Source organism: Flavobacterium sp. 120, assembly GCF_003633605.1.
GTDB lineage: Bacteria > Bacteroidota > Bacteroidia > Flavobacteriales > Flavobacteriaceae > Flavobacterium > Flavobacterium algoritolerans.
In genome coordinates, this window is sequence record NZ_RBKZ01000001.1 from 2076176 (window position 1) to 2537548 (window position 461373).

Sequence of the window (461373 nt, forward strand, 5' to 3'; positions counted from 1 at the left end):
TCTATGATGAAATCGCTTTTTGAGATGCGTTGTTCATCAGTCCATTGTGCATTTATTCTTTTCAAAACAAGTTCGCGTGTCGTTTTATCACGTTCAACAACTCTCTGAATCCTTGATTCTATTGGCGCTGTGACAGTTATAATCAAATCGCAGTTTTTATAACTTCCACTTTCAAATAAAATTGCAGCTTCGTAAATAACATAAGGAGCTGCAGTATGTTGTAAAAGCCATTGCTCAAAATGTTTTTTTACAGCAGGATGAACAATATTGTTAAGTTTTTCTAATTTTTCGGGGTTATTAAAAACAATTTTGGCTAATTCTTCTCTGTTCAACTTCTCATTTTCAAAGACTTCATCCCCAAATACGTTTTTAATAGCGCTTATAATCTCTACAGATTGCATTATTTTTCTGGCTTCGTCATCAGCAATGTACACTGGAATGCCAAATGATTTAAAATAATTTGCAATGGTGGTTTTCCCACTTCCGATACCGCCAGTTAAACCAATTATTTTTGTCATATTAAACTTTGAAAAATAATTCAGGGAAAGCTTCTTGAGGCTTTTGCTTCAAAATGATAATTTTAAAAAAGGATACAATAAAACCAGTTCCGTAACCGTAAAATTGTTTCCAAACAGCTATCAATGATAAATACCCAATTTTCAAGCTTTTATTTTGATAAGAAGACACCAAAAACAGTACCAAAAAGTAAACAAAATACAATTGAAGCAGTAAATCAAAATTAAAAATCAACATCAATAAAAAGGAAATAAAAAATCCAATTATAAATACCGAAGGAAAGAAAAAAGTAAGCTTATTGTATTTAGGATACCAACTATTTAGAATTGGTCGTGCTTTTCCAAATTTGTTTACTTGAGTCGAAAACTTATCCCAATCAATTCTTCTCTTGTGATATACAAATGCATTAGGAAACAGTTTAGTCTCAAAACCTAAATTCCAAAGTCGAATTGACAAATCTGGATCTTCACCGGGATGAATATTTCCGAAACCTTTCGATGCTTCAAAAGCTTTACGAGACAATCCCATATTAAAACTTCTAGGCTGAAACTTATCTATTTTTTCAGAACCACCTCTGATTCCTCCCGTAGTCAGAAACGAAGTCATCGCAAAATTAATTGCTTTTTGTATATCCGAAAAACTGTCTAAAGCCTTATCAGGCCCACCAAAACAATCTACATAATTCTGTTTTAAAGCTTTATCAACCTCTGATAAATATTCTTTTGGAATAATACAATCCGAATCGAAAATGATAAAATAATCACCTCTGGCTTTTTTCATTCCGTAATTTCTGGAATCCCCAGGCCCCGAATTTTCCTTGAAATAATAGGAAATATCAAGTCTGTCACCATATTTTTGAGCTACATCTTTGCAAACTATGGAAGAGCCATCTTCAATAAGAACAATTTCAAAAATTTCGTTAAACGTTGAATGAGACAAGCTCTCTAAAAGTTCATCAACTTCATCCGGGCGATTGTAAACTGGTATAATTAGGGAAAATAACATAAATTGTGACTGTGGTATTAAAGATCTTTTTTTAGGCTCAAAAAATTTTAACAAATATAATCTTTATCCATAAAAAAACCATCAACTATTAATTGATGGTTTTATAAATATTTAATTTAGTAATTGGGATTAAGCAATACTTTCGATGTTTACCAGTTCGTTAGCATCTGCTTTATAATCTACTCCTGCAACGTCAAAGCCAAATAGATTGTAAAAATCTTTTCTGTATCCTTCTAAATCTCCTATTTCAGATAAATTTTCAGTTACAGCTTCAATCCATAATTTAGCTACTTTCTCTTGAACATCAGGACGCATTTCTAAATCGTCAATACGGATTCTTCCTTTTTCATCAACCGGAACTTCATTTCCAGTATATAATCTTTCTTGATACAAACGTTGAATTTGTTCGATACAACCTTCGTGAATTCCTTCTTCTTTCATTATTTTATACAACAAAGAAATATACAATGGAATAACCGGAATGGCCGAACTTGCTTGTGTAACCAATGCTTTATTTACCGAAACGAATGCTTTACCATCAATAGCAGCTAAACTGTCAGTGATAGCAAATGCTGTCGCTTCAAGATGATCTTTAGCACGACCAATTGTACCTTTTCTATAAACGGCTTCAGTCAATGATGGCCCAATATAAGAATAAGCAACAGTTGTAGCGCCAGGAGCCAATAGATTTTGAGCTTTTAAAGCATCAATCCACATCTCCCAATCTTCACCACCCATTACAGCTATAGTATTTTCAATATCGTCACCACTACAAGGCTCAATTGAAATTTCTGAAACTTTACCCGAATGAAAATCAACTGTTTTATTGGTAAAAGTTCCTCCGATAGGTTTCAATACTGAGCGATGCAAAACACCGGTAACCGGATGCATACGAACAGGAGAAGCCAAACTGTAGATTACTAAGTCTACTTGCCCTAAATCAGCTTTTATAAGATCTAAAGTTTGTTGCTTTACTTCATTTGAAAACGCATCTCCATTGATACTTTTTGCATATAAACCCGCTTTATGCGCTTCAGTTTCAAAAGCTGCAGAATTATACCAACCTGGTGAAGCTGTTTTACCTTCTGTTGGAGGTTTTTCAAAAAATACACCAATAGTTCCTGCATCAGAACCAAAAGCACTTGTAATTCTTGAAGCCAAACCAAATCCGGTTGAAGCTCCAATTACCAATACTTTTTTAGCCCCGTTTATAGGTCCTTTTGATTTAATATATTCTATTTGATTTTTAACATTTTGTTCGCATCCTTTTGGGTGAGATGTCGTACAAATAAATCCTCTCATTCTAGGTTCTATAATCATATTCTTGGTTATTCGTTTTTTATTTATTCGTGTAATCGTTTTATCGCTGCTGCAAAAGACTTGCTTTTAAAGGAAACAAATATAAAGTAAAAAATTAGTTCAGCAAGGCTTTAGCATGATTTAAGGCCGAATCAGAAACAACAGTTCCAGATAACATTTGAGCAATTTCAACCAGTCTTTCCTCTCCGTTTAATAACTTCAATTCAGACAGTGTGTCTTCGCCAACAGTTGATTTGAACACTTTGAAATGTGCATTCCCTTTTGCTGCAATTTGAGGTAAATGGGTAATGGCAAAAATTTGCATTTCCTTACTCATCTCTTTCATTATTTCTCCCATTCTGATGGCGATTTCTCCGGAAACACCAGTATCAATTTCATCAAAAATTAAGGTTGGTAATTTTGAATATTGTGCCAATATCGCCTTAACAGCCAGCATAATCCTTGACATTTCTCCTCCTGAAGCCACTTTTTTCAATAAACCAAAATCAGTTCCTTTATTAGCCGAGAATAAAAACTGAAGCTCATCTTTTCCATTTTGGAAATAGGTTTCAGTAGTAGTAATATCAATATTAAAGCGAACATTTGGCATTCCCAAAGTTTCTAAAATGGTAATCAACTTTTGAGATAAAACTGGAATCGAATCTAATCTATTCGTATGAATTATAGTCGAAAAAGCATCTAATTCAACTGTTTTTTGTTCGATAGAAATCGTCAGTGCCGCAATTTCTTCTTCCATATTGCCTAATGCTAAAACTGAATTTTCCAGATTAGCTTGAATTTCCAGTAATTCCTCCACAGAGGAAACCTGATGTTTCTTTTGCAAATTAAAAATCACTTGCAATTTTTGACTGATTAAATCCAATTGCTCCGGATCATTAATCAGTTTCTCTGAACAGCGATTCATTTCATCTGAAATATCATCAAACTCAATTGTTAAGCTTGAAATTCTCTCTAACAAAGAATGATATTCCGTCGAAAAAGATGCAATTCTTTGCAATGAAGCCTTAATTTCATTCAAATTATGCATGACACCTATTTGCTCTTCATTGGCGATAGCCAAAGATTTATCAATAGATTCTTTTATAATCTCAACATTATTCAACTTCTCAAAATCAGCCTCAAGAGATTCTTGTTCTCTAGCTTTTAATTGAGCCGCAACTAATTCATCCAATAAAAAAGTATTGTATTCTTGTTCTTTCTTAGATTCGCTTTGTCTTTTCAACAGCGAATTTAATTTGGATTTATCCGATTTATAGCTTTTTAAAAGAGATTGATATTCCAGAATTGTTTCTTTATTATTGGCAATTGCATCAATAATTTCGAACTGTACAGTTTCATCCGAAAGTTCTTGGGTTTGCTGTTGCGAATGAATATCAATCAAGAACAAACTCAATTCTTGCAATTCCTGAAGATTCACAGGACTGTCATTTATAAAAGCCCTGGATTTTCCCGAAGGAAGAATTTCTCTTCTAATTATGGTGTCATTTTCATAATCTAAATCATTTTCTTCAAAAAAAGGAAGCAAATTATATTTAGAAATTTCGAAATGAGCTTCAATTACACACTTTTCTTCTTTATTTTTCAAAGAAGTTAAGTCGGCTCTTTTTCCTAAAACCAACCCTATTGCGCCTAATATTATCGATTTACCAGCTCCGGTTTCTCCTGTAATTATTGAAAATCCTTTTGAAAAATCAATAGACAATTTTTCTATTAAGGCATAGTTTTTTATCGAAAGTGACGTTATCATTTACTATATTGTTTTGTGATGTGAGGCTGAATTAAACTAAAAATTGAAAATCAATTAATATTTCATCAGCATCCATTTACTTGAATTCAAAGGAGAAATTTTATTCAGATTATCGACTAAATCTGAGATTGTAATACTGGGTCCGCCAGAAAATATAGAAACTATTTCATCTGATTTAGCATCGAAAAAAACGCGGGTTAAAAATGCGTTGGGTCTCGAGGCATTTAGTTTAGTCAAATCGATTAATGATCCTTTTATTTTTTCTTTAGATGCTTTTAAATCCTGGTTCATAACATCTAAACCAGTATGGTAATCGAGCATGGTTTGACGTATTTGTTTGAATGCCGGGGATAAAATATCATTTATCAAAAAGTAGCGATTTTGATTTCCATCAGCTTGACTCCATCCTTTAGAACCGCCTTGTTGAGCGACATTCGAGATGTTTTGAGCTGTTTCAAAATAAGAATTTCCCGATTCAGAAACAAAAGTATCTGCATCCATTCCTAAAATCATATAACTGTAAAAAGCCAAAACTGAAACTAAATTAGAATCGAATGTAGTTGGGTTAAAAATTAGATTTTCAAACTCAGTATATCTAAAATTAAAGTCTTTATCGTTATAATTTAATACTGGAGAGGAATAAGAGGAATTAAAAATAGGTCTTGAAGATTGCACTTGAATAGTTGCAGTAAATTGGTCTGAATTGTTTGAAGAAACAGTAATATACATCGAACAATTAATTTTTTCATTCTGCTTTATAGCTTGTCCGGTCCAATCCGTTTTATTTACAAACTCACTTATTGAAGTTTGCAATGTTTTGAAAACTTGCTGATTTGTAACACTTAATTTTTGTGAATCAACCGTTACCGTACAGTTTAATTGTTGCGCTTGTGTAAGCCCAAAAGTAAAAAGCAGAAAAAAAATAATTATTTTATTCATCTGTAGATTTGTATTGTTTCTTAACGGTTAACAATAATTCAAAAATTGCATTTGTATTACAAATCCGTTACCCTATTTCATAAAATGTACTTTCACCTTTTCTAGAATATCATCAGCAACAGCTTCTTTCGATTTCAATTCCATTGGTTCAATATTGAAATACTTATCAATAAAGGTAACTTTATTCGTTGCTTTACCAAAACCAGCACCTTGATCTTGAAGCGAATTTAAAACAATCAAATCTAAGTTTTTTTTCTGAATTTTCAAGGTTGCATTTTCAATTTCATTTTCTGTTTCTAAAGCAAAACCTATCAAAAACTGATTTTTCTTTTGTTCTCCCAAAGAAGCTAAAATATCTTTCGTTTTTTCGAGTTCTATTGTAAAATCATCAGCCGCTTTTTTTATTTTTTGATGCGCAACATTCTTGGGTTTATAATCTGCAACGGCCGCAGCTGCAATCGCAACATCCACATCAGAATAAAACTGATGACAAGTCACATACATTTCTTCTGCAGACACAACATTAATCACATTGATCAATGGATTTGAAACTTTACAATTTGTAGGTCCCGAAACCAAAATCACCGAAGCACCCAGATTTGCAGCGCTTATCGCTATATCAAAACCCATTTTTCCCGAAGAATGATTTCCTATAAAACGCACAGGATCTATTGCTTCGTATGTGGGACCGGCAGTAATTAATATTTTTTTTCCTTTAAGAGGCAATTTACTATTTAAATCTGCTTCCAGAAAAGCGATAATGTTTTCAGGTTCCGCCATTCTTCCTTCACCGGATAATCCGCTTGCCAATTCACCGCTTTCCGCAGGAATTATGACATTACCAAATTGAGTCAGAGAAGAGAAATTAGCAATAGTAGAAGGATGTTTGTACATGTCTAAATCCATTGCAGGAGCAAAATACACTGGACATTTTGCTGATAAATAAGCCGCAATCAAAAGATTATCACAAGTACCATTTGTCATTTTAGACAAAGTATTTGCAGTTGCTGGAGCAATAACCATCAAATCAGCCCAAAGTGCTAATTCAACATGATTATTCCATTTTTCATTCTCATCGTCTTGATTATAAAAACTGGAATGAACAGGATTTTTGGATAACGTAGATAACGTAAGAGGAGTTACAAAATCCTTAGAAGCAGGTGTCATTATCACTTGGACATGTGCACCTGCTTTTATGAAAAGTCGTACTAATGTGGCTGTTTTATAGGCTGCAATTCCACCAGAAACTCCAAGTAGAATTTTCTTACCGCTTAAAACTGACATAGTAAATATTATTTATTTGAATCTCTGTGGTAGATTTTTCCGTCTAACCATTCTTGAACTGCTAAAGCGTGTGGCTTAGGTAGTTTTTCGTAAAATTTTGAAACCTCAATTTGCTCTTTGTTTTCAAAAACTTCTTCAAGACTGTCATTATATGTAGCAAATTCTTCCAATTTCTCAGTCAATTCTTTTTTAATTTCAGAATTAATTTGGTTTGCTCTTTTAGCCATAATGGTTATCGCTTCATACACATTACCAGTAGGTTCTTCAATAACAGTTTTGTTGTATGTTATTGTATTTACTGGAGCATTCGTCTTCTTTAAATCCATGACTTTATTTATTAAATTGTTGTAAATCTTTGTCTATTCGAGCTAACATTTCGTTTGCTACTTGCTTGTATTTAGTATCCGCTTTAAATTTAATCAAGCTCAATTGAGCTGCTTTTGCAACATTTAATCGGTCTTCCATTTTTGATGGAATACTATTAATTGCCAATTGATAGGCTGAATCTAACTTGTAATATAAAGCATCTTCTTTGAATGGAGTTCCCGGATAATCTGCCACAAAATTGTCTAAAGCAACAATTGCTGATTTATAATCAGAAATCGTATTGTATCCTTTAGCATTCTCGAAAACCTTTTGTTCTATTTTCTCGCTCAAAACTTTTACAGTTGCATTTGCTTCTGCCAAGTACTGAGAATTAGGATTATTGTCAATAAATGTTTGTAATTTATCTAATGCTTTAGTAGTATCCGTTTGATCTAAACTGTAAACTGGCGATAACATAGAATAGCTTTTTGCTCCCAAATAAGCTGCTTCTTCCAGTTTTTCACTTTTTGGATATCCTGAAACAAAACTCTCAAATTGATATCCTGCCAAATAATATTGTTTTGTTTTGTAATACGATTGAGCAAACATATAAAACAATTTTTCAGCTTGAGGTTTCCCTCTGTACGCTGGAGCAATTTGTTCAAAAATACGAATCGCTTTAGAATATTTCTCTGCATCGTATAATTTAGTGGCCATTTCAAATTTAACAGCGACATCTTCGGTTTTTAATGCTTTTTGGTATTCACTACAAGAACTGAATAAAGCTACAAGAAGCAATAGAGATATTATTTTTTTCATTTTTTTACTTTTTTTATGATTTCTTGGTTGAAACAACCCATAAAATCATACCGAAGTTTCGGTGGCAAATTTAGTTATTAATTTAGCGACTTCAAAATATATTTTTTGTTTAAAAAAAGACTCTTTTTTTATCCTTGTTTATTGACTTTTTTGACAAATTGATCAATTCTTTCTGCTAATGAATCATCTACTTTTACTAATGGTAAACGTACTGTGTTTTCTGAAATTCCCAGTGATAGAAACACTTGTTTGATTCCTGCTGGATTTCCTTGTTCAAAAATCATATCAATACAATCTGCTAAAAGGTATTGTGATTTGAATGCTTCGTCCACTTTACGATTCAAACCTAATCGAATCATTTCAGAAAATTCTTTAGGAAAACCTTGTCCAATTACAGATATAACGCCTGATCCTCCTGCTAAAACCATTGGCAAAGCGATCATATCATCTCCTGAAATTACCAGAAAATCTTTTGGTTTATCTTTCAGCAATTGCATCGCTTGAACAATATCACCGGCAGCTTCTTTTATGGCTACGACATTTTCAAAATCATTAGCCAAACGGATAACGGTTGAAGGCAACATATTGCTGGCTGTTCTTCCTGGAACATTATATAAAATAACCGGAATTGGTGATGCTTCGGCTACAGCTTTAAAATGCTGGTAAATACCTTCTTGTGTAGGTTTATTATAATACGGAGAAACCGATAATATTGCTGTAAATGCAGACAAATCTCTTGTCTTCAACTCCTCTACCACTTTTAAAGTATTGTTTCCTCCTACTCCAAGCACTAAAGGCAAACTTCCATTATTAGCTTCGATTACGGTACTAATAACTAATTCTTTTTCTTCTGAAGACAATGTTGCATTTTCGGCAGTTGTACCCAAGACTACAAGATATTCAATTCCTCCGTCAATTGAAAAATTCACAATTCTTTTTAATGCTTCGGTGTCAATTGAAAAATCTTCTTTAAACGGGGTTACAAGAGCAACACCAGTACCTATTAATGATTGCATATTAGATTTATATTTTGTTTAATATTTTTAAATATTTGAATAGCTCACTTACAAAAAGTGTATAATTATCGACATCTGTTTTAATCATAAAATGATTTAGTCTTTTGTCTATTGATGAAAAACCAACTTTAAATTGCGCTTTTGAAATATGAGTAATTTTTAATAAAATTGCTTTTTCTATGTCGTAATAACTGATTAACAAATCAAATTTTTCAGTGACAAAATCATTTACATCCGTAGAAGAAATCTCTCCATTCCAATTTAAATCTCCTGAATTAAATACAGGATATGCTCGCTCTACTGTTTTTTTTAAGTTTATCTCTGTATACAATTGTTGTTATATTTTCTGGTGCAATTCCGTTTGCTATGAGCTGTTGAATTAATAATTCCGTTTCAGCAAAACGAGTGGCATCAACCAGTAAACCAATTGTTTTTACAACATTAACTGACTCAATATTTTTTAAATTTTGAAAGCTTTTTTTTAATGTTTTTTTTACAAAAAAATCCTTTATATAATTCAAAAACATATTACTTTTACTTGATTACAAAATTAATTAATTAAGTCGCATTTAAAATGGTAAATCTAAAAAAGTATAACGATGTTTCTAAACTTTTTGTTATATTCTTAACATTTTTTTTTGTTGCTTCCTGCAGCAAACAAAATTACTACGTTACTAAGATAGAAGGCAAACGAATTCCTATCACCGAAAAGGAAATTCAAGTCCCTCAAATTGAAAATTTTATCAAACCTTACAGAGAACACATCAATAAAGACTTAGACAGCGTTCTAGCGTATTGTCCGGAAACATTAGACAAAAGCACAGGCAAATGGCAAACTACAATTGGTAATTTGATGGCTGATGTTACCTTAATGAGAGGAAACACCGTGTTTCAAGCGAGAGAAAAAAAGAACATTGATATTTGCTTGCTCAATAGCGGAGGAATTCGTTCCATACTTCCAAAAGGAAATGTAACGGCACGAACGGCTTTTGAAATTATGCCTTTTGAAAATAGTTTGGTCGTAATAGCTTTAAAAGGAGAGCAAATTCTTGAAATGGTCGATTATTTTATCGCCGAAAAAAAACCACATCCCCTGGCTGGAGTAACCTTTACCATCGACAAAAACAATCTTCCAAAAAACATATTAGTACAAGGGAAACCTGTTCAAAAAGAGACTATTTATTATGTAGGAACCAATGATTATTTGTCTAATGGTGGTGACAATATGAATTTCTTTAAAAAAGGAGTTCAGAAATTTGATTTAAACTATAAACTACGAAATATTCTTATTGATTATTTTAAAGAAGTAGATACAATTCCTGTGATAAATGATGTTAGAATTACGGTTGAATAAGAAATTTAAATAACAAAATAGTTTTAGAAAACATAAAGCCCTAGCCCCGAGTGAAGTGAAAATCATTTTTTATCGTTTTTCTCGATAAAAAATATTGCAACGAAAAGCGGGAAATAGCTCCTGATTGCTTCATTCCTCGCAATGGCAATTGGATTAAAAATAAAAATAAAATGAAAAGAAGAGAATTTATAGAAAAAACAGCTGCGAGTTCAGCTTTACTAAGTTTAGGTTTATCATTAAGCAGCTTTGAATCTTCACAAAAAAGACATCTTACTATTTTACATACGAATGATGTGCACAGTTACATTGATCCATTTCCTGCGGATCATCCCAGAAATGCAAATATGGGTGGCGTGGCACGAAGAGCAGCCTTGATTGAAACGATTCGAAAAGAGAATCCAAATGTATTATTACTGGATGCAGGCGATATTTTTCAAGGAACGCCCTATTTTAATTATTATGGTGGAGAGTTAGAATTCAAGTTAATGAGCATGATGCAATATGATGCTTCTACGATAGGAAATCACGATTTTGATAACGGTGTTGAAGGTTTACATGCGCAAATGCCACATGCTAAATTTGAGTTCCTATCTGCCAACTACGATTTTAAAAACACCGTGATGGATGGTTTTGTAAAACCGTATAAAATATTCAACAAAAATGGCATAAAAGTGGGTGTTTTTGGACTTGGAATAGAGCTTGAAGGATTAGTTGATAAAGGAATGTACAAAGAAACCGTTTACAACAATCCAGTTGAAACGGCTCAAGATATGGTTCGGATTTTAAAGAAAGAACAAAAGTGTGATTTAGTGATTTGCTTGTCACATTTAGGCTATAAATACAGAGACGAACCTAATAAAATATGTGATTTAAAATTAGCGGAACTAACGCAAGACATCGATTTGATTATTGGCGGACATACACACACTTTTCTGGAAAAACCTACTGTTGTAAAAAACCTTGCAGGTAAAGAGGTTCTTGTAAATCAAGTGGGTTGTTACGGTATAAATCTGGGAAGAATTGATTTTTATCTGGATAACGATAAAGCTAAAGCATTTGAAGGAAAATCAATTATTGTGTAACAGTAATCGATTCTTTTTTTGCATTTATCGTTTCTGCATCAATCACAAATCTGTAAAAGGAATAATAACTTGTGACATACAAAATCATTGCCAGTGGCCTGAAATATGTGGGTGGCAGATTAGACAAAAAGCATTTTTCAATAAAAACTGTAAAATAGAGCGCTGTAGATAATAATCCAAAAATAGCCAGCCAGGGCGAATTATTACTGTCGTTCATGAAATAATTCGACAAAATAACACCGGCAAGAATCGACACTAAAATATTTTGAGCTACCAAAGGATAATAACTGCCTTTTGGAATTTCATCCGAAATAGAAAGCAAATAGGAAAAAATAAAAACAAAAGGAATAATTGCTATTAGTATTGGTACAAAATCCTTAATCTTATTCAACTTTATAATATAAAATATAAGTAAAATTCGATGCGTAAAAATACCTATTAAGCCCAAAATCAAAAAAAGTATTGATTCAAAAAGAATGAAAATACTGGTAAGGAGTAAAAAAAATACGGTCATATAAAAAAGCACATTTCTTTCCTCAGAAGTAACCCAATAAAGATAGATTAGCAGTATGGCTACCAAAGGTCTAAATGCAAACAGAATTACTTTGAATGAAAATAATTCTGCTAGAACTTCAATAATTGAAAAAGAAAAGAGCAAACCAAGGATTGCATTTTCCTGTAAAAAATTATACTTTTTAGTCAGTAGCTGCATTAGCGTTATTAATTAGATTCATAAAATCATCTTCGGAGATTATTGGTATGTTCAACTTAGTTGCTTTATCCAATTTTGCAGGTCCCATATTATCTCCTGCAACAACATAATCCGTTTTTGCCGAAATAGAGCTTCCTACTTTTCCTCCATTATCTTCGATTGCCTTTTTTAAATCATCTCTTGAAAATTTCTCAAAAACTCCTGAAACAACAAATGTTTTCCCAGAAAGTTTATTTGTGGCGTTAGGATTTATATGTTCAACAATTTCAAATTGAACACCAAAACTTTTTAGTCTTTCAATTATAATTCTATTTTCTTGATTTTCGAAAAAGTCAATTACACTTTGTGCAATTCGTTCACCAATTTCGTCCACCAAAATCAAATCCATCAATGTAGCCTGACGCAATGCATCAATGTTTTTATAATGTTTGGCTAGTTTTTTGGCAACCGTTTCACCGACAAATCGAATTCCAATAGCGAACAAAACGCGCTCAAAAGGAATATTTTTTGAATTCTCAACACCTTTCACCAAATTTTCAGCAGATTTTTGAGCCATTCGTTCCAAAGGAAGAATTTGATCCACAGTCAGTTCATATAAATCGGCATAATTATGAACCAATCCATTATTGAAAAGCAAAGCAACAGTTTCGCCTCCTAAACCTTCAATATCCATTGCTTTTCGAGAAATATAATGCTGAATCCTTCCTATAATCTGCGGTGGACAACCATAAAAATTAGGACAATAATGATTTGCTTCGCCTTCGGTTCTCACTAATGCCGTATTACATTCCGGGCAATGCGTGATGTATTTTGTTGGTTCTGTATTTTCTGGACGCTTACTCAAATCAACAGCAATAATCTTAGGTATTATCTCCCCTCCTTTTTCTACAAAAACAGTATCTCCTACACGAATATCCAATTTCTCAATTTGATCAGCGTTATGTAAAGAAGCTCGTTTCACAATGGTTCCTGCTAATTGTACCGGCTCTAAGTTGGCCACAGGAGTAATGGAACCCGTTCGTCCTACTTGATACGAAATTGAATTTAATTGTGTTGAAACTTGTTCTGATTTGAATTTATAAGCAATTGCCCAACGCGGAGATTTGGCTGTAAAGCCCAATTCATCCTGATAGTGGAATGAATTTACTTTTACCACAACACCATCCGTTTCATACGGAAGGTCATGTCTATGAATGTCCCAATAATCTATAAACTCGAAAACCTCGGTTAAATTATTGGCTAATTTTGCCTCTTTTGGCACTTTGAAACCCCAATTTCTGGCCGTTTCCAATCCTTCAAACTGAGATTTGAAAGGAAGATTATTTCCAATTAAAAAATACAACAAACAATCCAAAGGCCGTTTTGCAACTTCAGCACTATCCTGTAATTTTAAACTTCCCGAAGCAGTATTTCTGGGATTTGAATACGGTAATTCTCCAATTTCGATTAAATCCTGATTCATTTTTTCGAAACCGGCAAAAGGTAAAATGATCTCCCCACGAACATCAAAAGTAGCAGGGAAATTCCCTTTTAATTTTAACGGAATGGATTTTATAGTTTTGATATTATTAGTCACATCGTCTCCTTGAAAACCATCTCCACGCGTAACAGCACGTTTTAACTTTCCGTTTTCATAAGTAATACTAATAGATGCACCATCGTATTTTAGTTCACAAGTATAATCTAATGGAACATCTCCTAAAACTTTTTGAACACGTTTTTCCCAATCCATCAATTCTTCCTTAGAATAGGAATTATCAAGAGAATACATGCGGTGTTCATGCGGAACGGTTTGGAAATTTTTTGTAATCGCACCTCCTACTCGTTGAGAAGGCGAATTTTCGTCAAAGTATTCCGGGTATTTATTTTCTAAATCCTGAAGTTGTTTTAATTTAACATCAAATTCAAAATCGGAAATTGTGGGCGTATCTAACACATAATAATTATAGTTGTGTTGATTTAATTCCTCCCTTAATTTTTGAATCGTATTTTGAATATCCATAGAAAATAAAAATTGGCTATTTTAGTTTTGAAAAAGTGTACTAAAATAACCAATTAAAAATAAATAGCAATACAATTACGATGCTATAATAGTATTTATTTGCTGGTATAAAAGGCCGTCGCTCAAAAACGAACCTTGTTGTATCAATTCAAAAATGGAAGCATTACGCTCATCCGTAAACTCTTTTTTTCCTACTTTCATTTCAATAGTATCCGTAAACATATTATCGCTAAGCCATTGTAATCCATCTTTAGTTAAAAAATCCACTTCAGGAACCAATGATTTCAAAACTATAGATTGAACATGGGTATCAAAACAATGAAAAAGGAAAATATGATTTTTAGAAAAATGTTCTAAATACGTTGCTTTCGAAAGAACTCCTTCCCAAATTAAATCAGAAAAAACATCTAATTCTTGTTCGGCAACTTCTGGTTTTTCAGCTTTTATTTTATCCCACTCTGCTTTATCAATTGCTTGAGTTGCTAAAAAAGTACTGAATTCCTGATTCAATTCTTCAAATTGTTCTTTTGTTAATCTTGAGTATTTCATTATTGTATTTTAATATTTAACTTTTGTCTTAACTCTCTTTTGAAATTTTTAAATCAAAAAAAAGCCCTCTCAAATGAGAGGGCAAATTTAATCTATTTTTATCTTTTTTTAGAAAATATATCTAACTCCAAACTGTGCTTGCCATCTTGACAATAAACTTGCATCATAGTTGAACGTTTTAGTTTGAGTTCCGTTAAAAGTGTATGTTGGTATTTTTGTAGTTTGATCTACAGATACACCAATTGGTTGAACACTTGTTGGTACTTGAACCAATCCCCAATCAGAATTAATCAAATTTCCTAAATTCAATACATCGATACTAAATTGAATTGTGTTTGTTTTAGTAGAAGCAGAAGAAACTTTAAAATTATAATCTTGCATTACTTTAAGATCCCATTTCCCTCTCCATGGAGATAAAGCTCCGTAACGCTCTGCATACTGACCTCTTCTTTCATTCAAATAATCATCTTGACTGATAAATGCATCAAAAGCCGCTCCTTGTCCTGCTCCAGAAAAAGCCATAGCACTGATTTCAGCAGTTGTTGGAATATAAATCAAATCGTTTGTTCCTGACCCGTCATTATTGATGTCTCCACCATAAATGTAGTTAAAACGACCTCCTTGAGCATATTCAAAGAAAGTAGATACAGTAGTTGCCCATTTGTCATTACCATATTTCCATTTTTTTGAAGCTACACCAATAAAACGGTGTGTATCTCCATATTTAGAATCAGATAAAACGGCATTATTTACGTTTCCTAAGGCTGGGTTAAAAGCGAAAGCATCACCTGTAATTTCTGCTTCAATTGAATTCACATCTTGAGATTTCAAATAGTTATACGCTAAACTTGCGAACAATCCGTTATCAAAATTCTTTTGTACTTTGATAGAAGAGTTAAATGCACTTCCTTTATCAGAATTTGTCATTACATAAGCACTGTTACTTTGCTTATCAGAAGCATTGTCATAAATTAACCTGTTATCAACACCTGCAAGAGTTCCTGAAGGCGTTCTTAAACCCCAGTTTTGCACGTGAACTCCATTGATATCTTTGTTATAAGACATGTCAACAGTAACAATGTAGTTATTTTCAAATTTATGGTCAACACCTAAACTTGTTCTCCATACTTGCGGCCATTTATAATCTGGATCCATAATTTGGAAAAAACTATCATCAGCACCACTCACTTGATTTCCTAACCAAACAAAAGGAATTCTTCCTGTGAAAATTCCGGTTCCTCCACGAATTTGTGTAGTTTTATTTCCATTAACGTCCCAGTTAAATCCAAGTCTTGGAGACCAAAGTAATTTATCACTTGGTAATTTTGTTGATATCAAAGGAACTTGATTTCCTGTTTCCGGGTCATAATACTGAGTCGCATTATTTCTCGTAGCACCATTATCTGTATCAATATACTTTTGAATCAAATCAGCTGTATTAAAATACAATGGTTTATCTGCTCTTAAACCAAAAGACAGTTTGAAATTATCGTTAACACTCCAGTCATCCTGCATGTAGAATGCAACTTGACCTACGTTTAATTCTGATAATTTCCATCCATTATCTTCTCCTACTCCAAAAGAGTTTTTAGCTTCAAATTGATTTTGTGCATAAAGTAAATTCTGAGCAATTATACTTGTTGCAAAAGGCTTAGCTGCATCAGCTAAAAATACTGCTACATTTGAATACGGTGTATAAAAAGTTCCTGCATAACCATTAGGATTACCAAAATTATCATAACCAGCTAAGTTAAATGAATTCTGAAATTGAAATTTTTCAAATGATGCACCAAAAGTAAAAGAGTGATTCCCTACAGTATAATTTAAGTTATCTGTAATTTGAAAAACTTTTTGATCTAATGTATTATTGATAGAAAATGGCTCATGCCCTGCAATAATATAATTTGATCCTGCTCCGTCTTGAATATTAATTACTGGAGCCGGTGAAGAAAATGGATTTCTAAAGTCATCAAAATGCGTGTAACCAGCCTGTAATTTATTAGATACTTTTTCATTAATCTTAGAGTTCAACTCTAACAAGAAAGAACTCAATTTATTATTGATTTGATATCCTGAATTTTGGAATTGCAAAGTAGAAGCATTCGGACCTCTAAATCCTAAAGCTGACGGGTGAGCCGGTTTGTCTTTGGAAGCATCCAAAAAATTATAAATAACGGCTAATTTATTATTATCATCAATATTCCAATCTAATTTTACAATTCCTTTTCTTGAATTTGAATTATGAGAAAAACCTTGGTAAGCACCTGTATTATATCCTAATGAAGACAACGCATTTGAAACATTGATCAAATCTGTCTCTAAAACTCTTGATTCGTTAACACCTGTAACAGCATCACCGTTATTAGCCACAAAGTTTGACCCTAAATCACTTCTTTCGTCAATTTCAAAATTGGTAAAGAAGAATAATTTATTTTTAATAATTGGTCCACCAACACTAAAACCTGCTTGTGTTTGCTCTAATGAAGGCACAAATATCTTTTCTCCTTTTATTTTATTACCCGTCATGTCTTGATTTCTATAGAAAGCATAAGCTGTACCATGAAACTCATTTGAACCGGATTTAGTAACTGCATTCACAGAAGCTCCTGTAAAACCAGATAAAGTAACATCATAAGGAGCAGTCGCCACTTGAATTTGTTCGATTGCATCCAATGAAATTGGCTGAGAACCAGTTTGTCCACCAGGAGTTGCAGCATCTAATCCGAAAGGATTATTGAATATTGCACCATTTAATGAATAATTATTGTACTGATCGTTTCTTCCTCCAAAAGAACCTCCACTTGCAGTTGGTTCTAAACGGGTGAAGTCATCTGCTGATCTTGAAATAGAAGGTAATGCAGATAATTCTCTACGTCCAATTGTTGTTTCTGCACCAGTTCTTCCACTTTGAAAAACTTTATTTTTGGTCCCAACAACTTTTACTTCTTCTAATTTCTGACTTTCATCTTTTAAAAGAACATCTAAACTGAATACTTTACCTAAATCAAGGTAAACATCATTGAATTCTTCACTTTGATAGCCTACAAAAGTTACTGTAATTTTATAAGGACCACCAATTCTCATATTCAAGATACTAAACCTTCCATCTTCATTTGATAAAGCTGAATACTTAGATCCTGTTGGAGTATGAACTGCCAGTACTGTTGCTCCGGGAAGCGTCTCATTATTAGAACTTTTAACAATCCCTTTAATACTAGAAGTAGTCGTTTGCCCAATGACTGAGTAAAAACTACTAAAGATTAGTAATAATGTAATAATTTTTTTCATTTGTTTGAATATGTGTTATTTGTGGGTCAAAATTAGACAAAAAAAAATCACTCCTAAGAGTGATTTTTATATTTTATTAACAAAATGTTAACCAAATGTTATTTTTCAGCAACGATTTCGTAGTCTAATTCAACGATAACATCTCTGTGTAAACGAACACTAGCAGTATATTTACCAGTACGTTTAACGATTCCGCTAGTAATGAATTTTCTTTCGATTTGTTGTCCACCTTTAGCTAAAGATTCAGCGATATCAATATTCGTGATCGAACCGAATAATTTTTCACCACCTGCTTTTGCAAAGATTTTAATTTCGATAGCTTTCAAAGCTTCAGCTAATGCTTTTGCATCTGCTACAACTTTAGCTTCTTTGTGCGCTCTTTGTTTTAGGTTTTCAGCTAGTACTTTCTTTGCAGAAGAAGTTGCTAAATGTGCATGACCTTGAGGAATCAAAAAATTACGACCGTAACCATTTTTTACCGTTACAATATCATCTTTAAATCCTAAATTTTGAACGTCTTGTCTTAATATAAGTTCCATGTTGTTGTCCTTTGTTATAGAAGTTAGGTTTCATGTTTCAGAAAACCAACAACTGAGTTTTAATTATTATTTTAGTAAATCAGCCACATATGGCATTAAAGCTAAGTGACGCGCTCTTTTTACAGCTACTGACACTTTTCTTTGGTATTTCAATGAAGTTCCAGTTAAACGACGAGGAAGAATTTTCCCTTGCTCATTAACGAATTTCAATAAAAAATCAGCATCTTTATAGTCAATATATTTGATACCTGATTTTTTGAAACGACAATACTTTTTAGTTTTGTTAGTTTCTATGTTCAAAGGCGTAAGATATCTGATATCCCCGTCTTTTTTTCCTGAAGCAGATTGTTGTAATGTTGCCATGATAATTAAGCTTTTTGAGATTTAAGTTTTGCTCTTCTTCTTTCAGCCCAAGAGATAGCATGTTTGTCAAGACTTACAGTTAAGAAACGCATAACTCTTTCGTCACGTCTAAATTCAGTTTCAAAAGCGATAAGAACTTCTCCTGATACTTTAAATTCGAACAAATGGTAAAAACCACTTTTCTTGTTTTGGATTTCGTAAGCCATCTTTTTAAGACCCCAGTCTTCTTTAGATACCATTTCTGCTCCTCTACTAGTAAGAAAATCTTCAAATTTGCTTACTGTTTCCTTTACCTGAACTTCAGATAAAACGGGATTTAAAATGAAAACAGTTTCATAATGATTCATAAATATATATTTATTTGTTATTTTGGGTGCAAAAGTAATCAATTAATCTGATTAAACAAGTCTTATTTCATTTTATTCGACGTAAGGTAAAAAAAACCGCCCAATTAGTTTTTTTTAAATAAAAAAGTAATATATTTACTCAGCCAAATCTAAAATACTAAAATTATGAAACTAAACTGTGTTGTAGTAGATGATAGTTCTATTCAAAGAATGATTATCGCAAAGTTAGTTAATAATCATCAAAATTTACACTTAATCGGTGATTTTTCTAATGCAATCGAAGCCAGAAGCTGTATGTCTATACACAATGTAGACCTTATCTTTTTGGACATCGAAATGCCGGTAATTAGCGGCTTTGACTTTTTGGATGGTTTAAAAGTAAAACCTCAAATTATTTTCATAACCTCAAAAGCTGAGTATGCTATGAAAGCGTTTGATTATGATGCTACGGACTACCTTCAAAAACCAATTGCAATCGACAGATTCAACGCTTCGGTAAAAAGAGCTATTGATTTACATCTACTTAAAAAAGAAAACAAAGAAGAAGAAGGAGAACATATTTTCATTAAAAGCAATTTGAAAAAATTGAAAATATTTACTTCTAAAATAAAATGGATTGAAGCTTTTGGTGATTACGTAAGAGTAGTTACTGAAGAAGACAGCAATCTGGTACTCTCAACCATGAAATCTTTTGAAAATGACTTATCAAAAGAAAAATTTGTACGCGTACACAAGTCCTATATTATCAACATTGATAAAGTAGAACGTTTCAACAGTAAATTTGCCGAAATTGGAGTTACAAAAATTCCTTTAAGCCGACATAAAAAAGAAGATTTAGTAAAAGCACTTGCCTTTTCATAGGCAACTGAATTTTAGTAAAAATCGACGTTTGACGTAACTTTTATAGCTCTGTATTGAGCAACAGCTTCAAAACTATTCAACATTTTCTGGATAGTTTTTTTTGTGCTTACAATTGATGCATTCTGAGGAATCTTTATTATAATCGTACGAATGTATTCGTTTCTAATTCTGCTGATTGCAGGCTCTTCAGGTCCCAACACCGGCATATTAAGATTCTGGCTCATCACTTGATACAACCACATCGAACCTTCTTTTAATTTATCAAAATCACGTTGTTTCAAAGTAAGCTTTATAATTCTGAAATACGGCGGGTATTTATATATCTGGCGGTCATACAGCTGCTCTTTATACATACCTAAATAATCATTATTAGTAACTTGCTGTATTGTATTATGATTCGGATTATACGTCTGGATAACAACTTTTCCTTGTTTTTCTGAACGTCCTGCCCTTCCTGCAACTTGAGTCATCATTTGAAAACTTCTTTCGAAAGCCCTAAAATCAGGATGATACAACATATTATCCGCATTCATAATTCCCACTAAACTCACATTATCAAAATCCAAACCCTTGGCCAGCATTTGAGTTCCTACTAAAATATCCATTTCTCTATTCTTAAAGCTATCGATAATTTTTTCGAATCCAAATTTCCCTCGAGTCGTATCCTGATCCATTCTTCCAATTTTAGAATTTGGAAAAATAGACACTAACTCTTGTTCAATTTGTTCGGTTCCAAAACCTTTTGTAGTCAAATCAACACTGGAACAGGAATGACAATGTGTAGGTTTTGCCATTGTATATCCACAATAATGACAGCGCAACTGATTTTTATGTTTATGATAGGTCAAACTCACATCACACTGCTGACATTGTGGTACGTGGCCGCAAGCCATACATTCTATTACCGGAGAATATCCACGTCTGTTTTGAAATAAAATGACTTGTTCACCCAATGACAAAGCAATATTGATTTCTTCAATTAAAACATCGCTAAAATGTCCCGTCATTTTTTTGCGAAAGTATTTATCTTTCAAGTCCACCAATTCAATATTCGGCATCATGACATTCCCAAATCGTTCCGAAATTTCGACTAAACCAAATTTATCCGATTTGGCATTGAAATACGTTTCAATACTTGGCGTAGCCGAACCCAAAAGTACTTTTGCTTTATGCGAATAAGCCAAAACTATAGCCGCATCGCGAGCATGATAACGCGGTGCAGGATCTACTTGCTTAAAAGTTTGTTCGTGTTCTTCATCTACAATTATGAATCCTAGATTATAAAATGGTAAAAACAAAGATGACCTCGCCCCTATTACCACTTGCGCTTTTTCTGAATTCACCAAAACTTGATTCCAAACTTCGATGCGTTCATTATTATTATATTTCGAATGAAAAACAGCTACTTTATTTCCAAAATAAGTCCTTAATCTCCCCACTAATTGAGTAGTCAAAGCAATTTCCGGCAATAAATACAAGATTTGTTTTCCAGTTTCCAAATACTCTTCAATGAGTTTGATATAGATTTCTGTTTTTCCGCTCGAAGTGACACCATGCAACAAACACACTTCTTTTTGAGTAAAACTTTCTTTGATTTCCTCAAAAGCTTTTTGCTGAGCCAAACTCAACTGCAATTGATCCTCACGTATTTTTCCAGTGAAATTCACTCGGTCTTCCTGAAGAAAATAATCTTCGAATATTTCTTTTTCAATTAAAGCCTTTACAACTGCAGAAGAAGAATTAGCCGCTTCAACCAGTTTTTTTACGATAATAGGTTTTTTCTCTACAGCGCTCAATTGAAAATAATTCAATACGATTTCTTTTTGCTTATTAGCACTTTTTAGTGTTTCGAGTAATTCGCTCAATCCCTCGTTTGATTCATATTTAGGATGCAAACGAACATAACGCACTAACTTAGGTTTGTAGGTTTCCTGTATTTCTTCCTGAAGCACTAATATGTTTTTGTCTATCAATTTTTGAATAACAGGAAAGATATTCTTCTTATTTAAAATAGCCATTATATCCTGGACTTTCAAGGAACTTTGCTGTTGCAAGGCTTCATAAACCAAAAATTCATCATCTGAAAGCAGACTTGCATCAACAACTAAATCTGTTTTTTGAGAAATTATGGTTTCGCTTTCCAGCAAAAGTGCACTTGGCATGGCACCACGATACACATCACCAATAGCGCACATATAATAGGATGCAATCCATTGCCAGTGTGCAATTTGGATTTCAGTCACAATGGGTTTTTCATCCAGAATTTGATGAATTTCCTTGGCTTCGTATAAAGTGGGTTTGTTTTGATGAATTTCAATAACTAATGCCGTGTAAATTTTACTTTTCCCAAAAGGAACAGCCAACCGCATTCCAATTTTTATATAATGGAACTCCGCTTCAGAGACGCTATAGGTAAAGGTTTTAGCTAAAGAAAGGGGTAAAATTACTTCGACGAAATGCATTTTTATTTTATTATGAGTTTTGAGTTATGCTGATTCTTTACTTTGAACTCATAACTCACAATTTATAATTATTTTACTCTATTCCAGGTTTGTGTTCTTCCAAATAATGCTACACCGATATATCCGCGTACTTTTAACTTGTCATTTCCTTCGAGAGCCAAAAAGCATTTGTATAATTTTCCTGATGTTGGGTCAAGAATTTTTCCTGAATTGTATTCATTGCCATCTTTTGTAAGTCCTTTAATAATGACAAGACCTAGAACTGGTTTGTTTTTTTCGTCTCCGGGACAATTTACGCATAAGTTCTTTTTCTTTTCAGCATCTAAAATGTCGATGATTTTCCCATAAATTTTTCCGGAACGCTCATAGATTTCAACGATCGATTTGGCTTTCCCACTCTGATCATCAATAGTTTTCCATTTACCAACAACAGTATGGTTTTGACCATAAAAAACCATCGAAATAAATAATGCGAGTATTGTAATGCTATTTTTCATTGTTGTCCTTTTTTAGCCCTGATAAAAGTGGAAATCCTGTCATTGCTTCTTCCTCGCAATGACAGATTGTAACGAATAGCAGGAAATAGCTCCTAATTTTGAAACTATTTTGATTTAAAAAATCATTCTTTTTTTGCTTTCAATTTATTTACTGTAGCATTCAATTCGAAACCCAACAGCAATATCATGCAGTTAATCCAAATGTAAAACATCAAAATCAACAATGTTCCTATCGACCCATATAATTCATTGTACTTAGAAAACTTTATGACCCATATTCCAAAAGCATACGAATCCAAAAGAATCAATATGGTAGTGAATACGGACCCTATCGATATAAATGCTCTGTTTTTATCGTGTTTTGTACCAAACTTGAAAAGTATAGATGTGGTTCCTAAAATCATTAAAATTACAAATGCATATCTTCCTAAAACAATTAACGCAATTTGATCACTCAGTATTGTTTTTTGAATAAAAACTTCAAAAACTACTATTGTCGCCACAGTTACAATCAATAAAAAGGATAACAATAAGGACATTCCCAAAGCCACTAAATATTGCCTGATAAACCCTCTTTTTATGAGAACATGACGGGACGATTCAAATCCGCCAAGGATTCCGTTTAAACCATTTGCCATCAACAAAATAGACAATAAAAACCCGTAAGATACTAATCCTGAGTGACTGTTATTAAGAATATCATTGATGATTTTATAAATAGCATCGTACGTATTGGGCGGTACACCTTCCTTCACAAACAGTAAAAAATCATCTTGAAAACCTTCAATAGGAATGTATGGAATAAGATTTAAAATGAACAGCGCAAAAGGAAATAAAGCCATGAAGAAACTAAATGCAATCGCACTGGCATGATATGTCAAAGCACTTTCGACAATTCCTAAGCCGTATAATTCCAACAAATCATATAACGACAATCCTTGTAACCAAGGAAGCTCGATCTTTTTTAGCACATTAACCAGATTCCGTACTATTGGAATTCTTTGTAATTTAACTTCTATTTCTTTACTCATATCGCTTTTAAGCTCAAATCCATGTTATAAATAGAATGTGTCAATGCTCCTGATGAAATATAATCTACACCACATTCAGCATAATGGCGAATGGTGTTTTCGTTAATATTTCCCGAAGATTCTGTTTGGCATTTATCGCCAATCAAAGCTACTGCTTTTTTAGTATCGTCATAATTAAAATTGTCTATTAAAATTCTAAAAACACCTTCACTTTCCAGTATTTCTTTGATTTCATCCAAGTTTCTGGCTTCGACAATAATTTTTAAATCCAGATTATTTTCTTTTAAGAAAGCTTTGGTTTTGGCTATAGCCAAAGTAATTCCGCCGGCAAAATCGTTGTGATTGTCTTTGAGCATAATCATGTCATACAAAGCAAAACGATGGTTTTCGCCTCCGCCAATTTTCACCGCCCATTTCTCACAAGCTCTGAATCCCGGAGTGGTTTTACGCGTGTCGAGAATTTTAGTTTTGGTTCCTTCTAATAAACGAACGTATTCCTTGGTTTTAGTGGCAATGGCTGACATTCTCTGCATTGAATTCAAAACGACACGTTCCGACTTCAAAATGGATTGTGAACTCCCCGAAACATGAAAAACAACATCTCCTTTTTTTACTGGAGTACCATCCTCGATAAAAGTTTCTATTTTCAAATTAGGGTCTACATATTCAAAAATCATTTTGGCAAAAGCCACACCTGCAATTATGCCATCTTCTTTTACAAGCAACTTCGCTTTTCCATTTGCTGTAGCTGGAATACAAGCTAAAGAACTGTAATCGCCAGGACCTACATCTTCCCGAATGGCATTTTGTATTAGTATGTCTAACTCGTTTTTAAACTGTATGTCGCTAATCATTTTATAGGAAATTTATGGAATGCTAAAGTAAGATTTATTTTGTGGATTTGAAAATATGTATGCTTGGTTCTTTGAAAAAAAGAGGTAAATCAATGTGTTTTAACAGAGTATTACATTTTAATTAAGATAAGAATATCGGTACTATTAATTTAACACCTATTCTGATATTTTCATCCAATAAAATCAATTCTTTTATACTGTGGTGTATTATTTAAAATCTTATATTTGAACTAGTAACTAAAACGCTGATTATGAAATCTTTTTTAAGCCTTCTTTTTGTATCCTCGATACTATTGACTTCTTGCAAAAAAGAAGTTGAACCACAAAATACCGCAACTCCTACAAATGTAGTTCCCTTTACTGAAGTTGGTAAACAAATGAAGAGCGAAACTTCGACGGCAACTCAGGTACAACAAACTACAAATACTATAAACCCAAATAATGCAGTGGCTACCTCCGGTCCTGTAGCTGCCGGAATGAATCCAGCGCACGGTCAGCCATCGCACCGTTGTGATATTCCTGTAGGTGCTCCATTGAATTCTCCGCCAGCCGCAACTACAAACAAAACAGCTATCCAGCAACAGAATCAACCCGTTCCTACATCCACTGTAACTACTGCAACACCAGTTGCTACGACACCAACTCCAGAAGGAATGAATCCACCACATGGTCAAGCCAATCACCGATGTGATATTGCTGTGGGTGCACCATTGCCTAAATCATAATTTGAATTACAAAAGCATTCATGCAAAATTGATATAAATCCGTTTGAAAATAAAGATTATGGCTATGGAAACCAAATACTTCGCAAAAGCCGAAATGTTAATTAGAAAACCCATTGAACTTGTTTTTCAAGCATTTATAAATCCCGAAATCACGACTAAATTTTGGTTCACTAAAAGCTCCGGAAAACTTGAAGAAGGAAAAGAAACAGAATGGACTTGGGAAATGTACAACCATTCTATTGTGGTTAACGCTAAAACCGTAGAGCTGAATAAAAAAATTGTGATTGAATGGGGAAACCACGATGAAATTTCAACGGTGGAATGGACATTTAAAAATTTAGGAGAAGTTGGAACTTTTGTAAGCATCGTTAATACCGGATTTCATGGAGAAATAGAAAAAATTATCTCACAAATACGGGATTCTACAGAAGGATTTACATTAGTTTTAGCGGGTTTAAAAGCCTACTTGGAACACAACATTCAGCTAAATTTAGTTCTTGACAGATTTCCAAAAGAGCTTACTGAATAAATACTAAGAACTATTACTTCAGCTAATTGTGTAAAAGTTAAAGAAAAAATTCATCAAAAATTCTAAATAAACAATCTTAAATAGCTTTTTCTTCAATCAAATACAATGTCAATTTTCTATCTTTGCGCCTCTGAAATTCAACAAAAATGAACATCAAATTGATTGCTATCGGTAAAACTGATAACAAAGCCTTACAATCTTTAATAGACGATTATACTAAGCGATTGTCTTTTTATATCAAGTTCGATTTAGATATCATTCCTGATATCAAGAACGTAAAAAACTTATCTGAAAGTCAACAAAAAGAGAAAGAAGGCGAATTGATTTTGGCGAAAATTACACCAACAGACCAACTTATTTTATTGGACGAAAACGGAAAAAATTTTTCCAGTCTAGGTTTTTCAGAGGAATTACAAAAGAAAATGAACTCTGGAGTAAAAACTTTGGTTTTCGTAATTGGTGGTCCTTATGGCTTTTCGGAAACGGTTTATGCCAAAGCGCAAGGAAAAATATCGCTGTCTTTAATGACTTTTTCGCATCAAATGGTGCGGTTGTTTTTTATCGAACAATTGTATCGTGGCTTTACGATTTTAAGAAATGAACCCTATCATCATCAATAATTGTTCTGTTTGAAGTTTAGTAAATAAATTCTTGAGTACTTTTCATTTCTACTTTTAAACTTTCAATAAAAATTTTATTTTGAATGTAACCTCCAAAAGTTAGGTTTTTATCAAAGCAAAAAACATATTGGTTTGAGGTGTTACTTGGTAATTTATTTAAATACGTTAATAATTCTTCTCTTTTCATCACAACATTATCTACTAAAATTTCATTGTTTTTGGCAAAAAAGACAACTATTGACTTAGGTTTTTCCAGTTTGTAATACACATTGGTAAAAGGAATAAAAGCGAGATTTTTACCAATCGTATCTGCGTAGGAATAATAATTTTCGGCCTTTTCATTCTTGTGTGCTTTCTCAGTACGCTTTTTCTCCTGCAACTTCATGATTTCCGGAATGGCAAGTCGTAACGGTAAACGTTTGTCAACATTTAGAATCCAATTAGTAGAAATAATACTGTTTTTACGGTTTACTTCTGCTAATGTATCTTTTCCTTTTGTTCTAAAAAAAATATAGATTGGAGAAAGATCATCTACATTTTTGACAATTGTTGTATTGGCTTTTGGCAATAAAATATCCTCTTTGTTCCCACAAGAAAACAAAGTAAAAAGAACAATCAGAGTAAAATATTTCATTTTTATAAATTAATTTTATTGAATAAAGTAACGCATTCCATGGCTTCTTTTACATCGTGAACACGAAGGATTTTTGCTCCTTTGGTCAATGCCAAAGCATTCAAAACCGTCGTTCCATTTAACGCATTTTCTATTGTAGTACCAAGGGTTTTATAAATCATCGATTTTCTTGAAATTCCAACAAGAAGTGGGAGTTCCAACATATTTAACAATTCCATTTTCTGGAAAACTTCATAATTTTGATCTGTTGTTTTGGCAAAGCCAAAGCCCGGATCGATAATCAAATCATTGATGCCAAAACTTCTGGCCTTGGCAACTTTTTCAGAAAAATAGAACAACATTTCTTTTACAATATCATCGTAATCCGTGAGTGTTTGCATCGTTTGAGGATTTCCTCGCATGTGCATCATAATATACGGAACATTATATTTTGCAATTATCTCAAACATTTTTTCGTCCAGATTTCCTGCTGCAATATCGTTGATGATTGCTGCACCACTTTCAATCGAAGCTTTTGCTACTTCACTTCTAAAGGTATCAATCGAGATTATCGTTTCTGGAAAATGCTTTAAAATCAAATCTACAACAGGAACAATTCTCGCAATTTCTTCTTGTTCCGAGACAAATTCTGCACTTGGTTTACTGGAATAAGCACCAATATCTATAAAAGTGGCTCCTTCAAGTACCATTTTTTCGACTTGCGAAAGGATTTCGGTTTCATTCTTATACTTTCCACCATCAAAAAAAGAGTTGGGCGTCACATTCAAAATCCCCATAACTTTGGGAGTTGATAAGTCAACAAGTATTCCTTTGCAGTTAATAGCCATTCGTTTACAGTTTTAAAGACTTCAAAATTCTACATTCAAAAAAATTATCTTATTTTTGAAAAAATTTGAATACAAATATACACCAATAATGAAGAATACTTCAAAAGAATACGATACTGTGATTGCGACTTGTCGTACGCTGTTTATCAATAAAATGAAAGATTACGGATGTGCTTGGCGAATTTTAAGACTGCCTTCGTTGACCGATCAAATCTATATAAAAGCCCAAAGAATTAGAAGTTTACAAGAAAATGAAGTCCGCAAAATTGATGAAGATGAAACAGGTGAATTCATCGGAATTATCAATTATTCTATCATGGCGTTGATTCAATTGGAATTAGGTGTTGCTGACCAACCCGATTTAGAAGTTGCAAAAGCAACCGAATTATACGATGCCAAAGTTAAACTGACCAAAGATTTAATGGAAGATAAAAATCATGATTACGGTGAAGCTTGGCGCGACATGCGTGTGAGTTCACTAACGGATTTGATTTTACAAAAACTACTTCGTGTCAAACAAATTGAAGACAACAAAGGAAAAACATTAGTTTCTGAAGGAATCGATGCAAATTATCAGGATATGATTAATTATTCGATTTTTGCCTTGATTCTAATGGGTTTTGGAAATAAATAATAAAAAGTAATAACTAAAAATGAAATCGCCAGGATTCCAAAATCACAAACTGGAATCAAGAATGGCCATATCATATTCCACTAAAAAAACAAATATTATCTTCATATGAAAAATATAATTACTCAATTTTCTAGAATTTTCGTTGGAATCCTATTCATTATCTCCGGATTAATTAAACTGAATGACCCAATCGGGTTTTCATACAAACTGGCTGAATATTTCAGTGAACCCGTTTTCAACATGCCCTTTTTCGTTCCGTTTGCACTAGGAATTGCTTTATTTTTAGTAATTCTTGAGGTGGTTTTAGGTATTATGTTGCTCATTGGTTACAAAACCAAATTCACTATCTGGAGTTTATTAATCTTGATTGTACTGTTTACTTTCCTGACTTTTTATTCCGCTTATTTTAATGTGGTAAAAGACTGTGGTTGTTTTGGAGACGCTTTGAAACTGACGCCTTGGCAATCTTTCACAAAGGATATCGTTTTGCTTTTCTTTATTCTGATATTATTTTTTAATCAAAAATTGGTAAAACCGTTGTTTAGCAATAACGTACAAAACATAGTTATTTACGCCAGTATCGTTTTATCGTCACTTATGGGAGTTTGGGTTTTAAACCATTTGCCATTAATCGATTTCAGACCTTATAAAGTAGGGAATAATATTCAAAAAGGAATGCGAATCCCTGATGGAGCAGAAAAGTCAGTGGTAGAAATGGTCTTTATTTACAAAGTTGGTGGTGTCGATAAAGAGTTTACCGAAAAAGATTTGATGTCAATTCCTGAAGGTGCCGTATTTGTAGACCGAAAAGACAAAGTTATCACAGAAGGTTACGTTCCTCCTATTCATGATTTTACAATGGAAAAAGACGGTTCAGATTACAAAGATGAATTTTTAGAAGAACCAAAATTGATGTTGATTACAGCTTACGATTTGGTTAAAGCCGATCACAGTGGAATGGCAAAATTAGAAAAACTGAGTCAGGATGCTAAAGCTAAAGGATATAAAGTAGTTGCAATGACAGCTTCTTCACCAGAAGAAATAGCTGCTGCAAAAAAACAATTCGGATTAACATTTGATTTCTATTTTTGCGATGCTATAACTGTAAAAACAATCGAAAGAGCCAATCCAAGTATTGTACTAATTGAAAAAGGAACAATAAAACAAAAGGTTCATCACAATGATATTGCAGATTTAAAATTCTAAATAAACTATAAAACTTTAAAGTCGTAAAGTCCGAAACAGGAAACTTTACGACTTTTTACTTTAAAAGAATAATAAATGCTTTCTAAATAAATCAGTGAATCAAAATCATTCCATTATTTTTAAACTATAACGATATTGCTTTATCATTTTCGAATAATGCTTTCAAAATTTCTTAATCCGTATAACGCATTCAAATTGTTTGTTTAACTTTGTTTAAAAACATTTCTATAATGAAAAAAATAATAGTATTACTTATTGCGGTTGTAACATTGTCTTGCACATCAAATGCGCAAAAAACTAAATTCTCCAAAGAAGCTTTATCTGAAACCCTTTTAGCCACTGATGGAAGTCAAGTTGCTTTTAAGGACATTTTACAAAAACACAAAGGGAAAACCCTGGTAATAGAAGTTTGGGCTTCCTGGTGTGGGGATTGCGTGAAAGCAATGCCAAAACTAAAAGAATTACAAGCTAATAATCCTGATGTTGGTTACTTATTTATTTCAATGGATAAAACTGCCGATAAATGGAAAGCCGGAATCGAAAAACACGAATTGAAAGGGGATCATTTCATGGCAAATGACCAAATGAAAGGGGTATTTGCAAAAGCCGTTGATGTGGATTGGATTCCAAGATACATCGTTGTTGATAAAAACGGAAAAATTGTTTTATACCGAGCCATAGAAACTGATTTTGATAAAATCAATGAAACGCTTAAAAATTTAAAATAATTCATTGCAATATTGAAAAACATAACCAAAAACTAAATATAATACGACTAAAATGAGAAAGAAGATTGTTGCCGGAAACTGGAAAATGCATAAAAATGCAGAGCAAACTGAAGATTTATTGAATGAATTAATAGCAAAAATACCAACTGACGCAAAAGCACAAGTAATTGTAGCTCCAACATTTGTAAACTTGGCTTCTGCTGTAGATCATTTGGAGTTTACTAATATCGATGTTGCTGCACAAAACGTACATCAAGCAGAAAGCGGTGCTTTTACAGGCGAAATTTCAGCTGATATGTTAAAAAGTGTTGGTGTTGATATTGTAATTCTGGGACACTCAGAACGCAGAGCTATTTTTCATGAATCGGATGCTTTGATTGCTAATAAAGTAAATACAGCTTTAGAACATGATATGATGGTTATTTTTTGCTTCGGAGAAGAATTAAAAGACCGTCAATCAAAAAATCATTTTAATGTGGTAGAAAACCAATTGCGAGATGGTTTATTTCATATTGAATCAAAAGACTGGGACAGTATTGTTTTGGCCTACGAGCCAGTTTGGGCAATTGGAACTGGAGAAACAGCTTCACCGGAACAAGCACAAGAAATGCATGAATTTATCAGAGAAACAGTTCGTAAAGCTTTTGGAAGTGAAATCGCTGAAAACGTATCTATCCTTTATGGCGGAAGTGTAAAACCTGAAAACGCTAAAGAAATATTCTCAAAACCAGATGTAGACGGTGGTCTTATTGGTGGTGCTGCCCTAAAAGCAGATGATTTTCTAGCAATTGTAAATGCTATCTAAATTTTATAATTAAACTTCACAAAAAAAAGCGGTGATTTATTTCACCGCTTTTTTTTAAATTCCTATTTCTACCTGAAAACGCAAATACCAATTATTCTTGGTTCTGCCGTCAAAATAATTTAAAGTATCAAAAGTCAATTCGCTTTGTAATTTAAAAGTATGCTCCCAAATATACTTGGTTACACCAACAGTATATTGTTTAGAATTTGGAGCCAAAGTCCTAATATCCTCTCCTACTTTTTGAGTGGAATATCGACCAATAATTTCATAGTTTGAAGGAAAATTATAACTCAACTGATGATCAAATCCGTTCCCTACATAAGCATAATTAGATTGTGAAATATCATCCGGATTTACAGTAACAGCATTTCTTGAAGTCGTTCTAGACATGTAACTTGACATCGCGGCCCAGCCATTATATTTCAACATAGCATCAAGCATAACTGATTTCATAGTACGTTCTTCAAACAAATCGTTTCCTAATTGCCCTTGGACTCTTTTGGCATGATTATTTTGCTGAAAAGCTCCAGAAAGCATCAATTTTGGTTTTTTCTCTCTTACAATATCTCCTTCAAAATAAGTTCCATCTTTAGAAAATGAACCAAAAGGCAACAACTCCACTTTTCCGGTTACAGCAACTCCAGCATCAGCATTTCCTGTAATGTTACGCCCTTCACCTGTGGATATAGCTGTTTTTAAATTATAAGAAAATTTATCTTTGAATTCATTCATATTATGAACTTGAAAACCAAAATCCCTATCGATTGTAAATCTGGCATTATTGATAGACCTATCAGTTAATTGTAATCCTCCTGATGAATTCACACGCTGACGATTTCCTGGCAATTTAGTTTGTCCAAAACTGATATTCCAATGCTTATTAGGTCTATAAAAAACTACCGCATCACGAATAATATTGATATTTTCTCCTTCTTGAATTTCGCCCACATCGCCCGGGGCAAATGACAGTTGAACTGCGTATAAAAACTTTGGACTTCCAACATATCCATCAAATCGCAAGCGCAAACGTCTGATTTGTCCGTCATAAACGCCATCTTCACCTTCATTTTCGGTATACGTTACCCTGTTTTGCATTCGAAAACGAATATTCAACTGATATAAACTATCTGGAGAAGTAATTCCAATTCCTTTACCAAAACTATAATATGGAAGAGCTGATAATTTCAGGTCATTATCCTGTTTACTTTGTTTAATATTCTCTTGAGCATTCCCTAAAATACCAGAAAGAATAACAAAAAATAAAATAATCTTTTTCATGTAGTTGTTATGTGTTTGTTGTGCAAATGTAAAATAAAATTTGATTTACAAATGCCGTTTAAATAGTGATTACTACCTTTGCAAAAAAAATAAGCATGTCAAACATTTATATTGGGTATCATTTTACTATTGAGCCTAAAGACTCGAGCAGTAGCGAACAGGCGAAGCAATTAGGTTCTGAAATATTAATCGCAGAATTAGGAGAAAGAGCATTTGAGAGTTTTACAGAAACTGAAACGGGTATTTCTGCTTTTGTACAAAAGGATTTATGGGATGAAATGATTCTTGATGACATTCATATTTTACAATCTGAGGAATTTACAATCGATTATACATTTGAAGAAATCGAGCAAGTAAACTGGAATGAGGAATGGGAAAAGAATTTTGAAGCAATAGATGTTGATGGAAATTGTCATGTACGTGCGCCTTTTCACCCAAAAACGGATGCCGAATTTGATATTGTAATTGAACCAAAAATGAGTTTTGGAACTGGTCACCATGAAACGACACACATGATGATTCAGCATTTATTAGAAATAGATGTTACCGGAATGAAAACCCTTGATATGGGATGCGGAACAGCCATTTTAGCAATACTTGCCGAGATGAAAGGTGCGCAACCAATTGACGCAATTGATATTGATAACTGGTGTTATTTGAATTCTATAGAAAATGCACAACGCAATAATTGTAAACACATTACAGTTTATGAAGGTGAGGCAGCATTACTGGAAGGCAAAAAATACGATTTGATTATTGCCAATATCAACAGAAATATTTTGTTGAACGATATGCAAAGTTATGTAAACAGTTTGAATCCTAATGGAACACTACTTTTAAGCGGTTTCTATCAGGAAGACATACCATTTATAGATGCTTCTTGTACTGAAAAAGGATTAACGTATGTTAAAAAATTTGAAAGAAACAATTGGGTGTCTTTAAAATATGTAAATTAGTGGTAATATTTTTTTTATTAATTACGAAAGTACAAAAACCTACAAAATGAGTACTAAAGAAAAAGTAAGAGAAAGAGTAAGTGTAAAGGAATCAATTAGTTTAGATAATGAAATAGTAGTTTACAATGATGATGTAAATACTTTTGACCACGTTATTGAAACATTGATTCGCGTTTGTGATCACACTCCGGAACAAGCGGAACAATGTTCATTAATTGTACATTATAATGGGAAGTGTACCGTAAAAACGGGTCCTTACGAAAAATTAAAACCACAATGCACTCAATTATTAGAAGCAGGATTAAATGCGGAGATAATTTAAGAATAGTTAAACTTCCCTTTGAAAAATAAATTACTGTGAATAATTCAAAAACATTCTCTTTTATTCTATATTTGAATAAAAAAAAGTGTTTTTATGGAAGAATATGGTAAAATTTTAGTTTTTGTAATGCCTATTTTTTTGATATTAATTATTATCGAAAAAATATACGGGCATTACAAAGGGGAAGACACTGCACCAAACATGGATTCTGTTTCGAGCGTAAGTTCTGGAATGGTTAATTCCTTAAAAGATGTTTTAGGACTCAGCATAACACTGGTTTCTTACGACTGGATTGTCTCTAAAATAGCTTTATTTAATCTTCAAGCAAGCTTTCTAACTTATTTTATTGGATTTATAGCTATTGATTTTTATGGTTATTGGAGTCATCGTTTGTCTCATCAAATTAATTTTTTATGGAACAAACATGCCATTCATCACAGTAGTGAAGAATTTAATTTGGCCTGCGCACTTCGCCAACCGATATCCAGTTTTGTGAATCTGTTTACCTTTTTATTGATACCGGCCGCTCTTTTAGGAGTTCCTTCCAAAGTGATTGCAATAACGCTTCCTATTCATTTATTTTTGCAATTCTGGTATCATACGAAGCATATTAAGAAAATTGGTTTTCTGGAAAACATACTGGTTTCGCCATCACATCATAGAGTGCATCATGCCATCAACCCAGAATACATGGATAAAAACCATTCTCAAATATTCATCATTTGGGATAAATTGTTTGGTACTTTTCAAGCAGAATTAGAAACTGTTCCACCCGTTTTTGGAATCACACGACCAGCAAGAACCTGGAATCCCATTCGGATTAATTTTCAGCATTTATGGTTATTGATTACAGATGCTTGGCGCGCCGAAAACTGGAAAGACAAATTCACAATTTGGTTTAAACCAACAGGCTGGCGTCCAGAAAATTTTGAAGAAGAATATCCCGTAACCAAAATTACCAATGTTTATGATTTTGAAAAATACGGCGTTCAACATTCTAAAAAATTGATGTATTGGTCCCTTTTTCAAGCTATTATCACCTTATTACTCATTAGTTACCTCTATAATTCTATTGCTCAGATAGGTTTACCAAATGTATTTATTTACGGTGCATTCATCTTCCTGACCGTTTATAGTTACACAGAATTAATGGATACCCGTAAAAGTTCTATATTCTGGGAAAGCATGCGTTTTGCATTTGGAATTGGACTAATTTTCTATTTTGGTGATTGGTTTGGCATGAATCAGCTATTTCCTTTTGCGAGTTACGTCATGCTAAGCTATCTCATTTTGTCATTGATAGTAACTATTTATTTTGTCAGCAGTAATTTTGAAAAAGAAACAATGATTGTAGCTCAATCTTAAAAACAACATATGAAAAGCGATATAATATTAAAGAGTTTTATTGGATTTAGTCTTTTTTATCTTTCGTTTCTATTATTTGGGAATGAAAATACAGTTTGGTTTTTGAAACCCTACTTATTGCCATTTCTAATTCTCGCGGTTTATTTTCATGAAAGGTTTGTTACCAAAAAAATTCTTTTAACGGCTTTGACTTTGTCATGGATAGGCGATATTATTTTGATGTTTGCTGACAAAGGAGAATTGTATTTTATAGCAGGATTGATTGCTTTTCTTCTATCACATATTTCCTATATCATACTGTTCAGCAAACAATTAAAGATTTATTTAAAGAAAAGTAAAATCATTTTCTGGGTAGGAGTTACAGGAATTGCCTTTTATTTAATAGTAATGATGTTGATTTTACTGCCAAGTCTGGGAGACTTAAAAATTCCTGTTTTTGTTTATGCCTTGACTATTTCAATTATGCTGTTATTTGCATTGAAAGGCTTTTTAAACTGGCAAAAACCTGCCAACATCTATATTTTAATTGGCGCTATTATTTTTGTAGCTTCAGATAGTATTTTGGCGTTTGACAAATTCTATACTCCGTTGCAATACAGCTCATTCCTGATTATGGCAACCTACTTAACCGCACAATACTTGATTGTTACCGGTATTTTAAAATTAAACAAAAAAAAGTAGCATTTTCATAAGAGAATGCTACTTTGATAACCGATGTATTTCGATTAATGAGGTAATTTATTTTTTAATAATCCATATAAATAAGTTCCCAAGAGAGCTCCGAAAAGCACTATCAGAACGGTCCAAAAACCGGCTCCAAGCAAAATAAATATAGGACCCGGGCAAGAACCAACCAATGCCCAACCCAATCCAAAAAATAAACCGCCAATCCAGTAGCGAGCAGATCCTTTTTCTTTATCCGGAATTTCAATCGATTCTCCTTTGATGTCTTTTATATTGTTTCGTTTTATGATTTGAATACCAATAATTCCTGTCAAGATAGCCACAGTAATAATTCCGTACATGTGAAATGACTGAAATTGGAACATTTCATAAATGCGATACCAAGAAACTGCTTCAGATTTAGTCAGTACAATTCCGAAAACAAATCCAACCAACAGATATTTTATTATATTTTTCATGCTTTTGCTTTTAATGTTAAGTTCATTCTGATTGCCTTACAATTCTTATTTTACAATTAATGGCAATAAAAAATGCGCCATTATCAATCCACCAATGAAAAACCCTATAACCGCTTTCAAAGAAGGAATTTGTAAATTACTCAAACCTGAAATAGCATGTCCTGATGTGCAACCACCAGCATAACGAGAACCAAAACCTATCAAAACGCCACCAATAAGCAGTATAAAAATACTTTTTGGAGATTCTAAAATAAATATCCCAAAAAGAGCATCCGGCATTAGTTTTCCGTTTGGAGCTTCAATACCAAGTTGTGCTAATTGAGTAATTGTTTTAGGATTAATAGCCACATTTGAAGCATCTCCCATAAAATGAACGGCAACAAAACCGCCTAACATAGCTCCAAGAACGACTACTAAATTCCAGCGTTGTGCTTTCCAATCAAAATCAAAAAAGGCTACTCGTTTTCCTAAACCAGCCATTGAACAGAGCGAGCGTAAATTAGAAGACATCCCGAAAGACTTCCCGAAATAAATCAAAGAAAGCATAATCATACCAATCAAAAACCCAGAAATATACCAGGACCATGTTTGAAAAATAATATCCATATTGTTTTTTTGTGCAAAGATAAGAAGCATTTTACGAGATTTTGGAAGAAATGCGACATTCGGTTAAAAAGTGCTAATCCAAATTATTACGGGAACTCGCATTAAGGTCTAAAGTTCTGTTTATATTTGTATTATTTAAATTACATGGTATTGTAATTGCTATATAAATTTCACCTGATAAATTTACACTGAACATGAACAAATCAATCTTTTTTATTGCTTTACTAATCGGAATGGCTTCCTGCTCAACTACACAATCTACTTTGAAAAACACCGATGATAACGCGCCAAACCTTACTCTTTCAAAAGACAATACTTTTGTGATTACTGAGTACAGTAAAGACAAAAAATATGGCTATGACAAAGATTATCCCATCAATATTTTCTTTAACAACACCAAAAATGAAACCATCAACCAGCAACGTTTTTTTAATGCTCTTGCCGGACCGAATGGAGAAGCCATAACCTATACGAAATTAGAAAACTGTTGTCCGTTTCCAACAAAAAGAAGCGAATTAGGTGCCGGTTTTTTGGATGTTTATGAAGTAAAGTGGGAAGGTCAGAAAAAACCCGTTACGCTATACGTGAACATTTACGAAAAAGGAATATTGATGGTTCCTGTGGGACTTTCATTGAAAAAATAATAGCTTTAGAATCCCAAAATATCCTTGCAAACCAATCCCCTAGCCCTGATGGTCTCGAAGCGTCGGGAGAAATCCTACCGTTTTTTCGGGAGATTGCAACGTACAGCGGGAAAAAGCTCCTAATAAAACGTTAATCCAAGAAATTATTTGCAAATCATAAATAGTAAATCGCAAATCATAACTACCTTTGCATCTTTAAAAAATTCATATTATGAACCTACAACATATTCCACAAATTAAATATACTGACAGTGGTAATTTCTTTCTGCTAGCTGGTCCTTGTGCCATTGAAGGTGAAGAAATGGCAATGCGAATTGCCGAAAAACTAGTTGGTATTACTGATAATTTACAAATTCCTTTCGTTTTTAAGGGATCATTCAAGAAAGCTAACCGTTCTAGAATTGACAGTTTTTCAGGAATTGGTGACGAAAAAGCATTGAAAATCCTTAGAAAAGTTTCTGAAACATTTAAAGTTCCTACTGTTACTGATATTCATACGAATGAAGATGCGGATATGGCTGCTCAATATGTAGATGTGCTGCAAATCCCCGCTTTTTTAGTGCGCCAAACCGATTTAGTAGTGGCTGCTGCCAATACCGGAAAAGTGGTAAACTTGAAAAAAGGACAATTTATGAGTCCGGAAAGCATGAAACATGCGGTTCAAAAAGTATTGGATTGTAATAATGAAAACGTAATGGTTACGGATAGAGGAACAATGTTTGGCTACCAAGACATGATTGTTGATTTTAGAGGAATTCCTACTATGCAACAATACGCTACAACTGTTCTTGATGTTACACACTCATTGCAACAACCCAACCAAACCGCTGGTGTAACTGGAGGAAGACCAGATATGATTGAAACCATTGCAAAAGCTGGTATTGCTGTAGGTGTGGATGGAATTTTTATAGAAACTCATTTTGATCCTGCTAATGCAAAAAGCGATGGGGCAAATATGTTGCATTTAGATTACTTTGAATCATTAATGACCAAGTTAGTTGCCATCAGAAAAACAATAAATACATTTTAAATTTAGGCCCCAAATTCATTGAAACATTTTTTTTTATTTTCAGCATTCCTAATTATACTATTTACTAATACTACAATTGCACAGGAAAAAACAGTAATACAAGATCGATACACCAGTCATAATAAAGGGAAATTTTTTATTTCATGGGGAGGAAACAGAGATAGTTATACTAAATCTGACATCACTTTTCGTGGAAAAGACTATAACTTTACTCTGGATAATGTACAAGCGCATGACAAACCAAAAGGATGGCATGTTGATTATCTGAATCCAGCAAGGATGACTATTCCCCAAACTAATTTAAAATTGGGGTACTTTATAAATGATCATTATAGTGTTGCAATAGGCGTTGACCACATGAAATATGTGATGACACAAGATAAGGCCGTAAATATTGATGGTTATTATCCTAATCCGGGATCATATGATGAATTGTTACCTAACGATCAGGTGCTTTTGACAGAAGAATTTTTAACTTTTGAGCATACCGATGGTTTAAATTATGTACACACTGAATTTTCAAGACACGATGATATTTCCTCTATTTTTAAAATTGGAAATACAGACAAAATTCAAGTTAATTTAACGGAAGGAGTTGGTTTTGGTCTTTTATATCCAAAAACAAACACAAAATTATTGGGTAAAGAACGTCATGATGATTTTCATGTTTCGGGTTATGGAACTTCTTTGAAAGCAGGTTTGAACATAACTTTTTTCAAACATTTTTACCTTCAAGGAGAACTTAAAGGCGGTTATATCAATATGCAGGATATACGAACTACAACAAGCTCAGAAGATACTGCATCACAGGACTTTTTCTTCTTTCAAAGAATTATTGCTGTGGGGGGAATATTCAAAATATAATAGCACACAAATAATAAAAAACAAGGCTGCCTGTAAATTGACAGCCTCGTTTTGTTTAGTCTAATTTTTTATTTTAATGAATTAGATGCTTCAATTTTAATTATAAATTTGTTTCTTGCATCGCTTTTATTATAAGTATTTATTAGCTAAATTTGAATATTAAGTTTTTTCCAAAAGAACAAAAGTAAAGAATTCATAAAATTTGTATTTGCCCAAAATCCGAATGATAAGTAACCTCTAAAATCAATGACTGTAAAAAAAAGTAATCCTGATTCAGAAGGGATCTATCACTTTGATAATTTTTTTAATATCTCCGCTGATTTTATTTGTATTGCAGGATTTGATGGCTTTTTCAAGAGAATAAATCCCGCTGTTTCAAAATTATTAGGCTTTTCTGAAGAGGAATTATACGCTAGACCTATAAGTAGTTTTGTTTATACTCCAGACCTTAAAATTACAATCGAAACCAGAGAGCAAGTATATAAAAACAAGCCCCTTTTAAATTTCGAAAATCGGTATTTAACGAAAAGCGGAGAGATTGTTTGGCTATCTTGGACATCTATGCCTGTTGAATCCGAAAAATTAGTGTATGCGATTGCCAAGAACATCACTCACAAAAAGAAAGTAGAAGAAGAGCGCAATTTACTTCTTGCAAATCTTACACAAATCAACAAGGAACTTACTGTTTTATCACACAAAACTTCCCATGATTTAAAGTCACCTATCAATAATATGCTTTCGGTTTTTAGTCTTATTGATGTTTCTAAAATCAATGATCCGGAAACACTGGAATTGATTAATATTCTTAAATTAACCAGTGAAAATTTAAAAGAAACATTAAACGAATCTATCGATGAATTGGTAGAAAACGAGAATATAAATACTCAAATTGAAGAAATAAATTTAACCGAATCACTTGCTGAAGTCCTTGCATCCATAAATTCCTTGGTAAGCGATTCAAAAGCAATTATTAATGTTGACTTTTCAGCTTTTGAGAATGTTACTTTCAACAAGGCCTACATTAAAAGTATTTTTCTGAATCTACTAACCAATTCCATTAAATATTCAAAACCACATCAAGTACCAGTAATTAGTATTCAATCTAGAAAAAATAATGGCGTGAACCAATTAATTTTTTCTGATAATGGGTTAGGTTTTGATATGGATAAAGTGAAAGATAAGATTTTTGGTTTATATGAAAAATTTCACAGTAACGTGGACAGCAACGGTATAGGATTGTATCTAGTTTACAATCACATTACAAGTTTAGGTGGCCGAATAGCGGTAGAGAGCAAAATAAATGAAGGTGCTACATTCACTATTTCCTTCAAATATTGAAAAAAATAGCCTATAGCACCTTCACAAATTAGGGTGTTTTTATTTTACAATTCCATTCTGATCTATCAAATACATTAGTGAAGCCATAGTTGCCGCTCCTAATTCTAATTCTCTTTTATTGATAGCATCAAAAGTATCATTTGCAGCATGATGGTAATCAAAATAACGTTGTGAATCTGGTTGTAATCCGGCTTTTACGATATGATTTGATTTCAATGGACCAATGTCAACACCAGAATGTCCTTTTACAAATTTATGAACTAAATACGGTTCGAATAAAGTTGCCCAACTACTGATTTTATTGAAATTTGCTTCATCAGCATCAATTGAAAAACCTCTTGGTGAAAATCCTCCTGAATCACTTTCTAAAGCAAAAATATGGTTCTCTTTGTTTTTGTTGGATTGATCTTCGTACTCTTTTCCGCCGCGGACACCGTTTTCTTCATTCATGAACAATACCACACGAAGCGTATTTTTAGGTTTATATCCTATATTTTTAAAGATATTCAATACTTCCATACTTTGCACACATCCAGCGCCATCGTCATGAGATCCGTCCCCTAAATCCCAGGAATCAAGATGTCCTCCAACGACCATTATTCTATCTGGATGTTCAGAACCCGTTATTTCTCCCACAACATTATAAGACAAAACATCATCAAATGTCTGACACGATTGTTTTAAATAGAATGGAGCGTTTGGTTTTTCTTTTAAACTTTTACTTAAAAGTTCAGCCCCATTTGTACTAATAGCAGCAGCCGGAATTCGTTGTTCTTTTGAAATTTCTCCATAATTGGTTCCTCCGGTATGTGGCAAATCATCCAATCGTAAATTCATCGATCTCACAATTACGGCTAATGCACCCAGTTTTCCCGCTTCTCTTGCTCCTGATGATCTTTGGTCTACACAACTGCCGTATGCTTTGAAAGTTTCAATAAATTCAGGGTTCATAGGTCTGTTAAAAAAGATTATTTTCCCTTTTACTTTTTCTTCCCCTAATGCTGTTAATTCCTCTATACTTTTTACTTCAATTACAGTCGCTTGTACTCCTTTTTTGGGAGTGGCAACAGAGCCGCCGAGCGCGCATATTGGAAAACTGATTTTTTGATTTCCAAATTGTAAATACGCAATTTCTTTTTCGCCCCTAACCCATTTTGGCACCATCACTTCCTGAAGATATACTTTATCTAATCCGAGTGTTTCTAATTGTGCTTTGGTATACAAAACTGCTTTTTCGGCTCCGGTTGTACCCGATAATCGAGAGCCAATTTTATTGGATAAATGTTCTAGCCAAGGATAACATTTGGCATTGGTTAAGGATGATTTATAAATTTCCTTCAGGGTTTGTTCTTCTTTAGTTTGTGCAAAAAGAACAATTCCGTTAAGGAATAGTGCAACACATAAAATTGATTTTCTCATAATTTAATTCGGTGATGGTTTGAATTTTTCGGTTTCAATAGGAACGGCAATTTCGTGATTCTTAACGAATATTTGATACCACATTCAAAAAAAATCTTGCAAATTATTTTTTCTGAATTTATAAAAAACAAATAAAGCCATTAATCTTCGTGACGTTTTTATAAACACACTTTTTTATAAAAAAAACCCCTCGATATAAATACCGAAGGGCTGATCATAAATAAACAAACCAAACATTTACTTAATCAACACAAAATCAACTTTATTGTCAGTGCTGGAATCCGTGCCTACAAAAACTTGAAAAGCACCCGGTTCAGCAATAAATTGTAAATCAGAATTATAAAATTTTAATTCTTCAACAGAAATTTCGAAAGTTACTGTTCGTTTTTCTCCTTTTTTAATGGATACTTTTTGGAATCCTTTCAATTCTTTTAAAGGTCTTGTAACCGATCCTACTAAATCTCTTATGTACAATTGAACTACTTCTTTCCCGTCAAAATTTCCAGTATTTGTAACGTCAACGCTAACCATTACTTTTTCATTGAAGCTCATTTTATTGGATGAAATTTTCAAGTTTGAATAGCCAAAAGTGGTATAACTCAATCCAAAACCAAAAGGATATAAAGGTTCATTTCTTTCATCAATATAATTCGATCTGAATTTTTCGAATTTCCCTTCCTTGTTCGCAAGTGGTCTTCCGGTATTTTTTTGATTGTAATAAATCGGCACTTGTCCTACGCTTCTTGGAAATGTAGCTGTTAATTTTCCGGAAGGATTTTCATTTCCAAACAAAACGTCAGCGATTGAAGCTCCTGCTTCGCTTCCTGCAAACCAAGTATTCAATATTGCTGGAACAGTTTTATGTTCCTGAACTAATACCAATGGACGGCCTGTAAACAAAACCAAAACAACTGGTTTTCCTGTTTTCAACAATGCTTGTAATAAGTCTTTTTGAGCTTGTGGAATCTCCAAATTAGTTCGGCTGCTGCTTTCTCCTGACATTTCTGCTGATTCCCCTAAAGCTGCAACAATTACATCCGATTGATTGGCTATTTTCAAGGCTTCCGCCAATAATTCCTCGGTAGTTCTGCTATCACGGTGCAATGTTTTTCCAAACATAGTTGCTTTTTCCTCGAAAGCAGCATCATAATCCAGATTACTTCCTTTGGCGTAAAGCACTTTTGTAGCATCACCGGCAACTTCTTTGATTCCTGCTATTAATGAAATGGATTTATCCATATTAGTAGCCACACTCCAAGTACCCGCCATATTTTCTTTGGCATCAGCCAATGGGCCAATAACAGCAACTGTTCCTGATTTTTTCAGCGGAAGCAGCTGATTGTTATTTTTCAATAAAACCAAAGATTGCGCTGAAATAGCTCTAGCTTCTGCTCTGTGGTTTTTTGTAAAAACCTCCGTTTTAGCTCTTTTTTCATCACAATATTTATACGGATCATGAAACAATCCCAAATCATATTTGGCATTCAAAATAAGACGAGCCGCATTATCAATTTGTTCGATACTCACTTTTCCTTCCTCCAATGATTTCTTCAAAGTAGTAAGGAAACCTTCACCCACCATATCCATTTCAATTCCGGCATTTAATGCCAAAGCTGATACCGTTTGTAAGTCCCCCATTCCGTGTTCTATCATTTCAGGAATCCCTGTAAAATCAGTCACTACAAAACCATTGAAACCCCATTGTTTTCTCAATACATCAGTCATTAACCATTTGTTTCCGGTAGCGGGAATTCCATCAATTTCATTGAAAGACGCCATAACCGAACCAACTCCGGCATCAATAGCGGCTTTGTAAGGAGGAAAATAATCGTTGTACATTTTTATTCGGCTCATATCAACCGTGTTGTAATCACGTCCTGCATCTGGCGCACCATACAAAGCAAAATGTTTCACACATGATAAAATGGTATTGTTCTTCGACAAATCATTTTGTTGATATCCATTGACCATTGCTTTTGCAATTTGGCTTCCCAAAAATGGATCTTCACCCGAACCTTCTGAAACTCTTCCCCAGCGTGGATCACGAGAAATATCAACCATAGGTGAAAAAGTCCAGTTGATTCCATCGGCACTGGCTTCCTGTGCTGCAATTTGAGCACTTCTTTCAATTAATTTCATGTCCCAAGTACAAGACAATCCAAGCGGAATTGGAAAGGTTGTTTCATACCCGTGAATCACATCCATTCCAAAAAGCAACGGAATCTTCAATCGGCTTTTTTCTACAGCAATTTTCTGTACTTCTTTTATTTTCTGAACTGATTTGATGTTGAATAAACCACCCACTTTACCTTCTTCGATATTCTTCGCCACATTAGAACTACTGGCAGCACCAGTTGTAATATCACCAGAAGTTGGCAAATTCAATTGGCCAATTTTCTCTTCCAAAGTCATTTTCGAAAGTAACTCAGCTACAAATTCGGTTTTGGGTTTGATTGTAACTGCCTTTTTAGTTGTCTTTTTTTGGCTGTAGCCAAAAAGTGAAAAGCCAATAAGGAATATAATAAGTTTAATTTTCATTTTGTCTGTTTTTTGTTTGTTTGAACATCCAATCATAAATTTCTTGGTTGTCATATACTCTTGTCCAACTATCGTGATTTGCATCATCAAAAATCGTTAGCGCCACATTTGTATTACAGGTTTTCAATTTTTTATACATCGCAATCGAATACTCTACATTCACGACATCATCCAGTAATCCATGGAAAATCCGAGTTGGAATGGCTGCGATTTTACAGTTTTCTATCATCGGAATTCTATCCACATATCCGGCAATAGGAACTAATGCGGCAAAGGTTTCAGGATGTGCAAAAACTAGATTCCAAGCGCCCCAAGCACCCATACTAAGACCTGTAAGATAAACTCTGTTGCTATCTATATTATTCTCTTTTTGAATTTTTAAAATCAAACGATAGAGCACTTCTTCATTCCAATATTCATTCTCAGGACATTGCGGTGCCAGAACATACGCATCTAAGTCGTGACTTTTCAAATACTTGAATGGCCCATGCGCTTTTACTTTTTCGATATCGGTTCCTTTTTCACCAGAACCATGAAGAAAAACAATCAGCGGTTTTTTCTCTTTGGCATTTTTTGGAATATGCAAAGCAAAAGTTAATTCGCGTTTTTGCACGATTTCGGTTTTTATTGTACCAATTTCATCCTTTTGGGCAAGAGAAACAATGGAAAATAATAACGTGACTATTGCTAATTTACATTTCATCTAAAATTTATTTTAAAATCCATATTGAGTGGACGAAAAACCTAATGTTTTCAAACCCACTTTTACTTCTGGTGCCTGCATAAATAATTTCCAAATCAATCCCGTACGATGATTTTCAATCATGGGAACAATTGTACCTTGATCAATGGCTAAATAACGTGGAGTCACCCAATTATAATGAGGCGAAAAGGCATCATAAGGTCCTGCAATCCCAATTAAAGAGCTCTTTTTTTCATCATACAAATAATGCAAAAATTTCATGCTTTCCGCAGGTGTAAAAGGGAATGAGGATAAAGCTGCCGTAGGCGAAATTACTCCCGTATCATTCAACGGTTGATGTGCCGTATATCCTGTAGTACCATCGGGATTTCTGGTGTAACTAGCTGTTAATCCCCAACATTTATCGGAATAACCTGCCCATTGTTTTGGATTGGCAATACAATATTGATTGATGATTTTAGAATGGTTCTGTGTCACTGTCCAATAATTTGCATACGCATCTGTCAATCCTCGAGGATCCATTCCCAAGTAAGAATATTGTGCCCAAAACAAAGGCCCAACATTTCCTGTAGCCCCGTTATAATTAAAAATTACCGGTATTCCATATTGAGAACTTCCATTTGCAATTGCACCGTTACGAGCCCAAGCTTGATGATACGCTGCTGCTGGAATTGGATGTGTTGGAGAAGCTGCACCCATAACATAAGTAATCAAACATTCGTTGTAACCTTCTAATTTAAAATTCATTTCCCAACCATAGTTAGGAGACCAGTGCCAATACATGGCATTTTCACCTTTTGTGTACCAATCCCACTCTACACCTTTCCACAAATTATCTGCTTTGGCAGCAAGCGCTTTTTCTGCTGTATTTCCGTTTTTAAAATATTCTCTAACGGTTAACAATCCTTGGCATAAAAAAGAAGTTTCAACAATATCCCCACCATTATCTTTTGTTCCAAAAGGGATTACTTTTCCTGTTGTTCCGTTTATCCAATGTGGCCATGCACCATGAAAACGTTCTGCATTTTCTAAAAAAGTCATTGCTGTTGTAAGTCGGGAAACGGCTTCGGCTCTTGGTACAAAACCTCGTTCCACACCTACAATAAGTGTCATTAAACCAAATCCTGAACCTCCAGTTGTAATAATATTAGCTTCAAAACTAGGATCTTCAGTAAGGTAACGTTCCCGTGCCAATTTTGAATTGGTTTCGGCATATTCCCAAAAATATTTGATAGCATCTTTTTGGACTTGATCCATAGCTTCCGTATCAGTTAAAGGAACTGTGGGCACTGTCGGACTAGTTGGCAATGGAGTTCCGCCACCCTTCCCTTCAGGAGATGATGAGGAACAAGAAATAAAAAGATTTAAAAAAATTAGTCCGTATAAGTACTTTTTCATTTTTATAAAATAAAAGTATTAATAATTGAAAAAACACCTAGTTTATGGAAAACTAGGTGTGTAAGAGTGCTTTTTATCTGTTGTCTTTTTCTAATTTAAATAAAGCGACAACTTCATTATCAGAAAGAGCTGCATTATATATTCTGAATTCATCCATCATACCGGTATAATTCAACATCCAACCATCCGGAGCACCCCATGGAGTACCTAAATGTTGTTGAAATCCTCCAATAATGAATTTTGAAACATTCGAATTGGCAAGATCCCCATAACCAACACCTCCGGTAAGAGGATCACTTGCATATCTCTTAGAGATTGAAGCGGGTAAATCAAGCTTTTGTCCATCAATGTACATGCTATAAGTAGAACTAGCTCCACTATAAGTCCATACTACGTGTTTCCATTTTCCAAACATATTCGTTAAAACATTTGTGCCTCCATGCTCAATAAACTGACCAGACCATGCAATACTTGGCATTACATCTTTTTGAACGTGATTTTTCACTAACATTGTTGTTGCTGGACCTGTACCTTCAATTAATGAGAAAATATTTCCCCAGAAATCAGTTGTTTTTGGCAACATAAATAATGACTGCGCTCCTCCTGTGTGTGGATTTGTATTAATCCACATAGAAACGGTAATGCTTTTTACATCGACCAAAGAACTCGCTACTGCATTGTAAGCAATAAAAGAACTTGAAGATCCTTTATAAGCCATTCCTTTGATTCCGTTTCCATAAGTTACATTTGTACCTACCCCACCAGTTATTCCATTTTTTGAATCTGCAATACTGTTCTCAAAACTAAATTTAGTAACCAAATTAGCGGCAGCAACATCATCTGAACTTTCATACCCGCCAATTGCTTCATAAGCAATTGGGGTATTAACTTTATCTATACTATCCTCGTTACAGCTCACAAAAAACTGTGAAGCTAAAACAGAAGCAAATAAGAAAATATATTTATTTTTTTTCATTTTACTGTTTTTTTAAATTAATAACCAGGATTTTGTGTTGACAATCCACCTGCTTGTATAATGAAAGCCTGTGGCAATGGAAACAATTCATGTTTGCCTGCAACAAATGTTTTTCCATCAATAGCAAAAGCAGCTACAGCTTGTCCTGTACGTACTAAATCAAAGAATCTATCATGCTCAAATGCCATTTCTACTCTTCTTTCTTTCCAAATTGCAGTTTTTACATCTCCTTGAGAAACAGCAGTTGTGTTCCCTAATCCAGCTCTTGTTCTAATTTGATTCAACAAAAGAATCGCAGCAGGAGTTTGATTCAATTCATTAAGTGCTTCGGCTTTCATTAATAACACCTCAGCATATCTCAAATATTTGATATTCACATCGGTTTCCCAACCATCTGTAAAAGCAGAAGAATATGCTTTATAGTTGTATCTTGGATTTTCAACAGTCAATGGTACTACTCTACCATCGTATAATGTAGTTCCTGCAAAAATGATTGTTGCATTTTTTCTGACATCACCAGCTTCATAAGCATTTACTAAACTTTGAGATGGTGTGTTGAAACCCCAGCCCCAACCACCGGCACCACGAGCACCTTGCGTATTAGAATATCCAGAAATCCCTTTGGCTGGCACAGAACCTGTACCTTGTATTTCAAAGATAGATTCGGCATCATTCTCTCCTGCCAATTTATACATAGAAGCATAATCTGAAACGATAGCATATCCTGTAACCAGGTTACAGTTGTCCACTACTTTCTGCCAGTTTTTTTGGTATAAATTTATTTTTGCCAATAAAGCGTAGGCAGCTCCTTTTGAAGCTCTTCCTTTTTCAGATGCCGCATATTCTGATTTGTTTGGCAATACCGCAATAGCATCATTCAAATCACTTTCGATATAAGCATATACTTCGGCACTTGTTTTACGCGTTAATTGCATAATTCTATCTTCTTCTGAAGAAGGATTTGGTAAATGATCGATAATTGGAACACCACCATAGGTTTTCACCAAAGTGAAATACATAAAAGCTCTCAAAAACTTAGCTTCTCCCAATAATCTTGCTCGTAAAGCAGGATCTGCTTTATCTAATTGCGGGATAATACTTAATGCTTGATTACATCTGTTAATTCCTTCGTAATTAGCTGCAAAAATCTCACTTGTAGATGGCGTTGAAGCGTTATAGGTTAAGGCATCCATTAAATCTTTATCTGAACCTGTATCTCCTGGAGACGATCCTTTGTCAGCATCATCAGAAGCAATACTTGACAACCCAATCCAAGAAAATGAAGTCATGTTCCAATCTAAAAACTTACTGTAGATTGCTGTTACAAAAGTGGCTGCTCCTGCATCATTATTGAATAATTCAATGTCTTTTGTAGAAATAGATTCTGTTTGATCCACATCTAAATAGTCGTTTGAACATCCCGAGAAAAAGTATGCGGATAGCGCAAAAATTGATATATATATCTTTTTCATTGTATTAAAATTTTAAATTAGCACCAATAACAACTGATCTTAATGTTGGGTATGCATCCAACTCAATACCTTGTGTTCCATAAGGATCTCCATTACCATTTAGTTCCGGAGAGAAACCTGAGAATTTTTGAGTGATAAATGGATTTATAGCATTTACATATATTCTGCAAGAATTTAAAAATTCTCCTTTCAAAGGAATTTTATATCCTAAAGTAATATTGTTGATTCTAAAGAAATCCCCAGATTCTAAATAGTAAGTAGATGCTACAGGAACTTGGTTAAACGGACCAGGTTTTGAAGCAGTTGTATTGTTTACTGTCCAAAAATCTGTCGCTAATGAATCTTCAATATTTTCTCCTGTAAAACGTTGTGCTTTTTTACCATTGTAAACTTTAGCACCAGAAGTACCATATCCGTCCACGGAGAAATCAAAGTTTTTATAGTTTATTCCTAAAGTAACACCATACGTTGAATTTGGTAAAATAGAACCAACGTATTTTTTATCAGCATTCGCATCTAAAGCATCTTGAGTCACTTTGGCTCCTGTCGCAGTATAGTACAACATTTTCCCATTTGTAGCATCAAAACCAGCATACTCATACATATAGAAACTACCTAATGGTTTCCCAACAGAAGTATTATCTAATAATTTTGTCCATTGTCCATTTCCTAAATCTCCACCTGTAATTGGCGCAAGCGTAGCATCTTTCAAACCTGTCAATTCATTTTTGTTGTTAGAGAAATTCCCTCCAACCCAGTAACTTAAATTATCCGTTAGTTTATCGTCCCAACGCAAAGCAATCTCATATCCTTTATTAGACACTTCTCCAACATGTGCCGGTGAAGAATTACTTATACCGGAAGTTATGTATGGTCTTGTGTTTAAAATAACATTTGTTGTTGTTTTATCATACACATCAAACGATCCTTTCAATCTGTTGTTCAATAATTCAAAATCTAAACCTGCAGACGTTTCCTCGGTAATTTCCCATGACAAACTTGGATCTACTTGAGAATTGATAGTAGTACCTTCATTCAATATAGAACCTCCTAAATAATACGTAAGACCAGAACTATATGCTTGGTTGTTAAGAGGTACATTTTGGTTTCCTAATTTACCCCAGCCTCCTCTTAATTTCAATAAGTCTATTCCTTTTGCGTTAGCCATAAACTCTTCTTTGGTGATAACCCATCCTAAACCAAAGGCCGGAAAAGTTCCCCAACGATAATCTTTACCAAAATTTGATGAACCATCACGTCTGATTGTACCTGTAAATAAGTATCGGTCCATTAATTTGTATTGGAAACGACCAAAATAAGAAGCTATTTTATTTTCATTAAAAACCTCATCTTTATAATTAACAACCGTTCCTACATAATCAACACCTGCTAATGACCAGTAATTTGAATCTGCATTTACATTTTTTCTGGCAACAGTCAATTGTTCTCTGGCTCCTCTAACTGAAGTTTCGATACCTGCTGTTAATTCAATATCATGAATATCAGCAAAAACTTTATTGTAAGTCAGGTAATTAGATAGGTTCCAATTGAAATATTGATTTCTGCCTTTTGTCAATAAATTAACATTTTTATCCGCTGGATAAATAATACTGCTTAACTGCCCCGGATTATTGTTCGACTGCCAAATTGTTTTAGTGTCTTCGAAATTGTAATTTTTCCAAGAATAATATTCCCCGTTAAATTGTGACGTGAATTTTAATGATTTTAAAATATCATAATCTAATTTCAAACCACCTTGTAGCGTTATGCTTCTTTGCTCTTCATCAAAATAATCCAATTGTGCTACAGGATTTCCAACATTGTTAAAAGAAGAACCTGAAGTGCCAGCAAAACCGTCGGCCCCAACGTAAGAAACACCGTATTGTCCATTTGAAAAACGAACAGGAACAATTGGAGATTGTTTGTAAGCGTTAGTAAAAGCGCTTAATGGTTTTGGTGTTGAATTTGCTGAACCAAAACTGAAATTTTGATTTAAAGTCAGTTTTTTAGAAATTTTGAATTCGTTATTACTTCTAAAAGTAGTACGACTGTAATCCAATCCGTTAAGAATTGCTTTCTCTTGATAATTTCCTAAACTGAAGAAGTATTTAATATTCTCTGATGCTCCAGAAACTGAAACGTTATTCTGAGTATATGAACCTGTTCTGGTAATGGCATCAAACCAATCGGTATTAACAGGTTGATCCTGTGAAAAAGTTGTGGTTTGCAAAGCAGAATTCGAATAATGTGAGTACTTATTACTTCCTGCCATTTTTACTTTTTTCAAAGGCGCTCTAAAACCTGCAAAACTTTCAAATTCTACAGAAACCTTATCTCCTTTACCTTTTTTAGTCGTAATAATGATTACACCATTGGCAGCTCTGGTTCCATAAATTGCTAATGCAGATGCATCCTTCAAAATTTCGTACGAAGTAATATCATTCGTATTAACGTTATTGATATTCTCCGTAGGCATACCATCTACAATATATAAAGGAGTTCGTCCACCTAAAGCGGTACCCAAACCTCTAATAATTACTGAAGGAGTACTTCCTGGTAAGTCTGAAGAAATTACCTGAACACCCGCCGCTTTACCTTGTATGGCTTGCGAAGCATTCAATACTTTGGTTTTAGATATTTCCTCAGCTTTTAATGAAGTAATTGCCGTAGTATTATCAATTTTTTTTCTGGTTCCGTACCCAATGATAACCACTTCTTTTAATTCAGTGTCTTTGGATTCTTGCAATTGTATGCTCATGGGTGTAGCTGTTGCAGGAACTGATACAGCATCAAAACCTACCATGCTAATTTTTAATACCTCACCTACTTTGGCATTGATATTAAAATTACCGTCAAAATCGGTATCAGTTGAAGTTTTAGAATCAGCCGCAACTATCATGGCTCCAGGAATCCCAATTCCATCCTTATCTAATACTTTTCCCTTAATTACTTGTCCAGACATGTATGCCGGTAGTAAAATGAGTGCTAAAAAGCTAAAAATAATATTTCTCATATAATAATGATTTGTTAAAGTTAGTGGAGCCAAAGTAAATAATTACAACGTTATAGTAAGCAAAACGGCGATACTACACGAATACATCAAAACAGCAAAACAAGATCATAAATCTATGTATTACTGCCTATAAGAGCGGTTATGAGATACTACACTACATCTATATGATGTAGTAATGATGTGTTGCAATTCCGTAATAAATACACTGAAATAATATATTATCTATAAAAAATAAAGCTTATTTATACAGTTAATAAAAATTTAGAGAGATTTTCGTCCTGAACAAGGTTTAATTTCTTTCTTAAGCGGTAGCGATGAAGTTCTACACCTCTAAAAGAAATATTCATCATGGGTGCAATTTCCTTAGACGAAAGATTCATTTTTAAGTAAATACAGAGCTTAATATCCTTCGAAGTTAGGTTTGGATATTTTTTTGAAAGGTTAATTATAAATTCATTGTGAATTTGATTCAAATTTGTTTCAAACGTTTCCCATTCATGTTTGTTAACAGCATTGATTTTTATGGCTTTTTTGATTTCACTTTTTAGTTTATTAAAATCCATATCTGAATCCAGAATACTTTGAATATTCTCAATCATTTCACTTTGCTTCGCAATCGAAAGTGATTTTCCGGCAACCTCTGAAGACTTCGATTGCAATTCCAGTTCTAGAATATGTTTTTCATATTCTTGAATATTCAATTCGTTTTCGGCCTTTAATTCCATCTCCAGAATTTTCTTTTGATGTTTTAATTCTTCATCACGCAACTCCAGTTTCTGAATGTAACGCATTTTATTCCATTTGTAATACAGATACAATATACCACCAATCACTATCAGATATAATAAAATCATCCAAATAGAAAAATACCATGGTTTAGCCACAATAAATTGGAAGTTCGAAATTTTATCATAATTCAATCCGTCATGAAGGTAAACCGTAATCTCATTGGAACCGCTATTTAAATTATTCAAAACAATCAAACCTTCATTTACAGGAATAAATTCTTTGGTACCATTTATTTTATAAAATAAATTAGGTCTTGTTGCTCCAAAAACACCTGATATTACATGTATGCGAAGCTCAGAATTGTATGGAATCTTTGAGTTATTTTTAACCAAATCATCATTTACAAAGGCTTCAACACTTATATTTGATGCTTTCTTGTTCGCATATTTTAATTGCAACGAGATAAAACCATCATCCAGATTCAACAGGTAATTATCTTTGTTTTTGAAAACTTTTACATTGTCATTAATGATTTTTCCCTTGTAATATTTCTCTTGAATAATAGTGCGGATAAATTTATTGTCATGTGCATAAATATGATATAAAAGCCCTTCTTGCAGTATCAGAAAGTGATTTTCATCAATAGAAACGATGTTTGATACATTTTTAAAATTAGTATTAAACAATTCATTTTCTTCTAATTGATTGGTGATTGAATTATAGGTGTACCACGATTTATTGATTAAAAACAAGATTTCATTTCTGAACTCAAATATTTTCACTCCAAAATCATTGCTTATTTTGCTGTGCTGGGTGACATTTTTAATATCAGTTGTTTCGTATGCATCGTTATACAGAATTCGATACAAACCTCGATTGTTATCGGCTGCCCATATTTCATTTTTTCGGTTTTGCGCAACATATTTGATAGGTTTCAATATTCCTTTTATAACTATCTTTTGATTCAAATCATTACTGTCATTATAAATGATTACACCGCTGTATGTTGCTTGCAAATAGGAATTATTAATGCTGCTTTTGACTAAATTCCAACCTCCGTTTATAGTACTTAATTTAGAAAACAATCCATTCTCGTATATAAAAGTGCCTTCGTTATGACCTATGAGGTATTTATTATTTATTTTACTGATGTTCCAAGCTTGCCCTTGCGTATTAGGAATTAACGAAAGCACTTTGTCTTCATATTTAAAAACACCATGATTAGAAGCCATCAAATAGCCTTTTGGAGTACTTGCCACGGAATAAACGGAGCCTAAAATCCCTGAATTATCATAAAAAATAGAAATAGGAGAATTAACCTCGATATGAGCAATTCCATTGTCTAACCCCAACCACAAATCATTTTCTTTGTCCAGGCCAATACTCAAAATAGAATTGTTCATCAACACATTATTTCGATTGATGTTTTTATACGAACCAGAATTCAAATCAAAAATATAAACCCCTTTATTAGCCGTTCCTATGATTAATTTATTGTTTTTAATGAATTTGGCAACGTTGATATTTGCTGCTTTCAAAATATCATTTAATGCACTTTTCCAAGTGCTGAGAATACCATTCTCTTCCACGTAAATTCCGTTTTTTTTAGTAAAAAAATACGTTTTGTTTTGGTGTTTTTCAATAGCATGGATGACGTTGTTCTCTAAAACGGACCATCCTTCTATCTTTTCAAACTTGGAATTCTTCATTTTATAAATTCCTTTTTCCACCGAAGCAACCAATAGTTCATTACCAACCGGAAAGCAATAGGAAACCAGAAAATCAAATTTACTTTCTTTAATTACTTTTCCGTCAAACTGGAAAAGCCCATTAAAAGACTGAAAGTAGATTTTATTATTGAATTTAAATATCTTCCAAATTTCTTCATTATCACTGTCGTCAAAAACTTTAGTTTTATTGGAATTAGAAATAGAAACGTAATGCATCTTTCCTTCTTTTCGGAACCAATACCCAAATTCTTTATAAGAACCGGTATAAATGCGGTCACCATCAACCATTACGGAGCGAATAATTGTTTTGTTTGGCAAGCTATTTTTCTCCCACTTTACGCCGTCATACCGCAATAAATAATAATTATTGGCAAAATACATGGCGTTATCATTTCCTTGCGCAACACTCCAAATCTGATTATCACCTTGATAATTTGATTTGCTGTAATTCTCTACAAAAGGGAGTAATTCCTGTGAATAAAGTTGGAATGAGATAAAATAGAGTAGGATTATTGATGTAATTCTTGCTTTCAAAATGTGGTATTTTATATCCAAATATAATTAGATTTATCAAATAAAAGGCATAAAAAAAGCCTCTGTTTACAGAAGCTTTTTTTGAGTTGGTTATTTTCTTAATTCGTCAGTAATTCAAATACCTGATTGGCAATTTCAATTTCTTCATTGGTAGGAATGACTAATATTTTAGTCTTTGAATCTGGTGTGTTTATTTCTCTAATTTCTTTCGAACGAATTTCATTTTTGGATGCATCCAATGCTATTCCGAAATAATCCATATCCGTACACACTAATTTACGGATGTACGAAGAATTCTCCCCAATTCCAGCCGTAAAAATAATGGCATCGAGCCCATTTAAAACAGCCGTATACGAACCAATATATTTCTTTATTCGATACGCATTCATCGCTAAAGCCAATTGACAATCTTCATTTCCATTCTCCGCATTCGCTTCTATGTCCCTCAAATCGCTGTAACCGGTAAGCCCCAGCATTCCGCTTTGTTTTTGCAACATCGTATTCACCGCTTCAAGCGAATAACCCAACGAATTTACCAGATAAAAAATCACAGATTGATCCACATCTCCGCTTCGGGTTCCCATAATTAATCCGTTCATTGGACCAAAACCCAACGTATGATCAATACTTTTTCCGTCTTTTACAGCGGTCATACTGCAACCGTTTCCTAAATGTATCGTGATAATTTTAGAACCTATATTCTGAGAATTTTGCTTCAAATAATGAATCGCATTTTCCGAAACGTATTTGTGACTCGTTCCATGAAAACCGTAAACGCGTATTTTATTTTCCGTCAAAAGGTAATTTGGTACCGCATATTTGTGCGCTACAACAGGAATCGTTTGATGGAATGCCGTGTCAAAAACAGCCACTTGTTGTGCTAAATTAAAAATTTCTTCGGCAACATTTATTCCTTCTAAATTTGCAGGATTGTGCAAAGGTGCTAAATCAAAAAGCTGTCTGATTTTATCTTTTACTTCATTGGTAATAACTACCGTATTCGAAAAAGCGCTTCCTCCATGCACCACACGATGCCCAACAGCTTCTATTTCATCCGTACTTTTAATCACCCCTACTTTTTCATCCATCAGTAATTTGGCAATTTTTTCTAAACCAATTTTATGGTTTGCAATAGGCAACGTTTCTTCTAATTTAGTCGTATCCGTTACATATGTTAGATTCGAAGTTTCGAGTCCTATTCTGTCAATCATCCCCGAACAAATAACTTCATTTGCCGGCATGTTAATCAATTGGTATTTTATGGAGGAACTTCCTGAGTTTATAATTACTATTTTCATTTTATAATCCTTGTGCTTGAATCGCCGTAATCACGACTGTATTTATAATATCATCTACCGTACAACCACGGCTTAAATCATTAACCGGTTTGTTCAACCCTTGTAACATCGGACCAATTGCCAGTGCGCCTGTTTCTCTTTGAACCGCTTTATAGGTATTATTTCCTGTATTCAAATCCGGAAAAATTAGAACGCTGGCTTGCCCCGCCACTTCTGAATTTGGCATTTTACTTTTTCCAACAGCCATATCAACGGCTGCATCGTATTGAATAGGCCCTTCAATTTTTAAATCGGGACGTTTTCTTCTCACTATTTCAGTTGCCGCTCTTACCTTATCGACTTCATCTCCTTTTCCGGATGAACCTGATGAATACGAAAGCATGGCAATTTTTGGTTCAATACCAAAAGCCAAACTGGAATCAGCAGAGGAAATGGCAATTTCTGCTAATTGTTCCGCAGTAGGATTTGGATTAATGGCACAATCTCCAAAAACAGAAACTCTGTCCTCTAAACACATGAAGAATATCGAAGAAACCACAGAGGAATTGGGTTTAGTTTTAATGAACTGTAACGCAGGCAAAATAGTATGTTGTGTGGTATGTGCCGCTCCGGAAACCATTCCGTCCGCGTGCCCTTTATACACCATCATCGTTCCAAAATACGAGACATCTTCCATTAAATCCTTAGCCATTCCTATGGTTACATTTTTTGCTTTTCGCAACTCATAATAGGTATTTACATAATCATCATAATGCTCTGATTCTATCGGATTAATGATTTTTATTTTAGAAAAATCGAAAGGAAGTCCCAACTCCGCCACTTTATTTTCAATTTGTTTTTTGTTGCCAATAATCGAAATATCAACCACATCCATCGTCAATAATTGTGAGGCTGCAATAATGATTCGTTCGTCATTTCCTTCCGGTAAAACAATGTGTTTTCTATGTTGTCTGGCTCTTTTTACTAAATTATATTGAAACATTTTTGGTGTCATTCCTTCCGCTTCAAAAGTGATTAGCTTTTCAGCCAAGTTGTCTAAGTCGACATATTTTTCGAAAGTAGTAATAGAAATTTCAATCTTCTGCTTGTTGTTTGCATAAATTTTGGATTTAATAGAACCTATTTTATTGGTAATATAATACGTTCCTTCTTCCACCGCAATAATTGGAACAATGGTAGAAAGTCCTTCTATCAATTTCAAAATACTGATTTCAGGCAAAATATTTCCTGTCAAAACAATTCCGGAAATGGTTGGATAATTTACGGATTCATTGGCCTGTAAAGCGCCAAGAATAATGTCTGCTCGGTCTCCGGGCGTTATCACCAGACTATTCTCTTTTAAATGCAACAAATAATTGCACAATTGCATGGCGCCTACACTAAAATTTCCGGTTTGATTGTTCAAGTGTGCCGAGCCAAATAAAACTTTGGCATCCAACTCATTTACAATTTCCTGTACGGTTGGATTATTCAATTTATGAATCAAAGGAATAGAATTCACTAATATACTTTCGGGCAAGCTTTTCTTTAGACCGTTAGTTACCAATTCAATATTTTCAGGCTGCACTTTATTGGCGATTACAGCCAAAACTTCGACATCTTTAACTTTGAATGAATCATAAGCTAAGTAAAGACTATCAATTAATTCCTCTAATGTTTTTCCCACTCCGGAACCCACGATAATTGTTGGAATACCAAGATTTTTAGCAATCAGAACATTCATATCTAATTCGATGACAGTTCCTTCCCCTGTAAAACTGGTTCCTTCAACCAAGACAAAATCGAAACGTTCTTCTAATTTCTTGTATTTTTCAATAATCAAATCGAGAACCTCTCCTATTTTCCCCTTGTTCTTCTTTTTGATTAATTTACTTTTTGTAATGACATACGCATCTTCAAATTCAATATCCATCCCAAAATGACCAATCACGGTTTCAATGTGATTATCAAATCCTCCTTCTTCAAAATCTTCCACTATGGGTCTAAAATAACCTACTTTGGCCATCTTACCAATAAGCATACTCATCAATCCCAACGTAATAATCGATTTCCCACTATTTTGTTCGCTTGTTGCAATATATATGGCCTTGTTCATTTTTTTATTTTTTAATTTAATTCCAAATGAATTGGATGTAATCCTTTTTTATTCCTAAAACCAACGGCGTTTTTTAAAATAAATAATCATTCCAACCACTATTAAAGACATAGCGCCCATAACGGTATGATAGCCATAATGACGTTTCAGTTCTGGCATATATTCAAAATTCATCCCGTAAACCCCCACAATAAAAGTCAGCGGAATAAATATAGCCGATACAATCGTCAGGGTTTTCATAATCTCATTCATCTTATGCGTTTGTGCGGAGAAAAAGAAATTAGACGCACTTTCCAAAGAACTCATATCAGATTCAATTTGTTCCAAAAGCTCTAAACTCTTTTGATGCAATCGAGCAAAAAAGCTAAAAGTATCTGCTTCCATAACATTAAATATGTTATCGTCTTTTATGCTTTTTATATCATACAAAGAATCCCTAAGCGGAATGATAGAACGTTTTAAAAAATTTAAATTATCTCTGTGTTTCTCTATTTTTTCTAAAATTATGGGATCCACACTTTCCTTGGTCAGATTGATCAATTCCTCTATTTTATCTTCCTCGCTTTCTAAAGTGATGTAGAAATTTTCCATGATGGCATCCAGAAGGATGTACAATAAGTAATCCGCTTTCTTAGTTCTTACAATTCCCGAATGGGTTCTAATGCGTTCTCGAATGTGGGTGAAAAAGTCACTTCGCTTTTCCTGAAAAGAAATTAGAATCCCGTCTTTTAACAAAAAGCTAATTTGTTCGACACTTATGTTATCCGAGTGTTCCGCTGGTAACAATGATTTTATGTTGAAAAATAAATAATCATGAGACTCTTCCAGTTTTGTTCTTCGGGTGGTATTTAAAATATCAGCCAACATGAAATTATCGATTTTAAAATAATTTCCAATCGATTTTAGCCACTCCACATTATTTAAACCGTGAATATTAATCCAGTTTGTTTTTTGTCCCTCAATATATTTATCTAAATCCGAAACCTTAAAATCCTCATACTCGGTAAGATCCAAATCATCATAAACAAACAACTGCAGCTCTGATTCCTTACTTTTATGAATACCAGTATATTCTAAATTATAAGGTTGTGTTTTCTTTCCTCTCTTGTACTTAATTTTTCTCATTCCAGCTGATTTAAGTAGTAATATTACAAAAAACTTTTACAAAAAAATCGTTTTTTGGCACTTTTGACATTCCTAAAAATGAAAAAAACAGGTTTAATTTAATATTTAAAAAAGCAAAGATACCTCGAAATAATAATTCCTTACATGAGAAAAATCATGTTATGACATGGAAAAAGCAATTAATAAACGATTGTTAATTATTGTTAATTATTTAAAATCGCACCTCAAAATGGTCTTTTTATAAAAAATATATCAATAAATTTGAACTTTAGTCGTAACAAAACACAATAAAATACGACTTATAGACCATAACCAATTATAAACTTTATTAATACATTAACTAAATGGTGAAAAAAAAACTAACCCTAATTATTACATGTCTGTTATTTTGTTTTGCGCAAGGCACATTTGCACAAAGTAAAAAAAAGAAAAGAGCAGACAAAAATGCCCCTGCTAAAGTAGAAGCAAAAGCACCCGAATCTAAAGACGGTAAGAAAGAACCTAAACCGTACAAAAAAGTTATTGACTCAACCGCAGTAACACAAAAAGGATTAATTGACATTCATAAAATTAATGACAAATATCTTTTTGAAATTCCAGACTCCCTTTTAGGAAGTGAAATAATGACAATTACCAGATATTCTAAAACTCCAGCCGGAGGAGGAATTTTTGGAGGAGAAGAAATCAACAGACAAGTCGTTCGTTGGGAAAAAGGGCTGAACAACAACATCCTTCTTAGATCAGTTACTTACGTTATCATGTCTCCGGACGGTGACAAACCAATGGCTCAAGCGGTTAAGAATTCAACTTCGGATCCAATTATTGGAAACTATGATATCTTGGCATTCAAAAAAGATTCAACCGGTAAAAATAATGCTGGATATGTGATCGATTTAACGAGCACTTTCGATGGTGATATTCAGACTTTTTCATTAGATCCAATTAAAAAACAATTGTTAAACATTGTAGCTTTTCAAAAGGATAAATCATTCATCTCAAAAATAAGCAGTTATCCAATAAATACTGAGATTAGAACTGTAAAAACATTTACAACTACTCCACCGCGTATTTCAATTACTCCAACACCACAAATTGGAGTTAATTTACCTTCTGCTTTAGATGCAGGAGTAGTAACTGTAGAGATGAATACTTCGATGATTTTATTGCCAAAAACACCTATGCGCAAAAGAGAATTTGACGCACGTGTAGGATATTTTGCAAACGAATACGGAGTTTTTGAAGAAGAATCTCAAAAATCAGACACTAAAACTTTTGCTGTAAGATGGCGCTTAGAGCCAAAATCTGCCGAAGATGCTGCAAAGCAAAAAAAAGGGGAATTAATTGAGCCACTAAAACCAATTGTATACTACATTGATCCAGCTACACCTGACAAATGGAAAAAATTCATTAAACAAGGTATTGATGATTGGCAAGTAGCATTTGAAGCTGCAGGATGGAAAAATGCTATTCGTGGCGAATATTGGCCAGAAAATGATCCTACAATGAGTTTGGAAGATGCCCGTTTTTCAGTATTGAGATATTTTGCTGCTGAAATTCAAAATGCATACGGACCAAATGTACATGATCCTAGAAGCGGTGAAATTTTGGAAAGCCACATTGGTTGGTACCATAATATCATGAGTCTTTTAAGAAACTGGTACTTGATTCAAACTGCGGCTGTAGATCCTGCAGCAAGAACAAAAAAGTTTGATGATAAATTAATGGGAGAATTAATCCGTTTCGTTTCTTCTCATGAAGTAGGACACACTTTAGGATTACGTCATAACATGGGAGCAAGCTCTGCCACTCCGGTTGAAAAACTAAGAGATAAAGCGTACCAAGATAAAAACGGACATACTTCTTCTATCATGGATTATGCACGTTTTAATTATGTGGCACAACCAGAAGATGGTGTTACTGCCTTATTCCCTAGAATTGGAGATTATGACAAATGGGCTATTAAATGGGGGTATTCTTATTTTGACGGAGCTAAAACTGAAACTGAGGAAAAAGCGAAGTTGAATGAAATGACTAAGGAAGCTTACAAAAATAACCGTTTATGGTTTGGTACTGAAAGCAGTCCTTATGACCCAAGATACCAAACAGAGGATATTGGAGATAATGCAATGAGAGCTTCTGAGTACGGAATCAAAAACCTAAAAAGAATTTTGCCTAATTTATTAGAGTGGACTAAAGAAAACGGGGAAAGCTATGCTGAACTAGACGAACTTTACGGTGCACTTACTGGACAATTCAGAAGATATATGGGCCATGTTACTAAAAACGTAGGTGGAATCTATGATTCTCCAAAAACGTATGACATGACAGGAAATCAATTTGAAGTAGTTCCAAGAGCTATCCAAAAAGATGCTGTATTATTCTTGAACACTCAATTGTTCACCACACCAAAATGGTTATTGGATCAAAACATCCTTTCGAAAATAAACCCAGAAAGCGGTGTTGAAGCAATCAAAGGAATGCAAGATGCTACCTTATCAAGTTTATTGGCTGGAGATAGAATTGTTCGCCTTATAGAAACTTCTTCTATGAGTAAAAACAACTATACCGCTGATGAATTAGTAAGCGACTTAAAAAATGGAATCTTCTCTGAATTGAAAGGAAGCGGTTCCATTGATGTGTATCGCAGAAACATTCAAAAATTGTATGTTGACAAAATGATCGAATTACTTAAACCAGGTACAGCCATGGTTAGATCAGTTCCTGTAGGTGTTACTTACGGTTTCACGACAAGAAGAGTAAATCTTGCTCAAACTGATTTACCTTCTATTGCAAGAGGTCAATTGAATAGTTTGAAAAACGAGATGAAGTTAGCCTCATCAAGAATGACTGATCGAATGAGTAGATATCACTTACAAGATTTAATTTCTAGAATAGGACAAGCTTTAGATCCTAAATAATGAATTAAAAAAGGGAAAATGTTCAACAACATTTTCCCTTTTTTTTATGCTGTATTTGGTGTTATTATACTGTAGAGACGCATTGTATAAATGCACATTGAAAAATACACACGGTAGAGACGCACTGCAGTGCGTCTCTACAATGCGTCTCTACATAAATAATAATAGAATAATAAAACCCGACCCGTTTCTAAAACAGGTCGGGTTTTTTATTTAACCCATAAAAAAAACCGTTCACCAATGGCGAACGGTTTTCTAAATCAATAGTAGAGATGCACCGCAGTACATCTCTACGGGAAATTATTATTTTACTTCTTCGAATTCAACGTCTTCAACATTGTCTCCTTGAGCAGCATCCCCTTGAGGTTGTGCTTCACCTTGACCTTGTTCTCCTTGAGCATACATCGCTTCAGTTGCTTTTTTCCAAGCAGCGTTGATGTTGTCAAGAGCAGTTTGAATTGCAGGAATGTCTTGAGATTGGTGTGCCATTCTCAATTCAGTTAATGCATATTCTACAGCAACTTTGTTTTCATCAGATAATTTAGAACCTAATTCTTTCAATTGAGTTTCAGTTTGGAAGATCATTCCGTCAGCTTCGTTCAATTTTTCTGCTCTTTCTCTTAAAAGTTTGTCAGAATCAGCATTAGCTTCTGCATCTTTTTTCATTCTTTCGATTTCTTCAGCTGTTAATCCAGAAGAAGCTTCGATACGAATATCGTGAGATTTTCCAGTTCCTTTGTCAGTTGCAGAAACTTTGATGATACCATTAGCATCAATATCAAAAGTTACTTCAATTTGTGGAACACCTCTTGGAGCTGGTGGAATACCATCTAAATGGAAACGACCGATAGTTTTGTTGTCAACTGCCATAGCTCTGTCTCCTTGTAAAACGTGGATTTCAACTGTTGGTTGAGAATCTGCAGCTGTAGAGAAAACTTGAGATTTTTTAGTTGGAATAGTTGTGTTAGACTCAATTAATTTAGTCAAAACACCACCCATAGTTTCAATACCTAAAGATAAAGGTGTAACGTCAAGTAACAATACATCTTTTACATCTCCAGAAAGAACTCCACCTTGAATAGCTGCTCCAATTGCAACAACCTCATCAGGGTTAACTCCTTTAGAAGCTTTTTTACCAAAGAATTTTTCAACTTCTTCAGCAATTCTTGGCATACGAGTAGAACCACCTACTAAGATAACTTCGTCAATATCAGAAACAGATAAACCTGCATCTTTCAACGCTTTAGCAACTGGTGCCATAGAACGTTTTACTAAAGCGTCAGTTAATTTTTCAAATTGAGCTCTAGTTAATTTTTTAACTAAGTGTTTTGGTCCTGAAGCCGTAGCAGTTACGTATGGCAAGTTGATTTCAGTTTCAGCAGAAGAAGACAATTCAATTTTTGCTTTCTCAGCAGCTTCTTTCAAACGTTGCAATGACATTGGATCAAGACGTAAGTCAATACCTTCTTCAGCTTTAAATTCGTCAGCTAACCAGTCAATAATTTCGTGGTCAAAATCATCTCCACCTAAGTGAGTATCTCCGTTAGTAGACAATACTTCGAAAACTCCGTCTCCTAATTCAAGAACAGAAATATCAAATGTACCTCCACCTAAATCGTAAACAGCAATTTTTTGATCTTTACCTTTTTTATCTAAACCGTAAGCAAGTGCAGCTGCAGTTGGTTCGTTGATAATACGCATTACTTTAAGACCTGCAATTTCACCCGCTTCTTTTGTAGCTTGACGTTGTGCATCATTAAAGTAAGCTGGAACAGTGATAACTGCTTCAGTAACAGTTTGACCTAAATAGTCTTCAGCTGTTTTTTTCATTTTTTGAAGTGTCATAGCTGACAATTCTTGAGCAGTGTATAAACGACCATCAATATCCACACGTGGCGTATTGTTGTCCCCTTTTACTACTGAATAAGAAACTCTTTTTGCTTCAGCTGTAATTTCTGAAAAAGAGTGACCCATAAAACGTTTGATAGAAGCAATAGTCTTAGTTGGATTAGTTACCGCTTGTCTTTTAGCAGGATCTCCTACTTTAATTTCTCCACCTTCAACAAAAGCGATGATAGATGGTGTTGTTCTTTTTCCTTCTGCATTAGGAATAACAACTGCTTCATTACCTTCCATTACAGAAACACAAGAGTTGGTCGTACCTAAATCAATTCCGATTATTTTACCCATTTTTAATATATTTAATTTTATTGTATACTTGTTTTAATGACTCGAAGTCGATAAGTCAATCTTTGTGCCAATACAAAACCAACTATTAAATTGTCAGTTTATGTTAAAATTGGCGTAAAAAAATCTGACAAGATGACATTTCAGAGGGTTTGTCATTCTGGCGGAAGTCGGAATCTGGAGCTACCTCCCGCTATTCGCTGTATCTTTATGATCTTAAAGAAAGAACATAAAGGATGCCGCTACTATCGGGGCTAGGAAATCTGATTCCTAACTTCAATTGTTTCTATTCGATTACTTTACCAATTTCAATACCATTAATTCGTAATAAATAAACTACATTAGCAGAACGATAAAATGCTATTTGTAGCGCAAAGCAACCTGATTTTGGGTGGATATGCGCTAGTTTGTAGCGGGTATATACAAGTTATGTGCAAGGCTAACCGTAATTCAACAAACTTTTCGTTATGAAGAAAGAACTTAAATTCCATGAAATAATTAATAATATTATTTCAGAAATAAACGAAGCAAAACGTAAAGCAACATCAATACATGGAGCTGGAAATATTAAGTCATCAGGTGATGAAGTGGAAAGTTTAATTAGAGAAAAGATTAGCCTTTTTCTTCCTGAGAGATACTTAGTTAAGCAAGGTCACATTGTGAATTCAGAAGGAAAAGTAAGCAACCAATTTGACATTATCATTTTCGACCGATTAAGTACTCCAAAATTTTTCGAATCTAAAAACGATACAGTTTTTTATCCAATTGAATCTGTGTTAGCAGTTGGTGAAATTAAAAAAACACTCCGAAAGAATGACATGGTCGATTTTGGGAAAAAGATAAAATACCTGAAAGTTGATATGGACAGGCATCTGGTAGAGAATACTGCATTTGGAGGAATTAAAGGCAAGACTTCTTTCCTTGATCTTATGGCAATGAAAAATAATAGGAAATACAAGAATCCTTTATTTTCATTCATTTTTGCGATTGATGAGGATAGAATTGAAAACTTAGCTATTGATGATGAGAATCTTTATATGCCAAATGATATCTATGTATTAAATTGGGGTTTTTACCTGTACGCAAAAATTGAAGATGGTAGAATTGTTACTCAAATTGAAGATGAGGACTCTCCACTTACCTCATTAATAGAAGTAAAAAAACCTGGGGTCGTTTGTTTGGCCACGATGTTTAATCAACTCATAACTCATTTAAATAAGTGTCATATTGAGCCTTTCAGCTTATCTAAGTATATGACCGACAGAGATATTTACGCTATTAAAAGTGATGAACTAAAAGCGTATAATGTCGTCCCGCAGAAGCCCAGCACCTAACAGCTACTACAACGGATTTGGGCATTTGGCTTAATGGAAAGTTGGTTTTGTACTTGGAAAATTAGATATACACCGAAAATAAATCTTAATTTAATCCCCTATCTCGCCAAGCGCCAGAACGTTAGCGGTCATTGCAGAGCGACACCCAAACCAACAAATAGATAAAAAACTTCAATACCAATTTGAACAATGAAAAAATATTTCTCACAAGCCCGAGTTTTTAATTTTCTGATACTATTACTTTTTGGCACTGCCTGCAATGGACCCGCTAAAAAAGACGTACCAAAGGAAAAGGGAAGTGAATCAAACATACTATCTGTTGCACATCCTAAACTTATAAAAACCATAGGCTCGCCTAAATATGGCAATGTACAATCTGCGCTGCAGGACAAAGCCGGTAACCTTTGGTTTGGCACCACAGAAAATGGTCTTTATAAATATGACGGAAAATCCTTTACCCAATTTTTAATAACCGATGGTCTAAACAGTAATAATATTAATGCCATTTTGGAAGATAAAGATGGTAAAATTTGGATAGGTACTCCAGCGGGAATTTCTCTTTACGATGGTAAAACATTTACTAAAATCCAGATTTCTTTACGAAAAAACCTGCCTCCCAATAAGTATAAAAAAACGCAGGAGGTATTCAGTATCATGCAGGACAGAAACGGAAAACTATGGTTCGCAACAATTGATGGTGTGTACATCTACGATGGTAAATCTTTTACTCCGTTTATAATTGATGAGGGCGGAGTTGGCTATATGAGCAGTAACAATAATGCTGAATATATTTTAGAAGATAAAGCAGGTAACATTTGGTTTGGTGGACGAGGTAATAAGGGTGTATTTCGTTACGATGGAAAATCTATAACCAATCTTAAACCAAATGGCGACAATTGGGCTTGGCCCGCATTGCAAGACAAGAACGGAAATATTTGGTTCAGCAATTGGAGCGGTGCTTACCGTTATGATGGAAAATCATTTACAAGTTTTACAAAAAGCAATGGCTTGCTAAGTGATTCGGTTATGCGAATTATAGAAGACAAAAACGGAAATATTTGGTTTGGTGGCGGTGGTGGCATTTGCCGTTACGATGGAAATTCTTTCACTTGTTTTACAACAAAAGATGGACTAATCAATCAGGGGATTTGGGCAATTTTGGAAGATAAAACAGGAAATCTTTGGGTAGGTACGAGAGAAACAGGTCTCTACCTTTACGATGGAAAAACATTTATTAATTATTCGGAATATAAACACTAGCTTGTAACGGACAAACAAAATTTGCAACAACAGATAAAAATGAACAAAAATAACATCAATCACTAAAACCAACAATCATCATGAAACAACGTTCTAAGCATTTTGCAGTAAAGACAATCCTAATTGGTCTATTCATCCAGCTAATTACAATACCGGTTTCCTTTGGGCAAACCAAAACAGAACAAATCGATAAGTTAATGAACCTGTATTCAGAATACGGACAATTCAATGGTTCTATCCTTGTCGCTGACGCAGGGAAAGTCATTTATAAAAAGGGATTTGGAATGGCAAACATGGAATGGAATATTCCGAACCAACCGGATACCAAACACCGATTGGGTTCTGTTACCAAACAATTTACCGCCATGTTGATTCTGCAATTAGTTGAGCAAGGGAAATTAAAGTTGGATGCTCCTATCTCAACCTATCTTCCTGATTATCCTAAAGCATTGGGCGATAAAATCACCATTCATCATTTACTGACGCATACCGCTGGAATTCCAAATTATACTTCGTTTCCTAATTTTGTGAAAGATTTAAGTATCAATCCGTACAGCCCGGAAGCATTTGTGAAAAAATTCGCTGACCTACCACTCGAGTTTACACCAGGCGAAAAATTTGCGTACAGCAATTCCGGTTATTTTTTATTGGGTTACATCATAGAGAAAGCTTCCGGTAAAACCTATGAGCAGTTTTTACAAGACAATATTCTTAACCCACTAAAAATGAATAATACTGGATTCGATCATCATGAAACAATTCTGAAAAACAGAGCTTCAGGTTATGAGAAAAACGGTAAAAACTTCAGCAATGCCAGTTATCTTGATTTATCTATTCCTTACGCTGCCGGTTCTTTGTATTCCACTGTAGATGATTTGTATTTATGGGATCAGGCACTTTACACAGAACTGTTACTTTCGAAAAAAAATAAAGAACTTTTATTTACTTCCTATATCTCTGCAGGACCGGGACATTATGGTTACGGATGGTTCATCAATAAGGCTTTCAATGGAGAAAAGAATGAAAGTATTATGGTTATTGAGCATGGCGGTGGAATAAATGGATTCAACACCTTGCTTTCCCGTATTCCGTCTGACAAAAATCTGGTGGTTTTATTAAATAATACGGGCGGTACCAACTTAAACGAGATGAATAAAGCGATTAGAAATATCCTTTACAATAAACCGTACAGTTTACCTAAAAAATCATTGGCTACTGCTTTCGTAGATGTTATTCTGGAAAAAGGAATTGCATCTGGATTAACTTATTTTAAAGAAAATAAAAATTCAAATACCTATGCTATCAATGAAAATGAAATGAATAGCGCAGGATATCAATTATTACAAACCGGAAAAGTAAAAGAAGCAATAGAAGTTTTCAAACTAAATGTAGAAGCGTTTCCGAAGTCAGGAAATGCCTATGACAGTTTAGGAGAAGCCTATTTGAAAAACGGAGATAAAAAGCTTGCGATACTAAATTATAAAAAATCCGTAGAACTGGATCCAAACAATGAAAACGGGAAAAAAGTATTGGAAGAAATATCAAAGTCTTAAAACACTAGACGTATTAAAAAAACCGCACGTATCATGTTTCATTGCAAGCATGACCGTGCGGATAATAATAAAACGTTCATTTAAATCAGTAAGCATATGATTTGGGGAATTGTATTAATTGTATTAGGCTTGGCAACTTTAATCTATATGCGTAAAGATTTTATTACGCAATATGAAACATCAAAGTATTTTTCCAAACATTTGAAACGATGGCAAGGAATTTCTGTTGGAATACTAATTATAGTAATTGGAATTGCAAAAATTATAAATAACCAATAATAAAAACAGCACCAATCAAGCAGATATACCCGCAGATTTGCAAACTATGCTCACAAAAGTGAGCAAACAATATAAAACTATTGCCAATTGAAAAAATAGATTTACATTTACTGACTGATTAGTCAGTAATAGATGTATGTTTATTTAATTCCTTTATTCGTAATGAGTGCATTATCCTATTTAAAACAAGTAAAATTTGGTAAACTGCCTGCAGGCAAAAGATTGGAAAAAATTAAACAATCTCCGAATTATAAAAACGGTTCTTTTCAAAACCAAAGCATCACACCTGACCTGACGGAAGGAGCAAGCTATTATACCGTTGGTAAAGAGTTCTTTTTCGGGCAGCATAAAAATGTTACACCAGTTGACGAAATTCCAACCAAAAAAACAGACCTTTTGAATGTAGACCTGAACGAAAATATTTTGGTTTGGTTTGGGCATTCCTCCTACTACATTCAAATTGACGGAAAACGAATTTTAGTTGATCCCGTTTTAAGTGGCGTTGCTTCTCCGTTTTCATTTTCAACAAAAGCCTTCAAAGGAACGGATCGTTACACAACGGATGATATTCCCGAAATTGACTACCTTTTTATTTCGCACGACCATTGGGATCATTTGGATTACAAAACCATTTTAAAACTAAAGCCCAAAATCAAAAAAATTATCTGCGGTCTTGGCACCGGCGAACACTTTGAGTATTGGGGCTTTGACACCACTAAAATCATTGAAAAAGACTGGAACGAGAAAATAGTTTTGGACGAAGGTTTTACGGCACATACGGTTCCTTCAAGACATTTTTCGGGTCGTGGACTAACTAGAAACAAGGCGCTTTGGACCTCGTATGTTTTACAAACGCCAACCATGCAAATTTTTCTTGGTGGTGATAGTGGCTACGACAAACATTTTGCTGAAATAGGGAAAACGTTTGGTGAATTTGATTTAGCCATTTTAGAAAACGGACAGTACGACAAGAGTTGGAAATACATTCACCTGATGCCAGATGAAATTTTGCAAGCAGCAAAAGACTTAAATGCCAAACGAATTTTCCCCGTCCATTCTTCAAAATTTGCGCTCGGGAATCATCCTTGGTATGAACCTTTGGAATTGATAACCGAAAATAACAAACAAGAAAACCTAAACCTCATCACACCAATGATTGGTGAACAGGTAAATTTAAAAGATACCACACAACAATTTTCCCAATGGTGGAAAGGTGTAAAATAACCCCATCAATTAGTAATGAATATTGCGATTTACCCTTTGCAAAAATAAAATCTGAATAATGGACAAGAGAGAAAAATTACTGGCAGCGGCGCTCAAACTATTTGTTGAGTTTGGCTTTCACGATACACCCACGAGTAAAATTGCAAAAGAAGCAGGCATTGCCAGTGGCACTTTGTTTTACTTTTTCCCAACAAAGGACGAATTAGTCAAAGCCTTATATATTGACATCAAAAGCCGACTGAATGAACACATTTCGGAAATAATTAAAGACGAAAAATCGTTGCAGGGAATCTTGAAAATTTATTATTCGGCAACACTTCATTGGGCACAAAAACACAAGACGGAGTTCCGTTTCATGGAACAATTCAACTCTTCGCCTTACCTGAAACAAATTGCAGAAGACGAAACTCAGAAATACATTAAACCAATTATGGTTATTTTAGAAAATGGAGTAAAGGACAAAATCATAAAGCTGATGGATGTTGAACTCATTTTTACATTAATCTGTGGACACACTTTCAGCGTCAATCAATATTTAGTTGCTAAAGACTTTTCAAAACCCGAACAAGACACTGTTATCAATAACACTTTTGACTTGCTTTGGGACATGATAACATAAAAACAAGCTAACAAATGGATTTAAAACAGCATTATACTGCGCTATACAACGAATCTATTGAAAAGATTGTAACGAACACCTATCAAATTGACAATCAAATCGATTCGCTTTCAGACCGTAGATTTGGCATTACTTTATTAATTCGACCTGACAGTCAAACCAAAAAAAACATACAGGACTTTTTAGACGAACTAAAGCAAATCGATCCGGATCAATATTATTATCCCAGTTCGGATATTCACATCACCGTATTATCAATTATTTCTTGTTACGATGGTTTTGATTTAGCAACAATTTTGATTCCCGATTATATTGCAATTATAGAAAAAAGTCTTGTTGGAATACAGGATATAGCAATTAATTTTCAAGGCGTCACTGCTTCCCCATCGGCTATAATGCTTCAGGGTTTTACCAATTCTAATTCCTTGGATGATTTGAGAAACAACTTAAGAACAAATTTCACGAATTCTGGATTACAGGAAAGTATTGACAAACGCTATTCCATTAATACGGCTCACGCAACTGTAGCACGATTTCGAAAAGAAATAAGTCATACAGAAAAGTTGATTGCAATTTTAGAAAAGTATCGAAATTTTGATTTCGGAAAATTCAAAGTTGAAAAATACCACTTAGTTTATAATGATTGGTATCAACGGGAACAATTTGTCAAAGAATTGCACGAATTTCAGTCCAGTTAAAAAAAGCAGGAAACAAAAGTTTGCCGCAAGTTACATTTGTACACAATCCATTAATTTACTGCCTTAGTAGATTTTCCTACCGTCAAATAAATGTGATTATCAGGATACAGAAATTCAATTTTTGTATGCTGCTGGTTTACTCTCATTTCTACTTGTTCATTTTCATTTTCTAAAGTATAAAACGTGTAATTCTTATCCTGAGGTAAAATACCGGAGTCAACAATTTTATATTTCATTTTCGTAGCCGTGAGGAAGAAAACTACATCGCGCTTTTGAGTGTCTAAGAACACAAAAGAGTATTCATTTCCAGTAATATTACATTCGCCTTGCTTAAAAGGCTGCTCATCTATGCAATACCGCTGCACGTTAAACACTTGTTCTTGAGCATACAAACCACTCGTTAGCAACAACAATACAATTATTTTTTTCATACACATGGTTATTTCTGTTATCCGGAATTAGACAATCCTTTTTTGTTATACAAAAGACACGCCACAATATTTTTTGAGATAAAATAATCTCCAAATAGTCCTTTTACATTTACTTGCTTATCATAAAAAAGCCTTAAAAAGCAATGTTTACCGTAATCAAATTCCGTTTTTATTTGTATTTTCGATTTTCTAAAACCTACCTACTTTCATTGAAATACAATCCTGAAAGTGCCCCTAAATTAATTTTAAAAATAAAACAACAATGACTTCATTTAGCAAAGAATTATCCTTCCGTTGGTCTGATCTTGACCCTAATTTTCATGTCCGACATAGTGCTTATTATGACTTTGGCGCACAGCACCGTATCGAAATTCTGGAAAGCCTTGGATTAACGATGAAGGTGATGCAAGCACAAAGTTTTGGACCTATTCTTTTTAGGGAAGAATGTGTTTTTAGAAAAGAAATAAAAATTTCGGACAAAATTTTCATGCATACCAAAACCTCAAAAGTAAATGCAGATGCTTCTCGTTGGTCTATTGTGCATGAGTTTTTGAATGAAGACAACAAACTTTGCGCAACCATAACCGTTGATGGTGCTTGGATGGATACCAAACTACGAAAACTGGCCTCTCCTACTCCTGAAATTGCGATTGAAGCCTTGAGTATTTTCCCTAAAAGTGACGATTTTGTAAATCTTTAAATAAAAGACAATCCTTTAAATTACGCTGGAAACCATGACAAAAAATAAGCAAACTGTACAAAAATATATGGAAGCCTTTATGGCTAGTGACCATGAAAAAATTTTATCCTGCTTAACTGAAGATGTTACCTGGGAAGTACCCGGAATGTTTCGTTTATCTGGGAAAGAAGCATTTGATAAGGAGATAGAAAATGACAATTTTATTGGTAGTCCAACCATTCAAATTATTAGAATGATCGAAGAAAATAATATTGTAATCGTAGAAGGTGCGGTCCAATCTAAAATGAAAAATGGCGATTTACTGGACGCTGTATTTTGCGATGTTTTCCATATGCAAAGCGAGAAAATAAAACATTTAACATCCTATTTAATGAATAAATGAAACTTAACTTCAATATATAACTCATCCACAATCTCATTTAAATAAGGTTTGTTTTGCGACTGATTTCGTTTTTAAAATCAACTTACCTCATTTTGGATACAACTATAAGAGATTGGGTTACTTTTAAATTTAGTATCGTACGGACATTTGCATTGTTAATTTAAATCCACAATTAAATAAAAAAGTATGAATACTAATAAAAAAATCGAACTGGGAAGTCAAGGACTTTTTGTTCCAAAAGTAGGATTGGGTTGTATGGGAATGACCCAAATTGCAGGAATGGATGTTTATGGAAAAGCTGATCAAACCGAATCTATCGCTACTATCCACCGTTCATTGGAACTAGGATACAACTTCCTGGACACTGCCGATTTATACGGCCCTTTACTAAATGAAAGGCTTGTCGCCAAAGCCATTAAAGGAAACAGAAATCAATATACCATTGCCACAAAATTTGGTTATGAAATTGATGACAAAGAACAACTGACTTGGCAATTCAACGGTACAAAGGATTATGTAAAAAAAGCAGTGGAGCGTTCGCTTAAAAACTTGGGAACTGATTATATTGACTTGTATTACCTGCATCGTTTAGACCCAAACACGCCTATTGAAGAAACTGTCGCGGCAATGGCTGAATTGGTAAAAGAAGGAAAAATTGGTCACATCGGACTTTCAGAAGTTTCATCGCAGACCATAAAAAAAGCCCATACTATTCACCCTTTGACTGCGGTGCAAACAGAATATTCTTTGTTTGAACGTGGCGTAGAAGAAACAGGAATTTTAAAAACACTTCAAGATCTTGGAATCGGGTTTGTGGCTTACTCCCCATTAGGTCGAGGATTTATTTCTGGCGATATCAAAAGCCCTGATGATTTTCCTGATACTGACTTTAGAAAAAGTTTACCCCGTTTTCAAGGCGAACAATTTTACAAAAATATTGCCTTGGTAAATGAAATAAAGACATTGGCTACCGAAAAAGAAATAACACCTTCACAATTAGCCATTGCATGGATTGTTTCAAAAGGTATTTTACCAATTCCGGGAACAAAAAGAGTGAAATATATCGAAGAAAATAATGCTGCTGCCGAAATTAAATTAAGCATTGAAGACCTAAACCGTTTAGAAACCATTATCCCTTTAGGAACTATCACAGGTGCTCGTTATGATGCTGCCAATATGGGGGCTATCGATCAATAAAACAACATTATTCAGTAGGAAAAGCTATCTTTACTATTCACTTTTCCTACTGAATTTATAATTCGCATCATGAAAAAAGAGACCAATTTCCCGTATAGTATCAATTCCATTTCTGAGTTGCATCGTTTATTGCAATTACCTAAACCAAAACACCCTTTGGTTAGTGTCATTAATCTGAATGAAATAAAATGTAATTTTGATGAAAGCATAAAAAGTTTCGTTTATAATTTTTATTCGATTTGTACCAAAAAGGATTTTAAAGGTAAATTGAAATATGGACAAAACTATTATGATTTTGACGAAGGTATAATGACTTTTTTTTCACCGGGTCAGGTAATCTCAACTGTTGTCGATGAAGATATAGCGCTTTCGGGAATATGGTTAGTTGTTCACCCTGATTTTATCCAAAATTACGCTTTGGCAAAAAGCATCAAAGACTATGGATTTTTCTCCTATGCTGTAAATGAAGCATTACATCTTTCGGATAAAGAAGAAGCAATGATTACGGACATTATGCAAAATATTGATGCCGAATATTGTTCTGTAATAGACGGTTTTAGTCAGGATGTTATACTCTCACACATTGAATTATTGCTCAATTATTCCAATCGATTTTATAACAGACAGTTTATTACCCGTAAAAATGCCAGTAATGATTTGTTGAGTAATTTAGAAAAATTGCTTTTGGATTATTTTAATGGCAACAAAGTTCAAGAACTTGGTCTTCCAACTGTTCTATACATTTCAGAGCAATTGAATGTCTCGCCAAATTATTTAAGTGATATGCTCCGATCACTCACCGGACAAAGTACGCAGCAGCACATTCACGATAAGTTAATTGAAAAAGCCAAAGAAATTTTGACCACAACTTCTTTATCCGTTAGTGAAATAGCCTACCAATTGGGCTTTGAATACCCACAGTCTTTTAGCAAATTATTCAAAAGTAAAACCAATGTTTCGCCTTTAGAATTTAGAAGCTCCTTCAATTAAACCTAAAAAATGTATTATTGATAACGCATTGTATTTGTAAAAAGGAATGATACATTTAGCGATTATTACATAGCACGAAAATAAAAAACATGAAAAATTCCATACTAAAAAACAGTATTTTAAGTCTGATTATATTAAGCTTCATATCTTGCTCATCAGGAAAAACAGCTACCGTTAGTGGGAAAGTTTCGGCTATTCAACAAGGGAAAGATGGCTATACCGCGACAATTGAAAATGGAAAAGGACGCATTTATTTTGGAACAATTAGTATTCCCAATTTGAGCAATCCTCAATTATTCAAACAGGCGGAAACTGGAGATACAATAACCGTGAAAGGAGAAGTTTGGAAAATGGGAAAAGAAAAACAAATTACTGTCAGAGAAATATTAGAACTAAAAAAGAAGAACATTGCAGAAGCTAAAATTACCGGAATAGTTCAATCTGTCGAGAAAGGAAAAGATGGCTATACTGCCAAAATAAAAACAACTGAAGGCGTAATTTATTTTGCTGTAATCAGTATTCCAAATCTTGGAAGTCCCGAAAAATACCGTGCATTTAAAACGGGAGAAAAGGTTACTTTGTTTGGAGAAATCTGGAAAATGGGAGACGACAACCGAATCACCGTCAGAAAAATTTTAGATTAAAAAATTCTTAATTTCATTCATAAGAAATCGCTTTGGTATCAAGTTCAGAATTGAAAAGTATAAAATCGGATACAACAGGATGGCATTCAATTTTCATGAACGTACAAGTAACATCCCCGAAATAACTTGCCACAGCCACTTCTGATGCATCTTTACCATTCGCTATTTTTACTAATCCATTAGCAACAGCTAATTTAGTGGGATCAAAAAACAGCCATTGTCCACCAATATACGCTTCAAAACAAGCATGGAAATCCGGTGGATTAAGATTATACGCATAGCCTGTAAAATAGCGTGCCGGTATGTCTAACGCTCTGCATAATGCAATCCCTAAATGAGCAAAGTCTTTACAAACACCCACTTTATTGAGTAATGTATCGCAGGCTGAAGTACTGGAATTAGTAACGCCGGTTTTGTATTCGACAGTATTGAAAATCCATTCGTTTATGGCTTTTGCTTTAGCATATTCATTGGGCAAATATCCAAATTCATTCGTGGCAAATTCCAATAATTTATCCGATTCACAATGCCTGCTTGGAGAAATGAAAGGCAATACTTCGTGATCCAGATTTATAATTGGTATCGATTGCAAAAGCACTTTTTCATCATAAACGGAATAACTGACCTCTACCTCTGCTTCGTAAATTACAGTAAAAAATACGCCTTGCTCCACTTCCATTTTTACAAACCGAGTACCCGAATTTTTCAAAGTAAATTCTTCAAATTTTATGGAAGGAGTAACAATAAGTGTTTCTGAAATGATTTTTTGGTTCGAAGATTTAGCTGCCTGAATATTAAAAATAAAGGTAGTTGGAGAAAAAACTTCGTATGATAATTCACTGTATACTTTAAATCTCATTTTGTAAATATATAGTTTTACAATTAGCACTAAATGAAATTATTAGATTTATTATTGGCTGATTTCCCCTTTTATCAAATTCTTAAATCGGATAGAATCTATTTATGCAATTCCAAAAAAGTGATACTTTTTTTATACTTTTATAAACACAACAAAAATTACGATCGGTTTTGAAAAAAGGATTCTAAATCGACATCCAAAAATAAAAAAAGATGAAAACATTGGGACTTATTGGTGGGATTAGCTGGGTTTCTACTGCTGATTATTATAAACTTATTAATGAAGGAGTAAACGAGAAACTGGGAGGCATCAATTTTGCCAAATGCATAATCCATTCTTTCAATTATGCAGATATTATAAGAAACAATAACAACAATGATTGGGACTCAACATTTATTATGCTCTCAGAAGCCTGTGAAAACCTACAACAAAGTGGTGCTGAAGCTATTGTTTTATGCGCGAATACAATGCATCTTTTAGCTGATAGAATTGAGGAAAAAATGAAGATACCCGTAATTCATATTGCAACCGAAACTACTAAAGAAATAAAAAAATTGAATCTATCCAAAGTAGGGCTTTTGGGAACTAAATTCACAATGGAACTGGATTTTTTTACCTCTAAACTCAGCAATGAAAACATTGAAACGTGTATACCGGAGTCGGAAGACAGAGATTTTATTCAAGATACTATTTACCACGAACTGGGAAAAGGAATCATTAACCCCGATACGAAACAGCGTTACATCAGTATCATCAATAAATTAATAGAAAATGGTGCTGAAGGAATTATTCTGGGTTGCACTGAAATTCCATTATTAATTCAACAAGAGGATATTGCCGTTCCTATTTTCGACACCGCCATAATTCATTCGGCAGCTGCAGTGGCATTTGCTGTAAGCTAAAAATATATTGCTATAATTTTTAACTAAACCAGAATTAAATATAAATCAAATAAAATATGAAAACAGGAAAATTACTATTCCTAGTGGTTATCGCCTTAGCCATTACCAGCTTTAAAACAATAACGTCTGATTCTAAAAACGCAGCGCCATCAAGAGAATTCTACCAAATAAAAACCTATATTTTCAAAACGGAACAACAAGTTGAAACCACTGAAAAGTATTTGAAAGAAGCATTTCTTCCGGGTTTGAAAAAACTTGGAATTAAAAATATTGGTGTGTTCAAACCAAGACCAAATGCTACCGACACGATAAAAAAAGTAATGCTGGTGATTCCATTTTCATCCATGACTCAATTTCTGGGATTGGAAGATAAACTGGCTAAAGACAAAACCTATTTGGCTGCAGGAGCAGCTTATTTAAAAGCTTCCTATAAACAAGCGCCATATTTGCGTATCGAATCTATTTTATTGAAAGCTTTTTCAGATCATCCTATTTTGTCAACTCCCGTTTTGAACAGTCCAAGAGCAAATCGAGTGTATGAATTGAGAAGCTACGAATCAGCAACCGAGGCGATTTATAAAAACAAAGTCGATATGTTTAATGCTGGTGGTGAAGTAAAACTCTTTGACCGCCTTGCCTTTAATGCTGTTTTTTATGGCGAAGTTATTTCGGGAGCCAAAATGCCAAACTTAATGTACATGACCACTTTTGCAGATCAGGAAAGTAGAGATTCGCATTGGAAAGCCTTTGTAGATTCGCCGGAATGGAAAGGATTAATAGCTATGGAAAAATACAAAAACAATATTTCCCATATAGACATTACTTTTTTATACCCAACTGATTATTCCGATTATTAGTTTAACAAATCATAATTTTAATCCTAAACTACAACCCTTAAAAAGTTGTAGTTTTTTTATTTAAAACCTAAAATTTTTACTTTTTTTCGAACCAAAACAAGCACAAATACCTCATTAAGAAAAGATTAAATCATTAATTTTAAGTATCTTTAGTTCTATTTTTAACTATGGAAACCCTCAATATAATATTAAAACTTTCCGCCGGCGTGGGACTGTTCCTTTTCGCCATGTATCTTGTGGAGGAATCCTTAAAAAATCTTTCCGGAAGAAATTTCAAACTGTTTCTGCAGCGAATCACAAAAAACAACATTGGTGCGGTGGCAGGCGGAACAATAGTAACTGGTATTCTACAGAGCAGTTCTATGGTTTCGTTGATGGTTTTGGCATTTGTGGGCGCCGGAGTTTTCACCATGAAAAATGCTATGGCCATTATTCTGGGAGCAAATCTGGGTACAACACTTGCCAGTTGGCTGGTGGCAACACTAGGTTTTAAAACCAATATAGAAGTGATTGCTTATCCGGCAGTTTGTTTAGGAGGTTTTCTCCTAATCCTCCTTGGAAATCGTAAAACCATAAAATATGTTTCCTATTTTCTTCTGGGATTTGGTTTAATGTTTATCGGGCTTTCGTTCATGAAAACGGCTATGGAAACGCAGGTTCACTATTTTGATTTTTCACAATATGCCTCGAAGCCATTAGTAATTTTTTTGATAATTGGTTTTTTGATTACGCTGGTTGTTCAATCTAGCTCCGTAACTATGGCGCTTACATTGAGCGCACTTAACGCAGGAGCAATAGGGTTTCCCATGGCAGCGGCAATCGTTCTGGGTAGTGAAACGGGCACCATCATTAAAATAGTATTGAGCGCTATTGGCGGAAATGCTTCCAAAAAACGAGTGGCATTGGGTAATTTATTATTTAATATTTTCATTACTGCCATTGCTTTTATATTGCTAAGACCTATTCTTTTACTGATAACCGATATTATAAAAATCAAAGATCCACTCATTGGGTTGGTTACTTTTTCGAGTTTAATAAATCTGTTGGCTATTGTATTATTTCTTCCTGTTTTGGATTTATTTACCTCATTTTTGGAACGTTTTTTCAAAAATACCGATGGTTCTACAGCAGCATTTATAAGCCATGCATCAATTGCAGAGCCTGAAACCGCTTTGGATTTATTCCGAAGAGAGACTCGATATTTCATCCATAACTCGATGCTTTTCAATTTGGAATTATTTAAAATCCAAACCCATGAACTTGACCAAGAAATTAATTACACGGAAATTAATGATAAAAGAAATTTTGATTCAAAAACTACTGAAGAAAAATATGAATTCCTAAAACAGTTGCAAGGCGAGTTACAGGCTTTCTATTTGAAATTAAGAGCCAAATTAAATAGTGATGAAAATTCAGAATTGAACCAATTGATTTCGGCAGTGCGAAGTTCCATGCATGCGGTAAAAAGTATAAAGGATATTGGAAGCAACATTACGAATCTCAGCCGTTCGTCAAAAGAGATTAAATATCAATTTTTCCTGCATCATAAAAAAGAAACTCAAGAACTCTACATGAAATTAAATACATTTTTGAATACGGATAAAAAGTCGGGTTTTGAAGAACTGAAAACTCAATTTGACACCATTCAAAAAAATTACACCTCAGCACTCAACACGTTTTATACTGAGGCGCAACTTGCACCTATTGAAGATATTGACATTACAACCGTAATAAACTTCAACAGAGAACTTTTTACCTCAAACAAGGCAATGTTAATGGCTGTAAAAGACATTTTATTAGATGAAAAACAAGCTCAAAATTTTAATGAAATTCCAATATATAAAACATAAAAAACGCATGATTAGCTTGTGATGCATTGTAGTAATTTTGCAACATTATTTTTGAATTTTATAATGTATTTCGTTTTCATTTTTTAATCTTTGTACGTAATCCCATTTGCAGACAAGATTGCAATTCTTATTTAAATTGGTTAATTTTAACCAAAAAATACACCTCATTTGAAAACATACGTAAAGAAAAGTTTAAAAATTTTCCTTTGGATAATAGGAATTATAATCCTGTTGTTCTTAATTCTTTTTGTTGCTATTCAAATTCCTTCAGTTCAGAATTATGCTAAAGATAAAGCAGTAACCTACCTCGAAGGAAAAATCAAAACCAAAGTTAGGGTTGATAGTCTTGAAGTTGAATTCCCCAAAAAAGTAATTCTTAAAGGTGTTTATTTTGAAGACCAAAAAAAAGACACTCTTTTTGCGGGAGAAAAGTTAGCTGCTGATATCAGTCTGTTTCAATTGATAAACAATAAAGTCGAAATCAATTCCTTAGAATTAGTGGGGATTTCGGCACATTTAAATAGAGATTCCAAAGCTGTTTTTAATTTTGATTACATCATAAAAGCATTTGCTTCGCCAGAGAAACAAAAGAGTGATTCGCCACCCATGCAGTTTTCTGTAGAAGAAATTAAGCTCGACCGCATCAAGTTTAAATATACTGATGCCGTCACAAAAAATGATCTTTACGCTAATCTAAAGCATTTTGAAACGAGAATTAAAACTTTCGATTTGAACGAAATGAACTTTGAAATTCCGAAAGCAAAAATCAATGGATTACAATTTAAATTAAAGCAAGGTTTGGTTCAAATATCCAATGCGACCAAAGCAGCAGCAATAAAAAACGAATCGGAATCCATCTTAAAATTAAAATTAGGCGAAATTGATTTAGCAAAAATTGATTTCGATTATGAAAGCGAGGAAACCAAGTTATCCACAAATTTTTATTTGAAAAAGCTACTTGCTAAAATTGACAAAATTGACCTTAACAATCAATTCGCAATTATAGAAAGTCTTGATTTAACTGGCGTAGAAGGCGCTTTGGCTTTTGATAGATTAGATGTAATCAAACCTAAAAGCGAAGCTACAAATACCGAATCTAACAATTGGGACGTCAAAATAAAGAAAACGGAATTCAAACGGGTAAGTTTCCGTTACGACAATAATAATGAGACTCCAGTTCAAAAAGGAATTGATTACAACCATTTGAATCTTAACAATCTAAACTTACAGGTAGATGAACTGAATTACAATTCCGAAAATATTTCCGGACTTGCCAATTCATTAACCGTTAAAGACAAAAGCGGTTTAAATATTCAATCCTTTAATGCGGAATTTTTCTATGGCAAAAAGAATGCTTTCCTTAAAAAATTATATTTAAAAACTCCGCAAACGGAACTGAAAGATGAAATTAGAATTGGCTATCCTTCCATTGAATCTTTAGCTAAAAATCCGGGAGAATTAGGTCTTATTGCCAATTTAAAAAAGAGCAAGTTGGGGATTAAAGATATTTTACTTTTTGCTCCAACTTTGAATAATACGAATCCATTTATGAGCAATCCCAATGCAATATTGCTTATCAATGGAACTGTAAAAGGAAAACTAAAAAACATTGAATTTCCAAGTATAGAAATCAGTGGCATTGGAACTACTAAAGTTGCGGCAAGCGGGAGAATCATAGGCTTACCAGATGTAAACAAAGCCTATTTTGATTTGAATATTAAAGACTTGCAATCCGGTTCGAAAGATTTTGTTGGCTTTTTGCCAAAAGGAACCATTCCAAATTCGATTCAGTTGCCGGCAAAATTCAGCGCCAAAGGAATTTTTAAGGGAACCATTGCTAATTTCAATACCAATATGAATATCGTAAGTAGTTTTGGAAATGCAAAAATCAAAGCTACATTTGACCAAAGCAGAAAAAATTACGAGAAATACGATGCCCAAACCGAACTTACTAATTTTGATTTAGGGAAATTTATCAAAAACGACTCCATTGGAAAAGTAACTTTAAAAGCCAATATAAAAGGAACAGGATTTGATCCAAAAACGGCAACTGCATCTTTAAACGGAACTGTTCTAAAAGCGTATTATAATAAATATACGTACCAAAATGTAGCTGTAAAAGGAAATATTCGCAACGGAAATTTCAATGCAACTGCTTTCGCAAAAGATCCTAATCTAACTTTTGATTTGGTAAGCAGCGGAAGTTTTAAAGACAAATATCCTACCGGAAAACTAAAACTGAATGTGGATATCGCTGATTTGGAAAAACTGAATCTACACGCTGGCCCATTAAAAATAAGAGGCGTTGTAGATGCTGATATTCAATCGGTGAATCTTGATTACCTCAACGGAACGGTACATGCGCACAACATTACCATAGTCAATGCCAAAGAAGAATTTGTAATTGATTCCATTAGCGCAGTGGCAACATCTACCTCAGAGAAAAATACATTCGTATTGAAATCACCGTTTTTGGATGTGGACGCCAACGGAAAATACAAGTTGTCAAAAATAGGGACTGCTTTATCAAATTCTATTGCAAAGTATTATGACAGCAAACCAAGTTCCAGAAAAACAGCTGTGGAAAAACAAGAATTTGTTTTTAAAATTGGCGTAAAAGACAGTCCAATTCTATTAAAACTAATTCCTGAATTGAAAAGTCTGGAATCTATTAATATACAAGGAAGATACAACTCTGTCAACGACTCTATTGTTTTGAATGGTACAATTCCGAAATTAATTTATGGCGAAAACACCATTACAAATGCTGTCCTTAAAGTAGATACCAAAGACAATTCGCTTGTTTACAGCTTTATTGTGGACGACATTCAAAACAAACAAATTCAATTGCCACACACCAGTATTTCAGGCAAAGTGCAAAACAATATTGTGGATTATACGGTGCAATTAAAAGATTCTAAAGACAAAGAAAGATACTTAATTGCAGGTACATTAAAAGCTGCGAACGGCAATAATGACATCAATCTTGATCCAAATAATTTATTGCTGAACTATGAATCTTGGAAAATAACGCAAGACAATTTAATTCGCTTTGGCAAAAAAGGAATCTATGCCGATAATTTCGAATTGAGTAAAGATGGAAGCAAAATCCTGATGCAATCACAGTCGCAGCAAGCAAATGCCCCAATCGCAATTGATTTCAAAGATTTTGACATAAAAACCATTACCAGTATCGTTGAAAAAGATGATTTGCAAATGAGCGGTAAAATCAATGGAAACGCATTGATTAAAAATATAAGTACTACTCCTCTTTTTACTTCAGACTTAAACATTGAAAATTTTACTTTCAAAAAAGATACAATTGGAAACATCAGTATCAAAGTGAATAATGCGATTGCTAACCAATATGACGCTGCAATTGCCATTACAGGTCAGGGAAATCAAGTCAATTTAGAAGGAAATTACAAAACGAGTGACAGCAGTTTTGACATGAATCTCGATATTGACAAATTGAATTTAAAAAGTATTCAGGGTTTCACTTTGGATAATATTACTGAAAGCACGGGATTCTTGACAGGGAATTTTAAAATAACAGGAAATACTACCCAACCCAAAGTAGTTGGCGAATTACAGTTCAATGAAATTGGTTTCAAAGTGAAGCAGCTTAATTCAAAATTCAAATCTTTAAACGATAAAATTGTTTTTACACCTAATGCTATTCTTTTTGACAATTTTATAATCAAGGATGAAAAGAACAATGATTTAGCCATCAACGGAAAGATTGACAGTGAAAATTTCAGCAATTTTGGTTTTGACTTAGCCATCGATGCTGATAATTTCAAAGCCGTCAATTCTAAAGCAAAAGACAATGATATGTATTATGGTGAATTGTACTTAGACAATCATTTGCAACTATCTGGAAATTTAGACAATCCTGTTGTTGAAGGAAACATCAAAATTAACAAAGACACTAAATTTACTATTGTTCTACCACAATCAGATCCGTCAATTGACGACAGAGAAGGAATTGTAGAATTCATTGACCAAGACAATCCAAAATTAGTCGAGACCATTGTTATGGATGAATTGGACAGTGAAATGGACATAAAAGGAATCAACGCTTCGGTAAATATTGAGATTGATAAAGATGCTGAATTATCGTTGGTTATTGATAAAGCAAACGGGGATTTCCTAAAATTAAAAGGAGAAGCGCAATTGAACGGCGGAATTGATCCATCCGGAAAAACAACTTTGACAGGAAGATATGAATTATCTGAAGGTAGTTATGAAATGAATTTTAACGCCATCAAAAGAAAATTTGATATCAAAAAAGGAAGTTATATCCTGTGGACTGGTGAACCTACAACGGCTGACATCAATATCACTGCGGTTTATAAAACTGAAGCTGCTCCAATTGATTTGATAAATGATCAATTAGGAGATGTTACTGCCGAAGTGAGAAACACCTACAAACAAAAAATTCCTTTTGAAACAGAACTAAAAATGAATGGTGAATTGATGAAGCCAAATATTTCTTTTGACATCATTCTACCCGATGGAAACAATAGCGTTTCAACAGAAATTATCAATGCGACACAAGCTAAATTGACGCAACTGCGTCAGCAACCGGATGAATTAAACAAACAGGTTTTTGCCTTACTACTGCTGAATCGTTTTATTGGAGAAAACCCTTTTGCCAGTGAAACCGGAGGCACGAGCGTTTCGTCACTAGCAAGAGAAAGTGCCAGTAAAATTTTGTCACAACAACTTAATAATTTGGCGGGGGATTTGATTGAAGGTGTAGAACTTAATTTCGATTTAAATACTTCTGATGATTATACAACCGGTCAACGAGAAAACAAAACCGATTTGAGCGTAGGAATTTCCAAGAAATTATTGAATGACCGATTGAAAGTTACGGTAGGAAGCAGTTTTGGAATTGAAGGTCCGCAACAAGTAAATCAAAATGCCAATAATATTGCAGGCGATGTATCGATTGATTATCAACTTTCAAAAGACGGTAGATATAAAATACGAGCGTACCGAATTAATAAATACCAAGTGGCGCTTCAAGGGGAAGTTGTAGAGACTGGAATTGCTTTTATCATCACTATGGATTACAATAAATTCAGTGAATTATTTCGCAAAAGTGAGGCAAAAAAAGCAAGGCGGAAAAATAAATAAAAGTTTTTGCACCATTAAGAAATTAAGAAAACAGACCAATTGATTTTCCTTAATGAAGCTTAATTCCTTAATGGTTTAATTTTTTTTTAATAAATAATAAATTGATGAACAAGAGCCATATACTATATTTTCTTTTTTTTGCATTGTTCGCTTCATCGTGTGGCAATACGAGATTTCTGCCCGAAGGAGAACTATTGTATACGGGTGCAAAAGTAACTGTGGAAGGAAAAGAAACCTCTAAGAAAGAAAAAAAAGCATTAAAAACGGCATTAAAAGAAGTAGTTAGACCAAAGCCTAATTCTTCGATTTTGGGATTAAGACCGAAACTATACATCTATAATCTGGCTGGGACGCCAAAGAAAGAAAAAGGATGGCGCTACTGGCTTAGAACCAAAGTGGGCGAAGCTCCTGTTTTATACAGTCAAGTAGATTTAGAATACAACAAAAGTGTTTTGCAAAACTTTGCCGAAAACAGTGGCTATTTCAATACAAGAACATCGGCAGATTCAACCCGACATGGTAAAAAAGCAACCGCAGAATACATTGTAAAACCCGGAAAACAATATAAAATTAAAGAAGTAAAATTCCCCACGGATTCTTCCATAATTTCGACTGCAGTTCGCAATACCAGACGAAGAAGTTTGTTAAAAAAAGAAGAAGGTTACAGTCTTGACGTCATCAAAGAAGAAAGAATTCGCATTGATGCCAGACTAAAAGAAAAAGGATTCTTCTATTTTAATCCTGATTATCTCAAAGTGCAAGTTGATACAACTGTTGCAGACCATCAGGTGGATCTTATTGTAAAAGTAAAAGACGAAGCTCCAAAACGAGCAGAGACACCATACAAAATCAATAAAATTATTGTTTATCCAAACTATTCCATTGGTTCTGACAGTGTAAAAAACAATATGGATTCTATCAAAAAATACAATGATTTAACTATTATTGATCCAGAGAATTTATTCAAGCCCCGTATTTTTGATAGGGCATTGTATTTCAAAAAAAATGATTTATACAACCGTACCGACCATAATTTATCCTTGAATCGATTAGTAAATCTGGGGACTTTTAAATTTGTAAAAAATCAATTCAGAGTTTCTGACACAACAGGAAATTATCTGGATGCGTATTATTATCTGACGCCATTACCAAAAAAATCAATCCGACTGGAATTATTAGCCAAAACAAACTCCGCTAATTATACCGGAACGGAACTCAATTTAAACTGGAGTAATCGAAATACGTTTAGAGGTGCTGAATTGCTTACCATCTCTGCTTTTGGTGGTGTTGAAGTACAAGTTTCAGGACAAAACAATGGATTTAATGTATACCGAATTGGAACCGAAGCAAATTTAGTTTGGCCACGATTAGTCGCGCCTTTTAAACTAAATTCTCCAAGTGGTTTTGTTCCAAAGACGAAGGCAACATTAGGATATGAATTCCAAAACAGAACCAAATTATATTCCCTGCAAACCTTCAAAGGTTCGTTTGGTTATTTATGGAAAGAAAATGAACGAAAAGAACATTTATTCAATGTTACTGAGATTACATACGCCAGTCCGGAAAACGTTACTGCTTTATACCAAGAACAAATTCTGAAAAATGAATCTTTAGGAAAAGTCATTGAAAAGCAATTGATTTTTGGGCCAACTTATTCCTATACCTACACCAATACACTTCAAAAAAGAAAGAAAAACACCTTTTACTACAAAGGGAGTATCGACTTAGCAGGAAACGTGGCAGGTTTAGTTTCAGGTGCAAATATTCGAAAAGGTGATACTATTAAATTATTTGATGTTCCGTTTAGTCAATTTGTCAAAATAGAAAATGATTTTAGACATTACTATAAATTAGGCCCAGATTCTCAAATAGCCAGCCGAATTATTGCAGGTGCTGGATTTGCTTACGGAAACTCCCGTGAAATGCCTTTTATCAAACAGTTTTTCATTGGTGGAACCAATAGTCTACGAGCCTTTAGAGCACGTTCCATTGGTCCGGGAAGTTTTGATGGCGCATCAACCAACACCAATACTTTTTTGCCCGATCAATCCGGTGATATAAAATTGGAATTTAATACCGAATACCGTGCTAAAATTTACGGATTGGTGAAAGGTGCTTTGTTCTTAGATGCTGGGAACATCTGGCTATTGAATGAAAATCCTGATAAACCAGGAGCCAAATTTTCAAAAAAATTCCTGAACGAAATAGCCGTTGGAGCCGGAGCCGGATTGCGTTTCGATTTCTCGTTTTTGATTCTTAGAACAGACCTCGCCTTCCCTATTCGGAAACCATATTTGCCTGATGGCGATCGTTGGGTTTTGGATCAAATCAACTTTGGAAGTGGCGCTTGGCGAAAAGAAAATTTAATTTTCAACTTGGCTATTGGCTACCCTTTTTAAAACAATACAATCTGGATAAAAAAAAGAGCACGATAATTATCGTGCTCTTTTTGTATGATAAATATTCAAATTTTAGTCCACCAAGAATAATGCATTACTGAACAATAAATTTCCGTTTTCCCAGAAACCTCTAAACAATGGATTATCAACCATATAAATTACTTCGCCATTTTCTTTCTTATCGACAGCAAAGCTTACTGTATTATTCAATTTCTTTTTGATTTCATTACCAACAAAACCGTAACTCTTATAATCTTTAGGCACGTAAACAACATTTGTTGCCTTTTTCAATAATGAATAATGTCTGTCATCCGTTTTTAAGCTGAAATATTTATCTCCTAAACCAAAAGACATTGGATGTGTTTTATTCAAAAGATTCTCAATGATAGCCCCAGGAATCGATTTAGAAATATACCTGCGTTCAGTATCTTGGAAATCTAAGAATCGTTCTTTTAATTCATTTTCAGAGTCTTCTTTTTCAGAGCTAAGTTTGTCTTCATCCGTAGCAAAAGGACTCAAAGCATATCCTTCTTTTCCTTCAAATAAACTAAGGGCACTATTCATGGCAATCACTTTTCCACCATTTTTAACCCATTCTGCAATTTGTTTCTGTTGTTCTTCAGAGAAATTGTAATAGCCATCAGGCAATATCAATGTGTTGTAATTGTATAATTTTATTCTTTTAAAATTATCCGCATCCACAACACTTACCGGATAACCCACCGTTTCTTCCAGATAATACCAAACAGAACCAAATTCAGTAGAACCAACTCCTTTGCCTGACAATAAAACAATTTTTGGAGCTTTTAATAAATTGAAATTTTCACCACCAACATCTTTAGAATTCGAAGAAAAACCAGTTAAGATGTAATTAAAATCTGTTTTTATTTTCACAAGATCAGTAATCGTTTTTTCAAAGTCAACAACATTAGGATTGTCAGTTTTCGTAACCAGTAAACCTCCCGGCTCAACAGTTGTATCCCCAAAAATCGCTTTTTTCATCGCTGATCGCACCTTGATATTATTTTGGTGCAACAAAGATAAAACCTGAGCTGAGATTCTGTTATTCCACGGAATATGAAATGCATATACATTTTTAGGAATCGTTTTTTCCAGCGCTTCAATTGACGCTTTTGTTTTAATGGCTAAACTATTTTTTACCGCATATCCTTCAACTCCATACGCCAAAGGCAATGCCCAAGAGGTAATGTCATACGATAAACTGTCATTTAGTTTTTGGTTCGGTTCAAAAAGCACTTGTGCAAAAACGGCTTTTTGTTGGTCTACTTTTACAATCAAATCATTCGGTTCAATCGTAAAACCTTTCTCTGACTTAGTGTTGTAATTGAATCCCGAAGCTTTTTGACTAGCATCGGCATAACTGAATTCTACATTATTTTTTTTCAACAAATCCGCCATTTGAATTAATTTCGGATTGTTTTTCATCACATACATTTTATAATTTCCCTTAACTGTTTTTCGAGAATTATTCATAAAACCTCTGAATCCTTTCAACAAAACATCCGCTTGTGATGCCGCCGATTCCACAACCGTTAAAACAGCCGTTGCGTGATGCGTCAATCGGTCTTTAATAGTCAAATTGATTCCGTTACTCATCACAACTTCTCTTCCTGCTCCTATTCCTCCTTGCTCCAATGTCATTCCTACTGCTCCGTTATAAGTAGGATATGTATCACCATAACTTGGATAAAACAAATCAAAACGTTCCCCGGTATTGTACATCCAGTTTTGAGCATCGAATTTCTTAGAAATGTTTTTCCCTAAAGTGTAATGAAAATCTTTTTGATACTTTTCAATGTATTCGTGCAAAGGTTCTGCTGATGGGGGAAAGAAATACGGAGAATTATATCCCATTTCGTGCACATCAGTATGAACTTGAGGCATCCATTGGTTGTATAATGCAATACGCTGTTGGGTTTCCGGTTGTGTTTGCCACGCCCAGTCTCTATTTAAATCAAAAATATAATGGTTGTATCTACCACCTGGCCAAACTTCCATGTGTTCTCTGTCTGACAATTCAGGATGCGTTTTTTTACCTGAAATCTCTCTTAACCAATTTCCGTATCTGGAATATCCATCAGGATTAATGCATGGATCAAGGATTACAATCGTATTCTCTAGCCACTTTTTAGTTTCTGCATTCGAAGGATTTACTAATTCATAAGCCACTGTCATCGCGCTTTCGGTTCCTGCAAATTCATTTCCGTGAACATTAAAACTCAACCATACAATTAACTTATCGCCAATCATTTGAGATTTATTCTCGGATAAACCAATGGCGGCTAAATTGTTATTTCGAATTTGTTCTAAATTAGCCAAGTTATCCGGACTGGAAATAAAATACACATTCAAATCCCTTTGTTCCGGTGTTACACCATATTTCTGATGTTTGATAAAAGTGGACTTTTCCGTAAGATGCTTGAAATAATTTTCAGCCTGATGATAATAGGTAATTTGTTTTCCGTAATTGGGTAAAAATTGAGAAGGACTTTGCACTTGCGAATGAACACTTAGCACCAAAGTTAGCATTAGATAAAAAGAAAAAACGGTCTTTTTCATATTTTTTTGGGTTAGTTATGCTTCAAAAATAGCCATTTAACAAGTATTGCACAAGCTAAATTTCGGATTAGTGAAATATTGATTTTACTAATCCTCAAGTTTTTATTAATTCATTTTTTCTTGAAGAATAATAACAATACGGCAATATTCATTATTAAATAAACAATATTATTCTATTTTAGATTAGTATCATTGCTACATTCTATTATATTTGCAGACAACAAAATTCACACTACAGATGGAAGAATGTATCTCAGTTTTTGACATGCTAAAAATTGGTGTAGGACCTTCGAGTTCGCACACACTTGGACCTTGGAGAGCTGCAGAACGCTTTCTTAGTGAATTGAGAAACGAAAATTTACTTCATACTGTAAACCGGGTAAAAATAGATTTATACGGCTCCCTTTCGTTAACCGGAAAAGGACACGCCACGGATTTAGCCGTAATGCTGGGTTTAAGCGGGCAAGATCCGGAATACATTCCAGTGGAAAATATTGATGCAATCATTAAATCCATTGAATCCAAAAACGAAATCAATTTAGGAAACGAAAAACCAATTCCTTTTTATTTCCTCCAAGACATCGTTTTCAATAAAAACTTCCTTCCTTTTCATGCCAATGGAATGACTTTTACAGCTTATATGACGGATGATAGCGAATACGTTTCTACCTTTTATTCTATTGGTGGCGGATTTGTGGTCAAAGAAGAACGCATCAACGCCAAAAAGAAAATCCAGATAAAATGTGCTTTTCCGTATCCTATTGACAAAGCATCCGAACTATTGGATTATTGCAAAAAAGAAAACAAATCCATATCGGAAATCGTTTATGAAAACGAAAAATCGATGCGTACCGAAGCTGTTATCGATCATGAATTGATGCGCATTTGGAAAACGATGCTCGAATGCATGTACATTGGTTGCCATTCTGAAGGGATTCTTCCAGGCGGATTAAATGTGCGTCGCCGTGCTTTTGATATGCACCAAAACCTCATCGGTCTAGCCAATTATGATTCGCCTCAAAGCTGGCTCGAAGAAATTAGAAAAACAGAAGTGAAATTTCGCCAAATCCTGAAATGGGTTTCTTGTTTTGCCCTTGCGGTAAATGAAGTAAACGCTGCTTTAGGGCGCGTGGTTACTGCTCCAACGAATGGAAGTGCAGGCGTTATCCCAGCTGTTTTGATGTATTATTTAGTGATTGAAAACCACAATGCTGGAGAAAAAGAAATCAAACAATTCCTGATGGTTGCCGGAGAAATAGGCAGTATTTTCAAGAAAGGCTCTACAATATCCGCAGCAATGGGTGGTTGTCAAGCCGAAATTGGTGTTTCTTCCTCGATGGCCGCAGCCGCTTTATGCGAATTGATGGGCGGAACTCCTGAACAGGTTTTAATGGCTGCCGAAATTGCCATGGAACATCATTTGGGATTGACTTGTGATCCTATTGGCGGTTTGGTTCAGATTCCGTGTATCGAAAGAAATACAATGGGTGCCATAAAAGCCATTAATGCTGCTGAACTAGCTTTAGAAACCGACCCAAAAAACGCAAAAGTACCTTTGGATAAAGTGGTAGACACAATGTGGCAAACTGCCAAAGATATGAATAATAAGTACAAAGAAACTTCTGAAGGTGGATTAGCCATTGCCGTAAATCTGGCAGATTGTTAAATTTAATAATACAAATTTAAAACACTGATAATCTATAATTCAACTATTTACAGTATATTTAATACCTATTCTTAAACCGGAAATAATGGAAATTAATTGGATAATAGTCAGCATTGTAATCATTTGTGTGCTTATTTTGATTGTATTTCTTATTAGAAAAAATCAAAAAGAAAAAAAGAAATACACTCATTTCTTGAACAATGATTACAAAAAAGCAAAGGAAGAAGAATCAGACTTGAATGACGACACGTATTGATTTATATTGTTAAACTCTTTTGAAAATCCACAGAAATCATTTCACTTTTCATGAAACAAAATTCATTATTTCATGAAAAGTGAAACCAAAACTACTTTCTTCGGGTATCAATAAGATGAACGATTTTCCAAATGTTATCTTTTTTGAAAAGCGTAAAAGCATTCACCCCTTTATGACTTAATTTACCATTCATATAAAACTCATAAGGCGTCCAAGCGTGTGCCATAACGCCATCCACTTGAATGGAATAACTCATAATTTTTTCCTGAAACTTTAATTCAGCAGGAATAGAAGCTATCGATTTAAAAAATACTTGTGGCTTTTCATTGGATAATTTGGTGCCTTTAGCATTCTCGCTAATAGATTGTAAAATCATTGTATCCTCACAAAGAGCCTGTAATTTCAGAGTATCTTTGGCATGAAAAGCCTCGAAAAAAGTATCAACCACTTTTTGAATTTCTTGATTTTGAGCCTGAGAATTTGCCGAGATGAACAATACTATCAATACTACTATTTTACGCATAATTACTTTTTTAATAAATTGGTATTACAAATAACATTACTGTTACATTTTTGAGTTAAAAATATACATTTTATTACCTTTACAATCTTAAAACAACAAATATGTCTGTCGCAAAAAAAGATTATAAAAGGATTACTACAAAATCACTGATTGAGATGAAAGCTAATGGAGAGAAAATTTCCATGCTTACAGCATACGATTATACCATGGCAAAGATCGTTGATACTGCCGGAATTGATGTCATTTTAGTGGGTGACTCTGCATCGAATGTAATGGCCGGTCACGAAACGACTTTGCCAATTACTTTGGACCAAATGATTTATCACGCGTCATCTGTGGTGAGAGCTATAGAAAGAGCATTGGTTGTCGTGGATTTACCTTTTGGAAGTTACCAATCAGATCCTAAAGAAGCATTGCGTTCTGCCATCAGAATTATGAAAGAAAGTGGTGGTCATGCCGTAAAACTGGAAGGTGGTAAAGAAATTAAAGATTCAATCAAGAAAATATTAAACGCAGGAATTCCAGTGATGGGACATTTGGGTTTAACACCACAATCTATTTATAAATTTGGAACCTATACAGTTCGTGCCAAAGAAGAGGAAGAAGCAGATAAACTTATTGAAGATGCTAAATTATTGGAAAGATTAGGTTGTTTCGGATTAGTGTTAGAAAAAATTCCTGCTCATTTAGCCGAGAAAGTTGCCCAAAGTATTTCTATTCCAGTAATTGGGATTGGTGCAGGTGGCGGAGTTGACGGACAAGTTTTGGTGATTCACGACATGTTAGGAATGAACAATGAATTTAGCCCGCGTTTCTTAAGAAGATACATGAATTTATACGAAGGAATGACAACTGCCATCGGTCAATATGTTGCCGATGTGAAATCAAGTGATTTTCCTAATTCAAGCGAGCAATATTAAAATTAGACTTCTTAGATTATTGGATTGTTAGACTAAAAAAAGTAGAAATGCATCGATTTAAGGATTTAGAGATTTGGAAAAAAAGTAGATTTTTTTTGTTCTAAAATTTATAAAGTGACTTTGTCTTTTCCTAACGATGAAAAATTTGGGCTAACAAATCAATTAAGAAGAGCTGCTGTTTCTATTCCGTCTAATATTGCTGAAGGATCATTAAGACAATCTAATAAGGACTTTGCACGATTTTTAGAAATTGCCATCGGTTCAGCTTATGAAGTTGAAACACAAATTCTTATTTCATCCGATTTAGGTTTTATCACTCCCGAAGATTTAATAGAATTATCAAATATGCTAAACGAAATTATTAAAATGACATCAAGATTTAGAGCAACTTTATTATAGACTTTCTTAGATTTTCAGACTGCAAGACTTGTTTAAGAATCTAACTATCTAAAAAGTCTAACTTGTCTAAAAATCTAAGAAGTCTAAAAATCTAAAAATCCAAATGAAAATAGTTTCGAATAAAAACAACCTTCAAGTGCTACACGAAGACAATCACCTTATTGTGGTAAACAAACGTGCAGGCGATATTGTACAAGGCGATAAAACCGGTGATAAACCATTATCTGATGTGGTGAAAGAATACATCAAAGATAAGTACAACAAACCCGGAGAAGTATTTCTGGGTGTGGTACATCGTTTGGATAGACCGACAACTGGAATAGTCGTTTTTGCCCGAACCAGTAAAGCGTTGACGAGAATGAATGAGTTGTTCAGCAACCGTGAAACTCAAAAAACGTATTGGTGTATTGTCAAAAATAAACCTTCAAAGCCTGAGGATAAATTGGTTCATTTTATAAAAAGAAACGAGAAGAACAACACTTCAAAAGCACATTTAAAAGAAGTTCCCGAAAGTAAACTTGCCAGTTTAGATTATAAAATCATTCAGGAACTCAACAATTATTTTGCTCTGGAAATTAATCTTCACACGGGAAGACACCATCAAATTCGGGCTCAACTTTCGGCTATTGGATCACCCATTAAAGGAGATTTAAAATATGGTTTTGACCGAAGCAATCCCGATGGAGGAATTCATTTACATGCCCGAAAATTAGTTTTTGTACATCCTGTTACTAAAGAAAATATAGAAATCATCGCACCAACACCTGATGATGTGATTTGGAATGCTATTTAGAAAACTAATTTCATCTAAAACTGTTGTTACATCTCTCACTATATAAAAACCTAACTAGAATGGTCTACTACGATTTTCCAGCCTTCTTTAATTTTTTTGACTATTAAAGTAAAAAATCCTTTTTGTTCCCCTTTTTCCATTTGCAAATTCCAACCTCCTAAAACAAAAGCATGTTTTTTATCAATCATTTTAATTTGTATGATATCAAAAGTTAAGTTACCCATAGCGGCTTTGTCAGGATAGACTTGCTGATAGACTTGTAAGTTTTTTTCCCAGCCGTAAAATGGTCCTGTTTTTCCAACAAATAGTAAAGAATCGGATTTTAAATAACCTTGCATATATCCAATCATATCCCCATTATTCCAATCTAAACGTTGCTTTTCTAGGACTGCTTTAATTTCTTTCTCTTGAGCAATTGATAAATAACTACAAAAAAAGAGCATTATTGATAAAATATTTTTTTTCATTTTTTACGATTTGTATTAACTTTAATTTTATTAGAGATAACCTTCATCCCTTTTCATCAATCAAATATATTCAAAACATCGCGTTCATTCCCACTTAATTTTATGAAACATTGTAATATAAAAATACTTGAACTGCTTTTTATTCTTTTTTATATTTTACCTTAAAAAAAATGTAGCATTAACTAATTATTCCTGTTTTTTTTTGTTTTTTTATTTCGGATATAGAGTGGGTTTAAAATAATATTTATGTAATTTTAAATTAAAATCATCCAATGAAGTATCATACAGAAGTTGCTTTCCGAAAAGAGTCCCTTAAAAAATTATTGCACAACATTATAGAAAATGAAGAGGCGATAATCAAGGCTTTGTATGATGATTTTAAGAAACCTGCATTTGAAGCTGTTTTAACAGAAACTAATTATGTGATTAGTGACTTGAAGGAAACCATAAAAAATATCGATTCTTGGGCAAAACCGAAGAAAGTTTTTGCTTCTCTTTTAAATTTCCCATCATCAGATTTTATTTATAGTGAACCATACGGGAATGTATTGATTCTTTCTCCTTGGAATTATCCGTTTCAATTGGCTTTGTGCCCGCTTGTTGCGGCTGTTGCCGCAGGGAATAAAGTAACTTTAAAACCTTCTGAACTAACCCCGAATACTTCGAATATCATTTCCAAAATTATCACTGAAACGTTTGCTGTAAAAGATGTTGTGGTTGTCACGGGAGATGCCACAATTGCACAGGAATTATTAAATCAACACTGGGACTATATTTTTTTCACGGGAAGTGTTGCTGTTGGAAAAATAGTGGCAAAAGCTGCTGCCGAAAACTTAACGCCCGTTACCCTGGAATTAGGCGGAAAAAGTCCTTGCATCGTTGACGAAACCGCTAATTTAGAATTAAGCGCGCGACGCATTGTATGGGGGAAAATCATAAACGCCGGACAAACCTGTGTTGCACCCGATTATATTTTGGTACACCATAAAATGAAGGCTACTTTCGTAAAATTATTAATTCAAGAAATTCAAAAAGCACTTGGAACAAACCCGGAAGAATCATCTGATTTTGCGAGAATTATCAATTTTAAAAATTGGGAACGTCAATTACGTTTATTGGAAAATCAAGAAATACTTTTTGGAGGACAATCTAACAAAGAGACATTATACCTTGCTCCTACTTTACTTGACGAGCCAAAAATGGATAGTTTAGTAATGACAGAAGAAATTTTTGGCCCAATACTTCCGATACTTTCTTATGAATCAAAAGCTGATATTGAAAAAATAATTTCGAGCTTCGAAAAACCATTATCACTGTATTTATTTTCCCAAAACAAATCCTTTATCGATGAAGTGTTGCAAAAATATTCTTTTGGTGGCGGTTGCATCAATGATACGGTAATTCATTTGGCTAACAATCGCCTGCCTTTTGGCGGTGTTGGAAATTCCGGAATGGGAGCGTATCATGGAAAATTAAGTTTTGATATTTTTTCCCATAAAAAAGCAATTGTAAAAAAAGGGACTTGGCTCGATTTACCGATGCGTTATGCGCCCTATAAAGACAAATTAAAAACCATTCAAAAAATATTAAAATGGTTGTAACCAATGAAAAATCAGTAAGTGAGGCCATAAAATACAGGCGATCCGTTCGGGTTTTTAAAAACGAAGCTATTGATGAACAAAAAGTAAAAGAATGCATTCAATTAGCGACTTTGGCACCCACGAGCAGTAATATGCAACTTTGGGAATTCTACCATATTGTTTCGCCAGAAATAATACAAGAAATAGCAAAAGCCAGTTTTGATCAGAATGCTGCAAAAACAGCACAACAAATAGTGGTTGTTCTGGCGAGGAAAGATTTATGGCGCAAAAGAGTACATTCGAATATTACTCATTTAAAAATTCAATATGGTAATAAGCCTGAAGCAGATTATTCGAAAAGAGAAAAATTTGCTTTTAATTATTATCAAAAAATTATTCCGACCCTTTATTTTGATTTTTTAGGAATTATCGGCATGATAAAATTTCTTATTTTTCAAGTTATTGGAATCTTCAAACCCATCTACAGACAAGCCAGACAAAGCGACATGCGTATTGTAGCACAAAAAAGTGCGGGACTTGCTGCACAGAATTTTATGATAAGCATGGCAGCCATAAATTATGATACGTGTCCAATGGAAGGTTTTGATTCGCTGAGAATTAAAAAAATATTACATTTACCGGCTCGTTCAGAAATAAACATGATTTTAGGCTGTGGAATAAGAGAAGAACAAGGCGTTTACGGGGAACGATTTAGAGTTCCTTTTGAAGAAGTCTATTTTAAAATATAAAAAACTAACAAACCAAATAATACCAAAACCAAATGATTAAAACTACACAAGACCGTATTGAGGAAATAAAAAAGAATGGATACACCTTAGATTTTGGAAATGTTTTCAACCATGCATTCGAAAATTATAAAAAAATTGCAGTGTATGGCGGTTTAATATTTTTTGTTTTTGCAATAGTCATGAGTCTTTTAGCTCTTGTTGTACTCTTCTCCATTTTTGACGCAGAAACGGTTTTAGAAAAATTAAAACCAGAAAATTTACAGCCTGAAAATTTAAGTTTAGACTCCATGTTAATTTTCTCAGGAGTCTCTCTTTTAATAACGTGTTTGCTTAGCCCATTTTCTGCTGGTTTAATAAAAATGGCATATTGTGCCGAAAGAGACGATGAATTTCATGTATCAACAATGTTTGAGTATTACAAAGCACCTTATTTCAAGGAACTGTTTATAGCAACATTTTTGATTACTATCGTTAACTCCATACTATCAGGTATTCTAAATTATATACAAATACCAGTTCTTGAAGTTGTTTTTTCAGTAACGATTGCCTTGTTTACCATCTTAATGATTCCACTAATCATTTTTGGAAAGCTGAAAGCTGTTGAAGCAATCCAAGCCAGTATTGTAATTGTTTCTAAACAACCTTTAGTAATATTGGGACTACTTGTCATTGGAGTTATAGCATCTTTGGTAGGATTTATAGGATGTTGCATCGGAATCGTTTTTACAATCCCATTTATGTACTCATTGTATTATGCCCTTTACAGCGAAATAATTGGGTTTAATCCTGAAACTGAAGTTGAAAATAGAAACTAAAAACATTTTTTATAGCTAAAAACCAAAATTTAATTTTACTGAATTTTGGTTTTTATTTGAAATTAATCCTTACATTGAAATCAATATCAAGGTAGAACCCCAAATCTAGTCATTCAAATCTAATCAAAATACTTCTATGGTGTTATACTGTAGCCTATTGACTATTTACAACTCAAAATTAGTTTTATTTTGGGCTTCTAATCTTTTAACGATGAATACTCTTTTATGGCTAATAATTGCTGCTTTATTTGTTTTTCTTGGGTATAAAATTTACACCATCAAGTCTACTTTAAGAAGCAAACTTTTAAAAAAAGGAGTCGAAACGGTTACAAAAAGCAAAGAATACCAACTTTATTTACTCTTTTTAGGCATCATCCTTCCTGCAATAGAAGTGATTTTTGAAATTTTTAAAATTAGACCTGTAAGTCTATTAGTGCCAAACTGTACTATTGGCTTTACTTTAATTTTATTGTATTTCATAAGTACCAGATCTATTATTGTATTTAGGCACATCAAACAAATTTTCATTGCGCTGTTCATAATCTATTTTTGTTTTATAGCCCGTAATCTAATTTATTCGCCAAGTGATGTTATCCCTATAACCGCTTTTGTAGTTTGTTTTTACTTTGCTTACAATGTATTACGACCTATAAAAGTGTATTGGTTTTTTGTTACATCCGTTTTTATCTTCATAGGTATCTCTTATGTTTTAGAAGCAATACCGTTAAAAACTAATATTGCACTATTTATTTATTGTTCTATAATTCTGATTATAAATTACATTCATCACGTATCATTATTAAATATTGATGTTGAATTTCGTTTTAACAATCAAATTATCAACAAAGGAAATTCACTTATTCTGGCAACAAATAAAAAAGGTGAAATTGTTTTTTGCAGCGAAAATGTGGAAACTATTTTAGGATATACCGTTGATCAGGTTATGGGATTGGGTTACTGGAAACTAACCGAAGACCCTGAATTTTATGGGGAAGATTATCACACTAAATTTAAGGTTGACAGAATGTTTATCCGAAAAATTAAATGTAAAAATGGAGAATACAAGCACATACAATGGAATGACAAAAGATTTTCAGACGATTTAATTATAGGTATTGGTCAGGATGTAACCAATGAAGTTCATTTGCAAAGTCAATATGAAAATTTAATTCAAAATGCCATTGACCTTATTTTTGAAGTAGATGAAAATGGTAATTTTACCTTTATTAATGAATTTACAATCAAAACTTTAGGTTTCAAAAAAAAAGAAATACTAACCAGACATTATTTAGAATTCATACGTGAAGATTACTGCAACAGCATCATGGATTTTTACCAAAACCTGTTAGAAAATGAGCAAAACTTCCCTACGATTGAATTTCCATTATTGAAGAAGAACGGAGAAGAAATATGGGTTTCCCAAAAAGTTATCATTAATCGAAATGACACTGGAAAAATAATAGGATATTCTGGTATTGCTAGAGATATTACGAAATTCAAGGATATTGAATTTGAAAATAAAATTCGTCAGAAAAAAGTAGAAGAATACAACAAAACGATTAAAAAACTATCGACTACAAACTTTAGTAATTACAAAAATTTGGACCTTAGCATAATGCAAATCATTGAATCTGCTGCAAAAGTCAGTAAATGCTCTCGCGTTAGTTATTGGAATTATACCGAAGATGTAATAACTTGTAAAAATTTATATGAATTAGAAACCAATACCTATAGCAAAGGATATGTTTTAGAAAAAGAAAATTATCCTATTTACTTTGAATCTATAAAAAGTAAAAAGCAAATTTGTGCGCCAGATGTTTTAGACAAATGGGAATTATCTGAATTTATAGAAAATTATTTTCTAAAATACGATATCAAATCACAACTCGATATTCCCATTTTTATCAATGGGGAATTAATGGGAACCATTAGTTTTGAAACTTCAAAACATAAAAGATATTGGGATAATGACGATATTATTTTCGCCAGAACAATTTCGGACATTGTATCATTGACCATAATTTCGCACAGTAGATATGAAGCTGAGAAAAAATTAGAATACAAGAGCGACCTTTTATCAGCAATGGCACTGTGTACAGAGAAGTTTTTAAACAGTAAAGATATAAATGATATTTTCTCGGATGTACTCATTATTATGGGAAAAGCAACAAAAGCCCATCGAGCCTATTACTATGAGAATGATGAAGATACTGGATTAATAAGTCAAAAATACCGATGGATAATTCACAATATAAAACTAACTGAGAATAATGTAAAGCTTCAAAATTTACCATACGAGTACTTTGAAGAGCTAATAACACCACTTTTAAACAATAAAATATACAGAGCCATAATTCCTAAAATTGAAAATATTTCTTTGAGGAATAAATTAGCAAATGTAGATGTGGTTTCATTGATACTTTTTCCAATTTTTGTGAGAAACAAATTCCATGGTTTTTTAGGATTTGATGACACCCAAAATGAACGAGTATGGTCAGAGGATGAAGTTAATATTTTACAAACATTAGCCAGTAACATCGCCTCTTCTATTGAGCGTCTTGCTAACGAGACAGCTATAAATGAAAGTGAAGAAAAGTTCCGATTATTAGCCAATAATATTCCCGGAACCGTTTATTTATCTAATTATGATGAAAATAACACTAAAATTTACATTAATGATGAAATTGAAAAACTAACAGGATATGCAAAATCAAATTTCCTGAATGACCAATTATCTTTCATTGATTTAATTCATCCAGAAGATAAAGCAATTACAATTGCAGCACAAAAAAATGCCATAGAAAACAAAAGAGCCATTCACTTAACGTACCGAATTATACACAAAGACAATCATATTGTTTGGGTAGAAGAGTTTGGAGATGCAATTTACAAAGATGGAAAAATTGCATTTATTGAAGGTATTTTTATTGATATTACGGAGAGAAAAAAAACAGAAACCGTTGTACAGCAAAAGGAATTAGCTGAAGCAGCCAACAGGGCAAAATCAGAATTTTTGGCAAATATGAGCCACGAAATTAGAACACCTTTGAACGGAATTATTGGTTTTACTGATTTATTGATGAATACTAATCTGGGAGTAACCCAAGGAAAATATATCACGACGGTAAATCAATCGGCACATTCTTTATTGGACATCATCAATGACATTCTGGATTTCTCAAAAATTGAAGCCGGAAAACTAGATTTATTTATAGAGAAATATGATATTGGAGAAATGTTAGGTCAAATTATTGATTTAATATTATATGAATCCAATCAAAAAAGATTAAACTTAAAACTCAATATAGCCTCAGATATTCCTAAATATTTTTGGGTAGACAGCGTACGTTTAAAACAAATATTGATTAATCTGCTTGCCAATGCAGTAAAATTCACTGAAAAAGGTTCGATACAATTAGATGTAACCGTCATTGAAAAAATAGACGATTCTAATGCTAAAATTCGTTTTGCAGTAATTGACACCGGAATCGGGATTTTAGAACAAAATAAAAAGAAAATATTTCAGGCATTTTCCCAAGAAGACAGCTCAACGACCAGAAAATTTGGTGGTACGGGATTGGGATTAACCATTTCGAACCAATTATTAGGTTTAATGAATAGCCATCTACAACTAGAAAGCGAAATTGATTCAGGTAGTACTTTTTATTTTGATTTGAATTTAAAAACCAGCAACGAACCAGAAGAAAAAGGTAGCTTATTTGAAACTGATTTCGATTCTATTAAAGATATAGTCGTTAAAAGAAATATCAGTATCAAAAAAATCAAAATAATGATTGTTGAAGATAACAAAGTAAATATGTTATTGCTAAAAACAATTATTAAAAACTTATATATAAATCCGGTTATTTCTGAAATTACAAATGGCAAAGATGCTGTAGATCAATTTGAAGCATTAAATCCAGATATTATTTTTATGGATATCCAAATGCCTATCATGAATGGATATGAAGCTACCCAATTAATCAGAACTTTAAAATCAGGGCAAAATGTACCAATTATTGCTATAACTGCTGGTACCGAAAAAGAAGAAAAAGAAAAATGCCTCAAAGCGGGAATGAATGATTATATCCCAAAACCAATTATAAAAGGAATTATTGAAGAAACAATTTCTAAATGGACTAGTTAACATCTTCTAAAAAAGAATATTTATCGTTTAAAATTTTATACTTTTATGTATATTCATTGTTTAACAACAACTAAAAATAACACAATATGAAATGGAGTGGTAGACGTTCAAGTGAAAATTTTGAAGACCGTAGAGGAATGTCTTCTGGGGGAAAAACAATTGTAGGAGGTGGAATTATTGGTATTATTATCTTATTATTGAATGTTTTTGGAGGAGAAAATGCCCAAATGCTGACGCCAATTTTAGAACAATTCAATCAGGGACAAAGCGCTCCTACTGAACAAAGAGACCTAACCGCCGCCGAAATTGAAGAAGGTAAATTTATAGAAGCAATATTAGTAGATACCGAAGATGTGTGGTCAAAAATATTTGAGGAAAACAATATGCAATACAAAAATCCTAATTTAGTATTGTTTACTGGAGGTGTTGAAACCGCTTGTGGTAATGCCACCTCAGCTTCGGGACCTTTTTATTGTCCTGGGGATCAAAAAGTATATATGGATTTGGCTTTCTTTGAAGAACTGAAAACTAGATTTGGAGCCCAAGGAGGTGATTTTGCTACCGCTTATGTAATTGCTCACGAAATAGGACATCATGTACAAACCTTATTAGGAACTTCTGCTAAAATGAGACAAATGCAAGAAGGAAAAAGTGAAGCCGAAGCCAATAAATTATCCGTAGCTTTAGAATTGCAAGCTGATTTTTACGCAGGAGTTTGGACGCATTACAATCAAAAAATGAACAATTTCTTGGAAGAAGGCGATATTGATGAAGCTTTAAGTGCCGCCCATGCGGTGGGTGATGATGCCATTCAATCTAAAATTCAAGGACATATTGTTCCGGAGTCCTTTACACACGGAACTTCGGCACAACGTAAATCCTGGTTTATGAAAGGCTATAAAACGGGTGATATCACTCAAGGAAATACTTTTGCAGATTTAGAATAAAAATTTATTTTAAAAACATTCAGATAAAAAATAGGGCAAATAGTCCTATTTTTTTGTTTCTAACAGATTAAAACGAAGAACTTTGATTTTATCTAAACAAAATCAAGCAATCAAAAGCACATCAAAAAATTAGCAGTACCTTTGCGCCCACTTAAAGAAGTAAACTAAATAATAGTGTTTGCTTCATAAACACCATTTATGTCATTTAACTCATTAGGTTTATCTGATGCTTTATTAAAAGCCATCAGCAAAAAAGGATATACAACACCTTCTCCAATACAACAAAAAGCAATTCCGCCAGTTTTAGAAGGAAAAGATGTATTAGCATCTGCACAAACAGGAACAGGTAAAACAGCCGGTTTCACACTACCCATATTACAATTGTTATCGCAAGGAAAACACTTAAGCCATAGACCTGTTCGTGCCTTAATATTGACTCCAACACGAGAATTGGCCGCACAAATACTTGCCAATATAAAAGAATACAGTGAATTCTTAGATTTACGCAGCGCAGTAATATTTGGAGGTGTAAACCAAAAACCACAAGTTGCTCAATTGCGCCAAGGAGTTGATATTTTAGTGGCAACGCCTGGTCGATTAATCGATTTGCAAAATCAAGGTTTAATATCGCTTGCCAAAGTTGAAATCTTAGTTTTAGATGAAGCAGACCGTATGCTGGACATGGGTTTCTTACGTGACATTGAACGAATCTTGAAAGTATTGCCAACAAAAAGGCAAAACTTATTGTTTTCGGCAACCTTTTCAAAAGACATCAAGAAATTGGCAATGGGCATTTTGCACAACCCGGTTCATGTTGAAGCAACCCCAGAAAATACAACAGTCGATGCTATTATTCAAAAAGTATATCCTGTTGCCAAAGAGAAAAAAACAGAACTGATCATTAAATTGATTACGGAAGGAAACTGGAAACAAATTTTAGTTTTTACCCGTACCAAACAAGGCGCCAATAAACTGACGGAAAGCATGATTAGCGCCGGAATCAAAGCAGCTGCCATTCACGGAAATAAAGGTCAAGGCGCACGAACCAAAGCATTAGCAGGTTTCAAAGACGGAAGCCTAACCGCTTTAGTCGCCACTGATATTGCAGCGCGAGGATTAGATATTCCGTTATTACCGCATGTGGTTAATTTTGAATTGCCTAATATTCCTGAAGATTACGTGCACCGCATTGGTAGAACTGGAAGAGCCGGAGCAAGTGGAGAAGCTATTTCATTATTTAGTCCGGACGAAACTGTCTTTTTACGTGATATAGAAAAATTAGTGGGTTTGAATTTGCCTAAAGAAAATATCAAAGGTTTCGAACCCGATCCTAACGCTTCCAAAGAACCAATTAAACAAGGGCAAGGAAGACAACAACGCAATTCAACTCCGCGAAAACCAAAAACAGACACTACAAACCGAAGCAGCAATAACAGTTTTGGTCCAAGACGCCCAAGTCAAAATAATGACCGACGCTCTAATAGATAATTAATTTTTATTGTTTTTTAGGAGCAGAATAAGTTCGTTTCTTAAGAACGTATTTCCCGCTATACATTACAAACCTTCTTAGGGCTGAACACCAGCTCTAAGAAGGTTTTTCATTTCAAACGAAGTTCATTGAACTCCATTTAAAATATAAGCTAAGTGAAGTAATCGGGGCTATTCAGAGCGTTTTTACTTCCATAAATCCATTTTGTAAATTCATATCACGAATCTACATTAGCTAGATGATTTGTAAGAAAAAATCAATATATTTGAGATAAAATAACATGACTGTTGTCATACCTATCTACCCTAAATTGGGTGGCTTTGTATGATTTTGTCATACATATATACTAGTTGTAGGTAATATTAAAAGAAAATAAGATGTCTAAAAGAGAAGAATTAATTATTAAATACGCAGCAGAACTTAAAGAAAAAATTGGAGAAGTTCCTGATATTGATTTTCTTAAAAAAGTAGTTATTGGTTTAGGACCTTCAATTTATAACTCTGATTCTTCTACTATTTCAGGAATAGACAAATCTGAATTAGAAACTGTAAAAAACAATTTTTTGATTAAAAAATTAGGTTTAAGAGATGGTCCTGAATTAAATAATGCTATTGAATCTATACTGAATAAATATGGGGAATCTAATAGAACTAAATATAGAGCGGTTGTATATTATCTTTTAGCAAAGCATTTTGGTAAGGAGGAAGTATATTCTCAAGTAAATACTCAAAAAGGAACTGGACCAAGAAAAAAAGAATAATGGCAAAATCAAAATTATCCGAATATAAAAACGATTATTACTTTTTTACTGGTAAATTAAGTGAAATAAATAGACAAATTGCTTTTGCTGGAATTGCTCTAATTTGGATTTTTAAAAATGGTGAAAATTCGGATGTTAAAATTGAAAATGAATTAATTCTGCCTGCAATCTTAATAGTATTAGCATTAGCATTTGATATTTTTCAGTATATATATCAGTCAATTACTTGGTCAATATTTTACACCTATTATAATCGAAAAAACAAATCGGAAGAAAAAAAAAATTAAGTCTCCTGAATATTTGAATTATCCATCTTGGTTGTTTTTTATTATTAAGGTTATTCTTGTTTTATTAGCATATTGGAAAATTTTATTTTTTTTAATAGATAAATTTTTGAAATAAAATACGCTACGCAAAGTCTCCAACTTTGAGTATATGTTTCTCAGTCTCCGACTGACCTTAAAATTCAAATATTTGAAAAATAAAATCGGTTAAAAACCGAAAGTCACTTCCTCAAAGTCGGAGACTTTGTGGAACGTTGTGATAAACATCTGCAATCAAAAATCGTTAATCAAAAATCTGAAATCTGTTCCTCTTTATACTGAAAACTATTGTTTCTAAATACAACAATAATTTAAAACATTACTTTACAAATTAGTATGCTATTACCATACGTTAGGAGCGCGAAGTTTTTAGCTTCGCTCAGTTCAGCTTTTAGCCTCGGGGCTTAAGAACTAACTTCAAGCTTATATCCTTTGTTGCGTACTACAACAATGTTACTATTCGGATCCAGTTCTAGTTTTTTTCTAAGTTTTGAAATGAACATATCCAAACTACGTCCAACAATAATACCTTCATCTTCCCATAGCTCTTTTTGCAATCGGCTTCTCTCTATAGTCTCGTTAGGAGATAATGCAAAAATGAGCAGCAAACGCGTTTCTGTTCCGGTCAGATCTATGGTTTCTTTATTTATAAGCAGTTGCCGTTTCTTCGCATCAAATACGACCGAACCGAAAGTGAATATCTGGTTATGGTCATCTTTTGGTAAGTCGCTCTTTGGCTTAACCGACCTCAAAAAAACAAAGCCAACAAATCCTAAAAGTGACAAGCCACCCAAAAAATATTTATTCGTTGCTGTAATTAGGCTATTCGTTTTAAATTTAATGTTAATCATATAACATCCTTTAGGTTGCCTTCTTCCTATACACGCTACAATATCATCTTTTTTATTTTTGGATATAGCATATCCATAAGCAACACTGGAGTTGCCACAGTTAAGTACGTTAACAACATAATCATTTGCAAATGGATCTTTGCCTAACAAACGCTGAGTAGTATTCACCAGGGAGTCGGTTTGAAAAGTAAGCTCATTCTCAAACCTGATTTGATATTCATTTTCAGCTATCTTTTTTACGGGAAGAACTATTGATGTACTGTCGCCAGATTGTAAGAGTATTTCATGTCCGATTCTGCGGAGTAAAACTTCCCTTCTGGCAATATCAAAATCGTCACTATCATCCTTACTGAAAGCCATAAAGATTGCAGCCATAAATAGGAGTGCCAATAACCCAAACAGATATTTACGTCTTCCAGAAAGGAGATTTCGACTAAGATGCATTGTGTAAAGTATTTATTTACAAAGTTTACATTTTTATTTACAATCCCAATCTATCAAATCGTAAAATATCAATGTAAATTCGTGAAATCAATTTAAAAGATATGATAAAATGAAAAAAATCATCTACGTGCTGATCTTACCGCTGGTTGTGGTAATCGGACTAGTATTTGCTAATCGTGAAATTAAAAATGAAACTAAGACATCTCAAAAGAAGTTGTCCGTTGCTGACAGGAAAGCCAACTTGGATGAACGAAAAAAATGGGAAGCTTCTCCTGACGGGATAAAGTACATAGAATGGGAGGTTTCTCCTGAAGGAAAAAAAGTACATGCCAGTTATGATAAAATAAAGAAGTCCATAAAGGCTTTCACCAATATGGAGGCAGTGGTAACGTCACTTACTTTTCAGCGTGCAAATGCGAAATCATCAGGAACAAAATGGCTTATAGTCAAGATTAATGGCGAAGAATACATGATGCAATTTATTCCTAAGGATTTTCAGCAGTTAAATAGCCTGAAAGTTAACGACAAAATAATTGTAAGAAGCCGCAGCGCAGGGTATTCGCATAATCATCCATATTTGATTATATCGGGCGACTATATTGCGCGAAATAATAAAATACTTTTTAAACGCGACTTTAGCAAAAATAAAGGTTGCTGAGGATTAGGGCTTTATTGGAATTCCCCTCGCGCTAGCAATCTCATTATCGATTTTGCAGAGGTTAAATATCTGAAATCTGTTCCTCTTTATACTGAAAACTGTTGTTTCCAAATACAACAATAATCTAAAGCAATACTTTACAAATCAGTATTCTATTCATAGGTATTCAAATCTAGTTTCAGAATAGTACCTACTCTACTAAACTCTTCATTAATCTTTGCATTCAAGATAAGTGGTTCATTTGTTATGGGATGATTAAAAATTAACTGATGTGCATGAAGCATCATTCCTTTCAGTTCAAAATTCTCCAACCATAATTTATTTTGTTTGTTACAACCATGTGGCCGACTTCCTAAAATGGGATGAAAAATATGTTTAAAATGTTTTCGTAATTGATGCATACGTCCCGTTTCAGGAATCGCTTCTACCAAACAATATCGTGACGTTGGTTTATTGTTAAATTCTAACTCAATTTGGGTAGTTTGCAATCGATGAAAGTAGGTTATTGCATTTTGTATAATGCCATCATCATTGGTTAAATCATAATCAATCGTCAGTTCTTCGGGTGACCAACCACGTAAAATTGCTAAATACTTTTTTTCGACTTCGCGTGTGGCAAAACGATCATTCATAATTTTTAAAACATCCTTGTCCAATGCAAATAACAAGACGCCAGATGTTTTGCGATCTAACCGATGAACAGGATAAACGTGTTGTCCTCCTATTTGATTTCTCAATTCTTGAATCGCATAAACTTTTGCATCACGCGCATAAAATGATTTGTGGACCAACAATCCACTTGGTTTATTAATTGCAATAATATATTCGTCTTGGTACAGAATTTCTAACATTTGGCAAAAATAAAAGAGATTCCTATCGAAATCTCTTTTTTGACGTATTTATTTCTATACTTTTCTTTTTCCCACGCTAGCTCGAGCGTTTTCTCAATTTTGCAGCTGTTAAATATCTAAAATCAAATATCGTTAATCAAAAATTTGAAATCTATTTTAGCCCAACCAACCATCTCTATCCAAGCTGCGATATTGAATCGCTTCGGCAATATGGCTCGAAATTACTGTAGGAGCTGCGTCCAAATCGGCGATTGTTCTGGCTACTTTCAAAATACGATCGTAGGCCCTAGCGGAAAGATTCAATCGCTCCATGGCGGTTTTTAATAATTGCTTGGAAACATCGTCCAAGGCACAATATTCCCGAATGTGTTTCGTATTCATTTGAGCGTTATAATGGATGTTTTCCATTTGCTCAAAGCGTTCCGTTTGAATTTCTCGTGCTTTAGTCACTCGTTTTCGAATGTCAACACTGCTTTCTGCTTTTTGGTCATCAGATAATTTTTCGAAAGGAACTGGAGTTACTTCAATATGAATATCAATTCTATCTAATAAAGGTCCGGAAATCTTACTCAAATACCGTTGCATTTCGTGTGGCGAAGAAGTTTGTGGAGAATCAGGATCATTGAAGAAACCACTTGGACTCGGATTCATACTCGCCACCAGCATAAACGAGGACGGATAAGTAACCGTAAACTTGGCTCTGGAAATTGTCACTTCCCTATCTTCCAAAGGTTGACGCATCACTTCCAAAACATCTCTCTTAAATTCCGGCAACTCATCCAGAAACAAAACGCCGTTGTGTGCCATAGAAATTTCTCCGGGCTGTGGATAACTTCCTCCTCCGACAAGCGCCACATTAGAAATTGTATGGTGCGGACTACGAAACGGACGTTGATTCATCAACCCTACTTCCTTTAATTTTCCGGCAACACTATGAATTTTAGTTGTTTCTAACGCTTCACGCAAGGTCATCGGCGGTAAAATACTAGGCAATCGTTTGGCTAACATCGTTTTTCCTGCACCTGGTGGGCCAATCAAAATAATATTATGTCCGCCGGCTGCTGCAATTTCCATGCAACGCTTGATGCTTTCTTGTCCTTTGACATCACTAAAATCGAATTCTGGAAAGTCTAAGGTTTTATAAAATTCGGCTCTCGTGTCAATAGTTGTTGGTTTCAGCGTTCCTTTTCCTTCGAGGAAATCAATCACTTCCTGAACATTTTCGATTCCATATACATCTAAACCAGCCACAATCGCCGCTTCTTTTACATTTTGCTTTGGAAGAAAAAAGCCTTTAAAACCTTCTTCTTTGGCTTTTATAGCAATAGGCAAAGCACCACGTATCGGCTGAAGGCTTCCATCAAGGGAAAGTTCTCCCATAATGATGTATTTATCAATATCCTCAGCTTTTATTTGCCCGGATGCGACCAAAATTCCAATTGTTAAAGTCAAATCATAAGCAGAACCTTCCTTGCGTAAATCAGCAGGCGCCATATTTATGGTGATTTTTTTTCCCGGCATGGCGTATCCATTATTTTTGAGTGCCGCCGCAATACGATAACTGCTTTCTTTGATAGCATTGTCTGGCAAGCCAACTAAATGATATCCAATACCTTTATCAATATTTACTTCTACAGTAATTGTTGTGGCTTCCACTCCAAAAACAGCACTACCAAAAACTTTAACTAGCATATTTACTTATTTGATTCTAAAATTAGCTAAACATTTTTTAATTATTATAATTATTCCTACAAAATTTAAAAATGATACAGAATAGTAGAAAATTATGTCAAAATAATTAGAATAATATTACGGAGTCGCTCGATTTGTTTTTTTTCTTCAAAAAACAAATGTTAAAATCTAAAAAAAATAATGCTTAACATATTCCTTTTTTTACTTTTAGAGAATAATTAGAAACTATACTATGAAAAAAATCTTACTTCTACTGTATTTCAGTGTTTTATTACCAAAAACCTACGCACAAGAGTACTTTCCAAATAATGAAAGTGTTCAAAACAAAAACACCAATTTTACCGCTTTTACAAATGCAAAAATTTATGTTACACCAACACAAATTATTGAAAAAGGGACTTTATTAATCCAAAACGGAAAAGTTATTGGTGCAGGAAATAACATCGCTATTCCTAAAAACTGCATGACAATTAACTTAGAAGGAAAATCAATTTACCCTTCATTTATTGATATGTACACCAGTTTTGGAATCGAAAAACCAAAAGGAATCAGCAGTACTGAAAGAAATCCTTTGTATGACACAAAAAAAACAGGACATTACTGGAACGAAAGTATTCGTTCAGAAGTAAATGGATATGAAAGCTTTAAATACGACCAACCTAAAGCTGAAGAATTATTAAAAGCAGGATTTGGTATCGTAGGAACTCACGTTCAGGACGGAATTGCTCGCGGATCAGGAACACTGATTGCCTTGAATAATTTTGATAAAAGCAATCAATTATTATCTGATAAAGTAACCAATCATTTTGCATTTACTAAAAGTGCCACAACAAATCAAGCCTATCCAAGTTCTTTGATGGGAATGATGGCATTACTGCGTCAAATGTATTTAGATTTAGATTGGTACAAAAAAGGAAATGCCACAACCAAAGATTTATCCTTGGAAGCGTTATCCAATAATGAAAAACTAGTTCAAATATTTGCTTCAGAAGACAAATTAAACAGTTTGAGAGCTTCCAAAATAGCGAAAGAATTTGGTTTAAATTTCATCTTGAAAGGAAACGGAAATGAATTTGAACGAATTGAAGAAATCAAAAAAACAAATTCGAAATTTATTATTCCAATCAATTTCCCGGAAGCTTATGATGTTTCTGACCCAAACCAAGCCAATCAAATGGAATTGAAAGACTTGCGTTTTTGGAATCAAGCACCAACCAATCTTAAAATTTTATCTGATAATGGAATTGTTTTCGCTTTGACGACCGACAAACTAAAGAAGCTGGAAGATTTTAGACCGAACCTATTAAGAGCCATTAAATACGGATTTGATAAAACGAAAGCATTAGAAGCTTTGACAACTATTCCTGCTTCAATTTTAGGAAAAAGTAATGAAATAGGAAGTTTGAAAACAGGAAGTTTAGCCAATTTTATAATTGCATCCGGTGAGATTTTCAATGAGAAAACAATATTATATGAAAACTGGGTTCAAGGGAACAAATTTGTAATTAACGATATTACAATTAAAGATATTCGTGGAAATTATGATTTAACCATTAACACTGAAAAATACAAATGGAAGATTGATGGCGAAGTTTCAGCACCAAAATCTGAAATAACAACTGTTGACAACAAAAAAATAAAATCGAAACTTACTTTTACCAATAATTGGATTTCTACGGTAATCAAACCTATCGATTCTACTAAAACCAGTTTCACAAGATTAATTGGATATGTTGAAGACAATCAGACTCTTTCAGGAAAAGCGGTTTTATTCAATGGAAATGAAGTGAAATGGTCAGCAATAAAAACAGCTCCTTTTGTAAAAGCTATCGACTCTTCAAAAATTGAAAAGAACAATGCAATTATGCCTACAACATTTCCTAATGTTGCTTATGGTAATTTGAAAAAACCAACTACACAAACACTTTTATTTAAAAATGCTACCGTTTGGACCAATGAAAAAGACGGTATTTTAGTAGAAACTGACGTATTGGTCAAAAACGGAAAAATTGCCTCTATTGGAAAAAATATTGCTGATGCTTCAGCAACAATTATTGATGCCAAAGGCAAACATTTAACCAGCGGAATTATTGATGAGCATTCTCATATTGCAATTTCTAATGGTGTAAATGAAGGCGGACACAATTCCAGTGCCGAAGTAACCATCCAAGATGTAGTAAATTCTGAAGACATTAATATATACAGAGATTTAGCCGGTGGAGTTACCATTTCTCAATTATTACACGGTTCAGCAAATCCAATAGGTGGACGTTCTGCAATTGTAAAATGGAAATGGGGCGCTTCTGCAGAAGAGATGCTTTATAAAGATCAACCTGGTTTTATCAAGTTTGCTTTGGGAGAAAATGTAAAACAAGCAAACTGGGGAATCACTAATCCTACTCGTTTTCCTCAAACCAGAATGGGTGTGGAACAAGTTTTTACTGATTACTTTCAACGTGCTAAAGAATACGATACCGCTTGGAAAAATTACAATGCAACTGGTAAAAAAGCAAAAGCGAAAGCTCCAAGAGTGGATTTAGAACTACAAACATTAGCTGAAATATTAAATAAAGAGCGTTTCATTACTTGTCACTCTTATGTACAATCGGAAATTTTGATGTTAATGAATGTAGCTGATAAATTTAATTTTAAAGTAAATACGTATACCCATATTCTTGAAGGATATAAAGTTGCTGATAAAATGAAAGAGCACGGTGTAGGAGCCTCAACTTTCTCAGATTGGTGGGCTTATAAATTTGAGGTAAATGATGCCATTCCTTTCAATGGACCTATTATGCACAATGCAGGACTTGTGGTAGCCTACAACTCTGATGATGCTGAAATGTCAAGAAGATTGAATCAAGAAGCAGCAAAGGCAGTAAAATATGGTAATATTTCAGAAGAAGACGCATGGAAATTTGTAACCTTGAATCCTGCTAAATTATTACATATCGATGATAAAGTAGGAAGTATAAAAGTAGGTAAAGATGCTGATATTGTATTGTGGAATGCCAATCCGTTATCTATTTATGCAAAAGCTGAAAAAACGTTAATCGAAGGTGTAGTCTATTATGATGCTCAAAAAGATGCAGAACAAAGAGTAGCTATTGCTAAAGAACGAAATGAGTTGATTGGTCAATTATTGCAAGAGAAAAATAAAGGGATGATCACTCAAGAACCTAAAAAAACAGAGAAAAAAGAATACCACTGTGATACTATGGAATAATAGCGGAATAATTTGAATTTCAAAAAACCGAGCTTTTACAAAAAAGCAAAGCAATTTTTAAAAATATACAAATATGATTAGTAAAAAAATATATCTTTTAGTGTTAGTCTGTAGCATCTCAATGCTTGCAAGAGCACAACAAACACCAGCCGTTAAGCAATCAAAATCTATTTTGATTCTTAATGCTACGGCACATTTAGGAAATGGAGAAATAATCGAGAACAGCGCAATAGGATTCGTTGATGGAAAAATTAATTTGGTAGCAGATGCCAGAGTGATTCGGCTTGCAGAAGGCACTTATGACCTCACTATTGACGCAGCTGGAAAACATGTTTATCCGGGCTTTATTGCCCCAAATTCAACTCTGGGTTTAGTAGAAATTGACGCCGTAAAATCTTCTGATGATGAAGACGAGATTGGAACTATGAATCCTAATGTTAGAAGTATTATTGCCTATACAGCTGATTCTAAAGTAATAGAAACTGTTAGACCAAACGGCATTTTGATGGCACAAATCACACCACGTGGCGGAACAATATCTGGTTCTTCTTCAATTGTTCAATTGGATGCTTGGAACTGGAAAGATGCACTTATAAAAGAAAATGATGGAATTCATGTTAACTTCCCTACTACTTTTAGAAGATCAGGTTCTCGATTTGAACCAGGAGGTATTGAAACCAATAAGGATTATGCAAAACAAGTTTTAGAGCTGTCTGCTTTTTTAGCTAATGCCAAAGCCTATTTAGGGGATGGTTCAAAAGATCGAAATTTGGTTTTAGAATCTACTAAAGGATTGTTTGATGGAAGCCAAACGTTATTTATTCATGCCGATGAAGAAAAACAAATTATCGATGCAGTACAATTTGCAAAAGAAAATGGAGTTAAGAAAATGGTGATTGTTGGTGGATACGAAGCCTATAAAACAGCCGAATTATTACAAAAAAACAATATTGGCGTATTGCTTAAACGAGTTCATGAAATGCCAGAAAATGATGATGATGATATTGATTTACCATACAAATCAGCTAAATTATTGACAGACAAAGGTGTTGTGGTTGGCTTAGAAAATAGCGGTGCGCATGAAAGAATGAACACTAGAAACTTACCGTTTTTAGCTGGAACATGTGCCGCATATGGTCTAGACAAGGAGCAAGCTTTGCAATTAATAACATCAAATACTGCCAAAATATTGGGAATTGATGCTCAATGTGGAACCTTAGAACAAGGAAAAGATGCTACTTTATTTATATCCGAAGGTGATGCTTTAGACATGAGAACCAATAAATTGACCAATGCTTTTATTCAAGGAAGAACAATTAGTCTGGAAACGCATCAAACTAAGCTGAACGAAAGATATAAAACAAAATACAATCAAAAATAAATTAAAATAATGGGACTATTTAATGCCATCTTAGGCAATGCATCTGAAGTAAACATTGAAAATGTTTCAAAAGAATTTGAGCCAATCTTAATTGATGGAGAAATAATTGAGAAAGCATTCAAACTCATCCGTGACATGTTTGTTTTTACTAATAAAAGGCTGATTTTAGTCGAAAAACAATTGGTTGGAACCAAAGCTGATTATGTATCAATCCCCTATTCCAGCATCAAGAAATTCTCTAAAGAAAGTGCCGGTATAATGGATTTGGATGCGGAATTAAAAATTTGGTTAAACAACGATAATACACCAATTGTCAAACAATTTGGTAAAGGAGGAAACAACATCAATGAAGTGTATAAAATTCTAAGCCAACATCTTTTAAAATAAAGACATAATTCATTAACTTTAACTTTAAAAAATTGCATCAATTGTATTCATTTCGATTGGTGCATTTTTTTTAATGATATTCAACTTTTAGTATAAAAAACAGAAGCGTTAGGATATAGACTTACTAATTCTTAAAATAATTGTTATATTATCTCCTAAAAAGATAATTTCTCTTAACCTTACTTTAACAAATTGCAAATTTTAACTTTAAATTATAATATACCCATAATGAAATAGGGTCTAGATTAAAAAAATGACAAAAATAAAACATTAAGTCATATTTTTAAAGGGGCTTATTAATGATTTTTATATTTTTATCGAAATTTAAAACTAAAAAACAATGCGAAAAATTATTTTAAGTGTGATATTAATCACGATTTTGGTATTAACCCTTTGTTCAAATTATTTCATAATTGACAGCCCTGCTCCAACAGAAGCTGTAAAATTTGATACCGGCGACACAGCTTGGATGATTGTTGCAACTGCACTTGTATTGATAATGACACCAGGTCTTGGTTTTTTCTACGGGGGAATGGTAGGGAAAAAGAATGTCATCAGTACTATGCTTCAAAGTTTTATGGCAATGATAATTGTTACTGTTTTATGGGTCGTTGTTGCCTTTGGTTTATCATTTGGTCCTACAATAGGAGGAATAATTGGTAATCCATTACCTAATTTGTTTTTTCAAGGTGTTAATACAAATACCGCATGGAGTCTTGCTCCTACAATACCTTTTATGTTGTTTGCTTTATTTCAAGCAAAATTTGCAATCATTACACCTGCCTTAATAACAGGAGCTTTTGCAGAAAGAATTCGTTTCTGGGCTTACCTATTATTTATGGTATTATTCATATTACTTGTTTATGCTCCATTAGCACACATGACTTGGCATCCAGATGGTGTTTTCTTTAAAATGGGAGTATTAGATTTCGCTGGAGGAACTGTAGTTCACATGAGCGCTGGATGGGCTGCACTAGCTGGAGCAATTTTCTTAGGAAAAAGAAAAATACAAAAAGTTAACCCTGCACGTATTACTTATGTATTGTTAGGTACTGGTTTATTATGGTTTGGATGGTTTGGTTTCAATGCAGGTTCAGCATTAGGATCTAATGGTTTAGCTGTACAAGCATTAGGTACAACAACTGTAGCTGCTGCTGCTGCTGGAATGGCTTGGGTATTTCTTGATAAAATTCTTGGACACAAACTTTCTGCAATGGGAGCTTGTATTGGTGCTGTTGTAGGTTTAGTAGCTATTACTCCTGCTGCAGGTTTTGTAACTATTCCTCATGCAATGTTCATCGGTATATTTGCCAGTATTGTTAGTAATCTAGTGGTTAGTAAATTCCCTAAAGGTAAAATTGATGATGCTTTAGATGTATTTGCTTGTCACGGTGTTGGTGGTATGGTTGGTATGCTATTAACAGGTGTATTCGCTTCTAAAACTGTTAACTCAGTAGTAGGAGACAACCAAGGACTTATCTTTGGTGATGCAACATTGTTTTTAAACCAATTAACTGCATTAGTTATAGTTTCAGTATTTGCATTTTCAGCATCTTATTTCCTTTTCTTTATTGTAAACAAAATAACTCCACTAAGAGTAAGTGAAGAAAAAGAAGAATTAGGTTTAGATATTTCTCAACACGGTGAGTTTCTATAAATCGATTTTTATACAATAAACTAAAAAACACTCTGAGTTATTCAGAGTGTTTTTTTTTGCTTAAAAGCAAAGAAACATATTGAATTTCTTTTCCATCTTCAAACTTTATTTTACCATTAAGTAAAATATGTATGGTTTTCTAATAAAACGAAATATCTCTCTTATTTACCTTAATAAAATCTATCCATTACAAACAGTAGACTCCATTACAAACAAGTTCATTTAGGCTTTCAATGTATTAATTACTTCAATAGAAATTGAATTGAAATCATTTCATTGAAAACTTACACATACCCATTAAATATTATAAATTCCCTTTTTCAAAAAAACTAAAATTATAAAAACAATAAAATTAGTATATAAAAAAAACTCCATCCCAATTAATATTGAAATGGAGTTAATTTAAATCATGTAATTAAAATGAGCTTTATTGTTTTATCAGTCTCACTGTTTTTTGTTGAGTGCCTTGATTGATAATCGCAATATACGAACCTGATGAAAGCTCTTCACCAAACTTGATTTCTTTGCTATCACTATTTTGAATATGTTTCACCATTCTACCTAATATATCATATACAATCACTTCTGTTTTTTCACTGGTACCGCCTTTTATGTCAATAATAAAATATTGCGCAGAAGGGTTTGGATATGCTGTTATAGCGAATGGCACAATTTCTGGGTTTTTCTCAACAATTACCACTTTTGCAGCTCCATTTTTCTTCACTTCATGTATTACTATAGAACCACCACCAATTGCTGTTGTTGCATCGGCATTATCCGCAGCACCAATCTGGTTATCATATACAACCCCTGCTCCATTCCAGATTTTTATTCTAAATTTATCTGTTACGCCAGTTGATTTCTTTTCACCATCTATTGCAGATACCATAAAACTATAGCCTGGTACTCCGTTTATAGTTCCTTGACCTTTATAGATAGCTTGTGCACCAGCAATGACCAGTGACATAGCTTCGTGACTACTACTAGAGAAGTTTAAATTTCCTGTTTGAAATTGAAACTCTGTATTTCCATCCACTTGCGTATTTCCTTTTTTATATTTGGCATTAAAACCAAAATTAGCTTTTCCGGTAAGAGTTGGGTTTGCTGTATAAGCCCCTAAAGGAGACATAATCCATCCACCACCTGTTACAAATCCACCATTTGGATCATATACTGCAAGATAGGCCGATGAATCTGCACATCCATTTCCTGCTATGGCTTTGACCTGATATACTTCTGTTTGAAGACCCGTAACACCTAGGGTAGCAATACCTAAAGCATTAGTTGAACTTGTTCCTTTTAGTACCGTATCAAGGTAAAATGAAACAGATACACCTGCAACTTTTGGTGTAATAATAGCACTCAATGTTGCTGTTGTTCCTAAAGCTACCGGTGCATTACTGGCACTGGCATCGATACTGACATTGTTGACTTTCAAGATTCCATCTATATAATTAAAGCTATAATTATTATCCGCACAACCTGATGCTTTTATTACATAATCACCTACAGCACTGGTAATGTCCGCAGAAGTAGTTATTATTGGAAGAACATTTAATACTGCAATAGTTTCTTCATTAACAAAACCAACAATACTTACTGTTAAAGGGGGATTCATCTGTCCACAATATTTAGATTTATCATCAGCAGTGATGGTGATCAATTTCTTGTTAATTGTCAACACGGCATTCGTTGGCGTAACTGAATAGTTTGGGTTCAATCCAAGTGTGATCGCGATTGGATAATCGCCAACATCTGAAAATTGTGTCGCCGTTGTAGCCAAACTATAATCCAGAATGTCATTGTTTACTGTTCCTGCAACAACTGCGCTAAATGATGGATTTGCATCTCCGTATGTTTTAGTTTTTGCTTCTGCAATTACAGTAGCCGATTTTTGACCAATTGTCAACACGGCATTCGTTGGCGTAACTGAATAGTTCGGGTTCAATCCAAGTGTGATCGCGATTGGATAATCACCAACATCTGAAAATTGTGTCGCCGTTGTAGCCAAACTATAATCCAGAATGTCATTGTTTACTGTTCCTGCAACAACTGCGCTAAATGATGGATTTGCATCTCCGTATGTTTTAGTTTTTGCTTCTGCAATTACAGTAGCCGATTTTTGACCAATTGTCAACACGGCATTCGTTGGCGTAACTGAATAGTTCGGGTTCAATCCAAGTGTGATCGCGATTGGATAATCACCAACATCTGAAAATTGTGTCGCCGTTGTAGCCAAACTATAATCCAGAATGTCATTGTTTACTGTTCCTGCAACAACTGCGCTAAATGATGGATTTGCATCTCCGTATGTTTTAGTTTTTGCTTCTGCAATTACAGTAGCCGATTTTTGACCAATTGTCAACACGGCATTCGTTGGCGTAACTGAATAGTTTGGGTTCAATCCAAGTGTGATCGCGATTGGATAATCACCAACATCTGAAAATTGTGTCGCCGTTGTAGCCAAACTATAATCCAGAATGTCATTGTTTACTGTTCCTGCAACAACTGCGCTAAATGATGGATTTGCATCTCCGTATGTTTTAGTTTTTGCTTCTGCAATTACAGTAGCCGATTTTTGACCAATTGTCAACACGGCATTCGTTGGCGTAACTGAATAGTTCGGGTTCAATCCAAGTGTGATCGCGATTGGATAATCACCAACATCTGAAAATTGTGTCGCCGTTGTAGCCAAACTATAATCCAGAATGTCATTGTTTACTGTTCCTGCAACAACTGCGCTAAATGATGGATTTGCATCTCCGTATGTTTTAGTTTTTGCTTCTGCAATTACAGTAGCCGATTTTTGACCAATTGTCAACACGGCATTCGTTGGCGTAACTGAATAGTTCGGGTTCAATCCAAGTGTGATCGCGATTGGATAATCACCAACATCTGAAAATTGTGTCGCCGTTGTAGCCAAACTATAATCCAGAATGTCATTGTTTACTGTTCCTGCAACAACTGCGCTAAATGATGGATTTGCATCTCCGTATGTTTTAGTTTTTGCTTCTGCAATTACAGTAGCCGATTTTTGACCAATTGTCAACACGGCATTCGTTGGCGTAACTGAATAGTTTGGGTTCAATCCAAGTGTGATCGCGATTGGATAATCACCAACATCTGAAAATTGTGTCGCCGTTGTAGCCAAACTATAATCCAGAATGTCATTGTTTACTGTTCCTGCAACAACTGCGCTAAATGATGGATTTGCATCTCCGTATGTTTTAGTTTTTGCTTCTGCAATTACAGTAGCCGATTTTTGACCAATTGTCAACACGGCATTCGTTGGCGTAACTGAATAGTTCGGGTTCAATCCAAGTGTGATCGCGATTGGATAATCACCAACATCTGAAAATTGTGTCGCCGTTGTAGCCAAACTATAATCCAGAATGTCATTGTTTACTGTTCCTGCAACAACTGCGCTAAATGATGGATTTGCATCTCCGTATGTTTTAGTTTTTGCTTCTGCAATTACAGTAGCCGATTTTTGACCAATTGTCAACACGGCATTCGTTGGCGTAACTGAATAGTTCGGGTTCAATCCAAGTGTGATCGCGATTGGATAATCACCAACATCTGAAAATTGTGTCGCCGTTGTAGCCAAACTATAATCCAGAATGTCATTGTTTACTGTTCCTGCAACAACTGCGCTAAATGATGGATTTGCATCTCCGTATGTTTTAGTTTTTGCTTCTGCAATTACAGTAGCCGATTTTTGACCAATTGTCAACACGGCATTCGTTGGCGTAACTGAATAGTTTGGGTTCAATCCAAGTGTGATCGCGATTGGATAATCACCAACATCTGAAAATTGTGTCGCCGTTGTAGCCAAACTATAATCCAGAATGTCATTGTTTACTGTTCCTGCAACAACTGCGCTAAATGATGGATTTGCATCTCCGTATGTTTTAGTTTTTGCTTCTGCAATTACAGTAGCCGATTTTTGACCAATTGTCAACACGGCATTCGTTGGCGTAACTGAATAGTTCGGGTTCAATCCAAGTGTGATCGCGATTGGATAATCACCAACATCTGAAAATTGTGTCGCCGTTGTAGCCAAACTATAATCCAGAATGTCATTGTTTACTGTTCCTGCAACAACTGCGCTAAATGATGGATTTGCATCTCCGTATGTTTTAGTTTTTGCTTCTGCAATTACAGTAGCCGATTTTTGACCAATTGTCAACACGGCATTCGTTGGCGTAACTGAATAGTTCGGGTTCAATCCAAGTGTGATCGCGATTGGATAATCACCAACATCTGAAAATTGTGTCGCCGTTGTAGCCAAACTATAATCCAGAATGTCATTGTTTACTGTTCCTGCAACAACTGCGCTAAATGATGGATTTGCATCTCCGTATGTTTTAGTTTTTGCTTCTGCAATTACAGTAGCCGATTTTTGACCAATTGTCAACACGGCATTCGTTGGCGTAACTGAATAGTTTGGGTTCAATCCAAGTGTGATCGCGATTGGATAATCACCAACATCTGAAAATTGTGTCGCCGTTGTAGCCAAACTATAATCCAGAATGTCATTGTTTACTGTTCCTGCAACAACTGCGCTAAATGATGGATTTGCATCTCCGTATGTTTTAGTTTTTGCTTCTGCAATTACAGTAGCCGATTTTTGACCAATTGTCAACACGGCATTCGTTGGCGTAACTGAATAGTTCGGGTTCAATCCAAGTGTGATCGCGATTGGATAATCACCAACATCTGAAAATTGTGTCGCCGTTGTAGCCAAACTATAATCCAGAATGTCATTGTTTACTGTTCCTGCAACAACTGCGCTAAATGATGGATTTGCATCTCCGTATGTTTTAGTTTTTGCTTCTGCAATTACAGTAGCCGATTTTTGACCAATTGTCAACACGGCATTCGTTGGCGTAACTGAATAGTTTGGGTTCAATCCAAGTGTGATCGCGATTGGATAATCACCAACATCTGAAAATTGTGTCGCCGTTGTAGCCAAACTATAATCCAGAATGTCATTGTTTACTGTTCCTGCAACAACTGCGCTAAATGATGGATTTGCATCTCCGTATGTTTTAGTTTTTGCTTCTGCAATTACAGTAGCCGATTTTTGACCAATTGTCAACACGGCATTCGTTGGCGTAACTGAATAGTTCGGGTTCAATCCAAGTGTGATCGCGATTGGATAATCACCAACATCTGAAAATTGTGTCGCCGTTGTAGCCAAACTATAATCCAGAATGTCATTGTTTACTGTTCCTGCAACAACTGCGCTAAATGATGGATTTGCATCTCCGTATGTTTTAGTTTTTGCTTCTGCAATTACAGTAGCCGATTTTTGACCAATTGTCAACACGGCATTCGTTGGCGTAACTGAATAGTTCGGGTTCAATCCAAGTGTGATCGCGATTGGATAATCACCAACATCTGAAAATTGTGTCGCCGTTGTAGCCAAACTATAATCCAGAATGTCATTGTTTACTGTTCCTGCAACAACTGCGCTAAATGATGGATTTGCATCTCCGTATGTTTTAGTTTTTGCTTCTGCAATTACAGTAGCCGATTTTTGACCAATTGTCAACACGGCATTCGTTGGCGTAACTGAATAGTTTGGGTTCAATCCAAGTGTGATCGCGATTGGATAATCACCAACATCTGAAAATTGTGTCGCCGTTGTAGCCAAACTATAATCCAGAATGTCATTGTTTACTGTTCCTGCAACAACTGCGCTAAATGATGGATTTGCATCTCCGTATGTTTTAGTTTTTGCTTCTGCAATTACAGTAGCCGATTTTTGACCAATTGTCAACACGGCATTCGTTGGCGTAACTGAATAGTTCGGGTTCAATCCAAGTGTGATCGCGATTGGATAATCACCAACATCTGAAAATTGTGTCGCCGTTGTAGCCAAACTATAATCCAGAATGTCATTGTTTACTGTTCCTGCAACAACTGCGCTAAATGATGGATTTGCATCTCCGTATGTTTTAGTTTTTGCTTCTGCAATTACAGTAGCCGATTTTTGACCAATTGTCAACACGGCATTCGTTGGCGTAACTGAATAGTTCGGGTTCAATCCAAGTGTGATCGCGATTGGATAATCACCAACATCTGAAAATTGTGTCGCCGTTGTAGCCAAACTATAATCCAGAATGTCATTGTTTACTGTTCCTGCAACAACTGCGCTAAATGATGGATTTGCATCTCCGTATGTTTTAGTTTTTGCTTCTGCAATTACAGTAGCCGATTTTTGACCAATTGTCAACACGGCATTCGTTGGCGTAACTGAATAGTTTGGGTTCAATCCAAGTGTGATCGCGATTGGATAATCACCAACATCTGAAAATTGTGTCGCCGTTGTAGCCAAACTATAATCCAGAATGTCATTGTTTACTGTTCCTGCAACAACTGCGCTAAATGATGGATTTGCATCTCCGTATGTTTTAGTTTTTGCTTCTGCAATTACAGTAGCCGATTTTTGACCAATTGTCAACACGGCATTCGTTGGCGTAACTGAATAGTTCGGGTTCAATCCAAGTGTGATCGCGATTGGATAATCACCAACATCTGAAAATTGTGTCGCCGTTGTAGCCAAACTATAATCCAGAATGTCATTGTTTACTGTTCCTGCAACAACTGCGCTAAATGATGGATTTGCATCTCCGTATGTTTTAGTTTTTGCTTCTGCAATTACAGTAGCCGATTTTTGACCAATTGTCAACACGGCATTCGTTGGCGTAACTGAATAGTTTGGGTTCAATCCAAGTGTGATCGCGATTGGATAATCACCAACATCTGAAAATTGTGTCGCCGTTGTAGCCAAACTATAATCCAGAATGTCATTGTTTACTGTTCCTGCAACAACTGCGCTAAATGATGGATTTGCATCTCCGTATGTTTTAGTTTTTGCTTCTGCAATTACAGTAGCCGATTTTTGACCAATTGTCAACACGGCATTCGTTGGCGTAACTGAATAGTTTGGGTTCAATCCAAGTGTGATCGCGATTGGATAATCACCAACATCTGAAAATTGTGTCGCCGTTGTAGCCAAACTATAATCCAGAATGTCATTGTTTACTGTTCCTGCAACAACTGCGCTAAATGATGGATTTGCATCTCCGTATGTTTTAGTTTTTGCTTCTGCAATTACAGTAGCCGATTTTTGACCAATTGTCAACACGGCATTCGTTGGCGTAACTGAATAGTTCGGGTTCAATCCAAGTGTGATCGCGATTGGATAATCACCAACATCTGAAAATTGTGTCGCCGTTGTAGCCAAACTATAATCCAGAATGTCATTGTTTACTGTTCCTGCAACAACTGCGCTAAATGATGGATTTGCATCTCCGTATGTTTTAGTTTTTGCTTCTGCAATTACAGTAGCCGATTTTTGACCAATTGTCAACACGGCATTCGTTGGCGTAACTGAATAGTTTGGGTTCAATCCAAGTGTGATCGCGATTGGATAATCACCAACATCTGAAAATTGTGTCGCCGTTGTAGCCAAACTATAATCCAGAATGTCATTGTTTACTGTTCCTGCAACAACTGCGCTAAATGATGGATTTGCATCTCCGTATGTTTTAGTTTTTGCTTCTGCAATTATTGATAAAGAGGCCTTTAATATGTTAATATTTACAGTCTTTGTAGCAATATTATAATTTGCAGTATTTGTTGGTGTGAAAGTAACTAATAAAGCCTGGTTATTACCTGCATTTAATATAGTTGCTAGCGGCGGTGTGTAGACAAAAGTCCCTTCAACAGAAGTAGTAGCGTTTAATTGAACTCCACTTAAAGCGGTTCCATAAGTTATGTCTGTAGGATTATTCCAAATTATTATAGGATCTACTTTAGCAGCTAAACTATACGCTGCATTTAAGGTTGTAACACCATTCCCATTATTACCGCTACTAAATGAAACTGAAGGTGCAGAATAAATAACTCCATTTAAAAGTATATCTTCAAAGTTAGCAACAATTGTTTGATTACTATTAACAGCTACATTGGGAGTTAAAGAAGGTCCAGGATAGATATATGTTTTAGAACCAGAGCTAATTGTAGCATTAGTAATAGTGCTTTTTATAACATAATTTGCTTTTACTGTAGGTGTACCACTAAGCCCCGAAGCAGAAAAATTCACATTTGCATCCGTAAAATTCCTTGTTGCAATTAATCCTGAGGTTTGTCCTGTTGCTGTTAGCAAAAAGGCGACTCCAATATGGTTGATTTTTATTAAAAATTGATTGTTATAAATATTACCGCTGGAGTCAGCTACAGTAGTCATATCATGCGGAAGAAGACATGTTGCCGGCTTAGGTGTTTCATCAAAATGCAACGTTACGGTCTCGCCCGGTGTCCATCCTGTTCCAGTAATAATTACATACTCTCCGGGACCATAATCATCTTTGTCGGTAGTTACCGTTGCTTGACCAAAAGCAACACTTGCAAAAAATAAATTTGCAGCAAGAAAAACAATCGTTAAAAAATGTGATTTGAGTAGAAATGTTTTCATATTTATTTAATTTAAGTAATAAAATAACAGATATTATACGCCTAACTATAAAATGCAGAACCAATAGAATATGTCCCTAATAGCCAAAGTTTTTTAATAAAAAGCATCATTACAATTGTCTAATTTTCAAAAACTTAAATACTAAATTATATAATTAAGAATACATTAATCTTATTTTTAATACATTTTCGATTAAAGGAATAAAAAAAACTACCAACTACATCTTTTATATTTTTTTAGAAGAAATAAAAAAAATAATTAAAAAAACAGTGCCCTTTTATGACTGTTTTCTGTTTCAATTATTAAAATTCCATGAAACAAATTACAGGAAATCACTTTAGATTTATAACTAAAAAAAGGCTGTCTTTACAGACAGCCTTTTTTGAATTTTGATATTTATTTTACTTTTAGTCTTTATTTTAAAACCGTAAACTCAATTTTTGAATCATTAAAAATTCTATGCGTTTGTTTCTGAAAATCCTCTGGTTTAGCATAAAATATATTGTCTACAAACGTTTGCGGATTCAAATCAATTAACGGAAACCAAGTACTTTGAACTTGAATCTGGATTTTGTGTCCTTTTTTGAACGTATGAAAAACATCTTGCAACTTGATATTTACTGCCGTTTTCTCATTGGCAACAAAAGGCTCTGGTTTTGAAAAACTGTTCCTGAAACGACCTCTCATTACTTCACTGCGCACCATCATATGGTAATTACTCATCTTTAAATAAGGAGCAACTTCTTTTGTTTCCGGTTCATCATTCGGGAAAACATCAATCACTTTTACAATCCAATCTGCATCAGTTCCTGTAGTGGAAACTTGCAATTTAGCCAAAATTTCTCCAGCCAATGTAGTGTCATCAGCCAAAACCTCAGTTTCAAAAACTAGCACATCAGGACGTCTCGCCGCAAAACGCTGATCATCCGTCATGTATTTTCTTGGCGTAAGCCCTTGCTGTTTAATATCCTCAGAATAAGGAACCGGTTTTTTAGGATCACTGATAAATTCTTCAAAGGCAAAATTCTTCTTTGCCATTTTTGACAATCGGTTATCTTGCAAAAAGAAATCTTGCTTTGCAGTATTTTGAGGAGGCCAAACTGCAAAAGTCTGCCACTCTTTTCTACCAGTATCAAAAACATAGGCTTCCGGTAATTTGTTTTCACCTTTCCCATTATTTTTCAAGAAATGACGGAAGAAATTAGCTTCAATATTTTTTTGATAATATCCGGAAATACTGTCGCCAAAATTAATATTACCAATCACTTGTTTTGCAGAATTTCTAGCCCAATCACCATGACTCCAAGGTCCCATAACTATTGTATTGTAGTTTTTACTACTCTTTTCAATGGTACTATAGGTATTTAAAGGACCATATAAATCTTCGGCATCAAACCAACCTCCTACTGTCATTACAGCTGGTTTTATATTTTTTAAATGTTGTAAAATACCACGTTTTTGCCAAAAATCATCATAACTAGAATGGTCTTTCAGTTGCTGCCAAAATTCATCTTCCTTACCGTAATACTTGTCTAAATTAGACAAAGGTCCTGCATCCAAGAAAAACTGGTAGTCATCATTAATACCTGTATTCGTGAATTTATACCAAGGTTCCGTAGTACGTTTTGTTTTTTGAGGTCCAAATAATGGCGTTACTTTCCAATAACTCAACAAATATGCTCCATTATGATGAAAATCATCAAAAAAGAAATCAGCAATACAAGCCTGTGGAGAAACTGCTTTTAATGCAGGATGATTACTTAATAAAGAATAAGTGGCATAAAATCCAGGGTAAGAAATCCCCCAAGTCCCAACATTCCCATTATTATTAGCCACATTTTTAACCAGCCAATCAATCGTATCATACGTATCCGAAGCTTCATCGATATCTTTTTTTCCTTTTTTATTTGGAATAAAACCACGCATATTATCGTATAAACCATCGCTCATGAACCTTCCACGAACATCTTGATAGACAACAATATATCCTTCTTTCATCATGGTTTCACTTGGAGAAATACTTCTCTTGAACTGATTTTCTCCGTAGGGTCCTGAATTATAAGGCGTTCTTTGCATTATAATTGGATATTTTTTAGAAACGTCTTTAGGGGTGTAAATCGAAGTAAATAATTCTGCTCCGTCACGCATTTTGATATGCACTTCTTTTTTGGTGTAATTATCCGCAACATAATTTGCTGCTTTATCTTGGGCAAAAAGAATTGCGCCAATAAAAAAAAGAGAAATGCTAAGTAGTTTTTTCATAAGTTTTCTTGGATTAAATAATTTTTAAAGATAAAAAATCTCTCCAAATAAAACCTACATAAATATAATTTTATATGCTATAAAAGCAACGTTTAAAAATATCTTTAAAGTCCAAATCAGGAACAAAAAAAAAGGCCTATTCGGCCTTTTTAAATCGATCAATTCCTTCTCTTAACCAACCTTTGTAGGCATTGATATCTGAGTTATAACTTTCTGGTTTGTCAGATAACATATTTCCTTCCTTGTCTAAAATGATGTAATACGGTTGTGCATTGGCTTTAAATTTAGTGATTTGAAAATCACTCCATTTGTTTCCGACACTTACAATTTCTTTACCCGTTTCTTTGGATACATATTGCTCGCTTTTTGGTAATTCTCTTTTATCATCCACATACAAAGAAATCAACACTACTTCATCTTGTAATATTTTTAAAATCGCAGGGTCTGACCAAACGTAATCTTCCATTTTTCTGCAATTCACGCAAGCATATCCTGTAAAATCAAGCAAAATAGGTTTGTTTACTGATTTGGCATAAGCCAATCCTTTTTCATAATCTTCGAAAGCAATAAGATCGTGTGGTCCTAAATGTGCGCCTTCCGGCAAAATTTGGGATGATGCATTCGAACCACCTTTTGAGTTTCCTACACCGTATGGGCTTTCACTATACGTCATTGGAGGTGGAAAACCAGAAATTAATTTTAGAGGTGCTCCCCAAATTCCGGGAATCAAATATATTGTAAAAGCCAAAATTACTAATCCCAAAGACAATCTTCCCACCGAAATATGATTCATAGGGCTATCATGCGGAAGCGTAATTTTTCCGAATAAATAAAAGGCTAATGTTCCAAAAATAGCAATCCAAATTACTAAGAAAACTTCTCTTTCCAAGAAATGCAATTGCAATACTAAATCCGCATTTGACAAAAATTTGAATGCCAATGCCAATTCTAAAAATCCTAAAACCACTTTAACGGTATTCAGCCATCCACCTGATTTTGGCAATGAATTCAACCAACCCGGGAACATGGCAAACAACATAAAAGGTAAGGCTAAAGCCAATGAAAATCCTAACATTCCAACAATTGGCGCAATTCCCCCTTTAGAAGCAGCTTCAACCAAAAGTGTTCCTACGATAGGTCCAGTACAAGAAAAAGATACAATCGCTAATGCCAAAGCCATGAATAAAATTCCAATTATTCCGCCTCTGTCGGCTTGATTATCGACTTTATTAGCCCAGGAATTAGGCAACATAATCTCAAAAGCACCCAAAAATGAGGCAGCAAAAACAACTAACAGAATAAAGAAAATAATATTAAACCAAACATTCGTAGACAACGCATTCAATGCATCCGCACCAAAAATCCAAGTCACTAAAAAGCCTAAAACTACATAAATGAATATGATGGCAATTCCATAAATAATAGCATTTCTTATTCCTTTCGCTTTTGTTTTACTTTGTTTTGTAAAGAAACTTACCGTCATAGGAATCATCGGGAAGACACATGGCGTAAGCAATGCAGCAAATCCAGATAAAAAAGCAATGAAGAAAATAGACCACAATCCTCTTTGTTTTGAAGGTTTAGAATCTAATACAGGAACTTTTTCAGGAGTAACAGTTCCTTCCCTAATTACATCTGTATTTACAACTGCAGTGTCAACTTTGGCTGAATCTATTGCAGTTACATCAGATGCTACAGAAGCTATTTCGGCTGTTTTGGAAGCTGCGGGAATCGTAAAGGTGAAACTTTTCTCCATATTGATGCACGCTTCTTTACAAACCTGATAATTCAAATTGACTTCAATTTTTGTAATCTTTGGGTTTGTAATTGTAATTTCTTGTTGAATTTGAGCTTTTTTCTCAAAGTACGTTTCATTAACTTCAAAAATATCATTGAAAGCAGTAGTTGTTTTGCTTTCTTTGGCTTTACCAACTAAATTAAAGTTACCTTTTTGATTTTTGAAAATAATTTCCAAAGGCAAAGATCCGCCTTCAGCTGTAAATTGGGAATACATATGCCAATCTTTTTCTATGATGGCATTAAAAGTAAGTATATAATTATTCTCTGATTTTTTTTCAATTTTGGTGGTCCATTTTGCAGGATCAAGAATTTGGGCATTTCCATTGGCAAAAGCCAAAAAAGCAATAAGTATAAATAGTAGTTTCTTCATTATTCTAATTGTATTTTAAGTATATTCTTTGTTGTATTATCTATTCTAAAGCGTTCATCTTGACGAACATCAATAATCCAAACTATTTTATCATTCGAACATAAAAGCCAGGTGTTTTCCTTTTCCAGTAATGATAATTTTTCATCTTTAAAAAGCTTGCTCACTTTCTTCGATTTACCATTCATCCCAAAAGGTTGAAAACTATCTCCCTCGCTCCAATGGCGCAAAATCAATGGATATTGTAATTTATCAGCGTCCACAAAGATAGTTTTATTTGAAACGATACTAATGTCAGCTACTTTACAAAATGAAAGATTTAAGGGAATATTAACTTCTTTTTGATTTTCAGCAATAGAATATTCCTCCTTTTCATTTGCAGAATTTATCGGGCTTAGGATTAAAGAATCTCTGTCTTTCAATAATCGGAATTCAGAAGAAAAAACGTATTTCCCAGATTGGCTTTCGACCAAATCATAAATATCATCCCAAGCCGAAAATTCAAATTCTTTCAGCCATTGGTATAAATACGATTTATAATTTGGTAATTTTTTTAATTGCTGCAAATCAAAATAAATAGCTTCATTATCTTGCTTTGCAACTTGCTGATAAATCATGATAGAAGCATCTTCAACCATAACTTGTGCTTCTTGCAAATAGGTTTGCGTTTTATGAAAGGAAGAAAGAAAATTAGGATTCAATTCCTTTAACATTGGAACCAAATGATGACGAATCTTATTACGAAGGTATTTATCTGATGCATTACTGCTGTCTTCGCGCCATTGAATGTTATTTATTCTGGCATATTCTTCCACTTCCTCTTGGCTAAATGCCAAAAGTGGACGAATTACTTTTTCGTTCTGTTCTGGAATCCCTGTCAAACCCTCTAAACCTGTTCCTCGACTGAGGTTGATTAGGAAAGTTTCCAAATTATCATCGGCATGATGCGCGGTAAGAATATAATCGAATTTTTCAGTTTCCAATAATTCATAAAACCAGTTGTAACGCAACTCGCGAGCAGCAACTTGTGTAGAAATTTTATAATCTTCTGAGAAAGCTTTGGTATCAAATTGTGTTACAAATACTGGAATATTATTTGTAGCAGCATAGTCCTGAACAAAATTTTGATCTTCAAAACTTTCCATTCCACGCAATTGAAAATTACAATGTGCGATTCCTATTTTATAATCTAATTGCTGCAACAAATGAACCATAACCATACTATCTTTCCCGCCGCTTGTGGCAAGAAGTATTTTTTTTCCGTTCAAGAACTGAAAATTATGAAGAAGATGGTTTTGGAATTTCTGTAGCATGTTCAAATTTAATTAATTCATTTTGATTTAACTTAAAACTTCTCGCATAGCTTTTGCTTTAAGCAAACATTCTTCATACTCGTTTTCAGGAATTGACTGTGAAGTTATAGCACTTCCAACCGAAAAAGAAACATATTTTTTTTCTTGATTGTATAAAATGCTTCGGATAACCACATTGAAATCGAAATCTCCGTTTGGTGCAAAATACCCTACTGCTCCACTATATAAGCCTCGTTTTGTTTCTTCCAGCTGCTCAATGATTTTCATCACCGAAATCTTTGGAGCACCAGTCATACTTCCCATCGGGAAAGTAGTTTTTAAGGCATCTACAGCAGAATATTGAGCATCTATTTTTGATGTTACCGTTGATATCATTTGATGGACTTGCAAAAAAGAATAAATTTCGCATAACTCTTGTACTTCAACGGAACCTTTTTGTGCCGTTCGAGACAAATCATTCCGCACTAAATCTGTAATCATAATGTTTTCGGCTCTTTCTTTTGGGTCTAAAGCCAATTGCATTTTTGATTTTTCATCTTCAATTGGATCTGAAAAACGTTTGGCAGTTCCTTTAATCGGTTGCGAAATAAGCAGTTCTCCTTCTTTTTTTAAATAGCGTTCCGGTGTTGCCGAAAGTAAAAAGTGTTTGTTGTTTTTAAAAAAAACAGCAAATGGAGGCTGAGAAATTTCGTTGAGTTTTATAAATTTTTCAATTGGATTAATGATTGCATTTTCGGCAAAAAACTCCATACAAAAATTAGCTTCATAAATATCACCTTGATGAATGTGTTCCAAGACTTTTGAAACCTTTTCAAGATAATGCTCTTTTGAAATGCGTTGTTGAATTTTTATTGTCGCTTCAGCTTCGACTTTTGACTTTTGACTTTCGACAATTTCTTCAAAATCTTCCTCAACTTCATCGTCACACATATTGAGATATTGAATTTCGAGTTGATTTCCTTTCAATAAAAACAGCTTCTTAGGTTGAAAAAAATACAAATCGGGAAAATCTAAGCCATCAAAATTAGTAGATTGTAACTGCTCGATATCATTTTTTAAATCATACGATAAATAGCCAAAAAGCCAGTCTTTGGTAATTTGCTGGTATTGTTTTAAATCTTCAAAAGCATTGTGATAATCCGTCTTTATTGCGGTAAATGCATCAACGGCAAGAACACAATCATAACTGGAATAGTTTTGCGGATAATCATTACTGTCTAAATAAATGATTTCTCGAAACTGTTGAGACCAAAATAAAAGTTGCTGTTTGAACAATTTTGGATCAGAAATAGACTTGTAAATTGAAGTTCTCAAAAAGTATTGGTGTTTAAAATTCAAAATTACAATAAAAAATAAACCTTCAATAACTGATTATACTAAAATTAGTTTATTTTTTTGTAAATTTGATAGTGCATGATAAATTTTGGCTTCTTTTAATCGTCTAATCATTCTCATTATGGCTTCAAAAATTTTCATCAATTTAGCTGTTAAAGACCTAAAAAAATCAATTGATTTTTTTACTACACTTGGATTTTCTTTCAATCCACAATTTACTGATGAACAGGCTACTTGTATGATTTTAGGAGAACATATTTTTGCGATGCTAGTGACAGAGCAACGATTTAAAGACTTTACCAAAAAAGAAATTTGCAATGCCAATAAAAATACCGAAGTTTTACTTGCAATGGATGCCGAGAGCAAAGAAAAAGTAGATGAAATGGTCAAAAAAGCAGTTGATGCAGGTGGTTCAATTTATATGGAGCCACAAGATCATGGATGGATGTATGGACATAGTTTTGCCGATTTAGACGGGCATCAATGGGAAATTTTCTATATGGATGAAAGTGCTATTCCCAAATAATAATTCTCAAATGTGTAACCTCTAAAAAACCATATACTATGAAAATTGCAATTATTATTATCCGAACTTTAATTGGACTTTTGCTACTTTATGCGTCTGTAAGCTTCTTTCTAAAACTAGCACCAGAACCAGAAGTTACTGGAAATTTCAAGGCTTTTAATGTGGGCTTAGTTGCGTCTACTTATTTGATCCCTTTGGCAAAATCAATGGAATTCCTTTGTGGATTATCCTTTATTACCGGACGGTATGTCACATTAGCCAATATCTTAATATTACCTATAACCATAAACATTTTATTTATTAACTTTTTCTTATCCCCGGAAGGAATACCAATCGCTGTGTTCTTATTTTTAGGGAATCTGTTTTTAATTTACAGTCATTGGGAAAACTATAAAGGTTTATTTATAGCTAAAGGCTAAGTAAACTCAACTCATAACAAATAAAGAAACCCGTTCAATTGAACGGGTTTCTTTATTTTTAAACGAGAATTAATCTCTCATATTTTTAATTATACATGCAAAGCTCTATTATCAGTAGCGGCTAATGCAGCTTCTTTTATCGCTTCTGCAAATGTTGGATGTGCATGTGACATTCTTGAAATATCTTCAGCAGATGCTTTGAATTCCATTGCTGTAACTGCCTCAGCAATTAAATCCGCACAACGGGCTCCAATCATGTGAACTCCTAAAACTTCATCCGTTTTAGCATCAGCAAGAATTTTTACAAATCCGTCTAAATCTCCACCTGCACGAGCACGTCCTAAAGCTTTGAAAGGAAAACTTCCTGCTTTGTATTCTACACCAGAAGCTTTCAATTGCTCCTCAGTTTGCCCTACTGCAGCCACTTCTGGCCAAGTATAAACAACACCGGGAATCAAGTTATAGTCAATATGTGGTTTTTGACCCGCTAATATTTCAGCAACCATTGCTCCTTCTTCTTCTGCTTTGTGCGCTAACATAGCCCCACGAACAACATCTCCAATAGCATAGATATTAGGAACGTTAGTTTGTAAATGATCATTTACTTCAACCATTCCTCTATCTGAGATTTTCACTCCAGCTTTATCAGCATTCAATCCATCAGTAAACGGACGACGTCCCACGGAAACCAATGAATAATCACCTTCCAGCGTAATTGTTTCTCCTTTTGCATTTTCAGCTTGAACAACAACACCTTCGCCATTTCTTTCTACTGATTTCACTTTATGAGAAACGTAGAATTTCATGCCTTGTTTCTTCAATACTTTAGTCAATTCTTTAGACAATGAGGCGTCCATTCCAGGAATGATTCTGTCTAAATATTCTACTACAGAAACTTGCGCTCCCAATCTTAAATACACTTGACCTAATTCAATCCCTATTACTCCACCACCAATAATCACTAAATGTTTTGGTACTTCTTTAAGTTTTAAAGCCTCAGTAGAAGTGATGATTCTTTCTTTATCAATTTTGATAAAAGGCAAAGAAGAAGGCTTTGAACCTGTAGCGATAATGATATTTTTAGCTTCGATAGTTTCAGAAGTTCCGTCTGCTTTTGCAACAGCAACATGCGTAGCATCAACAAATGAACCTAACCCTTCCAGAACTGTAATTTTATTTTTATCCATTAAAAATTTCACACCACCTGAAGTTTGATCAACAACAGCTTGTTTACGTGCAATCATTTTTTCTAAATTCACTTTTACTTCACCAGAAACTTCAATTCCGTGATCTGCAAAATGAACAATTTCACTGTAATGATGAGAAGAAGCAAGCAATGCTTTTGAAGGAATACAACCTACATTCAGGCAAGTTCCTCCAAGAGTGGAATATTTTTCTATAATTGCTGTTTTGAAACCCAATTGTGCACAACGAATTGCTGATACATATCCGCCTGGTCCAGAACCTATAATGACTACGTCAAATGAACTCATAGTATATTTTTTTATTGTGTTTTTATAAAATGTTGCACAAAATTAAGGAATTAAGTTTTGTTTAAAGTTTAATTCCGAAGGTTTTTTGTTACGAATTTTTAGTAATTAACATTTACTTATCATTGAATACCGCTTTAAATTCACATTTATTCTAAATATCAACAACTGTCGTGTTTTTTACTTCACTAATCATGAATGTGCTGTGTGTACTTCCAATATGTTCCAATGTGGTTAATTTTGTAACCAAAAACTCCCGATAAGCTTCCATATCTTTAACTACTATTTTTAGTATATAATCATAATCACCACTCACATGATGGCATTCAAGGACTTCTTTAAGTTTTACCACTTCACTTTCAAATTTGGTAAGAAACTCTTTGGTGTGTTGTATTAACTTAAGATGACAGAAAACCACAAAACCTTTTTCGACTTTCGAACGATTGATTAACACGACATATTTATCGATAATCCCTTCTCTCTCCAGTTTTTTAATGCGTTCGTAAACGGCAGTAACTGAAAGATTAAGTTTTAAAGACAATTCCTTAGTTGTTTTTTTGCTGTCGGATTGCAATAAAAAAAGTAATTTTTTATCGATGGCGTCTAATGTCATTTTTATTGAAATTTGAATTGAAATAAAATCTATATAAATCCTTTTTGAGAAGCTAATTTAGAAAATTAAATCATACAATTTAAATTTAGTAGTTTTAAAATCTAATATTAAGTAATAGTATTGATTATTAATCTATAACACTGTTATTTTGAATAGATTTTATTCAGACCGAAATCGCATAGCCCTGATAGCAGCGACATCCTTTTATTCGCCACGGCGAATAAAAGATATAGCGAATAGCAGGAATAGCTTCAAATAACAATAAAAAATAATTATGAAAAATTTCAATCCCGCAGACAACATTCAGGATTTACAGTACTTTGGCGAATTTGGTGGCGTAAATCCATCTATTTCAGATTCCTCAACCTATACCTTTTTATCGGCAAAAACAATGTTTGATACTTTTGAAGGCAATATGGAAGGCTGTTACTTGTACTCACGTCATTCCTCCCCGAGTAATTTATACTTAGACAAAGCATTGGCAGCAATGGAAGGAACGGAAACCGCAAATGTTTCAGCATCAGGAATGGGGGCGATTACTCCTACGCTATTGCAATTGTGCGGCTCGGGCGATCATATCGTTTCCAGCAGAACTATATATGGCGGAACGTATGCTTTTTTGAAGAATTTTACGCCAAGATTGGGCATCAAAACTACTTTTGTAGACATCACAAAATTAGACGTTGTGGAAGCTGCAATTACTGCTGAAACTAAAGTTTTGTACTGTGAGACGGTGAGTAATCCTTTACTGGAAGTAGCTGATATTACCGGTTTGGCAAAAATTGCCGAGAGACACAATTTGAAATTGGTTGTCGATAATACTTTTTCACCATTATCAGTTTCTCCTGCAAAGTTAGGTGCTGATATTGTGATTCACAGTTTAACGAAATACATTAACGGAAGCAGTGATACGGTGGGCGGTGTAACGTGTGCTTCGCAAGAGTTTATTGATAGTTTAAAAAATGTAAATAGTGGTGCCAGTATGTTATTGGGTCCAACAATGGACAGTTTGCGATCTGCCAGTGTGATGAAAAACTTACGTACATTACATATTAGGATGAAACAACACAGTCATAATGCAATGTATCTTGCAGAGCGTTTTGAAAAAGACGGACTAAAAACGGTTTATCCTGGTTTGAAAAGTCACCCAAGCCATGAACTGTATTCGTCAATGATTAATCACGAATATGGTTTTGGTGGGATGATGACCTTAGATGTTGGTACTTTGGAAAAAGCAAATGCACTGATGGAATTGATGCAAGCTAAAAATTTAGGCTATTTAGCAGTGAGTTTAGGATTTTATAAAACCTTATTCAGTGCTCCAGGAACTTCAACTTCTAGCGAGATTCCTATGGATGAACAAATAGAAATGGGATTGACTGATGGTTTAATTCGGTTTTCTATAGGTTTAGATAATGACATTGAAAGAACATATCAAATGATGAAGAAATGCATGATGGAATTAAATGTACTCACATCAGAATCAATTTTGGCAGAATAGTTTATTCATTTTATAATTTGAAAAAGCAGCAAAATATTTTGCTGCTTTTTTGTTGCTTAATTATTAGTAAACAAGCAATAGATTAAAAGTAATCAGGTTAAATAAAATCATTGAAAAACAATTCTCTTTTTGATCTAATCAACCTCTATGTAAATTATTCTAGTGATTCTTAATTTCACTCAAGCAGTAACTCACTTAAATTCAATGCTATATAAATAAAAACTAATTACAATATGCGACTCATTTGAATCTTCATTCTTATTTGAATAGTTTATAAAAACTCAACCTTATCAAACGTAAAAAACCATCATCACATACATGATTAGGATTTAAAAGAATCAAAAACAAGTACAGATTAAAGAAAGCTGACGAGTCGAGGCGTTAGCCGAACACGTCTCACCGCTGTAAAACAAAAAATCCTCATCAAATTCATGATGAGGATTCTTCAAAGAAAGGCGACGACATACTCTCCCACATAACTGCAGTACCATCTGCGCAGGCGGGCTTAACTACTCTGTTCGGGATGGGAAGAGGTGAGCCCCGCCGCAATAACCACCTTAAGAGGTTATAATTGCTTTGGGCAATTATTGTAACAATTAACAATTTATCATTGATAATTAATCACATAATATCTTAACATACTGAGATAAAGAAAAAGTATTGAAGTTCCTGAAATAAATTCAGGATAAAAGAAAGTTTCTTCTCCCGTCCCGAAAGACGGGAGAAAAGCGTACATAAGCTTACGGGTTATTAGTACTACTCGACTATGACATTACTGCCTTTACATCTATAGCCTATCAACGTGGTCATCTCCCACGACCCTTAAAAGAAATCTCATCTTGTGGTGGGTTTCGCGCTTATATGCTTTCAGCGCTTATCCCTTCCAAACGTAGCTACTCTGCGATGCCACTGGCGTGACAACAGATACACTAGAGGTTTGTCCAATTCGGTCCTCTCGTACTAGAATCAGATCCACTCAAATTTCTTGCGCCCACAGTAGATAGAGACCGAACTGTCTCACGACGTTCTGAACCCAGCTCGCGTGCCACTTTAATGGGCGAACAGCCCAACCCTTGGGACCTTCTCCAGCCCCAGGATGTGACGAGCCGACATCGAGGTGCCAAACCCCCCCGTCGATATGAGCTCTTGGGGGAGATCAGCCTGTTATCCCCGGCGTACCTTTTATCCTTTGAGCGATGGCCCTTCCATGCGGAACCACCGGATCACTATGCTCTACTTTCGTACCTGATCGACCTGTATGTCTCTCAGTCAAGCTCCCTTATGCCATTGCACTCTACGCACGGTTACCAAGCGTACTGAGGGAACCTTTAGAAGCCTCCGTTACTCTTTTGGAGGCGACCACCCCAGTCAAACTACCCACCAAGCAATGTCCCCCGCATAACGGGGTTAGGCCTCAGATAAACAAAGGGTTGTATTTCAACAATGACTCCACAACGCCTAGCGACGCCACTTCACAGTCTCCAACCTATCCTACACATCATTTATCCAAGGTCAATACTAAGCTATAGTAAAGGTGCACAGGGTCTTTTCGTCCCACTGCGGGTAAGCGGCATCTTCACCGCTACTACAATTTCACCGAGCTCATGGCTGAGACAGTGTCCAGATCGTTACACCATTCGTGCAGGTCGGAACTTACCCGACAAGGAATTTCGCTACCTTAGGACCGTTATAGTTACGGCCGCCGTTTACTGGGGCTTCAATTCAATGCTTCTCCGAAGATAACATCTCCTCTTAACCTTCCAGCACCGGGCAGGTGTCAGGCCCTATACTTCATCTTACGATTTTGCAGAGCCCTGTGTTTTTGATAAACAGTCGCCTGGACCTCTTCACTGCGGCCAGCATTGCTGCTGGCGACCCTTCTCCCGAAGTTACGGGTCTATTTTGCCTAATTCCTTAGCCATGAATCTCTCGAGCACCTTAGGATTCTCTCCTCGACTACCTGTGTCGGTTTGCGGTACGGGTACTTATTACCTGAAGTTTAGAGGTTTTTCTTGGAAGCCCTTAGGCGCACTATCTCTTTGTCCGAAGACTCCGAGTACTATCGTATTTCCCCAAGCCGCGTGGATTTGCCTGCGCAGCTTATAGGTAGGTACTTCAACGAACTATTCCGTCAGTTCGCGGCGCTTTCATCACTCCGTCACCCCATCACAGTAATAACTAGTACGGGAATATTAACCCGTTGTCCATCGACTGTCCCTTTCGGGTTCGCCTTAGGTCCCGACTAACCCACAGCTGATTAGCATAGCTGTGGAAACCTTAGTCTTTCGGTGTGCGGGTTTCTCGCCCGCATTATCGTTACTTATGCCTACATTTTCTTTTCTAACCAGTCCAGCATGCCTTACGACACACCTTCTACCCTGTTAGAATGCTCCCCTACCACTTGTAATAAATTACAAATCCATAGCTTCGGTAATATGTTTATGCCCGATTATTATCCATGCTCGTCCGCTCGACTAGTGAGCTGTTACGCACTCTTTAAATGAATGGCTGCTTCCAAGCCAACATCCTAGCTGTCTGGGCAGACAAACCTCGTTCTTTCAACTTAACATATATTTGGGGACCTTAGCTGATGGTCTGGGTTCTTTCCCTCTCGGACTTGGACCTTAGCACCCAAGCCCTCACTGTTATGAAACATTATATAGCATTCGGAGTTTGTCAGGAATTGGTAGGCGGTGAAGCCCCCGCATCCAATCAGTAGCTCTACCTCTATATAACTTTACGCATAACGCTGCACCTAAATGCATTTCGGGGAGTACGAGCTATTTCCGAGTTTGATTGGCCTTTCACCCCTACCCACAGGTCATCCGAAGACTTTTCAACGTCAACCGGTTCGGACCTCCACACTGTGTTACCAGCGCTTCATCCTGCCCATGGGTAGATCACACGGTTTCGCGTCTAACACTACTGACTAAAGCGCCCTATTCAGACTCGCTTTCGCTACGGATCCGTGGCTTAACCACTTATCCTTGCCAGCAACGTTAACTCGTAGGCTCATTATGCAAAAGGCACGCCGTCACCCCACGAAAGGGCTCCGACCGCTTGTAAGCGTATGGTTTCAGGATCTATTTCACTCCGTTATTCACGGTTCTTTTCACCTTTCCCTCACGGTACTGGTTCACTATCGGTCTCTCAGGAGTATTTAGCCTTAGCGGATGGTCCCGCCAAATTCAGACAGGGTTTCACGTGCCCCGCCCTACTCAGGATACCACTATCGTTATCTTCTATTACTTATACAGGGCTATCACCTTCTTTGGCTCTACTTTCCAGTAGATTCTAATTCTATCCGCAACAAATAACGTGGTCCTACAACCCCAACATTGCCGTAACAACATTGGTTTGGGCTAATCCGCGTTCGCTCGCCACTACTTACGGAATCACTTTTGTTTTCTTCTCCTCCGCCTACTTAGATGTTTCAGTTCAGCGGGTTTGCCCACCTATCGGTGTACTATGTCTTCAACATAGTGGGTTGCCCCATTCAGGTATTTACGGATCGTATCGTGTGTGCCAATCCCCGTAACTTTTCGCAGCTTATCACGCCTTTCATCGCCTCTGAGAGCCAAGGCATCCCCCATACGCCCTTATTTTGCTTATTGTACCAATCTCGTTAATTAAAACGAGACCGTTTCTTTTACTTGTCTAATGATAAACAAGTAAAAAATGCTTTCTACTTTTTATTATTTTCTTATCTCAATATGTCAATGAACTTTTTTCTAGTGATTAGCCCTTAGTAATTAGTGATTAGTTTTTGACTAATTACTTTTTACTCTTTACTACTCACTCGAATAGTGGAGAATAACGGAGTCGAACCGTTGACCTCCTGCGTGCAAGGCAGGCGCTCTAGCCAGCTGAGCTAATCCCCCAATCTAATTATGAATTGTGAATTATGAATTATGAATTTATATTTCATAACTCCTCAACTCTAGAATTTCTTCTTTTATTTAAGCTTTAAATAGTTGTCTCGGACAGACTCGAACTGTCGACCCCTACATTATCAGTGTAGTACTCTAACCAGCTGAGCTACGAGACACTCTTATTCTTAAATGGTATTATTTGAACTAACAGCAAGAGTAATAAAACGTTGGGATTTGTTTCCAACTTGAACTTTCGTCTTCTTTCTTTAGCGTGCATATAGCTAACACTAAAGCTCTAGAAAGGAGGTGTTCCAGCCGCACCTTCCGGTACGGCTACCTTGTTACGACTTAGCCCTAGTTACCAGTTTTACCCTAGGCAGCTCCTTGCGGTCACCGACTTCAGGCACCCCCAGCTTCCATGGCTTGACGGGCGGTGTGTACAAGGCCCGGGAACGTATTCACCGGATCATGGCTGATATCCGATTACTAGCGATTCCAGCTTCACGGAGTCGAGTTGCAGACTCCGATCCGAACTGTGACCGGTTTTATAGATTCGCTCCTGGTCACCCAGTGGCTGCTCTCTGTACCGGCCATTGTAGCACGTGTGTAGCCCAAGGCGTAAGGGCCGTGATGATTTGACGTCATCCCCACCTTCCTCTCAGTTTGCACTGGCAGTCTCGTTAGAGTTCCCGACATGACTCGCTGGCAACTAACAACAGGGGTTGCGCTCGTTATAGGACTTAACCTGACACCTCACGGCACGAGCTGACGACAACCATGCAGCACCTTGTAAATTGTCTTGCGAAAAGTCTGTTTCCAAACCGGTCAATCTACATTTAAGCCTTGGTAAGGTTCCTCGCGTATCATCGAATTAAACCACATGCTCCACCGCTTGTGCGGGCCCCCGTCAATTCCTTTGAGTTTCATTCTTGCGAACGTACTCCCCAGGTGGGATACTTATCACTTTCGCTTAGCCACTGAAATTGCTTCCAACAGCTAGTATCCATCGTTTACGGCGTGGACTACCAGGGTATCTAATCCTGTTCGCTACCCACGCTTTCGTCCATCAGCGTCAATCCATTAGTAGTAACCTGCCTTCGCAATTGGTATTCCATGTAATCTCTAAGCATTTCACCGCTACACTACATATTCTAGTTACTTCCTAATAATTCAAGTTTAGCAGTATCAATGGCCGTTCCACCGTTGAGCGATGGGCTTTCACCACTGACTTACTAAACCGCCTACGGACCCTTTAAACCCAATGATTCCGGATAACGCTTGGATCCTCCGTATTACCGCGGCTGCTGGCACGGAGTTAGCCGATCCTTATTCTTACAGTACCGTCAAGCTGGTTCACGAACCAGTGTTTCTTCCTGTACAAAAGCAGTTTACAATCCATAGGACCGTCATCCTGCACGCGGCATGGCTGGATCAGGCTTGCGCCCATTGTCCAATATTCCTCACTGCTGCCTCCCGTAGGAGTCTGGTCCGTGTCTCAGTACCAGTGTGGGGGATCTCCCTCTCAGGACCCCTACCCATCGTTGCCTTGGTAAGCCGTTACCTTACCAACTAGCTAATGGGACGCATGCTCATCTTTCACCGTTGTGACTTTAATTATAAAGTGATGCCACTCTATAATACTATGAGGTATTAATCCAAATTTCTCTGGGCTATCCCTCTGTGAAAGGTAGATTGCATACGCGTTACGCACCCGTGCGCCGGTCTCTAGTTCCGAAGAACTATACCCCTCGACTTGCATGTGTTAAGCCTGCCGCTAGCGTTCATCCTGAGCCAGGATCAAACTCTTCATCGTATATTGTGTGAGATCAGATAAATCTTCTCTCTTTGTTTATTCGACTAAATTCTAGTGGTTTTTTCAAATCTCTCGATTCTATTACTCTCATTCTTTTGTTTTGAAATCTCTTTCAAAACGGCTGTCAATTCAATATGTCTAGGAACGTGTTCTTCTTTGTTTTTCCCTTCGTTAACACTACTTAAAGTGTTTCTCGAAGCGGGTGCAAAAGTACAACTTCTTTTTTAACTGGCAAGAAAATTTTGAAGTTTTTTTTGGAAATTTTTATCTCCGTTTTACTACCGTTTTCTTATCAGCTTGTCAAGGAACTTTGCGCGTTTTGCGGGGTGCAAATGTAATAAGCTCTTTCTAATCTCACAAGCTTTTCTGAATCTTTTTTTGAAAATAAATTCCCTCTCTCAATCCAGTTTACTTGTCAGTATTCTAAAGAACGTCTGCGTCATTGCGGGTGCAAAAGTAGCACCTTTATTCACTTTTACAAGCTTTTTTAAACCTTTTTTTTCATGTTTTCTTAACCTATCCTTTAACTCGCTGAAAACATGATTCTTGAATAGTAAAGTTTTTTATGATAAACTGCCTTTTAACTCCCGATGAATGGGATTTCAAATCAAAACCTCCTATTCCAATAAAGATGGGCAACTTTCAACTGCCTCTCCCTTCTTTATAAAATCTTGGGAAATTCTAGCTTTATTGCCTTTTATACGGCTGACAGCTTCAATTTGTGCACTAAAAAACAGCTCCACTTGCCAGAATACCTACAAAAGAACACAACAGGTTAAATATTTTGTCTCTTACCTTATATAGTAACAAACTTCTCTTTCCCATTCTATCCTATATATAAGGTCCCAAAATACACATCAAAACGACAAAAAGCTCTACTTAACCAAAGTTCGCGTTAGGGATAGCAGCGAAAAGCCCACAGTCTCGCCTTTTTTGGCGGGATGAGGACTTGTAGCACATAGCCCGACTCCTTAATATAAAGAAAGGCGACTCTCCACTAAGAGAATCGCCTTTCTTTATATTAAGGTGGAACGCACAAATTGTTTTATTAACCACTCTTCTTTCCCATACTCTCTAATGTCCTATTAGAAAGTACAGATTTATCTTGTTGCAAAACATCTTCATCATTTGCATATTGATCTTTTGACTTTATCAAAAGCCATGTATTCTCCTGTTTGGTTTTTAATTTTACTAAAGCAAATTCACCTTTCAATTTTTTCCCATTAAGAATAAAACTAAGATGTCCTTTTTGTAAATCGGATTGTAATTTATGTTCGTCGATACCTGACCTATCTTCACCCGCTAAAATATACGTTCCATTGTCCCAAACAATAACATTCCCTGCGCCGTAATTTCCCTCCGGAATAGTACCTTCAAAATCTTTGTAACTATAAGGATGGTCTTCTACCATAATAGCCAATCTTTTATCAGCCGGATTCATAGACGGTCCTTTGGGTATCGCCCAACTTTTTAGCACTCCATGCATTTCTAATCTAAAATCATAATGCAAATGGGAGGCCGCATGCTTTTGTACTACGAAAATCAATTCAGTCAATGACTGCTTGATTTTTCCTTCAGGCTCTAAAGTGGAATTAAAATTACGCTTTTGATTGTATTCACTCAAAGACATGATTAATAGGATTAGTATTTAAAACTTACGACAAACCCATTGATTACATTTTATCTCCAGAATTTTCCTCTAAATCATTATGATTATCTCCACCTATACTATAATGTTTGTTTTCTTCATCTTCATTTCCGGAGTTTTCCGTTTCCTCATCTAATTCTGAGCCAGGAATATCTAAATCTCCTCCAGAAACATCCTCTTCGAAACTTTTCTCATTCAATTCCCGGATATTATTTATTTCAACAGGAGACTTTTTTTTCGAAAGATCTTCTGGATCTATTTCCATCTCTTTATGGAATTGGTTATAAATATCTTCACTTGGAGGATATAAAAGAGAATCCGGAATTGCATTTTTATCTTTCTTACCCGGTTTTCTTTTGTCAAAATTCAATTTATTGCTTCTATTATTCATATTACACTTATTTAATTGATTTTCAATACACTAAGTTAAACATTTTTAAATAAAACCAACCTAAATTATTTAAATTATTCAAGATAAATCACTAACTTTAAACCACTTAACCCATAAATACAACAATCTATTATCCTATTCCTAATCTTAAAAAATAAAAACATGAGTATACTAACTGATAATGTAATCCCCGGTAATCATGGTAAAATTTTTGGAACAAATGCTGTTGAAGACATTGATTTAATAGAAATAAAATCCAGCTTACTAGAACTAGACGGAATAAAAGAGGTTTTATTGAATACTGAAATTTTTCCAAGAGAATTTACCGTTCACACTTCGAAAATGATACCTATAAGCGATATTGAAAATCGAGTTAAACTAGTCGGATTTCATGCTATCCCAAAAGAAGTATTTGAGCTTTGATGCTTTGGAATAAACTTCCATTAATACATTGCTTTTTGCTATTTCTATCAAATTAAAAATGACTCAAGCTCAATTAATTTCAAATTATTAAAAAAGACAGAAAAAATGGAAACTAAAAAAACAATTTATCAATTACACGAAGAACACAAAACGTGGTTAAACAAACTTTTGTTTTATAAAGACGAACTTACGATTATGGGTAATCGGATTACGGAAGTCGCGGAAAAGAATACTTCTAAAGAGTTACGTTCCTTAGCCGATCATTTCCATAATCAGCTGATTATTCAAAAAGAACAGATAGACATCTTAAATCATGATATTAAAAGTCACGAATCCTATCTTGAGGCTGCCGTGCAAAAAAATCCCAATGCTGTTGATCATGAAAAATTTTCAGACCATAAAAAACACCGAGAAAGCATCGCCGTATTTGAAAAATTATTTAGAGAATTGAGAGAAGAGTTGATTGATTTTTTATCAAAATGGATGTAAATCAGATGATTTATAAAAATTAGAAGCTTATTTTTCGAAAACAAATTAGAAACTATTGTTTCATGGGATTTTATTATCCATTAAATTTCACTTAAAAACCATTTTCTATTGCAAGTATAAACTTCAGGATGACTGCTAAGCTATTACCTTACTATAAACCAAAAAGGTAGTTGAAGAACTTAAGCGAAAAATATATTCCAATATTTGGTTTTTATTCATATATATCGTAATATTGCAATATAAATATATAACAGTGGGAATTACTAAATCAGATCATTTTACAGACGAGCAAAACGAATTGGCAATTTTGGCGAAAGCCATAGGTCATCCGGCTCGAATTGCCATTATTCAGCACCTCATCAAAGTGAACAGTTGTATATGCGGTGACATCGTAAACGAGCTGCCTCTAGCCCAACCTACCGTTTCCCAACACTTGAAAGAGCTTAAAAATGCCGGACTCATAAAAGGTAATTTTGAAGGAAATTCTATTTGTTATTGCCTCAACGAAGAAGGTTTTAATAAAATAAAGGGCTTTTTTCAGCACATCAATACCTATTTAGAAAACAAGAAGAATCAATGCTGTTAATTTTTAAATTGTAAGAATCATGAAATCGCCAGAACTGAAAAAAAAAAAAAAAAAAAACAATATAATTTAGGAATGGCGATACCATATTCCTTTAAAAAACAAATATTATACTCATATGAAACTATCAGAAATTAAAAAAGAGTTGAGCACGCTTGAAAACGTTGCTTTTGTATTACCAAACGGCAGTTATGTTCCAGAACATTTTCACGTAACTGAGGTGGGTTTAATCACCAAAAAATTCATTGACTGCGGTGGAAAAGTTCGAAAAGAAACTGTAGTAAATTTCCAATTATGGGATGCTAATGATTTCGAACACCGATTAAAGCCAAAAAAACTTTTAGATATTATCGCTCTTTCAGAGAAAGTGTTAGGAATCGAAGATTACGAAATTGAAGTAGAATACCAAGCCGAAACGATTGGTAAATATGACTTAGGTTTCAATGGAAAAGTATTCACGCTTTTGAATAAACAAACAGCTTGTTTAGCCCAAGACCAATGTGGCATTCCAGCAGAAAAACAAAAAGTAAAATTATCTGAAATTTCAAGCCAAACTAATAGCTGCACTCCCGGCGGTGGCTGTTGCTAATTTTAAAACTATAAAATGACACTAACCAAAACCATTCTATTTCCAGAAATTGAAAAAATAATCTCTGCTTTTGATTTTGAAAGTATATCATCAGAGCGAAAAATTATTTTGCAACCGCTGATTGATTTTATTCAATCAAAAGCATCGAATCAGCAAGAAATCAGGCTGAACTTGATTTGCACCCATAATTCCAGAAGAAGTCATTTATCACAAGTTTGGGCACAAACTGCAGCCGCACATTTCAATATAAAAAATGTATTTTGTTATTCTGGCGGAACCGAAGCAACTGCTTTATTTCCTATGGCTGCCAAAACATTGGAACAATCAGGCTTTAAAATCAAAGTAATTGCAGCAGGTAATAATCCAATTTATGCCATAAAATATGCGGAGAATGAACATCCTATTATTGGTTTTTCAAAAACCTATGATGATGCTTTTAATCCTCAAAGTGAATTTGCAGCGATTATGACTTGCTCACAGGCTGATGGCGGTTGTCCGTTTATTGCAGGTGCAGAAAAACGTATTCCCATCACATTTGAAGATCCAAAAGCCTTTGACAATACGCCTCAACAAGCAGAAAAATATCAGGAACGCAGTTTGCAAATTGCAACCGAAATGTTCTATGTATTCTCCAAAATAAAATCATACTAATGGCATTACATAAAAAAAGATTAAACTTCCTTGATAGTTACTTGACACTTTGGATATTTCTGGCAATGATAATTGGCGTTTCCATTGGCTATTTTATACCTTCCAGCAGCGGCTTTATCAATTCCTTTTCAAGCGGAACGACCAATGTTCCTCTGGCAATTGGATTAATAGTGATGATGTATCCACCTTTGACTAAAATTGATTTTTCAAAAATTTCCTTAATGTTTGAAAAGCCAAAATTACTCACCGCCTCTTTCTTCATCACTTGGATTATTGGTCCGTTTTTAATGTTTTCATTGGCAACATTCTTTTTAAAAGATTATCCGGAATACATGACGGGTTTAATCATAATTGGGATTGCTCCTTGCATAGCCATGGTGATTGTCTGGAATGAATTAGCCGAAGGAAATAGGGAATTAACAGCGGGCTTAATCGGAATTAATAGTTTGCTTCAAGTGTTCTTTTTTGGATTGTATGCGTATTTTTATTTGGAAATCATGCTGCCATTATTTGGAATAAAAGGCTTGGAATTAAATATTACGGTTGCCCAAATTGCCACAACTGTTGGAATTTATTTAGGCATTCCATTTGCATTAGCGATAATTAGCCGCTTTGCCATCAAGAAATTCATTAGCGATAAATGGTTCAATCAAAAATTTATTCCGTTTGTTTCTCCCATTACTTTGATTGCTTTGCTTTTTACAATCGTTGTCATGTTCAGTCTAAAAGGCGAAATGATTGTTGATTTACCTTTGGATGTGGTTAGAATCGCCGTTCCACTTGTGATTTTCTTTGCTATTATGTTTTTCCTGATGTTTTTTGTTTCCAAAAAAATTGGAGCCAATTATAGAGATGCCGTTGCGCTTTCCTTCACCGCATCCGGAAATAATTTTGAATTAGCAATTGCAGTTTCTATTGGCGTTTTCGGAATCAATAGCGGACAGGCATTTGCAGGAGTCATTGGGCCATTAGTAGAAGTTCCAGCTTTGATTATTCTAGTAAATGTTGCTTTTTGGCTAAAGAAAAAATATTATACTAAAACAACTTAAAGTACAATCCCAATGCACAAAATTCTGGATGTTATTGTTATTGGTGGCGGACAAAGCGGATTGGCTTGCGGGTATTATTTACGACGCCATAAAATAAACTTCCTCATATTGGATAAAGAAGAAAAGTGCGGTGGTTCCTGGCTTCATGCTTGGGACAGTCTCACGCTTTTTTCTCCTGCCGAGCATAGTTCTTTGCCGGGTTGGCTGATGCCAAAATCTGAAAATCTGTTTCCTTTAAAACAAGAAGTAATCGATTATTTGTGCCAATATGAAAAGCGTTACGAACTACCGATAGAGTGCTCCGTTACTGTAGAAAACATAACTTCTGAAAATAAAATATTCAAAGTTTAAACCAATAAAGGAATCTATTTTTCAAAAGCAATAATTGCTGCGGCAGGAACTTGGAACAATCCTTTTATTCCAAAGATTAAAGGAATAGAAACTTTCAAAGGAATTCAAATCCATTCTGCTAATTATAAAAATCCGGAAGAGTTTAGGAATTTAAAGGTTCTGGTTGTTGGCGAAGGAAATTCGGGTGCGCAAATTGTAGCAGAAGTTTCTAAAGTCACCACCGTGAAATGGTCAACCAGAAAACTACCGCACTATTTACCGGATGAAGTAGACGGATTTTATCTTTTCAATGTGGCAACTGCCAAATACAATGCTGAAAAAGAAGGAAAACCATTTAATGCCGCCAATTATGATTTGGGAAATATTGTAATGGTGCCGCCAGTAAAAGAAGCTCGATCCAGAGGAATTCTGACTTCAAGTGGTAGTTTTGAAAGCATATATGAAAACGGTGTACTTTGGTCTGACGGAACCCAAGAAGATTTTGATGCTATAATATGGTGTACGGGTTTTGGTTATACGACGTCTTTTTTGAAAAATATTGTTTCAGCAGATGAGCGCGGCATTGTAAAAACCGAAGAGAGCAAAGCAACTGAAATTTCCGGATTATGGCTAGCGGGTTACGGCAGTTGGACTGGCTATGCATCAGAAACACTCATTGGAATCAACAGAAATGCCAAACAAACTTGTAACGAAATCATAGAATATCTGCAGCAAATCTAAATCAGTTTATCATAAAAATCCATTGATTCTAGTGGTTTAAATGAATTTATTGTCTTTTATAAATTTCAACAATGTCCGTTTTGAATTTGTTTTTGATCCATGGAATCAAAACGATAATATAATATAAATAAACCCACACAAAGGACTTTTTTTTAATTATCGCTAATGGGTTTTGAAACGAATTCATGAATTTATTAGATTACACAATACTCAAAACCTAATACAAGATTAAACACACTAAACCGATATTTTTACGAATACCGTTTTTTTATATTTTAAATTTTAAATTATTGACAAAAAACATCAAAACAAGAGATTTTACACGCATAATCTCCTTTAATTAACATTTTATTTAGATATTTGACCAACTAATCTTAAATAATCCAAAAATGAAAATTAATTTGAAGCATTTTTTGAGTTTACTCATTGTACTGACTGTACAATTGACATTTGCTCAAGAAAGTACATTGTCAGGTAAAGTTACTGACATGGGTGGACTGCCCGTTCCCGGTGCAAATATCATTGTAAAAGGGACCAACATTAGTACCCAAACTGGATTTGATGGTGATTTTACCATTAATGCTAAAAAAGGCCAACTATTGATTGTCAGTTTTGTAGGAATGAAAACTATTGAGGTTCCTGCATCTTCTTCGATGTTAATTAAATTGAGTGATGCCTCAAATCAATTAGAAACAGTTGTTGTAGTAGGTTACGGTACTCAAAGTAAAAAGAAATTAACCGATAACATTGCCCGCGTTACAGCAAAAGACATCCAACAAATTCCGGTATCCAATGTTCAAAATGCCTTAGTTGGTAAATTAGCAGGGGTACAAATCACACAGACAAATGGTAAAGTTGATGGAGGAATAAATATTCGTGTTCGTGGTGCTGCAAGTATCAGCGCTGGAACACAACCTTTATATGTATTAGATGGAATTCCTTTAGTTACTTCAAACGAATCAAGTAATGGAGCACCAACTAACCCATTATTGACTTTAAGTACTAACGAAATTGAATCAATTGACGTCCTAAAAGACGCATCTTCTGCCGCAATTTACGGTGCTAGAGGTGCAAATGGAGTTGTTTTGATTACTACCAAAAGAGGAAAAGAAGGAAAAGGAACGTTTTCTATCAACCTTTCACAAGGCGTTAGCCAAGCTACTAACAAAAGAAAATGGTTGAATGCAGATCAATATGTAGAGTTATTCACTGAAGCATCTATTAATGGACTTGGTGATGCCGCTGAAGCTGAAGATACTTTTGATTTCTTAGCTCAAGGTACAGACTGGAGAAACAGAGAAGTAGATACTGACTGGCAAGAAACTGCATTCCAAGACGGATTCAATACTGATGCTGATTTTTCAGTATCTGGAGGTGATGCCAACACAAAATATTTCTTCTCTGGTGCTTATAACAACACTACTGGTATTATAAACAGTAATGCATTAGAAAGAGTTACCGCAAGAACAAACGTGTCACACAAAATATCGGATCGTTTTACTGCTGGTATGAATTTAAGTTTCTCCAGATCAGAAATTGACCGTGTGCAGGATGACAATTCCTTTACTACTCCTTTACAGGCTGTCGCACAATCCCCATTATCTCCTGCTCGTTTAGATGATGGAACGGCAAATCCAAATACATTGTACGCCAACTTTTTATTGGCTATTGACAATTCGTTCTGGAAAACAATCATGAGAAGAGTTACCGGTAAAGCATATGGAGAATTTAAAATCATTCCTTCTTTAAAAGTAAATTCTGATTTCTCCTATGACTTATTATCACAAACGGAGGATGCTTGGTATGGTAAAAACTCCCCTTTTATGGCAACTGACGGAGAAGTTTTTGCTACTTCTGTAAACAATGAAACTTATATTTACAGTAATTACCTGACTTTCGACAAAACCTTTGGTGAAAAACATGACGTAAATGCGGTTGCTGGTATGGAGTTTAATAAATTCAACCGTAGGTTTCAAAGTGTAACTAGTATCTATTTCCCAAATGATTCTTTCCAAACTGTTGATGGAGGTGCTGAAGTATCTGGTGGTTCAGGAAATGAAACTGATTATACATTTGTATCGCAATTTGGTAGAGTTACCTATTCATATGATGACAAATACATCTTCAAAGCGAGTATCCGTCGTGATGGTTCTTCCCGTTTTGGTAAAAACAATAGATTTGGTACTTTCCCGGCATTTTCTGCAGGATGGATCATGTCTGAAGAAAGCTTCTTAAAAGATAATCCTACTTTGACTTTCTTAAAATTAAAAGGAAGCTGGGGTAAATTAGGTAATGCCGAATTGGGTAATTTTGCTTCACGCCAATTGTACGGATCAAATCCTTATAACTTAAAATCAGGACTTTCTTTCTCTCAAGCTGGAAACGATGATCTTACTTGGGAAAAATCTACTCAAGTTGATTTTGGTGTTGAATTTGGTTTGCTAAACCGCATCAGCATTGAAGCCGATTATTACAAAAAAAATACGGATGGCTTACTTTTTAGTGTTCCATTATCAATAAGTTCCGGAGCAACTACAATCAACCAAAATATTGGAGAAGTACAAAGTAGCGGAGTCGAATTTACATTGAACACAAAAAATATTGATTCAGATAATTTAAAATGGAATACTAGCTTTAATGTAACTACCAACCAATCTGAAGTATTGTCAATGCCAAATAACAATCAAGATATTGTTAGCTCATTTACGATTAACAGAGTGGGAGAAAATATCTCTTCCTTTTACTTAGTAGAATATGCTGGAGTAGATCCTGCGAATGGAGATGCCCTTTTTGTGAAAAATACCGTTAACGCTGATGGATCTTTGGATAAATCAACAACTAACGATTACTCTGAAGCAAAAAGAGTGGTTTCAGGAAATCCTTTCCCTACATTGATGGCTGGTTTAACAAATACAATTAATTATAAAGGACTTGATTTTTCTTTTACATTCCAAGGAGAATGGGGAGCTAGTATTTACAACTCTGCCGGTAAATACCAATCGGTTGCAGCTGACTATTTTGACAATCAAACCATAGACCAATTAAACCGTTGGCAAAATCCGGGTGATATTACTAATGTTCCCCAAGCCAGATTATACGGAAGTAACGGAACACAAGAATCAACTCGATTTTTAGACAAATCAGATTTTGTTCGTTTAAGAAACTTAACAATAGGATATTCTTTACCAGGTAACACGGTAAAAGATTTAGGAATGAGCAGTGTACGCTTTTACGCTACAGGAGTTAACTTACTTACTTTTACAAATTATTCTGGTTATGACCCAGAAGCAAGAAGAGATGATACAGGTATTGGAGAAGAATTTTACTCAGCTCCACCATCCCGAACTATTGCTTTAGGAGTAAATATTAATTTTTAAAAATTAAAAAAATGAAATCAAATAAATTAATCCTATTTATTCTCTTCGCTACTTTTTTTGCAAGTTGTGACAATGAATTAGAAATAGATCCCAAACAAAATGAAGATGCTTCAGTAACATTAACTACTGAAACCGGCATCATTAACATACTAACAGGTGCCTATGCTACAGCTGCAGATGGTGATGTATATGGCGGTAGAATATTGACCTCTGCCGATTTATTGGCACAAACTGGTATAACAGCGACAACTGATTTTAGATGGAGAGGTACTTTTGGCGAATGCCGACAAATGTATTCTAAAACTATTTTAGTTAACAATACTTTTGTTCAGCAAATTTATACTCGAAACTATCAAATAATCAATGCTGCCAATACAGTTATTGAAAACATAGATAAAGTTCAAGATCCCGAAAGACAAACTACAATGATTGCCGAGGCTACTTTTTTAAAGTCAATGGCATACTTTGATTTGGTTCGATTTTTTGCAAAACCATATGAAGCAGGTCAAGCTAATACCCAATTAGGTGTTGTTATCAGACCAAATGCAATTTATGATTTCACTATTGATTTAGCAAAAGAAAGAAGCACTGTTGATGAAGTTTATGCGCTAATAATTTCAGGTTTAAACTTGGCTTACAATGATCTTCCGGAAGACAATAGTTTTTATGCTGATAAATATGCAGCCAAAGCTTTATTAGCGAGAGTATATTTGCAACAAGGAAATTATCCTGCTGCCAGAGATGCTGCCCATGATGTAATTGAAAATAGCGGACGTGCTTTATCTCCTAAATATGCAAATGCTTTCAATCATGATGTCAATCAGAGTGAGGATATTTTTGCTATACAAATCACAAAACAAACAGGAGAAAATGAAGTGACAAATTTATATGCTTCCGAAGACAATGGTGGACGTGGTGGCGATATTGAAATAAGATCTACTTATTTAGCTAAATTTACTGACCCAGCTGACGAAAGACGTAATTTTAATTACATCAACCCAGACAACGGAAGAAGATTGACTTCTAAATACACCGATCAATTTGGAGATGTTCCTTTAATTCGTTTGGCTGAGATGTACCTTATTAGAGCCGAAGCAAATTTCAGAGCTGGAACTTTTGTTGGTAACACTCCGGTGGCTGACATCAATTTACTGAGAACACGTGCAAGTGCGACAAATTTCATAACCGTTACCTTAGCTACTATTTTAAGAGAACGCGAATTGGAATTAGCAATGGAAGGCTTTGCAATTCATGATTTAAAAAGAACAAAAAGTTCTATTGATGTTTTTGCTGATGGATCTGAATTGATTCCATATAATGATAACACTTTGGTATTCCCTATTCCATTAAGAGAAACGGATACAAATAGTAAAATCACGCAAAATCCTGGATATGGAAGTTAATCCTTTTAAAATATCCTTTTAAAATATCCTTTTAAAAAACCATTAAATAAAAAGCCCGAAATCTAAAATTTGATTTCGGGCTTTTCTATGTATTAAAAAAAATAAACTATTCAATAGGAAGAACAAGTGTTGTCGTTATAGCTTCCAAAACCTCAAAAGCAGTTTCTGCCATTTTATTTCCTTTGGTGTCCAATAAAGGATTTACCTCCACAAATTCAATGCAAACAACTTTTTTTGTTTGGATAATTTGATTGATGATCGCTATGATTTCGTACTGATCAAAACCTTTGGGAACCGGTGTTCCTGTTCCATAAGAAATCATATCACAATCCATGGAATCCACATCAAAAGAAATATACAAAACTTCACAATGCGTTAATTTTGACAAAGCTTCTGCGACACACGTTTCCAATCCTCTGTAACGCACTTCATCAACCTTATAATTCTTGATATTCAATTTTTCAATTTGCTTATCTTCTTCATCTTCGGTATCACGAACTCCAAAATAAATCAGATTTTCAGCCAAAACTTTTGGTCCATTATACCCTATGTTTTTCATTTCCTCCCAATGTTGTTGGGTTTCTGGAGCTACATCATTATTCTGGCAACTCAAATTATCATCCGCAAGAGCCGCTGATAATGGCATTCCGTGAATATTTCCAGATGGTGAAGTGTAAGGCGAATGCAAATCAGCATGGGCATCAATCCAAAACACGCCAATATTTTGCTCCGGAAAAGTTGCTTTTATTCCACTTAAAGTCCCTAATGCTGAAGAATGATCTCCTGATAAAACAATTGGAAAATAATTCCCTGCTAAATTTTTCTTTACCGCATTACAAACTCTGGTGCATTGCTCTACAACATGCTCAATTCTTTTAGCAGAAGTACTTCGATTTTTATCATAAATGGATTCGTTGTGTGTTTTTACATCTTCAAATTCAAATTGATTAAAATAATCACTGTTTTGATTAATTGCAGCGATTTCGATAGCATCAATCCCCAAGTCAGAACCTCGCGTACCAGCACCTATATCAGATCTGTTTTTTATTAATTTTATAGCTTTTCCCATTATCGCTTAAATTATCTGAAATCGTTTAAAGCTCTTTCGATAATACCCAAACACTCATAAATTTGAGATTCAGTAATTACTAATGGCGGTGCTAAACGAATTTTATTACCATGTGTTGGTTTTGCCAATAATCCGTATTCACTGAATTTCATACAAATATTCCAAGCCAAATCAGATTCTTCATCACAATTGATAACAATGGCATTCAATAATCCTTTTCCTCTAACCAATGTAATTAATGAATTTCTGGAAGCAATCTCATTAAGTCCTGTTCTTAAAACTTCGCCTAAGTAAGCCGCATTTTGTGCCAAATTTTCCTCTTTTACCACTTCAAGTGCCGCAATAGCAACAGCAGCTGCAATCGGATTTCCTCCAAAAGTAGAGCCGTGTTGTCCCGGTTTAATGACATTCATAATGTGATCATTGGCTAAAACTGCAGAAACAGGATACACACCACCAGAAATTGCTTTCCCTAAAATAAGAATATCAGGTTTCACTTCTGGTTTACCTTCACAACCTTTTTTACACTCACAATTTCCGCAAGTTGCCAATAATCTTCCCGTACGTGCAATTCCTGTTTGCACTTCATCAGCAATAAATAAAACATTGTGTGCTTCACAAAGCGCTTTAGTTCTTGCCAAATATCCTTCGGTAGGAACATACACTCCTGCTTCACCTTGAATAGGTTCCACTAAAAATCCTGCTATATTTGGTGTTGATTTTAATACGTTTTCCAAAGCTTCGACATCATCGTATGGAATTTTTATAAATCCGGCCGTGAATGGTCCAAAGCTTTTACGAGCAGTTTCATCATTCGAAAATGAAATAATTGTTGTTGTTCTTCCGTGAAAATTGTTTTCACAAACGATGATTTGCGCTTGATTTTCAGGAATTCCTTTTACTTCATACGCCCATTTTCTACATAATTTCAAAGCAGTTTCCACTGCTTCTGCACCAGTATTCATGGGCAATACTTTATCAAAACCAAAATACTTGGTTATATATTCTTCATACGGTCCTAATTGATCATTATGGAAAGCACGTGAAGTCAATGTCAGTGTTTGTGCTTGTTTTATCATTGCACCAACAATTTTTGGATGGCAATGTCCTTGATTTACGGCAGAATATGCCGATAAAAAATCATAATATTTTTTTCCGTCTACATCCCAAACATAAACACCTTCGCCTTTTTCTAAAACTACAGGTAAAGGATGGTAATTGTGAGCTCCGTATTGATTCTCTTTTGCTATCAACGCTTCAGATTTTGAAGAAAGGTTTTGTTCTGTATGTGTCATGATGTTTCTATTTTAATATAATAAAGTACAAAATTACTATTTTTTTTTAATTTACCAATAAAAATAAATATTTTGACTTTTATAAAGATACTATTTGAAAATATTTTCTTAATTTAGATTAAAAATAAGTCATTTTTAAATTTACAATTCAATTTACAGATGCATTTCGAAATAAATAAAAATAAGTACTTTTATACAAATACAAAAGCATCATTTATAATCAAACCAACATGGATATATTAGACGAATTCGACATCAATATTATCAAAGAATTAGAAAAAGACGGAAGAATGGCGTATTCAGCCATAGCTACAAATCTAAAAATATCAAATACCATGGTGCATCAACGCATCAACAGATTAATGGAACAAGGAATAATTACAGGGATAAAGCCTCTAATTAATGAAAAAAAAGTGGGTTACGATTGGGGCTCTTTTACTGGAATTACCTTAAATAAAGATCAAGATTCTGACAGGATTATTGAAGAACTGAAAAACATTCCAGAAATAACGGAATGCTATTACATCACCGGATCTTTTACTCTTTACATAAAAATTATTGCCAGAGATCACGAACACATGCGCAAAGTTCTATATGAAAAAATAGATAACATTCCCGGTATTGCCAAAACCGATTCTATAATCGAATTGGGTTGCGCATTTAAACGAAATGTAAGTCTCTAACATAATATTCAATAAAATGAAATATTTCAAGAATCATTTGCCGCTTACAATTCTAGTTTTTTGTTTCAGTTTCTCCATGTTTTCACAAAAGATATCAAACCAAGAAATAGCAAGACTAAAAAAACTCTCACAACAAGTGACCATTATCCGAGACAATTGGGGAATTGCTCATGTATATGGCAAAACCGATGCTGATGCCGTTTTTGGAATGTTGTACGCGCAATGTGAAGACGATTTCAAACGGGTAGAAATGAATTACATTGAAAAACTGGGACGCCTTTCCGAAATCAAAGGGCAATCGGTTTTATACAATGATTTAGAAATTAAACTTTTAATTGACACCGAAGAAGCAAAAGCCGATTATAAAAAAGCAGCACCTTGGTTGAAAAAATTATTAAACAGTTATGCGGACGGAATCAACTTTTACCTATACAATCACCCCGAAGTAAAACCCGCTTTATTGAATCATTTTGAACCTTGGTTTCCATTACTTTGGACAGACGGAAGTATCGGGGCAATCAGTACCGCTGATCTTTCAACCGGAGAATTGAAAGCTTTTTATTCCGGAAACACGGATAAAGTGGCCTACATAGAACGTGAAAAAGACGTACAAACTGGTTCCAACGGATTTGCAATTGCTCCTTCAAAAACAGCATCGGGAAGTGCAATTTTATACATTAATCCACATACCTCTTTTTATTTTCGACCAGAAATACAAATGAGCAGTGAAGAAGGATTGAATGCCTACGGAGCAGTAACATGGGGACAATTTTTTATATACCAAGGATTTAATGAAAACTGCGGTTGGATGCATACCTCATCAAATGTGGATGTAGCCGATATGTATGCCGAGAAAATCGTAACCAAAAACAACAAACTATTTTACGAATACGATAACAAATTAGTTCCGGTTATCGAAAAAAAAATAACTATCAAGTATCTTGAAAACGGGAAACTGGTCCCTAAAACATTCAACACCTATTACACCAATCACGGTCCAATAATGGCCAAAAGAGAGGGGAAATGGATTAGCTTAAAATCGAATAATCGCTCGATGAAAAGTCTGGAACAAAGCTGGGTGAGAACAAAATCAAAAAGTTTTGAAGAGTATAAAACGGCAATGAATTTGAAAGCTAATACCTCAAACAATACTGTTTATGCGGATAAAGAGGGGAATATTGCCTACTGGCATGGGAATTTTATTCCTATTCGAGACAAAAAACTGAATTGGTCAAAAGTGATGGACGGTACAACACCGGCAACGCAATGGAAAGGATTACACGAAGTTTCAGAAACAGTTCATTCCTATAATCCCATAAACGGCTGGTTGCAAAACTGTAATTCTACACCCTATACCGTGGCTGGTGACAATAGTCCAAAAGAGGAAAACTATTTGCCTTACATGGCGCCAGATGGAGAAAGTTTCAGAGGATTGAATGCGGTTCGATTATTAAGTAAAGGCAATACCTATACATTAGACAAAGTAATTGCCGACGGTTATGACACGAAACTGACCGCTTTTGAATTTTTAATTCCATCTTTAATTTCCAGTTTCGAAAAAAACATCAGTGCCAATAATCCGCTTTACACAGAACTGTCAGAACCAATAACAATATTGAAAAATTGGGATTATTATGCCAAAGAGAATTCTGTCGCAACAACCTTAGCTGTGGAATGGGCTTATAGATTAAACCCAATTATTCAAAAAGTATATACTAATGAAGGCGAAATGGACCAAGTGGAAAACACGCGTAATTTTGTAAAAAATGCAACACCAGACCAAGTGCTTCCTCAACTACAAACAGTTATAAACGAATTGAAAATGAAATTTGGAACCTGGCAAATTACTTGGGGAGAAATCAATCGTTTCCAGAGAACTTCAGGCGAGATTTCTATGAATTATAATGATGCCCTGGAAAGTCTACCTATTGGATACGGACCCGCGCTTTGGGGAAGTTTACCCGCTTTCAAAAGCAATTATCAAAAAGATACCAAGAAGCGTTATGGAACTAACGGTAATAGTTTTGTATGCGCAGTAGAATTTGGAACAAAAATAAAAGCAAAATCTTTACTGGCAGGCGGAAACAGTGGAGATCCAAAATCGAAACATTTTTATGATCAGGCTGAAATGTACCGAAAAGGACAATTTAAAGATGTATTATTTTATAAAGATGATGTTCAAAAAAATGCCGAAAAAACGTATCATCCCGGCGAATAGTTTTTTAACTCCTCATCATAAAGATTAAATATACAGTTATAAATTAAAAAAATCAAAGCCCTAATTTTTGGACTAATTAATTGAGACATTTGTAAAAATAAAAACACCCAATATGAAAAATATCTTCTTTGCTTTATTAGGATTTCTATTGCTTTCCAATGGTGCATTTGCACAATTGAAAGCAGTAAAGTACACGGATGGAAATCAAAAATTAAATGGTTTGTCAATTGCACCTAAAAAAGGAAGCAAAACTAAACCTGGAATCTTAATCCTTCCTGCTTGGAAAGGAATTGATACGCATTCAAAACAATCTGCAGAAAAATTGTCAAACATGGGCTATTATGCTTTTGTAGCTGATATTTATGGTGAAGGAAACTACCCAACAAACACGCAAGAAGCCGGAAAACAAGCTGGTATTTACAAAAATAATGTAGCTGATTATCAAAGACGCATTCAACTTGCTTTAGACCAATTAGTGAAGGCAGGTGCAAATCCAGATAATATTGTAGTCATAGGCTACTGTTTTGGAGGGACTGGCGTACTTGAAGCTGCAAGAGCAGGAATGAAAATCCAAGGAGCAGTTTCTTTCCATGGTGGCTTAGGACGAGATGCTGCACGAGTAAATAATCCAATTGCTGCAAAAATTTTAGTGCTTCACGGTGCTGATGACCCTTATGTTCCAGCTGCAGAAGTAACTGCTTTTCAACAAGAAATGAGAGATACAAAAGCGGATTGGGAAATGATTTATTACGCTAATTCAGTACATGCTTTTACAGAACCTGAAGCTGGGAACGATAATTCTAAAGGAGCCGCTTACAACGAAAAAGCTGCTAAACGTTCATGGGAACGTATGAATGCTTTCTTAAAAGAAGTTTTGAAATAATTTTTTAAATATATTTTTTAAAAACAGTATAAGTTCGGTTTTTTTGTTAGTTTTATAGATTAAAATTTAACAAAATTCTAGAATTTATACTGTTTTTTTTATGTCAAAAAGTAAAATCAGAAACGACAAAACGTGTCTTAATTGCAGATATGTGGTTGAAAATAGATTCTGCCCTAATTGTGGGCAAGAAAATACTGATACCCGAAAGACGTTTCATCACCTCTTTGTTCATTTCTTTGAGGATTTAACACATTATGAAAACGCTTTTTGGAGAACCATAAAAAATCTTTTATTCAAGCCTTCTGCACTAACTAAAGAATACCTTTCAGGAAAACGATTGTCTTATTTGGCTCCTGTCAGATTGTATATTTTTATAAGTTTTATTACATTTCTATTGATTGCCATTTTTCCTAGTGAAATCAATTCTTCAGAAAAAACTACCGAAAAGGAAGCTATCTTTACCACCAAAAACAAATCATTTCAAAATACTATATCCAAAAATGATTCCGTTAAAAAAAGTAAAACTGATCCAAAAGACGAGGATGAATTGATCAATTTTGGATATGATTCCGTCGAACAATTAGACTCTATTCAAAAGCATGCTCCTGAGTCAGAAAAATTATCTGATTTCAGTTATTGGATGAATAAAAAAATCCAAATCGTTAAAGAAAATAATACCCAAAGCGAAATTATTGAAAAATTCATAAGTTCCTTTACCCATAATTTGCCCAAAGTTCTGTTTGTATTCATGCCAATTTTTGCTTTTTTTCTGTGGCTTTTCCACAACAAGAAACGCTGGTATTACTTTGATCATGGGATTTTCACCTTACATTACTTTTCCTTTTTGTTATTACTGTTTTTGTTATTGTTTCTGATAAACAAAGGATTGACTCCATTTTCAGAACTAGGTCTTGTAACTTTCATACAGGTAATCACTAATTTCGTAGGAATTGGATGGATGGTTTATTATTTCTTTCCGGCGCACCATCGTTTTTATGGAGAAACCAGATTTATCTCCTTTCTAAAAAGTAGTTTACTATTTTTCATCAACTTTATATTAATCATTATTATATTATCAATTTTTGCTATTTATACATTTATCAATTTACATTAAAAAACATGAAAAAAATCCCTTTATTAGGTCTAATGGTTGTTTTAACCATGAGCTGTACCACTCAAAAAATCAGTATAGCAAATACCGACCCTACAAAATATATGAATACAATTACTGCTGACGAATTAAAAACACATCTTTACATTGTCGCTTCGGATGAAATGGAAGGCCGTGAAACAGGATCTGCAGGACAAAAGAAAGCAGGTGTTTACCTTATCGATCAATACAAGAAAAACGCCGTTCCTTTTCCAACTGCCGCTTCTGACTATTACCAAAAAATCCCGGCAGCTTTCTTAAATGCCAAACGCAATGAAAACTTACCGGATTCCGAAAACATTTGGGCCTATATCGAAGGTTCTGAAAAACCAAATGAAGTTCTTGTAATTTCTGCCCATTACGATCACGTAGGTGCAAAAAATGGAGAGATTTACAACGGTGCTGATGATGATGGTTCAGGAACAGTTGCGCTTCTTGAAATTGCACAAGCATTCCAAATCGCTAAAAAAGAAGGTCACGGTCCAAAACGCTCTATCCTGTTTCTTCACGTTACCGGCGAGGAACACGGTTTGCATGGTTCCAGATACTATTCAGAAAACCCTTTGTTTCCATTAGCAAACACTATTACCGACATCAATATTGACATGATAGGCCGTCGTGATGAAGCACATGCGGGCAGCAACAATTATGTATACGTTATTGGCGCAAACCGCTTATCGACTGATTTAGATAACATTTGCACAATTGCAAACGCTAAATACACTAATTTGGATTTAGATTATAAATACAATGATCCTAAAGATCCAAACCATTTCTATGAGCGTTCTGACCATTACAACTTTGCTAAAAATGGCGTTCCGTCTGTATTCCTTTTCAACGGAGTTCATGCTGATTATCACAAACCAACAGATAGTCCTGACAAAATTGAATACGATGCATTAACAAAAAGAGCCAAATTTGCATTTGTAACCGCTTGGGAACTGGCAAACCGTACCGAAAGACCTATTGTAGATAAAAAATAGATAAAGCATTTGGGCACATCCACGCTTTCGCTAGCGCTACAGCGTGGTCGGGCTATACGTTACAATCTTTATTGTCTCGTTAAAAAACGAGACAATAAAGGATTTCCACTGCTATCCCTTGTGCAAACCCAATAAAAAAAGAGCTTCGAAATAATTCGAAGCTCTTTTTTTTTTATGATTTATAAATTAAACCCTTTCGTCAAATTCTATTTTATCAACGCTATCAATTTTATGCAAAGGTTCCTCAAGAGGCAATGTGAAATAAAAAGAAGAACCAATTCCTTCCACACTTTCAACCCATATTTCCCCGTCATTTTTTTCTAAAAATCCTTTCACCAATAATAATCCTATTCCGGCACCTTTGTTATCTTTCCTTGCTTTAGAAAGCGTACTCATTTGTGGGGTAAAAAGTTTGCTTTGCACGTCTTTTGACATTCCAATTCCAGAATCCTTTATCTGAATTAATACTTTTTCAGCTTCAATTTTTGCCAAAACGATAATTTCTCCTCCAGGTAAAGAATGCTTAATAGCATTAGAAATTATATTTTGAAAAACAGAAAGCAACATTTTCCCATCTGCAAAAACACTGATATTAGGTCCTATTTCATTACGGAGATTTATGGAATTCAAAGCAGCTGCGTCATGCAATGATTCAAAAACTTTTTGTGCATAATCAAAAAGCTCAATTTTTGCTGGAGAGAACACTTCCGATGCATATTTTATTCTGGCCCATTCCACTAAATTATCTAGCATATTTAACTCATCTACTGCCGTTTTATGAAGTAAATCAAGCATTTCTTTTGCCTTTGTGGATTCTAATCGGTCCAGATTTGTTTTCAAATATTCTGCCGTTCCGATAATTCCGGATAACGGACTTCTTAAATCATGAGAAACAATTGCAAGAACATTCTCTTTATGTGTATTAAGGTCTTCCAGTTCTTTTACATATTTCTTTATGGCATCCTCTGATTTCTTTCTCTCAGTCAAATCTCGTAAGATTTTAACATAACCCAACATCTCTCCATCAATTCCAGTAAGTGGAAAAACTAAACCATAAGCATAAAAAATACTTCTGTCTTTACAAATGTGCCATCTGTTATCCGTAGCTCTTCCCTCTACTAATGCAGCTTGAATTTCTGTTTGCGGAATACCATTTTGTATGTCTTCTTCAGTAAAAATTACATCAAAATGCTGTCCAATAATTTCGTCTGGTTCATATCCAAATATTTTGGTTGAACCTGAACTCCAGCTATTAATTACAAATTCATTATCAAGAGTAAAAATTGAATAATCTTGTAAACTATCAATTATTTGGCTATAAAACTCGGCTGTTGGAATGTAATTACTTTTAAGAATTTTAGAATTGATTTTCTCGTTTTCCATTAAATTATGTAAATAATATTTAAAGTTTTGAAAGCTTATTTTCGGTTGATTTAACTATGCAATGCGTCCAAAGATACACAAAAGAAAATACGAAGTATGTAAAACAAATAATATAACCCCTAACAGTAATTTATGTCCGAAAAGTTATATCCTTAATTGGTTTAATCCTAAAATTCCAAAAGACTTCTTCAATTCTTCTCTGATACTATTCCCCATTTACAATTTTCAAGCCAATAAAATAGCGCCTACAATCCCCCGAAACTTTATCCCACAAAAAAAGCCTCGAATTTCTTCGAGGCTTTTGCCTTTTGGGTGGATGACCGGGTTCGAACCGGCGACCCTCGGTACCACAAACCGATGCTCTAACCAGCTGAGCTACAACCACCATTTGCTTAGCGGTGGCAAATATACGACATAAGTTTACTTCTGCAAATATTTTTTTTAAAAAATTACATGAAATTTATATCAAATCTCCTAAGCTATTGACTGCCAAATATCTTTCTACGGTAAAACCTTCCGCATGATCTACTCCTGTGAGCCTTCCTAAATCTCTGGAACGGTAATTCAGGCTTTCCAGAAAGTTTTTACTGGTTATTGGCGACTCTGGTTCATTAGAATTCGCATCGTAAAACTGAGAACCGTACGCCAAAATAGATTCAATTTTTTTATCGGTGAATCCAGTAATGTCGACCACAAAATCCGGTTCTATATTTTTCCACTGTATGTAATGATAGACTAATTTTGGTCGCCAAGCCGTTTGTTTCTCTCCTTCTAATATAGTTTCAATCTTCATTAATCCGGATAAAAAACAAGCGTCAGACACTAGCTTACTTCCTTTTGCATGATCAATATGACGATCATCGATTGCATTACACAAAACAATTTCGGGTTGGTACTTGCGAATCATTTTTATGATCTCTAATTGGTGCTTTTCATCATTAACAAAAAAGCCATCTCTCATTTCTAAATTTTCACGCGCTGAAACACCTAGAATTTTTGCAGCAGCATTCGCTTCTTGATCTCTGATTTCGGCTGAACCACGAGTTCCTAATTCGCCACGGGTCAAATCAATAATTCCAACTGTCTTCCCCAAAGAGATTTCTTTTAAAATGGTTCCTGCACAACCCAATTCCACATCATCAGGATGCGCACCAAAAGCAAGTATATCTAATTTCATTTCATTTATTTTTTTAATATTTAAGCCCTAATGATATTGAAACTACATTCGTTACAATACCTTTTTCATTGTCATTGATTTATTGACGCTTTCCTTCCATTCATGCTCTGGAATACTGTCTTTTGTAATACCACAACCCATATACAAATGCGCTTTTGTCATTGCTGGGTCCGAAGCAATCTTAATTTGCATACATCGTAAGTTTACAAACAAGTCTGTTTTTGATTTTTGAATATCAATTCCTTTTTTATTCAATTCACCCAAAAACCCGGAATAATATTCTCTATTATAACCTTCATTTTCAAAAATAAATGCTTTAGCTTTATCTTTAGGAAGTCCACAAACAGCGGGAGTTGGATGCAAAATAGAAACCACTTCTTTCAAATTTGAATTGGCATCTATTATCCCTTCAATATCAGTTTTAATGTGCAACAAATTACCTGCTTTTAATGTATAGGGACTTGAGATTGTCACTTCAGATGTTACACTTTCTAGATTATTCAAAATGAAATCCGTTACAAATTGCTGTTCCTCTTTCTCTTTTTTCTCCCAAACAATATCTGATGAACCTTGAAAAGTTTGCGTTCCCGCCAAAGCCATCGTGTAAAATTTATTTTTATTGGCTTTCAATAATTGCTCTGGTGTAGCGCCCATCCACAAGCCAATTTTTGGATGAAACCAACAATAGGTAAAAGCTGATGGATACGATTGAAGCAATTTTGTAAAAACAGAAACCAAATCAAAATTAGGCACAGCAACAATTTCCTCTCTCGACAAAACCACTTTATTTAAAAGCCCTTTTTTGATGGCATCAACACCTTTTTGAACTAACGTAATAAAATGTTCTTTGGCTTCTTCATTTTCTGTAAACGCAACATCCGAATGGGAACTTTCTTCAAAAGAAGGCAACTCTGCATCCCATTTTACAGATTGTTCTTTTGGCATCAGTATCATTTGATTACCTTCAAAAGGAGCGAAAACAAATCCCATTTCATTGAAATTTTCAGCAAAATACAAGTGGTCATTCTTTTGAAAATAACCAATTAATCTACTTGTATTAGGCTTTCGATATATAACGAAAGGTAAATGTTGCGTTTCTTGTTGCTTTACTTTTATAAAAAAATCAATCATATTCAATTTATTTAAAATATAAATTTCATTAAAACATCAGGTATTCTTATTTGTTGGATTTTTTCAAAACCATATTCGTCAATTTTTCCAGAAGCTGTCTTATGGCTTTAGCCACAATTGCTTCCCTATTTAATCTCTGCTTTTTCTTTTTGGTAAAACCATATTCGTAAGCTTACAAAGTGAGATTAAATTATTGTTTTCATCAGTAATTCGTATTTCCCAAAGATGTATGCTTCGGCCCTTGTGGACAATCTTGGCGGTTGCCGTTACAATTCCGTCCCGTTTTGCTTTCAAATGATTGGCTGAAATCTCAATTCCGCGCACTTCGCTTAGTTCAGAATTTACATAAAGCATAGAAGCGGCACTGCCCACACTTTCTGCCAAAGCCACAGAAGCACCGCCATGTAACAATCCCATTGGTTGATGTACGGACGGATTCACGGGCATTGTGGCTACTAAAAAATCTTCTCCTGCATCAGTATATTCAATATTCAGAGTTTGCATTAAGGTGTTTTTAGAAATGTGATTGCAATACTGAAGTATTTTTTCTTTGTCGAATGTCATGTTATTAGCTTTTAAAATGTAAAAATAAATAAAAGATAAGTCACAAAACAGTAATTGCAATTGTTATTGTAAATACAAATCTAAAATCGGCTACATTAATATTAGATTTTTCCTATTTTTACAAAAAATCTAACTAAATGCGTCCCATCACATTACTGCTTTTTATTGGAATAGTGCTTTCTGTTTTTTCGTGTCGTTCCGATTTTGAGACCGTAGCAAGTACTGGTGATTTGACATTTTCGAAAGACACCATTTATTTAGATACCGTTTTTACCAACATAGGTTCCAGTACATACCGACTCAAAGTGTACAACAAAAGTAAAAACGACATTACCATTCCAAGCATTAAATTAGGAAAAGGATTGAGCTCAAAATATAGAATGACCGTTGATGGAATGCAGGGAACTGACGGGAAAATTTTCAATAATGTGGATCTTTTAGCCAAAGACAGTTTGTATATTTTCATAGAAACAACCGCTAATATTACTGATGCCAATCCAAATGATTTTTTATACACCGATCAAATTCAGTTTGACAGTGGCGAAAATCTTCAAAATGTGGAACTGGTAACGCTGATTCAAGATGCAGTTTTTCTTTATCCAAAACGTTTTGCTGACGGAACCACAGAAACACTTCCTATTGGAGACGAAAAAATTGATGGATTTTTTCTTGATGAAAACGACCCTGTAAATGGGAATGAATTGCAGTTTACCAATGACAAGCCTTATGTTATTTATGGTTACGCAGCTGTTCCTTCGAATAAGACTGCCACTTTTGAAGCAGGAACCAGAGTTCATTTCCATGCAAATTCCGGGCTTATTGTAGCTAATAATGCCTCGATAAACATCAATGGAACATTATCAACAACGGATAAGCTTGAAAACGAAGTTATTTTTGAAGGCGACCGTTTAGAACCGGATTTTTCAGATGTACCGGGACAATGGGGTACCATTTGGCTTACTGATGGCAGTACAAATAATACATTGAATCACCTAACGATTAAAAATGCAACCATTGGTTTGTTAATTCAAAACAATGATGGTACAACAGTTTCTATCAAAAACACCCAAATCTACAATAGCAGTAACTACGGAATTTTGGCGCAGACCGCAAAAATCAAAGGTGAAAATTTAGTTATCAATAATGGCGGACAAGCCAGTTTAGCGTGTTCTTATGGCGGTAATTATTCGTTTACACATTCCACCTTCAACAATAACTGGAACAGCTCACAACAAGTGGCGGTTTTGGTAAGCAATTATATTTTGGGAGCAGTTCCGGAAGTGAAAGATTTAACCGCAGCCACATTTAACAATTGTATCATTTATGGGTCGTACTCAAACGAAATGAGTTTAAACAAGAAAACGGGGGCTGCTTTTGAATACCAATTCAACAATTGCCTTATCAAATTTGATAACGTATCCAATCAATTTACGACGAATCCCGATTATCAATTTAATACTGACACAGCACATTATAATGCTATAATTTTGAACAAAGACCCTAAATTTTTCAATACATCACAGAACAAATTCAATATTGACGAAACTTCAGCAGCTTTCGCAAAAGGGAATTCCGCGTATTTGATTCCGCTTGATATTTTAGGAAACACGAGAACTTTACCGCCAGATTTGGGTGCGTATCAAAACAAAGTTTTTCCAAAATAAACACCATTGGTTTAACTCCAATTCCAATTTTCATTTCTGTTTTCTTCTAAAGTAAGAGTAAAACTACTTTCCTCAAAATGTTAATAATTATGTTAAGAAAATCTTAATTAACTTCATAATTTCTTAACATAACCCATCATAAAAGTTATAAATTTGCGCGTCTTCAGTATTTTAAGATTTGAAAATCAAGTTTTTAAAAACCGAAACTAACCCCAATAACCAAAACAAATTTAAATTATGAAAAAAATCTACTCTGCCTTATTATTACTGTTTGTCACTGCTGCGATAGCCCAAATACCAAGTGGCTATTATAACACCGCCACGGGAACTGGTTACACCTTGAAAACACAATTATACAACATCATCAAAGGACATACGGATAACGGATACGCAGGTTTATATACTATATATCAAACATCCGACAGGGATTATTACTTTGAAAATGACGCCACAATTTTAGACATGTATTCTGAAAATCCAACCGGAACAGATCCCTATAATTACTCCGCAGGAACTACACAAAGATGTGGAACCTATAGCGTAGAGGGCGATTGTTACAATAGAGAGCACATTATTCCGCAATCTGTATTTAATGAACAATCACCAATGGTTTCAGATGCGCATTTCATCACACCAACTGATGGAAAAGTAAATGGACAACGTTCTAATTATCCACACGGACCGGTAACTTCTCCTACTTGGACTTCATTAAACGGAGGTAAACTTGGAGCAAGTACAACTTCTGGTTATTCCGGACCTATTTTTGAACCTATCAACGAATTTAAAGGTGATATTGCACGTATGTATTTCTATTTTGCCACACGTTACGAAAATACTGTTGCTGGTTATTCTTATGCAATGTTTAATGGTACCAGCAATCAAGTTTTCACTACTGCTTTTTTAAACCTATTGATCACTTGGCACAATCAAGATCCAGTTAGTACTCGAGAAATCGCTCGTAACAATGCTATTTATACGGCTCAAAACAATAGAAATCCATACATTGACCATCCAGAATATGTACAGTCGATTTGGAACCCAACCGCTGATGCACAAGCCCCTACTACTCCAACTAATTTAGTAGCTAGCGGAACAACATCAAACTCCGTTTCATTAAGCTGGACGGCTTCAACTGACAATATTGGAGTGACTGGATATAATGTATACATGAACAGCGCTTTAAAAACAACAGTAACCGGAACAACGACTACTATCACTGGATTAACAGCTTCAACAGCCTATTCGTTTTATATTGTTGCCAAAGATGCAGCAGGAAATTCTTCGGCTTCAAGTAACGTAGTTAATGCTACAACTGCTGCCGGGACATCAATTACCTATTGTGCTTCTCAAGGAAACAGTACTGCCGATGAAAAAATAGGAAAAGTTGTTTTTGGTTCTATAAATAACACCTCTACCGGAACTGCAGGTTATGAAAATTTCACTGCATTAACTACAAATGCAACTTCTGGAACGGCAAATACCATTACCATTACACCGTCATGGACAGGTTCTGTTTACAGCGAAGGATATGCGGTTTGGATTGATTATAACAAAAACGGATTATTTACAGATGCAGGAGAATTAGTTTGGTCGAAAGCCACTTCTACAACAACTCCGGCAACAGGAACAATCACGATTCCAGTTTCGGCTGCATTAGGAACAACGAGAATGAGAGTTTCAATGAAATACAATGCCATTCCAACTTCTTGTGAAGCAATCCCGTATGGCCAAGTAGAGGATTATACGGTAAATATAGTTGCCGGAACTGCAGATACAACTGCTCCATCAGCACCTACAGCTTTGACAGCATCTGGAACAACCCAAACCACCACAACTTTATCTTGGACTGCTGCAACGGACAATGTTGGGGTAACCGGATACAACGTATATAGAGGAACTACATTATTAGGTACCGTTTCAACGACAACGTATAATGTTACTGGATTAACTGCTGCAACAGCCTATACTTTTTCAGTAAAAGCTAAGGATGCAGCCGGAAATATTTCAGCTTCAAGCAATGTTGTCAATGTTACTACAACTAGCGGTGGCTCCACTGCAACAGATTTATTATTTTCTGAATATATTGAAGGTTCATCAAACAACAAAGCCCTAGAAATTTCAAATGCAACTGGAAGTGCAGTAAGCCTTTCGATTTATAGCATCAAAAAACAAACCAACGGTGCCGGTACTTGGAGTACTGGACTATCCTTAACCGGAACGTTGAATAACGGAAGTAAATTCACCATTGTAAATAGTTTAATGGCATCCAGTTGTTATCCTATAAGTTCGGCTAATCTTTCTACATCAGCAACTGAAATGGCTTTTAATGGAAATGATGCTGTAGGTTTATTCAAAAATGGAGTCTTAATTGACATCATTGGAACTTTTAACGGTGGAACAGCAAACTTTGCAGCTGATGAAACAATCAGAAGAAAAGCAACCGTTACGTCTCCAACGACTACTTTCAATAAAACTACCCAATGGGATTCTTACACTTCTGATACTTGTAACAATTTAGGAAGTCGTATGGTTGAAAAAACACCAAAAACCAGTGTCGCTTTAGATATAAATAACATTGTTATCTATCCAAATCCATCTAATGGAAATTTCTCTATCAACAATTCGAATAAAATGTATTCTATCGAAATTTATTCTATAATTGGTCAGAAAATTTTTGGAGAAGAAAACAGTACTAAATCAGAAATTACGCTGCCAAATATTGCAAAAGGAACGTACTTGGTTCGAGTTACTATCGATTCAAATTCGGTCATCAAGAAATTAATAATCAACTAATTAAGAAAGCGGCAAATTGCCGCTTTTTTTTTACCCAAAATTTAATCTTAATTGACTAAATTTGCACCGCAATACAACAAACTACATAACAATGATCCATTTCTTTGAAAACCAAAGCAAAACTGTTTTTGCCGTACATACGCAAAACGAAATTTCGGCTCAAGACATTTCAAAACTTAACTGGCTTTTTGCCGATTCAAATAAAATAGAAAAATCCGTACTGACGGATTTTTTTGTTGGTCCTCGCGCCACAATGATAACGCCGTGGAGCACTAATGCTGTGGAAATCACCCAAAACATGGGAATTTCCGGAATCATTAGAATCGAAGAATTTCAGAAAGCAACAGCTGATTTTTCTGATTTTGACCCGATGCTTTCGCAAAAATACGCTGAGTTAAATCAAGATATTTTCACTATCAACGTGCTTCCAGAAGCCATTTTGAACATCGATGATATTGCTGCTTACAATGCAAAAGAAGGATTGTCTTTAAGTCCTGATGAAGTGGAATATTTAGATAATCTAGCGATTAAATTAGGACGAAAACTAACAGATTCTGAGATTTTTGGTTTTTCACAAGCCAATTCAGAACACTGTCGTCACAAGATTTTCAACGGAAAATTTATCATTGACGGAGAAGAAAAAGAATCTTCTTTATTCAAATTAATCAAGAAAACATCTCAGGAAAACCCGAACGATATTGTTTCGGCTTATAAAGACAACGTTGCTTTTGTAAAAGGGCCACGAGTACAACAATTTGCTCCAAAAAGTGCTGATAAACCTGATTTTTATGAAGTAAAAGAATTTGATTCGGTTATTTCATTAAAAGCAGAAACACATAATTTCCCAACAACAGTAGAGCCTTTCAACGGAGCTGCAACTGGTTCTGGAGGAGAAATTCGCGACCGTTTAGCAGGTGGACAAGGTTCGTTGCCAATGGCAGGAACGGCAGTTTATATGACTTCATATTCTCGTTTAGCCGAAAACAGACCGTGGGAAAATGGTATGACCGAAAGAAAATGGTTGTATCAAACCCCAATGGATATTTTGATCAAAGCCTCTAACGGAGCTTCTGATTTCGGAAATAAATTTGGACAACCGTTAATTACAGGTTCTATCCTGACTTTCGAACACGAAGAAGACGCTCGCAAACTAGGTTTCGACAAAGTGATTATGCAAGCGGGTGGAATTGGGTACGGAAAATTAGACCAAGCGATTAAGAAAAAACCACAAACAGGCGATAAAATTGTCATCCTTGGTGGGGAAAATTATAGAATTGGAATGGGTGGAGCTGCAGTTTCTTCAGCAGATACAGGCGCTTTTAGTTCAGGAATTGAATTAAATGCGATTCAACGTTCGAACCCAGAAATGCAAAAACGTGCTGCCAATGCCATTCGTGGTTTGGTAGAAAGCGATATCAATCCAATTGTCTCTATTCACGATCACGGAGCTGGTGGACATTTAAACTGTCTTTCGGAATTAGTGGAAGATACCGGTGGATTAATTGATTTAGATAAATTGCCAGTGGGAGATCCTACCCTTTCGGCAAAAGAAATAATTGGTAACGAATCTCAGGAAAGAATGGGATTGGTTATTGGTAAGGAAAACATCGATTTATTACAAAAAATTGCCGACCGTGAGCGTTCTCCAATGTACCAAGTGGGAGACGTAACCGGAGATCACCGTTTTACTTTCGAATCAAAATCAACTGGTGCTAAGCCAATGGATTTTGCCTTGGAAGACTTTTTTGGAAGTTCTCCAAAAGTGGTTATGACAGACAAAACAATCGAAAGAAATTATACTGATTTAACATACGACAAGAAAAACATTTCAACCTACTTAGAGCAAGTGCTTCAATTGGAAGCAGTGGCTTGTAAAGACTGGTTGACCAACAAAGTAGACCGTTGTGTGGGTGGTAAAGTTGCCAAACAACAATGTGCCGGTCCATTGCAATTGCCATTGAATAATTGTGGTGTAATGGCTTTGGATTACCAAGGAATAGAAGGAATTGCCACTTCGATTGGTCACTCTCCTGTTGCAGCATTAATTGATCCTGTTGCGGGAAGTAGAACTGCTATTGCTGAGGCATTGTCTAACATTATTTGGGCTCCAATAAAAGATGGTTTAGATGGAATTTCTCTTTCTGCTAACTGGATGTGGGCTTGTAAAAACGAAGGGGAAGACGCTCGTTTGTATGCAGCTGTACAAGGTTGTTCGGATTTTGCAATCGAATTAGGAATCAATATTCCAACCGGAAAAGATTCCCTTTCCATGAAACAAAAATATCCAAATGAAGAAGTAATCGCACCGGGAACGGTAATTATTTCAGCAGGTGGAAATTGTACCGACATTAGAAAAGTCGTAGAGCCTGTGTTACAAAGAGACGGCGGTTCTATTTATTACATCAATTTGTCACAAGATGATTTCAAATTAGGAGGTTCTTCGTTTGCACAAACGTTGAACACTATTGGAAATGAAGTGCCAACGATTAAAGATGCTGCTTTTTTCAAAAGAGCCTTCAATACCATTCAAGAATTGATTTTAGAAAACAATATCCTTGCAGGACACGACATTGGAAGTGGTGGTTTGATCACAACCTTATTGGAAATGTGTTTTGCCGACGTGAATTTAGGAGCTAAAATAGACTTCTCTGTTTTCGAAGAAAAAGACATCATCAAATATCTTTTTGCTGAAAATATTGGAATTGTTTTCCAAGCAAAATCAGATGCTGAAGTGGAATCTAAATTAAACGCCAATAATGTCTCTTTCTATAAATTAGGAACAGCTACAAATGAAGCGACTTTAGATTTTGGTCCTTGTACATTAGACATTGCTAAATACAGAGATGTTTGGTACAAAACCTCCTTCTTATTAGACCAAAAACAATCCAAGAACGGAACGGCTCAAGCGCGTTTTGACAATTACAAAAACCAAGCGTTACATTATACTTTTCCAACACATTTTACAGGAAAAAAACCAGTAATCGACAATTCTAAGCCAAAACCAAAAGCAGCTATTATCCGTGAAAAAGGAAGTAACTCGGAGCGTGAAATGGCAAATGCAATGTACTTAGCCGGATTTGATGTAAAAGACGTTCACATGACCGATTTGATTTCAGGTCGTGAAACGTTGGAAGACATTCAGTTCATTGGAGCTGTTGGTGGATTCTCCAATTCAGATGTATTGGGTTCTGCCAAAGGTTGGGCCGGAGCCTTTTTATACAATGAAAAAGCAAAAACCGCTTTAGACAATTTCTTCAAAAGAGACGACACGTTATCTGTTGGAATCTGTAATGGTTGTCAATTATTTATGGAATTGGAAGTGATTAATCCGGAGCATGAAGTACACGGAAAAATGTTGCACAACGAAAGTAACAAACACGAAAGTATTTTTACATCAGTAACGGTACAGGAAAACAATTCGGTGATGCTTTCTTCATTAGCAGGAAGTACACTTGGAGTTTGGGTATCGCATGGAGAAGGAAAATTCAACTTGCCAATGGGTGAAGAAAATTACAATATTGTTTCTAAATATGCCTATGAAGGCTATCCTGCTAATCCAAACGGTTCTCATTTTGACGTTGCGATGCTTTGCGACAAAACAGGACGTCACTTGGTAATGATGCCACACATTGAGCGTTCTACGTTCCAATGGAACTGGGCACATTATCCAAAAGACAGAGATGATGAAGTTTCGCCTTGGCATGAAGCTTTTGTCAATGCCAGAAAATGGATGGATAAAAAATAATTTTTTGATTTACTATATGAAAGCGTTCCTGAAAAGGAGCGCTTTTTTTATGGAATGAATTTAAAAGCCATTTTGATGATTTGTAAGATAATAATTAAAGTGTATATTTGAAAGTAATACGCTACGCAGTAGCGCCTATATACAAGTTATGCACAATCATAAAGCAACCGAGTAATGAAAAAAGAAATAAAAAATGATATTGCATATGGTGTTGCGAAAGCAACTCTTGGTTCTATTCCCATAGTTGGTGCGGTAGCATCAGAACTTTTACAATTATTAGTAACTCCTCCATTAGAAAAAAGGAGAAATGAATGGATGGTTGAAGTAGGTGAAAAACTAAAACAACTTGAAGAGAAAGAAAAACTCGATTTGACTAAATTAGCAAATAATGATGTGTTTATTGACCTTGTTTTGCAAACTACCCATTTGGCACTTCGAACAAGCGAAAAAGAGAAAATACAATATTTCAAAAACGTAATTTTGAATAGTGCCGTTGAAGAAAATCCAAACATAACTGAAGTGCAAATCTTTCTGAACTTTATCTCTACTTTTACAGTTTGGCATATTAAAATCTTGAAATTATTTGACAATCCAGAAAATTGGTTTAAGAAAAATGGAAAGAGTTTACCTAATTATATGTCAGCCGGTTTATCAACTGTTTTGGAAGAAGCATATCCTGAATTAAATGGAAAAAGAGAATTGTATGATTTAATTTGGGATGATTTGTCAAGAGCAGGTTTACATAAAACTAGTGGCTTACATACTTCAATGACAGGCTCGGGTCTAATGGTTCCTAGAACAACAACTTTTGGAAAAGATTTTTTAGAATTTATAACTGAAAGTCCTATCGATTAAATGACTGTGCATAACAGCCACTACAACGGATTTGGGCATTTGGCTTAATGGAAAAATTGGTTTGTATTTGGAAGATTTGCTTCGCCTGTTCGCTATCGCTCGGGTGGCAAATCCGAATAATGGGCTTAATTTAGTCCCAAACCCGCTGTAGTGCCAGAACGTTGGCGGTAATACTAAAAAAAACTAAACGGAAAAAGAAATGATAATTGATCTAGAAAAAAAATCTAAAGAATTAAAGGACTATGTAAGTCAATATGAAAGTACTAAATTTTTAGGTGATATAACTTTTCTGATTCAGCATATTCGTTTTGACAATCCAATTAAAAATTTAAAAGGTCTTTCTTCTCCACAAAGACAATTATATTATTTGGCGGGGTTGAATATAACTTCTCAATCAAATCAGCACACAAAATTAAAAGCACAATATAGTGACGATGAATTTGAACATATAAAAGGACTTTTAAATGATATTGAACTAGGATATACAAATTTTTTTTACCCAAAAAATGATAATGAAGTAAATCAGGAGTGGATAATGAAGAGTATGGTTGCAATGCCAACTTTTTTAAGTTATTTCAATCAAGGTCAATTAAATTATGAAGAACAAATTATAGAAAGAGTTATTGATTATTTTATGCCTTTCAATAAGGAAATTTCAAATCAGTTTGGAATTGGAGTTCAAGATTTTATAGATATTTATAATTTTATAGATACATTTCCCAATGAATATTTAAATGAAAAAATAAATCCAAAAGAAGGTCAACAAAGCTGGGAAGATTTTTGCGACGAAATGAAACAAAAAAATCTTATGCCTTGGGAATGGAATGAACATTTGCCAGAGCATTATAAAAATTTATTTAGTTACATCTCTGATAATGGTCAAACACATCGATACTCAAAGCAAAAATTAATTGACAAATTTGGTGAAAGCAAAACTTCCGCTTTTTTAAAAGTACTTACTTGCAAGCGAAACAAAACAAATTTTTTATATTACACAGAAACAAATGTTTTGCATTATAAACCAATATTTGATATTGAAAATGATGAATTTCAAGCAATTGAAATGAAACAAATAATTCATGCGATTTTTAATAACTTATTTCAATTTTGCGATACTACAAGTATTCGAGAAAAATTTTACAAAAATAGAGGTAATAAATTAGAAGAAAAAATTGAACAAGTATTTCAAGATTTCTTCAATAATAAAGCTTCAGTTTTTAAAGGTTATTACACACAAGATGGAAATGAACAAGACTTACTTTTTCTTATTGACGGTTTAGCCTTAATTGTTGAAGCTAAAGCTTCAAAAAGAGATGAACCTCGGAGAAATCCTGAAATGGCGTATCCTTTAATACTTTCTAATTTCGAAGAAACAATTCAAAAAGGCTATGACCAAGCTTATCGTGTAAAAGGTAAATTCATTGATAGAGAGATTTTGAAAATTTATAAAGACCAAAAGCTCAAAAAACATCTATTAGACATTAAAACAAAAAACTATCATAACTCATTTTCCATTATTGTTACGCTTGAAAGATTTGGACAAATACAAACTGATTTAAATGAATTATTAGAAATTTGGGATGATGACCAATTTCCATGGAGTGTATGTATCGATGATTTGGAAATTTTTCTTTTGCAATTAAAAAAGATGGGGAAAAATAAATCTGATTTAATAAAATTTTTAAAATTTAGAGAAAAGTTACACAGTAGGATTATAACAGGAGATGAACTTGAAGTATGTGGAGTTTTTATAAATGGAAGTATTGATAATCAAACCTTGAACGGAAATAAAACTATTGTCCTAACACCTGACCATTCAGACATATTTGACGAAACTTATCAAAGAAAAGGATTAGGCTTAAAGAACGAAAAAAAATTAGAATTGAAGACTAGCGGAAAGCACATACCAATTGGAGGTTACTAATAAGTACTACCGCCAACACACGCTACAAAAAATTTCGGCTATTGGCTTAATGGAAAATTTGTCTTGTATTTGGGAGATTTGCTTCGCCTGTTCGCTATCGCTCGGGTGGGAAATCCGAAAACAGGGCTTAATTTAGTCCCAAACCCGCTTTAGTACCAAGACGTTAGCAACAATTATAAAACCAACAATATGACAAACACTGGTATAATGATTTTATTCAAAGTAAGAAATTTACTTTTGGTTCTTCTGACATTTCAATTCTCAGCCTGCACAGGACAAGTAAAAGAAAAATCTGTTACTGATTCAATAGAAAAACAAGTAAACACCCAACCACTCATTTTAAAACAAAGCACGACCTTTCCGCAAATTCACACCAACTTAAATGGTATGGTAAGAGAGTTTGTAAGGACAATGTATCAAGACAAAAAAGGGAATTATTGGTTTGGAACAAATGGAAATGGGATTATCCGTTATGATGGGCAAACACTTCAAAAAATTTCAATCGAAGGACTTCGCCCATTGAAAGTTGTTTATGAAATTGTTGAAGACAAGGCTGGCAATGTTTGGTTTGCAACTTCTACTGGACTAGTAAAATTTGATGGTGAGAAATTTGCGACATACTCGACAGAAGTCGGCCTTCAAAAAGAGGAAATCTTTAGTATTTGTATTGATAAAAAAGGTTTGATTTGGGTTAGTAATGGCGAAGGCGTCAGTCATTTTGATGGTAAAAAATTCACCCCTTTTATTTTACCTGAAACAAAGGTCGAAAATCCAAAACCTATGTTATCTGATAAATTGGTTTTTCAATTTTTAGAAGACAAAAATGGAACGATGTGGTTTGTTACCGATGGAAATGGAATTTTCAAATACAAGAACGGGGAGTTTGCTCATTTAACTACTAAAAATGGACTTACCGACAATAATGTCTTTGATATTTTAGAAGACAAGCAAGGAAATATTTGGATTGGTACTTTTAATGGTGGTGTGAGTAAATATGATGGTAAAACATACACTAACTTCACAAAGGAAGGAATTATTGAAGGTCTAGAAACATATAATTTTTGTGAAGATAGCAAAGGTAATATATGGTTTACGGCAGAAGGTTATGGCGTGTATCGTTTCGATGGAACAAATTTCACCCAATTCACAACTAAAGACGGATTAACCACAAACGTGGTTCAAAGTATACTTGAGGACCACAAAAGCCAACTTTGGTTTGGCACTTGGCAAGGAATAAGTATTTATGATGGACAAAAAATTATGAATGCTAAAGAAAAAGAACCTTGGACGAAGTAAAAATAACTGTTGCTAACAGCCGTTTGGCAAGATTGCGAGTTTTGTAGTAAATTTACGTTTACATTTCGCAAGAAATTTTATCTTTATTGGAAAATAAACGGTTACGAAGTTTGCAACCTCGCCAAGCGGCGAAACGTTACTAGTACTATTTCCTCTTCACAGCAAAAGAATGAAATTTAAAAATCTTTGAATTTGAACTATGAATTTTATAGTAGAAAATGAAAAATTGGAAATTCAATATATTCCAGGAAACGGTGCTTGGACTTATCACCTTATTATACCAAATACTAAAAACATAAAAGGAAAATGGGGCGATTTAAAAGTGTCAGGGAAAATTGATGATTACGAAATAAATAGTAAAAACTTAGCACCTTTAAAAAATTCAAACAAAAAAATGTCTTTGAACTCGGAAATTAGAAACTTTATAGGGAAAAGCGGTGGAGAATTCGTAAACGTCACGCTTTATCTTGTAAATGAAAACACTGAAAAAAAGAATGAAAATGAAATGATTTTTGAATGTTTTAAGGATGCTGAAGTTTTAAATATATTCAAAAAACTCAAAATTGAGGAACAAAATGAAATAATTCAAAACATAAATTCATCTGCTACTGAAAATCAGAAAGTGGAAAAAATCGTGAAATTTATTGCAAAACTTGAACAGTTAAATTAAAAAAAACTGCTCCTAAACCGTTGTTAGCACTAATTTTAAGAAAAAAAATCGTAAATTTATAACTTTAATAAAATAATCGTTTATGATGACATTTTGGATAATTGCAATATTTATTTTTGTTGCTTCAACGTATATACTATCGAAATTTACTTTAAAAGAAAACAGAAAAGAAACTGGTGAAAAAGTTTGGAAATATGGGTATGGAAGATCTACGTATTGGCGACTTCTTTGTTTATGTAGTTTCGGAATAACAGTTGCAATAATGCTTGTTATGCATTGGATAGGAATTCCTATCCTACCGCGTTGATATACCACAATCGTTAGCGCAGTTTTGTTGCTAAATAAAAATTTCAGTTCAGTTCTTCTCTTTCAAAACCTCATTTATTTTTCTTTAAACCGTAAAATAATTGTATTTTTAGCGAAATTTTATGTCCAAAACCTAAGACATGACCCAAGAACTACAAAAACTTCATTCGGTTTGGATTAGTACTCAAAAAAGAGCCAACGAGAACACTTTATTACCACAAATAAAGTTTGACGAAATTGCCAGTTCGATAATAAGCTCTGGTCCGTTTTATTATTACATCATTGATTTTTATGATATGTCTTTATCGAACGTTAGTCCAGCTATAACTGATATTCATGGATTTGACCCGGAAACCGTATCTTTTAATGATATTCTTGGAACAATACATCCTGACGATGTTGACTTCATAGTAAAAGCCGAAGCTTCAATACTTAATTTTTTTTATACCAACATAGGTCCGGAAAGGTTGACTAACTATAAAATGAATTACAGTTTTAGAAGTCGAATGAAAAATGGGGAATATTGCATGCTCAATCATCAAGCCATAATACTTACTTTAGATCCAAAAGGTGGATTTGGAAAATCATTGAATATTCATACTAGAATTGATCATTTGAGCAAAAACAATACCTACCAATATTCCATGATAGGGCTAAAAGGCGAACCTTCCTACATGAATATTGATGTTTTTGAAGATACCCAATGCTTTTCAGAATTTTCAAAAAGAGAAATTGATATCATTAAGCTAATTGCAGAAGGTTTTGACAACAATGAAATTGCCGAAACACTTTTTATCAGTGTCAATACCGTAAAACAGCATCGCAAAAATATTTTAAAGAAATCCAACTCCCGAAATACCGCCCAATTAATTAGAAAAAGCACATTGCAAGGCTTATTATAAATTCTATTAGATTTATCTTTAAAAGCAGAGCTATTAGAGAAAAATAGAATAATTCCCAACGCTTTATGCTTTAGGATTGTTTACGAAATACATTTTCATCGTCCCTCTATTTTTGACTTCAATTTCACCTCTGTAATCACAATCAAAGCGGTCTTTAATGAGTTCATACGTGTTTTCGGATACATTAATTTTCCCGGGCTCTGAATTAGATTCCATGCGGGAAGCAATGTTTACCGTATCTCCCCAAATATCATACGCAAATTTCTTGGTACCGACTACTCCTGCTACCACGGGACCGGAATTAATTCCGATGCGAATTTCAAAACGAGTATGATTTAAAGGATTATTATTTTTTGAATCTCTGACAAATGTGGCAATTTCAAAAGCCGCTTGTACCATTTTAAAAGCATGGTCTTCTGTTGGAAAAGGCAAACCTCCTGCGCACATGTAACAATCACCAACTGTTTTGATTTTCTCTAAATCATATTTCTCCATGATTTCATCAAATTTAGAAAAATAGTAGTCCACACTTTCCACTAATTTTTCTGGCGGTAGTTTTTCTGCATATTGGGTAAATCCCTCAAAATCGGTAAATAACACCGATACCGATTCGAATTTTTTGGCGAGTACTTTGCCATTTTGTTTCAACTCATGAGCAGTTTCTTCGGGAAGAATATTTAGCAACAAGCTGTCTGACCGATTCTTTTCCTCTTCAATAATGACATTGGTTTTCTTTATGAATTTATACCTTCTGAACATTCCAAAAGCAAGTAAGAAAACCAGTCCCGATGAAATCGCGGATGAAATGGCAATAATTTGTCGGTTTTTTTTTCCTTGGTTGAGCAAATCGACTTCAATCTGTTTCTGGGAAACTTCAAAATTCGTTCGCAAATCAGCCATTTGCTGAACCGATTTGAGATTGGTGACGCTATCCCGATAAAGAATATGATTCTTATAATGCTTAAACGATTCAACGGGATTACCTGACATTTGATACAGCTCTGAAAGTTTAAGATTTGAATTACTGATTTGGTCTTTCAATCCATATTTTTGAGCTAACTCCAGACTTCTCTGCGCATAATTGAGCGCAACAGCCTGATTATTTTGTTTTAAATAGATAGCTGACATATAGGTCAGGTAATCTGAAATCGCATAATAATCCTTTAGTTCTTCCAGAATTTTTATGGCTTTACTCATGTATTTCATGGCCAAAACGTCTTTTCCCTGCTCGGCATAGACCATTCCAATATTTCCTAAATTATAGGCAGTTCCAATCAAATAATCGGCTTTCTTGAAAATTTCACCGGACTCTTTAAAATTCCTTAATGCCAAATCATATTTCTTGTTTTTAAAATATTCATCGCCCATATTTAATAAAGCAGACGCTAACCCAATGGAATTATCCGTCTTTCTTAATAATTTGATTGCTTTATTGTAGTAGATATAGGCATTTTTAGAATTCCCCATAACCGAATACACATCGGCAATAGACGAATAAGCAGTTCCTTGACCCGCACTATATTTTGCTTTGCTAGCCGCGGCCTCACTTTTAAAAAAAGCATCAAGAGATTTATTCAAATCTCCAATAAGTCTGAGTTTATTTCCTTTTTGAAAATACCCTCTGTGCAGGTATAAATAGTTATTTTCTAACTTTGACAGCGCAATAAGTTCCTCAGCATATCTTAGCGACAGCCTGAGATTATTCACTTCATTAAAAGATAAATTCCGGAGTAATTCTAATTTTTCAGCATTTTCAATATTCCCTCTCTGATAAATTTTCACAAGGCTATCAGCGACTTTTTGCTCCTGGGCTAAAATACTTAAGTGCACAAAAAAAACAAAAAGAGTGATTTTAAAAGAATATTTAAAATTCAATTCCATTACGGATTTATGGCTAATTTGGGATCTATGCTAAATGTTTTTGAAGAATTACCGGAATCATAAACGCTAAAATTGATGTTGTAAATATCCAACTTACCAAGCAAACTAGGATCATTTTTGACATTGGCAGATGCGTTTCCAGACCTTCCTCCCGATCCATAAATAGTAGGACTGTCAAAAAAATTAACATCATTGGATTTGGATTCATAATCAATACTGTTGATTGCCACTGAATACCCCGAGTCCCTTGAAACACCGACCCACTTTACATTATTATTGATAAATACATAGGATTTAAAATCTTCTGGAGTTCCATTTGAAGAACTTCCGGAATTATCATCCGATAATGTGCAACAACCATCAACTTGAGATTGTGATGGAGCATTCATTCCATAAAGATTAGCGGTTTGAACGGTCAATGTGATTACTACAGGCTTTGCCATGATTACTATATTTAAAGGTTAATAAATTCTGATTCAGAAAACTATTAATTTAAAAATGGCTGGGGAAACCAAAGAATCGATATTTTGAGGTAACAATCTAATTATAAGGTAAATATAATATTTATTTTTTAAAATAAAGTAGTATATTTAAAGGATTTTAATCCAAATTCATTCTTATGAATATTGACCACCAACCCATTGACTGGAAAGAAATATTTCATCCAAAAAATATAATTCTAAATTTAGTGGGCGTAGTATTCATTACATTGGCACTAAAGGGATTTATGATACCCAATAAATTTTTGGATGGCGGTATTATAGGGATTTCGATACTTGTACATGAAATTACCCATCTGCCATTTGGAATTCTTGTCTTGGGTTTAAACATACCGTTTTTGTTTTTAGGAAAAAGATTATTGGGAAAAACATTTGCATTACAAAGCTTGATGACTTTTTTATTACTAGCCGCCAGTATGACTTTTATTCATATTGAAGCAGTTACCACAGACAGACTTTTAATTGCTTTATTCGGCGGTTGTCTTATTGGTATCGGGATGGGTTTGTGCATTCGGAGTGGCTCCACTGCTGATGGTGTAGAAATTTTGGCTTTATTAACTACCCGAAAAATCGGGCTCAATGTATCCGAAGTTATCTTTGGGATGAATACTTTGTTGTTTTTGGCAGCAGCCTGGTCTTTTGGTATTGGCACAGCATTGTACTCAATTGTCACTTATTTTTCGGCCATAAAATCCCTCGATTATATAACGCACGGCTTAGAACAATACACTTCCCTACACATCATTTCTTCCAAAAGTGAAATTATTAAATCTTTGATTGTGAAAAAATTCGGGAAAGGAATTACAATAATTAAAGGGGAACGGGGTTATTTACCTGATACTTTCGATTTAAAAACAGATTGTGACATCATCATCACTGTAGTAACGCGACTCGAATTGCTTAGAATCAAAGATGAGATACGAAAATTAGACCCCAATGCTTTTATGTTTATTCAATACATCAAAGAAGCCAGCGGCGGAATTTTAAGAAACAAACAAAAACACTAGTATCGAAAATCCATGAAATGAAAATCTCACAGAGATGCTTTCAGGACCTATACCCTATTTTTAAATTTAATTGTGCTGTAAATATGAAAAACTGGAATCTTTTGTATACCAATGTCATGGATTGTTTAAAAACACAATTGTCTCCTTTTCTCATTTATCACCATTGGAAACACACGCAACATGTGCTGGAAGCAGCGGAATATATTGCGCAACAAGAAAATACAACTGAGGAAGATATAGTGCTTGTTAAAACGGCGGCATTATTTCATGATGCCGGATTTATCAACGGAATTAATGAGGGGCATGAAGAAGAAAGCATTCGGTTTGCTGGAAAAAAGTTACCGGATTTTGGATATACCGAAAAAGAAATTGAAATCATTGCCGGCATGATACGAGCCACAATAATTCCGCAACAACCAAAAACCAAATTAGAATGCATCCTTGCAGATGCCGATGTCGAATATTTGGGCACCAATCATTTTGAGCGCATCGGAAATAAACTCTATTTGGAATTGAAACATTATAATCCAAATCTCAGCTTGGAAGAATGGAACGACATGCAAATTAATTTTCTCCAATCGCACTTTTATCATACCGACTATTGCATACGAAATAGAACTGCCGTAAAAGAAAAGAATCTTACAGAACTGATTGAAAGGAAAAAATTAGAAAAGGGATAAAAATTGCCTTAGTTGATATTCCTAAATGAATGGCTTTAATTTTATTTTAAATGCAGGTCTAAAAATAATTCTGAACGAATAGTATCATTGCACGATGAAGTTTTTACTGTCAAAATAGTCCTAATATTTGCTTAAAAACTTACGATTAGTTAGATTTGAATGCAATACTTAATTCGCATTAACTCCCGAAACTAATTTAGCAGTTATCACATGAAAAAAATATTCCTTTTTGTCTTACTCTACAGTTTTTCTTTTACCCAAGCACAACAAAATTTAGTGAAATATGTTAAGCCAATCATTGGTACCGAAAAAATGGGGCATACTTATCCTGGTGCAACAGTTCCTTTTGGAGCAGTGCAACTAAGCCCGGAAACGGATACTATTTCATACGAACTTAATGGGAAATACAACGGAGACGTTTATAAATATTGCGCCGGTTACAAATATGAAGACAAGACTATTGTCGGTTTCAGCCACACGCATTTAAGCGGAACAGGACACTCTGATCTTGGGGATTTTCTAATTATGCCAACACAAGGAAAATTGCAGTTGAATCCCGGAACCGCTGCAAACCCAAAAAGTGGATTTCGCTCCGCGTTTTCTCATGCTAACGAAAAAGTCGAAGCCGGCTATTATAAAGTCAAACTGGATGATGAAGGTATTTTAGCCGAAATGACTGCTACAACTCGAGTTGGTATGCATCAATATACTTTTCCAAAATCGGACGAAAGTCATATCATTTTAGACTTAATGGCCGGAATTTATAATTACGATCAAAAAGATGTTTGGACGTATGTAAGAGTTATTAATGACACTTTGATTACCGGTTACAGACAAACGAATGGCTGGGCAAGAACCCGAACGGTTTATTTTGCGATGTCATTTTCGAAACCTTTTAAAGAATATGGTCAAAAAAATTATGATACTAAACAGCCGTATAGAGGATTTTGGGGCAAGTTCGACCAAACCAAAAATTTCCCTGAAATAGCCGGAAAAAAAATACGAATGTATTTTGATTTCAAAACAGAAGAATCCGAAAAAATAAAAATAAAATTCGCTTTATCCTCGGTTAGCCAAGAAAACGCCTTGCAAAATATGCAGGCAGAGATTAAAGATTGGGATTTTGAAAAAGTAAAAGACCAGGCACAAGCAATTTGGAACAAAGAATTAAATAAAATCAATATCACTGCATCAGAAGATACCAAAGTGAATTTTTACACCGCCATGTATCATACTTTCATAAATCCAACAACTTACACGGACGTAAACGGACAATACAAAGGACTGGATCAAGGAACTCACCAAGCAGACGGTTTTACCAATTACAGTACTTTTTCACTTTGGGATACCTATCGGGCATTGCATCCTTTTTTCAATATAATCCAACCTTCACGTAACAATGATATGGTAAAATCCATGCTGGCACATTACAATCAAAGTGCCTTGCACATGTTACCCATTTGGTCTCATTATTCCAATGATAACTGGTGTATGAGTGGCTATCATAGTGTTTCTGTAATTGCGGATGCCATTATAAAAGGAACTTACAATGGAGATGAAAACCAAGCTTTGGAAGCCTGTATCACTACTGCAAACCACCGCAATTATGAAGGCATAGGCAGCTATATTGATTTGGGTTACATTCCTGCCGAAAAAAGTGGCATCTCTGTTTCAAACACATTAGAATATGCATATGATGATTGGTGTATTGCACAAATCGCTAAGAAACTGAACCGAACTGATGTATACAATGAATTTATAAAACACTCCGGAAATTGGAAAAACAATTTTGATAAAACAACTGGTTTTATGCGTCCAAAATTAGCTGACGGTACCTTCAAAAAAGAATTTGACGCTTTGAGCACCCACGGTCAAGGTTTTATAGAAGGCAATAGCTGGAACTACAGCTTTTTTGTACCGCAGGATCCAACTCAATTAGTCACTCAAATGGGTGGCAAAAAATCTTTTGCATCGCGATTGGATACCCTGTTTTCAATGTATTTACCAGATTCCTTTTTTGCAGAAACCGAAGATATTACCCGAGAAGGAATTATAGGCGGTTACGTTCATGGCAATGAACCTGCGCATCATGTGGCTTATTTTTACAATTGGACGGACGAACCTTGGAAAACACAATCCCAAGTGCGTAAAATTTTGAACATGCAGTACAAACCTACTCCCGATGGTTTAGGAGGAAACGATGATTGCGGACAAATGAGTGCTTGGTATATTTTCTCTTCACTGGGATTCTATCCTGTAGCGCCGGGATCTGATGAATACAGTTTAGGCTCGCCACTGGTAAATAATGCAACCCTGACTTTAGAAAATGGAAAAACATTTACTGTGGAAGCGATGAACCAAAGTGATAAAAATGTTTATGTGAAAAAAGTGCTGTTGAACGGAAAACCATTAAACAGTTTATTTATCAAACATGCTGACATTACCGACGGTTCAAAAATCACTTTTTATATGAGTCCAAAGCCAACAAAAAAATAAAGCTAATGGCACCGAATCCAAAAAAAACTATTTGTTGAAAAACCAAAACTATACGAAATGACAAAATTAGTTACCGTGTTTATAATCCCATTAATTCTATTTGTGGTCACTGCAAATGCACAAAATAAAGTTGAAAAAATAACCGCCAAAGACGGAATCCATTATATTACCACAAACATTGATTATCCTATAACGGGAACCTATCTTTTTGAAGGCCTTACAGAACCTATCGTACAATTAGACCCCGATGGAACCGGTATTTTTCAGGTATTGGACTTATCAAAAACCACTATCCTTTGGGGAATGGAATGTTTTGAAAATGGCACTCCAAAATACCAGAAAGGATTTAACTATGCGGTATACACGCTTTGGTACAAAAACAAAGACACAAGTTCAGAAATGGAAACCTCAGAAGATTGGACAAATGCCCATTTTTCTATCCATTTTCAAAAAAAGAAAATGTTCATCTTAGGAGACAGAAGCAAAGATTATGTAGAGTAATCTATTAATCCAAAATTCATATGGGATGAACATTTTAGCTTAAAATCAGTCTCTTAAACTTCATTTCAAGAAAACGTTTTCGTAAAATGGAATAATTCTGGTTTAATTTTCTATTTAATTTTTGAAAATTAATAATTATTATTAATTTTTATTTAATTTGCGAGTCAATTCAACATTCGAATAATGACTTCTATAACCAGACTTTTTGATTTTCCCTATTATCAACAAGATAAATATACTTCAATTCCAGATGCTTTAACAACTAAGCAAAATGGAGTTTGGATAAAAACTTCTACTCAAGAATACATCGCTAAAGCCAATGCTGTTTCGAGGGCGCTCTTGAAAATGAACGTTCAAAAAGACGATAAAATTGCCATTATTTCTACTAATAATAGAACCGAATGGAATATTATGGATATTGGTGTGTTGCAAACCGGCGCGCAAACCGTTCCAATTTACCCAACAATTTCCGAAGATGATTATGAATATATCCTGAATCATTCCGGTGCCATATATTGTTTTGTGTCGGATGCCGAAGTACTACGCAAAGTAAATTTGATTCGAAATAAAATTCCGAATGTAAAAGAAGTCTATTCGTTCAACGAAATTGAAGGTTGCAAAAACTGGAATGAATTATTGATTCATGGTGTAGACACAGGCAATCAAAGTGAAGTTGAAGACCGTAAAAACAATGTAAAAACAGAAGATTTAGCTACTATAATTTATACTTCGGGAACCACCGGAAAACCGAAAGGAGTTATGCTTTCGCATAAAAACATTGTCTCAAATGTGCTGGACAGTGCTTCCAGAATTCCTTTTGAAGCAGGAAAAAGCCGTGCATTGAGTTTCCTTCCTATTTGCCATATTTTCGAAAGAATGATTTTGTATTTATACCAATATTACGGAGTTTCGGTATATTTTGGGGAATCAATTGATAAAATTAGTGATAATCTAAAAGAAGTAAGACCAACAGTAATTACTGCCGTTCCAAGACTTTTAGAGAAAGTATATGATAAAATTTATGCCAAAGGAACGGAGTTAACCGGTATCAAAAAGAAACTATTCTTTTGGGCGATTGATTTAGGATTAGTCTATGAGCCTTATGGCAAAAATGGATTTTGGTATGAGTTCCAACTCAAAATTGCCCGCAAACTTATTTTCAGTAAATGGAAAGAAGGTTTGGGTGGAAACCTTGATTTGATGGTTTCCGGAAGTGCCGCTTTACAACCTAGATTAGCCAGAGTTTTTGCCGCAGCAGAAATTCCGGTAATGGAAGGCTATGGTTTAACCGAAACGTCACCTGTAATCTCTGTTAATGATATGAGAAATTACGGTTTCAAAGTAGGAACTGTGGGTAAAGTAATTGATAATGTAGAAGTGCTGATTGCGGAAGACGGTGAAATTCTTTGTAAAGGACCAAACGTAATGATGGGCTATTACAAAGATGAAAAACTGACCAATGAAGTAATTACTGACGGTTATTTTCATACTGGCGATATCGGAATTTTTGACGAAGAAGGATTCTTGAAAATTACGGACCGTAAAAAAGAAATGTTCAAAACCTCCGGAGGAAAATACATTGCGCCACAATTAATTGAAAATACGATGAAACAATCTCGTTTCATTGAACAAATAATGGTAATTGGTGACGGACAAAAAATGCCGGCAGCTTTCATTCAACCAAGTTTTGATTTTATAAAAGAATGGGGCGTTATCCATGGAATTGATGTTGGAAAAAGCAATGAAGAAATCGTCTCAAACGAGAAAGTTATTGCTCGAATTCAAGAAGAAATTGACAGCTTAAATGAAAAATTTGGAAATTGGGAGAAAATAAAACGTTTTGAATTGACACCGGATATTTGGTCTATTGAAGGCGGACAGCTTACTCCTACTCTAAAACTAAAACGAAAAATAGTGATGGAGAAATACATTGATTTATTCCATAAAATCTACAACTAGCCTTTGATAAAAACCGCTCCATTATGAAACTAAAAGTCTTAATTTGCTCCGTTATAAGTGTGTTCTTTTTTTCTAATTGTCAAGAAAAACCAAAAGAAGATTCCATAAAAGCAAATTATTTAGACTTTTCCAAACGGGACGACCAGCTGACTGGCGGTATCAAAATGATTCCGATTAAAACACCAAAAGGCACCTTTAACGTTTGGACAAAACGAGTAGGCAACAATCCAAAAATAAAAGTGTTGCTCTTACACGGTGGGCCGGGACTGACGCATGAATTATACGAATCTTTTGACGGCTATTTCCCTAACGAAAGCATTGAATACATCTATTATGACCAGTTGGGTTCGTATTACAGCGACCAACCCAATGACAATAGTTTGTGGACCAATGAACGTTTTGTGGAGGAAGTGGAGCAAGTACGTATCGCATTAGGCTTAGACAGTTCTAACTTTTACCTGATGGGACAATCTTGGGGCGGAATCCTAGCAATGGAATACGCTTTGAAATACCAAAAAAACCTGAAAGGCTTAATTATCTCCAATATGATGGCGAGTGCAGCAGAATATAACGCTTACGCAAAAGACGTGCTGGCACCGCAAATGGACCCTAAAATCCTAAAACAATTGCAGGATATTGAGAACAATAATGATTTTGATAATCCAAAATACAGTGAATTACTTTTCAAACATTACTACACTGAACATATTTTGAGAATGCCACTGGAGAAATGGCCGGAATCCATCAACAGATGTTTCAAGCACATTAACCCAAATGTATATGTGTATATGCAAGGCCATAGTGAATTTGGCATCACCGGAAACGCTACACTTAAAAATTGGGATGTCAAAGCCAGACTAAAAACCCTGACGGTTCCTACCTTGAGTATTGGTTCAAAATACGACACGATGGATCCCGAACACATGAAATGGATTGCCAACGAAGTTCAAAACGGGCATTTCTTGTTTTGCCCTAACGGAAGTCATCTTTCGCAATACGATGACCCAAAAACTTATTTTCCAGGTGTAATCAAGTTCTTGAAAGATGTGGATAGCGGGGAGTTTAAAAAAGGATAGACTTTATTCAAAATAATACAAACTCATCAATTGCTGATGAGTTTTTTTTTAAAATCTAAAACAAAAATACAACCAGTCATTTCATATTCAATTGTTTTTTAACACTTTATCTGTTGTTTTGTTATTTTTTAATACCTTTATTGTATTAACCAATAAAACCAAACATTATGAATGTAAAAAACTTTTTAGTTTCGGGCATTGTAGGTGGTATCGTCGAATTTCTATTAGGATGGTTGTTTTACGGAATTCTATTTAAAAACTCATTCCCTACTAATGGAAATGAAAACATGCTATTCATATTTTTAGGATGCATGACTTTTGGATTTTTCGTCTCTTACATTTTTACGAAATGGGCAGGAATTTCGAATGTAGCGACAGGTTTAAAAGCCGGAGCCGTTATTGGGTTATTCATGTCCCTATACAGTAATTTCTTTATGAATTCTATGACAGCTGAAATCAATTATCAAACTATGGGGTTAGATGTTGCAATCACTGTTGTTATGGCCGCATTAGTAGGCGCAGTAATTGCTCTGGTTAATGGGAAACTAAAATAAAATATAAAAACACACCAGTAAACTCCTCATTTTATGAGGAGTTTTTTAGTTTAAATAAAAAATCACAAAAAAAAATTTCAATATATTATGCATGCATAGTATTTTTTTTATTATATTTGAAATCGATATAGTTACTTATGAAAGATAAAACAATAGATTATATTTTACGTGCCACCTGGCAAGCAGTAGCCAGAATGTATAACGAAGAAGCTTCTAAATATGATGCGAGCATGGCCACAGGTTTTGCTTTGTTGAGTATTGACAAAGAAGGTGGGACGCCATCCACTTCTTTGGGGCCAAAAATGGGAATGGAAGCCACCAGCTTGACCAGAACCTTAAAATCTATGGAGGAAAAAGGATTAATCATCCGAAAGAAAAATCCTGAAGATGGCCGTGGCGTATTGATTTACCTGACTGATTTTGGTAAAGAAAAAAGAGAATTATCTAAGAATACGGTGCTGAAATTCAATGAAACCGTAAAACAACACATCTCTGAGGAGAAGCTGCAACATTTTATTGAAGTGGCCGAAACCATCAACGAATTAATTCTAGACAAAAATATATTTAATCACACGAACGCCAGCGAACTGGCGGAGCAAACTGAAAAAACAAATACAAACGAAGTATGAAGCGCACAATTAAAAAAGTTGCAGTAATAGGATCCGGAATTATGGGTTCAGGAATTGCCTGCCATTTTGCCAACATTGGAGTTGAAGTGTTACTGTTGGACATTGTTCCAAGAGAACTTACTGAAGCAGAAGCTAAAAAAGGCCTCACTTTAGAAAGCAAAATTGTAAGAAACCGATTGGTGAACGAGCATTTGGTCAATTCATTAAAATCGAAACCATCCCCTATTTACAATCAGAAATTTGCCAGCAGAATCACTACGGGAAATACTACTGATGATATGGCAAAAATTGCCAATGTAGATTGGATTATTGAAGTTGTGGTGGAACGTTTGGACATCAAAAAAATGGTTTTTGAGCAAATTGAAAAATTTAGAAAACCGGGAACTTTGGTAACTTCAAACACATCGGGAATTCCGATTCACTTTATGAGTGAAGGACGAAGCGACGATTTCCAAAAGCATTTCTGTGGAACTCACTTTTTTAACCCTGCGCGTTATTTAAAATTATTCGAAATCATTCCTGGTCCACAAACAGCAACTGAAGTTTTGGATTTCCTTACTGATTATGGTTCTAAGTTTTTGGGTAAAACTTCGGTCGTTGCCAAAGATACTCCCGCATTTATTGGAAACCGAATCGGGATTTACGGAATTCAAAGTTTGTTTCATTTGGTAAAAGAAATGGGATTGACAATTGAAGAAGTGGATAAATTGACCGGTCCGGTTATTGGAAGACCAAAATCAGCGACTTTCAGAACAGTTGACGTTGTTGGATTAGATACTTTAGTACACGTTGCCAATGGAATCTATGAAAACTGCCCAAATGACGAGCAACACGAGTTGTTTAAACTTCCGGAATTCGTCAACAAAATGATGGAAAACAAATGGTTGGGAAGTAAAACTGGTCAAGGATTTTATAAAAAAGTAGACAAAGATATTTTGTCTTTGGACTTAGATACTTTAGAATACCGTCCGGCTAAAAGAGCTTCTTTTGCAACTTTGGAATTGACAAAAACGATTGATAAACCAATTGACCGTTTTAAAGTTTTGGTAAAAGGAAAAGACAAAGCAGGAGAATTCTACAGAAAAAGCTTTGCAGGAATGTTTGCTTACGTTTCAAACAGAATTCCTGAAATCTCAGACGAATTATACAAGATTGACGATGCTATGAAAGCCGGTTTCGGATGGGAAAATGGTCCTTTCGAAATTTGGGATGCCATTGGTGTTGCAAAAGGAATTGAAATCATGAAAGCGGAAGGTCTTGAACCAGCTGCTTGGGTAACTGATATGTTGGCTTCTGGAAGTTCTAGTTTTTATACTATTAAAGAAGGAGCAACTTTTTTCTACAATATTCCAACAAAATCACAAACTAAAGTTCCGGGTCAGGATGCCTTTATTATCCTGAACAACATTCGCGAAAGCAAAAAAGTATGGAGCAATAGCGGTGCGATTATACAAGATTTAGGAGACGGAATTTTGAATTTAGAATTCCAATCTAAAATGAATACGATTGGTGGTGATGTTTTGGCCGCTATCAATAAAGCGATTGATTTATCTGAAAAAGAATACCAAGGCCTAGTTATTGGAAATCAAGCAGCGAATTTCTCTGTTGGGGCCAATATCGGAATGATTTTCATGATGGCAGTCGAACAAGAATATGATGAGTTGAATATGGCCATCAAAATGTTCCAAGACACGATGATGCGTGTACGTTACTCTGGAATTCCAGTAGTCGTTGCGCCACACGGAATGACTTTTGGCGGTGGTTGCGAAATGAGTTTGCATGCCGACAAAGTTGTTGCTGCAGCAGAAACGTATATGGGATTAGTGGAATTTGGTGTTGGAGTAATTCCTGGCGGTGGCGGATCGAAAGAAATGGCATTGCGTGCAGCGGATTTATTCCATAAAAATGATGTGGAGTTGAACGTATTGCAAGAATATTTCTTGACTATTGCTATGGCAAAAGTATCTACTTCTGGTTATGAAGCTTTTGATACCGGACTTTTACAACACGGAAAAGATATTATTGTAGTGAACAAAGACCGTCAAATTGCGGAAGCGAAGAAACACGCTTTACTAATGGCCGAAGCCGGTTACACACAACCGATTCGCAGAAGCGATGTGAAAGTTCTTGGAAAACAAGCTCTTGGAATGTTCTTAGTAGGAACGGACCAAATGGAAGCCGGAAAATACATCTCTGAACACGACAAAAAAATCGCTAACAAACTAGCGTATGTTATGGCTGGTGGTGATTTATCAGAACCAACTTTAGTAACCGAACAATATTTATTGGATTTGGAACGTGAAGCTTTCTTATCGCTTTGTACCGAAAGAAAAACATTGGAGAGAATCCAATTTATGTTAACCAAAGGGAAACCTCTAAGAAATTAATTTTTAATTATAAATTATGAATTATAAATTATGAATGAGCTTCATTTAAAATTTACAATTCAAAATTCAAAATAATAGTCATGAAAACAGCCTATATAGTTAAAGCATACAGAACCGCCGTGGGGAAAGCCCCAAAAGGTGTGTTCAGATTTAAACGTCCTGATGAATTGGCAGCAGAAACGATTCAATTTATGATGAATGAGTTGCCTGATTTCGACAAAAAACGTATTGATGACGTGATGGTAGGAAATGCGATGCCGGAAGCGGAACAAGGGTTAAACGTGGGACGATTAATCTCTTTGATGGGATTGAAAATCGAAGATGTTCCGGGTGTAACCGTAAACCGTTATTGCGCGTCAGGATTAGAAACAATTGGTATGGCAACAGCCAAAATCCAGTCTGGAATGGCGGATTGTATCATCGCTGGTGGTGCCGAAAGCATGAGTTTTATTCCGATGGGAGGTTACAAACCAACTCCGGATTATGCTGTTGCAAAAGCGGGAAACGAAGATTACTATTGGGGAATGGGACTAACTGCTGAAGCAGTTGCCAAACAATTCAATGTATCTCGTGCCGACCAAGATGAGTTTGCTTATAACTCACACATGAAAGCCCTTAAAGCGCAAGCCGAAGGTAAGTTTGACAAACAAATTGTTCCTATTACCGTAGAACAAACGTTTATCAATGAAAATGGTAAAAAAGAAACAAAATCATACGTAGTAAATAAAGATGAAGGACCTAGAGCAGGAACTTCTGTAGAAGCTTTAGCAGGTTTAAGGCCGGTTTTTGAAGCGAATGGAAGTGTAACTGCAGGAAACTCTTCTCAAATGAGTGATGGAGCAGCTTTTGTTCTAATCATGAGTGAAGAAATGGTAAAAGAATTGAACCTTACTCCTATCGCTCGTTTGGTAAACTTCGCTTCGGCAGGAGTTGAACCAAGAATCATGGGAATTGGACCAGTAAAAGCAATTCCAAAAGCATTGAAACAAGCTGGTTTAACATTGAATGATATTGATTTAATAGAACTTAACGAAGCTTTTGCGTCACAAGCATTGGCAGTTACGCGCGAATTAAACCTAAATCCGGATATCATCAATGTCAATGGTGGAGCGATTGCATTAGGTCACCCACTGGGTTGTACCGGAGCAAAATTGTCTGTTCAACTATTTGACGAAATGGAACGCAGAGGAAGCAAATACGGAATTGTAAGCATGTGTGTGGGAACTGGACAAGGAAGTGCAGGGATTTACGAGTTGCTTTAGAATTATTTAAAAAAGGAAGAAAGAAACAAGAAGCAAGATTTTAAGATATAATTTTAGTAGGAATTAGAATTAAAAAAGGCAAATGAGACACAATTTCAAGAACTTGAAGATTTGGAATTTAGCAATGGATATCACGAATGATATTTATAAACTTACTTCTATATTTCCAAAATCTGAAATATATGGTCTAGTTAGTCAAATGAATAGATGTTCAGTTTCAATGCCATCAAATATTGCAGAAGGTTCGAATAGAGGGGATAAACATTTTCAGCATTATTTAAATATCAGTTTAGGTTCATCATTTGAATTACAAACTCAATTGCTAATTGCTAGTCAAAATGATTATTTATCGAAAGAAAAAACAGACGAAATAGAAAATAAAATAATTGAATTTCAAAAGATGACAACAGGTTTCATAAATAAGTTAGACAATAATCTTTCTTCTTGATTCTTTCATCTTTTATCTAAAAACAAAAAAAATGAGCGACAAAACTAGAGGAGGTCAATTCCTGGTAAAAGAAACAAAATGCGAAGATATCTTCACTCCAGAAGATTTTTCGGAAGAGCAATTAATGATGCGTGACTCTGTAAAAGAGTTTGTGGACAAAGAAATTTGGCCAAATAAAAATCGTTTTGAAAGTAAAGATTATGCATTTACAGAGGAAAGTATGCGTAAAGCTGGTGAACTTGGACTTCTTGGAGTTGCAGTTCCTGAAGCTTACGGTGGATTAGGAATGGGATTTGTTTCCACAATGCTTGTTTGTGATTATATTTCGGGAGCAACGGGATCCTTCTCAACTGCTTTTGGAGCACATACCGGAATTGGAACAATGCCAATCACTTTGTACGGAACAGAAGAACAAAAACAAAAATACGTTCCTAAATTAGCTTCTGGCGAATGGTTTGGTGCCTATTGTTTGACAGAACCAGGCGCAGGATCTGATGCTAATTCTGGAAAAACAAAAGCAGTTTTATCTGAAGATGGAACGCATTATAAAATCACAGGACAAAAAATGTGGATTTCGAATGCAGGATTTTGCTCTGTATTTATCGTTTTTGCACGTATTGGTGATGATAAAAATATTACTGGTTTCATCTTAGAAAACACCGCTAATAACGGAATTTCTATGGGCGAAGAAGAGCATAAATTAGGGATTCGTGCATCTTCTACGCGTCAGGTTTTCTTCAGTGAAACGAAAGTTCCTGTTGAAAACATGCTTTCTGAAAGAGGAAACGGTTTCAAAATTGCAATGAATGCTTTGAACGTAGGTCGTATCAAATTGGCAGCAGCTTGCTTAGACGCTCAAAGAAGAGTGATTGCAAGTTCTGTACAATATGCTAATGAAAGAATCCAATTCAACACTCCAATTGCTCAGTTTGGTGCTATTCGTGCAAAATTAGCAGAAATGGCAACAAGCTGTTATGCAGGAGAAAGTGCTTCATACAGAGCTGCAAAAGATATTGAAGATAGAATCATAGCTCGCGAAGGAGAAGGATCTTCTCATCAAGAAGCAGAACTAAAAGGAGTTGAAGAATATGCTATTGAATGTTCTATCCTTAAAGTGGCAGTTTCTGAAGACATTCAAAACTGTGCTGATGAAGGAATTCAAATCTTTGGTGGAATGGGATTCTCTGAAGACACACCGATGGAAAGTGCTTGGAGAGATGCCAGAATTGCTCGTATTTACGAAGGAACAAATGAAATCAATAGAATGCTTTCTGTAGGAATGTTGATTAAAAAAGCAATGAAAGGACATGTTGATTTACTTGGACCTGCATCAAAAGTACAAGAAGAATTAATGGGAATTCCATCATTTGAAACTCCTGATTATTCTGAGTTATTTGCAGAAGAAAAAGAAATGATTGGCAAATTGAAAAAAGCATTCTTAATGGTTGCTGGTGGTGCTGTTCAAAAATACGGTCCGGATTTAGATTCACACCAACAATTATTGATGGCAGCTTCTGATATTTTGATTGAAATCTATATGGCTGAAAGTACTATTCTTAGAACCGAAAAATTAGCCAAAAAAGAAGGCGAAGCCAAAGTGCAAGAGCAAATTGCAATGGCAAAATTATACTTATACAAAGCGGTAGATATCGTTACTCAAAAAGGAAAAGAAAGTGTAATCTCTTTTGCTGAAGGTGATGAACAACGCATGATGTTAATGGGATTACGTCGTTTTACAAAATACACAAACATGCCAAATATTGTAGGATTAAGAGAAATAATCACTTCAAAATTAGTGGCTGAAAATGAATATTGTTTTTAATTAGAAGATAGTTTTTAGTAATTTTATTTGTTAAAAAAACCGCCTTGTTCCTGAAAACAAGACGGTTTTTTTTTATTTCTTCCGTAGTTAAACTACTTCGCTTCTATTTTCTCAATTGCTGTAATATCGCCATTATATGAAATCGTACTACGGTTATTGGAACTAATGGAAAGTGTTGCACTGCCCTCAAAGAAAACAGAAAGCAACAACGTATAGGTATCCTTCTCTCCTCTGACAACTACTTTTATCTGATAGGATTTTTTACCTTTCTCGACGCTAAATTCTTTAGGCGTTCCTTCAAAATGTAATCCTACATCACTTCCATAACCAACTCCACTAAATGCTCTGCCAAAAAAAGGCATTTCGCTCTTAATATTATCAGGACGAAATTGTACATAATTAGGATTCGTAGTCAAATCCATCGTTCTAAACCCCTGAGGCAAAGCTGTTCTCCCAACAAAAATAAACTCTTTAGAATCAACCAAAGCCGCTGTTTGTTTTTGCTTCTCTATTTTGCGCTCTTCTCTTAATTGTTTCTTACTTTTTTCCTGGCAGTAACCAGCAGCCATTATAAGTGACAGAAAAATCACTGAAATTGTTCGTTTTATTTTCATGACATTCATTTTTAATGTTTTGACAGTAATGTTTCAAAAACCAATATTAAATATATGCTAATAGGTTCTGAAAAGCAGGTTAAACTAAAACTCTGAATTTATTTTTTCTCAAAACGCATCATAGCGATATCGCCCATGATAAAATTTAAAGTTTTTCCATCTTCTGAAATGGAGTAAGAATCAATTTTCTCTAAAGTTGATAAGTACACACTTTCACCTTGACCATCAAGACACATCATTCTGGTTACCGCCATTGGCTCTTTGAAACTGATTGTATTTCCATTAACACTTAATATTCCCGTGTAATTGTTACAACTGGTATTTCCTGAAAAACGATTTTCTTTCAAGTCAAAGATAATAGTTGGTTTTTTATTTGGGTACAATCCATTAAAAGCTATTCTTGCTCCTGTAACATAATTCAATTCCCAAGTTCCTTCAAGTGAAGCTGTTTTACCTGTGATTGTTTTAACCGAATTGCAAGAAATAAATGCTAAACATATAACCGTAAGCGACAGAATTATTTTTCTCATGTGATCCATTTTTGATTTTTATATTTTTTTCTATAGTTCAAAAACATTGCCAATGTGTCGTTTTTTTATAAAAAAATACAAAAAAAGAGTCTTACAAAACTATCTTTTAAATCCTTCAAACCTTAAAATCAGAAATATAAATTTAACTCTTTTTCACCTCCACAACTTCTACCTTAATTGCGACAGCATACCCATTCGGAATAATTTTATTTCCATGCGCATTAGCATATACTTTAGTGAATTCAGCACCAAAATATAGGATTATTGCCGAATAATACACCCAAATTAAAATGATGATAATGGAACCCGCTGCTCCGTAAACAGTTGCAACAGTTGAACTTCCTAAATAAAACCCAATGGCAAACTTACCAAACATAAAGAAAAACGAAGTGAAACTGGAACCTATCAAAGCATCTTTCCAGTCTATATTTCCATCAGGCAGCGTTTTGAAAATAATTGAAAACAAAATTGTAGTTGTTGCAAATAAAATTAATACATTGAAAATATAAAATATATAAACCGTAGTATCAGGAAAGTAAACAAGTAATCGCGTGTTTATAACATCCATGACGGTATTAACCATCAAACTCACCATCAGTAAAAAACCAACAGAAGCAATCATCGAAAATGACATTAGCCTATTTTTAATAAATTTCATGACTCCTTTATTGGGCTTTGCTTTTAAACCCCAGATAAAGTTGATGGAACTTTGTATTTCGGCAAACACACCCGATGCACCTATAAGTAACATAATCCCTCCAAAAACAGCTGCAAATGTATTGCTATCCGACAATTCAATATTCTTAATTGTTTCTTGAATTTGGATTGCAGCTTCATTCCCAACCATCCCATTAATTTGCCCAAAGAATCTTCCTGTGACCGCTTCTCTTCCAAAGAAAAAGCTGAAAATTGACAAAATAATAATTAACAATGGAGGCAACGAAAAAATCGTATAATAGGACAATGAGGCACTTAATTTTATGGCATTGTCATCATCAAATTCCTGATAGGTACGCTTCAGTAAACTCCAACTTGTCAAGGCTATTTCTTTATGTTTCATTTTTATATTTTTATATTCTTTCAAACGAAAAAATTTAGATATTCTGATTTTCATTTATTTACAAAAAACAGAATCCCTTTTTAAGGCTATCCGATTTGAGTGTGTTCCCAAAATTACAAAGATATTTTATATAAATCTGAAATGATATTTACATAATTCCTATACATTTAAGGTGTTTCAAATATGTTGTAAACAAAAAACTAACCAAATTTTAAGTCTTTATTAACCCATCCCTATGTTTTAATGTTTAAATTTATGTCCTACTTTAATAACCTTTTTAGGATAAATTTTCAACCTATGGAAAATAATAATACACGAAGAAATTTTTTAAAACAAACAGCAATACTTTCGACAGGAACAATCATTGGTTCTAGCTTATTTAATACTGCTTTTGCATCTGAAAACCCTTTAAAATCAGAAAATCAAATATCGGAATTAGACACTCTGGATTTTCAAGGAAACTATAGCCTTCCAAAATTACCTTACGCTTACGATGCTTTAGAGCCTCATATTGATAAAATGACCATGGAGATTCACTACAGCAAACACCATCAAGCTTATGTGACAAACTTGAACAAGGCGATTGAAACTTTGGATAAAAACTTAGTTGAACAATCTAAATCTCTGGAAAGCATATTCGGAAAAATGTCGAAATTTCCAGAAGCGATTCGCAATAATGGTGGAGGACATTACAATCACAGTTTGTTTTGGAGTTTAATGAAACCAAATGGCGGTGGTACTCCAAAAGGGAAATTAGGCGACGCTATAACTGCTACTTTTGGTTCTTTTGATGAATTTAAAAAACAATTCAGTGATGCTTCCATGAAACGATTTGGTTCCGGTTGGGCATGGCTGGTAGTTCAAGATGGCAAATTAGTTATCGGTTCAACACCAAATCAAGACAATCCATTGATGAGTTTGCGTGGCAAAGGATTAAAAGGGAAACCTGTTTTAGCTTTAGACGTTTGGGAACATGCATATTATCTAAAAAATCAAAACCGCAGAGCTGATTATATTGCTTCTTTTTGGAATGTAGTTAATTGGGATGCCGCTGAAGCTTTATTCAATTCTTAAATACCAATAGAAGCCCTGTTTTAATACTAATTCAGGGCTTCTTATTATATAGACACCTCTTGTATCAAAATCCTATTTTTATTAATATCCATTGTCAATCATTGCAATGGAAATACGGCTTGATTATGAGTGTTTTTCATCAAAAATTATAACAATTAAATTTATCTTGTTTAAAACTAAAAAAACAATACTAATTAATTGTAGTATCTGTGTTAAACTAAAAAGCACCGTTAAAACTACCGCAAAAAAGTATAGCTTTGTACCTTCAAATTAAAGCAATGATTAACCCTTCGGCATCAGGTTGGATAGATAAATTTTTTATTGAACAAAAAATTTCAGAGAAAACGGTTTCTAAAACTACGGATACATTTTATCAAAAAGTTAGAGAAACAGGATTTATTTATGGCCATATAATCACATTTGATACCGTAAATACAATAGAAACCAAAGGTTGGTTTAAAGAAGAGATTTCTAAAGTTGCACTATTAAATACTTTATACGGTGTTTTTTGCTTGACCAATGACGAAATCAGTTCCGAGAATTTCATTAAACAAACAGTTACGTTTTACAATCAAATGAATCCACAAGGTTTCAATTTGTTTAAAAAAATACTACCAAAAAATTCCCTTTCCTTAACGCTGGAAAAAATAATTGATGAGCGTGTCCAAACGAACGATAGTATCATCAGTAAAAATTTCTCCCATCTGGTAACCAATGCGTTACTTTTTATAGATGTTTTGGCTTTTCGCCAATACTTAATACATGGCGAAATTCCGGAAAAATACCTAAAGAAGATTGAAGAGACAATTGTAAATATTGTGACACTCGCTTTAAAAATTAAATCTAAAAAATCACAATACGATGATTTATTGATAAAACTTTTTGAAGCTTCCATACGCTACAGTAAATTTTCCCGAATCTCTGTACAAAGTCTGGAAACGCTGCAATTGGATTATTTTACGAATGAATTAGAACAATATTATTTGATAGATATTGCCGGAATGGCTTTATGGAGTGATGGCAAAATAGAGAATAACGAGGCTTACTTTTTGCATTCATTGGCTGAAACAGTATCGGTTTCAGATGATTTTGTAAAGCAAAGCATAGAGAGCACTGATGCATTTATAACGAAATATAAAAAAGAAATACCGTATTTCAACTATTCAAATCCTGTCAAGCATTTTTACGATCAAACGACTCAAAGTGTTGTTACGCTCATAAGCCGTAATAAAAACAGATTGATAAAGGAAATTGTGCAAAGCAAGGAGTTAATGGTATTATTAGCCTATTCTACTCGAAGAGATTTGGACGAAAAAGAAAAGAAAAAAGTCAAAAAACAACTGTTGGAAATTTGTAAAACCGTTCCTTCGTTGACCATATTTTTACTTCCAGGAGGTAGTTTATTGTTGCCTATTTTAATCAAATTCATACCTACTCTATTGCCATCTGCTTTTAATGAAAATCTGGATCTGGATAACGAATAAAAAAAGCCGCTAAACGCGGCTTTTTTTATTAGAATTTCAATTGGTATACTTCGTCCAAATCTTTATCGGAACTGATGTTAACATCTAAATCCGTTACAAAACCGGAATTAAGTCCGTAAGCCCATCCGTGTAAGGTTAAATCCTGACCGTTCTTCCATGCGGACTGTACAATTGATGTTTTGGCTAAGTCAAAAACCTGCTCTTTTACATTTAGTTCTACAAAAGTATTAAAACGCTCCGTTTCATCTTCGATAGAATCCAAATATGATTGATGCAAACGATATACGTCTTTTATATGGCGAATCCAGTTATCAATAATTCCAATAGAATCATTCCCCATTGCTGCCTTGACACCTCCACAACCATAGTGGCCACATACCAGCACATGTTTTACTTTCAAGACATTCACGGCGTAATCCAATACGCTCAACATATTCATATCACTATGCACCACCATATTGGCAATGTTTCTATGTACAAAAACTTCACCTGGTTTTGCTCCTACGATTTCATTGGCAGGAACTCTGCTGTCTGAACAACCTATCCATAATAATGGCGGAGTTTGACCTTTGGCAAGATCTTCAAAATAATTTGGGTCGCTTGCTAAAGAAGTTTCGACCCATTTTTTATTATTCTCTAATATTTTTTTATAAAAATCGCTCATAATTATTTTGATTGTTAATCTGATTAATTTTGAATTGTTTAGATTAAACAATACAGTTCAAATATATGAAATTTAAAAAATATTAATGTCTCAATTCCGCTATTGTGAAACCTAGATTTTCATCATCTTTAATGTATTGAACATCATCATAGAAAACAACTTCACCTGTTTCTATATTGTGCATAGCTCCAATTATTCCTATCTCACCATTTTCAACCATTTGCTCCAAAATAAAACTTCTTTCAATAATGTTTTTCACACTACGCTTTACGTTAATTTGAGCAACATTCTCTACAAATGAAGGGTTTTTAGCATTTCTTTCAGTTAAAGTTTCCTTTTCTTGATAAACTGCTGGTTGAATTTTTGATAACAATTCAGTAAGATTTCCCATTTCTACATGGTCGCAAGCACCTTTTACAGCACCACATTTGCTATGTCCAAGAACAACAATAAGCTTAGAACCTGCTACTTTACAGGCAAACTCCATACTTCCCAGAATATCTGTATTTACAATATTACCAGCAATTCTTACCGAAAAAACATCACCTAAACCTTGATCAAAAATGAGTTCTGCAGAAGTTCTACTATCAATACAACTTAAAATTGTTGCAAAAGGCCATTGACCATCACGAGTATCATTAACTTGTTCGAGTAAATCTCTATGCGCTTTTAGATTATTTACAAATCTGTTATTTCCTTCTTTTAATATTTCTAAAGCCTTTCTTGGTGTAATTGCAGATTGCAATTCTTTATTTAGTGTCTTCATTTTTTAAAACTTTTATTTATTATTTATGCTCAACAAAAACGTGTTTTCCTTCCTCTCCAGTATTCTCTAACTGGTAGGCTTTTTTAAATCCTTTGAGCTTCACTTTTATATTATTATCTACTGCTCTGGTCGTTTTAAATTCATGGATTAAATCCAAAATATCATGCGCAATATAAACCGTATCTTTTGCATCAATTATTACCTTAGAATTTTCCGGAATATTGTTTAATGTCTGTTTGATTGCAGCTTTATTCAAGAAAGAAACTTCCTGAGCCAAATCAATATGAATCACATCGCCATCTGCATATTCTTCTTTTCTAAAATAGTAGGCTCTCTTCAGATTTCCTTTTAAAACAAAAATAATACTGATGAAAATCCCAAGAGCAACACCTTTCAACAAATCCAAAAATACAACCGCTAATAATGTGGCAATAAAAGGCACAAATTGATACTTTCCTTTTTCCCAAAAATGCTTGAATGTAGCTGGTTTAGCCAGTTTATAACCAACTAAGATTAAGATTGCTGCTAACGTAGCCAACGGGATTTTGTTCAAAATTACTGGAACGGCAAGTACACTCACTAATAGTAATGATCCATGGATAATAGTAGACATTTTAGATTTGGCTCCAGAATTACTGTTTGCTGAGGAACGCACAATTACAGATGTCAATGGTAAACCTCCTAAAAGTGAACTCGCCATATTACCTATTCCTTGCGCTTTCAATTCCATATTAGTATCTGTATAGCGTTTTTGAACGTCCATTCTATCAGCCGCTTCAATACTTAAAAGCGTCTCAATCGAAGCTACAATAGCAATTGTAAATGCTACAACCCAAACCTTTGGATTCGTTACTCCAGATAAATTAGGCGTTACAATAATTGCTTTAAATTCTTCAAAAGATGATGGAACCGGTAAAGAAACCAAATGCTCTTTTCCAATAGCCAAAGCACTTCCTGTACCAATGAAAATCTCATTCAAAATAACACCTAGAGCAACAGCAATTAAGGCTCCGGGAACTAATTTTAATTTTTTCAAAAATGGAACTTTATCCCAAGAAATCAAAATCGCCATAGATACCAATGTAATAACAATTGAGCCTATTTGGATGTAATCAAAAATACTAAACAGCGCAGAAAAGGTATTACTACCATCTGATTGTGAAAATGCTTGATCGCCCTCAAAATCGTTATCGTAGCCAAATGCGTGCGGCAATTGTTTCAGAATAATAATAATTCCAATACCCGCTAACATTCCTTCAATAACATTCGTTGGAAAATAATTAGAAATACTTCCTGCTTTGGCAAATCCTAAAATTAATTGTAATAGACCTGCAATAAAAACGGCAGTTAAAAAAATATCAAAAGCACCTAAATCTGTTATTGCAGTAAGGACAATTGCGGTCAGACCCGCAGCAGGTCCAGAGACACTTATGTTAGACGTACTTAAATAGCCTACTACTATTCCTCCGATAACTCCTGAAATAATTCCTGAAAATAAAGGAGCACCTGAAGCCATTGCAATACCTAAACACAATGGTAGCGCCACCAAGAAAACCACTAAACCAGATGCAAAATCAGATTTAAGGTTAGCAAAAAGATTGATTTTTTTTGTCATAATACCGAACTAAAAATTGAATACAAAGAACTTCTCCACATGCTGTATGTGAAAATTGATTTTAAAAATTAAAATCGAAAACTGTATTAAACTTCGTTGGGCGGGGGAATGAATATCGAGGAAGTGATATTATCGTGTTTCGATAAATTCTCAGATAAAATAGCGCTAGATGATAATCTCGATGAAACAACAACTTCAGTAGGAGATTCTAAATAAAAAAAGGTTTTGATTTCTTTGTGCGCATGCTCTTCTTCGGAAACACTATAGAAAATGGAAATATCTGCACTTTTCTCAATCACAGTAACTATTGTTGGAGTGATGAGAAAAGTGATAAATAGAATTAAAAATATTTTAGATATCATTTTCATTTGCGCAAAAATAGAATTAAGTTTATTAAATAAGCAATCGTTTTTCTAAATTTAAAAAAAAATTAACATTAAATAAAAGTGAAAAACACTAAATCCATTCCATTTTTTTTAAATTCTTATAAAACTACAAACTTTCTTCTAACCAAGCTTGCATCATCCAGATGGTCTTCTCTTGTTCTGATATAAAATCGCTCATCATAGAATTTGTTCCTTCATCATTTATTTCTCCTGCTTTGTTAAGAATCTCTCTTTCTATTTTTAACAAATGGGACAATGAAGTAACAATTAAATGCACTGCTTTTTCATCATTTGAAATATTTTTACCTACAACTAGCTGATTATTATTTATGTAATCCTCAAAAGTATGCAGTGGTGTTCCGCCAACAGTAAGAACTCTTTCGGCAATTAAATCAATTTTTATTTGGGCATCCGTATATAACTCTTCAAATTTTACATGTAAATCAAAAAAGCGTTTCCCTCTAATATTCCAATGAATTCCTCTTAGATTTTGATAATAAACCTGAAAATTAGACAACAAAACATTCAATTGACCAACTATCAGTTCTGATTCTTTTACCGGCAATCCTAAAATATTTGTTTTCATGTTTTTATTTTCAGTAAATTTAGATAAGAAAACATTTCTTTACACTATAAGTTAAATTGATTGTTTTTATATTTGCATCAGATATTACTATAAAAGATGACGATCACTCAATTAAAATATGTTCTTGCAGTAGCAGAACATAAAAATTTCACTCTAGCTGCCGAAAAATGTTTTGTTACTCAACCAACATTGAGCATGCAAATTCAGAAAATAGAAGAAGAATTAAGTATTCAGATATTTGACCGAACCAAAAAACCGATTCAACTTACTGATATTGGTCAAAAAATTGTAAATCAAGCAAAAAACATCGTCAATGAAGCCGATAGGATTCAAGACATAGTAGAACAACAAAAAGGATTTATCGGTGGCGAATTCAGATTGGGAATAATCCCAACCATTATGCCTACGCTATTGCCAATGTTCTTGAATAATTTTATAAAAAAATATCCTAAAGTAAAACTCATAATCGAAGAGTTGAATACGGAAGAAATTATAACAAAACTAAACAACGGTCATCTCGATGCCGCCATTGCAGCCACTCCTTTGATGGAGGAAAAAATAAAAGAAATTGTATTGTATTACGAACCATTTGTAGCGTACATACCGGAAAGCCACCATCATTTTCAGAAGGATGAAATAGAAGTTTCAGACTTAAATTTAGATGAAATCTTGCTATTACAAGACGGACACTGTTTTCGAGACGGGATTTTAAATTTATGCAAAAATGTGAGTAAAAATGAAACGAGTCGTTTTCAAATTGAAAGCGGAAGTTTTGAAACCCTTATAAAATTAGCCGACGAAGGTTTAGGGACAACGTTACTTCCCTATTTACATACCTTAGATTTGAAAGAAACCGACAAATTAAAACTACGCCATTTTAAGGAACCTAAACCTGCCAGAGAGGTCAGCCTCATCTTCCCTAAGAGCGAATTAAAAATACAGATAATTGATGCGCTTCGAAATACAATTGCAGGAGTTGTAAAAGGTGCTATAGTATTTCAAAATGTTCAAATTATAAGTTCACTACCTAAAAAATAAAAAAAGGAACCGTTTTGCGGTTCCTTTTTTTTATGAATTTACGATTAGTAAACATTGTTTTAATTCTGGTTTTCCAATTGTGAAATTTAATAACCATTCTCGCAATTGCTCCATTTCGTATGGTAATAATGTTTTGATGGCTTTTTCTAATTCTTTGCAAAAAAGCAATGGATCAAAACTCACTCTCTCCAAAATTGATTTTGTATAATCATACATGATTTTTGACATAGTAAACGTTGATTTTAGTTAGATTTGGATTCTAAAGTGTTGTAAAAATACATTATTTTTTATTACAACATAACTATTTAACGTAGTTTTAATTTTTTTATTTTTAATTCATGGATTTTGATTCAAAAAAAATAAATCACTGAAAACAAACCACTTAAACAATAAGTGTTAGCTTTTTCTAGCACGAAACATTTCTCTTTTCCCAGGCGGTCCGGCAAGTTTTTCAACGGTAAAGCCTACTTCAATCATACTCCTTTTTACAACGCCTCTAGCGGCATACGTAACCAGCACACCATTCGCTTTAAGCGCCTTAAACATCTTCTCAAAAATAGCGGTACTCCACAATTCAGGTTGCACTCTGTATCCAAAAGCATCAAAATAAATTAAATCAAATTGATCAATATCATCAATTTCTTCAAAAAGTTGTTTTCTTTTAGTCAGTGAAAAATCATCTCTCAAATCAACTTTTTCGCCCCAATTGCTTTCGTGCATTTTATCGAAAATTGCACTTTCTTGGCTAGCATTTAATTCTGAAACATAATTCATCAGTAAAACTTCGTCTACTGAAATGGGATACGCTTCTACTCCAACATAATCAATCGATTGCTGCATTTTTTTGGCCTCCAGCAAAGTGATAAAGGCATTTAAACCTGTGCCGAATCCTATTTCCAAAATAGAGACATTTCTGTTTGGAAATAATGAAAGGCCGTTTTTAATAAATACATGCTGTGCTTCCTGTATGGCACCATGTTTAGAATGATAACATTCGTCCCATTCTGCTATGTGAATGGTAGTTGAACCATCAAGTGTTTGGATTATTTCTCTTTTCAAAATCGGATTTTGAGATTATAATGGATTAAAAGCTATAATGTTTGTCCAAAATTAATCAAAATCTAATACGTTTGCCTCTGAAAAATCTATATTTATTGTATAATCAATAGAAATGGGCATGATTTTTTTGGTTTTTTTAAAATGTAAACAAATCTTAGTTAAGTGCTATAATTAATAGTTTTTTGACAAGTCTTTTGTTGATTTTTATTTAATTTTGCAAAGATTAAACTTCAACTTATAGAAATCCAGTTTTTTAAGCTCTAGTTTGTCATTTAAAAAAAATCAAAAAACAATACATTACTATGAGTACTACTCAAACTAACAAAATTGAAACAATAAAAGCGACCTCTTCAAAAATAAATGAAGTTGATTTTTCAAACTTAAGCTTTGGTTCTGTTTTTACAGATCATCTATTTGAATGTGATTATAAAAATGGGGAATGGCAGAAACCAGTCATTAAACCCTACGCACCATTTTTGTTAGACCCGTCTACAAGAGTTTTTCATTATGGTCAAGCGATTTTTGAAGGCATGAAAGCTTATAAAGATGATAATAATGACGTTTGGCTTTTTAGACCTGATGAAAACTATAAGCGTTTTAATACGTCTGCAGTGAGAATGGCTATGCCGGAAGTTCCTGAAGAGATATTCATGAGCGGTCTGAATCAATTATTACAATTAGACGAAGCATGGATTAAAAAAGGAAAAGGAAATTCTATGTACATCAGACCATTTATGATTGCAACTGGTACTGGAGTTATTGCTAATCCTTCTGATGACTATAAATTCATGATTATATTATCGCCAGTGAGTTCTTATTATTCTGGTGATGTAAAAGTACTTATTGCGGAACATTTCAGTAGAGCTGCAAATGGAGGAATAGGAGCTGCAAAAGCTGCCGGAAATTATGCCGCTCAATTTTACCCAACTAATTTAGCAAATAAAGAAGGTTTTCAACAGGTAATTTGGACTGATGATGCAACGCATACCAAACTGGAAGAAGCAGGTACTATGAATGTATTTTTTAGAATAAATGATACATTACTAACTGCTCCTACAAGCGAAAGAATTCTTGATGGTGTGACTAGAAAAACACTTATTGATTTAGCAAAAAGTATAGGTATAAATGTAGAAATTCGTTCTGTTTTAGTATCTGAACTTGTTGAAGCTGCTAAAAACGGAAGTTTAAAAGAAATTTTTGGTGCAGGAACGGCTGCTGTAGTAAGTCCAATTTCTGGATTTTCTTATCAGGATGTTTATTATGAATTGCCAAAAATTGAATTCACAATGGCTTTACAACTAAAAACTAAATTGGAAAACATTCAAAATAAACTAGAAGAAGATACTTTTGGATGGACTGTTAAAGTATAATTCTAAGGTTTTATAATATTAAAAAAAGCGATTCTCATATTGAAAATCGCTTTTTTTTATGTCTTGTAAGTAAATAAATCTTGAAACACTATTCTCCTTTCTCAAATATTTTAGAGAAATCTGGTTTAAAATAATTAGGCCCTTTCATGACTTTCCCATCTTCACGATAAATAGGTTTGCCATCTTGCCCTAACTTACTCATATTACTACGTTGAATTTCGTCAAAGACTTCTTCAATTTTATGCTGCAAACCATGTTCAATAATGGTTCCGCAAAGGATGTACATCATATCACCCAATGCATCCGCAATTTCTATCAAATCATTGTTTTGAACTGCTTCAAGATATTCTTCGTTTTCCTCTTTCATTAAGTTGTAACGAAGCGTGTGTTTACTTTCCCCTAAATTAGCTGTAGGAATTTCACTGTGCCCAATTTTAAAAGCCGTATGAAATTCTTTAACTGAGTTTATCTGTTTTTGCATCTTTTTATTTTGTTAAATGAAAAGGCAAATTAGCAACTATTTCTAAACTATTACCTAAATTTGCCGGAAATAATTTAAACTATGTTTAGTCAAGGTCAATTAGTGTTTGCAGGCTTATTTTTTGTTGCATTTGTTATTGCTGCAATTTATGCCTATCGAAAAGATTTAAAAATCCATAAAGAGTTTTATAAGGGGAATTACAAGATTCTAATAGGATTTGTAATTTTTATTGGAATTTTATTTTTGATAAAAGTATTTTTCAAACGTTAGTTTTTTTAAAACAAACAAATGATGTCCACTATTTAGTGGACTTTTTTATTTAATTTAAAACACTAAACAACAAATACTTAATAAATAAAACCACTATCCTTATTTAGTTTTTTCTTCGAAAAAAAATCCGTTGAAAACAATCGAAAATTGTAAATCCTGCTTTAAATTCAAACCAAAAACAAACAGACAAACATCCCTTATTTAGAAAATAATCCATATTTATTTAACACTTTCGATGACTTGTAAATAAAATCTTTAACTTTACAAAAATTAACAAACCTGTATATTATGAGGATTTTAAAATACTTATTTCTTTTACTATTGCTAAGTTTTGTGGCGCTATCCATTTTTGTGGCAACTCAAAAAGGAGATTTTACCGTAGAAAGAAGTCAAATCATAAATTCTCCAAAATCCACCGTATTTAATTTTGTTAATGATTATAGAAACTGGGAAGATTTTAGTTCCTGGATTGTTGAAGATCCTGAAATGCAAATTACCTATCCTAAAAAAACAATTGGCTCCGGAGCTTCCTTTTCATGGGAAGGAAAAGAAGGTAATGGTGATATGTTGACCCTTTTTGTAAAAGAAAATGACAGTATTTCTCAAAAAATGAATTATGATGGAACTTCATCATCTGTTTTTTGGAGTTTTAAAGATACTATCGGCGGAACAAAAGTAACATGGAAAACTACTGGAAAAATGAGTTTCACCATGAAAGTTTATACCGCTTTTAATGGAGGTATAAATAAAATTATAGGCAAAACGTATGAAAAGAGTTTAGCTAACTTAGACAAAACTCTTGATTTTGAAATAAATACTTATGCCGTAAAAGTAAACGGATTAGTAAAAAAACTTGGAACGTTTTATCTGAGACAAACCTTTACCAGTGAAATTTCAAAAGTCATTAAAAATGCTCAAATTGTATTCCCTAAAATGATTACTTTTTGCGAACAAAATAATATCGAATTAAACGGAAAACCATTTATAATTTATCACACTTATGATCCCGTAAAAGGATTGACTAAATTATCGTTTTGTGTACCTATAAAAAACCAAATCTTAACAAGTTCAGGAAGTGATATTTTAACTGGAAAACTGGAACCATTCGAAGCCATTAAAACTACTTTAACCGGAGATTATTCGCATTCGAAAAAAGCTTTGGATAAAGCAAAAACACACATTAACACCAATCGAATTGTTCTTGACCCTACATTTTCTCATTTAGAGAATTTCACCATCAGCAAAACAGAAATTAAAAACCCTTCAAAATGGGTTACAGAAATTTACTATCCAATAAAACCCAAAGTAATTCCTGTAACTACTTTTACTCCTGCTGCTGTCAAGAAAGAAGAGGCCGTAAAAACGCCTGCACCAGTAATAAATAAAGAAGAAGAACAATCTGAATTTTAATCTTTTATAAATAGATTAAACCTTTTTGATAAATTCTATTCTAACTCTTAAATAATCGCTTTGCAAGAAGAACAGGAATTTATAAATCAATTGTTAAACTCTAAAACGCAGAATCAAGCGTTTCAGCAGTTATTACAAGATTATCAAAGACCGTTATACAATCATATTCGTAACATCGTTTTGAATCACGATGATGCTGATGATGTATTGCAAAATACTTTTATAAAAATATTTCAAAATCTGAAAAATTTCAAAGGAGAAAGCAAACTTTTTTCATGGATGTATCGCATAGCAACTAATGAATCCTTGACATTTTTGAAACAAAAATCAAAAACGAGTGGTATTTCATCAGAAACTTTACAAAACAAAACTATTGATAATCTGGAATCCGACGTGTTTTTTGACGGAAATGAAATTCAAATAAAATTACAAAAAGCGATTGCATTATTGCCTGAAAAGCAACAATTGGTTTTTAAAATGAAATATTTTCAAGAACTGAAATACGAAGAGATCTCAGAAATTCTGGGAACCACTGTTGGTGGATTAAAGGCATCTTATCATCTTGCCGTAAAAAAAATTGAAGCTTTTGTTTCGACAAATTAAACCTTTTAGCTGTAACACTGTCTAAAGCATATTATGAAAACATTTAAATTAGAGAACGAACCTAAAATTGAAACTGGATTTAAAACTCCAGACCATTATTTTGAAAATTTTTCAATCAAAATGATGGAGCAATTACCTAAAAACGAGCCGAAAGTAATTTCTATTTTCCAAAAAAGAAAAACTTTAATTATGATGGCAGCAGCAATTTTAGTACTTGCTTTGATGATTCCAATTTTAATTCCTTCTTCGACAAACACAAAAGAATTAGACGCTGCGGCTTTAGAAAATTACATTACGTATCAATCTAATGTAAACCAATATGACTTGATAAGTGTACTAGAAACCGAAGATATTAATAACATAAAAACCGGTATTGTTTTAGGAGATGATGCGATTGAAGACCATTTGTCAACAAATTCAAACTTAGAAAATCTTATTTTAGAATAAACTAGACTGTAAAGCTTTCATTCAAAGCTATAATTAAATAAATACGAAATGAACATAAAAAAATTATTACCAATACTATTACTATTCGTTTCTTTTAACTTTTACGCTCAAGGCGAAAGTATGAAAGAGAAAAAAGAACAAATAAAAGCTTTAAAAGTAGCTTTTTTTACGACTGAATTAGACTTAACAACTAATGAAGCCGAAAGATTCTGGCCAATATACAATACATTTGATGACAAACAGTTTGAACTGAGACATCAGAAAATGAAAACGTATATGAGAAGAATGAATGATGGCTCGCTGGATAAAATAACTGAAAAAGAAGCAAATACCTTTTTGGCCCAAATTGAAGATACTGAAGAAGAGTTATTTTTATTGCGAAAAAAATTCATGCAAAATGTGAGAACAATTTTACCAGCCGTAAAAATAGTTAAACTAAAAAAAGCTGAAGAAGATTTCAATAGAAAATTGCTACAACAATACCGTAACAAAGGTCAAAAAAAATAATCTTTTTATTTTTATTAGTTCAAAAAAAACACCCTAAGATCTGATTATATTAGACTTAGGGTGTTTTTCATTATTTAAAACTGATGCGAATCATTTTATTTTGTCCCGCTGCAATTGCTGTGTGGTTATCTATAAACCTTATCGTATTGAGAGTAGAATCTGTAGAAAATTGTTTCCATGAAGTACCACCATCCGAGGAATAGTATATTCCTGAGAAACCAACTGTTACCAGCCCTTTACCGTTACTTCCAGGAACATATTGCACACAAGAAGCATATCCAAAACCTTGATTTTCTGCTATTAGCTTCCATGTTTTTCCACCATCAGCAGTGATTGCTTTATTAGAAAAATTTTGATTTCGCACTTCATAATCTCCTCCGGCAACAAATCCAGTTTGAGCATCATAAAAATCTGCCGTAAAAATTCCGGTCATTGATTTCCCCTGAACTATTGGAGTATCATACACTTTCCATGAATTTCCCTTGTCAGGAGAATAAAAAACTCTAGATTTTTTTCCACCGGAAACTATCCATGTATGATTTCCTTTGATTATAATATTAGTATTGCTTGCCGCAAAAGCTGCTTCTCCATCCATCACTTTTGGTAATTTATCCGATGGGACTTTATTCCATGAATTTCCGCCATCACGAGTAATAATTACGTTCAGATAATCAGCAATTGGGTCTCCCATCGCTATCCCTTCTTTATCATTCCAAAACTGCATACTATCAAAAAACACTTTCTCGTGATTTTCCTGATACACTAATTTTGTTTCTTTTCCGTCTTTTGAAATTTGATATAACAAAGCTGGATTCCCAACATTTAGAATAAAAATATGCTTTTTTGTTTTGGCATTACTTCTAAACTCAAGCTTCAAGGAATCTTTGATAATCTTGCTTTCAAATTTTTGATTATTATCCAAATTAAAAAAACCAAATCTCCCTTTATCAGCTGCAAACCAAATTTTATTTGCATCAATTAAAACAGCCCTGATACTTATTTTATCCTGAAATAATGTATCTACCACAATAGACTTAAATTCAGTATTAGCATCATTTTTCACAGCAAAATCAGCTGTTTTACAGGATATCAAAACAATTGAAATCAATAGAATCAAAAAAGAAGTTCTCATTTTCTTATACATTTTAGGGCTAATTTACAATTAATAATAAGAATAGTAAACATGGTTTAAATTAATTGGCACAGTAATTGGATAATCAAAAATAAGGATAAACTTAATTCAATTAATTATGAAAACGAAACTACTACTATTGAGTTTATTGACTACTGTTTTCGCAACTCAAATACAGGCGCAAGATAGAACATCAGTAAATGCAATGAATAATGAAATCAGTGACAATCTTGATCTGAGAGCTGTTGCTTCTATTTTTGGTGACTCTAGAAATCTACAAGATTTTGAAAGACGCCTGAATGACCCCGAACTACAAATATCAAATTTAGATTTGAATAATGACAATGAAGTTGATTATTTGAGAGTTATTGAAACTGTCGAAAATCGGACTCACGTAATCATCATTCAATCTGTTATAGATAGAGACGTATATCAAGATGTTGCTACAATTGACGTTGAAAAAGACAGAAATAACAACATTCACGTTCAAGTTGTAGGAGATGTATACATGTATGGTCAAAATTATATTTATGAGCCTGTATATTATAGTACTCCACTAATTTATGCTTCATTCTGGTCTGCTAATTACCGTCCTTATTACTCTACATGGTATTGGGGATATTATCCTTCCTATTATTATGCATGGAATCCATTTCCAATATTCAGATATAGAAATAACATCAACATTAGCTTGAACATTAACAATAATTACAATTATGTTAATTACAGAAGAAGTGAGCGCGCAATTGTTCTACACAGCTCTAGACGCTCAAATGGTTATGAAAGACAACACCCGAATTATTCCTTCTCCAGAAGAAATGCTAATGTAACTAACCGTTATGAATTAGATCAAAGAAGAGGTTCAAGAAACGAGGTTGGTTACTCTAACAGAAGAACAGGAAATCAAAGAGATTATTCTCAAAACAGAACTGGTTCATCAAGAGAAACAACTCCACAAAGATCAGGTTCATCAAGAGATTATTCTCAAAATAGAACTAATCCTTCGAGAGAAGTAGGTCCACAAAGAGGAAATTCTCAAAGAGATTACTCTCAAAACAGAACTAATCCTTCTAGTCAGGCAACGCCACAAAGAGGAAATTCTCAAAGAGATTATTCTCAAAACAGAACCAGTCCTTCTACTCAAGCAGCGCCACAAAGAGGGAATTCTCAAAGAGATTATTCTCAAAACAGAACCAGTCCTTCTACTCAGGCAGCGCCACAAAGAGGGAATTCTCAAAGAGATTACTCTCAAAACAGAACCAGTCCTTCTACTCAGGCAGCGCCACAAAGAGGAAATTCTCAAAGAGATTACTCTCAAAACAGAACTAGTCCTTCTACTCAGGCAGCGCCACAAAGAGCAGAGTCACAAAACAGGGGAAATTCTTCCAGACAAGAAGCTCCACAAAGAGCAGAATCTCAAAGCAGAGGTAATTCCTCAAGAGAATCAGCTCCACAAAGAAGTGAATCTCAAAGAGGAAATTCTTCAAGAGAGAACAATAGAAGATCTTAAAAAACTTCAATAGAAAACTTTAAAAACACGGCTCATAACGCCGTGTTTTTTTTTATTGTATAAAAAGCGTTAATTTATTTTAAAAGTGTAAATTTGACCAGTTTTTTAAAATTTTTTCATGAGCACTTCACACAAAGACCTCCATAGTAAATGGACATTAGGTGGATTATTAATTTCATTAGGAATAATTTACGGTGATATTGGAACTTCACCATTATACGTAATGAAAGCCATACTTGGGGATCATGTTATTAATGCTGATATTGTTTTAGGCGGAATTTCATGTGTTTTTTGGACACTAACTTTACAAACCACTATAAAATATGTCATCATTACGCTAAGTGCTGATAATCATGGAGAAGGTGGAATTTTTGCTTTATACGCTTTAGTCAAAAAGACAAAAATCCAATGGCTAATAGTCCCCGCAATAATCGGTGGAAGTGCATTACTTGCTGATGGAATTATCACTCCTCCTATCTCAGTATCATCTGCAGTTGAGGGAATCAGAACCTATTACCCTGAAATTAATACAATCCCAATTGTTATAGGCATCCTATTTGTGCTTTTTACCATTCAACAATTTGGGACCAAATTAGTCGGTAAATTTTTTGCACCAATGATGATGATTTGGTTTGCAATGCTTGCAGTTCTTGGAATCTCACAAATTTCTCAAAATACCGAGGTTTTAAAAGCCATCAATCCGTATTACGCGTATCATTTATTGACCATTCATCCAGAAGGCTTTTTTGTTTTAGGCTTTGTATTCCTTTGTACTACCGGTGCTGAAGCATTGTACTCAGATATGGGACATTGCGGACGAAAAAACATCAGAATCAGTTGGATTTTTGTAAAAATCGCTTTAGTACTTAATTATTTTGGTCAAGCCGCTTATTTAACACACCACGAAGGAGAAACATTGCAAAGTTTGGGTGGAAAAAACGGAAATCCTTTTTATCTAATAATGCCAGACTGGTTTCAACCTATAGGAATTGTAATAGCTACGCTTGCTGCTGTAATTGCTTCACAAGCATTAATCAGTGGATCTTTTACATTGATAAATGAGGCGATGCGATTGAATTTTTGGCCAAAAGTAAAAATCAAATATCCTACTGAATTAAAAGGGCAATTGTATATTCCGTCGATAAACTGGTTATTGTTTTTTGGTTGTGTCGGAATCGTATTGCACTTTGAAGAATCCAGTAATATGGAGCATGCTTATGGTTTAGCAATCATTTTATGCATGATAATGACCACTATTTTACTTAATTTTTATTTGATAATGAAAAGAGTAAAATTATATTTCATTGTACCACTGATTACCATTTACTTAATAATCGAATTTAGTTTTCTGGCAGCAAATATCACTAAGTTCGCTGATGGTGGTTATGTAACGCTTTTTATAGCTATTGCACTGATATCAGTAATGACTATTTGGTATTTGGCTAAGAAAATCAACAAGAGTTATACTAAAATTGTTAAAATTGAAGATTACAAAAAAGTACTTGTTGAATTAAGTGCTGATTTATCAATCCCAAAATACGCCACCCATTTAGTGTATATGACTAATGCCGGAAGAGTCGATGAGATAGAAGAAAAAGTGATGTATTCTATTTTACAAAAAAGACCTAAAAGAGCTGATATTTATTGGTTTGTCCATGTGAATATATTGACTGAACCCTATAAAACAGAATATAAAGTAACCGAAATTGTTAAAGATGATTTGTATCGTGTAGACTTTAATTTAGGATTTAGAGAACCTACAAAAATTAACTTGATGTTTAAGGAAGTAATCAAGGATATGGTTCAAAAAGGAGAAATGGATATTACCAGCAGATACGAATCTTTGAATAAAAATAACATCATAGGTGATTTCAAATTTGTATTATCCGAAAAATTCCTTTCTAACGATAGTGACTTAAGATGGCATGAAAAAATAATTATGAACTCTTATTTCTTAATTAAAAAATTAAGTTTATCAGAAGAAAGAGCATTTGGTTTGGACAGTAGTTCCGTAAAAATAGAGAAATTCCCAATGGTACTTCATGCACCTGAAAAGATAGGTTTGACAAGAATTAAATAATTATACCATATAATTAAAGTACAGTGTCAAAAACTGTGCTTTAATTATCTTTTCTTCATTAATTACTGTTAATTTATTCTAAAATAGTAACTTTGAAAAGTTTTTTAAAAATTTTTCATGAGCACATCGCATAAAAACATACACAGTCAACTTTCTGCTGCTGGTTTATTGATTACTTTAGGAATAATCTATGGCGATATTGGTACTTCACCATTATATGTAATGAAATCCATTATTGGAGAACATGCCATAAACAGTCAATTAATATTAGGTGGTTTGTCGTGTATATTGTGGACATTGACTTTACAAACTACATTAAAGTATGTAATCATTACCCTTAATGCGGACAATCATGGTGAAGGTGGAATTTTCTCGTTATATTCTCTAGTCAAAAAAACTAAAATACAATGGCTAATTGTCCCTGCCATTATTGGGGGAAGTTTATTATTAGCCGAAGGCATCATAACACCTCCTATTTCCGTTTCTTCCGCAGTTGAGGGATTGCACATTTTTAAACCAGATATCCCAACAATCCCAATTGTAATCGCGATACTTTTCATACTATTCAGTATTCAACAATTTGGAGCTAAGCTGGTAAGTAAGTTTTTTTCGCCTACCATGTTAGTATGGTTTTCTATGCTTGGAATTTTAGGATGCATCCAAATTTTTAAAAATGTTGAAATCTTCAAAGCCATTAATCCGTATTATGGCTATAAATTATTAACCTCAGATAAAGGTGGCGAAGGATTTCTAATTCTGGGAGCAGTATTCTTATGTACAACTGGAGCAGAAGCATTGTACTCGGATATGGGACATTGTGGACGACGTAACATCAGAGTGAGTTGGATTTTTGTAAAAACTACTTTAATCCTTAATTATTTTGGACAAGGAGCATTTTTACTGATGCACGAAGGAAAAACATTAGCACAATTAGGAAGTTCCAATCACAATCCGTTTTATTTAATCATGGCCGATTGGTTTCAACCCATTGGAATTGTAATTGCCACATTTGCTGCAATTATTGCTTCGCAAGCCTTAATAAGCGGCTCATTTACATTGATTAATGAAGCCATGCGTTTGAATTTTTGGCCAAAAGTAAGAATCAACTACCCAACAGACGTAAAAGGACAATTATACATTCCTTCTATAAACTGGCTGCTTTTTGTAGGATGCGTTGGGATCATTTTATATTTCAAGGAATCTAAATATATGGAGCATGCCTATGGCCTATCCATAATTTTAGGAATGATGATGACCACTACGCTTTTAAATTATTATTTGATAATGAAAAGGGTCAAATGGTATTTTATGACGCCATTAATTACATTATACGCTACCATAGAAATTGGCTTTTTGTATGCTAATGTCTCTAAATTTATGGAAGGTGGCTATGTAACTTTATTTGTGGCAATATTCATGATTTTCATAATGAGCACTTGGTTTTTAGCCAAGAAAATCAGTAAAAATTACACGCAAATTGTTAAAATTGACGATTATGTAAAAGTACTTGGTGAGTTGAGTCATGATGAAACAATCCCTAAATATGCGACGCATTTAGTGTACATGACAAACGCAACCCGATCCGATGAAATCGAAGAAAAAGTAATGTACTCCATACTTCGAAAAAGACCCAAAAGAGCTGACATCTACTGGTTTATACACGTGAATGTATTAAACGAACCTTATAAAAAAGAATACCGAGTTACAGAAATTCTGAAAGACGATTTATATAGAGTTGATTTTTACTTGGGCTTTAGAGAACCAACCAAAATAAACTTAATGTTCAAAGAAGTAATCAAGGATATGGTTAGCAAAGGCGAAATGGATATTTCCAGCCGTTATGAATCCTTAAATAAGAACAATATTATAGGTGATTTCAAATTTGTTTTATCCGAAAAGTTTCTTTCTAATGACAGCGATTTAACTTTCTTTGAAAAAATTGTAATGAATACTTATTTCGTTTTGAAAAAATTCAGTTTATCCGAAGGAAAAGCTTTTGGTTTAGACAATAGCTCCGTAAAAGTGGAACAATTTCCTATGGTCCTTCATCCACCGGAAATTATCAATATGAAAAGAATAGAAAAGTCTAATCCTAATATGTAATTTCCAGTATTTTCTTTTCCTTAAATCTCATTTCAAAAAAGTTTTTTTCTTTATCAGAAAAAAAACTTTTTTGTTTTTATGTATTGCACAACTATTTCCAAGCAACACTGTTATAAACTCCTAAGCCACAAATACAAAAACTCACATAAAAAAAACCTACCTTTGCACCTCAATTATTCAAAATGAGATTACACAGAAATTTAGTTTACACAACAATAGATGCATTAAACGCCATTTTTAATGAAGGTGAATATGCTGATAAAGTGGTAGCAAGATCCTTAAAAAAAGACAAACGTTGGGGAAGCTCTGACAGAAAGTTTGTTGCCGAAACCATCTACGAAATTGTACGTTGGAAAAGATTATACGCAGAAATAGCCGAAGTAAAAGAACCTTTTGACAGAGACAATCTTTGGAGAATGTTTTCTGTTTGGGCAGTATTAAGAGGCTATCCTATTCCGGATTGGCGTCAGCTGGAAGGAACTCCTGAAAGAAAAATAAAAGGACGTTTTGACGAACTTTCTAAAGTGAGAGCTTTAAAAGAATCTATTCCAGACTGGATGGATGAATTGGGAGTTAAAGAATTAGGCGAGAAAGTTTGGGCAACTGAAATAGCAGCTCAAAACCAACCGGCAAGAGTAATTTTAAGGGTAAATACGCTTAAGACAACAAGAGAAGCGCTACGTGCTATTTTGATGGATTTAAACATTGAAACTGAAACATTAAAGAATCAACCTGACGCTTTAGTATTAAAAGAAAGAGCCAATGTTTTCTTGACTGATGCTTTTAAACAAGGTTTCTTTGAAGTGCAAGATGCCAACTCACAATTAGTGGCTGCTTTCCTTGATGTAAAACCAGGAATGCGTGTTGTTGATACGTGTGCCGGTGCTGGTGGAAAAACACTTCACATTGCTTCTTTGATGGAAAACAAAGGGCAATTAATCGCTATGGATTTGTATGAAAGTAAATTGAAGCAATTAAAAATCAGAGCCAAAAGAGACGGTGCTTTCAATATTGAATACCGCATTATTGACTCAACAAAAATCATCAAAAAACTACACGAAAAAGCAGACCGTGTTTTAATTGATGCGCCATGTAGCGGTTTAGGAGTTCTGAAAAGAAACCCAGATGCGAAGTGGAAATTGAAACCGGAATTTATCGATAACATCCGTAAAGTACAATCGGAGGTTTTAGAAAGCTATTCTAAAATTGTAAAACCGGGAGGGAAATTAGTGTACGCTACTTGTTCTATATTACCATCTGAAAATCAAGAACAGGTAAAACGTTTTTTGACAACTGACATTGGTAAACAATTCAATTTTATTAAAGACCAAAAAATCTTGGCTTCAGAGTCTGGTTTTGATGGATTTTATATGGCTTTATTAGAACGAAAAGAAGCTGTAGAAAAAGCTGAAAAACCTGCAAAAGCTATTAAAACTGAAGAATCTTAAGGTTTCAAACCATAAATATAATTCACAAAAAAGTCCTCGAAAATCGAGGACTTTTTTTATATCATTCTTTTTTTAGTTCAATGTTTTTCAAACTTTAAACCTTAAACTAAAAACTTTTTGATTAATCATTCATTGAAATTAAAAACTCTTCATTATTCTTCGTTTTCTTGAAACGGTCATTAATGAAATCCATTGCTTCCACCGGGTTCATATCCGAAAGGTATTTTCTCATAATCCACATGCGTTGCAATGTTTTTTGGTCTAATAACATATCGTCACGTCTTGTACTTGAAGAAGTTAAATCGATAGCTGGGAAAATACGTTTGTTAGCAATTTTTCTGTCCAATTGCAATTCCATATTTCCTGTACCTTTAAATTCTTCGAAAATAACTTCGTCCATTTTTGAACCAGTTTCAGTCAATGCGGTAGCTATAATACTTAATGAACCTCCATTTTCTACATTACGGGCAGCACCAAAGAAACGTTTCGGTTTTTGCAATGCATTTGCATCCACACCACCACTTAATACTTTACCTGAAGCAGGCTGAACCGTATTATACGCTCTGGCCAAACGTGTAATGGAATCCAATAGAATCACTACATCGTGACCACATTCAACCAATCGTTTTGCTTTTTCAAGAACGATATTTGCAATTTTCACATGCTCTTGCGGTTCTCTGTCAAATGTTGAAGCAATTACTTCACCACGCACACTGCGTTGCATATCCGTAACCTCTTCCGGACGCTCATCAATCAATAAAACAATCAAATATACTTCAGGATGGTTCGCCGCTATTGCATTGGCAATTTCCTTAAGCAACATCGTTTTACCTGTTTTAGGTTGCGCCACAATCATTCCACGCTGTCCTTTTCCTATTGGTGAAAACAAATCAATAATTCGCGTTGAAATAGTGCTTTGTTTTTCGGCCAATTTAAATTTCTCAGATGGAAAAACTGGTGTTAAATGTTCGAATGAAACTCTATCACGAACCACTTGAGGATCGTGTCCATTTATTTTTAAAACTCTAACTAATGGAAAAAATTTCTCTCCTTCTTTTGGTGGGCGAACCACACCTTTTACGGTATCTCCGGTTTTAAGACCGAACAATCTGATTTGTGAAGTCGATAAATAAATATCATCTGGCGAAGCCAAATAGTTGTAATCAGAAGAACGCAAGAAACCATAACCGTCCGGCATCATTTCTAGAACGCCTTCACTTTCTATAATTCCATCAAATTCAAAATCAGAAGCAGCAAAATTGCTTTTCTTATTTTTAAAATTTGGATTTTGATTCCCATTCCCATTTCCATTCCCGTTCTGATTTGGGTTTTGGTTCGGATTCTGATTTGGATTCTGCTTATGTAATTGGTTTGGATTTATCTTTTTTACTGGAGCAACAGGAGCTTCTGTTTTCTCTTCAGTTGCTGTATCAGCAACTATCACATTCTCAGTGCTTGCTTCTTTTACTTCTTCTTTATCCTTTTTTAAAGCAATTTTCTTCTCGTAAGCTGATTTATTAAATTTAATAATTTTACCTACTTTTTTCTCATTCCCTTCAGATTCTGGCTTTGGAGCCGATTCTTCTTCTTTTGAAACAGCTTCAATTGGAAGATTATTTTCAACTGGAGCATTTATTTCAGCTGCAACTTCTTCTTTTTCAAAAAGAGAGTTTGCTACTGCTTTTTGAATTGCTGCTTTTTTTACAGGAACTATTCTAACTCTTTTAGGTTTATCGTCATCAAGGTTATTTTCTTTTTTTGTATCTGATGCTGAATCAACATTTACCACTTGATGCTCTAATATTTGACTAATTAATGTCTCTTTTTTTACACCGTTAAATTTTATGGTTTTAGCTAATTTAGCTATTTCTTGAAGCTCAGAAAGCTTCATTTCTTTTAATGCAGAAATATCAAACATGAATGTTCTATGAGTTTAATTAATTTTTGGAAAAAATGTAAAAGATAGGTAGTAAACTTTATTTTGAATCAACCGCAGTATGAAGTGCTTACGGTATTATGATGCAATAATACGAATAAAATTTAATCAGACAATAGTATTTATTAAAAAGAAAATATATTTTTGTAAAAGATATTTAACAAATGATACAAAGAATTCAGACCATATATTTACTACTTGCTTTTGTTGTTACAGGCATCTTACTATTTTTTATTCCGTTATGGACAATGAAAGATGGAAAAGACTTTTATTTCATGCAAAGCCAAGTATATACCATAATACTTGGATTGAGTACTACACTGACTTTGTTAAGTATTGTTTCCTATAAAAAAAGACAAAATCAATTTGTTATTGGCAGATTGAATATCATATTAAATTTGATTTTATTAGGATTGTTTGTATATCGTTCACTAAATCTATCTGGAGAAACACCTGCTGTTTCAGAGAAAGGTATTGGGATGTTTCTACCTGTAGTTGCTATCGTGTTATTAGTCTTGGCTAATAAAGCTATCAAAAAGGATGAAGATCTTGTAAAATCTGTGGACAGATTGAGGTAAACCTATAAACTTTAGTTTATTAGTGCGAAGAGAACCCGAATGTAACAATTCGGGTTTTTTTGTGTCTAATCTTTTTTATTTGGATTAAAAAAAGAATAAAAATCTTATAAAATGATATTCTCCTATTTTTTTTATAAATTTGAAAATAGTAATTACGATATGTTACAAAAAATTAGAATTCACCTTGCTGATGACCATCAAATACTTATTGATGGTATTCGTACGTTGCTACATACCCTTCCTGATTTTGAAGTAGTTGGATTCTCTCTCAATGGAGACACCATTTTCAATGAGGTTACCGAAAATAAAGCCGACATTCTTATTTTAGATATTAATATGCCCAAAAAAGATGGAATTGAAGTCATTAAGGAATTTGCCGAAAAAGGATTTCCCTGTAAAATTATTGTTTTATCCAGTTATGATGATTTAAGAATAATAAAGGAAGTCATGAAACTGGGCAGCAGTGGTTATTTGACAAAAAAATGTGCCGGTGAAAACATTGTTGAAGCAATTCAGGCCGTATCCAGAGGCGAAGAATATTTTTGTAAATCAGTACGGGAAAAAATCTTTAGTACCGTTACAAAAGACAATGTGAAATTAATTAAAAATGAGTCTGCCGTAAGTTCTATTTTAACGGATCGTGAGTTAGAAATTATCACCTTAATATCACTTGAATACAGCGGTAAAGAAATTAGTGACCAACTGTTTATCAGTGTGAATACTGTTGAAACCCACCGCAAAAATATAATGAAAAAACTAGATGCAAAAAACTCTATAAGTCTGGTTAAATATGCCATTAAAAACAAATTAATTAAATCCTGATTTGTGAATCACAAATGCGATTTGCTTTTAATTAAAAACAACCATAAACAGAAAAATCAAATTATCTATGCCGTACAAACAAATTGTTATAGTATTGATTTTACTACTTAATTTCTCTGGAATTACTGTTTTTGCACATAAAAAATTACCCCAAAAGAAAGAAGTTACACAACTAGCTAAAGAAGCAAACGAGCTTATGAAAGCGGGTAATTTTGAAAAATCATTAGTAAAATCAAGACATGCCCTAACACATGCTATTGCTTTAAAAGACGACAATCTAATTGCTGCAACCTACAACACAATTGCTGCAAATTTTGACCAATTGTCTGAATATGAAAAAGCTTTTTTTTATTACAATAAAGGATTAATCTACGCCAATAAAACAAATAATGATGTTTTAAAAAACTGGTTAAATAATAACTTGGGAAACATTTATTGCTTTGACAAAAAACAATATGAAAAAGGAATTTACTACTACAAAAAATCGCTGCAATACAGCACAAAAATTCATGATTCAGCTCAAATAGTTTTTACTAAACTTAATATTACTTGGGCATATTTTGACATTGGTCGCTATGAAGAGGGACTTCCCTATTTAAATTACATCAATAAACACCACAAAAAACATGGTGATGAATCAACCATTGTTGCACTGAACATGCTAAATGGAATGTATCATAGCTACAAAAATGACACTCAAAAAGCGTCGTTTTTTTTTCAGAATGCCATCAGATTAGGAAATGAAGGAAATGAAAAATCAGACTTATCTTATTCACATCATGAGTTTTCTAAATTTTTATTAAAAAATGGAGATTATGAAAATGCATATAAGAATTTGGCACTTTACAATGACCTTACTGTTAAATTAAATAACGAGGAAAAGCTCAACAAAGCAAATGTTGCCGGAATAAATCTTGAGATTGATGAGTATAAAAGAGAAATCGACAAAATAGGAAACGAGTACAAAACCAAAGAGTATTTACTTATACAAGAGCAATCCAGAAACAAAAAAATTGTAATTGTAATAATTGTACTTTTATTATTTTTCTTTTTCCTTTTTTACATTTTCTCAGAAAACTCAAAGCTTAAGCAAAAAAACAGAATTAAAGACATACAAAGTCAACTGCAACAAAATACAATCAACGCATCTATCAACGGACAAGAATTAGAACGAAAAAAAATTGCTTCGTTTTTGCATGATAACATCAGCGCCTTATTATCCTCAGCAGGATTACACCTCAATGCATTTACCTCTCAAAACCATACTAATGCCGAAGAAATTATAAAAACTAAAGCCATATTAGAAGAAGCACACGATCAAATAAGGGATTTATCCCATGAATTGATGCCGACACTTTTAGCACGATTTGGTTTATTTTACGCATTAGAAGATTTATGCGAGAAAAATTCAAACTCCGTAATTCAATTTAATTACTCTATTGTTGTACCAACAAAAACACGTTACAATGAGGATTTTGAAATGAAAATGTATTTTATAATAATGGAACTACTCAACAATATCATAAAACACAGTCTTGCCACTCAGGCTAACCTGACTATTCAAGAAAACAATAAATCACTCCAAATCAAAATCGAGGATAACGGTCGAGGATTTGACTCCGATAAATTTTATATCCTGGAAGGTTTTGGAATCAATCAGATTAAAGCCCGAATAAATAATCTAAAAGGAACTATCACAATACATTCAAAGATTGATTCCGGAACAACTGTGGCTATTGAAGTGCCTATTTCCTATCAAAAAAAAACAACTACACCCGTTTTTCCATCTCAATAATTTCCATATCCTTGATTTTATCTCCCTCAATCACAAAACGCAACATCGTGCGCACTTGGTGAAAGCCACTTTTTCCGGCTGCTCCAGGATTCATGTGCAATAAATTATGTTTTTTATCAAAAATGACTTTCAGGATATGCGAATGCCCACAAATAAATAATTTTGGAGGATTCGATTCCATCTCCGCTTTAATATTAGGATTGTATTTCCCCGGATACCCGCCAATATGTGTAATCCAAACATCGACTCCTTCGCACATAAAACGATTGTGCAACGGAAATTCTAATCGAGCTTTTGCATCGTCAATATTACCATAAACACAACGCAACGGTTTTAGCTTTTTAATCGCATCGGTTACAGCCAAATCACCTATATCGCCCGCATGCCAAACTTCATCAGCCTGAGCAACATATTTCAAAATCGTATCATCAATGTGACTGTGCGTATCAGAAAGGAGTAGTATTTTTTTCATATTTATGGTATCATTGCGAGGTACGAAGGAATCTGGAGCTAGTTCCTGCTATCCGTTACAATCTTTATTGTTTTTGGCAGCAAAAACAATAAAGGATTTTCACTTCTATCAGGGCTAGGATTTTGTGGTAAAAATAAACATTCGAATTCCAAATAAAAAATCAAATTGAAACTTAACAAACTTTGCGCCTTAGCGACTTCGTGGCAAAAAAATTAATAAGTATCTTTGTGGCTTCAAAAAAATTCACTTGAGATATTTCATCAAATTAGCATACAACGGAACCCATTATCACGGCTGGCAATACCAACCCAATGCTGCTTCCGTTCAGGAAACGATGAACAAAGCGTTTTCGGTGCTATTGAATACAACTATCAATCTTATGGGAGCCGGAAGAACGGATACCGGCGTCCACGCCAAAGAAATGTATGCTCATTTTGATTTTGAAACACCATTTGATATTCCAAGTTTGGTGCATAAACTCAACTCTTATCTTCCAAAAGATATTGTGATTTATGCAATTATTCCAGTTCATGATGAAGCGCACACCCGTTTTGATGCTACAAAAAGAACCTACGAATATCATATCAATACGTTTAAAGATGTTTTCTCGCAAGAGCAAAGTTGGTATTTCCATCAAAAATTAGATATCGATTTAATGAATGAAGCGGCAAAACTACTTTTCAATCACACTGATTTTCAATGTTTTTCAAAAGTGAATACAGATGTAAACACATTTGACTGTACAATTTTTGAAGCCTATTGGACTCGAGGAACAGACAAACAAGAAAATGGGAACTTAATTTTTACCATTTCGGCCAATCGTTTTTTACGAAATATGGTTCGTGCCATTGTTGGAACATTGGTAAACATAGGATTACACAAGATTACACTGGCTGATTTTAATGCCATAATAGAAAGTAAAAACCGAGATAAAGCAGGTTTTTCGGTTCCGGCGCATGGTTTGTATTTAACCAAAATAGAATACGATTACATTACGCAATAGCCCTGATAGCAGTGAAAATCCTTTTATGTTTTTGTTGCCAAAAACATAAAAGATTGCAACGAATAGCAGGAATAGCTCCAAAAAATATGAAAGCAAAAGCATTTGATACCAGATTATTCAAACGAATATTAAAATTCACCAAACCCTATCAATGGCGTTTTAACGGTGTGATTATTTTTGCCGTTTCACTGTCGATTTTTGCGGCATTACGTCCGTATTTATTGAAACAAACCGTAGATGGTTACATTGCAACCCAAGACCAAAAGGGCTTATTATTGTATGTAATTCTGATGGGAATTGTACTTTTACTGGAAGTATTCTCGCAGTTTTACTTTGTGTATTGGGCAAACTGGCTCGGTCAGGATATTGTGAAAGACATTCGAACAAAATTATTTCGCCATATTTTAAGTTTCCGAATGAAATATTTTGATCACGTTCCTGTGGGACAACTAGTGACACGTTCGGTTTCAGATATTGAATCCATTGCCCGAATTTTTAGTCAGGGATTGTTTATGATTATCAGTGACTTGATGAAAATGGTTGTGGTACTGGCTTTCATGTTTTACATGAACTGGAAATTGACATGGATTGTGATTGTGGCGATGCCCATTTTAGTTTATTTCACTCGAATTTTCCAAAAGAAAATGCAAGTCGCCTTTGAAGAAGTACGTACCCAAATTGCCAATATGAATTCCTTTGTACAGGAACGCGTGACGGGAATGAAGATTGTCCAACTCTTTAATCGGGAAGAAATTGAATACGAAAAATTCAAAAGCATCAACGACAAGCACAAAAAAGCATGGATAAAAACCATTCTTTATAACTCCATCTTTTTTCCTATTGCCGATATTATTTCATCCTTAACCCTTGGTTTTATTGTCTTGTATGGCGGAATCAAGATATTAAATGGAGATAATTTCACCACTTTTGGAGATTTATTTTCGTACACGATGTTCATCGGGATGTTATTCAATCCGTTGCGTCAAATTGCGGATAAATTCAACGAGATGCAACTGGGAATGATTGCCGCAAACCGTGTTTTTGATATTTTAGATACCGAAGATCAAATTCAAGATACTGGAGTTATCGAAGCGCCAATCTTTAAGGGAGACATCAAGTTTAAAAAGGTACGTTTTGGATATATTCCGGATGAAGAAGTGATAAAAGGAATTGATTTAGAGGTTAGTGCTGGGCAAACTATTGCTATTGTAGGCTCTACAGGTGCCGGAAAATCTACAATTATTAACTTGCTGAATCGTTTTTACGAAATCAACAGCGGTTCTATTTATATAGACAATCACAATATTGAGAATTACACATTGAGTTCCTTGCGAAAACAAATTGCAGTAGTATTGCAGGATGTTTTCCTTTTTGCCGATACTATTTTCAACAATATTACCTTGAACAATCCTGAAATTAGTCGCGAACAGGTTTTGGCTGCAGCCAAAAAAATTGGCGTCCATGAATTCATCATGAGTTTGCCGGATAATTATGATTTTGATGTGAAGGAACGCGGCGTTATGCTTTCTTCGGGTCAGCGCCAATTGATTGCTTTTTTGAGAGCGTATGTGAGTAATCCAAGTATTTTGATTCTGGACGAAGCCACGTCATCGATAGATACGTATTCCGAAGAATTGATTCAGCGTGCTACGGAAACGATTACCAAAGGCAGAACATCCATTGTGATTGCGCATCGTTTGGCAACGATTGTCAATGCAGATAAAATTGTGGTAATGGACAAAGGATTGATAGTAGAACAAGGAACGCATCAGGAATTAATAAACCGTGAAAGTGGGTATTACAAAAACTTGTATGATTCCCAGTTTTCGGTAGCGAATTAGTTTTTTTCACAAAGCGACAAAGGCTAAAAAACAAAAATTTGATTTTTACCTTGTAGCAGTTTGTTTAAAACCAAGGTCTTTTTCTGAAAATTTGTTAGTTTGCTACTTTATTACTTTGAAACTTTCTCAAAACAGAATAAATCCTTAAATTCGCCCAATCAATTAAACAAGAAAAACACACAAAATGAAATGAATTTTTACGAATTCATTTTACCAATAAAAAACAAATAAAAAACTTTGAAATGACACGAGGCCTTGCCGACTGCATTTTGTACAAATAACAAATAAACAAGCACAAAATGAAATACGATATTATAGTTTTAGGAAGTGGTCCAGGTGGTTATGTTACAGCTATTAGAGCATCACAATTAGGCTTTAAAGTAGCCGTAATAGAAAAAGAAAACTTAGGTGGTGTATGCTTGAACTGGGGTTGTATTCCAACTAAAGCATTACTAAAATCAGCTCAGGTTTTTGATTATCTAAAACACGCTTCTGATTATGGATTGACTGTTTCATCATTTGATAAAGACTTCCCTGCTGTGGTACAACGCAGCCGTTCAGTAGCTGATGGAATGAGCAAAGGTGTTCAATTCTTGATGAAAAAAAATAAAATCGACGTAATTGATGGTTTTGGAAAATTAAAACCAGGAAAGAAAGTTGATGTTACTGACAAAGACAATAAAGTTACTGAATACAGTGCAGACCATATTATTGTAGCGACTGGAGCACGTTCTCGCGAGTTACCAAATTTGCCTCAAGATGGTGTAAAAGTAATTGGTTACAGACAAGCAATGACATTACCAACGCAACCAAAATCGATGATTATTGTTGGTTCCGGAGCGATTGGAATTGAATTTGCACATTTCTACAACTCTATGGGAACTGATGTAACCATTGTAGAATTTATGCCAAATGTAGTTCCTGTTGAAGACGAAGACATTTCGAAACAAATGGAGCGTTCTTTGAAAAAAGCAGGTATCAAAATCATGACTAACTCATCTGTTGAGAGAATTGATACTACTGGAGCAGGTGTTAAAGCATTTGTGAAAACAGCAAAAGGAGAAGAAGTATTAGAAGCTGAAATTTTACTTTCGGCAGTTGGAATCAAAACCAACATTGAAAACATCGGATTAGAAGAAGTAGGAATTGCTACTGACAAAGATAAAATTTTGGTAAATGCTTACAACCAAACGAACATTCCTGGTTATTACGCCATTGGTGATGTTACGCCAGGGCAAGCATTAGCTCACGTAGCTTCTGCTGAAGGAATCAATTGTGTGGAGAAAATTGCAGGACTTCACGTAGAACCTATCGATTACGGAAACGTTCCGGGTTGTACGTATGCAACTCCAGAAATTGCTTCTGTAGGTTTGACTGAAAAACAAGCTAAAGAAAAAGGATACGAATTGAAAATTGGTAAATTCCCATTTTCAGCTTCAGGAAAAGCAAAAGCTGCCGGAACACCGGATGGTTTTGTAAAAGTAATCTTTGATGCTAAATACGGAGAATGGTTAGGATGTCACATGATTGGTGCCGGAGTTACGGATATGATTGCTGAGGCAGTTGTGGCGCGTAAACTGGAAACTACTGGACACGAAATACTAAAATCAATTCACCCACACCCAACTATGAGTGAAGCCGTTATGGAAGCGGTTGCTGATGCGTATGGCGAGGTAATACATTTGTAAATATTCATGTAACGTAGAGACGCACTACAGTGCGTCTCCACAGAAAAATATAAAATCCGATTTGTGAAAGCAAATCGGATTTTTTTTATGGAATCATTTCCAACACAAAGCATCCATTTTGTGGGAATTTAACATATTAACATTTATTTACAAAGCAGCGTTATGAACCTATTCAATTCTGCTTTATATTTGTATTTCAAGCCATTTTACTAATTCCATTCCGATTTTATTCCATCATAAATGAATACTGAAACCATCCGTTTTTCGAATACACTGCATGAAAACCAAAATAAAAATTGGGTAAGAGCCATCGATTCTACCAAAATTATCAATTGGATTGATGATTTATTCAAAATATTATTTCCCGAGAAAGTTTTGGAAACCATACAAATCGAATTGCTTTTGGACCAAAACAAAGCCAACTTTATTGCTATCCTTTCGGAGATTGTAAAAGATAAGACAGCCAATGAAATTCTGGATGACGCCGAATCGTTTTACACCGTACTTCCTGACCTTTACGGATTCATGCAAAAAGATGCACAAGCCATATTAGATACGGATCCCGCTGCCGATTGCATTCAGGAAATCATCAATTCCTATCCCGGTTTTTTTGCTATAGAAGTCTATCGCATTGCCAATGCTATTGCTTCCCGTACCTCTTGCCTGCTGCCACGAATTCTTACCGAATATGCGCATAGCAAAACCGGAATTGACATTCACCCAAGTGCTACCATCGACGTTCCTTTTATGATAGATCATGGCACCGGAATTGTCATTGGCGAGACCACAACCATAGGAAAACATGTGAGTATTTATCAAGGAGTTACTTTGGGAGCGTTGCAAGTCGAGAAAAACATGCAGGAAAAAAAACGCCATCCTACAGTAGAGGACCATGTCATTATTTATGCCAATGCCACCATTTTGGGCGGAAGCACCATCATAGGAAACCACAGTATTATAGGCGGAAATACGTTTATAACCAAGAGTGTGAATCCGTATTCATTTGTCATGCAATCCAATAAAAATACTGTTTTGAATCAGCAGGAAACAAAAGATATTAATTTTTTCTCCATATAAATTATGACAAAATACAACAACATACTCGAAACAATAGGCAACACGCCACACGTAAAAATCAATCGTTTGTTTGGTGCCAACCATAATGTATGGATAAAACTGGAACGTGCTAATCCCGGGGCCAGTATCAAGGACAGAATCGCTCTTGCGATGATTGAAGATGCCGAAGCAAAAGGATTATTGGCAGCAGGTGGTACTATAATTGAAGCTACCTCCGGAAATACGGGAATTGGTCTCGCCATGGTTGCTGCCGTAAAAGGCTATAAATTAATACTGGTTATGCCAGAATCCATGTCTATAGAAAGACGCCGACTCATGAGTCTTTATGGTGCCGAATTTGTCTTGACGCCGCGTGAAAAAGGAATGAAAGGCGCACTGGAAAAAGCACAGGAATTAGTAACCGAAATGCCTAATGCCTGGTCGCCGCTACAATTTGAGAATCCTGCCAATATTGAAATTCATAAAACAACCACCGCTCAGGAAATCATAAAAGCATTCCCTGACGGACTGGATTATTTAATAACCGGTGTAGGAACCGGCGGTCACATCACAGGTTGTGCCGAAATATTGAAACAACATTTCCCCAACCTGAAAGTCTACGCCGTAGAACCTGAAGCATCCCCGGTAATCAGTGGTGGTACACCAGCTCCCCACCCTATTCAAGGAATTGGAGCAGGATTCATCCCCACAAACCTACATACTGATTTACTGGACGGAACAATCCAAGTAAGCAAAGACGAAGCATTTGCCTATGCCCAAAGAGCCGCCAAAGAAGAAGGCATGTTCGTAGGAATATCCTCTGGAGCATCACTCGCAGCAGTGGCCAAAAAACTGCATGAAATTCCTGAAAATGCCAAAGTCTTGACTTTTTGTTACGACACCGGAGAACATTATTTAAGCATCGAAGGCTTATTTGTATAAACGGAAATCCCTTTAAATACGAACCGATTTGTGAAAACAAGTCGGTTTTTTTGTGGCTTTTTTTGGGCGTGTCCTTGTTGTTGCACTTTCGTATAAATTACTTTGTTTAGTCCTACAACAAGGTCAGGCTGTTTGTTTCCGCTTTTATTATTTTACCCTTCGGGATAAAACAATAAAGAGCTCCACTTCCATCCTTCACGCAAAAGGTGCTAAATAGATTCTCTTGTAAGTACAAAAGTATTCAACAAATTAAAAGCCCTTTTGATGATTTATAAGATAATTATTATACATTTGAAAACAGATAAAGACTGACTTTTATCAGACATATCTACCTCATTTAGGGATGATATGTCTGATGTCGTCAGTAGTATATACTAGTTGGCAGACATATCACTCCAAAAAACGAAAACTATAATTAACCAAAAAAATAAAATTATGACACCGAAACAACTTGTAAAACTTAGCAACGCAATTGGAATAACAGCGATAATTCTATTAGTTTATTGGGTTTTTACATTTATTATAATTCAAGTTTTCGGATTAAAAGTTTTTAGAGAAAATATGACAGAAACGTTTTATCTGAGCGTTTTGGGCATTCTTGCTTTAATGGTTGGCTCACTAATTATAAACGTAATGTTTAATCTAACAAGAATTGCAGAAACCAAAAATAATGATGAAAATAATGCAAAATCGAATAAAAAAACATATTTAATACTTTTTATAATTTTTCCAATAATTGGAATAATATTATTTGGTGGCGATTATTTGACATCCAACAAAAAAGAAAAAATGCTAATAAAATCCGCTAAATCAATTTTAGAGAAAAACGAAAAGAATAGTTCAAAATTAGTTAACTATGAATTTTCAGAAAAATATATAAATGAAACAAGTAATATTTTAGAAATCTATTCAGAAACGGATAAGAATTTCCCAAGTGTAAATTTATTAGTTAAGGATAGTATAAATGGTTCACCTGTTTATTTAGGATTTAACCAAAGTAATTTTGAAAAGTTAAACGATACAATTGAACCGAATAAAAAAGAATATCTGTACAAAACAACTCAAGAAGAAAGAGAATATTTAGACAAAGTATTTAGCGGAAAAAGTGAAGAATTGAGATATAGCAATCACGATGGCGACTATGAACTATTTTATCCATACAAAAAAGGCAAAAAAACAATTGTTTTATATTTTTCGGAATATGTGAGATACGGGAAATTAGGTAGTTAAAAAAAGATACGATCTGCCAACAGCCACTACAACGGATTTGGGCATTGGGCTTAATGGAAAGATGGTCTTGTATTTGGGATGATTTGGCAAATCCGAAAATAGGGCTTAATTTAGTCCCAAACCCGCTGTAGTGCCAAGACGTTAGCAGCCATAATATGAAAAAACTAATCGTAATAATAGTAACATTCTTATCGTTAAGCAGTTGTGCTCAGGAGAAGAATTGCATAGATTTTAAAACTGGGAATTTTGAATATGTAAATAAAAATCAACCTGAAAAAATCACTAGAACTGAAAATTTACAAGTAGAAACAAATTCAAAGACAGGTATCCTTATTCATTCTTCAATTAAATGGACTTCAGAATGCAGTTACATTATGACTTATGAAAAAATTTTAAATTGTCCTAAAGACGTGAGTCATATGATTGGGCAAAAAATTTATGTAGATATCCTAGAAACTAAAGGCAATAAAATGAAAGTTCATGCTAAGAGTGATAGAATAGATACCGAAATTGAATTCATAAAAACAAATTAAAATTACGGCTGCTAACAAAGAACTGTGCTCTAAAACAAATAAAACTTACTATTTTTTATATCATCTTTGGTATAGCACTTCTGTAACTTTCATTATATTCCACTCCTGATTTTGCAATTGCAAAAGCTTGTTTTAATAGCTTATTGCAAACGGCAATCAGTGCTAGTTTTTTACTTTTCCCTTTATTTGTTATTCGTTCGTAAATGGCTTGACAAGCCTTATTGCATTTGCAGGCTGTAAAACTGCACATAAAAAGCAAATTCCTCAGTTTAGCATTACCTATTTTACTTATTCTGGACCTTCCCTTTATACTAGTTCCTGATTGTCTGATTACTGGTGTCAGCCCACAAAAAGAACAAAGTTGAGCACCGCTTTCAAATCGATTAAAGCCGTCTGTTAGTACAACAAGCATCGTAGCTGTTTTGCGACCAATTCCTGGAATACTTTCTAGTTTAGTAAGTATTTCTTGATGGTCGCTTTTGACCAACTCGAAAAGGCTAGTTTCAATAATCAGTGATTCTTTCTGCAAATTTTTAAGACTGCGTTTTAGGGAATTTACCACAATTTTAGCAGGATTTCCTAATACTTCCTCAGCTTGTATTTTATTCTTCAAAGCAGTGCTTTGTTTGGTATAGATATCCAGTAATCGAATCATTTGAAGACTTTGAATTTGATTTTTGGAATAACCAGCCCAAAGTTTGAGGTCCCTTTCTTGTCCATACAAGCAAATCATTTTTGCATCTGACTTATCTGTTTTAACTCGGCTTAGTTTCATTTGTATGAAACGCTTTATTGACAAAGGATTTTCTACCGAAACTGCTATATTATTATCTACCAGAAAATAAGCCAACTGATAATGATAATAACCCGTTGCTTCCATCACACAATGTGAATTGGTATCCAACAATTTCAAAAACTTTGAAAAGCTTTTGAAATTATTGGAGAATTGATAATAATTACCCAATGAATCCATGACATCAAAAGTATCTTTACTGATATCAATACCGAAAGTTTTTTTATCTTTATCCATAAGAAAATGATTTTGGAAAGGACAATCTACTTTATTTTCATCACCTTAAAGCGAGATCTAAGTCTCATAGAACTGTACGAAATAAGAGTAGAAAAGAGAGGGGATTATCACTGTTGACGGAATCTGAAGTTCCTGCGGTTATCGAGAACCTTACTCCTCTCTTTTGTTCTTTCTGATTTGTGTGTAAATTTATGAAATGTAAACTTAAGGCGGTTTCACGATATTTGGGTTTAAGGCTTAATTTAAATACGGTCTTGTATTTGTAAAAATTGTGATAAACCGCAAAATAAATCTTAATTTAATCCCAAACATCGTGAGAGCCGCGGGACGTTATACGATATTTTATGAGAGATAACCTTAACGACAAAATATCTCTTTTTTTATTCTCAATTATCATCTTGACAATTGGGTACATGATTTACGCATTCAATACTGGACAATTTGAAAAACACAAATCTTGGGTTTACTCCGTTGACAATAACAAACAAGACATTGTTGTAAGTGCAAGTGAAAATGAATTATTACTTTGGGACAACCGAAAATGTACAGACAGATTAGTTGGACATTCTGACGCTATTAAGACAGTCGCTTTTTCACATAGTGGACAGCTATTTGCAAGCGGGAGCATTGACAAATCAATTAAAGTATGGTCATTGTTAGATAAAAAAGCTATCAAAACATTAAATGGACACACTAAAGGAGTAAACAAAGTTAAATTCAGTATTTCAGACAAATATATCATTAGTGCAGGCTATGACGACAAAATATTCATTTGGGATTGGAAAAATGGAAACTTAATAAAAAAACTTAGTGTAAATAACACCAACTTTTCAATAAATAAAGAAGATGTTTTAGCTTATATAGATAGTTCTTGCCACTTGACATTTTTTGATTTGAAATCCTTATCAGTAACAAAAGTGGTTGGAAAGTTTTGTGGTTCACCAGTTTTTAACCCTCAAAAAAATATGATTGCGATTAATGATATAAATAAAAGTATCTTAAGGGTTATCGACTTAAATTCAGGTGCAGTATTATCGATTCTTAATATACAAAAAGAGAACTCCGTTTGTGAAGTAAGTACTTTTAAATTTACACCTGATGGACAGTATTTAGTGGCTGGTATTTGGGGTGGCGACATTGAAATATGGGATTGGCAGAAAAAATTTTTAATACGAACACTTCAAGGACACAATTTAAATTCAGTAGACGATTTTTCATTTAATAGCAAAAACCAACTAATCAGTGCCTCAGGTGACAGGTCATTAAAATTTTGGAACTGGAATACTGGCGATTTAAAGATGGTTTTAGGAGATGGGTTATTCCAAGCAAAACTAAATGGACTTTTATCAATTTCTATTCTAATGACCTTAATAGCGGGTTTTTGGGCATTGACAAGAAACACAGACAATAAAATTTCTTCCTACATCCTGCTTTCAATTTTGACTTGCTGGAGTTTAGGAATTGGATTGGTTGTTTATTTCTATAAAACTACATTGACAAAATATGCAACACCGATGATTTGGACAACAACGGTATTATCTGGATTGTTCTTTTTTTCAGTATGGTTTAGTTGGCTTACCCTTTTCACTGTTCCGATTTCCTTGCTTTTTTGTTACATAAAAATGATAACCCATAGTGACAAAAGCAAAATTTACATTCCGCTAATAATTAACTTATTTTTTTGCGGAATACTTTGTTCATTCGTAACATCAGCAGGACTATGGAAATAAAAACATCGCATAACACGGGTTTGGCAAAAGTGGCGTTTCAGTGCTCCGCAAACACATTCGTGTTTAATCAAAGTTTGGTTCTCCGTATCAACATTTGTGGTGAAAATCGCCACCTTCGCCAAGCCCGAAAACGTTAGCGGTTATTTTAATCCCATACAATGAGAAATTATTTGCACATTAAGAAAATCTCTATGCTCAGAAAAATAGCAGGAACTTTGTCATTAATTTTTATAATTCTGTTATTTTTAATTGATATAAATTCTGGATTAAAGTTCATTCTAGGTTTTTTTTCTTTTTTTGGAGGATTATATTTAGCTTCTACAGATGGTATCGAGATCAAATTTGATGAAAATAAGTTTAGAAACATTTTTTCAATATATAGTATCAATATAGGTTTTTGGGATACTTATCCAAAGATTGCTTATATCTCGATACTCAAAACAAAAGTGAAACAGAAAATTGAAAATAAATATCAACCTTTAGCAGCATCTGCGACTTTAACTGGTGAAATAATTTTAATAAATTTATTTAGTGAAACAAATCAAATTAAGACTCTATATAGAACTAACAGCAAAGAAGAAGCTGAGAAAATTGCAAAGCATATAGCATCATTTTATAACATTAATATCAAAAGCAATTTGTAAAAACAACTGCTAACAGCGATTTAACGAGATTTGAGCAATAGACTTAATGGAGAGTTGGTTTTGTATTTGAGAATTTGTCAAATCCGAAGAATGCGCTTAATTTAGTCCCAAATCCGCTGGTGTAACAGAACGTTAGCGGTCAGTTTAAAGAGTCGAATGAAAAACGATAAAATATGAATATCGAAAGAAAGCAATTAATAGAATTATGTGACAAATTTTTAAATGATGAAATCAATTCAAATGATTTATCAGTTTTTGCTTTTGATGCAATCATGTCAGATGAAGTAGAATGGAATGAAAATGACGAAATAATTTCTGAAACGCTTTTCGAATGGGATAATGAAGAAATAAACTTTCCTATTAACAAAGTAAATATGAAGCTTTGGAAAAACAGGCTTGAAAATGATGTTGACGAATTAATGATTTATAACAATTGGAATGTCCACATTGAAAAACAAAAAGAAATTTGTGAAAAATATGGCTCAAATTGGAAGCCCATCAATAAAACACTTAACATTGGTATTTCAGAAAATTTAGATTTAGGCACATTAAATGGATTAAGACATAGAACCAAAAAAGGCGAAGTTTGTTGGTTTATTTGGAGTGGAGAATATTCGGAAGACGATAATTTTTTTCAACCAATTTGTGCTGAACATTTAATGCAGAGAAAACCAAAACTGATTGACTATTTAGGACTTGACGTAGGATTTAGATTTATAATAAGCGAAAATGGATATGAAGATGTCTGGTTTGACGAAAAGCTATTGGAAATAGAAAAACCGAACCGCTAACAGCTTCTACAACTGATTTGGGCAATAGGCTTAATTTAATCCAAAATTATCTAAATTAGTCTTCCTACAAACTATCAAATAAAAATAAATAAGAAACATTTTATACATGAAAAGAATTACTGTCTTTTGTGGATCCAGTTTTGGAAACAAAAAAAATTATGAAATTCAAGCTTTCAAACTGGGACAAATAATGGCCGAAAATAATTATGAACTCGTTTATGGCGGTGCAAAAGTAGGTCTTATGGGAAGTGTTGCAGATGGAGTTTTAAATCATAACGGAAAAGTATTTGGTGTTTTACCAAGTTTTCTGATGAATAAAGAAATCGCACACGATAGATTGACCGAATTATTCATCGTGGAAAGTATGCATGAGAGAAAAACCAAAATGAATGAACTTAGCGATGGCATAATTGCTTTGCCTGGCGGATTTGGAACTCTGGAAGAATTTTTCGAAATGCTGACTTGGGCGCAACTTGGGCTTCATAAAAAACCAATCGGAATTTTGAATGTCGATGGTTTTTATGATTTGCTGTTGGAATTTGTTGCAAACATGGTCGATAAAGGTTTTCTAAAACCAACCAATCAGCAAATGATACTGGTGAGCGATAATGCCGCAGATTTGCTTGATAAAATGGAAAATTATGTCGCTCCCGAAGTTGGAAAATGGATTAAAAAAGGAAATGAATAAGTAAGAGTATAAAGACTTTAATTCAACAAATGAATAACAATCAAAACGCGGTTATCGCATTATTAGCTGAATATAAAAAAGCGATTATTGAATTGCAGCACGTAATTCATGATATTTCAGAGGAGGACTTAACATTTACAGTTGATCATGCGACGACAAATCCGGATTGCAAATCCATTCAAACGATACTTTCGCATGTGGTGAGTTCCGGATATTCTTATTGTGTTTACATTCAGAATTTTAAAAACAAGAATACTTTACGTCCCGAAAAAGTAAATCGGAGTTCCATTGCTGACTATATAAATGATTTAAATAAAATTCTAAAATTCACACAGGAAACATTTGCAGCTATTGATGATGATGCACTTGAAGAATGGGATGCTTCAAAGAAAATTAGGACTTCTTGGGGACAACTTTATGACATCGAACAATTAATGGAACATGCAATAGTTCATATTTTACGTCACAGAAGACAAATTGAGACATTTAAAACCACAATTAAACAACTACACTAAACCGCAAACAACTGAGCAGTAGTTTGTTTTTATGGTATAAAACAATATATTTACTTAAATTAGCCTTAAAACAGTCAGGCAATTATTCCAAACCAAAAAAACACGAACAATATGAAGTGGACAGTATCTTTTTTTCTTATCCTAATTATCAACATGGCAAGTTATAGTCAAAAGATTGACGAAGCTGCAGTTATAAAAAAACTACTGGAAAAAGAATCCGCAACATGGAGAGCTGCTGATAGTAAAGGTCATACGGAGTGCTGGCACATTCAACCGTACAGCCGAATATTAATTTCTACTGCTGATGGAGTTACACTTGATATTCCGCCAACTGCTATGATTAACACCAATCCTAATGCCATGGGAAATGGCGGTTTTTCTGTAAATACAAATTATAAAATGAGTATTAATGGAAATAGCGCCTGGGTAAGCCATGACGAAGAATCTACGGCTAAGGATGGCAAAAAAACTTTTTCCTATGAAATTCGATTATTAGAAAAAATAAAAGGACAATGGAAATTAGTGGGGCAATCCATTCACTTATATAATCCAAAATAATTTTTAAATCTTCAACTTTATTATGTTTACTAATTTACGGTACAACATTACAATCTCTGTTTTGATCGATTTTAAAAAAATTTAATTTTACTCAAAAAAAGAAGCATTATTTATAGATTTTCTTCTTTTATATTATGTCTACAGACAAACTAATAAATAATAGTAATACTTTGAATCAACAAATAACTAATTATTTATCAATTCTATTAAATAAACGTTTATAAACCAATATTAAATGTTAATAATTTTAACAATTTGTTAATAGTATTCAGTAAATAAGAAAAGTAATATTTATAGTTTTACAGTCCAACAAATTATTAAAACAATTATGAAGCAATTTTACTTAAAGACACAGTTCTTTCTTGTAGCTGTATTTATTTTTTTAAGTTTTATTTCCAATGCTCAAGTTCCTGCTTATTATAACGGAACTAACATTAGCCAAACAGGAAATGCCTTAAAAACAAGCCTGTCAAATTTAATCATTTCAACCCATTCTACTTATTTGACTTATACCCCTGGAGTTTGGGATGCTCTGAAACAAACTGATTTAGATCCTAACGATCCTTCGAAAGTTTTACTGATTTATGGTTATAATGACAGTGATACTGATTTAACAAATGACCGAACCCGCTCCAAAGATAAAAATGGTGGAAACCAAGGGGACTGGAATAGAGAACATGTATTCCCTAGATCATTAGGAAATCCTAATTTAGGAAGTGAAGGCCCAGGAAGTGATGCACATCATCTAAGAGCCTCAGATGTAAATTTTAATGCAACTAGAAACAATTATCCTTTTGGTGCCGGATCTGGAAATGCTAAATTAGTCAACAATATCTTCTATCCTGGCGATGAATGGAAAGGTGATGTTGCCCGTATGATTATGTACATGTATTTGCATTATGGTACACAATGTCTTCCTAGTGTAGTTACTGTAAGCTCACAGAACTACAGTACTGATATGACCGATATTCTACTAGAATGGAGTGCAGAAGATCCAGTTTCCCAAGTAGAAATTAATAGAAATACAATATTAGAAGGAGTTCAAGGAAACAGAAACCCTTTTATTGATAATCCTGCTTTTGCGACAGCAATTTGGGGTGGGCCACAAGCTCAAAATAGATTTGATGGCAGTATTCAATTGGATACAGAAATTCCGTCTGTACCCGCTAACTTGGTTGCCACAAATACAACCGCATCAGAAACTACATTAACATGGGTTCAGTCTACAGATAATGTGGGCGTTTTAGGATACCGAATTTATAACGGAACAGTACAAATTGCTTCTTCTTCAACCCCTAATTATGTTTTATCTGGATTAACAGCTAATACAAATTATACTTTATCCATAAAAGCATTTGATGCGGCTGGAAACATTTCAAACGCTAGTAATAACGTAGCTGTAAAAACTCTAGCTGGTACACCACCACCAACTCCAACTACTTCTGTTGTTTTCATGAACGAAATTCATTATGATAATACAGGTACTGATGTAGGTGAAGGTGTTGAAATTGCTGGAACAGCTGGAACCGATTTAACAGGTTGGAGCATTATTCCTTATAACGGAAATGGTGGTGCATCTTATACTCCTGCAGGAAGTTTATCAGGTATAATTCCGAATCAGTCTAATGGATTTGGAACTGTTTTTGTATCTATAAATGGATTACAAAATGGAGTACCAGATGGCCTTGCATTAGTAAACAACTTAGGAAATGTAATTCAATTTTTAAGCTATGAAGGAATTTTTGCTGCTACTAATGGTCCAGCAAGCGGAATGACAAGTACGAATATTGGTGTTTCTGAAATTGGAACCGAATCAATAGGCTTATCATTACAGTTGAAAGGATCTGGAAATCAATACAGTGATTTTACATGGCAAACATCAGTTGCAAGCACCTATGGAAACATCAATAACGGACAATCATTCGCAATGGTTGCCGAGCCTCTTACTCCACCAACAAATTTAGTGGCAACTAATCTTACTGCAACTACTTCAACTTTATCTTGGACAGCAGGAACATCAAATGCTTCTTTTGAAATTTATAATGGAGGTACATTATTAGCAGCTACAACAGCCACTAGTTTTACTCTTACTGGTTTAACACCAAATACTACTTACGCCTTAACAGTGATTGCATTAGATGCTAATGACAACGCTTCAATAGCTAGTAATGTGGTTAGTATAACTACCTTAAATAATACTACACCTACTCCAGCTGGAGCTGTTTTTATAAACGAAATTCACTATGATAATGCAGGAACAGATGTTGAAGAAGGTGTTGAAATTGCTGGGCTTGCAGGGACCGACTTAACAGGATGGAAAATCATCCCTTACAATGGTAATGGTGGCGCTTCTTATACTCCAATAGGAAATTTATCAGGAACAATTCCAAATCAATTAAACGGATATGGAACAGTATCAGTTGCTATTCTAGGATTACAAAATGGTGCTCCTGACGGAATTGCATTAGTAGATGCAACGGGAAAAGTCATTCAATTTCTAAGTTACGAAGGTGCTTTTACAGCGAGCAATGGTCCTGCTGCAGGAATGACAAGCACTGATATTGGTATAGCTGAAGCAAGTACTGCAACTGTTGGAAATTCACTTCAGCTTATTGGTAAAGGAACTAAATATGCTGATTTTACATGGGTAGCAGCACCAAGTACTTTTGGAAAACCTAACAAGGGAGAAAAATTTGGTGAATTAGTTTTTATCAATGAAATCCATTATGACAATGCGGGAACTGATACTGGTGAAGCAGTAGAAATTGCTGGTTACTCAGGAACTGATCTAACAGGATGGAGCATCATTCCTTACAATGGAACAGGAGGAGCTAGCTATACTCCAACAGGAAATTTATCCGGAATTATTCCAGATCAATTAAATGGTTATGGTACTGTATCAGTAAGCATTGCTGGATTACAAAATGGTGCTCCTGACGGAATTGCATTAGTAGATGCTTCCGGAAAAGTTATTCAATTTTTAAGCTACGAAGGTACTTTTACTGCTACTAATGGTCCTGCTGCAGGAATAAAAAGTACGGATATAGGTATTGCTGAAGCAGGTACTGCGACAATAGGAACTTCATTACAATTAACCGGAGTAGGATTTACTTATGCTGATTTTACTTGGCAAGCAGTCAATAATACTTTTGGAGCTATAAATAAAGGACAGTTTTTTGGTAATGCTTCTGATATACTGGTAGTTATTCCAATTGCTGAAGCTAGAGCAAAAACAGATGGAGAAATTGTAACTGTAACTGGAGTTTTAACCGTTTCTGACCAATTTGCAGGATCAGCTTACCTACAAGATGCTACAGGAGCGATAGCTGTTTTTGACAAATCGGTTCATGGAACTGGACTTTTTAAAATAGGAGATTCTATCACAGTTACAGGAACTAGAAGTTCTTTCAGTGAACAAGTACAAATAAGTCCTGTAAGTGCGGTTACCAATAATGGATTACCTAATCAACCTATTGTGCCTCTTACTATCACTTTGAGTGAAATGGCAAACCACCCTGCTGAATTAGTTCGCATTGAAAACACGACTTTTCCTAAGCCTGGCGCCATGATGTTTGGTAATTCAAACACTAATATTACGGATGCTAGTGGAACAGCTCAATTGAGAATCGATGCAGATGTAAATGATCTTACAGGTTTTGCGCAACCAGAAAATTGTTCAGAAATAATAGGTGTTGTGGGGAACTATTTTGCAACTCAACAACTATTACCTCGAATGAGAACTGACTTACCTTGTGCAAATAAATATGAACAAACTGGTAATGATTTAGCAATTTCAAAAGAAAAAACTTTGGATATCGCTACTTGGAACATCGCTTGGTTTGGTGATGAAACCAATTCGCCTGCAGCAGGAAACACCAACTCTGATGCCATACAAAAAGCGGCTGTCAAAAATGTTTTACAGCAATTAGATGCTGATATTTATGCTGTAGAAGAAATCTCTGATGATGCTTTGCTTGCTCAGATGGTTAGCGAAATGAATGATTACAGTTATGTTTTATCAGAGGCTACGTCATATCCTAATGATTTTAGTAGTCCAAAACAAAAAGTTGGATTTATTTATAAAAATAAAACAGTAACTCCGTTGAATACCAAGGTGCTTTTGAAAACCATTCATCCTTTTTATAATGGTGGCGATGTTTCAGCACTTGCAAATTATCCTGATGCAGATAAATCTAGATTTTTTGCAAGCGGTAGATTGCCATTTATGATGACTGCAAATGTTACAATTGATGGTAATCAAAAACAAATCAATATTATTAATCTTCATGCAAGAGCAAATACCAGTGGTGATGCGCAAAGCAAGTATGATATGCGTAAGTTTGATGTAGAAGTTCTAAAAGACACATTGAGTGCACAATATCCCGATGCAAACTTAGTATTACTAGGAGATTATAACGATGATGTTGACTATACAGTATCTGATGTAACAACTACAGTTTCTACTTATGAAGATTATGTAAATGACAGTTCTAATTTTAATGTACTTACTAAAACATTGAGTGAAGCTGGCTTTAGATCGTATGTTACTTATGAAAACATGATTGATCATATAACAGTTTCTAATAAACTTGCTCATTTATACATCAATGAATCCGCTAGAGTACATTATGAATTTTACACAAGTGATTATACTAAAACAGCTTCGGACCACTTTCCAGTTTCTGTAAGATTGCAATTAAAAGAATTCACTCTTGACGCTAGCAGTGCAACAAATATTACTTGCAATGGCGAAGCTAATGGTACTGCTGCTGTTTCTGTTTCAGGCGGAATTGCACCATACACCTATACTTGGAGTACTGATGAAATTACAAATACAAACTCCGTATATAATCTTGATGCAGGAACTTATACTGTAAATGTAAAAGATGCTTTAAACAATAAATTGACTGCTAATTTCATTATAACTGAGCCTTCATTGATTACTATTCCATCAACAAATGAGGTAAATGTATATTATGGTTACACTAATGCTTCCTGCACGACACTTTCTGCCGGTACAGTAACTGGAGGAGTATTACCTTATACATATCAATGGAGCAATGGAGCAACTACAAGTAGTATTGCAGTTTGTCCTACGGCAACTACTACATATACACTAATTGTGAAAGACGCTAACGGTTGTATATCTGCCACAGAAAAGATTGTCAATGTAATTGATGTGCGTTGTGGTAGTAATTCAAAAAATCCAAAAGTGGAAATATGTCATAACGGAAAAACAATTTGTATTGATGAAAATGCTGTTGCAAGCCATTTAGCCCATGGAGACAGTTTAGGTAATTGTGCATCAATAAATAAAGATTCCGTATCGATAACTGATGTAAATGTATTTCCAAATCCATTCGTAGAAAGTGTAGATGTAAGCATTAACATTTCTGAAAACACAAAGGTTGACTTTTTACTTTATAACTTCAACGGACAGATTGAAAAACAAAGCAGTCAAGAAGTTAAAGCTGGAAAATCAATTACAAAATTAGAATTTTCAGAATTGAATAAAGGATACTATTTCTTGAAAATCGCTATAAATGGTAAAGTTAAAGATATCAAATACTTGATTAAACAATAATTTTTTATAAAGAGATAAAAAAATTCTCTCTATCCAATAAATCAACTATAGCCATCAAAAGTAATTTTGATGGCTTTTTTTTTGATCTGCTACAGCTATTATTTACATTTTAATTCTACTCCAACTTTTAAGAAAACAAAAAAGAATTATTTACATAATCTAAAACATTATTTGCAATCAAAAAATACTAGGTATTCTATATTGATTTAAAAAACAACTATCAATGTCCGCTTTTGTATTGAAATAACTAAACAAGATGCGCAAACTTATTATCTTTTTAATCTTAATCAGAAAGTATTTCGGCTTAAACCTATCAGGATTTTATACTTCCAGACTAGGAGGCGTTTCCATGAGAAACAGTAGTTATTCTCATATCCAAATGAAACAATAGTCTCACCTTTTTTGCTGATGCAAAAGGCAATAAAACAAATAGTACAACCTTAACTCAAGAAAACACAAACAACTGTATATTAAATACTTAAAATAAAAAATATTGAAAAAAAGTATGTTTTTTGTACCGATGAAATAATTATTTGTTTAAATTTACAGTATTGGTTTAAACAGGCAGGAACACCTACTACCTCATCTTTTAAACTTGATATGTAAATTTCAAACCTACTTCTGAATTACAAAATTTACTATCCTAATTAACTAAAAAATCCGCCCCAGTAATTTTCTATTGTTTCTAATCTAGCATACCAATAATGGTCTGTTTATACTTAAAAAACATACGAAATGGGGAAGTACAAATACATACTGTTTTTTGACCAAATTGGTATTGATGCCATTGGTAAAGTTGGTGGCAAAAACGCCTCTCTCGGCGAAATGTACAATCAACTCAATCCAATAGGGATTCGTATTCCTAATGGGTTTGCAGTTACTGCTGAAGGATATCGTCTTTTCAGGAAAATGAATAATCTGGAAAAACCATTGAAGGATTTATTATTTTCATTAGATACACAACACTATTCCAATCTTTCTTCCATTGGAGAAAAAGCCAGAAGCCTTATTTTATCAGCTGCCATTCCGGACGAAATTCGGGATGAAATTTACGCTGCCTACCAATCCCTTAGTGAACAATCCAACAGCAATACCCTTGATGTGGCCGTGCGAAGCAGTGCTACCTCTGAAGATTTACCAACTGCGAGTTTTGCAGGCCAAATGCAATCGTTTTTAAACATCAACGGTGCTACACAATTATTGGATGCCGTTCATCGCTGTTTTGTATCCTTGTTTACAGATCGAGCCATCAAGTACCGTCATGACATGGGTTTTGCTGCATTAGACATTGCAATTTCTGTTGGCGTACAGCAAATGGTACGAAGCGATAAAGCTTCGTCCGGCGTAGCGTTTACCATTGATCCCGACAGCGGTTTCGAAAACACCATCATCATCAACGGGTGTTGGGGTTTAGGGGAAAATATTGTTCAGGGAACAGTGACGCCTGATGAATGGATGATTTTTAAACCTACTTTAGAAAACCTGGATTTGAATCCCATTCTGAAAAGACAGTGCGGGAGAAAAGAATTCACAATGATTTATGCTGAAAAATCAGCAACCTCATCGGCAGAAAATACCATTATCAACACCGATACTTCTTTCGAAAAACAAAATCAGTTTTCGCTAACAAATAAAGAAGTTATTCAACTCTCTCAATGGTGTTCTAAAATTGAAAAACATTATAAAAAACCAATGGATATTGAATGGGCAAAAGACGGTTTGAATAACCAACTCTACATCGTTCAGGCCCGACCGGAAACCGTACATGGAAAAGCCAATAAACAAGTTCGGGAAATTTACAAACTCAAAGAAAAAAGCACGCTTTTGACGCAAGGAATTGCGCTTGGCGATAAAATTGCTTCCGGAAAAGCGCGTATTCTAAACAGTCCACAAGAAGGCGATTTATTGCAAAACGGGGAAATCATAGTAACCGATTTGACTAATCCGGATTGGGATCCCATCATGAAAAGAGCCTCAGCAATTATCACCAACAAAGGCGGACGTACCAGCCATGCAGCGATTGTTGCCCGAGAACTTGGAACAGTTGCCGTTGTGGGTTGCGGAAATGCTACTTCTATTATAAAAAATGGTCAGGAAATCACCGTTTCCTGTGCCGAAGGCAAAGAAGGAAACATCTACGATGGAAAATTGAAATGGGAAGTATCAGAACAGGATTTCAGTAAACTTGAAATGCCTAAAACAGCTCCCATGCTTATTCTTGCCGATCCCGAAAGAGCCTTTGAGTTAAGCCATTATCCCAATCAGGGCGTGGGTTTGATGCGAATGGAATTTGCCATTTCGAATACCATCAAAATTCATCCGTTGGCGTTGTGCGAACCTGAAAAAATAACAGATGAGAAAATTATTGCCGAAATAGCCGCAATGACAAAAGGCTATGAAGATCCTAAAAACTATTTCATTGATAAACTGGCTGAAGCTGTAGCAATTGTTGCCGCCGCTTTTTATCCAAAAGAGGTTATTGTTCGAATGAGTGATTTTAAAAGTAACGAATATGCCAACCTCATCGGAGGGAAATATTACGAGCCCGATGAAGAAAACCCGATGATTGGTTTCCGTGGTGCCTCGCGTTATTACAGTGATTTCTACCGAAAAGGGTTTGCTTTAGAATGCGAAGCCATGAAAAAAGTACGAAACGAAATGGGACTGCACAATGTAAAACTGATGATTCCTTTTTGCAGAACCGTTGAAGAAGGTGAAAATGTACTTACCGAAATGTCTAAAAACGGATTGGTTCAAGGCATCAACGGATTACAGGTATATGTCATGATTGAGATTCCGAGTAATGTATTAATGGCCGATGAATTTGCAAAACTCTTTGACGGATTTTCTATTGGTTCCAATGATTTAACGCAACTCACATTAGGTTTAGACCGCGATTCCGCACTGGTAAGTTATTTGTTCAGCGAAGAAAATCCTGCTGTCAAATCTTTAATTAAAGAAACGATTCGGGTGGCCAAACGTTTTGAAATAAAAGTGGGATTGTGCGGACAAGCTCCGAGCGATCTCCCCCAATTTGCGAAATTTTTAGTGAACGAAGGCATTGACAGTATCTCGTTTAATCCAGATGCTCTAATAAAAGGAATTGAAAATATTTTGGAAGCGGAAAAGAAAACAAAAAGAAAAATTCTAATGTAAATCGATTTAATTATGGAAGCAACATTCAAAAATAAAGTAGCCATCGTGACGGGAGGTTCCTCCGGAATCGGTAAATCTACTGCCTTGGCTTTCGCCCAAAAAGGAGCTAAAGTAGTTGTCGTGGATTGGATAGAAAACAGTGAAACAATGCGTCTTATCAAGGATTTAGGTGCCGAAACCATTTTTATCAAATGCGATGTTTCAAAAACCGAAGACGTAAAAGCGATGGTTGAAAAAACTATTGCCACTTTTGGACGTTTGGATTATGCTTATAACAATGCAGGTGTTGAAGGAATATCCGCTATTACACAAGATTGCACCGAAGAAAACTGGGATCGAACAATAGGTATCAATTTAAAAGGAATTTGGCTATGCATGAAATATGAGATTCCCGAAATAGTAAAACAAGGCAAAGGAGCTATTGTGAACTGTGCATCTGTAGCCGGTTTAGTTGGATTCGCTGGTTTACCTGCTTATGTAGCGTCTAAACACGGCGTTATTGGATTATCAAAAACAGCAGCTTTAGAATGTTCTAAACTAGGAATCAGAATAAATGTCGTTTGCCCAGGAGTGATACAAACACCAATGATTGATCGACTTACCGGAAAAACGAAAGAAGCAATAGAACAATTTACAGGTTTAGAGCCAATAGGACGTTTTGGCAAACCCGAAGAAATAGCAAATGCAGTGGTCTGGATGTGTTCAGACGAAGCTTCATTTGTAACTGGACATGCAATGGCAGTAGATGGCGGATTTGTCGCACAATAATTTTTGAGTTTTAATACCACTAAAAAATGTATAGAATGTATACTTACGAAGTAAATCTAAAATGGTCCGACAAAAGGAAAGGGATCTTAAGTTCTCCCGTTTTGCTTCAAAATATTGAAGTCGCGACACCTCCTGAATTCCCGAAAGGAATGGATAAAATTTGGTCTCCAGAGCACCTGTTTGTTGCTGCAATAAACAGTTGTCTATTAACTACTTTTCTGTCGATTGCCGAAAATTCAAAACTGCAGTTTATAAGTTTTGAGAGTAAATCGACTTGTATTGTCGATAAAATCAATGGGAAACATACCATAACCGAAATCATTCTTCAACCCAAACTCGTCATCCATTATTCCCAAAAACCAGAACGGGCAAAACATATTTTGGAGTTGAGTGAAAAGGCCTGTTTGATTTCAAATGCCATTAAAACAACCATTCGGTTAGAGCCAGAAATAATTATTGAGTATAATCTTGTTCCACTTGGCAATTCCTTCTAGAATAACATTCAGAAAATATTTCCAAAAAAACAGAGCATAATTATCCGAGTACTAGATTTCAATAGTAGCACAAGAGTAAAATAACGAGTCAAAAACTGATTCAAAAAAGATAATTCATGGATGCGAAAAAAGGACTTTTACTTTTATATCAAATGCTGCTCATTCGGCGATTTGAAGAAAAAGCTGCTGAGTTATACACTAAAGCCAAAATCAGAGGATTCCTGCACTTATACATAGGTGAAGAAGCCACAGCAGTAGGGATAATGCAGGCTTTAACCGATAATGATACTGTATTGAGTACCTATCGGGAACATGGTCATGCTTTGGCACGTGGCATTGATCCTGATGTAATTATGGCTGAAATGTATGGGAAAATAGAAGGCTGCAGCCGAGGTCGAGGTGGCTCCATGCATCTTTTTGATGCTTCAAAAAATTTTCACGGAAATAATACTGTATTGAGTGGCAATCTTTCAATAGCTGTTGGAATGGCATTGGCATCCAAAAAACAAAAGAAAAACAACATTATCTGTTGCTTCTTTAGCGAAGATGACATTACCAAATGTCAATTTCAAGAAGCTCAGAATCTGGCGGCACTCTGGAAAGTTCCTGTTTTATTTGTCTGTGAAAATAACTTGTATGCTAAGGGCAACGCAGTCCGACATTCGCATACTGTAGCTGAATTAGAAAAAAAAGGCATTGCATCTTCAGCCGTTGATGGTATGAATTTAATAAAAGTAATGCAGGCTGCAAATGCGGCTGTAGAAAAAATAAAAAGTACCGGAAATCCCTGTTTACTGATTTGTAACACCTATCGTTTTAGGGCATACTCCATGTTTGATGTCGAATTATACCGTGCTAAAAAGAAAGTGGAGGAATGGAAAAGACGAGATCCGATTCCGCAATTTGAGCAGTTTCTTTTGCAACAACAATGGATTACGGAAAGTGAGATTGTTGGTTTTGAAAGTAAAATAAAAACAAAAATTCAGAAAGCACTGGATTTTGCCGAAGAAAGCGCTCGGGAACCATTAGAGCAATTGACAAAATTTGTTTACACCGAAATTTAAACTATAAACATTAAAATCAAAAAACACCATGAAAAACTTTACATTAAACTCATTAAAAGAAAACAGAATGGAAGACATCCAATTTTGTCAAAGTTGCGGTATGCCTCTTCATGCAGACAAACTAAAAGGAACCGAAAATAACGGTATCAAAAGCAATGATTATTGCAAGTATTGTTATGTAAACAGTGATTTTAAAAATCCGGAAATGAATCTGGACGACATGAAAAATGCTGTACAAACCTATATGGAAAAAAGAAAACTTCCCAGTTATATGATTCAAAAAGCCGTAAATATTTTACCCGCTTTAAAACGTTGGAAAAGCAAACAACAATAATCAATCCTTCTCATGAAAAGCAACATGGCCACACAATCCATCACCTATCGTGAGGCTTTGAATCAAGGCCTTCGCGAAGCATTGCAAAATGATAAACGCGTCTTTTTGATGGGCGAAGATGTGGGCCGCTATGGAGGAGCTTTTGCTGTAAGCAAAGGGTTATTGCAGGAATTTGGAGAAGAGCGCATTATGGATGTCCCACTTTTAGAAGCCGGTTTTGTTGGAGCAGGAATTGGAGCAGCAATGGCTGGTATGAAACCCATTATTGAAATAATGACAGTCAATTTCAGTCTATTCGCAATGGATCAAATCGTGAACAATGCAGCTACTTTACAGCACATGTCCGGCGGACAATTGAATGTTCCTCTAATTATACGAATGGGAAGCGGTATTGGACGCCAGTTGGGAGCACAACATTCGCATAGTTGGGAACCTTTTTATGCACACATTCCAGGATTAATTGTCCTATCAGTAGGAACGCACGAAGATGCAAGAAGTATGCTGTATGCCGCCCTGCAAAGTCCTGACCCTGTGTTATTGTTTGAATATACGATGTTGCTTAATCTCGAAAAAGAAATAGCGACTGATTTGCCAATTGCCTATATTACTAAAGCCAAAGTGTTACGAGAAGGAAAGGACATTTCGATTATCACTTACGGAACCGGAGTGTATAAAAGTCTAGAGGCTGCTGCCGAATTAGCTACCGTTGGGATTGATGCAGAAGTAATTGATTTACGGGTTTTGCGACCATTAGATGAGGCTACTTTCTTGGCTTCGATTGCCAAAACACATCGGGTATTGATAGTAGAAGATGCCTGGCGCTCTGTGAGTATTTCCTCGGAAGTGAGCGCGCGTATTATGGAAAACGGCTTTTATAATTTAAATACTCCTGTACAACGATTGTGTGGTATTGAAGTCCCTATTCCCTACCCTGCACATTTGGAAGAAGCAGCCATTCCTCAAAAAAATGATATCATAAGTGCCGTAAAAAAGATGCTTTATCGGAATTAATTTTTTTGATAAAAAACACCAATTTTAGAAGCAACATAAGCATCCGTTTGCTCTTTAAAACTGCTGATTAAAAACAACTTATATTCATTAAATTTAAAAATAAGAATTGAAATTACTGAAACAAGTTTGCTAAAAATTCACTACCTTAACAAGTATTTTTTTAGAAATGAAAAACAGCAAAAATGAAAGTATTAGTCTATAGCATATTGGGTTTTGATAAGGCTTTCCTTGAAAAAGCAGCGCATGGTAATCACGAATTAGTTTTTACGGAGCAACCTTTGAATGAAAGTACCGCAGCCCTTGCCAAAGGATTTGATGCTGTTTCACTTTTTACTTCGGATGATGCTTCAGAGACAGTATTGCAAAAACTATATACTTGTGGCGTCAAATATATTGCCCTGCGTTCCGTAGGTTACGATCATGTTGATTTGGCCCGAGCAAAATCATTAGCGATGAAAGTGGCTAATGTTCCTGAATATTCGCCTTACGCCATAGCTGAACTCGCCGTAGCCTTGTTAATGGCACTAAACAGAAAACTGGTTTTAGGTCAGACGTTAATGCAAATTGGTGATTATCGTTTGGATCATTTGGTGGGTTTTGATTTGCATGAAAAAACAATAGGTATTGTAGGAACTGGAAAAATAGGAGCTGTATTTGCAAAAATAATGCATGGTTTTGGTTGTAAAATAATAGCCTTTGATATTAAGGAAAACAAGGAACTCATGGATGAAATTCCAATTACTTACGTTTCACTAAAAGATTTATGTGCCACTGCTGATGTGATATCCGTTCATTATCTACTCAATGGAACAACAAACCATCTGTTTAATAAAAGCACATTTTCATTAATGAAAAAAGGAGTGATTTTTATTAATACTGCCCGTGGAGGAATTGTAAATACAAAAGACTTATTAGAAGCAATCGAAAATAAAACCATTGGCGCAGCAGGATTAGATGTTTACGAAAAAGAGAAACCAATATTTTTTCAAGATCATACTGATACTCCAATAAATGATGATTTGTTTTTAAAACTACGTTCCCATCCTAATGTGATGGTTACCGGACATCAAGGTTTTTTGACAAACGAGGCATTAGAGGGAATTGCACACACTACAATTGCGAATTTGAATGCCTGGGCCTATAATGGTATTTCTGGAAATGAAGTGAACTGATACCCGTTTTGAAATCATTTGTAAACGAATAGAATATTTTATTGTTTGTCTGTTTTTTATAATCATGCTGCGGATAGCAGTATTAAAAACTCAAAAGATGAAAGGATCCTTTAAACTCGGAAAAGTATCTGGTATTGGAATATTCATACACTGGACATTCACTTTACTTATTCTGTTTATCATTTTTATGAACTACAAATCAGGGCAAAATGTTACTCAAATAATATGGTCTGTGGTGTTTATCTTGTGCATTTTCGTTACTGTTTTATTACACGAACTCGGTCATGCTTTAGCCGCAAAAAATTACAACATAAAAACCAAAGACATCACCCTTTTACCCATTGGCGGATTGGCCAGACTGGAACGATTACCAGAAAAACCATCCGAAGAATTAATAGTTGCTTTTGCGGGGCCTTTGGTAAATATTACATTGGCCTTTATCACAGGGATTTTCATTACGATTCCGGATACTTCAGAACAATTAATGGCAGAATTATCTAATGGCGTGAACGCGAATAATTTCTTTCTTAATTTCTTTTTAGTCAATTTCTGGTTGGCCCTTTTCAATTTAATCCCCGCATTCCCTATGGATGGCGGCAGGATTTTACGGGCGCTGTTATCGTTCAAGTTACAAAGGCATGTTGCCACAAGAATTTCGGCACGGATAGGACAACTATTGGCAATGGGATTCATTATTTTTGGATTTTTCACTTCTCCGATTTTAGTTTTTATCGGTATTTTTGTCATTATTGGAGCTCAGGTTGAAGCAGATTATACGGAGTCTAAATTCATCTTGAAAGGCTTTAAAGTCCATGATGTTGTCATGAAACAATACCCAACGATTGATGCAAATGATACTGTAAAAACAGCAGTTGAATTAGTATTGGACAGCCAAAACAAGAATTTCCTGATTACTGAAGAAGGTATTCCGGTAGGAACACTGAATCGGGACCAAATTATTATGGCACTTTCAAAAAAAGGAGATGATGAATTTATTTACAACGTCATGGACCGAAATTTAGTTTACCTCGACAGCGATTCTCTTTTAGAAAAAGTTTTTGAGCTCATTCAACTCAATAAATCTAGATTAATGCTCGTTATGGAAAATAATAAAGTTGTTGGTATTTTGGATGTTGAAAATCTTATGGAATTTCTTTTAATAAACGAAGTGAAAATAAATAAAGCCCATGATAGAAAGTAAAAATAGCCTTATTGCTCCAAAAAATCTGGAACTTGTTTACAGTGGCGAAGATTATTTTTCTCGATTAGAGGCTATTATTCGGAATTCACAGATTGAAATTCACATGCAAATGTATCTTTTTGAAAACGATACAACCGGAAATAGAATTATTAAAGCATTAAAAGAAGCCGCTTCACGTAAGGTTCAGGTTTATGTCCTTTTGGATGGTTTGGGGTCTTTATCATTTCCCTCAGAAATACTAAAAGAAATGAGACAAAGCGGCATAAACATTCGTTTTTTTGCTCCTTTATTTTCAACCTATACTTTTTACCTAGGCAGAAGACTACACCGAAAAGTTATTGTTGCTGATGCAAAAGTCGTGCTTATTGGCGGTATAAATGTAGCCGATAAATATTGTGGTTCGGATACAGAAGCACCTTGGCTCGACTATGCTGTTCAATTAAAAGGAGAAATTGCCGAACCGCTTCAAAAATTGTGTACCGATATCTATTTCAAAAAAAGACACTTACACAACAGCAAAATAAAATCTTCGTTTCTTGTTCAGGAAGATGCCATGGTTCGCATTCTTCAGAATGACTGGTTAAAAGGCAAAAATGAGATTTGTGATGGGTATATAAAATCCATTAGAAATGCGAAAAAAGACATCATTATTGTGGGAAGTTATTTTCTGCCAGGGATTCGAATCATTCGAGCCTTGAAAAAAGCATCTAAAAATAAGGTAAAAATTAAATTAATTCTTTCCGGAAAATCAGATTTACCGCTCACAAGGCGCGCTACCTGCTATCTCTATGACAAACTGCTTAACTATAATATTGAATTGTACGAATGGGACCAATCCGTCTTACATGGAAAAGTGGCAGTAATAGATGGCAATTGGACCACAATAGGATCATTTAATCTAAATAATTTAAGTTCGTATGGAAGCCTTGAAATGAATGTTGAAATAAACTCTCCTTTATTTTCTAAAATGTTTCAAGCACACCTCATCGAAATTATTGCTCAATGCCAAAGCATAACGCCCCAATCACTCAAAACTAAGAACAATCTATTTACAAAATCCATTAACTTTCTTTCGTATTGCGTTACCCGAATAATAGAAATAATTGTCACCTATACTCCCTATAAGCGATTCAATAATTGATTTATAGAATAGAAATCAAGGGTTGAAAGTCTTTTTTTGTGCCAAAACAAAAAAGTATATTCTATTTCTAAAATCAAAATCATTGTTGAAAAAATTATCACTATTAGTACTGTTAATAAATTATTTTTAATTAACTTTATATGTGATTTTTAATCATTTAAAACATTAATAATAAGCATTTTATAAATAAATAGCAATGGAACCACACCGACTAAAAACTAAAAAAAAAGAGGATTGGATTCAAAAGGATTTGGAGAGTAAAATTCCCAAATTAAGCAGTAAAATAGTGTTTATTCCCAGTCAGGATGAATTATTTTTTTAGTTCATTTCTCAAAGAAATTTGTTAGCTCAGGTTAACATCGGAGCCGTGAGTCACTGCTCTGTAATTGAATGTTCTTTCAAGCACCAGGTTTAAAAGATTCTCCGCAGAGCTCCGAACTTTTAAACCGGTATTCTTAATCGGGGTTAGGGACAGAATAGTCCCTACTCCATTAACGATTTCAACGCTATGGATTTTACTCAATACAAAGAAACCTTTACCGAAAAATCACATAAACTAGGCTATTCGCTGCCTAATATTCAACGTTGTCTTGATTATGCCGAAGTATTATTCTCTCATGACGTACCAGTTATTTACAATCCAACCCATTTATCACTTCTGGTGGGATACAAGAAAGAATACTTAAAAAAAGCGGCTGTTTATCCTCGCTATTTTTATCGTGATTTTGAGATTTCAAAAAAAAATGGCACAAAACGACTTATTTCTGAACCGCTTCCGAGCTTGAAAGAAATCCAACTCTGGATTTTGAGAAATATCCTCAATAAAGTTCCCATTAGCCCTTTTGCGAAAGCATACAAAACCAATGTAAGCCTTATTGAAAACCTGAAATTTCATAAAAATCAGCCTAAAGTATATACATTAGACTTAGAAAATTTCTTCCAATCAATTACCATTGAATTAGTTGAAAAAGAGTTTCATCAATTGGGATATTCTAAAATGGTATCGAGACTCCTCTCCAAATTATGTACCCGAGACAGAACTTTGCCTCAAGGCGCACCCACAAGCCCATATCTTTCGAATTTAATTTTTAAAGATGCCGATGCTGAGATTGCCGCCTACTGCAAATTGCATAAAATAAGATATACCCGTTATGCTGACGATATGAGTTTTTCGGGGGATTTTGATGAAAATAAACTGCTTCATAAAGTTATTGAAACTGTTGAAAAATTAAACCTTCGAATCAATAAAAACAAGACTAAACTCATGACGGCCAATACGCGCCAAACCGTGACTGGAATTGTTGTGAATGAAAAACCGCAAGTGGCATTCCACAAACGCAATGATTTAAGACAAGCCATGTATTATATTAAGAAATTTGGTTTCGAGGAACACCGCGAATACAAAGAAATTAACCAAAAAAATTATCTCGAACATTTGTTGGGGAAAATAAATTTTGTGCTACAAATAAATCCAAAAGACATCGAATTTTTAGAGTATAAATCTATATTGAAAGACCTAAAAAAGAAACAGGATTTAAAAGCTATGGAAGACGAATTACTACCAATATAAGAATTGAAAAACATTCTTGGTAAAAAAATGTTTCATAAAAACTCCTTTTAGAGTTTTTTTTATTTTATAAACACCTGAAATAAAGCTGTTTATTCCTATTTTAATACCTGGAAATTAGTTAAATTTGATAGCGCAAAATGTTTAAAAATTACAATCATTTGTGCTGTCTTTTTCATGCAAATTGATATTGATAAAAGTAAGATTACAAACTCCGGATATCTTTATAACCTATCAAATAATTAAAACTGATACCTCATGAAAAAAATAACAACCATCATCGCAACACTATTTTTATCAACTTTTCTGCTGGCACAAACAACATGGAAAGCAGATCCAATGCACTCAAAACTTACTTTTAGCACCGTGCATCATGGTATTTCGGATATAGCGGGATTATTCGAAAAATTTGAGATAACCGCAACAACTAACAAAACGGATTTTAGTGATGCTGTATTTGAGCTTTCGACTGATGTTGCCTCTATTGACACCGAAGTAGAAATGCGGGATAATCATTTACGAAGTGCTGATTTCTTTGACGTGGAAAAATATCCTAAAATGACTTTTAAAAGCATCTCCATAAAAAAAATCGGGAAGAATAAATACAAACTTGTAGGCACCCTCACATTGCATGGAATCACAAAACCGGCAATAATTACTATGTGGTATAGAGGAACTATAGTGAATGAACAATCAAAAGCAATTACTGCAGGCTTTCAGTTTAGCGGAATTTTAAAACGTTCAGAATTTAATGTAGGTTCCAAATTCCCTTCGAAAATGATTAGTGATGAAGTACAAATCAAAGCAGATTGTGAGTTCATTAAACAGTAAATACCTTCAATTAAAGTATTAATAAAGCCTACAAATTATATAAAAACAATCCAGATGGCATTTATAGACTATTACAAGATTCTTGAAGTGGACAAAAAAGCAACCGAAGCCGAGATTAAAAAGGCCTATCGAAAACTGGCCCGTAAATACCATCCCGACTTAAACCCCAACGATAAGGAAGCCGAAAGAAAATTCAAGGAAATCAATGAGGCCAATGAAGTATTGAGCCATGCCGAGAATCGTAAAAAATATGATGACTACGGCGAAAACTGGCAACATGCGGAGGAATTTGAAAAATCAAAACAACAACAGCAGTACCATAGAGGTGGTCAACATGATGGTTTTGGCGGATTCAGTGGTGGCGGAGATTTCTCTGATTTTTTTGAGTCTATGTTTGGAGGTCGTTCGTCAGGAGGTGGAGGTCGTCGTAGTGCACAATTCAAGGGGCAGGATTTTAATGCTGAACTGCATCTTGACCTAAAAGACGTGTACACCACACACAAACGCACCTTGACAATTAACGGCAAAAACATCCGTATTACTATTCCTGCCGGAGTCGAAAATGGGCAGCAAATAAAAATTAGCGGGCTTGGTGGTGAAGGCGCTGGCGGTGGCCCAAAAGGAGATTTATACATCACTTTCACTATTGAAAACCATACCAACTTTAAATTAGACAAGCACAACCTCTACTCCACTGTCTCCTTAGATTTATATACTGCCATATTGGGAGGCGATATCACCGCAGATACTTTTGACGGAAAAGTAAAACTAACCGTAAAACCCGGAACCCAAAACGGAACAAAAGTAAAACTGAAAGGAAAAGGATTTCCAGTTTATAAAAAAGAAGGTGAGTTTGGAGATTTATACATTACCTATCAAGTGCAAATACCCACAAATATTACTGAAAAAGAAAAAGAATTATTTACGGAACTCGCAAAGTTAAGAACGTCATGAACATAGAAAGCCTCATACCGATACCTGCATTATGCATTCATTATAAAGTGGAACTCTCCTTTTTTGACAACCTCAGCGAAATGGGTTTACTCGAAATAAAAACAATCGAAGAAACACAATATATCGATCCGGATGCCATCTATGAAATAGAGAAAATGATACGCATCCATCAGGAATTAGATCTTAATACTGAGGGAATTGATGTGGTGTTTAATCTATTACAAAAAATTGATGCTTTGCAAAATGAGCTTGTTTCCACTAAAAACAGATTACGTTTGTATGAAAGTTGAGATTTGATAATCCCAATATTCTTTTTACTGAATATAAAAAGTAAAAAATATGAACTGGCATTTACTACCGTTATCAGAAATAACACAGTTGCTAAATACAACTCCATCCGGTATTGATGATATTACGGCATCAGAACGCTTGTGCGAACATGGGAAAAATCAAATTGAAGATAAAAAGAAGAAGACAATTCTACAGATGGTACTTTCTCAGTTATCTGATTTCATGATTCTCATCCTTATCGCTGCGGCAATTATCTCAGGCATAATAGGTGATGTTACGGATACAATAATTATTCTTGCCATCATTATTATAAATGCTGTCGTGGGATTTATCCAAGAATATCGGGCTGAAAAAGCAATGGAAGCATTAAAGAATATGGTCGCAAACCATGCCCGTATTTTACGTGAAGGAAAAACAATCGACCTTCCTGCATCGGATATTGTCCCTGGTGATGTAGTGGTACTTGAAGCGGGAAATGTTATTCCTGCTGATGTCCGTTTTTTTGAAACCCATCAGATAAAAGTCGATGAATCAGCACTTACGGGCGAATCAAACAATGTAGAAAAAAATCCTGAGGAACTTCCCGAAGGAAATTATGCGCTTGGTGACCAAACCAATATGGGATACAAAGGAACATTTGTGACTAACGGACGAGCGCTGGCTTACGTTACAGCAACTGGAATGCATACTGAACTTGGACACATCGCAAAAATGATCCAAACCGATGAAACCTCTACGCCTTTACAAAAAAGGTTAGCAGCTTTTGGCAAACGATTATCAGTGATTATACTTATTATCTGCGCTATAATTTTCTTAATCGGATGGTTGCGGGGAGAATCTGTTTTGACCATGTTGATTACTTCTATTTCACTCGCTGTTGCCGCAATTCCTGAAGCTTTACCTGCATTAGTTACGATTGCACTTGCCTTTGGTGCTAAAAAATTAGCTAAAAGCAATGCCCTTATTCGAAAATTACCGGCTGTGGAAACTTTGGGTTCCGTCACTTACATCTGTTCTGATAAAACGGGAACTCTTACGTTGAATAAAATGACTGTACAGGAAATTTTTGAAACATCGGATACAGAGTATGAGCCATTTTTTAAAGAAAAAAACATATTGCTGCACGCTATCGCTTTAAATAATGATGTTACAAAAGATGAAAACGAAAAATGGTTGGGCGATTCAACAGAGTTGGCATTGGTACAATATGCATCCGATAAAAATTTGAATCGCTCTGATTTAGAACAAAAATTACCTCGAATTGGAGAATTGCCTTTCGATTCTAAAAGAAAATGCATGACTACAATGCATCAAACCCAAAATTCTAATGGTGAAATCATCGTGATTACAAAAGGGGCTGTCGATGTATTGTTTCACAAACTGAATGACAATCAAAAATCACTTATTCCTGAATTTGAACGTAAAGTCAACGAAATGGCCGAAAAAGGATATCGGGTTTTAGGGTACGCAATGAAAACACTTTCGTCCTTACCGGATACTTCAGATACTAATTTGATAGAAAATGAGTTAACACTTATTGGGTTTGTAGGCATGATTGATCCACCACGAGAAGAAGCAAAACAAGCAGTTTCTGAATGTAAGGAAGCCGGTATTATTCCGGTAATGATTACGGGTGACCACAAGCTGACCGCCAAAGCAATTGCCGAAAAGCTAGGCATTATTGTCACGGATGACGACCTAGTTTTAACAGGTTCAGAACTAACTGCATTAACACAGAGTGAGTTTATCCAAATTGTAGAAAAGGTAAAAGTGTATGCCCGTGTAAATCCAGAACAGAAACTAAGAATCATTAATGCTTTACAATCCAAAAATCATTTTGTGGCAATGACTGGCGATGGTGTGAATGATGCTCCGGCACTAAAAAATGCTGATATTGGTATTGCTATGGGAATCAACGGAACCGAAGTTTCTAAAGAAGCCTCGCACATGATTTTATTGGATGATAATTTTGCTACCATCATTATTGCCGTTAAACACGGCAGAAAAATATTTGATAACATCCTAAAATTTATCAAATACATTATGACAGGAAACTCAGGCGAAATATGGGCGATTTTTTTAGCTCCATTTTTTGGGTTACCAATTCCGCTATTGGCAATTCACATCCTTTGGATTAATCTGGTAACGGATGGTTTACCCGGATTAGCACTAGCCTCAGAACCATCTGAAGCAAATATCATGAAACGTTCCCCCAGGAATCCGAAGAAAAATATTTTTTCAAACGGGATGGCTTTACACATTTTATGGATTGGTTTTTTAATGGGCTGCGTCACCATAGGAATGCAAGCTTACGCGATATATAACGCCAATACACATTGGCAAACGATGGCTTTTACGGTGCTTTGTTTTAGCCAGTTGGGACATGTAATGGTCATTCGTTCCGGGCGTGAATCTATATTCAAAATTGGTTTTTTTTCTAACAAACCTATGGTTGGTGCCCTATTTATAACCATTGTCCTTCAATTCATGATTATTTACATGCCTTTCTTTAACGAAATTTTTAAGACCCAACCTTTATCTTTATATGAATTGGGACTCACCTTAGCGATATCTAGCATTGTATTTTGGGCCGGAGAAATAGAGAAATGGATTAAAAACAGACGAGTTATTGACTTCCATGTTCTGTTTTAAAATAATTTATGAGCAAAAAAACACTGCAAAAAATGTTAATATTCAAAATGCCAACTTTTGATTGAATCAAAATTAATCGGGTCTTAAAGAGCCTGTTTACAGTGTTAAAAGCCATATTTTTTTATATAAATTTAGTAAGATTATTCAAACGTTAATTATTCTAATTTTTAGAATTAACACTAAAAATTGCCTTAATTTTACAATTCTAATTTATATAATATGACAACAATTACAAATTATTGGTGGGTACTGGTATTGATTATATGCCTGATTCTTTACAAATTCGTTTTACGTGTTTTCTTCGGAATGGTAATCGTTCCTGAAGATAAAATTGGTTTAGTGACCAAGAAATTTGTCCTCTTTGGATCCGAAAAATCCTTACCAGACGGTAGAATTATAGCTACCAAAGGGGAAGCTGGTTTTCAGGCAAAAACACTTGCTCCAGGGTTATATTGGGCCATGTGGCCTTGGCAATTTTCTGTTGAAATGGCTCCATTTACCATTATTCCTGAAGGTAATATTGGTTTGCTTTTAAGTAAAGATGGTGCCGAAATACCAACGGGTAGAATTTTGGCACAAAAAGTGAACTCCGACAATTTTCAGGACGCTACCTTATTTCTGAATAATGGCGGGCAAAAAGGACGTCAATCCGCCTTTATAACTACAGGATCTTACAGGATTAATACCTTTTTATTTGAAGTGGTAATGTCTCCTCAAATTGTGATTTCAGAGAATATGGTCGGAATTGTAACTGCTATGGATGGTGAGCCAATTCCTATTGGTCAAATTGCAGGTAAATTTGTTGAAAATCATAATAACTTTCAAGATTTTGATCAATTTCTAAAAAATGGCGGAAATCGTGGATTGCAACCACAGGTTATGCTTGCCGGATCCTATTATATCAATACTTGGGCGATACAAATAGAGCAAACTCCTATGACAGATGTGCCTATAGGGTATGTTGGGGTTGTGATCTCTTATATTGGCGAAGACGGACAAGATGTAACAGGTGATACTTTCAAACATGGAAATATTGTTTCAAAAGGGCAACGTGGTGTATGGATGGAGCCGCTAGGTCCCGGAAAATATGCCTTAAATAAATACACTACTAAATTAGAGCCTGTTCCTACAACAAATCTAGTATTGAACTGGGCAGATGCACGCAGTGAATCCCATAATTTAGACCAAAATTTATCCACAATTACGGTTCGTTCAAAAGATGGTTTCCCTTTTAATCTGGATGTGTCCCAAATTATTCATGTTCCCGCGAATGAAGCTCCAAAAGTAATTGCCCGTTTTGGGAGTATGAATAATCTTGTTTCACAGGTTTTGGAACCAACAATTGGGAATTATTTTAGAAACTCTGCTCAGGAAAGTGATGTAATATCCTTTTTATCAACAAGAAAAGAACGTCAGGAATCTGCTAAAAATCATATCAAAGTGGTTCTTGATGAATACAATGTAAATGCAGTTGACACACTAATAGGAGATATTGTACCTCCAGAATCCTTAATGAAAACTCTGACTGACAGGAAGATTGCCGAAGAAGAGCAAAAAACCTATCAGACACAAAGAATGGCTCAGGAACAACGTCAGGGAATGGAAAAAGAAACCGCTATTGCGGATATGCAAAAAGAAATCGTAAAAGCATCTCAAAGTGTTGAAATTGCCCAACGTACTGCTGATGCAACAGTTAAAAAAGCAGAAGGAGATGCAACCAGTTTAAAATTAAATGTAAATGCAGAGGCAGAAGCTACAAAAATGCGTGCCAATGCCGAAGCGGAAGCTACTAAAGCAAGAGCTGGAGCACAAGCAGAAGCGACAAAACTAACTGCAAGTGCCGAAGCTGAAAGAATTTCTAAAACGGGTCTTGCCGAAGCTGAAAAAATTATGGCTATTGGTAAATCAACTGCAGAAGCCTATCAATTACAAGTTTCTGCAATGGGTGGTGATAACTTCACGAAATACAAAATAACGGAGGAGATTGGCAAAGGAAAAATCAAAGTAATTCCTGATGTTTTAATCTCTGGAAATAATGGCTCTGATGGACCAATCAGCGGTCTTCTTGGAATGAAACTAATGGAAATGATGGATACAAAAAGTGAGAAGGAATAAACATAGTTTTTTATAAAATGTTCAACAAACGCCATTCAAAATTTGAATGGCGTTTGTTTTTATAATTTCTCAAAAAAACAACCAAAGAACACCATTAAATACTGATAATCAGGTAAATAATTGTATATTTGAATAACTTTTTTTATTAAAAATTAATTCATTTGCTAATGAATAGTATTTTTAAAATAATCGAATTGTTTAAAACTTTTTTACTTGAAGTTGGCGAGCTCTCTTATTTTGCCGGGCGTTTTTTTAAAGAAGCTTTTAAAAGCCCTTCGGAATTCAAAGAGTTCCTTAGACAATGCTTTTATATGGGAAATCGTTCCTTGTTGCTTGTTGCAGTTACAGGATTTATCATTGGTTTAGTATTCACTTTACAGTCACGACCCACATTGCAGGAATTCGGAGCCGTTTCCTGGATGCCGTCCATGGTGAGTATTTCGCTTATCAGAGAAATTGGCCCCATCATTACCGCTTTAATTTGTGCTGGTCGTATTGGTTCCGGTATTGGTGCTGAATTAGGTTCTATGAGAGTTACAGAGCAAATTGACGCCATGGAAGTTTCCGGTACAAATCCTTTCAAATATTTAGTGGTAACCCGCATATTAGCAACTACTTTCATGCTTCCTATTTTGGTTTTTTTTGGAGATGCCATTGCCATTTTTGGTTCATTTTTAGTAGAAAACATAAAAGGGAATGTTTCTTTTTTATTGTATTACAATCAGGTTTTTGATGCATTGGAATTTGGGGATTTAATACCGGCAACCATAAAAACATTCTTTTTTGGTTTTGCCATCGGGTTAGTGGGTTGTTTTAAAGGATATTATTGTAAAAAAGGAACTGCAGGTGTCGGTTTAGCTGCTAATTCTGCGGTGGTTTTTACCTCGATGTTATTGTTTATTATTGATTTTATTGCTGTTTTTATCACTGATATTTTTTATGATTTATAACTGATTATGAATACATCTATACCAAATCAAAAGGCCATAATAGAAATCAAAGACTTAAAAAAAAGCTATGGTGATAATCATGTTTTGGATGGTTTTAATATGGTTTTGAATGAAGGAGAAAATCTGGTTATCATGGGAAAATCAGGTTCAGGAAAATCTGTTATGATAAAATGCCTTATTGGATTAGAAGAACATGACAGTGGAACTGTAGTAATAATGGGAAAGGATATTAGCGAACTCAGCCGGGAAGAACTGGATGACCTTCGGACAGAAGTAGGTTTTCTTTTTCAGGGAAGCGCACTCTATGACTCAATGACCGTCAGGGAAAATTTAGAATTTCCTTTGCGCCGTCACAAAAAAAAATTTGGAAAAATAACCGATACCACGCCACTGGTTATGGAAGCTTTAGAAAATGTGGGGCTGGCTCATACCATAAATTTAATGCCCGAAGAGCTTTCGGGAGGAATGAAACGAAGAATCGCTTTGGCCAGAACTTTAATTCTGCAGCCAAGAATAATTCTTTATGATGAACCAACTACTGGATTAGATCCTATTACGGCAAAGGAAATTTTGCTGCTAATGATGTCTATCCAAAAAAAATACAACACTTCGGCAATTATCATAACACACGATGTGGATTGCGCCAGAGTGATTTCGAACCGAATGATTTTATTAGTTGACGGTATCAATTATATCGAAGGAACTTTTGAGGAATTATCAACCTCAACAGATCCTAAAGTACAAGCTTTCTTTAAATAAGAATACATATGGAAAAAACGACATCACAAAAACTGCGCCTTGGACTTTTTGTAATCATCGGATTAACGCTATTTGTACTAGCAGTGTATTTCATTGGCGATAAGCAAAAAATGTTTGGAAAAACCAATCATCTTAAAGCGGTTTTCAACAATGTAAGCGGCTTACAATTAGGCAATAATGTACGGTATTCAGGAATAAATGTAGGCACTGTACGCGGAATGGAAATGATCAATGACTCCACCATTAAAGTCGATATGCTCATAGATAAAACCATTTTTCCCCACATCAGAAAAAATGCAATTGCCACGATTGGCTCTGATGGTTTAGTAGGTAATATGATTATAAATATTATTCCCGGTAAAGGGATGGAAGTCGCTGTGAGTCCCGGCGATGAGATTAAATCCTTAAGCCGAATCCGTACTGATGATTTACTGAATACCCTTGGTGTGACCAATAAAAATGCAGCGCTTCTTACGGCTGATTTACTAAAAATTACGCAGGAAATCAATCAAGGCAAAGGAACGGTGGGTTTGTTGATTAAAGATTCCACTGTAGCCAATAACCTGAAAGAAACCATGCTGTACTTAAAAATTACCGGAAAAGGAACTTCCGAATCTGTGACAAAATTAAACCGACTCATTTCTTCTTTAGAAAACAAAGATAATGTGATAGGCTTTTTGAAAGATACGGCTGTTGCCAATGATATGAAAGCAGTCGTTCGCAATTTAGACAAATCCAGCACTGAAATAAACAAAGTAGTAACCAATCTCAATGCGACAATTGCAAACATTAAAGATGGAAAAGGAGCTATAAATTACTTGTCGAATAATCCGGCATTAGTTCGAAAAATAGACTCTACGATGACAAATATTAACGAAGCGAGTTTGCGTTTGAATGAAAATATGGAAGCCTTGAAACACAATTTTTTATTTCGGGGTTATTTTAAAAAACAGGAAAAAGCAAGAAATAAAGAACCAAAGAAAGAAGAAGTGGATAAAAAATATTGAACAGCAAAAAAGATGGAATCATGGTTACAATAGAGAAATTAGGAATAATTCTAAGTCCTACTGACAATACATTTGAAAATAACGGTGTATTCAATCCCGGTATCTATCAGGATGGAAATACCATTCATATTTTATACCGAGCGGTAGAACACGGAAATTTTTCAACCATAGGTTATGCAAAAATGGATGGCCCACTTAAAGTAACGGAAAGGCATGAAAAACCATTGATAACCCGTGATTTTGATTACGAAAAACACGGCGTAGAAGATCCCCGAATTGTAAAAATTGAGGATACTTATTATATCACCTATACTGCTTATGATGGCGTCAATGCAATGGGAGCACTAGCTACGTCAAAGGATTTGATTCATTTTGAGAAACATGGAATCATAACTCCGCATGTAAATTACCAAGAATATGAAAATTTTGTAACTTTTTGTGACATCAATAAAAACAAGTTAAATCCAAAATACCATCAATACTATAACCTTTTTGCTCAAATAGGATTAGTTGAAGATGAACACAGATTACTCAGAGATAAAGATGTGGTTTTATTTCCAAGGAAAATAAACGGAAAATTTGTGTTATTGCACCGCATTTGGCCTGGAATTCAGATTGTGCAATTTGATGATTGGAAGGATTTAACCGAATCTTTTTGGGAAGATTATCTTAAAAATCTTGTCAATCATATCGTACTTGATCCAAAAGATATCTTTGAGGTAAACTACATTGGTGCCGGCGGACCGCCTATAGAAACTGAATTTGGCTGGTTGATAATCTATCATGGTGTTCAGGAAACTACAACAGGAAAAATATATCATGCCAAAGCCGCATTACTGCAATTAGACAAACCCGAAATTGAAATTTCCAGATTACTTTATCCCCTATTTTCCCCTACCAAGGAATGGGAAATAGAAGGCGAAGTAAGAAACATAGTATTCCCAACCGGTCATGCTTTATTTGGGAATGACCTTTACCTCTATTATGGTGTAGCGGATAAGCATGTTGCCGTAGCAAAATTAGACATTAATGAATTGCTACTTGAATTGAGACAGCAATCGTAGAAAAAGCGCCATGAAACTCCAAAAAGGAATAAAAATGTTACTTGTAAGTTCGTATCCACCAAGAGAATGTGGTATAGCAACTTTTTCAAATGATATTGTCAATGCAGTGAAAATTGTTTTTGGAGATACATTGCCGGTTGAAGTATGCGCTTTGCAAAATAGTGAGCAACACTTTGAATATAGTAATGAAGTAAGCTTTATTTTACCCGTTGATTCATTGGAACATTACCGAATGGTTGCCGAAAAAATAAATGAACGAAACGATATAGGACTTGTGTGCATTCAACATGAATTTGGTTTATTCAGGGGAGAATATGGGGATCATATACTCTCTTTTATATTAGCTTTAAACAAACCAATTGTTACTGTTTTTCATACCGTGCTACCCAATCCGGATGAAAAAAGAAAGAAAATAGTTCATGCAATAGCTGATTTATCTGATCGTATCATTGTGCTCACTAAAAACTCACAGACAATTTTGACTACTAATTACAGTGTTGAAAAAACCAAAACTATTGTAATTCCGCATGGCAATCACAATGTATTATGGGAACAAAAAAACATTTTAAAGAACACTTATGGTTTCTCGGATAAAATAGTGATGGCTACATTTGGTTTAATCAGCCAAAATAAAGGTATTGAAACCGTATTACAAGCGTTACCTGAAATTGTTAAAAAAAATCCCGAAGTAGTTTTTTTGGTGATTGGAAAAACACATCCTGAAATAATCCGTCAAGACGGAGAAATGTACCGAAACAGTCTTATCAATATTGTACAAGAACTTCATCTGGAAAACAATGTCATTTTCATTAATGAATACCTGCAATTGTCGCAATTACTGGAATATTTAACTTTATCAGACATTTATTTATTCTCTTCCAAAGACCCTAATCAAGCCGTAAGCGGGACATTTGCTTATGCCATGAGTTGCGGTTGCACTGTAGTTTCTACTCCAATTCCGCACGCCGTTGAAGAATTGGTAAATGGCAACGGAATACTTTTGAATAGTTTTGAAAGCTCAGAAGAATTCAAAAACGCAATAGTATACTTGATTGAAAATAAAGAAGAACGAATAGCGATGGGCAAAAATGCCTTTTCGTTGTCACACGCCACTAACTGGGAAAATATTGCTATTCAATATCGATTGCTTTTTGACCAATTAACCAATCGAGAAGAAGATTTAAGGTTCAATTTTCCTCCTATAAAACTAGACCATATCAAGAAACTCACTACTGATTTTGGAATACTTCAGTTTTCAAAATTCAGCCAGCCCGATCCTGAATCAGGTTACACATTAGATGATAATGCCAGAGCATTGATCAATATGGTTCTGTATAATAAAGCTTTTCCGGATAAAAACACCTTAAAACTAGCCAATACATATCTGAATTTCATAGAAGGCATCCAGCAAAACAACGGTTGGTTTGACAACTACAAAGATTTTGACCATCAATTAACCAAACAAAACAAAGAAGTAAATCTTGAAGATGCTAACGGCAGAGCATTATGGAGTTTAGGAACCGTAATTTCCCACAGGGACACTTTACCCTTAGAAATGATTTGCCAAGCGGTAAAATGTTGGGATAAAGCCATCAAAAGAATTGATGATATTAAATCTCCAAGAGCAATTGCGTATGCGTTGAAAGGCCTATATTTATATCATTCTATTTATAAAGACGAAGAGATAAAGACCCATATAGAGAAACTTGCCGATGAACTTTTGCGCCATTATAATATCAATTCAGCCGAAAATTGGTGCTGGTACGAGGATTATATGACCTATGCCAATAACGTTTTGCCAGAAGCGATGATGTACAGTTATTTAGTAACCAAAAATCCTAAGTACAAAAAAATTGCGGCAATCACATTTGATTTTCTGCTTTCTCATTATTTTATGAAAGGACAATTGAAAGTAATCTCAAACAGAGGTTGGTTTAAGAAAGAAAATGAAAGGATTTTCTACGGAGAACAACCTATAGAAGTGGCAACTACCATTATTGCATTGGATTTATTCTATGAAGTTACCCGAAATAAAAAATACAAAGACCAACTTAAACTGGCTTTCATCTGGTTTTTAGGAAATAATCATTTGAAACAAATCATGTACAATCCAGAAAACGGAGCGTCCTATGATGGACTGGAAGACAAACATATTAACATCAATCAAGGAGCTGAATCGACTTTATGCTATTTTAAAGCCCGACTAATAATGGAAAAATATACCTAAAATTAAACGTATCATTTTCACTAATCTAATTTATCCGTATATAAATTAACATTCATTATGATTATTCTTTTTTAGATACTTTTCAACGCTTCAATAAGTAAATCAATATCCTCTTTTGTATTGAAATGACTGAACGATATACGCAAACTCGGTTTCTTCAAATCTTCTTCAGAAAGCATTTCTGCTAAAACATGCGAAGGCTTTACACTTCCTGACTGACAGGCGCTTCCGCGGGAAACTGCAATTCCTTTCATGTCCAAATGGAATAATATCATCGCTGTTTTTGCTGCTGCAAAAGGCAATAAAACATTCAAAACGGTATAAAAACCATCCGGATTTCCATTGATTTTAAATTCCGGAAATTCAATTTTGAGTTGGTCAATCAAATAACTTTTCAACTCCGCAATATGCTTTTGTTCAGTTTCTAAGTTGGTATAGGAAACGTCCAATGCTTTTGCCATACCAGCGATTTGGTGCAATGCTTCGGTTCCGGCGCGCAATCCTTTTTCCTGTTCGCCACCAAAAAACAAGGGTTGCAACCCTGAATTTTTTCGAATAAAAGCAAAACCAACGCCTTTAGGTCCATGAAATTTATGGGCACTTGCCACAATAAAATCAACAGGAATCGTTTGCAAATCAATCGTTGCTTTTCCAATGGATTGTACCGTATCCGAATGAAATAAAACATTATGTTCTTGACAAATGCGACCTATTCGTTCCAAATCCAGAACATTCCCCGTTTCATTATTCACGTGCATCAGGCTGACCAATGTTTTCTTTTCTTCCGAAAAAGCATTTAAGTTTTGGTTGTCAGGAACCCACTTTTTTATTTCATCGGAAGAAAATTCTTTTTTGATGTGGGTTTCCTGCGAAAGCAACTCTACTAAATGGGTTATATCGATTTCTCCATTTGGTTTCACATTCACATAATCAATTTGAATATCGTACTCTTTTTCTAAAACCAGAGCCGTGTATAAAACCGCATGATGCTCTATTTTACTAGTAATAATTCGTTTTACCTGTAAATCTTTGACCGCAGAACGAAGAATCCAATTGTTAGCTTCGGTACCACAAGATGTAAAGATAATTTCCTGTGCAGTCGCATTTAGATTCTTGGCAATCGATTTTCTAGAAAGTTCCAATATACTTTTGGCGGCACGACCCAAACTATGCGTTGACGATGGATTCCCATAATCTTCCGTCATTACTTTGGTCATTTCCTGGATTACTTCGGTACGAATAGCGGTTGTAGAAGCGTTATCGAGATATACTTTTTTCATTTTTTGAAAATTATAAATTATTTTAAACCCTCTATTTCTGCTGGAATACTTTTCGATTTTCTAGAAAAAATAAGCTTTTCATTAAAAACAACTATCGAAATCATAATCAGGAAATAGGAAAATAACTGAAGTGAACTAACGTTTTCATCATAATAAAATATCGCTAATAAAAACCCAATAATCGGATTAATATAAATCATAATCCCAACTGCAGACGAATTAATTCCTTTTAATGCGTACAAGTTTAAAAACAACGGAATAATCGTAAAAAAGACTACGATTACCAGTAAACATCCATAAAATAAGGGTTCTGTGGGCAAATCTCCGCTATAATTGGGATAAAAAGGAAGCAGAATTATTGCAGTAAAAACTAATTGAATTGTCAAAACAAGGAATTTATCCAATTCACTATTTTTTCGTTGACTCACTAAATACATTGCATACGTGGCTGCCGTAATAAGGCTGTAAAAAATGTCTTCAAAATGATTCAATGACAATAAAATACAACTAAAGGCACTTATCAAAACGGCAACCCATTGCCATTTACTCAGTTTCTCTTTTAATATAAAAAAAGCCAGTATGGTCGTTAAAATTGGGCAAATCATATACGCTAATGAAGCCGCTTTTACACTAACGTGATTCATCACATAAATAAAAACAAACCAGTTTGAGGATAGAAATACGCCGCCGCCAAGTGTCAACGAGATAACACTTTGCTTTTGTTTTGCTGTCATCGATTTGAAATGATTCCAATTTTGCAGCATGATATTGCGTCGAAAAACGACATTAATAATTACCATCAGCGCAACACTAAAAAAAACACGGTAAAATAAAATGTCTAAAGAAGGATAATTATGTAATGGTTTTAACGCTAAACTAAAAAAACCCCAGATAAAAAAGGCAGAGAAAGCAGCTAAATAATATTTGTTAGGTCTCATTATAGTGTAAAATTTGCGCAAAGATAATGATTTCTATTCGCTTTGAATTCATCCAATAGCAGCAATACAATAAAGCACATGCTATTGTATTGCTCTCACTATTTGAAATTTAAAAACCCAATATCCTGTTAAATAATCTATTTTTAAAGGGGAATGCAATTGGAACAAATTAAAAATTCTATTTTTGTTACAAATATTATAAAAATGAAAAGAGTTGTAAGCCTACTGGTTTTTGCGTTACTGTTAAACGGTTGTGATGATGGAGATTTGATTCAAGAAGACATTAGTTTTGAAGATGTTGCCGCACAAAATTGTACTACAAATGATATTATCTACAAACTAAAAGATAGCGAAGCCCTTATTCTTGAAGTTCTGGGATTTACTTTCCCTACTGAAACTATATCGCAGGAATTAGACATTAATACTTCAAATCGTGTGCTATATCGCTTTTACAATGGCGCCGTAACTTCCTCAACCATTTGCGAAACCATTCCGCCGGCAACGCCAATTGTTATGGATCAATGGACTACTTCAGGTGGAAAAATAGTTATAAATACTACCGCTATCAAAACTACAAATACTACTGATAACAGTACTAAAATTACAGGTTACAATCATAATATTACCTTTAAAAACATCACATTTGTAAAAAGTAACGGAACACAAGTTTACGAAACATTCCCTTTTGGGGACTATATAATTAGTGCTACTCCTTTACCTTTTGCATTCAATAAAACGCTTGAACAATGCAGTTCTTCAAAACAATTGTATGATTACAATAGTAGTGAAGCACTTATTTTAGACATTGATCCCGCTTTAATTGTTAATGAAGCGACACCGCTAAACGCTCCAAGAACCGGATTAATCAGTGACACAAAAAACAAACTTACGTATCGATTATTCTCCGGTTTACTTACGGGTGCTTATTTTTGCAACACTACTTTTCCGGCTACTCCTGCAGTAAGTGAAGAATGGATTGCAGTGGCTGGAGTGGCAAACGAAAGCGGAATTGTAGAGGTAACAACTGCTACTTTGGGAGCTGGTTTCAAACATACCGTTGTCCTTAAAAAAGCAAAAATGAAGAAGGGAAGCAGTGATTTTATTTTGGGTGATAATTACATTTATGGTGAATTATTGACTACAAATTAATCCCAAATAAGAAGCAAAAATAGAGGCAAAAATAGAGGCAAAAAACAACTGTTTTTAGTCCCAAAAAAAGGTCCGATTTTAAGCCATTTTCATTAGAAAATTTGCTTGAAAATCGGACCTTTTTTTTGAGCTTTTAAAAACTAAAACAAAACTTACATGGCACTTTGCTTGATAAAAACTTCTGTTGCACCTTGACCATATTTTTGATAATTCCCTTCTTGAAAAGCAATGTTATCATAGCGACCCAATAAAAAATCCAGCTCTGCTTTTAGAACTCCTTCACCCACGCCGTGAATAAAAACAATCTTTGGAATGCGATTTCGGATGGCAAATTCTATGTGTCGTTTTGCCGTATCAGTCTGCAAAGTCAGAATATCATAATTCGACATTCCGCGTTTATTTGGCACCAGTTTTTCGATGTGTAAATCAAACTCCGGAGCGGGAATTTCGTGCTTTGATTTCTTTTCTTTCACAAAACTTCGTGGTTTTGGCATCTCTTTTTCTTTTGAAACCTCACTTACATTAATTCTTCTGATAGAATCAAGTAAGTTGCTGGAATCGTTTATTTTAATCAATTCATTGACAAAAAATGTCATCATGAATCCATCCTCTGTTTCAATCGTAACTTGCTTCTCGTTGACTGACAACACTACTCCATTGATGGCTTCATCGAGTACTGAAACCTTATCTCCTTTGTTAAACATTTTCGTCTTCTTTATCTTGATTTTTACTTGGCGTCTTGGCACTCAATTGCATCATTCCCATCATGAAAACCACAATTGCAATTACCATTATATACACATTTTTTTCGGCACTTACCTGCTCGTATAAAGCAACAGTTATCGCCACAACCATTATTGGAATTATAAACTTTCTCATCTTTTTAAATATCAGTTTTCAAAAGTAATGAATTTAAAATTGCATCAATTATTATCGCAACCGTTTCTTATTTTTTCGTAAAATTGTAAAAAGAAAAACCATTGGATTTAGAAAAATATATGCTCCCTTGTTTAAGCAAAACACTCTTTGGAATAGAGTGTTTGGGCTGTGGTTTTCAGAGGAGTTTTTTGTTGCTTTTGAAAGGAGATTTTGAAGGTGCTTTTAAGATGTATCCAGCCATTTTTACCACCCTGTTATTTCTGGGAATTCTAGGTTTTAATTTTATCGACAAAAACAGGAATTACAAAAAAATCATCATTGGCTCGGCAATCCTAAATGGCATTTTTATGATTGTGGGTTATTATTTTAAGCACTACTAAAAAGTTCTTTTTTTGATTTTTTTAGAACAAAAATATTATTTGATTCGAGTCAAAATATCATTCATCATTTCGATTTGGACTTTTTGAATTTCTATTAATTCTTCTTGTTGGTGCATAATTAAATGATCCAGTTTTTCATGAAGCATTCTAATTTCCAATTCTGACTTTAGATTTATCATATAATCTTTTTTGGCTCTTTCCCTGTCTTTTTCTTCTTGACGATTTTGACTCATCATAATTACTGGAGCTTGAAGTGCGGCAAGACATGACAAAATTAAATTCAACAAAATAAATGGGTACGGATCAAATCCTTTATTCAAGAAAACATAAATATTAATCAGAATCCAAAAAAGAATAAATACTCCAAAAAGGATTATAAATTTCCAGCTTCCACCAAAAGCAGCAACTTTATCCGCGACTTTTTGCCCCACTGTACGAACACCAATTTCATCCTCTACAGTACTCACTAATGATTTATCTTCATTCAAGGAACCGATAACTCTGGTTTCCAGATTTGACAACTCCCCAATTTCGACCAATAAATAATTAGAAATGTATTTCTCCCGATACATATTCAACTCCCCAATTGAGAGGAATTTGTCCTCATCAAAATCAGGGTAATCATTTTGAATAAGCGCCAATATTGGGTTTCGAATGGTTTTGGCAGCAATTTTATCCGCTATTGGAAATTCTTTTTGGGAAATATCGCTTATAAAAGTAGTCTTGGATTTCATGGATTGTTATTTATTGGCTAATTTAAAAAAACACTTTCATCAAAACTAATAATTCAGCTCCTATACATTGAAAATAAAACAGATACGACCCAACTTTTTATCTTAAAAAGCTAAAACAGTAATTCCCACTGCATTTACTATCCATTTATTTAACAAAAGTGTCTAAATAAACAAGATAGCTTTATGTTTAAGAAAGAAATAATTCGAAATAGTTCAATATCTTTGCGATTCGTTTTAAAACCCATGAAAATGTCACTGAACTACAAAAATATTCCTTTCTGCTATTGTTGTTGCTGTTTTTAAAATTCCCCTTTAAAAAACATTGTTCAAAAACGAATACTAATTGTAATCAACTTAAAATCTGATTATTACAATTTAAGACATCAAACAGCATGAAATCACAAAAAATATTAGACCTTATTGGAAACACGCCTTTAGTAGAAACTACTAATTTGATAAAAAATAAAAATGTAAAACTTTTGCTAAAACTCGAAGGAGACAATCCCGGTGGCAGTGTAAAAGATCGGGCAGCCTACAACATGATAGCTTCTGCACTGGAAAGAGGAGAAATCAAAAAAGGAGACAAACTCATTGAAGCAACCAGTGGAAATACGGGAATTGCTTTGGCGATGATAGCCCAATTATTCAATATAGAAATCGAATTGGTGCTTCCGGAAGATTCCACCAAAGAACGCACCCAAACCATGCGTGCTTATGGCGCAACCGTAATTTTGACACCTGCAGATACCGGAATAATAGGCTCCAGAGATTATGCTGATAAAAAAGTAGCCGAAGGCGGTTACATCATGCTCAATCAGTTTGCAAATGACGACAACTGGAAAGCACATTATAAAACCACAGGCCCAGAAATATGGAATGATACAGAAGGAACCGTAACCCATTTTGTTTCTGCTATGGGAACAACAGGGACAATTATAGGCACTTCAACTTACTTAAAAGAAAAGAATCCTGCGATTCAAATTGTAGGTGCCCAACCCAGCGATGGATCTCAAATTCCGGGAATCAGAAAATGGCCTGAAGAATATTTGCCTAAAATTTTTGACGCCAAGAAAGTAGACACAATCATTGAAGTCTCTGAAGACGAAGCACGAGCCATGACTAAACGTTTGGCGCTTGAAGAAGGCATTTTTGCGGGAATGAGCAGTGGCGGTTCAGTTGCAGCTGCAATAAAAATGGCCGAAGAATTAGAATCAGGAGTTATTGTAGCCATTATCTGTGACCGTGGCGATCGCTATTTATCTTCGGATTTGTTTGATTAAATTACTTTTACTTTATAAAAATAACCTTCCTTTTCTGTATCTTTCGGATATAAAAAGGAAGGTTGTTTCGATTTTAAGCAAGAACAATTTCTATTTTAATCAATACACTATTAACTGATTCAAACTTTATAATCTGGTTACAAATGAAAAACACACCATTAATTTACTGCATTCTATTTTTATCAATCATTATGGGAGGAAAAGTACAGGCTCAAGACTGGCCAAATTTAAATAAATACCAAAATGAAAATACAAATCTGAAACCGGTAACACCCGGACAAAAAAGAATTGTATTTATGGGAGATTCCATAACTGAATTTTGGAGTATAACCGACCCCGAATATTTTGCCGGAAAACCATACGTTAATCGCGGTATTAGCGGTCAAACTACGCCTCAGATGCTAATACGTTTCAGAGCTGATGTTATCGCTTTAAAACCCGCCGCTGTGCTTATTTTGGCTGGAATAAATGATATTGCCGGCAATACCGGTCCTGCAACATTGGATATGATTGCAAATAATATTTTTTCGATGGCCGAATTGGCAAAAGCAAACCAGATTAAAGTCATTCTTTGTTCTGTATTGCCCGCTTATGATTTCTCTTGGAAACCCAATCAAAATCCAGCTGAAAAAGTAATGGCTCTCAATAAAATGATAAAAAATTATGCTGACGCCAATGGCATTCTATATCTTGATTACTTTTCGGCTATGGCAGATGAACGAAAAGGTTTGCCTGCTTCGTACTCTAATGATGAAGTACACCCAAATAAAACAGGATATCAAGTAATGGCACCACTTGCGGAAAAAGCAATCACCAAAGTCTTATTGCAAAAATAAATTATTACTTTAAAAAGAAGCAAAAAATGAACTATCGCAGACTAGGTAAAACAGATTTTGAAATTTCAGAAATATCACTTGGCACATGGCAGGTAGGCGGAAAATGGGGTTCTGCTTTCAATGATAAAACCGCAGATGAGTTAATCAATACTGCGATTGACAATGGCGTAAATTTTATTGATACTGCCGATGTTTATGAAAACGGATTGAGTGAAACTGCTGTAGGTCGAGTGGTTCGTTCCCGTTCTGAACGAATTTATGTGGCTACAAAATGCGGTCGTCACATTAATCCGCACGTAAATGAAGGTTATCAGCCAAAAGTGCTACAACAATTTGTGGAAGATAGTCTGAGAAGAACTGGACTTGAAACACTGGATTTAATACAATTACATTGTCCTCCGACTGAAGTATTTTATCGTCCGGAAATATTTGAAATGTTTGACCGTTTGAAAGAGCAAGGGAAAATTTTAAATCTTGGCGTTAGCGTCGAAAAAGTGGAAGAAGGACTAAAAGCGATTGAATTTCCAAATGTAACTTCGGTTCAGATTATATTTAATCTTTTTCGTCAGCGTCCATCCGAACTATTTTTCAAAGAAGCAACAAAACATGATGTTGGTATTATTGCTCGAGTTCCACTTGCGAGTGGGCTTCTGACAGGGAAATTCAATGCTAAAACTACTTTTGACACTCAAGATCATCGTAATTTTAATCGAAATGGCGAAGCTTTCGACAAAGGCGAAACATTCTCCGGCATTAATTACGAACTAGGCTTAAAAGCCGTAGAAGAATTGAAAGCATTATTTCCAGAAGCAACAAACCTTGCGCCTATTGCTTTACAATGGATTTTGGGCTTTGATGAAGTAAGCTGTATAATTCCTGGCGCTTCCAATAAAAGTCATGTATTATCCAATTTATCGGTTTATGATTTACCTAAATTGACCTATGAAAAAATTGCAGCAATGAATGAAATTTATGAGCGTTATATAAAACCCGAAGTGCACCAACTTTGGTAATCCATTTTATCACATAAAAAAAAGGCTCGATTTAAATTAAATCGAGCTTTTTTTCATGTAAATATTATTTTTATGCTAAAGTAGCCGTAGTAGAAATTGCAGCATTCAATAGTTTAGAAATAGGACAATTTTTCTCAGCCTTAGTAACTAACTGTTGAAAAACATCATCTGTTATAGCATTTACTTTTGCATTCACGGTTAAGTGTGACGTTATAATTGTTCCATCTACCAAGTCGATATCGCATTTGGTTTCGATACTTTCAATTTCAAAACCGGCTTCAGTGATGTAAGCCGAAAGTTGCATAGTAAAACAGCCTGAGTGCGCCGCTGCAACTAATTCTTCCGGATTAGTCCCTACTCCTTCTTCAAAACGAGATTTGAACGAATATTGTGTATCTTTTAATGTGGTACTTTGTGTGGTAAGTTTCCCGGCTCCTTCTTTAAGTGAACCATTCCAAACTGCGGTTGCATTTCTTTTCATAATTATAAATTTTTATGTTTTCTCAAATTTAGTTCATTTGTAAAAAAACGCTTTCGGAAATAGGATTTTTTAACGAAAATTTAAAGTTCGTTGTATTTTCTATGATGCGCTAAAAAACAATAGAAAAAGTAGCTCCTTTATTAATTCCGTCGCTTTCTGCTAAAATTTGTCCGTCGTGTCTTTCTATTATTTTTTTACATAAATACAATCCAATTCCTGTTGAAGGCTCATTTGAAGTTCCTAACTTACTCATTTTAGTGAATTTTTTGAATAGTTCGTGGCTTTGCTTTTGATCAAAACCTATACCTTCATCTGCTATTGTAAAAAACAATTTACCACCTTGCATATAAACACGAACTTTGATTTCACTATCCGGAAACGAGAATTTTATAGCATTATCTATTAAGTTCACTAAAACTCGTATCAGCAACACTTTATCAATTTTCAAAAGTGCTTCTTCGACTTCAATTGATAAATCCAGTTTAAGGTTTTTATTACTTAACAACTGATCCAATTGCTTAGATACAACAGAAAAAATAGAAGAAAAATGCACCATATCATTTTCGGATTTTTTTTCTATAACTTGATCTTGCTCTTTCAGCAGCTTGATGAAGTTTTCAATATAATTATACTGTTGTTCTGTCGATTGAAGTATTAATTGGGCTAATTCGGTTATAGATTCTGAAGGTTCTTCCTCTAAAATAAGCAACGCCACCGACTTAGAATTCCCGACAAAGTTTCTTAAATCATGGGAAAGCAAATACACTAAATCTTGTTTTTCAGTAATAAAATTTTCATTTTCAGCGATTGAATCCTGAATATTGCTCATCAATAAACCTGCTTCGTCAGAGAAATTAGTTGGTAATGAAGGAACAATTCTCTTGTTTCTATAAACATGTAAGGCTTTAGAAGCTACTTCAATTGGCTTAATTAACTGCTTTAAAAATAGCAAAGTTGTACCTGTAGCTACTAAGGTCATTATAAGTGCAAAAATTAAAATGGTATCTGCAGAAATGGTTTTACTGCCATAAAGCACAAAAAACAACAACCCGATCAACGGAATATGAATTCCTATAAATGCGACAAACAAAAATTTGAACGCATAACTCTTTTTAAGAAAACCTATGTTAGATAATTTTTTATATAACTGCATGGACAATTTATTTCGTTTTTTTAAACAACAGAAAATTACAAAGAACAAAATAAGTGATTAATTTCTTACTAATACTTAAGATATTCTAAATAAAATATTAAATTAAGTATTTTACTTCAACCAACATACGTTTAAAAAGAGTATTTGGTTCTTAAAGTTGATTATTTAATACTATTCTTATTTTTTTATAGAAATAAAACACAATTGCTTATCTGAAATCTTCGCTGAACAACAACACCCAATTCTCGACCACAATTCCCTGCTCCAGATTACAGCGAAAAACCCGCCGTTGCGAAAGCTTTGGAACACTTGACGGTAAAGAGCGACTCCCGAAACTTCGGGAGAAGCTCCTTTACGGGCTCAGTGTTGCTGCTTGTGGAAGAGCCACGAAGCATCGGGGTTGTAGTGGAAAGCGGGAATGGGCTCCAATAAAAAACACTTGAAATTAAAAATATTTCCTAATTTGAATTTATAAAACCATTCAAACGCTTATTTTTGCGCTATGGCAAAGAAAAATACAGACAAAGTTGTCTTTCATCAAATAAAAGTCCTTGATGCTGGTGCAAAAGGCGTATCGGTAGCAAAGGCTCCCGACGGAAAAGTAGTTTTTATCCCGAATGTGGTTCCGGGTGATGTGGTTGATGTGCAGACTTTCAAGAAGCGCAAGGCTTATTATGAAGGAAAAGCGGTTCATTTTCATGAATATTCAGAGCATCGTGTAGACCCAATTTGCGAGCATTTTGGTGTTTGTGGCGGTTGTAAATGGCAGAATATGAAATACAGCCAACAGTTGTATTACAAGCAAAATGAGGTGAAAAACCATTTGCAACGCATTGGAAAAATAGAACTTCCGGAATTTGAACCGATTCTTGGTTCCGAAAAACAGTTTTTTTACAGAAACAAAATGGAATTTTCGTTTTCGAACAGCCGTTGGTTAACCGAAAAAGAAATTGACAGCACCGAAGATTTAGGAAACAGAAACGCACTTGGTTTTCACATTCCGAAAATGTGGGACAAAATTCTGGACATTAATAAATGTCATTTACAGGAAGACCCATCGAATGCAATTAGAAACGAAGTTCGCGCTTTTGCTAACGAACATGGTTTGACTTTCTTTAATCCAAGAGCGCATGAAGGTTTATTGAGAACTTTGATGTTGCGTACTGCTTCGACTGGTGAAATCATGGTTTTGATTCAGTTTTTTGAAAACGACAAAGCCAACAGAGAATTACTTCTCGACCATCTTTACGAGAAATTCCCGCAAATTACTTCGCTGCAATATGTCATAAATAATAAAGCGAATGATACTTTATACGATACCGATATTAAATTATATAAAGGGAGAGATTACATTCTAGAAGAAATGGAAGGTTTGAAATTTAGCATTAATGCAAAATCTTTTTACCAAACCAATTCCGACCAAGCATACGAATTGTATAAAATAACGCGCGATTTTGCCGGTCTTACCGGAAATGAAATTGTGTATGATTTATATACAGGTACGGGAACTATAGCACAGTTTGTTTCGAAAAAAGCAAAAAAAGTAATTGGTGTAGAAAGTGTTCCTGAAGCTATTAAAGATGCCAAACTGAATGCTGAACGCAATGAAATTACTAATTGTGAGTTCTTTGTAGGGGATATGAAAGTTGTTTTCAACGATAGTTTCATCGCACAACATGGTCATCCTGATGTAATCATCACTGATCCACCAAGAGACGGAATGCACAAAGATGTAATTGAACAAATTATGAAAATTGCTCCTGAAAAAGTAGTTTATGTAAGTTGTAATTCGGCTACACAAGCGCGTGATTTAGCTTTAATGGACGAAAAATACAAAGTGACTCGAGTACGTCCTGTGGATATGTTTCCACAAACGCATCACGTGGAGAATGTTGTACTTTTGGAAAAAAGATAGGGATTTGTTGCCGATTCTTGAATGTTGATTGCAGATTTTAAAAATTGATATTGTCATTGAAATTTTCACTTCAGCTATCCTATTGCATACCGAATTACACAAAAACAAATTGTAAATGAAAAAAATAATTTTATTGGTATTTGCATTAGCACTTTCCTTCTCCAGTTGTGAGAAGGATGACATTTGCGATGCAAATACACCCACAACGCCTCGTTTGGTGATTAGCTTTTATGATTTCTTGAATCCTTCGGTTTTAAAAAATGTAACAAATCTAAAAGTAGTTGGCGAAGGAATGACTGAGGGAATTGTTTTTAATACTGCCACCGGAGATGCTAAATACCTTACGAACGGAAGCACGATTTCGATTCCACTAAAAACAGTTGGAACCAGCACCAGTTATAGTTTTACTCTAAATTCTGGAAATACAAATCCAGCTTTGGTAAACGTAGACAATATAAAATTTGATTATACAACCCAAGAATTATTTGTGTCGAGAGCTTGTGGCTACAAAACCATCTTTACATTAGACCCAATAAATCCATACACACATACCGATGCTGCAGTTGCAGATGAAAAATGGATAGAATACATCTCGGTTGAAAAAAGTAACTTAGAAAACGAAAATGAAACACACATTAAGATCTTTTTTTAGTTTTTGTCTCCTATTATCGTTGACTTTGGTACAAGCTCAGGAAACTACTCCTGTAAAAAGTGATCCAAAAAACACCAAAACGGACCAGATGATTCCTGAAGCGCCATTACCATTGGTCGAAATTAATCCTGAAATCATAAAGAACGATTCGATTCCTGTAAAAAAAGACCGATATGGGATTCGTGTTGGACTGGATTTATTCAAATTGACACGCGCTTTATATGACGAAGATTATAAAGGAATTGAGTTTGTGGGAGATTATCGATTGACAAAAAAATATTTTTTGGCTGCCGAAATTGGAAACGAAAACAAAACCACTGATGATGACCGCCTTAATTTCACTACCAAAGGTTCGTATCTAAAAGCAGGTTTTGATTATAATGTTTATGAAAACTGGCTGGATATGGAAAATATTATTTCCGTAGGCATGCGCTATGGTTTCAGTACTTTTAATCAGCAATTAAACAGTTATAGAATTTACAATGCGAATCCTTATTTTGGCGAAGTTCCTGTAATTCCTTCCGGTGAAAAATTTGATGGTTTAACTGCCAGTTGGATTGAAGTGGTGGCCGCAGTGAAAGCAAAAGTATTCAATAATGTTTTTGTGGGTTTCAGTCTTCGATTGAACCGATTAGTAACCAACAAAGAACCGGAGAATTTCTCCAACTTATATATTCCTGGATTTAACAGAACTTATGATGGTGATTTTGGAGTAGGATTTAACTATACCGTTACATATTTTGTCCCTATTTATAAGAAAAAAGTAAAACCTGTTGCAGTTCCTAAAAAAGCTGAGAAAAAATAATTACGAATTAGGAATAAAAAAATATCGCAAAGAAAACAATCAGTTCTCTTTGCGATATTTTTTTTAATTCGTAATTTATAAGCTACCCTATTTCCTTAATTCCTTTCATGAAAATCCATTTCATGAATAATTTCTCTCCATCTTTAGTTTTTACGGATTGAAATTTTGGTGCTAAAAGAGTTCCTATAACAAATGCCGTTAATGGAATCCAGAAAGAAGTTAAATTAGTATAATGTGCCACTACATATCGCGCGGAAATAAATAATATTGCAAAACATCCCAGTTGGTATAGAAATGCTCGTATTTGTAATTTGGTCATTTTTTTAAGTCTTAAAATTTTAAAGTCAAAGGTCGAAAAGTAAAAAATTGAATATTGCTTATTCAGCACTATCAGTAGTTACCTGAAACTTTGTTCTCTTACTTCCTTCGTACATTTCGTATTTTACCAAACGTGCTTCTAAACCGGCGTTAAAAAGTTTGATTTTTCTCGAAGGTTTTAATCCTACAAATTTCAATGCTTCCAGATTTGCTGTAATCATCCAAGCATTCGTTCCTGGGTAATTTTTCTTCAAAGTATCACCAATGTTTTTGTAGAATTCTTCCATGTGAATATCCAAACGCTCATCATACGGCGGATTGAAAACTATGTGCAATTTTCCTTCTGAAGTTTTTTCAGTATCAAAAAAGTTCTGTTCTTCAATCGAAATATATTCATCCAGATTGGCATTTTTGATATTGTCTTTGGCTTTTTGAACCGCACTTGGTGCTTTATCATAGCCTTTTATCGTGTAATGAAACTCTCTAATACGTTTCAATAAACTGTCTGAAATAGCATCAAACAAATCATTGTCCCAATCGTTCCATTTTTCAAAAGCAAATTCTTTACGGTTGATGTTTGCCGGAATATTACAAGCAATCATAGCTGCTTCAGCTAAGAATGTTCCCGAACCGCACATTGGATCCAAGAAATCCGTTTGACCGTCCCAACCGGAAAGCAATAGAATTCCTGCTGCCAAAACTTCGTTTATAGGAGCAATATTAGTAGCAGTTCTGTACCCACGTTGATTCAATGCATTTCCTGAAGTATCAAGCGCTACTGAAACCTGGTCTTTATCGATATGGATGTTGATTCTTAAATCAGGATGTACTTTATCAATACTTGGTCTTTGTCCAGTTCTTTCTCTGAACTGATCGACAATCGCATCTTTACATTTTTGAGAAACAAATTCCGAGTGATTAAAATATTCCGAATGCACCGTTGTATCAATCACAAAAGTCTGATTGGCATTCAGTAATTTAGACCAATTCACTCCCGAAATGCCTTTGTATAAAGCCTGTTCATTATTGGCCTTGAAAAAATAAATAGGTTTCAGGATTTTCAAAGCCGTACGCAAAGACAAATTTGCTTTGTACATAAACCCTTTATCTCCTTTAAAACTAACCATTCTTACTCCTTGCTCCACGTTTTGTGCGCCAAGGTTTTGTAATTCTTTCGCTAATATTTCTTCAAAACCAAAAAAGGTTTTGGCAACCATTTTATAATTATTTTCCATTGTAAAATCAAGTATTCGTTGCAAAAATACACTAAATTTGCATCAATCGAATTAATTGAAAAAGAATAAATGTCTGCAGCACAAAATCCACCAACTGAAAATCATCTGAAATCATCTGAAAACTGGTATACCTCTTGGTTTGACACTCCGTATTATCACATCCTTTACAAAGACAGAAATTATAGAGAAGCGCAAGTTTTTATGGATAATCTTACCCATTATCTCAATCTTCCAGAAAAGGCAAAAGTATTGGATTTAGCATGTGGCAAGGGCCGTCATTCTATTTATTTGAACCAATTAGGATTTAATGTTCTTGGAGCTGATTTATCTGAAAACAGTATTGCCGAAGCCACTAAAAATACGAATGAAACCCTTCATTTCAAAGTACACGATATGCGTGAACCATTTGAAGAAAAATTCGATGCCATTTTCAATTTATTTACCAGCTTTGGTTATTTCGAAAATGACGAAGACAATCTAACCACGTTAAAAGCCATCAAAGAAAGCCTTTCGGAATATGGTTTTGCAGTGATTGACTTCATGAATGTTGCTCAAGTACTCGAAACACTGGTTCCTGAAGAAACAAAAACGGTTGAAGGCATCGAGTTTCATATCAAACGCTATTTGAAAGACGGTCATATTTACAAAGAAATTGACTTTGAAGATAAAGGTCAAAAATTTCATTTTACAGAAAAAGTAAAAGCCCTTACCCTAAAAGATTTTGAGGAATTAATGGAAGAAGCCGGAATTTATTTATTGGATATTTTTGGCGATTATAAATTAAAAAAATTCCATAAAACAGATAGTGAACGCTTAATCATGATTTTTAAATAAATGAATTACCTTTTACCTTTACTTTCCGTAATCATAGGATATATCGTCGCATTAATTATACGTCCAAAGAACAAAACCAACCTAAAATTGCTATTGGCTTTCAGTGGTTCTTTTTTACTTTCATTAACGGTAATGCATTTATTACCTGAAATTTATGAAAGTGCAAACCCAAACATTGGACTCTTTATCATGCTGGGAATCTTGTTCCAGATTATATTGGAATTTTTCTCAAAAGGAGCTGAACACGGTCACGTTCACGGACATGAAATAATGACACAAATCCCGTGGTTATTATTCATCAGCCTTTGTATACATGCATTTTTAGAAGGATTTCCAGTTAGCCATCATCATGATTTAGCCATAGGAATTGCCATACATCATTTGCCTATTGCCATTATTTTGACTACTTTTTTCATCAATGCAAGTCTGAATAAAAAAGCCATTTTTTTCTTCATGGTCACCTTTGCAATCATGACGCCGCTAGGAACTATTTTATCTGATTATTTGCCAATATTAAACGTGTATTATACTGAAATTACAGCCATTGTAATAGGAATATTATTTCATATTTCGTCTACCATTATTTTCGAAAGCAGCGAAGGACACAAGTTCAATATCGCCAAAGTTTCGATGATTGTGATCGGAATTGCGTTGGCATATTTTATATAATTTTATAAAGCTGGGAAACAGAAATTAAGCGATTTCTGTTTCTCAGCTTTTAATTTTCTAATTACCTCCAGTTCTTTTATTCTCCTCCTTATTTCCAAAATCACGCTGTTGCACATTGATCTTTTTGTTTCCAAAATTATAAACCACAGATAAACGTACAAATCGATTACTTTCTTGCTGCTCAAATACCTGTTTTACACCGTTTATAACTGAAGTAAAATCTTTTAAATAAGATGTATTAAAAATATCATATGTCAAAAATGCAATCTGCATGGTTTTATTAAACAAATCCTGTTTGAAACTAATATCAAAACTCGAAGCATATCCTACTTCATATAAACCGGATTTAAAAGGCGTTGTATACGTAAAATCGATTTGCAATTTTGTCGTTTTACTTAATAAAAAAGTATTATTTGTAGAAAAATCAATTTGTAAACTGTTTGATGGTGTAGCATTGATATCTTTAATAAATTCTGTTTTTGCTCCCAAAAGGTACAATGAATTTTCACTAGACCACCAATCTGTAAAACTTGCCGAATAACTTTCCCCTATTCCATAATTTAAGTTTTTAAAATAATTCTCGCGGGTTACAATCTGCGTATTGGTTTCCGGATTTGAGGTAAACAAAACTCCATAACCGTTTGTAATTGCATTTACAAAAACACTCGTTCTAAAAATCTCTTTATAAGAATGTGCCAACTCAAAATTATCACTAAATGAAGGTCTTAAAAAGGGATTCCCTTCGGAATAACTATTGCTGCTGATGTAAATTCTGAACGGATTCAGTAAGTCAAAACGTGGTCTGTTGATTCTTTTTCCATAATTCAAACTAAAAGTATTGTTTTCGTTTTTCTTGTAAGAAGCATAAAACGTTGGGAATAATTTCAAATAATTATTTTCTGTTTCCTGATTTAAAGTTTCAGAAAATCCATTTGTTTGAGTGTTCTCCAATCTTAATCCCATTTGGAAATTCCATTTTTCATTGAGTTTTTTATCCGCATTTACATAAACTGCCTGATTGTTTTCAGTGTATTTAAATCGGTTGGATTGGTTCGAATCTAATTCCGGAGTTCCTGTAATTGTATTGTAATAAAGTACATCACTCACACTATTTGTAAAACTCATTTTTGCACCATAAGACAAATTCAACGCTTGAAGCGGATGTTCCATATCTGCCTTAAAACTCCAATTGTCAATATCCTGATTCGAAATGTTTCTTCCCGACTGATTTATATCAACAAATGTCATATCTGGCGTGAAATTATTAGCGACAAAGTTTCTATCGAATTTTGAACTGTAATTAAAATAGTCCACATCAAAAGATAACTTCCTTTTTAAGGAATCTAGTTTGGTAATCAAATGTGCATTATACGTTTGATTTCTTGATCCTTTATCAGTGAAGCTATTGTTCAGTGTAACATTATCCAATTCGTTTTGAGTATTGTAATTCTCAATTCTAATATCCGATTTAAAATCAGGGTTATTTTTATCGTTTAAATATTGAAATCCAATAGTAGTTCGTTCTGAAAGATCATAATCTAAAGCCAATTTACCCGAAAGATTTTCAGTTTTTACCTTTGTTGCACTTTTCATATGGGAAAGTCCATCAGGAAAATACATTTTTAAATCATCTGTAGCATTCAAATAACCTGTTTTTGCATTAATGCTAGTAGAAAATCTAAACTTGTTTTTATTGTAAAAAAAGTTATCTCTTAAAGTATAAATGCTATATTTATTTTGATCATAAGAAACTGTAGTCGTGTTTTTCCAGGAATCACGAACTCCTTTTTTCATAATAATATTAATCAATCCACCTGTTCCTTCAGCATCATATTTTGCGGGCGGATTGCTGATAATTTCAATATTTTTAATATCACTAGCCGAAATTGATTTCAAAAAATTATTCAGTTCCTCACCTACTAATTCAATCATTCGTCCATCTATCATAACACGGGAAGTTCCTTTTCCTAATATATTAATTGTATTATTCTGAACGACAACTCCCGGAGCCGAATTAATGGCGCTTAAAGCATCTCCTCCAACTGTTGTAACATTGTTTTCAAGATTATAAACCAAACGATCCGTTTTCTGTTCGATTGTTTTCTTTTTAGATTGAATGATAACCTCTTTTAAATTGGTTGCGCTTTCTTTTAAAATGATTGTTCCTAAATCCATATCATTTTCTATTGTAAACTCTTTTTCATAATCTTTAAATTGTAAAAGGGTGATCCCAATTTTATAAGATCCTTTTTTAAGATTGATTTCAAAACTACCGTCTTGTTTAGAGGTTGAACCGTCTATAATTTTTCCTTCTGAATTCGATATGGAAATATCTGCCCATTCTAATGGAATTGTTTCGCTTGCTATTTTTCCTTTTAATTTAAATGATGCTTGTGCTAAACAAAATAAAGGCAATAATAAAAAGATAAGGAGATTTACTTTTTTCATGATTTCTAATTTTAAAACTTGTTTCGATTAATTTGAAGCAAAGTTGCCTTAGAAATTTTCAGAATTCGACCGACAAAAAAAAGTCGAACCAATTTCTATTCAGAAAATCAGTTCGACTTTATCAAGTATGAAGTACGACTTTTTACAAACCACTTATTATAAGGCGTTTCTATAAGCTGTAGGCGTCAAATTGGTGTGTTTTTTAAAAGAGGTATTAAAAGAAGATTTGGAGTTAAAACCAACCTCATATAAAATTTCCAGAACAGTAAGCTGACTTCTAGACTGATCTTTTAAAATACCCATCGCTTTTTGAATACGATATTCATTGACAAAATCAAAAAAGTGCTGATCCATATGATGATTAATCAAAACCGATAAATCCCGAACCGGAATATCAATTTGATTGGCAAGCTCCTGAATGGTAAGCGATGGATCAAGAAAAGGCTCTTTCTGAGCCATATATTGTTTTAATATCGAAATTTGACTGGAAATCGCATCGTCTTGAACATTTTTAGATGCTGTCTTTTCTTCGACTTCAGGCAGAATATCTTTTGTCAATTGTAATCTAGAATTAATTCCCCTAAAAAGCTCCGGATGATTCAATGCTTTCATCACTAACCAACAGGTGATAAATAAAGCTACACTTCCTACAACTACATTTAACCAAAGAAACATTTGTCTGTAATCGCTATACCGTAAGAGGTTTTTTAATGCTACCAAACCGTGCGCTATTAAGAAAACAGTAGTCATCTGAAAAAGATACTTGTATGTCGAAGTACTAGGATTGGTATAGTTTTCCAGATAAATTTCTCTATATTTCTTCAAAATTAAAAATACGCTAACAATATAAAACACATATTGAAATTCAATTAAAATCTGGATTAAGTATATTTCAGGCATATGCTCAAGATCTCCGGATAAGAGTTTCATATCTGAATTACTGGCTAAATAAAGTCTTGGAATAAAAACTAAATTAACTAGTAAAATAGGAAGTAAATGCACTAAATGTTTCCATTTCAATCTAAAATCAGAATAACAAACTGACAATACATAAAGATAAAATAAGGGCATTGCCAACAAACAGATTGTCCATCTAAAAATCATCAAATCAAGATAATCCTGAATATAATCAGTAACAAAAAAACCACTAAGATCAATAGCCGAAATAATAAAAAACCAGGCAAATAAACGGTTGGCCAATTTATTTTCAGTTTTAACAGTCAGTAAAAAAAATGCCATCAATAAAGACACAAAAACCGAAATCCGTGCAATCCCTTGCAATAAGATTATTCTATCCATTTATTTTTTAATATTTAACAAATATAATATTTTAGTTCATCTAACAATGATTCAATAACCTTTCTCCATATGAGAAATTAAAAACTAAAAAAAGTAAATCAATTTATATCAAATTTAAAGAAACTTGACACTAAAAAACCTGAAACTAAAAATAGAAAATTTCGAGATTGTGATAAAAAAGGTTAATTTTGGAGTTGTCCAATTATACGAAAAATGACCTTCACAAAAACCACCGAACAATCTTCAAAATATGAACATTTAGAAAAAATGTCAGTGCAAGAATTGTTATCTAATATCAATCAGGAAGACAAAACTGTTCCACTTGCCGTAGAAAAAGCGTTACCCCAAATAGAAAATTTAGTCACTGAAATCGTTGCCAAAATGAAACTCGGCGGGAGATTATTCTATATTGGTGCAGGGACTTCGGGACGCTTGGGAATTCTTGATGCTTCGGAATGTCCACCAACATTTGGTGTACCTTTCGATTTGGTAATTGGGATAATTGCCGGAGGCGACACCGCAATCCGCAGAGCCGTAGAAAATGCCGAAGACAACGCAACACAAGCCTGGATTGACTTGAAAGCTTTTGATGTAAATGAAAATGATGTCGTGGTAGGAATAGCCGCTTCGGGAACAACACCTTATGTTATTGGAGGATTACAAAGGTGCAACGAGAACAATATAACCACAGGAAGTATTTCTTGTAATGCAGGAAGTCCGCTTTCGCAAACAGCAAAATTACCTATTGATGTAGTTGTAGGTCCAGAATTTGTAACCGGAAGTTCTAGAATGAAAGCCGGAACAGCCCAGAAACTGGTACTGAATATGATTACTACCGCAACTATGATTCAACTGGGTAAAGTGAAAGGCAACAAAATGGTTGATATGCAATTGAGCAACAGCAAACTGGTCGATCGCGGTGTAAAAATGATTATGGGAGAAATTCCCGTTTCCTATGAAGAAGGTGCCGAATTATTGAAAAAACACGGCAGTGTAAGGAAAGCCGTTGATAATTTTAAAAAATAAACAACGATGATTCACCATATAGTAATGTGGAAATTAAAAGATTTTGCAGAAGGCAAAAGCAAAGCCGAAAATGCAATTATTCTAAAAGAGAGACTTGAAGATTTAAAAAAGGATATTCCTGAAATAGTTGAAATACGAGTAGGAATTAATATTGAAAGTGAATATTCAAACTTTGATGCCGTGCTGCACTCCTATTTTAATTCGTTTGAAACATTAGAGAAATACCAAAATCATCCAACACATAATATTGTTGCCGAATGGATAGGTAAAATTAGAGATTTGAGATATTGTGTGGATTATGAATTTTAATTATTAAATTATGGCAACGAACAAAGAACTATTATCTAAAGGAATTAAATATTTAGCGGGAGCTTTACCATTATTATTCTTGGGACCGGCAGTGATTTATAATGCTTTTATGAATCAACAGAATGTGTGGCATTATTTAGTTTTAGCAATAGGAATAATTGCTTGTTTAGCAGCTATGCTTTTGATGTATTTGGGATTAAAAATAATTATGAAAAGCTTATTTAACGACTAATGGAAAACCTAATTCACGTTCAAAAAACATTTGAAAAAATCGTTTACGTCGATAAAAAAGTAAACAACCGAGAATTTGAAGATTGCGTTTTTAAAAACTGTGATTTATCGAACAGTGATTTCTCCTACAGCACTTTTATGGATTGCGAGTTCATTGATTGTAATCTTGCTATGACCAAATTATCAGGAACAAGTTTGAAAGGCGTGCAATTCAAAAACTGTAAATTGCTGGGTATCCAATTTGAGGAATGCGATGATTTCTTGTTTAACGTCAATTTTCAAGAATGTGTTTTGGATTATTCTTCTTTTGCCAATAAAAAAATGCCAAAGACAAAATTTAATTCTTGCTCGTTAAGAGAAGTAAGTTTTGTTGGCACCAATCTCACGAGTTCCGTTTTTGATAACAGTAATTTGGATGGTGCTATTTTTAACAATACACAATTAGCCGCAGCCGATTTTTCAAAAGCATCTAATTTTAAAATTGATCCCGAATTCAATCTTATGAGAAAAGCGAAATTTTCTATACAAGGAATCATTGGACTTTTGGACAAATACGATATCAAAATACAATAGTTAAAAAGTAAACATACTAAGAAATGAAAAAAATACTATTCCTCCTCCCAATACTATTATTAATGTCATGTTATGATGCGGAGCGCAATTGCAAGGATTTTAAAACTGGAAAATTCAAGTTTGAATATGAAGTTGACGGCGTAAAAAAAATTGCCCTTTTTGAACGTAATGACAGTATTGAAATAGAAACTTTTGAAGGAAAGACTGATACTGCTTCGATACGATGGGTAAATGATTGTGAATATGTTTTACTGAAATTGCATCCAAAAAATATGGCTGAGGAAAAGGCTATTGGTATGAAAATTTTGACAACCACAAAAAATTCCTATACCTTTGAATTTGGAATGGTTGGTGTTGATGAAAAACAAAGAGGAACCGTTACTAAGATTTCCGATTAAGCTTACAAACTCAAATTAATAAATAATAACGAACTAAACATGGAAGTATTTTTAAATCCGGATGCTTGGATTGCCCTTTTAACATTGACATTTTTGGAAATTGTATTAGGAATCGACAACATTATTTTCATATCAATTGCCACAGGGAAATTACCTGCTGAACAACGTAAGAGAGCGACAAAAATAGGAATGTTCCTTGCCATGTTTATGAGAATTGCACTTTTGTTTGGTATCAATTTATTGATTCAAATGAAAGAACCTTGGTTTCATATTGATTTTAGTTGGTTTTCAGCGGGAATTACTGGCCAAAGTCTTATTTTACTGGGCGGAGGATTATTCTTAATTTATAAGAGTACCAATGAAATTCGTGAAAAAGTAGACGAGAAAGGTCATGAAGAAAAGGAAATAGGAAAAGCTGCCACAAAATCATTCCAGAATGTACTGTTACAAATCATCATGATTGATTTAGTTTTCTCTTTTGACAGTATTCTTACCGCGGTAGGTATGACAAACGGAGTTGAAGGTGCTTTATATATTATGATTACTGCTGTGGTTATTTCTGTATTAATTATGATGCAATTTGCTGTTCCTGTTGGGAATTTTGTCAACAAACATCCTTCTATTCAAATACTTGGATTATCCTTTTTGATACTAATTGGAATGATGTTGCTTACTGAAAGTGCTCATTTATCGAATGCTTTAATCTTTGGAAATCACGTTACTCCAGTACCAAAAGGGTACTTATATTTTGCCATATCTTTCTCATTATTAGTCGAAGTACTGAATATGAAAATGAAGAAAAATAAATAATCAAACTATTTTTTGATAAAGAAGCTCCTTTTCGGGAGCTTTTTTTTTATTCTGAAAATATATTCCTCCTTAAATGGGGAAACACTAAAAAGACCCAAATTTGGTCTTTTTTCTTTTTATTTTATTTTTTATAAATTACCTTAGACACAAATAAGCACCATGAAAAATACAATCTCCCATAGAGTTGCTGACTTTTTAAAAAACTTCCCTCCTTTTTCCTTTTTACATCAAAAAGACATCGAAGTTATCTCTGAACAAATCTCCATTATTTATAAAGAAAAGGACAGCGTCATCTTTGCCGAAAACGAAGAAACACATTCCTCTTTTTATGTTGTACACAAAGGAGCAGTCGCACTTAGAACAAGTTTGGAAAATGATATTCTGGATATGTGTGATGAAGGGGATATTTTTGGGTTGAGACCACTTATAGCCAATGAAAACTATAAAATGGAAGCCAGAACTCATGAAGAAAGTATTCTTTATGCTATTCCAATCACTATTTTCAAACCTTATGCGTTAGAAAACAGAGCTGTGGGAAATTTTTTAATCGAAAGTTTTGCTTCTAATACACACAATCCTTATTCCAAAAGCCACAGCGGAAAACTATATGGAGAAACAATGGATCTGGAAGGTCTGGACACGGGTAGAAAACTATTAGACTTACAGCCTGTAAAATATTCTAAAAAACTAATCACCTGTTATTCAAACACTATTGTAAAAGATATTGCGGAGACCATGACCAAAAAAAATGTGGGTGCCATTCTTGTAATCGAAGATTCGCTCCCCATTGGTATCATTACTGATAAAGATTTAAGGAACAAAATTGTGACTGGAGAATTTCCCATCACAACAACTGCGGCCTCAATAATGACAGCTCCTGTTATTACGTATCCTAAGAAAATGACCGTTACGCAAGCTCAAATGGCCATGATGAAAAGCAATATCAGTCATTTATGCCTTACGAAAGATGGTACGCCAAATTCCAAAGCTGTTGGAATCCTATCCAAGCATGATGTTATGGTAGAACTTGGCAATAATCCAGCAGTATTGATTAAAGCGGTAAAAAGAGCTAAAAAAGCCAAACAGATAAAACCAATACGCGCCAATATAATGCAATTGTTACAAGGATATTTAGACCAAAATATTCCGATGACACTGACTTCTAAAATAATTACAGAATTAAATGATGCCTGTATAAAGCAAGTCATTGAAATATCCTTGAAAAAAATGAAAACACCTCCTCCAGTAAAATTTGGATGGTTGGCGTTGGGAAGTCAAGGAAGAAGTGAACAGTTACTGCATACTGACCAAGACAATGCTTTAGTCTATGAGGATGTACCCGAAGAATTAAAAGAAAAGACCAAGAACTATTTTTTAGAATTTGCCAAACATGTCAACAAAGGACTTTTTGAAATTGGCTATGATTACTGTCCGGCAGAAATGATGGCTTCTAACCCAAAGTGGTGCTTAAGTCTTGGCGAATGGGAAAGTCAGGTTCATCATTGGATTACTAATCCTGGGAAAAATGAAGTCTTATTGTCCTTTATATTTTTTGATTACAGTCTGTCATATGGAGACAGCGAACTGGTAAATAAACTTTCAGAATTTATTTTTGAAAACATAAAAGCAAATCCTGTTTTTTATATTCACTTGGTAAGTGGCGCGCTACAAAGTCCTTCTCCAACAGGGTTCTTCAGACAATTTTTAGTAGAACAAGATGGCGCCCACAAAGATTTTTTCGATATAAAAAGACGCGCTTTAATGCCACTAACAGATGCTGCAAGGGTTTTAATTCTATCTCATTCCGTAAAATCAATCAGCAATACTCCCGAACGTTTTGAAAAATTGGCAGAATTAGAACCCAACAATAAAGAATTGTATTTAGCTTGTTCGTATTCCTATAAAGCATTATTAAAATTCAGAACAAAACAAGGGCTTTTGCATAATGATTCCGGGCAGTTTATTGCTCTCGAAGCGTTATCTAAATTAGAAAAGATTAAGCTAAAGCGAACGTTCAAAACCATTAAGGAACTCCAAGAAGTCATTACCATCCGATTTAATCCTTCAAATATATTATGATGATAAATTTTATAGAAAAAAGTAAAACTATTTTATTTGATTTATTGGGGAAATCCGAAAAATCATCTGATGAGGAACTATCAAACGATATTGATGCGGTACGTTTTGTTGTATTGGACACAGAAACCACCGGATTTGATTATACAACTGACAGGATACTTTGCATTGGCGCTATTGTTCTTCAAAACAATACGATTCCTATTAATGGAAGTTTTGAAGTTTATATTCAACAAGAACATTACAATCAGGCAACTGCAAAAATTCATGGAATTCTGAAAGAATTTGTAATAGACCGCCCTACAGAATTAGAAGCCTTACAACAGTTTTTAGATTTTTTAGGAGATTCTATTATCATTGCACATCATACCATATTTGACATTACTATGATTAATAAGGCACTCGAAAGAAACGGATTACCGGAATTAAAAAACAAGACTTTAGACACGGCTGTTTTGTATAAAAAAACGTTATTGGTTTCTAATTTATTGGAACGTAAAGAAAATTATAGTTTAGACGAGCTTGCCGATAAATTTGATATTTCAAAAAAAGACAGGCATACCGCAATGGGAGATGCTTATATTACTGCAATTGCCTTTTTGAAAATTCTAAACAAATTGAGAGAGAGAAAAGAAATTACCTTAAGACAATTGTTTAAATAAGCGCATAAAAATTGGCAAAAATGCATAAAAAAAGCCCCTTTTCAGGAGCTTTTTATTTATTCTAAAGACAAAGTAATCTGACCGTCATCTTCCAATTGAATATCAGAATCATCAGCATCTGTTTCTCCTTTTACTTCTAAATCCTCAGGAATAACCTCGACAGGAATTTCATACGGTAAAGGTTCCAACAGGTTTACTTGTTTCAACTTATCGGTTGTCAATTGATTCCCCAAAGCCTTAAATCCTTTTACCGAAATAAATGATTCTATATCTACCGTCATTGCCTCTTTTTGAACTCCTTTTACTTTTGTAAAAATTAATTCAGCCACAGGGCGATAATCCGTTGATACAATCTCTAATTGTGAATTAGAATGTTCCGTGATAAAACTTTCTTCTTTATTCTCTGTTTCCACTAAGAAACGTTTGATGTAATAACGTTCTTTTTCTCCATCATAATAAATCGCCGAAATTGGTTTCTTAGGAATCCATTTCTCCAAAACCACCATATCTTCATCAAAATGAGTCGATAATTCTGGTGTAATTACTTTTATTTTTCCAGATTGTGATATGACCAAAATTTTATCATTAGGCCTGAACTCCCCTAACAACTCCCCTCTTGCATCTACGTTTAATCGTTGAACGGTATCATCAAACCAAACTTTTCTTGGCAATAAAGTAGAGATACCTTTTTCCTTCAGTTCTATTTTTTTGATTGGATATTTGGTAACCAAATTCCCTTTGGAAGCACGACCTTTTATCGCTAAACTGGCAAAATCAATATCAAATTTCAGTTTTTTGACACTTCCTACCTGACGCAATAATATCGTAATTACTTCAGCTTCTCCATTTGGATTACAAGAAAAATACAATACTTGTGAACCAGCAGTTTCATTGGTCAAATCGTATGCTTTGTCTCGGGTAACTCCTGAAACATTGAATCGTTTGATATAAGAAGGCCCAGATTTTCCATCTCGGTAAATCATATTATAAATGGTACGCTTATCACTTTTGTCAAAAATAGCAATGTGAATAATATCTTTACCCACGAATGTTTTCGCATCAACTTTGGTAATCATCATTTTTCCATCACGCAAAAAAACAATAACATCATCAATATCAGAACAATCCGTAACGTACTGGTCTTTTTTCAGGCTCGTACCTACAAATCCTTCTTCTTTATTGACGTATAATTTAGTGTTTCTTAAAACTACTTTGGTCGCTTCGATATCATCAAAAATACGTAGTTCGGTTTGGCGTTCCCGCCCTTTTCCATACTTCTCTTTTAATTTAGTAAAATAGGCAATAGCAAAATCAATCAGATGTTCTAAATTGTGTTTTACTTGTTCGATATCGCCTTCCAACGCTTCGATTTTGTCTTGCGCTTTATTGCTGTCAAATTTGGAAATACGCATGATTCGAATATCCAATAAACGCAGAATATCGTCTTCGGTAACAGCGCGTTTTAAATGTTTTGTGTGTGGTTTCAAACCATCATCAACGGACTTAATTACCGTTTCTCTGGTCGTCATTTCTTCAATGTCACGATAGATTTTATTTTCGATAAAAATACGTTCCAAAGAAAGAAAATGCCATTGTTCTTCCAGTTCACTCAATTGAATTTCCAATTCACTTTTCAGTAATTGTACCGTTCTATTGGTTGAAATTTTCAACATATCCGAAACCCCGATAAACAACGGTTTATTATCTTCAATCACACAACCCAATGGCGCTACCGAAGTTTCACAAGCTGTGAAAGCAAACAATGCATCAATGGTTTTATCTGGAGAAACACCTGGAAAAAGATGAATTAATATTTCGACCTCAGCAGCGGTATTGTCTTCAATTTTCTTGATTTTGATTTTCCCTTTATCATTTGCTTTCAAAATACTGTCAATCAAAGTCGTCGTATTTGTAGAAAACGGAATTTGGGTAATCACCAGGGTATTTTTGTCAAGCTGACCAATTTTGGCACGAACGCGAATACGTCCGCCACGCAATCCATCATTATAATTAGACACATCGGCAATACCTTGCGTCATAAAATCCGGATACAGTGTAAAAGGTTTCCCCTTTAATATTTTTATCGAAGAATCGATTAATTCATTGAAATTATGAGGCAACACTTTCGTCGAAAGACCAACAGCAATACCTTCGGCTCCTTGTGCCAAAAGCAATGGAAACTTCACCGGAAGATTGTTTGGTTCTGCTCTTCGTCCATCGTAAGAAACGCCCCAATCGGTAATTTTTGGACTGTAAATAACCTCCAAAGCAAATTTAGACAAACGCGCTTCGATGTAACGAGAAGCTGCAGCGCCATCACCCGTTAGGATATTCCCCCAGTTTCCCTGACAGTCAATCAGTAATTCTTTTTGTCCAATTTGCACCATCGCATCACCAATACTCTGATCTCCGTGAGGATGATACTGCATGGTGTGTCCTACAACATTGGCAACTTTATTATAACGACCGTCATCTAATTCTTTTAGAGAGTGCATGATACGACGTTGCACCGGTTTAAAACCATCTTCAATCGCTGGAACGGCACGCTCCAGAATCACATACGAAGCATAATCCAGAAACCAGTCCTTATACATCCCCGTAACTTTGGTAATGGTATCGTTTCCGTCTTCTTGATTATCGTAAAAATGCTGGCCTTCAAAAGATTTCTCTTCAGATTGATTTTCATCAATTGAATTATCTTCTTCCTGACCTTCCGGAATTGTATTTTCGTCTTCTTCGTCTTTCATTAAATATATTCTATTGAATAGTAATCAATTCTAATTTTGTTCTAAAAACTCTAAAAAGAATATTTTTCTTTACAAACATGCTCTTCCTTTGTAACCTCAATTCCATTTTTATCCTTCTCTTTCTTTATAACTATATCACATTCTTTATGATCATTACTCCTTATAATAAAAAAGGTAGTTGAAAAACTAATCACAAATAGTAAAGCAATAAAAATTAGTGTTCTTTTTGTAGGCATTTTATAACTATTTAAACTTTCTCGATTACATCTAATTCCACCTTCAAATTCTTGATGATAAACTCCTGTCTGTCTGGCGTATTTTTACCCATATAGAAAGACAATAATTGTTCAATCGAAGTGTTTTTGTCCATCATAATTGGATCTAAACGAATGGTTTCTCCAATGAAATTTTTAAACTCATCCGGAGAAATCTCTCCTAATCCCTTGAATCGGGTGATTTCTGGTTTTGGTTTTAGTTTTTCAATAGCATCTTTGCGCTCTTCATCAGAATAGCAGTATATTGTTTCTTTTTTATTTCGAACCCTAAAAAGTGGCGTTTGCAAAATATACAAATGTCCTTCTTTTATCAATTCAGGAAAAAACTGAAGAAAAAACGTAATCAACAATAATCGAATGTGCATCCCATCGACATCGGCATCCGTTGCAATCACGATATTATTGTAACGCAATTTTTCCAATCCGTCTTCAATATCCAAAGCCGCTTGCAGTAAATTGAATTCTTCATTTTCATAAACAATTTTCTTGCTCATTCCATACGAATTCAGTGGCTTACCACGTAAACTAAAAACCGCTTGTGTATTTACATCACGTGATTTGGTAATAGAACCAGAAGCCGAATCTCCCTCAGTAATAAAAAGCGTACTTTCTAAATTTCTTGGGTTTTTGGTATCGGGTAAATGCGCACGACAATCTCTTAATTTCTTGTTGTGTAAATTCGCTTTTTTAGCTCGATCTGTTGCTAATTTTCGAATACCAGAAAGCTCTTTACGTTCTCTTTCGGCTTGAAGAATTTTTCGCAAAAGCGCCTCTGCTGTTGAAGGATTCTTGTGCAAGTAATTATCTAATTTCGTTTTCACAAAATCATTTACAAAAGTACGTACCGAAGGCATTCCCGGTTCTGAACCCATATCTGTCGAACCTAATTTAGTTTTGGTTTGCGACTCAAAAACAGGCTCCATTACTTTGATACTAATGGCGGTAACAATGGATTTTCGGACATCAGATGCTTCGAAACTTTTATTATAAAACTCCCGAATGGTTTTTACAATCGCTTCTCGGTATGCTGCTAAATGCGTTCCACCTTGAGTGGTATTTTGTCCGTTTACAAAAGAGTGATACTCCTCAGAATATTGGGTTTTACTGTGTGTTAAGGCAATCTCAATATCGCCTTCTTTCAAATGTATAATTGGATATTCTAAATCCTCAACATTAATTGTAGCTTCTAATAAATCTTTAAGTCCGTTTTCAGAATAGTATTTTTCGCCATTAAAAATGATGGTTAAACCATTGTTTAGATAACAATAATTCTGAATCATTTTCACTACATATTCCATACGGAATTTGTAATTCTTGAAAATGGTTTCGTCAGGAGTAAAAATAACTTTGGTACCTTTTCGTTTGGTAGTGTCTATAATTTCTTCTTCGAGAACCAAATTTCCTGCGGAAAATTCGGCTGCCTTTTGTTTTTCATCACGAACAGACTCTACTCTGAAATAATTAGAAAGCGCATTGACTGCTTTAGTTCCGACACCATTAAGACCAACTGATTTCTGAAAAGCTTTTGAATCATACTTCCCTCCAGTATTCATTTTTGACACTACGTCAACCACTTTTCCTAGCGGAATACCACGGCCATAATCCCGAACAGTTACAGTTTTATCCTTAATTGTCACCTCAATAGTTTTTCCGGCGCCCATTGCAAACTCGTCGATACAGTTATCGAGGACTTCTTTGACTAAAATATAAATACCATCATCTGCAGAAGAACCATCCCCTAGTTTTCCGATGTACATTCCTGGACGCATGCGAATGTGTTCTTTCCAGTCGAGCGACCGAATATTATCTTCGGTATATTGATTTTGTTCGGACATTGTAAAATTTGTGGATTTTGTGCTAATGTAGTGTAATTCGATAAAATTTAAAATAGGTAGTCATCAAAGTTATTAAGAATGATATTGACAACCGATTGAGGATTTAGGATTAATGATTTTAGATTGCAGATTTCAAATTGATATTGATTTTTGATATTCAAATTTAAAAATTCTTGATAATCTCTTTCAATTGATTGTCTAATTCAGGATTAGAAATTTTACCGTTTACAATATCAAAATTAGCATCAAAACTAGGAAGTGAAAAAGCAGCCTTAACGTTTCCGCCATAAAATGGAAAAGCTTTTTTAGCGATTTCCAAAACACTTGCGCCACCTCTGGCTCCCGGAGAAGTTGCCATCAACAGCATCGGTTTTTCCTGAAAAACTTTCCCTGTTATTCTAGAACACCAATCAAATACATTTTTGAAAGCCGCTGAATAATTTCCGTTATTTTCAGCAAGAGAAACCACTAGAATATCTGCGGTGGCAATTTTAGCCAAAAATGCTTTTGCCAACTCGTGCTGACCAATTTCTTTTTCTATATCAACAGTAAATATGGGCATTTGGTAATCGTTTAAATCCAACACCTCCACTTCGGCATTTTCAAAAAGATTTGCTGCGTACGTCGCTAATTTTTTATTGATAGAGTTTTTGCTGGGGCTTCCGCCAAAAGCGATTATTTTCATGATACTTTATTTTTACTAAAAGTAGTAAAAATTGGCTCTGATGCAAAATAATTAGCCACAGATTCTCCCATTTTGAAAACGAATATGAAACTATGAAATCTGGTATTCACCCAAATCTATTTTACCCCAGATTACAACGGAAAGCATTTTTCAGATCAATCTTAAAGTGTAAAGCTGGATTAGGTGCATAAAAAAAGTCGAAAGCTATTACTAACTTTCGACTTTATGATTTTTGATTTTATAACTTTTTTTTAGACGTTGAATCTAAAATGCATCACATCACCATCTTTAACAATGTATTCTTTTCCTTCTACTTTGAATTTTCCGGCTTCTTTACATTTTGCTTCTGAACCATATTGAACAAAATCTTCGTAAGCAATAACTTCGGCACGGATAAATCCTTTTTCGAAATCAGTGTGAATCACTCCTGCAGCTTGTGGCGCAGTTGCTCCAATATTAATAGTCCAAGCACGAACTTCTTTGACACCTGCGGTAAAATAAGTTTGTTGTTTCAATAATTTGTAAGCAGCACGAATCAATACAGACGCACCCGGCTCACTTAAACCCATATCTTCTAAGAAAACCTGACGTTCTTCGTAGCTTTCCAATTCGGTGATATCAGCTTCAGCACCTACAGAAAGCACGATAACCTCAGCATCTTCGTCTTTTACCAATTCACGAACTTGGTCTACATATTTATTCCCGTTAACTGCCGAATTTTCATCAACATTACAAACGTACAATACTGGTTTTGCAGTAATCAATTGAAAACCTTCCATCAAAACTTCTTCGTCATTGTTTTGTGGCGTAATAGTTCTCGCTGATTTTGCTTGAAGTAAAGTCTCTCTAATTCTGTTCAACAATGCTTCTTCGACAATTGCTTCTTTATTTCCAGTTTTAGCGGCACGTTTTACTTTTTCCAATCGTTTTTCAACATTTTCTAAATCCTTCAACTGCAACTCTATGTCGATTGTTTCTTTGTCACGAATTGGATTTACATTCCCGTCAACGTGAACAATATTATCGTTGTCAAAACAACGTAAAACATGAATAATAGCATTACACTCTCTAATGTTTCCCAGAAATTGATTTCCTAAACCTTCCCCTTTACTGGCTCCTTTTACTAATCCTGCAATATCAACGATATCAACAGTTGCCATTTGCACACGCTCTGGCTTTACTAATTCTTCCAGTTTTTCTATTCTGGAATCTGGAACATTCACAACACCTATATTAGGTTCGATAGTACAAAAAGGAAAATTCGCACTTTGTGCTTTTGCATTAGATAAACAATTGAATAATGTTGATTTTCCAACATTTGGTAATCCTACAATCCCTGCTTTCATATGTAGATAATATTTATTTTTAATGGAATATTGTATCGCAATCCTATTTGTTTAAAAAAACAGAACGATTGAGACATTATGATCATTTTCTTTACCAATAACCGTTGCCAGTTAAAAGTTTAGCATTTACTTTAAAAGTTTGCAAATATAAGATTTTATAAATGTTTAAGTAAGTAAAAATTGCAGTTTAAACAGGTCTCATATGTTTTTTATAAAAAATTAAACGATATGCTAATCTTTTGTTAAAAAAAAATTATATTGCAAACGATTTTAAACCAAACAAAAACCAAACACAACTTATTATGAAAAAATTTGCATTATTATTATTTCTATTAAACGTCTCGTTTCTTTTCGCGCAAAAAGAAGTCTCGGGTGTCGTTAAAGACAATACCGGCAACCCTTTGCCAGGTGTAAACATTGTTGAGAAAGGGACTCAGAATGGGGTTTCTACCGATATGGATGGCGCATACAAGATAAAAGTTAAAGAAGGAGCTACACTAGTTTTCAGCTATGTAGGGTTTTCTAAATTAGAAAAAGCCGCTACAGATGCAGTTATAAATGTTATTTTATCAGAAGAAGGTGGACAAAATCTAAACGAAGTTGTTGTTACTGGAACCAGAACGGCGCCAAGAAGTAACACGACATCTGCACTTCCAATAGATGTATTGTCTTCAAAAGACTTAACATCAACAGGACAAGCTTCTTTTGACAAAGCGTTACAGTACAAAATTCCATCTTTCAACACGGTTCAAACACCTGTGAATGATGCGACTTCATTATTGGATCCATATGAAATCAGAAACATGGGACCTAGTAGAACTTTAATCCTTATCAACGGGAAACGTAAAAATTTAAGTTCATTATTATATGTACAAACCTCTCCGGGACGTGGAGAAACAGGTGCTGATATCTCAGCTATTCCTACTGATGCTATCGAAAGAGTAGAAATACTTCGTGATGGTGCATCTGCTCAATACGGTTCTGATGCGATTGCAGGAGTTATGAACATCATTTTGAAAAAGAATACAAACGGTGGATCTGTAACTGTAAGAAGTGGAATGACTTCTGAAGGTGATGGTGAAATGTTAGGAGTTAGTATGAATAATGGTTCTACTGTAGGAGATAAAGGATTTGTAAATTATACAGTTGATTTTTCTAAAGTAAATTTATCTAACAGACCTGGAACTGTAGACGCTGCTGGTGATGCAGGAGATTTTGGAGCTTCACTTTCTGATGTTCAAGCTTTCCTAGCTAAAAAACCAGACGCAGGAAATATCAATGGATCTCCAGAAACTGCAGCTGCTAAATTCTTGGTAAACGGTGGATTTAGTTTATCTGATGAAACATTATTATACTACAATGCTGCTTATGTTTACAAAAAAGTAAACTCATATGCTAACTACAGAACTCCATACTGGAGAACTTTAGCTGATTATCCTTTCCTAAAAGACTTTTTTGGTGATGGAACTCCTGCTTCTTATTTAGGTTATGTACCTACATTTACTGGAGATTTAAATGATTACAACGCTACATTGGGATATAAATCAACAAAAAATGATTGGAATACTGACGCCAGTATTACTGTAGGTGGGAATACACAAACTTATTCAGTGGACAACTCTTTTAACAGATCTGATATTCAAGATGCTGATGGAAATAATGTTTATTTAGAAAATAGCCAAATTTCATTTAAACCAGGAGGTACTTCTTTCAACCATGTTGTAGGGAATTTAGATATCTCTAAAGTATTATCAGATAAAATCAGTATTGGTTTTGGATCTGAAATCAGAACAGAAACTTTTGAAGTAACCGAAGGAGACAAAGGTTCTTGGGATGGAATTGGAGCTGATTCATTCGCTGGTAACAGACCTGAAAATTCAGGAAAATGGAACCGTTATAATATTGGTGCTTATTTTGACCTTGCTTATGATGTAACGGAAGATTTCTTGATAAATGGTACAGTTCGTTATGAAGATTATAGCGATTTTGGTGGTGCTACAGTTTGGAAATTGAGTTCTAGATATAAATTTTTAGATGACAAAGTTACCTTAAGAGGATCTATTTCTACAGGATTCAGAGCTCCAACATTACACCAAATTTACACTCAAAAATCACAATATTCATTCGTTCCTGGAGAAGGAATTCAAGTTAGTGGAATTATAAATAACGTTTCTCCACAAGCTCGTCAATTAGAAATTGATCCTTTAGATGCTGAGAAGTCAACAAATATAACTCTTGGAATTGGAGCAAAACCCTCTAAAAACTTTAATTTCACAGTAGATTACTACAACATTAAAGTGGAAGACAGAATCGTTTTAGGAGATATTACACCAACTGTTTTTGGAGATGTTGCTTGGTTTGAAAACTCATTTGACACTAGAACATCTGGTTTAGATGTGGTTGCTAATTATAACAACATTCAATTAGGAACAGGAAAATTAGGATTCAATTTATCTGGAAATATTACTTTTCAAAATGAAAGAATCTCTCCAGTAAAAAAGAACAATTTCAGTTCAACACTAGAAGCATTAATGTTTACTTCAAGACCAGAAACAAAATGGATTTTAGGAGCAAACTACGAAGTTGGAAAATTTGGATTTTCTCTTAACAACACTTACTTTGGAAAATCTACATTTAAACAAGCAGGTTTAGATTCTAATTTAAGAACTGAATTTACTCCTAAAATTGTTACTGATTTAGGAATTACTTTCTCTGCTACTGAAAAATTAACTTTGGCATTGAATGTAAATAACTTGTTGAATGTTCTTCCTGAATGGAATTTCAAAGCAGAAAATGCAGCTGGAACAGCTATTTTAAATGACCCTGCTCAAGTAAAAAATCAATCTAATTTGATTACTTTCAACCAACGTTATTCTCAAATGACGTATGATGGATATCACTTTAGCCAATTAGGAACTATGTTTAATTTATCTTTAAACTATAAATTCTAATTTAGTATTGAATAATTTAAAAAGGGCTATCTTTCGATAGCCCTTTTTTTATTTCGTTTATTCTCCCTGAACTTAGTTATTATCACGCATCGCAATTGTAAAACAAATTCATCATAAAATTTTATACTGGATTGCACCACGCAATATTACACCTTGAAAAGGTTGAAAAAGAAATAATTGCAGATGATTTTTCTACAGTTCTCATTTTTACCTTAAAACGAAATACAATTGTTTTATATTTAAATGACTTTGGAATCATTACAATTGACCGAAAAACCTATAGATATGACACATTTATAATTCTTGCAAGACAAGAATAAAACATACTTATTATGCCCCTTTATGTAAATTATATAATCTTTTATGATAATTACGTAACAAGTACTGAACCAGATGATTGTAAATTTGCTTTGTATTAATCACAAAATTAAATATTATGAAGACTCTAATTTTTGGAATGGTTGCTTTTCTATTTTCAATAAATATTCAAGCTCAGAATAACAATGTTAAATCCGAAGTTAAAACGACTGTAACTACTGTAAAAAGTTCTGATGGTCAAAAAAAATCAATAAAAACTCAAGAAGTAAAAGAAATTCAAAAAATTGAATTAAAAGACGCTGAATCTAATGCTTTAAACAAAGAAAGAAAGGAAACACCGGTTGAAGTAACGGCTATTACTAGCATTACCGCAAATGGAGTTACAAATATTGTTGATGTAGATAGATCTGCATATTATGATTTGAACGGACAAAAATATGAAGTCAAACTAGCTGAAAGTGGATATACGATATACCAACCTAATGCTGAAAAAGCCGCTGTTTTGAGAAAAACATCAAACAACAACTATATCTATAGTTCAAAAAACAAAACTTCTTATGGTTACTTTGATGCCAATGGGAATTTAGTTTTAGAATCCTATGATGACAAAACAGACAAAATAACGGTAGAAACTTTTGTAATTATCAAAAAATAATCTGTTTCAAAATACCTCAAAAAAAATCCTGTTTGCCGAGGCAAACAGGATTTTTTTGTTATAAAAATATAAAAATTTTATCTTTATTCGTTATGTAAAAACGCTTGTCTGTTCAATAACGTTTCTTCACTTTCTACATGATTATCATCCGGAATACAACAGTCTACAGGACATACAGCAGCACATTGTGGTTCATCGTGAAAACCTTTACATTCTGTACATTTTCCTGGTACAATGTAGTACACTTCGTCAGAAATAGGAGTTTGAGCTTCATCAGAATCAATTTCGGTACCGTCCTGCAAAATTACTTTCCCTTTAAGTTTTGTTCCGTCTTTATATCTCCAGTCATCTGCTCCTTCGTATATTGCTGTATTTGGGCACTCTGGTTCACAAGCACCACAGTTGATACATTCGTCTGTTATAATAATTGCCATTTTTCTATAGTTTTAAAGTCTTAATATCGAATGTCAAACGCCAAAATTCTTTTGACATTAGGACTTTTGACTTTCGACATTTTTATGCTTATTTTTGTGCAAAATTACAATCAAAACTATTCATAAGCAAACATTATGACATTAGAAACAAAAAAAAGTGTTTTTGTTGAATTAGGAAAATTCTTAAGTCAATTTTCCGAAGATAATAGCTCTAAGAATCCGACTGTTTTGCACAACGATGTGTTTTTTGATGATTTTATCGAATTAATAAAATTATCTCAATCACATAATGGATGGTATACAACGGAACAAGTCTATTTTTCTATCCAATCTTGGGCTGAAGCATTGACTGCCGAAAACTTAAATCAATGGCTTTCTGCTTATGATTTTCAAATAAAAGAACCTAAAAACATCGCCTTAATTCTAGCCGGAAATATTCCGTTGGTCGGTTTTCATGATTTCCTGTCGGTTTTAATTACGGGAAATAATGTATTGGTAAAAACTTCCTCAAATGACCAACATTTGTTACCTTTTTTGGCGAAGTACATCATTGCAATTGATTCTGAATTAGCCAACAACATCACTTTTGTAGTAGGAAAATTAGAAAACTTTGATGCCGTAATAGCAACCGGAAGTAACAATACGGCCCGTTATTTTGAATATTATTTCAAAGACAAACCTTCTATTATTAGAAAAAGCAGAAACTCAATAGCTGTTTTAACTGGCAAAGAGACCAAAGAGCAGCTAACCGCTTTAGGGGAAGATATATTTCGATATTTTGGATTGGGCTGTCGCAATGTTTCTAAACTTTTCGTCCCAAAAGGATACGTATTTGACGCATTTTTTGAAGCCATATTTGAATACCAAGATGTGATACATTATGAAAAATACGCTAACAATTACGATTACAACAAGGCCGTTTTCCTAATGAGTAATTTTAAATTATTAGACAATGGATTTTTGACAATAAAAGAAGATCAAAGCCATGCCTCGCCTATTTCTAGTGTGTTTTATGAGTTTTATGAGGATATCAATGAGCTGAAAACGAGATTACAATCAGAAAATGAGCAAATTCAGTGCATCGTAAGTAACAATCTTATAGAAGGCAGTATTGATTTTGGACAAACCCAAAAACCTAAATTGTGGAATTACGCAGATAACATTGATACAATTTCATTTTTGTTAACAACATAGTGGAAATATGTTTAATTATTTCGAATTATTTAACGCCTTTTAAATTCCTATTGCCGAAATTTGCACTTTAAATTTTTGGACATAAACTACACCATGAAAAAACACAACTACAGCGCAGGACCTTGTATTTTACCACAAGAAGTTTTTGAAAAATCAGCACAAGCTATATTAAATTTTAACGATTCTGGGTTATCACTTTTAGAAATTTCGCATAGAAGCAAAGACTTCGTTGCCGTAATGGATGAAGCAAGAGCAATTGTTATTGAACTTTTAGGCCTTGAAGGCAAAGGATATCAAGCATTATTTCTTGCTGGCGGAGCTAGTTTAGAATTTTTGATGGTACCTTATAACTTAATGAAAGAAGGCGGAAAAGCAGCTTATCTTGATACAGGAACATGGGCTTCGGGCGCAATAAAAGAAGCTAAACTTTTTGGAGACACAGTTGTTGTCGCTTCATCAAAAGAACAAAATTACAATCATATTCCAAAAGGATATACCGTACCTGCAGATGCAGATTATTTCCATTGTACGAGTAACAACACCATTTTTGGTACACAAATGAAGGAATTCCCATCAATTGATATGCCAATTGTATGTGATATGAGTTCTGATATCTTTTCAAGAGAATTAGATTTTTCTAAATTTGATTTGATTTATGCAGGAGCTCAAAAAAATATGGGACCTGCAGGAACTACTTTGGTTGTTGTAAAAGAAGAAATTCTTGCTAAAAACAATCGAATTATCCCAAGCATGCTTGATTACACTAAACATATCAAAGCAGAAAGTATGTATAATACTCCTCCTGTTTTTCCAGTTTATGCTTCGTTATTGACATTACAATGGTTGAAAAACCTTGGTGGAATTGCTGCTATAGAAAAAATAAACAATGCCAAAGCGGCATTACTTTATGCAGAAATAGACAGAAACCCATTATTCAAAGGGGCTGCAGCTGTTGAAGACCGTTCAAACATGAATGCTACTTTCTTATTAAATGATGAAGCACATGCGGCAACATTTGATACAATGTGGAAAGCAGCTGGAATATCTGGTTTACCTGGACATCGTTCAGTAGGTGGTTACAGAGCTTCTATGTACAACGCACTTCCATTAGAAAGTGTTCAAGTATTAGTTGATGTAATGAAAGCATTAGAGTCAAAAGTTTAACCGTTAATTTGGTTATTTGTTTAATCGAAATAACCAAAAAACAAGAAAATATTATTGTGTTGTTTTAATTATTTAAACCAACAATCAAATTAATTAATAATTCAGTTATTTTTTATCCAAAATACGATTAAACAAATAACCGAATAAACAAATAAATACAAATGAAAGTATTAGCCAACGATGGAATTTCAAAAAGTGGAATTCTAGCTTTAGAAAAAGGTGGATTTGAAGTTATAACTACAAAAGTAGCTCAAGAACAAGTAGCTAATTTTGTAAACGAAAATAATGTAAGTGTAGTTTTGGTAAGAAGTGCGACTAAAGTTCGTAAAGACATCATCGACGCTTGCCCAGGATTAAAAATTATAGGTCGTGGTGGTGTAGGAATGGATAATATTGATGTGGATTATGCTAAAAGCAAAGGAATTCATGTAATCAATACTCCAGCTTCGTCATCAGAATCAGTAGCAGAATTAGTTTTTGCACACTTATTTTCTGGTGTTCGTTTTTTACACGATTCTAACAGAAATATGCCTCTTGAAGGAGATACAAACTTTGAAGGTTTGAAGAAAGCCTATGCAAACGGAGTTGAATTAAGAGGAAAAACGCTTGGTGTTGTAGGAATTGGCCGTATTGGCCAGGCTACCGCTAAAATGGCACTGGGTTTAGGAATGAAAGTAATTGCTGCGGATATGTTTATCCCACAAGTTGATATTAAAGTAGCGTTTTTTGACGGACAATCTATCACAACAACTATCGTTTCTCAATCATTGGAATCTTTATTCAAAGAAGCTGATTTCATCACATTACACGTTCCTGCTCAAGATGGTTACATCATTGGAGAGAAAGAATTGGCAATCATGAAAAACGGTGTAGGTATTGTAAACTGTGCTCGTGGTGGTGTTATTGACGAAGTGGCATTAGTAAAAGCATTAGACAGCGGAAAAGTATTATTTGCAGGATTAGATGTTTTTGAAAACGAACCAACTCCTGAAATGGCTATTTTGATGAATCATAAAATCTCGTTGACTCCACATATTGGAGCAGCAACAGGAGAAGCTCAAGATAGAATTGGTACTGAATTAGCTTCACAAATTATTAGCATATTAGGCTAGTATTTTTGACTAAATAAATAAAAAGGGATTTATTAACTTTGTTTAATAAGTCCCTTTTTTCATTAAATTTGATTTCTAATTTAAAAAATACTTTCCATGTTTGAACAATTAACACAATTAGCACAACAGTTTGGAGTAGAATCAGTTGTTAAAAACCAAGCGATTCCAAACGAGCAAAATGAAGCAGTTATGACCGAGGCAAGTAGTTCTATTTTTTCTGGGTTACAAAAAATAGTTTCAGAAGGCGGAGCAGATCAACTTGCAGGTTTATTTCAAGGAAACAATACTCAAGACAGTTCAAATCCTGTAGTACAAAAACTCACCGAACAACTTACAGGAAGCTTAGGTGAAAAATTTGGTATAAACAGTGAAACTGCCTCTGGTGTTGCAGGAAGTTTAATTCCTCAAATTTTAGGTTCTTTAGTAAATAAAGCAAAAGACCCTAATGATAGTAGTTTTCAAATTTCGGATGTGATAGCGGCGATTTCTGGTAATAGTGCCCAGAATTCAGGCATAATGGATGCTATATCTAAATATGGAGGTCAATTTGGTTTAGACCAAAATGCAGATGGAAAAGTAGATATAAGTGATGCCATGTCAGCCGTAACAAAAAAAGGTGGTGGAATAGGAAGCATACTCGGCAAACTTTTTGGAAAATAATAAAAATAAAAATATTTATAAAAAATTATCTACTCGTTGTAGGTGATTTTTTTATGTTAAAACGCTACAAACAAATCATTTAATTTTGTAAATTTAATATTCAATTTTCTGATTATGAAAAATAGTGTTTATCTATTAGCAATTATTCTAGTTTCTATTTTTAGTTGTAACACTTCAAAGTCTAATTTTCCAAGTACTGAAAAGCCTATTGCAACTCAAGGTGATACTGTGCGAATTGCCAATGACGAGCTCGAATATGAAGTAATTATCATTGATCCCGGTTTTAGTACATGGCTTAACTCCAGAGCGTTTCCAAGAGGATATCATTCGCAAAGCTATTTAGAGAATAAAAATCAATTTTATGTCAGCGAGTGGAATAGTCGTGTTATGCAACCTATGCGATACAATCCGAATTTATATGAGATGTCCATCAATTATGATCCAAATATTGATTATGGTTACGAAGTAAATTATCTGATTTACAATTACATGATTTATTTTCAAAATACCTACAAACAAAAACTTTTTGGTTTAGTCCCCATCAGATAATGTTACTATATTTGTAATCATTATAAATAAAAATGAATAAACTAAAACAACGTTGGGGAATTGAAACTAATTTCCAACTCATAATCATATTTATCGTTTTTGCAATTACCGGATCGGCTTCTGCATGGTTGTCAAAACCATTTTGTTTTTGGCTGGGAATTACAAAAGAAGACTTAGGATATTGGTTTACACCAGTGCGATTAATTTTAATCTTCCCTATATACCAAGTGCTTTTAGTCCTAATTGGATTTCTTTTTGGGCAGTTCAATTTCTTTTGGGCTTTCGAAAAAAAGATGCTGAAACGCATGGGATTGGGATTTCTTTTTAAAGAATAAAAAAACGCCTCAGTTACGAGGCGTTTTTGTTTTTAATCCAATACTTATAAATCCAAGTCAATGTAAACGTTGGTATAAAATCTGAAAACGGTAAAATTTCTTCCAGAAAAGTAACCACTCCTCCTACTCGTCCTATGGTTCCTTTATACATCCAAGTCATTAGAAACCCAGCCAATGGCGCCCAAATTACATCTGAGAATTCTCCAACTAACGGAACCGTAAACGATATCAATCCTATTGCATCAAACAGAATTCCTAATAGAAGATTCCTTGTTTTATTGTTTTCTGCGCTAACGGGCACTTGTTCTGTCATACTATTTCAATTTATGAGAAAGTTGTACAAATCCAATGCCAATTATTTTTTGAGCTTGTCTTGATACATTTTTTTCAGCTTCTCAATTTTTGGAGTTATCACATAACTACAATATCCTTGTGTCTTATTTTGATTGTAATAGTTTTGATGATAATCTTCGGCTTCATAAAATTTAGAAGCTGCGGAAATCTTTGTCACAATTGGTTTGCCAAATGTATTCTCACTGGTCATCAAAGCAATATAATCTTCCGAAACTTGTTTTTGAGTAGGATTATGGTAAAAAATCTCACTGCGATATTGCGTTCCAACATCATTTCCCTGACGATTTAACGTGGTTGGGTCGTGTGTAGCAAAAAATATTTCCAATAATTCTCCAAAACTTATTTGGCTTGGATCAAAAGTAATTTCAATAGCTTCCGCATGGCCCGTATCTCCATTACAAATATCCTTGTAGGTTGGATTCACCGTATTGCCACCAATATATCCTGAAACAACTTTTTTTACTCCATTTAATTCTAAAAAAACTGCTTCTGTACACCAAAAACAACCTCCTGCGAAGGTTGCAACTTCCAATCCGTTTTGTATTTCCATATTTTTTATTTCTTTACTTTTTGGCACATTAATTCTATTTTCTTTTGCACAAAATGAAAAAGGCAATAGTGCCAGAAAAATACCAATTATTTTTTTCATCATTACCGATTTAGAATCAAATTTATTCATTAAAACGAACTGATTATTCGATATTAACTAAAGTTTATATTTTGTCAAAGCAAAATATATTGGGATGCATTTAATAATCATTAAAATCTTTGTTTCTTTGTGAAAATAGTTTCAAAATGATACAAGCCAAAAATCTACATAAATATTACGATCAACTACATGTGTTGAAAGGAGTCGATTTACATATTCAAAAAGGAGAAATTGTCTCTATCGTAGGGGCTTCGGGAGCCGGGAAAACGACTCTTTTGCAAATCCTTGGAACTTTAGACAAGCCTACAGTCGAAAATGGAATTGAATTACGCATCAACAATGAAGACATTCTGACTATGAATGACAAAACCTTATCTAAATTCAGAAATTTAAATTTAGGTTTTATTTTTCAATTTCATCAATTACTACCTGAATTTACGGCTTTAGAAAATGTTTGCATTCCCGCTTTCATTGCTAACAAATCAAAATCGGAAACGGAGATTGAAGCAAAAAAACTGCTGACTTATCTTGGACTCTCCCATCGAATGAATCACAAACCCAATGAGCTTTCTGGCGGAGAACAACAACGTGTAGCGGTTGCAAGAGCCTTAATCAACAAGCCTGCAATCATTTTTGCAGATGAACCTTCGGGAAATCTTGATACAGCTTCGGCTGAAAACCTGCATCAATTATTTTTTAAATTGCGTGATGAGTTTGGACAAACCTTTGTCATTGTGACCCATAATGAAGATTTAGCGAATATGGCCGATAGAAAATTAGTAATGATAGATGGATTGATTAGTAACTAAAAAATTTCAGGTTTAAAGTTCATTCGACACTAAGAGCCGCATTAAACTTTAATATAGAAAATGAATTCTTCAGAACTCAAATCGTTTCTTGACGAAAAAGTGGTACAGTACAACACACTCGACTTTATCGAAAGTGATCCTGTTCAAATTCCACATTTGTTTTCACAAAAAGAAGATATCGAAATTGCCGGTTTTCTAAGTGCTACAATAGCTTGGGGAAATCGCAAAATGATTATAAAAAATTCCCATAAAATGATGGATTTAATGGGAAATGCACCTTATGATTTTGTTATGTCACATTCCGAAAATGATTTGGAACGACTAGAAAATTTTGTGCATCGCACTTTTAACGGTCAGGATTTTGCAAGTTTTATCAGAAGTCTAAAAAACATCTATGAAAACCATGATGGATTAGAATCCGTATATGCTAAAAACCAAGAGTTAAAAACCATGCAAAATAGTATCTCGGAATTCAAAAAGACATTCTTCGAAATTCCCCATCAATCTAGAACCCAAAAACACATTTCAGACCCTCTGAACAATTCTGCAGCCAAGCGAATAAACATGTATTTACGCTGGATGGTACGCCAGGACACTAAAGGTGTCGATTTAGGAATATGGAAAAGCATCTCTCCTGCTTCATTATCCTGTCCATTGGATGTACATTCCGGTAATGTAGCTCGAAAACTAGGATTACTTACCAGAAAACAAAATGATGGAAAAGCTTTAGCAGAATTAGATTTAAAACTTCGTGAATTTGACGCAAATGATCCAGTGAAATATGATTTCGCTTTATTTGGATTAGGTGTTTTCGAAAAATTTTAAATTTATTTCAAAATTTCTCAAATCGGAAAATCGATTATTCCAATTTCCAAAAAAGTAAAAAATTTGATTAAAAAAATGACTTTAATTTTTATGAAACATTCTTTTTATAAAAAATTAAAGCTAAAATTTCGTTTAATTTTATCAAAAAAAGGTATTATTTAACTTACTTTTTAACACTTTATCTGTTTTTTTTGCACTTTATCGACTGTTTTAGAAACAAATTACATTATATTTGATTACTAAAAATACTAATAAATTAAAGTTAAAGCCGATAAGTAACGATACTATAAACCAATTATTTTTTAGCATTTTAAATCTGAATTATTAATATAATTCAAATCAATAAGACAAATGAGGAACAAAAAAAAAATAGTTCTAGCCGAAGATAATTCAGTCCTTTCGTTGCTACTAAAATTTAGATTAGAAAAAGAAGGATATGAACTTCTTATAGCTGTAGACGGAAAACAAGCAATCTCATTAATTGAAGAACACAAACCAGAATTAATTTTAACAGACATTATGATGCCTTTTGTTAGCGGACTGGAAGTAATCAGTCACGTAAGAAACAAACAGAACTTACAAACTCCAATTATCGTTTTTTCTTCAGCTGGACAAGAAGAAATAGTACTTAAAGCATTTGATTTAGGAGCTACTGATTTTATGAGTAAACCATTAAGTCCGCATGAATTAGTAATTCGGGTTAAAAGATTACTGATTTGATATTTGAACTAAATTAAAGTATTTAGAGATGAACGAAAGCGTATACATATTAGAAAATCTTAAACGATCCTCGCCGATAATCCAATTGGCATGGGGTTTAAGCAGTATTTTTTTCGTAATCATCACAATGCTGATCATGTACCTTAAATACTTAAGAAACCATTTAAGAGAGAATGAAAAGATAGAAGCAAAATACCAAGAAGAATATGAAACTTATCTGATAACCTATTTATATTCCGGAAATGATGATAATACTGTTAGTTTAGAACAACGAGCAATTATTGACGAATTGATTACATGCATCATTGATCCATTCAAGAGAAAAATTGTTATTTCAACATTATTGAAGTTACGAAATGAAATATCTGGAGAAATAGCGGAATCTATTGATAAACTTTATATTGAATTAGGGCTTTTGAGTTATTCTTTGGCCAAGCTGAGAAATAAAAAATGGGACATTATTGCTATCGGTATAAGAGAACTTACTCAGTTTAAAGTAAAAGGAGTTCATAAAGTAGTAATGAATAACATTAACCATCCCAAAAAAGAAGTTCGTAAGGAAATGCAATTATACTTGATTCATTTATTTTCTTTTAAGGGACTAGCTTTTTTGAATGTTTTAGAGACTCCGCTATCTGAGTGGGATCAGATTCAGTTACTAGAAGTACTCCAAGTAACTGATGATACTGAAATTGCTGATATTAGACCATGGTTGAAATCTTCAAATGATTCTGTGGTTATTTTTTCTTTAAAACTAGCTAGAGTTTACAATCAATTTGAAGCAAAAGAAGAACTTATTGAATTACTAAATCATAAAAGTGAAACCGTAAGAGTGAATACAATTTCTGTATTGAGTCATTTAAATATTATTGAAGCTAAAAATATTTTGAAAACTAATTTTGACGAAAGTACTAATGAAGAGCAAATCGCTTTTCTTAAAATGATGGAAAATGTATACGAAAGTAACGACAAAGCATTTTTATTGGAACATATGCAACATCCTAATTTTGAAATTAAGTTATTAGTAATGGAAATTTTGAAAAATATCAATTTTGAAGAGTACCCATTTTTTGAAAACGAAATCGAAAAAACATTAATAGCTTAAAACCAAACAATTATGAACACAAGTAGTGTAGAAATTATAATGTCAATAATTCATTATTTTTTTCTTGTTTTTACTTTAATTGCGGTTTCCTCTTACATCATATTAGGAGTTATTTCTACTATCGAGACAATTGGATATGTAAAGAAAAATAGCTTTGTAAATTACAAGGAAATATTATCTTCGACTTTTTCTCCTTCAATTTCAATTATCGCTCCTGCCTACAATGAAAGTCTAAACATTGTAGAAAACGTACGCTCCCTGTTATCAAGTCATTATGTAAATTATGATGTCATCATTGTAAATGATGGCAGCAAGGATGATAGTTTAAGTAAACTTATTGAAGCTTACGACTTAATTCAAATAGATCATCATATCAATGAACAAATTAAAACTAAGCCACTAAGAAAAGGTATTTATAAGTCTACAAATCCCGCATTTGATAAATTAACTATAATTGACAAAGAAAACGGAGGAAAAGCTGATGCCTTAAATATGGGATTGAATATAAGTAAAAACAAATACGTTGCTTGTATTGATGTGGACTGTTTGTTATTAGAAGATGCGCTTCAAAAAATGATTAAGCCATTTCTAGAAACAACTGATGCCAAAGTAATTGCTGCCGGTGGAGTAATAAGAATTGCCAATTCATGTATTGTTAAAGACGGTAAATTACTTGATGTAAACTTTCCTAAAACTTGGCTAGAACAAGGACAAATTCTAGAATACTTAAGAGCTTTTTTATTAGGAAGAATGGCTTGGAGCAGGTTAAATGGTTTGTTAGTTATTTCTGGTGCTTTTGGTTTATTTGACAAAAAAATAGCCATTACAGTTGGTGGTTATGACACAAATACCGTAGGAGAAGACATGGAGATTATTGTACGAATGAGACGGTATATGGAAGATGAGAAACAGAAATATAAAGTTGCTTATATCCCTGACCCATTATGCTGGACAGAAGCTCCAGATAATTATAAAACATTTATTTCCCAAAGAAACAGATGGACTCGTGGAACTATCGAAACACTTAAAAAACATAACAAGATAGGGTTTAATCCAAAATATAATTCCTTGGGACTTATCAGTTATCCGTATTGGTTCTTTTTCGAAAGAATGGCTCCAATTATAGAAGTAGCCGGTATCATTTATTTTGGAATTCTTACAGTTCTTAATGAAGTACGATGGGATTATACATTTACATTTGTTATTTTAGCGTACTTATTTTCGGTACTTTTTTCTATAGTAGCAATTGTTTCAGAAGAACTTACCTACCATCAATACAAAAAGAAGTCTATAGGATTTAAATTAGTAATGATCGCTTTCCTGGAACCTTTTGTAAATCATCCTTATATTTTATATTCAGCAATTAAAGGAAATATAGACTACTATTTTTACAAAAAAATAGAATGGGGAGATATGACACGAAAAGGAATGACAAAAGCATAAATATTTAAGGCATAATTTTAAAAAAATGAAGATTAAAAAATTTAAAAACATTTTAAACAATAGTTATTTTAATAATAATTATGTCTACATCTATTTAACTTTTTCATTAATTGTTACATTTTGGCTATTAAGTTTATTTGAAGTGTACGCAACGGGAGCAAATTATTCCGAAAATCAGAATATAGGAACAACTTTAGTTTATAAATTACTGAATGATTTTTGGTCAGGAATAGGCATTGGATTATTATTTATTCCTTTTTATTTTGCATTACTTTATATAAAAAAGCCACTTGAAGTCGTATTAATTAAAGTGTTATTTGCTTTGGTTATCATTATTCAATTTGCTCTGGTAAAATACAGCCTTACTACACACATAAATCTGGGAGCAGATCTATTGGGATATTCCATAGACGATATGTACACCACAGTTACTGCATCTGAATCGTTGTCTCTTCTCTATTTTTTACCTTTTATAATAATGCCATTATTATATTTGGGAATCAACTATCTGTTGAATAAGTATACAAATGGGCGACAAATTTTTGCGACTTCATTCATTTTCGTAATTATTTTGGGTAGTTTAAAGCTTGTAGTGCCAGATTCATCCGCTACAGTTTTTCAAAACAAACTTAATTTCCTGGCTACAGATATCATTAAGTTTCAAAATGAAAAAAGCGCGCTGGATGTTTCTAATTTATTTTATAAAAAAGAGTTTCCTTTGATAAAACCATTTAAAGAAACAGAAGATGTACTGGCTCCATTTTTTAATATTCAAAGTGAGAAACCCAATATTGTAATCATTATGGCAGAAGGTTTAGGAAGTGATTTCATAGGGAAAAATGCCTACAGAGGTTTTACGCCATACCTAGACTCCTTAACCTCAAAATCACTCTATTGGGAAAACTTCGTCAGTAATACCGGGAGAACCTTTGGTGTAGCATCATCATTATTAGGATCGTTACCTTATGGCGAAAAAGGCTTTATGGAATTAGGCCAACTTCCTTCACACATTTCGCTAATAAGCGTACTAAAAGCAAATGATTACACAACGTCTTATTATAGTGGTGACGATTCAAGTTTTGACAGAAAAATAAATTTTCTGGAATACAATGATATCGACCATATAACTGATATAAATAAATTTGGTTCCGGTTATGTAAAAACTAAAGAGAATTCAGGTGGTTTTTCTTGGGGATATCCCGATGCTGAAATATTCAAGAAAACATTATCTGAACTAGATGGCAAAAAAATGCCCCGATTAGATGTTATTATGACGCTTTCTAATCACGAACCTTTTGATTTCCCATCAAAGGATGTTTATTTGAAAAAAGTTGACGATATAGTCAATACAAATAAGACTTTGGTAGTTAAAAAAGGAGAGATTGAAACTTACAAAGATATTTTTGCTGCTCTTCTTTATACAGATACGTCCATTAAAAACTTCATGGAGGCTTACGCCAAAAGACCCGAATACAACAACACTATTTTCATCATTACAGGTGATCACCGATTGATTCCTATCCCTCAAAAAGATGAATTATGTCGTTTTCATGTACCTTTATTTATCTATAGCCCGATGTTGAAAAAAGCGGAGAAATTTAAATCTGTTTCGTCTCATTGGGATGTAACTCCAAGTTTACTTTCTTTTTTAATGAATAATTACAAATTCAATAAGCTTGAAAAAACAGCTTGGATGGGCCAGGGATTAGATACTGCAAAAGAATTTAGAAATATTCACCAGATCCCTTTAATGAGATACAAAGGAAGTATCAATGATTACATTTATAAAGATTATTTGTATTCTGGTGGAGAATTATATAAAATAAATGAAAACTTTGGAACTTATAAAGTTCATGAAGAAAAAATATCTAAAATCATAGCGGACTCCTTATTGAGTTTTAAAAAACTAAATGCTTATTTAACCAAGAAAAACAAAATTTTCCCTGCCTCTTTAAATATTTACGCACAACCGACAGTTCAATTTTCAAAGGCTGAATTAGCTACAATTAAAGAGTTAACAAAGGGATTGAATTTTGACCAGACTTTTATTCTTGCTAGAGATTTTGCATTTAAAAAAGATTATAAAAAGGCAAAATTACTCTGTAATTACATTTTAAATGAACTTCCTAATTATTCAGAGGTACGAACTTTAAAAGGAAGAATGCTTGCTTGGGAAGGAAAATTTCCAGTTGCTGAATCTGAATTGTTAAGTGCTATTAAAAGAACTCCTTTTGAGAACGATAGTTATTTGGCATTAATGGATGTCTATTGGTGGTCTGACCAAAATAAAAAAGCAATTGAAATCGCAAATAAAGCAGTCAGTAATGGAATTAAAAATCCAGAAATCAGCTTTAAATTGGCAGAAACCTACAAACGAATGAACAACACTAAAGATGCTAATAGTATTATAAATGATCTTCTGAAAAAATATCCAGGAAATACTAACTATTTAATTTTTAAAAAATCCTTACGATAATGACTCCAAAAATAGGTATTAAGCTCACTTTTGTAATAGCATTTCTATTTTCTTTTCCAATGTTTGGACAAGAACAAAAATACAATGGTGACCCTGACAGTTCTTTTGAAAGAGCCCGTGAATTGGCTTTTAACAAACAGCGAAAACAAGCGCAGGACACCTTGCTGTCTATTTTGACTAAATATCCTAATTATCACGAAATTCGTTCCTTTTTAGCGACAACTTATTCATGGGATGGTGAATACAAAAAAGCCAGAAAAGAATTTGCTACTATTTTTGAGAAAGACACCAAGAATAAAAGCATTTGGGAAGCGGCAATAAAAAATGAATTATGGGGAGATATGCCCTATCCTGCATTAGAAATGACAACTGAGGCTTTGAAAAATTTCCCTAATGATCCTGAAATATTATATTTAAAAGCGACTGCACAAGAAAAAACAAATAATCAACTAGAAGCATTAAATACTATTGAATTAATATTAACTCAAAACCCTAACGACCAAAAAGCAAAAGATTATAAAATCAGTTTAAATAATGCTTTAAGCCAAAATGCAATAGGAATAACTTCATCCGTAGATATTTATTCAGATGTTTTTGATCCAATGCAATATTATGCATTGACGTACAGACGACAAACTAAATATGGAAGTATTATAGGACGAGTAAATTTCAACCGAAGATTTAATGAAAATGGATTGCAATATGAAGTTGATTTATATCCTAAAATTGCAAAAGGTCTTTATGCTTATGTAAATATTGGTCTCTCAAAATCTTTTCTTTTTCCAGATGTAAGATACGGTTTGGAATTATACAAATCTTTACCTAAAAGTTTTGAAGTTTCCATAGGTTTGCGAAGTTTAAAATACAGTACAACTACAAACATATATACCGGTTCTTTGGGTTGGTACACCGGAAATAGTTATCTGTCTTTTCGTCCTTATATAACTCCTGGAGAAACTGGAACCAGTAAATCAGGAACTTTTACGTATCGAAAATACCGAAGTGATGCAGATAATTATTTAGGAGTATCCCTTAGTGTTGGCTTTTCTCCCGAAATCAATCAATTCAACATCAATGAAGATGCGGCAAAATTTGTTGACTTAAAATCCCAAAGAATCAATCTTGGATATTATTTTACTTCCACAAATAAGCAAAATGCTTGGGGAACCCAATTTGGAGTTTCACACCAAGAAATAATATTTGACCAAGGAAATTACTTTTGGATTTATTCCGTTGCTTTATCATGGGAGTTAAAATTCAAGTAAAATAGCACAAAAAACACTACTCATTTCTTGAATGTAGTTGATTTTATAGTTTTACTTTCAAAAAGACTATCTTTGCACAAAATTTAAGCAAATGAGTACTTTCGAACAATTCAATCTCCCTAAATCTGTACAAAAAGCAATAGATGATTTAGGATTTACTTCTCCAACTCCCATCCAGGAAAAAACTTTTTCTGTGATTATGTCTGGAAGAGATATGATGGGAATTGCACAAACCGGTACCGGTAAAACATTTGCATACCTATTGCCTTTATTAAAATTATATAAATTTACTCCGGGACATACTCCTAAAATAGTAATTCTGGTTCCTACACGTGAACTTGTAGTACAAGTAGTGGAAGAAGTAGAAAAATTGACAAAATACATGTCCGTTCGAACTATTGGAATTTTTGGTGGTGTAAATATTAATACCCAAAAAACAACCGTTTATCAAGGTTGCGACATACTAGTGGGAACTCCAGGAAGAATCATGGATTTAACGCTGGACAATGTGATTCGTTTTGAAGAAATGCAAAAATTGGTAATCGATGAGTTTGATGAAATGCTTAATTTAGGTTTCCGAACCCAATTGACCGCTATTTTGGCCATGATGCCTAAAAAACGTCAAAACATCCTATTTTCAGCAACTATGACAGATGACGTAGATGCTATTTTGAATGACTATTTTGATTATCCGGAAGAAGTTACGCTTTCTGCATCAGGAACTCCATTGGAGAACATCAAACAAATTACTTATAATGTTCCCAATTTCAATACTAAAGTAAATCTATTAAAACACTTATTAGAATCTAACGAAGACATGAGCCGTGTTTTGGTTTTTGTCAATAATAAGAAGATTTCGGATATGTTACACGAACGAATCGAAGAAGATTTTGATGGTCAGTTTGGTGTAATTCACTCCAATAAATCACAAAATTATCGTTTGAGTACGATGGCTTCCTTTCAAGAAGGAAATCTTCGTGGTTTGATTACTACGGATATTATGGCAAGAGGTTTAGATATTTCAAATATTACCCACGTTGTCAATTTTGAAATGCCAGAAATGCCGGAATTGTACATGCACAGAATTGGTAGAACCGGCCGTGCAGATGCAACAGGAACAGCTATAAGTCTTATCGCTCCTCGTGAAGAAGAATTCAAAGTGGAAGTTGAAGTCCTTATGAATATGGAATTAGCAATCGAGCCTTTCCCGGAAACAGTTGAAGTTTCTGCAAAATTAATCGAACCTGAGAAAGACAGACAACCGATTAAGTTTTTGATGAAAAAACAAAAACTGGCAGGAGATGGTGCTTTTCAAGAAAAAAGTAAAAAGAACAAGAAAGTCAACCTGGGCGGACCTGGTGTAACCAAGAAAAAAACGCATGGTTCTGTCAACAGGAATATGCTGAAAACCCGAGACAAAAAGAGAAAAGACAAGAATAAATAATAACTAAAAAAGGCTAAAAAATGATACTCATTTTTAGCCTTTTTTTTGTAATCATAATTTCATTTTAATTCTTTGTAAAAACCAAGCAAACTGGAGAACATAAAGCAATTTTTTTGCCAGTATCTTTAAGTGCTCCCGTAGTTTTATTCCTTTTAAAAATCACCACATCATTAGTATATTGATGTGCTACCAAAAGAAAATTCCCGCTTGGATCAATGGCAAAATTTCTAGGTCCTTTTCCTAAAGTACTGGTTTGCCCTTGTAATTGTAATTTTCCGTTTTTTAGAATTTTAAAAATTGTAATCGTGTTTGCTTCACCGCGATTAGAAGCATATAAAAACTTCCCGTCAGGCGAAATATGAATATCAGCAGAACTAAATGTTCCTTTGAAGCCTTTTGCTAAAATGGAGGTTTCATCAATCTTTTTCAATATTCCGTTTGAATAACTAAATACCGTTAATGCTCCGTCAAGTTCCTGTAATAAGTAAACAAATTTACCGTCTTTGCTAAAGGTTAAATGTCTTGGTCCACTTCCAGATTTCACTGAAACACTATCTTTTAATTCTAATACAGTATTTGCAGCATTAGGATTATAGGCATACGAATATACTTTGTCATTCCCTAAATCGTTAGACAAAACAAACTTTTTATCCGGAGAAAAATGAACCATATGCACATGCGGACCTTCTTGTCTTTGCGCGTTGATTCCTTTACCATAATGTTGCACAACTTGTTTTGCTTCTGCAAGACTTCCGTCGTTGTTTTTTCCAAAAACGGAAATATTCCCACCAGAATAATTGGCAATTATCACATTTTTATCGTCATTGATGATGTAACAAGGATCAGCACCTTTTGAACTTTGCTTGTTGATTAAGTCTAATTTTCCGCTTGATGGATTGTAACTAAAAGAACTTACCGTACTTTCAGCACCAAACTCATTTACGGCATAAATAAAGTTATTCTCTTTTGAAACCGTCAAATAACTCGGATTTATAACTTTTTCAGTTGCATTTTTAAAACTGAAATCACCTGTCTTTGAATTAAAATCATATACATAAATTCCTTTGCTATCACAGCTTTGAGTGTAGGTTCCAATCAGTAAATTGAATTTATTTTTTTGTGCCTGCACACTTGTAAAAATGAAAATGAATAGAATAACAGCAAACGGTTTTTTCATGTTTTTAAATTTTATTGAAAAGCTAAAATACACATTATATTCATAATGAATGTCAATTGTTTATTCCTTTGAAAAATTATAACAACTTCATCTAAAACTGTCAACAAATTTGTATTTTTGACTCACGAAATTCAATGAACTCCATTGAAAATAAAATCCAGTGAAGTAAACTCAACCTCAGAATGCATTTTAAACATCCCGAAATTTTATACTTTCTGTTCTTGTTGATTGTTCCAATTTTGGTTCATTTATTTCAATTACGCCGTTTCAAAAAAGAATATTTTACCAATGTTCGTTTCTTAAAAGCACTTTCCATACAAACCCGAAAAAGCTCTAAAATCAAGAAATGGTTGCTTCTAGCCTCTCGTTTATTGCTACTAGCTTTTATTATTATCGCATTTGCACAACCTTTTTTTGAGTCAAAAGACAGTAAAAATGCAAACAACGAATTGTATATTATTTTAGACAATTCTTTTAGCATGCAAGCCAAAGGTAAAAAAGGTGAATTGCTAAAACGAGCTGTTCAGGAACTGCTTGAAGAAACTCCTGAAAATGTAAATTTTTCTTTGCTTACCAATTCCGAAAATTATTGGAACACGGATATAAAATCGGTTCGTGGTGCTTTGCAAAACTTAAAATACAGCGCAACTCCGTTCCAATTGGATAATATAATGGCAAAAATAAAAGCACATAAATCGGCTTTTAAAAAGGATATCGTTATCATTACCGACGCTGTTGGTCTTGATGAAAAACAACTGAAAAATACTGATGCAACTGATTCGCCTTTATTTATAATCCCAAAAGCAGAACAAAAAAACAATGTTTCTATTGACAGCGTCTTCATCAATAAAACATTAGAAAATTTTTATGAAATTAGCGTCCAAATATCTGGTTATGGAGATGATTTTAACCCGATTCCTATTTCGTTATACAATGAAAACAAGCTCATTGCAAAGACGATAGTTACATTAGACACAAAGAAAAAAAACCTCAACTTCACGATTCCAAAACAAGCTTTTCATGGCTATTTCTCTATAGTTGACAATGGATTGACTTACGATAATACGTTATATTTTAGTATTTCAAAAGCTAAGAAAACCAACATAATCAGTATTGGAGAACCGGCGAAAAGCAATTTCCTTTCCCGAATTTACACCAGTGAAGAATTCAATTTTAGCAATTATACTTTAAGCGCATTGGATTACAATAAATTGGAGGAACAAGATGCGATTGTTTTAAATGAATTGGATGAAATCCCGCAAGCTTTGGCAACTACTTTAAAATCTTTTGTAGAAAAAGGTGGCAATTTAATTGTGATTCCTTCGGCGATAAGTTCAATTCCAAATATGAATTCTTTTGTATCAAATTTTGGAAAACTTACATTCAATTCTTTAGAAAACAGAGAAAAATTGATTACTAAAATTAACTTCAACCATCCTATATTCAATAGTGTTTTTGAAAATAAAGTAACTAATTTTCAGTATCCAAAAACAAAAAGTTCATTTATAATATCCAGGTCCAGTCCTGCTGCTTTGTCTTATGAGGACCAAAGTATTTTCTTGACTTCGATAGCAAATTCGGTTTCAGCAGTTGCAATTTTTGCAGCTCCTATCAATATCGAAAATTCAAATTTCCAGCAATCTCCATTAATTGTACCTACATTTTACAAGATGGCGATGAACAATCAAAACAATGACGTAAATGCTTTGATAATTGGGGATAACAACCCGCATTTGACCGAAGCCTCCTTAAACAAAGACGCTATTTTAACGGTAAAAGGCTTAGATGAACAATTCATTCCTATCCAACAAATCCTGAATAATAAAGTAAAAATGACTTTCAATGATTATCCGGAACAAGCGGGAAATTTTAGAATTTACAATAAAAAAGAATGGATTGAAAACATCAGTTTCAATTACAATAGAACCGAAAGTGATTTGGCTTCAGCCAATGACAATATTCTTTCTGACTATAAAACAATCGAATCAATCCCATCGCTATTTAACACTTTACAAACTGACAGAACTGATAATCAAATTTGGAAATGGTTTGTTATCTTTGCACTGTTATTTCTGATAACCGAAATGGCAATTATACGATTCGTAAAGTAATTAACGAAAGTCCAATACTTAAAAATTAATATGAAATGAGCATGACCATAATTTGGTCGTAAAAGTTAACACAACTATGCAAATTCCATATTCCATTAAAAACAAATATTATCTACATATGAAATTAATCATCAGAGGCGCCAAAATTATCGATTCAAAAAGTCCCTTTCATAATAAGACTGCAGATATTTTAATTGTTGATGGTTTTATAAAAAAAATTGGAACATCACTTCCAAATCCAGATAAAGCAGACGAAGTAAAACTTGATAATTTACATGTTTCACAAGGCTGGTTTGACAGCAGCGTTTCTTTAGGAGAACCTGGTTTTGAAGACCGAGAAACCATTTCAAACGGACTTACTGTTGCTGCCAAAAGTGGTTTTACCGCAATCGCTTTACAACCCAACTCCTTCCCTATTATTGACAATCAATCTCAAGTGAATTTTGTATTGAATAAAGCACAAGGATTTGCAACGCAACTCTATCCTATTGGCGCTTTAAGCAAAGAAAGCGCAGGAAAAGACATGGCTGAATTGTATGATATGAAAAAAGCAGGAGCAGTTGCTTTTGGAGATTATAATAAAAGTTTGGATAATGCTAATTTGCTGAAAATTGCCTTACAATACGTTCAGGATTTTGATGGATTGATTCTTGCTTTTTCCCAAGACGAAAATATAAAAGGAAACGGAGTAGCAAATGAAGGCATTGTTTCTACCCGATTAGGTTTGAAAGGAATTCCAAATCTTGCTGAAGAATTACAAATCGCTAGAAATTTATTTCTGCTAGAATATACCGGAGGAAAACTTCACATTCCTACGATTTCGACTAAAAAATCAGTTCAATTAATCAAAGAGGCTAAAGCGAATGGACTAAATGTAACGTGTAGCGTTGCTGTACATAATTTAGTTTTAACAGATGAAAAACTGGAAGGTTTTGATACCCGTTATAAAGTTTCACCACCACTTAGAACTGAAACCGATAGAAAAGCATTGTTGAAAGGGATAAAAGACGGAACGATTGATATGATTACATCCGACCATAATCCGATAGACATTGAACACAAGAAAATGGAATTTGATGGCGCCAAAAATGGGACAATTGGAATGGAAAGTGCTTTTGGTGCTTTGATGACCGTATTACCATTAGAAACTGTAATAGATAAATTGACTGCTGGAAAATCTACATTCGGTATCGATATCCAGGTAATAAATGAAGGTTCAAAAGCAAATATTACCTTATTTAACCCTGAACCAAAAAGTACTTTCACTAAATCATCCATTTTATCCAAATCGAAAAACTCAGCGTTTCTGGAAACAGAAATCAAAGGAAAAGTTATCGGAATTGTGAATCAAGGAAAATTAATTTTAGCATAGAAAATGAATAATAATAATAATAATAATAATAATTCTGAGTCGGGAAAAACTGCCGCCATAACAAGCTATATTTTAGGAATTGGCGTGTTTATAGCGATGTCAATGAACTCCGAAGATAAAAATGCATTTGCTTCTTTTCACATTCGCCAAGGACTGGGACTCACATTAACTTTTATATCACTGGGATTAATCATCAGCAATTTTGACAGCTTAATGATTTCTGCTCCTATGTGGATTTTTGTATTTGTTTTATGGTCTTACGGCATTACTAGTGCTATAAAAGGAGAAATAAAACCAGTTCCTTTATTGGGAACTTATTTTCAAAAATGGCTTAAAAACATATCATAATCCAATGAATTTATCTTTAGAATATAAAATACGAGAACCTAAAATAAAATTAGACAAAAATCCTCTTATCCTTTTATTACATGGATATGGCAGCAATGAAGAAGATTTGTTTTCATTTGCAACCGAACTTCCAGAGGAATATTATATCATCTCAGCACGTGCGCCTTATGACTTGCAATACGGCAGTTATGCTTGGTACGCGATAAACTTTGATGCGGATCAAAATAAATTTTCAGACCATGATCAAGCTAAAGTTTCAAGAGACATAATCGCTGGATTTATTGATGAGTTAGTCGCTAATTATCCAATCGATGCAACACAAATTGCTCTAGTTGGTTTCAGCCAAGGTTCCATTTTAAGTTATGCAGTAGCACTTTCTTACCCAGAAAAAGTTCAAAAAGTAGTAGCTATGAGTGGTTATTTAAATTTAGAAATTGTGGCAGAGGATTATCTTAAAAACAACTTTACTAACTTGAAAATATTTGCTTCACACGGAACTGTAGATCAAGTAATCCCCGTAGAATGGGCTAGAAAAACACCTGCAATACTAGAAAATTTAGGAATAAATTTAACCTACAAAGAATATCCTGTGGGTCATGGAGTGGCGCCACAGAATTTTTATGACTTTAAAAATTGGTTAGAAAATAACTAACTGATTTTATTGTCCTGTATATTTAATTTCTTCGGCTTTTTTCAAAACATAACCTTTCCAAGGAATCAATTGCCAATCATCCTTAACCCATGGTTGGCCTTCGGATTTTCGTTCTAAGATAATAGATTCCTTTTGGGTATCCAGAAACAATTCTGCTTTATTTCCATTATTAGCTTCAAAAATTACAAAAGCTGATGTAGTTGCACGTTCTTGTTCATAATGATTTAATCGAGTTCCGATTTCGAAAACTCGGATACACTCCTTTCTCAACATAGACCATGTATAACCGGCAGAAGCTTTACACCCGTGTTCATCCAAATCTCCGCCTACTAATTGTGGTTTTTCTTCTTTTAGAATTGAAGTCTTGGATTCCTTTTTTTGATCCATCTGTTTTGCACAAGAAAAAGCAAAAATGATCATTACCGAGAACAATAATCCTTTTTTCATGCTTATTTTTGATATAACAATGATTGATTTACTTCAAAAGAAATACTGTCATCAGCATTTACAAAATATTTCAATAAAACCTCTCCCCAAATTTCACCGTCACTAAAGTCTGCAATAATCCATCTGTGGTTTAGGATTCTTACTTTATTGACAATAAATTTATTCGTCCCAATTTGATCTTGACCGGTATAAGGATTCCCTTTTGGGTTAGAGTTGTAATCCAATAATTTTTCAGTAACAACAGGAATTAATTTCTCGTATTGAATTATTTTTTCTGAACTTCCTGAATCAAAATAATTTTGCGCATTTTCATTTTTTGCCAAAGAAAAATAGTTAGCATCAGTCAGCTGATTCGAAACTAAACGTAGACTGTCTCTTAACTTTTTGGTAGTTTTCTCATATCTTTTTTGTTCAAATTCGACCTGTTTACTTAAAAACATATAAGTGAAAATCGAAGAAAGTACCGCTAAAATAGTGAGATAAAGGAATAATGACTGTTTCATTGTAAATTGAATTATAGTGTAATTTCTAAATTGTCGTATGCTAGGAAAACATTTTCAGGAAGGTTTTTTTGAACCTCTTCATGATATCCCATAATATGACTAATGTGTGTAAGATAAGTGGTTTTTGGCTGGACCAAAGTTATAAAATCTAATGCTTCTTTCAAATTGAAATGCGTATCATGAGGCTCTTCCCGTAAAGCATTTATAACCAATACTTTTAAGTTTTTTAATTTTTCGATTTCGCTTTTTTCAATAGTTTTCACATCCGTTAAATAGGCAAAATCATCTATTCGATACCCAAAAACCTGGAGATTTCCATGCATTACATCAATAGGAATCACTGTCTTATTTCCAAGAGAAAATGGTTCATTATTGACAACTTCAATAGTTGCAACAGAAGGTGCGCCCGGGTATTTATTTACCGTTTCAAAAACGTAATCAAACCGTCTTCTCAGATTATCGATAACCCTTTGATGTGCATAAATTGGTATTTCTCCCTGTTTAAAATTAAACGGGCGAATATCATCTATTCCTGCTGTGTGGTCAGCATGTTCGTGGGTAAAGAGGATTCCATCTACTTTTTGACAATTTGAAGAAAGCATTTGCTGTCTAAAATCAGGTCCGCAGTCGATAACAAAAGAATGGTTTCCCCAAGAAATCCAAACGGAAACTCTCAGTCTTTTGTCTTTAAAATCAGTGCTTTTACATACCGGATGGTTACTCCCAATAACAGGAATCCCTTGTGATGTGCCAGTTCCTAAAAAATATACCTTCAATTTTATTGCTTTTATTTACAAAAATAGGGTTAATTATCTTTCATTAGAAACCTATTTCATTAACTTTGCAACATATTAGCCATATTAAAAGAAAATGGATACAGAAATAAAATTAAAAGGTGACAAAATCATCGAACAAATCCCTTCGATTAAAGACAAAGCACTACGTATCAATTTAAATGAAAATATTTACGGAACTTTTGCAGAAATTGGAGCTGGTCAAGAAACTGTAAGACATTTTTTTAGATCTGGTGGTTCTTCGGGTACAATTGCAAAAGCAATGTCAGCTTATGACAAAGACTTTAGTGATGCTGTATATGGCGTTGAAGAAGACGGCCGTTATGTAACCGAAAGCCGACTTAAAAAAATGCTTTCTCATGAAGTAAATCTGATAGAAAAAAGATTGAGCAGAGAAAAACATCCTAATAAAATGTTTTTTAGTTATGCCAATACTGTAGCTACGATAGATTTTGCAAAACAATTCAAAGGACATGGCTGGGTTGGAATTAGTTATCAAATTGAACCAGATGAGGATTATAACGAGATTATCATTCACATTCGATTTAAAGAAACTGATGTCCGCTTGCAACAAGAAACACTTGGTATTCTTGGTGTGAATTTAATTTATGGAGCATATTATAAATACAACGATCCTAAACGATTATTGCGCTACTTATACGATCACTTAGATAAAGATCAATTAGAAATAGACACCATAAATTTCTCAGGACCTCGTTTTGCTGATGTTGACAATCGTTTGATGAGTTTACAATTAGTAAAAAACGGAATGACTGATGCGGTAATGTTTAACCCTGAAGGTAAAAACATTCTTCCTGCAGCAATTTTATACAAGAAAAATATTCTTGCTTTTAGAGGTAGTTTTCGTCCGGTTACAAAAGTGAACATGGACATGTATGAGAAATCATTAAAAATGTTCCTGAATGAGAATAAGGTAAATGCCGAAAACACACTGGTAGTTTTTGAAATTACATTATCAAACTTACGTTCTGATGGTGAAATCGATGAAAGAGATTTTATGGATAGGGCTGAATTACTATGTTCACTTGGACAAACTGTAATGATTTCAAACTTCCAGGAATACTATAAAGTGGTGGAATATTTTGCTAATTATACCAAAGCCAGAATGGGATTAGCCATGGGCGTGAATAATTTAGTAGACATTTTTGATGAGAAATATTACCGCCATTTAAGTGGTGGAATTTTGGAAGCATTTGGAAAATTATTCTATCGCGATATGAAAGTTTTCTTGTATCCAATGATTGGAGAAGATGGAGAAATCATCACATCAGAAAACTTAAAAGTACATCCTAGAATGAAAGAATTATACAAATTCTTTAAATTCAACGGAAAAGTAGTTGACATAGATGATTATGACCCTTCTATTTTAGAAGTTTTCTCTCGTGAAGTTTTAAATATGATTAATAATGGAAAACCGGGTTGGGAAACAATGCTTCCTACTGGTATTGCAGAAATAATCAAAGAACACCGCCTTTTTGGGTATGACCCAAACAAAGTTTTGAAGGAAAGCAATTAGCGAATAGTGGTCAGTAATCAGTTTTTAGTGTTTAGTTGCTAGTCCTAATAACTATCGGAATCAGTCATGAAATTTCGATTTAAATTACAAAACAAAGTCCAGAATTGAGGTCATTTAACACCTCAACTCTGGACTTTATTTTGTTTGTCAAAATTTAATTTCAGTTTTTGTATACTTATTTGTAATTGCAGTAACTGAACACTAAAAACTGATTACTGAACACTTACTTCAATATCTGAGCGGCATGAGCCTTAGTTTTCACATCTGAAATCACATCTTCGATAATTCCTTTTTCATCAATTACAAATGTTGTTCTGTGAATACCGTCATATTCTTTTCCCATAAACTTCTTTGGTCCCCAAACTCCAAAAGCCTGAATTACAGATTTATCCTCATCAGCAAGTAACGGAAACGGAAAATCAAATTTTTCTTTGAATTTAGCTTGTGCTTTTTGCGCATCGGCACTAACGCCTAACAGCTCATAATTATTAGCTTGGAATCGTTCGAAATTGTCTCTTAAATCACAAGCTTCTGCAGTGCAGCCTGGCGTATTTGCTTTTGGATAAAAGAAAACGACTAATTTTTTACCCGCATAATCCGCTAATTGATGTGATTTTCCGTCTTGGTCCAGACCAGAAAAATTAGGTGCTTTATCTCCTTTTTTTAATGTTGTCATTATTTATATTTTTTATTTATTTGAATTGAAATTGAATTTTGCTATTGCCAATGAAATTGTTTTTCTTTACAAATCAAATTTAATGAATAATGAATAAACAAGAACGTGTAACGTTTGTTATAAATACGTTAAAAGAGTTATACCCAACGATTCCAGTTCCTTTAGACCATAAGGATCCTTATACGTTATTGATTGCTGTTTTACTTTCGGCACAATGTACGGATGTTCGCGTGAACCAAATTACACCTTTACTTTTTGCTAAAGCTGACAATCCATACGATATGATAAAAATGTCTGTGGAGGAAATTAAGGAAATCATTCGTCCTTGTGGCTTATCGCCAATGAAATCAAAAGGAATTCATGGTTTATCCCATATTTTAATTGACAAACATGATGGAAAAGTACCTCAAAGTTTTGAGTTTTTAGAAGAATTACCTGCGGTAGGACATAAAACGGCAAGTGTTGTAATGTCGCAAGCCTTTGGAGTTCCTGCTTTTCCTGTTGATACTCACATTCATCGATTGATGTATCGATGGAATTTGACAAATGGAAAAAATGTTGTCCAAACAGAGAAAGATGCGAAACGTATTTTTCCTGAAGAACTTTGGAATGATTTACACCTTCAGATTATTTGGTACGGAAGGCAATATTCTCCGGCTCGTGGCTGGGATTTAGACAAAGATATTATCACAAAAACAATTGGAAGAAAAACAGTCCTTGATTTCTACAACAAAAAATAAAACCTCATTGAACAAAAAATCCCATTATTTTTTTTAAAAATAATGGGATTTTTTAATAATTTAAAAACCAAATTAAATACACTTAAGACCAACTATAATTGGAATCAGGTGTTTTTAATTCGATATGATTTCGAAACTTTTATTGTCTATTTTTATTATGCTTAACGCTTTGGAATAGCTTAATAAGAAAGAAATTGTTTCTTTACTTGGTTTCCTGTTTTTTGAAACTGATTCTTTTTTTGAGTAAATTTTTGCCATAGAGTAATATATATTTTTCTTTATATTACAACGCAGCAAGTTTAAACATATTGTTAATTGGTCAAAACAATTTGGTGTTTGTCTATCACTTTTCTCAAATTCATCAAAGCATAACGCATTCTCCCTAAAGCGGTATTGATACTAACTCCCGTCGATTCCGAAATTTCCTTAAAACTCATATCCTGATACATTCGCATCACCAACACCTCTTTTTGATCAGCCGGAAGTCCTTCGATTAGTTTCTTTAAATCCATTTCGACTTGTTCCGAAATTATTTTATTCTCTATCGTTTGACAATCATCTGACATTATGGAAAAAATAGAGAACTCTTCGGTTTCTCTAAACATGGGCATTTTTTTTGTCTTCCTGAAATGATCTACAACTAGATTATGGGATATGCGCATAACCCATGGTAAGAATTTACCTTCTTCGTTATATGAATTTGATTTCAAAGTCTTAATTACTTTGATAAAAGTATCTTGAAAAATATCGTTGGTAATATCTTTATCCGGAATTTTCGAATAAATAAAACCATAAATTTTTGATTCGTGCCTTTTTATTAGTTTAGCTAAGGCATCCTCATTACCTGCGACATAATCCTTTACCAATGACGCATCAGGGAGTTGTATATTAACCATAATAATACTTTTTAGTTTTAAAATAAAATAAGAGATGTCTCTAAAAAGTAGTTTTCTATTATAGGCTAGTGTTTATTTAGGTTTGTTAAGTTTTCAAATTTAACTAATTATTGTTTTAACATGCAAGTAAAATTAATAAAAATTAACAGAACAAGGCTGAAAATTGTTAAAATTTTTCTTCTTTTTTCACATTCCTATAAAAATAGGATGCTGACGAATAATAATTAAGAGTCTTTTACTAAAAATGAAATCTGAAACTAGAAAAAACAAAACAAAGTCTGATTATCAATTAATTAAAATCTAACCTTGTTTTATTTTTAATTATTTTACTTATCATTTCTGATTATTGATAGACTCGAATGTAATCAACTATAAAATCCTGTGGAAGTATAGTGTCATCCACTTCGGGGCCTCCAAAATTTCCTCCTATAGCCATATTGACAATAAAATAAAAGGGTTGGTTGAATGGCCAAATCGCTTCTGTTTTATTTTCAGGTTGAAAGGTATACACTAAAGTATCATCTACAAAAAAATCAATTTTATCTTTCGTCCATTCTACAGCGTAAATGTGAAAACCTTCCTCGATAGCATCAAATCTTGTTTTCTTGGTATTTATAGTGTTTCCATGACTGTCTTGTGTATGCAAAGAAGTAAAAACCATATTGGGTTCTTTCCCTACATATTCCAAAATATCGATTTCTCCAGATTTTGGCCAACCGACTTCACTGATATTTGAACCCAACATCCACCAAGCTGGCCAAACTCCTTGCCCAACAGGCAACTTTGCTCTAGCTTCGAAGCGTCCATATTGAAACTCTTTTTTGCCTTTGGTGGTAATCCGTGTCGAAGTGTATTTACCACCTACCTTTTTGGCCGTGATAACTAACTGATTTTTAGCAACCGTGTGGTTTTGTTTCGTATACAGTTGTCGTTCGTTGTTTCCCCAACCACAATTAGGACAACCATCTCCAATCTCAAAATTCCAATTATTTTCGTTTAATGTGGTACCGTCAAAATTTTCTTCCCAGACTAGTTTTCGCTTGTTCTGTTGCGCAAAAGAAAAATTAACCACAAGCAATAATATTAGTATTTTTTTCATTTTATTTTAATTAGAATATTGAAAATCGCCTTCCAACTTTGTTACTGAACTTCCTCCGATGAATACTTTAAAGTCACCTGCTTCTGCTTCCCATTTTTTATTGGCTGTGAAGTATTCAATTGTTTTTTCATCGATTGAAAATACTACTTTTTTGGTTTCGTTAGGTTGCAATTCGATCATTTCGAATCCTTTCAACTCTTTTACCGGACGGGTAATACTTCCTATCAAATCTCTAATATACAATTGAACAACCTCTTTTCCGGTAACTTTTCCAATATTTTTTATAGTTACTGAAACTTCTATTTTGCCGTTTTTAGCAAATGCATTAGATGATAATTGTAAATTAGAGTATTCAAATTTAGAATAACTTAATCCGTGACCAAAAGGATACAAAGGCGTGTTCTTTTCATCAATATAATGTGACCAAAATACACTTTCGGGTTCGTTCATAACAGGTCTTCCTGTATTTTTATAATTGTAATAAATAGGAACCTGACCGACATTTCTAGGAAAAGTCATTGGCAATTTTCCGCTTGGGTTATAATCACCGTATAAAACTTGTGCTATTGCGTTACCACTTTGCGTTCCTAAATGCCATCCTTCAACAATTGCAGGAATATTTTCATCAGCCCAAGGAATTGCTAATGGTCGGCCGTTATTTAAAACCAAAATAACATTAGGATTGACTTTATAAATTGCTTCCAATAATTCTTGTTGAACACCCGGCAAACCTAAATCTGCTCTACTTCTTCCCTCGCCTGATTGCAACCCGTGTTCTCCCAAAACCATAACTACCACATCGGCTTGTTTTGCAACCGCAATGGCTTCTGCAAATCCGCTCTTATCAGTTGTATTGATTTTAGTTTCCCAAATGAATTGTGTTCTTCCCTCGGCTACATCAGCTCCTTTAGCATAAGTAAGTTGGTTCCCTGAATACTTTTGTAATCCTTCCAGAACTGAAACTGCCGAATTATCGTCAGCAGCGATTCTCCAACTCCCCAAAGGACTCGTTTTATCATTTGCCAAAGCACCGATTAATGCAATTTTTTGACCTGATTTTTTTAAAGGCAATACTTCCTTTTCATTTTTCAAAAGCACAATCGATTTTTTGGCTACATCCAAAACTCCTTCTTGAAATTCTTGTTTCCCAACGGTTGCCAATTCTCGATTTTCATCACAATATTTGTATGGATCGTCAAACAAACCCAATTCGAACTTTACTTTCAAAATGCGTCTTGCCGAATCATCAATATCACTTTCTTTGACTTTTCCTTCCTTCACTAATGCTACCAAATGTTCCACATACGCACTAGATTCCATATCCATGTCTGAACCGGCATTAATTGCTATTTCAGCAGCATGTTTACTGTCTTTGGCATAACCATGTGGTATCATTTCGTTGATAGAACCCCAATCAGAAACTACGAAACCATCAAATTTCCAATCTTTTTTTAAAACTTCTCTTTGTAAATAGGCATTTCCTGTTGCGGGAATTCCATTCAACTCATTGAAAGAGTTCATAAACGTTCGCACACCAGCATCAACCGCCGCTTTAAAAGGAGGAAAAATTGTATTCTGCAACACGGTTTCACTTATATCTACCGTATTATAATCTCTTCCTGATTCTGCAAACGCATATCCTGCAAAATGTTTGGCGCAAGCCAAAATAGTATTCGTAGCGGCTAAATCCTCGCCTTGAAAACCTTGCACACGAGCTACGGCAATTTTACTTCCTAAAAATGTATCCTCACCTGCTCCTTCCATAACACGACCCCAGCGGGCATCTCTAGAAATATCAATCATGGGTGCAAAAGTCCAGTTCAGTCCTACGGAAGCTGCTTCTTCTGCCGCTATTGCCGCTGACTTTTTTATTGCTTCTAAATCCCAACTTGCTGCTTCGGCCAGTGGAATTGGGCTGATGGTTTTATAGCCATGAATGACATCAAACCCAAAAAGTAACGGAATTCCCAATCGTGTTTGTTCTACCGCAATTTTTTGCAACGCTTTTACATCTTTAACTCCTTTTACATTCAGCATCGATCCCACTAAACCTTTTTTCAGGTCTTCGTATTTTTTAGCTGCCTGACCTTCTTTTGGAGTTGGACCTGTAATATCCCAAAATCCGTTATACTGGTTGAGTTGTCCCACTTTTTCTTCCAGAGTCATCAATTTGAGTACAGAATCTACTTTAGCATCTAAAATATTTTCTTTGGAATAAGAAACAGGTGATTTTAAAATTTTATTGCTGCAGCCTGCAATTATTAAAGCTGTAATAGCAAATAATGCTAACAGGGATTTATTTCTCATCTTTATCCTTTTTGTTATAATTAAAAGGTCGGTAAAAGAACCGACCTTTATAAATTCATTACATATTTTATTGATAAATCCTTACATAATCAATTTCCATTGAAGACTGCGAAAAAGCAGGGTCAATTGCTCCTCCAAAACTCCCTCCCATTGCCACATTCAATATTAAGAAAAAATCACTATTGAAGGGCACTGAAGCGCTATTGACAAAAGAATGAAAAAGCTTATCATCTACATAAAACTGAATTGAAGTAGGACTCCAGATTGTTTTGTAAATATGGAATTCAGTAGACGCATTTGTTATTGTTGTTGTAGCTGTGTTCGGGTTTGCACCAAAATTACCCGGATAATGTAATGTCCCGTGAATTACATTCGGATCATTTCCTTTGTGCTCCATGAAATCAATTTCACCACATTTTGGCCAAGCATTAGTTTTATAATCTTGTCCTAAAGACCAAATCGCCGGCCAAGTTCCACCACCAACAGGTAATTTTGCTTTTACTTCAATTTTACCATAGGTAAATTCATATTTATCTTCTGTTTTTAATCTTGAGGAAGTATACCCTGTTCCTGATTTTTTAGCCGTAATTTTTAGATTTCCACCTTGAACAATTACATTATCAGAAGCGCTTGTATAGGTTTGGGCTTCGCCATTACCCCAACCGCCAGCACCAAGGTCATATCCCCATTTTGTAGGATCCGGAGCACCGTCAATATTAAATTCATCAGAAAATTTCAAAACGGTATAATTTGTTGTCGGAGTTGGAGTTACAACTGTACCAGGAATCGTTGTTGTAAAAATATGATACCACGCCAAAAATGGATTTCCTGACTGAATCACTCGCACAACCATACGATTATCTGTAATTGATAGAATTTCGTAAGAACTAGACCCAACATAATAGCCCATAAAACCTCCGTCAGCAATATTTATTGTAGTCCCTCTGGTCTGTGTGGCACTATCCGGATTCATTGTCACAAAAGAGTCTGACTTACTCAAAGTCACAGTTTTTGCTCCACTGGTATTTAAATCATAACAGGCATCCTCTCCACCGCCTTTAAAAGCACCATTATAATACGTTTGACCTTTGTTATCCAACTCAAATTTCATTTGATCACCAACTAAAGAAAAAGTCATTATACTATTGTACAAACAGGTAGCTGATTTCTCATTGGCTTTAGCGGAGTAAAAATCCGGGTAATAATTTTTTGTTCCAAAAGTAGGATCAGACCACGCTACGTTTGGACCAACGCCCAAATGCCCTAGTTCTGTTTGTGCCCAATACCATTTTCTGGAAGCACCACCTGTTAGAAATTGTACCGCTTGCTCATCTTTAAAATTACTAAAAACTGTTACTTCCAAAGTAACATTAGTAGCAACTCCTCCTGCTCCAGAGGCAATTACGGTCACTGTATACGTATTTGTACCTGGTTTTGCAAAAGCATTTTCGAATATACCGCTTGGAGAATTCTTTGAAGTCCCATCACTAAAAATGTACTTATACGAAATAGCATTTTCTGCAGTACTGGTAAATTTTACTTTTCCGGAACCATCTCCGTTTGGAAATGCAGCAGATTTCCCTATTATTTCCGCTGTAACTTGAAGATTTGTTGGCGTGTCTAATGCTCCAAAACCTAAATTATCTTCCTGACAATTGACCATCAAAAGAAGGACAAAAACGGATACTATATTTATGATTATTTTTTTCATTTTAAATATTTTTTTAAAAAAATGTAGTTAGGATACTCGTTTTATACAAACTCATTTTAAATCCATAATTAGTTGATTTTTTCTGTTTTTATTAATTATGAAAATAAACATTATCTATATAAACAGTGTTATTTCCAGAAGGCGCACCCACATAAATTAACTGTGCAATATGTGCTCGTGTAGTTAATCCTGTAAAGGAACTTAACGGAATATCTAAACTTACCCAAGATCCTTTAGCTGGTGACGAAATTGTAATTTCATGTTCTACATCATCTCCTCCTCCAAAAGCTCCATTCGCACCAAAATCGACTAATTTTATTTTGAACTGTGTAAAATCTGAGGACCAAACGTCAGTGTGAAAATGCGTCATTGCAGTCGCATTTATAGGCGTTGTAGTCGCTTCTATTCCAACAAAATCTAATGCACTGTATTTTTTTGTTGCATTTCCATTAATACTCAAATCCGTCAGCGTGGCACTTGACCAAGAAGCTCTCCAGGTGTCAACAGTTACATTTGTATAGGCGTCGCTGAACATAGAAATTACTTTGGATGCCGCTACACTTGGAGTTGGAGCTGCTGTGATTGAACCTGCTTGATTGTAAAAGAAAACATTATCCACATAAACCGTAGTATTTCCAGAAGGCGCACCAACAAAGATTAATTGAGCAATATGAGAACGAGTAGTCAATCCGGTGAAGTCACTTAACGGAATATCTAAACTCACCCATTTCTCCTTTTCAGGATTAGAAATCGTGATTTCATGTTCTTTATCATCTCCTCCACCAAAAGCTCCATTAGCTCCAAAATCGACTAGTTTAACTTTAAACTCTGTAAAATCAGACGACCAAATATCAACGTGAAAGAAAGTCATAGCCGAGGCATTGATTGGAGTTGTTGTTGCTTCGATACCAACAAAATTCAAGGCACTGTACTTTTTAGTTTTGTTGCCACTAATATCAATATCTTCTAAATTTGCCTGTGACCAAGAAGTTCTCCAAGTATCAACCGCAACATTTGTATAACTGTCGCTAAACATGGAAATGACATTTGCTGCCGGAATTGTAGGAACTGGCGCAGCGAATAAATTAGTTACTGTTACACTTTGTGTTTTTTGTGTCGTAGCAACTCCTCCGCTTAGTGCAACCACTTTTACTTGATACGTTCCCGGATTTAAATACGTGTGCGTAATCACCTCATCTTGCATGAAATCTACCGGAACTTCATTTGCTACATCTCCAAAATAAACCTGAAAGAAAGTCTCTAATTCCGCTTTAGCAGTTACATTAATCGAAAGATTACTTCCAATAGTTATAGTAGGTTCAAAACTTGTTGGTGCTAAAAAAGAAACCGTTACCTCTTGAATCGTTTCGGTTTTTTTACCATTAATAGTTACCCCTACAATTTTTGCCTGAAATTTACCTTCTTTATATTTATGAGTAATGGTACCGCCTGGATTTACGAAAACAGGAGCTGTAGTTGCGTCACCAAAATAAATTTCGAATTGAGTAACTCCTTCACCACGAGGCAAAAAAGTAACATTTCCTGAGTTATCTTGAGTAATGGTCGTCAGAGCAGATATATTTGAAGGAGCATTTACTCCATCCAGATCTACGTCGTTATTTTCGTCTGAACATCCTAAAAAGAGGATTAGAGCAAAAAGACTTAGTATTAATTTTAAGTTTTTCATATTTAAATAATATTAGTTTTTAATATCCAGGATTTTGTGTCCAATTTCCATTTGCAAATTGAATTTCCTCGATAGGAATTGGAAACAATTCATTTTTGTTGGCTGTAAATCCAGTAATTTCCTGAGCTGCTTTACCAGTTCGTACTAAATCGAAGAAACGGTGTCCTTCACCAACTAATTCCAATCTTCTTTCTGCTAAAATAAAGTCAGTCAAAGCAGCTCCAGAAGACGAAATATCATGATTCAAATCACCAAAAGCACGTCTTCTAACTTGGTTCAAATATCCTCTTGCTTTAGTATCATCGATTCCTCCGCGATTGTAAGCTTCGGCCGCCATCAAAAGAACATCTGCATAGCGAATGGCTCTGTAATTATTAGGATTAGTTAGGTTTAAATCTCCTTGTGCGTTGGCACTTCTTTTTCTTGGAATGTATTTTCTGTTGAAAAAACCGGTGTGTTCATATCCTTTTCCAAAAGTAGCTCCTGTTGCTGTCGCCCAAGCTTCGATATCTAATATTGCTACCGCTTCTCTTCTATCTCCTGCTTCAAATGCGTTTACGATTTTCTGAGTTGGAATATTAAAACTGAAACCCGAAGTAAATAAATCACCTGAATAATTTCTTGGTCCACTAAAACCCACGGCTACATTTCCTTCGCTACATTGGAGACATCCAAAACCGGCACCTTCTACATCCGTGTATTGTACTTCGAAAACCGATTCTAATCCATTTTCTCCAGCATTTTCAAAAATAGTATTGTAATCTGAAACCAATGAATAGGAAGAAGTTCCAATTAAACTTTCGAAAGTTGCTACCGCTTGTGGGTATTTATTTTGGTACAAATATGCCTTTCCTAATAATGCTAATGCCGCGCCTTTTGTTGCTCTTCCTTTTTGTGCTGCTGTTGCAGATAAGTTTTCAGAAGCAAAAATTAAATCGGCTTCAATTGAAGCATACACTTCTGAAACGGATGAACGCGGAATTATTTTCTCGTCACCAGAGCTGAACCTTGCATCCCCTTTCAATGGGATTCCACCAAACCATTTTACTAATTCAAAATGATAATAGGCTCTAAGAAAACGAGCTTCACCAATCACTTGATTTTTTCCTTCAAAATCTGTTTTGTCTTTGAATTCCAAAATGTAATTGGCTCTTTGAACTCCTGCGAACATCCAGTCCCATAAGTTTTTTAGATTACTGTTCACTGGTGTGTGAATCATATCATCAATTTGCTGAAAACCCGGAGTATCCGATTGACTTTCGCCTCCAGCCAAAGTATTATCGGAAGCTATTTCGCCTAACAATGCATTTAGATATGTGGTTTGCAACAAATCATACGCTGCAATTAAAGCATTGTCATAATCTGATTTTGAATTAAAATAATTCTCAGAATCAATCGAATATTCTATAGGTCGATCCACAAAATCATCACTACAGGAAATGGTTACAGTTGAGAAGATTGTTATCGATATAAGGGTAATAAATAGATACTTTTTCATTTTAATACGAATTAAAAATTAATGTTTAAACCTAACAAATAGGTTCTTGGGATTGGATAAAAACCATAGTCAATTCCTCCGCCAATTGGAGCTCCATTAGAAGCACCCGGATCAAAACCTTTGTATTTTGTAAACGTGTATAAATTATTTACACCCGCATACAAACGCAGTTTTGTTATTCCTGCTTTTTCAGAAAATTTAGAATTTATTGAATATCCCAACTGCATGTTTTGGATTCTTAAATAGGAAGCATCTTCAACAAAATAACTGGAGAAAGTAGAATTTCCTGTAGCACTTGTAGTCACTCTTGGAGTAGTATTAGTACTTCCCTCGCCAGTCCAACGGTCTAAAACATAATTAAGTCGATTGACATCTGTAAGGTTTCTTTCGTAATTTCTCACCATATCATTTCCTACGGAAGCAAAAGTATAGACTGCAAAATCAAAGTTTTTGTAATTCATTTGTAAATTGAAACCCATTGTAGCTTCAGGAATTGGATCTCCAATATTCGTTCTGTCACTTGAATTAAGAATTCCATCTCCATTTACATCTACAAAACGAAGGTCTCCAGGACTGGCGTCAGCACCCAAAGATAATTGAGACGGATGTGCATCAACTTCTGACTGGTTCTGAAAAATTCCATCTGTTTTGTAGCCATAAAAATAACCTATTGGCTGACCTACTTCCATTCTTGAAGGTGCTTGTTGGCCTACGCCAAATGAACCTCCTTCAATATATCCTATTCCGTTGTTTACGGCTAATACTTCGTTTTTAAGGAACGTAACATTGTACCCAACACTCATCGAAAAATTATCCGAGAATTTATTTTTGTAATCTATTGCAAACTCTAATCCTGAGTTTCTTACCGTTCCTGCATTTATTGTTGGTGAACCTGCACCAGGAGCTGCTGTTCCGTTGATTCCAGAAACAGGTATAAATGGAATTAACAAATCGGCTCTGGTATCAATAAAATAATCCGCAACAATAGAAACTTTATTTTGTATCAACTTAAGGTCTAAACCAACGTCAAATTTTCTGGCTTCTTCCCATTTCAAATTTGGATTTGGAATTTGTCCAGTTGCTAAACCATTCACTAAAACATCATCAAAAACATACGTCGCTTCTCCGCTTAATTGCGAAACATAACCATTGTTTGGAATCTGGTCATTTCCTAAAGTACCGTAGCTCCCTCTCAATTTCATGAAGTTTATTAGTTTGTCTTCTCCAAAGAAACCTTCATCAGAAATTACCCAACCTGCTGTAAATGATGGAAAATAACCCACTTTATTTCCAGGTCCAAATTTTGTCGAAGCATCACGTCGTATCATCGCAGAAAAAAGGTACTTCCCTTTGTAATCATATTGTGCTCTTGCAAAATAAGAAAGTCTTCGTTCGTCGTAATTATAGGAACCGTTTGGTACGGTTTCAGAAATTCCTTTGGTCAATGCTATATCTGCAAATTCCCATGAATTGTAAGGAACATCAAATCCAGTTGCAAATAACCCGTTTCCGTATTGTTTGAAAATAGTATTTCCTACAGTTGCAACTACATTGTGATTTCCAATTTTCTTAGCATAAGTTCCAAATAAATCAAATGAATAATCATTATCATTAATAGCGCTTTGGGAAACCGAACTTCTCAAAACATCAAATACCTTATCCGAAGGATTTATCCAATATAGAATTTGTTTGGCAAACGATTTAGACTCACTGTTTGATGTATTAAAACCAATTGAACTCGAAATGGTAAAATCCTTGAAAACTTTATAATCTAATCCAAAATTACCATTGACTTTTTTGAAGTTGTAGTCATTATAAGTATTGGCAATTTGAGCCAATGGATTTATAATTTCAATTCCTAACCCAGTATTTGTAGGCACTTTTGTAAAATCCTCATTTGCATCATACGGTGTTAGTGTTGATGGTGTATTCAAAGCATTGAACAAAACAGAACCTAAACCACTTTCGTTTAATGATTTTCTATTAAAATAAGTATAGATTACGTTTGTTTTCAATTTCAATTTCTCAGTAACATCAGCACCTAGAGAAACTCTTGCTGTATTTCTTAAAAAACCGGATTTACTTTCTCCAATAATTCCTTCCTGATCTAAATGAGAACCACTTACCGCATAGGTAATTTTATCTGATCCACCAGAAAAGGAAATGTCATGATTGATAATAGGAACACTGGTGCTGAAAACTTCATTTTGCCAGTTTGTTCCTTTGCCTAAACCAGAAACATTAGGAAAAGGAATTGCGTTACCGCCATTAGCATAACTTTCATTCAATAATAAAGCGTATTCAGTAGCGTTAAGCATTGGTAATGTTCTTGACGTTTCCTGAAAACCTGTATAGGTATTGTAACTAATTTTTGATTTCGAATTCTTTTTCCCTGATTTTGTCGTGATAAGAATAACCCCATTAGCACCAATAGTACCATAAATAGCTGCTTGGGCATCTTTTAAAACGGTGATGGACTCGACATCATTTGGATTTAATAATCCAAGTTCTCCAACATATCCATCGATGATAGTTGTAGGCCTATTTTCACCATTGGTTGCAATACCTCTGATGCGAATATCCAAAGCGGCACCTGGAGCACCCGAAGTAGTTGTAACATTCACTCCGGAAACAGTTCCTTGTAAAGCTTGCTCAATTTTAACTGGTTTTAAAGCTTCCAAAGTTTTGCTGTCTACCACAGAAACTGCTCCTGTTACTTCTCGCTTTTTTTGACTTCCATATCCAATTACTACAACTTCATCCAATACTTTAGAATCTTCCTGTAACGAAATAGAAAGAGTACTAGTATTAGATACTACTTTATATTCAAAATTTTTAAATCCTAAATATGAAAATATTAAAGTTGCACCAGAGGAAACTCCTTTTAGAGAAAAACGACCATCCATGTCTGTCGCCGTCCCAATCGTTGAATTTTTAACTTGAACATTTACTCCAGGTATAGGTAAACCAGAACCGGTTTCTTTAACAACTCCTCCTACATCATATCCTTGGGCAAAACCAAAAGAGGATAGAAATAGAAAAAGGATTAGTAGATAGTTTGACTTCATAATTTATATTTTTTGTGAATTATAAAATTAATCGGAACAACTAATAATAAATCAAAAAGAACCTCTACAAAAAACATACAATGCAAAAAATCACTTGTTTAATTCATAATATTTAAAAAAGGGTTGAAAATTAAGAAGAAATTAAGAAATTCAGATTTTCTCTAAAAACAAAAAAACCACAACAATAACGGTATTGTTGTGGTAATGTATAGTTTTATTTGTAAAATTCAGACGAAACTATACAGCTAAAATGTACTCTACAAGTCCTTGTTCGTGCGACAATTCCATTTTCTTACGCAAACGATATCTTTTTATCTCAACGCTTCGTACAGATATATTTAGCAAAGGCGCCACTTCTTTCGAGGAAAGATTTAATCTCAAGTAGGCACATAATCTCAAATCGTTTGGAGTTAAGGACGGATGAGCCAGTTTCATTTTTTTCAAAAAGTCTTTATCGGCATTATCAAAAGCTTCTTTGAATACACTCCAACTATCGCCTTCAGTTATGTTCTTATTAATTGTAGAAATGACTGATTTTATGCTTCTGTTGCCATCATCAGGCGTTTTCTTTAAATCATCTTTGATAAAAGCCAGCAACTCATTTTTACTATTCAAACTCATCGTAGAAACAGCCAACTCTCTATTTTTAGTATCTACATCTTGTGAAAGCTGTTCGTTTCTAATGCGCATTAATTCCTGCTCGTTTTCAAGCTCTTTAATCTCTAATAACAAATTATTCTCTTCTATCAATTTCTCTTTTTGTTTTTGATAGTAGTTTTTATAGGCCTTATGAATAAATCGAGCCATCACAATCACAAAAATAAAATAGAAAAAAAGAGCAATATTGGTTAAATACCAAGGTTTTTCAACAGTAAAAGTATACATAGCTGTATCTTCTAAAGTAGAATTCGCAAATTTAGCTCTCACCTTAAAAGTATATTCTCCAGGGGGCAAATTTTTAAAATTCACCGTTGATTTCGCACTCCATTCGCTCCACTCCTCTTGAAATCCTTCTAATAAATATTGAAATTCAGCATTGATGTATTTATTAAATTCAGGAACCGTATAATTAATGGTTATGTTATTTTCATCATATTTAAAACTGCCCTCTTCCTGAATGGAACGGTTTTCGAAAGTTTCATTTAGTTTATTTGTTGTAATTGCGGAAATAGAGACGTTATGATTTTTAAAACTCAATTCATTAAGATTCAAAATATAATACCCATCAGTAGTTCCTATCAAATAATTAGAATTGGAAATTTGAGTAATATTTTCGTAGCCTAACATCGAATTTGTTAATGAAGCGGGAATCGGAATTACATTTTGTTTCAGTTGATTACTTAGTTTACTCAATGAAAAATAATGGATGTAATTTTTAGAAAACAGCCATATTTTATTGGAATTATCAACAATCAATTTTCCCGAAGTATATTCATCTTTTTCGAAAACAGAACTTAATAAATTATCCTTACTGAATTGTTTGGTCTTCTCATTCAATTTAAAGATACCTTCTTTATTAGCATAGTAAATTATGTTGTTGAACTTAGTTAGACTGGCATTTTTACCTTTTTCGGGTGTTTTATAGGTCACAAAAGGTTTTGTTTTTGACAGTTTTCCGTCTAGTTCCAGCCTATAAACTCCTTTATATTCGTGACTTACATATACATTCAGCGCATTCGTGATTTCAAAATATTTTGAGGAATAATCAAATCCTGTAATTTTATTTCTAAAACTCCATTGATTATTCGTTTTTGCCAAAACAGAAATTCCGTAGTAATTCCCTTGGAGTAAGAGCCCTTTTTGATTGGGGACAGTTTCAAATTTCCAAGTACCAGATGCAGAAAATATATTTTTTGCAACAGCGTTATCAATCACAAATGTTCCCGAATCATGACCGCAAAAAAGCGTTCCATCGTACTCAAACAAAGACCAAACCTGCCCTTTAGTTCCATTTACAAATTTAAATTCATCATTAGTCAGATAGTTTTTATAAAACAAACCTTGATTGGTTCCTACATACAAATTACCTTTATAAAGTTTTGAAGTATAAACGGTTCCTAAAATTCCGGTGTCATCAACAAAGTTTTGTATCGGAGATTGCAGATTAATGCAATTGATTCCGTTGTCCAATCCTACCCAAAGATTTTTATCGGCATCTTCATATAAAGACAACGCAGTATTATTACTCAATCCTTTGTTTTGATTGATGTGATATTTAATTCCCCCGTTATTGTTTAAGATAAAAATCCCATTAGAGACAGTTCCTAAAGCATAACTTCCATCCGACAGCAATTGACTGCTATATACACTACTGGATGCTAATTCCGAATCAACTTCGGTAGAAAATTTAGTCAAAACAGTTCCTATAAGTTTATAAAATCCATTTAGCTGTGTCTGGATTAAAAGTCCTTCCTCAATAGCAAAAACGTTGACTATCCTATTGTTTTGTAAAATTGGATTATTAGATACCAAGCGTCCTTTTCCGCTTTCAATTTCAAAAAGTCCTTCATTTATACTCTGAAAATAAATTGCATTTTTTGTACGGAACGATTTAGTAATATTGTTTTTGGGAGCAATAATTTTGAAAACTCCCGTTTTGGTATCGTAAATATAAATTCTGTCCAAGGATTGAAAAATAACCCATTGTTCATAGTTCAATATATTCCAAAACTGTTCGTCATTAAGAATTTGAGTTTTTATTGTTTTACTAAGCGAAGTGTATTTTAGTTTTCCATTTGTGTGTCGCGTCCAGAAACCAAATTCCATGTAGCAACCCGTATAAATTTTATTTCCAATCACTTTTACAGAACGAACGATAGTTTCGTTTGGTGATGGATATAATTCCCAATTTGAACCATTAAATTCCAATAATCCCTCATTGTTAGCAAAGAAAACATAATGATTTTGATCCTGCGAAATCATCCAATTCTGATTTCCCGCACCATAAGTGGTTGAGGCATATTTTACAATTGGCGGCAATTCCTGAGAAAAAGCACAAAAGGACATTAAAAAAATAAAAATGTATAGTTTTGTTTTCAATGGTATGGTGAAGTTAATTTTTTTCAAAAATAATCTTAAAAATACTATTTTTTTAGGTGATAGAAAACATAAAAACTATACAAGAATAAAAATCACTTTTCAACCACACTTTTAATGATTATTTGTGACTTGTTCAATCCATTTAGTCAGTTGAAAATTGATTACTTTTGTAAAAATTATCATTTTTATGCAAGTTGACCTTTCGAAATTAGATCCAAAGAAAAATATTATCATAAAAGGCGCGCAAGTACATAACCTAAAAAATGTAGATGTTGCGATTCCCCGAAATAAATTAGTGGTTATCACAGGACTTTCGGGTTCCGGAAAATCAAGCTTGGCTTTCGATACTTTATATGCCGAAGGGCAACGCCGCTACGTAGAAAGTTTGTCTTCCTATGCAAGACAATTTCTTGGACGATTAGATAAACCAAAAGTAGAATACATCAAAGGAATTGCTCCTGCGATTGCTATCGAACAAAAAGTAAATACCACAAACGCACGTTCTACAGTAGGAACTTCAACCGAAATATACGATTATATAAAATTGCTGTTTGCCCGAATCGGAAGAACATATTCTCCTATTTCTGGTCGTGAGGTCAAAAAAAATACGGTTACTGATGTGGTAACCGATGTAAAAACTTTTGAACTAGACAGCAAATGGCTGCTTATTGCTCCTATTCATTTAGAAGAAGGACGAAAACTGGAAGACAAACTAAAAGTACTTTTACAACAAGGTTTTGCCCGAATATTGGTAAACAATGAAATGATTCGTTTAGACGAAATTGACCAACATTCTTTAGACAATAAAGACATAAAGCTTATTATTGATAGGATTGTGGTCAAAGACGAAGAAGAATTCTACAATCGATTGGGTGATGCGGTGCAAACGGCTTTCTTTGAAGGAAAAGGAATCTGTCATTTACAAGAATTAAACTCCGATAAAAAGTATTCCTATTCCAATAATTTTGAATTGGACGGAATTACATTTCTAGAACCAAACGTTCATTTATTTAGTTTCAATAATCCATACGGAGCGTGTCCTGTTTGCGAAGGCTATGGCAATATTATAGGAATTGATGCCGAATTAGTGGTGCCAAATACTACTTTATCTATTTTCGAAAATGCTATTTTCCCATGGAGAGGTGAAAGTATGAGTTGGTTTCGCGACGAATTAGTAAATAACGCTTACAAATTTGATTTCCCTATTCACAAACCTTATTACCAATTATCTGAAGATCAAAAAGAGCTAATCTGGAATGGAAATAGCTATTTTCAAGGTTTAAATGATTTTTTCAAGGAACTGGAGGAAAAGAATTATAAAATCCAAAACAGGGTTATGCTTTCGCGTTACAGAGGCAAAACCAAATGTCATTCCTGTAAAGGAAAACGCTTGAGAATTGAAGCTTCGTATGTAAAAATTAACTCAAAAACAGTTTCAGATTTAGTTGATTTGCCTATCAAACATTTGGTTACTTTTTTCGAAAATATTGACTTAGATGTTTATGAAAAGCAAATAGCGAAACGATTGCTGGTAGAAATCAATAATCGTTTATCTTTTTTAACCGAAGTAGGACTGGATTATCTGACATTAAACAGAAATTCAGCAACACTTTCCGGAGGAGAATCGCAGCGTATCAATTTAGCAACTTCTCTAGGAAGCAGTTTGGTTGGATCGATGTATATTCTGGATGAGCCAAGCATTGGTTTACACCCAAAAGATACGGAACGCCTGATAAAAGTACTGTTATCGTTAAGAGATTTAGGAAACACCGTTATTGTGGTAGAACATGATGAAGATATTATGAAAGCCGCGGATATGATTATTGATATTGGACCGGAAGCAGGTACTTTTGGTGGTAATTTGGTAGCACAAGGCACGTATGATGAAATTCTAAAATCAACTTCACTGACCGCTAAATATTTGAATGGAGACTTAGAAATTACTGTTCCCAAAAAACGCAGACTTTTCAAGAATTTTATCGAAATAAAAGGAGCTCGAGAAAACAATCTTCAAAATATAGATGTAACTTTTCCTCTGGATGTATTAACGGTTATTACCGGAGTTTCAGGAAGCGGAAAAAGTACGCTTGTTAAAAAAATCCTTTTTCCGGCGATGCAAAAAAAGCTCGAAAATGTTGGTGAAAAAGCAGGGCAATTCAGCGAAATATCCGGTTCTTTTTCGCAAATTAAACATATTGAATACGTAGACCAAAACCCAATAGGAAGAAGTTCCCGTTCTAATCCTGTGACATATATTAAAGCGTATGATGATATTCGGGAATTGTATGCCAAAGAAAAACTATCAAAAATAAGAGGCTATCAAGCCAAACATTTTTCTTTTAATGTTGATGGAGGAAGATGTGAAACCTGCAAAGGAGAAGGTTCCATAAATGTAGAAATGGTTTTCATGGCCGATGTGCAATTACCATGTGAAACCTGTAACGGAAAACGATTTAAGAAAGAAGTTCTGGAAGTCGCTTTTGAAGGTAAAAATATTCATGATATTCTAACCCTGACGATAGATGATGCAATTGCTTTTTTTATAGCTAATAAACAAACTAAAATCACTCAAAAATTACAACCTTTACAAGATGTGGGCTTGGGTTATGTACAATTAGGACAATCTTCTTCTACACTTTCCGGTGGAGAAGCACAGCGTATAAAACTCGCTTCATTCTTAGTAAAAGGAGCCACAAAAGACAAAGCTTTATTTGTTTTTGACGAACCTACAACAGGATTGCATTTTCATGATATCAAAAAATTATTGGCTTCTTTTGATGCATTGATAGATAAAGGTCATTCGATTCTAGTAATTGAACACAACCTTGATCTCATCAAATGTGCCGACTGGATTATTGATTTAGGTCCTGAAGGAGGAGAAAATGGTGGAAAATTATTAGCCGTTGGAACGCCTGAACAAATAGTGAAAATAAAAGGTTCTGTTACTGGAAAATACTTAAAAGAAAAAATATAAAAATGCTATTCTGAATAGCATTTTTCTTCAAATGTATTTCCATCTTCATCGATAGCTATCACAATATTTTTTTCTTTTGAAGAAACATAAGTCAAATAAATCCAGCCAACTGACCAAACTCCTAATGTCATACAACAAATTAAAAAATTAAACCCGTGATCGACCTCTTTCCTGCCTTTTGATAAAACAGCAAAAGGTAAAGTATCATTTTTTTCTATAATAGTGAATCCATGGTGGATTCTATTAGCTATGATACTAGAGAATTTTTGTAAGCTTTCTTCGTTAATGTATGGATTGCTTTTCATAATTATTGGGGTAAATTACTTTAGCTATTTAATTATTGTCTTTTCTAAAGATAACAACTGCAAAAATAAGGATAGTCACTTATTTGTACAATACCCACTTTTAGTGATTTTTGACCAATCAAAAACAATTAAACGACTATTAACTTTTACAATTAAATTTCTCTACAAATATATTTTTTTAGATTCCTCAAAAGTTACACAATAATTATTTAAAGTTATAATATTCACATACCGACTCCCTTAATCACCAATACAATAAAGACTTGTATCATTATTTTACAAGAGAGAAAACCCAAATTTGAGGTGATATTTTAGTTGAAAAATTATTTTAGAAATTAAGATTAGTCGTATTTTCTGAACTGAAAAAAAATTACAACTTGATTCTTAACTTTTTCAAAACAACATCTAAAGCTTGATTAATTTCAATAGAAATAACAAATTTGTAGTTGATATAAACATACAAAAGGGTAACTAAAATTGATTTTAATCCAATGCTAATTATTGGGCTAAAAGGAAATTCCCAAAAATAAAATGCCAAAAATATTCCAAAAGTAATTCCAAGAGAATACAATGTCTGATTTGTAAATGGATACAAATGCATACGTTTGACAACAAAAAGTAATTTAGCCAAACTGTATAAAGTTATAGATAATAAAGTAGCTACTGCAGTTCCTGTTATGGCATATCTAGGGATAAAAAACATGTTTAAGCCTACTGTCAAAAAAACAAGCAATAATCCTAAAAACAAAACCATTCGATAATATTTTGAATTGAAAATTATAGCATTGTTATTTCCTAAAATCAAATCAAAATATTTAGATATACCAATCAAAAATACCACAAGAATTCCTCCACTATATTCTTTTGGAACCATTACATACAACTGATTGATATTAACAAAAATACACAACATCACAAAACCTCCAACAACTTGCAGATTTATTGAAGTCTTTTTGTACAAATCATTTAATTCATTATGTTTATTCTCATGCATCAATTTAGCCGTTATGGGATACGTAATCTGATGCATTGCACGACTGGGAACAGCAATAACAGAGGCAATATAAGTCGCAACAGAATAATAAGCTATATTCTCAATTTTAATATATTGATTCAGCATAATCTTATCAATATCCAGCAACATAACCGCTACACTACCTGATAAAATAATGAAAAAAGTATATACTAAAACATCTTTCACATTTTGAGGAATGGAGAACTGAAAAGCAGGTTTTTTTATTCTAAAAGCATAAAACATCGTAATAATAAAAGCCAGAAAATAAATAATAGCCGTAACATAAATAAATTCTACAACCGTTATCCATTTATAATAGACTCCAATCAACGCAAATAAAGAAAATAATCTAAGTCCAACCTCTTTAACAAAATTTCCAAAAACTGAATGCATGTGAACCCTTGCCCAAGCATAAAAAATTTCGAAATATGCCATACTCAGCCCTATAAATGGAATAAGCCACAAATAATCCTTAACTACAGGATTTTCCTTGCTCAAGTACAATGAAATAGGTTCAAAAAAGAATAACCCAATCAATACTAAAGGAATACACAATAATAAAGGGATTAGCACTGTAAATGATAGAAACTGAGAGCGTTCTTCTTCTGTTTTATATTGAGTATAAAACTTCACCAAAGTATTTTGCATTCCAAACGCCAATAAAGGCATAATAATATTTGCCCAAGAAAGTATATAATTAGTTAAAGCATAAAATACAGTTCCTAAAAAAAATGGATACAAATAAAGTGTGTTGATTGCCCCAATTCCAAAACCCAAATAGGTAATTATCGTATTCTTTAAAGATTGATTTAATACTATTCCCATTTTAGGCGTTTAAAGTTTAAGGTTAAAAGTAGATCGAAGTTCTAATTTTATTGGATTAATTGTACCAATTCTTTGGTAAGATTTTTTCTGGAATAGCGTTGTAATCCAACTCCGTTTGCTTGTAATTTACCCTCCAAAAACTGATTATAAAAGTCCAAAATTACACTTTTAAGTTTCATTTTCTCCGAATAATCAAAAAATACGCCTGTATTGGTTTCTGTTATGATTTCGGCAAAATCAGAACCGTTAGGACCAATCGCAACAATAGGTCTGTTTGAAACCATATATTCAAATAATTTTCCTGGAATAATACTTTTCGTATCCTCGGAATCAATTTCTATAAGCAACAAAACCTGTGATTTTCTTTGGTGCGCAATCGCTTCTGTATGCGAAACATAACCCAAATTATTCAAATAGGAATTAAGCCCAAATTGAGTAATTGTTTCCAAAACTTCCTGACTCACAGCTCCTATCAATTTCACTTCCAAATACGATTTAAAATCAGGAATCTCATGTAGCAATTCGACTAAACTTTCCCATAAAATCAGAGGATTTCTCTCAGAAAGAAAAGAACCAATATGCGCTAAGCTAAACTTTGAATCTAAGGTTTGTTTTTCTACATTTTCTGTATCATAACCATTCGTTATTACCGCAATTGGTTTATTCGTAATCGCTTGAAATTCCGTTTTAGTAGTCTTACTAGTTACAATAATTGTGTCGGCTGTATTCAAAACCTGATGCTCTAATGCTTTGTGTTTCTTGGCAGCAAAACGAGACAATCGCAAGGATTTATGATAGCCAATAGTAGTCCATGGATCCCGAAAATCGGCAAACCATTTTAAATCTAATTTTTGTTTTAATTCTAATCCAATTAAATGCAGACTATGCGGCGGTCCAGAAGTAACAATGGTGTCAATATTATTATCTACAATGTATTTCTCCAGATAAGCAACCGATGGTTTTACCCAAAAAACACGTGCATCCGGAATAAAAAGATTTCCACGAATCCAAAGAAAAGTTTTATCCAGAAAAGATTGCTTTTTCTGATTTGGAATAATTCCTGAACTGATTTTTTTGGTTTTGTTTTTCGAAAGAAAAGAAGCCAGTTGATACGGTTCAAAAATGGTCTGTTTCAGAATAATCGCTTTATCAGAAACTTCTTTAACCAAGTTCTCATCAACAATAGGATACGTTGGATTCTCCGGAATGTATACAATTGGTTGAATACCAAAATCAGGCAAGTACTTAACAAACTTAAGCCAACGCTGCACACCTGGTCCGCCAGCCGGTGGCCAATAATAGGTTATGATTAAAATTTTCTTGGGTTCTGGATTCAATTTAATTTTTTTATTTTAGTAGAGACGCACTGCAGTGCGTCTCTACAGTGCGTCTCTAACTAATTACACGAATTTCTTCCTTTCGAAATAAATCCCACCTGCTAAAAGTAACAGCATTCCTATTGAACTTATCAACGTAATTGTACTTCCGGTTTTTATCACTTGAGGCTCAAATTTGAATTCAATAGTGTGTTTTCCTGCTGGAACATTTAAAGCTCTTAAAACATAATCCACTCTAATATGATCTGCACTTTTTCCATCAATGTAGGCATTCCAACCTTTTCCATAATACATTTCGGAGAAAACAGCTAAACCTTCTTTTGAATTATTAGACACATATTTCAAGTAATTAGGTTTGTAATTTTCTAAAATTATAGTGGCTGAACTGTCTTTGGCGAAAACCGTATTTTTAATTTCAAAATCTTTACTATTTACAACTGCGACATTTTTAGAATCCAAACTATCCAACGCTTTCATCTCTTCATCAGCAGAATTTACCAATTTTACTTGGCTCACAAACCATGCATTTCCATTAACAGCCGGATTTGATACTGGGAATTCTTTTCCTTCTTTATCCTTTTGGATTACATACTTTACATTAAGCATGTTAAGGACTTCAATGTTGTTTTTTGAAATCTGATAATCAATTAATTGCTGCATTCTTCTGGGTCTTACGGCGCTGTAACCACCAATAGATTTATGGAAATAAGAAGCTCTTGCCCCCATGATATCGCCCACTTCAAAAACGCGGTAATTAGCCGTGTCTTTTAGAATCTCAGCATCAGAAGGCGACTCTTGAAAAGGCACTTGAACTTGACTTCCGCTTACAAAATCTTTCCCGGAAACATATTTTTTATCTACAAAAAACAAATCGGAAACCATCAATAAACCTACGATTATAATGGCTGTGTTTTGAGCAAATCTGTCTTTAATGAACAACCATAAAACACCGGCTGTCAATACTATAAAAAAGCCTGAACGCAATAAATCAGCGCTGTACAAACTCATTCGATCCAGTTTAAGCGCATTGACAAACTCAGGACCGTAACTTTCTTGAAAATAAGCATCGTTTCCTCCTGAAAAGCTGAACATACTTTTGCTTAAAAATAAAATCAAAATAATTCCTAAACCTAAAATTGTGGTTTCATATAATGCTTTCCATTGTAGTTTTTTGTCTAATTTGAAGAAAGACTGTAATCCCATAATAGCCAAAACTGGGAAACACAATTCCAAAACAACTTGTATAGAAGATACCGCTCTGAATTTATCGTACATTGGAACATAATCAATAAAAAAGTCAGTCAAAACAGGGAAGTTTTTACCCCAAGAAAGAACTAACGCAACTATTGAACCGGAGAGAAAAACATATTTAATCTTTCTTTTATCGATAAATAAAGCCAAAATCGCCAAAAAGAACACTACAATTCCAATATATGCAGGAGCTGCCACAATAGGCTGATCACCCCAATACGTTGGCATTCCAGAAACAAAATCAGTTGCCTGATCCTCCGGAACTCCCTGACCTATCATGAATTCATACATGTTACTGTCTTTTCCAACAGCCTCATTATTAGAACCACCAAAAAGTCGGGGTGCAATAAGATTAAAACTTTCCATTACTCCATAACTGTACTCCGTAATATAGTCCTTAGACATTGAAGAAGTAGTTTCGTTTTTTGAACCGTTTGGATTGAATGTCAGTTCGCTTTTCCCACGAATACTAAAATCAGCATATTCAGAAGTTGCTAATAGATTTGTAGCATTGGCACCAATAGCTAAAATTCCTGCTGCTACCAATATCCCAAAGGAATACAACAAGGATTTATATTCCTTCTCTTTTACTTGCTGATATATAAAATAAGCAGAAAGTATCAATAGGAAAATCAATAAGTAGTATGTCATTTGGAAGTGATTCGCATTGATTTCTAATGCTGTCGCAAAAAGCGTAATCAAGCCTCCCAGAATGTATTTTTTTTGAAATACCAGAATAAATCCGGCAATAACCAGCGGCATATAAGCAATCGCATGCGCTTTGGCATTATGACCAACTCCAAGAATAATAATCAAATAAGTAGATAAACCAAAGGCTAATGCACCAAAAAAGGCTTTCAAAGGATCAGCTTTCAATACCAGCATCAAACCATAAAATCCAAGAAAATATAAAAATAAATAATCCGCTGGACGCGGTAAGAATCGCAATACATCGTCTATTGCACCAATATAATCGTGTGGATATTTGGCTCCCAATTGATACGTTGGCATTCCACCAAAAGCAGAATTAGTCCAATACGGTTCAACATCATCAGTGGCTCTAAAGTCATTTTGTTCTTTGGCCATTCCTGTATACTGCACAATATCTGACTGGAAAATTTGTTTTCCTTGCAATACAGGATAAAAATATAGGAGAGAAATTACAACAAAACCAAATATGGCTAAGGCGTGTGGATAGAACTTATTTATTATTTTCAATGTAAAATGGTTTGGATTAGAGTAAAAACGGTGCTAATAACGACAAATTTAATCTATTTCTTCGTAATCAACATAATCTCCCACTTTTTTGGTTTCGCGTGGATTTTTAGCATTTGCCGTATTGTATATTACTTCATCCTTACTTTGTGTTTTTTTCCAAGTATTATCTTGCGCGTACTGTTGCTGCTTCTGCATATTTTCGCCCGCTTTTTCGACTACTTTTTTAACCAATAATGGCAAAAATAGTTTTGCTAGAAATCTAAAAATATAATAGAAAGCGATCATATAAAAAAGCGCTTTTATAAAACCAGTGAAAGAAGCTGTTTGCATATAAGTGTAATTTTTTCCAAAATTAATAAATCAACCGTTCAAAATTAAAATATCTCTCTTAAATAAATAATAAAATATAGTACATTTGAAAAGCGTTATTACTTTTTAACCCAAAAAAAATAATATGTCCAAAATCAAAATCTTACTTATCGCTGCTATTTCAATGATTCCAAGTATTCATTATGGCCAACATACCGATCAAATAAATTCTAACAGACCGGGCGAAACCATGTCGGCTTACGCAGTTGGAAAATCAGTAATCCAAATAGAAACAGGTGTTTACGGAATAAAACAAAATCACAGCTTATTGAATTATGATGCCAATGGTTTTGGAATTGATGCCACCTTGCGATGGGGATTATTCATGGAAAAATTGGAATTGATAGCTGATATACAGTACCAAAATGAAAAATACAGCACCCTATTCAACAGTTCCAATCGAGCAGATTTCAAACAAACTGTTTTAGGAGCAAAATATTTGATTTACGATCCTTTCAAAAATTACGAAAAAAAGGTAAACATATACAGTTGGAAAGCCAATCGAGCATTCAATTGGCGCCAATTAATTCCTGCCGTTTCCGTATTTGCTGGAGCTAATTTTACTATGGCAGACAACCCCTATTCTTTTTCACCAGAATCCAGCATATCACCAAAAATCATATTAATTACCCAAAACCACTTGGGTGATGGAAAATGGGTTTTTGTAACCAATATCATAGCTGATTATGTGACAACAGACTATCCAAGCTATGGCTATGTCTTGACTTTAACAAGAGGATTTAATGACAAATGGTCTGGTTTTGTAGAAAATCAGGGATTTAAAAGTGATTTTTACAGCGATGCCATTGTTCGTGGTGGCGCAGCCTATCTGTTGAATAAAGACATGCAAATTGACGCATCAATAAGTACAAGCCTTAAAGACACTCCTTCTGCACTTTATGGCGGTATTGGTTTTTCTTGGCGTTATGATGCCAATTACCAAGAAGTAAGAATAAACATTGACAATAAGGATTCTGATAAGAAAGCATTAAAAAGAGCAAAAAAGACAAAAAAAGGATAATGATTACAATTAAAGAAGCTAAAACAAAAAGTGAATTAACGGATTATATCAAATTCCCTTTTTCCCTATACAAAAACAATAAATATTGGGTTCCGCCAATCATTGCCGATGAATTGGAAACCTTCGACAAAACAAAAAATCCGGCTTTTGAAAATGCTGAAGCCTATTTTTATATTGCCTACAAAAACAATGAAATAGTAGGTAGAATTGCAGCAATCATTAATTGGAGCGAGGTAAATGACCAACAAAAAAAGAAAGTTCGTTTTGGTTGGTTTGATGTGATTGACGATATCGAAGTGACAAAAGCACTTTTGGAAAAAGTATATGAGTTAGGTCGAAAAAACAATTTAGACCATGTTGAAGGCCCAATGGGCTTTTCAAATTTAGATAAAGTGGGTGTCTTAACAGAAGGTTTTGACGAGATTGGAACTATGATTACGTGGTACAATCATCCGTATTATGCCAGTCATTTTGAGCAATTGGGATATAGCGTAGAAAAAGAATACTTAGAAAGTAAATTCCCTTTCGAAAACGTAAAACCGGAATTTTTTGAAAAGGCAAATGATTTGGTAAAAAGAAGATACCAATTAAGTCCGCTTAATTTCAAAACTACCAAAGAAGTGATGCCGCATGTAGATAAAATGTTTGATTTATTCAACGAATCGTATGCTTCCTTATCCTCTTTTGTAGCTATTTCTGATGTTCAAAAAGAATATTTCAAGAAAAAATACATCAGTTTTATCAATCCCGAATTTATCAAATTTGTGGAAGATAAAGACCATAATATTGTTGCTTTTAGTATTGTAATGCCTTCCTTTTCTGAAGCGTTGCAAAAATCAAAAGGAAAATTATTCCCATTTGGATTCCTTCATTTGCTTAAAGCAAAAAATCAAAGTAAGGATATGATTTTCTATTTGATAGGCGTTCATCCTGATTATCAAAACAAAGCAGTTACAGCGATAATTTTCAATGAATATTACCATACTTTCAAAGAAAAAGGAGTTGTCAACTGTTTCAGAACTCCAGAATTAGCGGATAACCTTGCCATTCATAACTTATGGAAACATTTCAATCCTGTTGTTCACAAACGAAGATGTACTTTCCTAAAGAATTTATAACAACTTAGATTGTACTATTTAAAACACAAAATCCATTTGCCGCAGCAAATGGATTTTGTGTTTTAAATAACCTTGTTTTATCGCTAAAATCACATCTTGCAATCTACTTTTGACAAAACGATATTCCCTTCAAATTTTAGTTGTTTAGTGTCTTTAAACGTCACTTTTCCTTTGTTGTCATCTACAACATCTCCATAACCTTCAACATACGTATTTCCCTTTTTCAAAAAAGCAACTTGACGTATTGACGAAACTCCTTCGGACATAAAAGTATAGTCTGCAAAAAGCGTATCGCCTTTTATTTCTCCCACTAAAGTTCCTTCATTTTTATCTTTTTCAAAAAACTTATAACTCAGTTTTCCAGAAGCAATTTGATTTCCTTTAATATTCAAAGACATAGAAATAGTGTCTTTTTTAATAATTGCACTATAGCATTCTTCTGAAACTGGTTCTTCTACAACTATTTCTTCATTTGGAGCCGGCATTTCTTCCATTTCTTTTTCTTTTTTACAAGAGGCAAAAACACTCATAAAAACGACACTCAATAAAATTACTTTTTTCATAAAATTCAAATTTTAGATTGTATAAATATACTCATTATTGGCTAAGTTTATTTCAAAAAAAAATCCATCAACAAAAGCTGATGGATTTTTATAAATTTAAAATTGTACTAATTTTAGAAACTAAGCGTCTAAATCTACTGTAGTTTTAGCTGCAATTTCTTTGTATGTTCCGTTTACTAATTTCTCACGAATAGCTTCAAAAGCCGTTAGTGTTTCGTCAATATCATCTAATGTATGAGGAGCAGTAGGAATAACACGCAATAAAATCATTCCTTTTGGAATAACTGGATAAATTACGATTGACAAGAAAATACCATAATTCTCTCTTAAGTCATTTACCATTACCATCGCTTCTGGTACACTTCCTTCCAAATAAACTGGTGTAACACAAGTATTGGTATCACCAATATTAAATCCTTTGCTTCTCAAACCATTTTGCAAAGCATTTACATTCTCCCAAAGTTTGTCTTTCAATCCTGGGTTATCACGCAACAATTGCAAACGTTTCAATGAACCAACTGTTTGAATCATTGGTAATGCTTTAGCAAACATTTGCGAACGTAAGTTGTATTTTAAGTAATCGATAATATCTTTATCAGCTGCTACAAAAGCACCAATATTAGCCATCGATTTTGCAAAAGTCGAGAAATAAACATCAATTCCATCTTGACAATCTTGCTCCTCACCTGCTCCAGCTCCTGTTTTACCAAGAGTACCAAAACCGTGAGCATCATCAACCAAAAGACGGAAATTGTATTTCTTTTTCATTTCTACAATCTCTTTCAACTTTCCTTGTTGTCCACGCATTCCAAAAACACCTTCAGTAATAAAAAGGATTCCTCCGCCTGTTTCCGTAGCTATTTTGGTAGCACGTTGCAGGTTTTTCTCCATACTTTCGATATCGTTGTGTTTGTAAGTAAAACGTTTTCCACTATGCAAACGAACTCCGTCAATAATACAAGCGTGCCCATCAACATCATACACAATCACATCATTTCTAGTCACCAAAGCATCAATTATAGAAACCATTCCTTGGTAACCAAAATTCAATAAATAAGCCGATTCTTTCATTACAAAAGCAGCTAATTCATTCTCTAATTGTTCGTGATATTTAGTATGACCACTCATCATACGAGCGCCCATAGGAGCCGCTGCACCAAACTCTAACGCTGCATCCGCATCTGCTTTACGCACTTCGGGATGGTTTGCTAAACCTAAATAATCATTCAAACTCCAATTCAAAACCTCTTTTCCTTGAAATTTCATTCTTGGGCCTAAATCTCCTTCTAATTTTGGAAATACAAAATATCCTTCTGCTTGTGAAGCCCATTTCCCTAACGGTCCTTTATTGTTTTGAATCCTTTCGAATAAATCTTTTACCATGATATATTAAGTAATAATTTTAATTTTAAGAAGTTGCAAAAATAATTATTTAAATTTTATAATGGTATTGAAAGTAAATTTATTTTTCAGGAGCTAATTCCTGCTCTCCACTATATCTTTTGTGTCGTCAAAGAAGATTGCTTCGTCCCTAGCAATGACGGCACAAAAGGATGCCGTTTCGATCAGGGCTAATCCGCAAACTTCGAGTCGTATTCCGTAATAAACTTTGTATATTTGAATAAATATTTCAACATTAGAAATTTATGTCACAAGATACAAAAGAATTAAAACTGGCCGTTCTCATTGATGCTGACAACGTTCCTTACAGCAATGTAAAAGGAATGATGGAGGAAATTGCCAAATTTGGAACACCAACCACCAAACGTATTTATGCCGATTGGACTAAACCCAATGCCGGTGGATGGAAAAGTGTTTTATTGGAACATGCCATTACACCAATCCAGCAATATAGCTATACCGTAGGCAAAAATTCATCGGATTCTGCCATGATTATTGACGCTATGGATTTATTATATTCGGATAAAGTGGATGGTTTTTGTATTGTTTCCAGTGATTCTGATTTTACAAGACTCGCAATACGACTCCGCGAATCCGGTATGAAAGTGATTGGAATTGGAGAACAAAAAACGCCAAATTCATTCATTGTTGCCTGCGACAGATTTATTTATATTGAAGTTTTGGACGGAGCTATCAAAAAGAAATTACCAAAACGAACTGCCTCCGATGCTAAAAAAGCAACTCCAAAAAGCCTGAATAAAATTGATTTACAAACTATAGAATTAATAGAATCTACCATTGAAGACATTGGTGATGATAGTGGTTGGGCATTTCTTGGAGATGTAGGAAACCTTATTGTAAAGAAAAAACCAGAATTCGATCCAAGAAATTATGGTTTTTCTAAACTTACTCCAATGCTAAAATCCCTTACCGATATTCTAGAAATCGACGAGAGAGATTCAGATAAAAAAGGCATCAAACACGTTTATGTACGGTTGCGTTTTAGTTAAACTAAGTTTTTTACCGCACGATATAAAGTGTCATTCTTAATTGGTTTAGATAAATAATGATTCATCCCAATTTCTGCCACACGTAATTTAGTGCTTTCCATCACATCAGCCGTTACTGCAATAATGGGGACAGAAGCATTCGCCGCTCCTGCTTCCCCATTTCTAATCGCTATAGTTGCTTCGTAACCGTCCATTACCGGCATTTGAAGATCCATTAATACAATATCAAAATGGTTTGTTTTAAACGCATCTAAGCATTCCTTACCGTTATTAGCATAAACTACTGTAGTGTTCAACCATTTTTTAGTGATCATTTTAACAACCATCTGATTAATCGGATTATCTTCTACCACTAAAACTGATTTACCTTCTAAATCGTAAACCATAGGCGTAGCTATCACTTCTGTCTTGTTTTCTTGCGGAACTATATCAAAATCAAGAGTAATTATACAAGTTGTGCCTTGATTGACTTTACTTTCCATTTCAATGGTACCGTTCTGCATATCCACTAAAGTCTTTACAATATACAGCCCTAATCCTAGCCCTCCAAACTTTCTCTTATTATCAATACTATTTTGAGAAAATGAATCAAAAATACTATTCATTTTATCTTTAGGAATTCCTACTCCAGAATCTGAAACTGTAAATCTCAAACTTGCACGATTATTTTCCTTGATCTTGCAGTCTATATCAAATTTTACAAACCCTTTAGAAGTGAATTTAATAGCATTATTTAATACGTTATTTACAACTTGAACCAATCGGGTGACATCACCAATTACAAAATCAGGAATCGTATCTGATTTCGAAAATTGAAAATCTAATCCTTGGTCATTAGCTCTATTAACTGCATTATTTTTTAAATTTTCCAGAACTCTCGAGGGATCAAACTTAACGGATTCCAATTTTAATTCCTTTTTCTCTATTTTAGAAAAATCTAAAATATCATTGACAGAACTTAATAAACTATGCGACGAATACTTTATAATTTGGCAATTTTTTCTAATCTTATCATCCTGAACCTCAACAGAAATTGAATCAATCATATTCATAATCGCATTCAAAGGCGTTCTTAATTCATGACTAATATTCGATAAAAAATAGGACTTCAAATCATTCATTTCTTCGGAACGAACCAAAGCAAGTCGATTGAGTTCGTTTTTTTCATTTTTAAGATTTCTGATCAAATTTGCCATTGAAAGCGAAAGGAAAATAACCTCTAAACCGGTGCCTAACTTCGAACTGTTCTCTGTCCAAAAAACAGATGGCAAAACACTAAAGTTTTTTAATATGAAAATAACGAATCCACTAATTAAGAAAAAAACACCAATTGAAAAAAACCTGTCAATCTTTTTTGTCTTGTAATAAACCACTGCAATTGACACAATAATGAGCAATAATAAGAACAATCCTAATACATTAGCAATTGGATATAGGTATTGCAAAGATTTCGGATATACGAACAACGCTGTAATAGAGATTAAATTTAAGGCGTATAAAACATAAAACATTTTATAAATCTTAGAACTATACTTTTTGATATTCAAAAATACTTGCGAATATTTTCCTAAAAAAAAGTTGGCTAACGTAGCAAATATTATTACCGAATGTGAGGATAACCAACCATTATTTGGCGCAAAATATTGGTAAAAATAACCATCAACAGAGAATTGAAGTAATCCTATGAAAGTAACATATAAACTATAGAATAGAAAACTTCTTTCTTTCATTGCAAAATAAAAGAACATGTAAATTATTGCTGTTATGAACAATAAACCATAAAAAACGCCAAAAATAAATTGTTCAAATGAAACTACCTCTAATTCTTTCTCAGCAGACTTCATGTAAATTGGAGCATTTATTACCTCACCATCACTTTTCAAATGAAGATAAAAACGAGTCACCTCATTCGGTTCTAAAACTGGTCTAAATAAAGTTTTTGTAGAGTTTAATGATCGCTCCTTAAAAGGCATCAAATCCCCACTTTTTAACAATTCAATTTTCCCGTTTGGATCAATTATATACAATTCTGCAACATCAACTATTGCCCTGGACGTTTCTATAAATGGACGTATATCACTTTTTGTATTGTTAACAATTTCAAATACAAGCCAATAATTGTCATCCGTAAATCCTAAATCTTTATTTTCAACAAGTAATGGTTCAAATTTTAGAGATTTATCATTAATGATTTCTTGTATAGTATAATTGCGCTGACCTACATTTACAATTTTGGCATATTTGTGTAAAGAAACTATATCTTTAAATAGAGAGTCATTTGCTACATATTGAGCTTTTGTAGAAATGCTTAAAAACAAAAAAATCAGCAAGAATAAAAACGTGCTTAATTGTATTTTATAATTTTTAAAATTCATTTATAATATAATTTATTCCTTCATCTACGTTTAATTAAATCAATTGGTTTTGCATTGATTAAAAAAATTAGACAAATTAAATATTTAACATTTAATAACTTACTTTATAGGCCTCCGGAATTATTTTATAATCTTAAAGTTTTTAAAATAATTTCGAAAAGTAGTTCACAAAACTATTAAAAAATTAGAAAATTCTAAGTAATTTAGAAAAATTTAAACTACAAATAACATGAGGAAGCAATTTTTTATTTTTGGGATAATAATTTTATTTTTAAGTTCAATTATTGCTTACTATTATAAATATAGCATCTTTTTTCCTTTAACAATTTTAGCCATAATTGTCATTGGATTTGCAAACAGCATTCAAACCAAACATGCCATTTTAAGAAACTTTCCTGTTTTGGGTTATTTCAGATATTTATTTGAAATGATTGCTCCGGAAATTCAGCAATATTTCATTGAACGATCCACAGATGGAAAACCATTCTCTAGAAACCAACGTTCTCTTGTATATCAAAGAGCCAAAAATATTGATTCGACAACGCCTTTTGGAACACAATTAAACTTGAATCAATCAAGCTACGAAGGAATCAAACATTCTATTTTCCCTACAGTTGTCAACGAAGAATTACCAAGGGTGCTGGTTGGAGGCCAAGACTGCGCGCAACCTTATCTTGCGTCGCTATTAAACATATCTGCAATGAGTTTTGGTTCTTTAAGCGAAAATGCCATAGTTTCATTAAACAAAGGAGCGCAAAAAGGCAAGTTTTATCACAATACAGGCGAAGGCGGATTAACTGAATTTCATTTGCAAGGAGCCGATGTAACTTGGCAAATAGGAACCGGATATTTTGGTTGCCGTGATGACAGAGGTGGTTTTGACGGAGGCAAATTTACTGAAAAAGCGAACTTACCGGAAGTAAAAATGATTGAAATCAAATTATCACAAGGCGCAAAACCGGGTCATGGAGGTGTTTTACCTGCTGCAAAAAATACCGAACAAATAGCCAAAATAAGAGGTGTGCAACCACACACCACTATCCTTTCTCCTCCCAGCCATTCTGCGTTTTCTGACACTAAAGGTTTAGTAGAATTTATTGCAAAATTACGATTGCTGTCTAATGGAAAACCTATTGGTTTTAAATTATGTATTGGAGAAACCCGTGAATTTGAAATGATTTGCCAAGAAATGATTTCTCAAAATTGCTTTCCTGATTTCATCACCGTTGATGGCGCCGAAGGTGGAACCGGTGCTGCTCCACTAGAATTTGCTGATGGTGTGGGAATGCCATTTGAACCAGCGCTTATTTTTGTAAATAAAACTTTAGTCCGTTATGAAATCAGAGACAAGATACGAGTCATTTGTAGCGGCAAAATCATATCTGGATATTCAATCCTTAGAGCGATAGCCCTTGGAGCAGATATATGCAACAGCGCACGTGGATTCATGTTTTCATTAGGATGTATTCAAGCCTTACGATGCAATAACAACCAATGTCCAACCGGAGTCGCGACACAAGATAAAATGCTGATGAAAGGACTGGTCGTAACGGACAAATCAGAGCGTGTATATCATTTTCATAAAAACACTTTACACGCAGCTAACGAACTTCTTGCTGCTGCAGGCAAAAAAAGTTTTGCCGATGTTGACATTAACATTTTCATGCGTGGTGATGAATTTGCTCATTTATCTGATTTGTATTTCCCTGATAATTTAAAAAGTGTTCAAAAACATTAAAACAAAAAAGGAGGACCTTTAGAGTCCTCCAATTGTCGGTTCTGATTTACCATTATCAACTCATACAATTATAGTAGTATAGCTGACTATTGAATTATCATATCTTATTGCAAGATTGATATACTCAAGTAATTAATCAAAACCACACTCAAAGATACAATCTTATTTCATTCAAAACATTGAAAAACATACGTTTAACTAATAATTAACGCACAAGCTCATCGCATTAGAAATCACAATAAAATAATCATTCCTTACCTTTAAAAATTGTTTTTCTAATTCTTATTTAAAAAAGTAAAATCCTTAGAATTAAACCATAAAAAAAGGAGGTCTTTTTAAAGGACCTCCGATTGTAAATTTTGATTTACCATTTATCAAACATACCGTTCAGTATGAAATGACAATTTGAATACTCTTCTCCTTGCAGATAGTTTTTATTCAAGTGATTAATCAAAACCACACTCAAAGATACAACTTATGTTAGTTAAACAATTAAAATTCAACACTTTAACTATTAATTAACGTACTGAATTTCAATTAATTACAACCGAATATACTTTTAAAATCCAAATACACAGCTATTCTTATTACTATATAGACTCTTCATACAGTTATTCGCACATCATAACACACTGTCTAAAAAAATGTATCTTTGAACTTTAAAATTAAACCCAATAAAATGCAACTTGTTTTCGCTTCCAACAACAAAAATAAAATACTGGAAATACAAAGTATACTTCCTGAAACGATTGAAATTCTTAGTTTAGAAAGTATCGGCTGTTACGAAGATATTCCGGAAACTGCCGCAACAATCGAAGGCAATGCAGTTCTAAAAGCCAATTACGTTACACAAAAATACGGTTACAATTGTTTTGCTGATGATACCGGACTGGAAGTAGATTCCCTGAATGGCGAACCTGGCGTTTACTCTGCAAGATATGCCGGAGAGCAACGTAATGCTGATGATAATATGAATAAATTATTAGAATGCTTATCTGATAAAAATAATCGAAAAGCACAATTCAAAACGGTGATTGCATTGAATTTAAACGGAAAACAGCATCTTTTTACAGGAATTGCACGAGGCGAAATTACGTTAGAAAAATCGGGAGATCAAGGATTTGGTTACGACCCTATTTTCAAACCTGAAGAATATCAAGAAACTTTTGCACAATTATCATTGGCTATTAAAAATAAAATCAGCCACAGAGGAAAAGCTACACAGCAATTAATTGATTTTTTAAAACTGAATAAATAAACGCCTTAAAATAGAACATTTTTATAACAAAAAAACAAATTTCAAGGCGTAATTTCACACTAAAATCCTAAATCAAAACGCACAATTCGCAAATAAAAAATATAACTTTCTGATAATCAAATTATAATAAAACATTAAATCTTAAAATAGCATTAGTTTATATCGATTATTAACAGTAATTTTGCACCCTATTTTAAAAATACATATGAATAAATTTGAACAATTAGGATTGAGTGAATCGTTACTGAAGGCGATTTTAGATCTAGGATTTGAAAATCCGACCGAAGTACAGGAGAAAGCGATTCCCCTATTATTGGAAAAAGACACAGATATGGTTGCGTTGGCTCAGACAGGGACAGGGAAAACGGCAGCTTTTGGTTTTCCAGTTATTCAGAAAATTGATGCCAACAACAGAAATACACAAGCATTAATTTTATCTCCAACACGCGAACTTTGTTTGCAGATTACCAACGAAATTAAAAACTACTCTAAATACGAAAAAGGTATTAATGTGGTAGCAGTTTACGGTGGAGCTAGCATTACAGAACAAGCGAGAGACATAAAGAGAGGCGCACAAATTATTGTGGCAACTCCAGGAAGAATGCAAGACATGATTAATAGAGGATTGGTAAACATCTCTCAAATTAGTTTTTGTATTCTTGACGAAGCTGACGAAATGTTGAACATGGGTTTCTACGAAGATATCGTAAACATCCTTTCTACTACGCCAGACGAAAAAAACACATGGTTATTCTCTGCAACAATGCCTGCTGAAGTAGCACGTATTGGAAAACAATTCATGAAAGACCCAATTGAAATTACAGTTGGTGCTAAAAACTCAGGTTCTGCTACAGTTTCTCACGAATTTTACCTTGTAAATGCACGTGACCGTTACGAAGCTTTGAAGCGTTTAGCGGATGCTAATCCAGACATTTTCTCAGTAGTTTTCTGTCGTACCAAAAGAGATACGCAAGCTGTTGCTGAAAAATTGATCGAAGATGGATACAGCGCTGCTGCTTTGCACGGAGATTTATCTCAAGCGCAACGTGATGGTGTAATGAAATCTTTTAGAGGAAGACAAATCCAAATGCTTGTAGCTACTGACGTTGCTGCTCGTGGAATTGACGTTGATAACATTACTCACGTAGTGAATTATCAATTACCTGACGAAATCGAAACGTACAACCACCGTTCTGGTCGTACAGGTCGTGCTGGAAAATTAGGAACTTCTATCGTAATTGTTACTAAAAGTGAATTGCGTAAGATTTCTTCAATCGAAAGAATCATCAAACAAAAATTCGAAGAAAAAACAATCCCTTCTGGAATTGAAATCTGCGAAATCCAATTGTTACACTTAGCTAATAAAATTAAAGATACAGAAGTTGATCACGAAATTGACAACTATCTTCCTGCAATTAACAGCGTTCTTGAAGGTTTATCGAAAGAGGAATTAATCAAGAAAATGGTATCGGTTGAATTTAATCGTTTTATCAATTACTACAAGAAAACAAGAGATATCTCTAATCAATCTTCAGGTTCTGAAAGACGTGATCGTGATGATAGAGATGGTGCTCCAAGAGAAAACAACAATGGTGGTGCAACAAGATATTTTGTGAACATAGGTTCTAGAGATAACTTTGATTGGATGTCATTGAAGGATTACTTGAAAGAAACATTAGACTTAGGTCGTGATGATGTTTTCAAAGTAGACGTAAAAGAAGGTTTCTCTTTCTTTAACACTGATCCGGAACATACTGATAAAGTAATGGAAGTATTGAACAACGTACAATTAGAAGGACGTAGAATCAATGTTGAAATTTCTAAAAATGACGGTGGCGGAAGACGTGACCATAATGGAAGAAGTTCTGGTGGAAGTTTTGGTGGTGGAAGAAGTTCTGCTCCAAGAAGAGAAGGAAGCTTTGCTCCAAGAAGAGAAGGTTCAGGTGGTGGATTTAGAAGCGACAGAAACTCAGCTCCAAGAGAAGGTGGTTTCAGAAGCGACAGAGGACCAGCTCCAAGAAGAGAAGGTGGTTTTTCATCTGACAGACCTAGAACTGAAGGTTCGTCTGACAGAGCACCAAGACGTTCTGAAAGCTTTGGTGACTCACCAAGACCAAGAAGACCAAGAAGAGACTAACATTCATTGTTAATTTTCTTATAATTATATACTGGAACTACAAAATATTTAATCCTGTTTTATTACTTTTAAAGTCTTAAACCAGTTTATGAAATATTTTGTAGTTTTCTTTTTTTTAGTACTATCCGCGACTGCTTTTGCGCAAGTTAAAGAACCCTCCCAAAAAGTTAATGGTATCATTATCAGCAATACAACTAGACAAGCATTATCTAGTGTAAATATCATTAATATCAATAAAGTTAGAGGTGCAACTACCGATTCAGGAGGATATTTTGAAATAGATGTACAACTGAACGACACGCTTCACATTACAAGTTTAGGATTTCAATCGCTTCGCGTTCGCGTAACCAATGACTGGATAAAAAATAAAAGCACCAAAATTCAACTTACTGAAAAAGCAATTGCACTTGAAGAAGTGGTAATCAGACCATTTAATCTAACAGGATATCTTGAAGTAGACACTAAAATTATCCCCGTTAGAGAAAACTACAGGTATAGTATTTCCGGTTTAACGCAAGGTTATGAAGCAGGGGAATATTCTCCAAATGCTTTTGGAAGAGTGCTTGGTTCTATATTCAATCCAGCGGACATGCTCTATAATTTCTTTGGGAAGAATCCAAAAGAGCTCAAGAAACTGAAAGAAATGAAGAAAGATGATACGGTACGAAACCTTTTGGAATCTAAATTTGACAGAGAAACAATATCAGTTCTTTTAGGTGTTGACAAAAATGAAATTGCCGAAATTCTGCAACGTTGCAACTACTCTGAATCGTTTATAAAAACGGCTAATGATTTACAAATTATGGATGCTATAAGTGGCTGTTACGAAGAATATAAAGTCTTGAAGAAAAAATAAACCCAGTATTCCATTTTACTCAAACAACTAGTTATTTTGGAATAAAAGAATAATTTAATCCCCGATTCCGAAAGTAATTGGGGATTTTTATTTTAAAGCAGTTAAATTTGAGTTTTAATACTCTAAAAGTAAAAACTATGTCTACTATACCTTTTCAAACTATTAATTGGGATTCAATAGAAAAAACTGAACATATCGGAACAACAGGAATAGCGCATTGGCAAACAACTCAATTAGGTGGACTTAGAATTCGTAAAGTAACCTATTCCAAAGATTATCTGGCAGACCATTGGTGCCAAAAAGGACATATTGTGCATTGCCTTGAAGGTGATTTTATTAGTGAATTAGAATCAGGAGAACAAGTCCAGCTTTCAAAAGGAATGACTTATGTAGTTTCAGATGACGCAAGTTCCCATCGCTCTATATCCACTAATGGAGTTGAATTATTAATCATAGATGGGGATTTTTTGAAATAATCTTTAAAATCAATCAAAATATTATATACATTTACTTACATCAAAATTAAAAACAAAATTAAATACCTATATCATGGCAAAAAGTCAAGACGCTAAGAAGACCGTAAAAAAAGAACCTTTAAAAACGGCTAAAGAAAAGAAAGAAGAAAAAAGAGATAAGAAAAACAGTCCTAAAAGAGACTAAAAATTTAGTGTTCAGTATCCAAAAAAAAGTGTCCAGTTTCGTTTATAACTGAACACTTTTTTTTTACACTGAACACTGAATACTATTTCACAGGAATATTAGCTAAAATTTCCAAAACAAATTTCCAAAATTTCTGAGAAGAAGAAATACTGGCTCTTTCATCAGGGGAATGTGCTCCGTGAATCGTTGGTCCAAAAGAAATCATATCCATATCAGGATAATTCGTTCCCAGAATTCCACATTCTAATCCTGCGTGACATGCCACTACTTTTGGTTTTTCACCGTTTTGTTTTTCGTAAATTGGAACTAAAACATCCAAAATCTCTGATTCAGAATTTGGTGTCCAACCCGGATATGCTCCCGAAAACTCTACTTCACAACCCATTAATTCAAAAGCGGAACGCAAAGCATTAGCCAAATCAAATTTGGAGGTTTCTACCGAAGAACGTGTTAAACATTGTACCGAAAGTTGCCCTTCGCCAACAATTACTTTAGCAATATTATTCGATGTTTCAACCAAGTTATCAAAATCAGCACTCATTCTATAAACGCCATTATGAGCTGTATACATTGCTCTTACAAAGTAAAATTGAGCAATTGAAGGCATTACTTTAGCAGGAGTTGCATCCATTTTTTCAAAAACAACTTCTAAATTAGGCTCCGTCGTTTTTAACTCCGTTTTGATTTCGTTTACAATTTGCTGCATGTCAAAAACAAAAGCTTCATCATACACTTCAGCAATAATTACTTTCGCTTGACTTTCACGCGGAATCGCATTACGTAAACTTCCACCTTTTATTTCAGAAATTTGTAACCCAAAATTATCAAAACCATCAAATAACAATCGGTTCATGATTTTATTGGCATTACCCAATCCTTTGTGAATATCCATTCCGGAATGCCCACCTTTCAAGCCTTTTACAGTAATCGTATATCCTACAGAACCTTCCGGAGTTTCTTCTTCATCATATTCAGCAGTAGCCGTCACATCAATTCCTCCCGCACAACCAATATCTATTTCGTCATCTTCTTCGGTATCTAGATTCAAAAGAATTTGACCTTGTAAAATACCTCCTTTTAAGTTCAACGCTCCTGTCATTCCTGTTTCCTCATCGATTGTAAACAAAGCTTCTATCGCAGGATGTGGAATATCCGTACTTTCTAAGATTGCCATGATAGCAGCAACTCCAAGACCGTTATCAGCACCAAGAGTTGTTCCGCAAGCACGAACCCAATCTCCATCCACATACATATCGATTCCTTGTGTATCAAAATCAAAAACGGTATCCGAATTTTTTTGATGCACCATATCCAAATGTCCTTGAAGTACAATTGCTTTTCGGTTTTCCATTCCAGCAGTTGCCGGTTTACGGATAATTACGTTGCGAATTTCATCTTCAAAAGTCTCTAATCCAAGGTTATTTCCGAAATTTTTCATAAACTCAATCACACGCTCTTCTTTTTTAGAAGGACGCGGTACGGCGTTTAAATCGGCAAACTTATTCCAAAGTGCTTTTGGCTCCAGATTTCTTATTTCTTGACTCATTTATTTTTGTTTGAGGTTTAACATTTACAAAGCCCAAAGTTACAAAGTTTAAATTCTTTATCGATACTAATTGATATTGTAATTATATTTACACTACTAAAATTCATGCTGTGCGAACAAAATATTTCCTTTCTTTCTTTCTTTTTGTCCAAATATTAATTTTGCAGGTGCTACCTTATTTTCCGCTACAAGTGGAACAGTTTTACAGTAATGGTTTTTATCCGGTACTTTCAAAATTCTCAAGATTAGCATTGGGAAGCATTCCATTTTCTTTGGGAGATGTAATGTATATTATTGTTATTGGTTTTGTTTTAAAATGGTTTTGGAACCAACGAAAATCTTGGAAGTTAAAATGGAAAAGCAATATATTATCCATATTAAGTTTTGTTTCGGTGTTCTATTTCTTGTTTCATTCTCTTTGGGCGTTTAATTATTACCGCCAACCGCTTTTTGAAAAAATGGAGATTAAAAAAGACTATTCAGATGCTGATTTATTGGTTTTCACCAAAAAGTTAATCGCTAAAACAAACGCTATACAAAAGCAGATTACAAAAAATGATAGTTTAAAAGTAGTGTTCCCGTACACACAAGATCAGGTTTTTAAGATGAATTTGAATGGTTACAAAAAACTAGCTGAAGAATATTCGTATTTCACTTACAACCATTTAAGCACCAAGAAATCACTTATCAGTTTGCCTTTGACCTACATGGGTTTTGGTGGTTATCTGAATCCGTTTACCAATGAAGCACAGGTTAATCATCTGGGTCCAATGTACAGTTTCCCCATGACTACCAATCATGAAATGGCGCATCAAATGGGTTTTGCCAGCGAAAGTGAATGCAACTTTATTGGTTTTTTAGCTTCCATAAAAAATGAAAATGCATACATTCAATATTCAGGCTACAGTATGGCTTTGCGTTATTGTTTGAGTAATTGGCAAGTTCGAGACGAAAAAATTTTCAAAGAACTACTCAAAACAATTCATCCCGGAATTTTGAAAAACTACAAAGAAAGTGAGTATTTTTGGAAACAGTATGACACTATAATAGACAAAGGTTTTCATGCTTTTTACGATAGATTTCTGAAAATAAACCAGCAAAAAGACGGTTTAGAAGGCTATAGTAAATTTGTAAATTTGATGGTGAATTATTATAAGGAAAAAAAGTTATGAGTTAAGAATTTTAATGCATATAACCCTTAAAAAAATTATATTTTTTCCAGTAACAAACCTGTAGCTGTAAGTCCAGGTCCAAATGCCATCGCTACAATTTTCTTACCTGATTCAATGTTTGGATCGTTTACAATTTCGTTAAAAATATGAGGAATCGTGGCCGAAGACATGTTCCCTTGACGACGTAAAATCTCATAAGACCAATTCGCTTGTTCTTTAGCCAATCCAATTGCATCTATAACATAATCAATGATTTTTGGTCCACCCGGATGTATCGCAAAATGCATATTCCCTTTTTGCTGTTCAAGATCAACATTCCCTTTTTTACAAAGTGTAGTCAAAAAAGGTTTGATATTTTTACGTATAAAAACAGGCACTCGTTTAGACAAGGTCATCAAAAAATTATATTCTCCTAAATCCCAAGACATATCCTCTAATGAATCCGGTATAATGACTTCATGAGAGGCAATAATTCGCAGTCCTTTTTTCTCAGGAAACGAATCATCATTCAGGAAAGATTCTTCATCAAATAGGGAATAACCAATAAATCCATCAGCAAAAAGAGAGCAAATCATAATATTTGAATTCGAAAATTCAGTCAGATTTAAGTGCGCCGATAATAATTCTGTATGAACTACATCAACCCTACCTTTAGTTGTACTGGCACACAGCAAACTTCTTCCTGTACGAATTGCTGGAAAAGCTCCATAACAACCCATGTGATAGGAATGTGTGACTTGTACTGTTTCCCAATCTCTTTCTATAACGGCTTCTTGAGCTACACTTGGCGAAGAATATCCGGAACAAGTGACATGTATGAGATTTTCCGGACTGGTATTTGTTTTTAAATAAAATTGATCAAAAACATATCCCATTTTCCTTTTGAACCATTCCATTCGAACCTCGATTTTTGGCCCATAAAGATTTCCGGATTTGACTTCGAAACCTGAAGGAAAATGATATCCTGAAGGCGAAGTAATTTCCATAATATGTTCAATAAAATCCTCTACTTCTTCAAAAATAATACTTTGTCTGCTATTAATGTTTTCAGAAGAAACAGCATACTTATCTACTTGATCAGATATAAGCTCAAAAGTAATAGGTTCATTATCAAAAGCTCCATTTCCAGTTACACCTGATTTTGGAAGATTTTGAAAATGATAATACAGAAATTTTGTGTACTGATTTAGCTTTTTTTGATCAATCAATTTACCCACTAAAATTGGATGAAAATTGGAAAGTATAACGCTTTTCATTAACTTTTGAATTTTAATTGAAATATAAAATTAAATCAAAAATCATCCAAAAAAATCAAATTAATAAAAATGCAATTTTTAAAAAACATAAGTAGTTGATTTACAATTACTTATAAATATTATAATTTTGTTAAAAAACTGAATACCAGATAGTTATAAGAATTACTCTACACAATCATTAATCACTGATTATCAAGTATGTAAGAATAAAAATACAACACTAAAGCTGTTGTTTTTAAAGTATAAATTTTCCTGATTTTAAAAATTAATTAAACTTCATCACTTGTAAATGTGGTGAAACTTTTCTTTTTATAAGGCCTGATAATCAAACGCCCTTCACGATCAAAACGAATGTAATTATAGACCCAATTTAAGAAAACTACAGCTTTATTTTTGAATCCAATAAGTGAAAACAAGTGTACAAACATCCACACAAACCATGCGAAAACGCCGTTGAAATGGTATTTAGGCAAATCGACTACCGCTTTATTCCTTCCTATGGTTGCCATAGAACCTTTGTCATTGTATTCAAAAGCTTCCATGGGTTTGTTTTCAATTAATTTTATTAAATTTTCACCTAATAATTCCCCTTGTTGCATTGCAGGTTGCGCCATCATGGGATGTCCTTGTGGATACATTTCAGATTCCATGGAGGCGATATCACCTACGGCAAAAATATTACTATATCCTGCGACCTGATTGTATTCATTTACCCGAATACGTTCTACTTTTTCAACCAAAGATTCTGCATCTAAACCAGCTACAAGAGCACCTTGAACACCCGCAGTCCAGATTACTGTTGCGGTTTCAAAAGATAAATCGGAATTTGTGGTTATGGTGCGTCCATCATAATTAGTGACGCGAACGTTTTTCCAAATTTTCACACCTAAACTGATTAGAAATTTTTCGGCAGCTTGAGAGGATTCTTCACTCATCGTATTTAGAATTCTGTCACCACTTTGAATCAGATTGATTTCCATTTTAGCAATATCGAGATCCGGATAATCTTTTTGTAGAATGGCTTTTTTCATTTCGGCCAAAGCGCCAGAAAGCTCTACTCCTGTTGGTCCGCCACCTACTAGTACAAAATTAATCAGGCTATTTTGTTCGGCTACATCGGTGGTTAAAACGGCTTGCTCAAAATTTTCAAGAATCAGACTTCGAATATTGAGCGATTGCGGTATGGTTTTCATGGCCATACTGTTACGTTCAATTTCTTTGTTGCCAAAATAATTAGTTTTAGAACCAGTGGCAATGACTAAATAATCATACTTTAATTCACCTATTTCAGTGATTATTTTTTGATTTTTAGTATCGATTTCTTGGACATTGGTGAGTCTAAAATAAATGTCATCGTATTCTTGAATTACTTTTCGGATTGGGTACGCTATAGAACCTGCTTCGAGCCCGCCTGTAGCAACTTGATATAATAGAGGCTGAAAAGTATGGTAATTGTGTTTGTCTAAAAGAACAACCTGTACTTTTTTATTTTTTAGCTTTTTGGCTAATGCGATTCCTGCGAAACCTCCGCCAATGATTACTATTCTGGGTAAAGTTGAATTTGGGATGTTCATATTTAAAAAAGTTTTGAATTGTTGATACTCAAAGATACAATGTTTTCTACTTTTGAATTTCATCAAATAGTATCGAAATTTTTGTTTTTTGGAAAAGGTCTTCAGAAAACTAAACGTGTAAATTAGCCCCGATAGTCCCGAAGCTTCGGGAGAAATCCTTTCTAGTCCTGAACTTGTTTCAGGATCCTGAAACAAGTTCAGGACTAGAAAGATTGTAATGTACAGCGGGACGAGTCATAATAATGGAATGAATACCGTGTGCTACAGATTACTTTGAACCTCACAATGACAAATTTGAGAAGTATTATTTTATTCCTTAATTTGTAACAAAATCTACTTTTGAATTACTAACGTATATATGAGTGATAATCTAGAACATTCTTTTGTAAAGCAGTTGCAGGAAAATCAGAATATAATCCACAAGATTTGTAGGTTGTATACTAATGGCGATGATGCTCATAAGGATTTGTTTCAGGAAATTACGATTCAGTTATGGAAGGCTTTTCCAAAATTCAGGGGCGACAGTAAATTTTCTACATGGGCCTATCGAGTCGCGCTGAATACAGCGATTACTTTGTACCGAAAAACAAAACGATCCATAAATACTATTGAATTTGAAGGGCGACAACATTTCCTGAATGATGTGGAATACGATTATGAGGAGGAAGAACAATTAAAATTAATGTATAAAGCAGTTTACCAGCTGAATGATATTGAAAAAGCGTTGATATTTATGTATCTGGAAGATAAAGATTATCAGGAAATATCAGAAACATTGGGAATTAGTGAAGTAAATGCAAGGGTGAAAATGAATAGAATTAAAGGAAAATTAAAAAAAATATTAAATCCATTAGGCGTATGAAAGAGTTGGATTTATTAAAAAAAGACTGGCAGAAGAATACTAATTCTTTTGAGCAAGTATCGGAAATCGAGATTTACAAAATGATACATAAAAAATCATCTTCGATTGTGAAGTGGATTTTGATTATTAGTATTTTGGAAGTTTTATTGTGGACCTGTTTAAGTCTATGTTTTAACAGTGATGATTATTTAATTAAAATGAAACATCCTGAGTTAATTCAATACTTTGAAGTGTTTACTTATTTTAATTATGGTGTGATACTGTTTTTTATCTATTTATTTTATAAAAATTACAAAATTATCTCGACCACCGCTTCTACAAAACAATTAATGTCTGACATTTTAAAAACCCGAAAAACGGTTCAATATTATGTTTGGTATAATCTGGGAATGTTAGTGGTTAGTTTAATTATAGGGTTTATAATTGCATTTGTCTATAATCCCGAGATGAGTGTTTTGAAAGATAAAATCGCGACCAACGGTAAGGTCATGGCAATAACAATAGGATTCTTGATACTTACAACTTTAGTATTCTTTGGAGCATTCTGGCTGTTTTACAGAGTTGTATATGGCATACTGCTTAGAAGATTGTATGCTAATTATAAAGAATTAAAAAAGATAGATTTATAAAAAAAGAGTTCGCTACGGCGAACTCTTTTTTTTATTTTAATACTCCCATTTTCGTAATCGATTCAACTCTTCCTGTTCTTTAATTTCTTCAGCAGGAATAACTTTTAGGAATGAAGGATGTTGCTCAATTGCATATTCTACTTTTTCTACAATTTCTTCAATGGTATCATTATCATAATCAATATCCAGAGGTTCTTTGATGATAAAGGACTGCAGGATTCCTTTTTTCTTCATTCGAATTCCTTTTTTGTCAAACGAACGACGGAAACCGTCAATAACGATAGGCACCACAATAGGCCTGTGTTGTTTGATAATATGAGCCGTTCCTTTACGAACCGGTTTAAACGATTTTGTTGTCCCTTGTGGGAAAGTGATTACCCAACCATCAGCTAGAGCAATTTTAATATTCTCAGTATCGTTAGGGTTAATATCTTTTTTCTCCTGGACATCAACTCCTTTAGCACGCCAAGTACGCTCTACAGAAATTGCTCCGGCATACGCCATGATTCTTGGCAATAATCCCGCCTGCATAGTTTCTTTGGCAGCAACATAATAGATATTCATTTTAGGTTGCCACAAATAGCAAACATTCTTAATCGTATCATCGCGGCCACTCAAACTTGCATTAAAAACGTGAAACATAGCAACGACATCCGCAAAATAGGTTTGGTGATTGGAAATAAAAAGTACGTTATTGTCCGGTAAATTCCTGATAATTTCCGAACCTTCAATTTGTAATTCATTAAATCCTCTATACCGTCTATGCGTCATGGCTCCAAAGATTCGGATTAGCCATTTTTTTATAAATAATATGTGCCCGAAAGGATTTCTCTTCAACAATCCCATAAAATTGTGTATTTTTTTGTGAATTTGGATTACAAACTTACGAAATTTATATTTGAAGTTGGTATTTGAACTCAACAGAACAATTTGAAAAACCCAACCAATTAATTCGCTCTTTTCTAACACAGAATATTAAAATTTACTATCCTAGAACCTCTTTCAAAACCTCTTTTAACTCACTCAACATCATTGCTGTAGCACCCCAAACAATATGTTCCTCAATTTTAAAAGCCGGAATACTGATGTTATCAGCGTAGGAAGTTGTCAAATTTGTATCTACTACAAGTGCATCGTCTAAAAAAACTGACAAAGGCAACTCGATTATATTTGCAACTTCCGAAGGTTGCGGTATAAACACCAATTCTTCTTTACTGATACCCAAAAAAGGATGTACCATAAAGTTACTTGGCGGAATATATAATTCTGTAAAAGGTTTAAGGATTTCAATTTTATCCGGATGAATTCCTACCTCTTCATGCGTTTCCCGAAGTGCCGTTTGAGCAAAATTCTCATCTTCGAATTCGTACTTACCTCCCGGAAATGCAATTTGAGCAGAATGAACTCCTTTATAGGAATTTCGGACGATTAATACCAAATGTGTCGTATCCTTTTTAGGATAAAAAAGCATCATTACTGCTGCAATTCTTGGCTTTTTATCTTCAATATTGATATTCTTTAAGCTTTCCAATCGTTCTAAAGGCGCCATTTTTACATGCGCGTCAAAAGCTGGAAGCCTTGCTTCAATTAATTTAGGAACATACTGTAAAAATTCTTGAAAATCCATAATCAAAGTCTATTTTTGCATATAAAACAGCATATAAATATAGTTTAGAAAATACAATTGCACAAGTTTTTCTATAACCAAAAAGTCATCACAAATGTACAGCAAAGAAGAAACACAAAGATTAAAACGAGAATTCTGGGTTGCTTTCGCAGAAAAATATCCTCGAAAATGGGTATTATACGATACTAAAATCAAGGATTTTTCTTTTAAATTTTATGTGGACAATAAAAAAGCTCAAGTTTTAATAGATATTGAACATCGAAGTGATGAAAAAAGAATTGCTTATTTTGAAAAACTGGAAGCGCTAAGAAATATTCTCGACGAGGATTTCATCAAAGACTTGGTTTTCGAAAAAGAATACACACTGGAAAGTGGCAAAACAATCAGTAGGATTTGGGTTGAAAAACTAGGAGTTGGGGTGAGTAATCGCAACTATTGGGATGAAATATTTGACTTCTACAATGAAAAAATGAATGCTCTGGAATTGTTTTATTCAGAGTATGATGATTTTATAAAGGATATTGTGTAACACACCTTTATAAAAACATTTATTTTCTTACAAATGTCAGTATTTTTTTTATATTTGATAAACTCCTATCCTAAATGAAAAAAATATTTTTTGCCATACTTATCGGCTATTTTTCGAAAACGTATTCTCAAACTGACTACTCCATTGTATACGATAATGATGCAATAATAAATAAAGGCATTACACTTTACGATACAGAAAAATACAATGAGGCAATAATTGAATTTGATAAAATCATGTCAATTGATCCTAAATTTCTCAATGCACAATATGAAAAAATATTATCTCTTTCTGCTTTAGAAAAAAAAGAGGAATTAAAAGTACTTTTAGAAGATCTGTACAAAAAGGATAAAATGCATGAACTTCCTTCACTTTACACCCTTTACGGAAGCTTCTTGAGCGATGAAAAAGAATACGAAAAATCAGAAAAAATCTTTGAAGAAGGAGAAAAATACCTTTCAAATTCTTCTAATTTTCTATACAATTTTGCGCTTTTATATCTTAGAAAAGAGGAAAATCAAAAATGCGTCAATCTTTTAAAACGTGTCATAACAAATGATCCAAATCATGCTTCTTCACATTATCTATTAGGATTAATTGCATTTGATAACGGAAAAATAACAGAAGGTACATTAGCTTTAATGAGTTATTTAATTATTGCTCCTAATGGGCGTAATGCAGAAAAAGCAATATTAAAATTGAATGCTAAATTTGGTGAAAATTATTTAGCAGATAACAAATTAGTTTTTTCTAAATCAGGTGATAATTTTGAAGAAATAGAAACTATTCTTAGAAATCAATTGCCTTTAAAAAGCGCTTATAAAATAAAATCAAAAATTGATGATGTTGTTATTCGTCAAGTACAAGCTGTCGCAGAATATACCTTAGAACATAAAATGGGAGACGGTTTTTTTGAAACGACTTACATTCCTTGGGTCAAAAATCTCATACAGCGAAATCAATTTGAAGGATTTTCATATTACATGCTCCTTTCAATGGAAAGTAAATTAGGAAAAAAACTTAGCGAGCAAAAGAAAAAGATAAACACTTTTAATGAAGATTATGTGTTGAAAGAATTTTGGTCTTTTTATGCAAAAAGAACCCTGAATCTTTTTGGAAATTCTCAAGAAGTTATTGTCAGTTTAAAAAACAACAAACCATACCTTATTGGTTCGCAAATAAACGGTAAAAAAGAAGGAAAATATAAATACCTGAATGAAGATGGTAATCTAAATGGGGATCTGAATTTTCAAAATGATGCTTTGGAGGGAATACAAAAATATTATGACGAAAAAGGAAATCTGACGGAAGAAAAATCTTTTTCTAATAATAAACTAAACGGAACAAGGACTACCTATTTCTCTAATAGTTCAGTTAATTTAATTGAAAATTACAAAGACGATTTATTGGAAGGAATTAGCACATCGTATTACCCAAATGGTGGAAAACAATGTGAAATTAATTTCACAAATGGTGAGCGGGACGGAAAATTTATTTGTCTGTATGAAAACGGAACACAAAAATCAAATATGCTGTACTCAAAAGGCAAATTGAACGGTGCCGTTTTGAACTATAATGAATTAGGCGATTTAATTGATAGTTCTAATTACATAAGCGATCAAATCGAAGGAGATTATTTTGAATATTACGATGGAAAAACGATTAAAACACAATCTTCATATAGCGATGGAAAAAATAAAAATTCCTATAAAAGTTTTTACAGTAATAGCATTTTAGAAAAAGAAAACACTTTTGAAAACGGGAAAATAAAAACTGCAACTGATTTTTTTGCAAATGGAAAAAAATCGACCGAATCGTTATACAATGAGAATGAAGAACTGGAATCCTACAGTTATTTCGACACCGATAACAATAAATATTTTGAGGAAAAATATAAATCTGGAGAATTAAAATCCGGACTTCAATTTTCTGAAAGCAATCTAAAACCTGTAGCAATCAATTTAACTAAAAACACCTTTGAACTAAACAATTTCAAAGGGGTATTATTAGTTTCCGGAACATTCGAAAAAGGTAAAAAAGCTAATGAATGGAACCATAATTACGAATCAGGGGTATTGAGATTAAAAGAATTTTACAGTAACGGAAAACGAAATGGACTTAGTACTGATTACTACAAAAACAGCTTGTTAAACAGTATTAAAAACTACACTAATGATACTATTAATGGAACATATGAAGTGTATGAAGAAGGATTATTAGATCAAACTTTTAACTATGTCAAAGGATATCAGAATGGTCCGTCCAAGACCTTTTATGCGGACGGAAGAATAAAAACAGAAGGATATTTTACAGATGGTAATTTGAATTTTGAAAAAAGGACATATTGGCAAAATGGTTCTGTAGCCAAAAAAGAAAATTACATCAATAATTACAAATCGTCGCTTCTTAGCTATAACACAAAGGGAGAATTAGAAAATGATTTCAATTACAAAAACAAAACAGGAAAATTCACCTTTAGCTATAATAATGGGACAATTATAGAAGTTTGTAATATGGTAAACGGAAAATTAAATGGGAAGTATACAATCAAAGACAAGCTCAATATGCCAATTGCTGAATACGAATATGCAAATGACTTATTAAACAATACTTACAAAACCTACAATCCGCTTGGAACTATACATTCAGAAAGAATTTACTATTGCGGAAAAATTAATGGGACATATAAACAAAATGACTTGGTAGGCAATATACGATTAAGTGACGAGAATACATTTGGTGAAGAAAACGGAAAGACTACCCGTTATTATCATACAAAATCAAAAATGACAGAATACAATATAATAAATGGAGTTGTCGAAGGTGAACAAGTATATTACAATCAAAAAGGGGATGCTATTTTAATTTTGGGATATAATAGCAATAACCTTTCATATTATATTCGTAAAAGTAAAACAGGTGCGTTGGATGAAAAGATAGAAGTTATTGGAGAAACTGCTGAAATTATTTCTTTGTATCCAAATGGAAAAACAGCCATTCAAATGCAGTTTGTAAAAGGGAGTTTAGAAGGGGAATTTATCATTAACAACAACGAAGGGAAACCAGAATTTGAATGTGCTTATACGACTAATTTATTGAATGGAGAACGAATAGAATATTATGCAAATGGCGCTATTTATAAAAAAGAACATTTCATCAAAAACAACTATGAAGGTTCTCAAGAATACTTCAAAGAAGACAAAAAACCATGGCTGACTGCAATGTATAAAAATGATGAATTACACGGAAACACTTTAATTTACAATGATGGAAAGTTAGTACTAACAAAAAAATATGATTCAGATGAATTGGTTGAAATTATTAAATAAAACTTTTTTTTGCATGGGGCTTTATAGTTTTTGTCTTTTCACTACCAATGCACAAAATACACTACAAGAATATAAAAACATCTACCCTAATTATAATGAACTCGTTGTAAATGATGTTCAAAATTACAACATAACTATTGAAGATAAAAAGCTAAAAATCATTCAGGATAATCATTATGAATCTATCATTTTAACAGAGAATGGGATACAAAATAATAAAGAATCTTTTTCCTATTCAGAATTAATAAAATTAAAAAGTTATGATGCCTATTCTATTATCAATGAAAACGGAAAAGAAAGAAAAATTAAAGTTACTCAAACTACTGAAAAACAAGCTCAAGAAAGTTCCGTTTTTTATAATGATGTAAAGGAACGGGTACTTACCTTCCCAAATCTAGAAGCAGGATCTAAAAAAGTTTACGATTATCAAACAGAATTTATGGATCCCTATCTTTTACACAAATTTATTTTTGGCAACAATATCCCCATCCAAAATTCCAGTTTAGAAATTAAAACGGATAAAGAAATTACTATTGGCTACAAAATTTTCAATGATCCTAACAACAATATTATTTTTTCAAAAACAGAAAAAAAAGGAAAATGGATTTATAAATGGACTTTGAAAAATATAACACCGTTAAAATTTGAAAATAATTCTCCTGGGTTCTTATACATTGTACCCCATATCAATATCTACATCAAAGACTATATAATAGACAACAAAGTAATTGAAGTATTAGGCAATGAAAACAAATTATTTGAGTATTACAAAGGTTTTGTGAAAAATTTGAACCAAAAAGAAAATGTTGATTTAAAAGCTTTGTCATTAGACCTCACAAAAAACCATATAAATGATGCTGACAAAATTAAAAGCATTTTTTATTGGGTAAAAAACAACATTAAATACATTGCTTTTGAGAACGGTTACGAAGGTTTTATCCCTCGAGAAGCTAATTTTGTTTTCGAAAGAAAATTTGGAGACTGTAAGGACATGGCGAGTATCATATCCAGTATGGCAAAATATGCTAACATTAAAAATGTGAATCTTGCATGGATTGGCACAAGAACAATTCCATATTCCTATGCAGAAATACCAACACCATCAGTAGACAATCATATGATAGCTATTTTTAAGGATGGCGAAGATTATTTGTTTTTAGACGCAACAGACAAAGAAACCCGATATGGTATTCCTACGGCTTTTATCCAAGGAAAAGAAGCTATGCTTAATGAAAACGGAAGTTATAAAATTATATCTGTACCTGTTGTTGCTGCCGAAAAAAATGAAATCAAAGAAGTGGTCAAATTGGCTATTGAAAAAAATAAACTAATAGGTTCCGGAAAATTAGAACTTCAAGGATATAACCGAAGCCATACGTTGTCCAGAATAGGTGATGCATCAAATAAAACCCGCTTTGAAATGATTAAAGAGATGGTTTTAAAAGGTAATAATAAATTCAACCTAAAAGAATATTCCGAAGAAAACCAAGAAGAAAGAGATAAACCCTATGTAATCAACTTCAATTTTGATTTAGATAATTATATTGTAAAAGTTGATAAAGAAATATACATTAATCTTTTTTTAGATAAGATTTATGACAAAATGATTATTGAGAAAGGTCGTATTTCAAAATATGAATTTGAATTTCTAACGTATTTCAATACGAGATATGAATTAGAAATCCCTCAAAATTGCAGTATAAAATACCTTCCAAAAAACTTCACTTTAGATAATGAACTTTTAAAGGCAGACTTTATCTATGAAATAAAAAACAACACATTATTGTTAAACATTCAACTGAAACAAAAGAAAATCCTACTTGAAAACACTGATTTCCAGCTTTGGAATGAAACCATCAAAAAACTAAAAAACAACTATACCGAAACTTTAATTTTATTAGAAAAATAATGAAACAAAACATCCTAAAAAGAATTTTTATTTTTGCAACAATACTAAATTGTAGCATGTTTTATGCCCAAGAACATGAATACACTTTCAAAAACTATGATTGGAATGAAAAAGCAGGTATTGAAATCCCAGAACAGTACAAAAATGAAAAAGAGGTAATTCTGGATCGTATTATGAAGATTGAAATAGCGGTAGCGGGCAAAAATGTCAAACAATATCGCTTATTACATGAAAAAATATTCATTAATTCTGATGATGCGATAGAACGAAATAATAAAATTTACATTCCGTTTGGCAAAAATGAAAATGTCATTGCCAATAAAGCGAGAGTTATCCTGAAAAATGGCAAAATTATTACTTTAGACAAGAACGACATAAAAGAAGAAAATGATGAAGAGAAAGGAGTTAAATACAACTACTTTGCCATTAACGGGCTAGAAAAAGGAGCAGTTATAGAAAAGTTTTATTTATTAGAGGAGACACCTGACCTAAATGGGAAAACTTACAAAATGCAAGACCAATATCCAATAGCAAACTTGAATTTTGAATTAATTTATCCAGAACATTTAATTTTCAAAACAAAAAATTATAATGGATTAGCTGAACCAATAATAGACAGCAAAAAATTTGAAAAAAAATCGGTACTTAGTATTTCTGAAAAAAATATAATTGCCTTAAATGACGATGAACAATATTCTAATTGGGATGTTAAGTTAAAATTATTCCGTTACAAACTAGATGGGAACACTTATAGCGGAGCAAATAATTTATATAATTTTAAAGAATTTGCAACCAATTTACACGAAAGACTGAATCCTACATTGGATAAAAAAGAAATAAAAGCGATTGATGATTTTTGCAAAAGTATTGCCAAATCAAACGATCTACAAGAACAGATTTGGAATATTGAAAACAAAATCAAAAAAACAATTGCTTATGGTAAATATATAGACCAAAAAACAACCCTATCTGATGTAATTGCATCTAAACAAGCAAGCGAAATTGATATTCTAAAACTTTACTTAGCAGTTTTTAAAAATTTTAAGATAGAAAATAACGTTGTTTTTACTTCTAACAGATATAAAATTCCATTTGATAAAGATTTTGAGAGTTATGAAAACCTGAGTGACCTTTTAATTTATTTCCCAACAATCAAAAAGTATTTAACTCCAACAGAAATTGAATATCGTATTCCTCTTATTCCTGTAAGACTAGCCAATAACAATGGTTTATTTCTAAAAGAAAAAATATTTTCGGGAGTACCTATGGGAATTAGTGAAATCGGTTTTATCGAAATTCCAGGTACAGAAATCACCCATGATTTTATGGACATAACCATTGATTTCACTAAAGACATAGAGAATCCTAGTGTAAACAGTCGTATTGCTTTTGGCGGATATGCTGGTTTAAATTTTCAACCTATTAAAGATTTTGCTTCAGCAGAACAATACAAAACGATGTTGAAAAGCGTAGCTGAAAACTACACTGTAGAAACCGAATATCAAACCTTGACGACTGAAAATGACGGAACCGATTTTGTAGGAAAAAAACCTTTTATAATGAATGTAACTTTCGAAGGAAAAGACCTTATCCAAAAAGCAGGTGAAAATTATTTATTCTCTGTGGGACAAACCATTGGAAGACAAATGGAATTTTACCAGGAAAACAAAAGGGTATTACCTGTAGAAATTGATTATCCTCATTATTATACTAGAACAATTAAGATTATACTCCCTAAAGGAGCGTCAGTCAAAAATCTAGATAAATTCGCTATGGATTTCAAAACTGATATAAATGGAAAAACAGAAGCTGCTTTCAACAGTAAATTCATTAAAGAAAATGAAGAAATAACAGTTGAAAACACAGAATTTTATAATATAATAAATTATCCTTTATCTACTTTTGAATCTTATAAAGCAGTAATTAATGCCGCTGCAGATTTCAATAAAATTGTTCTAATTGTGACTAAATAAAAAATAGAAGCCCAACAATTCGTTGGGCTTCTATTTTTATTAAACTATAGACTTAAGAAAAATATAAATCACAATTCATCACATATTGAAAATATTATACACAATAATCCGATCTTCATAATTGATATACAATTGCTTCCTATTATCCTGTTTTTTTCTGGTGATGATAGAAACGGTACAATCTAATCCTTCATTATCCTTACAGGTAAAAGAGTAAACAATATCAGTATCATTCTCTTCAATAGGTTGATAATCTATGATTTCAAATAATTGAATGATTTGAGAATAGACTACTATTCTATTTTTATCGGTATCCAATGTGACTAAAATATTGACTAAATCTAGATCAGACCACTTCCCCCATTTTCCTTTTTCTGTTTTTTCTAAAACGCTAAAACCCGAAGTTTTAAACTTATAATTTTGACCAAAAGAATGCTGTAATCCCATTACTAAAAAAAGCAATACTATATATATTTTTGTCTTTGTCATTCCTAATAAATTAAAAATCAAAATTAACTATTTCTTTTCTGGCTGTTTCAAAATCGGCTATCATTTCCTGAATGATTGTTGCGGCTGGTTTTATATCGTGAATCAATCCTGCTATTTGTCCAATCTCTAATTCTCCTTCGATTAAATCGCCTTCAAACATACCACGTTTTGCTCTTGCTCTTCCCAGCAAATCTATTAATTCTTCTTTGGTTGGACATTTTTCATACAATTCCTGAACATCCTGATAAAATTTATTTTTAATCAATCGAACAGGAGCGAGTTCTTTCAAAGTCAGTTGTGTATCGCCCTCTTTAAGATTTATAATCGTTTCCTTAAAATTATCATGTGCCGATGATTCTAATGATGCTGCAAATCTACTTCCTACCTGAACTCCATCTGCTCCCAGTACCATAGTTGCTAGCATACCACGACCGGTTGCAATACCACCAGCGGCAATTAAAGGGATAGTAATTTTTTCTTTCACCATAGGAATCAGCGTAAGCGTAGTAGTTTCTTCTCTACCATTATGTCCGCCGGCTTCGAAACCTTCGGCAACAACTGCGTCAACACCTGCGTCTTGTGCTTTTAATGCAAAAACAGAACTACTGACTACATGAACAACAGTTATGCCATTTTCTTTCAAATAAGAAGTCCACGTTTTTGGATTCCCAGCCGAAGTAAAAACAATTTTCACACCCTCATCAACGATGATTTTCATGATTTCTTCGATATTGGGATACAACATCGGGACGTTTACTCCAAAAGGTTTTGAAGTGGTCTTTTTACATTTTTGAATGTGCTCCCGTAAAACTTCAGGGTACATCGAACCTGCTCCAATCAATCCTAAACCTCCGGCATTACTCACTGCACTTGCTAATTTATAACCACTATTCCAAATCATTCCTCCTTGAATAATTGGATATTTAATTTTAAAAAGTTCTGTGATTTTATTCATGTACTATTGCTGCTATAATTTTTTAATTATTTTTCCCGTTTTAGAAAAACCATCTGATTCCATTTTATAAAGATACACTCCTTCATTCAGAGATTTCAATGAAATAATAGATGCCTGTGGCGTTATTTCTTGTTCTAAAACTTTTTGTCCTAAAATGGAATAAATAAATACTGTACCCATATCAAATTTTGCAGGTAAAGAAACTGAAACGGTATCACTTGCTGGATTGGGATAAAGAATAAAATCATCTTTAGAAAAGGATTCTAAAGCCAACTGGTTATTCAAGGCCAATGCAAAATCAGGAATTCCAAATCCATATTGATTATTGGGAGTGGAAAATTTATCTGCTGATTTTAATACTAATTCTCTAATTTCCCGATTTGTTTTTTGGGGAAATGCCTGCCATAAACAAGCAATCATTCCTGCCATTATAGGACTTGAAAAAGATGTTCCATTAGCAGTCACTATATTTCCCGCAGCATCTGACACTATTGCCGCTTGACCTTGTGCCATGACTTCCGGTTTTATTCTTCCGTCAAATGAAGGTCCTACTGAACTGAACGAAGTTAATACTTCTGAAGAATTTACTGCACCAACAGCAATTACCGAAGCTGCATCTGCAGGAACAGCAATATGTGGGTCTGATGTACCACCTGAATTACCGGCCGATGTCACTATAATCATACCTCTGCTAAATGCAATTTCAGCCCCACGGGATATGAATGCAGTTGTACCATTTATTTCACTATATGTATGACTATACGCATCATTATCGTAATCAAAATACCCCAAAGAAGTATTGATAATATCCACTCCTAAACTATCGGCTGTTTCTGCTGCTTCGACCCAAAGCGATTCTTCAACAGGATTTTCTGAGGTATCATCTTCGGTGATGAATAAATAATAAGATGCATCTGGTGCTGTTCCCACTAACGAATTTTCTTTGTAACCACCCATTGAAGAAAGTACTGAAGTTCCGTGTGAAACTCCAGTATAAAAATCAGGATTTCTTAATACAAAATTATAACCACCTAAAATCTGGTTATTTGTTCTTAATCTTTGAAAAGGCTGAACGGTATTCACTCCCGGAAATCCAGCATCCAAAACCGCTATTATTTTTCCGGAACCTGTATAATTTTGTTGGTGCAACTGATGCCCGTTAAGCATCTGGATTTGATTCGATGAAGAACCATAAGCATAGTCAATTTTGGTTTTCTTAGTTTTATTTACCCTCTTTATTTTTGACAGCTTCGCTATTTTTGCAGTTTGATTCAGTGTTTTATTTGCAAAATCAACTTTACTGACAAAAGAAAGCATTGCCAATCCATTTATATTTGATTGTGATCCACGAACATGGACCGCGTTCATCCATTTGGACTTTGCCATGACAGTAATTCCCGTTGCTGATTTTACTTGATCAATAAAGGATTCCTCAACTGGAATATCTTTAAAGTCTAAAGCAATATTTTGATTGGTTCTTCTATCTAATGCTCTTTGGGTTAGCATTTCCAAAGGTGTATCTAAATAAAATTGGGAATTGGGTTTTGCATTAAAATATACCCAAGCATCTTGTTGGGAAAAAGCAGCTGAAGTAATCAGTAAAAAAAGAAATATGTAGGTTTTTTTCATAGTAACTTTATTTTTTTTAGTCCTAAAAACTTCAACTATCGCTAGGATTGAATCATTATTATTGATTTTCAGGATGTTTTAATCCCAGAAAAACATTTGTTTTTAGACCTTTTTATAAATAAAGTACTAAACTAAGAAATTACTCCCGAACCAACTAATTCTTCCCCTAAATACCAGGCCACAAATTGCCCTTCTGTTATTGCAGATTGTGGTTCGTCAAAAGCAACGTACATTCCGTTTTCAAATTGATGCAAGGTAGCACTCTGCAAAGGTTGTCTGTATCGGATTCTAGCCATTACTTCCATGGTTTCTCCATTGGCCAAAGCCAAATCTTCACGAATCCAATGTACTTCGGTTTTTTCTATAAATAAGGCGCTCTTGAATAATCCAGGATGTTGGCTGGTCAATCCAGTATAAATAGTATTGGTTTCCACATTAGTGGCAATAATAAACAACGGATCAGTTGTTCCTCCAACATTCAGTCCTTTTCGTTGTCCAATGGTAAAATAATGAGCACCTTGATGTTTCCCCACTATTTTCCCCATATCTGGAGTGTACGGAATTTTTCTAGCATCAGACATCAAACTATCTTCCAAAGCTAATTCGCCGTCTTTTTCAAAACTGTAAACAGGATCGTTTTTATCAATTTGAATTATTACTCCATCTTTTGGTTGCAATTTTTGCTGTAAAAACTCCGGCAAACGTACTTTTCCAATAAAGCATAATCCTTGTGAATCTTTCTTTTCGGCAGTAATCAAATCCATTTGAGCCGCTATTTCACGAACTTCCGGTTTTGTCAATTCGCCAATAGGAAATAATGATTTTGCCAATTGCTCTTGAGATAATTGACACAGAAAATACGATTGATCTTTATTAGTATCAGCACCGGCTTTCAGTTGATAAACCGTTTTTCCGTTTACTTCGATTTCACTTTTTTGGCAGTAATGTCCAGTAGCCACATAATCGGCACCAAGACTTAAAGCAATTTTCATGAAAACATCAAATTTTATTTCGCGGTTACAAAGTACATCAGGATTTGGAGTACGCCCTTTTTCATATTCGTTGAACATATAGTCCACGATTTTCTCTTTGTATTCTTCACTCAAATCAACTGTTTGGAAAGGAATTCCTAACTTTTCAGCAACTAATAAAGCATCATTACTGTCTTCAAGCCACGGACATTCATTAGAAATAGTAACCGAATCATCATGCCAATTTTTCATAAAAAGACCTATGACTTCATACCCTTGTTGTTGCAATAAATAAGCAGCAACACTTGAATCTACACCTCCAGAAAGTCCTACAACAACACGCTTCATCTTCAAAAAATTATAATTTTACAAGGATGCAAAGTTACAAAAGATTTACAACAGTATTTGTTAACTATAAAGTTAATTATTTTTGGATTTTGTTGCATTCTCCGGAAAACTCATATTCGTTTCTTTTACTAATTTCCCTTTTTCAAAAAACTGCCAAATTCCGGATTTTTTACCATTTACGAACTGCCCTTTAGAAACTACATTGCCATTTGTATCGCTAAAAATTGCTAAACCACTATAGATGTTATTCTTAAAAATTGACTCTTCCAATACAATTCCTTTTTCAGTATATTTTTTATAAAAACCGTTTTTCAAATTGTTTTTATAACTGATTTCTTCTGCTATCTTTCCACTGATATAAAAAACCGTACGCAACCCTTCCAACTTTCCATTTACGTAATTTTCTGTAGTCATAATATTTTTTGAAGCTTGATGGTAGTACTTCCATTGTCCTTCAAATAATTTATTGACCACTTTACCTTCGCTTACTTTATTCTTATTCTGGTCATAGAAAATGGTATACGCTGAATTATCTTTTGCATTAAATTCCCTTGTGGCTATTATGGATTTAGCTTTGGTATCATCGTAAAAATTAAAAACTCCAATTTCTTTTCCGTGATCAAAAGTCCCTTCATATCTGGGTCTTTTTGATTCCTCATAAAACCCTTTCCATACTCCGTGTTTTTTCCCTTTTTCATCTAGCTTATTGAAATCTGTTTGTGCATAAAAAGAGAACACATTCAAAAACATTAAAACTAACAGTCCTTTTTTACAAAATGTCTTCATAATTACTTTTTTATAATAACGAATTTGGATCGCTTAAATTATATATAAATAAAAAAATCCCGAAATATATCGAGATTTTTTTATTTATTACTTTTTCTTTTGTTGTGCTTTTTGAGCTTCGGCTTGTTCCATAACTTCTTGTAATTTTTTCTGGAATTTACCTTGTTTTTTGGGCTCTTTCAATTTGTTTTCTTGAATTTGAGCATGAATCTTATCACTATCGATAAAGTATCTTTTGATGACAATCATAATCCCAATAGTAATTAGATTCGAAATAAAGTTATACAAACTCAATCCCGCACCATAACTGTTGAAGAAAAATAACATCATGATTGGCGATACATAAATCATGATTTTCATCATTTTCGCCATATCCGGCATTCCTTCTTGTTGTGGAGCCGCCATTTGTTGGTCACCAGAAGTCATTTTCATATAGAAGAAAATAGCAATCGAGGCAAGCACTGGAAACAAACTGATGTGATTTCCGTAAAAAGGAATATAGAAAGGCAAACGTATTATTTCATCAAAAGAAGATAAATCATCTGCCCAAAGGAAGCTCTTTTGTCTTAACTCAAAAGCTGATGGAAAAAACTGAAACGAAGCATACATAAAAGGAAGCTGAATCAAGGCTGGAATACATCCTGCCATAGGATTTACTCCTGCTTTATTGTACAATTTCATAGTTTCCTGTTGTTTCTTCATTGGGTCTTTTTTGAATTTTTCTCCCAATTCAGTAATCTCAGGTCGCAATACTTTCATCTTGGCTTGTGACAAGAAAGATTTGAATGTAATAGGCGACATTGCTAATTTTATAATTATTGTAAAAATAATAATAGCAATTCCGTAAGCTATATAAGTACTTAAAAATCCGAATAATGGAATAAAAATAATTTTATTGATCCATCCGAAAATTCCCCAACCTAATGAGATGATTTTTTCTAAATTTTTATCATAATGACTTAAAGTCTTGTAATCTGTTGGACCAAAGTACCAACTCATTTTATGATCTAATTCTCCATTTTCAAAAGCTAATGGGATATTTGCTTTAAATTGTTTCGTAAAAGTGGTATCGATTTTATCATCTTTTACCAAATTATCAGACTTCACTTTAGCAGTTTCGAAAGGAGTTTTTGACAATAGTATCGTTGAGAAAAAGTGCTGTTTGAAAGCTACAAAAGTTGCTTTTTCAAGATCTGATTCTTCTGATTGACCTAAACCTGCGTAATCAACTTTTCCTTCTTTATGCTCAAAATAAATTTCAGTATAACGGTTTTCGTAAGATACACTTTTCTCATTTCTAAAGGTTTTCAAGTTCCATTCTAAATCCAACGGTTTAGCTGTATTTAAAACTTTGTTCAATCCTTGAGAACGAATATCAAAACCAATCATGTAATCGTTTGGTTTTAATATGTATTTGTATTCCAAGAATTCATTAGCTCCCGCTTTTAATTTCATGGACAACACTTGATCTGCTCCAACTTTTGTCAAAGTAGGCTCAAAATACAAGTCTTTAGAATTTAAAGTACGGTTATCGCTGGTTAGCAATTGTACATTTAAATTAGCATTATTGTCTTTTATCAATTCAACTAATTGCCCGGAACCTTTCTTGAATTTTTCAAACTTTTTCAAAGTGGCTTCAACAATATATCCACCTTTATTGGCAATTTTTAATTTAACCAATTCGTTTTCAATAGTTGTAAAACCAGCTGTAGCTGAAGGAAGCGTAGCAGAATAAGCAAAATTCCCTAATGTTTTTTGCAATTGGGCCAATTGTGTAGAATCTCCGGTTGCTGCAACGGCAATAGTAGCTTTTGCAACAGTTTTCGCCTCTAATTCTTTGGCTTTAGCCTGCTTAATTGCAAGCTCTTTTTGGGCTTTCTCAGCTGCAACCACTTTAGGATCTGGCTGATTTTGGTACATAATCCAAACCAAAATACCAAAAATTAATGCAAAACCTATAATCGAATTGATATCAAATTTTTTTTGTTCCATTATAATTAAAAAAAGTTTAAAAGTTTAAAGTGTACCGTTTATTGGAACCAAATCATTTCCAGTTATTTTTTCTTTGCCTGAACCGCTGCTGCTACAAAATTCACAAAAATAGGATGCGGATTCGCTACCGTACTTTTGTATTCCGGATGGTATTGTACCCCAATGAAAAATGGATGATTTTCTATTTCTATAATCTCAACCAATCCTGTATCTGGATTCACACCCGAAGCTATTAATCCTGCATTTTGCAATTGCGCTACATAATTACTGTTGTACTCATAACGGTGACGGTGACGTTCCGAAATAGTCTCTTTTCCGTAAATTTTATATGCCAATGAATCTTGTTTGATATCACATTTCCATGCACCAAGACGCATTGTTCCTCCCTTATCAGTAATCGTTTTTTGCTCTTCCATAAGGTTTACAACCGGATGGGAAGTATGCTCGTTCATTTCAGTAGAATTTGCATCAGCATATCCTACAATATTTCTTGAATATTCGATAATTGCCATCTGCATCCCCAAACAAATTCCGAAAAACGGTACTTTATTTTCACGGGCATAACGAACTGCTTCGATTTTTCCTTCAATTCCTCTTTCTCCAAAACCAGGAGCAACAAGAATTCCGTCTAACCCGGCTAATTTCTCGTTTATGTTTGTTGCGTCAATGTGTTCTGAATGAATAGAAATCACATTTACTTTGGTTTCATTTGCTGCACCTGAGTGAATGAATGCTTCCAAAATAGATTTGTAACAATCTTGCATTTCAACATATTTACCAATCAAACCAATGTTTACAACATGCTTTGGATGCTTCAATCTGCGTAAAAAAGTATTCCAGTTTTTCAAATCCGGAGCCGCTTTTTTAGGTAAATCTAGTTTCTTTAATGCAACTACATCAAGTCCTTCTTCCAGCATTAAATTTGGTACTTCATAAATAGTTGAAGCATCAATAGACTGAATAACAGCTTCTCTTTTTACATTACAGAATAAGGCCAATTTATTTCTTAGTTCTTCAGAAATTTCATGCTCTGTTCTACAAACTAAAATGTCCGCTTTAATACCGCTTTCCATCAAAGTTTTAACGGAATGTTGTGTTGGTTTTGTTTTCAATTCTCCTGCGGCAGCCAAATAAGGCACCAAAGTAAGATGAATCACAATTCCGTTGTGTTCTCCTAATTCCCAAACCAATTGACGAACGGATTCTATGTAAGGCAAAGACTCAATATCTCCTACTGTTCCACCAATCTCCGTAATTACAATATCATAATCACCTGATTTACCAAGCAATTGCATTCTATCTTTAATTTCATTGGTAATATGAGGTACTACTTGTACCGTTTTACCAAGAAATTCTCCTCTTCTTTCTTTTTCAATCACCGAAAGATAAATTCTTCCAGTAGTAACATTATTCGCCTGAGAAGTAGGAACATTCAAGAAACGCTCGTAATGTCCTAAATCTAAATCTGTTTCTGCGCCATCATCAGTAACATAACATTCCCCATGTTCATAAGGATTTAATGTTCCTGGATCTACATTAATATAAGGGTCAAACTTTTGGATAGTTGTACGATACCCTCTGGCTTGTAACAATTTTGCCAAAGATGCTGCTATGATTCCTTTCCCCAGAGAAGAAGTCACACCGCCAGTGACAAAAATATATTTCGTTTGATTCATTCTGTTGTTGTTTGTGTTGTAGTTGTGTAAAAAACTTGGCAAAAATACAATTATAAATTGAGAAAAAGCTAATTTGAAAATGAGATAATTTGGAAATTTAAGAATTGGTAAACGTTCTAATTTAAAATTCAGAACATTATTGAATTCATAAATTAAAGTGGTTTCGGGTATCTTTTTTTAATATTTCGTATCAATTCCTCTAATCCGTTCAATTTTAGCTCATAAATCAGTTGAAGCTGCTGCCCTAACTCGCCTTTCGGAAATCCTTTATTGCTGTACCAAACCACATAATATTCAGGCAAGTCAATAAGATACTTTCCTTCGTATTTACCAAAAGGCATTTTAGTATGAGCAAGTTTGATGAGTTGTTTTTGATTTTGATCCATTTTTTTAATAAAAAAGAAGCAAGAGATAAGAAATAAGAAGTATAATACTTCTTGTTTCTTATCTCTTGCTCCTCAAATCTCTTTATTTCCAGTTAAAAATAATACGCTTTTCGATTTCACTATTTAAACTCAAAAAAACAGGACAAGTCATGGCGACTCTTTCCAGAATGGTTTTATTCTTTTGATCCGCTTCTCCATACATTTCAAATGTAATTTCGATTGCACCAATGCGTCTTGGTTCGGCATTCATGATTTTAGTAACTTCAGCAGTGGAGCCTTTCAAATCAACTTCTAAATCACGTGCTTTTATTCCCATAACTGTCATCATACAACTTGCCAAAGCATTGGCTACGGTATCCGTTGGAGAAAAAGCCTCGCCTTTCCCATTATTGTCTACTGGAGCATCTGAAATAATTTCATTTCCTGATTGCAAATGAATGGAAGAGGTTCTTAAATCCCCTAAATATGTCACTTTTGATGTCATTAGTTTGCTTGTTTTATAGTTAAATCAGTGTCATAATATAAGATATACACTCCTTTATTAATATAGCCACCATCTTCTTTTTTGTAAAATTCGAACTTATTATCAACTTGCTCCGTAGCTGTAGTTTCTATCGTTTCTTGATATTTCTTGTCTTGTGACAATCGCATCATGGTATCAAAAGTAATATCAAAACCTCGAGTTGCAAATGCACTAGGATAAATTTTGTTTTTCTTTTTAAATTCTTTTTCGAAAACTAAAGCTTCAGGAGATTCGTTTTCACGAGTAACAGAAGGATACATTAATTTCAATTTTGTTAAATTCACAAAACTAATCTCATCAGTATCTAATGTTTCATTTGGTTCCAAAATAACCAATTGCACTTTATAAGCAGCCATAGCACCTAACATAGTCGCCATTGTTGATTTAATCATTCCGGTGTTTCCAGTTTCCATCACCACATAGTTTATTCTGTCTTTTACAAATAAACTTTTCAAATTTTCAGCAGATACACCACCATTTGCAGTAAGCGTTGAAAATTTTACATCTTTATGATTCTCTTTAATATACTGTATAACCGATTCTTTTTTCTTATCCACTACCGCTATAATATTCCCATTTTTTGCTCTCATGAAATCGAACATCGCATTTTTAACTGCTGTGGCAGTAGGAATGGTTTGAAGCATATTGCTAAACGAATTACCTGTATCTTTTGATAAAGGAGAAATCACCGGCACTTGATTTGCATTTAATAGTTCAGCTGTTTTCTCCACATTATTTTGATAGAAAGGTCCAATGATAGCATCTGAATTTTCCAGATTATTTTCTTTGATTATTCCAGCAACATTAGAGGTATTTTTAGTTTCTTGAGAATCAAAAACACTCACATCTATAGCAAGTCCTAGTTGTTTAGCCGAATCAATCGCCACCAAAGCTCCTGCATAAAAATCTAAAGTCATGTTCAAGAATTTGTCTTTTTTCAAGCGCATTGCAGTCGAATTGACCGTATCGCCTTCAATTTTTGAAATATTGAAAGGTAAAAGCAACACTAATTTCTTTCTACCGTTACTTTTCTTTGAGATTACAGCGTATTCTTTTTTAGTTTCTTGTGGGATACTAATCGTTGCCGGAAATTTCAAAATCATACCTTCCACAACACCTTGAGATAAAGCAGGATTAAGAGCAATTAATCCTTCCTGACTCATTCCTGCCATTTTTGATAAACTATACAAGGTTTCTTTTGGTTTTACCGTATAATTCAAATAATTGACTGCAGTAGAAACTTTTTCAGGACTGGCTTTTACAATTTCTTTTTTAACTTCAACCGTCGGTGCAGTTTTATCTACTTTTGGAGCATTTCCTTTGATAATTAATTTATACCCAACAGGCAAATTCGAAACTATTTCAGGATTTTTTTTCTCCAATTCTTCAATGGTAATGCCATATTTTTTAGCAATAGAATATTTGGTTTCTTTCGGAAGAACATCATGATATACAACTTTTGCTTGCACTGGAGTAGTATTTTTTTGTCCAATGCCAGAAGGAATAGTAAGGGTTTGCCCAATTTGTAATCCATCTTTTTCCAAAAAGGGATTTGCTTGTTTTAACGCTTCGTCAGAAACACCATATTTTTTTTCGATTCCATACAAAGTTTCTTTTGGTGCTACTTCATGAGTTACCGTTTTCGCAACTGACTTAGTTTGAACCGCTACTTTTTGTTTTCCGTTGTTTTTTGGAATCAGTAAAACACTATTGGGTTTCAATCCACTTTGTGCATCTGGATTTAATTGGTAAATATCATACGGAGTAACGTTGTACTTTATTGCAATCTGACTGATTGTCTCTCCTTTCTCTACTTTATGTGTAGTAGTTTTTTCTTGTGAAAAAACACTGTAATTAAAAAACAAAGCCGTTATACAAATCGCAAAAAAATATTTCATCATTTTTATTTATAAAATTATTCAATTATTAATAACGGAACGGTATCAAATTTTATTCCAAAAATCTGATACCGTTTTATAGAGAACATTAAAAACAATGATGTTCAATAGATTAGATTACAATCTAAATTATTATTCCCACTCAATAGTTGCTGGCGGTTTTGAACTAATGTCATACACCACTCTATTGACTCCTTTTACTTTATTGATGATATCATTAGATACTTTCATCAAGAAATCATACGGTAAATGTACCCAGTCAGCAGTCATACCATCCGTAGATTCTACTGCACGAAGCGCAATCACTTTTTCATACGTACGCTCATCGCCCATTACACCTACACTATTAACCGGAAGCAAAATTGCTCCTGCTTGCCAAACTTTGTCGTATAATCCCCAAGATTTCAATCCTTCGATAAAAACAGAATCTACTTCTTGTAAAATTCTAACTTTCTCCGGCGTGATATCTCCTAAAATTCTAATGGACAATCCTGGCCCTGGGAAAGGGTGTCTTCCTAATAATTCTGGGTCAATTCCTAATGAAGCTCCTACTCTACGCACTTCATCTTTAAAAAGCATACGCAAAGGCTCCACAATTTTTAATTTCATGTAATCAGGTAAACCTCCTACATTATGGTGTGATTTAATAGTCGCCGAAGGTCCTTTTACCGAAACTGATTCAATAACGTCAGGATAAATTGTTCCTTGTGCTAACCATTTTACATCTTCTATAAGGTGTGATTCATCATCGAAAACCTCGATAAATACACGTCCAATAATTTTACGTTTGGTTTCCGGGTCACTTACACCTGCTAATTCAGATAAGAAACGATCTCCGGCATCTACTCCTTTTACGTTTAAACCCATTCCTTTGTATTGGTCTAATACGTTTTGGAATTCGTTTTTACGAAGCAAACCATTATTTACAAAAATGCAGTATAAATTTTTCCCAATAGCTTGGTTTAATAAAACCGCCGCTACAGTAGAATCTACTCCTCCAGAAAGACCAAGAACTACTTTATCGTCTTGTAATTTTTCTTTTAATTCCGCTACCATTTCTTCAACAAAAGCATTTGGCGTAAAATTTTGAGGAACTTCTGCAATTTTTACTAAAAAGTTCTCCAGCATTTTTGATCCATCTGTTGAGTGGAAAACTTCAGGGTGGTATTGAATTGCATAAGTGGTTTCTCCTTCAATTCTGTACGCTGCAAATTCCACATCATGTGTGCTTGCAATTTTCACACCATCAGTTGGCAAAGCCTTAATACTATCACTATGGCTCATCCAAACTTGGCTGTTCTCAGAAACACCTTCAAAGAAAACTTCATTCTCTTTTATGAAAGACAAATTAGCTCTACCATATTCCCTAGTATTCGAAGCTGCTACTTCACCTCCACTAAAATGAGATAAATATTGTGCTCCGTAACAAACGGCTAACAAAGGTAGTTTTCCTCTAATTTGAGATAAATCAGGATGTGGCGCATCTTCTCCTCTAACAGAAAAAGGGCTTCCTCCAAGAATTACTGCTTTATAAGATGATAAATCACTCGGAAAATGATTGTAAGGGAAAATTTCGCAGAATATATTTAATTCGCGAACTCTACGCGCAATAAGCTGTGTATATTGCGATCCGAAATCTAAAATAAGTACGTTGTGTTGCATGCGCAAAAATACTTTTTATATTTTGAATTGAAAAATTGATTTTTGAAAAAAATTCTTTTTATTTGTCACATTTCAATTATTGCTTTAAAATCAAATTAAATAATCCTATAAAAAACCTAAACAATATAGTTTTCGTAAGTGAAATTATACATTCTAAAAAATTAATTTAAAATAAAACAACATTTCGATGAGAACAAAAATTTATGCATCAATAGTAACAGTAGCTCTTTTAATTACTTCATGTAATGTAGTTGATGATTTATTGACTTTTACAATAGACAATCAAACATCTTTTAAAATTGAAAGTGGATTCCCTCTTAACCTCGCCACTGAAGTAATCACTCCAGATGTTACTACAAACTCAAGCTCCACTTTTGAAAACAATAATACCAATGCTGATTTAGTGAAAGATGTAAAATTGAGTGAATTAAAATTGACTATAACTGATCCCACTGACAAAACATTCAGTTTCTTAAAATCAATTCATTTATACATCTCTACAGATGCTAATGACGAAATAGAATTGGCTTATTTGGATGAAATCAATTCAACTTCAAAAACAATAAATCTAATTTGCACTAAACAAAAACTAGATAAATACATCAAAGCCTCATCCTATAAAATAAGAACTAAAGCAGTTATTAAGGAATCGCTAACGAAAGACATTACTGTAAAATCTGATATGAAGTTCAAAGTTACCGCTGATCCGTTTTAAGAAATCAGCGGTACTAAAATGCTCTTTATTCTTTAATAATTAGAAACTTCCCTTTTACTCCTGCATCCCAATTTGCCCAATAATCAGATTTAATAAATTTTCCTTCAGCATCATAAATCTGGAATTCAGCTGTATTTCCTCCTAATAAACCTTTATTAAGAGCTTCAATTACAAATGTATTTATTCCTTCTATAAAAAATATTTTAAATTCCTGAAAATTTTCTTTCATTACCAATCTATCTTCTATAACAGCTCCATTAAGTGATGCTCTGGCTAAATCTCCATCAATCTGTCCAAAATCACGAAATTTGATTACAAAGTATTTTGATTTAGTTCTAATTTCTCCAAAATTGACATCAATTTTAACTAAAAGTCTAGAATCTTCTTTCAAACCCTCTTTAACTAATGTTTTATCTAAATCCTTTTCCATTTTATCCATATAAACATCTCCTGGATTAGCAAAATCATTTTTTGGAGTCATGTTTATAGTGTTTGCTTCTCCAATTTTCAATACTGAACTAGGTGTTTTAATTTCAGGACTTTTAAAAACATTTGGAGTATAAATTGGCGGTATCTCAGTCTCAGGAGGAACTACTTTTTTAATTTTAGGTGCATTATTTTTAAGTGGGATTGCTTTAAATTTTTTACTAAATTCAATCTGACTATAGCTTTTTGAAGAAATACCAATACTAATTATTATAAAAAAAAGAATCTGTTTCATATCAAGGGAATATTGATAAATCAATATTTATTAAAAATTTAAAACTAAAAACAATGTTCAAACAACAAAAATAATATAAATTAATTTTATTTATTTATCGAATTTAAAAAAGAACATTCCTAATCTTTCATCAATATCAAGGTTCCTTTGAAATCTGTCCCAAGATTCCATTGACTAGCAGAAATAATACTTCCTTTATCATCATACACTTGGAATTCTGCTGTATTAGGAGGTGCAAATCCTTCGTTTAATGCCTCAAAATCAATCTTATTAATTCCTTTTTCTAATTTTATCTCAAAACCTTTAAAATCTCCATCCAAAACGACCTCGTAATCTATTACCTTATCGTTTAAATACACTCTAATCTTATCCCCATCAACATAAGCGGCATCGCGATATCTTACTTTTGCTGTAAGAGAACCCGTTTTAAAACTCCCTAAATTTTGGTTTCTCTTATAATTAATAACATCTAATTTTTCTGGTTTTTTAGTAATTTTATCAGGGTTTATAAAATTAATTTTTGGTACATCAAGAGAGACATCCTGTTTCTTTATAACTTTTTGACTGATAATTTTTGGTAAATCTGCTTTTGGCGGAGTTTCTTTTTTAATTTTAGGGGCATTATTTTTGAGTGGAATAGGCGTAAATTTTGAACTAAATTCATTCTGAGCATATCCACTTAAAGACATACTTATTGCAATCATTAAAAATAAAATCCTTTTCATAACTTTTTTAAATTAATTTATCAGTGCTTGTAAAATTTTAAAAATAAAAAACTAATCATATAAAATGACTAATTATGGCATAATTTAACTTTCATTTATAACATTCAATTTTTAAATTTATTGCCTTTTAGAACCTAAAATATTCTAACAATTCTCAGCAAAAATTGAAGTTTTTAATTAAAAATTACTGTTTTTCATTTCAGTATTTTTTATAAATTGCAAATATTATGCCACACCAAAAATTGCATTTAAACAATGTAAATAATACCTAAACACAATTAAAATGAAAAGAGAAAACATATTGACAGGTTCACCTTGGGAAGATAAAATGGGATATTGCCGTGCAGTACGCATTGGAAACATCATTGAAGTATCAGGAACGGTAGCCATTGTTGATGGTGAAAAAGTAAAAGCTGACGATGCTCATGCCCAAACACTAAACATTTTAGAGCGCGTAGAAAAAGTTTTGGAAGACCTGAATGTAAGCATGAAAGATGTCATTCGTACCCGCATATTTACTACTGACGTTTCTACATTTGAAGCTGTTGCAACTGCTCATGCCAAGTTTTTTAAAGACATAAAACCAACCACTGGTTTCTACGGAATTAATCAACTCGTAGCACCTGAATATTTAGTTGAAATCGAATTTACAGCTATAGCTTCTGAAAAACCATTAATTCAAGAAGGATTATAATACTTTTGTAAAAAATACTTCTCCAATTAATGTAATGAATTTAGAAAACACTAAAAAAGTAATGCTTGTCACACTCAAATGGATTCTCATTTGTGTATTGACAGGCATTTTTTCTGGATCGGCATCTGCCTTTTTTTTAGTGGCATTGGATTGGGTTACACAATATAGGGAACACAACAACTGGATAATTTGGCTTTTGCCAATAGGCGGACTCATAATTGGATTGCTCTATTATTATTGGGGTAAATCTATAGTTAAAGGCAATAATTTATTGCTGGAAGAATACGAGAATCCTCAAAAAATAATTCCTTTAAAAATGGCTCCATTAGTACTTTTTGGCACCTTAATCACGCATCTTTTTGGAGGTTCAGCGGGTCGTGAAGGAACCGCAGTACAAATGGGTGGCGCCATCGCCGATCAATTTACAAGCATCTTCAAACTTGATACTGCAGACAGAAAGACATTAATCATTCTGGGAATAAGTGCAGGTTTTGCTTCCGTTTTTGGAACACCTTTGGCTGGAGCCTTGTTTGCTTTGGAGGTTCTTTATTTTAGCAAAATCAGTTACAAAAGCATTCCATCGTCCTTTTTGACAGCATACATCGCTTATTTCACTGTTGAGTTTTGGCACATAAAACATACCCATTATAGTATTCCAATTATCCCCGAAATGAGTTTTACCACCTTATTTTGGATAATTCCAGTCAGTATTCTTTTTGGTTTAGCAGCTATGTTATTTTCTCGAAGCACCCATTTTTGGGGTCATTTATTTTCAAAAACCATATCCTTTCCTCCGCTTCGACCTTTCATTGGAGGAATAATTCTTGCGGTTACCATTTACTGCATTGGAACTACAAAATACATCGGCTTAGGAATTCCGGAGATTGTTGATTCCTTTTCTAATCCAAATGCTTCGTATGATTTTATTTTAAAAATACTATTCACAGGATTCACACTCGGCGCAGGATTCAAAGGTGGCGAAGTGACTCCGCTATTTTTCGTTGGTGCCACATTGGGGAGCGCTTTATCGGTTGTAGTTCCTTTACCTATAGCACTTTTAGCAGGAATGGGATTTGTAGCCGTTTTTTCGGGAGCAACCCACACTCCTATTGCTTGTACGGTTATGGGAATGGAACTTTTCGGGATAGAAAGTGGTGTTTTTATTGGGATTGCTTGTATTATCGCATATTTTTCTTCGGGGTCAGTGGGGATTTATAATGCTCAAATAGTAAAAGGAGCAAAATACCATCTGTATCAAAAAGTAAGAAGAAAAAATATAGAACTTTTGTGACATTGTAAAAGTTTGTTAATTACACAAATGATTTCAACATTACATTAAAAAAATGTAATTTCGCAATCTATGAAAATACAAGACATTCAAGCGATACAGTTGTTATTATCAACTCCAAAAAAAATTGCAATAATCCCACACCGAGGTCCTGATGGAGATGCTATGGGCTCTACCTTAGGATTATATCATTTTTTATTAAAAAACAATCACCATCCTGTAGTGGTTTCTCCCAATGAATTTCCTGATTTTCTGGCGTGGATGCCCGGCTCAGAAACCGTAAAAATATACGAAAAAGACAAAGAAAACTGTACTAAAATACTGGAAGAAGCGGAACTTATTTTCACTTTAGATTTTAATGCTTTGCACCGAACCGGTGAAATGGAGCATGTTTTAGCCAAGCTAAAAGCGCCATTTATCATGATTGATCATCATCAAAAACCAGATGATTATGCCACATTTACCTATTCTGACACCTCGTTTGGATCTACTTGTGAAATGATTTACAACTTCATTTTATTTCTTGGAAGAAAAGAGGATATCGATAAAACTATAGGAACTTGTATTTATACCGGAATTCTTACTGATTCAGGTTCTTTTCGTTTTCCAAAAACAACTGGAACAACCCATCGAATTATTGCTGAATTAATTGATTTAGGTGTTGAAAATACGGAGATTCCAACCTTATTATTTGACAACAGCTCTTTTGGAAGATTACAGTTATTGGGAAGAGCGCTTCAAAACATGAAAGTCTTAACAGAACATCAAACCGCATACACTACACTTACTCAAGACGAGTTAAATGCCTTTGATTATGTAAAAGGCGATACAGAAGGAATTGTAAACTACGGATTAAGTATAAAAGGAATCGTTTTTACTGCTATATTTATCGAAAATAAAGAAGAAAAAATCATCAAGATTTCATTCCGCTCGCAAGGCGATTTTGATGTCAATCAATTTGCCAGAGATCACTTCAATGGTGGCGGACATCGTAATGCTGCCGGTGGAAAATCAGAAGTATCGATGGAAGAAACGATTCGAAAATTTGAAGATTTAGTAACAAAGCTAAAAATATAATAGATGTCAAAATTTAGTACGTTAATCGTATTTGGATTCTTTTTATCCATAATTGCTTCAAGCTGTAAGCAGCATCAGGATGCTAGAAAGCCTATTTCACAGACTTCGGGAAGCTTTATGAAGAAATCAATCGCGCGCAATAAAAAACTGGTTGCCAGTGAAGAAACCGAGATTGAGGCTTTAATCAAAAGCAATCCCAATGTAAAATATATCGCTTCCAAAAAAGGATATTGGTATACTTATCAGACGAAAAATGAGATTGATTCCCTTACTCCAAAAAAAGGTGATGTCGCTTTTTTTGACTACGAAATAAAAGATTTAAAAGGTGCCGTTATCTATTCTGAATTAGAATTAAGACCTCAAATCTATTATGTAGACAAACAAAACATCATGATGGGATTGCGTGACGGTATCAAATTAATGCGCAAAAACGAAAAAGTGAGTTTTCTTTTCCCATCAAATATGGGATATGGCTATCATGGTGACGACAAAAAAATTGGCACCAATCAACCTTTGATTTGCACGGTAACTTTACGTGATTTCAAGTCGGAAGCAGTGTATAAGAAAGAAAGTGAAGCCCAACTAAAAGCAATCCCTGCTCCTGCCAAGCAGGAAACCAAACCCGTAATAAAACCCAAAGACACTATAACCCAATAAAAATTAAATTTAGAAATGAAAAAAAAGATCCTATTCGCATTCCTAGTTATTGCTTCATTTTACTCTTGTAAAGAAGAGCACAACAATCTTCCTGATGGTTTATATGCAAAAATAGAAACCAATAAAGGGGAAATAATTGTACAATTAGATTTCGAAAAAGCACCTATAACCGTTGCCAACTATGTGGCTTTAGCCGAAGGAAAAAATGAATTTGTCACCAATGAAAAACTTAAAGGCAAACCATTTTTTGACGGATTAAAATTTCACCGAGTAATTCCGGAATTCATGATTCAAACGGGAGATCCTTTAGGAACAGGATCAGGAGATACCGGTTATAAATTTAAAGACGAGTTTTCAGATTTAAGATTTGACAAAGGCGGTGTTTTGGCTATGGCCAATAACGGACCTACAACTAATAGCAGTCAGTTTTTCATCACGCATCTTGCAACACCTTGGTTAGACGGAAAGCATACTATTTTTGGTCATGTGGTAGACAAAGGAATGGATGTTGTGAACAAGATTGTACAAAATGATTACATTACTAAAGTAACCATCATCAGAAACGGTGAAGCGGCCAAAAAGTTTAATGCCGTAAAAACATTCAATGATTATTTTTCAGTAGAATCTGAAAATCAAAAGAAAAAAGCAGCGATTGATGCTGAAAACAAAAAAATATACGACGCTAAATACAAAGAAGTTCGTGAGCAAAAAATTGCTTATTTTGCTACTTTAAAAGCAAAAGCAACAAAAACACCTACAGGATTGCAATACGTAATCACTAAGAAAGGCGGCGGCAAAAAACCTGCTAATGGAGCCAATGTTTTCATACACTATGCTGGTTTTCTGGAAGACGGAGAATTATTTGATGCCAGTGTAGAAAGTGTTTCTAAAACTTTTGGTAAATACGACGAAAACAGAGCGGCTCAAAATGGGTACCAACCCATCCCTTTTCAATTCGGAAGAAAAGATGGCATGATTCCTGGTTTCATTGAAGGATTGGAGCAATTATCTTTTGGAGATAAAGCGATACTTTTTATCCCATCTCGATTAGGATATGGTGAAGCGGGAGCTGGTGGAGTAATTCCTCCGGGTGCCAATATCATTTTCGAAATTGAATTATTGGAAACAATGCCACAACAATAACCGATTAAAAAAGTTAGACCTTAAAATACTTAAAAAATGAAATTTAAAATTCTGTTTTTATTATTTGTGGGAATGTTAAACCTGCATTCTCAAACTACAAAGAAAACTGTTCCGGTAAAAAAACCTGTGACAACAGTAAAAGCTGCTGTAAAACCAGCAGTAAAACCAGTAGTAAAAGCACCAGCAGTAATCGAAGGAATTTTTGCAACAATTTCCACTAACAAAGGAGATATTGTGCTTGAATTAGAATACAAAAAAACTCCGGTTACCGTAGCTAACTTTATTGCGCTTGCTGAAGGTAAAAATACTTTTGTAACCAATGAAAAACTAAAAGGAAAACCTTTCTTTGATGGTTTAAAATTTCACCGTGTGATTAAAGACTTCATGATTCAAGGAGGAGACCCTTCTGGAAACGGGTCTGGTGGACCGGGTTACGCGTTCAAGGATGAAATTACCGACTTAAAACACAACAAACCAGGTATACTTTCTATGGCTAATTCTGGACCAACTACCAATGGAAGCCAGTTTTTCATTACCCATAAAGAAACGCCTTGGTTAGACGGCAAACATACTGTTTTTGGTCATGTTACTGAGGGAATGAATGTAGTGAACTCCATTGCTGCAAATGATGTAATTACTAAAGTTACTATCGTTAAAAAAGGAGTTTTAGCCAAAAAATTTGATGCCCCAAAAGTGTTCTCGGATTATTTCAACAATAAATCTGAAGATCAAAAGAAAGTGGCTTCGGTTATTACTGCTAAAAAAGCATATTTAGCCACTACAAAAGCAACAGCAACCACTACTCCATCAGGATTAGCATACAAAATAACACAAAAAGGAACAGGTGTAAAACCTGCCAACGGAACTACATTTTATTTTCATTATGCCGGTTATTTTGAGGATGGAACCCTTTTTGACAGCAGTTATGAAGACGTTTGTAAAAGCTACGGAAAATATGATGCAAACCGTGCCGCACAAAACGGATACCAAGCATTCCCTTTTGAAGCCGGAAAAAAAGACGGTATGATTCCGGGATTTATTGAAGGTCTAGAGAACATGTCCTTTGGAGACAAAGCAGTCGTTTTCATCCCGTCAAATCTGGCGTATGGAGAAAGAGGCGCCGGCAGCGTTATTCCGCCTAATACAACACTTGTTTTTGAATTGGAAATGTTGGAAAAACAAGTAACTCCAAAACAATAAATTTCAAAAACACAAATAAAAAACCCGACAGACTTCAAAATCTATCGGGTTTCTTTTTATAATTTATTTGCTAAAAAGTACAGATTAGACCAATGGGAATCGGTGATTAACCTCATCATCAGCATTCCATTTTTCTGTTATTTTTTTCCAAATTTCCAATCAAATTCATCTTTTTGATTGATAATTGCACCAATCTCAAATTTTACTACCTCATCAAATTCCGTTTGAAAAATAATCCAGTTTTCCTCATTGAAATAGTTTTCAAACGTATCAAATTCTTCCTGAGTGAATTTAGTGATTCCTTTGGCAGCCAAATCTTTTTTGACTTCGCTAATTTTTCTATTGATAATTTTATTCCCAAACAAATCCAGTTCCGGGCTAGATGCCACGATATAACCCAATTTGAATTCTTCCTCGACATAGAAAGTCAAACGCATTTTTAGTTTGTTGTAAGCAAAAATCACATTATCATCCTCGTCCTTGTAATTCCTGTCTGGTTTCCCGTAAATAGCGGTAACATCATTTTGTTTCATTCCGAAAATGAGCTTATCAATTCCGTTTTTTGGATTTATTTTCATACGTAGTTTATATTTATTTTTTAAAGCAATATGCAATTCGGACAACGCTTTCGGTGTTTATTTCGAGTTTGCGTTATGCTCCTTTCATATCGTATTATTTGACCGCAAAGTTCGCAAAGTTTTTCGCAAAGTCCACTACCTTTTTTATTTAAAATTAGTGACAAACAAATACTGCTATTGATTCTGAAATTCACAATTTGGGCGTGACCCGCTAAAAAATCGGGTCGGGCTATCCGCTGCAATCTCCCGAAGAAAAATCGGGAGGATTTCCACTTTTATCCCTCACGCAAATAAGTGACAACAACAACTAAATTAGTCTCATTTAAATTCAAAAAGCACCCCGCTAATGAAAAGCCCATTTGATGATTTGTAAGAAAATTTTAATATATTTGATAAAAAATAATGTATTATGTTCGTCAGACCTATCTCTCTAAATTTGGGGTGATAGATCTGATAAAATCAGACCTATATATTTGTTAGCCGTCATTGTACCTCAGAATCGGAATCTATGGCAATTTTATAACTAAAAAAACAAAACTCTTTAACAAAAGAAAAACAATTATGAAAAACACAATTTTAATTTTATTTCTATTTTTAACCTTAACTTCTTATTCGAAACAGAACAAAAAGGAATCTGCTAATGAACAAATTAAAAGTACCGTAAATAATCTTGACATGAGAAATAATGAAATTACAATTAAATATTCAAACCCAATTAAGGGATATAATGTAAGTGCAAAATGGCTAATTAGAGGAAAAATTGAAGCACAATTTTCAAATAACTTTAAAGGTCCAGCAATTCTAACTTTTGAAAATATTAAAACTAAAGAAATATTCTGGGTTTTACACCCAGAATTTACAATAGATATTGACCAAGAAAATCTAAAATATATAACTGTTGTTGATGATGAGTTTGTAAAAAATGAAAGTTTTACACAAGTTTGTACATATATAAAACCAAAATTTGAGAAAGTAGGAACTTCTAAAGAAGAAGAGGGTTTCGGATATACATATATTCCATTCTTTTTTCAAGATGTAGATTTTGACGATGTAGATGAACTTATCCTAACATATGCAACTACTTATGAAAAGGGAGGTTCTAAAAATAAAATATTCAAAAAAGACGACTATGAAGATTTAGAATTTAGTGAAATGACTAATGAACCTTTTACAAATTTTTCAGGATTCTATTATGGTAACCCAAGTGCTGACGCATATAATTATACATCAATAGATTATAAAAATAAAACGATAACGCACCATGAATTGTCAGGAGCTGGAGTTTCAGGAGAAATAATTTATAAGTTTAAAAAATCAGATAATAATTCAAATTATATATTATTCAGAAAGACTGATGAAAATAATTCCGAAAATAGCGAAATACAAAAAAGGACTGTATTTAAATACAATGATTATGGTGAAATAATAAGTATTGATAAATAAAACAACGAACGGCCAACACACGCTACAAGCAATTTGGGGATTTGGCTTAATTTAAAGTTGGTCTTGTATCAGATAAATTTGTGTTTATCCGAAGATTGGGCTTATTTGATCCCAAACCGCTTGTAGCGCGAGAACGTTGTGTGATAATTTATCCAAAACTACAGAAAAAAAACAATAGTAATTGAATATGAAAAACATTTTAGCTCTAACAATTGCGTTAATCATAGTGTTGATAAATGGAATTATTGGTCATTTTTTCCCACCTAATGGAATTGATTTTACTCTAATATTAATTCCAACATTTACAGCAATTGTTTGTTTTGCTTCAGAAAATCTGAGCTCTATACTTAAAAGCTTATCTGTATCTTTTTTAGTAATCACAAATGACATTTTAATAAAGCTATATTCGGGTGGAACTCACGATTTGGAAGGATTAGAATGGATCCACTTTTTTATGTATAGTGGAATATTAATCGGTCTAATAATATTGTCGATAAACGTTATGAAAAATAAAAAAGAAAATCTCTTTATAAAAATTTTATCGATAATTACATTTCCCTTTTTAATTTATATTTACTTACAATTTTTCTATCAATTAGGATTAGTAAGAAAATATCCGACTTAATCTGAAAATGATGAGAAAAACCATCTCACAACAGCTACTACAACGCTAGGCATCATTACATCGTAACACCCTAGCCTTAGAGATTTTGAGTAAAAGATTTTAGATAAGAGAACCAATTAAAAAATAAAAATTATGGCACTTATTAATCCTTATGTAAACTACAATGGCAATGCCGAGGAAGCATTCCTTTTTTACAAATCAGTATTTGGTGGAGAATTCGCCAAAATTATTCGTTTAAAAGACATATCGAGTCCTGAATATCCTGTAGCAGAAAATGATGCGAATAAAATCATGCTCATTGCCTTGCCCATTGGCAAAAACATTTTAATGGCCAATGACGTTCCAGAAAGCATGGGTCGAGTAAATGAAAATGAAAATAGGTCAAAAATATCTATAAGTGCAGAAAGTCGTGAAGAAGCTGATAAATTATTTAACGGACTTTCAGTAGGTGGAAATATTGAAGTGCCAATTAGTGACAGTCCTTGGGGCTCTTATTTTGGGATGTTTAGAGATAAATTCGGTATTGAATGGATGGTGGATTTTGATCCAAAATTTAACGGGAAAGTATAAGCAAAAAACCCTTAGCGGTGGTTCATACTTGGCACGCAACATTTTTTTGTGAGAACTGCATTTGATATTAAAAATGTCATTATTTTTTTTTAATTTTATACAGATGTATAATTTAAACCAATATATCGTAGATACTCCCAGCCGTTGCCACAGACTCAGTTGTGGTGATTCTCTTTTTACGGTTTATAACTGTAGGCTTGATGATAAATTTGCGGACCTGTGGAGTCATAATAATTACATTGTATATGTTGCAGAGGGAAAAAAGATTTGGCACACTCCTCATGGCTCCTATGATTTGCAAGCCGGAAGTTGTGTATTCATAAGACGCGGAGCCGCAATTGTAGAACAGTTTCTGGATACAGAGTTTTGCTTTTATCTTTTTTTCGTTTCCGATACATTCATTTGTGACGTATTGAAAACAAAATCAACAGCACTTCATCAATCTGACAAAAAATATGATCCCATCATACCCATAGAAAGCTCAGAAGCAGTGCATTCTTTTTTTAAATCGATGCTTCCTTATTTCAATGCAGTTGTTCCTCCAGACCAGTCGCTATTGCAGCTTAAATTCAAAGAACTAATTCTTACACTGGCAGACAACAAAACAAACGAAGCTTTATTATGTTATTTCTGCTCCTTACTCCATGCACCACAAACTGTAGCATTACAATCGGTTATGGAAGATAATTTTTGCTTTAATTTAAAAATGGAGGATTTTGCAAAATTAAGTTATCGCAGTTTATCTGCTTTTAAAAGAGATTTTGTAAAGGTTTATAATACTTCTCCCGGCAAATGGTTAATGGAGAAAAGATTGCAACATGCCAAACACCTGCTTACCAGCGGAGTCCAATCAGTCAGTGATGCGGCTTTTGAAAGTGGCTTTGAAAGTATCTCCCATTTTAGCAGGGTTTTTAGCAAAAAGTTCGGAACATCTCCCTCAACTATAAAGAGAGCTATAAATATTTTGAGCTGAACAGTCAAGTAAATGAACTTTGCAGTAAAGCAGTTTATCGAAAGGTTTTTTAGTTTTGATTAACTAAAAATTAAAAGCCATGAATGCAAACAAATTACTTTGGGAAAAAGGCGATTTCACGCGAATAGCAGAAAGTATGCGTGAAAGCGGAGCAACTTTGGTTGCCAAACTGGATATTACTAAAAATCTTAACGTTCTTGATTTAGGTTGTGGTGATGGTACTACAGCAATACCTGAAGCAAAACTAGGCGCCAATGTTTTAGGTGTTGATATTGCGAGTAATCTTGTTGCAGCAGGAAACATCAGGGCAAATGCGGAAGGACTTACCAATTGTACTTTTCAGGAAGGCGATGCAACGGATTTGAATGGACAAAAAGACGAGAGTTTTGATCTTGTGGTGAGCATCTTTGGAGCTATGTTCGCACCAAAACCTTTTGATGTGGCTAAGGAAATGGTTCGTGTTACCAAACCTGGAGGAAGAATCGTAATGGGTAACTGGATACCAGGAGACCCAACATTAGTGGCACAAATATTAAAAATCAGTTCTTCCTATACACCGCCACCGCCAGAAGGTTTTATCAGTCCAATGCTTTGGGGTATTGAAGAAAACGTTACACAGCGTTTTGTAGATGCAGGAGTACCAAAAGAAAATATAGCATTTGCCAGAGATACTTTTACATTTAAGGCTCCATATTCTCCAACCGAATTCTTGAACAATTTCAAGAACTATTATGGACCAACTATGAATGCTTTTGAAGCGGCTGAAAAGAATGGTAAAGCTTTAGATCTTCAGAATGAACTGGAAACATTGTTTATCAGCCAAAATAAAAGTCTCGATAAAAATACTACTGATATAACTGCAACTTTCCTGCGAGTAGATGTTTCAATATGAAAGCATTAAAAACGTTAACCAGAACGCATTGATATCGCACAATTGTTCGTGTAGTTTGCAAATTGTGTTTATAATAGCGAACCCATAATACAAAAAGCCATGATTAATTCATGGCTTTTGCTGTTTTAAATCCCCCGTTTCATCCAAAAAAAGCGTACCTATTTACTCTTAATCCTAAAATAGATTAGCTCCATACTTGGCAACAAATATGAAAAAACCACTTGTTAATTCAATTTAATTAACTAACTTTCATACACTTATGCTTAAATTATCAATTCTAGATAATGAGCTTACTACTATTTAATTTTTATACCGTACGACTATGAAAATTTCTTTAGAAAAAAAAATAATCATTGGATTCATCCTCAATTTATTCGTTGTTTTTGCTATTGCTTGGATTTTTATTCTAAGGATTGACAAACAAAGAGACCAAACTTTAGACAAGTCTTTGAATTGGATAGAAATTGCATTAATCATTCTTTCTGTTATATTACTGACCGTTGTTTATTTTATCATTCGGTCCCAACTTCGGGCTAAAAACGTTTCCCAAGATTTACTTTTAGAAAACAAACAATTACTACAATCGATTATCGACAATACTTTGAGCCCCATGTTTATAAAAAAAATAAATGGCGAATATCTGTTGATTAATAAACAATTTGAATCTTTATATAAAATCACAAATGAAGACATAATAGGCAAAACAGATCATGATTTTTTACCCGCATCAATAGCTGATGTCTACCGAAACTCCGATTTTGAGGTTGTAAAAGCATTAAAAGAATTAAAAACTGAAGAAACAATTCAACAATCTGACGGAATGCACACGTATATCGCCGTGAAATTTCCAATCTATGACGCCGCAAAAAGGATTTATGCTATTGGTGGCATTTTCACAGATATCTCCGAAAGAAAAAAACTGGAAGAATCTTCCAAAGCCGCCGATACATTCTTCAACATGTCAGTAGATATGATGATTATTTCCTCTATGAATAAATTCGTAAAAGTGAATCCGGCTGTCAGTAAAATTTTAGGATATTCTGAGGAAGAACTACTAAGCAAAAGCTTTTTGGAATTTACTCATCCGGAGGATATTGAAATTACACAAAAAGAAGTTTCTAAACTTCAAACGGGAGCTCCCTCAATAAAATTCGAAAACAGATACATTTGTAAAGACGGTTCAATAAAATGGCTCATTTGGTCTGTATTTCCTGATGTCACAACTGGATTATTGTATGCTGTAGCCAGCGATATTACCGCTCAAAAAGAAATTGAAACCGCATTAAATGTCGCTAATACATTCTTCTACATGTCCTTTGATATGTTTGTTGTCATTAAAAACGAAAAATTTGTAAAAGTAAATCCTGCTTTCACAAGAATACTTGGATACGATCAAAGAGAAATAATCAACAAGCCATTTTTAGATTTTATTCATCCTGAAGATGCTAAAGTCTTTATGGATGGAATTAAAAAACTACAAATCAGCGACTCCGTTATCAGTCACAGAGTTCGAGAAAGACTAAAAGACGGCTCCTATAAATGGTTTGACTGGACAAGCACAATTGACATTCAAACAGGAATAATTTATGCCGTGGCAAGAGATGTTTCTGAATTGATTAAAAATGAAGAATCCTTGAAGATAGCAAATATGTTTTTTGACATGGCATTTGATATTTTAACAGTAGCCAAAGACAATCATTTTATCAAAATTAATCATGCGTTCACAAAAACTCTCGGTTATAATCAGGAAGACATGGATCGAATTAAATTCATGGATTTAATACACCCTGACGACAAGGAAACTGCTGCAGAAGTATTGGAAAAACATCTAAAAGGAGAATCTGTTGTTAATTTTAGAACACGGTTTTTGTGCAAAGACGGCTCTTATAAATGGCTGGATTGGAATAGCAATATGGATCTTCAGAACGGCATTTTTTATTCTGTTGGACGAAACGTAACAGAACTTGTAGAACTCGAAAATGAGCAGCAACAAGCCATAGACAATCTCTATGAAAATGAAGAAAAATTACGATTAATAGTCGAAAATATCAGTGAAGGGATTATTGTGGCAAACGCCGATAAAAAAATAATTATGGCTAATAATATGGCCAATGAGATTTTTGGAATCGAAGAAGACGATAAAATTTCCACTAATTTAAGCAATCATTTCGAACTCTATTTCCCTGATGAAAAAACCATTTTTCCTTCGCAAAACTTACCTATGGAACGCGCGTTGAGTGGCGAAGTGACTACTGATGTTGAAATAATTCTTTGGAATCCAATGGCACAGGAAAAGAAAAGAGTGCTGATTAGCGGCAGACCATTAGTCGATCAAAACAACAATGTGGTTGCAGCTGTTGTAACGATAAAAGACATCAGCAAATACAAACAAATGGAGGAAGATTTGAAAGAATCAGAATCTAAATACAGACAATTAATCGGATTCCGAAAAGGTAATACTGATACGCTGATATAAGCCTGAAACTATGCGCTATAATTTCCTTTTTAGATTCTCTTTAACGTCATCGAACCATTCATTTCTTAAAATACTTAATATAATACTGTCACGTCGAACATCACTCCCCAGAGTTGGCATGTGATTGCGCAACACTCCTTCAACTTTACAACCGATGCTTTTCATCGCTGCAATGCTTCGTTCGTTATTATTATCAGCGCGAAACTCAACGCGTTCAACTCCTAATGTTTCGAATGCGAATTGCAGCAGTAAAAATTTACAATGCTTGTTTAGCCCAGTTCCACGAAACGCTCCTCCGTACCAAGTATAACCCAGTTGAAGTGTTTTGAATTCTAAATTGATATCGTAAAAACGAGTACTTCCAGCATATTTTCCTGATTTTTTATCGAAAACTATAAAGGGAAATTCTACTCCGTTTTCTTTGGCTTTTAGAGCAATTTGAATGTATTTTTCTAAATTTTCCTTCCCATTTGCCTGAACAAGGGAATACTTCCAAGTTTCAGGTTCATTAATAGAAATTTCCATTAGATTCTCAACATCCGACTCCAATAATGGGCGCAATAAAACAGTTTCGTCTTCTAGGATAGTATTTTGGAATAAAACTAAGCTCATATTTATATTCAGTTATGGGTATAAAAAACAATCTATTTTAATCACTTAATTCAAGTATTAAAATTGAATTTTATGAAGATGGACTACATTAAATCAAGTCGTAAATTTAATATAAAAATTGAAATTTAACTTCTTACGATTTAGAGATTTATTATTTTTATTTTCTTAATTTCGTTATCGGTAGCAAAAAATTAGTTTCACTAAATAAATAACTACGAAATCCAATTTTAAAAATTAATCCATGAAATCAATCCAGTTTTTAATCCTTCCTTTCGTTTTTTTTACTGCATTCAGTTCTTATTCCCAAAATCAAAGTAAAACGGATAAATCAAAAGAATTTAAAGTAGCATTCGAACAGTTCACACTAGAAAACGGGCTGCATGTAATCCTGCATATTGATCGATCTGACCCAGTAGTCGCTGTTGCTTTGACAAGCCACGTGGGATCTGCTAGAGAAAAAGCAGGTCGTACCGGATTTGCGCATTTATTTGAACATTTACTTTTCTTGGAATCTGAAAACTTGGGTAAAGGAGGTCTTGATAAAATGAGTGCCCGTATTGGTGGGGCTGGTGCCAATGGTTCTACCAGCAGAGATCGTACTAATTATTTTCAGACTGTTCCTAAAGACGCATTAGAAAAAATGATTTGGGCCGAAGCCGATAAATTAGGTTATTTCATCAATACTGTAACAGAACCCGTTTTAGCCAAAGAAAAACAGGTCGTTAAAAATGAAAAAAGACAGAGTTATGACAACAGACCTTATGGACACAATTTTTCGGTAATATCTAAAAGTTTATACCCTGCAACACATCCGTACAGCTGGGATGTGATTGGTTCCTTGGAAGATTTACAAAATGCCACACTGGAAGATGTAAAAAGTTTCTACAACCGCTGGTATGTACCTAATAATGTCACCCTGACTATTGCCGGAGATTTCGATGTCAAACAAACCAAAGCTTGGGTCGAAAAATACTTTGGAGAAATAAAACGTGGGGAAGCAATTCCTAAAATGGAAAAACAATCTATAACATTGGCAGCAACAAAAAAACTGTATTATGAGGATAATTTTGCCAAATTACCGCAACTCACACTGACTTGGCCTTCGGTTTACGAATACCATCCTGACAGTTATGCCTTGGAAGTTTTAGCCAGTTATCTGTCAAAAGGTAAAAAGGCACCTTTGTACAAAACCCTTGTTGAAGACAAAAAATTAACCGATGCCACTGACGTTTTCCAATACAATTCAGAAATAGCGGGTCAGTATATGTTGAGTGTTACTGCTTTTGAAAAAACAAATTTGAATGAAGTAATGAATGGCGTAAACGAAGCTTTTAAAAACTTTGAAGCTGAAGGAATTTCTCAACAGGATTTAAATCGGATTAAAGCCGGACAAGAAACCGCTTTTTACACAAATCTATCCAGCGTATTAGGAAAAGGATTTCAACTGGCGCAATATGAAATTTTTGCAGGTACTCCAGATTATATTAATCAAGATGTGAAAAATATTCTAGCCGTAACTACCGAAGATGTGATGCGTGTGTATCAAAAATACATCAAAGGAAAACATTTTGTGGCCACAAGTTTTGTTCCAAAAGGTGAAACCAATTTAATCTTGCACGGTTCAGAATTAGCAGCCGTAGTTGAAGAAAAAATCATCGAAGGAAAAGAAGATTCATTTGATGCCAGCATTGCTGCAACGTATGAAAAAACGCCTTCTAAATTTGACCGAAGCGTAGAGCCAGCGTATGGAGAAAGCCCTGATGTAAAATTACCATCGGTGTGGAAAAGCAAATTGTCATCCGGTTTAAACGTTTTAGGTATTGAAAACCACGAAGTGCCTCTTGTTCAATTTCAGTTGCAGATTAAAGGCGGAATGTTACTTGAAAATACCGATAAAATAGGTGTTTCAACCATGCTGGCGGAACTGATGACAAAAGGCACAAAAAACAAAACTCCGGAACAATTGGAAAATGCTATTGAAAGTCTGGGAGCAACTATTAGAGCATACGCAACTGACGAATCTATTTTTATCTCAGGAAATACCTTAGCAAAGAATTACAATGAAACTATGACGTTAGTTCAAGAAATAATCCTGCAACCTCGCTGGGACGCCAAAGAATTTGATTTGATTAAACAAAGTACTTTAAGCCAAATTCTACAACAAAAAGCGGATCCAAATAGTATTGCAAGAAATGAATTTAAGAAGTTAATTTATGGAACAGAATCTATTTTATCCAACAACCGCATCGGTAACGAAAATTCTGTAAACAGCATTACGATTGATGATTTGAAAAATTATTACGCTAAAAACATGGCTCCATCTGTTGCTGATTTTCAAATTGTGGGTTCCATTTCAAAAACGGATGTGACTAATTCATTAGCGACTTTAAATAAAAACTGGGAAGCTAAAAAAGTTACTGTTCCTAAAATAACAACTACGAATACCGTTGCATCATCCAAAATTTATTTTTACGATGTTCCCGGTGCAAAACAATCGGTTATCCGAATAGGATATCCTGCTCTTGCCGCTACGGATGCAGATTTTTATCCCGTACAAATCATGAATTACCGTTTGGGTGGTGGTGGCTTTGCCTCCCAATTAACGCAAGAATTACGCGAAGGAAAAGGATATACGTATGGTATCAATTCTTCCTTTAATGGTTCTGTTAATAAAGGTCCGTTTACTATTTCCAGTGGCGTTCGCTCTAATGTGACATTTGAATCCGTTAGTTTAATCAAAGAAATTGTAGCGCAATATGGAAAAAATTTCAACGAGAATGATCTTGAGGTTACAAAAGGATATTTAATAAAAAGTAATGCCAGAGCATTTGAAACACTGTCATCTAAACTGGAAATGCTTTACGACATCAGCAACTACAAATACTCTGATGACTATGCAAAACAACAGGAAAACATTGTAAAAAAGATTACTATTGGAGAACTAAAAAAGCTTTCGGATACGTATTTGAATGCTTATAAAATGATTTATTTAGTGGTAGGCGATGCTGAAACGCAATTGAAAAAGCTGGAGCAAATTGGTTTTGGAGCGCCAATTCTTTTAAATAAAACGGCGATAAAATAACTGATTGTATTAGTCCGGATTGAAGTAAAAATCCCGAACTGCAAAAAATAATTTTTCTTGTCCTGAAAGAGCGACCAACGGAAGCTCCTTTCAGGATTTAGAAAAATATTTTTTTTTTAAGGGAGTCCCGAAATATCGGGATGTAACGAAGTGCTGTCCCGATTCTTAGGGATAGCTTCTAAAAAAACTACTCGTTCATTTCGTCGTAACGCACCGGAATTTGTGGATCGTACAACGGACATTTGAATTCTTCCATAGTATCTGCTAGAAGGTTCATAGTTTTACCTTCGGTTCCGTAGCAATCAATTTGTATGCTTTGCGGTGTCGTTTTGATGTGAAAAGCGCCTTTTCCAGTCGTGTTTTTCCAACTAAATTCGTCTACTTTTTCCCAGTTTGAAAATACCGAATTGATTCTATTGATGATAACCGTCACAGGCAGTTCTTCTAATCCTTCGACGATTTCTTGCTCAACAAGAGCTTCATACACCAAGTGATGGTTGAGATAAATTCCGTCCTGATATCTCCAAAAAAGTAATTCGTACATTGGAAAAAAGTTTAAAGGTTTAATCGTTTAAAAGTTTAGGCAAAAAACCAAAGTTTAATTGTTTAAATCAATCAACGATTAATCAATTCAACGGTTAAACAATCTTAATATTCAAAAGTACCATACTCGCTGGTAATAGTAAGTTTTTTCGTATCGGCAGCTTCTACTCTACCCACGATTTGAGCATCAACATTGAATGATTTTGAAATCGAGATAATGTCTTGTGCAACAGCTTCCGAAACGTAAATTTCCATACGGTGACCGCAATTGAAAACTTGGTACATTTCTTTCCAATCCGTTTTAGATTGTTCTTGAATTAACTGGAACAATGGCGGAACCGGAAATAAATTGTCTTTTATAATGTGTAGCTTTTCTACGAAATGTAAAATTTTAGTTTGTGCTCCACCACTGCAATGTACCATTCCGTGAATTTCATCAGAAGAATATTTATCTAAAATTTTCTTGATAATTGGCGCATAGGTTCTGGTTGGCGAAAGCACTAACTGTCCAGCGTCGATTGGTGAATTTTCAACTGCATCCGTCAATTTTACTTGTCCGGAATAGATTAATTCTTCTGGAACTGCAGCATCAAAACTCTCTGGGTATTTAGTTGCCAAATATTTCCCGAAAACATCATGACGCGCCGAGGTCAATCCGTTACTTCCCATTCCGCCATTATAGCTTTTCTCGTAAGTAGCCTGACCAAAAGAAGCCAATCCTACAATTACGTCACCCGCTTTAATATTAGCATTGTCAATTACTTTAGAACGTTTCATGCGAGCTGTTACAGTTGAATCTACAATTATAGTTCGAACAATATCGCCTACATCTGCCGTTTCACCGCCTGTTGAATGGATGGTAACGCCAAAAGAATCCAGTTCTTTAATTAACTCCTCAGTTCCATTAATAATTGCTGAAATAACTTCGGCTGGGATTAGGTTTTTGTTTCTTCCAATAGTTGAAGAAAGCAAAATATTATCAGTTGCTCCTACGCATAATAAATCATCAATATTCATGATTAAAGCATCTTGCGAAATGCCTTTCCAAACAGAAATATCTCCTGTTTCTTTCCAATACATGTATGCCAAAGAAGATTTAGTTCCTGCTCCATCAGCATGCATGATAAGACAATAGTCTTCGTCTTGAGTTAAATAATCAGGGACTATTTTACAGAAAGCTTGTGGAAATAATCCTTTATCAATGTTTTTTATGGCATTATGAACATCTTCTTTGGATGCCGAAACACCGCGAAGCGCATATCTTTTTGAAGTATCTGAACTCATGTAGTATAGTTGTGAAGCCTGCATTATGGCAGGTAGTTGTGCGGCAAAGATAATTATTTTTTTGGGTTTTGCCTATGGGGTTTTCAAGTGTTTCGTTAAATCTACATTCCTTCCATAAAGTGTAGTTTTATTTCATTAAATTTGTCATAACATTTTAACTGTTAGATTATTACATTTAAAAATCAATACCAAAATGCCGTTTATATTAATCGCGATTATCCTAAATTAATATTGATTTTAATTGAGTTTATCCAATAAACTACCTTTAAAAGTTCAACAAATTTTAAACACTGAATGAAACTTAGAGAAGTGGAAACCAGCAACCACTATAAAAAACGGGGCCATGCCGAAAAGCCATACGAGTAGGAAATTAAAACAACAATATCATGCCTAAATATGTAATTGAAAGAGAGATTCCTGGTGCCGGTAAATTAAATGCCGATCAACTGAAAGCTATTTCGCAAACATCTTGCGGAGTATTGGGTAAAATGGGACCGCAAATCCAATGGGTTAACAGTCAGGTAACCGCTGACAAAATTTATTGTACTTATATTGCTCCCAACGAAGAAATGATTCGCGAACATGCGAAACAAGGCGGGTTTCCTGCAAATTCCATAAGTCGAATATCTACAACCATTGACCCGACAACCGCAGAAGAAACCGTTTAGCAAGCTGAAATTAAATGCATTAAACTTAAAAATGCCTTTCCGAAACGGAAAGGCATTTTTTATAAAAACACGTTTGTTATTATTTTACAGTATTACACTATTTTTTCACAACCAATATTTCGACTCTCCTATTGGCAATTCGTTCTGCTTCATTTTTCTCCGGCAACGCATATATAGGTCTGCTGCTTCCAAATCCTCTATGCCCTAATCTTGAAGTGGCGATTCCGTTTCTTATTAAATAATCAAATACAAACTTTGATCTTCGATAGGAAAGTTTTACGTCATTTGGATTGTTGTTACAACAAATATGCCCGTAAACATAAATTTTCAATTGAGGATTCATTTTTAAAACCTGAAGAAGATCAGAAAGAATTGGTTCCGATTCTGTAATTATTCTTTCTGAATTAAAATAGAAATTTAGATTTTCGAGTTTTATCAAATCTCCTATTTTAGCGTTATTTACTTTTTCAATCAGAGAAATATTATTTTTTGTTTCATTAACAGGAACTTCTTTGACTTGGTCCTTTTCAAAAACCAAATTCTCATTATCTGTTTTTTTGTTAATGGAAATCTTATCTTGATAATAAACTAAAACTTTTCGGTTATCGCTTTGATTTTTTAATTGCTCAAAGTCTTCTCCTAAACCGTATAATTCAAGTTTTTCGCTCAGGGGAACTTTATTGAATTCTAAAAGTGCGAGTACATTATTAGCTCTTCGAAAAGACAGTTCCTTGTTGTAAGAATTGGAATCTATACTATCACAAAATCCTTGAATTTTTAAAATCTCTTTACCTTTTGAATGTTCTAACCATTTACAAAAATCTTGTTGTGATTTTTCATTAATTATATCTTGGTTGAAATCAAAAAACAATACCAATTTATCTTGTGCAGACAAAGTAATTATATAAAAAAACAAAAACAAAAAAAGTCTTATTTTCATGTAAAACAATTGACTATTATTTTAAAATAACGCATAAATAAAAAAAATAGTATAAAAAAACCCGATAGGTTTTGAAACGTATCGGGTCTACTATTTTAGAGCTTTTAGTTTATTTTGTAAACAACAATTCTCTGTATTTAGTCAATGTCCAAAGTTCATTATCTACCAGTAACTCTAGTTTATCACAGTGGTTTCTGATGATTTCAAAATATGGTTTTACATTATTACAATATGCCTCAGCCATTGCTTGCGCATCAGTCAAATTGTTTGCTTTCTTTCTTTCGTTTGTCATCGCTTCCACTTTAGAATTGATTCCTTCGATATGACTGGAAATTTCTCTGATTAAGATGATTTGTTCTTTAGCAATCGATTCAAATTCAGCTCCAAAAATATCTTTCAATCCTTTTACATTTTCAATTAAAGTATTTTGGTAACGAATAGCAGTAGGAATTACGTGATTTTTAGAAATATCACCTAAAACTCTACCTTCAATTTGAATTTTCTTAGTGTACTCTTCCAATTCAATTTCGTAACGCGCTTCAACCTCGATGTGATTCATGATATTCAACTCAGAAAACAAATCCAAAGCTTGTTTTGAAGCTCTTGCTTTTAATGCTTCAGGAGTTGTTTTGAAGTTGCTTAAACCTCTTTTCGCTGCTTCGATTTCCCAAGCATCGCTGTAACCGTCTCCTTCGAAAAGGATATTTTTAGAAACTTTGATATATTCTCTCAATACATTGAAGATAGCATCATCTTTCTTCATGTCTTTAGATTCAATCAAGCTATCCACTTCTTTTTTGAAATCTTTCAATTGTTTAGCAACAATGGCATTCAAAGTAGTCATTGCATTAGAACAGTTAGCAGTAGAACCTACAGCTCTGAACTCAAATTTATTTCCTGTAAAAGCAAATGGTGAAGTTCTGTTTCTATCCGTATTATCCAAAAGTACATCTGGAATTTTACCTACTACATTTAGTTTTAAATCTGTTTTTTCTTCCGGAGATAATTTCCCTGCAGTTACGCCTTCTAATTCAGCTAAAACTTTAGTTAATTGCTCACCAATAAATACAGAGATGATTGCCGGTGGTGCCTCATTTGCACCTAATCTGTGATCATTACTTGCAGAAGCGATAGCACCTCTTAATAATGCCTCATAATCATTTACCGCTTTGATTGTATTGATAAAGAAAGTCAAGAACTGTAAATTGCTCATAGGCGTTTTACTTGGACTCAACAAGTTTACTCCAGTATCTGTTGCTAATGACCAGTTATTGTGTTTTCCTGAACCATTAACGCCTTTGAATGGTTTTTCATGGAATAATACTTTCAAATCATGACGTTCTGCCACTTTTTGCATTACATCCATTAACAAACAGTTGTGGTCAACCGCTAAGTTTGTCTCTTCAAAAATAGGTGCCAATTCAAATTGATTTGGAGCTACTTCATTGTGACGTGTTTTAACCGGAATTCCTAACAACATACATTCTTGCTCTAAATCTCTCATGTACGTTAAAGCACGAGTTGGAATAGAACCAAAATAATGGTCGTCTAATTGTTGTCCTTTTGCAGAAGTATGTCCTAGCAAAGTTCTTCCAGTCATCACAAGATCCGGACGAGAATCAGCCAATGATTTATCAATTAAGAAATATTCTTGCTCCCATCCTAAGGTTGCAGTAACTTTCTTTACATTTTTATCAAAATATTTACATACTTCAGTTGCAGCGTCATCCATTGCAGATAATGCTCTTAATAAAGGAATTTTATTATCTAAAGCTTCTCCTGTGTACGAAATAAAAACTGTTGGAATACATAATGTAGTTCCAAAAATAAATGCTGGAGAAGTTGGGTCCCAAGCAGTATATCCTCTTGCTTCAAATGTGTTTCTGATTCCACCATTCGGGAAACTGGATGCATCTGGTTCTTGTTGTACTAATTGAGCACCACCAAATTTTTCTACTGGATCGCTTCCATCGTATGAAGTTTCGAAAAAAGCATCATGTTTTTCAGCAGTTGTTCCTGTTAACGGTTGAAACCAGTGTGTGTAATGGGTAACTCCTTTTGACAGAGCCCATTCTTTCATACCCATCGCAATATAATCAGCTAATTTTCTATCTATTTTAGTTCCATGCTGAACAGCACCCTGGACTCCCTTATAAGCATCTGAAGTCAAATACTGCTTCATCGCTTTATCATTAAATACATTCGAACCAAAAATAACTGATTTTCTATCGGATTCTTCAAAATGAACCGGCTTTCTAGTGGAAGCTTCTCTCAAAGCTTGAAAACGTAATGTAGACATGTGAAAAAAATTAAATTATTAATATTTTTATTAGGAAATAGCAAATATAAGGAATAAAACGTAGAAAAAACAGAATCGTAGATTATGAAATTAATTTATATTCCCCTTTTAAATTATCATTTTTAAAATATACCCCACTCAAAATGCAGTTATGGGAAAAATAACAGGCTTACAAATAAAAATACCCCCTTATTTTTATTGGAGTTAAAATTTAATTTAATTTTGCGTTAAATAAAAGTTACGAATAAATTTATATTGTTATGGCGAAAATAAAATTAGAGTACATTTGGTTAGATGGTTATGAACCAACACAAAATCTTAGAAGTAAAACTAAAGTTGAAGAGCATGAAAATTTCCAAGGAACTTTGGAAGAAATCGGAAACTGGTCATTTGATGGTTCATCAACTAGACAAGCAGAAGGTGGTTCATCAGATTGTTTATTAGTACCAGTTGCTATTTATCCAGATCCAACACGTAAAAACGGATACTTAGTAATGACCGAAGTTATGCATGCAGACGGTACCCCTCACCCTTCAAACGGTAGAGCTACAATTGATGATGATGGAGACTTCTGGTTTGGATTCGAACAAGAATATTTCATCATGGACAATCATACTTTATTACCTTTAGGTTTCCCAATTGGTGGTTACCCAGCCCCACAAGGTATGTATTACTGTTCAGTAGGTGGAAAAAATACTCACGGTAGAGATATCGTTGAAGAGCATGCAGATTTATGTATTGCTGCAGGTATCAACTTTGAAGGTATTAACCAAGAGGTTGCTTGCGGACAATGGGAATTCCAATTATTTGCAAAAGGAGCTAAAAAAGCAGGTGACGAAATCTGGATTGCAAGATACTTACTAGATCGTTTGTCTGAAAAATTTAATTGTTTTATTGAATATCACCCAAAACCTCTTGGAGATACAGACTGGAATGGTTCAGGTATGCATGCTAACTTCTCTAATGAAGTTTTAAGAACATGTGGTTCTCAAGAAGTATACGAAAAAATATGTGAAGCTTTCAGACCTGTAACAAAAGAGCATATTGCTGTTTATGGAGCATATAATGATCAACGTTTAACTGGTAAACATGAAACTGCTTCTATCAATGATTTCTCTTATGGTGTTTCTGACAGAGGAGCTTCTATAAGAATCCCATTAATCACTGTTCAAAAAGGATGGAAAGGATGGTTGGAAGACAGAAGACCAGCTTCAAACGGAGATCCATACAAAATCGCTGCAAGAATTGTTAAAACTGTAAAATCTGCTTTAATAGAAGAACCAGCTTTAGTATAAAAATAAGTTTATATAAAATTTGATTTTGTTTATAAAAAAAGGTGTCATCAATTCTGATGACACCTTTTTTATTGTTAGACATTTTTAAAAATTAACTTTTGTTCAGAATAAATTTTAATCTTAAAAAATCAAAAAGTATCTTTGCTAATCTCAAAAAAATAAACTGATATGATTGTCTGGATTTCTTTTTTAACAGCTGTTTTAATTTTTCTTGCACTCGATTTAGGAGTCTTCAATAAAACACCACACATTATAAGTTCAAAAGAGGCTGGTAAATGGACAGCAATATGGGTTACATTATCATTTATGTTTTCAGGAGTGGTCTATTGGCTTTACACCACGGATTATATTGCAAATCCAGATATTTTGAAACCTGCAGATGCATCAATAAAATTCATCACAGGCTATCTAATAGAATTATCTCTGAGTATAGATAATATTTTTGTTATCGCTATTATTTTCTCTGCCTTTAAAATTCCACAAAAATACCAACATCGAGTTTTATTTTGGGGAATACTAGGCGCTATCGTTTTTAGAGGTTTAATGATCTATTTTGGTGTTTTGCTTATTAACAAATTTTCATGGATGACCTATATTTTTGGAGGTTTTCTAATATACACTGCTATGAAAATGTTGTTTAGTGGTGAAGATGAAAAATTTGAACCCAAAAAATCATTCATCTATAAGACTCTTAAAAAAGTTATACCTATCTCGAATCACATCGACGGAGAACATTTCTTTGTAAAAAGAAGACATATTACAGCTGCAACACCTCTTTTTGTAGCGCTTATAGTAATTGAAGTAATGGATGTCGTATTTGCTATAGACAGTGTTCCTGCAATTTTAGCCATAACAAGTGATCCTTTTTTGGTTTTTAGTTCGAATATCTTTGCCATTTTAGGATTACGTTCTATGTATTTCTTTCTTGCCCATATGCTTGATAAATTTGCTCATTTAGAATACAGTCTTATTGCAATCTTAACTTTTGTAGGTATCAAAATGCTGCTTCATGATTATATTAAATTACCGGAATGGGTGTCGCTGGCTTTTATAGCAGTTTCACTTATAGCTGGAATTATTGCATCTTTAAGAAAAAGCAATAAAGAATTCGTCTAATTAATTCAAAAAAATAAACGCATAAAAAAAAGGAAATCTCACGATTTCCTTTTTTTATTTTATTGAATATTGTAACCTACAAATTGATTTTTTGAATCTCAGTCTTCTCCACTTTTAATGCTGACATTACTGCGTCTATACTGTTTTTATTTACTGAAGTAGCAAAACTAGCCGGTATAATTACAATTCTAAAAGTTTGGTCTTGTGTCCAACTTGAAGGTAATGTAGTAAGACTAAAATTAGCAGAAAGAAAAATATTAACATTATATCTGGTGTAATCAAAATTGAAATCTAATTCTCCACCATCACTAAAATAATACGTTTGAGGCATTAGTTTCCAAATGTCTTCACCATTTACCGTATCATACAGGTGGTACACTAAAACTACATCCGATGAATAAATTGGCGGATTAAAAGTAACCAATCTACTGTAGTTATTATTGGAATTAAATGAAGTTGTAACTTCAAACACTTCACTAATGGTATCATTATCCACAGTATCGGTTATTTCTGTTACTTCGCAACTTTGTAGTGTCATCATCCCGATGAAAACTAAAAATAAGGTAATTTTTTTCATTAGTTATAGCTTTATAATTTATATTGAAAAACTGTATCCATTAATTGTGCCAAAGTTTATTTTAAAAAATAATGCGCTTTTTAAAAACGAAAAAAAACTTAAATTATACCTGATAATACTAGGCTCCACACCAAAATAAAGATTTAAAAAACAATACGATTTTTTTTTTAGAATAGTAATTTTTTGAAAGATTTGATTCCACATAGGAAAGATTTTTGGCTTGAAGCCAAAGGAAAATTTCTCATCGATGTTCTGAAATGCTGAACAACCCGTTTAAAGAAGGATATTGGTTGAAAATTACAAAATCTGTTAAATGTTTCATCTCAGTGGTATCTTTCTTGTCGTTACGGTCGGTTTGGTAAAATGGGATAACGTTTACTACTCTGCGATGGTGAGAAATTAGAAGTACAAATACTCAATTAAGCATTCAACCCCACTATTGCAAAAACAGCTGTTATAGGAGGCTGTACTTCTTGTAGATTTAGTTTTTCTCGTCATAGCAATTCAAAAGTAACGATTATGTTTCCCGAACCTAATGCAGATGCAAAACCTGCAACATCATCTATTGTTCCCAATTTTGTGTAACTGTATGATGTTGAAAAAGTCTTGTAAAACAACACCAAAGTTTTTGAACTGTACAACATTAAGTCGCCATTTTTTATAGTTTCAGGGTTGGACGAATTTGTTGGAAGATCGTTTGGCAAATCATAATATTTCTCGTTGCTGTTCAGTTCAGTCATATTAATAGTTAGAGGTAACATTTCCTTAAAGGCCTTTGCTGAATTATTGTTAAAAAGTGTAGCTGTAAAGGTTTGTGAATTAACCGTTATTTTGATTTTACCGTTTATCATCGTATGGCTGTTTTCTGAATTGATATTGTCGTCTACTTTATTACAAGAAGATGCACTACTGATTAGAACAGACATAAAAGTTATGAGAATTAAAAATGAATGTTTCATAATATTGCATTTATTTTAAATACCCTTTGAAAAAAGTTTCCAATTTATCAAACGGAATAACATCTACTTTATCATACAAATCCACGTGAACAACATTAGGAACGATTACTAATCCCTTAGGTTCATTGGCGTTTTGAAATGCAGTTTCACTGAAATATCTTGAATGTGCTTTTTCGCCTGCAATAATTAAAACTGGTCTTGGCGATATTTCTTTGATGTACGTTAAGATGGGCATATTCATAAACGATAAAGGCGTAGTTGCAGTCCAAGAATTTCCCGAATTTACCGAACGCTTATGAAATCCTCTTTTAGTTCGGTAATAATCGTAATATTCTTTTAAAAATTGTGGCTCATCTCCTTTCAACGCTTTATTGCCTTCTGGTCCATAAGCAAATGTGCCATTTTCTGCATCTTTCCAACGTTGTTGCCCTAATTGTTCCAGCATTTTTGTGCGTTGTTCTAAAGTTACGGCATCATTATATCCTTTTGACATCACTCTCGTCATATCGTACATTGTTGAAGTAGCAACAGCTTTTATACGTTTGTCGATAGCGGTAGCGTTTAGGGCAAAACCTCCAAAACCACAGATCCCGATAATCCCAATTTTTTCTCTATCCACATTTTTTTGAATTCCTAAAAAATCTACTGCCGCACTAAAATCTTCTGTGTTAATTTCTGGCGAAGCCAAATTTCTCGGTTCGCCACCACTTTCTCCAGTGTACGATGGGTCGAATGCCACAACAGCAAAACCTCTTTCTGCCATTTGATTGGCATACAAACCAGACGATTGTTCTTTCACAGCACCAAAAGGTCCGCTGATTGCCAAAGCCGATAATTTTTCGTTTCCTACATTTTTTGGAAGATACAAATCGCCTGAAAGCGTGATACCATAACGGTTTTTGAACGTAATGGCAGTTCGTGTAACTTTCTCGCTTAGTTTAAATGTATATTGTTCTGTTGTTTCTATTTTTTTTGAATTTTCTTTTTTGTTTTGTGCAAATGCTTGTCCGAAAGTCATCAGAAATGCGATTACAATGATTGCTATATTTTTCATCTTTTTATTTATTTGAATTATTGATTGAATATTGTTCGGCCGTTACCGCTTCGTTCCATTCCACAATACCTTTATCGGTATTTGGAATTATATACAATTGTTGCAAACCCACATCAGCACTTGCTCCGTGCCAATGTTTTACATTTGGCGGACATTTGACTACATCACCTTTTTTAATAATTTCAATTGGTTTTCCTTCAATTTGGTGATAGCCAATTCCATCGGTAATAATTAAAATTTGACCAGCAGGATGACTGTGCCAATTGCTTCTTGCTCCAGGTTCGAAATAAACGTTGCCAACCAAAGTGTTGTAAATGCTATCTGCATCTACCAAAGCCGTTGGATAAGCGTTTCCAGTGAATAAATCATTTGAACCTTTTTCGCCTTTTGGAAAAATAGAGGTCAATTCTTGTGTTGTATTTTCCATTATTGATTTGTTTTGATTGCAAGACAGTATCATTGTTGATAGGATGACTGCAAGTGTGATTTGAACTATTTTCATTTTATATTTTAATTTCTTTAATAATTTTTGCAGGAATTCCACCAACAACGACATTGTCTGGAACATCTTTAGAAACCACTGAGCCAGCCGCCACAACAGCGTTTTCGCCAATGGTGACACCTTGTAAAATGGTTGCATTGGCACCAATCCACGCATTTTTTTTGATGTGAATAGGTTTCGGAATTAACGATTGTCTTTCTTTAGGATTAAGAGGATGACTTTCGGTGAGCAAACTTACTTTTGGAGCAAGCAGCACGTTGTCTTCGATGGTAATTCCGCCTAAATCCAAAAACACACAATCAAAATTGATGAACACATTTTTACCTATTTTGGTATGCTTACCATAATTGATGTGCAAAGGAGTAAATATAGTTACACTTTCGTGAATTTCTGAAGATGTAATCTCACTCAATAATTCTCTAATTTCACTTGGGTTTGCTGTGTTGTTCATCTTTAGCAACAATGCTTTTGTAGCAAAAGAAGCTTCACGCATTTTGTATGCTTGAGCATCGTCTGGAATTATGGTTTCTCCGTTTCGCAATCTTTCAAAAATATCTTGTGTTTCCATTTTTTGCATTTTTTACGATACAAAATTAAAAATAAGCCACCTTACTTTTGTTACAAATAGTACAGCAATAATGTCAAATAGTACCTATTTTAGCCGATGAATTAATTTGTACTAAAATGGAAGCGATGGAAAAGCCAAAAATCATATTATTAAAAGCTTCGGGAAGTGAAGAATTTCCAAAAGATTTTCAAAAAAAATACCATACACATATTTTTTGTCAGCGAGGAAGCACCCGATTTATTTTCAACAACCGCACATTTGATTGCAAACAAGGCGAATTTATTTTCTGGCTTGCAGATAATGCTATTTCTGAACTTAACTTTTCCAAAAACTTTAAGGCAACCATTTTATTTGTCGATAAACAATTGCTTTCGGATAATTATCCTAACCTTAATACGGCTACAGATGCCATTCTTCATCATAGAGTAAATCCGATTTTGCATCCTGATAAAATTAATAAGGAGCGGATTTTAAAGAATTTTCAATCGCTTTACTCAAAATCATTGGAAACAAATAATCGTTTTTATAATGAAATTTTGAAATTGCAAATGCAACTTTTTATTTTAGAAATGTGGGATATTTTCATGGATCAATTGGAAAGACGCAACCGAACTTTGCAAAGTGGCACCTTGTACGAACGCTTTGTTCATCTATTGGATCTCCATTGTATGAAAAATCGAGAAGTGCAATTTTACAGTGATCAACTACACATCACAGCAAAATATCTCAATCAAATTTGCAAAGCCAATACAGGAATCACAGCATCACAATGGATACAACGATATACCAAAGACCGAATTGTTTTGCTGCTAGAAAACAAAAAACTAAATATTTCAGAAATATCAGATGAAATGGGCTTTTCCAGTCATTCGTTTTTTACGAGGTATGTCAAAAAAGTCTTGGGTGTAAGTCCAAGTGAGTATAGAAATCTTGTGAAGTAGGGTTTGATTGATGGTTTTGCGGCCTGTTTGGTAGGGGTTTCGCTAACTTGTATAAGGTCTGACAAAATCATAACAATCTACCCTTATTTGGGTGGCTTTGTCTGACTGGATAATGTATTAAAAACAAAAGTGTGATATCAGGAAACGTAAGCGTATGTATTTATCCAAAAGATGTACAGCGTATTACCGGTAAAACAGACAGGCAAGGTTGTATTTAAATATGATTAAAGACAACTTGAATAAAGAATCACATCAATTAATTTCTATAAAGGAATTTTGTAGTTATTATGGCCTTCAGATTGAACATGTTTTACGCTATATAATCAGATAGGATCTAAGGAATTAAAAAACCCGTCACGCTTCTATAATCAATTTATACATGTTCAGCAAGATGTTCAAATAACAGGGCAAGCTGTTGAGTAATTAAATAAAAAAAGCATCTGCAAAAACAGATGCTTTTTAGTTAAAATTAGTTTTAAAAACTATCTGGCAGAAATTACTTTTTTAATACTGCTTCCACGATTAGTAGTCACTTTTACAACATACACTTGGTCTCTTCCTCTATTCAATTTAAGATCAAGCGTTACTTCTTTATTCAAAAAACCATTAGCATCGGCTTTAGACAGCACCGAAATACCTTGTGAATCAAACACCTCTATTTTCACATCAGAAACGTAATCAAAATTGTATCTTACGGTGAGTTGGTCTTTGAAAGGAACAGGATAAGTAGAAAACCCTGCGGCTTCAGTTTTTGTTTCTACAGGCGCAACCACATCGGTAGTTTTAGCAGCTTGTTGTGCTGGAGCTGAACAAGTAGCAGTTGCACTGCTGCAATTAGCTGGATCAGAAGTACAATTAGCTGGACTAGTAGCTGTAACACTTGGATTAGAACCTGCTGTAAGATTGCCAAATACAACTGGTACATTTGCCACAGCCGTAATACCCGGATTAGCGCCATTTAATTTATAAGTGTATCCAATAATAGGATTACACACCTCGATGCTTCCAGTTGTTGTTGCTGCGCAAAGTGATGCTGTTGGCTGGGTTATTTTTAATTGTGGGGCACTTGGTGTTCCTGGTTGTGGATTCACAATTACATTGTCACCTTGTGTACTACAGGAGCCAAGAGAAGCAAAAAATTGATATGTTCCTGAGGCTACTGGACTAAACACACCACTGGAATTAGCCGTATATATTATAACCCCGCCCTGCTTAAGTGTATAAGTGATACCAGCTGTTGGCGATGTTACGGTAACAGTTCCAGTAGCAGTACTGCAGGTAGGGTCAATTACTGTAGCTGCTGGCGCACCTATTGGAGTCGGTCCTCCAACAGTTTTAGGAATAACAATACTACAGTTATTAGGAAGAGTAGAATCTGTTATAGTAACATTGTAATTACCAGCAGTAAGATTGCTAAAAGTTGTTGTAGCACCCGCAGCAACGGGAACTGGAGTACCATTTCCTAATTTTACACTATAAGGTGGTAAACCACCAAATGGTGCTACAGTAATAGAACCTCCTGCAGTACAAGTTGCACTGATTGCAGTTACAGTCCCATTAACTCCGGCATTAATTTCTATGAAAGGCAAGGTCCCGCATTTTGGAGCAATTTTACTAGATTCCAAGGGACATGATGCATTATCTGCAGCTGAAGTCCATGCCAAAAACAAATTAGTAATAATCAATCTTTGTCCACATGTATATGTAACTTCATCAAAATCCAAATCAGTTATTGTATTAGGAGGAACTGCTGATGTGTTTGGTGGAACAGGAGTACTATTACATCCACTTATTGGCGAAGAAGAAACAAAAGTAGTACCATCATATCGCTCTAAAGTTCCCCAGAAAGCAAAGGACGTTCTGTTTGATCCTGTCGTATTGTTAATAGACAATGTCAATGTTCTGGTTACCGTACTGCCTGGAGTACATGAATTACATGGATCCCCGCCAGTCAACCTTGCTTCAACTAATTGTAAATCTTTGGAAGTGCATCTCTTTGCATCGGGAAGATTAACTTGCGCAAATGCAGCAGAAGAACTTAAGTAACTAACTATTAAAAATACAAATACATTTCTTAAAGAAAAGAAAGTGCGCTCACCAAATAATTTTAATAAGCTGTCATGAACAAAACCACGGACATGATTGCTATTTAGTGATTTTGGATAAAAATCCGATGCATTAGGAATTAAAAAACCTAATGATGATATTTTGTTTTCCGATAAAAAGCAAAATATGTTTTTGCTTGATAAAGCTCCGAAAAACTGCTGAAGTGTATTATTTTTCATGATATTGTAATTTTACTCCATAGTTGTTAAAAAATAGGAAAACAGTAGACTCGGGATAGAAACAATCATATAAAACAAATCACCCTCACAAACTCATTTATGAAGTGCGCCATCATCAAAAGAATACTTTATTTTGGGGTAATAAACTACCTTTTATTAACCAAATTGGGGCTTTAAAAGAAACTTAAAAACCTTAATTTCAAATTAATAAATAAGTTCAAAAAAAGAAAAAATAGAAAGCTTTCTATCTAAGCGATACAACTTTCTGAATAAAAAAACACCTTCAAAAAAATTGAAGAACTCCTTCATCAAAAGAATATTTTTATTGCGGGGAACAATCATAAAATCCTTTTTTACCAGTAAACTATTTTGGAAAACAGCTCGAAAAAATGAATTATTTTTTTGCTATATCAAAGTTAATCAATGCATTAAAGCCCTATTAAAAAGCCAAAAGCAAATCTGATAAAGAGCAAATATATTCGATAAAAAACCTATTGATTCAGAAAAATAGTATGTTTTAAAACAAATTATTTTTTATTCAAAACACTGTTAATCAATTAGTTATAAATAAAAAAACCTCGAAAGCAAAACTTTCGAGGTTTAATTTCATACTCTAATCCTTCTCAATATTTTATAGGATCAGATGATTATTCATAACCTATTTTGAAGAAATTATTTTTTTCACACTACTTCCTCTATTGGTTGTTACTTTTACAACATACACTTCTGATCTATCTACATAAGAATTAAGATTTAGTGTAACTTCTTTGTTCATGTAACTATTATTATCCATTTTTGAAAGTATTGAAACTCCTTGTGAATTAAGTACATCGATTTTCACATCAGATACATAATCAAAATTATATCTAATGGTAAGTTGATCTTTGAAAGGAACTGGATAGGCTTCAAAACCTGCTTTATCGCCCAAACCATCTCCTTCTTTTGTAGCAGGAGTTCCTCCTAATGGACATCCTGAATTATTAAGAATATCCAATTGAGTGGCTAATTTTCCAGGTGCATTTCCTCCTGATGAATAGGCTGCATTAACGGCATCTATTACCGATTGTGGACTATCAGAATATGGTGCAGGATAATCAACTTCATCGCTGCAAGCATTCAATAAAGCGGCTACTCCTTGACGAGCTAAATTAAAAATACCTCCACCACCTAAATTAAGCGCTTGCAATAAAGTTAAATTAGCAAGATTGGACGGTGCATTTACAAACACATCGCCGAACAACATTGTAGGAGTATAGCTTGAACACCATCTATCAGTATGGTTTTTCCAGTATCCTAATGTACAACCTTCAACGATACAAATTTGATTAGTAACGAGAACTAAATCAGAAGCAGTACATCCATTTATTGGATCTGTAACAGTTAATGTGTACGTTCCAGCTGCATTCACAGTTGGTGTAGCTGTATCTGCCCCAGAGACAATGTTACCACCATTACTGGCAACCCAAGAGTAGATTGCATTTTGAGTAGTTGAAGTTCCTGATAATAGTACAGTAGTTTCACTACATAATATCAGAACATCGTCACCTGCAACTGCATTTGGTAGTGCTATATTAACCGTTACAGTCACCTCATCACTATCACTACAACCAGAAGCGGTATGTGTTTTAGTAACGGTATACGTAGTAGTCACACTTGGATTAACGAATGGATTTGCAGCAGTCGAAGTAAATCCGGCTGGAGATGAAATCCAAGAATAAGTAAATCCAGCTTCTGCTACTTCTCCAATAGAACCGCCATCAGGATTTGATATACAGGTTTTAGTGAAATCAGGTCCTGCTACCGCAACTACTGTTGGTTGATTAACTGTTACAATAACCTCATCAGTATCACTACAACCAGAAGCGGTATGCGTTTTAGTTACGGTATAAGTAGTAGTCACACTTGGATTAACGAATGGATTTGCAGCAGTCGAAGTAAATCCGGCTGGAGATGAAGTCCAAGAATAAGTAAATCCGGCTTCTGCAACTTCTCCAATAGAACCACCTGATATATTAATCAAGCAATTTTTAGTAAAATCAGATCCTGCATTAGCAACTACTGTTGGTTTATTCACCGTTACAGTCACTTCATCAGTATCGCTACAACCAGAAGCGGTATGCGTTTTAGTAACAGTATAAGTAGTAGTCACACTTGGATTAACTGTTGGATTTGCAGCAGTCGAAGTAAATCCGGCTGGAGATGAAGTCCAAGAATAAGTAAATCCGGCTTCAGCTGCTTCTCCAATAGAACCGCCATCAGGATTTGATATACAGGTTTTAGTAAAATCAGGTCCTGCTACCGCAACTACTGTTGGTTTATTCACCGTTACAGTAACCTCATCAGTATCGCTACAACCAGAAGCTGTGTGCGTTTTGGTAACGGTATACGTAGTAGTCACACTTGGATTAACAAATGGATTTGCAGCAGTCGAAGTAAATCCGGCTGGAGATGATGTCCAGGAATAAGTAAATCCGGCTTCTGCCACTTCTCCAATAGAACCACCTGATATGTTAATCAAGCAATTTTTAGTGAAATCAGATCCTGCATTAGCAACTACTGTTGGTTTATTCACCGTTACAGTCACTTCATCAGTATCGCTACAACCAGAAGCGGTATGCGTTTTAGTAACAGTATAAGTAGTAGTCACACTTGGATTAACTGTTGGATTTGCAGCAGTCGAAGTAAATCCGGCTGGAGATGATGTCCAAGAATAAGTAAATCCAGCTTGAGCCACTTCTCCAATAGAACCGCCATCAGGATTTGATATACAGGTTTTAGTGAAATCAGATCCTGCTACCGCAACTACTGTTGGTTGATTAACCGTTACAGTAACCTCATCAGTATCGCTGCAACCAGAAGCTGTCTGTGTTTTAGTAACTGTATACGTAGTAGTCACACTTGGATTAACAAATGGATTTGCAGCAGTCGAAGTAAATCCGGCTGGAGATGATGTCCAAGAATAAGTAAATCCGGCTTCAGCTGCTTCTCCAATAGAACCACCTGATATATTAATCAAGCAATTTTTAGTGAAATCAGATCCTGCATTAGCAACTATCGTTGGTTTATTCACCGTTACAGTAACCTCATCGGTATCGCTACAACCAGAAGCGGTATGCGTTTTAGTTACGGTATACGTAGTAGTTACACTTGGATTAACTGTTGGATTTGCTGCAGTCGAAGTAAATCCGGCTGGAGATGAAATCCAAGAATAAGTAAATCCGGCTTCTGCTGCTTCTCCAATAGAACCGCCATCAGGATTTGATATACAGGTTTTAGTAAAATCAAGTCCTGCTACCGCAACTACTGTTGGTTTATTAACCGTAACAGTAACCTCATCGGTATCGCTACAACCAGAAGCGGTATGCGTTTTAGTTACGGTATACGTAGTAGTCACACTTGGATTAACTGTTGGATTTGCAGCAGTCGAAGTAAATCCGGCTGGAGATGAAGTCCAAGAATAAGTAAATCCGGCTTCTGCAACTTCTCCAATAGAACCACCTGATATATTAATCAAGCAATTTTTAGTGAAATCAGATCCTGCATTAGCAACTACTGTTGGTTTATTAACTGTTACAGTAACCTCATCGGTATCGCTACAGCCAGAAGCGGTATGCGTTTTGGTAACAGTATACGTAGTAGTCACACTTGGATTAACTGTTGGATTTGCAGCAGTCGAAGTAAATCCGGCTGGAGATGATGTCCAAGAATAAGTAAATCCAGCTTGAGCAGCTTCTCCAATAGAACCGCCATCAGGATTTGATATACAGGTTTTAGTGAAATCAGGTCCTGCTACCGCAACTACTGTTGGTTTATTCACCGTTACAGTCACATCATCAGTATCGCTACAACCAGAAGCGGTATGCGTTTTAGTAACAGTATAAGTAGTAGTCACACTAGGATTAACTGTTGGATTTGCAGCAGTCGAAGTAAATCCGGCTGGAGATGATGTCCAAGAATAAGTAAATCCAGCTTGAGCAGCTTCTCCAATAGAACCGCCATCAGGATTTGATATACAGGTTTTAGTGAAATCAGATCCTGCTACCGCAACTACTGTTGGTTGATTAACCGTTACAGTAACCTCATCGGTATCGCTGCAACCAGAAGCTGTCTGTGTTTTAGTAACTGTATACGTAGTAGTCACACTTGGATTAACAAATGGATTTGCAGCAGTCGAAGTAAATCCAGCTGGAGATGAAGTCCAAGAATAAGTAAATCCGGCTTCTGCAACTTCTCCAATAGAACCACCTGATATATTAATCAAGCAATTTTTAGTGAAATCAGATCCTGCATTTACCACTATCGTTGGTTTATTCACCGTTACAGTAACCTCATCGGTATCGCTACAACCAGAAGCGGTATGCGTTTTGGTAACGGTATACGTAGTAGTTACACTTGGATTAACTGTTGGATTTGCAGCAGTCGAAGTAAATCCGGCTGGAGATGAAATCCAAGAATAAGTAAATCCGGCTTGAGCCACTTCACCAATAGAACCGCCATCAGGGTTTAATGTACAGGTTTTAGTGAAATCAGATCCTGCTACCGCAACTACTGTTGGTTGATTAACTGTTACAGTAACCTCATCAGTATCGCTACAACCTGAAGCTGTATGCGTTTTGGTAACGGTATAAGTAGTAGTCACACTTGGATTAACTGTTGGATTTGCAGCAGTCGAAGTAAATCCGGCTGGAGATGAAGTCCAAGAATAAGTAAATCCAGCTTCTGCTACTTCTCCAATAGAACCACCTGATATATTAATCAAGCAATTTTTAGTAAAATCAGATCCTGCATTAGCAACTACTGTTGGTTTATTCACAGTTACAGTCACCTCATCAGTATCGCTACAACCAGAAGCAGTATGCGTTTTGGTAACGGTATACGTAGTAGTTACACTTGGATTAACTGTTGGATTTGCAGCAGTCGAAGTAAATCCGGCTGGAGATGAAGTCCAAGAATAAGTAAATCCAGCTTCTGCAACTTCTCCAATAGAACCGCCATCAGGATTTGATATACAGGTTTTAGTAAAATCAGGTCCTGCTACCGCAACTACTGTTGGTTTATTCACCGTTACAGTAACCTCATCAGTATCGCTGCAACCAGAAGCTGTATGCGTTTTGGTAACGGTATAAGTAGTAGTTACACTTGGATTAACTGTTGGATTTGCAGCAGTCGAAGTAAATCCGGCTGGAGATGAAGTCCAGGAATAAGTAAATCCGGCTTCTGCAACTTCTCCAATAGAGCCGCCTGAAATGTTAATCAAGCAATTTTTAGTAAAATCAGATCCTGCATTCGCAACTACCGTTGGTTTATTCACCGTTACAGTCACTTCATCAGTATCGCTACAACCATTAGCCGTATTCGTTTTAGTAACGGTATACGTAGTAGTTACACTTGGATTAACTGTTGGATTTGCGGCAGTCGAAGTAAATCCGGCTGGAGATGAAGTCCAAGAATAAGTAAATCCGGCTTCAGCTGCTTCTCCAATAGAACCGCCATCAGGATTTGATATACAGTTTTTAGTGAAATCAGGTCCTGCTACCGCTATTGGCGGTGTATTGTTTTTTTCTACAACCACTGTCGCTTGAGCAAAGCACCCTGTAAAACCTGGCGCATAGACTTTGACAGTATAGGTACCAGAGTCTGTTACCACTCTGTCAGGATCCAGTGGATTATCGCCTGGAATAAGTACATTAGAAGGATTATACCATTCTATAGTTGCTCCCGTTGGGGCTATGCCTGTAGCAGTAATAGTGGCATTGGTATTAATACAAGTAATCACTTGATTAACATTAGCAGCTACCGTTGGAGTTACTGTATCACCAAATGGGAATGGTCCTGCAAAATCTTTTTGCTCACTGGTAAAAGAATCAGACTGTCCACCTGCGGAACTACGGGTCTTAACCAATAAACTTCCCAATACATTGGCACATGGCCCAGAACCTTGTCCTTTTCTGTCCAAACCAAAAGCAGTAAGATTAATACCAATTTCTACATGTTGAAGGATTTGGTAGTGATCAAAAAATGCTGCGTTTGGACCTTCAATAGTTCCCCAAGGCGGACCTAAAGTAGTATCTTCAGCATTTACCCTTCCAAAAATATTTTCAACATCGGCTGGGTCATTGGAAACAATACGCCCATAACCAAAATTACCGCTTTGCTCCCCTTTTTCAAAAGTTCCGGGAACTACGCTAAATGGTCTTAAGGCCGCTGAATTATTATATGTATTAAAAACAGTTTCATCCATCCATACTCTGATTCTAACTTCAGGTTTAGATCCTCCTCCTTCATAATCAATCGAAACGATTATAGTTCCAGGAACATTAACACTTCCGTCAGCATTAAAAGTAAATGCTGTACGACCTCCATCGTTGCCTGTATTCCCAAAAACTAAATCTCCTGGAGAATAGCTAACTAAAGTTCGGAAGAATTCAAAATCAATATGCTTGCTACCATCAGTAGATCGCAATGTTGCAGCGGCATAAGCCCAAAGTACATCAAAAGGTCTGTCGTCTACAGGAAAACCTGGATTTGTAGAGGGATCATGCGGATTTGTTCCTCGTAAATGTGCCATTACATCGATGATATCATCTTTTTGAGGAATACTTCCAGCTCCCAGACTCCAAGTAATTGGATTATCAGCATTTTTATCTGCTGTACCGGCAAAAATACTCGAATCACTATTCCCTTGAGCAGAATTAGTATCCCTGCCATATACAGAATCTATCCATAAAAACCCATCAACAATAGGATATGGAAAACCTGGAGCAGGAGTCGTTACTGACTGCCCTTTTGTAAAGGAATAATTATTGTTAGCCAGAATAGAAGTCCTCAATGCAGCAGCACCAGTTACATCTATGACTCCTTTGCCACTGCCTGGGTAGGTAGTATTAAACCAGTCATCTGTACCAGCCTGATTGGGAAGACTCCCAAACTGCAACAGGTTGGCATAAGCATCAGCTTCAATACCAAAATTGGCTTTGACAGCAGCACCTCCAACAAGTTGACCATAAATAGGAGCTTGGCCAAACACTAAAAGCAGTAAAGAGGCATAAAAAAAGAGCTTTTTAGCAAACGCACTCGTCCAAAAAAAGCTCGAAAAACCTGCGTTGAAGCGCCAGGAAAAAGTGCAACAATAATCTTGTACACTTTTTATCGTAGAAAATATAAATTTTTTCATAATAATTTGGTTTTAAGACCATATTATTAATAAGAAAGCACATGTAGAAGTGGGGTTTTCGAAGAGTTGAAAAGGTCCTGTTCCATAGATAGAGTGTAGTTTAATACCATAAATTAGAAAAAAAGGAAGTTACAGACTGAGGCTAAAAATTACTGAGCTACAAATCAACCTTCATAAACTCATTCATGAAGTAATCCATCATTCAAAAGATTTTTATTGTGGGGAACAATAACTAAATTCTTTTATCTACCAGACAATTGCTTTACAAAGCAATCTTTAAACTTTAATCTAAAACAATCAGTATTGAAATTAATAACTGGTTCAAACAAAAGATTTTTAACTCAAAGGAAAAACTTGCATCAAACGAAATATCTTCAAAAAACAATTTTATGAAGCACTCCATCTAAAAAAGTCCACTTTATTGCAAAGAGTAAAAATACATCTGATAACCAAATAGTTACGTTATAAAAAAACTTAAATAATTAACTTTTGTTGAATCAAAGTTAGCTATAACATCAAAAAAAGAAAACAAAAAAACTCTAAACAAGATAAAATTCTGTTATTCCCGACAAGAGACACTATTCGCTAAGAAAAGGTTTACAGCTGCAAAATATTAATACTTAAAAACCTGTTAACTTATTGACAATCAATTAATTAGGTAATATATTATTTAAATTTTGTTAATAAAAAAACAATGTTAAAAAACAGTAATATCCTTTAACATATGAATTAGTAGTATCGATTCTTTATCCATCATTTATTTAAAAAATTATTTCTCTTAAAATACTGAAAATGAATCCTTTTTTAAGATTAAAAAAACCTCAGGAGGGTTTAAAAACATTGCTTTTTATTCATGAAAACAATATAGCAGTCTAAAAAACGTCAAAAAAAAGACCCTTCATTGCTGAAAGGTCTTTTGTGTTAAAAATTATAATCCAATTCTAATTCCTATTTCACGGCAACAGTGTTGTTTCTTAAAATTTTGCTAAAAAATAACACATGAGAAGGCAATGCATTTTCCCAATATTCCCAAGTGTGAGCTCCTGGACGTTCCGTATAATCATGAGAAACTTTATTATAAACGAGTCTTCGGTGTAATTCCCTGTTAGATTCTATCAAAAAATCATCTACTCCGCAATCTATAATCAATTCCAGTTTGTTACTTTTTATTTTATCAACCATATTTAAAACAGCATTTGAGGCATACACTTCCTGTGGTACTCCTTCAATTCCAAAAACAGGTTCCATTAATTTAGTCACTCTTTCCTTAGATTCTGGATTAATCATACTCCCCATATCAACGGCTCCACTCATACTTCCTGCGGCACAAAATAGTTCCGGGTGTTTTGTCGAAAGATACAATGCCCCATGACCTCCCATAGAAAGTCCTGTAATTACACGTCCTTTTCTGTCATTTATTGTTCGATAGGTATTATCTACTTTCTGAATTACTTCTTTTGTGATATATGTTTCAAACTGACTTCCTTTATTAACAGGACTATCAAGATAAAAACTGAAAGTTTCTCCTTCCGGCATTACAATTATGATATTATACTGATCTGCTAAATTGTGCAATAAATTCTTATCCGGGGTTTTAGACAACCAATCATTAAAATGACCATAAGCACCGTGCAACAGATAAAGAACAGGATAGTTAACCTTGCTTTTAGTATAAGAACTGGGCAATACTACCGCAGCTTTATAGGTTTTATTCATAGCTGAACTCGGGATTTGCAACGTATCGGCTTTTGCACCATAAGATGATGCAGTGTGTCCAAGAAGGAAAAATAAAAATAGAATCTGAAGTTTCTTCATTTGATAGTTTTTTTGGTGATTGAAAAGTAAATATACACTTTTCCAGAAAAACTTGTTTTATCGTTTAAAAATCGAATACACTTTACAAAAACAATTGATTCATTTAGAACAGCTTAATTCAATATTGATGTGTTTTTGTAAAAACAATTCAATAAATAATTAACTCCACATTAAACAAAAACCTCTTACTTTTTTTATTTCGAAATTAAACAATATATACTTTTTTAACATAAATGAATTTATAAGTTATTGGATTTTAACCATAATCGGCATTATGATGATAAAATAGCACCTAAATTAGAAAATATAGTTCTATTCCGTAAACGAATCTTACCCTAATTTTACAATAGAAATTTTAACTATTAATTTAAAAACTAGAATTATGAAAAACATTTTAAAATTGAGTTTATTGTTGATAGTAACAATGACTAGTATGAGTACGTATGCAATTGACGACAATTTTTTACTTAACGTAAAAAAAGGAAAAGGAAATGAAATTAGCTTTACTCTAAACCAAATTAAACAAGCTAATGTATCTATTTATGATGATCAGAATAATTTAATCTACACCGAAAAAGCAAAAGGTGAAAAAGGAATCTCAAAGACCTATAATTTAGACGAATTTCCCGTGGGAACGTATTATTTGGTTGTCGAAAACAACCTGAAAAAAGTAAAACACGAAATTATCATCTCGGAACAAAAAACATTTTTAACAACAAAAGCAATCTCGGAAGTTTACAAACCAACGATGAAAAATAGAAATTTGGCAACTATCAATTAGTGTCCTGCCGAATATTATTAATAAAGGCTGTCTTTTGGGACAGCCTTTTTATTTGATTATAAATATGAATTACATGTTACATATTTCTTCTATATTGCCCGCCTACTTCAAACAAAGCCGAAGTAATTTGTCCCAAAGAACAAACCTTCGTTGCTTCCATCAAATGTTCGAATAAGTTTTCGTTTTTAATGGCAGCTTCCTGAAGCGTATTTAAATGTGTATTCACTAAATCCTGATTGGATTGGTGTAAATGGTTCAACATATCAATTTGGTATTGTTTTTCTTCTTCCGTAGCACGAATTACTTCAGCTGGAATCACTGTTGGAGAACCTTTAGAACTCAAGAACGTATTCACTCCAATAATTGGAAATTCACCGGTATGTTTCAAAGTTTCATAATACAAACTTTCTTCTTGAATTTTACTTCTTTGGTACATCGTTTCCATAGCACCAAGCACTCCGCCACGTTCAGTAATTCGGTCGAATTCCTGTAAAACCGCAGCTTCCACTAAATCTGTCAATTCTTCGATAATAAAAGCACCTTGAATTGGATTTTCATTTTTGGCCAGACCTAATTCTTTGTTGATAATCAACTGAATTGCCATTGCACGACGCACTGATTCTTCCGTAGGCGTGGTAATTGCTTCATCATAAGCATTGGTATGCAATGAATTACAGTTGTCATAAATGGCATATAACGCTTGCAAAGTGGTACGAATATCATTGAAATCTATTTCCTGAGCGTGTAAAGAACGACCTGACGTTTGAATGTGGTATTTCAACATTTGCGCTCGCTCGTTAGCTCCGTATTTGTTTTTCATGGCTTTCGCCCAAATTTTACGTGCCACACGACCAATAACTGCATATTCAGGATCTACTCCATTCGAGAAAAAGAACGATAAGTTTGGTCCGAAATCGTTGATGTTCATGCCACGACTCAAATAATATTCTACATACGTGAAGCCATTAGAAAGTGTAAAAGCCAATTGCGTGATAGGATTTGCACCCGCTTCGGCAATGTGATAGCCTGAAATAGAAACCGAATAGAAGTTTCTAACATTCTTGGTAATGAAATATTCCTGTACGTCACCCATCAATCTCAATGCAAATTCAGTAGAGAAAATACACGTATTTTGTGCTTGGTCTTCTTTTAAAATATCAGCTTGAACCGTTCCACGAACTTGAGACAACGTTCTTGCTTTTATGTCGTTATACACTTCCAAAGGTAAAACCTCATCTCCGGTTACGCCCAAAAGCATCAACCCTAAACCGTTATTTCCTTCAGGTAAATCACCTTGATAATGTGGTCTTTCGACTCCTTTAGCTGCGTATATATTTTTTATTTTTGCTTCAACTTCTTTTTCAAGATTATTTTCTTTGATATAAAACTCACATTGCTGGTCAATGGCAGCATTCATAAAAAAGCCTAACAACATAGGCGCTGGACCATTGATAGTCATACTCACCGAAGTCATGGCGTGAACCAAATCGAAACCGGAATATAATTTTTTGGCATCATCCAAACAACAAATAGAAACTCCGGCATTACCTATTTTTCCATAAATATCAGGACGTACATGTGGATCGTTTCCGTATAAAGTTACGCTGTCAAAAGCAGTTGATAATCGTTTTGCCGGTAATCCTGCACTCACATAATGAAAACGTTTGTTGGTTCTTTCCGGTCCGCCTTCTCCTGCAAACATTCGGGAAGGATCTTCTCCTTCGCGTTTGAAAGGATACAATCCAGCAGTAAAAGGGAATTCTCCAGGAACATTTTCCTGCAAACACCAACGTAAAATATCGCCCCAAGCTTGATACTTTGGCAAAGCTATTTTCGGAATTTGAGAATGCGAAAGTGACTCCGTATGCGTAGCCATTTTTATTTCCCTGTCACGAACTTTGAACGTATAAACTGGATTCTTGTACTTGTTTACTTTTTCGCTCCAAGTCAAAATGATTTCCCAATTGTACGGATCCAAATCCATTTTTACTTTATCAAATTGATTCAGCAAAAGGTTTAAAAAGATTTTGTCCTCAGCGGCGCCTGGTTTTTCAGATTCCAAAGCAGTTGGTAAAACCGAATCGTCATTAATTCCTGCTTTGTTTATTTCAGGTATTTTCTTGGCAACTGTTTCAATCGTTTTGAAAATTCCGTATAATTTCTGGGCAACTTGCTCCTGACTAACCGCCGTAACATCATATTTTCTGTTACTTTCGGCAATTTCAGACAAATAACGGGTTCTGTGTGGTGGAATAACGAAAATCTTCTCACTCATTTCACGAGTGATTTGGAACGTTGATTTCAAATCAGAATTCGTTTTCTCATGGATTTTATCCATAATCGCTTTGTACAGCGTATTCATTCCCGGGTCGTTAAACTGCGAAGCAATTGTCCCGAAAACTGGAAGTGTATCTAAATCAGCATCCCAAAGATTATGGTTGCGCTGGTATTGTTTTTTCACGTCTCTCAATGCATCCAGAGAACCGCGTTTGTCGAATTTGTTTATTGCTACCAAATCAGCAAAATCAAGCATGTCGATTTTTTCCAATTGGGTTGCAGCACCAAATTCAGGTGTCATAACATATAAAGACACATCAGAGTGGTCCATGATTTCCGTATCAGATTGCCCGATTCCAGAAGTTTCCAAGATGATGATATCATAATTTGCCGCTTTAATCACTTGAATCGCATCGGCAACATATTTAGACAAAGCCAAATTCGATTGACGTGTGGCCAATGAACGCATGTAAACTCTAGGACTATTGATAGCATTCATTCGGATTCTATCTCCAAGTAATGCACCGCCTGTTTTACGTTTTGATGGATCAACAGATATTAATCCAATTGTTTTTTCCGGGAAATCGATTAGAAAACGACGCACCAATTCATCTACCAACGATGATTTTCCTGCTCCACCCGTTCCTGTAATCCCAAGAACCGGAATCGTGCAATTCTCATTCTTTTTTTGGATGGCTTCCAAAGTTTTGGCCGCAACATCAGGGAAATTCTCTGCTGATGAAATAATTCTGGCAATTGCTTTTGGATTTTTTTCTTCTAAATGATTGATTTCATCACTTAGTTGATCTCCAATAGCATAATCTGCACGTTGTACTAAATCATTTATCATTCCTTGTAAACCCAAAGCACGTCCGTCATCAGGAGAATAAATTCTCGTAATTCCGTACGCTTGTAACTCGGCAATTTCAGAAGGCAGAATTACACCTCCGCCACCGCCAAATATCTTGATTTGCCCTGCTCCTTTTTCCTGAAGCAAGTCATACATGTATTTGAAATATTCGTTATGCCCTCCTTGGTAGGAAGTTATTGCAATCGCATTGGCATCTTCTTGAATCGCTGTATTGACAACTTCTTCCACACTACGGTCATGGCCCAAATGGATTACCTCAACACCTGTAGACTGAATAATCCTACGCATAATGTTGATTGCGGCATCGTGACCGTCAAAAAGAGCTGCTGCGGTAACAATTCTTACTTTATTGTTAGGGATATATGGTTTTTGTTGTTCCATTTTATGAATATGATAATTTAAGCCTGCAATTTACGATTTTATTTTAAAAATTATTTGATGTTGTGGCTCGTTGTTAATAAATAACACAGAATTTTGTTATTTAGCCCCGATTGAAGCGACATCTCCCGATTTAGAAAAACAAGGCTTTTATCAGCCGTAGTTTTTATTTATCGGGAATACAGCGGAAAGCGGGACAAATCCTGATTAATAAAACTAAAATTTGTGCTCCTAAAGAATAGTTGGCTTTGTTTTTGAATAAGTAGTATTTTTACAAAAGCCAAATGGCAAACAGACGAAGTAAACTAATACTCTAATTACGATGAAGAAAATTTTAATGGTTATGATGGCGGTTTCGCTTTCGAGTTGTGCCGAAATGCAACAGGTGATGAATCAATTTCCACAAACGCAAGGAATTGGCGGCGTTGATATTGCCGGTGGATTGAAGGAAGCATTGAACAATGGGATTTCGAAACAGGTAACAAAACTGACTGCTACCGATGGTTTTTACAGAAATGAAGCCGTGAAAATTTTATTGCCGGAAGAATTGAGAAAAGTAGATACTGGTTTGAGAAGAATTGGATTGAGTTCTTTGGCTGACGAAGGTTTGAAAGTATTGAATCGTGCTGCCGAAGACGCGGTGAAAGAAGCGACTCCAATATTTGTTGATGCCGTTAGAAACATGACTTTTATGGATGCCAAAACAATTTTGATGGGAAATGAAAGTTCGGCTACCACTTATTTGCAAAACAGTACTTCGACAGCGTTGTACGGAAAATTTAATCCGGTGATTAAAAGTTCGTTTACCAAAGTTGGTGCCGATAAAGTATGGGCCAACATTATTACTAAATACAACAGCATTCCTCTTGTAAATAAAGTGAATCCTGATTTGACGGATTATGTTACGAACCAAGCGTTGAATGGCGTTTTCAAAATGGTTGCTGTTGAAGAAAAAAACATCAGAACGAATTTGAGTTCCAGAACTTCTGTTTTATTGCAAAAGGTTTTTGCCTTGCAGGATAACAAATAGATTGAAATTTGGCTGTTTTTTTTCAAACATAAAACAGCCAAATCCAACTTTTTTATAAAAACAAATACGTTTAGTTTTGAAAAATACTATTCATTACTAAGAACAAAGCTGAAAACAGAACCCTAATGCAGAAAATTACAATCCTAATCCATTGCGAAGATCAAAAAGCAATTATTGCTTCCGTTACGAATTATATTTCCTCCATTGATGGTAATATTATTTATTTAGATCAACATGTCGATGCTGATGAAAATGTATTTTTCATGCGTTTAGAATGTGAATTCAGTGCCAAAAATTGGAATATTGAAGCCATTAAAACTGATTTTCAAGCTAAGTTAGCTGCTCCTTTTAATATGTCGTGGGAAATGTATACCCAAAACGAAAAACCAAGAATGGCTTTGTTTGTTTCTAAATACGATCACTGTTTGTATGATATTTTAGGACGCTACAGCGCTGGCGAATTACCTCTTGAAATCCCTTTGATTATAAGCAATCATGAGGATTTGAAAGCAGTGGCAGAGCGTTTTTCTATTCCGTTTCATTATGTTCCTTTTACGAAAGACATTAAAAGCGAAGGCGAACAAAAACAGTTGGATTTACTGAAAGAATACAATATCGACTTCATTGTTTTGGCACGCTACATGCAAATTATCACACCTAATTTGATTGCGCAATACAAGAATCAAATTATCAATATTCATCATTCCTTTCTTCCGGCATTTCCCGGAGCAAAACCGTATCATTCTGCTTTTAAACGCGGTGTAAAAATCATTGGTGCCACCAGTCATTATGTAACCGAAGGATTAGATGAAGGTCCGATTATCGAGCAGGATATTGCCCGAGTTTCACACAGTCATTCGATAGAAGATTTTATTATGAAAGGGCGCGATCTGGAACGCATGGTTTTAGCCAGAGCCATAAAATTGCATGCTGAGAGAAAAACAATGGTTTATGACAATAAAACGGTGGTGTTTTTATAAATTTTTCGCCCACAACCATTTCCAAAGGAAAGGGAATCAAAACCCTATAGAATTAAAGAATATTGTCCATTATATATAAAATGCTCACCAAAAGTGAGCATTTTTTTATTAAGCTGAGACTTCAATTCCCCTCGTTTTCCCATTATTGTCAAATACTACTTTGGTCCAGAATGATTTTGCTTTTTGGTGCGTTGGATACCAATCCCAATTTTCTTCCACCAGAATAAAAAGTCCAGTATCTGTTCCTAAAACGATGAATTTTTCTAGTTTTGGTTGTTTTGAAAATACCGAAAGACCGTATTTATTAAACAATTCATCACTGAGCTGGGAAACATTTTTAGTGACAAGACCTATTTCGCTCACAGAAAGAATTGACAATCCATCAAATGGTTTTTCTGAAGTATTATCAAGGCTGAAACGGGCAATAAATTCTAAAATATTTCCATTATTGTCATAGAAATAAAAAGACTTTGCATTCCAATTATAGAAATCGGCAATTTTTTCCGGTGGAACAACCTCCATAATTTCAGTTTTCTTTTCTATCCAAGCAAAGGCTTCCAACAATTTATTATTGGGTATATCAAAAGCAAAATGATACACTGGTTTTAAATTCTCAGAAGAACGGAAAGTTAGTTTTGTATAACCAGCGGCAAATGACACACTCGAATTGGTTTTCGAAATAGTTTTCAATCCGATAACGTCAGTATAAAACAATTCCGTTTCAGTAATACTATCCGTCAATAATTCGAGTTCGAGAATATTCATCGTGTTTAAATAAAGCAATTTATCTTTTTAACAAATACACCTCAACGCCCAGCAACTAAATCACTATGAATTGCTAATGATAGTCTAAACCTGCTGAAATTCTATAGCCTCAGATGGCGTCAAAATACTTAAAGAAGTGCTCTGGAAATAAAGTTAAAAAACTTAACTTATGTACAACAAAGTAATAACAAAATCTTAACAGCAAAACGTCTCCTTATGTGTGATCTTTGCAGAGTAATAAACTGGTTATTTATTATTTTGGTTTTGGTTAGTTAAAGAATTGCCTGCATTTATAATGCAGGCATTTTTTTATTTAGCGGTATTTATAAAAGAAAGAACTGCATCATTGAAAGCATTAGGTTGCTCCACATTTACTACATGTCCACATTTTTCTATTACAAAGAGTTTTGACGATTTATAATGATTTTCGACCACTTTCCTAACCGATGGCAAAAACATATAATCCTCTTCACCCATAACATAAAGCGTAGGAATATTCAATTCAACTTGGCGGAACCATTTCAGCACCGGATTTATTTCGGCAGTGAGTTTAAACCATTTAATAAATTCTTTCTGGTATAATTTTTTAGCTTCATTGATAAAAAGAACACGAGATTGCTTGTGACTTTTTTTAGGCATGATGACAAAGGCAAAAAACTTGTATAAAACCAAATACGGCAATACATATTTAAACATATTTCCCAATCGCATTAATACTTGAGAACGGAAATTCATTTTCAGGATTGCGCCACCAAGAATCATGCTTTGCACGCGTTCCGGATACATTTCAGCCAATTGTCTGATGAGTATGGTACCCAAAGAAATGCCAACGAAATGTGATTTTTTAATTTTAAGAAAATCTAAGACTTCCAGAATATCATTAGCCAAAGCCGAAAAGGTATATTTCTGTTTGAAAGCCGTCTTTAAAGTAGGTTTCGATTCCCCGTGACCCCGCAAATCCAGCAACAATACATTATACTGTTTTTTAAAATCACGTATTTGCTTAAACCAGATAGATGAACTCCCACCAGCGCCATGAACAAAAGTTACCCACTGATCGGTGTTTTTATTTTCGTAAATGGTATAATTAATCACTTGGTTTTTTTTGTAAAAATAGGACTTTAATTTTAAATCCCAATCTTAACAAAAAATAATGCTGGTTTTATAATTGTATACCGTAAATTTGCAAAAAATTTACACCCATGAAAGGATTATTGAAAGAGAAAAGTGAAATAGAAAAGCTTAAAAGAGAATACCAAATGCTCTCAGAACTAAATTTCAACTTCGACAAGACCACTGTTAAGTCTACCATAACAACAGAAGAATTAATTTTAGAGGAATGCGAATTATAATTTTTGATGCATTTTTTTAAAATAGTCAAACGCTTTTAGCAGCCTGCTTCCATACCAAGAAAACATTTCGCCATCAACAAACACCGTTTTTGCATGATGCGTGTGTCTTCCTATTTCGAATGCATCTTCTTCCTTAAAAGGATACGGCTCTGAAGACAGAAAAACCAAATCCGGATCTCCTTCCAATCGCATTTTTTTGAGTTCGATTTCCGGATAACGTGATTTGTTATCATAAATATTCTGAAAGTGGTTCAGTTTCAGTAATTCATTGATAAAATTATCCGAACCAGCGACCATAAAAGGATTTTTCCAAATGAAATACGCTGCTTTTTTAACCGGTTTATCTTTGATGAAGTTTTTAAAATCGCTCAAGGCAAAAGCCAATTTGTCGTTCCATTTCTGTGATTCGGTTCTGCAATTGAAGAGCTGACCAAAGTCGGTAATCATTTGAAAATTGTCATCAATCGTGATGATATTCGTCACCCAAACCAGACAAATTTTACGCAATTCTGCTACGATTTCTTCCGTATTTTCTTCTTTATTACAAATGATGATATCCGGTTGCAACAACCTGATTTTCTCATAATGCACTTTCTTGGTTCCTCCAACTATTTTCTTAACAGACTTAAAATGATACGGATGCACACAGAATTTGGTAATCCCAACAATTCGGTCTTCTAAGCCCAAATCATACAGTAATTCCGTTTGCGAAGGAACCAGTGAAATAATGCGCTTGGGTGACGTTTCAAAAGAATGGGAAGTTCCTATTTGATCGATTAGATTTTTTTGTTTCAAGTTTAAAGTTTAAAGTTCATATTATTAAAACATAAATTAGCAGCTTTTTAACCATTAAGAAATTAAGAAAATTAAGCTTTAAACGTATTTCTTAATGGTTTAAAAAAAGTCCCAGTTTAAAATTCTTCACTTTAAACCTTAAACCTTTTCAAACTTCAAACTAATAATTGCTGCCATTTCCTGTTGCATTTTCAACGCTTCTTCTCTTGCTTTTTCAACAAAATCAGTTCCGTTTGACGCATAAATAATCGCTCTGGAAGAATTAATAAGCAACCCTACATTCGCATTCATACCGTATTTACAAACTTCAGATAAACTTCCGCCTTGTGCGCCAACACCTGGAACCAGCAAGAAACTGTCAGGAACAATTTTACGAATTTCAGTAAAATATTCAGCTTTGGTAGCACCTACAACATACATCAGGTTTTCACTGTTTTTCCACGTTTTAGAGGTTTCTAACACTTGCTTGTACAATTCTTTAGCTCCGCTCCGTTCGGCTCCGCCTCGGGTTCCATCCACATTTAAAGTCTGAAAATCGAACGCACCTTCATTGGAAGTCAAAGCCAGCATAATCGTATGTTTATTTTCGAAAGCAAGAAAAGGCTCCACCGAATCTTTCCCCATATAAGGAGCAACTGTAACGCTGTCAAAATTCAAATCCTCAAAAAAAGCTTTGGCATACATCGAAGACGTATTTCCAATATCACCACGTTTTGCATCTGCAATCGTGAAAATATCCGGATAAGTTGAGTTGATGTAATGAATTGTTTTTTGCAACGACATCCAACCTTTTATTCCGTAAGCTTCATAAAAAGCGGTATTGGGCTTATACGCCACCGCTAAATCATGGGTTGCATCGATTATGGCTTTATTGAATTCGAAAATAGGATCTTCCAGTGCTAATAAATGTTGTGGAATTTTATTCAAATCAACATCTAATCCTACTGCTAGGAATGATTTCTTGATTCTGATTTGGTCAATAAGTTGTTGTGTAGTCATTGTTTAAATTGTGTGCTGCAAATTTATGAAAAAAACCCCAAAAGCATTGGCCGTTTTATAACTTAAAAATTCAATGGATACGCTCTATTTTAAGGCTGTTCTTTTTTTAAAATTGTCAGTATAATAGATTGTCAGGACTGCACTAAAACTATATTTTTATTTTAAAAGAAATTGATTTTCAAACCAATAAGAGTTAATTATATAAGAAAAATAAAAATTTGTATAACAAATGAAATCCATAGCAACCTCATCTTTGCAGTGTTAATCTAACATTGTAAAAACAAAAAACATGAAAAACTTTATCTTATCAGCATCTTTACTTGCAACAACAATTTTGTTTGCAAACACCACAGAAAAAATTGATCAAACTACAATTTCAAAAAAACAAAAAGTTGAAATTAGCAAAACAACAGATAAAACAGTCTATTTCTGGGAAGTAAACACGCCAACAGGTTATGCAAGTGGTTATACGCTTTCGGAAGCCAAAGCATTAAAAACAATAAAATTGATGGCTACAAACGACATCGTAACGTATAGAATCGTTGAAGCCTATAAATAGTTTTTAAAACTAAATATAGGCTTCAATAGCTTATTTTTATAAAAATTATTTCCCTTTTGAGGTCCCGAAGAACACAAAAAAAAGTGAAACGAATTTCACTTTTTTTTATTTAGAATACCTCGCTGGCTTCTTTCAATTTTTCCATGTTGTTGACTAACGCTAGCTCGTCAACAATTTTCTGAATGTCACCATTCATGATATTTCCTAAATCGTACAAAGTCAAACCTACACGGTGATCCGTTACACGACCTTGTGCGTAATTATAGGTACGGATTTTGGCAGAACGGTCACCAGAACTTACTTGAGACGTACGTTTGGTAGCATCTTCGGCCTGTTTTTTGGCTAATTCCTGTTCGTATAAACGGGAACGCAAAACGCCAAAAGCTTTGTCTTTATTCTTGTGTTGTGATTTTTGATCCTGACATTGCGCCACCAATCCTGTTGGAATGTGCGTCAAACGAACCGCTGATTTGGTTGTATTTACTGATTGTCCACCAGGTCCTGACGAACAGAAGAAATCCACACGCACATCATTCATATCAATTTGTACATCAAATTCCTCTGCTTCCGGCAATACCATAACAG

Annotated in this window: 375 protein-coding genes, 3 tRNA genes and 3 rRNA genes (2 of these 381 only partly in view); 219 read left to right on the forward strand and 162 right to left on the reverse strand. The window is 34.1% G+C overall.

The features are described 5' to 3' along the window. The 10 genes from coaE to C8C87_RS15905 all read right to left on the reverse strand — a co-directional run. Positions 1-518: the 5' portion of a dephospho-CoA kinase gene (gene coaE / locus C8C87_RS08885; protein WP_099715103.1), read on the reverse strand. The gene continues 79 nt to the left of window position 1, outside the view; the window shows 518 of its 597 coding nt (coding positions 1-518); it begins with the start codon at positions 516-518; the stop codon falls past the left edge of the window. 1 nt (position 519) lies between these two features. Beyond that, a complete protein-coding gene (locus C8C87_RS08890; protein WP_121343335.1) occupies positions 520-1521 on the reverse strand; it encodes a glycosyltransferase family 2 protein in 1002 nt (333 codons plus the stop codon). Positions 1522-1650: 129 nt separating this feature from the next. Beyond that, complete coding sequence (gene fabV, locus C8C87_RS08895) at positions 1651-2841, reverse strand: enoyl-ACP reductase FabV (protein WP_121342354.1); 1191 nt, start codon at positions 2839-2841, stop codon at positions 1651-1653. Between the two features lie 94 nt (positions 2842-2935). Further along, a complete protein-coding gene (gene recN / locus C8C87_RS08900) occupies positions 2936-4588 on the reverse strand; it encodes a DNA repair protein RecN (RefSeq protein ID WP_121342355.1) in 1653 nt (550 codons plus the stop codon). A gap of 54 nt (positions 4589-4642) precedes the next feature. Beyond that, positions 4643-5527, reverse strand: a complete 885-nt coding sequence (locus C8C87_RS08905; protein ID WP_121342356.1) for a DUF4835 family protein — start codon at positions 5525-5527, stop codon at positions 4643-4645. Between the two features lie 72 nt (positions 5528-5599). Beyond that, the gene (coaBC, locus tag C8C87_RS08910) at positions 5600-6811 is read right to left on the reverse strand and encodes a bifunctional phosphopantothenoylcysteine decarboxylase/phosphopantothenate--cysteine ligase CoaBC (protein ID WP_121342357.1); all 1212 of its coding nucleotides are present in this window, start codon (positions 6809-6811) and stop codon (positions 5600-5602) included. A gap of 8 nt (positions 6812-6819) precedes the next feature. Continuing rightward, positions 6820-7137, reverse strand: a complete 318-nt coding sequence (locus C8C87_RS08915) for a DNA-directed RNA polymerase subunit omega (protein ID WP_026709525.1) — start codon at positions 7135-7137, stop codon at positions 6820-6822. Positions 7138-7141: 4 nt separating this feature from the next. Then, on the reverse strand, positions 7142-7936 hold the full coding sequence (locus C8C87_RS08920; RefSeq protein WP_121343336.1) for an outer membrane protein assembly factor BamD: 795 nt from the start codon (positions 7934-7936) through the stop codon (positions 7142-7144). A 128-nt stretch (positions 7937-8064) separates the two neighbouring features. After that, positions 8065-8952, reverse strand: coding sequence for a 4-hydroxy-tetrahydrodipicolinate synthase (gene dapA, locus C8C87_RS08925; RefSeq protein WP_121342358.1), 888 nt, complete (start codon positions 8950-8952; stop codon positions 8065-8067). Positions 8953-8959: 7 nt separating this feature from the next. Then, on the reverse strand, positions 8960-9283 hold the full coding sequence (locus C8C87_RS15905) for a hypothetical protein (protein ID WP_233550020.1): 324 nt from the start codon (positions 9281-9283) through the stop codon (positions 8960-8962). Positions 9284-9526: 243 nt separating this feature from the next. Between C8C87_RS15905 and C8C87_RS08935 the strand changes: the two genes are divergently transcribed. Both C8C87_RS08935 and C8C87_RS08940 read left to right on the forward strand, forming a co-directional pair. Further along, complete coding sequence (locus C8C87_RS08935; protein ID WP_121342359.1) at positions 9527-10306, forward strand: 5'-nucleotidase C-terminal domain-containing protein; 780 nt, start codon at positions 9527-9529, stop codon at positions 10304-10306. 170 nt (positions 10307-10476) lie between these two features. Beyond that, the gene (locus tag C8C87_RS08940; RefSeq protein WP_099715094.1) at positions 10477-11388 is read left to right on the forward strand and encodes a bifunctional UDP-sugar hydrolase/5'-nucleotidase; all 912 of its coding nucleotides are present in this window, start codon (positions 10477-10479) and stop codon (positions 11386-11388) included. On the opposite strand, the gene C8C87_RS08945 is transcribed toward C8C87_RS08940, so the two are convergent. The 7 genes from C8C87_RS08945 to rpsF all read right to left on the reverse strand — a co-directional run bounded on the left by C8C87_RS08945 (position 11378) and on the right by rpsF (position 19188). After that, a complete protein-coding gene (locus tag C8C87_RS08945; protein ID WP_121342360.1) occupies positions 11378-12100 on the reverse strand; it encodes a hypothetical protein in 723 nt (240 codons plus the stop codon). The genes C8C87_RS08940 and C8C87_RS08945 overlap by 11 nt on opposite strands. Beyond that, a complete protein-coding gene (ligA, locus tag C8C87_RS08950) occupies positions 12084-14102 on the reverse strand; it encodes an NAD-dependent DNA ligase LigA (protein ID WP_121342361.1) in 2019 nt (672 codons plus the stop codon). The genes C8C87_RS08945 and ligA overlap by 17 nt, the downstream gene beginning before the upstream one ends. 75 nt (positions 14103-14177) lie before the next feature. Further along, positions 14178-14651: a DUF6495 family protein gene (locus C8C87_RS08955; RefSeq protein WP_099715091.1), complete on the reverse strand. Its 474-nt coding sequence runs from the start codon at positions 14649-14651 to the stop codon at positions 14178-14180. Between the two features lie 108 nt (positions 14652-14759). Beyond that, complete coding sequence (locus C8C87_RS08960) at positions 14760-17939, reverse strand: carboxypeptidase regulatory-like domain-containing protein (protein WP_121342362.1); 3180 nt, start codon at positions 17937-17939, stop codon at positions 14760-14762. Between the two features lie 98 nt (positions 17940-18037). Next, positions 18038-18478: a 50S ribosomal protein L9 gene (rplI, locus tag C8C87_RS08965; protein ID WP_099715089.1), complete on the reverse strand. Its 441-nt coding sequence runs from the start codon at positions 18476-18478 to the stop codon at positions 18038-18040. A gap of 66 nt (positions 18479-18544) precedes the next feature. After that, positions 18545-18841, reverse strand: coding sequence for a 30S ribosomal protein S18 (gene rpsR / locus C8C87_RS08970; protein WP_007138295.1), 297 nt, complete (start codon positions 18839-18841; stop codon positions 18545-18547). A 5-nt stretch (positions 18842-18846) separates the two neighbouring features. Then, positions 18847-19188, reverse strand: coding sequence for a 30S ribosomal protein S6 (gene rpsF / locus C8C87_RS08975; RefSeq protein WP_077370382.1), 342 nt, complete (start codon positions 19186-19188; stop codon positions 18847-18849). A gap of 165 nt (positions 19189-19353) precedes the next feature. Between rpsF and C8C87_RS08980 the strand changes: the two genes are divergently transcribed. Further along, complete coding sequence (locus C8C87_RS08980) at positions 19354-20049, forward strand: LytTR family DNA-binding domain-containing protein (RefSeq protein ID WP_099715088.1); 696 nt, start codon at positions 19354-19356, stop codon at positions 20047-20049. An 11-nt stretch (positions 20050-20060) separates the two neighbouring features. Here the strand turns inward: C8C87_RS08980 and priA are convergent, their stop codons facing one another. The 4 genes from priA to nadC all read right to left on the reverse strand — a co-directional run bounded on the left by priA (position 20061) and on the right by nadC (position 24893). Next, positions 20061-22511 carry a primosomal protein N' gene (gene priA, locus C8C87_RS08985; RefSeq protein WP_121342363.1) on the reverse strand — a complete coding sequence of 817 codons (2451 nt, stop codon included), beginning with the start codon at positions 22509-22511 and terminating at the stop codon, positions 20061-20063. 68 nt (positions 22512-22579) lie between these two features. Further along, positions 22580-23008 carry a DUF2147 domain-containing protein gene (locus C8C87_RS08990; RefSeq protein ID WP_099716308.1) on the reverse strand — a complete coding sequence of 143 codons (429 nt, stop codon included), beginning with the start codon at positions 23006-23008 and terminating at the stop codon, positions 22580-22582. 122 nt (positions 23009-23130) lie between these two features. Next, complete coding sequence (locus C8C87_RS08995) at positions 23131-24039, reverse strand: YihY/virulence factor BrkB family protein (protein ID WP_099715086.1); 909 nt, start codon at positions 24037-24039, stop codon at positions 23131-23133. Continuing rightward, on the reverse strand, positions 24036-24893 hold the full coding sequence (gene nadC, locus C8C87_RS09000) for a carboxylating nicotinate-nucleotide diphosphorylase (protein ID WP_121342364.1): 858 nt from the start codon (positions 24891-24893) through the stop codon (positions 24036-24038). The genes C8C87_RS08995 and nadC overlap by 4 nt, the downstream gene beginning before the upstream one ends. A 251-nt stretch (positions 24894-25144) precedes the next feature. Between nadC and C8C87_RS09005 the strand changes: the two genes are divergently transcribed. The 3 genes from C8C87_RS09005 (at position 25145) to rlmH (ending at position 26767) form a co-directional block, all read left to right on the forward strand. Continuing rightward, complete coding sequence (locus C8C87_RS09005; protein WP_121342365.1) at positions 25145-25618, forward strand: hypothetical protein; 474 nt, start codon at positions 25145-25147, stop codon at positions 25616-25618. A 64-nt stretch (positions 25619-25682) separates the two neighbouring features. Next, a complete protein-coding gene (locus C8C87_RS09010; protein WP_199716376.1) occupies positions 25683-26147 on the forward strand; it encodes an SRPBCC family protein in 465 nt (154 codons plus the stop codon). Between the two features lie 146 nt (positions 26148-26293). Further along, positions 26294-26767: a 23S rRNA (pseudouridine(1915)-N(3))-methyltransferase RlmH gene (rlmH, locus tag C8C87_RS09015; RefSeq protein ID WP_121342367.1), complete on the forward strand. Its 474-nt coding sequence runs from the start codon at positions 26294-26296 to the stop codon at positions 26765-26767. A 16-nt stretch (positions 26768-26783) separates the two neighbouring features. Here the strand turns inward: rlmH and C8C87_RS09020 are convergent, their stop codons facing one another. After that, positions 26784-27401 (reverse strand): hypothetical protein, encoded by a 618-nt coding sequence (locus C8C87_RS09020; protein WP_121342368.1) that lies wholly within the window; start codon positions 27399-27401, stop codon positions 26784-26786. Positions 27402-27403: 2 nt separating this feature from the next. Then, entirely contained in the window at positions 27404-28228 is an 825-nt protein-coding gene (gene folP / locus C8C87_RS09025; protein WP_121342369.1) for a dihydropteroate synthase, read from the reverse strand. A gap of 88 nt (positions 28229-28316) precedes the next feature. Here folP and C8C87_RS09030 point away from each other — a divergent pair, with 88 nt between their 5' ends. The 4 genes from C8C87_RS09030 (at position 28317) to tpiA (ending at position 31601) form a co-directional block, all read left to right on the forward strand. Beyond that, positions 28317-28862, forward strand: coding sequence for a DUF1599 domain-containing protein (locus C8C87_RS09030; RefSeq protein WP_099715080.1), 546 nt, complete (start codon positions 28317-28319; stop codon positions 28860-28862). A gap of 105 nt (positions 28863-28967) precedes the next feature. Beyond that, positions 28968-30068 carry a BT_3928 family protein gene (locus C8C87_RS09035; RefSeq protein ID WP_099715079.1) on the forward strand — a complete coding sequence of 367 codons (1101 nt, stop codon included), beginning with the start codon at positions 28968-28970 and terminating at the stop codon, positions 30066-30068. 230 nt (positions 30069-30298) lie between these two features. Beyond that, positions 30299-30796 carry a TlpA disulfide reductase family protein gene (locus C8C87_RS09040; RefSeq protein ID WP_099715078.1) on the forward strand — a complete coding sequence of 166 codons (498 nt, stop codon included), beginning with the start codon at positions 30299-30301 and terminating at the stop codon, positions 30794-30796. A gap of 52 nt (positions 30797-30848) precedes the next feature. After that, positions 30849-31601: a triose-phosphate isomerase gene (gene tpiA, locus C8C87_RS09045; protein ID WP_099715077.1), complete on the forward strand. Its 753-nt coding sequence runs from the start codon at positions 30849-30851 to the stop codon at positions 31599-31601. Between the two features lie 54 nt (positions 31602-31655). On the opposite strand, the gene C8C87_RS09050 is transcribed toward tpiA, so the two are convergent. Next, the gene (locus C8C87_RS09050) at positions 31656-32879 is read right to left on the reverse strand and encodes a porin (protein ID WP_121342370.1); all 1224 of its coding nucleotides are present in this window, start codon (positions 32877-32879) and stop codon (positions 31656-31658) included. A gap of 95 nt (positions 32880-32974) precedes the next feature. On the opposite strand from C8C87_RS09050, the gene prmA reads away from it, so the two are divergent. From prmA to C8C87_RS09070, 4 genes are all read left to right on the forward strand, one after another. Next, positions 32975-33835 carry a 50S ribosomal protein L11 methyltransferase gene (gene prmA / locus C8C87_RS09055; protein ID WP_121342371.1) on the forward strand — a complete coding sequence of 287 codons (861 nt, stop codon included), beginning with the start codon at positions 32975-32977 and terminating at the stop codon, positions 33833-33835. A gap of 46 nt (positions 33836-33881) precedes the next feature. Further along, positions 33882-34157, forward strand: coding sequence for an ATP-dependent Clp protease adaptor ClpS (locus C8C87_RS09060; protein WP_099715072.1), 276 nt, complete (start codon positions 33882-33884; stop codon positions 34155-34157). Between the two features lie 93 nt (positions 34158-34250). Next, positions 34251-35522 (forward strand): sterol desaturase family protein, encoded by a 1272-nt coding sequence (locus C8C87_RS09065; RefSeq protein WP_121342372.1) that lies wholly within the window; start codon positions 34251-34253, stop codon positions 35520-35522. Between the two features lie 9 nt (positions 35523-35531). Beyond that, positions 35532-36203 (forward strand): lysoplasmalogenase, encoded by a 672-nt coding sequence (locus tag C8C87_RS09070; RefSeq protein ID WP_121342373.1) that lies wholly within the window; start codon positions 35532-35534, stop codon positions 36201-36203. A 44-nt stretch (positions 36204-36247) separates the two neighbouring features. Here the strand turns inward: C8C87_RS09070 and C8C87_RS09075 are convergent, their stop codons facing one another. Continuing rightward, positions 36248-36664 carry a DUF6691 family protein gene (locus tag C8C87_RS09075; protein ID WP_099715066.1) on the reverse strand — a complete coding sequence of 139 codons (417 nt, stop codon included), beginning with the start codon at positions 36662-36664 and terminating at the stop codon, positions 36248-36250. A 45-nt stretch (positions 36665-36709) separates the two neighbouring features. Then, the gene (locus C8C87_RS09080) at positions 36710-37270 is read right to left on the reverse strand and encodes a YeeE/YedE family protein (protein ID WP_121343337.1); all 561 of its coding nucleotides are present in this window, start codon (positions 37268-37270) and stop codon (positions 36710-36712) included. Positions 37271-37464: 194 nt separating this feature from the next. On the opposite strand from C8C87_RS09080, the gene C8C87_RS09085 reads away from it, so the two are divergent. The 4 genes from C8C87_RS09085 (at position 37465) to C8C87_RS09100 (ending at position 41146) form a co-directional block, all read left to right on the forward strand. Then, on the forward strand, positions 37465-37914 hold the full coding sequence (locus C8C87_RS09085) for a 2-dehydro-3-deoxyphosphooctonate aldolase (protein WP_121342374.1): 450 nt from the start codon (positions 37465-37467) through the stop codon (positions 37912-37914). Positions 37915-38125: 211 nt separating this feature from the next. Further along, positions 38126-38944 carry a 3-deoxy-8-phosphooctulonate synthase gene (gene kdsA / locus C8C87_RS09090; RefSeq protein ID WP_099715060.1) on the forward strand — a complete coding sequence of 273 codons (819 nt, stop codon included), beginning with the start codon at positions 38126-38128 and terminating at the stop codon, positions 38942-38944. An 18-nt stretch (positions 38945-38962) separates the two neighbouring features. Continuing rightward, complete coding sequence (locus C8C87_RS09095; protein ID WP_121342375.1) at positions 38963-39808, forward strand: autotransporter domain-containing protein; 846 nt, start codon at positions 38963-38965, stop codon at positions 39806-39808. Between the two features lie 246 nt (positions 39809-40054). Continuing rightward, entirely contained in the window at positions 40055-41146 is a 1092-nt protein-coding gene (locus tag C8C87_RS09100; protein ID WP_121342376.1) for a PAS domain-containing sensor histidine kinase, read from the forward strand. A 39-nt stretch (positions 41147-41185) separates the two neighbouring features. Here the strand turns inward: C8C87_RS09100 and C8C87_RS09105 are convergent, their stop codons facing one another. From C8C87_RS09105 to corA, 11 genes are all read right to left on the reverse strand, one after another. Further along, on the reverse strand, positions 41186-42565 hold the full coding sequence (locus tag C8C87_RS09105) for a M28 family peptidase (protein WP_121342377.1): 1380 nt from the start codon (positions 42563-42565) through the stop codon (positions 41186-41188). 237 nt (positions 42566-42802) lie between these two features. Next, complete coding sequence (gene bglX, locus C8C87_RS09110) at positions 42803-45103, reverse strand: beta-glucosidase BglX (protein WP_121343338.1); 2301 nt, start codon at positions 45101-45103, stop codon at positions 42803-42805. After that, entirely contained in the window at positions 45093-45806 is a 714-nt protein-coding gene (locus C8C87_RS09115) for a prolyl oligopeptidase family serine peptidase (RefSeq protein ID WP_121342378.1), read from the reverse strand. Before C8C87_RS09115 ends, bglX (C8C87_RS09110) begins: the two co-directional genes overlap by 11 nt. 12 nt (positions 45807-45818) lie before the next feature. Continuing rightward, positions 45819-47204, reverse strand: a complete 1386-nt coding sequence (locus tag C8C87_RS09120; RefSeq protein WP_121342379.1) for a glucoamylase family protein — start codon at positions 47202-47204, stop codon at positions 45819-45821. A 73-nt stretch (positions 47205-47277) separates the two neighbouring features. Continuing rightward, positions 47278-48180: a LamG-like jellyroll fold domain-containing protein gene (locus tag C8C87_RS09125; protein WP_121342380.1), complete on the reverse strand. Its 903-nt coding sequence runs from the start codon at positions 48178-48180 to the stop codon at positions 47278-47280. A 17-nt stretch (positions 48181-48197) separates the two neighbouring features. After that, the gene (locus C8C87_RS09130) at positions 48198-49652 is read right to left on the reverse strand and encodes a RagB/SusD family nutrient uptake outer membrane protein (protein ID WP_121342381.1); all 1455 of its coding nucleotides are present in this window, start codon (positions 49650-49652) and stop codon (positions 48198-48200) included. A 4-nt stretch (positions 49653-49656) separates the two neighbouring features. Beyond that, positions 49657-52665 carry a SusC/RagA family TonB-linked outer membrane protein gene (locus C8C87_RS09135; protein ID WP_121342382.1) on the reverse strand — a complete coding sequence of 1003 codons (3009 nt, stop codon included), beginning with the start codon at positions 52663-52665 and terminating at the stop codon, positions 49657-49659. Positions 52666-52907: 242 nt separating this feature from the next. Then, a complete protein-coding gene (locus tag C8C87_RS09140; protein ID WP_233550021.1) occupies positions 52908-55658 on the reverse strand; it encodes a histidine kinase in 2751 nt (916 codons plus the stop codon). Between the two features lie 98 nt (positions 55659-55756). Further along, complete coding sequence (locus C8C87_RS09145) at positions 55757-56956, reverse strand: acetate/propionate family kinase (RefSeq protein WP_121342384.1); 1200 nt, start codon at positions 56954-56956, stop codon at positions 55757-55759. Position 56957: 1 nt separating this feature from the next. Next, entirely contained in the window at positions 56958-59051 is a 2094-nt protein-coding gene (gene pta / locus C8C87_RS09150) for a phosphate acetyltransferase (protein WP_121342385.1), read from the reverse strand. 54 nt (positions 59052-59105) lie between these two features. After that, positions 59106-60176, reverse strand: a complete 1071-nt coding sequence (gene corA, locus C8C87_RS09155) for a magnesium/cobalt transporter CorA (protein WP_121342386.1) — start codon at positions 60174-60176, stop codon at positions 59106-59108. A gap of 344 nt (positions 60177-60520) precedes the next feature. Here corA and C8C87_RS09160 point away from each other — a divergent pair, with 344 nt between their 5' ends. Then, on the forward strand, positions 60521-63094 hold the full coding sequence (locus C8C87_RS09160) for a zinc-dependent metalloprotease (RefSeq protein WP_099715045.1): 2574 nt from the start codon (positions 60521-60523) through the stop codon (positions 63092-63094). A gap of 303 nt (positions 63095-63397) precedes the next feature. On the opposite strand, the gene dnaK is transcribed toward C8C87_RS09160, so the two are convergent. Continuing rightward, on the reverse strand, positions 63398-65284 hold the full coding sequence (gene dnaK, locus C8C87_RS09165; RefSeq protein WP_099715044.1) for a molecular chaperone DnaK: 1887 nt from the start codon (positions 65282-65284) through the stop codon (positions 63398-63400). A 464-nt stretch (positions 65285-65748) separates the two neighbouring features. On the opposite strand from dnaK, the gene C8C87_RS09170 reads away from it, so the two are divergent. The 7 genes from C8C87_RS09170 to C8C87_RS09200 all read left to right on the forward strand — a co-directional run bounded on the left by C8C87_RS09170 (position 65749) and on the right by C8C87_RS09200 (position 72248). Beyond that, positions 65749-66615, forward strand: a complete 867-nt coding sequence (locus tag C8C87_RS09170; RefSeq protein WP_121342387.1) for a DUF6602 domain-containing protein — start codon at positions 65749-65751, stop codon at positions 66613-66615. A 189-nt stretch (positions 66616-66804) separates the two neighbouring features. Next, the gene (locus C8C87_RS09175; RefSeq protein ID WP_121342388.1) at positions 66805-67875 is read left to right on the forward strand and encodes a two-component regulator propeller domain-containing protein; all 1071 of its coding nucleotides are present in this window, start codon (positions 66805-66807) and stop codon (positions 67873-67875) included. A gap of 80 nt (positions 67876-67955) precedes the next feature. Continuing rightward, positions 67956-69428 (forward strand): serine hydrolase, encoded by a 1473-nt coding sequence (locus C8C87_RS09180; RefSeq protein WP_121342389.1) that lies wholly within the window; start codon positions 67956-67958, stop codon positions 69426-69428. Between the two features lie 96 nt (positions 69429-69524). Next, on the forward strand, positions 69525-69707 hold the full coding sequence (locus C8C87_RS09185) for a hypothetical protein (RefSeq protein ID WP_121342390.1): 183 nt from the start codon (positions 69525-69527) through the stop codon (positions 69705-69707). Between the two features lie 162 nt (positions 69708-69869). Then, complete coding sequence (locus C8C87_RS09190) at positions 69870-70931, forward strand: MBL fold metallo-hydrolase (protein WP_233550022.1); 1062 nt, start codon at positions 69870-69872, stop codon at positions 70929-70931. 58 nt (positions 70932-70989) lie between these two features. Then, positions 70990-71550, forward strand: a complete 561-nt coding sequence (locus C8C87_RS09195) for a TetR/AcrR family transcriptional regulator (protein WP_121342392.1) — start codon at positions 70990-70992, stop codon at positions 71548-71550. A 14-nt stretch (positions 71551-71564) separates the two neighbouring features. Next, positions 71565-72248, forward strand: a complete 684-nt coding sequence (locus C8C87_RS09200) for a 2'-5' RNA ligase family protein (protein ID WP_121342393.1) — start codon at positions 71565-71567, stop codon at positions 72246-72248. A gap of 50 nt (positions 72249-72298) precedes the next feature. Here C8C87_RS09200 and C8C87_RS09205 read toward each other — a convergent pair whose 3' ends face one another. Further along, the gene (locus C8C87_RS09205; RefSeq protein WP_121342394.1) at positions 72299-72679 is read right to left on the reverse strand and encodes a hypothetical protein; all 381 of its coding nucleotides are present in this window, start codon (positions 72677-72679) and stop codon (positions 72299-72301) included. A gap of 262 nt (positions 72680-72941) precedes the next feature. Between C8C87_RS09205 and C8C87_RS09210 the strand changes: the two genes are divergently transcribed. The 5 genes from C8C87_RS09210 to C8C87_RS09230 all read left to right on the forward strand — a co-directional run bounded on the left by C8C87_RS09210 (position 72942) and on the right by C8C87_RS09230 (position 76592). After that, positions 72942-73379 carry a thioesterase family protein gene (locus C8C87_RS09210; RefSeq protein WP_121342395.1) on the forward strand — a complete coding sequence of 146 codons (438 nt, stop codon included), beginning with the start codon at positions 72942-72944 and terminating at the stop codon, positions 73377-73379. Between the two features lie 34 nt (positions 73380-73413). Next, positions 73414-73761, forward strand: coding sequence for a nuclear transport factor 2 family protein (locus tag C8C87_RS09215; RefSeq protein WP_039110543.1), 348 nt, complete (start codon positions 73414-73416; stop codon positions 73759-73761). A gap of 186 nt (positions 73762-73947) precedes the next feature. Next, entirely contained in the window at positions 73948-74958 is a 1011-nt protein-coding gene (locus C8C87_RS09220; protein WP_121342396.1) for an aldo/keto reductase, read from the forward strand. Positions 74959-75027: 69 nt separating this feature from the next. Next, on the forward strand, positions 75028-75948 hold the full coding sequence (locus C8C87_RS09225; RefSeq protein ID WP_121342397.1) for an AraC family transcriptional regulator: 921 nt from the start codon (positions 75028-75030) through the stop codon (positions 75946-75948). An 89-nt stretch (positions 75949-76037) separates the two neighbouring features. Next, positions 76038-76592 carry an OB-fold nucleic acid binding domain-containing protein gene (locus tag C8C87_RS09230; RefSeq protein WP_121342398.1) on the forward strand — a complete coding sequence of 185 codons (555 nt, stop codon included), beginning with the start codon at positions 76038-76040 and terminating at the stop codon, positions 76590-76592. Between the two features lie 13 nt (positions 76593-76605). On the opposite strand, the gene C8C87_RS09235 is transcribed toward C8C87_RS09230, so the two are convergent. Next, a complete protein-coding gene (locus tag C8C87_RS09235) occupies positions 76606-77451 on the reverse strand; it encodes a transglutaminase family protein (protein ID WP_121342399.1) in 846 nt (281 codons plus the stop codon). A gap of 212 nt (positions 77452-77663) precedes the next feature. Between C8C87_RS09235 and C8C87_RS09240 the strand changes: the two genes are divergently transcribed. The 5 genes from C8C87_RS09240 to C8C87_RS09260 all read left to right on the forward strand — a co-directional run bounded on the left by C8C87_RS09240 (position 77664) and on the right by C8C87_RS09260 (position 88604). Further along, entirely contained in the window at positions 77664-78353 is a 690-nt protein-coding gene (locus tag C8C87_RS09240) for an aspartate/glutamate racemase family protein (protein WP_121342400.1), read from the forward strand. A gap of 56 nt (positions 78354-78409) precedes the next feature. Then, the gene (locus C8C87_RS09245; protein ID WP_121342401.1) at positions 78410-79210 is read left to right on the forward strand and encodes an NIPSNAP family protein; all 801 of its coding nucleotides are present in this window, start codon (positions 78410-78412) and stop codon (positions 79208-79210) included. Between the two features lie 167 nt (positions 79211-79377). Continuing rightward, the gene (locus tag C8C87_RS09250) at positions 79378-81060 is read left to right on the forward strand and encodes a Na/Pi cotransporter family protein (RefSeq protein WP_121342402.1); all 1683 of its coding nucleotides are present in this window, start codon (positions 79378-79380) and stop codon (positions 81058-81060) included. 168 nt (positions 81061-81228) lie between these two features. Beyond that, positions 81229-86205, forward strand: a complete 4977-nt coding sequence (locus C8C87_RS09255; protein ID WP_121342403.1) for a translocation/assembly module TamB domain-containing protein — start codon at positions 81229-81231, stop codon at positions 86203-86205. A gap of 104 nt (positions 86206-86309) precedes the next feature. Continuing rightward, positions 86310-88604, forward strand: a complete 2295-nt coding sequence (locus tag C8C87_RS09260) for a BamA/TamA family outer membrane protein (RefSeq protein ID WP_121342404.1) — start codon at positions 86310-86312, stop codon at positions 88602-88604. Between the two features lie 72 nt (positions 88605-88676). On the opposite strand, the gene C8C87_RS09265 is transcribed toward C8C87_RS09260, so the two are convergent. Continuing rightward, on the reverse strand, positions 88677-91184 hold the full coding sequence (locus C8C87_RS09265; protein ID WP_099715008.1) for a M14 family zinc carboxypeptidase: 2508 nt from the start codon (positions 91182-91184) through the stop codon (positions 88677-88679). A 238-nt stretch (positions 91185-91422) separates the two neighbouring features. On the opposite strand from C8C87_RS09265, the gene C8C87_RS09270 reads away from it, so the two are divergent. Together C8C87_RS09270 and C8C87_RS15850 are read left to right on the forward strand one after the other, a co-directional pair. Further along, complete coding sequence (locus C8C87_RS09270; RefSeq protein WP_099715006.1) at positions 91423-92850, forward strand: L-serine ammonia-lyase; 1428 nt, start codon at positions 91423-91425, stop codon at positions 92848-92850. Positions 92851-92935: 85 nt separating this feature from the next. Then, complete coding sequence (locus C8C87_RS15850) at positions 92936-93106, forward strand: hypothetical protein (protein ID WP_199074790.1); 171 nt, start codon at positions 92936-92938, stop codon at positions 93104-93106. A gap of 91 nt (positions 93107-93197) precedes the next feature. Here C8C87_RS15850 and C8C87_RS09275 read toward each other — a convergent pair whose 3' ends face one another. Then, on the reverse strand, positions 93198-93629 hold the full coding sequence (locus C8C87_RS09275) for a 3-methyl-2-oxobutanoate hydroxymethyltransferase (RefSeq protein ID WP_099715004.1): 432 nt from the start codon (positions 93627-93629) through the stop codon (positions 93198-93200). 101 nt (positions 93630-93730) lie between these two features. Here C8C87_RS09275 and panB point away from each other — a divergent pair, with 101 nt between their 5' ends. The 3 genes from panB (at position 93731) to C8C87_RS09290 (ending at position 95741) form a co-directional block, all read left to right on the forward strand. Continuing rightward, entirely contained in the window at positions 93731-94549 is an 819-nt protein-coding gene (gene panB / locus C8C87_RS09280; RefSeq protein ID WP_099715002.1) for a 3-methyl-2-oxobutanoate hydroxymethyltransferase, read from the forward strand. 114 nt (positions 94550-94663) lie between these two features. Next, the gene (locus C8C87_RS09285) at positions 94664-94948 is read left to right on the forward strand and encodes a four helix bundle protein (RefSeq protein ID WP_369869797.1); all 285 of its coding nucleotides are present in this window, start codon (positions 94664-94666) and stop codon (positions 94946-94948) included. A gap of 103 nt (positions 94949-95051) precedes the next feature. Continuing rightward, on the forward strand, positions 95052-95741 hold the full coding sequence (locus C8C87_RS09290) for an RluA family pseudouridine synthase (protein WP_199716377.1): 690 nt from the start codon (positions 95052-95054) through the stop codon (positions 95739-95741). A gap of 50 nt (positions 95742-95791) precedes the next feature. Here C8C87_RS09290 and C8C87_RS09295 read toward each other — a convergent pair whose 3' ends face one another. Further along, positions 95792-96208: a DUF4440 domain-containing protein gene (locus tag C8C87_RS09295; protein WP_121342406.1), complete on the reverse strand. Its 417-nt coding sequence runs from the start codon at positions 96206-96208 to the stop codon at positions 95792-95794. Between the two features lie 272 nt (positions 96209-96480). Here C8C87_RS09295 and C8C87_RS09300 point away from each other — a divergent pair, with 272 nt between their 5' ends. The 8 genes from C8C87_RS09300 to C8C87_RS09335 all read left to right on the forward strand — a co-directional run bounded on the left by C8C87_RS09300 (position 96481) and on the right by C8C87_RS09335 (position 106983). Next, positions 96481-97809: an aldehyde dehydrogenase gene (locus C8C87_RS09300; protein WP_121342407.1), complete on the forward strand. Its 1329-nt coding sequence runs from the start codon at positions 96481-96483 to the stop codon at positions 97807-97809. Further along, positions 97800-98537, forward strand: coding sequence for a nitroreductase family protein (locus tag C8C87_RS09305; RefSeq protein ID WP_121342408.1), 738 nt, complete (start codon positions 97800-97802; stop codon positions 98535-98537). The genes C8C87_RS09300 and C8C87_RS09305 overlap by 10 nt, the downstream gene beginning before the upstream one ends. A 32-nt stretch (positions 98538-98569) precedes the next feature. Beyond that, complete coding sequence (locus C8C87_RS09310) at positions 98570-99352, forward strand: hypothetical protein (protein ID WP_233550023.1); 783 nt, start codon at positions 98570-98572, stop codon at positions 99350-99352. Positions 99353-99563: 211 nt separating this feature from the next. Next, positions 99564-103499, forward strand: coding sequence for a PAS domain S-box protein (locus tag C8C87_RS09315; protein ID WP_158589739.1), 3936 nt, complete (start codon positions 99564-99566; stop codon positions 103497-103499). 86 nt (positions 103500-103585) lie between these two features. After that, positions 103586-104446, forward strand: coding sequence for a neutral zinc metallopeptidase (locus C8C87_RS09320; protein WP_121342410.1), 861 nt, complete (start codon positions 103586-103588; stop codon positions 104444-104446). 198 nt (positions 104447-104644) lie between these two features. Continuing rightward, the gene (locus C8C87_RS09325) at positions 104645-105934 is read left to right on the forward strand and encodes a DEAD/DEAH box helicase (protein WP_121342411.1); all 1290 of its coding nucleotides are present in this window, start codon (positions 104645-104647) and stop codon (positions 105932-105934) included. Positions 105935-106312: 378 nt separating this feature from the next. After that, on the forward strand, positions 106313-106696 hold the full coding sequence (locus C8C87_RS09330; RefSeq protein WP_121342412.1) for a DUF2853 family protein: 384 nt from the start codon (positions 106313-106315) through the stop codon (positions 106694-106696). Continuing rightward, positions 106696-106983: a hypothetical protein gene (locus C8C87_RS09335; protein WP_121342413.1), complete on the forward strand. Its 288-nt coding sequence runs from the start codon at positions 106696-106698 to the stop codon at positions 106981-106983. Before C8C87_RS09330 ends, C8C87_RS09335 begins: the two co-directional genes overlap by 1 nt. A 440-nt stretch (positions 106984-107423) precedes the next feature. On the opposite strand, the gene C8C87_RS09340 is transcribed toward C8C87_RS09335, so the two are convergent. Further along, entirely contained in the window at positions 107424-108245 is an 822-nt protein-coding gene (locus C8C87_RS09340) for a winged helix-turn-helix domain-containing protein (protein WP_233550024.1), read from the reverse strand. A 178-nt stretch (positions 108246-108423) separates the two neighbouring features. Between C8C87_RS09340 and C8C87_RS09345 the strand changes: the two genes are divergently transcribed. Then, positions 108424-108972, forward strand: a complete 549-nt coding sequence (locus tag C8C87_RS09345) for a hypothetical protein (RefSeq protein WP_121342415.1) — start codon at positions 108424-108426, stop codon at positions 108970-108972. 152 nt (positions 108973-109124) lie between these two features. Here the strand turns inward: C8C87_RS09345 and C8C87_RS09350 are convergent, their stop codons facing one another. Beyond that, complete coding sequence (locus tag C8C87_RS09350; protein WP_121342416.1) at positions 109125-109823, reverse strand: pseudouridine synthase; 699 nt, start codon at positions 109821-109823, stop codon at positions 109125-109127. A 156-nt stretch (positions 109824-109979) separates the two neighbouring features. Further along, complete coding sequence (locus C8C87_RS09355) at positions 109980-111515, reverse strand: YifB family Mg chelatase-like AAA ATPase (protein WP_121342417.1); 1536 nt, start codon at positions 111513-111515, stop codon at positions 109980-109982. A gap of 232 nt (positions 111516-111747) precedes the next feature. On the opposite strand from C8C87_RS09355, the gene C8C87_RS09360 reads away from it, so the two are divergent. The 4 genes from C8C87_RS09360 to C8C87_RS09375 all read left to right on the forward strand — a co-directional run bounded on the left by C8C87_RS09360 (position 111748) and on the right by C8C87_RS09375 (position 118166). Further along, positions 111748-114741 carry an amidohydrolase family protein gene (locus C8C87_RS09360; protein WP_121342418.1) on the forward strand — a complete coding sequence of 998 codons (2994 nt, stop codon included), beginning with the start codon at positions 111748-111750 and terminating at the stop codon, positions 114739-114741. 73 nt (positions 114742-114814) lie between these two features. After that, on the forward strand, positions 114815-116122 hold the full coding sequence (locus C8C87_RS09365) for an amidohydrolase family protein (protein ID WP_121342419.1): 1308 nt from the start codon (positions 114815-114817) through the stop codon (positions 116120-116122). A gap of 9 nt (positions 116123-116131) precedes the next feature. Next, positions 116132-116509: a PH domain-containing protein gene (locus tag C8C87_RS09370; protein ID WP_099714982.1), complete on the forward strand. Its 378-nt coding sequence runs from the start codon at positions 116132-116134 to the stop codon at positions 116507-116509. Positions 116510-116849: 340 nt separating this feature from the next. Further along, positions 116850-118166 (forward strand): ammonium transporter, encoded by a 1317-nt coding sequence (locus tag C8C87_RS09375; RefSeq protein WP_099714980.1) that lies wholly within the window; start codon positions 116850-116852, stop codon positions 118164-118166. A gap of 427 nt (positions 118167-118593) precedes the next feature. Here C8C87_RS09375 and C8C87_RS09380 read toward each other — a convergent pair whose 3' ends face one another. The 5 genes from C8C87_RS09380 to C8C87_RS09400 form a co-directional block, all read right to left on the reverse strand. Then, the gene (locus tag C8C87_RS09380) at positions 118594-126654 is read right to left on the reverse strand and encodes an MBG domain-containing protein (RefSeq protein WP_121342420.1); all 8061 of its coding nucleotides are present in this window, start codon (positions 126652-126654) and stop codon (positions 118594-118596) included. 414 nt (positions 126655-127068) lie between these two features. Continuing rightward, positions 127069-128916: a CocE/NonD family hydrolase gene (locus tag C8C87_RS09385; protein WP_121342421.1), complete on the reverse strand. Its 1848-nt coding sequence runs from the start codon at positions 128914-128916 to the stop codon at positions 127069-127071. Positions 128917-129052: 136 nt separating this feature from the next. After that, a complete protein-coding gene (locus C8C87_RS09390; protein ID WP_121342422.1) occupies positions 129053-131086 on the reverse strand; it encodes a thioredoxin family protein in 2034 nt (677 codons plus the stop codon). After that, positions 131086-132396 carry a tRNA lysidine(34) synthetase TilS gene (tilS, locus tag C8C87_RS09395; protein WP_121342423.1) on the reverse strand — a complete coding sequence of 437 codons (1311 nt, stop codon included), beginning with the start codon at positions 132394-132396 and terminating at the stop codon, positions 131086-131088. The genes C8C87_RS09390 and tilS overlap by 1 nt, the downstream gene beginning before the upstream one ends. Before the next feature lie 27 nt (positions 132397-132423). Beyond that, positions 132424-133710 carry an anthranilate synthase component I family protein gene (locus C8C87_RS09400; protein WP_121342424.1) on the reverse strand — a complete coding sequence of 429 codons (1287 nt, stop codon included), beginning with the start codon at positions 133708-133710 and terminating at the stop codon, positions 132424-132426. Positions 133711-133852: 142 nt separating this feature from the next. Here C8C87_RS09400 and C8C87_RS09405 point away from each other — a divergent pair, with 142 nt between their 5' ends. Next, a complete protein-coding gene (locus C8C87_RS09405; protein WP_121342425.1) occupies positions 133853-134257 on the forward strand; it encodes a VOC family protein in 405 nt (134 codons plus the stop codon). A 38-nt stretch (positions 134258-134295) separates the two neighbouring features. Beyond that, on the forward strand, positions 134296-134676 hold the full coding sequence (locus tag C8C87_RS09410) for a DoxX family protein (RefSeq protein ID WP_099714970.1): 381 nt from the start codon (positions 134296-134298) through the stop codon (positions 134674-134676). Positions 134677-134765: 89 nt separating this feature from the next. Here the strand turns inward: C8C87_RS09410 and lpdA (C8C87_RS09415) are convergent, their stop codons facing one another. Further along, positions 134766-136169 carry a dihydrolipoyl dehydrogenase gene (gene lpdA / locus C8C87_RS09415; RefSeq protein WP_121342426.1) on the reverse strand — a complete coding sequence of 468 codons (1404 nt, stop codon included), beginning with the start codon at positions 136167-136169 and terminating at the stop codon, positions 134766-134768. A gap of 151 nt (positions 136170-136320) precedes the next feature. After that, the gene (locus C8C87_RS09420) at positions 136321-136779 is read right to left on the reverse strand and encodes an Lrp/AsnC family transcriptional regulator (protein ID WP_121342427.1); all 459 of its coding nucleotides are present in this window, start codon (positions 136777-136779) and stop codon (positions 136321-136323) included. 274 nt (positions 136780-137053) lie between these two features. Here C8C87_RS09420 and C8C87_RS09425 point away from each other — a divergent pair, with 274 nt between their 5' ends. After that, complete coding sequence (locus C8C87_RS09425) at positions 137054-138280, forward strand: aminotransferase class I/II-fold pyridoxal phosphate-dependent enzyme (protein WP_121342428.1); 1227 nt, start codon at positions 137054-137056, stop codon at positions 138278-138280. A gap of 450 nt (positions 138281-138730) precedes the next feature. On the opposite strand, the gene rrf is transcribed toward C8C87_RS09425, so the two are convergent. The 7 genes from rrf to C8C87_RS09460 all read right to left on the reverse strand — a co-directional run bounded on the left by rrf (position 138731) and on the right by C8C87_RS09460 (position 146004). Further along, a 5S ribosomal RNA gene (gene rrf / locus C8C87_RS09430) occupies positions 138731-138840 on the reverse strand. Positions 138841-139010: 170 nt separating this feature from the next. Then, a 23S ribosomal RNA gene (locus C8C87_RS09435) occupies positions 139011-141894 on the reverse strand. Between the two features lie 193 nt (positions 141895-142087). After that, a tRNA-Ala gene (locus C8C87_RS09440) sits at positions 142088-142161 on the reverse strand. Positions 142162-142254: 93 nt separating this feature from the next. Beyond that, a tRNA-Ile gene (locus C8C87_RS09445) sits at positions 142255-142328 on the reverse strand. A 123-nt stretch (positions 142329-142451) separates the two neighbouring features. Further along, a 16S ribosomal RNA gene (locus tag C8C87_RS09450) occupies positions 142452-143965 on the reverse strand. The 16S, 23S and 5S rRNA genes sit together here with 2 tRNA genes alongside, the layout of an rRNA operon. Positions 143966-145013: 1048 nt before the next feature. Further along, positions 145014-145595, reverse strand: a complete 582-nt coding sequence (locus tag C8C87_RS09455; RefSeq protein WP_121342429.1) for a DNA polymerase ligase N-terminal domain-containing protein — start codon at positions 145593-145595, stop codon at positions 145014-145016. A 43-nt stretch (positions 145596-145638) separates the two neighbouring features. Next, positions 145639-146004: a hypothetical protein gene (locus C8C87_RS09460; RefSeq protein WP_121342430.1), complete on the reverse strand. Its 366-nt coding sequence runs from the start codon at positions 146002-146004 to the stop codon at positions 145639-145641. Positions 146005-146166: 162 nt separating this feature from the next. On the opposite strand from C8C87_RS09460, the gene C8C87_RS09465 reads away from it, so the two are divergent. The 10 genes from C8C87_RS09465 (at position 146167) to C8C87_RS09505 (ending at position 155639) form a co-directional block, all read left to right on the forward strand. Next, positions 146167-146427 (forward strand): heavy-metal-associated domain-containing protein, encoded by a 261-nt coding sequence (locus C8C87_RS09465; protein ID WP_121342431.1) that lies wholly within the window; start codon positions 146167-146169, stop codon positions 146425-146427. Between the two features lie 105 nt (positions 146428-146532). Next, entirely contained in the window at positions 146533-146916 is a 384-nt protein-coding gene (locus tag C8C87_RS09470) for a hypothetical protein (protein WP_121342432.1), read from the forward strand. A 253-nt stretch (positions 146917-147169) separates the two neighbouring features. Next, positions 147170-147502, forward strand: coding sequence for a helix-turn-helix transcriptional regulator (locus tag C8C87_RS09475; RefSeq protein WP_121343340.1), 333 nt, complete (start codon positions 147170-147172; stop codon positions 147500-147502). A gap of 115 nt (positions 147503-147617) precedes the next feature. Next, positions 147618-148088: a DUF6428 family protein gene (locus tag C8C87_RS09480; protein WP_121342433.1), complete on the forward strand. Its 471-nt coding sequence runs from the start codon at positions 147618-147620 to the stop codon at positions 148086-148088. A 15-nt stretch (positions 148089-148103) separates the two neighbouring features. After that, on the forward strand, positions 148104-148739 hold the full coding sequence (locus tag C8C87_RS09485) for a low molecular weight phosphatase family protein (protein ID WP_199716378.1): 636 nt from the start codon (positions 148104-148106) through the stop codon (positions 148737-148739). Then, entirely contained in the window at positions 148739-149788 is a 1050-nt protein-coding gene (gene arsB, locus C8C87_RS09490; RefSeq protein ID WP_121342434.1) for an ACR3 family arsenite efflux transporter, read from the forward strand. The genes C8C87_RS09485 and arsB overlap by 1 nt, the downstream gene beginning before the upstream one ends. Before the next feature lie 12 nt (positions 149789-149800). Continuing rightward, positions 149801-150139: an FAD-dependent oxidoreductase gene (locus C8C87_RS15980; RefSeq protein WP_369869807.1), complete on the forward strand. Its 339-nt coding sequence runs from the start codon at positions 149801-149803 to the stop codon at positions 150137-150139. 12 nt (positions 150140-150151) lie between these two features. Then, positions 150152-150859 (forward strand): NAD(P)-binding domain-containing protein, encoded by a 708-nt coding sequence (locus C8C87_RS15955; RefSeq protein WP_369869866.1) that lies wholly within the window; start codon positions 150152-150154, stop codon positions 150857-150859. Positions 150860-151248: 389 nt separating this feature from the next. Next, complete coding sequence (locus C8C87_RS09500) at positions 151249-154236, forward strand: TonB-dependent receptor (protein WP_121342435.1); 2988 nt, start codon at positions 151249-151251, stop codon at positions 154234-154236. A gap of 11 nt (positions 154237-154247) precedes the next feature. Further along, positions 154248-155639 (forward strand): RagB/SusD family nutrient uptake outer membrane protein, encoded by a 1392-nt coding sequence (locus C8C87_RS09505; protein WP_121342436.1) that lies wholly within the window; start codon positions 154248-154250, stop codon positions 155637-155639. 106 nt (positions 155640-155745) lie between these two features. Here the strand turns inward: C8C87_RS09505 and C8C87_RS09510 are convergent, their stop codons facing one another. Next, positions 155746-156708, reverse strand: coding sequence for an arginase (locus tag C8C87_RS09510; protein ID WP_121342437.1), 963 nt, complete (start codon positions 156706-156708; stop codon positions 155746-155748). Between the two features lie 11 nt (positions 156709-156719). Continuing rightward, positions 156720-158003, reverse strand: a complete 1284-nt coding sequence (gene rocD / locus C8C87_RS09515; protein ID WP_121342438.1) for an ornithine--oxo-acid transaminase — start codon at positions 158001-158003, stop codon at positions 156720-156722. Positions 158004-158233: 230 nt separating this feature from the next. Between rocD and C8C87_RS09520 the strand changes: the two genes are divergently transcribed. From C8C87_RS09520 to C8C87_RS09540, 5 genes are all read left to right on the forward strand, one after another. Further along, the gene (locus C8C87_RS09520; protein WP_121342439.1) at positions 158234-158686 is read left to right on the forward strand and encodes an Lrp/AsnC family transcriptional regulator; all 453 of its coding nucleotides are present in this window, start codon (positions 158234-158236) and stop codon (positions 158684-158686) included. Positions 158687-158702: 16 nt separating this feature from the next. Next, positions 158703-160904 carry a penicillin acylase family protein gene (locus tag C8C87_RS09525; protein WP_233550025.1) on the forward strand — a complete coding sequence of 734 codons (2202 nt, stop codon included), beginning with the start codon at positions 158703-158705 and terminating at the stop codon, positions 160902-160904. A 112-nt stretch (positions 160905-161016) separates the two neighbouring features. Then, the gene (locus C8C87_RS09530) at positions 161017-161787 is read left to right on the forward strand and encodes a dienelactone hydrolase family protein (protein ID WP_121342441.1); all 771 of its coding nucleotides are present in this window, start codon (positions 161017-161019) and stop codon (positions 161785-161787) included. Between the two features lie 100 nt (positions 161788-161887). Continuing rightward, positions 161888-162901 (forward strand): DUF3667 domain-containing protein, encoded by a 1014-nt coding sequence (locus C8C87_RS09535; RefSeq protein ID WP_099714923.1) that lies wholly within the window; start codon positions 161888-161890, stop codon positions 162899-162901. 5 nt (positions 162902-162906) lie between these two features. Then, positions 162907-163920 (forward strand): M28 family metallopeptidase, encoded by a 1014-nt coding sequence (locus tag C8C87_RS09540; RefSeq protein ID WP_099714921.1) that lies wholly within the window; start codon positions 162907-162909, stop codon positions 163918-163920. A gap of 186 nt (positions 163921-164106) precedes the next feature. On the opposite strand, the gene C8C87_RS09545 is transcribed toward C8C87_RS09540, so the two are convergent. The 5 genes from C8C87_RS09545 to C8C87_RS09565 all read right to left on the reverse strand — a co-directional run bounded on the left by C8C87_RS09545 (position 164107) and on the right by C8C87_RS09565 (position 168175). Next, positions 164107-165303, reverse strand: a complete 1197-nt coding sequence (locus C8C87_RS09545) for a PAS domain-containing sensor histidine kinase (protein ID WP_099714919.1) — start codon at positions 165301-165303, stop codon at positions 164107-164109. 311 nt (positions 165304-165614) lie between these two features. Then, positions 165615-165688 (reverse strand) — tRNA-His (locus tag C8C87_RS09550). A gap of 75 nt (positions 165689-165763) precedes the next feature. Beyond that, positions 165764-166480 (reverse strand): bacillithiol biosynthesis deacetylase BshB1, encoded by a 717-nt coding sequence (gene bshB1 / locus C8C87_RS09555; protein ID WP_099714917.1) that lies wholly within the window; start codon positions 166478-166480, stop codon positions 165764-165766. A 51-nt stretch (positions 166481-166531) separates the two neighbouring features. After that, positions 166532-167611 carry an isochorismate synthase gene (locus C8C87_RS09560; RefSeq protein WP_121342442.1) on the reverse strand — a complete coding sequence of 360 codons (1080 nt, stop codon included), beginning with the start codon at positions 167609-167611 and terminating at the stop codon, positions 166532-166534. 129 nt (positions 167612-167740) lie between these two features. Beyond that, positions 167741-168175 carry a PaaI family thioesterase gene (locus C8C87_RS09565; RefSeq protein ID WP_099714913.1) on the reverse strand — a complete coding sequence of 145 codons (435 nt, stop codon included), beginning with the start codon at positions 168173-168175 and terminating at the stop codon, positions 167741-167743. A 137-nt stretch (positions 168176-168312) separates the two neighbouring features. Between C8C87_RS09565 and C8C87_RS09570 the strand changes: the two genes are divergently transcribed. The 8 genes from C8C87_RS09570 to C8C87_RS09610 all read left to right on the forward strand — a co-directional run bounded on the left by C8C87_RS09570 (position 168313) and on the right by C8C87_RS09610 (position 182330). Then, positions 168313-169839, forward strand: a complete 1527-nt coding sequence (locus C8C87_RS09570) for a hypothetical protein (protein WP_121342443.1) — start codon at positions 168313-168315, stop codon at positions 169837-169839. Positions 169840-170076: 237 nt separating this feature from the next. Continuing rightward, a complete protein-coding gene (locus tag C8C87_RS15985) occupies positions 170077-172632 on the forward strand; it encodes an endonuclease (RefSeq protein WP_121342444.1) in 2556 nt (851 codons plus the stop codon). Between the two features lie 91 nt (positions 172633-172723). Continuing rightward, positions 172724-176377 (forward strand): phosphoribosylformylglycinamidine synthase, encoded by a 3654-nt coding sequence (purL, locus tag C8C87_RS09580; RefSeq protein WP_121342445.1) that lies wholly within the window; start codon positions 172724-172726, stop codon positions 176375-176377. 174 nt (positions 176378-176551) lie between these two features. After that, the gene (locus C8C87_RS09585; RefSeq protein ID WP_121342446.1) at positions 176552-177232 is read left to right on the forward strand and encodes a hypothetical protein; all 681 of its coding nucleotides are present in this window, start codon (positions 176552-176554) and stop codon (positions 177230-177232) included. Between the two features lie 199 nt (positions 177233-177431). Continuing rightward, positions 177432-179156: a hypothetical protein gene (locus C8C87_RS09590; RefSeq protein WP_121342447.1), complete on the forward strand. Its 1725-nt coding sequence runs from the start codon at positions 177432-177434 to the stop codon at positions 179154-179156. A gap of 189 nt (positions 179157-179345) precedes the next feature. Beyond that, the gene (locus tag C8C87_RS09595) at positions 179346-180452 is read left to right on the forward strand and encodes a two-component regulator propeller domain-containing protein (protein WP_121342448.1); all 1107 of its coding nucleotides are present in this window, start codon (positions 179346-179348) and stop codon (positions 180450-180452) included. Between the two features lie 199 nt (positions 180453-180651). Then, complete coding sequence (locus C8C87_RS09600) at positions 180652-181122, forward strand: DUF1905 domain-containing protein (protein WP_121342449.1); 471 nt, start codon at positions 180652-180654, stop codon at positions 181120-181122. A gap of 446 nt (positions 181123-181568) precedes the next feature. Then, positions 181569-182330: a LuxR C-terminal-related transcriptional regulator gene (locus C8C87_RS09610; RefSeq protein WP_099714901.1), complete on the forward strand. Its 762-nt coding sequence runs from the start codon at positions 181569-181571 to the stop codon at positions 182328-182330. Between the two features lie 63 nt (positions 182331-182393). On the opposite strand, the gene C8C87_RS09615 is transcribed toward C8C87_RS09610, so the two are convergent. Together C8C87_RS09615 and C8C87_RS09620 are read right to left on the reverse strand one after the other, a co-directional pair. Next, positions 182394-184112, reverse strand: a complete 1719-nt coding sequence (locus C8C87_RS09615) for an adenylate/guanylate cyclase domain-containing protein (RefSeq protein ID WP_233550026.1) — start codon at positions 184110-184112, stop codon at positions 182394-182396. Positions 184113-184210: 98 nt separating this feature from the next. Continuing rightward, positions 184211-184654 carry a hypothetical protein gene (locus C8C87_RS09620; RefSeq protein ID WP_121342452.1) on the reverse strand — a complete coding sequence of 148 codons (444 nt, stop codon included), beginning with the start codon at positions 184652-184654 and terminating at the stop codon, positions 184211-184213. Positions 184655-184830: 176 nt separating this feature from the next. On the opposite strand from C8C87_RS09620, the gene C8C87_RS09625 reads away from it, so the two are divergent. The 12 genes from C8C87_RS09625 to C8C87_RS09680 all read left to right on the forward strand — a co-directional run bounded on the left by C8C87_RS09625 (position 184831) and on the right by C8C87_RS09680 (position 199532). After that, complete coding sequence (locus tag C8C87_RS09625) at positions 184831-185718, forward strand: YitT family protein (RefSeq protein ID WP_099714895.1); 888 nt, start codon at positions 184831-184833, stop codon at positions 185716-185718. 83 nt (positions 185719-185801) lie between these two features. Then, positions 185802-186398 (forward strand): HD domain-containing protein, encoded by a 597-nt coding sequence (locus C8C87_RS09630; RefSeq protein ID WP_158589740.1) that lies wholly within the window; start codon positions 185802-185804, stop codon positions 186396-186398. Positions 186399-186608: 210 nt separating this feature from the next. After that, positions 186609-188894, forward strand: a complete 2286-nt coding sequence (locus tag C8C87_RS09635; RefSeq protein WP_121342454.1) for a GH92 family glycosyl hydrolase — start codon at positions 186609-186611, stop codon at positions 188892-188894. Between the two features lie 57 nt (positions 188895-188951). Further along, positions 188952-189395 (forward strand): hypothetical protein, encoded by a 444-nt coding sequence (locus C8C87_RS09640; RefSeq protein WP_121342455.1) that lies wholly within the window; start codon positions 188952-188954, stop codon positions 189393-189395. Between the two features lie 183 nt (positions 189396-189578). After that, on the forward strand, positions 189579-191354 hold the full coding sequence (locus tag C8C87_RS09645; RefSeq protein ID WP_121342456.1) for a long-chain fatty acid--CoA ligase: 1776 nt from the start codon (positions 189579-189581) through the stop codon (positions 191352-191354). A gap of 23 nt (positions 191355-191377) precedes the next feature. Next, positions 191378-192430 (forward strand): proline iminopeptidase-family hydrolase, encoded by a 1053-nt coding sequence (locus C8C87_RS09650; protein WP_121342457.1) that lies wholly within the window; start codon positions 191378-191380, stop codon positions 192428-192430. A gap of 167 nt (positions 192431-192597) precedes the next feature. After that, the gene (locus C8C87_RS09655; protein WP_121342458.1) at positions 192598-192984 is read left to right on the forward strand and encodes a hypothetical protein; all 387 of its coding nucleotides are present in this window, start codon (positions 192598-192600) and stop codon (positions 192982-192984) included. A 137-nt stretch (positions 192985-193121) separates the two neighbouring features. After that, entirely contained in the window at positions 193122-193613 is a 492-nt protein-coding gene (locus tag C8C87_RS09660) for a MarR family winged helix-turn-helix transcriptional regulator (RefSeq protein WP_099714882.1), read from the forward strand. Then, the gene (locus C8C87_RS09665; protein WP_121342459.1) at positions 193610-196000 is read left to right on the forward strand and encodes a 3-hydroxyacyl-CoA dehydrogenase/enoyl-CoA hydratase family protein; all 2391 of its coding nucleotides are present in this window, start codon (positions 193610-193612) and stop codon (positions 195998-196000) included. The genes C8C87_RS09660 and C8C87_RS09665 overlap by 4 nt, the downstream gene beginning before the upstream one ends. An 80-nt stretch (positions 196001-196080) precedes the next feature. After that, a complete protein-coding gene (locus C8C87_RS09670) occupies positions 196081-197262 on the forward strand; it encodes an acetyl-CoA C-acyltransferase (protein ID WP_099714878.1) in 1182 nt (393 codons plus the stop codon). An 82-nt stretch (positions 197263-197344) separates the two neighbouring features. After that, positions 197345-197710, forward strand: coding sequence for a four helix bundle protein (locus tag C8C87_RS09675; protein ID WP_099714876.1), 366 nt, complete (start codon positions 197345-197347; stop codon positions 197708-197710). A gap of 31 nt (positions 197711-197741) precedes the next feature. Next, positions 197742-199532 (forward strand): acyl-CoA dehydrogenase family protein, encoded by a 1791-nt coding sequence (locus tag C8C87_RS09680; protein ID WP_121342460.1) that lies wholly within the window; start codon positions 197742-197744, stop codon positions 199530-199532. Between the two features lie 92 nt (positions 199533-199624). On the opposite strand, the gene C8C87_RS09685 is transcribed toward C8C87_RS09680, so the two are convergent. The 3 genes from C8C87_RS09685 to C8C87_RS09695 all read right to left on the reverse strand — a co-directional run bounded on the left by C8C87_RS09685 (position 199625) and on the right by C8C87_RS09695 (position 201736). Further along, positions 199625-200146: a DUF4251 domain-containing protein gene (locus C8C87_RS09685; RefSeq protein ID WP_158589741.1), complete on the reverse strand. Its 522-nt coding sequence runs from the start codon at positions 200144-200146 to the stop codon at positions 199625-199627. Between the two features lie 98 nt (positions 200147-200244). Continuing rightward, positions 200245-200676 carry an META domain-containing protein gene (locus C8C87_RS09690; RefSeq protein WP_121343342.1) on the reverse strand — a complete coding sequence of 144 codons (432 nt, stop codon included), beginning with the start codon at positions 200674-200676 and terminating at the stop codon, positions 200245-200247. Positions 200677-200818: 142 nt separating this feature from the next. Continuing rightward, positions 200819-201736: a YihY/virulence factor BrkB family protein gene (locus tag C8C87_RS09695; protein ID WP_099716301.1), complete on the reverse strand. Its 918-nt coding sequence runs from the start codon at positions 201734-201736 to the stop codon at positions 200819-200821. A gap of 444 nt (positions 201737-202180) precedes the next feature. Between C8C87_RS09695 and C8C87_RS09700 the strand changes: the two genes are divergently transcribed. Next, complete coding sequence (locus C8C87_RS09700; protein WP_233550060.1) at positions 202181-202810, forward strand: superoxide dismutase; 630 nt, start codon at positions 202181-202183, stop codon at positions 202808-202810. 278 nt (positions 202811-203088) lie between these two features. Then, the gene (locus C8C87_RS09705; RefSeq protein ID WP_121342463.1) at positions 203089-204294 is read left to right on the forward strand and encodes an LETM1-related biofilm-associated protein; all 1206 of its coding nucleotides are present in this window, start codon (positions 203089-203091) and stop codon (positions 204292-204294) included. Between the two features lie 28 nt (positions 204295-204322). Here C8C87_RS09705 and can read toward each other — a convergent pair whose 3' ends face one another. The 5 genes from can to C8C87_RS09730 form a co-directional block, all read right to left on the reverse strand. Continuing rightward, the gene (gene can, locus C8C87_RS09710) at positions 204323-204958 is read right to left on the reverse strand and encodes a carbonate dehydratase (RefSeq protein ID WP_121343343.1); all 636 of its coding nucleotides are present in this window, start codon (positions 204956-204958) and stop codon (positions 204323-204325) included. An 82-nt stretch (positions 204959-205040) separates the two neighbouring features. After that, positions 205041-205724: a carbonic anhydrase family protein gene (locus C8C87_RS09715; RefSeq protein ID WP_099714866.1), complete on the reverse strand. Its 684-nt coding sequence runs from the start codon at positions 205722-205724 to the stop codon at positions 205041-205043. A 19-nt stretch (positions 205725-205743) separates the two neighbouring features. Continuing rightward, positions 205744-207339, reverse strand: coding sequence for a SulP family inorganic anion transporter (locus C8C87_RS09720; protein ID WP_121342464.1), 1596 nt, complete (start codon positions 207337-207339; stop codon positions 205744-205746). An 86-nt stretch (positions 207340-207425) separates the two neighbouring features. After that, entirely contained in the window at positions 207426-207707 is a 282-nt protein-coding gene (locus C8C87_RS09725) for a hypothetical protein (protein WP_121342465.1), read from the reverse strand. 124 nt (positions 207708-207831) lie between these two features. After that, a complete protein-coding gene (locus C8C87_RS09730) occupies positions 207832-208311 on the reverse strand; it encodes a Dps family protein (RefSeq protein WP_099714864.1) in 480 nt (159 codons plus the stop codon). Positions 208312-208407: 96 nt separating this feature from the next. Here C8C87_RS09730 and C8C87_RS09735 point away from each other — a divergent pair, with 96 nt between their 5' ends. After that, entirely contained in the window at positions 208408-209349 is a 942-nt protein-coding gene (locus C8C87_RS09735) for a LysR substrate-binding domain-containing protein (RefSeq protein WP_121342466.1), read from the forward strand. Positions 209350-209379: 30 nt separating this feature from the next. Here C8C87_RS09735 and C8C87_RS09740 read toward each other — a convergent pair whose 3' ends face one another. Together C8C87_RS09740 and mnmD are read right to left on the reverse strand one after the other, a co-directional pair. Then, positions 209380-209577, reverse strand: a complete 198-nt coding sequence (locus C8C87_RS09740) for a hypothetical protein (protein ID WP_099716298.1) — start codon at positions 209575-209577, stop codon at positions 209380-209382. Between the two features lie 168 nt (positions 209578-209745). Then, on the reverse strand, positions 209746-210408 hold the full coding sequence (mnmD, locus tag C8C87_RS09745; RefSeq protein WP_121342467.1) for a tRNA (5-methylaminomethyl-2-thiouridine)(34)-methyltransferase MnmD: 663 nt from the start codon (positions 210406-210408) through the stop codon (positions 209746-209748). 302 nt (positions 210409-210710) lie between these two features. On the opposite strand from mnmD, the gene C8C87_RS09750 reads away from it, so the two are divergent. Further along, positions 210711-211778: a branched-chain amino acid aminotransferase gene (locus tag C8C87_RS09750; protein ID WP_099714860.1), complete on the forward strand. Its 1068-nt coding sequence runs from the start codon at positions 210711-210713 to the stop codon at positions 211776-211778. 88 nt (positions 211779-211866) lie between these two features. Here C8C87_RS09750 and C8C87_RS09755 read toward each other — a convergent pair whose 3' ends face one another. Further along, positions 211867-212259 (reverse strand): nucleoside triphosphate pyrophosphohydrolase family protein, encoded by a 393-nt coding sequence (locus tag C8C87_RS09755; RefSeq protein WP_121342468.1) that lies wholly within the window; start codon positions 212257-212259, stop codon positions 211867-211869. A 558-nt stretch (positions 212260-212817) separates the two neighbouring features. Between C8C87_RS09755 and C8C87_RS09765 the strand changes: the two genes are divergently transcribed. Genes C8C87_RS09765 through C8C87_RS09780 form a run of 4 tightly spaced genes read left to right on the forward strand, consistent with a single transcriptional unit; the run spans position 212818 to position 215496 of the window. Then, positions 212818-213939, forward strand: a complete 1122-nt coding sequence (locus tag C8C87_RS09765) for an SRPBCC family protein (RefSeq protein ID WP_121342469.1) — start codon at positions 212818-212820, stop codon at positions 213937-213939. Between the two features lie 60 nt (positions 213940-213999). After that, on the forward strand, positions 214000-214542 hold the full coding sequence (locus tag C8C87_RS09770; protein WP_121342470.1) for an RNA polymerase sigma factor: 543 nt from the start codon (positions 214000-214002) through the stop codon (positions 214540-214542). A 33-nt stretch (positions 214543-214575) separates the two neighbouring features. Next, entirely contained in the window at positions 214576-214989 is a 414-nt protein-coding gene (locus C8C87_RS09775) for a hypothetical protein (protein WP_121342471.1), read from the forward strand. A gap of 48 nt (positions 214990-215037) precedes the next feature. Further along, on the forward strand, positions 215038-215496 hold the full coding sequence (locus C8C87_RS09780) for a sensor of ECF-type sigma factor (protein WP_099714854.1): 459 nt from the start codon (positions 215038-215040) through the stop codon (positions 215494-215496). A 70-nt stretch (positions 215497-215566) separates the two neighbouring features. On the opposite strand, the gene C8C87_RS09785 is transcribed toward C8C87_RS09780, so the two are convergent. Then, positions 215567-216628, reverse strand: a complete 1062-nt coding sequence (locus C8C87_RS09785; protein WP_121342472.1) for an oxidoreductase — start codon at positions 216626-216628, stop codon at positions 215567-215569. A 118-nt stretch (positions 216629-216746) separates the two neighbouring features. On the opposite strand from C8C87_RS09785, the gene C8C87_RS09790 reads away from it, so the two are divergent. From C8C87_RS09790 to C8C87_RS09805, 4 genes are all read left to right on the forward strand, one after another. Then, on the forward strand, positions 216747-218138 hold the full coding sequence (locus C8C87_RS09790; RefSeq protein WP_121342473.1) for a hypothetical protein: 1392 nt from the start codon (positions 216747-216749) through the stop codon (positions 218136-218138). A gap of 118 nt (positions 218139-218256) precedes the next feature. After that, positions 218257-220218, forward strand: a complete 1962-nt coding sequence (locus tag C8C87_RS09795) for a KUP/HAK/KT family potassium transporter (RefSeq protein WP_099714851.1) — start codon at positions 218257-218259, stop codon at positions 220216-220218. A gap of 117 nt (positions 220219-220335) precedes the next feature. Then, the gene (locus C8C87_RS09800; RefSeq protein ID WP_121342474.1) at positions 220336-222321 is read left to right on the forward strand and encodes a KUP/HAK/KT family potassium transporter; all 1986 of its coding nucleotides are present in this window, start codon (positions 220336-220338) and stop codon (positions 222319-222321) included. A 182-nt stretch (positions 222322-222503) separates the two neighbouring features. Further along, complete coding sequence (locus C8C87_RS09805; protein ID WP_099714849.1) at positions 222504-223769, forward strand: RsmB/NOP family class I SAM-dependent RNA methyltransferase; 1266 nt, start codon at positions 222504-222506, stop codon at positions 223767-223769. Between the two features lie 121 nt (positions 223770-223890). Here C8C87_RS09805 and rho read toward each other — a convergent pair whose 3' ends face one another. Then, on the reverse strand, positions 223891-225687 hold the full coding sequence (gene rho, locus C8C87_RS09810; protein ID WP_121342475.1) for a transcription termination factor Rho: 1797 nt from the start codon (positions 225685-225687) through the stop codon (positions 223891-223893). Positions 225688-225869: 182 nt separating this feature from the next. Here rho and C8C87_RS09815 point away from each other — a divergent pair, with 182 nt between their 5' ends. The 3 genes from C8C87_RS09815 to C8C87_RS09825 all read left to right on the forward strand — a co-directional run bounded on the left by C8C87_RS09815 (position 225870) and on the right by C8C87_RS09825 (position 228900). Next, positions 225870-226283 (forward strand): DUF4293 domain-containing protein, encoded by a 414-nt coding sequence (locus tag C8C87_RS09815; RefSeq protein ID WP_099714847.1) that lies wholly within the window; start codon positions 225870-225872, stop codon positions 226281-226283. Between the two features lie 159 nt (positions 226284-226442). Next, positions 226443-227105 carry a response regulator transcription factor gene (locus C8C87_RS09820; protein WP_099714846.1) on the forward strand — a complete coding sequence of 221 codons (663 nt, stop codon included), beginning with the start codon at positions 226443-226445 and terminating at the stop codon, positions 227103-227105. Between the two features lie 67 nt (positions 227106-227172). Beyond that, the gene (locus C8C87_RS09825; RefSeq protein WP_121342476.1) at positions 227173-228900 is read left to right on the forward strand and encodes a tetratricopeptide repeat-containing sensor histidine kinase; all 1728 of its coding nucleotides are present in this window, start codon (positions 227173-227175) and stop codon (positions 228898-228900) included. Here the strand turns inward: C8C87_RS09825 and C8C87_RS09830 are convergent. Beyond that, positions 228875-229372, reverse strand: coding sequence for a metallophosphoesterase (locus tag C8C87_RS09830; protein WP_099714844.1), 498 nt, complete (start codon positions 229370-229372; stop codon positions 228875-228877). The genes C8C87_RS09825 and C8C87_RS09830 overlap by 26 nt on opposite strands. Positions 229373-229619: 247 nt before the next feature. Between C8C87_RS09830 and truA the strand changes: the two genes are divergently transcribed. The 7 genes from truA (at position 229620) to C8C87_RS09865 (ending at position 237665) form a co-directional block, all read left to right on the forward strand. Further along, a complete protein-coding gene (gene truA / locus C8C87_RS09835) occupies positions 229620-230375 on the forward strand; it encodes a tRNA pseudouridine(38-40) synthase TruA (RefSeq protein ID WP_121342477.1) in 756 nt (251 codons plus the stop codon). Between the two features lie 86 nt (positions 230376-230461). Then, a complete protein-coding gene (locus tag C8C87_RS09840; RefSeq protein ID WP_099716297.1) occupies positions 230462-232216 on the forward strand; it encodes an ABC transporter ATP-binding protein in 1755 nt (584 codons plus the stop codon). 299 nt (positions 232217-232515) lie between these two features. Further along, positions 232516-233904 (forward strand): dihydrolipoyl dehydrogenase, encoded by a 1389-nt coding sequence (lpdA, locus tag C8C87_RS09845; protein WP_099714842.1) that lies wholly within the window; start codon positions 232516-232518, stop codon positions 233902-233904. A 240-nt stretch (positions 233905-234144) separates the two neighbouring features. Beyond that, positions 234145-234981, forward strand: coding sequence for a serine O-acetyltransferase (locus C8C87_RS09850; protein ID WP_121342478.1), 837 nt, complete (start codon positions 234145-234147; stop codon positions 234979-234981). 3 nt (positions 234982-234984) lie between these two features. Then, positions 234985-235902 (forward strand): cysteine synthase A, encoded by a 918-nt coding sequence (cysK, locus tag C8C87_RS09855; protein ID WP_121342479.1) that lies wholly within the window; start codon positions 234985-234987, stop codon positions 235900-235902. A gap of 378 nt (positions 235903-236280) precedes the next feature. Then, complete coding sequence (locus tag C8C87_RS09860; protein WP_121342480.1) at positions 236281-237132, forward strand: peptidase; 852 nt, start codon at positions 236281-236283, stop codon at positions 237130-237132. 155 nt (positions 237133-237287) lie between these two features. After that, positions 237288-237665, forward strand: coding sequence for a hypothetical protein (locus C8C87_RS09865; RefSeq protein ID WP_121342481.1), 378 nt, complete (start codon positions 237288-237290; stop codon positions 237663-237665). A 55-nt stretch (positions 237666-237720) separates the two neighbouring features. On the opposite strand, the gene C8C87_RS09870 is transcribed toward C8C87_RS09865, so the two are convergent. Then, the gene (locus C8C87_RS09870) at positions 237721-238695 is read right to left on the reverse strand and encodes an IS110 family transposase (protein WP_121342482.1); all 975 of its coding nucleotides are present in this window, start codon (positions 238693-238695) and stop codon (positions 237721-237723) included. 344 nt (positions 238696-239039) lie between these two features. Between C8C87_RS09870 and C8C87_RS09875 the strand changes: the two genes are divergently transcribed. From C8C87_RS09875 to C8C87_RS10005, 27 genes are all read left to right on the forward strand, one after another. Further along, entirely contained in the window at positions 239040-240425 is a 1386-nt protein-coding gene (locus C8C87_RS09875) for a WD40 repeat domain-containing protein (RefSeq protein WP_121342483.1), read from the forward strand. Between the two features lie 158 nt (positions 240426-240583). Then, complete coding sequence (locus C8C87_RS09880) at positions 240584-241069, forward strand: hypothetical protein (RefSeq protein ID WP_147402367.1); 486 nt, start codon at positions 240584-240586, stop codon at positions 241067-241069. A gap of 173 nt (positions 241070-241242) precedes the next feature. Beyond that, the gene (locus tag C8C87_RS09885; RefSeq protein WP_121342485.1) at positions 241243-241860 is read left to right on the forward strand and encodes a hypothetical protein; all 618 of its coding nucleotides are present in this window, start codon (positions 241243-241245) and stop codon (positions 241858-241860) included. Between the two features lie 106 nt (positions 241861-241966). Then, positions 241967-242548, forward strand: coding sequence for a TIGR00730 family Rossman fold protein (locus C8C87_RS09890; protein WP_121342486.1), 582 nt, complete (start codon positions 241967-241969; stop codon positions 242546-242548). A 29-nt stretch (positions 242549-242577) separates the two neighbouring features. Continuing rightward, positions 242578-243063 (forward strand): DinB family protein, encoded by a 486-nt coding sequence (locus C8C87_RS09895; RefSeq protein ID WP_121342487.1) that lies wholly within the window; start codon positions 242578-242580, stop codon positions 243061-243063. Positions 243064-243174: 111 nt separating this feature from the next. Next, complete coding sequence (locus C8C87_RS09900) at positions 243175-243621, forward strand: endo-arabinase (RefSeq protein WP_121342488.1); 447 nt, start codon at positions 243175-243177, stop codon at positions 243619-243621. 328 nt (positions 243622-243949) lie between these two features. After that, entirely contained in the window at positions 243950-249205 is a 5256-nt protein-coding gene (locus C8C87_RS09905) for an endonuclease (protein ID WP_121342489.1), read from the forward strand. 735 nt (positions 249206-249940) lie between these two features. Continuing rightward, positions 249941-252361, forward strand: coding sequence for a phosphoenolpyruvate synthase (ppsA, locus tag C8C87_RS09910; protein WP_121342490.1), 2421 nt, complete (start codon positions 249941-249943; stop codon positions 252359-252361). Positions 252362-252373: 12 nt separating this feature from the next. Then, a complete protein-coding gene (locus tag C8C87_RS09915) occupies positions 252374-253129 on the forward strand; it encodes an SDR family oxidoreductase (protein ID WP_121342491.1) in 756 nt (251 codons plus the stop codon). A gap of 35 nt (positions 253130-253164) precedes the next feature. Continuing rightward, on the forward strand, positions 253165-253623 hold the full coding sequence (locus C8C87_RS09920; protein WP_233206876.1) for an OsmC family protein: 459 nt from the start codon (positions 253165-253167) through the stop codon (positions 253621-253623). 116 nt (positions 253624-253739) lie between these two features. Further along, positions 253740-254687 (forward strand): thiamine pyrophosphate-dependent enzyme, encoded by a 948-nt coding sequence (locus C8C87_RS09925; RefSeq protein WP_121342492.1) that lies wholly within the window; start codon positions 253740-253742, stop codon positions 254685-254687. A 28-nt stretch (positions 254688-254715) separates the two neighbouring features. After that, positions 254716-255021 carry a zinc ribbon domain-containing protein gene (locus C8C87_RS09930; RefSeq protein WP_199074777.1) on the forward strand — a complete coding sequence of 102 codons (306 nt, stop codon included), beginning with the start codon at positions 254716-254718 and terminating at the stop codon, positions 255019-255021. Between the two features lie 12 nt (positions 255022-255033). Then, the gene (locus tag C8C87_RS09935; RefSeq protein ID WP_233550027.1) at positions 255034-256032 is read left to right on the forward strand and encodes an alpha-ketoacid dehydrogenase subunit beta; all 999 of its coding nucleotides are present in this window, start codon (positions 255034-255036) and stop codon (positions 256030-256032) included. A 182-nt stretch (positions 256033-256214) separates the two neighbouring features. Beyond that, the gene (locus C8C87_RS09940; RefSeq protein WP_121342493.1) at positions 256215-257204 is read left to right on the forward strand and encodes a 2-hydroxyacid dehydrogenase; all 990 of its coding nucleotides are present in this window, start codon (positions 256215-256217) and stop codon (positions 257202-257204) included. A gap of 97 nt (positions 257205-257301) precedes the next feature. Continuing rightward, on the forward strand, positions 257302-258405 hold the full coding sequence (locus C8C87_RS09945) for a site-2 protease family protein (RefSeq protein WP_158234593.1): 1104 nt from the start codon (positions 257302-257304) through the stop codon (positions 258403-258405). Continuing rightward, positions 258392-259546, forward strand: a complete 1155-nt coding sequence (locus C8C87_RS09950; RefSeq protein ID WP_121342495.1) for a phosphatidylserine/phosphatidylglycerophosphate/cardiolipin synthase family protein — start codon at positions 258392-258394, stop codon at positions 259544-259546. The genes C8C87_RS09945 and C8C87_RS09950 overlap by 14 nt, the downstream gene beginning before the upstream one ends. A gap of 508 nt (positions 259547-260054) precedes the next feature. After that, on the forward strand, positions 260055-261116 hold the full coding sequence (locus tag C8C87_RS09955; RefSeq protein WP_099714825.1) for a reverse transcriptase domain-containing protein: 1062 nt from the start codon (positions 260055-260057) through the stop codon (positions 261114-261116). A 255-nt stretch (positions 261117-261371) separates the two neighbouring features. Next, entirely contained in the window at positions 261372-261944 is a 573-nt protein-coding gene (locus C8C87_RS09960; protein WP_121342496.1) for a YceI family protein, read from the forward strand. 54 nt (positions 261945-261998) lie between these two features. Continuing rightward, positions 261999-262898, forward strand: coding sequence for a DnaJ C-terminal domain-containing protein (locus tag C8C87_RS09965; protein ID WP_121342497.1), 900 nt, complete (start codon positions 261999-262001; stop codon positions 262896-262898). Beyond that, on the forward strand, positions 262895-263188 hold the full coding sequence (locus C8C87_RS09970) for a chaperone modulator CbpM (protein ID WP_121342498.1): 294 nt from the start codon (positions 262895-262897) through the stop codon (positions 263186-263188). Before C8C87_RS09965 ends, C8C87_RS09970 begins: the two co-directional genes overlap by 4 nt. Before the next feature lie 49 nt (positions 263189-263237). Continuing rightward, positions 263238-265841 carry a cation-translocating P-type ATPase gene (locus C8C87_RS09975; RefSeq protein WP_121342499.1) on the forward strand — a complete coding sequence of 868 codons (2604 nt, stop codon included), beginning with the start codon at positions 263238-263240 and terminating at the stop codon, positions 265839-265841. Between the two features lie 219 nt (positions 265842-266060). Then, entirely contained in the window at positions 266061-267956 is a 1896-nt protein-coding gene (locus tag C8C87_RS09980; protein ID WP_099714820.1) for an SPFH domain-containing protein, read from the forward strand. Between the two features lie 167 nt (positions 267957-268123). Continuing rightward, positions 268124-268906: an ABC transporter permease gene (locus tag C8C87_RS09985; RefSeq protein WP_099714819.1), complete on the forward strand. Its 783-nt coding sequence runs from the start codon at positions 268124-268126 to the stop codon at positions 268904-268906. 6 nt (positions 268907-268912) lie between these two features. Then, complete coding sequence (locus C8C87_RS09990; protein WP_121342500.1) at positions 268913-269665, forward strand: ABC transporter ATP-binding protein; 753 nt, start codon at positions 268913-268915, stop codon at positions 269663-269665. 8 nt (positions 269666-269673) lie between these two features. Next, complete coding sequence (locus C8C87_RS09995; protein WP_121342501.1) at positions 269674-270672, forward strand: MlaD family protein; 999 nt, start codon at positions 269674-269676, stop codon at positions 270670-270672. Between the two features lie 20 nt (positions 270673-270692). Then, entirely contained in the window at positions 270693-271736 is a 1044-nt protein-coding gene (locus C8C87_RS10000) for a pesticidal protein Cry7Aa (RefSeq protein WP_121342502.1), read from the forward strand. 10 nt (positions 271737-271746) lie between these two features. Continuing rightward, entirely contained in the window at positions 271747-273963 is a 2217-nt protein-coding gene (locus C8C87_RS10005; protein ID WP_121342503.1) for a glycosyltransferase, read from the forward strand. Between the two features lie 71 nt (positions 273964-274034). Here the strand turns inward: C8C87_RS10005 and C8C87_RS10010 are convergent, their stop codons facing one another. Both C8C87_RS10010 and C8C87_RS10015 read right to left on the reverse strand, forming a co-directional pair. Next, positions 274035-275243, reverse strand: a complete 1209-nt coding sequence (locus C8C87_RS10010) for a cysteine desulfurase family protein (RefSeq protein ID WP_121342504.1) — start codon at positions 275241-275243, stop codon at positions 274035-274037. A gap of 17 nt (positions 275244-275260) precedes the next feature. Then, a complete protein-coding gene (locus C8C87_RS10015; protein WP_121342505.1) occupies positions 275261-276181 on the reverse strand; it encodes an EamA family transporter in 921 nt (306 codons plus the stop codon). A gap of 204 nt (positions 276182-276385) precedes the next feature. On the opposite strand from C8C87_RS10015, the gene C8C87_RS10020 reads away from it, so the two are divergent. After that, positions 276386-277330, forward strand: a complete 945-nt coding sequence (locus C8C87_RS10020; protein WP_147402368.1) for a hypothetical protein — start codon at positions 276386-276388, stop codon at positions 277328-277330. 152 nt (positions 277331-277482) lie between these two features. Here the strand turns inward: C8C87_RS10020 and C8C87_RS10025 are convergent, their stop codons facing one another. Then, on the reverse strand, positions 277483-278034 hold the full coding sequence (locus tag C8C87_RS10025) for a Smr/MutS family protein (protein ID WP_121342507.1): 552 nt from the start codon (positions 278032-278034) through the stop codon (positions 277483-277485). After that, the gene (locus C8C87_RS10030) at positions 278027-278209 is read right to left on the reverse strand and encodes a hypothetical protein (protein WP_099714810.1); all 183 of its coding nucleotides are present in this window, start codon (positions 278207-278209) and stop codon (positions 278027-278029) included. Before C8C87_RS10030 ends, C8C87_RS10025 begins: the two co-directional genes overlap by 8 nt. A gap of 101 nt (positions 278210-278310) precedes the next feature. On the opposite strand from C8C87_RS10030, the gene C8C87_RS10035 reads away from it, so the two are divergent. Continuing rightward, positions 278311-278589 carry a DUF2752 domain-containing protein gene (locus C8C87_RS10035; RefSeq protein ID WP_121342508.1) on the forward strand — a complete coding sequence of 93 codons (279 nt, stop codon included), beginning with the start codon at positions 278311-278313 and terminating at the stop codon, positions 278587-278589. Between the two features lie 35 nt (positions 278590-278624). Here C8C87_RS10035 and C8C87_RS10040 read toward each other — a convergent pair whose 3' ends face one another. After that, the gene (locus C8C87_RS10040; protein WP_121342509.1) at positions 278625-279323 is read right to left on the reverse strand and encodes a DUF1003 domain-containing protein; all 699 of its coding nucleotides are present in this window, start codon (positions 279321-279323) and stop codon (positions 278625-278627) included. Positions 279324-279715: 392 nt separating this feature from the next. Here C8C87_RS10040 and cysM point away from each other — a divergent pair, with 392 nt between their 5' ends. The 3 genes from cysM to C8C87_RS10055 all read left to right on the forward strand — a co-directional run bounded on the left by cysM (position 279716) and on the right by C8C87_RS10055 (position 282452). Next, positions 279716-280603, forward strand: coding sequence for a cysteine synthase CysM (gene cysM / locus C8C87_RS10045; protein WP_099714808.1), 888 nt, complete (start codon positions 279716-279718; stop codon positions 280601-280603). A gap of 143 nt (positions 280604-280746) precedes the next feature. Beyond that, the gene (locus C8C87_RS10050; protein ID WP_233550028.1) at positions 280747-281439 is read left to right on the forward strand and encodes an SGNH/GDSL hydrolase family protein; all 693 of its coding nucleotides are present in this window, start codon (positions 280747-280749) and stop codon (positions 281437-281439) included. 26 nt (positions 281440-281465) lie between these two features. Beyond that, positions 281466-282452, forward strand: coding sequence for an aldo/keto reductase (locus C8C87_RS10055; protein ID WP_121342511.1), 987 nt, complete (start codon positions 281466-281468; stop codon positions 282450-282452). Between the two features lie 70 nt (positions 282453-282522). On the opposite strand, the gene C8C87_RS10060 is transcribed toward C8C87_RS10055, so the two are convergent. Then, positions 282523-282933: an OsmC family peroxiredoxin gene (locus C8C87_RS10060; RefSeq protein ID WP_099714805.1), complete on the reverse strand. Its 411-nt coding sequence runs from the start codon at positions 282931-282933 to the stop codon at positions 282523-282525. A 109-nt stretch (positions 282934-283042) separates the two neighbouring features. Continuing rightward, the gene (locus C8C87_RS10065; protein ID WP_121342512.1) at positions 283043-284086 is read right to left on the reverse strand and encodes a sensor histidine kinase KdpD; all 1044 of its coding nucleotides are present in this window, start codon (positions 284084-284086) and stop codon (positions 283043-283045) included. Between the two features lie 502 nt (positions 284087-284588). Here C8C87_RS10065 and rlmD point away from each other — a divergent pair. From rlmD to C8C87_RS10080, 3 genes are all read left to right on the forward strand, one after another. Then, positions 284589-286001, forward strand: a complete 1413-nt coding sequence (gene rlmD / locus C8C87_RS10070) for a 23S rRNA (uracil(1939)-C(5))-methyltransferase RlmD (protein WP_099714803.1) — start codon at positions 284589-284591, stop codon at positions 285999-286001. 115 nt (positions 286002-286116) lie between these two features. Then, positions 286117-286653, forward strand: coding sequence for a DUF6452 family protein (locus C8C87_RS10075; RefSeq protein WP_099714802.1), 537 nt, complete (start codon positions 286117-286119; stop codon positions 286651-286653). Beyond that, positions 286625-287458: a DUF6048 family protein gene (locus tag C8C87_RS10080; protein WP_121342513.1), complete on the forward strand. Its 834-nt coding sequence runs from the start codon at positions 286625-286627 to the stop codon at positions 287456-287458. Before C8C87_RS10075 ends, C8C87_RS10080 begins: the two co-directional genes overlap by 29 nt. 82 nt (positions 287459-287540) lie before the next feature. Here the strand turns inward: C8C87_RS10080 and C8C87_RS10085 are convergent, their stop codons facing one another. Both C8C87_RS10085 and C8C87_RS10090 read right to left on the reverse strand, forming a co-directional pair. Continuing rightward, positions 287541-287777 carry a hypothetical protein gene (locus C8C87_RS10085; RefSeq protein WP_099714800.1) on the reverse strand — a complete coding sequence of 79 codons (237 nt, stop codon included), beginning with the start codon at positions 287775-287777 and terminating at the stop codon, positions 287541-287543. Positions 287778-287835: 58 nt separating this feature from the next. After that, a complete protein-coding gene (locus C8C87_RS10090; RefSeq protein WP_121342514.1) occupies positions 287836-289011 on the reverse strand; it encodes a class I SAM-dependent RNA methyltransferase in 1176 nt (391 codons plus the stop codon). Between the two features lie 69 nt (positions 289012-289080). On the opposite strand from C8C87_RS10090, the gene C8C87_RS10095 reads away from it, so the two are divergent. Then, positions 289081-289845 carry a bifunctional 2-polyprenyl-6-hydroxyphenol methylase/3-demethylubiquinol 3-O-methyltransferase UbiG gene (locus tag C8C87_RS10095; protein WP_099714798.1) on the forward strand — a complete coding sequence of 255 codons (765 nt, stop codon included), beginning with the start codon at positions 289081-289083 and terminating at the stop codon, positions 289843-289845. Then, positions 289846-290514 carry a ZIP family metal transporter gene (locus C8C87_RS10100; RefSeq protein ID WP_099714797.1) on the forward strand — a complete coding sequence of 223 codons (669 nt, stop codon included), beginning with the start codon at positions 289846-289848 and terminating at the stop codon, positions 290512-290514. It begins immediately after the preceding gene. 57 nt (positions 290515-290571) lie between these two features. Here the strand turns inward: C8C87_RS10100 and C8C87_RS10105 are convergent, their stop codons facing one another. Beyond that, positions 290572-292962: a TonB-dependent receptor domain-containing protein gene (locus tag C8C87_RS10105; protein ID WP_121342515.1), complete on the reverse strand. Its 2391-nt coding sequence runs from the start codon at positions 292960-292962 to the stop codon at positions 290572-290574. A 156-nt stretch (positions 292963-293118) separates the two neighbouring features. Then, positions 293119-294261 (reverse strand): AraC family transcriptional regulator, encoded by a 1143-nt coding sequence (locus C8C87_RS10110; protein WP_121342516.1) that lies wholly within the window; start codon positions 294259-294261, stop codon positions 293119-293121. A 213-nt stretch (positions 294262-294474) separates the two neighbouring features. Here C8C87_RS10110 and murQ point away from each other — a divergent pair, with 213 nt between their 5' ends. The 8 genes from murQ (at position 294475) to C8C87_RS10150 (ending at position 300346) form a co-directional block, all read left to right on the forward strand. Continuing rightward, positions 294475-295287 carry an N-acetylmuramic acid 6-phosphate etherase gene (murQ, locus tag C8C87_RS10115; RefSeq protein ID WP_121342517.1) on the forward strand — a complete coding sequence of 271 codons (813 nt, stop codon included), beginning with the start codon at positions 294475-294477 and terminating at the stop codon, positions 295285-295287. 6 nt (positions 295288-295293) lie between these two features. Continuing rightward, positions 295294-295596 (forward strand): Dabb family protein, encoded by a 303-nt coding sequence (locus C8C87_RS10120; protein ID WP_099714793.1) that lies wholly within the window; start codon positions 295294-295296, stop codon positions 295594-295596. 10 nt (positions 295597-295606) lie between these two features. Further along, the gene (locus C8C87_RS10125) at positions 295607-295828 is read left to right on the forward strand and encodes a DUF6095 family protein (protein ID WP_099714792.1); all 222 of its coding nucleotides are present in this window, start codon (positions 295607-295609) and stop codon (positions 295826-295828) included. After that, a complete protein-coding gene (locus C8C87_RS10130) occupies positions 295828-296400 on the forward strand; it encodes a pentapeptide repeat-containing protein (protein ID WP_121342518.1) in 573 nt (190 codons plus the stop codon). Before C8C87_RS10125 ends, C8C87_RS10130 begins: the two co-directional genes overlap by 1 nt. Positions 296401-296423: 23 nt before the next feature. Then, on the forward strand, positions 296424-296798 hold the full coding sequence (locus C8C87_RS10135) for a DNA topoisomerase IV (RefSeq protein ID WP_121342519.1): 375 nt from the start codon (positions 296424-296426) through the stop codon (positions 296796-296798). A gap of 39 nt (positions 296799-296837) precedes the next feature. Beyond that, positions 296838-297608, forward strand: coding sequence for a TerC family protein (locus C8C87_RS10140; RefSeq protein WP_121342520.1), 771 nt, complete (start codon positions 296838-296840; stop codon positions 297606-297608). 159 nt (positions 297609-297767) lie between these two features. Further along, the gene (locus C8C87_RS10145) at positions 297768-299687 is read left to right on the forward strand and encodes a DUF294 nucleotidyltransferase-like domain-containing protein (RefSeq protein ID WP_121342521.1); all 1920 of its coding nucleotides are present in this window, start codon (positions 297768-297770) and stop codon (positions 299685-299687) included. Further along, the gene (locus tag C8C87_RS10150; RefSeq protein WP_121342522.1) at positions 299687-300346 is read left to right on the forward strand and encodes a PolC-type DNA polymerase III; all 660 of its coding nucleotides are present in this window, start codon (positions 299687-299689) and stop codon (positions 300344-300346) included. Before C8C87_RS10145 ends, C8C87_RS10150 begins: the two co-directional genes overlap by 1 nt. Positions 300347-300402: 56 nt before the next feature. Here the strand turns inward: C8C87_RS10150 and C8C87_RS10155 are convergent, their stop codons facing one another. The 5 genes from C8C87_RS10155 to ychF all read right to left on the reverse strand — a co-directional run bounded on the left by C8C87_RS10155 (position 300403) and on the right by ychF (position 307234). After that, on the reverse strand, positions 300403-303093 hold the full coding sequence (locus tag C8C87_RS10155) for a DNA gyrase/topoisomerase IV subunit A (RefSeq protein ID WP_121342523.1): 2691 nt from the start codon (positions 303091-303093) through the stop codon (positions 300403-300405). 50 nt (positions 303094-303143) lie between these two features. Continuing rightward, positions 303144-303329 carry a hypothetical protein gene (locus C8C87_RS10160; protein WP_121342524.1) on the reverse strand — a complete coding sequence of 62 codons (186 nt, stop codon included), beginning with the start codon at positions 303327-303329 and terminating at the stop codon, positions 303144-303146. 11 nt (positions 303330-303340) lie between these two features. Next, entirely contained in the window at positions 303341-305203 is a 1863-nt protein-coding gene (locus C8C87_RS10165) for a DNA topoisomerase IV subunit B (RefSeq protein ID WP_121342525.1), read from the reverse strand. Between the two features lie 163 nt (positions 305204-305366). After that, on the reverse strand, positions 305367-305888 hold the full coding sequence (locus C8C87_RS10170) for an NADPH-dependent FMN reductase (RefSeq protein ID WP_121342526.1): 522 nt from the start codon (positions 305886-305888) through the stop codon (positions 305367-305369). Between the two features lie 251 nt (positions 305889-306139). Next, positions 306140-307234, reverse strand: a complete 1095-nt coding sequence (gene ychF / locus C8C87_RS10175) for a redox-regulated ATPase YchF (RefSeq protein ID WP_099714782.1) — start codon at positions 307232-307234, stop codon at positions 306140-306142. Positions 307235-307536: 302 nt separating this feature from the next. Here ychF and C8C87_RS10180 point away from each other — a divergent pair, with 302 nt between their 5' ends. Together C8C87_RS10180 and C8C87_RS10190 are read left to right on the forward strand one after the other, a co-directional pair. After that, positions 307537-310185, forward strand: a complete 2649-nt coding sequence (locus tag C8C87_RS10180; RefSeq protein WP_121343345.1) for a TonB-dependent receptor — start codon at positions 307537-307539, stop codon at positions 310183-310185. Positions 310186-310621: 436 nt separating this feature from the next. Then, complete coding sequence (locus tag C8C87_RS10190) at positions 310622-311158, forward strand: hypothetical protein (protein ID WP_099714780.1); 537 nt, start codon at positions 310622-310624, stop codon at positions 311156-311158. A gap of 83 nt (positions 311159-311241) precedes the next feature. On the opposite strand, the gene C8C87_RS10195 is transcribed toward C8C87_RS10190, so the two are convergent. Continuing rightward, entirely contained in the window at positions 311242-311592 is a 351-nt protein-coding gene (locus C8C87_RS10195; RefSeq protein WP_121342528.1) for a 4Fe-4S dicluster domain-containing protein, read from the reverse strand. Between the two features lie 135 nt (positions 311593-311727). On the opposite strand from C8C87_RS10195, the gene C8C87_RS10200 reads away from it, so the two are divergent. From C8C87_RS10200 to C8C87_RS10225, 6 genes are all read left to right on the forward strand, one after another. Then, entirely contained in the window at positions 311728-312786 is a 1059-nt protein-coding gene (locus tag C8C87_RS10200) for an acyl-CoA reductase (protein WP_121342529.1), read from the forward strand. A 93-nt stretch (positions 312787-312879) separates the two neighbouring features. Continuing rightward, positions 312880-313950 carry a 3-phosphoserine/phosphohydroxythreonine transaminase gene (gene serC, locus C8C87_RS10205; RefSeq protein ID WP_121342530.1) on the forward strand — a complete coding sequence of 357 codons (1071 nt, stop codon included), beginning with the start codon at positions 312880-312882 and terminating at the stop codon, positions 313948-313950. Positions 313951-314111: 161 nt separating this feature from the next. After that, positions 314112-315062 (forward strand): D-2-hydroxyacid dehydrogenase, encoded by a 951-nt coding sequence (locus tag C8C87_RS10210; RefSeq protein ID WP_099714777.1) that lies wholly within the window; start codon positions 314112-314114, stop codon positions 315060-315062. Positions 315063-315158: 96 nt separating this feature from the next. Beyond that, positions 315159-315722 carry a DUF937 domain-containing protein gene (locus C8C87_RS10215; RefSeq protein ID WP_121342531.1) on the forward strand — a complete coding sequence of 188 codons (564 nt, stop codon included), beginning with the start codon at positions 315159-315161 and terminating at the stop codon, positions 315720-315722. A gap of 114 nt (positions 315723-315836) precedes the next feature. Next, entirely contained in the window at positions 315837-316271 is a 435-nt protein-coding gene (locus C8C87_RS10220) for a DUF6146 family protein (protein WP_099714775.1), read from the forward strand. A 32-nt stretch (positions 316272-316303) separates the two neighbouring features. Further along, on the forward strand, positions 316304-316606 hold the full coding sequence (locus C8C87_RS10225; RefSeq protein WP_099714774.1) for a DUF6787 family protein: 303 nt from the start codon (positions 316304-316306) through the stop codon (positions 316604-316606). A gap of 13 nt (positions 316607-316619) precedes the next feature. Here the strand turns inward: C8C87_RS10225 and C8C87_RS10230 are convergent, their stop codons facing one another. Together C8C87_RS10230 and msrA are read right to left on the reverse strand one after the other, a co-directional pair. Further along, positions 316620-316919, reverse strand: coding sequence for a hypothetical protein (locus tag C8C87_RS10230; RefSeq protein WP_121342532.1), 300 nt, complete (start codon positions 316917-316919; stop codon positions 316620-316622). Positions 316920-316961: 42 nt separating this feature from the next. Next, a complete protein-coding gene (msrA, locus tag C8C87_RS10235) occupies positions 316962-317510 on the reverse strand; it encodes a peptide-methionine (S)-S-oxide reductase MsrA (RefSeq protein ID WP_099716293.1) in 549 nt (182 codons plus the stop codon). 245 nt (positions 317511-317755) lie between these two features. Here msrA and C8C87_RS10240 point away from each other — a divergent pair, with 245 nt between their 5' ends. The 8 genes from C8C87_RS10240 to C8C87_RS10275 all read left to right on the forward strand — a co-directional run bounded on the left by C8C87_RS10240 (position 317756) and on the right by C8C87_RS10275 (position 327696). After that, the gene (locus C8C87_RS10240) at positions 317756-318418 is read left to right on the forward strand and encodes an ABC transporter ATP-binding protein (RefSeq protein WP_099714772.1); all 663 of its coding nucleotides are present in this window, start codon (positions 317756-317758) and stop codon (positions 318416-318418) included. Positions 318419-318478: 60 nt separating this feature from the next. Beyond that, positions 318479-319243 (forward strand): TIGR02757 family protein, encoded by a 765-nt coding sequence (locus C8C87_RS10245; protein ID WP_121342533.1) that lies wholly within the window; start codon positions 318479-318481, stop codon positions 319241-319243. 351 nt (positions 319244-319594) lie between these two features. Continuing rightward, positions 319595-319963 (forward strand): response regulator transcription factor, encoded by a 369-nt coding sequence (locus C8C87_RS10250; RefSeq protein WP_121342534.1) that lies wholly within the window; start codon positions 319595-319597, stop codon positions 319961-319963. A gap of 28 nt (positions 319964-319991) precedes the next feature. Then, entirely contained in the window at positions 319992-321068 is a 1077-nt protein-coding gene (locus C8C87_RS10255) for a hypothetical protein (protein ID WP_121342535.1), read from the forward strand. Positions 321069-321080: 12 nt separating this feature from the next. Continuing rightward, entirely contained in the window at positions 321081-322511 is a 1431-nt protein-coding gene (locus tag C8C87_RS10260; RefSeq protein ID WP_121342536.1) for a glycosyltransferase family 2 protein, read from the forward strand. Between the two features lie 25 nt (positions 322512-322536). Beyond that, the gene (locus C8C87_RS10265; RefSeq protein WP_121342537.1) at positions 322537-324987 is read left to right on the forward strand and encodes an LTA synthase family protein; all 2451 of its coding nucleotides are present in this window, start codon (positions 322537-322539) and stop codon (positions 324985-324987) included. After that, a complete protein-coding gene (locus C8C87_RS10270; protein ID WP_121342538.1) occupies positions 324987-326252 on the forward strand; it encodes a YaiO family outer membrane beta-barrel protein in 1266 nt (421 codons plus the stop codon). Before C8C87_RS10265 ends, C8C87_RS10270 begins: the two co-directional genes overlap by 1 nt. Positions 326253-326343: 91 nt before the next feature. Continuing rightward, positions 326344-327696 (forward strand): DEAD/DEAH box helicase, encoded by a 1353-nt coding sequence (locus tag C8C87_RS10275; RefSeq protein ID WP_099714766.1) that lies wholly within the window; start codon positions 326344-326346, stop codon positions 327694-327696. Positions 327697-327760: 64 nt separating this feature from the next. Here the strand turns inward: C8C87_RS10275 and C8C87_RS10280 are convergent, their stop codons facing one another. Continuing rightward, positions 327761-328873 carry a lactonase family protein gene (locus C8C87_RS10280; RefSeq protein WP_121342539.1) on the reverse strand — a complete coding sequence of 371 codons (1113 nt, stop codon included), beginning with the start codon at positions 328871-328873 and terminating at the stop codon, positions 327761-327763. 182 nt (positions 328874-329055) lie between these two features. Here C8C87_RS10280 and C8C87_RS10285 point away from each other — a divergent pair, with 182 nt between their 5' ends. The 4 genes from C8C87_RS10285 to C8C87_RS10300 all read left to right on the forward strand — a co-directional run bounded on the left by C8C87_RS10285 (position 329056) and on the right by C8C87_RS10300 (position 333356). Next, positions 329056-330984, forward strand: a complete 1929-nt coding sequence (locus C8C87_RS10285; RefSeq protein WP_121342540.1) for a BatA domain-containing protein — start codon at positions 329056-329058, stop codon at positions 330982-330984. A gap of 118 nt (positions 330985-331102) precedes the next feature. After that, entirely contained in the window at positions 331103-332356 is a 1254-nt protein-coding gene (locus tag C8C87_RS10290) for a dihydroorotase family protein (protein ID WP_121343346.1), read from the forward strand. A gap of 3 nt (positions 332357-332359) precedes the next feature. Beyond that, positions 332360-332704, forward strand: a complete 345-nt coding sequence (locus C8C87_RS10295; protein WP_121342541.1) for a hypothetical protein — start codon at positions 332360-332362, stop codon at positions 332702-332704. Between the two features lie 4 nt (positions 332705-332708). Then, a complete protein-coding gene (locus tag C8C87_RS10300; protein WP_121342542.1) occupies positions 332709-333356 on the forward strand; it encodes an alpha/beta hydrolase in 648 nt (215 codons plus the stop codon). A 6-nt stretch (positions 333357-333362) separates the two neighbouring features. Here C8C87_RS10300 and C8C87_RS10305 read toward each other — a convergent pair whose 3' ends face one another. Genes C8C87_RS10305 through C8C87_RS10315 form a run of 3 tightly spaced genes read right to left on the reverse strand, consistent with a single transcriptional unit; the run spans position 333363 to position 335082 of the window. Continuing rightward, on the reverse strand, positions 333363-333803 hold the full coding sequence (locus C8C87_RS10305; protein ID WP_121342543.1) for a hypothetical protein: 441 nt from the start codon (positions 333801-333803) through the stop codon (positions 333363-333365). A 2-nt stretch (positions 333804-333805) separates the two neighbouring features. After that, positions 333806-334306 carry a hypothetical protein gene (locus tag C8C87_RS10310; RefSeq protein WP_121342544.1) on the reverse strand — a complete coding sequence of 167 codons (501 nt, stop codon included), beginning with the start codon at positions 334304-334306 and terminating at the stop codon, positions 333806-333808. A gap of 11 nt (positions 334307-334317) precedes the next feature. Further along, entirely contained in the window at positions 334318-335082 is a 765-nt protein-coding gene (locus C8C87_RS10315) for an MBL fold metallo-hydrolase (protein ID WP_121342545.1), read from the reverse strand. Between the two features lie 94 nt (positions 335083-335176). Here C8C87_RS10315 and C8C87_RS10320 point away from each other — a divergent pair, with 94 nt between their 5' ends. Then, positions 335177-336637: a TonB-dependent receptor gene (locus C8C87_RS10320; RefSeq protein WP_121342546.1), complete on the forward strand. Its 1461-nt coding sequence runs from the start codon at positions 335177-335179 to the stop codon at positions 336635-336637. Between the two features lie 223 nt (positions 336638-336860). Here the strand turns inward: C8C87_RS10320 and bcp are convergent, their stop codons facing one another. Continuing rightward, positions 336861-337313: a thioredoxin-dependent thiol peroxidase gene (gene bcp, locus C8C87_RS10325; RefSeq protein ID WP_099714757.1), complete on the reverse strand. Its 453-nt coding sequence runs from the start codon at positions 337311-337313 to the stop codon at positions 336861-336863. Positions 337314-337402: 89 nt separating this feature from the next. On the opposite strand from bcp, the gene nth reads away from it, so the two are divergent. Then, positions 337403-338053, forward strand: coding sequence for an endonuclease III (gene nth, locus C8C87_RS10330; RefSeq protein WP_121342547.1), 651 nt, complete (start codon positions 337403-337405; stop codon positions 338051-338053). Between the two features lie 311 nt (positions 338054-338364). Here nth and C8C87_RS10335 read toward each other — a convergent pair whose 3' ends face one another. The 8 genes from C8C87_RS10335 to C8C87_RS10370 all read right to left on the reverse strand — a co-directional run bounded on the left by C8C87_RS10335 (position 338365) and on the right by C8C87_RS10370 (position 353358). Further along, positions 338365-338949: an RNA polymerase sigma factor gene (locus C8C87_RS10335; RefSeq protein WP_099714755.1), complete on the reverse strand. Its 585-nt coding sequence runs from the start codon at positions 338947-338949 to the stop codon at positions 338365-338367. 343 nt (positions 338950-339292) lie between these two features. Then, positions 339293-340048, reverse strand: a complete 756-nt coding sequence (locus tag C8C87_RS10340) for a family 16 glycosylhydrolase (protein ID WP_121342548.1) — start codon at positions 340046-340048, stop codon at positions 339293-339295. Positions 340049-340054: 6 nt separating this feature from the next. Beyond that, on the reverse strand, positions 340055-342355 hold the full coding sequence (gene bglX, locus C8C87_RS10345; protein WP_121342549.1) for a beta-glucosidase BglX: 2301 nt from the start codon (positions 342353-342355) through the stop codon (positions 340055-340057). Positions 342356-342422: 67 nt separating this feature from the next. After that, positions 342423-344066 (reverse strand): family 16 glycosylhydrolase, encoded by a 1644-nt coding sequence (locus C8C87_RS10350; protein WP_121342550.1) that lies wholly within the window; start codon positions 344064-344066, stop codon positions 342423-342425. A 91-nt stretch (positions 344067-344157) separates the two neighbouring features. After that, a complete protein-coding gene (locus C8C87_RS10355) occupies positions 344158-345753 on the reverse strand; it encodes a PKD domain-containing protein (protein ID WP_121342551.1) in 1596 nt (531 codons plus the stop codon). 19 nt (positions 345754-345772) lie between these two features. Then, positions 345773-347251 (reverse strand): RagB/SusD family nutrient uptake outer membrane protein, encoded by a 1479-nt coding sequence (locus C8C87_RS10360; protein ID WP_121342552.1) that lies wholly within the window; start codon positions 347249-347251, stop codon positions 345773-345775. Positions 347252-347262: 11 nt separating this feature from the next. Further along, a complete protein-coding gene (locus tag C8C87_RS10365) occupies positions 347263-350319 on the reverse strand; it encodes a TonB-dependent receptor (protein ID WP_121342553.1) in 3057 nt (1018 codons plus the stop codon). A gap of 237 nt (positions 350320-350556) precedes the next feature. Next, positions 350557-353358 carry a triple tyrosine motif-containing protein gene (locus C8C87_RS10370; RefSeq protein WP_369869808.1) on the reverse strand — a complete coding sequence of 934 codons (2802 nt, stop codon included), beginning with the start codon at positions 353356-353358 and terminating at the stop codon, positions 350557-350559. 187 nt (positions 353359-353545) lie between these two features. On the opposite strand from C8C87_RS10370, the gene uvrA reads away from it, so the two are divergent. Then, positions 353546-356332 (forward strand): excinuclease ABC subunit UvrA, encoded by a 2787-nt coding sequence (gene uvrA, locus C8C87_RS10375; RefSeq protein ID WP_121342555.1) that lies wholly within the window; start codon positions 353546-353548, stop codon positions 356330-356332. A 5-nt stretch (positions 356333-356337) separates the two neighbouring features. On the opposite strand, the gene C8C87_RS10380 is transcribed toward uvrA, so the two are convergent. From C8C87_RS10380 to C8C87_RS10400, 5 genes are all read right to left on the reverse strand, one after another. Continuing rightward, positions 356338-356637 (reverse strand): hypothetical protein, encoded by a 300-nt coding sequence (locus C8C87_RS10380; RefSeq protein ID WP_099714746.1) that lies wholly within the window; start codon positions 356635-356637, stop codon positions 356338-356340. Positions 356638-357007: 370 nt separating this feature from the next. Then, a complete protein-coding gene (locus tag C8C87_RS10385; protein ID WP_121342556.1) occupies positions 357008-358477 on the reverse strand; it encodes a lipopolysaccharide biosynthesis protein in 1470 nt (489 codons plus the stop codon). Between the two features lie 47 nt (positions 358478-358524). Then, the gene (locus C8C87_RS10390; RefSeq protein WP_121342557.1) at positions 358525-359814 is read right to left on the reverse strand and encodes a glycosyltransferase family 4 protein; all 1290 of its coding nucleotides are present in this window, start codon (positions 359812-359814) and stop codon (positions 358525-358527) included. A gap of 63 nt (positions 359815-359877) precedes the next feature. Beyond that, complete coding sequence (locus C8C87_RS10395) at positions 359878-362283, reverse strand: YfhO family protein (protein WP_121342558.1); 2406 nt, start codon at positions 362281-362283, stop codon at positions 359878-359880. Between the two features lie 48 nt (positions 362284-362331). Next, positions 362332-362613, reverse strand: a complete 282-nt coding sequence (locus C8C87_RS10400; RefSeq protein WP_121342559.1) for a DUF4834 family protein — start codon at positions 362611-362613, stop codon at positions 362332-362334. A 124-nt stretch (positions 362614-362737) separates the two neighbouring features. Here C8C87_RS10400 and C8C87_RS10405 point away from each other — a divergent pair, with 124 nt between their 5' ends. Both C8C87_RS10405 and C8C87_RS10410 read left to right on the forward strand, forming a co-directional pair. Next, on the forward strand, positions 362738-363673 hold the full coding sequence (locus tag C8C87_RS10405; RefSeq protein WP_121342560.1) for a transporter: 936 nt from the start codon (positions 362738-362740) through the stop codon (positions 363671-363673). Beyond that, complete coding sequence (locus tag C8C87_RS10410) at positions 363673-364791, forward strand: GTP cyclohydrolase (RefSeq protein ID WP_121342561.1); 1119 nt, start codon at positions 363673-363675, stop codon at positions 364789-364791. Before C8C87_RS10405 ends, C8C87_RS10410 begins: the two co-directional genes overlap by 1 nt. Positions 364792-364880: 89 nt before the next feature. Here the strand turns inward: C8C87_RS10410 and C8C87_RS10415 are convergent, their stop codons facing one another. Together C8C87_RS10415 and C8C87_RS10420 are read right to left on the reverse strand one after the other, a co-directional pair. Next, positions 364881-365354 carry a hypothetical protein gene (locus C8C87_RS10415; RefSeq protein WP_121342562.1) on the reverse strand — a complete coding sequence of 158 codons (474 nt, stop codon included), beginning with the start codon at positions 365352-365354 and terminating at the stop codon, positions 364881-364883. Positions 365355-365474: 120 nt separating this feature from the next. Beyond that, positions 365475-366737, reverse strand: coding sequence for a pyridoxal phosphate-dependent aminotransferase family protein (locus C8C87_RS10420; RefSeq protein WP_099714739.1), 1263 nt, complete (start codon positions 366735-366737; stop codon positions 365475-365477). A gap of 263 nt (positions 366738-367000) precedes the next feature. Here C8C87_RS10420 and C8C87_RS10425 point away from each other — a divergent pair, with 263 nt between their 5' ends. Continuing rightward, positions 367001-367765: an NYN domain-containing protein gene (locus tag C8C87_RS10425; RefSeq protein ID WP_099714738.1), complete on the forward strand. Its 765-nt coding sequence runs from the start codon at positions 367001-367003 to the stop codon at positions 367763-367765. On the opposite strand, the gene C8C87_RS10430 is transcribed toward C8C87_RS10425, so the two are convergent. Then, positions 367762-370140, reverse strand: a complete 2379-nt coding sequence (locus C8C87_RS10430) for a hybrid sensor histidine kinase/response regulator (RefSeq protein WP_121342563.1) — start codon at positions 370138-370140, stop codon at positions 367762-367764. The genes C8C87_RS10425 and C8C87_RS10430 overlap by 4 nt on opposite strands. A 229-nt stretch (positions 370141-370369) precedes the next feature. On the opposite strand from C8C87_RS10430, the gene C8C87_RS10435 reads away from it, so the two are divergent. From C8C87_RS10435 to C8C87_RS10455, 5 genes are all read left to right on the forward strand, one after another. After that, positions 370370-371878 (forward strand): FMN-binding glutamate synthase family protein, encoded by a 1509-nt coding sequence (locus C8C87_RS10435; protein WP_121342564.1) that lies wholly within the window; start codon positions 370370-370372, stop codon positions 371876-371878. Between the two features lie 679 nt (positions 371879-372557). Beyond that, positions 372558-373136 carry a non-canonical purine NTP diphosphatase gene (locus C8C87_RS10440; protein WP_121342565.1) on the forward strand — a complete coding sequence of 193 codons (579 nt, stop codon included), beginning with the start codon at positions 372558-372560 and terminating at the stop codon, positions 373134-373136. A 205-nt stretch (positions 373137-373341) separates the two neighbouring features. Further along, positions 373342-375273 carry a DEAD/DEAH box helicase gene (locus C8C87_RS10445; RefSeq protein WP_099714734.1) on the forward strand — a complete coding sequence of 644 codons (1932 nt, stop codon included), beginning with the start codon at positions 373342-373344 and terminating at the stop codon, positions 375271-375273. An 88-nt stretch (positions 375274-375361) separates the two neighbouring features. Then, positions 375362-376129 (forward strand): carboxypeptidase-like regulatory domain-containing protein, encoded by a 768-nt coding sequence (locus C8C87_RS10450; RefSeq protein WP_099714733.1) that lies wholly within the window; start codon positions 375362-375364, stop codon positions 376127-376129. 137 nt (positions 376130-376266) lie between these two features. After that, complete coding sequence (locus C8C87_RS10455; protein WP_099714732.1) at positions 376267-376605, forward strand: DHCW motif cupin fold protein; 339 nt, start codon at positions 376267-376269, stop codon at positions 376603-376605. A 266-nt stretch (positions 376606-376871) separates the two neighbouring features. Here the strand turns inward: C8C87_RS10455 and C8C87_RS10465 are convergent, their stop codons facing one another. After that, a complete protein-coding gene (locus C8C87_RS10465) occupies positions 376872-378335 on the reverse strand; it encodes an aminoacyl-histidine dipeptidase (RefSeq protein WP_121342566.1) in 1464 nt (487 codons plus the stop codon). A gap of 161 nt (positions 378336-378496) precedes the next feature. Between C8C87_RS10465 and C8C87_RS10470 the strand changes: the two genes are divergently transcribed. Then, positions 378497-379507 carry a DUF3810 domain-containing protein gene (locus C8C87_RS10470; protein WP_369869809.1) on the forward strand — a complete coding sequence of 337 codons (1011 nt, stop codon included), beginning with the start codon at positions 378497-378499 and terminating at the stop codon, positions 379505-379507. Positions 379508-379542: 35 nt separating this feature from the next. Here the strand turns inward: C8C87_RS10470 and C8C87_RS10475 are convergent, their stop codons facing one another. Both C8C87_RS10475 and C8C87_RS10480 read right to left on the reverse strand, forming a co-directional pair. Beyond that, the gene (locus C8C87_RS10475; RefSeq protein ID WP_099714728.1) at positions 379543-380763 is read right to left on the reverse strand and encodes a 3-oxoacyl-[acyl-carrier-protein] synthase III C-terminal domain-containing protein; all 1221 of its coding nucleotides are present in this window, start codon (positions 380761-380763) and stop codon (positions 379543-379545) included. 269 nt (positions 380764-381032) lie between these two features. Beyond that, the gene (locus C8C87_RS10480; protein WP_121343347.1) at positions 381033-382337 is read right to left on the reverse strand and encodes an NAD(P)/FAD-dependent oxidoreductase; all 1305 of its coding nucleotides are present in this window, start codon (positions 382335-382337) and stop codon (positions 381033-381035) included. 358 nt (positions 382338-382695) lie between these two features. Between C8C87_RS10480 and C8C87_RS10485 the strand changes: the two genes are divergently transcribed. Beyond that, positions 382696-383199 (forward strand): RNA polymerase sigma factor, encoded by a 504-nt coding sequence (locus C8C87_RS10485; RefSeq protein ID WP_099714727.1) that lies wholly within the window; start codon positions 382696-382698, stop codon positions 383197-383199. Beyond that, positions 383196-383828 carry a hypothetical protein gene (locus C8C87_RS10490; RefSeq protein ID WP_121342568.1) on the forward strand — a complete coding sequence of 211 codons (633 nt, stop codon included), beginning with the start codon at positions 383196-383198 and terminating at the stop codon, positions 383826-383828. The genes C8C87_RS10485 and C8C87_RS10490 overlap by 4 nt, the downstream gene beginning before the upstream one ends. Before the next feature lie 36 nt (positions 383829-383864). On the opposite strand, the gene C8C87_RS10495 is transcribed toward C8C87_RS10490, so the two are convergent. Together C8C87_RS10495 and C8C87_RS10500 are read right to left on the reverse strand one after the other, a co-directional pair. Next, a complete protein-coding gene (locus C8C87_RS10495) occupies positions 383865-384674 on the reverse strand; it encodes a 1-acyl-sn-glycerol-3-phosphate acyltransferase (protein ID WP_099714725.1) in 810 nt (269 codons plus the stop codon). Positions 384675-384813: 139 nt separating this feature from the next. Next, positions 384814-385455, reverse strand: coding sequence for a CoA pyrophosphatase (locus tag C8C87_RS10500; RefSeq protein WP_121342569.1), 642 nt, complete (start codon positions 385453-385455; stop codon positions 384814-384816). Positions 385456-385549: 94 nt separating this feature from the next. On the opposite strand from C8C87_RS10500, the gene C8C87_RS10505 reads away from it, so the two are divergent. The 4 genes from C8C87_RS10505 to C8C87_RS10520 all read left to right on the forward strand — a co-directional run bounded on the left by C8C87_RS10505 (position 385550) and on the right by C8C87_RS10520 (position 393195). Then, complete coding sequence (locus C8C87_RS10505) at positions 385550-385984, forward strand: DUF4268 domain-containing protein (protein WP_121342570.1); 435 nt, start codon at positions 385550-385552, stop codon at positions 385982-385984. A 74-nt stretch (positions 385985-386058) separates the two neighbouring features. Continuing rightward, entirely contained in the window at positions 386059-389313 is a 3255-nt protein-coding gene (locus tag C8C87_RS10510) for a toxin-antitoxin system YwqK family antitoxin (RefSeq protein ID WP_121342571.1), read from the forward strand. Positions 389314-389326: 13 nt separating this feature from the next. Continuing rightward, positions 389327-391222: a DUF3857 and transglutaminase domain-containing protein gene (locus C8C87_RS10515; RefSeq protein WP_158589742.1), complete on the forward strand. Its 1896-nt coding sequence runs from the start codon at positions 389327-389329 to the stop codon at positions 391220-391222. Continuing rightward, positions 391222-393195, forward strand: a complete 1974-nt coding sequence (locus C8C87_RS10520; RefSeq protein WP_121342573.1) for a DUF3857 domain-containing protein — start codon at positions 391222-391224, stop codon at positions 393193-393195. Before C8C87_RS10515 ends, C8C87_RS10520 begins: the two co-directional genes overlap by 1 nt. A gap of 78 nt (positions 393196-393273) precedes the next feature. Here the strand turns inward: C8C87_RS10520 and C8C87_RS10525 are convergent, their stop codons facing one another. From C8C87_RS10525 to guaA, 11 genes are all read right to left on the reverse strand, one after another. After that, a complete protein-coding gene (locus tag C8C87_RS10525; RefSeq protein ID WP_099716289.1) occupies positions 393274-393684 on the reverse strand; it encodes a hypothetical protein in 411 nt (136 codons plus the stop codon). 10 nt (positions 393685-393694) lie between these two features. Then, on the reverse strand, positions 393695-394639 hold the full coding sequence (locus tag C8C87_RS10530; protein WP_121342574.1) for a nitronate monooxygenase family protein: 945 nt from the start codon (positions 394637-394639) through the stop codon (positions 393695-393697). A gap of 12 nt (positions 394640-394651) precedes the next feature. After that, the gene (locus C8C87_RS10535; RefSeq protein WP_121342575.1) at positions 394652-396268 is read right to left on the reverse strand and encodes a S8 family serine peptidase; all 1617 of its coding nucleotides are present in this window, start codon (positions 396266-396268) and stop codon (positions 394652-394654) included. A 131-nt stretch (positions 396269-396399) separates the two neighbouring features. Continuing rightward, positions 396400-397587 (reverse strand): tRNA 2-thiouridine(34) synthase MnmA, encoded by a 1188-nt coding sequence (gene mnmA / locus C8C87_RS10540; RefSeq protein ID WP_121342576.1) that lies wholly within the window; start codon positions 397585-397587, stop codon positions 396400-396402. 72 nt (positions 397588-397659) lie between these two features. Then, on the reverse strand, positions 397660-398373 hold the full coding sequence (locus C8C87_RS10545) for a toxin-antitoxin system YwqK family antitoxin (protein ID WP_121342577.1): 714 nt from the start codon (positions 398371-398373) through the stop codon (positions 397660-397662). Between the two features lie 87 nt (positions 398374-398460). Next, positions 398461-400365: a membrane protein insertase YidC gene (gene yidC / locus C8C87_RS10550; RefSeq protein WP_121342578.1), complete on the reverse strand. Its 1905-nt coding sequence runs from the start codon at positions 400363-400365 to the stop codon at positions 398461-398463. A 62-nt stretch (positions 400366-400427) separates the two neighbouring features. After that, entirely contained in the window at positions 400428-402041 is a 1614-nt protein-coding gene (locus C8C87_RS10555) for a CTP synthase (protein ID WP_121342579.1), read from the reverse strand. Positions 402042-402193: 152 nt separating this feature from the next. After that, complete coding sequence (locus tag C8C87_RS10560) at positions 402194-402427, reverse strand: DUF3820 family protein (protein ID WP_099714715.1); 234 nt, start codon at positions 402425-402427, stop codon at positions 402194-402196. A gap of 82 nt (positions 402428-402509) precedes the next feature. Further along, positions 402510-402911 carry an OsmC family protein gene (locus tag C8C87_RS10565; protein ID WP_099714714.1) on the reverse strand — a complete coding sequence of 134 codons (402 nt, stop codon included), beginning with the start codon at positions 402909-402911 and terminating at the stop codon, positions 402510-402512. Beyond that, entirely contained in the window at positions 402911-404851 is a 1941-nt protein-coding gene (locus C8C87_RS10570; RefSeq protein WP_369869810.1) for a LysM peptidoglycan-binding domain-containing protein, read from the reverse strand. The genes C8C87_RS10565 and C8C87_RS10570 overlap by 1 nt, the downstream gene beginning before the upstream one ends. A 129-nt stretch (positions 404852-404980) precedes the next feature. Next, positions 404981-406510, reverse strand: a complete 1530-nt coding sequence (guaA, locus tag C8C87_RS10575) for a glutamine-hydrolyzing GMP synthase (RefSeq protein WP_099714713.1) — start codon at positions 406508-406510, stop codon at positions 404981-404983. A gap of 187 nt (positions 406511-406697) precedes the next feature. Here guaA and C8C87_RS10580 point away from each other — a divergent pair, with 187 nt between their 5' ends. Next, positions 406698-407225: a hypothetical protein gene (locus tag C8C87_RS10580; RefSeq protein ID WP_121342581.1), complete on the forward strand. Its 528-nt coding sequence runs from the start codon at positions 406698-406700 to the stop codon at positions 407223-407225. Positions 407226-407250: 25 nt separating this feature from the next. Here C8C87_RS10580 and C8C87_RS10585 read toward each other — a convergent pair whose 3' ends face one another. After that, on the reverse strand, positions 407251-407946 hold the full coding sequence (locus tag C8C87_RS10585) for a hypothetical protein (RefSeq protein WP_121342582.1): 696 nt from the start codon (positions 407944-407946) through the stop codon (positions 407251-407253). 119 nt (positions 407947-408065) lie between these two features. Continuing rightward, positions 408066-408671 carry a hypothetical protein gene (locus C8C87_RS10590; RefSeq protein ID WP_121342583.1) on the reverse strand — a complete coding sequence of 202 codons (606 nt, stop codon included), beginning with the start codon at positions 408669-408671 and terminating at the stop codon, positions 408066-408068. 283 nt (positions 408672-408954) lie between these two features. Here C8C87_RS10590 and C8C87_RS10595 point away from each other — a divergent pair, with 283 nt between their 5' ends. The 6 genes from C8C87_RS10595 (at position 408955) to C8C87_RS10620 (ending at position 414730) form a co-directional block, all read left to right on the forward strand. Next, on the forward strand, positions 408955-409365 hold the full coding sequence (locus tag C8C87_RS10595) for a RidA family protein (RefSeq protein ID WP_099714710.1): 411 nt from the start codon (positions 408955-408957) through the stop codon (positions 409363-409365). Positions 409366-409399: 34 nt separating this feature from the next. Further along, positions 409400-410656: a voltage-gated chloride channel family protein gene (locus tag C8C87_RS10600; RefSeq protein WP_121342584.1), complete on the forward strand. Its 1257-nt coding sequence runs from the start codon at positions 409400-409402 to the stop codon at positions 410654-410656. A gap of 69 nt (positions 410657-410725) precedes the next feature. Next, positions 410726-411730, forward strand: a complete 1005-nt coding sequence (locus tag C8C87_RS10605; protein ID WP_121342585.1) for a bifunctional oligoribonuclease/PAP phosphatase NrnA — start codon at positions 410726-410728, stop codon at positions 411728-411730. Between the two features lie 3 nt (positions 411731-411733). Continuing rightward, a complete protein-coding gene (gene gldI / locus C8C87_RS10610; protein ID WP_121342586.1) occupies positions 411734-412387 on the forward strand; it encodes a gliding motility-associated peptidyl-prolyl isomerase GldI in 654 nt (217 codons plus the stop codon). 15 nt (positions 412388-412402) lie between these two features. Then, entirely contained in the window at positions 412403-413530 is a 1128-nt protein-coding gene (locus C8C87_RS10615; protein WP_121342587.1) for a peptidylprolyl isomerase, read from the forward strand. 36 nt (positions 413531-413566) lie between these two features. Beyond that, positions 413567-414730 (forward strand): peptidylprolyl isomerase, encoded by a 1164-nt coding sequence (locus C8C87_RS10620; RefSeq protein WP_121342588.1) that lies wholly within the window; start codon positions 413567-413569, stop codon positions 414728-414730. A 137-nt stretch (positions 414731-414867) separates the two neighbouring features. Here C8C87_RS10620 and C8C87_RS10625 read toward each other — a convergent pair whose 3' ends face one another. Then, the gene (locus C8C87_RS10625; protein WP_099714704.1) at positions 414868-415308 is read right to left on the reverse strand and encodes a hypothetical protein; all 441 of its coding nucleotides are present in this window, start codon (positions 415306-415308) and stop codon (positions 414868-414870) included. 561 nt (positions 415309-415869) lie between these two features. Here C8C87_RS10625 and C8C87_RS10630 point away from each other — a divergent pair. The 6 genes from C8C87_RS10630 to C8C87_RS10655 all read left to right on the forward strand — a co-directional run bounded on the left by C8C87_RS10630 (position 415870) and on the right by C8C87_RS10655 (position 422287). Continuing rightward, complete coding sequence (locus tag C8C87_RS10630) at positions 415870-416751, forward strand: hypothetical protein (RefSeq protein WP_147402369.1); 882 nt, start codon at positions 415870-415872, stop codon at positions 416749-416751. A 187-nt stretch (positions 416752-416938) separates the two neighbouring features. Next, the gene (locus C8C87_RS10635; RefSeq protein ID WP_121342590.1) at positions 416939-417376 is read left to right on the forward strand and encodes a hypothetical protein; all 438 of its coding nucleotides are present in this window, start codon (positions 416939-416941) and stop codon (positions 417374-417376) included. A 132-nt stretch (positions 417377-417508) separates the two neighbouring features. Beyond that, entirely contained in the window at positions 417509-417946 is a 438-nt protein-coding gene (locus C8C87_RS10640) for a VOC family protein (RefSeq protein WP_121342591.1), read from the forward strand. A 103-nt stretch (positions 417947-418049) separates the two neighbouring features. Continuing rightward, positions 418050-418919, forward strand: coding sequence for an AraC family transcriptional regulator (locus C8C87_RS10645; protein ID WP_158234592.1), 870 nt, complete (start codon positions 418050-418052; stop codon positions 418917-418919). 79 nt (positions 418920-418998) lie between these two features. Further along, entirely contained in the window at positions 418999-419811 is an 813-nt protein-coding gene (locus C8C87_RS10650; protein WP_121342592.1) for a class I SAM-dependent methyltransferase, read from the forward strand. Between the two features lie 322 nt (positions 419812-420133). After that, entirely contained in the window at positions 420134-422287 is a 2154-nt protein-coding gene (locus tag C8C87_RS10655) for a PAS domain S-box protein (RefSeq protein ID WP_121342593.1), read from the forward strand. A 15-nt stretch (positions 422288-422302) separates the two neighbouring features. Here C8C87_RS10655 and C8C87_RS10660 read toward each other — a convergent pair whose 3' ends face one another. After that, entirely contained in the window at positions 422303-422899 is a 597-nt protein-coding gene (locus C8C87_RS10660; RefSeq protein WP_121342594.1) for a GNAT family N-acetyltransferase, read from the reverse strand. Positions 422900-423140: 241 nt separating this feature from the next. Here C8C87_RS10660 and C8C87_RS10665 point away from each other — a divergent pair, with 241 nt between their 5' ends. Then, entirely contained in the window at positions 423141-425981 is a 2841-nt protein-coding gene (locus C8C87_RS10665) for a pitrilysin family protein (protein ID WP_121342595.1), read from the forward strand. A gap of 187 nt (positions 425982-426168) precedes the next feature. Here the strand turns inward: C8C87_RS10665 and C8C87_RS10670 are convergent, their stop codons facing one another. Next, positions 426169-426525, reverse strand: coding sequence for a hypothetical protein (locus C8C87_RS10670; RefSeq protein WP_121342596.1), 357 nt, complete (start codon positions 426523-426525; stop codon positions 426169-426171). Between the two features lie 104 nt (positions 426526-426629). Then, positions 426630-427808 carry an AIR synthase related protein gene (locus tag C8C87_RS10675; protein WP_121343348.1) on the reverse strand — a complete coding sequence of 393 codons (1179 nt, stop codon included), beginning with the start codon at positions 427806-427808 and terminating at the stop codon, positions 426630-426632. Positions 427809-428194: 386 nt separating this feature from the next. On the opposite strand from C8C87_RS10675, the gene C8C87_RS10680 reads away from it, so the two are divergent. Beyond that, on the forward strand, positions 428195-428476 hold the full coding sequence (locus C8C87_RS10680) for a DUF4242 domain-containing protein (protein WP_099714691.1): 282 nt from the start codon (positions 428195-428197) through the stop codon (positions 428474-428476). Positions 428477-428573: 97 nt separating this feature from the next. On the opposite strand, the gene C8C87_RS10685 is transcribed toward C8C87_RS10680, so the two are convergent. Both C8C87_RS10685 and C8C87_RS10690 read right to left on the reverse strand, forming a co-directional pair. Next, positions 428574-429416, reverse strand: coding sequence for an OmpA family protein (locus C8C87_RS10685; RefSeq protein WP_121342597.1), 843 nt, complete (start codon positions 429414-429416; stop codon positions 428574-428576). A gap of 109 nt (positions 429417-429525) precedes the next feature. Beyond that, a complete protein-coding gene (locus C8C87_RS10690; protein WP_099714689.1) occupies positions 429526-431715 on the reverse strand; it encodes a glutamine synthetase III in 2190 nt (729 codons plus the stop codon). A 260-nt stretch (positions 431716-431975) separates the two neighbouring features. Between C8C87_RS10690 and C8C87_RS10695 the strand changes: the two genes are divergently transcribed. Both C8C87_RS10695 and C8C87_RS10700 read left to right on the forward strand, forming a co-directional pair. Then, positions 431976-433010, forward strand: coding sequence for a glutamine synthetase beta-grasp domain-containing protein (locus C8C87_RS10695; RefSeq protein WP_099714688.1), 1035 nt, complete (start codon positions 431976-431978; stop codon positions 433008-433010). Positions 433011-433178: 168 nt separating this feature from the next. Beyond that, positions 433179-434126: a TerC family protein gene (locus tag C8C87_RS10700; RefSeq protein WP_121342598.1), complete on the forward strand. Its 948-nt coding sequence runs from the start codon at positions 433179-433181 to the stop codon at positions 434124-434126. Positions 434127-434202: 76 nt separating this feature from the next. Here C8C87_RS10700 and C8C87_RS10705 read toward each other — a convergent pair whose 3' ends face one another. The 5 genes from C8C87_RS10705 to C8C87_RS10725 all read right to left on the reverse strand — a co-directional run bounded on the left by C8C87_RS10705 (position 434203) and on the right by C8C87_RS10725 (position 437786). Next, entirely contained in the window at positions 434203-434703 is a 501-nt protein-coding gene (locus C8C87_RS10705) for a hypothetical protein (RefSeq protein WP_099714686.1), read from the reverse strand. Between the two features lie 494 nt (positions 434704-435197). Next, a complete protein-coding gene (locus C8C87_RS10710) occupies positions 435198-435662 on the reverse strand; it encodes a cyclophilin-like fold protein (protein ID WP_121342599.1) in 465 nt (154 codons plus the stop codon). Between the two features lie 10 nt (positions 435663-435672). Then, on the reverse strand, positions 435673-436716 hold the full coding sequence (locus C8C87_RS10715; RefSeq protein WP_121342600.1) for an alpha/beta hydrolase: 1044 nt from the start codon (positions 436714-436716) through the stop codon (positions 435673-435675). 4 nt (positions 436717-436720) lie between these two features. Next, on the reverse strand, positions 436721-437143 hold the full coding sequence (locus tag C8C87_RS10720; RefSeq protein WP_199716399.1) for a cupin domain-containing protein: 423 nt from the start codon (positions 437141-437143) through the stop codon (positions 436721-436723). Between the two features lie 76 nt (positions 437144-437219). After that, the gene (locus C8C87_RS10725; protein ID WP_121343349.1) at positions 437220-437786 is read right to left on the reverse strand and encodes a sugar O-acetyltransferase; all 567 of its coding nucleotides are present in this window, start codon (positions 437784-437786) and stop codon (positions 437220-437222) included. 125 nt (positions 437787-437911) lie between these two features. Between C8C87_RS10725 and C8C87_RS10730 the strand changes: the two genes are divergently transcribed. Then, positions 437912-438727, forward strand: coding sequence for an AraC family transcriptional regulator (locus C8C87_RS10730; protein ID WP_233550029.1), 816 nt, complete (start codon positions 437912-437914; stop codon positions 438725-438727). 482 nt (positions 438728-439209) lie between these two features. Here C8C87_RS10730 and C8C87_RS10740 read toward each other — a convergent pair whose 3' ends face one another. From C8C87_RS10740 to C8C87_RS10750, 3 genes are all read right to left on the reverse strand, one after another. Beyond that, positions 439210-441012 (reverse strand): T9SS type A sorting domain-containing protein, encoded by a 1803-nt coding sequence (locus C8C87_RS10740; protein ID WP_121342602.1) that lies wholly within the window; start codon positions 441010-441012, stop codon positions 439210-439212. A 658-nt stretch (positions 441013-441670) separates the two neighbouring features. Then, on the reverse strand, positions 441671-448186 hold the full coding sequence (locus C8C87_RS10745) for a T9SS type A sorting domain-containing protein (protein WP_121342603.1): 6516 nt from the start codon (positions 448184-448186) through the stop codon (positions 441671-441673). A 948-nt stretch (positions 448187-449134) separates the two neighbouring features. Continuing rightward, the gene (locus C8C87_RS10750; RefSeq protein ID WP_121342604.1) at positions 449135-450001 is read right to left on the reverse strand and encodes an alpha/beta hydrolase family protein; all 867 of its coding nucleotides are present in this window, start codon (positions 449999-450001) and stop codon (positions 449135-449137) included. A 382-nt stretch (positions 450002-450383) separates the two neighbouring features. Between C8C87_RS10750 and C8C87_RS10755 the strand changes: the two genes are divergently transcribed. After that, positions 450384-450782: a FimB/Mfa2 family fimbrial subunit gene (locus C8C87_RS10755; protein ID WP_121342605.1), complete on the forward strand. Its 399-nt coding sequence runs from the start codon at positions 450384-450386 to the stop codon at positions 450780-450782. A gap of 76 nt (positions 450783-450858) precedes the next feature. Here C8C87_RS10755 and C8C87_RS10760 read toward each other — a convergent pair whose 3' ends face one another. Beyond that, positions 450859-454311 carry a methylmalonyl-CoA mutase family protein gene (locus tag C8C87_RS10760; protein WP_121342606.1) on the reverse strand — a complete coding sequence of 1151 codons (3453 nt, stop codon included), beginning with the start codon at positions 454309-454311 and terminating at the stop codon, positions 450859-450861. Positions 454312-454630: 319 nt separating this feature from the next. On the opposite strand from C8C87_RS10760, the gene C8C87_RS10765 reads away from it, so the two are divergent. Continuing rightward, entirely contained in the window at positions 454631-455338 is a 708-nt protein-coding gene (locus C8C87_RS10765) for a DUF4197 domain-containing protein (RefSeq protein WP_121342607.1), read from the forward strand. Positions 455339-455463: 125 nt separating this feature from the next. Continuing rightward, positions 455464-456318, forward strand: coding sequence for a formyltetrahydrofolate deformylase (gene purU / locus C8C87_RS10770; RefSeq protein ID WP_121342608.1), 855 nt, complete (start codon positions 455464-455466; stop codon positions 456316-456318). A 108-nt stretch (positions 456319-456426) separates the two neighbouring features. Here purU and C8C87_RS10775 read toward each other — a convergent pair whose 3' ends face one another. The 4 genes from C8C87_RS10775 to pyrF all read right to left on the reverse strand — a co-directional run bounded on the left by C8C87_RS10775 (position 456427) and on the right by pyrF (position 460229). Further along, complete coding sequence (locus tag C8C87_RS10775) at positions 456427-457083, reverse strand: VOC family protein (RefSeq protein WP_121342609.1); 657 nt, start codon at positions 457081-457083, stop codon at positions 456427-456429. Between the two features lie 309 nt (positions 457084-457392). Then, positions 457393-458178, reverse strand: a complete 786-nt coding sequence (locus C8C87_RS10780; protein ID WP_099714677.1) for an alpha/beta fold hydrolase — start codon at positions 458176-458178, stop codon at positions 457393-457395. Positions 458179-458429: 251 nt separating this feature from the next. Beyond that, on the reverse strand, positions 458430-459230 hold the full coding sequence (locus tag C8C87_RS10785; RefSeq protein WP_199716379.1) for an ABC transporter substrate-binding protein: 801 nt from the start codon (positions 459228-459230) through the stop codon (positions 458430-458432). Positions 459231-459368: 138 nt separating this feature from the next. Further along, positions 459369-460229: an orotidine-5'-phosphate decarboxylase gene (pyrF, locus tag C8C87_RS10790; RefSeq protein ID WP_121342610.1), complete on the reverse strand. Its 861-nt coding sequence runs from the start codon at positions 460227-460229 to the stop codon at positions 459369-459371. 289 nt (positions 460230-460518) lie between these two features. Here pyrF and C8C87_RS10795 point away from each other — a divergent pair, with 289 nt between their 5' ends. Then, positions 460519-460788 carry a hypothetical protein gene (locus C8C87_RS10795; protein WP_121342611.1) on the forward strand — a complete coding sequence of 90 codons (270 nt, stop codon included), beginning with the start codon at positions 460519-460521 and terminating at the stop codon, positions 460786-460788. 109 nt (positions 460789-460897) lie between these two features. Here C8C87_RS10795 and prfA read toward each other — a convergent pair whose 3' ends face one another. After that, positions 460898-461373 carry the end of a peptide chain release factor 1 gene (gene prfA / locus C8C87_RS10800; RefSeq protein ID WP_121342612.1) on the reverse strand. Its footprint extends 601 nt past the window's final position, so the window shows 476 of its 1077 coding nt (coding positions 602-1077); its start codon lies beyond the right edge, outside the window; the stop codon is at positions 460898-460900.

What these genes read in the sequence shown, in the direction of transcription:
- corA (WP_121342386.1), bottom strand. Translation starts at nt 60,176, where the DNA reads ATGAGAAAAATTAAGTACAAGAGAGGAAAGAAAACACAACCTTATAAT.
- C8C87_RS09405 (WP_121342425.1), top strand. Translation starts at nt 133,853, where the DNA reads ATGGCTTCAAAAATTTTCATCAATTTAGCTGTTAAAGACCTAAAAAAA.
- C8C87_RS09225 (WP_121342397.1), top strand. Translation starts at nt 75,028, where the DNA reads ATGAAAAAAGAGACCAATTTCCCGTATAGTATCAATTCCATTTCTGAG.
- C8C87_RS10040 (WP_121342509.1), bottom strand. Translation starts at nt 279,323, where the DNA reads ATGAAATCCAAGACTACTTTTATAAGCGATATTTCCCAAAAAGAATTT.
- C8C87_RS10655 (WP_121342593.1), top strand. Translation starts at nt 420,134, where the DNA reads ATGAAAATTTCTTTAGAAAAAAAAATAATCATTGGATTCATCCTCAAT.
- C8C87_RS09175 (WP_121342388.1), top strand. Translation starts at nt 66,805, where the DNA reads ATGAAAAAATATTTCTCACAAGCCCGAGTTTTTAATTTTCTGATACTA.
- C8C87_RS09340 (WP_233550024.1), bottom strand. Translation starts at nt 108,245, where the DNA reads ATGGCTGCAATCTTTATGGCTTTCAGTAAGGATGATAGTGACGATTTT.
- C8C87_RS15985 (WP_121342444.1), top strand. Translation starts at nt 170,077, where the DNA reads ATGAAAAAAATCTACTCTGCCTTATTATTACTGTTTGTCACTGCTGCG.
- panB (WP_099715002.1), top strand. Translation starts at nt 93,731, where the DNA reads ATGTCTGTCGCAAAAAAAGATTATAAAAGGATTACTACAAAATCACTG.
- C8C87_RS09065 (WP_121342372.1), top strand. Translation starts at nt 34,251, where the DNA reads ATGGAAGAATATGGTAAAATTTTAGTTTTTGTAATGCCTATTTTTTTG.
- C8C87_RS09300 (WP_121342407.1), top strand. Translation starts at nt 96,481, where the DNA reads ATGAAGTATCATACAGAAGTTGCTTTCCGAAAAGAGTCCCTTAAAAAA.
- guaA (WP_099714713.1), bottom strand. Translation starts at nt 406,510, where the DNA reads ATGCAACACAACGTACTTATTTTAGATTTCGGATCGCAATATACACAG.
- C8C87_RS10225 (WP_099714774.1), top strand. Translation starts at nt 316,304, where the DNA reads ATGAATAAACTAAAACAACGTTGGGGAATTGAAACTAATTTCCAACTC.
- C8C87_RS10665 (WP_121342595.1), top strand. Translation starts at nt 423,141, where the DNA reads ATGAAATCAATCCAGTTTTTAATCCTTCCTTTCGTTTTTTTTACTGCA.
- C8C87_RS10745 (WP_121342603.1), bottom strand. Translation starts at nt 448,186, where the DNA reads ATGAAAAAATTTATATTTTCTACGATAAAAAGTGTACAAGATTATTGT.
- mnmA (WP_121342576.1), bottom strand. Translation starts at nt 397,587, where the DNA reads ATGAAGCGTGTTGTTGTAGGACTTTCTGGAGGTGTAGATTCAAGTGTT.
- C8C87_RS10240 (WP_099714772.1), top strand. Translation starts at nt 317,756, where the DNA reads ATGATACAAGCCAAAAATCTACATAAATATTACGATCAACTACATGTG.
- C8C87_RS10450 (WP_099714733.1), top strand. Translation starts at nt 375,362, where the DNA reads ATGAAATATTTTGTAGTTTTCTTTTTTTTAGTACTATCCGCGACTGCT.
- C8C87_RS10635 (WP_121342590.1), top strand. Translation starts at nt 416,939, where the DNA reads ATGAAAAACATTTTAGCTCTAACAATTGCGTTAATCATAGTGTTGATA.
- C8C87_RS10730 (WP_233550029.1), top strand. Translation starts at nt 437,912, where the DNA reads ATGGAAAAGCCAAAAATCATATTATTAAAAGCTTCGGGAAGTGAAGAA.
- purU (WP_121342608.1), top strand. Translation starts at nt 455,464, where the DNA reads ATGCAGAAAATTACAATCCTAATCCATTGCGAAGATCAAAAAGCAATT.
- pyrF (WP_121342610.1), bottom strand. Translation starts at nt 460,229, where the DNA reads ATGACTACACAACAACTTATTGACCAAATCAGAATCAAGAAATCATTC.
- C8C87_RS09980 (WP_099714820.1), top strand. Translation starts at nt 266,061, where the DNA reads ATGACAACAATTACAAATTATTGGTGGGTACTGGTATTGATTATATGC.
- C8C87_RS09345 (WP_121342415.1), top strand. Translation starts at nt 108,424, where the DNA reads ATGAAAAAAATCATCTACGTGCTGATCTTACCGCTGGTTGTGGTAATC.
- C8C87_RS10415 (WP_121342562.1), bottom strand. Translation starts at nt 365,354, where the DNA reads ATGAAAAAAGTAATTTTATTGAGTGTCGTTTTTATGAGTGTTTTTGCC.
- C8C87_RS09295 (WP_121342406.1), bottom strand. Translation starts at nt 96,208, where the DNA reads ATGAAAAAAAATATTTTATCAATAATGCTCTTTTTTTGTAGTTATTTA.
- C8C87_RS10270 (WP_121342538.1), top strand. Translation starts at nt 324,987, where the DNA reads ATGACTCCAAAAATAGGTATTAAGCTCACTTTTGTAATAGCATTTCTA.
- C8C87_RS09755 (WP_121342468.1), bottom strand. Translation starts at nt 212,259, where the DNA reads ATGCAAAAACAGATAAACTCAGTTAAAGAATTTCATACGGCTTTTAAA.
- C8C87_RS10010 (WP_121342504.1), bottom strand. Translation starts at nt 275,243, where the DNA reads ATGAAAAAAGTATATCTCGATAACGCTTCTACAACCGCTATTCGTACC.
- C8C87_RS09275 (WP_099715004.1), bottom strand. Translation starts at nt 93,629, where the DNA reads ATGCGTAAAATAGTAGTATTGATAGTATTGTTCATCTCGGCAAATTCT.
- C8C87_RS09720 (WP_121342464.1), bottom strand. Translation starts at nt 207,339, where the DNA reads ATGACAAAAAAAATCAATCTTTTTGCTAACCTTAAATCTGATTTTGCA.
- rpsR (WP_007138295.1), bottom strand. Translation starts at nt 18,841, where the DNA reads ATGGCAACATTACAACAATCTGCTTCAGGAAAAAAAGACGGGGATATC.
- C8C87_RS10155 (WP_121342523.1), bottom strand. Translation starts at nt 303,093, where the DNA reads ATGAAAGACGAAGAAGACGAAAATACAATTCCGGAAGGTCAGGAAGAA.
- C8C87_RS09020 (WP_121342368.1), bottom strand. Translation starts at nt 27,401, where the DNA reads ATGAAATATTTTACTCTGATTGTTCTTTTTACTTTGTTTTCTTGTGGG.
- C8C87_RS10520 (WP_121342573.1), top strand. Translation starts at nt 391,222, where the DNA reads ATGAAACAAAACATCCTAAAAAGAATTTTTATTTTTGCAACAATACTA.
- C8C87_RS09955 (WP_099714825.1), top strand. Translation starts at nt 260,055, where the DNA reads ATGGATTTTACTCAATACAAAGAAACCTTTACCGAAAAATCACATAAA.
- C8C87_RS10095 (WP_099714798.1), top strand. Translation starts at nt 289,081, where the DNA reads ATGTCTGCAGCACAAAATCCACCAACTGAAAATCATCTGAAATCATCT.
- C8C87_RS10410 (WP_121342561.1), top strand. Translation starts at nt 363,673, where the DNA reads ATGATTACAATTAAAGAAGCTAAAACAAAAAGTGAATTAACGGATTAT.
- C8C87_RS09310 (WP_233550023.1), top strand. Translation starts at nt 98,570, where the DNA reads ATGATTAAAACTACACAAGACCGTATTGAGGAAATAAAAAAGAATGGA.
- C8C87_RS09960 (WP_121342496.1), top strand. Translation starts at nt 261,372, where the DNA reads ATGAAAAAAATAACAACCATCATCGCAACACTATTTTTATCAACTTTT.
- C8C87_RS08940 (WP_099715094.1), top strand. Translation starts at nt 10,477, where the DNA reads ATGAAAAGAAGAGAATTTATAGAAAAAACAGCTGCGAGTTCAGCTTTA.
- C8C87_RS10465 (WP_121342566.1), bottom strand. Translation starts at nt 378,335, where the DNA reads ATGAGTCAAGAAATAAGAAATCTGGAGCCAAAAGCACTTTGGAATAAG.
- C8C87_RS10030 (WP_099714810.1), bottom strand. Translation starts at nt 278,209, where the DNA reads ATGAGAAAGTTTATAATTCCAATAATGGTTGTGGCGATAACTGTTGCT.
- C8C87_RS10525 (WP_099716289.1), bottom strand. Translation starts at nt 393,684, where the DNA reads ATGACAAAGACAAAAATATATATAGTATTGCTTTTTTTAGTAATGGGA.
- C8C87_RS09035 (WP_099715079.1), top strand. Translation starts at nt 28,968, where the DNA reads ATGAAAAATATAATTACTCAATTTTCTAGAATTTTCGTTGGAATCCTA.
- C8C87_RS09500 (WP_121342435.1), top strand. Translation starts at nt 151,249, where the DNA reads ATGAAAATTAATTTGAAGCATTTTTTGAGTTTACTCATTGTACTGACT.
- C8C87_RS09480 (WP_121342433.1), top strand. Translation starts at nt 147,618, where the DNA reads ATGAAACTATCAGAAATTAAAAAAGAGTTGAGCACGCTTGAAAACGTT.
- C8C87_RS09895 (WP_121342487.1), top strand. Translation starts at nt 242,578, where the DNA reads ATGAATAACAATCAAAACGCGGTTATCGCATTATTAGCTGAATATAAA.
- C8C87_RS09830 (WP_099714844.1), bottom strand. Translation starts at nt 229,372, where the DNA reads ATGAAAAAAATACTACTCCTTTCTGATACGCACAGTCACATTGATGAT.
- C8C87_RS09350 (WP_121342416.1), bottom strand. Translation starts at nt 109,823, where the DNA reads ATGTTAGAAATTCTGTACCAAGACGAATATATTATTGCAATTAATAAA.
- C8C87_RS09970 (WP_121342498.1), top strand. Translation starts at nt 262,895, where the DNA reads ATGAACATAGAAAGCCTCATACCGATACCTGCATTATGCATTCATTAT.
- C8C87_RS10570 (WP_369869810.1), bottom strand. Translation starts at nt 404,851, where the DNA reads ATGATGAAATATTTTTTTGCGATTTGTATAACGGCTTTGTTTTTTAAT.
- C8C87_RS09920 (WP_233206876.1), top strand. Translation starts at nt 253,165, where the DNA reads ATGTATACTTACGAAGTAAATCTAAAATGGTCCGACAAAAGGAAAGGG.
- C8C87_RS09290 (WP_199716377.1), top strand. Translation starts at nt 95,052, where the DNA reads ATGAAAATAGTTTCGAATAAAAACAACCTTCAAGTGCTACACGAAGAC.
- C8C87_RS10165 (WP_121342525.1), bottom strand. Translation starts at nt 305,203, where the DNA reads ATGTCCGAACAAAATCAATATACCGAAGATAATATTCGGTCGCTCGAC.
- C8C87_RS10670 (WP_121342596.1), bottom strand. Translation starts at nt 426,525, where the DNA reads ATGTACGAATTACTTTTTTGGAGATATCAGGACGGAATTTATCTCAAC.
- recN (WP_121342355.1), bottom strand. Translation starts at nt 4,588, where the DNA reads ATGATAACGTCACTTTCGATAAAAAACTATGCCTTAATAGAAAAATTG.
- C8C87_RS09245 (WP_121342401.1), top strand. Translation starts at nt 78,410, where the DNA reads ATGAAAACAGGAAAATTACTATTCCTAGTGGTTATCGCCTTAGCCATT.
- dapA (WP_121342358.1), bottom strand. Translation starts at nt 8,952, where the DNA reads ATGCAATCATTAATAGGTACTGGTGTTGCTCTTGTAACCCCGTTTAAA.
- C8C87_RS09820 (WP_099714846.1), top strand. Translation starts at nt 226,443, where the DNA reads ATGTTACAAAAAATTAGAATTCACCTTGCTGATGACCATCAAATACTT.
- C8C87_RS10600 (WP_121342584.1), top strand. Translation starts at nt 409,400, where the DNA reads ATGAATTTAGAAAACACTAAAAAAGTAATGCTTGTCACACTCAAATGG.
- C8C87_RS09545 (WP_099714919.1), bottom strand. Translation starts at nt 165,303, where the DNA reads ATGGAAAACGAGAAAATCAATTCTAAAATTCTTAAAAGTAATTACATT.
- C8C87_RS09540 (WP_099714921.1), top strand. Translation starts at nt 162,907, where the DNA reads ATGAAAAAAATCCCTTTATTAGGTCTAATGGTTGTTTTAACCATGAGC.
- lpdA (WP_121342426.1), bottom strand. Translation starts at nt 136,169, where the DNA reads ATGAGTTCATTTGACGTAGTCATTATAGGTTCTGGACCAGGCGGATAT.
- cysK (WP_121342479.1), top strand. Translation starts at nt 234,985, where the DNA reads ATGACAAAATACAACAACATACTCGAAACAATAGGCAACACGCCACAC.
- cysM (WP_099714808.1), top strand. Translation starts at nt 279,716, where the DNA reads ATGAAATCACAAAAAATATTAGACCTTATTGGAAACACGCCTTTAGTA.
- C8C87_RS09715 (WP_099714866.1), bottom strand. Translation starts at nt 205,724, where the DNA reads ATGAAGACACTAAATAAAGAATTGCAATCTGCAATTACACCAAGAAAG.
- C8C87_RS09625 (WP_099714895.1), top strand. Translation starts at nt 184,831, where the DNA reads ATGAATATTGACCACCAACCCATTGACTGGAAAGAAATATTTCATCCA.
- C8C87_RS09935 (WP_233550027.1), top strand. Translation starts at nt 255,034, where the DNA reads ATGAAAAGCAACATGGCCACACAATCCATCACCTATCGTGAGGCTTTG.
- C8C87_RS10380 (WP_099714746.1), bottom strand. Translation starts at nt 356,637, where the DNA reads ATGAAAAGCAATCCATACATTAACGAAGAAAGCTTACAAAAATTCTCT.
- C8C87_RS09505 (WP_121342436.1), top strand. Translation starts at nt 154,248, where the DNA reads ATGAAATCAAATAAATTAATCCTATTTATTCTCTTCGCTACTTTTTTT.
- C8C87_RS09925 (WP_121342492.1), top strand. Translation starts at nt 253,740, where the DNA reads ATGGATGCGAAAAAAGGACTTTTACTTTTATATCAAATGCTGCTCATT.
- C8C87_RS10190 (WP_099714780.1), top strand. Translation starts at nt 310,622, where the DNA reads ATGAAGACTCTAATTTTTGGAATGGTTGCTTTTCTATTTTCAATAAAT.
- C8C87_RS10440 (WP_121342565.1), top strand. Translation starts at nt 372,558, where the DNA reads ATGCAACTTGTTTTCGCTTCCAACAACAAAAATAAAATACTGGAAATA.
- C8C87_RS09010 (WP_199716376.1), top strand. Translation starts at nt 25,683, where the DNA reads ATGGAAACCAAATACTTCGCAAAAGCCGAAATGTTAATTAGAAAACCC.
- C8C87_RS09125 (WP_121342380.1), bottom strand. Translation starts at nt 48,180, where the DNA reads ATGAAAAAAAATAAATATATTTTCTTATTTGCTTCTGTTTTAGCTTCA.
- rplI (WP_099715089.1), bottom strand. Translation starts at nt 18,478, where the DNA reads ATGGAACTTATATTAAGACAAGACGTTCAAAATTTAGGATTTAAAGAT.
- C8C87_RS09260 (WP_121342404.1), top strand. Translation starts at nt 86,310, where the DNA reads ATGAACAAGAGCCATATACTATATTTTCTTTTTTTTGCATTGTTCGCT.
- C8C87_RS09850 (WP_121342478.1), top strand. Translation starts at nt 234,145, where the DNA reads ATGAATACTGAAACCATCCGTTTTTCGAATACACTGCATGAAAACCAA.
- C8C87_RS08955 (WP_099715091.1), bottom strand. Translation starts at nt 14,651, where the DNA reads ATGAAATACTCAAGATTAACAAAAGAACAATTTGAAGAATTGAATCAG.
- C8C87_RS09750 (WP_099714860.1), top strand. Translation starts at nt 210,711, where the DNA reads ATGAGTACTACTCAAACTAACAAAATTGAAACAATAAAAGCGACCTCT.
- C8C87_RS09180 (WP_121342389.1), top strand. Translation starts at nt 67,956, where the DNA reads ATGAAACAACGTTCTAAGCATTTTGCAGTAAAGACAATCCTAATTGGT.
- C8C87_RS10060 (WP_099714805.1), bottom strand. Translation starts at nt 282,933, where the DNA reads ATGAAAAGAAATGCAACCGCAGTTTGGAATGGTTCACTTAAAGAAGGA.
- C8C87_RS08980 (WP_099715088.1), top strand. Translation starts at nt 19,354, where the DNA reads ATGAAACTAAACTGTGTTGTAGTAGATGATAGTTCTATTCAAAGAATG.
- C8C87_RS10580 (WP_121342581.1), top strand. Translation starts at nt 406,698, where the DNA reads ATGAGAACAAAAATTTATGCATCAATAGTAACAGTAGCTCTTTTAATT.
- C8C87_RS09380 (WP_121342420.1), bottom strand. Translation starts at nt 126,654, where the DNA reads ATGAAAACATTTCTACTCAAATCACATTTTTTAACGATTGTTTTTCTT.
- bshB1 (WP_099714917.1), bottom strand. Translation starts at nt 166,480, where the DNA reads ATGAAATTAGATATACTTGCTTTTGGTGCGCATCCTGATGATGTGGAA.
- C8C87_RS09410 (WP_099714970.1), top strand. Translation starts at nt 134,296, where the DNA reads ATGAAAATTGCAATTATTATTATCCGAACTTTAATTGGACTTTTGCTA.
- C8C87_RS10145 (WP_121342521.1), top strand. Translation starts at nt 297,768, where the DNA reads ATGAAAAATACAATCTCCCATAGAGTTGCTGACTTTTTAAAAAACTTC.
- C8C87_RS09655 (WP_121342458.1), top strand. Translation starts at nt 192,598, where the DNA reads ATGAATGTAAAAAACTTTTTAGTTTCGGGCATTGTAGGTGGTATCGTC.
- C8C87_RS09785 (WP_121342472.1), bottom strand. Translation starts at nt 216,628, where the DNA reads ATGAGAACTTCTTTTTTGATTCTATTGATTTCAATTGTTTTGATATCC.
- C8C87_RS09795 (WP_099714851.1), top strand. Translation starts at nt 218,257, where the DNA reads ATGAGCACTTCACACAAAGACCTCCATAGTAAATGGACATTAGGTGGA.
- C8C87_RS09640 (WP_121342455.1), top strand. Translation starts at nt 188,952, where the DNA reads ATGACAAAATTAGTTACCGTGTTTATAATCCCATTAATTCTATTTGTG.
- C8C87_RS09030 (WP_099715080.1), top strand. Translation starts at nt 28,317, where the DNA reads ATGAAGAATACTTCAAAAGAATACGATACTGTGATTGCGACTTGTCGT.
- C8C87_RS09990 (WP_121342500.1), top strand. Translation starts at nt 268,913, where the DNA reads ATGAATACATCTATACCAAATCAAAAGGCCATAATAGAAATCAAAGAC.
- C8C87_RS09390 (WP_121342422.1), bottom strand. Translation starts at nt 131,086, where the DNA reads ATGAAGAAACTACTATTTATACTTATTGCTTTTTTGGCTTTTGCCAAT.
- C8C87_RS09705 (WP_121342463.1), top strand. Translation starts at nt 203,089, where the DNA reads ATGATTAACCCTTCGGCATCAGGTTGGATAGATAAATTTTTTATTGAA.
- C8C87_RS10130 (WP_121342518.1), top strand. Translation starts at nt 295,828, where the DNA reads ATGGAAAACCTAATTCACGTTCAAAAAACATTTGAAAAAATCGTTTAC.
- C8C87_RS10160 (WP_121342524.1), bottom strand. Translation starts at nt 303,329, where the DNA reads ATGCCTACAAAAAGAACACTAATTTTTATTGCTTTACTATTTGTGATT.
- arsB (WP_121342434.1), top strand. Translation starts at nt 148,739, where the DNA reads ATGGCATTACATAAAAAAAGATTAAACTTCCTTGATAGTTACTTGACA.
- C8C87_RS09215 (WP_039110543.1), top strand. Translation starts at nt 73,414, where the DNA reads ATGACAAAAAATAAGCAAACTGTACAAAAATATATGGAAGCCTTTATG.
- C8C87_RS09305 (WP_121342408.1), top strand. Translation starts at nt 97,800, where the DNA reads ATGGTTGTAACCAATGAAAAATCAGTAAGTGAGGCCATAAAATACAGG.
- C8C87_RS08915 (WP_026709525.1), bottom strand. Translation starts at nt 7,137, where the DNA reads ATGGATTTAAAGAAGACGAATGCTCCAGTAAATACAATAACATACAAC.
- coaBC (WP_121342357.1), bottom strand. Translation starts at nt 6,811, where the DNA reads ATGTCAGTTTTAAGCGGTAAGAAAATTCTACTTGGAGTTTCTGGTGGA.
- C8C87_RS10150 (WP_121342522.1), top strand. Translation starts at nt 299,687, where the DNA reads ATGATAAATTTTATAGAAAAAAGTAAAACTATTTTATTTGATTTATTG.
- C8C87_RS09075 (WP_099715066.1), bottom strand. Translation starts at nt 36,664, where the DNA reads ATGAAAAATATAATAAAATATCTGTTGGTTGGATTTGTTTTCGGAATT.
- C8C87_RS09765 (WP_121342469.1), top strand. Translation starts at nt 212,818, where the DNA reads ATGAGGATTTTAAAATACTTATTTCTTTTACTATTGCTAAGTTTTGTG.
- C8C87_RS09080 (WP_121343337.1), bottom strand. Translation starts at nt 37,270, where the DNA reads ATGGATATTATTTTTCAAACATGGTCCTGGTATATTTCTGGGTTTTTG.
- C8C87_RS10400 (WP_121342559.1), bottom strand. Translation starts at nt 362,613, where the DNA reads ATGCAAACAGCTTCTTTCACTGGTTTTATAAAAGCGCTTTTTTATATG.
- C8C87_RS10290 (WP_121343346.1), top strand. Translation starts at nt 331,103, where the DNA reads ATGAAATTAATCATCAGAGGCGCCAAAATTATCGATTCAAAAAGTCCC.
- C8C87_RS10795 (WP_121342611.1), top strand. Translation starts at nt 460,519, where the DNA reads ATGAAAAACTTTATCTTATCAGCATCTTTACTTGCAACAACAATTTTG.
- C8C87_RS10535 (WP_121342575.1), bottom strand. Translation starts at nt 396,268, where the DNA reads ATGAAAAAAACCTACATATTTCTTTTTTTACTGATTACTTCAGCTGCT.
- C8C87_RS08945 (WP_121342360.1), bottom strand. Translation starts at nt 12,100, where the DNA reads ATGCAGCTACTGACTAAAAAGTATAATTTTTTACAGGAAAATGCAATC.
- ppsA (WP_121342490.1), top strand. Translation starts at nt 249,941, where the DNA reads ATGGGGAAGTACAAATACATACTGTTTTTTGACCAAATTGGTATTGAT.
- folP (WP_121342369.1), bottom strand. Translation starts at nt 28,228, where the DNA reads ATGGCTATTAACTGCAAAGGAATACTTGTTGACTTATCAACTCCCAAA.
- C8C87_RS10625 (WP_099714704.1), bottom strand. Translation starts at nt 415,308, where the DNA reads ATGAAAATAAATCCAAAAAACGGAATTGATAAGCTCATTTTCGGAATG.
- C8C87_RS10230 (WP_121342532.1), bottom strand. Translation starts at nt 316,919, where the DNA reads ATGACAGAACAAGTGCCCGTTAGCGCAGAAAACAATAAAACAAGGAAT.
- C8C87_RS09815 (WP_099714847.1), top strand. Translation starts at nt 225,870, where the DNA reads ATGATACAAAGAATTCAGACCATATATTTACTACTTGCTTTTGTTGTT.
- C8C87_RS09135 (WP_121342382.1), bottom strand. Translation starts at nt 52,665, where the DNA reads ATGAGAAATATTATTTTTAGCTTTTTAGCACTCATTTTACTACCGGCA.
- C8C87_RS09365 (WP_121342419.1), top strand. Translation starts at nt 114,815, where the DNA reads ATGATTAGTAAAAAAATATATCTTTTAGTGTTAGTCTGTAGCATCTCA.
- C8C87_RS09130 (WP_121342381.1), bottom strand. Translation starts at nt 49,652, where the DNA reads ATGAAAAAGATATATATATCAATTTTTGCGCTATCCGCATACTTTTTC.
- C8C87_RS10300 (WP_121342542.1), top strand. Translation starts at nt 332,709, where the DNA reads ATGAATTTATCTTTAGAATATAAAATACGAGAACCTAAAATAAAATTA.
- C8C87_RS10585 (WP_121342582.1), bottom strand. Translation starts at nt 407,946, where the DNA reads ATGAAACAGATTCTTTTTTTTATAATAATTAGTATTGGTATTTCTTCA.
- C8C87_RS10180 (WP_121343345.1), top strand. Translation starts at nt 307,537, where the DNA reads ATGAAAAAATTTGCATTATTATTATTTCTATTAAACGTCTCGTTTCTT.
- C8C87_RS09930 (WP_199074777.1), top strand. Translation starts at nt 254,716, where the DNA reads ATGAAAAACTTTACATTAAACTCATTAAAAGAAAACAGAATGGAAGAC.
- C8C87_RS09665 (WP_121342459.1), top strand. Translation starts at nt 193,610, where the DNA reads ATGAAGCGCACAATTAAAAAAGTTGCAGTAATAGGATCCGGAATTATG.
- C8C87_RS09600 (WP_121342449.1), top strand. Translation starts at nt 180,652, where the DNA reads ATGAATTTTATAGTAGAAAATGAAAAATTGGAAATTCAATATATTCCA.
- C8C87_RS10605 (WP_121342585.1), top strand. Translation starts at nt 410,726, where the DNA reads ATGAAAATACAAGACATTCAAGCGATACAGTTGTTATTATCAACTCCA.
- C8C87_RS09565 (WP_099714913.1), bottom strand. Translation starts at nt 168,175, where the DNA reads ATGACATTCGACAAAGAAAAAATACTTCAGTATTGCAATCACATTTCT.
- C8C87_RS10705 (WP_099714686.1), bottom strand. Translation starts at nt 434,703, where the DNA reads ATGAAAAAAATTACCTTATTTTTAGTTTTCATCGGGATGATGACACTA.
- bcp (WP_099714757.1), bottom strand. Translation starts at nt 337,313, where the DNA reads ATGACAACATTAAAAAAAGGAGATAAAGCACCTAATTTTTCTGGTCTG.
- C8C87_RS10485 (WP_099714727.1), top strand. Translation starts at nt 382,696, where the DNA reads ATGAGTGATAATCTAGAACATTCTTTTGTAAAGCAGTTGCAGGAAAAT.
- C8C87_RS10295 (WP_121342541.1), top strand. Translation starts at nt 332,360, where the DNA reads ATGAATAATAATAATAATAATAATAATAATTCTGAGTCGGGAAAAACT.
- C8C87_RS09870 (WP_121342482.1), bottom strand. Translation starts at nt 238,695, where the DNA reads ATGGATAAAGATAAAAAAACTTTCGGTATTGATATCAGTAAAGATACT.
- C8C87_RS09865 (WP_121342481.1), top strand. Translation starts at nt 237,288, where the DNA reads ATGAAAAAACTAATCGTAATAATAGTAACATTCTTATCGTTAAGCAGT.
- C8C87_RS10650 (WP_121342592.1), top strand. Translation starts at nt 418,999, where the DNA reads ATGAATGCAAACAAATTACTTTGGGAAAAAGGCGATTTCACGCGAATA.
- C8C87_RS09040 (WP_099715078.1), top strand. Translation starts at nt 30,299, where the DNA reads ATGAAAAAAATAATAGTATTACTTATTGCGGTTGTAACATTGTCTTGC.
- C8C87_RS10120 (WP_099714793.1), top strand. Translation starts at nt 295,294, where the DNA reads ATGATTCACCATATAGTAATGTGGAAATTAAAAGATTTTGCAGAAGGC.
- C8C87_RS10645 (WP_158234592.1), top strand. Translation starts at nt 418,050, where the DNA reads ATGTATAATTTAAACCAATATATCGTAGATACTCCCAGCCGTTGCCAC.
- C8C87_RS09635 (WP_121342454.1), top strand. Translation starts at nt 186,609, where the DNA reads ATGAAAAAAATATTCCTTTTTGTCTTACTCTACAGTTTTTCTTTTACC.
- C8C87_RS10340 (WP_121342548.1), bottom strand. Translation starts at nt 340,048, where the DNA reads ATGAAAAAAATACTAATATTATTGCTTGTGGTTAATTTTTCTTTTGCG.
- C8C87_RS10025 (WP_121342507.1), bottom strand. Translation starts at nt 278,034, where the DNA reads ATGTTTAACAAAGGAGATAAGGTTTCAGTACTCGATGAAGCCATCAAT.
- C8C87_RS09270 (WP_099715006.1), top strand. Translation starts at nt 91,423, where the DNA reads ATGGAAGAATGTATCTCAGTTTTTGACATGCTAAAAATTGGTGTAGGA.
- C8C87_RS09145 (WP_121342384.1), bottom strand. Translation starts at nt 56,956, where the DNA reads ATGAAAATAGTAATTATAAACTCAGGAAGTTCCTCCATAAAATACCAA.
- C8C87_RS09330 (WP_121342412.1), top strand. Translation starts at nt 106,313, where the DNA reads ATGTCTAAAAGAGAAGAATTAATTATTAAATACGCAGCAGAACTTAAA.
- C8C87_RS09170 (WP_121342387.1), top strand. Translation starts at nt 65,749, where the DNA reads ATGAAGAAAGAACTTAAATTCCATGAAATAATTAATAATATTATTTCA.
- tilS (WP_121342423.1), bottom strand. Translation starts at nt 132,396, where the DNA reads ATGCTACAGAAATTCCAAAACCATCTTCTTCATAATTTTCAGTTCTTG.
- C8C87_RS10090 (WP_121342514.1), bottom strand. Translation starts at nt 289,011, where the DNA reads ATGGAAAATAATTATAAAATGGTTGCCAAAACCTTTTTTGGTTTTGAA.
- murQ (WP_121342517.1), top strand. Translation starts at nt 294,475, where the DNA reads ATGACCTTCACAAAAACCACCGAACAATCTTCAAAATATGAACATTTA.
- C8C87_RS09695 (WP_099716301.1), bottom strand. Translation starts at nt 201,736, where the DNA reads ATGAAACATAAAGAAATAGCCTTGACAAGTTGGAGTTTACTGAAGCGT.
- pta (WP_121342385.1), bottom strand. Translation starts at nt 59,051, where the DNA reads ATGAACAAGGCCATATATATTGCAACAAGCGAACAAAATAGTGGGAAA.
- C8C87_RS09520 (WP_121342439.1), top strand. Translation starts at nt 158,234, where the DNA reads ATGGATATATTAGACGAATTCGACATCAATATTATCAAAGAATTAGAA.
- gldI (WP_121342586.1), top strand. Translation starts at nt 411,734, where the DNA reads ATGTCAAAATTTAGTACGTTAATCGTATTTGGATTCTTTTTATCCATA.
- C8C87_RS09995 (WP_121342501.1), top strand. Translation starts at nt 269,674, where the DNA reads ATGGAAAAAACGACATCACAAAAACTGCGCCTTGGACTTTTTGTAATC.
- C8C87_RS10425 (WP_099714738.1), top strand. Translation starts at nt 367,001, where the DNA reads ATGTCACAAGATACAAAAGAATTAAAACTGGCCGTTCTCATTGATGCT.
- priA (WP_121342363.1), bottom strand. Translation starts at nt 22,511, where the DNA reads ATGCATTTCGTCGAAGTAATTTTACCCCTTTCTTTAGCTAAAACCTTT.
- C8C87_RS09900 (WP_121342488.1), top strand. Translation starts at nt 243,175, where the DNA reads ATGAAGTGGACAGTATCTTTTTTTCTTATCCTAATTATCAACATGGCA.
- C8C87_RS10250 (WP_121342534.1), top strand. Translation starts at nt 319,595, where the DNA reads ATGAGGAACAAAAAAAAAATAGTTCTAGCCGAAGATAATTCAGTCCTT.
- C8C87_RS08960 (WP_121342362.1), bottom strand. Translation starts at nt 17,939, where the DNA reads ATGAAAAAAATTATTACATTATTACTAATCTTTAGTAGTTTTTACTCA.
- C8C87_RS10715 (WP_121342600.1), bottom strand. Translation starts at nt 436,716, where the DNA reads ATGAAAAATATAGCAATCATTGTAATCGCATTTCTGATGACTTTCGGA.
- C8C87_RS10495 (WP_099714725.1), bottom strand. Translation starts at nt 384,674, where the DNA reads ATGGGATTGTTGAAGAGAAATCCTTTCGGGCACATATTATTTATAAAA.
- nadC (WP_121342364.1), bottom strand. Translation starts at nt 24,893, where the DNA reads ATGATTAGCGACATACAGTTTAAAAACGAGTTAGACATACTAATACAA.
- C8C87_RS09510 (WP_121342437.1), bottom strand. Translation starts at nt 156,708, where the DNA reads ATGGGAAAAGCTATAAAATTAATAAAAAACAGATCTGATATAGGTGCT.
- C8C87_RS09680 (WP_121342460.1), top strand. Translation starts at nt 197,742, where the DNA reads ATGAGCGACAAAACTAGAGGAGGTCAATTCCTGGTAAAAGAAACAAAA.
- C8C87_RS10445 (WP_099714734.1), top strand. Translation starts at nt 373,342, where the DNA reads ATGAATAAATTTGAACAATTAGGATTGAGTGAATCGTTACTGAAGGCG.
- C8C87_RS09190 (WP_233550022.1), top strand. Translation starts at nt 69,870, where the DNA reads ATGAGTGCATTATCCTATTTAAAACAAGTAAAATTTGGTAAACTGCCT.
- C8C87_RS10510 (WP_121342571.1), top strand. Translation starts at nt 386,059, where the DNA reads ATGAAAAAAATATTTTTTGCCATACTTATCGGCTATTTTTCGAAAACG.
- C8C87_RS10700 (WP_121342598.1), top strand. Translation starts at nt 433,179, where the DNA reads ATGATTGTCTGGATTTCTTTTTTAACAGCTGTTTTAATTTTTCTTGCA.
- C8C87_RS09670 (WP_099714878.1), top strand. Translation starts at nt 196,081, where the DNA reads ATGAAAACAGCCTATATAGTTAAAGCATACAGAACCGCCGTGGGGAAA.
- C8C87_RS09250 (WP_121342402.1), top strand. Translation starts at nt 79,378, where the DNA reads ATGGAAACCCTCAATATAATATTAAAACTTTCCGCCGGCGTGGGACTG.
- msrA (WP_099716293.1), bottom strand. Translation starts at nt 317,510, where the DNA reads ATGGAAATACAAAACGGATTGGAAGTTGCAACCTTCGCAGGAGGTTGT.
- C8C87_RS09775 (WP_121342471.1), top strand. Translation starts at nt 214,576, where the DNA reads ATGAAAACATTTAAATTAGAGAACGAACCTAAAATTGAAACTGGATTT.
- C8C87_RS09485 (WP_199716378.1), top strand. Translation starts at nt 148,104, where the DNA reads ATGACACTAACCAAAACCATTCTATTTCCAGAAATTGAAAAAATAATC.
- tpiA (WP_099715077.1), top strand. Translation starts at nt 30,849, where the DNA reads ATGAGAAAGAAGATTGTTGCCGGAAACTGGAAAATGCATAAAAATGCA.
- C8C87_RS09905 (WP_121342489.1), top strand. Translation starts at nt 243,950, where the DNA reads ATGAAGCAATTTTACTTAAAGACACAGTTCTTTCTTGTAGCTGTATTT.
- C8C87_RS10725 (WP_121343349.1), bottom strand. Translation starts at nt 437,786, where the DNA reads ATGGAAACACAAGATATTTTTGAAAGATTGCGAAACGGAGAAACCATA.
- C8C87_RS10750 (WP_121342604.1), bottom strand. Translation starts at nt 450,001, where the DNA reads ATGAAGAAACTTCAGATTCTATTTTTATTTTTCCTTCTTGGACACACT.
- fabV (WP_121342354.1), bottom strand. Translation starts at nt 2,841, where the DNA reads ATGATTATAGAACCTAGAATGAGAGGATTTATTTGTACGACATCTCAC.
- C8C87_RS10125 (WP_099714792.1), top strand. Translation starts at nt 295,607, where the DNA reads ATGGCAACGAACAAAGAACTATTATCTAAAGGAATTAAATATTTAGCG.
- C8C87_RS10660 (WP_121342594.1), bottom strand. Translation starts at nt 422,899, where the DNA reads ATGAGCTTAGTTTTATTCCAAAATACTATCCTAGAAGACGAAACTGTT.
- bglX (WP_121343338.1), bottom strand. Translation starts at nt 45,103, where the DNA reads ATGAAAATTAAACTTATTATATTCCTTATTGGCTTTTCACTTTTTGGC.
- C8C87_RS10310 (WP_121342544.1), bottom strand. Translation starts at nt 334,306, where the DNA reads ATGAAACAGTCATTATTCCTTTATCTCACTATTTTAGCGGTACTTTCT.
- C8C87_RS09780 (WP_099714854.1), top strand. Translation starts at nt 215,038, where the DNA reads ATGAACATAAAAAAATTATTACCAATACTATTACTATTCGTTTCTTTT.
- serC (WP_121342530.1), top strand. Translation starts at nt 312,880, where the DNA reads ATGAAAAAACACAACTACAGCGCAGGACCTTGTATTTTACCACAAGAA.
- C8C87_RS10050 (WP_233550028.1), top strand. Translation starts at nt 280,747, where the DNA reads ATGAAAAACACACCATTAATTTACTGCATTCTATTTTTATCAATCATT.
- C8C87_RS09800 (WP_121342474.1), top strand. Translation starts at nt 220,336, where the DNA reads ATGAGCACATCGCATAAAAACATACACAGTCAACTTTCTGCTGCTGGT.
- C8C87_RS10475 (WP_099714728.1), bottom strand. Translation starts at nt 380,763, where the DNA reads ATGAAAAGCGTTATACTTTCCAATTTTCATCCAATTTTAGTGGGTAAA.
- C8C87_RS10435 (WP_121342564.1), top strand. Translation starts at nt 370,370, where the DNA reads ATGAGGAAGCAATTTTTTATTTTTGGGATAATAATTTTATTTTTAAGT.
- rocD (WP_121342438.1), bottom strand. Translation starts at nt 158,003, where the DNA reads ATGACACATACAGAACAAAACCTTTCTTCAAAATCTGAAGCGTTGATA.
- C8C87_RS10255 (WP_121342535.1), top strand. Translation starts at nt 319,992, where the DNA reads ATGAACGAAAGCGTATACATATTAGAAAATCTTAAACGATCCTCGCCG.
- C8C87_RS10515 (WP_158589742.1), top strand. Translation starts at nt 389,327, where the DNA reads ATGGGGCTTTATAGTTTTTGTCTTTTCACTACCAATGCACAAAATACA.
- C8C87_RS09360 (WP_121342418.1), top strand. Translation starts at nt 111,748, where the DNA reads ATGAAAAAAATCTTACTTCTACTGTATTTCAGTGTTTTATTACCAAAA.
- C8C87_RS10140 (WP_121342520.1), top strand. Translation starts at nt 296,838, where the DNA reads ATGGAAGTATTTTTAAATCCGGATGCTTGGATTGCCCTTTTAACATTG.
- C8C87_RS10365 (WP_121342553.1), bottom strand. Translation starts at nt 350,319, where the DNA reads ATGAAGTCAAACTATCTACTAATCCTTTTTCTATTTCTATCCTCTTTT.
- rho (WP_121342475.1), bottom strand. Translation starts at nt 225,687, where the DNA reads ATGTTTGATATTTCTGCATTAAAAGAAATGAAGCTTTCTGAGCTTCAA.
- C8C87_RS08990 (WP_099716308.1), bottom strand. Translation starts at nt 23,008, where the DNA reads ATGAAAAATAGCATTACAATACTCGCATTATTTATTTCGATGGTTTTT.
- C8C87_RS08935 (WP_121342359.1), top strand. Translation starts at nt 9,527, where the DNA reads ATGGTAAATCTAAAAAAGTATAACGATGTTTCTAAACTTTTTGTTATA.
- C8C87_RS09940 (WP_121342493.1), top strand. Translation starts at nt 256,215, where the DNA reads ATGAAAGTATTAGTCTATAGCATATTGGGTTTTGATAAGGCTTTCCTT.
- C8C87_RS09105 (WP_121342377.1), bottom strand. Translation starts at nt 42,565, where the DNA reads ATGAGAAAATCAATTTTATGTGTTGCACTATTCCTTAACGGAATTGTT.
- C8C87_RS09945 (WP_158234593.1), top strand. Translation starts at nt 257,302, where the DNA reads ATGAAAGGATCCTTTAAACTCGGAAAAGTATCTGGTATTGGAATATTC.
- C8C87_RS09585 (WP_121342446.1), top strand. Translation starts at nt 176,552, where the DNA reads ATGAAAAAAGAAATAAAAAATGATATTGCATATGGTGTTGCGAAAGCA.
- C8C87_RS09420 (WP_121342427.1), bottom strand. Translation starts at nt 136,779, where the DNA reads ATGACATTAGACGCCATCGATAAAAAATTACTTTTTTTATTGCAATCC.
- rlmH (WP_121342367.1), top strand. Translation starts at nt 26,294, where the DNA reads ATGAACATCAAATTGATTGCTATCGGTAAAACTGATAACAAAGCCTTA.
- C8C87_RS09335 (WP_121342413.1), top strand. Translation starts at nt 106,696, where the DNA reads ATGGCAAAATCAAAATTATCCGAATATAAAAACGATTATTACTTTTTT.
- C8C87_RS10170 (WP_121342526.1), bottom strand. Translation starts at nt 305,888, where the DNA reads ATGAAAATAATCGCTTTTGGCGGAAGCCCCAGCAAAAACTCTATCAAT.
- C8C87_RS09840 (WP_099716297.1), top strand. Translation starts at nt 230,462, where the DNA reads ATGAAAGCAAAAGCATTTGATACCAGATTATTCAAACGAATATTAAAA.
- C8C87_RS09730 (WP_099714864.1), bottom strand. Translation starts at nt 208,311, where the DNA reads ATGAAAACAAATATTTTAGGATTGCCGGTAAAAGAATCAGAACTGATA.
- C8C87_RS09220 (WP_121342396.1), top strand. Translation starts at nt 73,948, where the DNA reads ATGAATACTAATAAAAAAATCGAACTGGGAAGTCAAGGACTTTTTGTT.
- C8C87_RS10640 (WP_121342591.1), top strand. Translation starts at nt 417,509, where the DNA reads ATGGCACTTATTAATCCTTATGTAAACTACAATGGCAATGCCGAGGAA.
- C8C87_RS09005 (WP_121342365.1), top strand. Translation starts at nt 25,145, where the DNA reads ATGAAATCTTTTTTAAGCCTTCTTTTTGTATCCTCGATACTATTGACT.
- C8C87_RS10000 (WP_121342502.1), top strand. Translation starts at nt 270,693, where the DNA reads ATGGTTACAATAGAGAAATTAGGAATAATTCTAAGTCCTACTGACAAT.
- C8C87_RS10630 (WP_147402369.1), top strand. Translation starts at nt 415,870, where the DNA reads ATGAAAAACACAATTTTAATTTTATTTCTATTTTTAACCTTAACTTCT.
- C8C87_RS10455 (WP_099714732.1), top strand. Translation starts at nt 376,267, where the DNA reads ATGTCTACTATACCTTTTCAAACTATTAATTGGGATTCAATAGAAAAA.
- C8C87_RS10685 (WP_121342597.1), bottom strand. Translation starts at nt 429,416, where the DNA reads ATGAAAATAAGACTTTTTTTGTTTTTGTTTTTTTATATAATTACTTTG.
- C8C87_RS09790 (WP_121342473.1), top strand. Translation starts at nt 216,747, where the DNA reads ATGAAAACGAAACTACTACTATTGAGTTTATTGACTACTGTTTTCGCA.
- C8C87_RS10005 (WP_121342503.1), top strand. Translation starts at nt 271,747, where the DNA reads ATGAAACTCCAAAAAGGAATAAAAATGTTACTTGTAAGTTCGTATCCA.
- C8C87_RS08920 (WP_121343336.1), bottom strand. Translation starts at nt 7,936, where the DNA reads ATGAAAAAAATAATATCTCTATTGCTTCTTGTAGCTTTATTCAGTTCT.
- kdsA (WP_099715060.1), top strand. Translation starts at nt 38,126, where the DNA reads ATGAACCTACAACATATTCCACAAATTAAATATACTGACAGTGGTAAT.
- C8C87_RS10695 (WP_099714688.1), top strand. Translation starts at nt 431,976, where the DNA reads ATGGCGAAAATAAAATTAGAGTACATTTGGTTAGATGGTTATGAACCA.
- C8C87_RS09160 (WP_099715045.1), top strand. Translation starts at nt 60,521, where the DNA reads ATGGTGAAAAAAAAACTAACCCTAATTATTACATGTCTGTTATTTTGT.
- C8C87_RS10385 (WP_121342556.1), bottom strand. Translation starts at nt 358,477, where the DNA reads ATGGGAATAGTATTAAATCAATCTTTAAAGAATACGATAATTACCTAT.
- C8C87_RS10595 (WP_099714710.1), top strand. Translation starts at nt 408,955, where the DNA reads ATGAAAAGAGAAAACATATTGACAGGTTCACCTTGGGAAGATAAAATG.
- C8C87_RS10210 (WP_099714777.1), top strand. Translation starts at nt 314,112, where the DNA reads ATGAAAGTATTAGCCAACGATGGAATTTCAAAAAGTGGAATTCTAGCT.
- C8C87_RS10765 (WP_121342607.1), top strand. Translation starts at nt 454,631, where the DNA reads ATGAAGAAAATTTTAATGGTTATGATGGCGGTTTCGCTTTCGAGTTGT.
- C8C87_RS08890 (WP_121343335.1), bottom strand. Translation starts at nt 1,521, where the DNA reads ATGTTATTTTCCCTAATTATACCAGTTTACAATCGCCCGGATGAAGTT.
- C8C87_RS09320 (WP_121342410.1), top strand. Translation starts at nt 103,586, where the DNA reads ATGAAATGGAGTGGTAGACGTTCAAGTGAAAATTTTGAAGACCGTAGA.
- C8C87_RS10080 (WP_121342513.1), top strand. Translation starts at nt 286,625, where the DNA reads ATGAAACACACATTAAGATCTTTTTTTAGTTTTTGTCTCCTATTATCG.
- C8C87_RS09725 (WP_121342465.1), bottom strand. Translation starts at nt 207,707, where the DNA reads ATGAAAATGATATCTAAAATATTTTTAATTCTATTTATCACTTTTCTC.
- C8C87_RS09315 (WP_158589739.1), top strand. Translation starts at nt 99,564, where the DNA reads ATGAATACTCTTTTATGGCTAATAATTGCTGCTTTATTTGTTTTTCTT.
- C8C87_RS10015 (WP_121342505.1), bottom strand. Translation starts at nt 276,181, where the DNA reads ATGAGACCTAACAAATATTATTTAGCTGCTTTCTCTGCCTTTTTTATC.
- purL (WP_121342445.1), top strand. Translation starts at nt 172,724, where the DNA reads ATGATCCATTTCTTTGAAAACCAAAGCAAAACTGTTTTTGCCGTACAT.
- rpsF (WP_077370382.1), bottom strand. Translation starts at nt 19,188, where the DNA reads ATGAATCATTATGAAACTGTTTTCATTTTAAATCCCGTTTTATCTGAA.
- C8C87_RS09890 (WP_121342486.1), top strand. Translation starts at nt 241,967, where the DNA reads ATGAAAAGAATTACTGTCTTTTGTGGATCCAGTTTTGGAAACAAAAAA.
- C8C87_RS09455 (WP_121342429.1), bottom strand. Translation starts at nt 145,595, where the DNA reads ATGTCTTTGAGTGAATACAATCAAAAGCGTAATTTTAATTCCACTTTA.
- C8C87_RS09595 (WP_121342448.1), top strand. Translation starts at nt 179,346, where the DNA reads ATGACAAACACTGGTATAATGATTTTATTCAAAGTAAGAAATTTACTT.
- C8C87_RS10275 (WP_099714766.1), top strand. Translation starts at nt 326,344, where the DNA reads ATGAGTACTTTCGAACAATTCAATCTCCCTAAATCTGTACAAAAAGCA.
- C8C87_RS10110 (WP_121342516.1), bottom strand. Translation starts at nt 294,261, where the DNA reads ATGGATAGAATAATCTTATTGCAAGGGATTGCACGGATTTCGGTTTTT.
- C8C87_RS08995 (WP_099715086.1), bottom strand. Translation starts at nt 24,039, where the DNA reads ATGAGTAAAGAAATAGAAGTTAAATTACAAAGAATTCCAATAGTACGG.
- C8C87_RS09560 (WP_121342442.1), bottom strand. Translation starts at nt 167,611, where the DNA reads ATGATTGATTTTTTTATAAAAGTAAAGCAACAAGAAACGCAACATTTA.
- C8C87_RS10480 (WP_121343347.1), bottom strand. Translation starts at nt 382,337, where the DNA reads ATGAACATCCCAAATTCAACTTTACCCAGAATAGTAATCATTGGCGGA.
- prmA (WP_121342371.1), top strand. Translation starts at nt 32,975, where the DNA reads ATGTCAAACATTTATATTGGGTATCATTTTACTATTGAGCCTAAAGAC.
- C8C87_RS09265 (WP_099715008.1), bottom strand. Translation starts at nt 91,184, where the DNA reads ATGAAAAAGACCGTTTTTTCTTTTTATCTAATGCTAACTTTGGTGCTA.
- C8C87_RS09590 (WP_121342447.1), top strand. Translation starts at nt 177,432, where the DNA reads ATGATAATTGATCTAGAAAAAAAATCTAAAGAATTAAAGGACTATGTA.
- C8C87_RS09885 (WP_121342485.1), top strand. Translation starts at nt 241,243, where the DNA reads ATGAATATCGAAAGAAAGCAATTAATAGAATTATGTGACAAATTTTTA.
- C8C87_RS10720 (WP_199716399.1), bottom strand. Translation starts at nt 437,143, where the DNA reads ATGGAAAATACAACACAAGAATTGACCTCTATTTTTCCAAAAGGCGAA.
- C8C87_RS10755 (WP_121342605.1), top strand. Translation starts at nt 450,384, where the DNA reads ATGAAAAACATTTTAAAATTGAGTTTATTGTTGATAGTAACAATGACT.
- C8C87_RS09880 (WP_147402367.1), top strand. Translation starts at nt 240,584, where the DNA reads ATGAGAAATTATTTGCACATTAAGAAAATCTCTATGCTCAGAAAAATA.
- C8C87_RS09375 (WP_099714980.1), top strand. Translation starts at nt 116,850, where the DNA reads ATGCGAAAAATTATTTTAAGTGTGATATTAATCACGATTTTGGTATTA.
- C8C87_RS10545 (WP_121342577.1), bottom strand. Translation starts at nt 398,373, where the DNA reads ATGAAGACATTTTGTAAAAAAGGACTGTTAGTTTTAATGTTTTTGAAT.
- C8C87_RS08905 (WP_121342356.1), bottom strand. Translation starts at nt 5,527, where the DNA reads ATGAATAAAATAATTATTTTTTTTCTGCTTTTTACTTTTGGGCTTACA.
- C8C87_RS09115 (WP_121342378.1), bottom strand. Translation starts at nt 45,806, where the DNA reads ATGAAATGTAAATTAGCAATAGTCACGTTATTATTTTCCATTGTTTCT.
- C8C87_RS10105 (WP_121342515.1), bottom strand. Translation starts at nt 292,962, where the DNA reads ATGAAAAAAGTAAATCTCCTTATCTTTTTATTATTGCCTTTATTTTGT.
- C8C87_RS10085 (WP_099714800.1), bottom strand. Translation starts at nt 287,777, where the DNA reads ATGACCAAATTACAAATACGAGCATTTCTATACCAACTGGGATGTTTT.
- C8C87_RS09235 (WP_121342399.1), bottom strand. Translation starts at nt 77,451, where the DNA reads ATGAGATTTAAAGTATACAGTGAATTATCATACGAAGTTTTTTCTCCA.
- C8C87_RS10530 (WP_121342574.1), bottom strand. Translation starts at nt 394,639, where the DNA reads ATGAATAAAATCACAGAACTTTTTAAAATTAAATATCCAATTATTCAA.
- C8C87_RS09675 (WP_099714876.1), top strand. Translation starts at nt 197,345, where the DNA reads ATGAGACACAATTTCAAGAACTTGAAGATTTGGAATTTAGCAATGGAT.
- C8C87_RS09470 (WP_121342432.1), top strand. Translation starts at nt 146,533, where the DNA reads ATGGAAACTAAAAAAACAATTTATCAATTACACGAAGAACACAAAACG.
- C8C87_RS10420 (WP_099714739.1), bottom strand. Translation starts at nt 366,737, where the DNA reads ATGGTAAAAGATTTATTCGAAAGGATTCAAAACAATAAAGGACCGTTA.
- C8C87_RS15850 (WP_199074790.1), top strand. Translation starts at nt 92,936, where the DNA reads ATGGAAATTAATTGGATAATAGTCAGCATTGTAATCATTTGTGTGCTT.
- can (WP_121343343.1), bottom strand. Translation starts at nt 204,958, where the DNA reads ATGAGCGATTTTTATAAAAAAATATTAGAGAATAATAAAAAATGGGTC.
- C8C87_RS10350 (WP_121342550.1), bottom strand. Translation starts at nt 344,066, where the DNA reads ATGAAAAAAATAATCATAAATATAGTATCCGTTTTTGTCCTTCTTTTG.
- C8C87_RS09660 (WP_099714882.1), top strand. Translation starts at nt 193,122, where the DNA reads ATGAAAGATAAAACAATAGATTATATTTTACGTGCCACCTGGCAAGCA.
- dnaK (WP_099715044.1), bottom strand. Translation starts at nt 65,284, where the DNA reads ATGGGTAAAATAATCGGAATTGATTTAGGTACGACCAACTCTTGTGTT.
- C8C87_RS09740 (WP_099716298.1), bottom strand. Translation starts at nt 209,577, where the DNA reads ATGTCAAAAATCATGTATGATTATACAAAATCAATTTTGGAGAGAGTG.
- C8C87_RS09230 (WP_121342398.1), top strand. Translation starts at nt 76,038, where the DNA reads ATGAAAAATTCCATACTAAAAAACAGTATTTTAAGTCTGATTATATTA.
- C8C87_RS10760 (WP_121342606.1), bottom strand. Translation starts at nt 454,311, where the DNA reads ATGGAACAACAAAAACCATATATCCCTAACAATAAAGTAAGAATTGTT.
- C8C87_RS09875 (WP_121342483.1), top strand. Translation starts at nt 239,040, where the DNA reads ATGAGAGATAACCTTAACGACAAAATATCTCTTTTTTTATTCTCAATT.
- C8C87_RS10055 (WP_121342511.1), top strand. Translation starts at nt 281,466, where the DNA reads ATGAACTATCGCAGACTAGGTAAAACAGATTTTGAAATTTCAGAAATA.
- C8C87_RS10405 (WP_121342560.1), top strand. Translation starts at nt 362,738, where the DNA reads ATGTCCAAAATCAAAATCTTACTTATCGCTGCTATTTCAATGATTCCA.
- rlmD (WP_099714803.1), top strand. Translation starts at nt 284,589, where the DNA reads ATGGCAAAGAAAAATACAGACAAAGTTGTCTTTCATCAAATAAAAGTC.
- C8C87_RS09985 (WP_099714819.1), top strand. Translation starts at nt 268,124, where the DNA reads ATGAATAGTATTTTTAAAATAATCGAATTGTTTAAAACTTTTTTACTT.
- C8C87_RS10280 (WP_121342539.1), bottom strand. Translation starts at nt 328,873, where the DNA reads ATGAAAAAACCGTTTGCTGTTATTCTATTCATTTTCATTTTTACAAGT.
- C8C87_RS09535 (WP_099714923.1), top strand. Translation starts at nt 161,888, where the DNA reads ATGTCAAAAAGTAAAATCAGAAACGACAAAACGTGTCTTAATTGCAGA.
- C8C87_RS09530 (WP_121342441.1), top strand. Translation starts at nt 161,017, where the DNA reads ATGAAAAATATCTTCTTTGCTTTATTAGGATTTCTATTGCTTTCCAAT.
- C8C87_RS09370 (WP_099714982.1), top strand. Translation starts at nt 116,132, where the DNA reads ATGGGACTATTTAATGCCATCTTAGGCAATGCATCTGAAGTAAACATT.
- C8C87_RS10065 (WP_121342512.1), bottom strand. Translation starts at nt 284,086, where the DNA reads ATGCAGTTATATAAAAAATTATCTAACATAGGTTTTCTTAAAAAGAGT.
- C8C87_RS09650 (WP_121342457.1), top strand. Translation starts at nt 191,378, where the DNA reads ATGAAACTAAAAGTCTTAATTTGCTCCGTTATAAGTGTGTTCTTTTTT.
- C8C87_RS09070 (WP_121342373.1), top strand. Translation starts at nt 35,532, where the DNA reads ATGAAAAGCGATATAATATTAAAGAGTTTTATTGGATTTAGTCTTTTT.
- C8C87_RS09205 (WP_121342394.1), bottom strand. Translation starts at nt 72,679, where the DNA reads ATGAAAAAAATAATTGTATTGTTGTTGCTAACGAGTGGTTTGTATGCT.
- C8C87_RS09210 (WP_121342395.1), top strand. Translation starts at nt 72,942, where the DNA reads ATGACTTCATTTAGCAAAGAATTATCCTTCCGTTGGTCTGATCTTGAC.
- C8C87_RS10020 (WP_147402368.1), top strand. Translation starts at nt 276,386, where the DNA reads ATGAAAAGAGTTGTAAGCCTACTGGTTTTTGCGTTACTGTTAAACGGT.
- C8C87_RS10590 (WP_121342583.1), bottom strand. Translation starts at nt 408,671, where the DNA reads ATGAAAAGGATTTTATTTTTAATGATTGCAATAAGTATGTCTTTAAGT.
- C8C87_RS09050 (WP_121342370.1), bottom strand. Translation starts at nt 32,879, where the DNA reads ATGAAAAAGATTATTTTATTTTTTGTTATTCTTTCTGGTATTTTAGGG.
- C8C87_RS09100 (WP_121342376.1), top strand. Translation starts at nt 40,055, where the DNA reads ATGACTGTAAAAAAAAGTAATCCTGATTCAGAAGGGATCTATCACTTT.
- yidC (WP_121342578.1), bottom strand. Translation starts at nt 400,365, where the DNA reads ATGGAACAAAAAAAATTTGATATCAATTCGATTATAGGTTTTGCATTA.
- nth (WP_121342547.1), top strand. Translation starts at nt 337,403, where the DNA reads ATGAATAAACAAGAACGTGTAACGTTTGTTATAAATACGTTAAAAGAG.
- C8C87_RS10560 (WP_099714715.1), bottom strand. Translation starts at nt 402,427, where the DNA reads ATGGATCAAAATCAAAAACAACTCATCAAACTTGCTCATACTAAAATG.
- C8C87_RS09195 (WP_121342392.1), top strand. Translation starts at nt 70,990, where the DNA reads ATGGACAAGAGAGAAAAATTACTGGCAGCGGCGCTCAAACTATTTGTT.
- C8C87_RS10490 (WP_121342568.1), top strand. Translation starts at nt 383,196, where the DNA reads ATGAAAGAGTTGGATTTATTAAAAAAAGACTGGCAGAAGAATACTAAT.
- C8C87_RS10195 (WP_121342528.1), bottom strand. Translation starts at nt 311,592, where the DNA reads ATGGCAATTATTATAACAGACGAATGTATCAACTGTGGTGCTTGTGAA.
- C8C87_RS10265 (WP_121342537.1), top strand. Translation starts at nt 322,537, where the DNA reads ATGAAGATTAAAAAATTTAAAAACATTTTAAACAATAGTTATTTTAAT.
- C8C87_RS09460 (WP_121342430.1), bottom strand. Translation starts at nt 146,004, where the DNA reads ATGAATAATAGAAGCAATAAATTGAATTTTGACAAAAGAAAACCGGGT.
- C8C87_RS10740 (WP_121342602.1), bottom strand. Translation starts at nt 441,012, where the DNA reads ATGAAAAATAATACACTTCAGCAGTTTTTCGGAGCTTTATCAAGCAAA.
- C8C87_RS10710 (WP_121342599.1), bottom strand. Translation starts at nt 435,662, where the DNA reads ATGAAACATTCATTTTTAATTCTCATAACTTTTATGTCTGTTCTAATC.
- C8C87_RS09630 (WP_158589740.1), top strand. Translation starts at nt 185,802, where the DNA reads ATGAAAAACTGGAATCTTTTGTATACCAATGTCATGGATTGTTTAAAA.
- C8C87_RS09610 (WP_099714901.1), top strand. Translation starts at nt 181,569, where the DNA reads ATGACCCAAGAACTACAAAAACTTCATTCGGTTTGGATTAGTACTCAA.
- C8C87_RS10220 (WP_099714775.1), top strand. Translation starts at nt 315,837, where the DNA reads ATGAAAAATAGTGTTTATCTATTAGCAATTATTCTAGTTTCTATTTTT.
- C8C87_RS09060 (WP_099715072.1), top strand. Translation starts at nt 33,882, where the DNA reads ATGAGTACTAAAGAAAAAGTAAGAGAAAGAGTAAGTGTAAAGGAATCA.
- C8C87_RS10135 (WP_121342519.1), top strand. Translation starts at nt 296,424, where the DNA reads ATGAAAAAAATACTATTCCTCCTCCCAATACTATTATTAATGTCATGT.
- C8C87_RS09805 (WP_099714849.1), top strand. Translation starts at nt 222,504, where the DNA reads ATGAGATTACACAGAAATTTAGTTTACACAACAATAGATGCATTAAAC.
- C8C87_RS10075 (WP_099714802.1), top strand. Translation starts at nt 286,117, where the DNA reads ATGAAAAAAATAATTTTATTGGTATTTGCATTAGCACTTTCCTTCTCC.
- C8C87_RS09690 (WP_121343342.1), bottom strand. Translation starts at nt 200,676, where the DNA reads ATGAGAAAAATAATTCTGTCGCTTACGGTTATATGTTTAGCATTTATT.
- C8C87_RS09425 (WP_121342428.1), top strand. Translation starts at nt 137,054, where the DNA reads ATGAAAAATTTCAATCCCGCAGACAACATTCAGGATTTACAGTACTTT.
- C8C87_RS09240 (WP_121342400.1), top strand. Translation starts at nt 77,664, where the DNA reads ATGAAAACATTGGGACTTATTGGTGGGATTAGCTGGGTTTCTACTGCT.
- C8C87_RS10500 (WP_121342569.1), bottom strand. Translation starts at nt 385,455, where the DNA reads ATGGATTTTCAAGAATTTTTACAGTATGTTCCTAAATTAATTGAAGCA.
- C8C87_RS10680 (WP_099714691.1), top strand. Translation starts at nt 428,195, where the DNA reads ATGCCTAAATATGTAATTGAAAGAGAGATTCCTGGTGCCGGTAAATTA.
- C8C87_RS10360 (WP_121342552.1), bottom strand. Translation starts at nt 347,251, where the DNA reads ATGAAAAAGTATCTATTTATTACCCTTATATCGATAACAATCTTCTCA.
- C8C87_RS09385 (WP_121342421.1), bottom strand. Translation starts at nt 128,916, where the DNA reads ATGAAAAAACTACTTAGCATTTCTCTTTTTTTTATTGGCGCAATTCTT.
- C8C87_RS10615 (WP_121342587.1), top strand. Translation starts at nt 412,403, where the DNA reads ATGAAAAAAAAGATCCTATTCGCATTCCTAGTTATTGCTTCATTTTAC.
- C8C87_RS09085 (WP_121342374.1), top strand. Translation starts at nt 37,465, where the DNA reads ATGAACAAATCAATCTTTTTTATTGCTTTACTAATCGGAATGGCTTCC.
- C8C87_RS09525 (WP_233550025.1), top strand. Translation starts at nt 158,703, where the DNA reads ATGAAATATTTCAAGAATCATTTGCCGCTTACAATTCTAGTTTTTTGT.
- C8C87_RS09915 (WP_121342491.1), top strand. Translation starts at nt 252,374, where the DNA reads ATGGAAGCAACATTCAAAAATAAAGTAGCCATCGTGACGGGAGGTTCC.
- C8C87_RS09735 (WP_121342466.1), top strand. Translation starts at nt 208,408, where the DNA reads ATGACGATCACTCAATTAAAATATGTTCTTGCAGTAGCAGAACATAAA.
- ychF (WP_099714782.1), bottom strand. Translation starts at nt 307,234, where the DNA reads ATGAAAGCAGGGATTGTAGGATTACCAAATGTTGGAAAATCAACATTA.
- C8C87_RS10565 (WP_099714714.1), bottom strand. Translation starts at nt 402,911, where the DNA reads ATGACATCAAAAGTGACATATTTAGGGGATTTAAGAACCTCTTCCATT.
- C8C87_RS09620 (WP_121342452.1), bottom strand. Translation starts at nt 184,654, where the DNA reads ATGGCAAAGCCTGTAGTAATCACATTGACCGTTCAAACCGCTAATCTT.
- C8C87_RS10305 (WP_121342543.1), bottom strand. Translation starts at nt 333,803, where the DNA reads ATGAAAAAAGGATTATTGTTCTCGGTAATGATCATTTTTGCTTTTTCT.
- C8C87_RS10355 (WP_121342551.1), bottom strand. Translation starts at nt 345,753, where the DNA reads ATGAAAAACTTAAAATTAATACTAAGTCTTTTTGCTCTAATCCTCTTT.
- C8C87_RS09325 (WP_121342411.1), top strand. Translation starts at nt 104,645, where the DNA reads ATGTCATTTAACTCATTAGGTTTATCTGATGCTTTATTAAAAGCCATC.
- C8C87_RS09120 (WP_121342379.1), bottom strand. Translation starts at nt 47,204, where the DNA reads ATGAAAAAGTACTTATACGGACTAATTTTTTTAAATCTTTTTATTTCT.
- C8C87_RS09355 (WP_121342417.1), bottom strand. Translation starts at nt 111,515, where the DNA reads ATGCTAGTTAAAGTTTTTGGTAGTGCTGTTTTTGGAGTGGAAGCCACA.
- C8C87_RS10555 (WP_121342579.1), bottom strand. Translation starts at nt 402,041, where the DNA reads ATGAATCAAACGAAATATATTTTTGTCACTGGCGGTGTGACTTCTTCT.
- C8C87_RS10285 (WP_121342540.1), top strand. Translation starts at nt 329,056, where the DNA reads ATGCATTTTAAACATCCCGAAATTTTATACTTTCTGTTCTTGTTGATT.
- C8C87_RS09465 (WP_121342431.1), top strand. Translation starts at nt 146,167, where the DNA reads ATGAGTATACTAACTGATAATGTAATCCCCGGTAATCATGGTAAAATT.
- C8C87_RS10215 (WP_121342531.1), top strand. Translation starts at nt 315,159, where the DNA reads ATGTTTGAACAATTAACACAATTAGCACAACAGTTTGGAGTAGAATCA.
- C8C87_RS10775 (WP_121342609.1), bottom strand. Translation starts at nt 457,083, where the DNA reads ATGAATATTCTCGAACTCGAATTATTGACGGATAGTATTACTGAAACG.
- C8C87_RS09185 (WP_121342390.1), top strand. Translation starts at nt 69,525, where the DNA reads ATGATTTGGGGAATTGTATTAATTGTATTAGGCTTGGCAACTTTAATC.
- C8C87_RS10245 (WP_121342533.1), top strand. Translation starts at nt 318,479, where the DNA reads ATGAATTCTTCAGAACTCAAATCGTTTCTTGACGAAAAAGTGGTACAG.
- C8C87_RS15980 (WP_369869807.1), top strand. Translation starts at nt 149,801, where the DNA reads ATGCACAAAATTCTGGATGTTATTGTTATTGGTGGCGGACAAAGCGGA.
- C8C87_RS10260 (WP_121342536.1), top strand. Translation starts at nt 321,081, where the DNA reads ATGAACACAAGTAGTGTAGAAATTATAATGTCAATAATTCATTATTTT.
- C8C87_RS09200 (WP_121342393.1), top strand. Translation starts at nt 71,565, where the DNA reads ATGGATTTAAAACAGCATTATACTGCGCTATACAACGAATCTATTGAA.
- C8C87_RS09645 (WP_121342456.1), top strand. Translation starts at nt 189,579, where the DNA reads ATGACTTCTATAACCAGACTTTTTGATTTTCCCTATTATCAACAAGAT.
- C8C87_RS10430 (WP_121342563.1), bottom strand. Translation starts at nt 370,140, where the DNA reads ATGAATTTTAAAAATTATAAAATACAATTAAGCACGTTTTTATTCTTG.
- lpdA (WP_099714842.1), top strand. Translation starts at nt 232,516, where the DNA reads ATGAAATACGATATTATAGTTTTAGGAAGTGGTCCAGGTGGTTATGTT.
- C8C87_RS09975 (WP_121342499.1), top strand. Translation starts at nt 263,238, where the DNA reads ATGAACTGGCATTTACTACCGTTATCAGAAATAACACAGTTGCTAAAT.
- C8C87_RS09950 (WP_121342495.1), top strand. Translation starts at nt 258,392, where the DNA reads ATGATAGAAAGTAAAAATAGCCTTATTGCTCCAAAAAATCTGGAACTT.
- C8C87_RS09570 (WP_121342443.1), top strand. Translation starts at nt 168,313, where the DNA reads ATGCGTCCCATCACATTACTGCTTTTTATTGGAATAGTGCTTTCTGTT.
- uvrA (WP_121342555.1), top strand. Translation starts at nt 353,546, where the DNA reads ATGCAAGTTGACCTTTCGAAATTAGATCCAAAGAAAAATATTATCATA.
- bglX (WP_121342549.1), bottom strand. Translation starts at nt 342,355, where the DNA reads ATGAGAAATAAATCCCTGTTAGCATTATTTGCTATTACAGCTTTAATA.
- C8C87_RS09685 (WP_158589741.1), bottom strand. Translation starts at nt 200,146, where the DNA reads ATGAAAATAAAACGAACAATTTCAGTGATTTTTCTGTCACTTATAATG.
- C8C87_RS09825 (WP_121342476.1), top strand. Translation starts at nt 227,173, where the DNA reads ATGCCGTACAAACAAATTGTTATAGTATTGATTTTACTACTTAATTTC.
- ligA (WP_121342361.1), bottom strand. Translation starts at nt 14,102, where the DNA reads ATGGATATTCAAAATACGATTCAAAAATTAAGGGAGGAATTAAATCAA.
- C8C87_RS10200 (WP_121342529.1), top strand. Translation starts at nt 311,728, where the DNA reads ATGACATTAGAAACAAAAAAAAGTGTTTTTGTTGAATTAGGAAAATTC.
- C8C87_RS09965 (WP_121342497.1), top strand. Translation starts at nt 261,999, where the DNA reads ATGGCATTTATAGACTATTACAAGATTCTTGAAGTGGACAAAAAAGCA.
- C8C87_RS10675 (WP_121343348.1), bottom strand. Translation starts at nt 427,808, where the DNA reads ATGAGTTCAGATACTTCAAAAAGATATGCGCTTCGCGGTGTTTCGGCA.
- C8C87_RS10505 (WP_121342570.1), top strand. Translation starts at nt 385,550, where the DNA reads ATGTACAGCAAAGAAGAAACACAAAGATTAAAACGAGAATTCTGGGTT.
- C8C87_RS10335 (WP_099714755.1), bottom strand. Translation starts at nt 338,949, where the DNA reads ATGGTTAATATACAACTCCCTGATGCGTCATTGGTAAAGGATTATGTC.
- C8C87_RS10320 (WP_121342546.1), top strand. Translation starts at nt 335,177, where the DNA reads ATGGATACAGAAATAAAATTAAAAGGTGACAAAATCATCGAACAAATC.
- C8C87_RS10690 (WP_099714689.1), bottom strand. Translation starts at nt 431,715, where the DNA reads ATGTCTACATTACGTTTTCAAGCTTTGAGAGAAGCTTCCACTAGAAAG.
- C8C87_RS10620 (WP_121342588.1), top strand. Translation starts at nt 413,567, where the DNA reads ATGAAATTTAAAATTCTGTTTTTATTATTTGTGGGAATGTTAAACCTG.
- C8C87_RS10100 (WP_099714797.1), top strand. Translation starts at nt 289,846, where the DNA reads ATGAATTACCTTTTACCTTTACTTTCCGTAATCATAGGATATATCGTC.